Origin of the sequence: Klebsiella grimontii (assembly GCF_042137965.1) — a bacterium.
GTDB lineage: Bacteria > Pseudomonadota > Gammaproteobacteria > Enterobacterales > Enterobacteriaceae > Klebsiella > Klebsiella grimontii.
The window spans coordinates 1,647,715-2,105,886 of sequence record NZ_CP169721.1; the positions used below are offsets into that span (position 1 = coordinate 1,647,715).

The window sequence follows — 458,172 nt, forward strand, 5'->3', positions numbered from 1 at the left end:
GTAAGTTGTTTGATTAATAACCGTTATTTTTTTCGCGGCTAGCAGGGAATAATTAAAGATGTGTAAAGAAGGGTAAAAAAAACCGGATGCGAGGCATCCGGTTGAAATAGGGGTAAACAGACATTCAGAACTGAATGACGGTAATAAATAAAGTTAATGATGATAGCGGGATTAATTTTAGTCCCAGATGAGAATTTTGTTTTACCATTCAGTGCTATAGGTGTGTAACTGTGTAACTCGTTGACGTTTATTGATAATTTTTATTTTTTGATTATTAGTGCTTATTTTTATGAGCTTTTTGTGCGGAAAAAAAGTTCCCTTGTATTTACAAATTGAAACATCTTGTGGGTATTTTGAAACATCTTAGAAGTTTTAGTATCATATTCTTGTTGGATTATTCTGCATTTTGCAGCACAATGAAATAGCCGACTGATTAGAAGGGTAATCAGTAAGCAGTGGCAATAATAAAAGGCATATAACAAACAGAGGGTTAATAACATGAAAGTTAAAGTACTGTCCCTCCTGGTACCGGCACTGCTGGTAGCGGGCGCAGCGAATGCGGCTGAAGTCTATAACAAAGATGGCAACAAATTAGACCTGTACGGTAAAATCGACGGTCTGCACTATTTCTCTGACGACAAAGGCCAAGATGGCGACCAGACCTACATGCGTCTGGGCATCAAAGGCGAAACCCAGATCAATGACCAGCTGACCGGTTACGGCCAGTGGGAATACAACGTCCAGGCTAACAACACCGAGAGCTCCAGCGATCAGGCGTGGACTCGTCTGGCGTTTGCGGGTCTGAAATTCGGCGACGCGGGTTCTTTCGACTACGGTCGTAACTACGGCGTTGTTTACGACGTAACTTCCTGGACTGACGTTCTGCCGGAATTCGGCGGCGACACCTACGGTTCTGACAACTTCCTGCAGTCTCGCGCTAACGGCGTGGCAACCTACCGTAACTCTGACTTCTTCGGTCTGGTTGACGGCCTGAACTTTGCTCTGCAGTATCAGGGTAAAAACGGCAGCACCAGCGGCGAAGGTTCGACCAACAACGGTCGTGACTGGAACAAACAGAACGGCGACGGTTACGGTACCGCTGTAACTTATGATATCTACGACGGTATCAGCGCTGGTTTCGCGTACTCTCACTCCAAACGTACCAGCGATCAGAACACCAAAGCTGTTCTGGGCCGTGGTGATAACGCTGAAACCTATACCGGTGGTCTGAAATATGACGCCAACAACATCTACCTGGCGACTCAGTACACCCAGACCTACAACGCAACTCGCGCTGGCAACCAGGGCTTTGCTAACAAAGCGCAGAACTTCGAAGTGGTTGCACAGTACCAGTTCGACTTCGGTCTGCGTCCGTCCGTGGCTTACCTGCAGTCCAAAGGTAAGGATCTGGAAGGTTACGGCGATCAGGATCTGCTGAAATATGTTGATGTAGGCGCGACCTACTACTTCAACAAAAACATGTCCACCTACGTTGACTACAAAATCAACCTCCTGGACGACAACCGCTTCACCCGTGCTGCCAATGTGTCTACCGACGACATCGTTGCTCTGGGCCTGGTTTACCAGTTCTAAGTACGCTGAAGTTTGAAAAAAGGCGCCGATGGCGCCTTTTTTTATGCCCGGTTTAACCTTGCTGGTGTACTCTTTGCGCCTTAGCCAGAGGAAGCCAATTTTATGGATATCACTTTTTTTCGCGCCGCCCTGTTCGGCGCCTGCGTATTACTTTCAGGCTGTGATTCAGCCACCGCTCCCCAGACGCCAAAATCCGCCGCCACCGTGCTGGAGGGTAAAACCATGGGCACATTCTGGCGGGTCAGCGTCATCAACCTTGATGAGGCGAAGGCCGAGGCGCTGCGCCAGAAAGTGCAGGCTCAGCTCGATGCCGACGACCGCCTGCTTTCCACCTGGAAGAACGATTCAGCGTTGATGCGCTTTAACCATTCGCCGGGTACGTCGCCGTGGCCGGTCAACGAGGCGATGGCGGATATCGTGGCGATGTCGCTGCGAATTGGCGCAAAAACCCATGGCGCCATGGATATCACCGTCGGGCCGCTGGTCAATTTATGGGGCTTTGGCCCGGATAAACAGCCGGTCAAAACGCCGGATCCGCAGCAGATCGCCGCGGCAAAAGCGCGCAGTGGACTACAGCATCTGACGGTGATCAACCAGGCCGGCCAACAGTATCTGCAAAAAGACATTCCGGATCTGTTCGTCGATCTCTCTACCGTAGGTGAAGGCTACGCCGCCGATCATCTGGCGCGCCTGATGGAGCAGGAAGGGATCTCGCGCTATCTGGTCTCGGTGGGCGGCGCGCTGGTGAGCCGGGGGATGAATGCGGAAGGGCAGCCGTGGCGGGTGGCTATCCAGAAGCCGACCGATCGTGAAAACGCGGTGCAGGCGATCGTTGATATCAACGGACATGGCATCAGTACCTCCGGCAGCTACCGCAACTACTATGAGCTTGACGGTAAGCGCATCTCGCACGTTATCGATCCGCAGACCGGGCGACCTATCGATCATAAACTGGTTTCAGTGACCGTTATCGCTCCGACGGCGCTGGAGGCCGACGGCTGGGATACCGGGCTGATGGTGCTGGGGCCGGAAAAAGCGCAGGACGTGGTTCGCGAACAGGGGCTGGCGGTGTATATGATTGTCAAAGAGGGGGACGGGTTTAAAACCTGGATGTCGCCGCAGTTCCGCGCGTTCCTCGTCGGCGAGAAAAATTAAAGCGCAAGATTTCGGGTTTTTGTTAACGGACTTCGGCCCAGACTGCAGATACACTTACAGCAGGAGTCCGTGATGAAACCGATAATGATTGATACCGATGAGCGCCGCTGGCAGGCGGTATGCGAACGTGATGCCCGCGCCGATGGTCAGTTTGTTTTTGCCGTGCTGACCACCGGCGTTTGCTGCCGTCCGTCCTGCCGTTCGCGTCGCGCGCTGCGGGAAAATGTTCGCTTTTACCCTGACGTTGCAACCGCGCAGGCGGAAGGTTTTCGCCCGTGCAAACGCTGCCAGCCGGAAAAAAGCGACCCGCAGCAGCAGAAGGTAGAGAAAGTGGCCGCCGCGTGCCGTCTGCTGGAGCAGGAAACGCCGATGACGCTGGAGGCACTGGCGCGCCAGGCCGCGCTCAGTCCCTTTCATTTTCACCGCCTCTTTAAATCCGTCACCGGAATGACCCCTAAAGCCTGGCAACAGGCGTGGCGCGCTCGCCGTTTACGCGAAGCGCTGGGGCAGGGGGCGAAAATTACCGATGCGGCGCTGTCGGCCGGCTTCCCGGACAATAGCAGCTACTATCAGCAGGCAGATGCCGCGCTGGGGATGACCGGCCGCCAGTTTCGCCGCGGCGGCGAGGATCTCGATATTACCTGGGTATGCGGCGATGGTCCGCTGGGACGCTGTCTGGTGGCTGAGAGTGAACGGGGCGTGTGCGCCGTGCTACCGGGGGAGAGCGATGCCTTGCTCTGTGCTGAATTAGCCAGCCTGTTTCCCAATGCGCGGCTGCATCCGGGCGACGAGGCTTTTCGTCAGCGGGTGGCGCAGGTATTTTCCCATCTTGATGACCACCGGCAGCCGTTTTCCCTGCCGTTGGATTTGCGCGGCACGGCTTTTCAGCTTCAGGTCTGGCAGGCGCTGCGTCAGATCCCGGCGGGGGAGACCCGCAGCTATCGTCAGGTCGCGCAAAGCATCGGCCGCCCCCGCGCGGTGAGAGCGGTGGCAAGCGCCTGCGCCGCTAATAAGCTGGCGCTGGTTATTCCCTGCCACCGGGTCGTTCGCGAAGATGGGGCGCTATCCGGCTATCGTTGGGGGACGGCGCGCAAGGCGCTGCTGTTGGCACGAGAAGCGTCATCCGAGGAGAAATAATGTTCGATCTTTTTGCCGATACGCCGCCCTGGCAGGAGCCGCTGGCTCCGGGGGCGATAATTTTGCGCCGCTATGCCCGAGAACGCGCCCCGGCGCTGTTGCAGGTAATCGCCGGGATTGCCGGTCGTTCGCCTTTTCGCCAGATGGTCACCCCCGGTGGTTACACGATGTCGGTAGCGATGACCAACTGCGGCGAGCTGGGCTGGACCACGAACCAGCACGGCTATCTTTATGCTGCCGACGATCCGCTGACCGGCAAGCGCTGGCCGCAGATGCCGCCGCTTTTCCGCGAGCTGGCCGCAGAGGCCGCGGCGGCGGCCGGCTATGCGCGCTTTACCCCGGATGCTTGTCTTATCAACCGCTACCAGCCCGGCGCGAAGCTGTCGCTGCATCAGGATAAAGACGAGCATAACCTGCGGGCGCCGATTGTCTCCGTCTCGCTGGGGCTGCCGGCAATATTTCAGTTCGGCGGGCTGCGGCGTAACGATCCGCTACAGCGGGTGCTGCTGGAGCACGGCGACGTGGTGGTCTGGGGCGGCGAATCGCGGCTTTTTTACCATGGTATTCAGCCGCTCAAAGAGGGCATCCATCCGGAGACCGGCGCCTGTCGTTACAATCTCACTTTCCGCCTGGCGGGTAATAAAGAATAAAAATAAGAATTATTCTTGCTGTCATCGTCGAGCAGTTTAAACTGCTGGCTGTTTTTGCTTGCCCGGATTATGCGTTATGGAACTTCTTCTTCTTGTCTGGCGTCAGTATCGCTGGCCGTTTATCTCCGTCATTGCCCTGAGCCTGCTGAGCGCGGCGCTGGGTATTGGGCTTATCGCCTTTATTAATCTGCGTCTGATTACCCTTGTCGACACTTCCCTGACGGTCCTGCCGGAGTTCCTCGGGCTGCTACTGCTATTGATGGCGGTCACGCTCGGTTCGCAGCTGGCGCTGACCACGCTTGGCCACCATTTCGTCTACCGCCTGCGCGGCGAATTTATTAAGCGCATTCTCGACACGCAAATCGAGAAGATCGAGAAAATCGGCAGCGCGTCGCTGCTGGCCGGGTTAACCAGCGATATCCGTAATATCACCATTGCCTTCGTGCGTCTGCCGGAGCTGGTGCAGGGGATTATTCTCACCTTCGGTTCCGCCGCCTATCTGGCCTGGCTGTCGGGAAAAATGATGCTGGTTACCGCGCTGTGGCTGGCGTTGACCATCTGGGGCGGTTTTATACTGGTATCGCGGGTGTATAAACACATGGCCTCGCTGCGCGAAAGCGAAGATAAGCTGTATCACGATTACCAGACGGTTCTCGAGGGGCGCAAAGAGCTGACCCTCAACCGCGAGCGAGCTGAGTATGTGTTTAACCAGCTCTATCTCCCCGATGCGCAAGAATATCGGCACCATATTGTTCGCGCCGATACTTTCCATCTGAGTGCGGTCAACTGGTCGAATATTATGATGCTGGGCGCGATTGGCCTGGTCTTCTGGATGGCCAACAGCCTGGGCTGGGCCAATACGGCGGTAGCGGCGACCTACTCGTTGACCCTATTATTCCTGCGCACGCCGCTGCTTTCCGCGGTTGGCGCGCTGCCCACTTTGCTCAGCGCGCAGGTGGCGTTCAACAAGCTGAATAAATTTTCGCTCGCGCCGTATCGCGCTGAATTTCCGCAGCCGCAGGCGCATCCCCACTGGCAGACGCTCGAGCTGCGCGATATCACCTTTCATTATCCTGACAACAGCTTTGCGGTCGGGCCGATTAATATGACCCTCAAGCGCGGTGAGCTGGTCTTTCTGATTGGCGGCAACGGTAGCGGGAAATCGACGCTGGCTATGCTGCTGACCGGCTTGTATCAGCCGGTATCCGGACAGATCCTGCTCGATGGTCAGCCGATGGCGGCGGATAAACCGGAAGATTATCGTAAGCTGTTCTCGGCGGTGTTTACCGACGTCTGGCTGTTCGACAGGCTGCTGGGGCCGGAAGGGAAGGCGGCTGACCCGGCTTTGGTGGAGAAGTGGCTGGGTTATCTGCAGATGAACCATAAGTTACGGCTGGATGACGGCAAAATCCTCGACCTGAAGCTGTCAAAAGGGCAGAAAAAGCGCGTGGCGCTGCTGCTGGCGTTAGCAGAAGACAGAGATATCATCATGCTGGATGAATGGGCGGCGGATCAGGACCCCCATTTCCGCCGTGAGTTCTATCAGGTGCTGCTGCCGCTGATGAAGGAGATGGGTAAAACCCTCTTTGCTATTAGCCATGACGATCACTACTTTCAGCACGCCGACAGGCTGCTGGAAATGCGCGGCGGCCAGCTATCGGAGCTGAGCGGAAAAGAGCGCGAGCTGGCGACGCGCGACGCGGTCGCCCGTACCGCCTGATAGCGCAGGCTCATCCCGGAGGCGCCAGCCGACCTCCGGGCTTCCCGCAGGCTGCTGTTTTTTCCGTCGACTGAATTCATAGCGGTTATTATTTCCGCCTCCTCGCGCTATGCTTAAGGCTTCCGGCCTGCTGGTCTGACAGATATTTTTACAAGGATTGCCTGACCGATGTCCGTTTTGCATAAAAAAAGCGCCAGATTGCGTGACGAAGAGCGCGCCCGCCTCATTTGGCTCCTGAGCACTGATAAAGCCGTCACATCTTCGCTGCTGGGAAAATTAACCCTCGCTGAACGTTACGATGACAACACGCTTGCCGACGATCTGGCGGAAGTGGAGATGCTGGTTTCACACCTGCCGCCACCGGACCTTGCCGATGCGCTTGAGGCGCTGCCTTATGATGCGCGCAACGCGCTCTGGCGGCTGGTCGCTGACGATAAGCGCGGTGAAGTGCTGCTGGAGGCATCGGAAAGCGTCTGGGGCGACCTCATCGAGGAGATGAGCGATCACGACCTGCTGTTCGCGCTGCAAAATCTCGATATTGATGAACAGGTCTACCTGTTGCAGCACCTGCCGCGCGATCTGACCGGACGTTTGCTGGCAACCCTGCCTGCGGATAAGCGCGCGCGTATTCGCCAGATGATGCGCTACGCCGACAATACCGTCGGTGCGATCATGGAGTTTGAGGTCATTACCGTTCGTCCGGAAGCCACTCTCGCGGCGGTACAGCGCTATCTGCGGCGATTAGGGAAAATGCCGGAGAACACCGACAAACTGTTTGTGACCACCCGCAATAAGCTGCTACTCGGCGAACTCGAGCTACAAACCATTCTGCTTAACGATGCGCAGAAGCGGGTGGGGGAAGTGATGGAAGGCGATCCGGTGACCTTCCAGCCGCACGAGGACGCGGAAAAAGTGGCGCGTACTTTTGAACGTGATGACTTACTTAGCGCCGCGGTGATTGATGCCGACGGCAAGCTGATGGGGCGTTTAACCATCGACGAGATCGTCGACGTGGTCTATGAAGAGACGGACAACGATTTACGCCGGATGGGCGGCCTGAGCAACGATGACGACGTTTTTGCCCCGGTCAGCAAGGCGGTGAAAACCCGCTGGGCCTGGCTGGCGGTGAATCTGTGCACCGCGTTTATCGCCTCCCGCGTTATCGACGGTTTCGAACACACTATCTCCCAGCTGGTGGCGCTGGCGTCGCTGATGCCGATTGTTGCCGGGATCGGCGGCAACACCGGCAATCAGACGATCACCATGATCGTGCGGGCGATGGCGTTACAGCATATTCAGCCGGGAAGCTTTTCGTTCCTGATCCTGCGCGAGATGGGCGTCGCGCTGATCAATGGGATCGTCTGGGGCGGGATTATGGGGGCGATTACCTGGTGGCTGTATGACGATCCGCAGCTTGGCGGCGTAATGACCCTGGCGATGATGCTCAACCTGCTGATGGCGGCGATGATGGGCGTGATTATCCCGATGGTGATGGTTAAGCTGGGACGCGATCCGGCGGTCGGCTCCAGCGTGATGATTACCGCGATTACCGACACCGGCGGATTCTTTATTTTTCTTGGGCTGGCGACGATTTTTCTGATGTAGCCCGCGCTTGATTACGCAGGCGGCGAGGGATCAGCGCCATTGAAACCAGGCCAGCCAGGACGCCAATGGCCAGATTGCTGGTGCCGACGGTCGCGCCGACGGTAACCAGCATCACCAGCGTTTCCGGCCACGGGTTGCGCGCCAGCTCCGCCGGACGAACGCTGTGCCAGCTAAAGGTTTTTACCGCCACAATCACCATCACGCCGGCGAGAACGGCCATCGGGATTTTCGCCATCACTTCGCTGAGCGCGGTCACCAGCAGGAGCAGCACCAGGCCTGCGACAAGGGTCGAGACGCGGCTGCGCGCTTTGCCCATTTCAACGTTAACGATAGTCTGACCGATCATTGCGCATCCGGCGATGCCGCCATAAAACCCGGCGAGGATATTGGCGATGCCCAGACCAGCGCTCTCGCGCGCTTTACTGGAAGGGGTATGGGTCAAATCATCGACCAGCTTCGCCGTGAGAAGCGACTCCATCAGGCCGACAAAAGCGATGCTCAGCGCGCAGGGCCAGATAATGCTCAGCGTGGTTAAGTCCAGAGGCACCATCAGGCTGGTGAATCCCGGCAGTCCGCCGCTCATGGAGCCTTCGTCGCCGACGGTCGGCAGCAGCTGGCCGCTGAAAACGGTAAACAGGGTCAACAGAACGATAGCGATCAGCGGAGAAGGGATCGCCTTAATAAAGCGCGGCGCCCACAGCACAATCAGCAGCGTTAACACGAACAGGCCGATAATCAGCGGCTGCTTGCTCCAGAAATGCGGTACCTGAGCAAAAAAGATGAGAATACCCAGCGCGTTAACAAAACCGGTCATCACCGCCTGCGGGATAAAGCGCATCAGGCGCGCCATGCCACAAACGCCAAACAAAATTTGAATAACCCCCGCCAGAACGACCGCCGGCAGAATATAGCCGACGCCGTATTGATGCACCATTGGACCGATAACCAGCGCCACCGACCCGGCGGCCGCGGTGACCATCGCAGGCCGTCCGCCCAGGAGCGACATCGCCAGGCACAGCACCACGGAGGCAATCAGGCTAACTTTCGGATCGACCCCAGCGATGACGGAGAAGGAGATGACTTCGGGGATCAGGGCCAGTGCGGTGAGCACGCCAGCCAACGTTTCACGCGTCAGCAGCGCGGGCGAACGCAGTATCTGGCCTAATGCGCCAGCGTTACCGGAGGTAGCGGGATCAGAAACTGGAGGCATAAAAAAAGTTCGCAGATTTTAAAAATTTGGCGGCAGGACCGATCGCTACTTACGTGCGGTCGGTCACAAAACCGAGGATAATAGCGCGTAAGCGCCGCTGACACCAGTACAAAATGTGATTTGTGATACACATTTATTAAACATTTTTATAACAGATCTCAAAACTCAACTTAAAATTTAAACAATATTTAAATTTTTTTTCTTCAGTGTTACCTTTGAAGCCGAGAATCGTTTCACCTGCGCTAAATAAAAAAGCGAGTAAAGTAAGGCTCAAATCCGATGAAGAAAAAGATGGCCGTACCCAGCTCACAGGCGGTTGGTTCCAATAACACTCGGACCAATACCCGCCATGAGCAAGAGACGGATGTATTGTTGATTGGCGGCGGCATCATGAGCGCCACGTTGGGAACCTGGCTGCAGGAACTGGAGCCGGACTGGTCTATTACCATGGTCGAGCAGATGTCCAGCGTCGCGGAAGAGAGCTCGAACGGATGGAACAACGCGGGCACCGGCCACGCGGCGCTGATGGAGCTGAACTATACGCCGCAAACCGCTAACGGTATCAATATCGATAAAGCGGTCGATATCAACGAATCTTTCCAGATTTCTCGTCAATTTTGGGCCCACCAGGTGACCCGGGGCATTCTGAAAAAGCCGAAATCCTTTATTAACAGCGTGCCGCACATGAGCTTCGTGTGGGGCGAAGACAACGTTAACTTCCTGCGCGCCCGCTATGCGGCTTTACAACAAAGCGAGCTGTTCCGCGGTATCCGCTACTCCGAAGATCATCAACAAATTAAAGAGTGGGCTCCGCTGGTAATGGAAGGACGCGATCCGCAGCAGAAGGTGGCCGCAACCCGCTCGGAAGTCGGCACCGACGTGAACTACGGTGAAATCACCCGTCAGCTGATCGCCGGGCTGCAAACCCATGACAATTTCTCGCTTCAGCTGGGTACCGTGGTACGCCGCTTTAAGCGCAATGCCGATAAGAGCTGGAGCGTCACGCTGGCGGATGCGAACAATCGCCACCAGAAACGGGTTATCAAGGCTAAGTTTATCTTTATCGGCGCCGGCGGCGCCGCGCTGACCCTGCTGCAGGAAACCGGTATTCCGCAGGCGAAGGAGTACGCGGGCTTCCCGGTCGGCGGGCAGTTCCTGGTCTGTGAGAACCCGGAAGTGGTTAACCACCATCTGGCTAAAGTCTATGGCCAGGCGGAAGTGGGTGCGCCGCCGATGTCGGTTCCGCACATCGATACCCGTATTATCGATGGCAAACGCGTGGTGCTGTTTGGGCCGTTCGCGACCTTCTCAACCCGCTTCCTGAAAAATGGTTCGCTTTGGGATCTGCTGGCTTCCACCAACACATCAAACATCATGCCGATGCTCAACGTCGGGCTGGATAACTTCGATCTGGTAAAATATCTGATTAGCCAGGTGCTGCAAAAGGACAAAGATCGTCACGCAGCGCTGTGCGAGTACTACCCGGAAGCGCGCAAAGAAGACTGGCGCTTATGGCAGGCCGGCCAGCGCGTGCAGATTATCAAGCGTGATGAGAAGAAGGGCGGCGTTCTGCGTCTGGGTACCGAAGTCGTCAGCGATGATGAAGGTACCGTTGCCGCGCTGCTGGGCGCCTCGCCGGGGGCTTCCACCGCCGCGCCAATCATGCTGCAGCTGATGGAGAAAGTGTTCAAAGAGAAGATCAACTCCGCGGACTGGCAGGCGAAACTGAAAGCGATTATACCGAGCTACGGTACGCGTCTGGATGGCAACGCGGCGGAAATTGAAAGGGCGCTGGCGTGGACCAGCGAAGTGCTGGAACTGCACTATGAGCCGCTTACCGCTGCTGATGATGTGCCGCAGGCGACGCTGAAGCCGCTGCCTGAAGGCAAACCTATCGCGGATATCGCGCTGTAAATGCTTTCCGGCGGCTCAGGCCGCCGGAATCTGTCTTAGCCATTAACGCTCAACGGCAGCGCCGATGGTTTCGTCCGCTCGCCAGATACGATATTTCACGTCGATGTTCGCCGGGGTATAAACCACGATAGGTAACCTGCTGTTGTAACGCAGCATGCCCGCATCGCCCAGGCCAGCCATCACAAACTGCTTCTCTTTTTTACCGTCCGGGCAGGCCATCATGGTTGAGACGGGTGACGTCACTTTATCAAACACGTAGTAGTCGTAGCCCCAGCCTTCCAGGGTTCTGCTTTCCAGCTGGCCGCCAAGGCGGTGGCGATTGCAGTCGACTTCCAGCGTCTGGCCAATTAACAGCTCTACTTTTAATGCGGACTCATCCTGCTGCTGCGGCAGCTGAATCACCTGACGCTTCATCCCTTGTTCCGCCTTAGGATACGGAGCGATTTTTTCCAGCGGCTGCTCAGCTGCAACGGCGCTCGCGGAAACGCAGGCAATGGCCAGCAGGGAGGCGGCAAACGTAGTGATTTTTTTCACGTGAGTAATCCTTTGTTATCAATCATAAACAGCACAATGTTAGCATTAGTTTGCGTTATGAGTAGTGGTGTTTACCAAAGTTTTCATAGTTTCTAGTTATAAGTTCTGCTATTGCGGTAGGGGGCAGTTATTCATCACCTGCGGCAGCCCGCGTTTTTCCGCTGCCGCCTATTATTGAATAGGTGAATTTTTAAAATGATTATGATCAATAAAAGAATTAATTTACATGTGAGATTATTTTATTCGTTATATTTAGCTTCCGTCATTTAGAATGATTCATAAGGGAAATTAATTGAAAGGGAATTGTTCATTTAAATAATTGATATGAGTGATGGTAGATGAAAGTGAAAAAGGTTTTACTGGTTGCGTCGCTGGCGGTTTCTTCGCTATTGGCAGGTTGTACTTCCGAGTCACAGCGTTTGGCGAACTGCGAGGCGAGGGGGATTTTCCGCGATACCTGCTACTTAGCGGAGCAAAATCGTCAGGCCTCGATGAATGCAGCTTATGAGAAGCAGGCGTTAGAAAACGCCGCCGCTGCCGTTCAGCATAGTCAGAGCGCGAAGGTGAAAACCCGGCACTTTAACGGCATGGAGATTAAAGGCACCAGTACCGGCTTAAGTATTGATGGTAAAGCGGCGGCGGTGATTGAGAAAAATAAAGACGCGACCGTTTACCAGCAGGGGCTTTACAACTTTATCGTTTACGCCAACGGCAAAATAGCCGTCACTCAGGACGGCGTGTTTAAAGGCTACGCCAAATAAAAGCGCCGATCGGGGGGATAGGCTCCCCCTGTATACCTGCGCGGTCCAAAAGGAACGCGTTACTCCTCGTGATTTTTACCCTCTTCTAAGAAATCCTCATCAAGCTCGTCGATATTTCCGGCGTGATCGCGTCCGGACAGCAGGTTCCAGCAGGCGATAAACAGGGCGGCGATCAGCGGGCCGATAACAAAGCCGTTGATGCCGTAGATTTCCATGCCGCCGATGGTGGTGATCAGGATCAGGTAGTCCGGCATTTTGGTATCTTTGCCAACCAGTAGAGGGCGAAGAATATTATCGACCAGGCCGACGATGATCACAAAAAAGCCAACGATAAACGCCCCCTGCCATAGCTGACCGGTCGCGAAGAGATAGACTGCCGCAGGAACCCAGATGATCGCCGAGCCCACCGCCGGAATCAGCGACAGAAACGCCATCAGCGCGCCCCACAGGATGCTGCCATCAAGACCCACGATCCAGAACGCCAGTCCGCCAAGCGCGCCCTGCGCGAGGGCGACCGCTACGGTACCTTTGACGGTTGCCCTGGCGACGGCGGCAAATTTGGCGAAAAGATGCTGCTTCACGTGATTCGATAGCGGCAGGGATTCAAGGATCAGCCTGACCAGGTACGGACCATCTTTGAGCAGGAAAAACAGCAGATAAAGCATGATGCCGAAGCTAATGGTAAAACCAAAGGTGCCTTTACCAATCAGGAATGCGCTACCGGCCAGGTACTGGCCTCCTTTAAGCGCAACGTCCGAAAGCTGGCGCTGAATTTGTTCCGCGCTATCAAGGTCATGCTCTGAGAGGAAGCTCCTGGCCCATTCCGGCAGGTGCGCAAACAGGCTGGCTACCACGGTCGGGAACTGGGTATCGTTATGCTGCAGTTTGGTGTAAACCACGTTTAGCTCGAAGGCCAGCGACGAGAGAATGATCGCCAGCGGGGTAAACACGATCAGACAGATAATCACTATCGTCAGAAACGCCGCCAGGCCGTTGCGCTCGCCGATCCGATCGCGCAGTTTGTTCTTCACCGGGTGGAAGATGACCGCCAGAATTGCTGCCCATAAAATGGCTGAATAATAGGGGGAGAGAACGTCGAAAAAAGCAAGGGTGACGATCAGCACGATCAGGATGAAAAATCCCTTCGTAAGTCCATTAACTCTCATGTGAATCCTTCAGAAAAATGACGTGTACCATCAAATAATAGAAGCTTTTCCATGATTTACAATCAAAGTGACTGGTTCGTTTTGCTGAGAACAGGGAGGAAATATGACATTAAAAAACCCGCAGTCTCTGTAAGAGTGCGGGTTCTTAAGGGGTTACCGATTTAATCGGTGAATAATTTGGTCGGCACGAGAGGATTAAATAAAGCAATATAATATATTGATTATAATTGATTTTTTTATTGAATTGTATCAGTGTATGCCTAAGCGTATGCCTAAAAGGTAAAGTCATCTTAGATGGAGGAAAAACACTGCTACTCTAAAATTTCACCTGACTTAAGGGTTGCAGTAAGCTAAAGCCACCACATGGATTCAAGGGGCGGGCTGGATGATGAAAAATTGGTCAGTTGAGCATACGAAGAATGTTAAGACATGGCTGGATATTGATACGTATCGCGGGAAGAGCTGACTCTCATACCGCTCTACGATGATCTGATGGCAAGGATTCAAGCCAAATCAGGAGTGTTTAAAGTGAAAGCCATAAGCCTCAACATATTTAGGGTTTTCAGCAGAAACCAAATTTATCATTTAACATTAGGCTCATTATATTAGCTTTGTGAAGAAGATATAATGATTGGAGGAGAAAATAAAGATAATAAATATCTATATTGCTTTTTATTAAAAGATCGTATAAAATAAGTAAGTGGATACTTCATTAGTTGATCAATACAAAGGAGGATTTATGCTACATAATCTATTAAAAAATATCACAGAAAACGCTTATTTTGAATAAAAGAGTATTTTTTAATTAAAGAGCAGTTTAAACTGCTCTTTTTTTTAAGGCTACCTAATGAAAAATGATAATAAATTTTCATTGCAAAACGTAATATATATATTAGTTATCTTTAGCATTATTTTTTTAATCGGAGTGCTATTTTTCTGTCAAACAAAACCATTTAATATTAGATCACTCAACCGCAGAGATTGGTTGTATATATCGCTGATATTATTATTCAGTTTTAGTTTTTATTTAGTGTTATCCATAAAGTATGAAGAGATAAAAAAATCTTTAGTTGTGATATCTACAGCGATGTTTTTAACACTTTCCATATATTACTATTTAATGTCAAAGATATCTATGGAGTATCAGACAACGCTTTCACTATTGGTGAGTTCATTATTTATTTGTGCTGGTTGGTGGACCCAATCAACTATAAATAGATCATCGCAACGTAAAAGTCATACACTAAATTTGATTATGAATCAGAGATTTAGTGATTTATATATGAGAAAGAACGACGATCTAGTTAAAGCCTTTGGAATGAATATTACAGTACATCCAGATTGGTCAGATAGGGTGTTTAAAATTAAGGATCAACCAAAGCCGTCATTTCAAAATCCGTTATATGCATCAGAATATTTCTCTTATGTCGAGGGTATTAAGGGGTTGTCATATCTCCTTAATTTTTATGAATTTGCAGCAGTTGGAATATTAAAAGGAGATCTTGACGATAAAATGATGAAAGAATGTTTCAGCGGCGCAGTTTGCCGTATAGAAAAAAGAGCATTCTTTTTAATCAGATATTCTATTGCCAGGGACCCAAATGCATATGAGAATTTTATAAAGCTGATGACGAAGTGGGGGAATGAATCCTTAGTAATTAAATATAAGGACAAAACGGATGATACAATTTGTAATGATAGTAGTTTTATAGATATCTTTACTATATCCAAAAAACCAACGGAGTTTTTAAAATAAATAAACCTCATGTTGAATTGACAAGATTTGACATGAGTGTTGGCTTTCAAGCTAATAAAAAGAGTCAAATCAAAAAACAAAATCCTAATAAGGTGCCATATAAATTTATAAACATAATATTTTATCAAGTATAAAGTGAATTTAGTAATCATTCCGCCCACATAAATTGATTAAATATTAGTTAAAAGGTTAACGTAATGGGGTTTATGAAAAACTGGTCAGTTGAGCATACGAGAGATGTGAAGAAGTGGCTGGATGTTGATAGCTATCGCAAGTTTGAAGAGCTTCCGCTCATACAGCTTTACCATGAGCTACTGGCAAGAACACTGTTCTTTAAGCCGTATCATGAGGAATTTGAAGCAGAAGCGGTCAGGCTTTACATCGACAGGATCTTCACTGGAAAACCGTTTCTCATCACAGAAAAGCATCTCGGCTATCTCACAAGAGAGGATACCCTTTACCAGCCACCGCACTTCTTTCTCACAACCACCGAACGACTGGCACAGTTGAGCATCAACGGTCTGCGAAATTCACTGTTCTTTTGGGATGGGAGTGATGAGTATTCGGTTAACCGTGAATTCCTCGATAGCCCTGTATCAGAAGCTCTCCCCAAGTTGTTCAGGGATACGGTCATGGTCGAAATTGACCTTGCGAATGGAACTGATGAGGAAATAGCTGAATCACTCAAAGCAGCGCTACCTCAATGGCGTAAAGTCAGAGGTATCGAGGCAGATACAACGGACGCTATCCGCTTCGGTTATGGAACGATTAAGAAACTCATCAACTACAGATTGATACCCATGATCGACATCCTTGTATGGTCAACCTTGCATAAGGTTCGCATATCAGAAGATCGACTTTCACGCCTCCTTTACACCGACGATGATGATGAAGAACAGACCCGACTTAATCACCAAATTCGGGACACAGACAGACCACTGGCGATAAAAGCAGCCAGTATACCTTTCATCCGACAGTTTCATCTGTTCATCAACAAAAACAGCCATCTCAAAAACCTCAGAGTTTCAGACGTGATGAAAATCGCTGATTCTGACTAAGGCCAACCTCCATTAGCTCTGGCGTTCCCAGCTTCTGTGTCTTTCCCGCTGATTCATTCGTATAGTCGTTTCCATCAAAACGAAAGAAGAGGAAACGACTATGAATCAGCACAACACCCGTCTTATTCGCCTCCCTGAAGTTCTCAATCGAACCGGTTATGGTAAAGCCTGGATCTATCATCTAATCAGCAAAGGATGTTTCCCATCACCAGTGAAAATTGGATCTCGTGCAGTTGCTTTCATTGAAAGTGAAGTGGAAGAGTGGATTCAATTAACTATCGAAAATTCAAGAAAGCATGTCGCCTGAAATAAAATTACAGCCTTCATATTTATGAAGATTAATTCTCATATTTGTAAAGTTTATATCTTAACAAAACCTATATTTAACGTAATTCTTTACGTTTTTTCATGCAGGGCTTACGCCATAGGCATTTAAAGGTGGTTTCTTAATATCGGGTATGGATACTATTATCTAGCCGTACCTGTTTCTTTCACGTGAAAGAAATTTTTTTAAATATTTAAATTCATTACAAATAAAGTCTTATATAACAAAAAAATTTGCAAAATTTAAATTGATAAAATAAAGATAAGCCGTAGTGATTACTAAATGTAAAGTTTTTGGAGGGTTATTATAATGCCATATCAAATAAAAAAATTTGTGATGAGCAATGGCGAACGAGGATGTTTGGTTCTCGATAAAGAAACGCAGTTGCCTGTTTATTATCAAAATCTCTATCTTACAACCAATGTCAGGAATAGAAGTGCGACCGCATCAACGATGGAGATAGTTGCAACAAACTTACTAATACTAAGCAAATTCCTAAAAAGCAGGAAAATAAATATCATTGATAGAATTGGAATTAAGGAGTTCCTAAGTGTAGCAGAAGTGGATGACCTGATACGCTATGCAAGGCAGAGATTTGATAAGCAAAAGATTACAAATGTAAGATTAATAAAAGGGTATCAGATTGCAAGAAGAACTTTCGGTTATAGGATTTATGTTTTTTCGAACTATCTTAACTGGCTATGCGGGTTGATTCATTCTATTAATGGAATTCATGCTAAGTATGAAGTCGAGAGTTTCATAGAAAGTATTAAAGCACATCTCCCGCGAAATAAATCTCTTAGCATGAATGACAGAAAAGATAAATCACTGAGCAAAGAAGAGATAAAAAAACTGTTTGAGTTATTAGAAATTGAAGGAAGCCAAAATCCTTTCCAGAAGGATGTTCAAGTGAGAAACAGACTCATTTTTACCTTACTATTGAATTGTGGTTTAAGAGCAGGAGAGCTATTAAATCTAAAAGTTAATGATTTAAATCCTAGGGATTACACACTAAGTATTTTCAGAAGACATGATTGCATTGAAGATCGAAGGCTGAATCAACCTTTAGTCAAAACTGGTGAAAGGGAAATTCCATTGTCGGACGAGTTAGCATTGGAGATTTTGGATTACATAAATAACTATAGAAATAAATACACCAAAAAGAAGAAGCATGACTTCCTGTTTGTTACACACAGTTCATGTAAAACAGTTGGAGAACCTTTATCTGTTTCAGCATATGAAAAGATAATTTCGACCATTAAAAAATCAAGCCCGGAATTAAAGAATTTATCAGGTCATAAATTGAGACATTCTTGGAACTATTTCTATTCAAGTGAAATTGATGATTCGAATTTAGATATCAGCCGAAAATCAGGTTTGAGGTGCTATCTCATGGGGTGGTCAAAAGACTCAAAGATGTCAGAAAATTATAACTTCAAACACATATCAATAAAAGAAAAGGAAGTTATTGGAAGAGTTTATGACTCTTTGAGAAAAATAACTAAAGGGGAATGAAATGAAAACAAGCACTTTAAAAAAAGAGAATGTAGTTTTTGCAATGATGAAAGGGTATAGCTTCAGGATTTCTGATATTAAATGGCAATTAGATATAAATATTTGTGTTTACCCATATAAGGTTGCCGATAAAATGCCAGAGTCGATGCGTGTTGGTTACCTCAATACCTTGGCATATTTTTCGTCTGAATATAGTTCAGGTTACATAAAGAATATAAACCACATCTTTATCCAATGGCTAAGATTGATGGATCTTGAAATGATTAATTCCACAGCGGTTTATCAATTTAATGTTAGCTTAGGCCCTGAGAAAAACTACAAGCTAAATTCAATAAAGAATTTTCTTAGTAAATGGAAAAAACTCGGTTATGAAGGAGTTGATAACTCAGCTCTAAGAATGCTGGAAAAAATAAGCATTAAACCTAATTTAACGGGGGAGGCCGTTAAACGAAGAGATCCGAATAGTGGACCATTAACGGAAGAAGAGATGAAAATCATACTTGAAAGTATCAGCAACTTGTTGAAAGAAGATAAAATCCCTCTGTTTATTTATTGCTACATTATTCTATTAGCAACAACGGGAAGGAGGCCATTACAGTTAACTTCGTTAAAAGCGAAAGATCTCATCAGAACGGGAGAAAATTGCTTTCTAAAAATACCGAAAGTAAAACAAAGGAAGAACTTTAGAAGTGAGTTCAGCTTGGTAAGTATCGATGACTCCCTTTATGAGAAACTAACAACCTTGGTTAATATGAATCAAAAACATATTGAAGATAGCGTTAGTCAGAGTATGGACCATATAAAAAATGAATTACCCATATTCATGAACACTAAAAAATCTTTATTGATTCATTCTGATGAAAGTTTAGATACCATCATGACAACTGATTTTTTACATATGAATACTTATTTTATCTCAAACAAACTAAGTAATTTGACTACTAAATTCAATATTAGGTTATCAAGTAATAACGATCATATACGACTTAATGCAAGACGATTCAGGTATACCCTGGGAACTCGTTTAGCAAAGGAAGGAGCATCAGTTGAAGTAATCGCTAAAGCATTAGACCATAAATCTATAAACTCATCAGGTATATACGTAAAAAATTGTCCAGACAATGTTCATGATATAGACAAGATGCTTAATCCTTTTTTTGAACCGCTATCAAAGATATTTCTTGGAGAAGAACAGTCAAAAAACAAGAAGCTCTTTACTGAATATGTTTTAAATTCGTTCGGATTTTTTAATGGTAAAAACGACCAAATTGAATGTTTCACTTGTAAAAACTTTAGAGCCTGGAGTACAAAATGACCAATATCATCTTATTCGAGCCAGCCAATGCTAATAATCCGAGTTCAAATGTTGATGAATTTATTGAATTTTGTAAGAGTAATATTTTCAACTCGAAGTTAGCGATTTCATGGGAAAACAATGTATGGAAGAGATATTATAGATTCAATAAATTTGATATGAACAATAATCGAAATAGCAAAGATAGATTAGATGGTGGTTTCATTGATTTCGCTAAAGCTTATATGTTTCATATTCACTCATTTAACAAGTCAAAGTCAAACCAAAATACTTTGTCAATGTTGAAAATCATTGAGTTTGTTTTATTGAAATCATACGGAGAAGCTAATATTATCAAGTGTAATAATATCATATTTGATGAATGTGCAAGGTTAGCATCAGCCAAATATTCAAAAAAACAAGCAGTTGGAATTGGTAAAGAACTTGAGAAACTATGTTCATTCTTAACTGGAAACAGAATGACGACCTCATCATACTTTTTCTGGGTGAATCCGTTAAGGCATAAAATAACTCAGAGCTGGAAAGGTTATGAACCTTCACTCGAAGGACACTCAAAACTACCAGACATAAAATCCGTAATAGCTATTGCTGAGATTTTCTCAAAAGATGAAAGCCAATTGTCTACAAGGGACATCTTCACTACTTCTGTTCTTGCACTACTCATGTGCGCTCCAGGAAGAATTTCAGAAATTTTAAGTCTTCCAGCGGATTGTGAGATTACTGAAAAAGATGACAAAGGCATTGAACGATATGGTTTAAGATTTTTTTCAGCAAAGGGTTATGCTGGGGATATCAAATGGATTCCTACAGTAATGGTCCCTATAGCTCAAAAGGCGATAGCTCGATTAAAAAAACTGTCCAACCATGCAAGGTTTGCCTCAAGAACAATGGAAGGCCAAGGCACTGAGTCATCCAAGTATGCACTCATTACCACAAAGCCTCAGAATTTTCCTTGGTATGATGAAGAAAAAAGAATTAAATATTCAAATGCTTTATGTCTTTTATTTGACAGGCAACTGTGTCAGAAGACAAGAAAAGATTTTTCATCTTTTTTCAGACCCACGGCTGAGTTTTTTAGAATGGATATTAATGCTGTTGCAAGTATAAAAGGCACAACAAACCTGTTCAAAAGACACGGCTATATCAATGAGGATGGTATTCCCTATTCTATTAGAACTCATCAATTAAGGCATCTATTGAATACTTTTTCTCAAATTAATGGCATGGATGAGTTTAGTATTGCTCGATGGTCTGGAAGAAAGTTGGTCTCACAAAATGTTTCCTATGATCACCGATCACACTTACAAATGACTAAGCTCATAAGAGAAAAAACGACAATCGAGGCAAGTGATAGCCATAGGAAAAAAGAAATAGCTATCATGGACATAACTGATTTCGATTCATTGAATGATGGAGCTGTGCTCGTTACTAAGCATGGTTACTGCAAGCACTCATATGCTTTTGACGTATGCGGTTATTATCCAATACAAGACTCTGGAAAGGATGCTGATCGACTATTGGTAATTCATAATAAAATTATTGAAAAAACGTATCATGATAAAAATGATGGGAATGTTAATGCTGAAAAATGGTATGAGTTTCAAAATAAAATTATAAAAGGAGAATAAATGGCTAAACATATTACTGGTTATGATGAAAAACGCATAACAAATATTATAAATAACTGGAATAAAGATGAGAAGCTAACCTGGGATGCTTTATGCGACAAGTTAGTAAAGATTATTGGTAAGAGACCTTCAAGACAATCTCTAAGTAGCCATGTCAAGGTTTCGGATTGTTTTAATTCTAAAAAGAAGACTCTCAAGTTTGGTATTAAAGAAACATGTTCTATTAAGCCTGCTAATTTAGAAATCGCTTGTCAGAGAATAAAAAGGCTCGAAACTGAAAACGAAGCTTTGATAGCATTAAATAACAGATATTTAGAGCAGTTCAAGATATGGCTTTATAATTCTCATTTGAAGCAAATAACAGTTGAAGAGCTTAATAGACCCTTACCTGTAAAAGATATTTAAATAAAATTTGATAGGTTTTAACTATTGACATGATTAATAATTATGATATTTCTTTAATTATCAGGAAGACAAAAGTAAATTGCAAGGATGCATATTATGAAAAAAATAAATATTAATCTCATGGAAAGGTATCTTCTTCTGCTTGATCGATTCGTTGATAAACTTACGGAATCAGGCTTTGAAGAACAGGAAATTATAGAGCAATCATACCTTTTTTGTGCCGGGTTTTACATTAAATACCAGCCTGAAATAGAAAAGCTAACTTTTTCAAACAGGGAGGTCGTTTTAACCTTTCTGCTACTTTCATATTATAGTCATATAAATAAACTGGATGATGATTTGATCAACAAAGAGCGTATGAAGCATGTATGTTCTTCATTGATTAACTTTATAGTCAGTAATAGTAGCCGAACAGAGAAAGTCTATGTTAATGAGAAAAGGAAATATGAGGCTTCAACTCTAAAAAGAGAATTATCGAAAAAGGATAAAAGGAAAAGATATGGGTTGTAGTATTTGTATGGTTTTCATTGAGCTTACTTAATCTATAGTCTAAATTTTAATATTAGATTCGTAAATCTATAATTACATGAATCAAATCAATGCTTAAAAGCATCCTCTAAGATGCTTTTACTGTTACCATGCATACATACCCTGAACCTTTAACAAACGATAATAGAGGGGGGGATAACAACCCCCTGACATTAATAAGGTTAGCGATATTAATCAGCATCGTTCTGTCAAACATTTAATTTCTTTGAAAATTACTAATTCTACCTCTTAAGTTAATAACTTCTACTTGATAGTGTATTTTGGTAAGCTGGAGAAGAATTTTTTGATTGGATCATCAATAAGAAAAAGCTAGAATCCTTAGAAGGACATAGATTTCCATAGGGTTAAGATATGACGATTGCAAAGGATAGTTCGACTGATGAAATCATTCATGGAAATGATCTCCGTGGAATGGATGATTTTTACATTAAGACAACGAGTTTTGAATGCCCATACGAGCCTTGTAAAATTAAAGCCACACCTTGTAGTTTTACTATGAAACATGTTAATCAATCATATTTTAGATATGGTGATAAACATAAGGATGGATGTGGTATTCATGATCCAAGATATAAAAACAAACATACTTCAAATGACGAAAGAAAACATAATTCGCCACCTGCTCCGGTTATATCACTTTTAAAAATTGATGTGAAACCAAGAAGTGGTGTTAAAAATACCAGAAATAGTAAAAATGAAAATCACAAGGATGAAAAAAAAGGTAATGAACATCCTGTATCTTCATCAAGTATTAAGCCAGTCGTTGACTATTACATAAATAATAGCAATCATAATGAACAGCTATCAATCCCTCCATATGGCACGCGATCTTATAAAGATACATTTCAACTTATTTTTTACAAAAACAACATACGTTATTACAAACCTGCTATTTATTACGGTGTAGTCCAGTCTAATATTCGTCTGCATGAAGAGTCAGATAAACATTGTATTACTTTCCTCGCAAGGGATAAGAAGACGCAAAAACCATTTACGCTTGAAATTGATGTTTCTGACTGGAATAAAAGTCAGAAGGATGTGTTTTGGAAGGAATATGAAAAGCAAAGGAAGGAAGCTGATAGGTATTATAAGGGACTTAAAGATAAACGGAATGCTAAAAAATACCTGACGGTTTTCTTTTTTGGGATGCCGGATGAAAATGATAAGTTTCTATTTAAGACAAACCACTTTAAATTAGTATATGTGGCTTTCTTGGGTAAAATTGAAAGCTCATATAATGATAGTAATTATTACATTGAAAATGATCTGTCTGTATCATTATTGAATGAACAACCCATTTCATTATCTGATATAGACCATAAAAATCATGAATATAATATTGAAACTTCATTAGATTTTAGTTCTCCTTTGCCAGAGCCAGAGCCAGAGCCAGAGCCAGAGCCAGAGCCAGAGCCAGAGCCAGAGCCAGAGCCAGAGCCAGAGCCAGAGCCAGAGCCAGAGCCAGAGCCAATAAAATCCTCTTTAAAGGAAAATACTGAGACTGTAGAAAAGAAGAGTAAAGTTTGGGGGAGGCTAAAAAAGATAATCACTATCTTTAAAAAGTGATTTATGTTTTCTGTAAAAAAAGCCCGTAGGTTTCAACTGCGGGCTAAATTTTCCCTTGATGCTGGTTTTGTCTTTTATCTAAAAAATGCCAGTATTCACGTTGCTTGTTCCAGCATTAAAGATGTATGTGCTGACTTTATCGCCTTTGAAAGAAACTGTCAGAGATTTAGTTTGTGAGTCTGCGCCGCCTGCAAGCAGTCCCACAACGGGGATGAAAGAGGTTGCTTTGGACTGGCTGTTATACATAGTGTATGACCATTGTTCTTCACCATCGATCAAAGAACGGCTGTCAGGTTCACCGAACGATGCTAACACGTCCTGTTTTGTAGTTTTGCCTTTAAAAATTTTGGTTTTCACACTTTCCTGCGTCTCATTTTTCAATGACTGGTTGCCTACTGAAGAACAACCTGCCAAGGCCAGAAAAACGAATCCTACGATGATGATTTTTTTCATACAACACTTTCCTTTTTTATTTTTAAATTTTAGCGCTTTACTAACTCAATAAGATTTCTAAGTTCATTCTCAAATTTCTGGCTTCTTCTTTTCATCAAATTGATACAAATAAAACTTCCAACTCTTGAGAAAAGATATGTAAACCACATGTATTTGTGGTCGCTCCACATGTAGCCGTCTTTAAATCCCCAAGGTAGTGTGAGGAATGAGATAAGTGCAGAAGCAAAAAGTAAAATGAAAATAACGGTGAGCAACTTTGGAACAGGCATTGCTCTGTAATACGATGCTGTAGAGGCAGTATGAAATAGCATTGTCAGAAAAGCGGGAATAATAATGGTTTTCCTTTTTAAGTTTACCTCGTGTTCACCCGTTTTCTTATTAACGATAAGCGCATCTTTATATGCATCATACGAACCATCCTCACTATATTGGCGAAGTTCGTATTTATGGATAGTGTGTGAACTTCTGAAAGGGATACCATAGTCAGAAATCTGCTTCTCATCCCCTGTGTTGGTTTTTACCCAGATATGACCATTGCCTAGATCGGAGTCGATGACAGTGGCAGAGAAGGTCTCAATAAATGTGAAAGTTCCACCAAACAGCACAAAATTGGGTGTTGTGATTTCCGTTTGCAGAGGATCATTAGAAAGACCAGCTTCAGCTTCTTTCTTCCTGCTTTTCGTAGCGGAGATGTTCATACAAGTTCCTTAGTTTTTGAGATGAAGTCATATTCGCTGATGTATGAAACCGTCCTGGCTAACAGTTGAGATGGTAATTGCCATTTCAAACCCTGCGTTTGAGCTAATGATAAGTAAATAAACTAGTTAAATCATATTGTTATATGATTGCATGTAAATTGACATTTTGACTTAGTTCGTAAGAAACGCAAATCACTTGTACCGATCGATTACTGATTAATGATAGTTGTTGGCTATCAGGACTAGATTATCGATCGGTTTAAACGATCAATATATTGGGCTGTATCTATCAAAAAAGGCTTGCCAGCCTTACATCGAAAGCGAAGCTCTTCTGGATTGAGGTGCTGATTCGATGAGATTTTTTTGGGGGAGAGGCATAATCTCTACCACTCTCACGCCAGTGATGGTTTTGTGTTTTCGAGGGCGTTTAAGGGTTGGGATTTTGAGGTTTTTGAAGATGGTAATGATGGTATTGAGATAGGGGATGGTTTCTAACCATCTGAACGTTGAAGCCCTATAGCTTCGCTTGGAGGCTTCTTTTACCGCTTCGGTAGCAAATTCTTCTTGAGCACCAGCACTTGGTTCTAAGTGAAGCTGTTTGGCTAAAGCGTTAGCGTATTCGTCCTGACCAGCACGGTTATCATGGATAAGCGCTGCTATGGGGCCGTTAGCTTCTGTTGTTGTGATTTCAGGAGCATCTGTAGTAATGAACATACAAGGCGCTTCACTAACCGATGCCTTACTGACTGAGGGCATTTTCAATGCAAATAGGAAACCATTATCGCGTTCCGGCTGGTAATCGAGTTTGCCCTGTAAAGCTGGCCAAGAATATGCTTTGCCAAGCTGAGATGCCTTGAAAGAAATTCCGCTGTATTCGAATGAGAAGCCGTTCATTTTCCCTGTTGAAGCAATATTTGGGATGGCTTTGATCCTTTGAGCAAGAAGCTGTTGCACGAAGCCGATAATAGATTGCCTGCTGCCAAGCAGTTCATTTAGGGCGTTTTGGATGATCGCTTTTGGGCATAGCTCACCAGTTCTCTTTTCTATCATCATCTCATTACGGGATTTTTTGAGCTTCGGTTTAGGTGAGGGCGCTGCTGGAGATGCTTTCGGTCCTTTGGTTCTGGTTAACTGGTAGTCTTGCTCCAGCTCTTCAATGATACGTGTGCTGATAAGGTTCTCATTTTTACCTAAGTAGAGCTTCCCCGAACTGAGTTCGATGCGACTGGCGATGATATGGATGTGCTGGCCGGCCGCATCATCATGAAGGACGTAGCATCTGAGATGCGTTTCAGAGAAGCCCATGCGAGACATGTAATCATCTGCTATTTCAGACCACTGAGCATCAGTCAATGCCTCGTTTTTAGGCAAACGAAGCGAATTGTGCCAGACGGGTTTAGCAAGATCCGGGCGAAGCGCTTTAGTCGCATTGAATTCTGCAATCAACTCTCCGGCATTGCTTCCATCCATATTGCCACCAATTACTGATGGGGGAGTTTTATGATGCGAAGCTGGCCTCAATGCATAAAACACTACGCCAGCGAAGTTCTTACCTCGCTTTATCTTCTGCATCCCCTTCATGGGAAGCTCTCCACAGGTCAGCGGTAATTAAATGCAAGCGAAGCTCTGAGACCTGGCGCTTTACGGCGAAGAGTTCAGTTTGCGTCAGAGGGCTTTCATAGCTCTTGCTATCAAGATGAGCCACAAGCTTGTTTAGCTTCTGCGAAATCTCACCAAGGGTTTTCCAGGCTTCAAAATTGATGGCTGGAACGACAGCAGGAAGTTTATTAAGTGAAGATAAGCGAAGCCACTCGCCTTTACGATGACGGCCTCGTTTCTCATTGAGAAGCGTTAGCTCTTCATCATTTAATCTGACACTGACGCAATGAGAGCGAAGCTGGTCGTGTGAGAGCTTCGCTTCGTTAACGCTTCCATTACAGGAATGCTTACTTACAACGATCTTATTAAAAGTATTACTTTCGACCATATGAACTCCTTTTCATATAATTAAATAAAAGCATATTCCTTATGCTTAATTTATTTATATGATAGATGCGAATAATGTCAATGTAGTGTCTTGATTTTGCGTTTAATTTTTTTCAACCGAAGGGCGGAAAAAACAAGGGGAACTCGAAGAAGCAGCGTAGCGCTTCGATGAGTTAGCCCTTGCTTAATTAGTAAGGAAGTCTTTTACTGATTGGATTATAGTTAATGCTTTAGAAATTATGTCATCTTTGAATTGATACAATACAAACATCGTCCAAACCGATACACCGAAGAAAACTAAACCTTCCAGTATCGTTAAGGTCTTTTCAGCACTTCTCTTTTTAATTTTAAGCTTCTCAACAGCATCTGTTGTAATCTGGTTTATTTTTTTAGTTAATGCAGCATCATTTTCATCAACGTTTTCCTTTGTAAAAAGAACCATTGTTTTATTCGATGATTCAATTATATCTGCAAGTGAATTTCTTGCATTACGAATACCTAAAATGACAACAGCACATGTAAGAAGCATCGCTATAAAGATAAGTAAGAGACCCGAAGGTGTCCAGCCTTTAATTATGGCGGTGCTAACCAGAACGGCTGGAATTGATAAAGATTTAGTCTGATGCTCCTGAACAAGTGAGTTCAGCTTCGAGAGGAAGTCTAATTTTTGCGTTTCGACCTCATGTATTATTTTGTTTATGGAATATTTGTTGATATATATTTCATAATTTATTGAAAATAAATCCCAAAGCTTTTTAGGTGATTGTAATATTGAACTAAGGAATGAAATTTTATCATTTGAATCATTGTAAAGTTCAATCAGTGATGATCTTAAAACTAACTTTCTTTCATATGAGTGTAGATCGACGCTTGTTAGCGTTGATACATCACATGGACTAATATCAATTGAGTTTAGGAAGTCCTTTTCAATGTTCTTTAATGGAAGATTATAAGTCGTTATCTTCTTAGATTTACCACCCTCCATTACAAATATATAACTTGGCCATGCATTGGAGTCGTCATATTCTACATGGTCTGATATTTTCGAAAAGATCTCACACCATTGTATATATGCTTTTGATGAATTTGAAATGCTTTCAATTTCTTCTTGTTGCAGATTTTCTATGTAAAAGCCATCAATGTTTTCTTTGTTGTTTTTTATTCTTAACCTTAAAGCTTTGAAATAGTCATCAACAGAAGAATACCAGCATATATCTGTAGTTAATAATAGCGTTACTTTTGTTTGTTCTGCTCGTTTAGTTTTTTCTAATTCTAGACAGGCAATTTCTTGCAGACGAGTAATATCATCCTCTATCTTTGAATAAGAGGAATTATCAAAAACCCATACATGGTATGGGTTATCAAACTCAGTCTTTATAACCTCTTGCTTGACCTTAAGCAGGAGGTTAATAATTTCTTGATTATTCATTTGCAAGTTCTTTTAATCGAGCAATGATTATTGGATCATCAATTTTTTGAGTCAGTTTCACTTCATTTGTTTCTGCGTCAAAAACGATAGGTCTATTTGAGCCAGGAAGACCTATCTGATGTTTTTTTACACTCATTTTAGCAATGCTGGTTTCAATATCTAACCATTCATATTGTTTTTTATCACTTGCTGAAACTTCAAATTCTTCGTTAACTTCAAAACCATTTTCATTTACGAAATCGACAAAGGTATTTTTATGCTCTGCTAAATCTACAGGGATTATTGCGTCAATCTGCGTTTGAATCTTATCTAAAGTTATAGATTGACCACGTTTGCAATTATTAAATAATTCTTGAACCTTAGATTCTATTTTTTCTCGTAAAGCACGACCAAAATCTTTTTGATGAGAAAACTCTTCTAAAGCTTTAATGCATTGTTCGCTACTGGTTTTATTTGAAATAATATCTTCGGCACCTATTGATTCCGTAAAATATTTCCTAACATCACCAGTTCCGCGAATAAAGCAAAGGTTGTTTTTATCATCATCTTCGTCATCTTCTGACATGAACCTGGTTATATCAACTCTTGCACCCTGTAAAAACTTATCCAAATCAATAATATCGACAGGATTTAGTTGCAAGTTTTCTTTAAATCTTAATGCATCTGTATTTTTCAGCATTAAAACTAAAAGCCTTTCAAAGTCTTTATGTATATTACCTTCATCATCTTCATGTTGAAGCTGATAATGAGTAAACACCAGAATTGCACCATTACTTGCTCTGGATTGCTTCGCTGAGATAATTAATTTCTTTTGAATAAAGTCATCTACAAAAACTTCAAATGAGGTTCGTTTCTCTAAAAAATTAGTTAGCTTAGAGGGGAAAGAGCTTCCTGGATAAGGTTTTTGAAACTTAGCGTAAGACTTACTGCTTCTTTGAAATCTTGCATCTACTTTTGTTGTGAATGTGATTACCTCATCCTGATCACATGGCCAAAGGGCACCAAGCTTGTAGGACCAATCCTTCTGCTCGCCCTCAGGAGGTGTGATTCTAACTGCTATAGCATTCAAAACTTGTAAAGAAGCCAATGTTAACTCCTAACCCATTGATATTGATTGATGTTATATAGAGGTGCATCCTTGATAAGGATTTTATCATAGCGGTGAAAATCAACAACATAACATAGTGAAAATTTATGATCTTGGTCAAAATAGGCAATTTTACTAACAAGGATAGATAGTTATTATATTCATATTATTAAATTAAAGTTAGATATAAGTACCTTAAGGAATATTATGTTAATTTAATCTATTTTCATGATTTTAAGTTTCAGAACAAATATTTGAATAATTGATAATTTAATGCTAATTAATATATGTAAACATGAATTAATTAAAGAGAGGTTTTATATGAATATGAAATTGAGTAAAAAAACCCTTTGTTTTATTATTGTAAATCTTATATCCATAATGACATTAAGTAGTCAAAATACATTTATTGCTTTTTTTAATGCAAGTGTTATATGGATTGATATAATACTTATCCCGATGATGATAGTTCTATTGTTTGATTTTTTTCTTGAAGAAGTATTTACGGTAAAATAATATAACTCTTTTCGTGAAATTTAAATTTTTGAAGCTTTCTTTTTCAGTTTTTCGTTCTTTTAAGAAATCATGGAAGGTTAGTAAGATTTTAGAAATAAGACTGTTGGCAATAACCATAAATTTCAATACTATGAGAAAGAATGTGAGTCTATCCTTTTCTAATAAATCAGCCGGAGGTAATAGATCAAGATCTTTACTGCCTGTTAATAAATAAACCAATGCTACAACCCCGGCAGATAATGCTAAAATAAAATCATTAAAATACTTGTATGACTTTCTTATATAACAGACAAAATATGTTAATGATGATGTCATCAGTAATGTCGTGCTCAAATAAGTCTTGGGGTATTCAGTAATCAAAGTTATGTTAAAAATAGCAGAAACTATAATGATAATGAAAAAAGTGCCTAAGATACTTAGAATTACTCTTGCAATAGTTCTAATATATTTTTTCTTGTTATTGTTCAATGTTAGTTCCCTCTGCCTACCTTAGAAGATTAACTTACCATACATCTTAATCGCTTTCCTACCCACCAGATTCTTTATAGTAAATAACGATATGTATCCCATCAGTAAACTAGAACCTACTAAGTAAACACTTTGTTCATGAATTTCAACAGTTTAATCACTGAAAAATGGTACTGCTGCATCATTCGCTTATAGCTTATGCTTGCGTTGATAAGAATTGCGCCCATACTTGTCCTCTCATAAGAAGTAAGATGTTCATACACACCCCCAACAGCTCATAATCTCTCTAAGTTGCTCAACGTATTGAAAGCGAGTGTAGGCTTCCCTGACATCAATGGTGCCAACGCTACTGGTCCACGCTCTTCGATTAAGTCAGCACACAATCCTTTCGCATTGTGATTACTGACGGGATACATCTCATGCTATGAGCCACTAACAACTCTTTGAAACCCATGCGTTTTAACGTCATGTTAGCTTCTTAGCTGTTTGCCAATTCAAGTGGCATATGATAATCAAAAAAACATTATTGATTATCATCGGATAGCAGCTTTATTTTTCGGAATCGCCATTCAGATGCTAACATCCTGTAACATATTAGTTAAATGGTGTATTCTCATTTCTATAGGAAAAATCCGCTTTAAAGCGGTTGCTGATTGTGATTATTAGTTTTGTGAGGCAATGGCAATGTGCGAAAGGATGTTAAAAAAAGATGTTTATTCTGAATGGGTTATACGTAATAGCCTGTACTGGATGACTTCGCTTACTCAGTGGAAGCTTTGTGAAGATATATCCTCGTGGACAATCTCTTTTGAAAACGATAGTCCCGAATGCTTCTATGAATTCGAGAGGCTGCTGAATGATTACACTTTGCGAGAAAAACTACAGCATAAAACAGGGGCGTTGAGAGATTCTATTGTTCATAAAGTGCTTCGCAGTGTCGATGAAAGGCTTTCGTAATGGAATTGATGCCATTCAATTTTGACAGATTGCCTAATGGACAGGTGTTTATAAGCAACCTCGCTGGTTTTCATCACTTCATTGATGAGCAAGAGCTGCTTGATCTTTCTGATGAGCAAATCAATGCGGAACAATCAAACGCACTCGAAAGCAAGCTATTTATAGCTAACGAAAGCTCATCGGCTATAACTCCCTATGCTTTAAGTTCTGCTTTTGCAAAACGATTGATGAATGAACTGGCGGTCAGGCCAATTTTCATGATTGTGCCCACATTACGTTGCGACCATACCTGCAAGTATTGTCAGGTCAGTAGAGCTTCAGTGAACGCCTCTGGTTATGATCTAGATCCCGATCTCATCCCTGATATCATTTCGACTATCAAAAAACTATCGACACCACCTTACAAGATAGAGATACAGGGTGGAGAGCCACTCTTGCGGTTCGATTTAATTCAGTCTATCTATGAGCAATGTGTTGAAACGCTGGGAAGCACCGATTTTGAGATGGTTGTAGCATCAAGCCTGTCTGTCTTGAATGAGGATATGCTTGAATGGTCGAGAGACAGGAACATAACGTTCTCTGTTTCGCTTGATGGTGAGGAAGTTGTTCACAACAGTAATCGAATTCTTGGTCATGGGCTTGCTTACAGTAGAACAGTGTCAGGGGTAGAGGCTATAAAACGGTCTTTAGGCGCTGATCGCGTTGCAACGGTTACTACAGTTACTAAAGATCTTATCAGGCACCCTGAATCGATTGTCCAGGCTCACTTATCTCTTGGCCTCAAGGACATGTTTATCCGACCTGTTAGTCCCTATGGGTTTGCACAAAAAGCATCGTTCACCTTTTCTATGGACGAATACTTCAGTTTCTATTCCTCTTTGATAGATGAAATTCTTAAGATCAACAAAGAAGGGATAAGGGTTGTTGAACATTCGGCCTCCATTCATCTGAAAAGGATCTTCAATCCCGGTTTTAGTGGTTATGCGGATTTAAAGTCGCCAAGCGGTGTCGTGCTTAACAGTATTCTTTTCAATTATGACGGTCGAGTATATGGTAGCGATGAGAGCCGTATGTTGCAGAAGGTGAACCCTGAAACGGAGTTCAGTGCGGGTGAGGTTAAAACGCTATCATTTTCTAAGAGTCCTTACTATAACGCAGTGTTGAGTTCATCGTTCAATTTTGCTCTGCCGGGTTGTGATACATGTGCATATCAACCATTTTGCGGTGCAGATCCATGCCAGAACATAAGTGTACAGGGTGAGCCTGTCGGTGATAGGAGTCGTTCAACGTTTTGTCAGTATCACAAGGGGATGTTCAGGTATCTGATGAACTGCATCTCAGAAGGTGGTCCGAAGGCTGAGATGCTAAAAGGATGGGCATATGTCTGAGGTTATCAGGAACGATATCTTTCATTTTGCTTCAAAAAAGAATGTGCCCACAGGGTTCTATCGGTTATGCAAACAAAAACCAGTGAACCCTTTATTCTTTTTGCCCAATTTGCTGGTAGTTGCTGAAAGCAATAATGATGCCATTCTACCATGCTTTGATTACTCTGTTATTAGCACTGAATTATTTGAGTCAATTGAAGATGGAGATATTGGGGTAATTAACAATGGCAATATGATCCGCGTTATTCTGTCCCGCAGAGCCAATCATAATACTGTCTTAGTAACGGAACGCTGCAATAACTTGTGTCTCTTTTGTTCGCAGCCACCAAAGAAATCAAATGATGACTGGCTACTTACCCAATCAGCTCTTGCTATCGCTTCATTTGGGTTGAATGGAGTAGTTGGGGTGAGCGGTGGAGAACCTTTGCTGTATGGAGATGATTTCCTTCACTTCATTGATTTTATCATCGAGAATTCACCAGATACTGCTTTGCATGTTTTAACAAACGGACGCAAATTTGCTGATATCAACTTTACTCAGGAAATGGCAAAGCGAAGCAAAAAGATCAAAATCACCTTTGGTATCCCGCTCTACTCATCAAGACCACTTGTGCATGATCATCTGGTAGGGAGTGATGGCGCATTTAATGAAACGGTTAAGGGGTTAATCAATGCAGGAAACTCAGGGATTAATATCGAACTTAGAGTTATTCCGACACTGGCTAACTATACAGAATTGGATGATATTGTAGAGTTCGTTGGCCGAGTGTTCTCCAACATTAATCAGATTTCCCTTATGGGGCTGGAATCTATCGGTTGGGCACGAAAGAACTGGTCAACAATCTTCATTGAGCACAGCAGTTATAGTGAGAAAATAACCTCCGCCATAGACACTGCACACAGGTCAGGCATACCTCTAACAATTTTTAATTATCCTTTGTGTCATCTTCCTGAAAGAGCCTGGGAGCTTGCTGCTCAGTCGATCTCTGATTGGAAAAATTACTATCCGAAAGAATGTGATGAATGCACTCAGAAGTCTTCCTGTGCTGGTTATTTCAGTTCCTCAACAGGCCGTTTTCATCAACCACCGAGACCAATTTTATGAAAAAATTTAATTTTGCTGCTCTACTTCCGGGATTTTTGGCACTTAATAATTCTGTATGGGCAAGTGATTCATCTACCGGAGCAAGTGATTTGCCTGGTATGACTCTTAATGAACATGATTTAGTGATAGCACCACTTAACACCGAAGTTCCATTCTACATTGCAGGGCATCGCAGTCATAGCTCCCATCGGAGCCATAGTTCTCACCGATCATCATCAGGCGGCGGGTACTATGGTGGCAGCACTCCTTATTATCCAAAAACATACAGCTCACCAAGTTCATCCGGGTCTTCAAGTTCAGGAACAAGTTCCTCATCGTCCTCTTCCTCTGTGCGTTCGCTTCGTTCTAACGACAATATTAACTCTACTACTACGAATTCAGTTGGAACTACAGAAGCTAACCGTGCAAGTAATGGGCTTACTTCTGGTACAGAGAAGCGTAAGCGCTTAATCATGCGTGTTCAGTTCGCATTGCTGGACAAGGGATTTTACAATGGGAATATTGACGGCATAATGGGACCATCTACGAGGCAGTCTGTGAAAAATTACCGCATTGCGAACGGATTACCTATTCCTGCAACTGAAACGCTGGATGCTCAATTATTGAATTCCTTAAGTATTTTGGCGAGATAATTTTTTCTTGTTAAACTTATAACTTTCTTTAAGCAAGGTTAAAAATGATTAATGATGAATTTGTAGATGAAAAAAACAGTGATTTAGGGGCCGGGGAAAGGGCTTTTCTTATTGCAAAATTGGAAAGTGAAATAGAACTTCTGGCAGAAGGGGAAAATTCTTCAGCAGCATGTGAGCCTGCTAGAAATGCTCTAGTTGAGGTCGTGAAAAACATTTGTGCAATAAGTGGATCATACACAGGAGCGAATTTTGAGCGGGTTCTTGGCAAGGTTGAACTCGCGACCCAAGGGCATAGTGAGGTAGCTATAATATTTATCCGTTGTTTATCAGTTGATGGATTAATACCGATTGATGAAACGCAAAATATTATGATTAGAAAGCTAATAACTCTTTGCGAAAACTACACCCCAGCTATATTAAAGATTTTTAAAGTTGACAGGCAACAAAATCATGAAAAAATCAATCTTATAAAAAAGATCCACTCTGCAATTTGTGTTAATTACAATCCTCTAGCTCAAGTTCCAAATAACTTAAAGGAGTTCTTAACACAAAAAGAAACGATTTTAAAATGTTTAAAACATAAGGTTTATCAATCTTATTTAGAAGTTTATAATTTTATACCCATTCGTTCAAAAATTGAGGCCCTAATTGAAGCTGTTGAATCACATCTTTCTAGCGAGGGCGCAGACTATAAAACTAGTCTGGAGGAATTAGAACGAATTGTCTCTGAGTTGTCTTTTTTACTCGATGAATCGAAGTCTTTTTTTACAAAAAAATATGCCACCCCATTGCTCACAAAAATTAAAAATGAAGTGGATAGCATAAGAGAAAATTCCTCAGAAATGAGCGGTGCCGTTATTGAGCTAAAAAGGCAGCCACCTAACTCAGCAGAAAAAAGATATCCCCTTCACCAGAAAGATAAAGAATTAAAAATAATCATTCCATTCATAAATAAAGGTCCAAGTACTGCTCTCGATGTTGATATAGAAATAGATTGCGGGGGTGATGAAAATATCATAATTGCTAATGAGAAAATTAAGTGTGGAGATGTCAGGCCTGGGGAGTTTGCTGTTTGTTTAGAAGCACATATTATCGAGCCTGCAAAGAAGCTTGAGTTAACATTGGCTATTAATTGGAAGGAAATATTTGGAAGTGAAAACAGCCAGATATACGATATGTGTATTGAGGGGCAGAATGAAAAAGTTGATTGGAACGAGCTTGAGAAATTAGAACCATACAGTCTTGAGGTTGCTGAAGGAGATATGTTTGTTGGGCGTAAAGCTAAGGTAAGTAATATAGTTAATAAATTATTAAAAACACCAATGACCTCAACATATGTTACAGGTCAGAAGAGAATAGGTAAAACTTCATTAGCAAAAGCTGTTGCAAATAATTTAGAAATAGAAAACAATGATTTTCATAGTTTGTATCTTGAGTATGGAGAATATTGCTCAACTTCACCACAGAAAACTTTACAGTCACTTGGCGTAAATATCTTTAATTTTTTGCACGATTTTTTTCCTGGAACCTATCAGCAAACCCCAGATTTCTCTGAATCCTTGGCTGATCTAAATATGATGGCGAGAAGTTTAGAGTCTAAATCTCCCCAAAAACGCTTTATTATTATATTAGATGAATTTGATGAAATTCATCCAGAAATGTACCGATCTGGTCCATTAGCAGAAACTTTCTTCGCTAATCTTAGAACCTTGGCAGCCAGGAAGAATTTGGCGTTTATATTGGTAGGTGGCGAAAAAATGCCATTTATAATAGGAGCGCAAGGTGATCAATTAAATAAATTTTCACGGGAAAGTCTTGATTATTTTTCTCGAAGCTCTGAATGGGATGAGTACATCGATCTCATTAAAAAACCAGTTGATGGAAAAATTAACTGGGATGATGCGGCAATAAATGCCATATTCAATCTAACTCATGGGCACCCTTATTATACCAAACTCTTATGTTCCAAAATAGTTAATGCATCAATAAAAGAAAGAGATACTGAGATCATTGTTTCAGATGTTTCGAAAGATATGGTTTTTCTATTGTCTGAATTAGACACCAATGCTTTTGCTCATCTATGGAAGGATGGGATTAATTTTGAGAGAGAAAAGACTGAAGTTATTGAATTAAAACGTCTCAGGCTTTTGGTTTCTATTGGAAGATGTATCCGAGAGAATAGTCGAACTCTTGAGGATATTGAAAAAAACATTAATGGCTCTCAACTACTCAATCAAGAAATAGCTCCTCATCTATCTGATTTCCAAAGAAGAGAGATTATATACGAAAAAAACAAAGAGTTTTATTTTACCATCCCTCTCTTTGAAAATTGGCTTAAAGAATTTGGTGTGAATAAACTCATTACTAGTACTTTAGGCGATGAGTTAGAAGAGGGGATAAAAAGAGCGGAAGATGAGGCTCATGTTACCTCTGTTGAAATTCAAAAATTAGTTGAGAAGTGGCCATTATATCGTTCGCAAAGAGTTGATGGAGAAAGAATTAGAGCCTGGCTGGAACAGGTTCCAGATATTCTCTCACAAAGATTAATGTTCAAGCTATTAAATAATTTGAGATTTATTGCTCCTCTTGAGATAGATTCATTCTTAAAAGATGCACATTCAAAAATTGTTCGAGATACAATTGGCATTACTACGATGATAAAAAGAAGCGATCGCAGAACAGATATTCTCATAACTTCTTGTGATGGTATAGGGAAAAGTGGAACGCAATATGCTCGAATGTATGCTAAAACTAATTCCATTTCGACTAGTTGTATTGTGGATTTAAATTCGCTTATCAAAAAAATAACATCTATTGACTTAGAAAACCCGGCACCCAAAGCTATAGTGTTGGTGGATGATGTTGTTGGAAGCGGTGAAACTCTTTCAAAAGGAATAGAGGGTTTATTAAATTCTATTGGAAGTCATCTTAAAGATTTAAAGATTCCCTTGTTAGTTATCGCTCTCATTGGCACTGAAGAGGGTGAAGAAAAAGTTAATAACATTCTTAAACAACATTCTGTAATTAATAAAATTCATGTTTCGGAAATGCTCGAAAATACAAGTATCGCTTTTCCTAAAGAAGGGTTTGGATTTTGGGAGGATTTAGATGAAATGCACCGAGCTAAAGCGTTAGCTTTAAAGCTTGGGACTAAAATTTACAAGAAACCTCTGGGCTTCAATGAGCAAGGATTGCTATTGGTATTACCTGAAACTTGCCCAAATAACAGTTTACCAATTCTTTTCCAGAGCAAAGCGGGGAAAGAACCGTGGAAACCATTATTTGAAAGACCTGCATCCTAAAACAGCCTAAGAATTCCCACGACTCGATTCAGTCGGAAATTTAATGTTTGAATCGAGTCGTTAAGTTCTAAACTAATACCATTAGCATGTCGTTTGAAATGTATTCTAAAAGTAGATTCAAAATTATTTATTTTTTTTAGTAAGTGCATGAATTAATTATAATTATTTTATAAACACTTCTTCATCATGGGGGTAAGGCGTGTTATGGCCGGTATCGATCCCATACTTGTTCCACCATAAGAAGCTGCTTCTACATACTCACCCCACCAGATCATCATCTCTCTACGCTGTTCCAGATACTGTGATCTGTTATAGGCTCTCCTGACTTCGTTAGTATCGATATGAGCTAAAGCAGCTTCAATCACGTCTGGTGGAAAACCTTTCTCGTTAAGCACTGTTGAGGCAATCGCTCTCATTCCATGAGCCACCAACAGATCTTTGAAGCCCATCCGTTTAAGCGCCATGTTTGCTGTCTGACTATTCATAGGTTCAAGTGGATTCCGGTAGCCGGGGAAAACATAATCTCTGTGCTTACTGATGGGCTTCATCACTTCCAGAATAGCCAAAGCTTGCTCAGAAAGTGGAACGATATGCTCACGTTTCATCTTCATGCGACCAGCAGGGATACGCCATTCTTTCGCGTGAAAGTCGATCTCATCCCAACGAGTCGTTGACGCTTCGGCTGGTCGGATCATCGTAAGCAATTGCCATTCGATAAGACAGCGGGTTTGTCGTCCGATACTGGCAAATGCCAGAGTTTTCATTAAAAGGGGGAGTTGCTCTGGAGGAAGGGCAGGGCGATGCTTTACCTTTGGTTTATGGAATGTTCGCCCGATTCGTGCTGCGGGGTTCACAGATACCAGCCCAGAATTGAGGGCGTAATCCATCACTTCATTGATACGCTGGCTTAGACGTTTAACCGTTTCGAGTCTTCCGGCAGCGTGTGTTGGCTCTAACGCTCCGATGAACTGCTGAGCCGTGATGTTAGCAATGGGCATAGAGCCAATATGTGGGAATACATATTTACTCATAGAACGCCAGATATCGTTTAACGTATGAGTTGCCAGCCCCGCTGATTCTTTGGTTTTAAACCAGTCTCCTGCAACCTTTTCAAAGGTGCTTTCTGTGGCACTTTTTTGCCGCAACTGTTCAGTTCTTTTATGTTCCTGCGGATCAATATCTTTGCTTAATAGAAGACGGGCATCTTCACGAAGTTGACGAGCCTCAGAGAGAGATACAGCAGGGTAAGCACCAAAGCTAATCATTGCGCGTTTGCGAGTGAAAGGTTTGTAATAGCGGAATCGCCAGAGTTTTGAGCCTCCGGGCTTCACCAGTAGTTCTAAGCCATCCCCGTCATACAGGATAGTGGCACGTTCAGTCGCTTTGGCATTTTTGACTTCGGTGTTGTTAAGGGGCTTTGTCTGACGCGCCATATTATTCTCCAATCACTGGTTAGGCATATGGCTCAGACGACACGATGGATTGTATGCCTAAAGATATGCCTAAAAATGTTGGATTTCACTGTATCAGCGTGGACTTTACTAGACAACAGAAAAACAGCGGGTCTACACAACCCACTGTTAATTCTGTTTTTTATAGTCTTGTCTGGACTTCAGTAGACAAAACGTTGGGGATAATTTGGTCGGCACGAGAGGATTTGAACCTCCGACCCCCGACACCCCATGACGGTGCGCTACCAGGCTGCGCTACGTGCCGATTCGTGGGGAACAATATTACCCGTTCCCCAAGCGAATGCAAGCCGGGAAATGCCTGATTGATTTATAAATAATCAATCAGTTAGCGATAAAGCGTTTTTCATCGGTCAGCACCTGCAGCAGCAAGCTGAGCTGCGGTTTTTGATCGTTAATTTTCTCGCCGTCGCTGTTCCATGTTCGGTAAGTGCCGTTGTGATTAAGCACGACGGTGACTTTCGGCGTGGTAATGGCCAGCGTATCGCTATTCGCTGCGGTGACCCAGGCTCGGCGACGGGCGGCGCTAAACAGGTCTTCACCTTGCGAATACTCGTTTGCTGGGGTGGAGACGTGGAGCAAACGCTGCATCAGCGTCGTCATCACGTCTTTGTTATCCGTCAGCGTCGCGATCTCCTGCGCCGGCGTGCCTGGCCAATGGATCACCAGGGGAACCTGCAGCTGCTCGCGCGACCAGCCAAACTGCTCATGCTGCGGGTTCAGCGGCATTCCGCGGCCCGCCGTCACGATCACCACCGTGTTGTCCAGCTTGCCCGCTTCGCGCAGCGCGTTCAGCACACGACCAATTTGCGTATCGACCGCACCGGCAGCGCTGCTGTAGCGACGGACAAAGTTTTGCTGCTGCCCGTCGTCAAGGGTGGTGCCGTTGAGCGAAACCCATGAGAACCAGCGGTTTTCATCCTGGGCGTAGCGGTCCAGCCAGTTAATCCACTGGTTGGCCGTCTGCTCATCGCTTTGCGCTTTCGCGGCTGGCAGTGAAAAATCGGACAGCAGCGCCTGGCGGTAAAGTGGGCTGCTAAAGCCGTCGGACGAGAACAGGCCCAGCTGATAGCCCTGTTGGTTCAGCGAAGTAATCAGCGCCGCGGGAATACGCGCGGAGAGGACGCCGTCCATATAGCTCGGCGAAATACCGTAGAACAGGCCAAACATGCCGCTGTCAGCGGTATTACCGGAGCTCATATGCTGGGTAAAGTTAACGTTCTCTTTCGCGAACCCGGCCAGCGCCGGCATGTTTTTCTCAAAGCGCGAATAATTAAGATTATCAACGGTAATCAGCAGCACGTTATAGCCGGTACCGAGATCGCGATAACGCAGATCGCTCAGCGGGTATTGCACCGACACGGCTTCCGGCGCGCCTTGCTCCACCAGGCGGCGCTGGTAGTCCTGCGCGTCGAGCAGGCCGTGTTTTTCCAGAAAACGGCGCGCCGTCATCGGATAGGAAAGCGGCAGGTTGGCCCGCTGCATGGTTATCGGGCGATAGAAATTGGCGTCCGCCCAGATATAGACCAGGTGGCTACTGATAAAAGAAATAAAGAAGAACCAGGCAACGGGACGCGCATAGTGGCGGCGACGCGTCAGGCTGCGCAGCTTCTGCCAGCTCCAGGTCGCAAACAGCATCTCCAGCAGAAAAATGATCGGCACGCTGATAAACATCAACTGCCAGTCGCGCGCCATCTCGTTCTGATCGGGGTTAATCACCAGTTCCCAGACAAAGGGATTAAGATGCAGGTGGAAACGGGTGAAAACTTCGCTGTCGATCAGCAGCAGCGTCATGCCCACGGTCGCCAGAACAACCGAGATAAAGCGCATTAAGCGCTGGGATATGACGACAAACGTCAGCGGAAAGAGGATCAGCACATAGCTGGTAAAGACCAGAAAGCTGAAGTGACCAACGAGGCTGACGTACGAAAAAAGACGTCCGGCAAGCGTCGTTGGCCAGTCGGCGACAAACAGATAGCGACTGCCGAGCACCATAGCCAACAACATGTTGAAAAGGGCGAACCAGTGTCCCCAGCTGACCATCTGGGAGACTTTTTCTCGGTAGGGCTGACGAAGAGTCACCATATACTGTTGTTCGTTATCCTTAGTGCGCCGGATCGTCGTTGATAGACGACTGCAGCGCCTGGGCAAAAGAACGGGCGATGGCCTGACGCTGCGCCGGCGCGACGCTACTATTGATCAGGTTAGTCACCATATTGCCCAGTACCATCAGTGACAGGTCAACGGGCGCTTTATGTGTTTCCAGAACGCTCGTCAGCTCGCTGAGCAGCTGTTCGACGTGTTCATCGCTATAGCGGGATAATTGCGGCATAAACTCAAAATCTGTTTGTTCGTGAAAGGGCAACATATTACCGTAGCAGCAGCTTTTTTTCCGCATTTTTTCGCCGCGACGCAAAAGCGCGCGGCTTCGCTCGCAAAGAGTCACGCGGCGGTTGCGTCGTCGCCCCGCCGGTGGTTGAATACCGCCCGGTCTAAAAGGAGAGTTTAACATGAGTCTGGATATCGACCAGATTGCCCTGCATCAGTTAATCAAACGTGATGAACAAAATCTGGAGCTGGTGCTGCGCGAGTCACTGTTGGAGCCGACGGCGACGGTGGTGGAGATGATGGCCGAACTGCATCGTGTCTACAGCGCGAAAAATAAAGCCTACGGCCTGTTTAATGAAGAGAGCGAGCTGGCGCAGGCGCTGCGCGGGCAGCGTAAGGGCGAAGAAGCGTTCCTGCCGTTCAGCCGCGCCGCTACCGGTCGCCTGCGCGACGAACTGGCAAAATATCCCTTTGCTGAAGGCGGAATCGTGCTGTTTTGCCAGTATCGCTATCTGGCGGTGGAATATCTGATGGTGGCGGTGCTGAACAATTTAAGCAGCATGCGCGTCAACGAAGAGCTGGATATCAGCTCCACCCATTATCTGGATATCAATCACGCGGATATCGTCGCCCGTATTGATTTAACCGAATGGGAAACCAACCCGGAGTCAACCCGCTATCTGACCTTCCTGAAAGGCCGGGTAGGGCGCAAGGTGGCGGATTTCTTTATGGATTTCCTCGGCGCCAGCGAAGGGCTGAACGCGAAAGCGCAGAACCGCGGCCTGCTGCAGGCGCTGGATGATTTCGCCGCCGATGCGCAGCTGGATAAATCTGAGCGTCAAAACGTGCGCCAGCAGGTATACAGCTACTGCAATGAACAGCTGCAGGCCGGTGAGGAAATCGAGCTGGAGTCGCTGTCAAAAGAGCTGGCGGGCGTCAGCGAGAAGACGTTTCAGGAATTTACCGCCGAACAGGGCTACGAGCTGGAAGAGAGCTTCCCGGCGGATCGCAGCACTTTGCGTCAGTTAACCAAGTTTGCCGGCAGCGGCGGCGGGTTAACCATTAACTTTGACGCGATGCTGCTGGGCGAGAGGGTATTCTGGGATCCGGCCACGGATACCTTAACCATTAAAGGCACGCCGCCTAACCTGCGCGATCAGCTGCAGCGCCGCACCTCGGGCGGGAATTAAAACGCAAAATCCCGACGCCGGGTCGGGATTTTTTTAGCCTTGGGCCTGAGCTATCCGGCGCAGACGATCTCTACGCCATCGATGGCTAACTGCTGGCGCAGCGTCTCGTCTAACGTCGTATCCACGATCAGCGTACTGACCAGACCCAGCCCGCCGATAGCAAAAGCCGACGCGGAGTTCAGCTTCTCTTGTGACGCCATCACCACCGTTTCGGCAGCCCGCGTCGCCAGCGCGCGCTTGATCCCCGCTTCTTCATAATCGCCGGTGGTGAATCCCGCCCGTGGGTGAACGCCGGTGACGCCCATAAAAAACAGATCGGCATTGATGCGGGAAATACTTTCCAGGGCTGCGGACCCGACGCTGACCACCGAATGTTTAAACAACCGGCCGCCAATCAAAATCACCTCGATCAACGGTTTATCCACCAGCGCGACGGCGATCCCCGGACTGTGGGTGACCACCGTACACGCGAGGGTAGCCGGCAGCAGGCGCACCATCTCTCCGGTGGTGGTGCCGCCGTCGATAATCACCACCTGGCCGGGTTGAATGAGCTCTACCGCGCGCTGGGCAATGGTCTGCTTTGAGGCCATTTGCACGCTCTTTCTTGTTTCAATGGGCGCGATGGCTTCGGAAACCGGCAGCGCGCCGCCGTGGACGCGCTGCAGTTTGCCTTCCGCGGCCAGCTCCCGCAGATCCCGGCGAATGGAGTCTTCTGAGACGCTAAAGCGCTGGCTGAGATCCCCTGACATCACCTGTTTTTCCTCGGCGAGGATCTGCAAAATTTGCTGTTTTCTCTGGCTGGCGAGCATCAAAACACCTTCATGATTGATCTTGTTTGTGCACGATTATGCATGTTATGTTGCTCTCTGTCACCTAAAAGGGGAAAAACATGCACGCTGACGCACCGCGCGTTCGCCATATCCGCGAAACGCTGTTATCGGACAACTGGTATACGCTCAAGAAATATACTTTCGAACTATTGCGCCGGGACGGACGCTGGCAGGAGCAGAGTCGGGAAGCTTACGACCGCGGCAACGGCGCGGTGATTTTACTCTACAACCGCGAAAAGCAAACGGTAGTGCTGGTTCGCCAGTTTCGCTTTCCGGTGTGGATTAACGGTCATGATGGATTTTTGATCGAAGCCGCCGCCGGACTGCTGGATAACGCTTCGCCGGAGGCGCGCATCGTTGCCGAAGCCGAAGAGGAGACCGGTTTTCGCGTCACGCGGATTGAGCCGGTATTCACCGCTTACATGAGCCCCGGTTCGGTGACGGAGAAGCTTTACTTTTTCATCGCCGAATACTCTGCCGACGATCGGCGCGGCGACGGTGGCGGCCTGGCGACGGAAGGGGAAGATATCGAGGTGCTGGAGTGGCCGCTGGAAAAAGCGCTGCGGGCTATTGGCGAAGGGGAAATCGTCGATGCGAAAACGATTATGCTGCTGCAGCATCTGGCGCTGAATGCGGCAACGCTGTTAGCCTGATAAACAAAACGCCCCGAACCTTGCGGAGCGGGGCGTTTGCCATACAACTTTCAGTCGGCGATTAAGCGCGAACGAAGTCGATGTGAGTCAGCTTCGGCTTGAACGGGTGGCGCTGAACAGCCTGAGCTTTAACTTTCTCTTCTTTGCCATCAACAACGAGGGTCAGAACTTCGTTGTAGAACTCAGCGTTGTTCTGCATGTTCCACACTTTGTCGTGATCCAGTTCGATTGCTACTGGCGCAGCTTCGCCGCCATAGATGATGGCCGGGAATTTGTTAGCTGCACGCAGGCGGCGGCTCGCACCCTTACCCTGCTCTTTACGTAATTCTGCATTGATAGTAAACATTGATGTCTCTCTATATATAAATCCTGCTACAGGCGACCCAGCAGCAGGCAGATTATCTGCTTTGCGAATGCAAAAGCGGGCGGCATTATAGCTGCCATACGTTTTTGCGGCAACCAAAACCTCAGGCGCGCGGAGGATTAGCGCAATTCATTGGCCCGGCGAAATCGGCCCTGATAATCAAATACTTTCTCCCGCACCTGCCAGTATTGCCCCTTCATGCGCGCCACGACAAAGTCCGGATGGCGCAGCAGCGCCTGCTGGGCGATGATATCGGCGGGCGTTATCCAGCGCAGCGGCACGCCCGGCGTTCGGGTGTGCGGGCGGATAAAGAGCTGCTCAAAGGCGGTGCGCTGGGCGGGGGTATGCAGGCGGAAGCGCTCGCTGACGTCCGCGCCATCTTCATCGTAATAGGTGATTTTCAGCCAGCTGCCTTTATCATCCGCGCCGTGCTGCAGATCCATTCCGCTACAGCGCAGCACCAGCGCGTCTTTTAGCTTCAGCGCGGCTTTCAGCATGTCATCGGGGTCGACCAGAATGGTATCGCACTCGCGGCAGCGGCGGGCGGCGATATCGTTTTCCGCGTTGCACTGCGGGCAGTTTTTGAAGCGAAAGCGAAAATCACACTGCTCGCGATGGCCTTCGTCATCTTCAAACCAGCCCTGGCAGCGGCGGCCAAAGTGTTCAATCAGCGTGCCGTCGGCGGTGGTTTTCCCCCAGAACGTATTGGCGAAACCGCATGCCGGGCAAAACACCTGGACCGGCACGTTGTCGCTTTTTCCTTTCGGCGTCCCCACTTCCGGAGCATAGAGATCGTGCGGATTCCCGGCGTAATCAAGGATCAGGCAGTCGGTTTTACCCGGCGCCAGGCGCAGGCCGCGGCCGACGATCTGTTGGTAAAGACTCACCGACTCGGTCGGGCGCAGGATGGCGATCAGATCGACATGCGGCGCATCAAAGCCGGTGGTCAGTACCGCGACGTTGACCAGATAGCGATACTGCTGGGCTTTAAACGCTTCAATGATGCGATCGCGCTCCGGCCCCGGCGTTTCACCGGTAATTAAAGCCGCTTCGCCCTGCGGAAGTAACCCGGTCACTTCACGGGCATGTTCAACGGTGGCGGCGAAAATCATCACCCCTTTACGCGTTTGAGCGAACTCGACGATTTGGCTAACGATATGCGGCGTGACGCGCTGCTGTTTTTTCAGCTCATGGTTCAGGTCGGCCTCGCTGAACAGGCCATTGCTTTGCGCCTGGAGACGGCTGAAGTCATACTGAACCACCGGCATATCCAGCCGCTCCGGCGGCGTCAGGTAGCCGTTCTTAATCATATAGCGCAGCGGCAGCTCGTAGATGCAGTCGCGAAACAGCGCGTTTTCATCGCCGCGCACCATACCGTGGTAGTGGAACTGGTAAATCCATCCCTTACCGAGGCGAAAAGGCGTGGCGGTCAGCCCCAGCAGGCGCAGATGCGGATTGACCTGCTGAAGGTGGCTGATGATCTGCTGGTACTGGCTGTCATCATCGTCGCTGATGCGGTGGCACTCGTCGACAATCAGCAGCGAAAACTCCCCCTGAAACTGGTCAAGGTTGCGGGCGACCGACTGCACGCTGCCAAAGACCACTTTACCGTGGCTCTCTTTGCGCTTAAGGCCCGCGGCGAAAATATCCGCCTCCAGGCCGAGCGCGCAATACTTGGCGTGGTTCTGCGCCACCAGCTCTTTAACGTGCGCCAGCACCAGTACCCGACCGCGCGCCAGGCGCGCCAGTTCGGCGATGACCAGGCTTTTACCTGCGCCGGTCGGCAGGACAATCGCAGCGGGTTCATGGTGGCGGCGAAACCAGGCGAGCGTGGCGTCGACCGCTTCTTTTTGGTAGGGACGTAGTGTAAAGGTCATGAATTTATAGCGGTTAATTAACTCGCGAATAGTATGCCACGAATCTTTTCCCTTGAGTGGTGTTAATAGCTCGTTATACTACCTATGAAATTCTTCTTTTTCGGGCGCGTTGCCCGCTCCAGCACTCTTACAGGCTAAAAAAATCTCATGCGACTTGATAAGTTTATCGCTCAGCAACTTGGCGTTAGCCGGGCTATTGCCGGGCGTGAAATCCGCGGCAGCCGCGTTACCGTGGACGGCGACATTGTAAAAGACACTTCCTTCAAGCTTCTGCCGGAGCATGACGTCGAGTACGACGGCAATACGCTGGTTCAGCAGAACGGCCCGCGCTACTTTATGCTTAACAAGCCGCAGGGTTACGTGTGTTCCACCGACGATCCGGATCATCCGACGGTGCTTTATTTCCTCGACGTGCCGGTGGCGCACAAGCTGCATGCCGCGGGTCGCCTGGATATCGACACGACCGGGCTGGTGCTGATGACCGACGACGGTCAGTGGTCTCACCGCATTACTTCTCCTCGCCATCATTGTGAAAAAACCTATCTGGTGACGCTGGAAAACCCGGTTGACGAGACGACCGCCGAGCAGTTTGCCAAAGGCGTTCAGCTGCATAATGAGAAAGAGCTGACCAAACCGGCGGTGCTGGAAGTCGTGACCCCGACCGTGGTCCGCCTGACCATTAGCGAAGGGCGCTATCATCAGGTTAAGCGAATGTTTGCCGCGGTGGGTAACCATGTAGTGGGCCTGCATCGCGAACGTATTGGCGACATTGCGCTTGATGCGGCGCTGGCGCCCGGTGAGTATCGTCCGCTGACGGAAGATGAAATTGCCAGCGTCGGCGGCCAACATGCGCGGAGTAAAACGTGACGGCAAAGCAGAATTCTTCATTAGGGATTGTGTTTATTCTTGGCCTGCTGGCGATGTTAATGCCGCTGTCGATTGATATGTATCTTCCGGCGCTGCCGGTGATCGCGGCGCAGTTTAACGTGCCGGACGGCAGCGCGCAGATGACGTTGAGCACCTATATTCTGGGCTTTGCCCTCGGCCAGCTCTTGTATGGCCCGATGGCGGACAGCTTAGGGCGTAAGCCAGTTATTCTTGGCGGTACGCTGGTTTTTGCCGCGGCGGCGGTGGCCTGCGCGCTGTCGCAGACTATCGATATGCTGATTACCATGCGCTTTTTCCACGGTCTGGCGGCCGCGGCGGCGAGCGTGGTGATTAACGCCCTGATGCGCGATATCTATCCCAAAGAAGAGTTCTCGCGGATGATGTCGTTCGTCATGCTGGTGACGACCGTCGCGCCGCTGGTGGCGCCGATGGTCGGCGGCGCTGTACTGGTGTGGTTTAGCTGGCATGCGATCTTCTGGATCCTCGCGCTGGCTGCACTCTTAGCCTCGGCGATGATCGCGTTCTTTATTAGCGAGACCCTGCCGCCGGAACGCCGGCAGAAGTTTCACATTCGTACTACGCTAGGCAACTTCGCGACCCTGTTTCGCCATAAGCGGGTGCTCAGCTATATGCTGGCAAGCGGCTTTAGCTTCGCCGGGATGTTCTCATTTCTGAGCGCCGGCCCGTTTGTGTATATCAATATTAACCACGTTTCCCCGCAGCACTTTGGCTACTATTTTGCGCTGAACGTCGTCTTCCTGTTTGTCATGACCATGATCAACAGCCGGTTTGTGCGGCGGGTTGGGGCGCTGAATATGTTCCGCGCCGGGCTGTGGATCCAGTTTGCCATGGCGGTATGGATGGTGGTGTGCGCGCTGTTTGACGTGGGTTTTTGGGCGCTGGTGTTTGGCGTAGCGGCGTTCATCGGCTGCGTTTCGATGGTCTCTTCCAACGCGATGGCGGTGATTCTCGATGAGTTTCCGCATATGGCGGGGACCGCTTCCTCGCTGGCAGGCACTTTCCGTTTCGGCATTGGCGCCATTGTCGGCGCGCTGCTATCGATGGCAACGTTTACCACCGCCTGGCCAATGCTGATTTCCATCGCCTTCTGCGCCAGCAGCTCCATCCTCTTTTATCTCTACGCCAGCCGACGGCGCAAAGCCGCGCGCTAAGCGACTTTCAGGGGGCGATATCGCCCCTTTTTTTGATGCATATCAACCGAAGCCGGCTTCTCAGTTCAGTAATTTGTTTATTTTATGTAAAATCAAATCGCTCTAAAAGTCGCATGATTGCGATAAAAAAGTTGTTTTAGATCACAGAAACGGGTACATATAGCCCGAAGATGTTCCACCTGCACAATTATAAACTTTTACATTACAAACCAATAACACGGCTATGCCACTGGTGTAAGCGTTTTCTGTGCAGGATCAGGACTAGTTGTCAATAATGTGTTAGTATTGATGTAAAATTATTGTGAAGTATTTTGCTTCCGGGGTAAACACGTGAATACACTGCAACTCTCTATCGTACACCGTCTGCCGCAGAGCTATCGCTGGCTGGCCGGTTTTGCAGGTTCAAGAGTTGAACCGATTCCGCAAAACGGCTCGCAGAGTGAAAACAGCCTCGTGGCGTTGAAACTACTCAGCCCCGATGGCGAAAGCGCGTGGCCGGTCATGCATAAACTCAGCCAGGCCCTTAGCGACATCGAGGTCGACAGTTCTGTCGTGGAATGTGAAGGGGAACCGTGCCTGTTTGTTAACCGTCAGGACGAATTTGCCGCGACCTGTCGCCTGAAAAATTTCGGCGTGGCGATTGCTGAACCCTTCTCCGGCAACAACCCCTTCTGACCGTCAGCTCAACGCCAGCAGCTGACGGGTATACTCCTGCTGCGGAGCGGTAAATACGCGCTCGCACTCACCCTGCTCGACGACTTCTCCCTGCCGCAGCACCATCACCTGATGACACAGCGCCCGTACGACGCGTAAATCATGGCTGATAAAAATATAGGCCAGCTGATGCTTTTGCTGTAACGCCTTCAGCAGCGCGAGGATTTGCGCCTGCACGGTTTTATCCAGCGATGAGGTGGGCTCATCCAGCACAATAAGCTGCGGTTTGACGACCAGCGCCCTGGCGATAGCGATGCGCTGACGCTGGCCGCCGGAGAAGGCGGCAGGGTAACGATGCCGTGATTGCGGATCGAGACCTACCTCCTGCATCGCCTGAATCACCGCCTGTTCCCGTTCGGCGGGCGTGAGCGTTGGCTGATGAACGCGCAGTCCCTCTTCAATAATTTGCAGCACGTTGAGCCGCGGGTTTAACGATGAGTTAGGGTCCTGAAACACCACCTGCATGCGGCGACGCAGCGGCAGCATTTGCTGACGGTTACGTCCCTGAAGCGCCTCACCGTCAAAGGCGATCGCGCCAGCGGAATGAATCAGACGCAGAAGCGCCAGCCCGGTGGTGCTTTTGCCCGATCCTGACTCGCCGACCAGCCCCAGCGTTTCTCCCGCACGCAAATGAAAGCTGACGGCGTTAACGACGCGGTTATGATCGACAACCCGCCGCAGCAGACCTTTACGTATCGGGAAGGCGATACTCAGGTTTTCCGCCCGCAGTAATACCGGCGCATCGGGCGCGAGCGGGACGGGATCGCCCGACGGCTCGCTGTCCAGCAGGCGGCGGGTATAAGGGTGTTCGGGGGCGGAAAACAGCGCCTGGCAGCCGTTTTGTTCGACGCAGCGGCCGTTCTGCATCACCGCGACGCGATCGGCGAGCTGACGAACGATGCTCAGGTTATGGGTGATAAACAGCAGCCCCATATTTAACTCTTGCTTCAGCTCGCGCAGTAGCGTGAGGATTTGCGCCTGCACCGAGACGTCCAGCGCGGTAGTGGGTTCGTCGGCGATAAGCAGCTCCGGGCGGGTCAATAGCGCCATGGCGATCATCACCCGCTGGCGCTCGCCGCCGGACAGCTGATGCGGATAGTCGGCCAGCCGCCGGGGCGCATTGCGGATCCCGACGCGCTCCAGGCAGTCGAGGATTTCTCCGCGCGCCGCTTCTTTGCGCATCCCGCGATGCAAGGAGAGCACTTCGTACAGCTGTTTTTCCAGGGTATGTAGCGGATTAAGCGAAACCATCGGCTCCTGGAAGATCATCGCGATGCGGTTACCGCGCACGCCGCGCAGGGTGCGCTCATCCGCGTGCAGCAGCGACTGACCGTGAAAGCGGATATCGCCGGTGGGATAGCTGACCGGCGGCGACGGGAGCAGCCGCAGCACCGATAGCGCGGTTACGCTCTTACCGGAGCCGGACTCGCCGACCAGCGCCAGGGTCTCGCCGACGGCAATCTGCAGCGACAGTTCGCTGACGACGGAGGTGGTTTCTCCCTGCTGGCGAAAGGCGATGGAGAGGTTATCGATATCTAACAGAGGTTGCGTCATGCTACACCGCCTTGCTTGGGTCAAAGGCATCGCGAACCGCCTCACCAATAAAAATCAATAACGTCAGCAGCACCGCCACCGACAGAAAGGCGGCGATGCCCAGCCAGGGCGCCTGAAGGTTGTTTTTACCCTGCAACAGCAGTTCACCCAGCGAAGGAGAGCCCAGCGGCAGGCCAAAGCCGAGAAAATCGAGCGAGGTCAGGGTGGTTATCGAACTGCACAGAATGAACGGCAGGAAGGTCAGGGTGGCGACCATGGCGTTAGGCAGCATATGGCGCAGAATAATCGCGCGATCGCTGACGCCAAGCGCCTGCGCGGCGCGGATATAATCATAGTTACGGGTGCGCAGGAACTCGGCGCGGACGACGCCGACCAGCGTCATCCAGCCGAACAGCACGGTAATGGCCAGCAGCCACCAGAAGTTGGCCTGCACAACGCTTGAGAGCAGGATAATCAGAAACAGCGTCGGCATTCCCGACCATACCTCGATAAACCGCTGTCCCCAGAGGTCAATCTTTCCACCGTAATAGCCCTGAACGGCGCCGGCCATCACGCCCAGCACGCTGGAGAAGAAGGTCAGCAGCAGACCAAAGAGAATGGAAATGCGCGTACCGTACAGAATTCGCGCCAGCACGTCCCCGCCGTTGGCATCGGTGCCAAGCCAGTTCTGGGCTGACGGCGGCGAAGGGAAGGGCGCATCGGTGGCGAAATTTATGGTCGTCGCGCCGAACCGAACCGGCGCCCACAGGGCCCAGCCGTTATCGTCCAGCCGCTTTTGCAGCCACGGGTCCTGATAGTCGGCGGCGGTGGCAAAGCTGCCGCCGAAGGTGGTCTCGCTGTAGTTTTTCAGGAGCGGGACGTAGAGGCTGCCGCGGTACTGGACGAGTAGCGGCTTATCGTTAGCAATCAGCTCGGCGCACAGGCTACAGGCGAAAAGCGCTAAAAAGATCCATAGCGACCAGTAGCCGCGGCGGTTGTGGCGAAAACGCGCCCAGCGGGCCTGATTGACGGGACTAAAAAATGACATTAGCGGCCCTCAAAATCGATACGCGGATCGACCAGCGTATAGCTGATATCGCTGATGATATTCAGCAGCAGGCCAATCAGGGTAAAAATATACAGCGTGCCGAACATGACCGGGTAATCGCGAGATACGGTGGCTTCATAGCCCAGCAGCCCCAGTCCGTTAAGCGAGAACATCACTTCAATCAGCAGCGAGCCGGTAAAAAACATGCTGATAAAGGTAGCCGGGAAACCGGCGATCACCAGCAGCATCGCGTTACGAAACACGTGTCCCCAGAGGATCTGCTTTTCGCTTACCCCCTTGGCGCGGGCGGTAACCACGTACTGCTTGCGGATCTCATCAAGAAAGCTGTTTTTGGTCAGCATCGTGAGGGCGGCAAAACCGCCGATCACCGTTGCCAGCACCGGTAGGGTGATATGCCAGAGATAGTCGAGGATTTTTTGGTACCACGGCAGGCTGTCGAAGTTGGCGGACACCAGCCCGCGCAGCGGAAAGAGATCGAAATAGCTGCCGCCGGCAAAGATAACGATCAGCAAAATGGCGAACAGGAACGCTGGGATCGCATAGCCGATAATAATCAGCGTACTGCTCCAGACGTCAAAATGGCTGCCGTTGCTGACCGCTTTACGGATCCCCAGCGGAATCGACACCAGATAGATAATGAGCGTACTCCATAAGCCCAGGGTGATAGAGACCGGCAGGCTGTCTTTAATCAGCTGCAGTACCGATGAGCTACGAAACAGGCTATCGCCAAAATCAAAGCGCAGGTAATCTCCGAGCATTTTAAAATAGCGCTCGTGCAGAGGCTTATCAAAGCCGTAGCGGTGGGTTATCTCGGCAATCACTTCCGGGTCCAGCCCGCGCCCGCCGCGATAGTGCCCATCGCTGATGTTGCTGACGCCGGTACGCGCATGGCTGGCGCCCATCCCGCCGTCACCGGCGCCGGGCAAGCCGCCGCGATCGCCGAACTCAATCGCCGCAATCGCCTGATCGACCGGGCCGCCGGGCGCGATCTGCACAATAAAAAAGTTAATGGTGATAATCGCCCATAGGGTGGGGATGATGAGCAGTAGTCGGCGGAGCAGATATGCACCCATCTTAATTCCTTAGCGTCTGTCCGCGGGGAGTCTGGCCGCTTTGCTTGCGTCGTACCACCCGTTTTCGAAACCGGAGGAGTAGATCGCGCGGGTCTGCGGGAAGGAGAATTTGTCCCAGTATGCGGTTCGGTCCTGGGCCATATACCACATCGGCAGCATGTAATAGTTCCACGTCAGCACGCGGTCGAGAGCCCGGCCCAGCGGCAGCAGCTTTTCTTTATTACCCTGCCAGCGAATAATCTGCGCGATGAGCTGGTCGACGGCCGGGCTTTGGACCCCAGAGGCGTTGTAGCTGGAGTTAATATATTGGGAGTCCCAGGAGACTTGCAGGCCGGTGTCGGGCCAGGGCGTGGCGCGCCAGACGTTTGGCATCATGTCGTAATCCCGACTGCGCTTGCGGTTGCTGTACTGGGAGTTGTCGACCTGGCGGATATCCATAACGATGCCGAGCCGCTGAAGATTGTGCTGAAAGGGCAGGACCCAGCGATCGCTGCTGCCGGAGGGAAGCAGCAGCTCAAAGCGTAACGGTTTGCCGCTCTTCGCATTCACCCGGCGCTGGTTTTTCACTATCCACCCCGCCTGGTTAAGGATGGCATCCGCTTTCAGCAGGTTTGCGCGAGCGAAACCATCGCCGCTGGAAATTGGCGGCCGGTATATCTGCGTGAAGACTTCGGCCGGGATCTCTTTTTTCAGCGGCGTCAGCAGCGCCAGCTCGTCGGCATCCGGATAATCGCGCGCCGCGTATTCGGTATTCTGAAAGAAGCTGTTGGCGCGGCTGTAGGAGCCATAGAACAGCGCCTTATTCATCCATTCAAAATCAAAGGCGAGGGTGATGGCTTCGCGCACCCGGCGGTCGGAAAATACCGGGCGCTGAATATTAAACGCCAGCCACTGCGTGTTCTGCGCCGAAGTGTTGGTGTATTCGTCTTTGACGATATAGCCGTGGGTAAAGTTGCGTCCAACGTAGCGGGTCGCCCAGTTTTTGGCAACGTTCTCTTCGCGGCGGTCGACGGCGCCGGCCTTAAAGGCTTCGAAAGCAACGTTGTCATCCAGATAATAGTCGTAGCGCAGCGAGTCGAAATTCCAGCGCCCGCGGTTGACCGGCAAATCGGCAGCCCAGTAGTCCTTTACCCGCGAGTAGGTAATGTACTGGCCCATGCGCCAGGCGGTGATGCGATACGGGCCGCTGGCCAGCGGTGGCGCAGAGAGCGGGTCGCTGAGCTTATGATTCCTCCAGTATTTTTCCGGCATAACGGGCAGCGTCATCAGGCTAAGCATGTTCTCTTTGCCCGGGGCGGCTAAATCAATGCGCACGGTGAGCGGAGCGATGGCTTTTACGCGGGTGCCTTTATAATAGAGGCGAAACTGCGGCACCCCTTCGGTCATAAACTTCTGGAAGGTAAACGCGACATCGCTGGCGGTGATGGGGCTGCCGTCGTGGTAGCGGGCGCGCGGATTGAGCGTAATCTCCATCCACGAAAAATCATCGGCGTAGCGCGTATGCTCGGCAATCAGCGGATAGTAGCTGCCGGGCTCATCGTCAGAGGTGGTGAAGAGCGTATCGTATAAGCTTTCGGTACGAATACCCGGGTTGCCGCGCATGGCGTAGCGGTTGAAATTATCAAAGGTACCGATGGCGGCGAGGGTAATTGCGCCGCCTTTAGGCGCGGCGGGATTGGCATAATCGTAATGGGTAAAGCCTGCGGCGTATTTCGGCTCGCCGATAATCGCGAACCTGTCGCTCTCTTTAATGGTTTGCGCCTGGCTCTGCAGGCTAAATAAGGCCAGCAGTATCAGGCTGATGCGCGCAAAAATAACCAGGATCTCGTCCTCCCATGCCGGGCCTGAAACGGCCCGGCCTCTGATAGCAAATAATAAAGGACCCTTAGCGGGTTGGGAAATATTTCGCCGGTTCATCATGGGCGGCGATCAGCGCTTCCAGCGTCAGCGGCCGGCTTAGCCAGTATCCCTGCAAATAATTTACCCCATGATCGCGCAGCCATTCCGCCTGCTCCTGCGTTTCCACGCCTTCGGCGACGGTGGTGAGCTTCAGCCGGCGGCTTAGGGTGATAACCGCGTCCAGCACCGGCGAGGTCACGGTCTCCGTGCCGATAGCCTGTACGAAGCCGCGGTCTATCTTCAGGTAATCAAAGTTATAGCGTTCCAGATAAATTAGCGCGCTATGGCCGGTACCGAAATCATCAATCGCAATTTCAAAACCCTGCTCGTGCAGCCAGTCGAAGTTTTCTAAGGAACGATTTTTATCGATCATCGCGCGCTCGGTGATTTCCAGCACCACGCTAAAATGGTCGGTCGGCATAGCGGCGGTAAATCGCTGCAGATCCTGCTGAAAGCTCCCGGCGTGTAGGTGAATGGGGGAAATATTGATCCCCAGCTTGCTTCCGGCGGGCAGGAGCGTTTGCAGAACAGGCGCATCCTGCGCAATCAACGTTAAGAGATGGCGGGTAAGCGGAACGATGATCTGCTGGGTTTCTGCAAGGTTGATAAAGACATCGGGAGGGATCTCGCCGGCCACCGGATGCCGCCAGCGCATCAGCACCTCAACGCCGCTGATTTGTAGCGTCTCTGACCTCACCACCGGTTGATAGACCACGTAAAACTGATCGTTTTTGATGGCCAGCAGAAGCTCTTTACGCGGGTCCGACTTAATGGTGAGAACGTAGTAGCTTAAAAGTCCGGCCAGCAGTCCGCACACGACGCCCAGCAGCAGAGCGAACTGCGTATTCTCCGCCAGCCAGCTGTTGGCGTAGAGATAGACTTTCAGCGGCAGGCCGTCAATTTGCGTCTGGCGAATAGGCGGCGAGAGCAGGGTCTGCGGGTCGATGAGCTGGTTACTGAAGGTGGAAATGGCGACGTCCTTAATGGCCAGCGCCAGGCCGCTGAAGTCATTCTGTCGCGCTGAATAGAGGATATAGGGCGTCAGGTTGGCATTAATCGAGACAAAAATACCGTCTTTCCCGCCGTGGGGGCTACGAACCCACAACGCCAGCGCGGCGCTTTTGGGCATCATTGGCGTCCCGGGCAGAATCGCCATATCGACCGCTTGAGTAACATCAAGCTGGGGTATGAGCTGGGTTAAGGGCGTACTCATCGCGCCTGTAGCGGAGGAACAAAACGCGAGGCCATTTTTGACCAGCAGGACGGCGCGTACGTTTGGGCTGAAGGCCGCATGGGCGGTTAAGCCTGAGGCAACGTTCTCACATGGCTCATCGACCAGCGGCTGCAGGCCGTGGATAGTCTGATTTAAATCGTGAAAATAGTCCTGCAGATAGGTATGGACGTTGTTAATAATGGCGTCGAAACGCTCCGCCCGGTTGTGATAAATCACCATAAACTGGATGCTACCGGCCAGCAGGGCGACGGCTATTCCAATACATATACTGGTCAGCCAGTTTTTTCGCCGGGGAGCGAGGTGACGGGTAGGCATAGGCTATATAGTCAGTCCGTATTGTTGATGTGCGCCAAAGGGCTGATAGAAAAACGCTTTTTCTATCCCTGCTTAAAGACATAGCTTATTTTACGAAGTTTATTGGCTGGCGAGCAAAAAAAAACACCGCCTCGGCAGTGTTTTTTTGTTTCTTCCGTTGGCCAAGGGATTAACCAACGGCAGAAGACGATTACGAACGGCTCAGAACGCGTCGCGCTTCGTTATAGCGCTTTTTCCAGTATGGCTCATCCATGCTTGAAATGGTCACACCGCTGCTGGTGGATGCATGAACAAACTGATTGTTGCCGATATAGATACCAACGTGGCGGCCCGTGGAGCCGGCGCGGAACAGAACTAAATCACCGGTACGCAGCTGGGCGCGGCTGATCGATTTTCCGGAATCCTGCTGCTCTGAAGTGGAGCGCGGCAGTTCCAGGCCAAACTGTTCACGGAAAGTCCGTTGCACAAAGGCGGAACAATCGATGCCTTTACGGGTGCTGCCGCCGAGGCGGTAACGCACGCCCTTCCAGCTGGCATACTGATCCATCAAGCGGGACTTCACGTCCAGGTTGCGGACCATCGTTTCAAATTCATCCTGAGAGGCTTGCAGTGATGATAAATCGCCACTACCCACAGCAAGCGTCTCAGAATGCATATTTCTGGCGGTACTATTTGAACTACACGCGGAAAGCAGAACCGCAACTGCAATCGCGGGGGCGACCCGCAAGATATATCTCAAAATCGGCTGAGATTTGACCATGCTGTGTGTTATCCCTTGTTGTCCTTAACGACAATGTCGTTATAAAAAATGCCAAACGTGTTAGAGCCTAATTACCTGGTCGCAATGAGACAATTCCGTAAGCATAAAACTGTGGAGTCACGCACAAATTTATTCATTCTATGAATTGATGTTGCTGACGAGGCAAAACGAGATTGAGGTTACCCGATCAACCGGGGGATGGCGAGCGGTTTTACGCATTTTCTTATAAGTATTTTTGCGACAAAAAGTGAATCATCGGCAAAGGACAAAATAGCGGCAGTGGTGGGTAAAAAATACGCAATTTACTCATTTTTAAGATGATTAATATGACAGGAAGATGATACGTGATGAGAAAACAGGCGCGGGCAAAAAAAGGGACCCAGAACGATCCCTTATGAATGATATTAATTAATTGTAAAGATAGATTTAATTTTTTGCTTTTCTACCCGGAAGGTGGCGCTCAAATAAGGCAATAACCTTATCGCTCAATGAGGTCATCAATACCCAGGGGGCGCCAATGAGCACCGCCGTTAATGAGCCGACTGCAATATCGGTAAACCAGTGGGCGCCAATCATCACGCGTGGGAAAGCGAACACCACGAATATCACCAGCGCGATAGCAAACGCCCGGCGACCAAAATAACGCCACATAAATGACGCAAATATCAGCAGCATCATCCCGTGATCGCCCGGGAAGCTATCTTTTGAAGCGTCTTTGGTGGGGAATGAGATCACATCGCTCACTTTGGTGATGTCGGTAAAAGAGAGCGAAGGGCTGGCGCGCTTAACCGGCATCAGGTGCTGGGCCAGCTGATTGATAATGACGGCAGCCAGCAGCATCACCAGGCCGATGATAATCACCCGGCGGCGTCCGGCGCTCTGCTCTTTGAACCAGAAGCTCAGCATCAGGCTGCCCATCGCCAGTAGCGAGCAGGCGTCAAAGGCGCGGTTATTGATAATCGCCAGCAGCCAGGTATAGGCGGTGCTCACGCCAACCAGGTGATTAAAGAAATAGAAGATCGCTGAGTCCAGCGGATTCCAGAAACCATGGTTAACGGGAAGGTACCATGAACAAAAAAGCGCTATACCCGCCGCGTTCAGCAGCAGGATAAGGGGAATTCGATTTTTAATCATAACTATCATGTATTGGGTAAACGACGGCAACCATAGCCGTCTTAACTTAAACGAATCCTCAACAAGGAGGCCTGCAGTGCGTTCCAGTCCGTCTCAGTATCGGCAATCAGCTCGATGCGGCTGTCGGGTGGGGAGACGTTCTGCGTCTCAATATGCAGATCAAGCTGTTGACGATTGATCCGTACCAGCCCCTCCGCAATGCGCATAACGCCTTTGACGCGCCCGACCGGCGCCAGGCGCGCCCATTCGAGCAGGGCAACGGTGTCGAAAACGGTTTCAGCGTCAAAAATCCAGCCGCAGGCGTGATAGCCCTGACCGCTATTGAGGCTGCGGCGCCAGCGCTGATGGGCGGGGAGGCTCAGTGCCGCAAGGCCTTGTTTCTGCTCGTGGCCGTGGGCGTGTTCGGCGCTGGCGGGGAGCGGCGCAAGGTTGCGGCGCGGTAAATCAAGCAGCGCCGGGTCGATATTACCCCGCGTGGCGCTGACGAATCGGCGATCGCCTGCGTAGGCTTGCCACCATGCGGCAAAGGCGCGTTGACTCTCCTCCGTCGAGCGGTCGGCTTTATTGCTGATAATAACGTCAGCGGCCGCCAGCTGGTCACGAAAGTTGTCGTTGGTCACCGCTTTTTCGTCCAGCAGCTGGCGCGGGTCCAGCACGCACAGGGTAGCGCGCAGGTCGATCCACGGCTCGTATACCGCGGCGGTCAGCATATCGAGGATCTGTTTAGGATGGCCCAGCCCGGTGGGTTCTATCAGCAGGCGATCGGGTTTGCCCTGGCGTAGCAGGGTATTGAGCCCGACCTGCATCGGCAGGCCGTTTACGCAGCACATACAGCCGCCGGGGATCTCTTTGAGCAGCGCGCCGCTTTCCGCCAGCAGCGCGCCGTCAATACCCACTTCACCAAACTCGTTGACCAGCACGGCCCATTTTTCATCCGCGGGCTTATTGGCCAGCAGATGCAGAATCGTCGTGGTTTTGCCGCTGCCGAGAAACCCCGTGATCAAGTTGGTTTTGGTCACTTTTTCTCCAGGATAAATGTAATGTTGTAACAGTTACGCCTATCCTGACGAAAAAAAGGGAGAAAGAGAAGACTTAGCGCGGACAGAAGGGGATTCTGTCCGCTAAAAGGCAGTTATTGTTAAGCGTTCAGCGTGCCGGCAATCGCCTGACGCGCGCCAAAGGCGGCAAGCTGATGCCATGCGGCGGTGATGTAAGCGACAAACTGCGGATCCTGCGGCAGGTCGCGGCCGAAGATCTCCTCAAGCGTAAGCAGGGCCGCCACGCGCTGGTGTTCATCGCTGGCGGAGACCAGTTTCTGTATCTTATCGGCCAGCGGATCGCGAATATCAATCGCATTTCCGCCATCGTCAATACCGCTGACGTAGCGCATCCAGCCCGCGACGCCGAGCGCCAGCAGCGGCCAGTGGCTGCCTTGCGCAAGGTGGACGCGAATACCGTCAAGCATACGTTGCGGCAGCTTCTGGCTGCCGTCCATGGCGATTTGCCAGGTGCGATGCTTCAGCGCCGGATTGCTGAAGCGTTCGATCAGGCTGTCAGCATACGCCGTCAGATCCACGCCCTGGATAGATAAGGTCGGCGCCTGTTCGTCAAGCATCAGGCGGTAGGCGGCGCTGCGGAAAATCGGATCCTGCATGCAGTCGCTAATATGCGCATGACCCGCCAGATAGCCAAGCCAGGCGAGGAACGAGTGGCTGCCGTTGAGCATCCGCAGCTTCATCTGTTCCCACGGCAGTACGTCATCGGTCATCTGAACGCCCGCGGTTTCCCACGCCGGGCGTCCGGCAACGAAGTTATCTTCGATAACCCACTGAATAAAGGGTTCGCAGCTGATAGCGCAGGGGTCTTCTACGCCCAACGCGGCGCTAATTTCCGCCAGCGATTCATCGGTGGCGGCTGGCACAATGCGGTCAACCATGGTGCCGGGAAAGCTGACGCGCTCGGCGATCCACTGCGCCAGCTCCGGGCTCCGTTTTTCGGCCATTCCCAGCACGGCGTTTTTCACCACATGCCCGTTGTTGGGGATGTTATCGCAGGAGAGGACGGTAAACGGCGGTAGTTCACGCTGACGGCGGCGCGATAAGGCTTCGACCAGAATGCCGGGAACCGATTGCGGCAGCGTCGGGTTTTGCAGATCGTGGATAATGCGCGGCTGCGTCATGTCCAGCAGGCCGCTGGCCGGATCGATGCAGTAGCCTTTTTCGGTGATGGTCAGAGAGACGATGGCGACCTGCGGTTCGCAAAATTTCTCAATAATCGCGGCCAGCGAATCCAGTTTTGCGTTCAGGCATTCATGGACGGCGCCGACCACGATTGGCTGATTGCCCTCGGCGCCTTTTTCCAGCACGGTAAACAGGTGGTCCTGCTGGCGAAGCTGGCTCATCAGCCGATCGCCGCTGAACAGGCTGATCTCACAAATTCCCCAGTCCCCGCCGCCGGCGTTAAGCACCCGATCGGTGAGGAGCGCCTGGTGCGCGCGATGAAACGCGCCGAAACCAAAATGCACAATACGCGAACGCAGCTGGCTGCGGTCATATTGAGGGAGCTGTACGCCTTCCGGCAGCGTAGCCGTAGCTATGGTAGTCATTCTTAACACACCTGATTAACGGATAATTAACATTCCCAGTGTAAAGTTATATGACAACAAATTAAATTGGTGAGCCTTGTTTATCCGCTTAATGTGAGCTCGGTCATCATTTTTTGGCTGGCTACCCGGCTGGCTTGAAAAGCGGGCGCGCTTAATGGCGGAAAGGAGCGACAGTTTAATTATTTTTGGTATAACAACTTTGCGGCGTGTGAAGGGAGAGCAACGTTGCCAGCAGAGAGAGGGCCAGGCGCTGCGGATAAGGTGCGAAAAAAAGGACAGCCGCTGGCTGCCCTTTATGATGTTGCAAACGCAGAGTTTAGTCCGCGCGGCCCATGTAGCGGCTCTCTTCGATATGGATACGAATGCGCTCGCCCGCGCTCAGGTATTCAGGCACCTGAACGACCAGGCCGGTGCTCAGCGTCGCCGGTTTGTTACGGGCGCTTGCGGATGCGCCTTTGATACCCGGCGCCGTCTCTACGATTTCCAGATCCACGGTCTGCGGCAGCTCCAGCGCCAGCAGCTGGCCGTCCCAGGTCAGAACCTGCATATCCGGCATGCCGCCTTCCGGCATAAACAGCAGCTCTTCTTCGATCTGCTCTTTGGTGAAGATATACGGGGTGTAATCTTCTTTATCCATAAAGACGTATTCGTTGCCATCGATATAGGAGAAGTCAACGAAGCGGCGGGTCAGGGTGACGGTATCGACGATGTCGTCGCCTTTAAAGCGTTCTTCCACTTTCAGGCCGGTGCGCACATCGGAGAAACGCATTTTGTACAGCGTCGCTGCGCCGCGGGCGCTCGGTGACTGAATATCAATATTTTTAACAATCAGCAGTTTGCCGTTGTAATTCAGCACCATACCTTTTTTAATTTCATTCGCTCTTGGCATTGCAGTCATCCTGTCACTTAAAGGGTCGAAAATATCGCGTAAAACTACTCGCGCCGGGCCTTTCAGGCAAGTGGAATTCGCCTGTTTTGCTATCTTCAGGCAAAACGTTTAGGCTGGGCTGCTAAACGCGTTATCGGAAGAGTCGATTATGGAATGCCGCCCTGAATGCGGAGCTTGCTGTATCGCTCCTTCTATCTCCAGCCCTATCCCGGGCATGCCGCAGGGCAAGCCGGCAAACACCCGCTGCGTACAGCTATCGGAAAATAACCTGTGTCATATTTTTGGCTCGCCGTTAAGGCCGAAAGTATGCGCCAGCCTGAAGCCGGAAGCGGAAATGTGTGCCACCAATCGCGATGACGCCATGATCTGGCTGCTTCATCTTGAACTGAGCACTTCATCGTGACGACGCAAGCCGGCGCGAACATCCTTTAAACGTCTTTAATACGCCACAGGCAGGCCTGAGTGGCGATGCCCATCACCAGCGCAATCCAGAAGACGGCGTGATAGCTCCAGATTTCCGCGACGACGCCCGCCAGCGAACCGGCGATAATCCAGCCAACGCGCGTGGTATTGGTATAAAGCGTAGTGGCCGCACCCGCCTGTCCGGGCATCAGATCCTGAAAATAGAGCATGCCGATACCGGCGAGAATGCCGATGAAAATGGCGTTCAGCGCCTGCAGGGCCAGCAGCAGTCCGGGGGTATGCACGGTTAGCATGCCAACGTAAAACAGCACGCCGGCCACCGCCGAAATGCGCATCAGGAAGCGTTTGCCGAAGCGTTTGGCATAGTAGCCCGCAATCAGCATGGTCGGGATCTCCAGCCCGGCGGCGGTGCCCATCATGACTCCCGCCAGCTTTTCCGATAAATGCAGCTCATTGATGATAAACAGCGGCATATTAATGATGTACAGGCTGTTGATTCCCCACATCAGCGTACAGATGATAAACAGCAGCAGCGCGTCGCGGCGGTTGGTGCGCGGCGCTTCGAGATGGCCCGTAGCGATCTTCGGCTCTTTACGCATGCTGGGAAGAAAAAACCAGACCATCGCGCCGCAGACCACAAAGGCGACCGCCGCGCTGAGATACATCACGGTAAAGCCGAAACCCATCGCCAGCGCGTAGGCCAGCGGCGGCCCAATAACCCATGCCAGCGACACCTGAGCGCGCAGAATCGAGCTAAACATGACCGCCTCGCGGCCCGTTTTGTCCGCATGCTCGCGGGCGAGGGCAAACATCTGTGGGTTCGCGGTGGAGCCGAAGCTGCTGAGAAATACGCCGACGAACAGCAAAATAAAGTAGTTACGGTTCCAGGCGAAGAGCACGCAGGCCAGCACGCCCATCAGGCAGCAGAAGACGATCAGCCGCTTGCGGTCGCCTTTGCGATCCGAACGCCCGGCGAGGAACTGGCTTACCAGAATGCCGATCACCGCGCTGCCGGTAAAAAAGAAGCCGACCATCGCCGGTCGGACGTGAACCTCGTTAGTCAGAAACAGGCTCAACGTCGGCGTCTGGAGTGCCCCGGCGATACCCGTCAGGAAGGCGACGATCAGAAAGGCGGAAGAGGTGAGATCAAACCCGCGTCGTGGCAGGGCGGCGCTACTGTTTTGCATGTCGGCGTTCATCGGTTTTCAGGAGTCGCGGAGTTTACGCCGTCACTCAGAAAATGAACAGTACCAGGGCACGAATAAATCAAAAAGACGTTTCAAAATCAAACTTCAGCAGAAAGCTGAAGTTTTGCCGGTCTCGGCGCTCCCGCTTCAGCAAAAGTGTGCTGTATCTCTAACTTCTGTTATCAGGATTCCAACTTTCCTTGCCTGATGGCTAATAAAGGTACAGACTTCTTGAAACGTTTCAGCGTCATCGGGAGATTCTCCGGCAGGTAGATGACGCATTTTTTCTCAAAGTAGCTGAAACGATTCAATTCAGCAGGAGAGGAGAACCATGTTCCAGTTATCTGTACAGGATATTCATCCCGGTCAGCAGGCCGGTAATAAAGAAGAGGCTATTCGTCAGGTTGCCTCCGCGCTGGTCAGCGCGGGCAACGTGGCAGACGGCTACGTCAACGGGATGCTGGCTCGCGAGCAGCAAACCTCCACTTTTCTGGGGAACGGTATTGCGATTCCGCACGGTACCACCGACACCCGCGACCAGGTGCTGAAAACCGGCGTTCAGGTTTACCAGTTCCCTCAGGGCGTGACCTGGGGCGAAGGGCAAACCGCCTACGTCGCCATCGGTATCGCCGCCAGCTCGGATGAACACCTTGGGCTGCTGCGTCAGCTGACCCACGTGCTGAGCGACGACTCCGTGGCTGAACAGCTTAAGTCCGCGACGACCGCCGAAGAGCTGCGCGCCCTGCTGATGGGCGAAAAGCAGAGCGAAGCGCTGAAGCTGGATAACGAGACGCTGACCCTGGACGTTGCGGCCAGCGATTTGCTGACCCTGCAGGCGCTGAACGCCGCGCGGCTGAAAGAAGCCGGCGCCGTCGATGCTTCCTTTGTTAGCCGTACGATTAATGATAAACCGCTGAACCTTGGTCAGGGCATCTGGCTGAACGACAGCACCGAAGGCAACCTGCGCAGCGCCGTTGCCGTCAGCCGCGCGGCCAACGCCTTCACCAGCGATGAGCAGCCGGTTTCTCTGCTGATCACCGTCGCGATGGCCGATGACCAGCCGACGGCGGTGCTTAATCGCCTGAGCAATCTGCTCCTGGATAAAAAAGCTGACCGCTTGCTGAAGGCTGATGGCGCCACGCTGCTGGCTCTCCTGACCAGCGACGATGCGATTGCCGAAGATGTTCTCAGCGCGGAATACGTTATCCGCAATGAGCACGGGCTGCACGCGCGTCCCGGCACGATGCTGGTTAATACCATTAAACAATTCTCCAGCGACATTACCGTCACCAACCTTGATGGTTCGGGCAAACCGGCAAACGGCCGCAGCCTGATGAAAGTCGTGGCGCTGGGCGTGAAGAAAGGTCACCGCTTGCGCTTTACCGCGCAGGGTGAAGATGCGCAGCAGGCGCTGGATGCGATTGGCGAAGCGATCGCCGCAGGCCTTGGGGAGGGCGCATAAATGAGCAGACGTGTCGCAACGATTACTTTAAACCCGGCCTATGACCTGGTGGGTTTTACCCCGGAAATTGAACGCGGCGAGGTTAACCTCGTTCGCACCACCGGTTTGCACGCCGCAGGGAAGGGGATCAACGTTGCAAAAGTGCTGAAAGATCTCGGTATCGACGTCACCGTTGGCGGTTTCCTCGGTAAAGACAATCAGGATGGTTTTCAGCAGCTGTTCAGTGAATTGGGCATCGCAAACCGTTTTCAGGTCGTTCAGGGCCGTACCCGTATCAACGTCAAGCTGACTGAGAAAGATGGCGAAGTCACCGACTTTAACTTCTCCGGCTTTGAAGTGACGCCGGGCGACTGGGAGCGTTTTGTTAACGATTCTCTGAGCTGGCTGGGCCAGTTCGATATGGTCTGCGTAAGCGGCAGCCTGCCGTCCGGCGTGAGCCCGGAAGCGTTCACCGACTGGATGACCCGTCTGCGTAGCCAGTGCCCGTGCATCATTTTTGATAGCAGCCGAGAAGCGCTGGTTGCGGGGCTGAAAGCGGCGCCGTGGTTGGTGAAACCTAACCGTCGCGAGCTGGAAATCTGGGCTGGCCGCAAGCTGCCTGAGATGAAAGATGTCATTGAAGCCGCTCATGCGCTGCGTGAGCAGGGGATCGCCCACGTGGTTATCTCTCTTGGCGAAGAAGGCGCCCTGTGGGTCAACGCATCCGGAGAATGGATTGCCAAACCGCCTTCCGTTGAAGTGGTTAGCACCGTTGGCGCCGGCGACTCTATGGTTGGCGGCCTGATTTATGGCCTGCTGATGCGTGAGTCCAGCGAACATACGCTGCGCCTGGCAACGGCAGTCGCCGCGCTGGCGGTGAGTCAGAGCAATGTCGGTATTACCGATCGTACCCAGTTGGCCGCAATGATGGCGCGCGTCGACTTACAACCCTTTAATTAACAGCAGGAGAGGCATAATGAAAACGCTGCTGATTATTGATGCCGGGCTTGGACAGGCCCGCGCCTATATGGCGAAGACCCTGTTAAGCACCGCGGCGCAAAAAGCGCAACTCGAACTGATTGATAACCCAAACGACGCTGAGCTGGCGATTGTGCTGGGCACGGCGCTGCCGGCCGACAGCGCGCTGAACGGCAAAAAGGTGTATCTCGGCGATATCAACCGCGCCGTGGCTCACCCGGAGCTGTTCCTCGGTGAGGCCAAAAGCCACGCGACGCCTTACGCCGCTCCGGCCGCTGCTGCGTTGCCGACTGCGGCTAACGGCCCAAAACGCATTGTGGCGGTCACCGCTTGCCCGACCGGCGTCGCGCACACCTTTATGGCGGCGGAAGCTATTGAAACCGAAGCTAAAAAACGCGGCTGGTGGGTGAAGGTTGAAACGCGCGGCTCCGTAGGCGCGGGCAATGCAATCACCCCGGAAGAGGTTGAACAGGCGGATCTGGTGGTCGTCGCTGCCGATATCGAAGTGGATCTGGCGAAATTCGCCGGTAAGCCGATGTATCGCACCACCACCGGTCTGGCGCTGAAGAAAACCGCGCAGGAGCTGGATAAAGCCGTGGTTGAAGCGAAACCGTATCAGCCTGCGGGTAAATCCCAGGCCGCGGCGGAAGGCAAAAAAGAGTCTGCGGGCGCCTATCGTCACCTGCTGACCGGCGTGTCGTACATGCTGCCGATGGTGGTGGCGGGCGGTCTGTGTATCGCGCTCTCCTTCGCTTTTGGTATTAAAGCCTTTGAGGTGAAAGACACCCTGGCCGCGGCGCTGATGCAAATCGGCGGTGGCTCAGCCTTCGCGCTGATGGTACCGGTTCTGGCGGGCTTTATTGCCTTCTCTATCGCTGACCGTCCTGGCCTGACGCCGGGTCTTATCGGCGGTATGCTGGCGGTGAGCACCGGTTCTGGCTTTATTGGCGGTATTATCGCCGGTTTCCTTGCCGGTTATGTGGCGAAAGCGATCAGTACAAAGCTGAAGCTGCCGCAAAGTATGGAAGCGCTGAAACCGATCCTGATCATTCCGCTGGTTTCCAGCCTGATCGTCGGTCTGGCGATGATTTACCTGATTGGTAAACCCGTTGCCGGGATCCTCGAAGGTCTGACCCACTGGCTGCAAACCATGGGCACGGCGAACGCGGTTCTGCTCGGTGCGATCCTCGGCGGTATGATGTGTACCGATATGGGCGGTCCGGTGAACAAAGCGGCCTACGCGTTTGGTGTTGGCCTGCTGAGTACCCAGACTTATGCGCCGATGGCGGCCATCATGGCGGCGGGTATGGTTCCACCGCTGGCCCTGGGCCTGGCGACGCTGATTGCGCGTAAAAAGTTCGACAAAGCGCAGCAGGAAGGCGGAAAGGCCGCGCTGGTTCTCGGTCTGTGCTTTATCACCGAAGGGGCGATTCCATTCGCCGCCCGTGACCCGATGCGCGTCCTGCCTTGCTGTATCGTTGGCGGCGCGGTGACCGGCGCGATGTCCATGTGGGTTGGCGCGAAGCTGATGGCGCCGCACGGCGGTCTGTTCGTCCTGCTGATCCCTGGTGCGATTACGCCGGTGCTTGGCTACCTGATGGCGATTGTGGTCGGTACGCTGGTCGCAGGTCTCTCCTACGCGGTGCTGAAACGTCCTGAAGTTCAAGCCGCCTGATCGACGTAGCAAACGCTTCTCAAGGGCAGAGTCTTCTCTGCCCTTTTTTTTATGCCGCATTCTTCCTCCTCCCATCCCACCGTATGTGCTCTCCTTCGCATTTTTAAACTGTTTAAAAACCATACTGGCCAAATTTTGTGATTGTGTTCATGTTCATATGAAAATCCTATTTTGCTTCTCTTTACTTTAAAATTATTCCGCTTACCATAAACACATGTTCACATTCAAACATGTGTTTAAATGAAGGGCTGTGAATCGTGAGGTGTTTATTTCCTGATATTAAATAATTCTACTGCCATAGCGTTTTTTATGCTGGAGGGTATTTTTATGCCTCAAAATGATTACGTTGTGATTATTGGATCGGCAAACATGGATGTGGCTGGCTATTCCAATGTGTCGCTAAACTACGCTGATTCTAATCCTGGGAAAATAAAATATACTCCCGGCGGCGTGGGGCGCAACATTGCGCAAAATATTGCCTTGTTGAATAAAACGGCGTGGCTATTATCCGTTGTTGGTGACGATTTTTATGGTCATTCATTATTAAAACAAACGGCCCAGTCCGGGGTTCACGTCGATAAATGTCAGATAATCCCGGGTGAAGGCACATCAAGCTATTTGTCGCTGCTTGATAATACCGGTGAAATGCTGGTGGCGATTAATGATATGAGCATCACTGAGCATATTACGCCGGCCTTTTTAAGGCAGCATCAAGATTTTATCTGCGGTGCCGCGGTGATTGTCGTTGACTGTAATATTAGCGAGTCGGCGCTGGCCTGGTTGATGGAAAATAGCGGCTCAACGCCCATTTTTGTTGACCCGGTTTCAGCCTGGAAATGCGTGAAAATCAGCCAGCACCTGGGGCGTATTCACACCCTGAAACCGAACCGGATTGAGGCAGAAACGCTGAGCGGCATCGCGCTGTCCGGCACTGACGATGTGGCTCGCGTAGCCGACTGGTTTCACCATCATGGCCTGAAACGCCTGGTGCTGAGCATGGGCGGCGATGGCGTTTACTACAGCGAGAGAGATGGGGAACGCGGCTGGTCCGCGCCGCTGAAAACCCAGGTTGTCAATGTCACCGGCGCCGGTGACGCGATGATGGCCGGTCTTGCCTGCTGCTGGCTCGACGGCTGCTCATTTTCGCAAGCGGTGAAGTTTGCTCAGGGATGCTCTTCTTTGGCGCTTTCATCGGAATTCACCAATAACCCTGAATTATCTTACGCCAACGTAAAAAAGGTAGTGGAGAAAGAATATGTCTGAATTAAATATTTCCTCTGAATTATTACAGGTCTCTGCGGAAGTTCAGCAGGCATTAAAAAACAATCAGCCGATAGTGGCGTTGGAATCGACCATTATTTCTCACGGCATGCCGTTTCCGGAAAATGCGCAAACGGCGCTGGAAGTAGAAGAAACTATTCGTCGCCAGGGAGCGGTGCCGGCAACCATTGCGATTATTCATGGCGTAATGAAAGTGGGCTTAAGCCGTGAAGAAATTGAACTTTTGGGCCGCGAAGGACATAACGTCGCCAAAGTCAGTCGTCGTGATTTACCCTTTGTTGTCGCCGCAGGATTAAATGGCGCGACTACCGTGGCGTCTACCATGATTATTGCGGCGATGGCCGGAATTAAAGTCTTTGCGACCGGCGGTATCGGCGGCGTACATCGTGGCGCCGAGCACACGTTTGATATTTCCGCCGATTTACAGGAGCTCGCTAATACCAACGTTACCGTGGTCTGTGCCGGTGCGAAATCTATTCTCGATCTCGGTTTAACCACCGAGTATTTAGAAACGTTTGGCGTTCCTCTTATTGGTTATCAAACTTCGGCGCTGCCGGCATTCTTCTGCCGAACCAGCCCGTTTGACGTCAGCATTCGCCTCAATAGCGCCAAAGACATCGCCAAAGCGATGGCGGTGAAATGGCAGTCGGGTCTGAATGGTGGCATGGTGGTGGCGAATCCCATTCCTGAAGCGTTCGCGATGCCGGAAGAGAAAATCAACGCCGCCATCAACCGGGCGGTGAAGGAGGCGGAAGAGCAGGGCGTGGTGGGGAAAGCGAGTACGCCGTTCCTGCTGGCCCGCGTTGCGGAGCTGACCGGCGGAGACAGCCTGAAATCCAATATTCAGCTGGTCTTCAACAACGCCGTTCTGGCCTGTGAGATTGCCAAAGAGTATCAGCAGATCGCCTGACGACAGTCGCGGGCCGTTTGCGGTTGCCCGCCCCGATATCAACGATACCGAAAGCCTGGCCTGCGCCGGGTTTTCCACCAGGTAAGGATATCATTATGGACATCATGAGAAGTCTTCTGGGGATGGTGGTGTTGCTGGCCATTGCCTTTGCGCTGTCAGTTAATAAAAGACGCATCAGCATCAGAACGGTAGGGGCAGCGCTGCTGCTACAAATCGTGATTGGCGGGGTGATGCTCTATTTTCCGCCGGGCAAGTGGCTGGTCGAGCAGGCCGCGCTTGGGGTACACAAAGTCATGTCCTATAGCGACGCCGGAAGCGCGTTTATTTTTGGTTCACTGGTCGGCCCGAAGATGGATGTGCTGTTTGACGGCGCCGGCTTTATCTTCGCCTTCCGCGTTCTGCCCGCCATCATTTTTGTTACCGCGTTGATCAGTCTGCTTTACTACCTCGGCGTGATGGGGCTGCTGATCCGTATCCTCGGCGGGATCTTCCAGAAAGCGCTGAATATCAGCAAGATCGAGTCTTTCGTCGCCGTGACCACCATTTTCCTTGGGCAAAACGAGATCCCGGCGATCGTCAAACCGTTTATCAACAAGCTCAACCGCAATGAGCTGTTTACCGCGATTTGCAGCGGGATGGCGTCGATTGCCGGGTCGATGATGATCGGCTATGCCGGTATGGGCGTGCCGATTGATTATCTGCTGGCCGCTTCGCTAATGGCTATCCCCGGCGGGATTCTGTTTGCCCGTATGCTGAGTCCGGCAACTGAAGCATCCCAGGTCACTTTCGACAATCTCTCTTTCAGCGAGACGCCGCCGAAAAGCGTGATCGAGGCGGCGGCGTCAGGGGCGATGACCGGCCTGAAAATTGCCGCCGGGGTGGCAACCGTGGTGATGGCGTTTGTGGCGATTATCGCGCTGCTGAACGGTATTATCGGCGGCATTGGCGGCTGGTTTGGCTTCGGTCACGCCACGCTGGAGGGGATTTTCGGCTTTCTGCTCGCGCCGCTGGCGTGGATCATGGGCGTTGACTGGAACGATGCGACGCTGGCGGGCAGCCTGATTGGACAAAAGCTGGCGATCAACGAATTCGTTGCCTATCTCAACTTCTCGCCCTACTTGCAAAGCGGCGGGAACCTGGACGTGAAAACCGTTGCGATTATCTCGTTTGCGCTGTGCGGTTTCGCCAACTTTGGCTCGATCGGCGTGGTTGTCGGGGCGTTTTCGGCTATTTCACCGCAGCGCGCGCCGGAAATTGCCCAGCTTGGGCTGCGCGCCCTGGCGGCGGCCACGCTCTCTAACCTGATGAGCGCCACCATCGCCGGGTTCTTTATTGGGCTGGCATAACGTGATGCGCGCGCCGCGTCAGCGGTGCGCTGCTATCCGTTGGCAAGTAAATTGAGCGCGTTATCAACGGACAACGAGGGGTTGTTGATGCTGTGGCTGGCGCGGGTGATGGCGGTGCAGGCCATGGCGAAAGCGGCGCTCTCTTTAAAGTCGCTGCCGTCGAGATAGCTATAAAGCAGCCCGGCCATCAGCGCATCGTCGGCGCCAAAGCTGTCTATCGTCGTATGGCCCGGCAGGCTCATCCGGAAGCGTTCACCACCGGCTTCGCTACAGAAAATCGTGTCATCTTCCAGGTAAATCACCACCCGCTGGGTGCCTCTTTCGTGCAGCCATGCTAACGCCCGATCGCGATCGGCCTCGTTTTCAATGGGCTCGCCCCAGAGGATCTGCAGTTCGCGCAGCGTGGGTTTCAGCGTGTGGATCTTTCCCAGCCACGGGCGAATGCGGTGCGCTTTAAACTCGGACACGGTATCAACAAACACCGGAATGGCGTTGGTCAGGGTAAACACCCACTCCAGCGACTGTTCCGTTAAATTACAATCGACCAGAACGACGCCCGCATGCGTCAGCAGATCCCGATACTGATTCAGCAGCTGCGGCGTGAGCGACTGTAAAATATGCGTATCGTTAATCGCCAGTACCGTCTCTTCCTGCGGATTGGCGATGGAGAGATAGGTGGCGGTATTATGGCCGTGCAGGCGGATACAGCTCTGTACGTTTACGCCGGCCTGGCGGGTTTGCTCCAGCAGCGTTTCGCCGTAAAAATCACTGCCGACGGCGGAAATCAAATGCACATCGCGGCCCAGCAGCGCCAGGTTATGCGCGATATTTCGCGCCACGCCGCCCGCGGAGCACTGGATATTACCCGGGTTTGACACCGGTTGAGGATAATGGATATCGGCAATTCCGCGGATATCCATATTCACCGCGCCCAGCGAGACGCAATACTCCTGCTCGGTAAGGATGTAGCCTTTGCCCTTGATGGCCCCCTTACGCGTGAGGTCCATAATATGCGCGGCTACGCGGGAGCGGCTAATCTGCAGAATATCGGCAATCTCATGCTGCTGAATCAGCGGGTTGCGCCGCAAAATTTTGAGGATCTGCTTTTCCCTGTCGTTCATATCAGCCCCTAGCCTCTTCCGTTTGCTGAGCCCGCAGCCAGGCGATCTCTTCCGCCCAGATATCAGGATTGATCGTTTCCAGAATCAGCGGGATACCGTCAAAGCGGCTGTCCTGCATAATCCAGCGGAAAGCGTCATGGCCGATATTGCCTTCACCCAGGCTGTGGTGACGGTCAACGCGGCTGGCGAACGCGCTTTTCGCATCGTTCAGGTGCATACCGCGCAGATACTGAAAACCGACAATCCGTTCGAAATCAGCGAAGGTTTTTTCACACTCTTCGGCGCTGCGCAGATCGTAGCCGGCGGCGAAGGCATGGCAGGTATCAATGCATACGCCGACGCGTGATTTATCTTCTACGCCGTCGATGATGGCCGCCAGATGCTCAAACTTAAAGCCCAGGTTACTGCCCTGGCCGGCAGTGTTTTCAATCACCGCCGTAACGCCTTCGGTTTTTGCCAGCGCGATATTGATCGATTCGGCGATACGCGCCAGACATTCGTCTTCCGGGATTTGCTGCAGATGGCTACCCGGATGGAAATTCAGCAGCGTCAGGCCGAGCTGCTGGCAGCGGGAAAGTTCATCAATAAACGCATCGCGGGATTTTTCCAGCGCGTCCTCAACCGGATGGCCGAGGTTTATCAGATAGCTGTCGTGCGGCAGAATTTGCCCCGGACCGAAATGGTGCTTTTCGCAGGCGGCTTTAAATTCAGCAATGGTTTCGTCGCTCAGAGGCGCGGCGCGCCACTGGCGCTGGTTTTTGGTAAAGAGGGCAAATGCGGTCGCGCCGATTTCGGCTGCGCGAATGGCGGCATTGGCTACACCGCCGGAGGCGCTGACGTGCGCTCCAATATATTTCATAAAAAAACTCCAGATAAGCCGCTGGGGGAGGGTAATGATAGCGGCTTAGCCGGAGAGTTACATCATCCTTAATACAACCTGAGTCGCGAGGGGCTTCAGGCCATCAGGCTATGAATGGCCAGGTTAATCGCGCCGCCGCCGACAATCAGCCAGACGAAGAGCATCAGCGCCATCAGCAGCGGTTTGGCGCCAGCTTTTTTCAGCGCGCTGACGTGGGTGGTCAGGCCGAGGGCGGCCATCGCCATCGCCAGCAGTACGGTATCCAGCGTGACCAGCATTTCGACAACCGCTTTCGGCAGCAGGTGGAAGGAGTTAAACACCGCCACCAGAATAAACAGGATCGCAAACCATGGAATGGTGATTTTACTTTTTTCCCCGCCGTTGGCCGGGGATAATTGCTTCACGCGCGCGGCGAGGAACAGCAGGAACGGCGCCAGCATCATCACGCGCAGCATTTTTGCAATCACCGCCGCGTTTTCCGCGTCCGGACCCACCGCGTGGCCTGCCGCGACAACCTGAGCAACCTCATGCATCGTCGACCCCATATAAATGCCGTAGGCTTCCGGCGTAAACCAGTGCGCCAGGAAGGGGTAAATCGCCGGGTACAGGAAGATGGCAATGGTGCCGAAAATGACCACCGTGGCGACGGCGACCGTCACTTTGCTGGCTTCCGCTTTGACGACCGGTTCGGTCGCCAGTACCGCTGCCGCGCCGCAGATGCTGCTGCCGGCGCCAATCAGCCAACTGGTATGTTTATCCAGGCCGAAAACCTTTTGCCCAAGAAAGCAGGCGATAAAAAAGGTGCTGGAAAGCGTCAGCACGTCAATGACGATACCGCCTACGCCGACGTCGGCAATCTGGGCGAACGTCAGGCGAAAGCCGTATAAAATGATGCCGAGACGCAGCAGGTGCTGCTTGGCAAAAATCACGCCGCCGTCGCAGGGCTGCCAGATTTTCGGGTAAACCGTGTTCCCGATAACCATGCCGAATAAAATGGCCAGCGTGAGGGCGCTGAAGCCCGCGCCGGCGATAGCCGGAAAACTACCGGCCCACAGCGCTGCGCCGGTGAGCACGGCGGTCAGCGCCAGTCCAGGTGCAAAGTGCCGCAATGGGCGATGTTTAGTCGGTAAAGTGAGTGCTGTCATAACCTTCTCCTTTGTCTGGGAAAAGCATACGACCCGCTGGCTTAAATATAAAATTGATTATATATTTATAATTAATCGAAATAAGTGGTAAATACGCGGTTTCGCGGTTTGACAACGATGGGCATCAGTCTTACGCCGCGGATCGCGAGTCGTCTATAAAGGCAGGAAAAATCATGCATATCACGCTACGGCAGCTGGAAGTGTTTGCTGAAGTATTAAAAAGCGGTTCGACGACGCAGGCATCGCAAATGCTGGCGCTTTCCCAATCGGCGGTCAGCGCGGCGCTGACCGATCTCGAAGGGCAGCTGGGCGTGCAGCTATTTGACCGCGTAGGGAAAAGGCTGGTGGTCAACGAGCACGGCAGACTGCTTTATCCGCGGGCGCTGGCGCTGCTGGAGCGGGCGCTGGAGATAGAACAGCTGTTTCGCGGCGACAACGGCGCGATCCGCGTCTACGCCAGCAGCACCATCGGTAACTATATTCTGCCGGAAATTATTGCGCGCTATCGACGCGATCTGCCGGATTTACCGCTGGAGCTGAGCGTAGGCAATAGCCAGGACGTGATCAATGCGGTGGCCGATCTGCGCGTGGATATCGGGCTGATTGAAGGCCCCTGTCACGCCGCGGATATTATCGCCGAACCCTGGCTGGAAGATGAACTGGTTGTCTTTGCCGCGCCGGATTCGCCGCTCCTTGAAGGGGAGGTGACGCTGCAACGGCTGGCGGAAGCGCCGTGGATTTTACGCGAGCACGGCTCCGGGACCCGGGAAATCGTCGACTATTTATTACTCTCACATTTACCGGCGTTTCATCTGGGGATGGAGCTGGGCAACTCGGAAGCCATCAAGCACGCGGTGCGCCATGGTTTAGGCATTAGCTGCCTGTCGCGACGCGTGGTGGCGGAGCAGCTTGAAGTGGGGTCGCTGGTAGAGCTGACGATTCCGCTGCCGCGTTTAACCCGCACCTTGTGGCGCATTCATCACCGGCAGAAGCATATTTCCAAGGCATTACAGCGATTTCTGCATTATTGCGACGTGTAAAAGCGACGCAATGCGCGCTGGCGTTTCCGGGATTTCATGCTTTACTAATAATCCATGCTCGATCATGAAGCTCTCTTATAACTTTGCAATTGTATCGGATGGATCACAGACACTCTGGTACAATCTCGCCTCGTTTTTTGGATGGATAGCATTTTCACATGGTTTCGGATACTAAAACCACAGAAGCACCCGGTTTACGTCGTGAACTGAAGGCGCGCCACTTGACCATGATCGCGATTGGCGGTTCCATAGGTACAGGTCTTTTTGTTGCCTCTGGCGCAACAATTTCTCAGGCGGGCCCTGGCGGGGCCCTGCTCTCTTATATTCTCATCGGCCTGATGGTTTATTTCCTGATGACCAGCCTCGGCGAGCTGGCGGCGTTTATGCCGGTATCCGGCTCTTTTGCAACCTATGGGCAAAATTACGTTGAGGAAGGCTTTGGTTTCGCGCTGGGCTGGAACTACTGGTACAACTGGGCGGTAACCATCGCCGTTGACCTCGTTGCCGCTCAGCTGGTGATGACCTACTGGTTCCCCGATGCGCCCGGTTGGGTCTGGAGCGCGCTGTTCCTCGGCATCATGTTCCTGCTGAACTGGATCTCGGTAAAAGGCTTTGGCGAAGCGGAGTACTGGTTCTCGCTGATTAAAGTTGCCACCGTCATCATCTTTATTATTGTCGGCGTGATGATGATCTTCGGTATCTTTAAAGGCGCGCAGCCTGCGGGCTGGAGCAACTGGGTTATCGACGATGCGCCGTTTGCCGGCGGTTTTGCGGCAATGATTGGCGTAGCGATGATTGTCGGCTTCTCGTTCCAGGGAACCGAGCTTATCGGCATCGCGGCCGGCGAGTCGGAAAACCCGGAAAAGAATATTCCGCGCGCCGTACGGCAGGTGTTCTGGCGTATCCTGCTGTTCTATGTGTTCGCGATTCTGATTATCAGCCTGATCATTCCGTATACCGATCCGAGCCTGCTGCGTAACGACGTAAAAGATATTTCCGTTAGCCCGTTCACGCTGGTCTTCCAGCACGCGGGGCTGCTGTCGGCGGCGGCGATTATGAACGCGGTTATCCTGACCGCGGTGCTGTCGGCGGGTAACTCCGGGATGTACGCGTCCACCCGCATGCTCTACACCCTGGCCTGCGATGGCAAAGCGCCGCGTATTTTCTCTAAGCTGTCCAAAGGCGGCGTGCCGCGGAATGCGCTGTATGCCACCACGGTGATTGCAGGGCTGTGCTTCCTGAGCTCGATGTTCGGTAATCAGACCGTTTACCTGTGGCTGCTGAACACCTCCGGCATGACCGGCTTTATCGCCTGGCTGGGGATTGCCATCAGCCACTATCGCTTCCGTCGCGGCTACGTGCTGCAAGGGAACGATCTCAACGACCTGCCGTATCGTTCAGGCTTCTTCCCGCTGGGGCCGATCTTCGCTTTCGTGCTGTGCCTGATCATTACCCTGGGCCAGAACTACGAAGCGTTCCTCAAAGATACCATCGACTGGGGCGGCGTGGCGGCAACCTATATCGGTATTCCGCTATTCCTGGTTATCTGGTTTGGTTACAAGCTGGCGAAAGGAACGCGTTTTGTACGCTACAGCGAAATGAAGTTCCCGGAGCGCTTTAAAGGCTAAACCGCGCTGGCGCAGTCAGATAAAACCCTCTCACGAAGAGGGTTTTTTTATGCCCCCAGCCCTTACAAATTGACACATTTCTCCACAATTTTATTGATAATTGTAATCATTATCTTTATCATTTCCATCAAATTCAGGATGAAGCCAATCCCCATATCTTGCAGAGGGTCAGACTGACAAGGGGTGACCAGCCACATCTACTGTAAAAAATTGCGTGCATACGCCGTTAGAGCGCTATGCCGACAGTACCTGTGAGCAGGACCTTTTTTGTTTGTTTTGTTGTACACCTCATGGAGATATGGAATGTTCAGGCTAAACCCTTTTGTCCGGGCCGGATTATGCGCGTCCGTCGTATCCCTGGCGTTTCCGGCGCTCGCCGACGTTAACGAAGAAACGCTGGTCGTCACCGCGGCGGCAACTGAACAGAGCGTCAAAGATGCGCCCGCCAGTATTAGCGTTATCACCCAGCAGGATCTGCAGCGTAGACCGGTACAAAACCTGAAGGATGTCCTGCGGGAAGTGCCGGGCGTGCAGCTCACCAACGAAGGGGATAACCGCAAAGGGGTGAGCATTCGCGGCCTCAGCAGCGGCTATACGCTGATCCTCGTTGACGGTAAACGCGTTAACTCGCGCAACGCCGTTTTTCGCCACAACGATTTTGACCTTAACTGGATCCCGGTTGATGCCATTGAGCGTATCGAAGTCGTGCGCGGGCCGATGTCCTCACTCTATGGTTCCGACGCCCTCGGCGGCGTGGTGAATATCATCACCAAAAAGGTCGGCCAGCAGTGGACCGGCACCCTCAGCGCGGACACCACCATTCAGGAACATCGCGATCGCGGCGATACGTACAACGGTCAGTTCTTTACCAGCGGCCCGCTGATTGACGGCGTGCTGGGGATGAAGGCCTACGGTAGCCTCGCAAAGCGCGCCAAGGACGATCAGCAGGCTTCCAGCAACGCAGCGGGCGAAACGCCGCGTATTGAAGGTTTCACCAGCCGCGACGGCAACGTCGAATTCGCCTGGACGCCAACCGATAATCAGGACATGACCGCAGGCTACGGGTTTGATCGCCAGGATCGGGATTCCGACTCGCTTGATCGCAACCGCCTCGAGCGCCAGAACTACTCCCTGAGCCACAACGGCCGCTGGGATGTCGGCAATAGCGAGCTGAAATTCTACGGCGAGAAAGTGGATAATAAAAATCCGGGTCAGGCCGGGACCATCACTTCTGAGAGTAACTCGGTGGACGGCAAATACGTTCTGCCGTTGGGAATGATTAACCAGCTGCTGACCTTCGGCGGCGAATGGCGTCACGATAAGCTGAAAGACCCGGTCAATCTGAGCAGCGGCAGTCAATCCACCTCCGCCAGCCAGTACGCGCTGTTCCTTGAAGATGAATGGCGGATCATCGAACCTCTGGCCTTGACCACCGGCATTCGCATGGACGATCACCAGACCTATGGCGATCACTGGAGCCCGCGCGCTTATCTGGTGTATAACGCCACCGATACCGTGACCGTGAAGGGCGGCTGGGCGACGGCATTTAAAGCGCCATCCCTGCTGCAGCTGAACCCGGACTGGACCACCAACTCCTGCCGCGGCTCGTGCAGCATTATCGGTAACCCGGATCTGAAACCGGAAACCAGCGAAAGCTTCGAGCTGGGCCTGTACTACCGCGGCGAAGAAGGCTGGCTTGAAGGCGTGGAAGGAAGCGTCACCACCTTCCAGAACAACGTTGACGATATGATTGATATCCTGCGTACCTCCAGCGCCAGCGAAGCGCCGGGCTACCCGAACTTTGTCGGCTGGAAAACGGTGAACGGGAAACGCGTGCCGATCTTCCGCTACTTCAACGTCAATAAAGCGCGTATCAAAGGGGTAGAAACGGAATTGAAGGTGCCGTTCGGCGACGAATGGAAGCTGACGGTTAATTACACCTATAACGATGGCCGTGACCTGAGCAACGGCGGCGATAAACCGCTGCAAACGCTGCCGTTCCATACCGCTAACGGTACCCTCGACTGGAAACCGCTGGACGACTGGTCCTTCTACGTCACCGCCAACTATACCGGCGAACAGCGATCGGTCAGCGCGACGGGCAAAACGCCCGGCGGCTACACCATGTTTGATATCGGCGCGGCCTGGAACGTCACCAAAAATGTCAAGCTGCGCTCCGGAGTGCTTAACGTCGGCGATAAGGATCTAAGCCGCGACGACTATAGCTATACAGAAGAAGGTCGCCGCTACTTTATGGCCGTCGATTACCGCTTCTAACCGGGCAATAAAAGAGGGCTGGCGGGGAAACCTGCCAGCCCTCTTCTTTCTGCCTCAGCACAACGGTAAAACTCAATCCTGCCTTGAGACGAAAGCCTCAAGCGCCGCCAAAAATCATACCCCCGATGACGGAAAATACACTATCTCGCTGTATGTATTAGTTTTTATGACGATTTGTTGGTGAGGTATTTTGCGTATCAATGCGCCGGGAAGGGGCTTCACGACGCATTGAGATGATCAGGCGAAGAGGTACCGGGCGTGGAAGCGCAGGTGGTCCTCAATAAATGAGGCGATAAAGTAGTAGCTGTGATCGTAACCGGGCTGAATGCGCAGGATTAACGGCCAGCTTTTCTGACGCGCGGTTTCCGCCAGTACCGCCGGCTGCAGCTGCTCGGCAAGAAATGCATCGCTGTCACCCTGATCAATCAGGGTTGGAATCGCGTCAGATTCGCTGCTGGCCTGCATTAACGCGCAGCTGTCCCAGGCCTGCCAGGCCGCTTCATCCGCTCCCAGATAGGCGGTAAACGCTTTTTGACCCCAGGGAACCTGGGTCGGGTTAACGATAGGCGCGAACGCGGAAACGCTGACGAAGCGGCCCGGATTCTTCAGCGCCATCACCAGCGCGCCGTGGCCGCCCATGGAGTGTCCGCTGATGGCGCAGCGACTGCTGAGAGTAAACTCGCGGGCAATCAGCTGCGGCAGCTCGTCGCGAAGGTAATCGTACATGCGGAAATGCGCGGACCACGGCGCCTGGGTGGCATTGAGGTAAAAGCCCGCGCCTTTACCCAGATCGTAAGCGCTATCGTCGGCAACATTATCACCGCGCGGGCTGGTGTCCGGCATCACCAGCGCAATGCCCAGTTCGGCGGCGACGCGCTGAGCGCCCGCTTTGGTAGTGAAGTTTTCATCATTGCAGGTCAGGCCGGAGAGCCAGTAGAGAACCGGCGGCGGCGCGTCCGCGTTGGCGGGTGGTAAAAAGATGCTGAAGGTCATTGCGCAGTTCAGCGTTGCGGAGTCGTGCCGCCAGCGTTGCTGCCGACCTTCAAAACAGCGGTGCTCTTCGAGCAGTTCCATGCAGGGCTCCTTAAGTGTCTCAGACGTAATTTTCCATAATACAGATATTTCATGGCCTCGTGAGTAACTTTCACTTCCTCCTTTTCGGAACGTATTGCATCATTAATGCAACTTTTAACCAACATGCTGACGTTGTCGTAGCGCTGGAATCGCGCTATCGGCCGGCGATTGGGTTGGTTGCGGCAAGGTGAGCAGGGCGTTGCGTGACGCATCGTAGTGCGCTGGTCTGGCGGCGTGGAACGAGAGGTGACGCCAATTTCAACAATTATCGATGCGGCTACTGGATTCTGTGCGTCACCTCACGCACAATGAATACAAACTTTGCCCTCAGAAGAGCAAAGAGCGCCACACCTGCAGGAGAACAAAAATGTCATCACTGAGTAAAGAAGCCATACTCGTTCATGAAGCGCTGGTCGCTCGTGGGCTGGAGACGCCGCTGCGTCCGCCAGTACAAGAAATTGATAATGAAACTCGCAAGCGTCTGATCGCCGGACACATGACCGAGATTATGCAGCTGTTAAACCTTGATCTAAGTGATGACAGCCTGATGGAGACTCCGCATCGCATCGCCAAAATGTACGTCGATGAGATTTTCTCCGGCCTGGACTACGCCCGGTTCCCTAAAATCACCGTCATCGAAAATAAGATGCAGGTTGATGAAATGGTGACCGTGCGCGATATCACCCTGACCAGCACCTGCGAACACCATTTCGTCACGATCGACGGCAAAGCGACGGTGGCCTATATCCCGAAAGATTCGGTGATTGGCCTGTCGAAAATTAACCGCATCGTGCAGTTCTTCTCCCAGCGCCCTCAGGTGCAGGAGCGACTGACGCAGCAGATCCTCACCGCGCTGCAAACGCTGCTGGGAACCAGCAACGTCGCGGTTTCCATCGATGCGGTACACTACTGCGTGAAAGCGCGCGGCATTCGCGATGCGACCAGCGCCACCACCACCACGTCGTTGGGCGGCCTGTTTAAATCCAGCCAGAATACCCGCCAGGAGTTCCTGCGCGCCGTACGTCACCACAACTAAAACGGAGCAGGGTACATGGAGAGAAATGTCACGCTGGACTTTGTCCGCGGCGTCGCCATCCTCGGTATCCTGCTACTGAATATCAGCGCCTTCGGTTTACCGAAGGCCGCTTACCTCAACCCCGCGTGGTCCGGGAACATTTCCGCCAGCGATGCCTGGACCTGGGCGATTCTCGATCTGCTGGCGCAGGTCAAATTCCTGACCCTCTTCGCCCTGCTGTTTGGCGCCGGACTTCAGCTGCTGCTGCCGCGCGGCAAGCGCTGGATCCAGTCGCGCCTGACGCTGCTGGCGCTGCTTGGCTTTATTCACGGTCTGTTTTTCTGGGACGGCGATATTCTGCTGGCCTATGCGCTGGTAGGGCTGGTGGGCTGGCGAATGGTGCGCGACGCCCACGATGTCAAATCGCTGTTTAATACCGGCGTGGTGCTATACATCATCGGCGTGGCGGTCCTGCTATTGCTGGGATTGATTTCCGGCAATGCGCCCAATCGTTCGTGGCTGCCGGACGCGGCAAATTTGCAGTACGAGCAGTACTGGAAGCTAAAAGGCGGCCTTGAGGCGGTAAGCAATCGCGCAGATATGTTGTCGGATAATCTGCTGGCGCTGGGCGCGCAGTACGGCTGGCAGCTGGCCGGTATGATGCTGATGGGCGCCGCGCTGATGCGCAGCGGCTGGCTCAAAGGGCAGTTCAGCCTTCGCCACTACCGGCGTACCGGCGGGCTGCTGATTGCCGCCGGAATGGCGGTCAATTTGCCCTCTATCGTCGCCCAGTGGCATCTCGGCTGGGACTATCGCTGGTGCGCATTTTTGCTACAGGCGCCGCGCGAGCTGAGCGCGCCGCTGCAAACCATCGGCTACGCGGCGCTGGCCTGGGGCTTCTGGCCGCAGCTGTGTAAGTTTCGTCTGGTAGGGGCGATTGCCTGCGTCGGGCGTATGGCGCTGACCAACTATCTGCTGCAGACCCTGATTTGCACCACCCTGTTTTACCGCTTCGGCCTGTTTATGAAGTATGACCGCTTACAGCTGTTAGCCTTCGTGCCGCCCGTATGGGCGGTCAATCTCCTCTTCTCGTGGTTTTGGCTACGTCATTTCCGTCAAGGCCCCGTTGAGTGGCTATGGCGTCAATTAACCCTGCGTGCATCGGGGACATCATTAAAAGATACATCCAGATAACGATCTGGATCACAATCATTAACAAAATGGATGTAACCGTTTCCATCCCTGTGACCTCACTCACGTAGCGTGCGGCACGTCGCTGCCAGAATAACCTCCTTGCTGAACACAGGAGGTGAGTGTGACGTACTGCAATGCTCTACAGGTCGGTGAGTATGATCACCATTCGTGATGTCGCCCGCCAGGCGGGTGTTTCCGTCGCGACGGTTTCGCGCGTGCTGAATAACAGCGCGCTGGTGAGCCCGGATACGCGAGAAGCGGTAATGAAGGCGGTGTCGCTGCTGGGCTATCGGCCGAACGCCAACGCGCAGGCGCTGGCGACGCAGGTCAGCGATACCATCGGCGTGGTGGTGATGGACGTGTCGGACGCCTTTTTTGGCGCGCTGGTGAAAGCGGTTGATACCGTCGCCCAGCAGCATCATAAATATGTGCTTATCGGCAATAGCTATCATGAAGCGGAAAAAGAGCGCAACGCCATCGAGGTGCTGATTCGCCAGCGCTGTTCGGCGCTGATCGTCCACTCTAAAGCGCTGAGCGACGCGGAGCTGGGGGATTTTATGGAGCATATGCCGGGAATGGTGCTGATTAACCGCATCGTGCCGGGGTACGCCCACCGCTGCGTTGGGCTGGATAACGTCAGCGGCGCGCTGATGGCGACCCGCATGCTGCTCAATCATGGCCACCAGCGCATCGGCTATCTCTCTTCCAATCACGGTATCGAAGATGATGATTTACGGCGGGAAGGGTGGTTCAGAGCGTTACATGAGCACGGCATTGTCGCTCCCGAAAGCTGGGTGGGTTCCGGGTCGCCTGATATGCAGGGCGGCGAGGCGGCGATGGTCGAACTGCTGGGGCGCAACCTCGGTCTGACCGCGGTCTTCGCCTATAACGACAGCATGGCGGCCGGCGCGCTCACGACGCTTAAAGATAACGGCATTGCCGTACCGCAGCATCTTTCGCTGATCGGTTTTGATGATATCCCCATTTCCCGTTACACCGATCCGCAGCTGACGACGGTGCGCTACCCGATTATGTCGATGGCGAAACTGGCGACCGAGCTGGCGCTACAGGGGGCGGCGGGGAAGCTGGATCGTGAGGCCAGCCACTGTTTTATGCCGACGCTGGTGCGCCGGCATTCGGTGGCGCAGAGGCAAATTGTGGGGCCGATCACTAACTAATTATCTGCCTGATGTAACCGCTTTCAATATGTGAGTGATTTCACAGTTTGTTAACATTAAGCTGACTATGATTGCTGCGTTTACAAGTCTGAACATACTATGTCACGGTGATTAATCACTTTTACAGCAGTAATCGGCGTTAAACGATGAATAAAGCCGTTTTTCAGGAGCGTTACCCTACACGGAAGACAGAATTACAGTCGTGAATGTCGCTGTGCAGTAACATTAATGTAACGCTCGCCAGCCATTTTCACACCAAAGACCCTGCATAATAAAACCGGAGATTCCATGAATAAGAAGGTGTTAACCCTGTCTGCTGTAATGGCCAGCATGTTATTCGGCGCCGCGGCGCACGCAGCAGATACGCGTATCGGCGTGACGATTTATAAATACGACGACAACTTTATGTCGGTGGTGCGCAAGGCAATTGAGAAAGACGGCAAATCGGCGCCGGATGTTCAGTTGCTCATGAATGACTCGCAAAACGACCAGTCCAAGCAGAACGATCAGATTGACGTCCTGTTGGCAAAAGGCGTGAAGGCGCTGGCGATTAACCTGGTTGACCCGGCGGCGGCGGGGACGGTCATCGATAAAGCCCGTGGCCAGAACGTACCGGTGGTGTTCTTTAACAAAGAGCCATCCCGTAAGGCGCTGGATAGCTACGATAAAGCGTACTATGTCGGTACCGATTCAAAAGAGTCCGGCGTGATTCAGGGTGACCTGATTGCCAAACACTGGAAAGCGAACCCGAACTGGGATCTGAATAAAGACGGCCAGATTCAGTTTGTCCTGCTGAAAGGCGAACCGGGTCATCCGGATGCGGAAGCGCGTACCACCTACGTGATTAAAGAGCTGAACGACAAGGGCTTCAAAACCCAGCAGCTGGCCTTAGACACTGCCATGTGGGACACCGCACAGGCGAAAGATAAGATGGATGCCTGGCTGTCTGGCCCGAACGCCAACAAAATTGAAGTCGTGATCGCCAACAACGATGCAATGGCCATGGGCGCGGTAGAAGCGCTGAAGGCCCACAATAAGAGCAGCATCCCGGTGTTCGGCGTCGATGCGTTGCCGGAAGCGTTAGCGTTGGTTAAATCCGGTGCTATGGCGGGTACCGTGCTGAACGATGCCAACAACCAGGCGAAAGCCACCTTCGATCTGGCGAAAAATCTCGCCGATGGGAAAGAACCGGCTGCCGGCACTAACTGGAAAATTGAAAATAAGATTGTCCGCGTACCGTACGTGGGCGTTGATAAAGACAATCTGAGCGAATTTATCGGTAAGTAATAGCTTAATAAGCTGCGGGCGTGCGCGCTGTACGCCCGATTATTCCTGATACAGAACCCGTCCCTGTTCGTCGTTAATTCGTCGGCAGGGGTATGCACGCACGCAGCCAGGTATAACTATGGTCAGCAATAATAGCGAACGGTCAGGCGAATATTTGTTGGAAATGACCAACATCAACAAATCGTTTCCTGGCGTCAAGGCTCTCGATAATGTGAACCTCAAGGTTCGTCCCCACTCTATTCATGCCTTAATGGGGGAGAACGGCGCGGGCAAATCAACATTATTAAAATGCCTATTTGGGATCTATCAAAAAGATTCCGGCAGTATTCTTTTTCAGGGACAAGAGATCGATTTCCATTCGGCTAAAGAAGCCCTGGAAAACGGTATTTCAATGGTTCATCAGGAGTTAAACCTGGTCTTACAGCGTTCGGTGATGGATAACATGTGGCTGGGACGTTATCCCACCAAAGGCGTGTTTGTCGATCAGGACAAAATGTATCGTGATACCAAAGCGATTTTCGATGAGCTGGATATTGATATCGACCCGCGCGCTCGCGTCGGTACGCTATCGGTATCGCAAATGCAGATGATTGAAATTGCGAAGGCATTTTCCTATAACGCCAAAATTGTCATTATGGATGAGCCGACCTCTTCGTTAACTGAAAAAGAGGTCAATCATCTGTTTAAAATTATCCGCAAGCTGAAAGAGCGCGGCTGCGGCATTGTCTATATTTCCCACAAAATGGAAGAGATCTTCCAGCTGTGCGATGAAATTACTATCCTGCGCGACGGCCAGTGGATCGCCACCCAGCCGCTGGAAGGGCTGGATATGGATAAGATCATCGCGATGATGGTAGGCCGCTCCCTCAATCAGCGCTTCCCGAACAAGGAAAATAAGCCGGGCGAGGTGATTCTTGAGGTGCGCAATTTAACCTCGCTGCGCCAGCCGTCGATTCGCGATATCTCTTTCGATCTGCACAAAGGCGAAATCCTGGGGATTGCCGGGCTGGTCGGAGCGAAACGTACCGATATCGTCGAGACGTTATTCGGCATTCGCGAGAAGGCCGGCGGGACGATCAGGCTGCACGGTAAGAAGATTAACAACCATAGCGCCAATGAAGCCATCAACCACGGCTTTGCGCTGGTGACCGAAGAGCGCCGCTCGACGGGAATTTATGCCTACCTGGATATCGGTTTTAACTCGCTGATCTCCAATATTAAAAAATACAAGAATAAGGTCGGATTGCTGGATAATTCACGCATGAAAAGCGATACCCAATGGGTGATTGATTCGATGCGCGTGAAAACCCCGGGGCAGCACACGCAAATTGGTTCGTTGTCCGGTGGCAACCAGCAGAAAGTTATTATCGGTCGCTGGCTATTAACCCAGCCGGAAATACTGATGCTCGATGAACCCACGCGTGGGATTGACGTTGGGGCGAAGTTCGAAATTTACCAGCTGATCGCCGAGCTGGCAAAAAAAGACAAAGGGATCATTATTATTTCCTCCGAGATGCCGGAGCTACTGGGTATTACTGACCGTATTCTGGTAATGAGCAATGGTCTTGTTGCCGGAATTGTTGAGACTAAAACCACCACGCAAAACGAAATTCTCCGTCTTGCGTCGTTGCACCTTTAAGATCAGGGGCTCCTCATGAGTGCGTTAAATAAAAAGAGTTTTCTCACCTATTTGAAAGAAGGTGGGATTTACGTGGTTCTTTTAGTATTACTGGCTATTATTATTTTCCAGGATCCGACTTTCTTAAGCTTGCTGAACTTAAGTAATATTCTGACCCAGTCTTCGGTGCGTATTATTATCGCGCTCGGCGTGGCCGGGCTGATTGTCACTCAGGGTACCGACCTTTCAGCCGGACGTCAGGTCGGCCTCGCGGCGGTTATCGCCGCCACCATGCTGCAGGCGGTGGACAACGCCAATAAGGTCTTCCCGGAAATGGCCACGATGCCGATTCCGCTGGTTATCCTGCTGGTGTGCGCGATCGGCGCGGTGATTGGCCTTATCAACGGCATTATCATTGCTTACCTGAACGTGACGCCGTTTATCACCACCCTCGGCACGATGATCATCGTTTACGGTATCAACTCCCTGTATTACGACTTTGTGGGCGCGTCGCCGATCTCCGGCTTCGATAGCCACTTCTCGCAGTTTGCCCAGGGGTTTGTGGCGCTGGGTTCATTCCGCCTGTCGTATATCACCTTCTATGCGCTGATTGCCGTGTTCTTCGTATGGATCCTGTGGAACAAGACCCGCTTTGGCAAAAACATTTTTGCTATCGGCGGCAACCCGGAAGCGGCGAAGGTTTCCGGCGTCAACGTCGCTCTGAACCTGCTGATGATTTATGCGCTCTCCGGCGTGTTCTACGCCTTCGGCGGCCTGCTGGAAGCCGGACGCATCGGTTCGGCGACCAACAACCTTGGCTTTATGTATGAACTGGATGCGATTGCCGCCTGCGTGGTCGGCGGCGTATCGTTCAGCGGCGGGGTCGGCACCGTGTTCGGCGTGGTGACCGGGGTGATTATCTTCACCGTCATCAACTACGGTCTGACCTATATCGGCGTGAACCCGTACTGGCAGTACATTATCAAAGGGGCGATTATTATCTTCGCTGTAGCATTGGATTCGCTGAAGTACGCGCGGAAGAAGTAAGTTTCTCTCTCGGAAAAAGCTGCCTGCGGGCAGCTTTTTTTATTTGCGCGGGACGGGATCACGAAAATTAATATTGCGGTGCCAATAGCCGTTGGTTTTTTCATATCTGGAATACGTTACTATTTTTGGCAAAATGTAAACATGTGTTTATGTATTTTTCCGCAAACTAAGGATATTATGCTCATTTGCTGTTTTGATAATGGAAAGGAACCCTCGAATGTTAAAGAAAATGATAGCTGTGATAGGCTTCGGAAGCCTCGTATTATTAAGCGGTTGTGCAAAAGAATCATCCCGCTCACTCGAAGTCGCTAAGGTGACGACCTGGAATACGCCTTACCACGGCGCTCGCAGCCCAATTTCAGTGGGTAAGTTTGATAACCGCTCCAGCTATATGAATGGCGTATTCTCTGATGGCGTCGATCGTTTGGGTAATCAGTCAAAAACAATTCTCATAACACATTTGCAACAAACCGGGCGATTCAATGTTCTCGATCGGAGTAATATGGCCGAGTTGCAGAATGAAGCCAGTATAAAAGGGACCAGCCAGACGCTGAAGGGCGCTGACTACGTGGTGACGGGGGACGTGACCGAATTTGGGCGCAAGGAAGTCGGCGACCATCAATTATTTGGCATCCTGGGAAGAGGGAAGAGCCAAATTGCCTATGCCAAAGTCAATCTTAATATCGTGAATGTCCAGACATCCGAAGTCGTTTTTTCGTCGCAGGGTGCCGGGGAATTTGAGCTTTCTAACCGCGAAGTGATCGGATTCGGCGGTACCGCCAGCTATGACTCCACGCTAAACGGAAAAGTGTTGGATCTCGCTATCCGCGAAGCCGTAAATAATCTGGTTGCAGGTATCGAAAGCGGTGCGTGGACACCGGCTAAATAATCGTTCTGATTTCGACATTTCCCGTGTGCGTACCGTGAAATGTCGCTTTAAATCATAATATGGATGTTAAAAATGAATATTATCCGTTCTGTTTTAATTCTGCTCGCCGTGGCGGTGATAAGCGGTTGTGCGACAAGCCCCAAACCCCTCTATAGCTGGAATGAATATCAGCCTGTGGTTTATGAGTATTACGCGCTGGATATGGGGCCACAAGAGCAAATCGAAACATTAAAAAAAGATATTGAAAAAGCGCGGGCGCAGGCGCTTCCTGTTCCTCCGGGACTGCATGCGCATCTTGGGATGTTATATATCGATACCGGTCATCCGGAGCTGGCAAAAACAGAATTTGAACAGGAGAAACGGCTGTTTCCTGAATCCAGCCAGTTTATGGATTTTCTGTTGAAGAAAATGCAGGGAGGCAAAGCATGAAAAAGTTATATGTAATATGCGCGGGTTTATTACTGACCCTGCTGTTGAGCGGTTGCGCGCCGAAAAAATCCTATGACTACACGGCATTCAGGCAGAGTAAACCGAAGAGTATTCTGGTCCTGCTGCCGAAAAACGAATCACCGGACGTTAAAGCGGGCTATGGGGTACTTTCGCAGGTCACGCTGCCGCTTGCCGAGGCGGGATATTATGTTTTCCCTGTTGCCGTCGTTGATAACACCTTTAAACAAAATGGCGTCGTGAATGGTGAAGAAATGCACGGTGTCAGCCATCAAAAGCTAAGAGAAATTTTTGGCGCTGACGCTGTGCTCTATCTTAAGGTCACGGAATATGGGACATCGTATCAGGTTATCAACAGCGATACCCGCGTCGCCGTTTCCGGTGAGCTGGTGGATATTCGTAACGGAAAACTATTATGGAAAGGCAGCGCGGTGGCTTCCAGCAGCGAAAGTGACGGTAGCGGCGGTTCGCTTTTAGGCATGCTTATCCAGGCGGCCGTTGACCAGATAGTCAACACCATGACCGACAGAAGCTATAAGGTCGCGGGTATTGCCGATGCGCGACTGCTCACGCCTGCCGCGCCAGCAGGGATGCTGTACGGCCCTCGCTCTCCTAAATACGGTAAAGATTTGCAATAGCGTCCTCAATAGATGGCCGATGCGCGCCTTTGCATCGGCCATTTATTGCTTATCATGAACCCCTCTTTGCCAGATAACGAGGCTACTTCTCTTTTTTCTGCAGCTCCAGCAGCTGCTGGGGCGTGACCGCCGGATAGGACTGCGCGCCGTCGGGAACTTCCTGCTGCGCGGGGATGGGGATCAGCGGGCCTAAAAAGCGCGGCTCGCGTTTAAAAATATAGAGATCCGCCAGCGCGCCGAAGCGGGCGCCGAACTCGCGCAGGCGAACGCTCCACATATCCTTTGGCGATGGTACCGCGTAGCACTGCGCCTGAATCCCCATATGCAGGGCAATAAACAGCGCCCGCTCGCAGTGGAAGCGTTGGGTAATGATAATAAAGTCGTTCGTATCGAAGACCTTACGGGTGCGAACAATCGAATCGAGCGTACGAAAACCCGCATAGTCCAGCACGATATCCGCCGGATCGACGCCGGCTTTAATCAAATCGCGGCGCATGGTCATCGGCTCGTTATAGCTTTGCAGCGCGTTATCGCCGCTGAGCAGCAGATAGTTCACCTTGCCGCTGTTGTAGGCGTTCAGCGCGCCCTGAATCCGGTAACGATAATATTGGTTGATAACCCCGGTACGGTAGTACTTAGCGGTACCGAGCACGACGCCGACCTGGCGGTAGGGCAGGTCCTGCAGCTCGTCGTAAATATAGGGAGAGGTTTTCCAGCTCATCCAGCGGTCAAGACCCAGCACGGTTAACAGCAGCAAGCCGAACAGGACTAACAGGCTGTATAACACACGCTTTAACATGAACCTGGCTCAATAGTGGATGAGGGAAGCTTCAGGCTACTTTACCCGTCGGGCAAGCGCAAGAAACCGTCGTTTAATTGCGGGGATTTTCAACAGTGCGGGCCGTTTGGCCCGCAGAATGTGACTAACCTAACAGTACGCGATCGATATTATGGCAGCCCAGCGCCTTCAGCGTCGCCGCGGTGGCGTCCCACTGGATAAGCGCTGCATCGGCCTTTTCGGCCAGAATTGCGCGCTGGATATCCGGGTAATCGTATCCGTTGAGGCTCAGCAGATTCAGCGCGCCCTGCAGCGGAGGCAGCGTCGGGTTAAAGGCGGCGTTCTCGGCATAGCTGCCGGTGAAAAGGGTGCCGTCTTTCAGCTCCAGCGCTACGCCGGAGGGCGAATTGCTGTAAGGCGTATGGCAACGGTTGGCCGCCTGAATCGCCGCCTGAGCCAGCGCGTCGCCGCTGAGCGGGAAGCCGTGGTCCTGCTCGTCCATCAGCAGGGTTTTAATGTCCAGATCTTTCGGGCCGAAAGCGTCCGGCAAATAGTGCTGCAGCGAATGCGCCTCGCGACCGGGGAGGTGGATGCGCAGCGCCAGGCCGCTGTTCAGCTCGTTCATAAACTGTCGGCAGTGGCCGCAGGGAGTATAGTTAACGGTAATCGCCCGCAGGGATTTTTCGCCGCGCAGCCAGGCATGGCTGATGGCGCTTTGTTCGGCGTGCACGGTTTGCTGCATAGTGGCGCCGAGAAATTCCATATTGCCGCCGAAGTACCAGGTACCGCTGATGCCGCGGGCAATCGCGCCGACGTTAAAATGGGAAAGATCGGCCCGCGCGCAGGCCGCCGCCAGCGGCAGCAAAGCAAAGGCCAGCGCGTCTTCATCCAGTCCCGTTGCGCTTTGCAGCGCCGCAACCTGGTCTGCATTCAGCAGGGCCGGGAAATGCCGATCGGTCAGCATCGGGGCGATGGCCGCTTGCAGGTCCGCCGCCAGTTGGGGAAGAACAGCTTGAAAACGTGGGTGCATGGCGTTGCCTCATAACAATGTAATGGAAATCTAGTGTACGGGGGGTGACAGCCTGTATATGTGATAAACATCTCATTGTCTCTGCAACTAATTCGTGTTGCATTTAAAAATGTGATTAAAATCACATTTATCCAACCACCGCTAAAATAAGCGGAAATAAGAACGGCGCGACCAGCGAGGTAATTATCCCGCAAAGCACCAGCGCCAGCGAGCTGAACGCCCCTTCCTGATAGTCGAGCTCAGCGCAACGGGCGGTCCCCAGGGCGTGGGATGCGGTCCCCATCGACAGGCCGCGCGAGGCCTTGGTGCGGATGCGCATCACGTTCAGCAGGGTGTGACCAAAGACCGCGCCGAGAATGCCGACGAAAATCACGCACACCGCGCTGATCGCCGGAATCCCGCCAATGCTGCTGCTCACCGCCATGGCAATCGGCGTCGTCACCGATTTCGGCAAAATAGAGGCGGCAATCTGCGGGGTTGCGCCCATCAACAGGGCAACGGTGGTGCCGGTGACCATCGCCACTACGCTGCCGATAAAGCAGATGGTGATGATTGACTTCCAGCGGGCGCGGATTTGGTGCAACTGCTCATACAAAGGAAAGGCCAACGCCACCACCGCCGGCTGCAGCAGATCGTTAAGAATTTTGCTGCCGAGGAAATAGCGCTCGTAGGAGATGCCGGTTATCAGCAGAAAAGGAATGAGCACCACCATCGCCACCAGCAGCGGGTTAAGCAGCGGAAATTTAAACCGCGCCGCCAGCCTGCGGGCAAGGAAAAAGACGACAAGAGTGAGCGGCAGCGACCACCAGATTTCATGGATCATTCTTCACTTCCTTTTTGTCCAACCACTTTGCGCTCACCGTGAACCAGGTGTGAACTCCAGCTGACCACTAAAAAGACCACCAGCGTGCTTATCGCGCAGGACACCACCACCGGGCCAAACTGCGCGCGCAGTAAATCCCAGTACTGCATGACGCCGACGCCGATAGGCACAAACAGCAGCGCCATATAGCGAATCAGGATGTTGCAGCCGGGGTTAACCCACTGTGGCGGCATGATCTGCAGCGCCAGCAGAAAAAACAGAATCAGCATGCCAATAATGCTGCCGGGAATGGCGATCGGCAGGAGCGAAGAGAGAAAAATGCCCGCATACAAGCAGGCGTAGATGAGCACGAAAGCGCGCAGATACTGCCAGACAATAATCAGTGATTTACTCATGGTAATAACCCTTGATGAACCGCATTCATCATACAATTAAAGCCAAAAATGTGCTACCGATCACATCATGAATTCTACGCATACCTGCAATAGAGAGGGGGAACAGCAAAACGGACGGCTATCAGAGCGTAGATTGCAGCGACAGGCAGTGCAGAAACCGGCTCAGCGCCAGCGACGGCGTTTCACTTTTTCGCCAGAACACCCCAACGCTACCTTTTTGTTCAATGCGCGGCAAATTAAGAATCGCCAGCTGGTGCTGGGCGGCGTAGCGCTGCGCCAGGCGCAAGGAGAGAATTGAGACCATATCGCTGCTCTGCAGCAGGTTGCTGGTGACGTTCATCGAGGCGGACTCAATGGTGTTTTCCGGCAGCATCACGCCGTTATCCACCAGCGCGTTGTCGATGCTCAGGCGAATTGGCGTGCCGGTGGGCCAGACGATCCAGCGCCAGGGGGAGAGATCGGCCCAGCTTAACCGCGATTTTTGGGCCAGCGGGTGATCGGGACGGGCGACAAAGCAGACCGGTTCGGTGTAGAGCACCCGGTAGCTCAGCGGCAGCTCCAGCGCCCGTCCGCCGACGCGTCCGACAACCACATCCACCACGCCGGCGAGCAGATCGTTAAGCAGCGGCGTCATGACCTTCTCTTCGATATTCAGGTGCAGGGTCGGCATCTCTTTGAGCAGTTCGAGGATCGCCTGCGAGACGCAGTCGGTCGCCACCGGCGAACAGCCAATCATCAGGCTGCCCACCTGTCCGCCCTGTTTAAAACGCTCGATCTCATACTGCGAACGCGACATATCGTTAATCAGCCGCTGGGCGTGCTGAAGCAGCAGCTTCCCGCCTTCGGTCGGGCGCAGGCCTTTGCTATGGCGTTCGAACAAAACCATGCCGACTTCGTCTTCAAACTGGCTGAGCCATTTGGAGAGCGCGGGCTGAGTAATGTTCATCATTTTCGCCACCTGCGTGAGATTGCCTTGCTCCCCCAGCGCCACCAGCATCTGTAAATGGTGCAGCTTCAGTTTCTGCGTCCAGTCCGCCATTAGCGATAACCTCCAGGTTATGTCTATGCCCGAAATACCATTGTACATTTCATTGCCTGAGTTACAAACTCGCAACATAAAAGAAATAAATACAACACCTACCCCTACCTGCACTGAGGCATAACGATGACTCAACGACTTGAATTACAGAAGCTGCTCAACGCCGCGCCGGTCGGCGCCCGACAGTGGCGCGTGATTATCTGCTGTTTCCTGGTGGTGATGCTCGATGGCTTTGATACCGCCGCGATTGGTTTTATCGCGCCGGATATCCGCAGCCACTGGCAGCTCACCGCCGGCGACCTCGCGCCGTTATTTGGCGCGGGATTGCTGGGCCTGACCGCCGGGGCGCTGCTCTGCGGCCCGCTCTCCGACCGCTTTGGCCGCAAACGGGTGATTGAGTTTTGCGTCGCCCTGTTCGGCCTGTTCAGCCTGCTTTCCGCGTTTGCCCCCGATCTGCAAATGCTGGTGTTCCTGCGTTTTCTGACTGGCCTCGGCCTCGGCGGCGCAATGCCTAATACCATCACCATGACCTCGGAATATTTGCCTGCCCGGCGGCGCGGGGCGCTGGTAACCCTGATGTTTTGCGGGTTCACCCTCGGTTCCGCCTTCGGCGGCGTGGTCAGCGCACAGCTGGTGCCGCTGATCGGCTGGCACGGCATTCTGGTGCTCGGCGGCGTTTTACCGTTGATACTGGCGGTGGCGCTGGTGCCTCTGCTTCCCGAGTCTCCGCGCTGGCAGATCCGTCGCCAGCTGCCGCAGGCGACGATCGCCAGAACCGTCGGCGCCATTACCGGCGAGCGCTATAACGACACGCATTTCTGGCTTGATGAACCTGCCGCAGGGGCGAAGGGCAGTATCAGCCAGCTGTTCGCCGGGTGTCAGTTGGCCATCACCTTAATGCTATGGGTGGTGTTCTTTATGAGCCTGCTGATTATCTATCTGCTCTCCAGCTGGATGCCGACGTTGCTAAACCATCGGGGCATTGATTTACAGCACGCTTCGTGGGTCACCGCCGCCTTCCAGATTGGCGGCACCTTTGGCGCGCTGCTGCTCGGCGTGCTGATGGATCGCTTCAATCCCTATCGGGTGCTGGCGCTGAGCTACGGCCTCGGGGCGGTGTGTATCGTCATGATTGGCCTGAGCGAGAACGGCCTGTGGCTGATGGCGCTGGCGATTTTCGGCACCGGCATCGGCATCAGCGGCTCGCAGGTGGGGCTGAATGCGCTAACCGCAACGCTGTATCCCACGCAAAGCCGCGCGACTGGCGTGAGCTGGTCAAACGCGGTTGGCCGCTGCGGGGCCATCGTTGGCTCCCTTTCCGGCGGTGTGATGATGGCGATGAATTTCTCATTCGATACCCTGTTTTTTGTTATCGCCGTCCCGGCCGTTGTGAGCGCCGTGATGCTTATCCTGCTGACGCTTGCCGTCCGCAACCCGACTTCTGTACCCGCCGCGCTGCCTTCCGCAGGCATTGTGAATAAATAAGGAGAACGCTTATGTCCCAGTCCACCACGGAAGCAAATAACGGCCGTCAGCAGTTTTACCAGCATATTTCCGGGCAAAACCTGACGCCGCTTTGGGAATCGCTGCACCATCTGGTGCCGAAAACGCCGAACGCCACCTGCGCGCCGGCTTACTGGAATTATCAGGAGATTCGCCCGCTGCTGCTGGAAAGCGGCAAGCTGATTGGCGCGAAAGAGGCGATACGCCGCGTGCTGGTGCTGGAAAACCCGGCGCTGCGCGGGCAGTCGTCGATTACCTCCTCGCTGTACGCGGGTTTGCAGCTGATTATGCCCGGCGAAGTGGCGCCGAGCCATCGGCACAACCAGTCGGCGCTGCGCTTTGTCGTGGAAGGCGAAGGGGCGTTTACCGCCGTTGACGGCGAACGGACCGCCATGCGCGCCGGCGACTTTATTCTGACGCCGCAGTGGCGCTGGCACGATCACGGCAACCCCGGCAACGAACCGGTTATCTGGCTCGACGGCCTCGATCTGCCGCTGGTGAACTATCTGGGCTGCGGCTTCGCGGAGGACTATCCGCAAGATCAGCAGCCGGTGACCCGCAAAGAGGGGGATTATCTGCCGCGCTACGCCGCCAACATGCTGCCGCTGCGCCATCAGTCCGGTAACTCTTCGCCCATCTTTAACTATCGCTACGACCGCAGCCGCGAAGCGCTGCACGATCTGACGCGGATGGGCGATGCCGACGAGTGGGATGGCTATAAGATGCGCTACGTCAACCCGGTCACCGGCGGCTACCCGATGCCGTCGATGGGCGCCTTCCTGCAGCTGTTACCGAAAGGGTTTACCTCGCGAGCGGCGAAAACCACCGACAGTACCGTCTATCACGTGGTGGAAGGCAGCGGCCAGGTCACCATTGGCGAACAGACCTTCGCTTTTCAGGCAAAAGATATCTTCGTGGTGCCGACCTGGCACGCCGTCTCTTTTATCTCCGCCGAAGATAGCGTGTTATTCAGCTTTTCGGACCGTCCCGTGCAGGAAGCGCTCGGCCTGTTCCGCGAAGCGCGTTATTAAAAATTAAGAATAAGGAATCGAATCATGACTCAATACGTTTTTGCACCCCAGGCCCCGATTAGCGTTCCGGTTGTCGGCAGCGATGAGCAGTTCCCGGTGCGCCGCGTTTACTGCGTGGGCCGCAACTACGCCGCTCACGCGCGTGAAATGGGCTTTGACCCGGATCGCGAACCGCCGTTCTTCTTCTGCAAGCCTGCCGATGCGGTGGTGCCCGTCGCCGCGGGAGAAACGCTGAACCTGCCGTATCCGACGCAAACCGATAACTATCACTACGAAATTGAGCTGGTGGTGGCGATTGGCAAGCGGGGAAGCGATATCCCGCTGGAGCAGGCCCATGAGTATATCTGGGGCTATGCCACGGGGCTGGATATGACCCGCCGCGATCGCCAGATGGAGATGCGCCAGATGGGCCGTCCGTGGGAGATTGGTAAAGCTTTTGACCTTTCCGCGCCGATTGCGCCGCTGCATAAAGCGGATACGGCGGACGTGAGCCAGGCCGGAATCTGGCTGCAGGTAAACGGGGAAGATCATCAGCGCAGCGATATTCGCCACCTGATCTGGTCGGTTAACGAAACCATCAGCTATCTTTCCTGCTTCTTTGAGCTGCAGCCCGGCGATCTGATTTTCACCGGCACGCCGGAAGGCGTCGGCGCGGTGGTGAAAGGCGATGTCATCACCGGCAACGTTGATGGACTGACGCCAATCGCCGTGCGCGTGGTGTGAGGTGAATGATGAAGCTGTACAGTTTTTTTAATAGCTCAGCGTCCTACCGCGTGCGGATTGCGCTGGCGCTGAAAGGCATCGACTACCAGAGCGTCGGTGTTAACATCCGCATCGGCCAGCAGAACGCGCTGGAGTACCGGCGGCTGAACCCGGTCGGTCTGGTGCCGACGCTCATTACCGACACAGGCGAATCCCTCGGCCAGTCGCTGGCGATTGCCGACTGGCTGGACCGGCACTATCCGCAGCCGCTGCTGCTGCCCCAGGCGGACAGCGCGCGGATGCGGGTACTGGAGATCGTTTACGCCATCGCCTGCGATATTCACCCCATTAATAACATGCGCGTTTTACGCTACCTTGGCGACGAGCTAAAGGTAAGCGAAGAGGAGAAAAAACGCTGGTATGCGCACTGGATCCAGCAGGGATTCAGCGCCGTCGAGCAGCTATTGCGCCACGCGAAATCCGGCGATTTTTGCGTGGGCGATGCGCCTACCCTGGCGGACTGCTGCCTGGTGCCGCAGTGGGCCAACGCCCTGAGGATGGGCTGCGATCTCAGTCACTATCCGCGCTGCCAGGCGGTTTATGACGCCTGTACCCGGCTGCCGGCATTTATCGCCGCCGCGCCGGAAAACCAACAAGATAAGATCCCGGCTTAGGAGGCAACATGGCAAAAGTGATGCGAGCAATTATTGTCGGCGGCGGTATTGGCGGAGCGGCCACGGCGCTCTCTCTGGCGCGCCAGGGCATCAAAGTGATGCTGCTGGAAAAGGCGCATGAAATCGGCGAAATCGGCGCCGGGATCCAGTTGGGTCCAAACGCATTCTCGGCGCTCGACAGCCTCGGCGTCGGCGAAGTCGCCCGCCAGCGCGCGGTGTTTACCGACCATATCACCATGATGGATGCGGTCAACGGCGAAGAGGTGGTGCATATTGAGACCGGACAGGCCTTCCGCGACCATTTTGGCGGACCCTATGCGGTGATCCATCGGGTGGATATCCACGCCACCGTCTGGGAGGCGGCGCTGACCCATCCGGCCGTCGAGTACCGTACTTCGACGCAGGTAGTGGATATCCGCCAGACCGCCGATGACGTGACGGTGTTTGATGATAAAGGCAACAGCTGGACGGCGGATATTCTGATCGGCTGCGACGGCGGTAAGTCGGTGGTGCGCCAAAGCCTGCTGGGCGATTCGCCGCGGGTAACCGGCCATGTCGTTTATCGCGCGGTGGTTGACGCCGCCGATATGCCGGACGATTTACGCATCAACGCGCCGGTGCTGTGGGCCGGTCCGCACTGCCACCTGGTGCATTATCCGCTGCGCGGCGGCAAGCAGTACAACCTGGTGGTGACCTTCCATAGTCGGCAGCAGGAAGAGTGGGGCGTGCGCGACGGCAGTAAAGAAGAGGTGCTCTCCTACTTTAAAGGCATCCACCCGCGTCCCCGGCAGATGCTGGACAAACCGACCTCCTGGCGTCGCTGGTCCACCGCCGACCGCGAGCCGGTAGAGAAGTGGGGCAACGACCGCATCACGCTGGTTGGCGATGCCGCGCATCCGGTGGCGCAGTATATGGCCCAGGGTGCCTGTATGGCGCTGGAAGATGCGGTGACGCTGGGTAAAGCGCTGGCGCAATGCGACGGCGACGCCGCCCGCGCTTTCGCGCTGTATGAATCGGTACGTATTCCGCGTACCGCGCGCATCGTCTGGTCGACGCGGGAAATGGGGCGGGTCTATCACGCCGCCGGCGTTGAGCGTCAGGTGCGCAATCTGCTGTGGAAAGGCAAAACCCAGAGCGAGTTTTATCGCGGCATCGAGTGGCTGTACGGCTGGAAAGAGGATAACTGCCTGCAAGCGCGTTAAGCGGCTGCGCACTTCCCGGGGCGCGGCTGGCGCCTTACCCGGGCTACCGGCCCGCAGATAGCGGTGGTCGCGTAGCCTGGCTAAACGCAGCGCCAGCCGGGAAGCAGCGCCGCCGCCGGGAAAACCGATATTGGCCCCTTTCAACCCGCATCCAGAGGCGCTAACATAGCGCCTCTTTTTTCCGGGCAATGATAAACAATATGCGTGTATTACTGGCGCCGATGGAAGGCGTGCTCGATTCGCTGGTGCGCGAGCTGCTGACCGAAGTGAATGATTACGATCTCTGCATCACCGAATTCTTGCGCGTGGTGGATCAGCTCCTGCCGGTAAAATCGTTCTACAGGCTGTGTCCGGAACTGCATAACAACAGCCTGACGCCGTCCGGCACCCGCGTGCGCGTGCAGCTGCTCGGGCAGTATCCGCAGTGGCTGGCGGAAAACGCCGCTCGCGCGGTCGAGCTCGGTTCCTGGGGCGTTGACCTCAACTGCGGCTGCCCGTCAAAGCTGGTGAACGGCAGCGGCGGCGGGGCGACGCTGCTTAAAGACCCTGAGCTTATCTATCGCGGCGCGAAAGCGATGCGCGAGGCGGTTCCCAGCCATCTGCCGGTCACGGTAAAAGTACGGCTTGGCTGGGACAGCGGCGAGCGGCGATTTGAAATTGCCGATGCGGTCCAGCAGGCGGGCGCCAGCGAGCTGGTGGTGCACGGCCGCACCAAAGAGGACGGCTATAAAGCGGAGCGCATCGACTGGCAGGCCATCGGCGAAATCCGCCAGCGCCTGACTATTCCGGTGGTGGCCAACGGTGAAATCTGGGACTGGCAAAGCGCCCAGGATTGCCTGGCCGCGACCGGCTGCGACTCGGTGATGATTGGCCGCGGCGCCCTGAACGTTCCAAACCTGAGCCGGGTGATAAAATATAACGAACCACGTATGCCCTGGCCGCAGGTGGTCGAACTGCTGCAAAAATATACCCGCCTGGAAAAGCAGGGCGACACCGGTCTTTATCACGTCGCGCGTATCAAACAGTGGCTGAGCTATTTGCGTAAAGAATACCTTGAGGCTGCTGAGCTGTTCAGCGCGGTGCGCACCCTACAGGATTCAACCAGCATTGCGCGCATGATTAACGACTGGCGTAGCTAAACTATCTGACCTACATCACAATTTTTGGCTTGTCCCATTGAGATTACCCGGCGGACAGTGAAATACTCACTACCGATTGTTACTGCTCCGGCAGGCAAAACCTGATTTCCTGGCATCCGTCGGGGTCAGGTTTTTTTGTTTTTGGGGTTCATATGCAAATCGCCAAAGTCCTTAATAATAATGTAGTGGTGGTTGTTGATGAGCAGCAGCGCGAACAGGTAGTCATGGGCCGAGGACTTGCCTTTCAAAAACGCGTTGGTGACTCTCTTGATGAAAGTAAAATTGAAAAGGTCTTCGCGCTGCAGAGCGATGAACTGGTTGGCCGTTTAGGTGAATTACTCAGTCAGATACCGTTAGAAGTGATGACCACCTGCGATCGGATCATCGATCTGGCGCGCGGTCGTCTCGGTAAGTTACAGGATAGTTTGTACATTACCCTGACCGACCACTGCCACTTTGCGATTGAGCGGCAGAAGAAGGGCATCGCCATTCGGAATGTGCTGCTGTGGGAAATAAAGCGGCTGTATCCGAAGGAGTTTGAATTAGGGCAAGAGGCGCGGGCGATCGTTAGCAAACGGCTCGGGGTTGAACTGGCCGAAGATGAAGCGGGTTTTATCGCCCTGCATCTGGTCACGGCGCAGCTCAACAGCGAAATGCCGGAAGTGATGCACGTGACCCGGGTCATGCAGGAGATCCTGCAGCTGGTGAAGTATCAGCTGACGCTGAACTACGACGAAGAGTCGCTGAGCTACCAGCGCTTTGTCACCCACCTCAAGTTTTTCGCCCAGCGCATGCTGACGCGAACGGTGGTCGAAGATGATGATGTGACGCTGCACAGCGCGGTAAAGGATAACTACCCTAAAGCGTGGAAGTGTGCGGAAACCGTCGCCCGGCACCTGCAAAAGAGCTACCAGCGGCCGCTGACGACGGAAGAGATTATGTTTCTCGCCATTCATATTGAGCGGGTGAGAAAAGAGGGACGCTAAGCGCCGATCGGGCCTGGCGCATAGCTCCCGCGCTACAACTGGATTGTTACTGCATTACGCAGGCAAAACCTGAGCGCAACGCCTACACGGCGTTGTTCTCGGGTTTTTTTATTTTTAATACTCAGTTAACGATGCCTGCGGGCAGCGGAAGTAAGGAAAAACAGCATGGAATATAAAGCACTCGCGCAGGATATTCTCACTCGGGTAGGCGGCAGAGAGAATATTGTGAGTCTGGTTCACTGCGCTACACGGCTGCGTTTTAAGCTCAAAGATAGCAAGAATGCGGATGCCGAAGGACTGAAGGCGAACCCTGGCGTCATTATGGTCGTCGAAAGCGGCGGCCAGTTTCAGGTGGTTATCGGTAATCACGTGCACGATGTCTGGCTGGCGGTGCGCAGCGAAGCCGGCCTGACGGATGACAGTGAGCCGGTGGCGGTAAAAGGCGAAAAAGTGTCGCTTATCGGCCAGCTTATCGACATTGTTTCCGGTATTTTCACCCCGTTTATCGGCGTCCTGGCGGCCTCGGGGATCCTCAAAGGCTTGCTGGCGCTGGCGGTGGTTTGCGGCTGGTTAACGACGCAGCAGGCGACCTATAAAATCTGGTTTGCCGCCAGCGATGCGCTGTTCTTCTTTTTCCCGCTGTTTCTCGGCTATACCGCAGGCAAGAAATTTGGCGGCAACCCCTTTATTACCATGGTGATCGGCGGCGCGTTAACTCATCCGCTGATGATTCAAGCGTTTGACGCCAGCATGGCTCCCGGCGCCGCGACGGAGTATTTCCTCGGTATTCCGGTGACCTTTATCAATTACAGCTCCTCGGTCATTCCGATTATCCTCGCCTCGTGGGTCAGCTGCTGGATTGAAAAACGCAGCAACGCGATACTGCCTTCCTCGATGAAGAACTTCTTCACGCCGGCGATTTGCCTGGCCGTCGTCGTACCGCTCACGTTTCTGATTATCGGCCCCGTAGCCACCTGGCTGAGCCAGCTGCTGGCCAATGGTTATCAGCTTATCTATCAGGTTGCGCCCTGGCTTGCCGGAGCGGCGATGGGAGCGCTGTGGCAGGTATGCGTTATCTTCGGGCTGCACTGGGGCCTGATACCGTTAATGATTAACAACCTCGCCGTGCTGGGCCATGATTCGATGATGCCGATGCTGCTGCCTGCGGTGATGGGCCAGGTGGGCGCCGCGCTGGGGATTTTCCTGCGCACTCGCGATGCGCGGCAAAAAGTGCTGGCGGGTTCTGCGGTTTCCGCCGGGATCTTTGGCGTGACCGAGCCGGCGATTTATGGTCTGAACCTGCCTTTACGCCGTCCCTTTATCTTCGGCTGCGTTGCTGGCGCCATCGGCGGCGCGATGGTTGGTTTTAGCGACAGCCACGTCTACTCTTTTGGTTTCGGTAACATTTTCACCCTGGCGCAAATGATCCCGCCGGAGGGCATTGACGCTACGGTGTGGGGCGGCGCGGCGGGGATGTTTGCCTCGTTAATCATCGCCTGCGTGCTTACCCTCGTCGCCGGGCTGCCGCGCAGCAGCGCTGAGCAGGCTGCGGTTGTCGTGGCGCCGGCCTCGGAAAACGACATCCTGGCGCCGATGACCGGCAGCGTGCTGGCGCTGGATCAGGTGCCTGACAGTACCTTCGCCAGCGGCCTGTTGGGCCAGGGCGTGGCGATTATTCCCTCAGTGGGCAAGGTTATCGCGCCGTTCTCGGGCGAAGTCGCCTCCATTTTTCAAACCAAACACGCCATCGGTCTGCTGAGCGACAGCGGCATTGAGCTGCTCATCCACGTTGGCATCGACACCGTTAAGCTCGATGGCGCGCCGTTCACCGCCCATGTAAAAGAGGGTGACAAAATCAAAGCGGGCGACCTGCTGCTGGAGTTTGACCGCCAGGCGATTCTGGACGCCGGCTATGATCTGGCGACGCCCATTATTATCAGCAACAGCGACGATTTTCGTACTCTCGACATGGTCTCCGCCAGCGCGGTGGATGCCGGTCAGCCGCTGTTGTCCGTAAGCCGTTAATCACAGGAGAGAGATGAATGAAGACATTCCCACAGGCGTTTTTATGGGGCGGCGCGACCGCGGCAAACCAGGTTGAAGGCGCTTATCTGGAAGACGGGAAGGGATTAACCACTTCTGACGTCCAGCCGCGCGGCGTATTTGGCGATGTGGTAGAACGCGTGCCCGGCGATAGCGGCATTAAGGATATCGCCATCGATTTTTACCACCGTTATCCGGAAGATATCAGCCTCTTTGCCGAGATGGGCTTTAACTGCCTGCGCGTATCGATTGCCTGGGCGCGTATTTTCCCCCACGGCGATGAGGCGCAGCCAAACGAAGCCGGGCTGGCCTTCTACGATAAGCTGTTTGATGAAATGGCGAAGCACAATATTACTCCGCTGGTAACCCTGTCCCACTATGAGATGCCGTGGGCGCTGGTGAAAAACTACGGCGGCTGGGGCAATCGCAAAGTGATTGGCTTCTTCGAGCGCTACGCCCGTACGGTGTTCGAGCGCTACCAGGCGAAGGTCAAACTGTGGCTGACCTTCAATGAAATCAATATGTCCCTACACGCGCCGATGACCGGCGTCGGACTGCCGGCCGACAGCAGCAAAGCGGAAGTCTACCAGGCTATTCACCATCAGCTGGTGGCGAGCGCGCTGGCGGCTAAGGCCTGCCATGACATCGTGCCTGAGGGCAAAATCGGCAATATGCTGCTCGGCGGCCTGATGTATCCGCTCAGCTGCAAACCGGACGATATTTTTGAAACCCTGCAGCAGAACCGTAGCTGGCAGTTCTTTGGCGATGTCCAGTGCCGCGGCGCTTACCCGGGCTATATGCTGCGCTATTTCCGCGACAACGGCATTAACCTCGACATCACCGATGCCGACCGCGCCGCCCTGAAAGAGACCGTCGACTTTATCTCCTTCAGCTACTATATGACCGGCTGCGTGACCGCCGACGAAGAGCTGAACAAAAAAGCGCGCGGCAATATTCTCAGCATGGTGCCGAACCCGCACCTGGCAAGCTCGGAATGGGGCTGGCAGATTGACCCGCTCGGTCTGCGCACGCTGCTGAACGTGCTGTGGGATCGCTATCAGAAGCCGCTGTTTATCGTGGAAAACGGCCTGGGCGCCAAGGATAAGGTGGAAGCCGACGGCAGCATCAACGACGATTACCGGATCAGCTATCTTAACGACCATCTGGTGCAGGTTCGTGAGGCAATCGAGGACGGCGTTGAGCTGATGGGCTACACCAGCTGGGGGCCTATTGACCTGGTGAGCGCGTCGAAGGCGGAGATGTCCAAACGCTATGGCTTTATCTATGTCGATCGCGACGATGACGGCAACGGCACCCTGGCGCGCAGTCGCAAGAAGAGCTTCTGGTGGTATAAAGAGGTCATTGCCACTAACGGCGGCAGCTTAAAAGAGTAATCGTCTGGAGGTTGCGTCGGCTAACCGCCACCCGGCAGAAATGCGCGACAGTAGCTAAAACCCTCGGCCCGGATAACCTCCGGGCCATTTTGCGTATTACGCCGGCTTACGCGCGCGCAGCAGAAAAATCATCGGCCGCTCTTTTTCTTCATCCAGCGCCGGCTGAGCGGCAATCTGCTCCGCCGTCGGTCCCCACTCATCCAGATGCTCAATGATAAAACCGGCGGCCACCAGCAGGTTTATCCAGCTGGACAGCTTGCGGTGCTGTTTTTTCACTCCGTCGGCAAACCAGTTGCTGATGCGCTCGCCCTCCTGCTGGTAGTGGCTCACCGGCCAACTTTTCTGCCCGTTCTCATCCACCTGCCAGCCCTGCTGAGGCGGGGCGGTGTAGATGGGATGTTCGGCGGAGAACAGCAGCGTGCCGCCAGGCGTCAGTGCCCGGTAAACGGTGGCGAACAGGGGCGCGACGTCGGGCAGATAGTGCAGCGCCAGCGAGCTATAGACCAGCTCGCAGCTATCGGCGGGCAGGGTAAGCGTCTGGAGATCTTCGCAGCGATAGCGAATACCTTCGCCCTCCGTCATTTCGCGGGCGCGCTCCAGCATTCGGCTGGAGAGATCCAGCCCGTCCACCTGCGCGGCGCCCTGATCCCGGGCCCAGCGGCAAAACCAGCCGTAGCCGCAGCCAAGATCGACGACGCGTAAACCGGATAACGGTGGAAGCATTTGCTGAAGGGTTGGCCACTCCGGCGCACCCTCCAGCCCTTTTACCGAACGATCGAGGGTGGCGTATCCGGCAAAAAAAGCGGGATCGTCATAGATGTTCTGACTCATTATCACTCCATGAGAAGTTTATTTTTAGCCTGCTAATAGTTACGGCACACGCTTTACTAAACGGCAATGATGCAAGTAGCTTAATATACCCGACCTTATTTAATCACCTGACCGATTTCATGAACCTGACTTTGAGCAAACGCGCGTTGGCTGGCCTGCCACTGGTTATCGCGCTGGCGGGCTGCGCGCCATCGCACGATACTGGCAAGCCGCTCCAGCAGCAGACCCCGGCATCCCACGTCGCAATGGAATTGCCCGCCGCCGTAAAAAACGGCTGGCCGCAGAGCAACTGGTGGCAGGATTACCATGACCCGCAGCTCAATAGCCTGATTCAGCGTGCCTTAGCCAATGCGCCGGACATGCAGATTGCCGAACAACGCATCAGGCTGGCGGAAGCGCAGGCGCGGATGTCGCAATCCAGCCTGGGGCCGAACCTGGATTTTTCCGCCGATATCGAACGACAGAAAATGTCCTCCGAGGGGCTGATGGGGCCGTTTGCCACCGATACCGACGGCAACACCGGGCCGTGGTACACCAACGGCACCTTCGGACTGACCGCCGGATGGGATCTGGACCTGTGGGGTAAAAACCGCGCGCTGCTGAAAGCGCGCATCGGTGAAGTCAAAGCCCAGGTCGCCGAAGAAGCCCAGACCCGCGAACTGCTGGCCGGCAGCGTCGCTCGCCTTTACTGGCAGTGGCAGACCGAAGCGGCCATTAAAAACGTGCTGACGCAGGTGAAGCGCGAACAGAATAATGTCGTTACCGTGGATACTGCGCTGTACCAGCGCGGGATCACCAACTCGGCCGAAGGGGCAGAGAACGATATTAACGTCAGTAAAACCGATCAGCAGCTCGCCGACGTAGCGGGCAATATGAAAGAGATCGAAGCGCGGCTGATGGCGCTGACCAACAGCCAGAGCCGGGCGCTGAATCTTCATCCGGCGGATTTACCCGCCGTCAGCGCGCAAATGCCCAACCAACTGGGCTATGAGCTGCTGGCGCGACGCCCGGACCTGCAGGTCGCGCACTGGTATATCGAAGCTTCATTAAGCGAAGTGGATGCCGCGAAAGCCGCGTTTTATCCGGATATCAACCTGATGGCCTTCCTGCAGCAGGATGCCCTGCATCTCAGCGATCTGTTCCGCCACTCTGCCCAGCAGATGGGCGTCACCGCCGGGCTGACCCTGCCGATCTTTGATAGCGGCCGCCTGAACGCGAACCTGGATATCGCCAGCGCGCAAAACGCTCTGTCGATAGCGAAGTACAATAAAGCGGTGGTCGATGCGGTGAACCAGGTGGCGAAAACCGCCAGCCAGATGGAAACGCTGATGGCGAAAAATCAGCAGCAGCAGCAGGTTGAAAAAGATGCTCAGCGGATGGTCGCGCTGGCCCAGGCGCGGATGAATGCCGGGATTATTTCCGGCTCGCGCGTCAGCCTGGCGAAGTTGCCGGCGCTGCAGGAGCGCGTCACCGCGCTGCGCCTGCGCGGCCAGTGGCTTGATGCCAGCATTCAGCTGACCTCCGCGCTGGGCGGCGGGTATCATCAGGCGGCGAAGTAGTCCTGTTTCCCCGGCTCGCGCTGCGCTTAGCCGGGCTACAGATTACGTGGTCTGTGGAGTTTGTAGCCCGGATATGGCGTTTACGCCGCCATCCGGGAACTCTCGTCACTCTTTCTTCTTTGCCTCGCGGTGCTTTAGCCACCAGTGCGCCGCAACCACCAGCGCCACCGCCAGAATCAGCCAGATCCAGTGTTTCAGATGCGCGTCCAGATGATGCAGCCACGGGCCGATCGCTTCGCCGCCGAGATAGCCGAGCGTGGTAAAAATTAACGCCCAGATAATCGCGCCGACAATATTCAGCGGCAGAAACACCTTCGGCGGCAGGCGGCTGGCGCCAATTAACAGCGGGCCGATAACCCGAAAGCCGTACATAAAGCGGGTACCGATGACGAACAGATAAGGACGCCGTTGGATCATCCGCTGGGCCTTCTGGATCCGTTTTTTCTGGCGCGCAAACCGCCGCAGGATCCGTCCGGCAAAGCGCCTGCCGAGCAAATAAAGCAGCTGATCGCCAATCATGCCCCCGAGGGCGACCGAAATAACCACCAGCCAGAACTTCAATAATCCCTGATGTGCCGCCACGCCGCCGAGCAGCGTGATGGTTTCGCCTTCCGCCATGCTGCCAATGACCAGCGCCGCGTAGCCGTACTGGGAAATTAGGTTATTGATATCCATATAAAGATTAACTCCATAAAACGTCAGTCCCTTAATCATACACCCTGATGCTAAAAATGCGGGGGAAGCGCATTTTTATCGCTGTACACAAAATAATCTACAAGGTGAATTATACTTGGATCAGTGCTGTACCACGCCGTGACAAGGGGGACGCTATGAACCATGTCTGGGGGCTCTTCTCTCATCCTAATCAAGAGATGAGCGTTATTAAAAGCGAAAACGAAACCGTTTCGCATCACTATACGCACCATGTGCTGGTCATGGCGGCGGTTCCGGTTATCTGCGCCTTTATTGGCACCACGCAGCTGGGCTGGAATTTCGGCGACGGCACGGTGGTAAAACTGTCGCTGATGACCGGGCTGGCCCTGGCGGTGCTGTTTTATGCCGTGATGCTCGCCGGGGTGGCGGTGATGGGGCGGGTTATCTGGTGGATGGCACGAAGCTATCCGCAGCGGCCATCGCTTAAGCGCTGTATGGTTTTCGCCGGCTATGTCGCCACGCCGCTTTTCCTTAGCGGGCTCGTGGCGCTCTATCCGCTGGTGTGGCTGTGCGCGCTGGTGGGAACCGTTGCGCTGCTTTATACCGGCTATCTGCTGTATCTCGGTATTCCGACTTTCCTTGGCATCAATAAAGAAGAGGGGCTGAGCTTCGCCAGCTCGACCCTGGCGATCGGGGTGCTGGTGCTGGAAGTGCTGCTGGCTATCACCGTCATTCTCTGGGGATACGGCTACCGACTCTTCTGATTTAACTCATTGCCGGCATAAATAGATTTTTATGTCGGCAATGCAGCATTTGTTCACGATTCTTATTAGCCAGCTCGCGTTCTGACAGGTTATGATGATTTTTGCCAGCGGTGTTATCCCCAGCGCCGCGGCGTACGTTTATAACGTGCAAAAATACTTTTCAGAATGTTCACGATGACCAAATTTCGAGTTTCTTTGCTCAGCCTGACGTTGCTGCTGGCTGTGCCTTTTGCACCCCAGGCGATGGCTAAAACTTCCACGGCGGTGACCGCCTCCCAGCCGGATATCGCTTCCGGCAGCGCGATGATCGTCGATCTTGCCAGCAAAAAAATCATCTATGCCAGCCAGCCGGATCTGGTTCGCCCGATGGCGTCGATCACTAAGGTGATGACCGCGATGGTGGTGCTTGACGCCCATCTGCCTCTTGATGAAATGCTGACCGTTGATATCAGCCAGACGCCTGAGATGAAAGGGATCTATTCGCGCGTGCGCCTGAACAGCCAAATCAGCCGCCGCAATATGCTGCTGCTGGCGCTGATGTCGTCGGAAAACCGCGCCGCCGCCAGCCTGGCGCACCATTATCCGGGCGGCTACGACGCGTTTATCCGCGCGATGAACGCCAAGGCGCAGGCGCTGGGGATGACCCGTACCCGTTACGTCGAGCCTACCGGCCTGTCGATTCATAACGTCTCTACCGCCCGCGATCTGACTAAGCTGCTGATCGCCAGCGAACAGTATCCGCTGATTGGCCAACTGAGCACCACCAAAGAGGATATGGCGACGTTCGCCCATCCGGCCTATACGCTGCCGTTCCGCAATACCAACCATCTGGTCTACCGCGACAACTGGAATATTCAGCTGACCAAGACCGGCTTTACTAACGCGGCGGGCCACTGCCTGATTATGCGGACGGTGATTAATCAGCGCCCGGTGGCGCTGGTGGTGATGGATGCGTTTGGCAAATATACCCACTTTGCCGACGCCAGCCGTCTGAGAACGTGGATTGAAACGGGAAAAGTGATGCCGGTTCCGGCTTCCGCGCTCAGCTATAAAAAGCAGCGTGAAGCGCAGATGGCCGATGCGATGCTGAAAGGCGGCGCGCAGACCGCGCAGAACGATTAACCCCCATTTCCCCGGATTGCGGCGCGCAGAACGCTGGATACCTGTAGCCCGGCTAAGCGCAGCGCGAGCCGGGGGATTTTCCCGGAGGCGGCGCCGGCGCGCCTGTCCGGGCTACCGCTTACCCACTACGCCGAGAGGCTACTCCGGCAGCGTCCAGTCGCCATCGCCGAGCGGGCGCTGCATAATCAGGGTATCCCGCCAGTCGCCCATCTTATAGCCGACGCTGCGCAACTGTCCCGCCACGCTAAAACCGAACTTTTTATGAATCGCAATCGACCCGGCGTTGCTATGCCCGTCGCCGATAATCGCCAGCATCTGCCGCCACGGTCCCTGTTCGCATTTCTCAATTAGCCGCGAGAGCAGGGCGCTGCCAATACCGCGTCCGCCCATTCCCGCCTCAACGTAAATCGACTCTTCAAGCGTGTAGCGATAGGCCGGACGCGGGCGGTAAAAGGTGGCGTAGCAGTAGCCGACGATGGTGCCGCGCCACAGGGCAACCAGCCACGGCAGACCGCTATCGCGCACGGTTTTGATACGTTTACGCATCTCATCGACGGTTGGCGGGATCTCTTCAAACGAGGCGCGTCCATTGAGCACGTGCCAGACGTACAGCGCGGCGATGGCGTGGGCGTCATCGGGCAGCGCTTCGCGGATCTCTAAGTCAGCGTCATGTAGCTTATCCACTGCGGACATGATGGGTGGGTTCCTTAAACGGGTTTGCCGGAGAGGAGAATTCTCCGGCGTGCAGCGTAATACAGAAGCCCCGGGGCTGAACAGTCCCCCGTGCGGATTATTGCGGGTCGGCGGCGCTTGTCGTTTTATCCGGCGCTTCGCCCCAGTATTTTTGCTTACTGGTTTTACCGATCCCCGGATTCATGCTGTTGGTGGGATCGTTTTCGCGATAGAAGCGTTTTAAGCTTTCCGGCGCTTCATACAGATGGCCGACGTTATGCTCGGCCGGATACTGAGCGCCGCGCTCCTTCAGCAGCACCAGCATTTTCTCTTTCAGTTCGTGGGCATCGACGCCTTTTTTCACGATGTAATCCTGATGGAAAACGTGGCACATAAAGTGGCCGTAATAGAGCTTATGCACCAGCTGGCTATCGATATCGGCGGGAAGATGCTCAAACCAGTCGGTATCGTTACGGCGCAGGGCGATGTCCAGCGCCAGAATATCTTCCACTTCATCGGCGTGAACCGCCTGGTAGCGGATCGCCGCGCCCGCGGCGGCAAAGCGGTGCAGAAAGGCTTTGCTGCCTTCTTCCGCGGTGCAGACGAAGAAATCGCCTTCGGCGTTCTTAAAATACTCCCCGAGCCAGGCCTGGGCTTCTTCAATGCCGTCGCCCGCCATCTTCAGCAGCAGATGGTGTTCGTATTTATTGCGCCAGGTTTTCATTCGCTCCGGCAGATGCGCCGGGAAGACGTGACCCAGCTTTTGCATAAAGCGGTCGGTGAAGTGCGGCTTAAACAGCGACACTTTCTCCAGCATCGCGTCGGTGCGGCCCTTCATGGTAAAGAAGAACGGCATTTTATCGGTGCCGAGCTTGTCGATCATCAGGAAGGTATCTTTCCCGTACTGCTCGGCGATATCGTAAATATCGCGGTGCATGTACTCACCCGCCACCGGCAGATGGTTGAATTCGGCGAGAATATGGCGGCGAATTTCGGTCAGCACTTCCGGGCGGTTGGTGCCGATGTAGAAGACCTGCTGGCGTTTTTCCGCCGGGAAGGTATCGAGGCGCACGGCGAACACCGCCAGCTTGCCGGCGCAGCCCGAGGATTCAAACAGGCGGTCCGGGTCGGCGTTGTAGCGCGCCGGGGTATCGGCATTCACGTCGCGCACGCGGGTGACGTAATCATGATCGTGGGCGTGGCGACCGTCGTGGCGGACATCTTCATCTTTAACCCGCTCGTCGTCGAGGCGGCTAAGAATTTGCTCCGGCGTCGTGCCGAGGTCGATGCCGAGGTGGTTCACCAGGCTGAGCTTGCCGTTTTCATCGATTTGCGCATACAGCGACATTTCGGTGTACGCCGGGCCGCGCTGGACCAGCGAGCCGCCGGAGTTGTTGCAGATCCCGCCGACCACCGATGCCCCGATGCAGGATGAACCAATGACCGAGTGCGGCTCGCGGCCCAGCGGCTTCAGCGCTTTTTCCAGCGAATAGAGCGTCGTGCCGGGATAAGCCAGCACCTGCTCGCCTTTATCCAGCAGATGCAGTTTATCCAGGCGCAGAGTGCTGATAATCACGATATCGCGGTCATAATCGTTGCCGTTCGGCGTTGAGCCTTCGGTCAGGCCGGTGTTGGCCGCCTGCATCAGAATGATTTTGTCGGCGTTGACGCAGGCGTTCAGCACGCGCCACAGCTCCAGCAGCGTACCGGGAAAGACCACCGCCAGCGCGTCGCCCTGGCCGGAGCGAAAGCCTTTACGGTAGCGCTGGGTTTTAGCCGGGTCGGTGAGCAGATGGGACGAGCCGACCAGACGGGTGAGTTCAGCCAGAAAAGCGTTGTTATTGGTTGTTGCAGATGACATGTTCCACTCCTTGTGGTGGTACAAAATTATCAAAAATAAGAATAGCGCTTTGTATGACAATTTGATGCATCAATGTTTCGAAAAATCAGAGAACAACGCGCGCTTTATTCAGGCGTCTCGTTTATGTTTATGGCAGACTTCGACTTTTGCTATCTTTTCGCCGATCTGGTCGACTGGAACAATGAGGGATAAAAATGAAATGGCTTTGTACTGTAGGCGTCGCTGTGAGCCTGGCGCTGCAACCCGCGCTGGCGGATGAATTGTTCGGCAATCATCCCCTAACGCCGCAGGCGCGGGATGCGTTTGTGACGGAACTGCTGACGAAAATGACGGTGGATGAAAAAATCGGTCAGCTGCGCTTAATTAGCGTCGGCCCGGATAACCCGAAAGAGGCCATCCGCGAAATGATCAAAGAAGGTCAGGTGGGGGCTATTTTTAACACCGTGACCCGCCATGATATCCGCACTATGCAGGATCAGGTGATGGAACTCAGCCGCCTGAAAATTCCGCTGTTTTTCGCCTATGACGTGCTCCACGGTCAGCGCACCGTTTTCCCGATTAGCCTTGGTCTGGCCTCCTCTTTTAACCTCGACGCGGTGAATACCGTCGGGCGAGTATCGGCGTACGAAGCGGCCGATGATGGCCTGAACATGACCTGGGCGCCGATGGTCGACGTCTCCCGTGACCCGCGCTGGGGCCGCGCCTCGGAAGGATTCGGGGAAGATACCTACCTGACTACCGAGATGGGCAGGGCGATGGTGGAGTCGATGCAGGGGAAAAGCCCGGCCGATCGCTACTCGGTGATGACCAGCGTCAAGCACTTTGCGGCCTACGGCGCGGTCGAAGGCGGCAAAGAATACAACACCGTTGATATGAGTCCGCAGCGCCTGTTCAACGACTATATGCCGCCGTACAAAGCGGGGTTGGATGCCGGCAGCGGCGCGGTCATGGTGGCCCTTAACTCGCTTAACGGCACCCCGGCGACCTCCGACGCCTGGCTGCTCAAGGACGTGCTGCGCGACCAGTGGGGCTTTAAAGGCATCACCGTCTCCGACCATGGGGCCATCAAGGAGCTGATTAAACACGGCGTGGCGTCGGACCCGGAAGACGCGGTGCGCGTGGCGCTGAAGTCCGGCATCAACATGAGCATGAGCGACGAGTACTACAGCAAGTATCTGCCCGGGCTGGTGAAGTCCGGGAAGGTGACGATGGCGGAGCTGGATGACGCGACCCGCCACGTGCTGAACGTCAAATACGATATGGGCCTGTTTAACGACCCCTACAGCCACCTGGGGCCGAAAGATTCCGACCCGCAGGATACCAATGCCGAAAGCCGCCTGCATCGCAAAGACGCGCGCGAAGTGGCGCGCGAAAGCCTGGTGCTGCTGAAAAACCGTCTCGATACGCTGCCGCTGAAAAAATCGGGCACTATCGCGGTGATCGGCGCCCTGGCCGACAGCAAGCGCGACATGATGGGCAGCTGGTCGGCGGCGGGCGTTGCCGATCAGTCGGTGACCGTGCTGACCGGTATGCAGAACGCGCTGGGCGACAAAGGCAAGATTATCTATGCCAAAGGCGCCAACGTGACCGACGATAAAGGCATCGTCGACTTCCTCAATCTGTATGAGAAAGCGGTGCAGGTTGACTCGCGCTCGCCGCAGGAGATGATTGACGAAGCGGTGGCGGCGGCGAAGCAGTCTGACGTGGTGGTTGCCGTGGTGGGTGAGGCGCAGGGCATGGCCCACGAAGCCTCCAGCCGCACCGACATCACCCTGCCGCCGAGCCAGCGCGCCCTGATTAGCGCCCTGAAAGCGACCGGCAAGCCGTTGGTGCTGGTGCTGATGAACGGCCGTCCGCTGGCGCTGGTGAAAGAAGATCAGCAGGCCGATGCGATCCTCGAAACCTGGTTTGCCGGTACCGAAGGCGGTAACGCGATTGCCGATGTGCTGTTCGGCGACTACAACCCGTCGGGCAAGCTGCCGATGTCCTTCCCGCGCTCGGTTGGGCAGATCCCCACCTACTACAGCCATCTCAACACCGGTCGTCCGTACAATGCGGATAAGCCGAACAAGTACACCTCGCGCTACTTTGACGAGGCCAACGGTCCGCTCTATCCGTTTGGCTACGGCCTCAGCTACACCACCTTTAGCGTTTCCGACGTGAAAATGTCGGCGCCGACCCTGCAACGTGACGGCAAAGTGACCGCCAGCGTGCAGGTGACCAATACCGGCAAGCGCGAAGGGGCGACGGTGATTCAGCTTTATCTGCAGGACGTTACCGCTTCCATGAGCCGTCCGGTGAAAATGCTGCGCGGCTTTAAAAAGGTGACCCTTAAGCCGGGCGAGACGCAAACCGTCAGCTTCCCGATTGACGTTGAGGCGCTGAAGTTCTGGAACCAGCAGATGAAGTACGACGCCGAGCCGGGTAAATTCAACGTCTTTATCGGCGTCGATTCCGCCCGCGTGAAGCAGAGCGAGTTTGAACTGCTGTAATGGCGATTTGTCGCCCGGGTAAGGCGCCAGTCGCAGCCCGGGAACACGCTTTCCGTTATCCTAAAGGCCGATTAATCGGCCTTTTCTTTTTCCGCTCCGCCCTAAATGAACTACGCTTTTCTCTTAAGCTCCTGTTAATGGAGCGCAAATTAAAGAGGGACGCGAGGATGATAAAGGCAAGTGTTTGGTCAGGCGCGCTGGCGCTGGCGGCCCTGATTAGCCTGCCGCTGCAGGCGGCCGAGCCGGTTAAGGTCGGCTCAAAAATTGACACCGAAGGGGCGCTGCTCGGCAATATTATTTTGCAGGTGCTGGAAAGTCATGGGGTGAAAACCGTCAATAAAATCCAGCTCGGCACCACCCCGGTGGTGCGCGGGGCGATAACCGCCGGTGAGCTGGATATTTACCCGGAATATACCGGCAACGGCGCGTTCTTCTTCAAAGAGGAGAACGACCCGGCGTGGAAAAACGCGCAGCAGGGATACGAAAAAGTCAAAAAGTTGGACGCGGAAAAGAATAAGCTCATCTGGCTCACCCCGGCTCCGGCCAACAATACCTGGACTATCGCCGTCCGTCAGGATCTGGCGGAGAAAAACCACCTCGCCTCATTAAGCGACCTCGCCGGCTATCTGCAAAAGGGCGGCGACTTTAAGCTGGCCGCCTCGGCGGAGTTTATTGAACGCCCGGACGCGCTGCCGGCGTTTGAAAAAGCCTACGGCTTTACGCTCAAGCAAGATCAACTGCTGTCGCTGGCGGGCGGCGATACGGCGGTCACCATCAAAGCGGCGGCGCAGCAAACCTCCGGCGTGAATGCGGCGATGGCCTACGGTACCGATGGCCCGGTCGCCGCGCTGGGTCTGCAAACCCTGAGCGACCCGAAGGGCGTGCAGCCGATTTATGCGCCCACCCCGGTAGTGCGTGAAGCGGTGTTAAAAGCCTATCCGCAGATAGCCGACTGGCTACAGCCGGTATTTGCCAGCCTGGATGAAAAGACGCTGCAAAAGCTGAACGCCAGCATTGCGGTAGAGGGGCTGGATGCGAAGAAAGTCGCCGCCGACTATCTGCAACAAAAAGGGCTGCTGAAGTAGCGCGCGCGTGACGATTCGTTGCGGTAACCGGGTTGCGCTGCTGCTGGCGTTGCTACTGCTGCTGGCGATGGCGCTGCCGTTTATCAATTATGCCCCTAACCGGCTGTTATCCGGCGAGGGGCGTTGGCTATGGCAGGTCTGGCCGTGGCTGGCGGGGGGGCAGGCGGCGGTCGCGCTGCTGATAGCGCTGCTGAGCTGGCGTTCAGGGCGCCTCCCGCTGCTGCTTATCTTCCTGCTAGCGGATCTGCTGCTGCCTTTATTGCTGTGGGGGGCCGGCAGGGCGGCGGTGCAGCTGGCCCAGAACGGTTCTCCTTTAGCCCGCACCTCGCCGGGCAGCGGTCTGTGGCTGGCGCTGGCGCTTTGCCTGCTTATTGCCAGCGATGCGGTTCGTCGCCTGACCTCCCGCGCCCTGTGGCGCTGGCTGCTAAATGCGCAAATCTGGCTGCTGCCCGCGCTGCTGCTGGGACTCGGCGCGCTCAATGATCTCTCTTTGCTGAAAGAGTATTTCAATCGCCGCGATGTTTTTGACGATGCCCTGTCTCAGCATCTGCTCCTGCTGTTCGGCACCCTGCTGCCGGGGCTGCTGATTGGGCTACCCGTTGGCGTTTGGCTCTGGCGGTATCCCCGCTGGCAATCGCCGGTTTTTGCGGTTCTCAACGTGATTCAGACCGTTCCCTCCGTCGCGTTATTTGGCCTGCTTATCGCGCCGCTGGCCGGGCTGGCGCGGGAGTTTCCCTCGCTGGCGCAGATCGGCGTTTCCGGGACCGGCATGACGCCAGCGCTGATCGCGCTAGTGCTGTATGCGCTATTGCCGCTGGTGCGCGGGGTGACGACCGGCCTGCAGCAGGTGCCGCGTGAAGCGCTGGAGAGCGCGGCGGCGATGGGGATGAGCGGCGGGCAGCGCTTTCGCCAGATACAGCTACCGCTGGCCTTGCCCGTACTGTTGCGCAGCCTGCGGGTGGTTAGCGTGCAAACCGTCGGTATGGCGGTGGTGGCGGCTCTGATCGGCGCGGGCGGTTTCGGCGCGCTGGTTTTCCAGGGGCTGCTCAGCAGCGCGCTGGATCTGGTGCTGCTGGGGGTAATCCCGACCATCGCGCTGGCGGTGGTGGTGGATGCGTTATTCGCGCTGTGGGGCGCATTACTGAAAGGAGAGGCCGGTGATTGAGTTTGACGGCGTCAATAAAGCCTTTGCCGGACAGCCTGCGGTGAAAGACCTCAATCTGCATCTGCGCGAAGGGGCATTTTCGGTGCTGATCGGCACCTCCGGTTCGGGGAAGTCGACCACGCTGAAGATGATTAATCGTCTGGTGGAGCACGATAGCGGGACGATCCGTTTCGCCGGGCAGGATATCCGCCAGCAGCCGGTGCTCGAACTGCGCCGCAAAATGGGCTACGCCATCCAGTCCATCGGCCTGTTTCCCCACTGGACGGTGGCGCAGAACATTGCCACCGTCCCGCAGCTGCTGAAGTGGTCGCGACAGAAAACCCAGGCGCGAATCGATGAACTGATGGCCTTGCTGGGGCTGGAGCCCGGCCTGCGCGAACGCTACCCGCATCAGCTTTCCGGCGGGCAGCAGCAGCGCGTCGGCGTGGCGCGCGCGCTGGCGGCCAACCCGGAAGTGCTGCTGATGGATGAGCCCTTCGGCGCGCTCGATCCGGTGACGCGCGAAGCCTTGCAGCAGGAGATGATCCGCATTCATCGCCTGCTGGGTCGCACGATAGTGCTGGTAACCCACGATATCGATGAGGCGCTGCGGCTGGCGGACCATCTGGTGTTGATGAATGGCGGCGAAGTGGTACAGCAGGGGGAGCCGCTGCAGATGCTGCTTGAGCCGAAAAATGCGTTTGTGCAGACCTTCTTTGGCCGCAGCGAACTGGGCGTGCGCCTGCTATCGCTGCGCGGCGTCGGCGATTATCTGCGCCGCGACGAGCGCCTGGCGGGGGATGCGTTAAACGTGGCGATGACCCTGCGCGAGGCGCTGTCGCAGTTCGTTGCCCATCGCCGCGAGGTGCTGCCGGTGGTCGATGAGCAGGGAGAGGCCTGCGGGACGCTGCATTTTGCCGACCTGCTGCGCGAGGAGGCCCGGCGTGAAGGCGCTGCGTGATCCGCTGCTGTGGCTCAGCGCCATGTTTATCGCGCTGCTGCTGGCGTTGCCCTACAGCGCGCCGCTGTTCAGCGCACTGTTTCCCGAGCTGCCGCGTCCGGTTTATCAGCAGGAGAGTTTTGTCTCTCTCACCCTGGCGCACTTTTGGCTGGTGGCGCTCTCCAGCCTGGCGGCGACGATCGTGGGCGTCGGGGCCGGGATTGCGGTCACCCGTCCAGGAGGACATGAGTTTCGTCCGCTGGTAGAGACCATCGCCGCAATGGGGCAGACGTTTCCGCCGGTCGCGGTGCTGGCGATTGCGGTTCCGGTGATGGGATTTGGCTGGCAGCCCGCGCTGATCGCGCTGGCGCTGTATGGCATATTACCGGTTTTGCAGGGCACGCTGGCCGGAATTGGGGCGGTACCGTCCGGGGTATTAACCATCGCTCAGGGGATGGGGATGAGCGGCTGGCAGAGACTGATGAAGGTTGAGCTGCCGCTGGCGGCGCCGGTGATGCTCGCCGGAATTCGTACCTCGACTATCGTCAATATCGGTACGGCGACCATTGCTTCAACCGTTGGCGCGAATACGCTCGGTACGCCGATTGTTATCGGCCTCAGCGGATTTAATACCGCTTATGTCATTCAGGGGGCGCTGCTGGTGGCGCTGGCGGCGATTATCGTCGACCGCGGTTTTGAACGGCTGAACCGGCGAATCAGCCGACACCGCCGCGAACAATAAACGAATAACCGGCCAGCATCACGCCGCCGATGCCGCTGATGGCCATAAATAAGAACAGGGTAATCACCGCAATTTTCGCTGGCTTCATAATAGGCTCCTGATGTTAACGCAGGGATTATACGGTGAAGCGCAGGTGTTAATAAAACATTAATTGCTTTTTAGCGACGACAATATCCCCGGCTCGCGCTGCGCTTAGCCGGGCTACGGACCCACAGCAATCTGCGATCCGGTAGCCCGGACAGGCGCCTCAGGCGCCGCCTCCGGGAGACGCGGCGGTGGCGTGATTGAGCCAGATAATCTGCCCCTGCTGCTCCCAGAGACGCATTTGGTTGACCTGGGCGCTGCAGGGCGTCTCTCCGCACCAGACCATCAACGTACTCTCGGGGAAAAGTTCCGGCCGGAGCTGGTTTAGCGAATGGGCGAGAATATCCACCCGCCAGCCCTGCTCACTGGCTATCCATCCCTCCAGCCATAGCCGGGTAATATCGCTAACGTTCCAGCCCACAACCAGCGCATGGTTACCGGGATATTTTGCCGTGGATGACAGACTGCGGGCGATATGATTAATCAAAATACCGTCAAGGATGCCACGCAGCGCCAGCAACGTCGGCTGCGGGCTAAGCAGGCGCTGGCGTAAAGGGTTAATCAGGTGCTTGACCAGAATTTGCGCAGAGTCGCTGTGGTTGCGCTCCTTAAGCCACATGCGCAGGCGATGATAGCTACCGGTTTGCAAATAGTCGAGCAGGATCTCCTGCTGAGCGCGCCAGCCGTCGGCCACCTCCTGCTCGTTATCCATCAGCAGCGTTTTCACTTTCCCGACCTGCACGCCGGACTCAATCCAGCGCTTAATTTCGCGAATGCGGTCTATTTCATATTCGTTGAACAGGCGATGACCGCCGTCGGTACGCTGGGGTTTCAGTAATCCGTAGCGCCGCTGCCAGGCGCGTAACGTCACGGGATTGATATCGCAAAGCTGGGCAACTTCGCCGATTGTATAAAGCGCCATTTTCTCCTCCCGCTGTGTTCTCCTCCATTAACTGTAGAAGCTGTTTGCCGAAGCGGGAATTTTTGTCTGTTTTTTGTACAAAAATGGACCGTCGAGACGCGGAGAAGTGTGATCTTAACCATGAATTATCATTTTCATGTATTGCTTCAAAGAAAGTTATAAGCAAGCAGTGTATGTTACGCGCTTTCAAATGAAGTGTGGTCTGCGGGTATGTACGAGTTCGATCTGGTGTTGCTGCTGCTTCAGCAGATGTGCGTGTTTTTGGTCATCGCGTGGCTGATGAGCAAAACGCGGCTGTTCATCCCGTTAATGCAGGTCACCGTCCGATTACCGCACAAGCTGCTGTGCTACGTGACCTTTTCCATTTTCTGCATCCTCGGCACATACTTCGGCCTGCATATCGAAGACTCGATCGCCAATACGCGGGCCATCGGCGCGGTAATGGGCGGCCTGCTGGGCGGCCCGGTAGTCGGCGGTCTGGTGGGGCTGACCGGCGGCCTTCACCGCTACTCGCTGGGCGGCATGACGGCGCTGAGCTGCATGGTGTCCACCATCGTCGAGGGTCTACTCGGCGGCCTGGTGCACAGCATTCTGGTCAAACGCGGGCGGCCGGATAAAGTCTTTAGCCCGCTTACCGCCGGCGCGATCACCTTTTTCGCCGAAATGGTGCAGATGCTGATTATTCTACTTATCGCTCGCCCGTTCGAAGATGCGCTGCATCTGGTACAGAGCATCGCCGCGCCCATGATGGTTACCAACACCGTCGGGGCGGCGCTGTTTATGCGCATCCTGCTGGATAAGCGGGCGATGTTTGAAAAATATACCTCGGCTTTCTCAGCCACGGCGCTGAAGGTTGCCGCGTCGACGGAAGGGATCCTGCGTCAGGGATTTAACGAAGAGAACAGCATGAAGGTCGCGCAGGTGCTGATCCAGGAGCTGGATATCGGCGCGGTGGCGATAACCGATCGCGATAAGCTGCTGGCGTTTACCGGGATCGGCGACGATCACCACCTTCCCGGTAAACCCATCTCTTCGCTGTATACCCAAAAGGCGATAGATTCCGGCGAAGTCGTTTACGCCGACGGCAACGAAGTGCCTTACCGCTGCTCGATTCATCCCAACTGTAAGCTGGGATCGACGCTGGTTATCCCGCTGCGCGGCGAAAATCAGCGGGTGATCGGCACCATTAAGCTCTATGAAGCGAAAAACCGCCTGTTCAGCTCGATCAACCGTACGCTGGGAGAGGGGATTGCGCAGCTGCTGTCGGCGCAGATCCTGGCCGGTCAGTATGAACGGCAAAAAGCGCTGCTGACGCAATCGGAAATCAAACTGCTGCACGCCCAGGTGAACCCGCATTTCCTGTTCAACGCGCTGAATACGCTAAAAGCGGTGATTCGCCGCGATAGCGACCAGGCCGGACAGCTGGTGCAGTATCTGTCGACCTTTTTTCGCAAAAACCTGAAGCGGCCTGCGGAAATCGTCACCCTGGCGGATGAAATTGAGCATGTGAACGCCTATCTGCAGATTGAGAAAGCGCGTTTTCAGGCCAATTTACAGATTCAGATGCTGGTGCCCGAAGCGCTGGGACAGCATCAGCTTCCGGCGTTTACCCTGCAGCCAATCGTCGAAAACGCCATTAAACACGGGACTTCGCAGCACCTCGGGGTGGGCGAGATCACCATCCGCGCCAGTCAACACGAACGCTGGCTGCAGCTGGATATTGAAGATAATGCCGGGCTGTACCAGGACAAACCCAGCGCCAGCGGGCTGGGCATGAACCTGGTCGACCGCCGGCTGCGGGCGCGCTTCGGCGCCGACTGCGGGATCACCGTAACCTGCGAGCCGGAATGTTTTACCCGCGTCACGCTGAGACTGCCTGTGGAGGACAACGCATGTTAAAAGTATTAATTGTCGACGACGAGCCGCTGGCGCGTGAAAACCTGCGTATTTTGCTGGAGGCCCAGCCTGATATTGAGATCGTCGGCGAATGCGGGAATGCCGTCGAAGCGATTGGCGCGGTGCACAAGCTGCGCCCGGACGTGCTGTTTCTGGATATCCAGATGCCGCGCATCAGCGGCCTGGAGATGGTCGGCATGCTCGATCCCGAGCATCGCCCCTATATCGTCTTCCTCACCGCGTTTGACGAGTACGCGGTGAAGGCCTTTGAAGAGCACGCGTTTGATTATTTACTGAAGCCGATTGAATCCGCCCGGCTGGAAAAAACGCTGGTTCGTCTGCGCCAGGAGCGCAGCCTGCAGGATATGACCGTCCTCGACGATACTCAGCAGGCGCTGAAGTACATTCCCTGCACCGGACACAGCCGGATCTGGCTGCTGCAGATGGAAGACGTGGCCTTCGTCAGCAGCCGGATGAGCGGGATTTACGTCACCGACTGCGAAGGAAAGGAGGGCTTTACCGAGCTGACCCTGCGCACCCTGGAGAGCCGCACGCCGCTGCTGCGCTGCCATCGCCAGTACCTGGTCAACATGTCCCATCTCAAGGAGATCCGCTTTGAGGAGAACGGCCAGGCGGAGCTGCTGATGCGCGCCGGGCAAACGGTACCGGTCAGCCGCCGCTATCTGAAGAGCCTGAAAGAGGCGATTGGGCTGTAAAATGGCGGAATCGTGATAGACTGAGCGGCAGAATTTTTCATCATGAAGGCAATATGATCAGTAACGATATCTTACGTAGCCTGCGCTACACCCTGAAAACCAACAACAACGGCCTGGTAAGTATTTTTGCGCTGGCGGATGCGCCGGTGAGCGCGGAACAGCTGGTTCCCTGGCTGAAAAAAGAAGACGAAGAGGGGTTTGCGCGCTGCCCGGATATTGTGCTGTCCAATTTCCTTAACGGCCTGATTTACGCGAAGCGCGGTAAAGATGAATCCGCGCCGCCGCTCGCTGTCGAGCGCCGGGTCAACAACAACATCGTGCTGAAAAAGCTGCGAATCGCCTTCTCCCTGAAGACGGATGATATTCTCGCTATCCTCACCCAGCAGAAATTCCGCGTCTCCATGCCGGAAATCACCGCCATGATGCGCGCCCCGGAGCATAAAAACTTCCGCGAATGCGGCGACCAGTTCCTGCGCTACTTCCTGCGCGGGCTGACCGAGCGTGAACACGCGAAATCCTGATATGCCTCCCCCGGCTTGCGGCGTAAATGCCTGAACCGGGCTACCCGAAGGCACGGCCCCGTAACCCGGCTTGCGTAGCGCCAGCCGGGAATTCTCCAGACCAGGCAAGGCTATTTCACTTCTTTAAAACCCTGCGATTTCAGCAATTTCTCCGACTCGCTCAGCGAAATAAACTTTTGTGAACAGTCGGAAAAGCTGGCCCCCGGCAGGTGACATAGCTCGCTGATTTTAGCCTGATTAAAGTCGATGGAGAGGTGTTCCTGCGCGACGTTCTCTTTATAGTCGACGCTGTGGGTGACGCCTTTGATTTTGCTGTAGGCCGCGCCGATGGGGTCGATGACCTTGCGCGCCTGCTCTTCGTTGCTCACCCCGAGCGATTTATAGGGGATAGTGTTATCCGCGTCCTGGCGGGTAACGACATCGTCTTTGTAGTGATAGGTGTAGGTCAGGTCAACGCCGTTGATCGTGTTGTTGAACGTTTTGACCTCATCTTTGTTGTTATCGCAGCCGACAAGCGTGGCCATCAATAGCGTTGCGCCCAGAGCGACGGTGATCCTGCGGTTAAATTTCATTATCATTCCTTGTTAATCAATCATCATCTCTAATTGTATACAGAGTTGCGCGATGGCGCTGAGCGTATCCTCGGCGGTGGCCGTTTCGCTCTCGCCCAGTTGCTGAAGCAGACGCGCAAGATGGCTAAAACCCTGGTTCGTCGACTCGCCGCCCAGCGTGGCGGCCTCGCGAAACAGGCTCTTTTGCTGATAGCGCAGGCCGTTGTGCGCTATCTGGATCAGTAGCGTCCGGGCGCGCTGCAACAGGCTCAGGGCCGGCGAGCGCGGCGGCAGTACATCGCCAACAGGCAACGGCGCGACGGGAAGCGGCTCGGCGTTCAGCGCCCAGGCGCGGGTACGGGTCATCATGACCAGCGGCTCCAGGCTAAGCTGCCCGTGATGAAAGCTGACCAACCCGGAAACCATCACCACCGGATCGTCCTCTTGTCTGAGCAGCGCCGCCATCCGCTCAACGGCATACGGCGCGCTGGCGGAGGCGGGAAGGGACAAGTACAAAACGTTGTTTTCTCCCACGCCGCTGAGGACCTGCGCATCCAGCGTTTGCCGGGCGGCGTCCCATCCGACGGCAAGGCAGGCCTCCACCGGCAGAATAAACAGGTTATCAACCTGATTGAGCGGGCGCACCCAGGCCGGGGGGCGCTGGCGCAGATACTCACGCAGGGCCGCGGCGCCCGGCTGCCGCAGCGGCGCGCTGAGCAAAAGCCAGGCATCTTCGGTGAGCGGAAGGCTGCTGCTCAGGCGCTGACGGGCGCCCAGCAGCAGCTCGCCGCCGGCAGTGCGGCGCGCTGACCGGGTAATGATTTGCCCGCCCGCCAGTATGCCGGCCTGAAAGGTAAACAGGCGGCGCTGCCATAGCGGATTTTGCGCCCGTTCAGCCAGCGGCCAGCGGTGCGACAGATGCAAAATGCTGCCGGTATCCGGATCGCTAAACCAGAGACGTAAGCCGTACTGCTGGTTATCCTGCCAGCCGCGCATGCCAAGGGAAATCAGCCGCAGATGATCGAGCTGCGCTTCACCGGCAATACCCTGACCGACGACGGTGCGCCACGGCAGGGGCGGCGTCTGGCCGGCATCGGCAAGCTGCGCCATTCGGTCGGCGCTCTCAAGACGGGCATTAAGGCCCGCGAGCTGGGCCAGCAGCTGCTCAGGCACGTAGTGGCTGGCGCGCTGCTGGCAGGCATCGACGCCTTCGCGCAGCTCGGCAAGCGCGCCGATGACCCAGCGCCAGTTGGCCGCATGCGCTGCGCGCTGCGCGCGGGTGAACGCGGCTTCGAAGCTGATTGGCGGCTGGCTGACGCCGTTTTGCCACAGCAGTTGGCTTAGCTGACGGAGGCTTTGTCGACAGGCTTCGCCCTCGGGCGTAGCAAAAGGTCCGCCGCGGGCGGCGACCCTGCGGCTGCGGGTTTGCCAGACCAGATGCGTAAAGCCCGGCTGTTGGGCTTCGGCGTCGGTAAAGGCCTGCACCGCCAGCGCGATATGCTCGCACAGGGAGCCTTCGATGCAGTCGCAGCGGGCAAAGCGGATACTGCTGCGGGAATAAAAACGCACATCGCTCATCGGCAGCTTTGCCGACGGCGTTTCGTTGGGTCGGCAGAACAATTCCACCGTCAGCCCTTTATCCGCCAGCTGCTGCGCCCGCTTGAGAATCGACTCGGGCAGGGTGGCCAGCTCCTCCTGCCACAGGCCGGGATGCCAGCGCTCGTCAGCGTTTGGCTCCCCTTCAGGAGCCGCGTGACCGGCGTTGGCGCGCTGATAGCTCAGGATCAGCATCACGCGATGGCGGCACATGCCGCTAGCGCCGCAGGTACAGCTGGACTCTTTGAGGGCCCGATCTTTTTCCAGCCGGGTACGGGTACCATCGCGAAAAACGGCGGTCAGCGTACCGGCCTCATCCTGCTCCAGCGCGGGGATATTGCCGTTATCCAGCTCTTTTTGAGCGCGTTTCACAAACCCGGCGTTGCTCAGCGCGGTGAGCGCCTGCGGCGTGAGCTCCAGTAATTCAGGGCGTAAAGGCATCATGATTGTAAATTCTCCGCCAGCCAGGAGGCGAGCTCGCCGGGCGTCATGGCGGCGATTTGCGCCCCGACGTTGACCAGCGACTGGGCCATTTCATGGTCATAACAGGGGGACGCCGCGTCGTCCAGCGCCGCCAGGCCGAGGACTTTGATGCCGCTTTGTACGCTCTGCTTGACCTGGTTAATCAACAGCGAGTTCGCTCCACCTTCAAAAAAGTCGCTCACCAGCACAATCACGCTCTTGTGCGGTTGCTCAATCAGCTGCCGCGCATACTCTACGGCCTGGGCGATATGGGTGCCGCCGCCGAGCTGAACTTTCATCAGCAGCTCGACCGGGTCGGCGACATCCGCCGTGAGATCCACCACGCTGGTGTCGAACGCCACGAGGTGCGTGCGAATGCCGGGCAGCTGCCATAAGCAGGCCGCCATGACCGCGGAATGAATCACGGAATCCACCATTGAACCGCTCTGATCGACCAGCAAAATCAGCTGCCATTTTTCGCTGTGGCGCTTCACGCGGCTGATAAACTTTGGCGATTCAATGTACAGCTTGCCGCGCTGCGGGTCCCAGTGCTGGAGGTTGGCGCGCAGGGTGCCTTTGAAATCAAAGTTGCGCGCCAGCGGGATGCGCGAAGGCCGCTGCCGGTCGCGCGCGCCGGAAAACGCCTGACGAACCTCTTTTGCCAGCCGGGCCATAATTTGCTCCACCACCTGGCGCACCAGCTGTCGGGCGGCGTTCAGCACGTCAGGATTCATCAGATGTTTGGTATGCAGCACCGCGCGCAGCAGGCTTTCGGAGGGTTGAATTCGTTCCAGCACTTCCAGATTCGTCACCACCTCGTCAATGCCGTAGCGCAGCACCGCATCGCTCTCCAGCCGCTCGATAACCGGCTGCGGAAACAGCGTATGAATGGCGTTGATCCACTCCGGCGTCGTCAGGTCGGACTCTTCCAGCCCGCCCAGCCGTTCGCCCCGCTGCAGCCGTTGCGGATCGCGGCCGTAAAGCCACTCCAGGGCCCGGTCTACCTGGCGGGCACGCTCGTCGAGACCGCCGAGGCTATTGTCGGCGGCCGGGCCCAGAATCAGCCGCCAGCGCTGGAGTTCACGGGTTGTCAAAATATCGGATAGCGGATGCATTAGCGTCCTCCCCAGTGGCGAAGCGCCGCCAGCGCCTGCTGCTCCAACAGCTGGTGATGGATTAACCGCTGCGGCGAGCAGGAAACCGGCGCCTGTAGCGCATGGGTCGGCAGCATGGTCATGTGATAGTGATCGAGCACCTGGCGGGCCAGCGCGCCGCGTTCGCGGGGCGGCAGCCAGGCCATCGCCGCGCGTAAATCCGGCAGCGCGAGAATAAACTCCTCTTCCGCCAGACGGGCGAGACGCTCGCTGAAGCCGGCGATAAAGGCGGGCTGACAGGCAAGCTGATGGCGGGCCAGCGCCAGCATGCCATGTACCGCCTCTCCCAGACGCTGCGCGGGCAGCCGCGTCAGCAGGGCCAGCGCCGTTTCAGCGGTAGCGGCGGGGTGCTCGAGACGCATCAGCGCGCCAAGCGCCGCGCCGCGGTCGAGCGGTGCGGCATCGGCTGCGTGAATTCGCCGTTCAAGCAGCGCGAGAGCGGCGCTGAGCGAAACGCCCGGTAAAACGCTGCCGCTGTGGAGATCGCGCAGGATGTGGCTCAGGGTCTGCCAGCTATGCAGATGGGCGTGAAACTGCTTCTCGTCGGCGACGCCGCTGGATTCGCAGAGCCACAGCGTCCGGTCAAGCGCCGCGCTGAGCGTGATTTCCAGCACGACGGCGTTCTGCATGCCGCCGATATCATCCCGCTGCCAGAGGGCATACAGCACCTCCAGCGCTGGCCCCATTTCGGCAAACTGGCTCTCTTCGGCAATCAGCTGCGCCAGCTGTTCCAGCATCTGCTGGCTAAAGGTGGCGAGCCCCGCCAGCGCCGCCTGATTGAGGCTGGCGGCGAGGCTTTTGATGCCAAAGGAGGAGAGAATATTCCCTTCCAGCCGCCGTCGCGCGGCATCCGCGAGGGAGGCGCCGTAGCGGGCGGATTCAATCAGGACGGCATGCTGTTCCATGGTGCGAAACACTCCCCAGCGCTCTTCGCCATCGCCGGAAAGGGCTACCGCGCTGCCGGTTCGCTGCTGGAACCCGGGGATCTCAAGAATGGCCAGCCGGTGTAATACCTGACTTTTCGCTAATCCGTCGGGCGCAAAGCGGTTGAGGTTCAGATTCGCCGGCGGGGCAATCCCGACGCGCGCCAGCTCGCGTTCGACGTCCTGCGGCAGCGGCGGCAGCGGCGTTCCCGGCGCGAGCTTGCCGAAATCCGCCCCCGCCAGCGCATCCACGATGGTCAGCAGAATAGGATCGGTTTGCGGATGGATGGCGCCGCGATAGCTCCACGGCAGCGGGGCGTTTAGCGCTTCTTTGATTAACGAGCCCGCCAGCGCGTCAAGCCAGTCGCAGCGCAGGGGCTGGGTATGGCCGCGCATCCGGGCCAGCGCCATGGCGCGCAGATGGGCGGCTGCCAAATCGGCGGTTGAGGCCGGAAGGCGATGCTGACGCAGGCGGGCGAGCAGGGTTTTCAGCAGCTGTTCCCCGGCCTGCCGCTGACCGAGCTGCCAGCACCAGCGCTGCCAGACCGGCGCCGGCATCCCGGAAAGATAGCCCGCCAGTACGTCCAGCCGCTTTTCGCTGTACGGCGTCAGATAGCAGCCGGTGACGGCATCGGGCGTCGGCGGAGGCGGTAATGCCGGCTCCTGCTCCTGCGCCGGGCAGTTCCGCCACAGGGTAGCCAGCGCCGGAGCGTGCCAGCCGCCGCAGACCACCACCACCGGGCCGTTATTTTGCCGCATCGCCCATGCCAGCCAGCGGGCCATATAAGCTTCCCGTCGCCGGCTGTTTTCGCCGCCGCCGCTGTCACCGCGTAGCTGGACAAACCAGGTCTCCAGCGCCTGTTTCAGCCCGGCGCGCTGGTTTTCATCTTCGAACAGATGGTCCCACAGCGCGTCGGTATTCTCCATGCCGCTGACCTCGAGCAGGCGCTGATGGTCATCGGCGCGGCGGGCGTCAGAGGGATCGCTGTCGTTGTCGTCCTGCGCCCAGACGGGTAAATCGATAAAGCGGATATGCGCCCCCGTTGCCCGCGCGGCCAGCAGCGCCTGCCACTCCGGCGAGAATTCGGCGAACGGCGTCCAGGCGCTGCGTCCTGGCGCGCCGCCATGCTGCTGCTGGCAGTAGCTGTAGACGGCGATGGGCAGTTGGTGGGGTAAAAAAAGCTCGTCCAGGCGATGGTTAAAATCCGCCGGACCTTCAATCAGAACGTAGCGCGGGCACACGCGTTCTATTCGTTCTTTCACCAGCCTGGCGCAGGCCGGGCTGTGGTGACGAACGCCGATGATTAACGGCTGTTCTGGCATGCGTGTTCCCTCACGGCAGGCGGTGGCGGGCCTGATAATAGGCCTGCCAGTGGGCTTCTTTATGCGTGCCGACGCGTTGTTCAAAATAGCGGCGCAGGCGGGCGCGGTCATCTTCATTGTCTTTCACGATGGTACCGGCGATGCAGTCTACCAGGTCGGCGGGTTCGCCGGCGCGACCGGCGAGGAACCATGCCCGCACGCCGACGGCGTGGGCGACGTTGACCGCTTCGGCGGTGGACATCACCGCGCTGAGGGTATCCATCGCGGTTTTCTTACCCCCGTCGGCGCGCAGATCGCGGAAGGTCTGGATCAGCAGTACCAGTACGACATCGGGGACTTTATGCGGGATGCCGCTATGCTCCAACAGGCGGGCCGATGCGTTAGCCACCAGTTCCAGCTCCTGCTGAAAATCCATAATCGGAAAGACGGTTTCGAAGTCGAAGCGGCGTTTTAGCGCCGCGCTCATTTCGTTAACCCCGCGATCGCGGGTATTGGCGGTGGCAATAATATTAAATCCGGCGCGGGCATAGAGCTGGCTATCGTCGCCGGTTAGCTCCGGGATCGCCATGACGCGGTCGGATAGCATCCCCAGCAGGCAGTCCTGAACCTCCAGCGGCGTGCGGGTAATCTCTTCAAAGCGGACGATTTTACCGTCACGCATGCCCTGATACAGCGGGGCGGGCACCAGCGCCTGCGTCGACGGGCCCTGGTTTATCAGCAGCGCATAGTTCCAGGCATATTTGATTTGATCTTCGGTAATCGCCGCGCCGCCCTGAATGGTGAGCCCGGCGTCGCCGCAGATGGCGGTGGCCAGCAGCTCCGAGAGCAGCGATTTAGCCGTACCCGGCTCGCCGACCAGCATCAGGCCGCGCCCGGTCGCCAGCGTGACCAGCATCCGCTCGACGGCGGCCGGACTCATGACCACCTTGCGGCTGATGTCGCGAGCGCTATCGCCAAGGATAAACGCGCGCGCCGCAGGCAGGCTTAGCTGCCAGCCGGGCGGGCAGGGGAAACAGTCGTTCTGCTGCAGCCGGGCGAGCTCATCGGCGTAAAGTATGGCGGCAGGGGGGCGCTGAAGATGTGGTTCCTGTTGTATCATCGTTTCTTCCTTAAAGAGACCGCGGTAATGGGAGCATTTTTATCCTATGTGCAGCGAATAGCGTAAACGCGCTTTGCTTATCCACGGAAAATGACCTCAATCGTGCTTAGCGCCTCGCTGAGATCCTGTGGATCGAGCTGTGAGAACGCAGCGGGCCGTTCGCCATCATAGAGTCTGATGGCGGCAAACCGCTGAGGAGCCTTCGCATCCATGTTGTAGTGCACGAACCCTGGCGTGATTTCCAGAATCAGTCGATGCCGCCCGACATCGTAGCAGAAACGGTTTTCAGCGCCCTGCCACCAGCCGCGACTGCGGATGCCCAATAATTGCCCGCAGGTTGTTGATTTTCCCTGCCAGCGCGTAAGCTCGCTGCGGGCGGTTTCTTCCGCCAGCAGCTGCACCGTCTGGCGCGTCAGCTGGCGGAACGGTGGCAATAGCTGATAATCGGCAAAAATTTGGCTAAATGCTGCCCGCGTCGCGTCATCCATTTCCAGCGGATGAGCAAGGCCGAACAGCGCCTCTTCCGGTAGAGCGATAGGGTCATCCTGGCCATCGCAGAATTCCTCTTCCGCGGCGACGCGAAAGGCGTTGAGCAGGCGACGGGGTTCACTGGCGGCGTAGATTCCCCATACCAGGCGCCGGGTAAGATTGTTGGTCAGCGGATGATCGACAAACAGCGATTGAAACTCCGTTCGCGTCCAGCGCCGTGCCAGCCGCAGGGCGTTTTCCAGATGCGGCAGCAGGCGTTTGGCCACCTGGGCTGCGTCTTTTTTCAGGCCTTTCAGCCTGTCCAGCGCTTCCGCGGCTTTTACCTGGTCATCTTCGGCGCGCAGGCGCGGCAGGCTCTTTTGCCGCGCTCCCTGCTGGTCGTAAATCACCGGCAGCAGATTTTCATCAAAACGGACATAAAAGCCGCGGGAACCAAAATCAAAAGCCAGCGTTTGGGGATCGTCCAGCCCCAGCGTAGGCGTTAGCCGATCCTGCAGCTGCTCTTCGCTGAGATCGCGGGCTTCGGCGACCTCTTTAAGAGACTGCCTGGCGCTTTCGCGCAGCGGGCGGGATTTGGCGCCCTGCGCGATGTGGTGCAGCTGCAGCAGTGCCATATCGCTGCCGATGCGGGTGAGAAGATGCAGCCCGCTGGCGGCGCGGGCGGATTTCCCTTCCTGCGGCCAGGCCAGGATAAGCTGGGTTAAATCACGCACTGTCGCTTCATCGCCAAAAATCCCCAGCGCCTGAAACGCCCAGTTATCTTTGGCTGGGGCTCCGGCAGTCTGCCATGCGTTAAATAAATCCCAGACGAAAGCGGCCAGCGATTGGGGCTGGCAGGCGGCTTTGGCTAAATCCAGCCCACCGTAATGATGGCCGCCCTGGGCGAAGCGCAGCATTTCGCCGAAGATCTCCAGCGCATCGTCGGTCAACGGCTGGTCGGTGCCGATAAGCCGCGGCCTGCGCCAGAGCGTCGGTTGCCAGAAGTCAGGCACTTTTGGAATGCGGACAGGGTAGTTGTCCAGCGGATCCTGCGCCAGCAGCTGTTCCAGCTTCGTCCACAGTGCCGGTTCGTTCCAGCGTTGTGCTACCGCTTTCAGCCGTTCATGGTGGCCTTCCTGGTACAGCAGACGCAGCGCGTTAATAGCCGCCTCGCGGCTATCGCCCGCTTTATCGAACGCCAGTGGGATTAACGCGGCGGCTGCGTGCTCCGGCCACTGCAGGAGCCACTGACGAGCCAGTTGGCTGTGCGCCTGCAAGCGTCGCCAGACGCGGGCCATCGGTAGCGCCAGCTCCGTTGCGCCGAGATGCGTCAGCAGGGGGAAGATCTCCTTTGGCCGATGCTGCAGCGCCAGCAGCAGGCCGGGTAGAGCATCGGTCCCGAGAATGCTCAGCGCATATTCGGCGCCGACAAATCTAAAGTTAGCGGCATTGATGCCCTGCCAGGCCACCAGCGCCCGCTCGCGAGGCAGTTGCATAAGCAGATAAAGATTCCAGCAGTCGTTAGGGTTGTAGGCCTTTACCAGGTAATCCCCCCATGCCTCCAGTAGCGTAGCGATATCGAAGTTTTGCAGTGCGTGGCAGGCGTTGCCCCACCAGACATAGCGATGAAAATATTTCTCCGTATCGAAATGGTCCCGCTTGCCGCATAACGTGTACTGGTGGAACAGGTATTCAATACTCTGAAAGCCCAGCTCCTGCATGACGATGGTGCAACCTATGCTGGCGAGACGTTCATCGAGCGGAAGGTTATTAAAGAAACAGGCGGGTTTGCTGGCAGCCAGCGCTTCCCGCTCTCCTGGCTGCCAGTGCTCCTGAGGCGCAACGGTCAGCGACGTTAGCGCAAAACGCGGGGGCGCGACTTTTTTCTTTTTGCTGCGCCACGGCGGCGAGCGCAGGATCTCCGGCAGGCAGGAGCGATCGGTTGCCAGCGTAACGTCTGAAGGCATCGATGGTCGGCTGGCCGCCAGAAGTTCCTGTGCCTTCGTGCTTAGCCAGGGAGTAACCTGCTCAGCCAACTGAGGATGCGTATTGAGCAGCGTCCGCAGCAGCATTCTCCAGCTTTCTTCACGCTTTTTCTGCTGCTGCGGACGCTTTTTCTCTGCGATCTCAGGATAGCCCGGACGAGCGGGCGGTTCCGGCAGCGCCAGCAATTCCGCTACAGCGGCCAGAGCGGCATGGGGATATTTTTTGGCGAATGTTGACACGCGCTGCTGGCTGGGTTTGTTTTTATCCGCCACCAGCAGCAGCAGCCGGATAGCCTGCGGATGGTTAATTTGCGCCAGCAGGCTGCCGCAGTCATTCCGGTGCGCATATATCGCCAGCCCGGGGATCGCCGCCAGCCCCTGCTCGCGCAGCAGGGCCGCGCAGGCGGAGTAACCGTAGCGGTTTTCGTCGCACATCTCGCTGGCCTGACAATCGGTAAAGACATCAAGCCAGCAGGATTGCTCCAGTACTGCCAGCTTAGCAGGATCTGTCGCTACCGCTTTCAACCACTCGCTTGATGAACGGCTGGCGTATTTATCAGCGTCGAGCAGGCTATTTGCAACGTCCGGTCGTTCCGGCAACAGCAGGGCAATAAACGGTTTACGATTAAGCTCAATATCAGGGAGCGCGCGGATAAGTTTGTCAGCGCAGCGTAGCCAGATCGCCTCTTCAGCCAGCGAAAGGTGTTTTCGCAGACGCAGATCGAATTCGTGGTAAGTATCGCAGCGAAAACCGTACTGGTACGCTTTTTTCGGATGAGAAAAAACGATGCTGGGTGGCTGAAGATTGCTGTGGGTCACGGTGATAAATTGCCGTTCAATCACCACTTCGGTGGCATATTCCACGCCCCTTAGCTGGACGATTTCATCGAGTAGCTCGGGACTGTCATCTTCTGCCAGCCGGGTAAGCGCCGCCAGCGCGCGGGGGGGCATTGCCGGTTTGGCTTCGCCCACATAGCCGACCGCCTGCGCAATAGCCTGCCGCCATTCGGCAGTGCATGTTTCATAGTCCCACGTAAGGGCCTGAATATGCTGATAGCGCGAGGGAATATCGTTCGCCAGTCGTTGCAGGCGTCCCTCTTCGATCGGCGGTACCGGGTCGCCAGGCCAGCGGCGATGGCTTAACGGTTGTTTGCCCTTTTTAAAGGATAGCTCCAGCTGCGCGTCATCCGCCAGCCATGGCGGGAGTGCTGTGTTGTGCATAAACGTTCCTTGTGTTACTCAAACAGCCCGTCGATATCGTTAATCAATTCACTGAGGGTGACGTTATCCAGCACCGAAAACGTGGCCTGCTGTTTGCCGTTGCCGCCCCAGCCGTACTGGTGCGCATTTTCGGCACACAGCCATATTTTGCTCAGCAGCTGCTCGGCGCTGAGTTCATCCGGCAGCAACCCGACGGCAAAGCCTTCGTCGATTTCCATCACCAGCGTCCACTGGCCCAGCGGTTTAAGCATCCAGCCAATCCAGCCTGCATCCTGCGGTTCGCCGCGCAGCCAGCCTTTATTCGCCAGCCCTATTACCCGCCCGCTCGGGCATTTGCGCCCGGCCCAGCGGGTCAGCTCGGTGGCCGCCAGTTCGGCGATCGTCAGGGTGTAGCAGCTGCGGTCAAGCTGGCGGAACGGCGGCAGCAGCTCATAATCGGCGAACAGCTGACCGAAGGCGGCGGCGTCTTCCGCGGGCATTTCCAGCAGATGCGGAAGACCGATTTGGACCGCGCCTTGCGGCAGGGTGAACAGATCGTCATCGGCGTTACCGTAGCTGTTGTCTTCCGCCACGCGGAAGCAGGCCAGCAGCCTGTTTTCGGCGTCGTAGACTCCCCATACCAGGCGGCGGGTGAGGTGGCAGACCAGGGGATGATTAACCAGAAACTGCCGGAAGTTTTCCACCGTCCAGCGGCGACGCTGGCACATGGCGGACTCCATGCGCGCGATTTGCTGGGCGGCAATCGTGCGGGCGTCTTTTTTCAGGGCTTTGTAGCGATTAACGGCCTCGGTAGCCAGCGCCTTATCATCGCTTTTATTCGGCTTCGGCAGGTCCTTAAGGCGGCTGCCGTTTTCATCGCGCACGTAAGGCCTGAGGGCTTCATCAAAGCTAATGATAAAGCGCCGCGGGCCGAAATCGAGGGTCAAGGTTCCGTCGTCGTTGAGTCCCAGATCCGGCGCGAGGCGGTCCTCCAGCTCTTCCACGGTCAGCGCGCGGCTTGCGGCGATATGGCCGATTTTCTCTCTGGCGCGCTCCTGCAGGGCTTTGAACTTGAGTTTCCCGGCGATGCCGTTCAGCTGCATCAGGGCGATATCGGTGCCGATGGCGGCGAGAATATCCAGCCCGACGGTAGCGCGTTTATGTTGGGATTCTCCCGGCCAGGCGCGGATCAGCGGGGTGAGCGCGCGGGCGGTATCGTCGTTACCGAAGATGCCGAGCGCGGTAAAGGCCCAGCTCTCTTTCGACGGCGCGCCGGCGGTTTGCCAGGCGCTGAACAGATCCCAGGCGAAGGCGGCGAGTGATGCCACGGTACAGAGATCTTTTACCTGCTGCAGGCCGGGGTAAATACCTTCCTCTGACGGGAAGCGCAGCATTTCGCCGAGCGTTTTTAATGCGTCGTCCGGCAAGGCAAGGCCATTTTCCCGCAGCAGCGGTCGCGCCCACAGCGCGGGCTGATAAAACGCGGGCAGCGGCGGAATTTTCGTCGGATGGTTATCCAGCGGATCGAGCGCCAGTAGCGCGCCGACCGCCGCCATCACCTCCGGCCGATCGTAGCGGTGGGCAACCTGTTCAAGCAGCGGCTGATGACCGTTATCCATCAGCATGCGTATGGCCAGGCGCGCACTGTCCTGCGCTTCGCCCGCTTTGCCGAGAGCGGCGGGCAGCAGGCCGGCAATGGCGTGCTCCGGATAGGCCAGCAGCCACTCGCGCGCCTCTTCGCGCAGCGTTTTCAGCTTGTGAAAGGCGCGGGCGACGATGGGGGCCAGTTCGCTGGCGGCAAACCAGATAGCGACCGGTAAATTCTCCTGCGGATAGCGGGACAGGGCGTGAATAAAACCCGGTAGCCCGGCAAGACGCAGATAGGCCATCACATATTCCCCGCCGGTATGGGGCTCTTTACTCAGCGAGCTCCAGGCATCGGCTGCCCGCCCGGCGGGCAGCGCGGTGAGCATATAAAGATTCCACTCCCCCGGATAAGGGGCGTGGTAAGCGTGGAATTCGGCGATCAGCGCAAGATAATCCTGCCGCCGCCAGGCATCTGCTGCGGCGTCGGAGGCGTGTTCATAGCGATTGTTTTGACGGCTCCAGACCCTGAAACCCAGGCGCGTAAGGTACGCTTTCTCACTCTCCTGTTGGCTCATCTCCACCTGCTGCGCGTACCAGCTCCGCTGGGCGAGAAGCGCGTTGGCCGCCTCTTCCGTCAGCATACAGGCCGGTTCTAAAGCCAGCGGCGTTAAGCTTAGCTGAGGGATCGGTGATTTTTTCTTTTTCGCCGTCCACGGGGGCGAAACCAGCAGCGGCGGCAGAATATCGGCCCCGGCGCAGTCGACCCGCTGGCTTAACTGCCGTTGGCAGGCTGCCAGCAGCGTTGCGGCCTGCGACGAGAGCCACGGCGAAATTTGCGCCGCCAGCTCCGGCTGCGCGCTCAGCAGGGTCATCAGCATAATGCGCCAGCGCTTCTCTTCTTTCTGCGCCAGCAGTTCGGCCAGCGCCGCCAGCGCCGCGTGCGGGAAGCGGGCGCTGGCGCGGGCCATCCGCTCGTGGCAGCGTTTGCCTTGTTCGCTCACCCGGATCAGCTGCATCAGCGCCTGGGGATGGTTCACGCCGCTTACCCGCTCTCCGCACAGGTCATCGTGAACGTAGGGCGCAAAGCGGGCGATACCGGCGACGCCCTGTTCGCGCATCACCGTCGCGTTCCAGACGCTGCCGTGGTAATAATCGTTAAACAGATTTTCCGTCTGGTAAGGCTCCAGCGCTTTGACCACCTGCGGGTCGCGGGCGACGACCTTCAGCCATTCCGCCGTCTTCACATTTTTGTGCGCCAGTACCCGACGGGCGATATCGTTCACGATATCCTGGCGTTCCGGCAGCAAGAGCGCCACCAGCGGCTGTTGCCCGATGGGCATATCCGGCAACGCGGCGATCAGTTTATCCACGCAGCGCCGCCAGAGCGCCTCATCCGCATGAGCCAGATGGGCGCGCAGGCGCACGTCGAGCAGCGCCGGCCCGCGCGCGCGGGTGGGTTCGGCGCGGAAAGTCACCTGAAGGGTTTGATAATTATAATCAAACTCAATGTGCTGCAGGGCGATAAACATCTCGATGGCATATTCCAGACCGTAAACGTAAACAATCTCGTCCATCAGACAGGCATTATCAGCGCTGCGCCAGCCGCGGCGCGTGGCTACCGCCACCTGAACCGCCAGCGCCGCGGGTGAAAGCGGGCCATCGGTCAGGGCCTGGTTGATGATTTGCTGCCAGTACGCGGAGCAGTCGGTAGAGTTAAAGGTGACGATATTCCCTGATTGTTTGTGGATCTCGTTGCCGAGGTCCATCAGTTTGCTATTTTCAGGCGCGGCGATCGGTTTACCGGGAAAGAGGCGAGAAGGGAGCACCTCTTCAAGCAGCTCATCCGATAAAAGCAGTTCGCCATCGTCCGTCAGCCACGGACGGGTGATGTCTGAGGGCGTTGAGGCGTATTCGGGCTGTGGGGCGGCTGGTGGCGATGCGGGTAAGGCAGGCTGCTCGGTGCGAGTAACTTCAACGTAGCCTTTGCGGGTTTTTTCGTTAATCAATTTGACTTCAGCCTTGCTGGCCGCCGCCGCGTCGGCAAAGGTTTTGATCTGGCTCTGCCCGTGTGTGCCAACCTTGCCCCAGCGTAGATGCAGCTCGTGGCCCTGCTGCTCAATCGCCCAGAATTTATGTGATTTTTCGTCCTGATAAATAAAGGTTTTCATCAACGTCCCTGTGTTTTTATCCAGCCTGGCGTTGATGCTAACAGCTATTGACAGGAACACCGAGGGTGGGGGTAGCAAGAATACAATTTTCAGAATTTATAAAATAAAAAAAGCGCTGCCGGAGCAGCGCTTTATGCGTCATTACTTGACCTGCTGGCCCGGCTGGGCGCCGCTGTCCGGGCTGAGCAGGAAGATATCTTTCCCGCCAGGACCCGCGGCCATCACCATGCCTTCAGAAACGCCGAAGCGCATTTTGCGCGGCGCCAGGTTGGCGACCATCACCGTCAGGCGGCCAATCAGCACCTGCGGGTCCGGGTAGGCGGAACGGATGCCGGAGAAGACGTTGCGCTTCTCGCCGCCGAGATCCAGCGTCAGGCGCAGCAGCTTGTCGGAACCGTCCACGAACTCGGCGTTTTCAATCAGCGCGATGCGCATATCGACTTTGGCGAAATCGTCAAAGGTGATGGTTTCCTGAATCGGATCGTCCGCCAGCGGGCCGGTGACCGGCGCTGACAGCGCTTTGACTTCTTCTTTCGACGCTTCGACCAGCGCGTCAACCTGCTTCATCTCAATGCGGTTGTAGAGCGCTTTGAAAGCGTTAACCTTGTGACCGAGCAGCGGCTGCTGGATAGCATCCCAGCTCAGTTCGCCGTTGAGGAACGCTTCGGCGCGGGCGGCCAGCTGCGGCAGGACCGGCTTCAGCCAGGTCATCAGCACGCGGAACATATTCAGGCCCATGGTGCAGATGGCCTGCAGGTCGGCGTCGCGCCCTTCCTGTTTAGCCACCACCCACGGCGCCTGCTCGTCAACGTAGCGGTTCGCCACGTCGGCCAGCGCCATGATTTCGCGGATAGCTTTACCGAACTCCCGGCTGTCCCACGCTTCGCCAATGCTTGTTGCCGCATCGGTAAAGGTTTTATACAGCTGAGGATCGGCCAGTTCGGCGGACAGCATGCCGTCGAAACGCTTGTTGATGAAACCGGCGTTGCGCGAGGCGAGGTTCACCACCTTGTTGACGATATCGGCGTTAACGCGCTGCACGAAGTCTTCCAGGTTCAGGTCGATGTCATCGATACGCGACGAGAGCTTGGCGGTGTAGTAGTAGCGCAGGCTGTCTGCGTCAAAATGATTCAGCCAGGTGCTGGCCTTAATAAAGGTGCCGCGCGACTTGGACATCTTGGCGCCGTTGACCGTCACGTAGCCGTGAACGAACAGGTTGGTCGGTTTGCGGAAGCTGCTGCCTTCCAGCATCGCCGGCCAGAACAGGCTGTGGAAGTAGACGATATCTTTACCGATAAAGTGATACAGCTCGGCGGTGGAGTCTTTCTTCCAGTATTCGTCGAAGCTGGTGGTATCGCCGCGCTTGTCGCACAGGTTCTTGAAGGAGCCCATGTAGCCGATCGGCGCGTCCAGCCAGACGTAGAAGTATTTGCCCGGCGCGTTCGGGATTTCGAAGCCGAAGTACGGCGCATCGCGGGAGATATCCCACTGCTGCAGTCCGGACTCGAACCACTCCTGCATTTTATTCGCCACCTGCTCCTGCAGCGCGCCGCTGCGGGTCCACGCCTGCAGCATTTCGCTGAACGACGGCAGGTCGAAGAAGAAGTGCTCGGACTCGCGCATCACCGGCGTCGCGCCGGAGACGACCGATTTCGGCTCGATAAGCTCGGTCGGGCTGTAGGTCGCGCCGCACACTTCGCAGTTATCGCCGTACTGATCCGGTGATTTGCACTTCGGACAGGTGCCTTTTACAAAACGGTCCGGCAGGAACATGCCTTTTTCCGGATCGTAGAGCTGAGAGATGGTGCGGTTTTTGATAAAACCGTTCTCTTTCAGACGCGTATAGATAAGCTCCGACAGCTCGCGGTTCTCGTCGCTGTGCGTGGAGTGATAGTTGTCATAGCTGATGTCGAAGCCAGCAAAATCGGTCTGATGCTCCTGACTCATTTCGCCAATCATCTGTTCCGGGGTGATACCGAGCTGCTGCGCTTTCAGCATGATCGGGGTGCCGTGGGCGTCGTCGGCGCAGATGAAGTTGACCTCGTGGCCGCGCATTCGCTGGTAACGGACCCAGACATCAGCCTGGATGTGCTCCAGCATGTGGCCGAGGTGGATTGAGCCGTTTGCGTACGGCAGCGCGCACGTTACCAGAATTTTCTTCGCGACTTGAGTCATAGTGGGCATTACATCTTCTATTGTAAAAAGGGGTTTCGATGTTACCGCAAAGGCAATAATTTGGTAAGCCCAAAGCTTATTGTGGGGGAATTATTCCCTTTAAGGTAAACTTAACGCACAAGATTCAACTCACAATAACAAAGGAGTCGGGATGAGTTCGCAATCCCAGGCCAAATCCCCCGAGCGTCTGCGCGCGATGGTCGCCGGGACCCTGGCTAATTTCCAGCACCCAACCCTGAAACATAACCTCACTACGCTGAAGGCGCTGCATCACGTCGCCTGGCTGGACGAGACCGTGCACATTGAAATTCAGATGCCGTTCGTCTGGCATAGCGCGTTTGAGGTGCTCAAGGAGCAGTGCAGCGCCGAGCTGCTGCGCATTACCGGCGCTAAAGCTATTGACTGGAAGCTGACGCACAGCATCGCCACGCTGCAGCGGGTAAAAAATCAGCCCGGCATCAACGGCGTGAAAAACATCATCGCCATCAGCTCCGGCAAGGGCGGGGTGGGTAAATCGTCTACCGCGGTCAACCTCGCGCTGGCGCTGGCGGCGGAAGGGGCGAAAGTCGGCATTCTGGATGCCGATATTTACGGCCCGTCGATTCCGACCATGCTCGGCGCGGAAGATCAGCGTCCCACTTCGCCGGACGGCACCCATATGGCGCCGATTATGAAATTTGGTCTCGCCACCAACTCCATCGGCTATCTGGTCACCGACGACAACGCCATGGTCTGGCGCGGCCCGATGGCCAGCAAAGCGTTAATGCAGATGCTGCAGGAAACCCTGTGGCCGGATCTCGATTACCTGGTGCTGGATATGCCGCCGGGCACCGGTGATATTCAGCTGACGCTGGCGCAAAACATTCCGGTCACCGGCGCGGTGGTGGTGACTACGCCGCAGGATATCGCCCTGATCGACGCCAAAAAAGGTATCGTGATGTTTGAGAAAGTCGAAGTGCCGGTGCTGGGGATTGTGGAAAACATGAGCATGCATATTTGCAGCAACTGCGGACACCACGAGCCTATCTTCGGTACCGGCGGCGCGCAAAAGCTGGCCGAGAAATACCATACCCAGCTGCTGGGCCAGCTGCCGCTGCATATCACCCTGCGCGAAGACCTCGACAAGGGAACGCCGACGGTGGTGGCGCGCCCGGAAAGCGAGTTTACCGAAACCTACCGCCAGCTGGCAGACCGCGTCGCGGCGCAGTTGTACTGGCAGGGCGAAGTTATCCCCGGTGAAATAGCTTTCCGCGCGGTCTGATTTTCCCTCCCTTCTGAACCGTACGGCACGTTGCGCCGTACGGTTTGTTATCGTATCCGCCCCGTTTTCTCTTTCCAAAATAATCACCGCGTGAATGATATAAGCGTTAAATATTACTTGTTTTTATTCACATTTAGCGATGTTGAGATTTGTCAATAAAACATATTGTTAACATTGTTTTCCGCTGGCGGTTGTGCGAGCTTGATTAGCATAGAAGTGAAGTATTTTAATTCGCCGTGACGATGTTTAATTTTGGCTGTGTGATTTGGCGAAACGTGGAAGTTATCAGTACTACGTCAATAAAAACGATGGAAGGAAAGTATAGCCGTAATACATTTCCGGAGTGCATGATGAACAATATTGCTCTAATCGTTAAGTTACGAGAACTGCTGGTTATTTTTATGCATACGCGCACGCTGCCGGAGAAAGCCGCAGACGCGTTACGCTATTGCCAGGAGCATCTCCCGATGGCTGAAATTCCGATTGGTGCTTATGGTGAATACAGTGATATTTTTGAACAGCTTGTTTTTTTATCGGATGAAAAGAGTCGTACTGCCCCGGATGATTTATTGCGTAGCGGCGGCGATTTGATATTAAGTATTTTAATGCTCTATGAGCACGTGGCTTCCGGTATTGCCGTCGAGGAATTTATGCATAAACAAAACCGCTTTAACGGATAGCATTATCGCATCGAAAAACAAAACGCCAGCGGCAGGGATAGCGCGCTGGCGTTCGGCTTTTAGCGATGGTAGAAAATCTCGCCATCATAGATTTTGAGGATTTTTCCCTCGGTTTCGGTAATCAGAACGTAGCTTCCGCCCATATAGGTCCAGCGGGTCCCGGCATCCGGGGCAGGCAAATTGCGCTGCTGCCACTGCTTGATGTTGTATTCTGGCGTGAGGTACAGCGGCGGTACGGTGTCGCCGATGTGGAATTGTTTGAAGTCTGCGGTCACCCCATCCAGCTCATATTTCTGTATACCTTCGCCGGACGCCGCCCACGCTCCGCTGGAGCAGGCCAACAGTACGCCCAGAAGCATCATTTTTGTTTTACGCATAATTTCCCCATTATTATCCTGGACACAAAATCGCAGCCTCGTATGATTCCTGATAGGTCAAGGAAATGGCAAGCATTGGTTTGGTTAAAAGTGTAAGCAAACGGTGATACGGCGACGTTTTTCATCGGGGCGCGTCTGTTTTGAGAATAATCCGGGGTGGGGAGTGGGTATGTTCAGGCTGGAAGATCTGGCATTGTTTGTCCGCGCAGCGGCGTTAAGCAGCTTCAGCGATGCGGCGCGGGAGGCCGGGCTGCAGCCCTCGCAGGTCAGCGCGGCGATAAAGCGTCTTGAAACGACGCTGAATATCCGTCTTTTCGCTCGTTCGACGCGAAGCTTACGCCTGACGCCGGAGGGCGAAACCTGGCTGCCTTATGCCACGCAGATGATCGATACGCTGCACGCCGGGCTGCAAAAAATCCACACGCCGGATGACGAAGTCCGCGGAACGTTACAAATCGCCGTGCCGTCTGACCTTGGGCGCAATTTGCTTCTGCGCGTGTTTCGCGATTTTCGCCAGCGGCATCCTGCGCTGCGCCTGCGGATACTGTTTTCCGATCATCGGACCGACGTGTTTAAAGACCCGGTGGACGTCGCGTTTCGCTACGGCGATAACGACGATGCCTCGTTTATTTCTCTGCCCGTTGCGCCGGATAATCGCCGGGTGCTGGTAGCCTCGCCCGGCTGGATAGCCGAAAACGGCGAACCGCAGACGCTGGAAGATTTGGCCCGACACAACGCGCTGACCTACGTGCTGCGCGGCAGAGCGTTCGACCGCTGGCCGTTGAGCCTGGAGGGGAAAGTCCATCACGTGCAGGTTTCCGGCACTATCGTGAGCGATGACGCCGAGGTGATACGCCGCCTGGCGGTTGCCGGGGAGGGCATCGCCTTCAAGTCTGAACTCGACGTCGGCGATGATATCCGCGAAGGGCGGCTGCGGGTGCTGTTGCCGCACTATCAAGGAGACGTGGTGCCGCTGAATATGATTTGCCCGCACCGTAAACAGCTTTCTCCCGCGGTACGGCTGCTGTATGACGCAGTGAAAGAAGCGTGCGAAGCGGTTAATTCCCGCGCGCCCTCTGCGGGCCGGTAGCACCGCCTGCGGGAACGGTGTCGGGGTGATAAATCGGCGTGGCTTTTTCCCGGTGGCGCTGCGCTGACCGGGCTACGGGTTCACAGCTGTCTGCGGGCCGGGAGCCCGGACAAGGCGCGCCAGCGCCGCCTCCGGGAACACGATTGGCACTAACCTTAATGCTTCACCAGCGTGGCAAAGTAGTACACCAGCGGAATTGCCAGGATCCACAGGCCAATCGGGATTTCTCGCCACTTCCCGGCGATGGTTTTGATCACCACATAAAACAGCAGCCCGCCGGCAATTCCGGTGCCGAAGCTATTGGCAATCAGGGTAATCATCACCATCATCAGCACCGGCAGGCCGTCGGTGAAGTTTGCCAGATCCACTTTGCGCAGGCCGCTGAACATATTCAGGCCGATCAGGATCAGCGCCGGCGCGGTCGCCTCTTTGGGGATCATCAGCGCCACCGGAGTAAACAGCAGCATCAGCAGGAACATCACCGCCGCCGATAGCGCGGTTAACCCGGTTTTGCCGCCGGCTTCCGCGGCCGCCGAGGATTCAATCAGCGCGGTCGCCGCCGGAATGCCCAGCCAGGGGCCAACGGCCGCGGCGATCGAGTCAACCATAAACGGGCGATTGATATGCGGCATATTGCCTTCTTCATCCAGCAGACCCGCTTCGCCGCCCACAGCCAGGGTAGTGCCCATGGTGGAAAAGAACTCTGAAGCGAAGAACACAAACAGGAACGGCAGGAAGGCGATATTCAGCGCGCCCAGCATGTCGATTTGCCCCAGCACCGGCGTCAGCGAGTGCGGCATATCGATAAAGCTGCCCGGCAGCCTGGTAACGCCCATCGGAATCCCGACCAGGGTGGCAAAGAGAATCGCCCACAGAATCGACCCGGGAATTTTTCTCGCCTGCAGGGCGATGGCCAGAAACAGCCCGCAGAGCGCCACCAGTGCCCCCGGCGAGAGAAAATCGCCGAGCATCAGGGCGTTGGTTTTGGCGTTGGCCAGCACCAGCCCGGCGTTACGGAAGCCCAGCACCGCGACGAAAAGTCCGATCGAGGCGGTTAATCCGAGCTTAATTGACTGCGGCACCGAACGGGTCACCACTTCACGCAGGCCGAACTTCGTTAGCAGGAAAAACAGAATCCCCGACCAGCAGGCGATACCGAGACCGACCTGCCAGCCAATGCCTTCGCTGCCCGCCAGCGTGACGCCGACCAGCACCGAGCCGCCGATGCCCGGCCCGACGATAAACGGCAGGTTGGCATAAAACGCCATCAGCAGCGTACCGCCGACGAACACCAGGATCGTGCCGGTGGTTGCCGCGCCTTTATCCATCCCGCCAACCGCCAGCAGGCCGGGGATAACCACCAGCAGATAGGCGGCGGCGAGAAAGCCGGTGATGCCCGCGAGGCATTCGGTGCGCAGCGTACTGCCGCGGGAATACAAGGCAAAACGGCGCTCCAGCCAGCTACCTTGCGCGGATGAGTTAAGGGTATTGTCGGCCATGCTCAGGCTCCCTGATGATTATTGTTGTGTTCTGGGCGTTCCGGGATTTCCCGGCTCTCTATCAGCGGCTCGACTATCTGGCGAGTGCCGCCGTCGGTCAAACCTAAATCCGTCAAATGCGGACCGGCATTACAGGCCAGGCAGGTACCCTCAATCGCCTTAAATACGCGGTAGGGCGGCTCCCAGTCGGCGATTTCCGCGCTCAGGTCGCGAAGCTCGCGGAACTGCCGCGCCAGCTCCGTGGCGGGTAAGTCGGAGAGCATCCCGGCAATCGGCATCGCTACGTGGGCGAGGATTTTTCCCTGCTGCGACAGCGCCATGCCGCCGCCGGATTCGATCAGCCGGTTTGCCGCCAGCGCCATATCGTCAGGATCGCGGCCGAGCACCACCAGGTTGTGGGAATCGTGGGAGTAGCTGGTGGCGATAGCGCCGCGCAGTTCGCCCCAGCCCTCTAATAGCGCAATTTGCGGTTTTGCTTCGTGGCGGCCGTGGCGATGCTTAACCCAAATCAGGCTAAATCCGTCCGGGATTTGCACTTTGCCATCGCGGACCTGTACCTCAACCTCTCCCCACTGGGTGAAGCGTGCGCCGCGAATATGCCGCAGGCGGGCGACGCCGTGGCGAATAGCGCCGACGCGAAGGATAAAATCGGCTGGGCTGAGCGGCGGCATCTGTAGGGTATCGCGCGGCGGGGTCACGCCGCTCGCCGACGGAATCGACTCAAGTAGGGCGCCCTCGCGGGCAATCAGCTTACCGGCGACGTAAACTTCCCGCGCGGCGAGCTTTTCTAATGAATCGAAAACTACCAGATCGGCACGGCGTCCGGCGGCAATCAGCCCCAGATCGTTACGTTGCAGCCGGATCGCCGCGTTTAAGGTGGCGAAACGCAGGACGTCTGTTGCCGGCAATCCGTGCTCAATCAGCAGGTTGAGCAGGGCGATAATGCCGCCTTTTTCCAGCAGCATATCCGGCGGCACATCGTCGGTGCAGACGGTGATTTGCGAGGAGAGATGCGGCAACGATTTCAATGCGTTAACGATATCCGGCAGCAGGTAAGGGTGCGAACCGCGGATCTCTACCGTCAGCCCGGCGCGCAGTTTTTCCAGCGCATCTTCCGCCGAGGTGAGTTCGTGATCGGAGGTGACCCCGGCGGCGAGATAGGCCTGCAGATCCGCGCCGCTCAGGCCGCGCGCGTGGCCTTCAATCAGCTTGCCGCTGTCCAGGCCGGCCTGGATAATCTCCTGCATCCTCTCGCTGCCGTGCAGCACGCCATGCATGTCCATCACTTCGGCGACGCCGCAAACTTCCGGCCAGGCCAGCATGGTGGCCATTTCCGCGCCGGCGAAATCGGCGCCGGACATCTCCAGCCCCGGCGTGGACGGCACGCTGGAGGGGGCGGCGACCATCACCTGTAGCGGCAGATGGCGGCTGGCGGCGACGGCGTAGCGCACGCCCTCAACGCCCAGCACGTTGGCCAGCTCGTGCGGGTCCCAGAATACCGCCGTCGTGCCCTGAGCCAGGACGATTTCGGCATAGCGTTCAGGCGGCAGGTGAGAGCTTTCAAGATGGACGTGGGTATCCATCAGCCCCGGAGACAGGAAACACCCCGCCAGCGAGCGGCGTTCGCGGGCATCGGAGCGGCTGCCGCGCGGGTGCACGCTGGCGATCCTATCGCCGACGATCCCGACATCGGCCTCGCGAATTTCGCCGGTGGCCATGTCGACAATCTGCGCGTCGGTTAATAAGAGATCGAAAGGGGATTCTCCGCGCGCGGCCTGCACGGCGCGGCGGCGAGTTTCAGCACTGCTGGACATAACAACTCCGGCACAAGGATAATGGGGATACTCTAGGGGCAGAGCAAACGTTTGCCCAGATGAATAAATTTATCGCCCGATAACCTCGGGTTATTCTGCATGCTCACCGTTGACGAAAACATGATGACCGAACCCTGGCAACGTCTGCCCGCGCTCTCTCTCAAGCAGATTCAGTACTTTGTGACCCTGGCCCAGCTGCGTCACTTCACCGACACCGCTAACCGGTTGGCTATCAGTCAGCCGGCGCTAAGCAGCGCGCTGCGGCAAATCGAGACGGTGCTGGGTGGTAAGCTGGTCAACCGCACCGCCTCGGCGGTCACCTTAACCGAACTGGGGGCGGCGATTTTGCCCCACGCCCGGCGGGTGCTGAGCGTGGCGCAGCTGGCGTTTCAGGATATGCAGCAGATAGTCGAGGCCGGCGGCGACGGTACGGTGCGTATCGGTCTGGTGCCCTCGGTGAGCTCGCTGCTATTTCCTCTGCTGCCGCAAACGCTGGCTCAGGCGTTTCCGCGCCTGAGAGTGGAGTTTCACGATCAGACTAACGACGCCCTGTTTTGCGAGCTGCAGTCGGGAAAGATAGATTTTGCCGTAGGCGCAATAGACCGTTCGTTACCGCCTGAGCTGCAGGTTTATCCTCTGCGCGAAGATCCGTTTGTGGCGGTGCTGCACTGCGACGATCCGCTGGCCGGGCAGCCGCATCTGCCGTGGAAGCTGCTCGCGGGGCGCGATATCGCGGTGTTCTCAAAGGGCAATATTCAGCGCCTGGTCGGCGCGCTGGCGGAGAGCCATCGCCTCACGCTGCAAACGCGTTATCAGGTTGACTATATTGAAACGCTTTACGGCCTGGTGCGTTCCCGGCTGGCGGTGGCGATTCTGCCTGAGCTTTATACCACCCACCTTCAGGATCCGGCGTTAAAGGTGGCGCAACTTCAGCAGCCGGCGCTGACGCGAACCGTGGCGCTGATGCGCGGGCCGCAGCCTCTGCCGCCGCTGATAGAAGCGTGTTTTACATTATTACTGAGTTCGCTGCGGGAAGTGAATCTGTAGAGGCCGTTGCTCTCTCAGCTTGTTGTGGTGAAATGCGAGAGAGGTAACGGAATAGTTTGTTGTGCCTTTTAAAATCAAATAGTTATGGCTCTTTAAAAACATCAATTTGTTGCAAAAATGTCGGTAGATTGTTCTTGGTGGATAAATTTATTATAAAACAATAAGATATGGTTAGTGTGTTCCCCGCGCCAGCGGGGATAAACCGCAGTTCTGCCTTCGCAACAAAGTGCCGGTAATGTGTTCCCCGCGCCAGCGGGGATAAACCGGCTGCAGGCAGTCAGGGAGCTTGAATGCTGCGGTGTTCCCCGCGCCAGCGGGGATAAACCGGCTTCCCTCCATGATCCAGCCTGTACGCTGCTGTGTTCCCCGCGCCAGCGGGGATAAACCGCAACTGTAACACCTAGCGCTTCAGCAATTTCTGTGTTCCCCGCGCCAGCGGGGATAAACCGCTTGGCGATCCTGTTCGTGAGGTATTCGGAAGGTGTTCCCCGCGCCAGCGGGGATAAACCGATTGACCAGGCTTCCGCTGACCGACTGTTGAAGTGTTCCCCGCGCCAGCGGGGATAAACCGGCACTGACACACGAGGAGCTTTGCCAGTTAGCGTGTTCCCCGCGTCAGCGGGGATAAACCGACTCCCTTCTTGCCTGCTTCCACTGCTCTGATGTGTTCCCCGCGCCAGCGGGGATAAACCGGTTTGTTTCTGTCTCTTCGCGCATTCCTTAAGGTGTTCCCCGCGTCAGCGGGGATAAACCGACTCCCTTCTTGCCTGCTTCCACTGCTCTGATGTGTTCCCCGCGCCAGCGGGGATAAACCGGTTTGTTTCTGTCTCTTCGCGCATTCCTTAAGGTGTTCCCCGCGCCAGCGGGGATAAACCGAACGGGCGCAGATATCCATAGGTCCACGTAGCGTGTTCCCCACGCCAGCGGGGATAAACCGTTACTGGAGATCTGATGCACTTGCGTTCAAATGTGTTCCCCGCGCCAGCGGGGATAAACCGAAGATCAACCCGCGGATGAACACATTGATGCCGTGTTCCCCGCGCCAGCGGGGATAAACCGACGGCCGCTATACCCAGGACCAGACCCGGTATGTGTTCCCCGCGCCAGCGGGGATAAACCGGCTTATATTCCGGTCAGCAATGAAGACCGCGCGTGTTCCCCGCGCCAGCGGGGATAAACCGTTGATTGGTTTATTCGGTTGGTGGGGTGGGGAAGTGTTCCCCGCGCCAGCGGGGATAAACCGCCTATGAAGTCAGCAACCTCGGACGGGTCCGCGTGTTCCCCGCGCCAGCGGGGATAAACCGGCGGTGAACTCAGTTGCAAGTGGGCAGGGTGAGTGTTCCCCGCGCTAGCGGGGATAAACCACAGTCAATGTTTCCCGAACATGGTTCTAAAGAGTGTTCCCCCGCAGCTGGCCGCCGCGGGGGCTGATTTACGGCGTCACGATATTGAACCAGAACTCAAATTTATCCATATAGCCCAGCATCTCATCCAGCTTCGCGCCATCGCCGGTCACTTTCACTTCACCCTTATCTTGCGCCTGTTTTAGCGTTTCCTCTTTCAGGATGATTTTGTTCAGCGTGGCGCGATCCAACGCAATGGTAGCATCCGCGTCCTTGGCTTCGGCATCGGCGGTGTGGTTGAGCACGCCGTTTTCCAGCTCCAGCTTATATTTACCGCCATCGTTACCCAGGTCGATATTGAACACCGCTTTGGCGGTTCCGGCTTTCTCACCATTAATATGCACCGCAAGGTAATCGAAGAACATTTCCGGGGTCATCGCCCGTACGGTATCCGGGCTGGCGGTGTTCGGCGTCGGGCCTTTCACTACGCCGTTGCGTAGCTCCTGAGCGCCGGTCAGGTAGAAATTACGCCACGGTCCTGATTCCGCCTGATAGCCCAGCTGCTCCAGGGCATCGGCTTCCAGATTGCGCGCCTCCAGATTACCAGGATCGGCGAAGACAATTTTACTCACGACCTGCGCTACCCAGCGATAGTTGCCCTGGTTGTAGTCCTCTTTGGCTTTCTTGAGGATAGCGTCGGCGCCGCCCATATAATCAACGAATTTCTTCGCCGCTTCTTCCGGCGGCAGTTCATCCAGCGTAGCCGGGTTGCCGTCGAACCAGCCGAGGTAGAGGACGTAAGTCGCTTTTACGTCATGGCTGACGGAACCGTAGTAGCCGCGGTTGGCCCAAGTGTTGGCCAGGCTGTCCGGCAGCTTGAATTTGGCGGCGATCTCATCGCGGGTCAGGCCCTCGTTGGCCATGCGCAGGGTCTGGTCATTGATGTATCGATACAGATCGCGCTGGCTCTTCAGCAGGTTAACCACGTTCTCATTGCCCCAGGTCGGCCAGTGGTGCTGGGCCATAATGATTTCGGCCTTGTCCCCCCAGCGTACGATGGCGGCGTTGATATATTTCGACCACGGCAGCGGTTCACGAATTTTCGCCCCGCGCAGCGAGTAGGTGTTATGCAGGGTGTGGGTGACGTCTTCTGCGGATTCAATCAGCTTCTTCTCTTCGATATACCACAGCATTTCCGACGGTGCTTCTGAGCCCGGCGCCAGCATAAAATCGTAGGTCAGCCCGTCGATGGTCTCTTTCTGGCCATCTTTCTCGATGATATTGGTGGGAGCAATCAACGTGACGGTGCCGGCGGAGGTCGTGGTGCCGAGGCCTGCGCCAACCTGGCCGGTGGCATCCGGTTTCAGCAGGTTGCCGTACATATAGCTGGCGCGGCGGCTCATTACGTTCCCGGCCATAATGTTTTCAGCAACGGCGGCTTCCATAAAACCGGAAGGCGCGTAGATTTTGACTTTACCGGATTTCACATCGGCTTCATCGACCACGCCGCGAACGCCGCCGTAATGATCGACGTGGCTGTGGGTGTAGATCACCGCAACGACCGGCTTATTGCCGCGATTTTTGTAATACAGATCCATTCCGACCTTTGCGGTCTCCGCCGATACCAGCGGATCGACAACGGTGATGCCTTCTTTGCCTTCGATAATGGTCATGTTGGAGAGATCGAGGTTGCGGATCTGGTAAACGCCTTCGGTCACTTCAAACAGGCCGCTAATATTGATCAACTGGGATTGACGCCAGAGGCTGGGGTTGACCGTATCCGGCGCCTTTTCACCCTCTTTAACAAAGTTGTACTGCTGCGGGTTCCAGATAACGTTGCCCTGTTCGCCTTTAATCACCTCCGTAGGGAGCGCGGCGATAAAGCCTTTATGCGCGTTGGTAAAGTCGGTGTTATCGGAGAAGGGAAGCTGTTTGTACAGCGCGTCGTTTGCCTGTTTGGTTGCCGCGGCGGCTGCTTTGGGAGACGTTTCCGCCCAACTGGTCATGGGGAGGGTCGAAATGATTCCTGCCAGAGCCAGACTTTTCATAATCGGTGTTAATTTCATCGGAATCCTCATGGGTTTACGCTGATTCACTCGTTAATTTCGATATGACGCCGGGTTACATCCTGTAACGCCTTCTAAACTATAAACACGTATCTGAAAAAGTGTTTATTTTGTTAATTATTTGATTGCTTATTGTTAAATTCAGATCGGCGTGCGCTCCTCTAACCTCGCCAGGCCAGCTTGCGTTGTCCCGCGACTTACCGTAACCTGCCCGCTGAGAACGTTTTTATCTCTCAATGACTCGGGGTGCCCTTCTTTGTGAAGGCTGAGAAAAACCCGTACCACCTGATCTGGATAATGCCAGCGTAGGGAAGTCAGAGACCGCAGGGTCGTCGCTTCTTCATCGCCTGGCGGGAGCAAACGATGTCTGACCTGCTGAACCCCGCGCATATCGCCCATCTGCGGCACCTTTTTCACCGTCATTCCCCTCTTGTGCACTGCATGACGAACGACGTGGTGCAGACCTTTACCGCCAACGTCCTGTTAGCGATTGGCGCATCCCCGGCGATGGTTATCGACCCGGACGAAGCCAGCCAGTTTGCCGCTATTGCCGATGCGCTGCTGATTAATGTTGGTACGCTGACCGTCGAACGCGCGGCGGCGATGCGTGCGGCGGCGCATAGCGCAACGCAGGCGGGCAAGCCCTGGGCGCTGGACCCGGTGGCGGTCGGCGCGCTGACCTTACGGACAGAATTTTGCCGGGAGCTGCTGGCGCTGCAGCCTGCCGCCGTTCGCGGTAATGCCTCGGAAATTATGGCCCTGGCCGGAATGAGCGGCGGCGGGCGCGGCGTCGATACCACCGATACCGCCGCCGCAGCGCTGCCCGCGGCGCAGGCGCTGGCCCGCCAGTTGAATACCGTGGTCGCGGTCACCGGCGAGGTCGATTACATCACCGATGGCCAGCGCACGCGCGCGGTCACCGGCGGCGATCCGCTAATGACCCGGGTAGTCGGCACCGGCTGCGCGCTATCGGCGGTGGTTGCCGCCGCTGCGGCGATGCCCGGCGATCGGCTGGAGAACGTGGCCGCGGCCTGCGGTCTGATGAAGCTGGCGGGGGGAAAAGCGGCGCGGCAAGGCGGCCCCGGCAGCTTTACTCCCGCCTTTCTCGATGCGCTCTACGCGGGAGGTGACCTGTGAAACGAATTAACGCGTTAACCATCGCCGGCACCGACCCGAGCGGCGGCGCGGGGATCCAGGCGGATCTCAAAACCTTCTCGGCGCTGGGCGCTTACGGCTGCTCGGTCATCACCGCGCTGGTGGCGCAAAACACCCGCGGCGTCCAGTCGGTGTACCGTATAGAGCCTGATTTTGTCGCCGCGCAGCTCGATTCGGTCTTCAGCGATGTGCGCATCGATACCACCAAAATCGGGATGCTGGCGGAAACCGATATCGTCGAGGCGGTGGCGGAACGGCTGGCGCGCTACCGGATAACCAACGTGGTGCTGGATACCGTCATGCTGGCAAAAAGCGGCGATCCGCTGCTCTCAGCCTCGGCGGTGGAGACGCTGCGCCAGCGCCTGCTGCCGCAGGTGTCGCTGATCACCCCGAATCTGCCGGAGGCGGCGGCGCTGCTGGATGCGCCACATGCCCGAACGGAAAAGGAGATGCTGGAGCAGGGCAGAGCGCTGCTGGGAATGGGCTGCGGAGCGGTATTAATGAAGGGCGGCCATCTTGATGATGCGGAAAGCCCTGACTGGCTCTTTACCCGCGACGGGGAGCAGCGCTTTACCGCGCCGAGAGTCCAGACCAAAAACACCCACGGTACCGGCTGTACGCTGTCGGCGGCGCTGGCGGCGCTGCGTCCGCGTTACGATGATTGGGGGCGAACCGTGGCGGAAGCCAAGGGCTGGCTCTCTGCGGCGCTGGCGCAGGCCGATTCGCTGGAAGTGGGGCACGGCATCGGTCCGGTCCACCATTTCCACGCCTGGTGGTAACCGGCAAGACAACGTGTCAGCAGACTATGCTGAAAAAATAGGCTCCCGGCTGGAAAATATGCTGAGTCGGTACCAGGCTTAACCTGCCCAAAATAATTGGGTTGGGAAAACGCATGCCGGTTTCGACCGGCACTTACGGGAGATAGCTATGACTGATATTACGCAGTTGCTTGGCAAAGATGCCGACACGCTTTTACAGCACCGCTGTATGACGATTCCAGCCGACCAGCTCTATTTACCGGGGGCGGATTATGTCGATCGGGTGATGGTGGATAACAATCGTCCGCCGGCGGTGCTGCGTAATATGCAAACCCTGTATAACACCGGCCGCCTGGCGGGAACCGGGTATCTGTCGATCCTGCCGGTCGACCAGGGCGTAGAGCATTCTGCTGGCGCCTCTTTTGCCGCCAACCCGCTGTACTTTGATCCGAAAAATATCGTCGAACTGGCCATTGAGGCCGGTTGTAACTGCGTGGCCTCCACCTATGGCGTGCTGGCCTCGGTGTCGCGCCGCTATGCGCACCGCATCCCCTTCCTGGTCAAACTGAACCATAACGAAACGCTGAGCTACCCGACCGAATACGATCAGACGCTGTACGCCAGCGTTGAGCAGGCATTCAATATGGGCGCCGTAGCGGTCGGGGCGACGATCTATTTCGGTTCCGAGCAGTCTCGTCGGCAAATCGAAGAAATCTCCGCTGCGTTTGAACGCGCGCACGAACTGGGTCTGGTGACCGTGCTGTGGGCCTATCTGCGTAATTCGGCGTTTAAGAAAGATGGCGTCGACTACCATGTTTCCGCAGACTTAACCGGCCAGGCCAACCACCTGGCGGCGACCATCGGCGCGGATATCGTGAAGCAGAAAATGGCGGAAAATAACGGCGGCTATAAAGCGGTGAACTTCGGCTATACCGATGACCGGGTTTACAGCAAGCTCACCAGCGATAATCCGATCGATCTGGTGCGTTACCAACTGGCGAACTGCTATATGGGCCGCGCCGGGCTGATTAACTCCGGCGGCGCGGCGGGTGGCGAAACCGATCTCTCCGACGCGGTGCGCACGGCGGTTATCAATAAGCGCGCGGGCGGCATGGGGCTGATCCTGGGACGTAAGGCGTTTAAAAAATCGATGGCCGACGGCGTGAAGCTGATCAATGCCGTGCAGGATGTCTATCTGGACGGCAAAGTCACTATCGCTTAAGCACTCGCGTCGTCTGCCTTCCCCGGCGGCGCTGCGCTTGGCCGGGCTACCGGTTCACCGCCGTCTGAGGATCGGAGCCCGGACAGGCGCGTCAGCGCCGCCTCCGGGAAGCTATGCAGAGCAGGGTGACCGGTTCACCGCCGTCTGTGGGCCGGTAGCCCGGACAGGCGCGTTAAGCGCCGCCTCCGGGAAGCCATGCAGAGCAGGCGACGGGTTCACCGACATCTGTGGGCCGGTAGCCCGGACAGGCGCGTCAGCGCCGCCTCCGGGAAGCTATGCAGAGCAGGGTGACCGGTTCACCGCCGTCTGCGGGCCGGTAGCCCGGACAGGCGCGTCAAGCGCCGCCTCCGGGAAGCTATGCAGAGCAGGGTGACCGGTTCACCGCCCTCTGCGGGCCGGTAGCCCGGACAGGCGCGTCAAGCGCCGCCTCCGGGATCCCGCTTATTCGCGAATCAGCCGCGCCGTGTGCTGTAGCGTTTTATACGCTTCATAGCGCCGCTGATGCTCGGCGCTATACTGCGCAACGCAGCGATAGGTTTTATCCACCCGCGTAAACTGCTTCATCGCTTCCGGCAGTGAAGGGGCGACTTTACCTGCTACCGCGCCGAGGATGGCCGAACCTAACAGCACCGGCTCGCTGCTGGCGGTGCTAACTACGGTAACGCCGCAGGCATCGGCGAGTAGCTGGCGCACCAGCGGATGCTGCCCGGCTCCGCCGCTGATGATGATATTCTCGCTGCGGATGCCGCACGTCTTCTGCGCGTCAATAATCTGCCGCAGGCCGTAACCGATCCCGCACAGCCCGGCGACGTAGAGCGCCATCAGGTTGTCCAAATCCCGTTCCATCCCCAGTCCGGCGATAATCGCTTTCGCATGCGGGTCGGCCAGCGGCGCCCGATTACCTAAAAATTCAGGCACCACGTGCAGCCCGGCGGCGAGGTTAACCGCCGCAGAAGGAGTTTCCACCTGCGCCAGCACGCGATCCGCCAGCCAGACCGGCAGCGGGAGGCCTGCGGCTTTCGCCCGGTCGCGAGCCTCCGCCGCAGCCGGATGGAAGCTCAGCAACTGGTCGATGGCCGCCCCGGCCGCGCTCTGTCCGCCTTCGCTCAGCCACAATCCCGGCACCATCGCCGAATAGTAAGGACCCCAGACGCCGGGCACGAACACCGCTTCCTGAGTGGAAGTCATGGTGCAGGAGGAGGTGCCGAAGACGTAGGCCATATTGTTGACCGCGCCGTTCAGCACGCCGACGGTGCCGATGCCGCCCGCGTGGGCGTCGATCATACCGACCGCCACCGGGGTACCGACCGGCAGGCCCATCTCTTCTGCCGCCGTGGCGCAGAGGCCGTCGCCGCAGGGGGTTCCCGGATCGACAATCCGCTGGCCGATGCGGACAAAATCTTCATCCGCCAGCTCTTCGAGGCCAATCTGGCGGAAGTACCCGGCGTCCCAGCGTTGTTCATGCGCCAGGTAGGTCCATTTACAGGTCACGGTACACGCCGAGCGGGCTAAATCGCCGCTTGAGCGCCAGGTCAGATAATCCGCCAGATCGAAGAAGTGGCGCGCCTGCTGGTAAATGTGCGGGCGGTTCTCCTTCAGCCAGAGAATTTTCGGCGTTTCCATCTCCGGCGAGATTTTGCCGCCAACGTACTGCAGCACCGGGTGGCCCGTGGCGTTAATTTTTTCCGCCTGGCCAGTGGCGCGATGATCCATCCAGACGATAATGTTACGGTCCGCATCTTCCGAAGGCCCGACCGCCAGAGGCGCGTCGTTTTCGCCGATCACCACCAGCGAGCAGGTGGCATCGAAGCCGATACCGGCAATTGACGATGGAGCGACCCCGGCGCTGGCCACCGCCGTTTTAATGCAGTAGCACACCGCCTGCCAGATCTCGCGGCTCGACTGTTCCACCACATTTCCGGCACTGCGAAACAGGGTAATTTCCCGGGTCGCGTGGGCGAGAAGGTCGCCCCGCAGATTGAACACCCCGGCGCGAACGCTGCCCGAACCGACATCGACGCCAATAATATGTTGCGTATCGCTTTGCATAAAATCCTCTCACACAGGCTGGTTGAACGGTCAGAGATCGACGCTGTTAGGCAGAATCACGATGTCGCGTACGGTGACGTTTTTCGAGCGCGTGACCATAAACAATACCGACTCGGCCACTTCAATCGGCTGCATCAGGCTGCCGTTGGCCAGCGCTTCGTCCATTTTTGCTTTTGGCCAGTCGTCCAGCAGGGCGGTGACCACCGGACCCGGCAGCACGGCGCCGACGCGCACGCCGTACTGGGAAACCTGGCGACGGGTGGTATGCACAAACGCCTGGACGGCAAATTTCGACGCGGTATAGATAGGTTCCCAGATCACCGGCACCACGCCCGCGATAGAGCTGGTGAAGATAATATCGCCGGATTTTTGCGCGATAAGATGCGGCAGGACGCTGCGCACGCAGCGGAAGGCGGCGTTGATGTTGAGATGCAGCACGCGGTCCCATACGTCCGGGTCGCCTTCAGCCACCGGCCCGCCGATATAGGCTCCGGCGTTGGCGTGGAAAATATCGAGACGTCCGGCAAGGCGTAAAATGCCCTGCAGCAGGTTATCAACCTGTTCCGCCTGCATCAGGTCAACCTGCAGGGCGAAGGCGTTTTCGCCTAGTTCAGCGACGATTTTGTTGAGCTTCTCGCCTTCGCGGTCGATAAGCACCACTTTAGCGCCAGCCCCGAGCAGGGTTTTCGCGCATTCGAGGCCGATACCGGATGCCGCGCCGGTGATAGCGGCGACTTTACCGCTGAGGGAAGTATTCATAGAGGAGACAGAGTGGTTCATTTTATAATCCTTTACAGAGTCAGTTGGCGCTAACGAACACGAGGGCATCACGTTCGACGCCAGGGGCGAAAACTTGTTAAGGTATTGAATATGAGCCCCATTATTTGATGTTCGCTGGAATATTAACGATCAATGCGTGAAGACTCCGGCGGGTAAAATGCAAGCTCAATCGATGAAGCTCATGTTGCTCCAGCTTCATCGATTGAGCAAGTGGGGAAATTAACAGCGAAATGATTTTGTGACGCAAGTTGGAAAAATGAAGAAAATCACGATTTACGACCTGGCGGAACTCTCCGGCGTTTCGGCGAGCGCGGTCAGTGCCATTCTTAACGGCAACTGGAAAAAGCGCCGCATCAGCGCGAAGCTTGCCGAAAAGGTGACGCGGATTGCCGAAGAGCAGGGATATGCCATTAACCGCCAGGCCAGCATGCTGCGCAGTAAAAAATCGCACGTCATTGGCATGATTGTCCCCAAATACGATAACCGCTATTTCGGTTCAGTCGCCGAGCGTTTTGAGGAGATGGCCCGCGAGCGCGGCCTGCTGCCGATCATTACCTGTACGCGCCGTAGCCCGGAGCTGGAAATTGAAGCGGTAAAAGCGATGCTCTCCTGGCAGGTTGACTGGGTGGTGGCGACCGGGGCGACCAACCCGGATAAAATTACCGCCTTATGCCAGCAGGCGGGGGTTCCGGTGGTTAATCTCGACCTGCCGGGTTCTCTTGCGCCATCGGTGATTTCGGATAACTACGGCGGCGCGAAGGCGCTGACGCATAAGATCCTCGCCAACAGCGCCGGGCGTCGTGGGACGCTGGCGCCGCTGACCTTTATCGGCGGACGCAGCGGCGACCATAATACCAGCGAGCGTTTACGCGGCTTTCACGATGCGCACCGGGAGCAGGGGCTGAGCGTGCCGCAGGAGAACATCCTGGCGCCCGGTTATTCGAAAGGTAAAGTCGAGGCCTGCCTACAAGCGCGGTTTGGCGCCGCGAAGACCTCATTGCCGGGGATATTTGTCAACTCGACGATATCGCTGGAAGGAGTGGTGCGTTGGCTATCGCAGGCGGGATTGACCGGCAGCGAGCAGCCGCCGATGGGCTGCTTTGACTGGGACCCGTTTGTCTATCTGCTGGGGCACGATATCGACATGGTGCAGCAGGACGTGCCGGCGATGCTGGAAGCGGTGTTTCAGATTATCGATTCCGGCGATGCCAGCCAGCAGCGGATTGAAATCCCGCCGCTGTTGATGAGCAGCCGCTGAGCCGCTTGCTGGCGGTTGACGTTAGCGCGTCAGCAGCCAGCGGGCGGTATGTTCATCGGTCACCAGGCCATTGATCCAGCCGCCTTTAAGCGCCGCCAGAATCGCCGGACGTTTGTACTCGCCGCACGCCACCGCGATACGCGGACACTGGTTCTGGCGAATGTCATAGCTGGTAATCATTCTATTGATTTCGCTGTCAACCACGCCGCCTTCGGCATCGATAAAGCGCCCCATGATCTCGCCGATGCCGCCGCGGGCGGTCAGCTCATCCATCTGCGCCTGATTGATAAAGCCGTCTTTGAAAATCGGGCTTTGGGTACCTAATGGCCCAATGCCGACAAAAATAACGTCCGCCCGGCGGGCGACGGCGGAAACGCTGCAAAACAGCCGGCTGGTGCACCACATGTCGTACTCCTCCTGGGTCTGCGCGTAGCGCGGCGCGGGCCACTGATAGTACTTGGCCTTAATTTTGCTGGTCAGCAGCAGCGGGACGTCATCGTAATAGTTGCACTGGCCGTCGGCGTCCATGGCGCTGATCAGCGCCACGCAGCGGGTATTCTGGCTATCGAAATCGATGCGCTGCAGCGCTTTTTTCAGGGTCAGGCCGGAACCCAGGCCGATGATTTTCTCTTTATCATCCTGCAGATAGCGGGCCATCAGCTGATAGCAGCCGAACGACACGCTATCGAGGGTGCTTTCTTCGTTAAAGGCGGGCACGATATTGCACTCGATAAGCCGGTACTTCTCCTGCAGCAGCTGCGCGTAATCGAGGCAGTTAGCCACCGGATGGTGCAGGCTAATCGACACGATCCCTTCTTCTTTCGCGGCGGCGATCAGCCGCTGCACCACCGGCCTCGAGGTGCCAAGCTGGCTGGCGATTTCGCTCTGATTCTGCCCGGCGATGTAGTACATCCACGCGGCGCGGACCTTCTGATCCAGCCGGATATCGTCTTCTTTGCTCATGGTTTCCCGCCCTAAGTTGCTGGCCGCGGCGATAATTTCACCCGGCGAATACCCGCATTCTGGCCGTGGTCGGGATAACTGGCAAGCTTTTGCTCTTTTATGGTCATTTGTAATTTGGTTGGGTAATTATTCTTTTGTGATCCATGGCTCTTATTTCGGTCAAATGATCAATTACAGTGAACTCATCAACTCAAGGAGAGCAGAACATGAACAATCAATTCACATGGCTTCACATTGGTCTGGGTTCTTTTCATCGCGCTCACCAGGCGTGGTATCTGCATCGTTTGATCGCTTCCGGAGATAAGCGCTGGCATATCGCGGCGGGGAATATCCGCAACGACGCCGAGCAGGTGGTCCAGGCGCTGGCGGCGCAGGGGGGGCGTTACGTGCTGGAAACCGTCAGCCCGGAAGGGGAGCGCGAATATGAAGAAATCACCTCCATTCAAAAACTGCTGCCGTGGCAGGCCGGGCTGCAGCCGCTGATTAACGAAGGGGCAAACCCGCAGACCAAAGTTATCGCCTTTACCGTGACGGAAGGGGGCTACTACCTGAATACCCGCCATCAGCTGGAAACCAGCAACCCCGATTTGCAGGCCGATCTGGCAGGGGAGTGCAAAACCATTTACGGCACCCTCGCGCGGATTCTGGAAAAGCGCATGGCCGACAACGCCGGGCCGCTGACCCTGCTGAACTGCGATAACGTGCGCCATAACGGCGAACGCTTCCACGACGGTATGGTTGAGTTTCTGCAGCTAACCGGCAAGCAAGCGGTGATTGACTGGATGGCCGTCAACACCACCTGTCCGAATACCATGGTCGACCGCATTACACCGCGTCCGGCGGCGGACCTGCCCGCGCGCATCAAAGCGCAAACCGGTATTGACGATAAAGCGCCGGTGATGGGCGAGACCTTTATCCAGTGGGTAGTGGAAAACAACTTCCGCGATGAGCGCCCGAAGCTGGAAGCAGTCGGCGTGGAGATGGTTGCGTCGGTGATCCCTTATGAAGAGGCGAAAATCCGCATTCTCAACGCTTCGCATAGCTGCATCGCGTGGGCGGGGACGTTAATCGGCCAGCAGTATATTCATGAAAGTACGCTGACCGACTTCATCTACGCCATTGCCGACCGCTACGTCACCGAGGATGTGATTCCGTGCCTCGGCGATAACGGCATTGACCTGCCGACCTATCGTGACGTGGTGCTCAAGCGCTTTACCAACCCGTATATCCAGGACACCAACCAGCGCGTCGCCGCCGATGGCTTCTCGAAAATTCCGGCGATGATCGCGCCAACCCTCCAGGAGTGCTACCAGCGCGGCGTCCGCCCGGAAGCGACCGCCATGCTGCCCGCGCTGTTCTTCGTCTTTATGGAACAGTGGCATAAAGGAACCCTGCCGTATCAGTACCAGGACGGTATCCTCGACGCTCAGGCGGTACATGAAATGTTTGAAGCTCAGGATCCGGTGGCCCTGTACGCCCGCAATACAGCGCTGTTTGGCACGCTTGCCGACAATGCCGATTTCCTGGCGCTGATGCGCGAGAAGATCGCCGCCGTTTATACGCTGATTAAATAAGAGGTGGCTATGTATCTGGGTATCGATCTCGGCACATCGGAAGTCAAAGCGCTGGTCATTGATGAGAACAATGAGGTTATCGCCAGCCATAGCGCGCCGCTGAGTATTCAGCGTCCCCATCCGCACTGGTCAGAACAGTCGCCGCAGTCATGGTGGGAGGCGACGGAGTATTTGATGGCCACGCTGCGGGAAAAATGCGCCCAGCACTGGCCGGCTATTAAAGCGATCGGCCTTTCCGGGCAGATGCACGGCGCGGTCCTGCTGGATGCCGAGGGGGAGGTGATTCGCCCGGCCATTCTGTGGAACGACACCCGCTGCGCCGCGGAGTGCGCGGAGCTGGAAGAGATGGCGCCGGAGCTGCATCAGGTGGCGGGAAACCTGGCGATGCCGGGCTTTACCGCGCCGAAGCTGCTGTGGGTACGCCGCCACGAGCCGCAATACTTTCAGCGCACCGCCACGGTGCTGCTGCCGAAAGACTATCTGCGCTACCGGATGACGGGTAAGAAAGTCTCCGATATGTCGGACGCCGCCGGGACGCTGTGGCTGGACGTGGCGAAGCGCGACTGGTCCGATTCTCTGCTGGATAAGTGCGGCCTGTCGCGCAGCCAGATGCCGACCCTGGTCGAAGGCTGCGAGGTGTCCGCCACGCTTGACCCGCAGGTGGCCGAGCGCTGGGGGCTGAACGCCTCGGTAGCGGTTGCCGGAGGCGGCGGCGATAACGCGGTCAGCGCCATCGGCGTCGGCGCGGTCTCGCCGGGAGACGCGTTTATTTCGCTTGGCACCTCCGGGGTGCTGTTTGTGGTGACCGACGCCTATCGTCCGGCGCCGCAGTCGGCGGTACACGCCTTTTGTCACGTTCTGCCGAATCTGTGGCATCAGATGAGCGTCATGCTCAGCGCCGCCAGCTGTTTGCAGTGGTTCTGCCGCCTGACCGGCACCACGGAGGTGGCGCTGCTGGAGGAGATTGCCCAACTTAGCGAGGAGGAGAAGGCCCATGCGCCGTTCTTCTTACCCTATCTCTCCGGCGAACGTACTCCGCACAACGATCCTGACGCGCGCGGCATGTTCTGGGGCATGACCCACTCCAGCCTGCGCGCCCAGCTCGGCTATGCGGTGCTGGAAGGCGTGAGCTTCGGCATCAACGACGGCCTGCGGGTGCTGAAAGAGAGCGGGACGCGGATTGAACAATGTTCACTGGTTGGCGGCGGCGCCCGCAGCCCGTTCTGGGCGCAGCTGTTGGCCGATATTCTCGATATGCCGGTGGTGACCCACAAAGGGGGAGAAACCGGCGGCGCGTTGGGCGCGGCGCGGCTGGCCTGCCTGGCGGCGGGCAAACCGCTTGCCGCCGTGTGTGAAAAACCGGAGGTCTGGCAGACCTGGCGCGCTGACCCGGTACGCCATCAGACCCTGATGCGCCGCTACGCGCAGTTTAACTCCTTGTATTTAAACGATCTGAACTATCGGCAGCACTAATTTTTATCACGATAACCGTTCCGGTGAACTGACCGGAACGGCCTCCTGTACCCTAAAACGAGGTCATTATGTCTATCAATAATAAACAGTGGCTCGGCTTACCCCTGAACCTGCTCTGGGGATACATCGCCATTGCCGTATTCATGACCGGCGACGGTTTTGAACTGGCATTTCTCTCGCATTACATCAAAGAGCTCGGCTTCTCTCCGGCGCAGGCTTCATTTGCCTTTACCCTCTACGGCCTGGCCGCGGCGCTGTCGGCGTGGATCTCCGGCGTGGTGGCGGAAATTATTACCCCGCTGAAAACCATGATGATTGGCTTCGTGCTGTGGTGCGTGTTCCACGTGCTGTTTCTCGTCTTCGGCCTCGGCCATGCGAACTATGCGCTGATCCTCGTTTTTTACGGTATTCGCGGCTTCGCGTATCCGCTGTTCCTCTACTCGTTTATCGTGGCCATTATCCACAACGTGAAAAGCGATAACGCCAGCTCGGCGATCGGCTGGTTCTGGGCGGTTTACTCGATCGGCATCGGCGTTTTCGGCAGCTATATTCCGAGCTTTACCATTCCGCATATCGGCGAGCTGGGGACGCTATGGCTGGCGCTGGCTTTTTGCGTCACCGGCGGCATCATCGCGCTGGCTTCCCTGCGCCATATTCAAACGCCGCGCCATATGCAGAACCTGACCACCCGCGAGAAGTTTTCCGAGCTGGGGCGCGCGGCGACGCTGCTCTATACCAACCGCAATATTCTGCTGTCGAGCATGGTGCGGATTATCAATACCCTCTCGCTGTTCGGCTTTGCAGTGATTATGCCGATGATGTTTGTCGATGAGCTGGGCTTTACCACCTCCGAGTGGCTGCAGGTGTGGGCGGTGTTCTTCTTCACCACCATTTTCTCTAACGTGCTGTGGGGCATTCTCGGGGAAAAACTGGGCTGGATGAAGGTGGTGCGCTGGTTTGGCTGCATCGGTATGGCGCTCTCCAGCCTGGCGTTTTACTACATTCCGCAGCATTTCGGACATAACTTCGCGATGGCGATGATTCCGGCCATTGCCCTCGGGATCTTTGTCGCCGCGTTCGTACCGCTGGCGGCGGTCTTCCCGGCGCTGGAGCCGAAGCACAAAGGGGCGGCCATTTCGGTTTACAACCTGTCGGCGGGGATGTCGAACTTTCTCGCGCCGGCCATTGCGGTGATTTTGCTGCCGTTCTTCAGCACTATCGGGGTGGTGATCGCCTATACCGCGCTGTACGTGGCGGCCTTTTTCCTCTGCGCGTTTATTCGCGTCGAGCAGCCGGGTTTTACCCGCAAGGAAGCGCCGGCCGGCGAGCAGGTGGAGTTCTCTTAAGGTAATGCGGCTGGCATGCCCGGCATGCCAGCCTTAACGAGGTGGATGATGAGTATTCAGGCAGTAATTTTTGACATGGATGGCGTCATTATTGATTCCGAATCCCTGTGGCGACGGGCGCAAATCGAAGCCCTCGCCCGCTGGGGGGCAACGGCGAGCGATGAGGAGTGCGAAAGGCTGACCAAAGGTAAACGCCTCGACGACATTGCCCGCACCTGGTGTCAGTATTGCCAGCTTGACCTCGCCCCGCAGCGGCTTGAAGAGGCCATACTGCAGCGTATCACCGGCCTGATCGCCGCCGAAGGCGAGGCGATGCGCGGGGTGCATGAGGCGTTACGCTATTTTCGCCACGCGGGCTATAAGATTGCGCTCGCCACGTCTTCATCCCGGCAGGTTATCTCCGCGGTGCTGAACAAGCTCTCGCTCTGGCACTATTTTGACGTTATCTCCAGCGCGGATGATGAAGCGCAGGGCAAGCCGCATCCGGCGGTGTATCTGACGACGTTGCGTAAGCTCAATCTCGACGCCAGCCGGTGCCTGGTGATTGAAGATAGTTTCAACGGCTTTAGCGCGGCCCGGGCCGCAGGGATCGCCACGGTGATTATTGCCGAAGATAGCCAGCATGCGCGCTTCCAGGCCGCCGCTGGCCGCTATCAGGCTTTACCTGAGCTGCTGGAAACCCTCACCGCAGCGGCGGAAGCGGTCGAATAACTGACTCTTTCGTGGGCGCAGAACATCTCGGGATGTACCCGGTCGGTCACTCTCTTTTCTGCGCTCACGCCCCCTTTTTCACCATGACGATCCTTCTCACATATCGCCCATCTTTTGTGAAAACAGTCACGTCCTGTTGTGCCAATGCCCAAATTTATTGCCTTGCTTAGCGGTGTTTGTCCGAGGCACTGCTACGTAATTGTGCTTAGATTAGATATTGAAACGTTTTTTCAATAATGTGAAACCACTTTACCGATTTACCTCTATAGATCGGATTTGGCCGTGATAAGGACCGAGCATGAAAATTGAATCTGTAAATGTCACCGTTTTCCAGTATCCCACGCGTCGGGTTTCCGACAGCGCCGGGCACTCCCATCCGGGAGCGGAAAGCATGGCGAAAATGGCGATGCTGACCATTACCGCCGATGATGGCACCCGGGGTTTTTCGTTTGCACCGCCGGAAGTGGTACGCCCGTTCGTGGTGAACACCTTTTTTCGCAAGGTGATGGTGGGGCAGGACCCGTTTAACCGCGAGCGTATCTGGCAGGATCTTAACCACTGGCAGCGCGGCAGCGCCCATCAGCTGACCGAGCGCGCGCTGTCGTTTGTTGAACAGGCGCTGTGGGACCTGATTGGCCGCAAGCTTAATATGCCGGTGTACAAACTGCTCGGCGGCTATCGCGATACCGTCCCCGCCTACGGCAGCACCATGTGCGGCGACGATCTGCCGGGCGGTCTGTCGACCCCGGAGGAGTATGCCGCCTTTGCCGAAAAGCTGGTCGCCCGCGGCTATAAGGCCATCAAGCTGCACACCTGGATGCCGCCGATCGCTTTTGCGCCCAATCCGAAGATGGACATTAAAGCCTGCGCGGCGGTGCGCGAAGCGGTAGGGCCGGATATCGACCTGATGATTGACGGCTATCACTGGTACAGCCGCGCCGAGGCGCTGTGGATTGGCAAAGAACTGGAAAAACTCAACTTCGCCTGGTTTGAAGAGCCGATGGAGGAGGATTCGATGTCCTCCTACGCGTGGCTGGCGGAAAACCTGTCGATTCCCATCGTCGGACCGGAGAGCTTCGGCGGCAAGCACCATATGCGCGCCGAGTGGGTGAAAGCCGGAGCCTGCGACATCCTGCGCGCCGGGGCCAACGGCGTGGGCGGCATTACCCCCACCATGAAGGTGGCGGCGCTGGCGGAATCCTTCGGTATGGACTGCGAAGTCCACGGCAACGGCGCGGCAAGCCTGGCGGTGGTCGGCGCGATCCGCAACTGCCGCTGGTACGAGCGCGGACTGCTGCATCCATTCCTCGACTACGATGAGCCGGCGGCCTATCTCAACAGCATTGTCGATCCTATGGATGACCAGGGCTTTGTGCATTTGTCCCAGCGTCCGGGTCTCGGCGAAGACATTAATTTTGCCTGGATCGAAGCCAATACCGTTAGCCACGACTGATGAATAACTAAAAAAACAGGCGCGTGCTGAGTCGCGACGCCTGAGTACCCTACAGGCGATAGATATGAAAAAAAACTCCTTACTGGCAGCGTGCTTACTCGCGCTCGCCGTGTCGATGGGGAGCGGGGCGGCGTTGGCGAAAACGCCGCCGGATCAGCTCATCATCGGCATGAATATGAATAACCTGCTCACCCTTGACCCGGCGGCGATGACCGGGAACGAAGTGGTGGGGATCGTGGTTAACCTCTACGACTCGCTGGTGGAGCTTGATCCTGAGCAGCTCACCAACGTCAGGCCCGCGCTGGCGAAATCCTGGGACATCAGCCCGGACGGTAAAACCCTGACCTTTCATCTGCGCGACGACGTGAAGTTTCACTCCGGCAACCCGCTGACCGCCGCCGACGTGGTGTGGTCGATGCGGCGTATTTTGCATCTCAACCTCGCGCAGGCCTCGGTGTGGAAGTCTTACGGCTTTAGTAAGAAAAATATCGACGGCCAGGTCAGCGCGCCGGACAGCTTCACGGTGCAGATCGTGCTGCCGAAAGATAACGACCCGCAGCTGGTTATCTACTCGCTGGCGGCGCTGGGCAACCTCGGGGTGCTGGACAGCAAAACGGTGCAAAGCCGCCAGCAGGATAATGACTGGGGCAACCGCTGGCTGACCACCCATGAAGCCGGTTCCGGGCCGTTCACGCTGGAAACCTGGCAGGCAAAAGATGTGCTGCGCATGAAGCGCAATCCTGACTACTGGCGCGGCGAGGCGAAAATGAGCCGCGTGGTGCTGCGCCATTTCCAGGAGTCGCAAACCCTGCGCCTGATGATCGAAAAAGGCGACCTCGATATTGCCAACAATATGGCGGTTTCCGACATCAACGCCCTGCGCGGCGACCCTCAGCTGACCGTCGACGCGGTGCAGCGCGGCACCATGTACTACGTGGCGATGAGCATGAAAGAGGCGCACTTCGCTAACCCGAAAGTGCGCGAAGCGGTGCGCTATCTGATTGATTATCAGGGCATCAATAAAGCGCTGATGCCGGGCTACGGGGTGCTGCATCAGCGGCCGATTAAGGCGGGTATGCCGTCAACGCTGCCCGATCCTGGCTACAGGCTGGACGTGGCGCGGGCGAAAAAGCTGCTGGCGGAAGCGGGCTATCCCAACGGGTTTGATACCACGCTGCGGGTGCTCGCGGATCAGCCGTTTCTCAATATCGCCATCGCCGTGCAGTCGACGCTGATGCAGGCGGGGATTAACGCCAAAATCATCACCGGCACCGGTAACCAGATTTATGGCGCGATGCGCGAGCGTAAATTTGACCTGCTGGTGGGGCGCGGCGGCAGCGGCATGGAGCCGCACCCGCACTCCAGCCTGCGCGCGCTGGTCTATAACCCGGATAACAGCGATGAGGCGCGCCTGACCAACTTCCAGGGCTGGCGCACCGGCTTTTACGACCCGCAGCTCAATTCGATGATTGACCACGCCCTGCTGGAACGCGATGCGCAAAAGCAGGTCGCCGATTACCAGGCCATTCAGGCGCGCTACGACCAGCTGATCCCGGCGTTAATTCCGCTTTCGCAGATGGTCGATTCGGTGGTGGTGCGCAACGAGGTGCGGGAGTATCAGCCGCACCCCTCCGCCACCACTTTTCTGCGTGACGTCTACAAAATCCGCGAAGGAGAGAAAGGATGAGCACCGCAATCCTTGCGCCCGGCTCACGCGGCCGGCGCTTATCAAAACGGCTGCTGCAGGTGGTGATTACCCTGTTCGGCCTGCTGCTGCTGACCTTCACCATCGGCCGCGTTATGCCCATCGACCCGGTGCTGGCGATTGTCGGCCCGGACGCTGATCAGAGTACCTATCAGCAGGTTTACCAGCAGCTGGGGTTTGATAAATCGCTGACCACCCAGTTTGGGATCTATTTCGTCAACCTGCTGCACGGCGATCTGGGCAACGCGCTGCTGACCGGGAAACCGGTGGTGGACGATATTATCCGCGTCTTCCCGGCCACCATGGAGCTGGCGACGATGGCGATTCTCGTCGGCGCCGGGCTGGGCATCCCGCTTGGCGTGCTGGCGGCGGCGCGACGCAACAGTATTTCCGACTATGTGGTGCGCATTATCAGCCTGGCGGGCTACTCAACGCCGATCTTCTGGGTGGGGATGATGGGGCTGCTGCTGTTCTACGCCTGGCTTGGCTGGGTGGGCGGCGCCGGTCGGGTAGACCTCGGGCTGGACGGTATCGTGCCGCGGCGTACCGGTCTGATGACCGTCGATGCGCTGCTGGCGGGCAACGGGCAGGTGTTCTGGAACGCGATTAACCACCTGATTCTCCCCGCCTCGCTGCTCGGCTTTCACTCGCTGGCCTACATCAGCCGCATGACCCGCAGCTTTATGCTGGCCCAGCTGTCGCAGGAGTTCATTATTACCGCACGGGTGAAGGGGCTGACCGAGCGTCAGGTCATCTGGAACCACGCGTTTCGCAATATCCTCGTACAGCTGCTGACGGTGGTGGCGCTGGCCTACGGCGCGCTGCTGGAAGGCGCGGTACTGATTGAAACCGTCTTCTCCTGGCCGGGCTTTGGCTCCTATCTCACCGGCAGCCTGCTGTTGGGCGATATGAATGCGGTGATGGGCTGCGTGCTGCTGGTGGGGGTGATCTTCGTGATGCTCAACCTGCTCTCCGACATGCTGTATCAATTCTTTGACCCGAGGACAAAATCATGACCGTTTCTCTGGATTCGCCGCTTTCCGACGGCACGGGTGAAGGCCGCCAGCGGCTGCGGCGCGCGGCGTCGCGGACGGCCGGGTTTATCGGCAAAATGGCGCGCAACCCGCTAACGGCGATCGGCGGCGGAATTATCTTTCTGCTGCTGGTGGTGGCGATTTTCGCGCCGCTGATTGCGCCTTATAACCCGCTGGTGCAGGACCTGAACAGCGCGCTGGTCGCGCCGAACGCGCAGCACTGGTTCGGCACCGATGAGTTTGGCCGGGATATCTTTAGCCGCCTGGTGTACGGCTCGCGCATCACGCTTTACATCGTGCTGCTGGTCTCGGTGACCGTCGGTCCGCTCGGGCTGCTGCTCGGCGTCAGCGCCGGCTATTTCGGCGGCAAAGTCGATATGGTGCTGATGCGCGTTACCGATATTTTCATCTCCTTCCCGAGTCTGGTTCTGGCGCTGGCGTTCGTCGCCGCCTTAGGTCCGGGGCTGGAGCACGTGGTTATCGCCATCACGCTTACCGCCTGGCCGCCGATTGCCCGTCTGGCGCGCGCCGAAACCCTCTCTCTGCGCCAGGCCGATTTTATCTCCGCCGTACGTCTGCAGGGCGCGTCATCGGCCCGCGTCCTCTGGCGACATATCGTGCCGCTGTGTCTGCCGTCGGTGATTATCCGCATCACCATGAATATGGCGGGGATCATTCTGACCGCGGCCGGTCTGGGCTTTCTCGGCCTCGGCGCCCAGCCGCCGGAGCCGGAGTGGGGGGCGATGATCTCCAGCGGGCGCACTTATATGATGGAGTGCTGGTGGGTGGTTACGATTCCGGGGCTGGCGATTCTGATCAACAGCTTAGCGTTCAACTTTTTAGGAGATGGCCTACGTGACATCCTCGATCCTCGCAGCGAGTAATGCTCCGCTGCTCGACGTACGCGATCTGTGCGTCGACTTTGTTAACGGCAGCGCGGTGACCCATGCAGTGCGCGGCGTCTCCTTCCAGCTGGGGCGCGAAAAGCTGGCAATTGTCGGCGAGTCCGGTTCGGGTAAGTCCACCGTTGGGCGCGCGCTGCTGCAGCTGCATCCGAAAAAAGCCCGCGTCACCGCCGCCCGGATGCAGTTTGCCGACCTCGACCTGCGGCATCTTAGCGAAGCGCAGATGCGCGGCGTACGCGGTAAGCGTATCTCCATGATTATGCAGGACCCGAAATATTCGCTCAATCCGGTGGTCTGCGTCGGCAAGCAAATCGCCGAGGCCTGGCTTACCCATCATCCGGGGCGTAAAGATGAGGCCAAAGCAAAGGCGCTGGAGATGCTGGAGGTGGTGCGTATTCGCCAGCCGGAGCGCGTTTATCAGCTTTATCCGCATGAAATATCCGGCGGGCAGGGGCAGCGCATCATGATCGCCATGATGCTGATTACCGACCCGGAGCTGGTGATCGCCGATGAACCCACTTCCGCGCTGGACGTGTCGGTGCGCCTGCAGGTGCTGGGCCTGCTGGATGACCTGGTTCAGTCGCGCGGGCTGGGGCTGATTTTTATTAGCCACGATATCAACCTGGTGCGCAGCTTCTGCGACCGCGTGCTGGTGATGTACGCCGGACGGGTGGTGGAGTCCATCGCCGCTAGGGATCTCGATAACGCCCGCCATCCCTATACTCAGGGATTGATTAACTCGCTGCCGGATATGCAGCATCGTCGCCCGATACTGCCGGTGCTGCAGCGTCAGGCCAGCTGGTTAACGGAATAAGGAGCGGATGATGATTGAAGTTCAACATCTCAACCTCGCGTTCGGCGAAGGGGAGAAGCGCAATCAGGTGCTGTATGACGTCAGTTTCCACGTTAAGCCCGGCGAGATCTACGGTCTGGTGGGCGAGTCCGGCTCCGGTAAAACCACGGTGCTGAAGTGTCTGGCGGGGCTGTTTACCCACTGGCAGGGGGAGCTGGCAATCGATGGTCAGCGTTTAGGCCACGAGATTAACCGCGAGCGCTGCCGGCAGGTGCAGATGGTTTTTCAGGATCCGTACGGTTCGCTGCATCCTCGTCACACCATTGGCGACATCCTCGAAGAGCCGTTACAGATTCATCGCATTCGCGATCGCGACCGGCGGATCAATGCGCTGCTGGACAAAGTGGGCCTCAATCGCGCCTTTCGCGAACGCTATCCGCACCAGCTCTCCGGCGGCCAGCGGCAGCGCGTGGCGATTGCCAGAGCGCTGATCCTTGAGCCACGTGTGCTGCTGTTGGATGAGCCGACATCGGCCCTGGATGTGTCGGTGCAGGCCGAGATCCTCAACCTGCTGGCGGAGCTGCAGCAGGAGGCGAAGCTCACTTACCTGATGGTGACCCACGATCTGGGCGTTATTGCCCACTTATGCCAGAAAGTAGCGGTGATGCAGTATGGCAAGATCCTCGAAACTTTGACGGTGGACGCGCTGGTCAACGGCGAAGCGCAAACGGCCTATACGCAGATGCTGGTTAACGCCAGCCAGCAATATACGCGCGAAATGGCGCGGGCGGTGGCTGCCTATTAGGCAATATGGCGCATTCTCTACCGGAGTGTGCGCCATTTTTTAGATAAAAGATTGAAATTATATGTATTTATAGTTATAAATATCGTATATTAATGTAAAAGTGGTGTTTAGATCTAAAATGATTATATCTTTCGTATAAATGAAATTTCGTGAAACTATAATTTATATTTATGGTTTTTAATGACATAAACGACCATTTTCTGTTTAAAGTGCAAAATCATCCCTTCTGTAAATTCGCTTAAACCTTGTTAATAGCAAGGAAAAACTGCGTATTGTGCCTCCAGATCCGCTGAGTAATAGAGTAAACTCGCTTGCGAAAAATCTTAAGCTGTCATCTCCGTCATGGAGGATTATCGTATTTAAAATACGGTACCCATGCCGCTCATCCACATGATTACCACGCTCAGGGAACAGGATGGAAAAATATACGATTAATGGAATAGTGGAATTTACTCCGCAACGTAGCGTTTTAATACTCATTGCTGACGAGACGAAAGCGGTATCATTAAATATGCCGGCCAGCCGCTGCCTGTTGCTGCTTATTCAGCAGGATGGCAAAAACGTAGCCCGTGAAACCTTTTTCGAGGAAGTGTGGATAAAGCATGGTGCCCAGGTGACCAGCAACGGTTTCTATCAGAATATTTCCCTGCTGCGCCGCGCATTTAAGGAACTGGGCGTCGAGGAAGATATTATTATTACGGTGCCGAGAGTGGGCGTCAGGCTGGAGGCGACATTAACGATGACGGAATTTCAGCCGGACGAGGCGGAAAAGACGCCGGTCGCGGAGGAACAACGCCCGCACGTTGACGAGCCTGGGCATAAGGAGGTCGCTGCTGCGAGTGTGCCGGGAAAAAAGCGGTTAAGGCCGCGAAGCTCTCTTCTGTGGGGGCTTGCGGCGCTGCTGAGCTGTCTGGTGGGCGGTTTTGTTGCGTGGTACACAGAATTCGACTCTTATTTGCAAAGTTATGTGCCCATTAATGCTAAATTTTCGCAACAATGTCATTTTTTTGCCAATAATGATGTGGTAGATCACGTTCGGCATACGACTTTTATCAATCGTAGCAAATTTGATTGTGAAAAATATTCGTGGATTTATTTGACGCTTTATCCTGGGGGAGCCCGCGTTTCGGTGATTAGCTGTCAGCAAAAATTTAGTCAATGGCGTGATAATCAATGCCTCACCAAATATTACATTAAGGAGGTAGTCAATGCGCCGGCGTGAAATTAACTGGTTAATCACTATCGTATTTATCGGCATATTAACTGGGGTAGCAATAAAATCCTGGCAATACTGGCAGCGCAACCATTTTCAGTGTAGCGGGGAGCTGCGGCTATTTAGCGCAGGTTACCAGGGCGATATTTCGTTACGCTATGTATTTGATAGCAGCCGCGGGCTGGTGATTGTTCGCGGGGAAATTACGCCGCCGCAGGGCGAGTCGTTTACTATTAATCAGAACATCTGGTTTAGCTTTACCCGCGACGGCCGGCACTACTTCCTGCGTTCAGAAACCGTCTCGGCCAGCATCGGCGAGACCGAGCAGGAGGAGCACATAAAGCGCATCCTGCCCTCGTTTTTCCTGCAGCCGCAGGTGCCGTTTTACCTGAACATCCAGCGGCTTAACGAGCGTACCCGGCTGCTGTATACCAGCCGGGCGCCGTCTTTACTTTGCGAAGCCTGATTAGCGTAACAGCGGGCAGTCGGGCGGCAGTCGGCAGCGCAGCGCGGCCGGTAAGAGCTCCATCCGGAAGGTTTTACCGGTTAGCGGTTCGCCGTCGAGGTTAAACGTCATCTCATGGGGAGCGGTTATCTCAAACCACGATGAGACGCCGTCGATAATATTCGGTGAGTTTTCCGGATTGGCGAGGGTGCTGAACAGCGTAGGGATCAGCTCTTCGCCGGTGAAGATGCGCAGGTGCAGCAGGCCGTCGTTAATTAACGCTTCCGGGCACAGCTGCTGGCCGCCTCCGGCCTGGCGTCCGTTGCCGATGCCGATGACCAGCGCATCGCCGTGCCAGTGAAAGTTCTCGCCGCGGATTTCGCAGCGGTCCGGTTTGAGCGCGTCCATACGCATCAGGCCGTGGATTAAATAAGAGACGCCGCCGAGCGCGGCCTTGAGTTTCTCCGGGGTTTCGGTCGTGATTCGGGTGCCAAAGCCGCCGGTGGCCATATTAATAAAACCGGTCTTATCATTAACCCGCGCAATATCTATCGCCACGTCGCGGCCAACAATGGCCAGCTTCAGGGCGCTGGCCAATTCCTGGGGGATACCGACGCTGGTAGCGAAGTCGTTCGCCGTGCCCAGCGGTAAAATTCCCAGCGCCATATCGCCGTCGCGCTCGACCAGCGCCGTCGCCACCTCATTGATGGTGCCATCGCCGCCGCCGGCAATCACCGTTTCGACATTCAGCTTCAGGGCCTCATCGATAAACCGAGCGGCATCGCCTTTTTCCCAGGTCACGCGGACGTGAATATCAATTCCTTCGTCGCGTAACAATTTAACCGCCTCTCGTAGCGACGGTTCATTGGCGCCTTTGCCATTCAGAATCAGTAAGCTGGCTGGAAACGTGGACATTATCAGGGGACCTTTGTTGCTCAGTAATGCATAAAGTGTACCGCATGAAGAAAGGGAAGGAGGGGGAGAGATAAAAAAATAAGCCCGCGTAAGGGAGATTACGCAGGCTAAGGAGGTGGTTCCTGGTACAGCTAGCATTTATGGGTTATGTTTTTCAGCGAAATGGATGATATCTGCTTTGAACGCAACGGTATGTGATCCGTTTCTAATATCTTTACATCGTGAAAAAATAACCCCGATTAACTAGTTTCCGTGTGGCTTTCTGGTCGTCTGACCCGCAAAATTGCGCATCAGCAGCGCATACTGCAGCGCCATATCTTCCGGAACGGGCAGCCATACCGTGTGGCCATCGCCTGGCGCGACCGGCATGATTTCGCCTTTGCCGTTTTCCATATGCTCAAGGGTAAAGTTGACGTTGCCCTGCGGGGTCATTAGCTCCAGGCTGTCACCGACGGAAAATTTGTTTTTCACCGCCACCGCGGCCAGCTGGCCTTTGCGCTCGCCGGTAAATTCGCCGACGAACTGCTGGCGTTCGGACACGGAGTAGCCGTGCTCGTAGTTCTGGTAGTCATCGTGGGTATGGCGGCGCAGAAAGCCTTCGGTATAGCCACGGTGAGCGAGGTTTTCCAGAGTATCCAGCAGGCTGGCGTCGAACGGTTTGCCTGCGGCAGCGTCGTCAATGGCCTTGCGGTAGACCTGAGCGGTACGGGCGCAGTAGTAATGTGATTTGGTGCGGCCTTCGATTTTCAGCGAGTGGACGCCCATCTGGGTCAGGCGCTCAACGTGGGCAATCGCGCGCAGATCTTTCGAGTTCATGATGTAGGTGCCGTGTTCATCTTCGAACGCGGTCATATATTCGCCCGGACGCTTGGCTTCTTCAATCATAAACACCTGGTCCGTGGGCGCGCCGATGCCCAGCGTCGGCTCGACGTTCTGCACCGGGATCGGTTCGTGCTTGTGAACGATATTGCCGACGTCGTCTTCTTTGCCTTCCTGAACGTTGTACTCCCAGCGGCAGGCGTTGGTGCAGGTGCCCTGGTTGGGATCGCGTTTGTTGATATAGCCCGAGAGCAGGCAGCGGCCAGAGTAGGCCATGCACAGCGCGCCGTGAACGAAGATTTCAATTTCCATCTCCGGCACCTGGCTGCGAATTTCGGCGATCTCATCCAGCGACAGCTCGCGGGAGAGAATCACGCGGGTCAGCCCCATTTGCTGCCAGAACTTGACCGTCGCCCAGTTGACGGCGTTAGCCTGTACCGAGAGGTGAATATCCATGTCGGGGAAATTCTCGCGCACCAGCATAATTAACCCCGGATCGGACATGATCAGCGCATCCGGCCCCATTTCCACTACCGGCTTCAGATCGCGAATAAACGTTTTCAGCTTGGCGTTATGCGGCGCGATATTGACTACCACATAGAACTTTTTACCCAACGCGTGGGCTTCGTTGATGCCGAGCTGCAGATTTTCGTGATTGAATTCGTTATTACGCACGCGCAGCGAGTAGCGCGGTTGGCCCGCATACACGGCGTCTGCGCCATAAGCGAAAGCGTAACGCATATTTTTCAGCGTTCCCGCCGGGGAAAGGAGTTCCGGTTTAAACATGATTTTCTCGTTCTGATGACAGGTCAGATTCGCCGCACCCGGTGCGGCGAGTTGGGGAGTGCCCCCACATTAAGGGCGGGCATTGTAGCGCCGTGGGGGAGGGGAGTAAATATCAGCCGGGTATCTTTGGCGATCAGCGGGCGGCAAATCTTTACAGGGCATGAATCGCGCGGCCGCTCTCTGCTGGTTTCAGCCGCTGCTTTTCCCCGGAGGCGGCGCTTGACGCGCCTGTCCGGGCTACCCGGCCCGCGGACGGCGGTGAACCTGTAAGCGCAGCGCGAGCCGGGGCTAACTACGCCAGCCGGCAGGCGTCGGCTTCCCAGCGGTATCCAACGCCGTACACCGCGCGGATAAACGACTGATCGGCGTCCAGCGACTCCAGCTTACGCCGCAGGTTCTTGATATGGCTGTCGATCGTTCGGTCGGTGACCACGCGGTAATCATCGTACAGATGATTCAGCAGCTGCTCGCGCGAGAAGACTTTACCCGGCTCCTGGGAGAGGGTTTTCAGCAGGCGGAACTCGGCGGGAGTGAGGTCCAGCAGCTTATCGCGCCAGGAGGCCTGGAAGCGCCCCTCGTCGACAATCAGCGGGCTTTGCGCATCCAGCGCCTGCAGATCGCGCTGCGGTTTGCAGCGGCGAAGAATGGTCTTCACGCGGGCCACCACCTCGCGCGGGCTGTAGGGCTTACAGATATAGTCATCGGCGCCGATCTCTAACCCCAGCAGGCGGTCGATCTCTTCGATTTTGGCGGTCACCATCACCACCGGAACCTCAGAAAAACGGCGGATTTCCCGGCACAGGGTGAGCCCGTCGGTGCCGGGCAGCATCAGATCCAGCAGGATCAGGTGCGGCGGCGTCTGGCGAACGTACGGCAGAACCCGATCGCCGTGATTAATCAGCGTCGGCGCATAGCCCGCCGCCTGAAGATAATCAATCAGCAGCTGACCCAGCTTGGGCTCATCTTCCACGATAAGAATGCGTGGCGTGTTTTCATCAACAGGTAATTCAGTCATACGTCTCTCGATAAATTACGTTCCAGAGGTAGCTCTACTTTAATGCTAACCCCGCCCAAAGGCGAATGGCCGACACGTAAAGTGCCGCCGTGGGCCGCGACGATGTTAAGGCAAATCGCCAGTCCTAAACCAGAGCCGCCGCTGGCACGATTGCGCGACCCCTCAGTACGGTAAAAACGCTCAACCAGCCGCTCCAGCTGTTCATCGGTGACGCCGGGGGCGCTATCGGCGAAATCGAGAATTAGCCTATCGCCGCTCTGGCTGGCGCTAATCTGCAGGCCGCCGCCGCTATCGGTATAGCGCAGGCTGTTTTCCAGCAGGTTATTAAAAAGCTGCATCAGGCGATCCCGGTCGCCGAAAACCGTCGCGCTTTCCGGCAGCGAAACGCCGATCGACAGTCCGCGGCTGGCGAAGCGTTCGCGAAACGCGCCGGCGGCGACCTCCAGCAGGTTGATGATATCCACCGCGCTTTTCTGATAGGAGAGGGCGCCTTCATCGGACATCGACAGCTGGTGCAAATCATCGACCAGTTTGGTCAGGGTGGCGACCTCCGCCTGCAGGGAGGCGATGGAATCCGGGGTGAATTTCCTGATCCCATCCTGAATCGCCTCCAGCTCGCCGCGCAGCACCGCCAGCGGCGTACGCAGCTCGTGGGAGATATCGGCCATCAGGTCCCGGCGCATCTGCTGGTTGCGCTCAAGGGTGCTGGCCAGCTGGTTAAAATCTTTGGCCAGACGCCCCAGCTCATCGCTGCTGGTGGCGGCGACGCGGGTGGAAAAATCCCCGGCCGCCAGACGGTGCGTCCCCTCAACCAGTCGTTTGACCGGCGCGAGCAGGCCGCGCGCCAGCGGGAAGGTGGCCAGCGCCGCCAGCAGCGTGGCGAGGGCGACAATCAGCCAACTGGTGCGCTTCTGCTGGCGGTCGAAGTTGATATCGGTATTGCGCGTCAGGCGTTCAACCGGCGAGGCGATGACCGCGCCAACCTCAACGCCGTCGACCATAATACTGCGCCGGGTCCCGTCCTGCGGCACGCGCTCGCGCGGGCCCACCAGCACGCGCCCTTTTTGATCGACCACCCAGAACATGGTGCGCCAGCCGTGGGGAGGCATATCGGGGCCGGGACCGCGATCGCCACGATCGCCGCGCGGACCGTCGAGCGGCCGGTCCGGCGCGGCATCCGGCGGCATCTCTTCGGGGCCGGGGCCACCGTGCGGCTCATCTCTCGGACCATGACCCATACCGCGGCCCGGCGGCGAGCGGTCGTCGTTGTCGCGTTCAAAGGTTTTCAGCAGCTGGAAAATAAAGCGGTCGTTGTTGCGCAGGAACGTCCAGCTGCCGTGCTGGGCATACTGCTCGCTCAGGGCATCGCCGAGCATCGTCAGCCGCTGTTCATTGCCGCGTTTGATATAGTCGATAAACCCGCGTTCAAAGCTGATGCGCACCGCCCAGTGCATGCTGATCAGCAGCACGATGCAGGTGGCGAGGATCGCGATAAACAGCTTGCCGGTAATGCCGGGACGCCAGAACTTCAAGACTCACTCCTTTTACGGCGACGAATCACGGTATTGACCGTGGTGTCGTCCGGTACGCGGGCAAAAATCAGCGCGGGCAGCGCGATAATCACCGCCATGCTTAAGTAGGTATAGAGAAAGACCTGGTGCGTGGTCGGCGCATCGGCGCTGATATGCTGCTGGCCGTAGAAACCCAGCAGCATGCCGGCGACGGTCACGCCGATACTCATCGACAGCTGCATGACCATCGACAGCAGGCTGTTGCCGCTGCTGGCCAGATCGTCGGGCAGGTCTTTCAGGGTCAGCGTATTCATAGAGGAAAAGCGGCTGGCGTTGATCATCCCCTGCATAAACAGCACCACCGGCAGCAGCCAGTACCAGCCCGCGAGGGCGACGGCCATGAACAGCAGGCTGACCAGCGCGAGGCCGATCGTCGAGGCCACCAGCACCCGACGGTAGCCGAAGCGGTTGACCACCTGGACTACGATGCGCTTCATCCCCATGCTGCCGAGCACCATCGGGATCATCATCAGACCGGCGTGGAACGGCGTAAAGCCGAGGCCAATCTGTAAAAACACCGGGGTCATAAACGGCAGCATACCGCTGCCGATGCGCCCGGCGAAGCTGCCGCCAAGGCCGAGCGAAAAGGTGCGGTTGTTGAATAGCTTAAGGCTAAACAGCGCGTTGCGGTTGCCGCGCGCGTGCCGCAAATAGTACAGAATGGACGCCACGCCGACCGCCACCAGCCCCGCCAGCCACAGGGGAGAGATCCCGAGCCCTTTGTTGCCGTCCAGCGCCAGGGTCAGCGTCGCCATCCCGGCGGCCAGCAAAACAAAGCCGAAGAGATCGAAGCGGCGGGTTTGCAGGGTGTAGTTGGGCATCAGGCACAGCGTGGCGATGGCGCCGACAATACCGACCGGAATGTTGATCAGAAAGATCCAGTGCCACGAGGCGTACTCCACCAGCATTCCGCCGAGAGCCGGGCCGAGCAGCGGGCCCACCTGGCCGGGTAGGGTGACGAAGGTCATCGCCGCCATATATTGGCTGCGCGGGACGATTTTCATCACCGTCAGGCGGCCCACGGGAACCATCATCGCGCCGCCGACGCCCTGCAGCACGCGGGCGAGTATTAACCCATCGAGGGTAGCGGCCTGGGCGCAGAACAGGGAGCCGGCGGTAAACAGCACGATGGCGCAGAAAAAGATATTGCGTACCCCAACGCGGTCCGCCAGCCAGCCGCTGGCGGGCAGCATCACCGCTACCGTCAGGACATAGGAGACGATAACCATATGCATATGCAGCGGGCTCTCCCCAAGGCTTTTCGCCATCGAGGGGAGAGCGGTGTTAACGATAGTGGTATCCAGCGCCTGCATAAAGAAGCCGAAGGCCACTATCCATAGCTGCCAGCGCACGCTGGAGGGGAGGTCTGTCATGTTATTCGCTTACCGGTTGATGGACTTTTCGCGAAAAACGCAGCCGCAGACGGTCGAAGAACAGATAGACCACCGGCGTGGTGTACAGGGTCAACAGCTGACTCATCACCAGACCGCCGACAATGGTAATCCCCAGCGGCTGGCGCAGCTCGGATCCATCGCCGCCGGAGAGCACCAGCGGCAGCGCGCCGAACAGCGCCGCCAGGGTGGTCATCATTATCGGCCGGAAACGCAGCAGACAGGCCTGGAAGATGGCCTCTTCCGGCGGCAGGTTGCCGTTGCGCTGCGCCTCAAGGGCGAAATCGACCATCATGATGGCGTTTTTCTTCACGATACCAATTAATAGCATAATCCCGATGAGCGCGATTAGGCTGAACGGGGCATCGAAAAGCTCCAGCGCCAGCAGCGCGCCGACGCCGGCGGACGGAATGGTCGACAGAATGGTCAGCGGATGAACGTAGCTCTCATAGAGGATCCCCAGCACGATATAGACCGTGGCGATGGCCGCCAGGATCAGGATCACCTGCGAGTTCATGGTCTCCTGGAACACCTGCGCGGTCCCGGCGAACGACCCGCGTACGCTGGACGGCACGCCAATCTGGGTCATCGCCCGGTTGATGGCGTCACTGGCTTCCGACAGCGACTTGCCGGTAGGCAGGTTAAAGGAGATGGTCGATGCCGCCGAGAGTCCCTGGTGATTCACCGACAGCGGCGCGTTGGCCGGCTGCCATTTCGCGAAATAAGCAAGCGGAATCGGCTTGTCTTCGCTGTTGATCACAAACATCTTATCGAGGGCGCTGACGTCCTGGGTGTAGACCGGGTCGACCTGCATCACCACTTTATACTGGTTCAGCGGCTGGTAGATGGTGGAGATCTGCCGCTGGCCGAAGGCGTTGTTCAGCAGATTGTTGGCGTCCTGCACGCTGATGCCGAGCCGCGACATGGTATCGCGATCGTAGATCAGGTCCATCTCCGCGCCGTTATTCTGACTGTCGGAGTTAACGTCCGCCAGCTCCGGCAGCGCCGCCAGCGTTTTGCGGATTTTCGGCTCCCATTCCCGCAGCGCCGCGAGGTCGTCTGACAGCAGGGTGTACTGATAGCTGGCGTTGGCCTGACGACCGCCGACGCGGATATCCTGTACCGCCATCAGGAACAGGTTGGCCCCCGGCTCCTTCGCCAGCTTTTTGCGCAGTCGATCGATAATCTGCTGCGCCGTCTCATGGCGCTCATCGCGCGGCTTCAGGGTGATAAACATCATCCCGCTGTTGACCCGCGAGCCGCCGGTAAAACCGGTGACGTTGTCTACCGCCGGATCTTCACGAATGATCTTCATAAAGTCCTCCAGCTTGCCGCGCATCGCCTGGAACGAGATGCTCTGGTCCGCCTGGATGCCGCCCATCAGCACCCCGGTGTCCTGCTCGGGGAAGAAGGTTTTGGGAATCGAGATATAGAGCCAGACGCTTAGCGCGATGGTGCCGAGCAGCACCAGGCCGGTTAAGCGGCTGTGCTTCAGCACCCACTTCAGCGACTTACCGTAGCCGCCCTGAATCGCCACCAGCAGGCGGCCAAACCCGCGCTTGCGCGTCGGCTGGTGGGGCTTGCCGCTTTTCAGCAGCCAGCCGCACATCATCGGCGTCAGGGTCAGAGAGACCGCCAGCGAGATGCCGATCGCCACCGACAGGGTGACGGCGAATTCGCGCAGCAGCCTTCCCGGCAGGCCGCCCATCAGCAGCAGCGGCAGGAACACCGCCACCAGCGACAGGCTCATCGACAGGACGGTAAAGCCGACTTCCCGGCTCCCCTGCAGCGCGGCCTGCAGCGGCTTCATGCCGGCTTCGAGATGGCGGGAGATATTCTCCAGCACCACGATGGCGTCATCGACCACGAAGCCGGTGGCGATGGTCAGCGCCATCAGCGACAGGTTGTTGAGGCTGAAACCGCACAGGTACATAGCGGCGAAGGTGCCGATCAGCGATACCGGAACGGCCACCGCCGGGATCAGCGTCGCGCGCCCTGAGCGCAGGAACAGGAAGACCACGAGGATCACCAGCGCCACCGAAATCACCAGCGTTTGCTCGACTTCCTCCAGCGAGGCGCGGATGGTCGGCGAACGGTCCTGGGCGATCTGCAGATCGACTGAGGCCGGGATGGTGCGCTGCAGCTCCGGCAGGCGGGCGCGAATGCTGTCCACCGTCTCAATGATATTGGCTTCCGGCAGCTTGCGGATCATCAGCAAAATCGCCGGTTTGGCGTTGGTCATCCCGGCGTTGCGCACGTCCTGCACCGAATCGGTGACGTTGGCGACGTCGCCGAGGCGCACCGCCGCGCCGTTATTGTAGTGCACGATCAGCGGCTGGTATTCGGCGGCGATCTTCAGCTCGTCGTTGGTCGCTACCTGCCAGCGGTGGGTCGCGTCTTCCAGCGCCCCCTGCGGTCTACGCACGTTGGCGTTGCTGATGGCGGTTCGCACCGCGTCCAGCGATACGCCCTGGTTAAACAGCGCCTGCGGGTTGAGGTCGACGCGCACCGCGGGCAGCGAACTGCCGCCGACGTCAACGTCGCCGACGCCGTTAATCTGGGCAAGGGTCTGCGCCAGCTGGGTAGAGGCGAAGTCGTACAGCTCACCCTGGGACCAGGTATCCGAGGTGAGGGTGAGGATCATGATCGGCGCGTCGGACGGGTTGGCTTTGCGGTAGGTCGGACGGCTCGGCATGCCGCTCGGCAGCAGGCTTTGCGCGGCGTTAATCGCCGCCTGCACGTCACGGGCCGCGCCGTTGATATCGCGGTCAAAGTTGAACTCGAGAATGATTCGCGTACTGCCGAGCGAGCTGGAGGAGGTCATCTCATTGACCCCGGCAATCCGCCCCAAAGAGCGCTCCAGCGGGGTCGCCACCGACGAGGCCATGGTCTCCGGCGACGCGCCGGGCAGCGAGGCGCTGATCATGATCACCGGGAAATCCACCTGCGGCAGCGGCGCCACCGGCAGCAGGCGGAAGCCGAGGATGCCGCACAGCGTAATGGCGAGCGAAAGCAGAATCGTCGCCACCGGACGATAAATGAAGAGGGCGAAAAACTTCACCTACGCCTCCTCCTCACGCCGCGGGAAGCGGCTCTTCATATACAGCGACAGGCGGTCGAACAGCAGATAGATAACCGGCGTAGTGAACAGCGTCAGCACCTGGCTGAGCATCAAGCCGCCGACCATACCAATCCCCAGCGGTCGCCGCAGCTCCGCGCCGACGCCGGTACTGAGCATCAGCGGCAGCGCGCCGAACAGGGCGGCGAGGGTGGTCATCAGGATCGGGCGAAAACGCAGCAGACAGGCCTGATAAATCGCCTCGCGCGGCGGCATACCCTGTTCGCGTTCGGCGGCCAGCGCGAAGTCGATCATCATGATGGCGTTTTTCTTGACGATGCCGATCAGCAAGATGATGCCGATAATGGCGATAACGTCCAGCTCGCTCCCGGCCAGCCATAGCGCCAGCAGCGCGCCGACGCCCGCCGTCGGCAGGGTGGAGAGAATGGTGATCGGGTGAATAAAGCTCTCATACAGCACGCCGAGGACGATATACATCGCCACCACCGCGGCGACCACCAGCCAGACGGTACTGCCGAGCGCCGACTGGAAGGCCAGCGAGCTGCCCTGGAACTGGGTGCGGATGTCGCTCGGGAAGTCCAGCGCCTGCTCGGCGCTAAGAATCGCCTCGACCGCATCGCCCAGCGAATAGTTGTCCGGCACGTTAAACGAAATGGTGGTGACCGGGAACTGATCGAGATGGTTAATCGACAGCGGAGCAAAGCGCTGCTCGACTTTGGCGATCGCGGTGAGCGGCACGATCCCGCCGTCGCTGCTGGTGAGGCGGATATTGTCCAGCGCCGCCAGCCCCGGCGTGGCCTGGGTATCATGCTCCAGCACCACGCGGTACTGGTTCGCCTGGGTATAGATGGTGGAAATCAGACGCTGACCAAAGGCGTTATACAGGGCGTTATCGACGTCCGCCATGCTGATGCCGAGGCGGCTGGCGCTGTCGCGATCAACGTTGATATACGCCGCCAGCCCCTTATCCTGCCAGTCGCTGCTGACGTCGGAGAGCTGCGGCAGCGCCTGCAGCCGGGCCAGCAGCTGCGGGACCCAGTTGCTCAGCGCGTCCAGCGAATTCGCCTGCAGGGTGAACTGGTACTGGGTCCGGCTGACGGTGGTGTCAATGGTCAGATCCTGGGTCGGCTGGAGATAGAGCTCGACGCCGGGGATGCCGCTCACCGCGTTTTGCAGACGGCCGATCACCGTCTGCACACGATCGTCGCGTTCATCCAGCGGCTTGAGGTTAATCTGCAGGCGGGCGCTGTTCAGCGCCGGGTTGGTGCCGTCGACGCCGACGAAAGAGGTCAGGCTTTCCACCGCCGGATCTTTGAGTATCGCCGCCGACACCTGCTGCTGGCGCTCGGCCATATTGGCGAACGACGCCGACTGCGGCGCCTGTAGCGTGCCCTGGATAATACCGTTGTCCTGAATCGGGAAGAAGCCTTTCGGAATAAACACCCACAGCATAATCGACAGCGCCAGGGTGCTGAGGGCTACGCTCAGGGTCAGCCACGGATGATTCAGCACCCGGCTCAGCCAGCGGCCGTAGACGGCAATCACCCGCTCAAAAAAGCGTTCGCTGGCGCGCGAGAAGCGGTTCTGCTTGCGCAGCGATTCATGGCTGAGCATGCGGGCGCACATCATCGGCGTCAGGGTCAGCGACACCACCGCGGAGATCAGGATCGCCACCGCCAGGGTAATGGCGAACTCGCGGAACAGACGACCCACGATATCGCCCATAAACAGCAGCGGGATCAGCACCGCAATCAGCGAGAAGGTCAACGAGATAATGGTAAAGCCAATCTCTCCGGCCCCTTTCAGGGCGGCGGCCAGCGGCTTTTCGCCTTTCTCGATATAGCGCGAGATGTTTTCGATCACCACGATGGCGTCATCGACCACAAAGCCGGTGGCGATGGTCAGGGCCATCAGCGTCAGGTTGTTAATCGAGAAATCGAGAAACACCATTACCGCAAAGGTGCCGACCAGCGATAGCGGCACGGCGATGCCGGGAATAATTGTCGCCGGGACGTTGCGCAGAAAGACGTAAATAATCATCACCACCAGGGCGATAGCCAGCATCAGCTCGAACTGGGTGTCGCTAACCGACGCCCGGATGTTGGTAGTGCGGTCGGAAAGCACCTGTACTTTGACTGATTTCGGCAGGCTTTCGGTCAGCTGCGGCAGCATCTGGCGGATGCTGTCGGCGGTCGAGATAATATTCGCCCCCGGCTGGCGCTGGACGTTCATGACGATCGCCCGCTGATTGTTGGCCCATGCTCCGAGCCAGCTGTTTTCCGCGCCCTGTTCCACGGTAGCGACGTCGCCGAGGCGAATCGGCGCGCCGTTCTGCCAGGCGATAATCAGCCGGCGGTAATCCTCCGCCGACTGCATCTGATCGTTGGCGGAGAGGGTAACCGCCCGCGACGGGCCGTCGAGGCTACCCTTCGCCGAATTGACGTTAGCGCTGGTAATCGCGGTGCGTACCGTTTCGCTGGTCAAGCCGAGGGCGGCGATGGCCTGGGCGTTGAGCTTGACGCGTACCGCCGGGCGCTGCCCGCCCGCCAGAGTCACCAGTCCGACGCCGGAAACCTGGGAGATTTTTTGCGCCACGCGGGTCTCGACCATATCTTCGACCTGGGTCATCGGCACGGCGGAAGAGGTGACCGCGAGGGTCATAATTGGCGGATCGGCAGGGTTCACTTTGCTGTAGACCGGCGGGTTAGGCAGGTCCGAGGGCAGCAGGTTGGTGGCGGCGTTGATGGCCGCCTGAACTTCCTGCTCAGCGACGTCCAGCGGCAGCGTGAGCTGGAACTGGAGCGTGACCACCGACGCGCCGCCGGAGCTCTGGGAGGACATCTGCTTAAGGCCGGACATCTGGCCAAACTGCCGCTCCAGCGGGGCGGTCACCGACGAGGTCATCACGTCCGGGCTGGCGCCGGGATAGAGCGTTACCACCTGAATCGTCGGGTAGTCCACTTCCGGCAGCGCCGAAACCGGTAGGAAACGATAGCCGATAATCCCGGCCAGCATAATGGCCACCATGAACAGCGTGGTGGCGACCGGGCGCATGATAAACAGACGGGATGGGCCGCCCGTACTGCTCGGCGGTAGCACTTGCATCAGGAGCGCGCTCCTTTTTTACCGTATTCGCGGCTGGTGGCTTTCGCCGGTTCGGCGGCGCTAGCCGCATTCTGGGCTTCCACCACTTCAACCTTCGCGCCTTCGGTCAGACGGTCGATACCGTCGGTCACTACGCGATCGCCGGCGGAAAGCCCGGCGTTAATCACCACTTTCAGGCTGTCCTGAATACCCGGCGTGACGGTGTGCTTGCTGACTTTGTTCTCATCGTTCAGAACCCAGACAAAATGGCCTTCGTTACCCATTTGCAGCGCGGCGGTTGGGATCACCACCGCGTTCTGCTCGGTATCGACCAGCATCCGGGCGTTAACGAACTGATTCGGGAACAGGGCATCGTCCAGGTTAGTAAAGCGCGCTTTCAGCTTGATGGTGCCGGTGGTGGCGTCAATCTGATTATCGAGGCTCAGCAGTGAGCCTTCGCTGATTTTCTGTTTATTGGTGCGGTCCCAGGCTTCGACGACCAGCTTTTTCCCCGCCTTTTGCGCCTGTACCACCGTGGCGATTTGGTTTTCCGGCAGCGTAAACACGACGTCGATCGGGTGCGTTTGCGTCAGCACCACGATCCCGGTGGTATCACCGCTGGAGATTTGGTTGCCGATATCCACCTGCTTTAAGCCGACCCGGCCGTCGATCGGCGCGGTGATGCGGCTCCAGTTCAGCTGCAGCTGGGCGCTGGCGACGGCGGCTTCGTCCGCTTTGATCGTGCCCTGGGTTTCGCTGACCAGCGACTGCTGGGTATCCAGCTCCTGACGGGAAACCAGATTGGTTTTCACCAGCTGCTGGTAGCGCGCCAGATCGCGGCGGGCGTTGGCCAGGGTTGCCCGATCTTTCGCCAGCTGGCCTTCGGCCTGGGCGAGGGCGACCTTAAACTGGCTGGGGTCGATTTCCGCGAGCAGATCGCCCGCTTTGACCTGCTGGCCTTCGGTAAAGTGGATGGCCAGCAGCTGACCGTCGACGCGGCTGCGAACGGTGACGGTATTCGCCGCCGTTACCGTACCGAGGCCGGAAAGATAGCGGGGCACCGCTTCGCTGGCGGCGGTTGCCGCCTGCACCGGCGCGAGGGCGGCGCCAAAACGGCCAGCACGCCCGCCGCCGGGCCCCGGACCTGCCGCCGTTGCCGACGGCGCGTTTGCCGCTTCGCGACCCTGCCAAAACCAGTACGCGGCACCCGCGATGATTGCCACCACCAGCACGGCTGCCCAACGGCTTTTATTGCTACCTTTCATTAATTTGCTATCTCATCCTGAAACGTTTCACGGAATGATACTAGTTTAGCCAGCGAACGCTGCTTAAAAATGGAGGAATTATGAAAAGACTGTCCAGATATGTCTGTAAAAAAGGCTTTTCGCTGAGCCGTTTACGGTGAATATTTACGCGCAATTTACGCTTAGTCATTTTCGACTACCGGCCTGGCGAACAGGGCTGCTTATTACCCTCATTCGGCGCTTTCAGGGGGCCAACAGCGGAATACGTCGAACCTGAACTGATATACAGCGTGAATAAGCGGCCCGGGGAAGTGATTCAGCCTGATTGGCGGCGGCATCTGATTAATAATCAAATTCACTCACCGTTTTGCCTTAAACAATGCGACCAATACCAGAGGGTTCTTTATGCATTTTACCCAGGCTATCGCCCGCCTACCGGCCGCCACCTGCGGCGCGGGACAAACTACCGCCCAGCTGGGCGCGCCGGATATCGCCGCCACCACCCGCCAGTTTCTCGCCTATGTGGAAACCCTGCTGCAGCTTGGCCTGAAGGTCACGGTGCTGCCCCCGGCGGCGGATTATCCTGATGCGCACTTTGTTGAAGATACCGCCGTGGTCATGCCGGAACTGGCGGTGATTACCCATCCGGGCGCGCCGAGCCGTCAGGGCGAAGTTGATACCATTGCGCCGGTGCTGGCGGGGTTTCGTCCGCTGGCGCGGATGAGCGAGCGCGGGCATATGGACGGCGGCGACGTGCTGTTAGTGGATAAGCAGTTTTTTATCGGCCTGACGGCGCGCACCGATGAGCAGGGGATCCGCGAGTTTGCCGCCGCCGTTGAGCCGCACGGCTATCAGGTCGCGGCGATCGAAGTCAGCGCCGGTCTGCATCTGAAATCAATCGTCAACTACGTGGGCCGCAATACGCTGCTGCTGACGGAAGGCTACGTTAACCATCCGGCATTTAGCGGTTTCAACAGCATCGTGATCCCGGAGGAGGAGGCCTACGCCGGAAATACGCTGTGGATCAACGATACCTTAATTACGCCGCAGGGCTATCCCCATACCCTCGGCGAAATCAGCAAGCTGGGAATGCCTATCGTGCAGCTCGACACCAGCGAATTTAAGAAAATGGATGGCGGCCTGACCTGCCTCTCACTGCGTTTTTAATCATCGCGCCAACACCGGGGAATCAAAATGAAAATACGCCTTGCCGCATTACTGGCCTGTATGGCGCTGAGCGCGCCGCTGGCCGCCCAGCAGTTTGACACCATCAGCTTTGGCGTCGATGGCGGCTATCCGCCTTTTGACGTGCTGGCGCCCAGCGGCGAAATCACCGGCTTTGATATTGATATCGCCAACGCGCTGTGCACCCAGCTAAAAGCCAAATGCGTTTTCGTGAAGCAGCCGTTTGAGAGCATGATCGCCGCGCTTAACGCGCATAAGTTCGATGCTATTATCGCCTCGCTCAATATTACCGATGAACGTAAAAAGGAAGTGGATTTCACCGACCGCTACTACCGCAGCGCGGCGCAGCTGGTGGCGCGCAAAGGCAGCCCGCTGCTGCCGGATGCCGCCAGCCTGAAAGGCAAAACCGTCGGCGTCCAGACCGGCTCTACCCATGAAGCGTTTGCGAAGGCCAACTGGGCCAATCATGGCGTGAAGATTGTCGGTTACGCTAACCAGGATAACGTCTACCTCGACCTGCTCTCCGGGCGCATCGACGCCGCGTTGCAGGATAATATCCAGGCGGCGACCGGCTTTATTGATACCCCACGCGGGCAGAAATTCGCCTTTGCCGGCCCGGTTATCCAGGACGGCGGCATCTCCTCCGACGTCGGGATTGCGGTCAATAAAGACAATCCGGCGCTGCGCGATGCGCTGAACGGGGCCATTAAGGCAATCCGCGCCGACGGGACCTATGACGCCATTCAGAAAAAATACTTTAGCTTTGATATTTATGGCAAATAAGTCGTAAAGGTGCGGGCGTGGGCGCTGGCCTGCGCCCCTTTACGACCTCCGCGGAAGGCTGAATATGGTCGCAGACTATTTACCCCTGTTGTTACGCGGCGCGGCGCTTTCGCTGTGCGTGATGCTCTCTTCATTACTGGTCGCTCTGCTGCTGGGGCTGATTAACTCGCTGATTAAGCTCTTCGGCCCGCCGTGGCTGCGCCTGTTTTCCACCGCCTACACTACGCTGGTACGCGGGATCCCGGAGTTGGTGATTATGCTGCTGCTGTTTTTCGGCGGCGAGATGCTGGTTAACCTGCTGCTGGGTCTGGTGGGGCTGGGGCCGGTGCGCTTCAATACTTTTATCTCCGGCGTGCTGGCGATTGGCTTTGTTTTCGGCGCCTATTACACCGAGACTTTTCGCGGCGCGTTTCTGACCGTCGATAGCGGGCAAACCGAAGCCGCGCAGGCCTACGGGATGCGACCCTGGACGGTATTCCGCCGGGTGATGCTGCCGCAGATGCTGAGCTTCGCGATCCCGGGCATCAACAACAACTGGCTGGGGCTGATGAAAGCGTCAGCGCTGGTGTCGATCCTCGGCCTTGAGGATATGGTCTGGCTGGCCGAACAGGCTGGGCGCGCCACGCAAAAGCCGTTCCTCTTCTATTTTCTGGTCTCGCTGATTTACATGGTGATTACCGCGCTCTCCAGCTGGCTGTTCAGCCGCCTGGCGAAGCGTTACGCGCTGCGCTCTTCCACGGCGGGGGCGGCCTTATGAATCTGCAAACCTTTATCGATGCGATTCCGAGCTTTTTGTGGAGCGACGGCAACGGCGCCGCCAGCGGACTGGCGGTCACGGCGGAGCTGTTTTTACTCTCCATCGTTCCCGGAATGGCGCTGGCGATAGCGATGGCGGTGGGGCAGGTGTACGGTCCGCGCGGGCTGGCGCTGCCCATTCGCGCGTTTACATATTTTTTTCGCAGCACGCCGCTCTATCTCCAGCTGATGCTGATTTACTACGGCCTGTCGCAGTTCGATATTGTACAAACGGGCTGGATGAACGACCAGCCGTTCTGGCTGCTGTTTCGCGATGCGACCTTCTGCGCCACCCTGGCGTTGGTTCTCAACACTGCCGCGTACGTTGCGGAGCTGCTGGCGGGGATGATGGTGACTTTCCCGCGCCAGGAGTGGATCGCCGGAGAAGCCTACGGGATGGGGAAATGGCAAATTATTCGCCGTCTGGTTCTGCCCGCGACCCTGAGGCGCGGGATCCCGGCGCTGAATAATGAAATGGTCTTTTTGCTGCACGCCACGTCGCTGGCCAGCACCGTGACCCTGCTGGATATTACCGGCGTGGCCCGCGCGTTCTACGCCATGACCTATTCGCCGTTTATTCCGTTTCTGATGGCCGCGGCGCTGTATCTGCTCTGCACCTTTTTGCTGATTTTCACCTTCGCGCGCGCCGAGCGGCGCTGGCTGGCGTTTATCCGTCGCGGCTAGTCAAGAGCGCTTAATGGCCTGCAGTTCGGTGAGGGTGACGATTTTATCGACGTGAAACTTTTTACTGGTCAGCCAGCTATCCGCCAGCTGGCAGTAGTGCGCCATGCTGCGGCAGCCGATACGCACCAGAAAGTCGAAGCTGCCGCTGACCAGCCAGCAGTCCAGCACTTCGGGCGTCTGGCGCATCTCCTGTTCAAACACCGGCTGCGATCGCCCGTGGTCGGCCAGCGCGATTTGCGCCTGCACCACAAACGCGTGCTCCGGCTCGGGCAGTTCTACAATGGCGCTGTAGCCGCGAATAATGCCGTCGCGCTCGAGGCTGCGCACCCGTTCCAGGCACGGACGGGCGGTAAGGTTTACCTGCTCCGAGAGCTTTTGATAAGAAATGCGGCCATCCCGGCGCAGGATTTCAAGGATCTTGTGATCGATACGGTCAAGCCGGATTTTCTTTTCCACAACCAGGACGTCCAATGAAAATTAAACACTATACATTACCTGAACATGCACTCGGTGGGCAGCGGCAATTAAGCCATTTTCATTTCGGCGCGCCCGGCACAGGAGAGAAGGTCTATCTGCAGGCGGGGCTGCACGCCGATGAAATTCCGGGCATGCTGGTTCTGCATTATCTTAAAAGATTACTCAGTCAGGCGGAACGGCGCGGCGAGCTGCGCGGCGAAATCATTCTCGTGCCGGTGGCCAACCCGCCGGGGCTGGCCCAGGTGCTGCTCAGCGGCGGCGTAGGTCGTTTCGATCTGGCAAGCGGGCGTAATTTTAACCGCGACTTCCCCGATCTGGCTGCCCTGGCGCAGCCCTATCTGCGTGCGCCATCGCCCGGCTCGCGCCGCGAGTACCTGCAGCAGGTGCGCGCGGCGATGCGGGAGGCGCTGGCGGCGCTGCCCGTGGTCAGCGAAGTTCAGGCCCTGCGCCATCATCTGCTGGGCCTCGCCTGCGATGCCGATTTGGTACTCGATCTGCACTGCGATGACCAGGCGATTTTGCATCTCTACGCCGACCCGGCCTGGCAACGCGAGGCGAAAGTTCTGGCGGCTTTCCTCGGTATTGGCGCCGTGCTGCTGTCGCAGGAGAGCGGCGGTCATTCGTTTGATGAGGCCTGCGGCCTGCCGTGGCAGCGCCTGGCGGCGCGTGATTCATCGCGCTCGCAGCAGCAGCCCGGCTGTATGGCGGTGACCGTCGAACTGCGCGGCCAGCAGGAGGTGGATCACGCCACCGCCTGCGACGATGCCGAACGTCTTTATCGCTATCTGCAGTACCGCGGCGTACTGGCCGGCGCGAAGCCTGAGATTCCGCAGCAGGAAACGGTAATGCTGCCGTTTGCCGCCGGGGAGATTGTTACCGCCCCGGCGACCGGCATCCTGGTGCTGTTAAAACACCCCGGCGAGTGGGTCAGCGCCGACGATGTGGTCGCGGAAATCATCGATCCGCTGACCGATATGGTCAAAGCGGTGCGCCCGACATCGGGCGGGCTGATTTATGCCAGCCGTCGGGCGCCGTTTGTCACCCTGGGGGCCGAAGTGATGAAAATCGCCGGCGAGCGGCCGTTCAGCGGCGGAGGCGGGCTGGCGCTGTAAGCGGCTTTTCGTTTATCGCGCGGCTTAAAAAGTCGTTTACCGTCTTCATGCACAGCTCCCGCTCTTCGACGTGCGGCATATGGCTTGAGGCTTCGAAAATGACCCACCGCGCGTCGGGGATGTGGTCCATAAAGGGTTGTACCACCTCCGGGGTGGCTTCATCGTAGCGCCCGGAAATCAGCAGGACCGGAACGTCAATGCGCGCGAGGCGGTCGATAATCGTCCACGCTTTCATGCTGCCGATGACGTGGAATTCGGTGGGGCCATTCATGGCGTGATAAACCGTCGGGTCGGCATCCATGGCGTCGAAGGTGCGCCGCACTTCCGCCGGCCAGGGATCGAGGCGACAGACGTGGCGTTGATAAAATACCTGGCTTGCCGCCTTATATTCCGCGCTGTCCAGCGTTCCCGCCGCCTCATGGGCCAGCAGCGTCTGCTGGACGTCGGCGGGCAACTGCGCCCGCAGCCTGGCCGCTCCCTGTAGCCACAGCGCCATCGACGCCGGGGAGTTGGCGATAATCAGCGCCTTTAGCCCCTTTGGCCGCGTCACGGCGTGCTCCGCGCCGAGCATACCTCCCCACGATTGGCCGAGCAGGGCGTAATGATCGGCAATATTGAGATGCTGCAGCAGGTTGGCCAGTTCGTCGAGGAACAGCGCCGGTTGCCAGAAATCGGCGGGCTGCTGCGGGAGATGGGTTGAGCGTCCGTTGCCTAACTGATCGTAGTGGATCACCGCCCGCCCGCTGAGGGCGATATCGCGGAACGCATCAACATAATCATGCGTACACCCCGGCCCGCCGTGGGCGATGACCAGCGGCGTGAGCCCGCTATCGATATCGCCGCAAACGCGAAACCAGGTTTGATAGCGCCGAAACGGGGCGTAACCTTCGCTGATGGTATACATGAATCATCTTTACCCTGCTAAGTGGACCGGCTTTCAGGGTAAAGGGTGGCAACCGCGGCTGAACACTAGCAAAAATGCTAGTTCTTAGCTGTCGAGCAGGCGGTAGTGCAGGGCGCGGACTACCGCCTGTACGCGGTTGCTGGCGCCGAGCTTTTTGGCCGCGGTATTAAGATGCAGCGTCACCGTCGCCACCGAGCGGTGCAGCTTGCGGGCGATCTCTTTAGCGGTAAGTCCTTCGGCGGACCACGCCAGGCATTCGCGCTCGCGGTTGCTTAGCTTCACATGGCGGCAGGTAAGCAGGGTGCTGTCAAACAGCGGAAACGCCGACTCCTGAAACTGGTGGGCGAGCAGCATCAGCTGCGCCAGGGTGGCGCTGATTTCCCGTTCCTGACGCTGGCCGGTATGGATGCCGGTGAGAGTGACGAAACTGCCGTTGGGGAGATGCAGGGGAACCGTCGCCCCGCAGGGCATATTATGTTCGCGCATATAGTCGGTGACCGCGGTGGCGTGATTGTTCAACCTCCCGCGCAGCATGCTGTTGTCCGGTCGTTGATAGGACCAGACAAAAGGCGCGCAGCTTTCGAGCGCGCAGTGCTGCACCGGATCAAGCTGGTAATATCCGCGCTCGCACCATAGCTGGCGCATATCTTCCGGCACATTGCACGTTTTCAGCAGCGAAGGCGTAATCAGCTCCCCTTCCAGAGAACGCGGGACCGGCGTGTAGTCGTAAATGACCGCGTCAAATCCTAACTTCCGGGTGGCCTGAAAAAGTCCGCTGAATGCCTCATCCAGGCTAGCCGCCCGCGCGCTGCCGGGGCGTTCAAATTCCAGTCGCATATAACCCCCTTCATCTAAAACGAGACCTGCGACGGGCACGATTTGTGCAAATCCGTCAATAGTTAGCGCAAAAGGCATGCAATTCCGGTGCCGCACCGGCGCCGCGCAAAACTAGTATTTTTGCTAACTGTTCAGCCTCCGGCGTTGCCGTTAGCGTTAACGCAACGCCAGAACCGGGCCATCGACGATGAGGAGTACACCATGTGGAGCGAAATAGCGCCCGATCAGTACCATAACATTGCGGTGGAGGGATATAACGTCGTGGCCTATCAGTTTGGCGACGGCGAGGAGACCGTTCTCTGCCTCAACGGCGGGCCGGGGCTGCCCTGCGATTATCTGCGCGAAGCCCACTCCTGCCTGAAGCAGCACGGTTATCGGGTGATCGCTTTTGACCAGCTGGGTACCGGCAAGTCCGACCGGCCGGATGATGCCAGCCTGTGGACGATGGCGCGCTACGTGCGTGAAGTGGAGACCGTGCGCCAGGCGCTGGGGCTCGGTCAGGTGCATCTGCTTGGTCACTCGTGGGGCGGATGGCTGGCGATTGAAGTGGCGTTGCACCATCCTGGCGCAATTCGCTCGCTGATTCTGGAAAACACCGTCGCCGATATGCCGCATCTGGTGCAGGAGCTGAACCGTCTGCGCGGGGCGCTGGGGCCAGAAACCGTCGCGATGATGCAGCGCTACGAAGCGCTCGGCTGGTTGGATCATCCGGCCTATCAGGCGGCGATTACTCTGCTGAATTATCGCCATGTGTGCCGTCTCGACGTCTGGCCGGAGCCGGTTACCCGCTCGCTCGGCGACTGGAATATGGGGCCGTATACCACCATGCAGGGGCCGAACGAATTCCTCTATACCGGCAATTTAAAAAACTGGAACCGCAGCGCTGAGCTGGCGTCAATCCGCGCGCCCTGTCTGATCACCAGCGGCCAGCACGATGAGCTGACGCCCGCCTGCGCCCTGAAAATGAAGCAGGGCCTGGCGAACGCCGAAATAGCCATTTTTGCCAACAGCAGCCATATGCCATTTTACGAAGAGCCGCAGGCTTACTACCCGGTGCTGCTCGATTTTCTGGCGCGCCAGCGCGACGCGGGAGGCTGTTGATGCACCGTTACCGCTTTCTGCTTCTTCGCCCGCTACAGCTGCTGCCGGTTCTGCTGGGTATCAGCCTGATCACCTTCATGATGGTGCGCGCCATCCCCGGCGATCCGGCGCGTATTCTGCTCGGGGTGCGCAGCACGCCGGCGGCGCTGGCCCGCATCCGCGCGCAGTTTGGCCTCGACGAACCGCTGTGGGTTCAGTACGGCTATTTTCTGCGCAATCTGCTGCAGGGCGAGCTGGGTAAGTCAATTGTTTACCGGGTCGATACCCTGAAGCTGATTGCTTCGCGTCTGGAACCGACGCTGTGGCTGGTGCTCGGCAGCGTTCTGCTGGCGATAGCGTTGACGGTACCGCTGGCGGCGATGGCCGCACGCCAGCGCGGGCGCCTCGCCGATCGGCTGATTCGTCTGTTTACGACCGCCGGGCTCGGGTTTCCGGCGTTCTGGCTCGGCATCATGTTGATTCTGCTGTTCAGTATCGCGCTCGGCTGGTTTCCGGTCTCCGGCTACGGCAGCGATTTTGTAGACCAGCTGCACCATATGGTTCTGCCGTGCCTGACCGTGGCGCTGGCGCTGTCGGCGGTATTGATTCGCAACCTGCGCGCCAGCCTGCTGATGGAGATGAATAGCGACTATGTGGTGGCGGCCCGGGCGCGGGGACAGCAGGAAAGACGTATCTTCTGGCGGCACGTGCTGCCGAATTCTCTGGTACCGACCATCAATCTGCTGGCGGTGAATATTGGCTGGCTCATCGGCAGTACGGTGGTTATCGAAAGCGTGTTTGCCATCCCCGGCCTCGGACAGCTGTTGGTTAAGGCGATTTTTAGCCGCGACTACATGGTGGTGCAGGGCGTGGTGATGGTCTTTGCCCTTGCTACCGTAGCGGTCAGCCTGCTGGCGGATATTCTGACCGTGGCCCTCGACCCGAGGATAAAACTATGAAGGCGATAGCGACGTTTTCCCGTCTGCGTCAGCGGGCTATCCCGCGTCAGCAGGCGCTCTGTGCCGGGCTGGCGATCGTCGGACTATGGCTGCTGGTCGCCTGTCTGGCGCCGTGGATCGCGCCGTTCGATCCGATTGCCCAGGACGCCTCTTCCAGCCTGCTGCCGCCGGGCGGCGCGCATCTCTTCGGTACCGACAACTTTGGCCGCGACGTTTTTTCCCGCGTGCTGTGGGGCGCGCGGGTCGATCTCCAAATCTGCCTGCTGGGGGTGCTGTTCCCCTTTATGCTCGGTACCGCGCTGGGGGCGCTTGCCGGCTATTCTGGCGGCGTGGTCGATGCGCTGGTGATGCGGGTTATTGATATCGTGCTGGCCTTTCCGTTTCTGGTGCTGATGCTGGCAATCATCGCCATTCTCGGGCCGGGACTGAGCAGCTTTTACATCGCCATGGCGATGGTGGGCTGGGTCTCCTACGCCCGTCTGGTACGCGCTCAGGTACTGACGCTGAAACAGCGCGATTTTATTCTGGCGGCCCGCAGTCTGGGCTACGGCCATCCGCGGATTTTGTTCCGTCATCTGCTGCCGAACGCGCTAACCGGAGCGATCGTTTTTTCGATGTCCGACTGCGTACTGGTGCTGCTGAACGGAGCCGCGGTGAGCTATCTCGGGCTCGGCGTGCAGCCGCCAACCGCCGAATGGGGCGTTATGGTGGCCGAAGGGCAGAGCTTTATCACTACCGCGTGGTGGATAACCACCTTTCCAGGGCTCGCCATCGTGCTGCTGGCGATGGGCTTTAGCCTGCTGGCCGATGGGCTCGGCGACAAGTTAGGAGGACGGGGATGAGTTTGCTGAAGGTGAATCGCCTGACGGTCACGGGCGGCGAGGATATCGCGCTGGTCGATAACGTCTCATTCACGCTTGAAGCCGGGGAGATGCTGGGGCTGGTTGGCGAAAGCGGGTCGGGAAAAACCGTGACCTGCCGGGCGCTGATGCGCCTGTTGCCGGGGGACGGGCTGCGGATTAGCGGCGGTGAGGTTGTGCTCGACGGCCGGGATATCTTACCCCTCAGCGAAGGGCAAATGTCGGCGGTGCGCGGGCGGGAAATCGGTATGATTTTCCAGAACCCGACCAGCCATCTCAATCCGGTGATGACCATTGGGGAGCAGATCGCGGAAAGCCGGCGCCTCCATTTTGCGGCAAACCGCCGTCAGGCGCGGGAAGATGCGCTGGCCCTGCTGCGCCAGGTCGGCATCCCGGACCCGCAGAATCGGCTCAATAGCTATCCGCACGAATTTTCCGGCGGTATGCGCCAGCGGGCGATGATCGCCGTCGCCCTCGCGCCGGAACCGCGGCTGCTGATTGCCGACGAACCGACGACCGCGCTGGACGTCACCGTGCAGATGCAGATTTTGCGCCTGCTCAGCGACCTGCGTGCCGAGCTGGGGCTGGCGGTCATTATGATCACCCACGATCTCGGGGTGGTGGCGCAAACCTGCGACCGGATCGCGGTGATGTACGGCGGCAGGCTCTGCGAGGTGGGCGACAAACGCGAAGTGCTCGCCGGGCCGCTGCACCCCTATACCCGCGGGCTTATTGATTGTCAGCCGGCCAGCGAAGGCGGACGGGGGAGGCTGACAATCATCGACGGCCAGCCGCCGAGCGCCGACCACTTTCCATCAGGCTGTCGCTTTCATCCGCGCTGCCGCCGCGCCGATGAGGCGTGCCTGCAGCAGCCGCCGCTGCATTACGGGCAGGATCGCCATAGCCACGCGGTGGCTTGTCATCACCGCTTACCCACGCTGACCCGACAGGAGGGATAATGGCTAACGCTCAATGGCCGCTGCTTGAGGCCGATAATCTTTGCGTCACCTTCCCGGTGTCGGGCGGTCTTTGGCAGCCGAAGCGGGTCGTGCACGCGGTGAACCAGGTCACGATGCAGATCTTTCCCGGCGAAACGCTCGGTCTGGTCGGCGAATCCGGAAGCGGCAAGAGCACGCTTGGCCGAGCGTTGTTACAGCTTGAACGGGTAGCCGATGGCGAGGTGCGGTTCGAGGGGCAACGTATTACCCATGGCTTAACCAGCGATATCGCCCGTCTGCGCCAGCAAAGCGCGATGATTTTCCAGGATCCCTTTGCCTCGTTGAACCCGCGGCAGAGCGTGGGAGAGAGCATCGCCGAGGTGCTGCGCGTGCATCAAAAAGTGCCCCGCGGGCAGGAGGCGCTGCGGGTAGCAGAACTGCTCACCCTGGTGGGCCTGCGCCCGCAGCAGGCCAGCGCGAAACCGGCCCAGCTTAGCGGCGGCCAGTGCCAGCGCGTCGGTATTGCCAGAGCGCTGGCCATGGAGCCGCGGCTGATCGTGGCCGATGAGTGCGTCGCGGCGCTGGACGTCTCTATTCAGGGACAGATCGTCAACCTGCTGATGGATCTGCGGGAGAAGATGGGGCTGGCGATTCTGTTTATCGCTCACGATCTGGCGATTGTGCGGCGGCTCTGCGATCGGGTGGCGGTAATGTACCTTGGGCGGATTGTGGAAGAGGGGCCGGCAGAGGCGGTCTTCACCCGTCCGCTGCATCCCTATACCGCCGCGCTGGTCTCGGCGATCCCGGAAATCGACCCGGATAAACCCCTACCGAAAAATTTGCTGGGGGGCGAGCCGCCCAGTCCCGTTGCCGTTCCACAAGGCTGTGCATTTCATCCGCGCTGCCCTTATGCGCAGGTGCAGTGCCGCACCGGCGCACCACCACCAACCCGGCAGATTGCCGATCGCGCTTATGCCTGCGTGCTCAACCTCGCGGGCGATGAGACCGTTTTTCCTTTAACAGGGGGATCTTTTGATGAAGCACAGGCAAGTTAAATTACTGGCGGCGAGCGTTTTTCTGGCGCTTAGCGTGGTGAGCGAAATGGCCCAGGCGGCGGGGGTATTGACCATTGGCCGCCGGGAGGACAGCACCACGTTTGACCCGATAAAATCGGCGCAAAACGCGGATAACTGGGTCTTTTCCAACGTCTTTGACCCGCTGGTGCGGGTGGATAAGAGCGGGACGAAGCTGGAGCCGGGCGTGGCTGAGAGCTGGACGATTTCTCCGGATGGCAAGGTCTACACTTTTAAAATTCGCGACACGACCTTCTCTGACGGCACACCGCTAACCGCCAGCGATGCGGCGTTTAGCTTGATGCGTATCCGCGATGATGAAGGCTCGCTGTGGCGCGACTCCTATAGCATTATTGCCAAAGCGGAAGCCCCGGACCCGCGCACGCTGGTAGTGACGCTGAAATCGCCGTCAGCGCCGTTCTTGTCGCAGTTGGCCCTGCCGAACGCCTCGGTGATTTCGCAGAAGGCGATGAAAGCGGAAGGCGAAGAGGCGTTTGCCGAAAAACCCGTGGGCTCCGGCGCGTTTAGCGTGAAAGAGTGGCTGCGCGGGGAAAAGATCGTGCTGGTGAAGAACCCGCACTTCTGGCAGGCGAAAAACGTCAGCCTCGATGGCGTGGAGTGGTTAACCATTCCGGACGATAATACCCGCATGCTGAAGGTGCAGGCCGGCGAGCTCGACGCCGCGCTGACCGTGCCTTTCTCACGCATTGCATCGTTACAAAAGGATGCCAATCTGAAGGTGGAACTGGACCCCTCCACGCGCGAGGACCATCTGCTGATCAACCATTCTCACGGCGCGCTGGGCAAGGTGGAGGTGCGCCAGGCGCTGGACTTCGCGATTGATAAAGACGCAATCGTGAAGACCGTGACCTTTGGCTACGGCCAGGTGGCCAACTCCTATATTCCCGCCGGGGCGCTTTACCACTACCAGGATAATCTTCGCCGGCCGTACGATCCGCAGAAGGCCAAAGCGATGCTAAAAGCGGCGGGCGCTGCCGATCTGAAGCTGAACTACGTGGTCAACGCCGGGGATGAAGTCGATGAGCAGATTGCCATTTTGCTGCAACAGCAGCTGGCGAAAGCCGGGGTGACGGTGAATTTGCAAAAAGTCGACCCGAGCCAGAGCTGGGATATGCTGGTGGCCGGAGAGTACGATATTTCGGTGATGTACTGGACCAACGATATTCTTGACCCCGATCAGAAAACCACTTTCGTGCTGGGTCACGATGCCAATATGAACTATATGACCCGCTATCATAACGAGCAGGTAAAAGCGCTGGTGGCTGCCGCGCGCGTCGAAATGGATGGTAAAAAGCGCGAGCAGATGTATATCGACCTGCAAAAAATGGCCAAGGCCGATGTGAACTGGGTCGATCTGTATTACAGCCCGTACCGCAACGTCAGCCGCAAAAATATCGACGGTTTTTATCAGAATCCGCTGGGACGTTTCTTCCTGGAGGATACCGTAAAACGCTAATGCCTCTTTGCGCCGGTTGTCCTCTGACGCCGGCGCCTTTTTCATCTTTCCGGCGGCGCGACGCGGTTTGATGCATATCAACGAGCACATTAACTTTTACTATAAAAACTAAAAAAGAGTTGTAACCCCGCCTGCTTTTATTCAATTTATGTGGTGAATGTTTAATGTATTCCAATAAATAAAGCATATATACATTAAAAAACAACACGTTAAATAAATCAGGGGTTAATTTTTGTGGCAAGTGCAAACAAACTCACGCTGTTCATCGTCATCTTCATGCTGCTGGGGATCCTCTCCGGCGCGGCCATCCACGCTTACGCCGGGCAAACGACCATTACCGCATGGTCGGAAAACATTACGCTGCTAACCGATGTGTTCCTGCGCCTGATTAAAATGGTGATAGCGCCATTAGTCTTCAGTACCCTGACGGTCGGCATTATGCGCCTTGGCGAAACGGCGACTATTGGCCGGGTCGGCGGTAAAGCCATGGTGTGGTTTATTACCTCGTCAATTCTCTCCATTCTGGTCGGGCTGGTGATTGTCACCCTTGAGCATCCCGGCGCCGGTCTGAACCTGGCGATCCCGAAAGAATCCGTGGATACCGGGCTGGCGGTGAGCGGGATGAGCCTGAAAGGCTTTCTGACCCATACCATCCCGACCAGCATTACCGAAGCGATGGCCAGCAACGAGATTCTGCAAATCGTGGTGTTCTCGATGTTCTTCGGTATTGCCGGGGCGTCGCTGGGGGAGAAATTCAATGCTCCGCTGGTGGCGGCGCTCAACGTGGTTTCCCACATTATGCTGAAGGTGACCGGGTACGTGATGTACGTCGCGCCGCTGGCGATTTTCGCCGCTATCTCTTCGGTTATCGCCTCGCAGGGGTTGGGGATCCTGCTTAACTACGCCTCGTTTATCGGCGGATACTATGTCGCGATCCTGCTGACCAGCGCGGTGCTGCTGGCGGTGGGGTATATGGTGCTCAAAAAAGAGGTTTTTCGCCTGCTGAATATGCTGAAAGACCCGGTGCTGGTGGCGTTCACCACCAGCAGTTCCGAAGCGGCCTATCCGAAGACCCTGGAGCGCCTGGTGGAATTTGGCTGTTCGCGAAATATCGCGTCGTTTGTGCTGCCCATCGGCTACTCCTTTAACCTGGTCGGCTCAATGGTGTACTGCTCTTTTGCCGCCATGTTCATCGCTCAGGCCTATAATGTTCAACTGAGCTTTAGCGAAATTACCGTGATGATGCTGACGCTGATGCTGGCCTCGAAAGGGATTGCCGGGGTACCGCGTTCGGCGCTGGTGGTGCTGGCCGCGACCATCCCGAGCTTCAATATTCCGGTGGCGGGTATTTTGCTGCTGATGGGCATTGACCATTTCCTCGATATGGGGCGCTCAGCGATTAACGTGCTGGGTAACGGGATTGCGACGGCGATGCTGTCAAAAAATGAAGGTCAACTGCAGGAAGAGGCCCCGGAGGCTGAAGCCGCGCCTCAGCAGGCCGAAGCCTGATCGTCGCGCGCCCTCTCTGACGGGGGCGCGTTCCGCAGAGAAAAAGAGGCCCCTAACAGGCACGCAAGGGGCAATGTGACGAAGTAACAGATTCCTCGATAAAGACGTTGTTCTTATTATATAAAAATACGCTCCGGTATTTTCACATTGAGGAACCGGGTAATGGTACCCGCAGCCTGTTACCCCTGAGTAGATGTTTTTGAGGTTACCGATCTTTTTCGGAATCCCGTCGCTAACAAGCCGTCAAATTCCTAATTTTAACGTACAGAATGCGCTCACCGGCGGGCACAGCGCGAGTTTACCAGCGCTCTTTTAACAAGTTAATGAACTGAAAAAAGTCATGATTGTTATTAAGACGGTATTTTTCCATGATTTTGCTTTTGTGCCAGGTGATGGTTTTGGGGGTGACTTTGTTGAGGGCGGAAATTTTAATGATATCAAAGCCATCGATGATGCCGGTGGCGACGGCAGCCTGCGATTTGGAGAGCATTTTATGCGGGCAATGGGTGCAAACGAGCGTGGAGTTGCTGCTCTGCGCGTCGGGGAGAATTTCGCTCCTTTTTAGCTCCTGGGCAATAATTTCGAACATCTCATCGATATTGACCGATTTGATAGAGACAAAGATAACGCCCTTGAGACAGTTAACGATCAGCTCTTTTTCCGGCAGCTTGTCATAGCTGTGCAGGATAATCACCGAACTGTTTTTTTTACGGTTCTTTATGCTGGTATTGCACAGATAGATCTCGCCGGGGAGAACTTCAGCGATGATGATATCTTTATCTAAAAAATCATTATGCTTATAAGAAAAAGCGACTTTGAGATTACCGCTGCGGCTGATGAGCTCATTGACGACGGAAACCAATGATTCTCTGAGAAAGGTATTTCTGGTGTTGATTGCGATGTTTACTTTTTTCATGGCGTTATTTCCCTGATATATCAACATAACGCCATGTTGTGATCAATCCTCCGGGCGTATGCGGTGATTGTTGCTATGCAGATTTCGTTATTATTAATGTGGCTTTAGTTATTTTCTGCGCGTAGAGTTCTTTGCTGAAAATGGAAATTTCTGTTTTCGCCTGTCGCGGATATACGACACCAGACTATAAACAGAAACGCAAAGGCAAAATATGCACAGTAATAAGGCTAACCATGTTTGCATGGCCATAATTGAGATCCTTTAACTTAATTTTTGGTTTTAAAAATGTACCTCACAGGCACGCGAATATTTTTATACTCTTCGTTAAACCGTGCTCGCGATGCGCGAACGAAAAGCGCCTGACAAACGGCCTGCATTCGGCTTGTGCTAAATTCAGCAATAGCCTGTTAGCTCAGCCGCTGTGGGTCAAAACGCTCACGACGCCCTGTCAATGTAAGAAAATTCTTAATGTGTTGTCAGTCTCATTTCTCTCAATCCTCTCAAAAACTGAAAAAAATTAACAAGAAACACCAGGCTGGAAACATACTAGTCATCACTCCGGGCGGATGGCGGAACAATAGCCGGCAGCGCCGCCGCTGCCGGCTGGGAAAAGGTCAAGAGAGAAACGCCAGCCCTTTGCCAAAAATCGCGCGAATCGGCAGGGTGATGCCCTGCAGGCGGGCCTTGTGCCGCAGGCGGCTGATCACCACGTCGATGCGGTGCAGTTCCGGTTCGCCCTCATCGGTAAACAGAGAAGTGTGCAGGTCAACTTTGCTGCACACTTCATTGCGGTTACGCATTAAGACTTCCAGCAGCCGGTACTCTTGCTGTGTTAGCGGCAGGATCCGCCCCGATGGCGCCACCAGGCGCTCGCTCTGGAGTATCCAGTGGGAAGGGGCTGACCGCTCCGCTAATGGCGCCGGATTGACGCTTTCCGCCGGTTGTTGCTGGCGAAGCCGGGAGCCCAGCGCGTGGATGCTCTCCGCGAGGTCGGAAAAGTTGACCGGCTTGATGAGATAGAGGTCGGCGCCGGCGTTTAAGGCCTGGAGCCGATCCTGCTCATGCCCTCTGGCGGTAATGACGACCAGGCCGAACTGGCCAATCTCGTGCAGATAGTCCAGCACGCTAAACCCGTCTTCGCCCGGCAGGCCAATATCGATAAGTACGATATCGACCGGATCGCGATGCAGCTGCCGCCAGAAGGCCTCGGCGCTGCCGACGCCCCAGGCGTCGAAGCCGCGATGGCGCAGAAAAGCCAGCAGCTCGTCGAGTAGATCTGCGCTATCTTCGATGATAGCTACGCGTAATGTCATGGTTTGTCCTTCTGCTGTCCCGTCAGCGGGAGAGTGAGCGCAAATTCGCATCCGGCTGAGCTATTTTCTGCCAGCCATAGGTCCCCGCCGTGGGCCTGGATGATTTGTCGGGCGACGTACAGCCCAAGGCCGGTCCCGGCCGGCGTTGTGGTGTGAGTTTCGCCGCGTCGATAGCGCTCGTAAATATGCTCGACCTGTTCCGGCGGGATGCCGGGACCGCGATCGCCAATGCGTAATTCAACGTGCTTTTCCTGCTGATAAATCTCGACTCTTATCTCCCCGGCTGCGGCATATTTAACCGCGTTATCGAGCAGGTTGGCGATCGCAATACACAGCAGCCCGCTATCAATAAACAGCACCGGTGAAGGGGATTGCGGGCCGACAGTTTGCCCCTCAAGGGTGACATTCAAATAATGATTAAGCGAAAGATCTACGACGGTCGCCGCCATATGGATGACCGGCAGCAGTTCGGCATCCTGCTTGTCGGCGTGCAGGTCTCGGGAGGAGAGGCGGGCGTCGGCCAGGCAGTTATCGGTGAGCTGCACCAGGCGGGTTGTCGCGCGCTGCATGCGATCGAGGCGCAAGCTCTGGGTGACGGTTGCGGGACTCAGGCGCAGATTTTCCAGCGCGGCCTGGAGGATCGCCAGCGGCGTTCTGAACTCATGCGCCACCATTCCCATAAACTGGCGCTGGTGGAAGCTGGCCTCGCGTTCAATCTGTAGCTCCCGCGCCAGCTGCTGCTTGCGCACCAGGGTACGGTTTTCCGCCCGCACCCGCAGCACCGCAATGATCAGGACGGTGACGATGTGGATAATCAGCGCGTACTGCCAGGTGGAATAAACCATGTTATGAAACGGAATGACGCCGTGGATAGAGAGCAGCGCCAGCCCGGCGGAGACCACGTATACCGGCGGCAGCAGCCCCAACAACAGGGTATTGATATCAACCGCTTTGCGCCGCCACAGCATCCATGAGGTGATCAACAGAATTGGCGCGGCGATGAAGAATATCCCCGCTTCAATCTGCATTGCCTGGCCGTAAAACCCTAGCGGGATACTGATTTGCAGAACAATGTTTAAGGCGATCGCCGCCAGCAGCAGTTGATACAGCCGTGGCATGTTTTTCTTCAAATCGAAAACTTCGCTATGTAACCACAGCGCGGTGGCGTAGCTCACCAGCGACAGGCAGCTAATCATGTAATCCTGCACCGGCAGTAGGGCGTCGCCAAAGAGCCATTCCGGGTAGCCATGAAGGGCCGCGACGAGCGGATAGTTGAGCGAGAACAGGCAGATCCCCCACAGCAGGCGTCGGCGCAGCGCGACGGCAAGCCACAGGGCGATACCGCTGGCAATCACCGCCAGGCCAAAATAGAAACTCCAGAAGGCGGTATCGAGGGTGGCCGAACGTACGAACTCCTGCGGTGACGAGAGCGTCGCCAGCAGGATCAGGGTGCTGGTGCTCTGGAGACGGAAGACCATCTCGTAGCCAGCCGCCGTGGGCGGGGGCGGTAAAATTAGCACGCTTTCGCGGTAGTCGAGATCGTTATCGCGGGCAGAAGCGTGGTCGCCAAACTCTTTTTGTTTCCAGGGGGCATCGCTAGCGTAGGGGCGATAAAAAACGGTCAAGCGATCGACAAACGACGGACCGAGCTGTAGCCAGCGCTGTTCGCCAGCAAACCAGGCCGCCGGGAGCGAAGTGCGTAGCCAGTAGGTCTTTGACGAATAGCCGAACGACGGGATAAGCGGCGCCGTTTTTAGCGCCTCCTCTGGCAGCGAAAGAAAGGCGTCGAGGGACATTGTATCGCTGGCGTCGGCGTACCAGTAGACCGGGATATCGATACCCAACTGCCGGACTTCCGCGCGCGCCGGCGCCCACCACAGCAGGGAAATGATGACGCCGCACATTGCCCAGAAATACGCGCTGTGGCTCCTGCGAATAAGATCAAAAAAAGCGCACAAACGATACAATCACGCCCCCTTATGGCATGGATTAATAAATCAGTACGGTAAAAATGAACAGGGACTCTGCTACTGGCACAGATAACCCTCCGCCATTCGGCAAATATACGTGTAGGGCTGGACAACGCAGCATTCTGCTGGTGCCGAAGATATTATTCCAGCGTTATCTACATGCCGGAGAACTGGCCAGACCTGCTGTAAGAAAATTCTTAATAAAAGTTAACGTATGGGGGAGTTGGATAATAAGCAAGCGGAAAGTTCAGTCGCGACATACGGTTTTATGATGTTATGCCATGAATTCACGCGATAGTTATATAAAAATTGACAATAAATTATTTAAGCAGCGCATATAAAACCAGATAGTTATATTAAACGTTAATTACCGTTGTTATTGATGGCCGGATAAAGGCGGCGCATTGCCCGCATGGTGGAATGAGGTTAGGTACGGTTCGAAGGATTGCTGACGGCAGGGGATAACAATGATTAGCATGGTGTTAACATTCCTGGCCGCTGTTTTAAAGCGATTGATTTTAACTAATTGAAATAAAAAGGATTGATTGTTTATTATTTGTCGTAAATGTTAACAGCAGATGCAAAAGTCAAAAATACCCGTATAATCATTGTCCCTTTTCCTGTCTTAAGTTTAAGCTGGAGGCACAATGGAGCTCAGTCGCAGGCAGTTCTTTCGCATCTGCGCGGGTGGTATGGCAGGGACGACCGTAGCATCGCTTGGTTTTCTTCCCTCGTTTTCCGCTCACGCAGAGACGCGTCAATATAAACTCTTAAAAGCTAAAGAAACCCGTAATAACTGCACCTACTGTTCAGTCGGCTGCGGGATCCTCATGTACAGCTTCGGAGATAACGCCAAAAACGTGCGTGAACGCATTTATCACGTCGAAGGCGACCCCGATCATCCCGTGAGCCGCGGGTCGCTGTGCCCAAAAGGCGCAGGCGTACTGGACTATATTCACAGCGATAACCGATTACGCTATCCGGAGTACCGCGCGCCGGGCTCGGATAAGTGGACGCGTATAAGCTGGGATGAGGCCATCGATCGTATCGCGCGATTGATGAAAGATGACCGCGACGCCAACTTTATCGAAAAGAATGCCCAGGGCGTCACCGTCAACCGCTGGACCTCAACCAGCATGCTGTGCTCTTCGGCGGCGAGTAATGAAACCGGGATCCTTGACGGTAAATTTACCCGCGCGCTGGGGATGGTATCGATTGACTGCCAGGCGCGCCTTTGCCACGGCCCGACGGTATCGGCGCTGGCGCCAACCTTTGGTCGTGGGGCGATGACCAACAACTGGGTGGATATTAAAAACGCCAATGTGGTGCTGATTATGGGCGGCAACGCGGCGGAAGCGCATCCGGTAGGGTTCAAATGGGTTATCGAAGCCAAAATTAAAAATAATGCGACCGTTATCGTCGTTGATCCGCGCTTTAACCGCAGCGCGGCGGTGGCTGACCTGTACGCGCCCATTCGCGCCGGCTCCGACAGCGCTTTCCTGCTCGGCGCGATCCGCTATCTGATCGAACACGATCGGATACAGCATGAGTACGTGCGTCACTACACCAACGCCAGCATGATCGTGCGGGAAGATTATGATTTCGACGAGGGGCTGTTTAGCGGCTTTGATCCGCAGAAGCGTCAGTACGATAAAGTCAGCTGGAACTATGAACTCGACGCTAACGGCTACGCCAGGCGCGATGATACGTGGAACCATCCGCGCTGCGTCTGGAATCTATTGAAACAGCACGTTGAGCGCTATACGCCGGAACTTGTCAACCGCCTGTGCGGCACCTCTTTACACGATTTTCAGCGCATTTGCGAACTGTTAGCCAGCACCAGCGCTGCGAATCGAACCGCGACAATCCTGTATGCCCTCGGTTGGACCCATCATACCACCGGAGCGCAAACTATCCGCGCGGCCGCGATGCTACAGCTGCTGTTGGGCAATATCGGCATGGCAGGCGGCGGCGTTAACGCGCTGCGCGGGCACTCCAATATTCAGGGTTATACCGACCTGGGACTGCTTTCGACCAATTTGCCGGGATATATGCCGCTACCGTCGGAAAAACAGGTTGATTATCAGAGCTATATTTCACAAATCACCCCCGCGGCGCTGGGCGTGAACGAAGTGAATTACTGGCAAAATACGCCGAAGTTTTTCGTCAGCATGATGAAAAGCTTCTGGGGCGATGCCGCAACCGCGGAAAACAGCTGGGGCTATGACTGGCTGCCGAAATGGGATCGTTTATACGATGTCATGACCCAGGCCGAGCTGATGGCCCAGGGCAAAATCAACGGCTACGTGGTGCAGGGATTTAACCCGCTGGCGGCGTTCCCGGATAAAAACAAATCCGCCCGCGCGCTGGCGAAGCTTAAATATCTGGTGGTGATCGATCCGCTGGTGACCGAGTCGTCGAATTTCTGGCAGAACCACGGCGAAATGAACGACGTGCGTCCTGCAGATATCCAGACCGAAGTCTTCCGCCTGCCGTCCTCCTGCTTCGCCGAAGAGAACGGTTCGATCGCTAATTCGGGCCGCTGGCTGCAGTGGCACTGGGCGGCGGCCGAACCGCCGGGCGAAGCGCTCCACGATGGCAAAATTCTCGGTCGCCTGTTTATGCGCCTGCGCGATCTGTATCGGCAAGAGGGCGGCGCAAACCCGGCGCCGGTGCTGAATATGTCCTGGGATTATCACGATCCCCTCGACCCGCAGCCGGAAGAGGTCGCCAGGGAGGCCAACGGCAAGGCGCTGCGCGATATCGTTGACGAGCAGGGCCGGGTGGTTGTCAAAAAAGGCCAGCAGTTGAGCAGCTTCGCGCAGCTAAAAGATGACGGTTCTACCAGCAGCTACTGCTGGGTTTACTGCGGCTGCTGGACCGAGCAGGGCAATCAGATGGCGAACCGCGATAATAGCGACCCGTATGGTTTAGGCTGTACGCCCGGCTGGGCATGGTCCTGGCCGGCGAACCGCCGCATCCTCTACAACCGCGCCTCCGCGGACCCGGCGGGTAAACCCTGGGATCCGCAGCGCTCGCTGCTGAACTGGGACGGCAAACGCTGGACCGGTATGGACGTCGCCGACTATAGCCAGGCGGCGCCGGGCACCAACGTCGGGCCGTTTATCATGAATCCGGAAGGCGTGGCGCGCCTGTTCTCGCTGGACAAACTAAACGATGGCCCGTTCCCGGAACACTATGAGCCTGTCGAATCGCCGATTGGCACTAACCCGCTGCACCCGAAAGTGGTCTCCAGCCCGGTAGCGCGCATCTTTCACGATGACCTGGCGAATATGGGCAAGGCGGATGAGTTCCCCTACGTGGCGACAACCTACTCGATCACCGAACTGTTCCGTCACTGGACCAAGCATGCGCGGCTGAACGCCATCGTTCAGCCCGAGCAGTTTGTTGAAATTGGCGAGGCGTTGGCGAAGGAGAAGGGCATCGTCGCGGGGGACACGGTAAAAGTGATGTCGAAGCGCGGGTTTATTAAAGCCAAAGCGGTAGTGACTAAGCGAATACAGGCGCTGACTATTGATGGCCGTACGGTGAATACCATCGGTATTCCGTGCCACTGGGGTTTTGAGGGGGCGACGCGGAAAGGATTCCTGGCCAATACGCTGACCCCATCGGTGGGGGACGCGAACTCGCAGACGCCTGAATATAAAGCTTTCCTCGTGAACGTGGAAAAGGTGGATACCCAATAGATTTCAGGTTGCAGGAAGGCGGTGACGCCGTGAATGCCGGGAGCGTAGAAACGCTACGTGACCGGGATGAATAAGGAAACCAACGAACCTGCAAACTGAAAGATGAAGGGTAAACGGAGACCAATTATGGCTTATCAATCGCAAGACATTATCCGTCGTTCCGCGACTAACGGCTTCACCCCCGCGCCCCGCGCGCGGGACCACCATGAAGAGGTGGCGAAGCTTATCGACGTCACCACCTGTATCGGCTGTAAAGCCTGCCAGGTGGCCTGTTCCGAGTGGAACGACATCCGGGATGAAGTCGGTCACAACGTCGGGGTGTACGATAACCCCGCCGACCTGACCGCCAAATCCTGGACCGTGATGCGCTTCTCGGAAGTGGAGCAGAACGACAAACTGGAGTGGCTCATCCGCAAGGATGGCTGTATGCACTGCGCCGACCCGGGCTGCCTGAAGGCCTGCCCGGCGGAAGGGGCGATCATTCAGTACGCCAACGGCATCGTCGACTTCCAGTCCGAGCAGTGCATCGGCTGCGGCTACTGCATCGCCGGCTGCCCGTTCAACGTGCCGCGCCTGAACCCGGAAGATAACCGCGTCTACAAATGTACGCTGTGCGTCGACCGCGTTAACGTTGGCCAGGAGCCGGCGTGCGTGAAAACCTGCCCGACCGGCGCTATCCACTTCGGCTCCAAAGAGGAGATGAAAACGCTGGCGGGCGAGCGCGTCGCCGAGCTGAAAACCCGCGGTTACGACAACGCGGGGCTGTACGATCCGGCCGGCGTTGGCGGCACGCACGTGATGTACGTGCTGCACCACGCCGACAAGCCGAACCTGTACCACGGCCTGCCGGAGAACCCGGAAATCAGCGCCACGGTTAAGTTCTGGAAAGGGATCTGGAAGCCTCTCGCGGCGGTCGGCTTTGCGGCCACCTTCGCCGCCAGCATCTTCCACTACGTCGGCGTCGGTCCGAACCGCGCGGAAGAGGAAGAGGACAATCTGGATGAGGAGAAAGACGAGGTGCGCAAATGAAAAGACGTGACACCATCGTGCGCTACACCGCGCCGGAGCGAATCAACCACTGGGTCACCGCCTTCTGCTTCGTGCTGGCGGCAGTGAGCGGACTGGGCTTTTTCTTCCCGTCCTTCAACTGGCTGATGCACATCATGGGCACCCCGCAGCTGGCGCGTATTCTGCACCCTTTCGTGGGCGTGATTATGTTTGCCTCGTTCATCATCATGTTCTTCCGCTACTGGCACCATAACCTGATCAACCGGGACGATATTTTCTGGGCGAAGAACATTCGCAAGATTGTGGTCAACGAGGAAGTGGGCGACACCGGGCGCTATAACTTCGGCCAGAAGTGCGTGTTCTGGGCGGCGATTATCTTCCTGGTGCTGCTGCTGGTGAGCGGGGTGATTATCTGGCGTCCGTACTTTGCGCCGGCGTTCTCCATCCCGGTTATCCGCGTCGCGCTGATGCTGCACTCCTTCTCGGCGGTCGCGCTGATCGTGGTGATCATGGTGCATATTTACGCCGCGCTGTGGGTGAAGGGCACCATTACCGCGATGGTGGAAGGCTGGGTGACGAAGACCTGGGCGAAGAAGCATCATCCGCGCTGGTACCGTGAAGTGAAAGCGAAACGGACGAAGGATTGATAAAACAAATACGATAAATTTGCTGCCATGCAGCGGATATTATCGTAGCGAGCGCGCGTAATGGCAGGTAAACCGCAAGGTGAACAAGCGATTACGCGCTATTTTTATCGGTAATTATTAGAGGGTAATCAACATAAAACCGCTGATAATAACGCTGTTTTATGAATGTTTTGGTTATCCATATCAAAGAATCGCCGGACGACTCTGGTTATGTTGGCCGTTGCGCCCGGAGAAACGCCCGGGTTAATTCATCACTCGTTGTGGAAGGGGACCTGACAGGATGACGACGAAATCGCTAACGCTTTCTTTGGATGAACAACAGTCAATTCCTTTGAGTACGGTCTCGGGGACCCTGGGCTACCTCGGCATGGATATTCGTCCGCTGGCTTCCGCGGGGATATGCAGTTTCGACCCCGGCTTTGCTAACACCGCAGGCTGTAAGTCGGCCATCTCGTGGATCGATACTGAAAAGAGCATTCTGCTGCACCGCGGCTATCCGGTCGATCAGCTGGCGCGCCAGTGCGACTTCCTGGAAGTGGCGTGGATTCTGCTGCGCGGTGATGCGCCTGACGAAGCCAGCTATCAGGACTTCAAAAACACGATTACCCGCCATAGCCTGGTGCATGAGCAGATTGCCCGCATGTGCAGCAGCTTTCGTCGCGACTCGCATCCGATGGCCTTAATGTGCGCCCTGGTAGGCACCCTGGCGGCGTTCTATCACGATGTGCTGGACGTTGAAAATCCTGAGCACCGCGCGCTGGCCGCCACCCGCCTGCTGTCGAAAATGCCAACGCTCGCGGCGATGAGCTATAAGTTTTCAATTGAGCAACCGGCGCAGTATCCGCGCAACGATCTTTCCTATGCGGGGAATTTCCTGCATATGCTGTTTGCTATTCCGGCGGAACAATATCAGCTGAATCCGGTGATTGAGCAGGCGATGAACCAGATCCTGGTGTTGCACGCCGACCACGGCCAGTGCGCATCGACGACCACCGTCCGGGCGGCGGGCTCCTCCGGGGCGAATCTCTTTGCCTGCGTCGCCGCCGGGCTCGCGTCTCTGTGGGGACCGGCCCACGGTGGGGCGAACGAAGCCAGTATGCGGATGCTGGAGGAGATCAACACCGTCGATCAAATTCCGGCGTTCCTGAGCAAAGCGAAACGCGACCCGCAGACGTTCCGTCGTCTGGGATTCGGTAACTCTCGCTACCGTCATCTTGACCCGCGCGCCGCTATTTTGCGCGAGACCTGTCATCGGGTACTGGAAGAGCTGGGGATGTCCGACATGCCGTTGCAGGTGGCGATGGCCCTCGAAGAGGTGGCGCTGACCGACCCGTACTTTGTTGAAAATGGCCTGTCGCCGAGCGTGGATTTCTATACTGCGGTGATCCTCAAGGCGATGGGGCTGCCTTCATCGATGTTTGTGGTGATTACCGCCGTGGGCAGAACGCTTGGCTGGGTGGCGCACTGGAACGAAATGCACGAAGCGCCGCTGACGATTTATCGTCCGCGGCAGATTTATACCGGCGAACAGCGGCGGGATTACGTTTCACGGCGTGAAGAGAAATAACAGAGCGCGGTTTTGATATTGTGTTCGTATTGTTGCCGGGCGGCGGCTGACGCCTTGCCCGGCCTACCAAACCCTGGTCGGTAGCCCGGATAAGGCGTCAGCCGCAATCCGGGATCGTACCGTGTGATTAACGAAACACCACCTGCGCCCAGCGGGCCAGCCCGGCGGTGACCGAGCCAAAATCATCGCCGCCGGCCACCGGAATGCCCGGCAGGTGTGCCGCCAGCGCTTTTTTGATCAACGGCGAGCGAGCGCTGCCGCCGGTCAGGTAAATCACATCCGGCTTGTCATTGCTGTTATCCAGCGCCAGCTGAACCTGCTCCATGATGCGGGCCAGCGGCTGATCCAGCGCCGCTTCCAGACCCTGCTGGCTGATGGCTGTCGCCAGCTCGTCGCTGATAAACGGCAGCCCGGCGGTGACGCTCGGCTGCGCGGACAGGGCGATTTTGCTCTCTTCCGCGCTCCGCACCAGGCGATAGCTCAGACGCTGACGCCAGACCTTCAGCAGCAGCGCGACTTTTTCGCTATCGCGGGCGCTGCGCAGCAAATCGTTAAGCAGGCGACCGTTGGCGGCGCTGTAAAAATCGGTTTGCGCCGGGACGTCGTTAATCGCCACCGCATTCCACCACGGCAGAATCGGCAGCGCGATGCCTTTTTCTGTATCGCCGCCCATACCCAGCAGCGGCATCAGGCATTTAAAGGCCAGGGCGATATCAAGGTCGTTACCGCCGACCCGGCAGCCGCTGTGGCCAAGCAGGCTTTGCTGGCGATCGGCTTTTTCCCGCCACTGCGGCCCCATCAATAGCAGTGAACAGTCGGTGGTACCGCCGCCGATATCGACGACCAGCACGCGTTTTTCCTCGCTCAGCGTCGCTTCGAAATCCAGACCGGCGGCGACCGGTTCAAACTGAAACACCACGTCGCGGAAGCCCGCGCGCTTTGCCGCACGTTCGAGAATGCCCTGCGCCTGGGCGTTGGCGTCATCGCCGCCCAGTCCCTGGAAGTTAATCGGCCGGCCGATAACCGCCTGGTCGATGGTTTCTGGCAGCTGCGTTTGCGCCTGGAGTTTGATATGCAGCATCATGGCGCACACTAAGTCTTCAAACAGCGCCACCTGCTGCGGCTTGAGCCCGCTGGCGCCGAGAAAGGATTTCGGCGACTTCACGAAGTAGACTTCTTCTGGATCTTCAACGTATTGATGCAGCGAAGCGAGACCAAACTGCACGCTGTTGCCGAGTACGTCGATATCTTCCTCGCGGTTGAAGCTAATGGCGCGACGCAGCAGCGCCTGGTTTTCATCCCCGTTGGGCGGGACATCGTGATGGCGGTAGAGCCACTCGCTGACCGCTTCGCGGGTCGGCGCGCAAAGCATGGATGGCAGCAGTGAACTGCCGTTTTCCAGCGTTAACAGCTGCGGCGTATTCTCGCGCATTACCGCCACCGAACAGTTAGCGGTACCGTAGTCAAAACCAATAAACATAGCCTGCAAAATCCCCATGCCGGTGAAGAAGGGGGGCGACTTTAGCGGATTGACGGCACTGCGACAACTGGAATTTAAAAGCAAGGCGCCCGCGGCGCAGAGCCGCTATGATTGAAGCGCTAAAAAAGGAGAAATGATGACGCTGCTACCCTGGCATCCCCCCTACGACTGGCAATGGATGTTTCATTTTCTTGAGGCGCGTACCGTGCAGGGGATTGAAACTTTTGTCGACAACAGCTACTGCCGCAGCTTTGCCCTCAATGGCCACGCCGGGCTGATCGCGGTGACGCCGGATGACGCCGCGCAGGGCATGCGGGTGACGCTTTCCGCCGGGCTACAGCCGGTCGCGGAAGAGTGCCTGGCGCGGGTTGCGCGCTTATTTGATTTGTCCTGCGACCCGCAGCGGATCGCCCTGACGCTGGGAAACCTCGCGCTGCCAAGGCCGGGGCTGCGCCTGCCGGGATCCCTGGATGCGTTTGAACAAGCGGTACGCGCGGTGCTCGGCCAACTGGTGAGCGTGGCCATGGCGGCAAAGCTGACCGGGAAAGTGGTGGCTGCCTTCGGGGAACCGTTGACCGATGCGCCGGGCTTTTATCTGTTCCCGAGCGCGCAGCGGCTGGCGCAGGCCGATCCGCTGGCGCTGAAGGCGCTGGGTATGCCCCTGCGGCGGGCGGAGGCGCTGATTCACCTGGCGCGGGCGGCCATCAGCGGCGAACTTCCCCTCCGGGCGCCGGATAATATCGACGCTGGAATAAAGCAGCTGCAGACGCTGCCCGGCATTGGCCGCTGGACGGCGAACTATTTCGCGCTGCGCGGCTGGCAGGCGCCGGATATCTTTCTGGCGGATGATTATCTGATTAAACAGCGTTTTCCCGGCATGACGCCGAGCCGGATTGCGCGCTACGCCAGCCGCTGGCACCCCTGGCGCTCGTACGCTTTATTGCATATCTGGTATACGCAAGGCTGGTCGCCGGAGGAGGAATAGACCCGAGAGGCGCTTAGCACTGGTATCGACGCGCTGAAATCCCTATAATTGCGGCGTTTGGCGGTCAACCGCCACCCTTCCTACATTCCCAGGTTAATCAGGTCGCAAAAATTTATGACTGATACGTCTCATCAGTGCGTCATTATAGGCATCGCCGGCGCATCGGCTTCGGGCAAAAGCCTTATCGCCAGTACGCTATATCGTGAATTACGTGAACAGGTCGGCGATGAACATATCGGCGTTATTCCGGAAGACAGCTATTACAAGGATCAAGGTCATCTGTCGATGGAAGAGCGTGTAAAAACCAACTATGACCATCCGAGCTCCATGGATCATAGTCTGCTGTTTCAGCATCTGCAGATGCTGAGAAGCGGCCAGCCGATAGAGTTGCCGGTATACAGCTACGTTGAACATACCCGTATGCCGGAAACTATCCATATCGAACCGAAGAAAGTCATCATTCTTGAAGGGATTCTGCTGCTGACCGACGCTCGCCTGCGCAACGAACTCAGCTTCTCCATTTTTGTCGACACCCCGCTGGACATTTGCCTGATGCGCCGCATCAAGCGAGACGTCAACGAGCGCGGACGTTCGATGGATTCAGTGATGGCGCAGTACCAGAAAACGGTGCGCCCGATGTTCCTGCAGTTTATCGATCCTTCCAAGCAGTATGCCGATATTATTGTGCCTCGCGGCGGTAAGAACCGTATCGCCATCGATATTCTGAAGGCCAAAATCAGTCAGTTCTTTGAATAACACGAACGAATTGTGTAACGTGCAAAGAGAAGCCAATTTGCCCTTATCCCCGGAAGGCGTAGGGGCGCAATGCCTTAAAGGAGAACGTTCATGCGTCTGTGCGACCGAGATATAGAAGCCTGGTTGGATGAGGGGCGACTGGCCATTAATCCGCGCCCGCCCGTTGAGCGCATTAACGGCGCGACGGTCGATGTTCGGCTGGGGAATAAGTTTCGGACTTTCCGCGGGCACACGGCGGGCTTTATTGACCTGAGCGGGCCGAAGGCGGAAGTCAGCGCGGCGCTGGATCGGGTGATGAGCGAAGAGATTGTTCTGCCGGATGGTGAAGCGTTCTTCCTGCATCCGGGCGAGCTGGCGCTGGCGGTGACCTTTGAATCGGTTACCCTGCCGCCGGATCTCGTCGGCTGGCTGGATGGCCGTTCCTCGCTGGCGCGTCTGGGCTTGATGGTGCACGTTACCGCGCACCGCATCGATCCGGGCTGGTCCGGCTGTATCGTTCTGGAATTCTATAATTCGGGTAAGCTGCCGCTGGCGCTGCGTCCAGGGATGCTGATCGGCGCGTTAAGTTTTGAACCCTTATCCGGCCCGGCGGTGCGTCCTTATAACCGCCGCGAAGATGCGAAATATCGCGACCAGCAGGGCGCGGTAGCGAGTCGAATCGACAAGGATTGATAATTTTAGCGGTTTGCTGAGGATGCCATGAGACGAATTCTGACCACGCTGATGATCTTACTGGCGGTAGTTGTCGCCGGTCTTACCGCGCTGGTATTGCTGGTCAACCCCAACGATTTTCGCGCCTATATGGTTAAAGAGGTGGCGGATCGTAGCGGCTATCAGCTTGAACTCAATGGGCCGTTGCGCTGGCACGTCTGGCCGCAGCTCAGCATTCTCTCAGGCCGCATGACCCTGACCGCGCCCGGCGCGGCAGAACCGGTCATTCGCGCGGATAATATGCGCCTTGACGTCGGGCTGCTGCCGCTGATCTCGCATCAGCTGCAGGTTAAGCAGGTGATGTTGAAGGGGGCGGTGATCCAGCTGACTCCCAAAACCGAAGCCGTGCGCAGCAAAGGAGCGCCGGTCGTTCCGCACGACAACACGCTGCCTCAGGTTCCGGAGGATCGCGGCTGGTCGTATGATGTCCAGAAGCTGCAGATTGCCGATAGCGTGCTGTTTTTTCAGCATGAAGATGGCGAGCAGGTGACGGTGCGCGATATCCGCCTGCAGATGGAGCAGGACAGCAGCCATCGCGCAACGGTCGATTTCTCTGGCCGGGTGAACCGCGATCAGCGCGATCTGGCGCTTTCCTTCTCCGCCCAGGTGCAGGGCGGTGATTATCCTCATTCTCTGAAGGCGGACATTTCACAACTGAACTGGCAGCTTCGCGGCGCGGAGCTTCCCCCTGAAGGGATTAGCGGCCAGGCCAGCATGCAGGCCAGCTGGTTCGAGGATGCGAAAAAGCTCAGCTTCGATAAGCTGAACTTAACGGCTAACGGCAGTACCGTTGCCGGCAACGGTAGCGTGGTGCTGGGCCAACAGCCTGACTGGACGCTGAATCTTCAGGCGGGCACGCTCAACCTCGATAGCCTGCTGTCTCATCCCTCAGCATCTGACAATAATGGCGTTAACCAGCAGGGGCAAAGCCAGGCCAGGCAGCTACGCCCGGTTATTGCGGATAACGGTATTCAGCAGGATTACAACTCGCTGCGCGGTTTTAACGCCCGGCTGAGCATCACGGCTGAGCAGCTGCAGTGGCGTGGCATGCATTTTACCCAAGTGAAAAGCGATATCAGCAACCAGCAGGGGCTGCTGACGATTCATCAGATGCAGGGGAACCTGGACGGCGGGCGGCTCTCGCTCCCCGGCTCGCTGGACGCGCGAGGTGAAACGCCGCGAGCCTCCTTCGAGCCGCAGCTCGACAACGTTGAGATCGGCTCGATTCTGAAAGCGTTCAATTATTCGATAAACCTGACCGGCAAGCTCTCGCTGACCGGCGAGTTCTCCGGCGGCAAGATTGATGCCGACGAGTTCCGCCGCAGCTGGCAGGGGCAGGCGCAAATTCAGATGACGGATACGCGCACTGAAGGGCTTAATTTCCAGCAGCTAGTCCAGCAGGCCGTCGAGCGCAGCACCAACGTTCAGGCGCAGGAAAACTACGATAATGCGACCAGGCTGGACTCCGTCAGCACCGAGTTTGCGCTGGATAATGGACAGGTGACCTTAAAGGGTATGCAGGGGCAATCTGAACTGATGGCGTTAACCGGGCAGGGTGAACTCAATCTGCTGAAAGAAGACTGCGATATGCGCTTCAACGTCCGGGTACTGGGCGGCTGGAAGGGCGAGAGCAAACTCATCGATAGGCTCAAGCAGACGGCGATCCCATTGCGAATTTATGGCAACTGGCAGACGCTGAGCTACAGTCTGCAGGTGGACCAGATACTCCGCAAGCAGCTGCAGGATGAAGCGAAAAAACGGCTTAGTGAATGGGCCGAACGCAATAAAAACACTCAGGATGGCAAGGATGTGAAGAAGCTGCTGGATAAGCTGTGAGTCTGGCGGTTGTTGTCGGCGGATGATAATCCATGGCCGGCGTCTTTGCTGACAAAGTGCGACATGTGGCATTGCCCGGCGGCGCTTTGCTTGCGCGGGCCTACGGGGAAGGCGTTATGTGTTGCGGGCGTGGATTTGTAGGCCGGGTAAGGCGTCAGCCGCCGCCCGGCAGTAATGTCAACGGCTCCTCAAAAACCGGTTTGCCATTGTTCATGCGGCTTTAGAATATTCATTGAAGTGAGCATTACACTTCATAGTCCAATTCATCTTCATTATGCGCCGGCGGCACTATTTGTACTTTTTGCACCCGATGGCTCTCCACCTGCAGCGTGCGCAGAACGTAGCCGTCCAGGTTCACTTCTTCACCTTCCTGCGGCACATGCTGCAGGTACTCCATCAGCAGACCGGCGACCGTATGGTATTCACGTTTCTCATCCAGCGGCAGGGGGACATACTGGACCAGGTCTTCCAGCGGCATATGCCCGTTGACCGTCCAGCTACCGTCGCCGTTTTTGTGAATATCGTGGCGAGCGTCAATCTCTTCTACTTCATTAGGCAAATTACCGGCGATAGTTTCCATAACGTCGCTGAGCGTGACAATGCCCTCGACGGAGCCAAACTCATCAACCACAAAGGCAAAGTGGGTTCTGGCTTTGCGGAACTGCTCCAGCGCCGGAAGCAGCGGTAGCGTCTCCGGGAACACCAGCGGCTGACGAATCAGGGCCTGCAGGTTGAGCGGTTCATGTCGTAACGATTGCTGCAGCAGATCGATCACGTGCACGACGCCAAGCATATCTTCGTCATCATCGCCGCCGGTAACCACCAGGCGGGTATGCTGATTCTTGTCGAGTAAGGCGCGGATCTCCTCTTCCGGAGCGCTGAGATCAATATGTTCAATATCATGACGCGAGGTCATGATACTGCTGACGGTGCGCTGATTGAGATTCAGTACCCGCTCAATCATCCGCCGCTCCTGTGGATTAAACAGCGGGTTATCGTCGCGATCGGCAACCAGCGAAGCGGTATCGCTATCCAGCTCGCTATTCTCTTTGTGGCCGCTCAACAGATTCATTACCGCTTCAGTGGTTCGCTGGCGTAACGTCAGGTTGGCCGAGAGAAAGCGATGACGGTTAAAGATCGCCAGCTGATTGAAGGATTCAATCATGACCGAGAAGCCGATGGCAGCGTACAGGTATCCTTTGGGAATAGGGAAGCCAAAGCCTTCGGCAATCAGGCTAAAACCGATCATTAACAGGAAGCTCAGGCAGAGAATAACAATTGTCGGATGGCTGTTAACAAAGCGGGTCAGGGCCTTGCTGGCCATCAGCATCAGGCTAATGGCAATAATCACCGCAGCCATCATTACCGCCAGGTGGTCAACCATGCCGACCGCGGTTATCACCGAATCGAGAGAGAAGATGGCATCAAGCACCACGATTTGCGCAACCACTCCCCAGAACCTGGCGCCTTTGCGCTGGGTCGGGTTATCGCTATCTTTACCTTCCAGCCGTTCGTTGAGCTCAACGGTGGCTTTAAAGAGAAGGAACAACCCGCCAAACAGCATAATGAGATCGCGAGCGCTAAAGCTCAGATCGTGCCACGTAATCAGCGGCCTGGTGAGAGTAACCAGCCATGAGATCGACGCCAGCAGCAGCAGGCGCATCACCATTGCGAGCAGCAGACCGGTCACGCGCGCCCTGTCGCGCTGCGCGGGAGGGAGTTTTTCCGCGAGAATGGCGATAAAGACCAGATTATCAATACCGAGTACCAGCTCAATAACGACAAGCGTGATGAGCCCGGCCCAGATCGAAGGGTCGGCAATCCATTCCATATTCAGTTAAAACCTTTACAACCTAAGAGTGCCATGTACCGATCATGGATAAGCCATAGATAAAATGCAATATTTTCTGCTGTTAATTACCTCGGGCGCCAAACGGGGCCTCGTAATACCTGTAAATAAAATAGCCACTTGCACAGGATATAACCGTATTCAACCACAAGCATATCGGCTGGTTATTATTTGTCATCGTGCGAATTTTCATCGATATAGGCTGAAATGGCCCGCCTGATTTTATGCCGGATTCCGCGCAGGCGCTGAATGGCTATACCAGGGCGGTCTCCGGCAAACGGTAAAGTCTATCAATAGATTTGATGTATATAACAACGATTTCCTGGAATTTAGATATTCATACTACTTAATGTCGTGGCTTGTCGGAGATCAATTTTTGCCGGAGGATGTGATGCGCGTTATCGGAGGACGCAGAGTGGCAAAACAGCAGTGGGAATAATTTGTTGCCAGTAAAAGGCACCAGGGGTTAGCGGGGAAGACGTCGCTGCTGCTGAAACCCGTTGTGACGAGTAATTTGCTGCCGTTCAGACGGTTTTGTGCGTTAAATAATTTTATTAACACTATAATCGATTATATGGTCTGGATTTTTATTTTTTTGCAGTCACTTGTTCTGTATCAACTCATAGTGAAAGATAACAAGGTATTAAAAGAGGAATGATGGAGGAACGATGAACGTCATTACTCTATCTTATGAATTGAATGGAGCGGTTTTTTTGCCTAACATATTGTAAATATTGGGTATTTACTTCGAAACATTGCGTATAAGAATTTTCTTAAATCTGTCTATTGGTATGTAGACTTTACGTGTATTCTTAAATTATACGTGTAATTTCAGAATTTGACGGACAGTATGGCAGGGATCAACCGTGTATCATCACTGATAAATGCCAGTGATAGATACAAACTGACAGGATCAAAAGGTTTATAACCATACGGGTGGATATGAAAATGGTGAGTTTGAAAGCAGTTATACCGGTAGCAGGATTAGGGATGCATATGTTGCCCGCCACTAAGGCCATTCCGAAAGAGATGTTGCCGATCGTCGACAAGCCTATGGTGCAGTATATTGTTGATGAAATTGTAGCTGCGGGAATCAAGGAAATCGTGCTGGTAACGCATTCATCCAAGAATGCGGTAGAAAACCATTTCGACACCTCCTATGAACTGGAAGCATTGCTCGAACAACGCGTAAAACGTCAGCTTCTGGCGGAGGTGCAGGCTATCTGTCCTCCTGGCGTAACCATTATGAACGTACGTCAGGGCCAGCAGTTGGGGTTAGGCCACTCCATTCTTTGCGCGCGCCCGCTGATTGGCGATAACCCCTTTGTGGTTGTGCTCCCGGATATCATTCTGGACGACGCCAGCGCCGATCCTCTGCGCTATAACCTTGCCGCGATGGTAGCGCGTTTCAATGAAACGGGCCGTAGCCAGGTTCTGGCCAAACGAATGGAAGGCGACCTCTCCGAGTACTCTGTTATTCAGACTAAAGATCCGCTGGAATCGGCAGGGCAGGTGGCCCGAATCGTTGAATTCATCGAAAAACCTGATGAACCGCAAACCCTGGATTCCGACCTGATGGCGGTAGGGCGTTATGTGCTCTCTGCCGATGTATGGTCCGAACTGGAGCGTACCGAGCCGGGCGCCTGGGGACGCATCCAGTTAACCGATGCCATCGCCGAGCTGGCGAAAAAGCAGTCGGTCGATGCGATGTTAATGACTGGCGATAGCTATGACTGCGGTAAAAAAATGGGCTACATGCAGGCTTTTGTAAGCTACGGTCTGCGTAACCATAAAGAAGGGGCAAAATTCCGCGAGAGCATTAAGAAGCTGCTGGCATAGTTTAAGCGCATAGTTTTTTAGCGGATGAGAGTGAGCGGTCCGAGTTTTCTGATGAAGAACAGACAATTCGTGACCGTTCACACCGTTAAGTACAGCAGGTATCACTGATTAGTATCCATTTTAATACAATGAGTTAGCGGTTTTCTTGTTATATTGTAGCGTTTGCGAACATGAGGCAATGTTCGGAGACTTCTGGTAGTAGAAGAACACGTATCATGCTGAAATGGTCGGACTAGCTAAATTTACTCTTTGCTGATAATTACTTACTAAGACTTTTCTTAAGTAAGTGGCCCTTAGTCAAGGCGTGAGACGAAAATAAAACTTGACTGAGATCATGTTTGCGCATTAAACAACGGTAACGCATGCATAATAATGTGAAGTTACTGATTGTGTATGCCCACACCAATGTCGCGGAAAAGACGTTACGGACTGGAGAGATCGTCAAAGGATGAAAAAGAAATGAACTGGCAGGTTGTCACTTTTTTTGGCGATAGCACCGTACTGTTACCCAGTGCGGCCGTACTGTTTATCGTTCTTTTTCTGCGAAAAGATTCAAAGCAGCTGGCCTGGCACTGGGCTCTGCTGTTCGGCATAACTGGCGCAATTGTCTGCGCATCAAAACTGGCATTTATGGGCTGGGGTATCGGGATTCGCGAGCTGGACTTCACTGGCTTTAGCGGGCACACCGCACTCTCTTCCGCTTTCTGGCCAATCCTCTTATGGCTGCTGTGCGCGCGTGCCACACCAGCTCTTCGTTTTACTGCCGTCGTATTCGGATATGCACTAGCCGGGCTGGTAGGCTATTCCCGTTTGATAGTTCATGCACATTCAACTTCGGAAGTTATTGCCGGCTTACTGCTGGGCGCCGCAGGGAGTGCAGCCTTTCTGCTGCTGCAGTCGCGCGTTCGCGATACTCATACAGCGCAGCTATCGTTTGGCGGCCTGGCGAGCATGGTCATTATCCCGGCGCTTCTGCTGAATACCGGGGCGAAGGCGCCAACCCAGTCGCTGTTGGGCGAGATTGCGGTGAAGCTTGGCCCACTGGAGAAACCTTTTACCCGAGTTGATCTGCACAAGGGATTTTACTGACTCAGGTGAGCGTGGGCGAGATGAAGGATTCAGAGTGATTCATGTGCTGTTCACATTGTATGCAAGATGAAATTTAAGGTGAAATGGTCTGCCGCTGCGATATTTCATATCCATGAAATAAATCTGTGATGGGCCATTCTGCACAATAATTAGCTTAATGATAAGTCGCCAGGATGTTTCCTAAATAATTTTTCTGGCTAAATATCGAATTTATTAATGATAACAGCATGCTGGCATAATTCTTTTCACTATTAATTTTTGTAGTTGACTAACTATAATTAATTTGAAACTAAGTCAACACACTTTTTGTGGTGAAAAAGTAATAAAATCATGAAGTTGAAATTATTCAATTGTTCTGTACTGCTGTCATTTGTAAGTGGTGAACGGAAAACAATAACCTTATCGACGAGCAGTTCATAGCGCTGCCAGCGTATCTGATAATTTAAGATTACGCTCCCAATTGAGGGCAGAATCTCGTAAACTTATGGCCGCGAAATTGTTTGTTTTGATGGATTAATCGCCGATTTATCGAAATCTGCGATTGAATTTAAAGGGAAAGAAGTGCAGTGCATTGGTAGCTGTTAAGCCAAGGGCGGTAGCGTACCTGCAGACGGACGTTTTCTCTATATCAAATCTCATTTCATGCGACCGAAATTCCTAAAGTGGACTTCATACAGGTGATTATCTTCACAACCTGTATATACTTGCGTGTTGGCGCCAGCTCAGAGCGTTCCGTTTGGGGGCGGGCAGGAGAAACTGCGGGTGTAAAGCGTAAGGAATGGCCTTCAATAACAATTTCGCATACATTGTGTACTGCAGGTAGCCTGTGAACCAAAAGCGGGCGTTGGCCTGAGAATCCGATAACATGCTTTCGTTTTCTTTGCTCAAACCTGTAGACAAAGAATAGCAACGGTTGGCGTCAGAGGGCGCTGCATCTATCTGTGTTCCCCTTGTCGCGCCAGCTTGCGGAAACGGGGCTTTAAATGGATCTTGGACAATGATAAAAATTGCGCGAATCGCACTCGCATTAGGGCTGCTTACTTCTGCCAGCTCACTTGCCTATGCCTCCGGGTTAGTGATGAATGATAACGAACTGCGCAACGATCTGGCGTGGCTTTCCGATCGTGGCGTTATTCATCTCAGCCTGTCGACCTGGCCTCTGAGCCAGGAAGAGATTAATCGGGCGCTTAAGAAAGCAAAACCCTCTTACTCTTCTGAACAGATTGTTCTTGCTCGAATCAACCAACGCCTCGATTCCTTGAAATCTGATTTCCGGCTGAGTGGCTATACCTCAACGGATAAACCCGGAACGCCGCAGGGGTTTGGTCAGAATCAGCCTGCGGATAGCTCTTTATCATTAGCCTTTAATAACAGCGGCGAATGGTGGGATGTGCACCTGCAGGGCAACGTTGAAGGTGACGAACGCATCAGCAATGGTTCACGTTTTAATGCTAACGGCGCCTACGGCGCGGTTAAGTTTTGGAACCAATGGCTCTCGTTCGGCCAGATGCCGCAGTGGTGGGGACCGGGTTACGAGGGCAGCCTGATCCGCGGAGATGCGATGCGCCCGATGACCGGCGTTTTAATGCAGCGTGCTGAACAGGCCGCACCGGAAACCTGGTGGTTGCGCTGGATTGGCCCATGGCAGTATCAGATTTCCGCCAGCCAGATGAATCAATATACCGCCGTACCGCATACCAAAATTATCGGCGGTCGTCTGACGTTTTCTCCTTTCCAGTCCCTTGAGCTTGGCGCATCGCGCATTATGCAGTGGGGCGGGGAGGGGAGACCGGAGTCGTTTAGTAATTTTTGGGATGGCCTGACGGGTCAAGATAACACCGAAGCAAACGATCCCAATGAACCAGGCAATCAGCTTGCTGGTTTTGACTTTAAGTTGAAACTGGAACCCACGCTTGGCTGGCCGGTAAGTGTCTATGGGCAGATGATTGGTGAAGATGAATCTGGTTATCTTCCTTCTGCAAATATGTTCCTTGGGGGTATCGAAGGGCATCACGGTTGGGGTAAAGATGCTGTCAACTGGTATCTTGAAGCGCATGATACCCGGACGAATATGAGCCGAACCAACTATAGCTATACGCACCACATCTACAAAGATGGTTACTACCAACAGGGATATTCACTCGGCGATGCAATGGGGGGCGATGGTCAGCTATTTGCAGGAAAAGTCGAGCTGGTGACCGAGAATAATCAACGTTGGAGCGCGCGTTTAGCGTATGCGAAGGTTAACCCTGAAAATCAGTCAATTAATAAGGCGTTTCCTCGTTCGGATACCTTGAAGGGTGTGCAATTGGGATGGAGCGGGGATGTGTATAAATCGGTAAGACTGAATACCTCTCTCTGGTACACAGACGCAGACAATAGCGATAGTGATGATGTGGGTGCGAGCGCGGGGATAGAAATCCCATTTAATTTATAGCCTTAACGCAGCCTTGGAAATAGGTTGCTGTTTGGGAATTAGAAACTTTTGGTTTACTGATGATGTGACATTATGAAGAAAAAAATTGTTAGATTTTCGGCATTGGCAATAGCAATAGGTTTTTTATCGGGCTGTACCATTTTGCCGGGACAGGGGTTAAATAGTCTGCGTAAAAATGTAGTTGAGTTACCGGATAGCGACTACGATTTGGATAAACTGGTGAATGTCTATCCTATGACTCCAGGGCTGATAGATCAACTCCGCCCTGAGCCAGTTATTGCACGTTCAAATCCTCAGCTAGACAGCTTGTTAAAAAGTTATGAATATCGCATTGGGGTGGGCGATGTGCTCATGGTTACGGTATGGGATCACCCCGAGTTGACAACCCCCGCTGGTCAATATCGTAGCGCGAGTGATACGGGTAACTGGGTGAATTCTGACGGAACAATTTTTTATCCTTACATAGGTAAAGTTCAGGTAGCTGGAAAGACTTTAAGTCAGGTTCGCCAAGATATTGCAAATCGTTTAACAACTTATATTGAAAGTCCACAAGTTGATGTCAGCATAGCTGCTTTCCGTTCGCAAAAAGTTTATGTGACAGGCGAAGTTACAAACTCAGGAAAACAAGCGATTACAAATATACCTTTAACTGTGATGGATGCTATTAATGCGGCTGGGGGGCTAGCGGCTGATGCTGACTGGCGAAATGTTGTTCTGACTCATAATGGTAAAGATACAAAGATTTCCTTGTATGCGCTAATGCAGAAAGGCGATCTTACTCAGAATCATTTATTATTCCCAGGCGATATACTATTTATTCCGCGCAATGATGATCTCAAAGTATTTGTTATGGGAGAGGTAGGTAAACAGAGTACGCTTAAGATGGATCGCAGTGGTATGACTCTTGCAGAAGCGCTTGGTAATGCTGAAGGTATTTCTCAGGAGATGAGTGATGCTACAGGCATATTCGTTGTCCGTCAGTTAAAAGGTGATAAAAAAGGAAAAATTGCAGACATCTATCAGTTAAACGCACAAGATGCTTCAGCAATGGTTTTAGGCACTGAATTTCAGTTACAACCTTACGACATTGTATATGTAACAACTGCTCCTCTTGTACGCTGGAATCGAGTTATATCCCAGCTCGTGCCCACCATCTCAGGTGTTCATGATATGACTGAAACAGTGCGATATATTAAGAGATGGCCTAACTAATGTTTGATTCAATTTTAGTTATTTGTACGGGAAATATCTGCCGTTCCCCAATTGGTGAACGTTTATTAAGACGACTCCTACCGAGTAAAAGGATTGATTCTGCAGGAGTAGGCGCGTTAGTTAATCATGAAGCAGATGAATCCGCCGTTCGAGTCGCCGAAAAATATGGGCTTTCGCTCGATGGACATAGAGGTGCAAAATTTACCTCCGCGCTAGCGCGACAGTATGATCTTTTACTCGTCATGGAATATACTCATCTAGAACAAATTAGCCGGATAGCACCTGAAGCACGAGGTAAAACTATGTTATTTGGACACTGGCTTGATAGTAAAGAAATCCCAGACCCGTACCGCATGAGTGATGAAGCATTTGACTCGGTATACCAATTGCTTGAGCAAGCAAGCAAGCGTTGGGCTGACAAATTAGGTGAATAAATTTCAGGAAATATTGCATGACTTCAGTCACATCTAAGAAATCAACGATGCCAGAATCGGATGAAATAGATTTAGGGCGCGTTGTTGGTGAATTAATCGATCACCGCAAACTCATCATATCTATAACATCGGTTTTTACTTTATTTGCATTACTCTATGCATTATTAGCGACTCCAGTCTACCAGACGGACGCGTTAATTCAAATAGAACAGAGACAAGGCAATGCTATACTAAGTAGTCTAAGTCAAGTTTTACCAGATGGCCAACCCCAATCAGCACCTGAAACAGCTTTACTACAATCTCGGATGATTCTTGGGAAAACAATAGATGATTTGAACCTACAAATTCAAATTAAACAAAAATACTTTCCTATTTTTGGCCGTGGTATAGCAAGGTTAATGGGGGAGAAAACTGGTAATATTGACATTTCTCGTCTATATTTGCCTGGTAGTGATGATATTAGTAACAATTCACCAAGCATACTATTAACAGTAAAAGATAAAAAAAATTATTCGATCGATAGCGATGGTATTCAACTCAATGGAACAGTTGGGGTGCTAGTAAATGAAAACGGCATTTCATTATTGGTTAACGAGATTGATGCGAAGCCAGGCGATCAATTTATTATTACGCAATTACCGCGCTTAAAGGCTATCTCGGATCTTTTGGGGGCCTTAAGCGTTGCCGATTTGGGCAAAGATACTGGGATGTTGACTTTGACGCTGACCGGAGATAACCCAAAGAGAATATCTCATATTCTGGATAGTATCAGTCAGAATTATCTTACGCAAAATATTGCTAGACAAGCTGCGCAAGATGCTAAAAGTTTAGAGTTTTTAAATCAACAATTGCCCAAAGTTCGTGCCGAGTTAGATTTAGCAGAAGACAAGTTAAACGCTTACCGGAAGCAGAAAGATTCAGTTGACTTGAACATGGAAGCTAAATCAGTCCTTGACCAAATAGTTAACGTTGATAATCAACTAAATGAACTAACATTCCGCGAGGCCGAAGTTTCACAACTTTATACAAAGGAGCATCCTACGTATAAGGCGTTAATGGAAAAACGTCAGACACTTCAAGAAGAAAAATCTAAACTCAATAAGAGAGTCAGTAGTATGCCATCTACGCAGCAGGAAGTGCTGCGATTAAGTCGAGATGTTGAATCTGGTCGTGCTGTGTACTTGCAATTGTTAAACCGGCAGCAAGAACTGAACATTGCTAAATCTAGTGCTATTGGTAACGTGAGAATTATTGATAATGCTGTAACGGATCCTACGCCGGTTAGACCGAAAAAAGCTCTCGTTATTATAATTGGTTTTGTTTTTGGCCTATTTGTATCAATTGCATTAGTATTGTTGCAGGTTTTCCTCCGTCGTGGTATAGAATCTCCCGAACAACTCGAGGAAATTGGGATAAATGTATATGCAAGTATTCCAATATCTGAATGGCTCGCCAAAAATTTACGCCAATCAGGAAAACTTCGAAAAAATCAGTCAGATACATTGTTGGCAGTTGATAACCCGGCAGATTTAGCTGTTGAGGCTATTCGTGGTTTGCGCACTAGTTTACATTTTGCAATGATGGAAGCAAAAAACAATGTGCTAATGATATCTGGTGCTAGTCCAAGTGCAGGTAAAACTTTTATTAGCAGTAATTTAGCTGCCACTATAGCAATCACTGGGAAAAAAGTTTTATTCATTGATGCAGACCTTCGTAAGGGGTATGCCCACAAAATGTTCGGTCATAAAAACGATAAGGGTTTATCTGAGTTTTTATCAGGACAAATAGCTGCTGAGATGATTATTGATAAAGTTGTAGGTGGTGAGTTTGATTACATTGGCCGTGGACAAATACCTCCGAATCCAGCCGAATTGCTTATGCATCCACGGTTTGAACAATTATTGAATTGGGCTTCACAGAAGTATGATTTAGTTATAATAGATACGCCTCCAATTTTAGCAGTGACAGATGCTGCCATTATTGGTCGATATGCTGGAACTTGTCTCTTAGTTGCCCGCTTTGAAAAAAATACTGTAAAAGAAATTGATGTGAGTATGAGACGTTTTGACCAAAGTGGCGTAGTAGTCAAAGGCTGCATACTTAACGGGGTTGTAAAGAAAGCTAGCAGTTATTATGGGTATGGTTATAACCATTACGGCTATTCTTATTCTGATAAAAAAACAGACTAACAAAACATGGGACTCTACTTAGGTTAGAGTCCCACTATGCTTTGTTTGTTATTTACGCGTACTTGCGAGGGAATTATGACGCATTTGGCAAGAAATGTTAGCTGCAGCATTGCGCTTGCAGTAGTAGATTTCTTTAGCTTAACACTATCTCTATATTTAGCCTTAGGTGTACTATCATTAACACTAGAGCATTTCCAGCAAAGAGTTCCAGAAGACCAAATTGAAGGGTGGATTGCTTTACATTGGTTGTTAGGTGTCTGCTGCGTTGCTTGGTATGGAATTAGATTACGGCACTATTTTTACCGTAAAACATTCTGGTTTGAACTGAAAGAGATTTTGCGTACACTTGTTATATTCGCTGTTATTGAACTCGCAGTTATTGCTTTTGCAAAGTGGTATTTTTCACGTTATGTCTGGTTAATGACCTGGGTGTTTGCTGCTGCATTAGTACCTTTGTTCCGCATGTCAATAAAATATATTTTACACTCTTTAGGGTTATGGATGCGTGATACATGGATAATAGGTAGTGGTAAAAATGCTCAAGAGGCGTATAAAGCAATTAATAGCGAAAACAACTTGGGTTTGAAGGTCGTAGGTTTTGTTAACATAGAGGACGGTAATAATTTTAACCATACTATTGATGGAATACGAGTAGTAAACGTTGATAAGACTTGGTTAGTTACTGTCAATAAACATACTCAATTTATAGTTGCTGTAGAGAATCATCAAAGTGACATACGTAACAATTGGCTCCGTGAGTTTATGATCCGCGGGTATCGCTATGTATCAGTGATACCAACATTGCGCGGGATGCCATTAGATAGTACAGATATGTCCTTTATATTTAGCCATGAAGTAATGATATTTAGAGTGCAACAAAACTTAGCTAAATGGTCATCACGTGCTCTTAAGCGCGCATTTGATATTATTGGGTCTGTATCGATAATTATAGTACTATCACCTGTGTTGCTCTATATCTGTCAGAAAGTTAAAAAAGATGGTGGCTCTGCCATTTATGGGCATGAGCGGGTAGGTAAAGGTGGAAAACCATTTAAATGTTTAAAATTTCGCTCAATGGTCGTTAACTCAAAAGAGGTTCTTGAAAAATTATTGGCGAATGATTCCAACGCAAAAGCTGAATGGGATGCCACATTTAAATTGAAGGATGACCCCCGAATTACAAAGATAGGACAGTTTTTACGTCGAACTAGCCTTGATGAATTACCTCAGTTGTTCAATGTATTGAAAGGGGAGATGAGTCTGGTGGGCCCTCGTCCAATCATCACAGCTGAGCTTGAACGATACAATGATGAAGTAGATTATTATCTGTTAAGTAAACCAGGTATGACCGGATTGTGGCAAGTTAGTGGCCGTAGTGATGTCGATTATGATACTCGAGTCTATTTAGATGCTTGGTATGTTAAAAACTGGTCAATGTGGAATGACATTGCTATCTTATTTAAAACTATCAGTGTTGTACTTAAGAAAGATGGTGCTTATTAAACCAAATGATTTAGATTATGATTGATTTGCGTTAAAGGAAATTTATGTGAGGACACTTTCAAAAGTTATAATACTGCTATCGTTAATTTTTTCTGTAACAAACTATGTACCGATTAGTGTGTCAGTGCTATTACTAGCGCCTATTTCAGTAATAGGTATTTTTTACAGAACGGAGATGTTAAAATTTAAAAAAATTGAAATTTATTTATTATTACTATATGTATATGTAATTGGATCCACGGTTATATATAACCCTAATTCTTTCTTCGAATTCGATTTCTATAGGAAAGATGGGAACTTTATAATTAGCTATTTAATATTGTTAGTGTTTATATTTTTACCATTACATATCGATATCAATATTGATAAATGGCTCAAACGGTCCTTTGTAATATTTTCAATAGCTTCATTCATTGCCTTCCTTATTATGCCAAAAGAAGTGCCGGAAGAAGGCGGTGCAACTGTGCATCACTTTTTCTTTTTATCGCACAATGCGGCAGGAGGATTTTATTCAGTAATAGGAGCAATGGCATTAGGGATTTTTCTACATACAAAAAACAAACTATATTTATTTTATGCTCTCATGTTTGTCTTTTTCTTATATATGACAAATTCTAGGGGGAGTATTCTGGCTATAATGGCTGCCTTTGGATATTCCCTAATAAAATTTAAGAAGCCTCTTGTTATATTTGCAATTTTTTTACTCATTCAGTTTTTTGTTGTATACGAAACATACCCAACTTGGGTATCAATGGGTAAAATTATGTCAGAAAATGCAAATTATACAGTATCCAGTGCTGCACAAGCGATTAACTTTCAAAGGGTAGGAACTTTTATTGACCGGCTATACTATTTGTGGCCACGGGCTGTTGATAATTTTATTCACTCGCCAATCGTAGGGCTTGGATTTGGTAGTTATGATGATTTATATTACAGATATGTAGATGTAATTCCTCATTTGTTTTCAATTAAAGATGGTGCGGTAGTCAGACATTCTGAAGCCCACGCACATAATTCAACTTTTACCATTCTGGCTGAATTAGGAATTGTGGGTTATGCCCTTTTTGTTCTGTTGTTTAATGAGATTAATAAAAAAATAATTGCTTTAAAAGATGTTGAACCTGGTATATTTATGGCCTTGAGCTTGGCTTTTTGGACTTGCATATTTTCGTCTGCGACTGAGCACCGTATAACAACTCCATCACAAATGATACCATTCTTTATATTATTTGGAATATGTTATCTGAAATTTTTTGGAAGAAGGAAAATAAATGATTGAATGGACTAATATGTTTTTGAGGGAAATGAGATCTCAGCCTATATTAAAGAGCAGGGTGATAATATTTTTGTACAGGCTATCTTCTTTATTCTTTAGTCCCTCAAGAAACCCTCTTAAATATGCATTTTTTATTTTTGTAATGTTATATTATATTGTTGTGGAGTTTTTATGGGGCGTGGAAATAAAACCTAAAACAAAAATTGGATGGGGAATTAAAATCTTCCATCCTACGGCAATAATTATAAACCCCGGGGCAGTATTAGGCAGTGGCATTGTTCTGAGACACGGAGTCACTATCGGTAATAAATATAATAGTAAAACTGGGCATGAAACAAAATGTCCTGTTATCAAAGATAATGTTGAATTTGGGGCATATGCTTGTGTAATAGGCGAAATATCTATTGGTGAGGATTCAGTTATAGGTGCTATGAGCTACGTAGATTTTAATGTGGAAGCATGTTCAATAATTTCAGCTCATCGTGGCATAGTGTTAAGGAAGAGAAATGCATAAAACCGTTAGTATTTATATTCCTACCCATAATCGTCCGATAATGTTAGCAAGGGCGTTAGATTCATTATTAGCTCAAACATACAACAACTTTCAAGTTTTGGTGTGTAATGATGGTTCATCTGTACCTTATCAAAAGATAATAAAAGAATACAAACCAAAATTTTCTGATTTTATATACATCGAAAACCCATACCCAATGGGTGCTTGTTGTTCCAGAAACAAGTTAATAAACATTGCAGATGGATATTATATAACAGGATTAGATGATGATGATGAATTTCTCCCATCAAGACTTTATGACTTTGTTAGCTCACCCTATCTAGATAAGTATGCATATATAAGTGCTGGACATATAACTAAAACATCTAGCGGCTTGTTCAAACAGAAGATAGATGAACGCATTATTACGCTTGACTCTTTGTTATCAAGGAATGTCGTCGGAAATCAAGTGTTTACAAAGACTAGCTTTTTAAAAGAAAGTGGAGGTTTCGATGAAACCTTGCCTGCATGGCAGGACTATGATGCGTGGGTTAATCTTACTCATAAAATCGGTAATGGATATAGGATAGAAAAATATAATTATCAATGGAATATTGATCATGAAGAAGGGAGAATAAGTAACTCTTCAAAAGCACAAGTTGGCTATCAATTATTTATTGAAAAACATAAGGATATTCTATCCAAGGAAAACCTCAGAAATCTTTTTATTCAAGATAAAATTAATAGAAATGTTGATATAAGTCTTGCCGACTTATTTAACAATTTTAGTGTTCCTATATTAGCTTCAGTTTGTAAATATAAACTAAAGAAAAAATTCCCCGACATAAAAGAAAAAATTTACAAGGTCTAAAAATGAAAGTGTTGCATGTTTCTGATAGTTATGAAGGTGGTGGCGCTGAGGCTGTACTGCGAGATACAATAAAAGTTTCTGAAGAACTTGGATACCATAACGATATATTTATCTCACAAGAGAAAACATCTATCACTTCCTACATATTCTCTATGGATTACTACGAGAAATTCCTTCAAAAGCTGAATGATTTTAAACCAGATGTTATTCATTTGCATAACTATTATCATTACTTGTCTCCATCTATTTTATATGCTTTAAAAAAATATAAAACAAATTTCAAAATTAAAGTTATATTTACAGCTCATGACTTCCATATCATTTGTCCCAATAGTGGTTTTCAATATTTTAAAAATAATAAAAGATACAACTTTGATTATAATAAAAAAAGATTGAATTTTTTCAGAAAGTTTGACCATCGATCATATGCGCATTCGTTCCTTAAAGTCATGCAACATTTATTATGCTACAAATTTTTAAATTTAACGGAAGTGATTGATGTTATCATTTCACCAAGTCATTTTATGAAGACTACCTTATTAAATTATGACATTGTTAAGCCAATAAAGGTTATAAGGAATCCTGTTTTTATAGCTGAGTCTGAGAGGCAACCTTTATTAAAAGATAATTGTATTCATATCGTATATGTGGGACGGTTGACTCCCGAAAAAGGATTGGTAGAATTTATAAAAAAGATAAATCAAGAAACCAAACAAATAATTCATCTTCATATTTATGGGGCAGGTGAATCAGCTGGTACAATTAAGTCCCTCAAGTGTAGAAAAGATTTAGAAGTTATTTTTCACGGCTTTATTGATAGAAGTACTCTTATCACAGAAATATCAAAATACCACATATTTGTTTTGCCTTCTATATGGCTTGAAAATGCTCCTGTTTCAATTGTTGAAGCTGCCGCTGCTGGCTTACCTATCATTGTTCCTAATTATGGAGGTTTAGCAGAGATGGCTGAAGAGTCATTATATTACTATAAATTCGATTTTGAGGGTAATGATCTTTCTCAGGTTATTACACAGGCGGCCATTATGAAAGGAATGAACAAATTAAATAATCCAAATGGTTTTTCTTTCGATGAATATAAAGAAAACATTCGGAAAGTATATGTTGAATAATCCTTAGAGATCAATTCAAAGGTGGAAAGCAGATGGCAAGATTCTCAGTCCTGTTGTTTTGTATATTACAGGCACTTTATTTAAGCAAGCAAGCATCTGCAGTAACATTTAGCGATCTAAATGGTTCTAATGGCATTTCTTCTGCAGAACTTTCGAAAAAACAAGGGATAAGCATTATTAGAATCGATGTTCCATGGAGTGACATTGAATCGGTAAAGGGACATTATAATTACACAAAATATGATGATGAAATTATTGCTGCAAAGAAATTAGGATACGATGTCTTGCCAATACTGGCATACGTTCCCGATTGGAACAAAAGTGTAAAAGGTAAAATCGGGTCACCACCTCTTGATACTTCTTCTTGGAATGACTTTGTTGCAGCTACGGTAAAACGTTATCGTGCGCATCCATATAATATCACTTTTTTCCAAGTCTGGAATGAGCCTACGTTGAAGGCTAAATTTTGGTTAGGAAATAATGAGGATTTTGTAAATAAAATATACATTCCTGCCGCAAAAATCATACGAGAAAATAATGGTAAGGTAGTATTTGGTGGTTGGCCTTTATCCAATACTTTAAATGAATTTGATTATGTTTTGGATAAGTTAGATGCTATAAAATACACTGATATAATTGATTTTCATTATAGAGATTATAAATCATATCTTAAGTTATATGATAAATATCTCAAAACAAATAGAGTGGAAGGTATTTGGCAAACTGAATTAGGATTCTCATCAAAGCCTCAAAATTTGCTATCAACTTATCTTAGAATAATGAGTTGGGCACTTAGCCATAATTGGACTTCATCGGATACTTATAAGTTATTTTGGTATCCTGCGTGGGCCAGTCGTGAACAAAAACAGTATGGCTTAACTACAACTTTAAAAAATAGAACTAAAGTTCTTACAGAAAATGGTAATGAACTTGTTTTATTAAATGACTTGTATGCTTCTGGTGATTTGGCAAATCAAGAAGTAAAAAGTAATATGAAAATTTCATTAGATTCAGATGATTATTATTTTGGGGCGAAAATTAATGAAAGACGAGTAATTATAGCTGTGCTAATAAGTAGTGTAAGTAGCTATAATGAATTGAATTTTTCCCTTGTAACAACAAAAGAACCGCGAGATGTAACCTTAATTTCATCAAAGGGTAAACAGTATCAATCACATTACTCATATGAAAAAGGTGTTACTCGAATATTTATTGATAAAGATAACCCTCCTAAATATGGGGATGAGCTCATGCATATTTTTTTTATTAGAGTAAATCTTTAATTAACTTTCAATTCTCCTTACTGATAAGCTCGCTTACTATTCCGATTGCTATGAATTGCTTTAGTGAAAATCACCTGCTGCTTTTCTTGATTTATGATCAAAACTCCTATTGTTATATGGTTATTGATAGGAGTGGATCTTCTTTCATGTTTATTGAAACGGCAGCATCTTGGAAAAGTGCTAGACAACAAACTTATAAAATAAAAATTATTTTTATAGAAGATTATTTATAGAGGTATTTATGTCACAAAATATTAGCGTAGGACTTGTTGCTGATTGGTTAGTAACTTATGCAGGCTCAGAAAAAGTTATTGCTGAGTTTATAAAATTATTTCCGCAGGCCGATCTTTATTCTGTTATTGATTTTCTTTCCGATGAGTCTCGAGCTCGGTTTATGAATAAACGAGCTACAACAACATTTATCCAAAAGTTACCTAAAGCAAAAAGTAACTACCAGCGATATTTACCATTCATGCCACTCGCGATAGAACAATTGGATGTCTCAAAACACGATATTATTCTTTCCAGCAGTCACGCAGTGGCCAAAGGAATATTGACCGGCCCTGATCAATTGCATATAAGCTACGTACATTCTCCAATTCGTTATGCATGGGATTTACAACATCAATATTTAAGAGAGGCAGGTCTTGATAAGGGTATTAAATCATTTATCGCACGTGTGCTTTTACATAAAATAAGATTATGGGATTGTCGGACAGCTAATGGTGTAGATCATTTTATTGCAAATTCCCAATTCATTGCTCGACGTATAAAAAAAGTATATGGTCGAGAGGCCGATGTAATTTATCCTCCAGTTGATGTTAATAAATTCGAGCTAAATATGGAGAAAGATGATTATTATTTTACTGCATCTCGTATGGTACCTTATAAAAGAATTGATTTGATTGTAGAAGCTTTTTCTGAAATGCCCAATCGAAAACTTATTGTTATTGGTGATGGTCCAGAAATGCAAAAAATTAAAAATAAAGCTAAAGCAAACATTGAAATATTAGGATATCAACCTGATGCTGTTATGCAGGAATATATGCGTAATGCTAAAGCGTTTATTTTCGCTGCAGAAGAGGATTTTGGTATTATTCCTGTAGAGGCTCAAGCCTGCGGGACGCCAGTTATTGCTTATGGTAAAGGTGGTGCGCTGGAAACAATTCGTCCTCTCGGCGTTGAAAAACCAACTGGATTATTTTTCCATGAACAAACTGTTCCTGATATAATTGAAGCGGTTAATGCTTTTGATAATAATGTCGAAAATTTTCATCATCATGAATGTAGGTTTAATGCAGAGAAATTTTCTGTCGAAAGATTTAATGGGGAAATATCAAGTTATATTAATAGCAAATACGATTTATTCAAATTGAGAGGGGGCAGTAACTCATAATTGAAACTATCTCAACCCTTTAATTTTATCATTCTTATGTGGATTAATATAATGATATTGATAGTTTTATATACAATGCTTGATGTATCTTTCTGAATGTAATTGGCTGGTAGTGCCTAAAGCCAATAAGCCTTTATGTTGACACGTTCTATATATAATATTTGGGCTCGATTCAATTAATTATCATGTTTTTTTGTATTTAAGTTTGCAAGATTGTTTAACTGTTATATGAGCCCAATTTATAGTAGGCGCATTTATGTTTATTTATGAAGGAACTCAATGAAAAAAAATAGTATTATTAACGCGGCCTGGATGATGTCTGAAAAATTAGTAACATTATTTGGCTTATTTTTTGTTACTTCATTTGTTGCAAAATACATCGGTCCTTTTCGTTTTGGTCAACTAGCTTTAGCTATTGCTATATTCCAAGTTATTCAAGTAATAGCTCAGTTAGGATGCGATAACATTATTTTTAAGCGAGTGTCAGAGAAAGTTTTATCTGGTCTAAAATTAATTTACTCAACTTTTCTGATACGTGGTGGAATATATTTAATATTGTCTTTTATTGTACTATGTTTTTTTTATGATAAAAGTGATTTTATCAATTATGTATTCTTGATTTCTGTATGTATCGCATGTTTTTTTACGTCTATGGACGTTTTCACTATATACAATGACGCAACTCTAAATTCGAAGTTCAACACTATTGCTAATGTTGTAGGTTTAATCTTTGGTTTAATACTACGTTATATTATTGCTTTTTTGGAGTGGCCGGTATATTTTTTAGCCATACCAATAATTCTAACAACTTTAATTCCTTTTTTAATACGACTCATATATACGCCAAGAGTATATGTTGTTAAAACCAAACATAAATGGCGCTATAACAAATATCTCTTTACAACCGGGATACCGTTAGTAATATCTACAGTATCGATGACTCTTTACTCGAGAGTCAATCAGTTTACACTTTCATATTTTAATGGTAGCTATGAACTTGGTATCTATTCTGTTGCTCTAACGCTTGGAACCGCATGGGTTTTCATAGGTAATGCTCTTGCAATATCTTTTCTTTCTAAGATATATTCTGAAAAGGATGAATTGAAAGCCTTAGATAAAACATCAGGTCTATTATCTTTTGTCTTTATTATCTTATCAGTGTTCCCACTTTTTTTCTATTTTTTTGGTAAAACAGTAATTTTATTGCTTTATGGTGAACAATACATTAATTCGTACGGCATTATAATCATATTGTGTATATCGACTGTTATAACTGCAATGGGATTTATATCCAATAGATATATTGTAAAATTGTCTGGCTATAAATATTTATCGAAGAAGACTCTCATTGTGTTGGCGTTGAGTATACCTATTTCAACAGTTATGGTATATTTCTTTGGTGTGTATGGTGCTGCTTATAGTGTTCTAATTGTAGAGTTTCTGTCTTTAACTGTAATGAATTATTTTTTCAATAATGGTGTTATCTTTAAAGTACATAAAGGTGCTTTTAATTTAAAGAAAATTGCTTCACTGAAATGAATCTTCATTAGAGTTATTGAAACTTGTAGGTAATTATTACTGCGTGGAATTTGACCTGCAAATTTTATGGAAGAGTTGCTTCTTTAGTTGTTTTTATTCAGCACACCCTTCCAATAATCTTAAATATTTAGAGGTTTTCAAATGTTAATTATCCGGCGCGCTTTACCTTATTCCACGGTTTAGTATAAAAAGAAATATATTATTAGTACCGGGAGTACTACTGTATCCTTGTTATCAAATACTATATTAATTCTTGGAATGGATGTTTGAGTTTTATTGAAGCATAGGCGGAGATTATTTAACTATTATTACTTACTTCCTCTTGATTGCATAATTTCTATACCTTAATGTATGCTTCATGTAATATGCTTTTAAACAGTGACGCATATGTCGCTGTTACCACACCTGACAGGAGTATGTAATGTCCAAGCAACAGATCGGGGTTGTCGGTATGGCAGTGATGGGGCGTAACCTTGCGCTCAACATCGAAAGCCGCGGTTATACCGTCTCCGTTTTCAACCGCTCCCGTGAAAAGACCGAAGAAGTGATTGCCGAGAATCCAGGCAAGAAACTGGTCCCACATTATACAGTGCAAGAGTTTGTTGAGTCGCTCGAAACTCCACGCCGTATCCTGTTAATGGTGAAGGCGGGCGCTGGCACTGATAGTGCCATTGACTCTCTGAAGCCCTACCTGGACAAGGGTGACATCATCATCGATGGTGGTAATACCTTCTTCCAGGATACGATTCGTCGTAATCGTGAGCTTTCTGCTGAAGGTTTTAACTTCATTGGCACCGGCGTATCCGGTGGTGAAGAAGGGGCTCTTAAAGGTCCTTCGATCATGCCTGGTGGTCAGAAAGAAGCTTATGAACTGGTTGCTCCAATTCTCAAGCAGATTGCAGCAGTCGCAGAAGACGGAGAGCCGTGCGTAACCTATATCGGTGCCGATGGTGCAGGTCATTATGTCAAAATGGTTCACAACGGTATTGAATACGGCGATATGCAGCTGATTGCTGAAGCCTATGCTTTACTGAAAGGTGGTTTGGCGCTTTCTAATGAAGAGCTGGCGCAAACCTTTACCGAATGGAATGATGGTGAGCTTAGCAGCTATCTCATTGACATCACCAAAGACATCTTCACCAAAAAGGATGAAGAGGGTAAATACCTGGTCGATGTGATCCTCGATGCGGCGGCAAACAAAGGTACTGGTAAATGGACCAGCCAGAGCTCTCTTGACCTCGGTGAACCGCTATCGCTTATTACGGAGTCAGTCTTTGCTCGCTATATCTCCTCCCTGAAAGACCAGCGTGTTGCTGCTTCTAAAGTTCTTACCGGGCCGCAAGCGAAGACTGCTGGTGATAAAGCAGAGTTCATTGAGAAAGTTCGTCGTGCTCTCTACTTGGGCAAAATCGTCTCTTACGCACAAGGTTTCTCTCAGCTCCGTGCTGCATCTGATGAATACCACTGGGATCTGAACTACGGCGAGATTGCTAAAATCTTCCGCGCAGGCTGCATCATCCGTGCCCAGTTCCTGCAAAAGATCACTGATGCCTATGAGCAGAATGCTGGTATTGCCAACCTGCTGCTGGCGCCTTACTTCAAGCAGATCGCCGATGATTATCAGCAAGCGCTGCGCGATGTGGTTGCATATGCAGTGCAGAATGGTATTCCGGTTCCAACCTTCTCTGCGGCTATTGCCTACTACGATAGCTATCGTTCCGTTGTTCTGCCTGCTAACCTGATTCAGGCTCAGCGTGACTATTTCGGCGCGCATACCTATAAGCGTACCGATAAAGAAGGTGTGTTCCACACCGAGTGGATGGATTAACTAGCTGACAAACAACCTGGCAAAAGCCAGGTTGTTTTTTAATTCAAAAATATCAAATCGTATTTAATTTTTTTGATTGAACCCATTATAAGTTATACCTTTCTTGTATATGTGGTATTTCTCTATTTGCACTTTTAATTGAGCTTGCAAATAAAGAAATTATTACTTCCATCACGTCACATTTAATATTTCATATTTATTAAGGATTTTATCATGTTACTTCCTGTGATTATGGCGGGTGGCACCGGTAGCCGCCTGTGGCCAATGTCCCGTGAACTCTACCCCAAACAGTTTCTCCGACTGTACGGGCAGAACTCCATGTTGCAGGAAACCATCTCGCGCCTCTCCGGCCTGGATATTCATGAACCCATGGTAATCTGCAATGAAGAGCATCGCTTTCTGGTTGCTGAACAGCTAAGACAGCTCAACAAGCTGTCGAAGAATATCATTCTTGAGCCGGTGGGCCGCAACACGGCCCCGGCCATCGCCCTCGCGGCACTGCAGGCCACGCAGAATGGCGATGACCCGCTGATGCTTGTCCTGGCAGCGGACCACATTATCAATAATCAGCAGGTCTTCCACGACGCCATCCGCGTTGCTGAGCAGTATGCGCATGCTGACCATCTGGTCACCTTCGGTATCGTTCCGAACACCCCGGAAACCGGCTACGGCTATATCCAGCGCGGCGATGCGCTGGGGGAAGGAGAGCATACGCCTTATCAGGTCGCCCGCTTTGTCGAGAAGCCTGACCTGGAGCGTGCGCAAACCTATCTGGCCTCCGGGGAATATTACTGGAACAGCGGTATGTTCATGTTCCGGGCGAAAAAGTATCTCTCCGAGCTGGCAAAATTCCGCCCGGATATTCTCGAAGTCTGCACGGCTGCGGTCAATGCGGCCGATAGCGGCAGCGACTTTATCAGCATCCCGCATGAGGTGTTCAGCACCTGTCCCGACGAATCCGTTGACTATGCGGTAATGGAAAAGACCGCCGATGCGGTGGTGGTGGGGCTGGACGCGGACTGGAGCGACGTCGGCTCATGGTCAGCCCTGTGGGATGTCAGCCCGAAAGATGAGCTTGGCAATGTGCTGACCGGCGATGCCTGGGTGCACAATAGCCAGAACTGCTACATCAACAGCGACGAAAAGTTGGTGGCGGCTATCGGCGTTGAGGACCTTGTGATCGTCAGTACAAAGGATGCGGTGCTGGTGATGAATAAAAACCGTGCTCAGGACGTGAAAAGGGTCGTGGAGTACTTGAAGGCCAACCAGCGCAGCGAATACAAACGACACCGCGAAATCTACCGTCCGTGGGGTCGCAGCGACGTGGTGGTCCAGACGCCGCGCTTCAATGTTAACCGTATCACCGTCAAGCCGGGCGGGGCGTTCTCCATGCAGATGCATCACCACCGCGCCGAGCACTGGGTGATCCTCGCAGGGACGGGGCAGATAACGGTCAACGGTAAGCAGTTCCTGCTGACTGAAAATCAGTCTACCTTTATTCCCATTGGCGCCGAACACTGCCTGGAGAACCCGGGACGTATCCCGCTGGAAGTGCTGGAGATCCAGTCCGGCTCCTATCTGGGCGAAGACGACATTATCCGTATTAAAGACCAGTATGGTCGTTGCTAATTTGTATTTAAGGATTAAATAGATGGCAAAATTAAACTGCTTTAAAGCTTATGATATCCGCGGCGAACTGGGCGAAGAGTTAAACGAAGATATCGCCTACCGTATCGGACGTGCCTATGGCGAATTTCTGAAGCCGGAAACGATCGTGGTGGGAGGCGATGTGCGTCTGACCAGCGAGTCGCTGAAACTGGCGCTGGCCAACGGCCTGATGGATGCGGGAACGGACGTGCTGGATATTGGTCTGAGCGGTACGGAAGAGATTTACTTTGCCACCTTCCACTTGGGGGTGGACGGCGGGATAGAGGTGACGGCCAGCCATAACCCAATGAATTACAACGGCATGAAGCTGGTGCGTGAAAACGCGAAGCCCATCAGCGGCGACACCGGGCTGCGCGATATCCAGCGCCTGGCGGAAGAGAATCAGTTTGCGCCGGTGGACGCGTCCCGTCGCGGCACCCTGCGTCAGATATCGGTGCTGCAGGAGTACGTGGACCACCTGATGGGCTATGTGAACCTGGCCAGCTTCACCCGTCCACTGAAGCTGGTGGTGAACTCCGGCAACGGTGCTGCCGGCCACGTGATTGATGAAGTGGAGAAACGTTTTGTGGCGGCAGGCGTGCCGGTGACCTTTATCAAGGTGCATCACCAGGCGGACGGCAATTTCCCGAATGGAATTCCGAACCCGCTGCTGCCGGAGTGCCGGCAGGACACCGCGGATGCGGTGCGCGAGCACGGCGCGGACATGGGGATCGCCTTTGACGGTGACTTCGACCGCTGCTTTATGTTTGATAACGATGCAGAATTTATCGAAGGCTATTATATTGTTGGCTTGCTGGCGGAAGCGTTCCTGCAGAAGCAGCCGGGCACCCGGATTATTCACGACCCGCGCCTGACATGGAATACGGTGGATATGGTGACCCGCAGCGGCGGCACACCCGTGATGTCGAAAACCGGGCATGCGTTTATTAAAGAGCGGATGCGTCAGGAAGATGCGATTTACGGCGGGGAAATGAGCGCACACCACTATTTCCGCGACTTCGCCTACTGCGACAGCGGGATGATCCCGTGGTTGCTGGTGGCGGAGCTACTGTGTCTGAAGAATAGCCCGCTCAAGGCGCTGGTGGCGGACCGGCAGGCGGCGTTCCCGGCGTCCGGGGAAATTAACCGCAAGCTGGAGAATGCGGCGGCGGCAATTGCGCGCATCCGTGAACGCTATGAACCGGATGCCGTGAACGTGGATACCACCGACGGCATCAGTATTGAATATCCGGAGTGGCGTTTTAACCTGCGCAGCTCGAATACCGAGCCGGTTGTGCGTCTTAACGTAGAGTCAAAAGGAGACGATGAATTAATGAAGGCTAAAACAGAAGAAATATTAGCTTTAATGAAATAGAAATTATTCTGCTTAGAGCCATAGGGTAGGTGCGTGGAATGATGCATCACCTTATGGCTCTTTCTTGACTTCCCCTCTTTCTGAGAGTAAAACCGCCACAAGTGTTGATTACCAGGGTGGCTAATACGCCGCCGTCCAGTTAACTGATTAAAGTGTGATCGAATGAAAATTACTATTTCCGGTACCGGTTATGTTGGTTTATCGAATGGCATCCTGATTGCGCAAAACCACGAAGTGGTGGCGCTGGATATCATTCAATCCAAAGTTGATATGATTAACCAAAAGATTTCTCCGATTGTCGATAAGGAGATCCAGGAATATCTGGCGGAAAAGCCGTTGAATTTTCGCGCGACAACTGATAAGCATGATGCCTATCGTAATGCAGATTATGTCATTATCGCCACGCCGACTGACTACGATCCGAAAACGAACTACTTCAATACTTCGACCGTTGAAGCCGTTATTCGTGATGTCACCGAGATTAACCCAGACGCGGTAATGATAATTAAATCCACCATTCCCGTTGGCTTCACGCGTGATATTAAAGAGCGCCTGGGCATTGATAACGTCATTTTCTCTCCTGAGTTTCTTCGTGAAGGCCGCGCGCTCTATGACAACCTGCACCCGTCTCGGATCGTCATTGGTGAACGTTCAGAACGCGCAGAGCGTTTCGCTAATTTGCTGAAAGAAGGCGCGATTAAGCAGGATATCCCGACGCTGTTTACTGACTCCACCGAAGCTGAGGCGATTAAGCTATTTGCCAATACCTACCTGGCGTTGCGCGTAGCCTACTTTAATGAACTGGACAGCTATGCTGAAAGCCAGGGTCTGAACAGTAAGCAGATCATTGAAGGCGTGTGCCTCGATCCGCGAATTGGTAATCACTATAACAACCCTTCCTTTGGCTACGGCGGCTACTGCCTGCCGAAAGATACCAAGCAGCTTCTGGCAAACTATGAATCTGTACCGAATAACATCATCGGTGCCATCGTTGATGCTAACCGCACGCGTAAAGATTTTATCGCTGACTCAATCCTGGCGCGCAAGCCTAAAGTCGTAGGTATCTATCGCCTGATCATGAAGAGTGGCTCCGATAACTTCCGCGCTTCTTCTATTCAGGGCATCATGAAGCGTATCAAGGCCAAAGGTATTCCGGTCATTATCTACGAACCGGTTATGCAGGAAGATGAGTTCTTCAATTCCCGCGTGGTTCGCGATTTCGACGCATTCAAACAAGAAGCTGACGTGATTGTCTCAAACCGAATGGCTGAAGAGCTGTCGGATGTCGCTGACAAAGTGTATACCCGCGATTTGTTCGGCAGTGACTAAATACCCCCTCTGGCCGGGAGATAAGCTGTCGGCCAGAATTTTCCCCTCTCCTGAATTCTTCAGCTATTCGCCTGGCAAATCGTCTTACTCCTCTTACCCGATCAACCCCCCTAAAAAACGTGACCTCGCTTAGATTCTTCAATCGATCATCTTGTCCCAACCATCGAGGTCGGATATGTTTAATTCACCTTGTGAAGAGCTACCGTCACTGTGATGTAGACGCTGGAGATAAGCGCCGGAAGGTAAAACAGAGCCTGCTTGCAGGCTTTTGTTGTTTCTGGAACCCTGGTTTTCAGGAGAACTGCCTTGCGGCGAGTTAAGGTTCTGATTGAAATTGACACGGGTGAGGGGGCGGGATCTTTCAAGGGAAGGGCGCAGGCATAGCAAGCACAAGCCATTTACGGCCACCAGGATATAATGATAATGCTAAGGTCTTAGTACCCGATTAGCATAACTTTTTAGTTTGACGTGGCGACCAATGCCAGCTGAAAAGACAATACACATCCCCACCGCTGGCAGTGTTTTATTCTTATATTATTATTTCCTATGCCTGTATTATAATTATATTAAGTTTTCTTTTTACCACTTTCGTTTGTTAAAAGTCAGCTTGGTCTTTTTCTGATCTTTAATATAAGAAATCAGAAAATAAACTGAAACAATCAACAGGATGGCAGCAACTGCTAAGAAAATTATGTTTGCCATAATGCGTACCAGAATGAAAGGAATGTTATAAATCCATTTGCCTGCGAACTAATATCATTGCAAAAGCATGCCTTTGCCTGCTTAACATATCCTGAATTTAAGAAAATTCCTATATGGTGTTTGTGGTTTTTTTTGAGGAAAGTGGAAAACCCTTTTTCGCGACCAGTAGTTTGAACAATGGCGCTGTAGCTGGCTTTAGTGCCAGCTTGATTAGCTGGTGATTGTTTCTTTCGTACGAGAATGCTCTTCAGTGATTGTATTGAAAGTGGCTTATATCAGAGTTTGTTGATGATTTTGTTTGGTTTATGTTAATTCTGTGTTTCGTTATTGTGTGGTGCGCGGGCTTTGCGCTGAGATAGGTATTAACAGAGTGTTTTTACGAGCATCTGAATGGATAAGATTGCCGAATGACAATTCTCGATATAAAAAAGCCGCAGTCGTATCCCACTGCGGCTAAATACCCTGCGCCATGCTGGGTTGATTAGACCTTATAGTACGCCTTATACCAGTCAACGAAGTTCTTCACTCCCTGCCTGACCGTCGTCTGCGGTCTGAAACCCACCGCATCGTACAGCGGCTTGGTATCTGCGCTGGTTTCCAGTACATCGCCCGGCTGTATTGGCATCATATTTTTCTCCGCAACCATCCCCATAGCTTCCTCAAGCGCCGTGATGTAATCCATCAGTTCAACCGGTGAGCTATTACCGATGTTATACACCCGGTATGGCGCTGAGCTATCTGCCGGTGATCCTGTCTCAACGGTCCATTCGGGATTGGGCTGCGGGATAATATCCTGCATCCGAACAATCGCCTCAACGATATCGTCAATGTAAGTGAAGTCGCGCTTCATCTTGCCATAGTTGTAGACATCAATAGGCTTTCCTTCCAGCATGGCTTTTGTGAACTTGAACAGCGCCATATCCGGACGGCCCCATGGGCCATAGACGGTAAAGAATCTGAGTCCAGTGGTCGGAATACCATAAAGGTGAGAGTAGGTATGCGCCATCAGCTCGTTTGCCTTCTTGGTGGCGGCATACAGCGAAACCGGATGATCAACCGAATCATCGGTAGAGAACGGCATTTTACGGTTCAGGCCATAGACCGAACTGGATGAGGCATAAAGCAAATGCTCAACATTATTGTGTCTGCAGCCTTCAAGAATGTTCAGATAACCAATCAGGTTAGCGTCGGCATAAGCGAACGGGTTTTCCAGGGAGTAGCGAACGCCAGCCTGAGCGGCAAGATGGATCACCCGGTTAAATTTCTCATTAGCAAAAAGTCGGGCAATACCTTCACGATCCGCCAGATCGATTTTGTGAAAACTGAACAGGGGAGACTGCAGTAAATCCAGACGGGCCTGCTTAAGATTGACGTCATAGTAGTCGTTCATGTTGTCGAGACCGACAACCTCATGACCCGCCTCCAGAAGGCGCTTGCAGGTATGAAAGCCGATGAATCCTGCGGCTCCAGTTACTAAAAATTTCATATTCATCCTCTGGGGTGACTGTATCCCGCTATATATTCGTCGATTTTACACTGGCTTGACGTGTGGATCACCTGCTTTACCGTTGCTGATTATGTTCACGCATTAGATGGCTAAGCGATGTCGCCCGTATCAGAGCTTTTGCATTGGCATTCTGAGGTGGAGATGAGATTCATTATCGAAGCTTGATGATTAGCAAGATAACAATTGCGTGAGGTCTTGTCATAATCTCGCGTTTCCGACTCCTTAAGTCCTCGAAAGTTAACGTAGATAAAAATTGATTTTATGTATGAATTTACAATTCTTTCACATTGATAGTGGCGTGTCTTTTTTTATGATTTAAAATCAATGGGTTAGTATTTTTGTTGTATTTGCTTTACATTATGTTTACGACATGAATCATTTGCAATATGAATTGATTGGCAACGTATTTTCATTTTTATTCCCATGGACCAGCGCTATAATGCGGCAACTCATTTGCATGACCATTGTGTTGTCAGTTTAATCAGCTATCCTGTGCGCAGCGTTAAATATGACACCAGACTGATTGTTGGTGTCATTTCAATCAATATTGCGTACGGTTTACGCCGGTTCACAGAAGATGGATAGGGCGATAACCGAGAAGAGTCTCGTCAGGAGTTCAAAAAATGGGCTTGCTAAACGTGCTAATTGAGAAATTCCTGATGGATGGGAGTTAAGCAAACAGCGAGAGTGTGGGCCTGCTTGAATCTTTTTAAATTTCAAGTGAGCAGCACCCAGCGTCACGGGCAGTAATCTTACCCGATAGCCGCTGCGAGAGCCGTTTGACGTAAGAACAGGGTGTGTCAGTTTACTGCTGTCGTAAAAGCAGTCGCTAGAGATGTTTACAGATAGGGTTGTTGAATCATTACGCAGTTTGGTTGCGATAGCCAAGGGCGGTAGCGTGATTGAAAGCTATCATGTAATACTATGGGGGAGGAGTATCTGACTGAAAAATAACAGTTTTTACTTTACGTCCAGAAACGGCGTCTTAACTGGCGATCTTTATGTCAGCCTCTCACTTGTCTCCGTTTAGCCTGGATGAGCTACCATGGTCGGCTGCTGCCAATGAATTAAAGCGTACAGAAAAATTGGGAAATCTTGCTTTAACCTATGCACTTAAGTTTTCACGTTGTATGTCCAAAGCCACGGCGTCTATCGGCAGTGTATCAGTCAGGGCGTTAGAGCTATCGCAGTTGATTTAGTCAGTCAGCGACAACTCGCAATTCTAAAGTGCATAACCCAATGCTTAAAATTTCGTAGAATAATTTATGAGTATAAAAATGAAGTATAATCTAGGGTATTTATTTGACCTGCTTGTTGTTATCACCAATAAAGATCTAAAAGTACGCTATAAGAGTAGTGTATTTGGTTATTTATGGTCAATTGCCAACCCCCTACTTTTTGCGATGATCTACTATTTTATCTTTAAATTGATCATGCGAGTCCAGATTCCAAATTATACCCTTTTCTTAATAACGGGTCTCTTCCCCTGGCAGTGGTTTGCAAGCTCTGCGACGAATTCGCTTTTCTCATTTATTGCTAATGCGCAAATTATCAAAAAAACCGTATTTCCGCGTTCGGTTATTCCACTTAGTAATGTGATGATGGAAGGATTACACTTCTTATGCACTATTCCTGTCATTGTCGCTTTTCTTTTTGTGTACGGTATGCGTCCTTCGCTTTCATGGCTTTGGGGCATACCGCTCATTGCTATCGGACAGGTGATTTTTACCTTTGGCATATCAATTATTTTTTCTACTTTGAATCTTTTCTTCAGAGACTTAGAAAGATTTGTGACTCTCGGTATTATGCTGATGTTTTACTGCACTCCCATTTTATACGCATCGGATATGATTCCAGCAAAATATAGCTGGGTTATTGACTATAACCCTCTGGCGAGTATGATTTTAAGCTGGCGTAATTTATTTATGGATGGCGTTTTAAACTACGAGCATATTTCAGTGTTATATTTGACTGGTATTTTGCTGACAGTTATCGGATTAAGTATTTTTAATAAATTAAAATATCGATTTGCAGAGATCTTGTGATGGAACCAGTAATTGATTTTAATAATGTGACAAAAGAATATCCACTTTACCATCATATTGGCTCAGGTATTAAAGATTTAATATTTCATCCTAAAAGAGCCTTTCAATTACTGAAGGGCCGTAAATATCTTGCTATTCAGGATGTCTCTTTTACGGTAGGTAAAGGAGAGGCTGTTGCGCTCATTGGGCGAAACGGCGCAGGCAAAAGCACTTCTTTGGGGCTGGTTGCCGGTGTTATCAAGCCAACGAAAGGGTCGGTCACAACTCGTGGTCGAGTGGCCTCAATGCTTGAGCTAGGCGGTGGTTTTCATCCAGAATTGACTGGCCGTGAGAACATTTATCTTAATGCCACCCTTCTTGGGCTACGGCGTAAAGAGGTTCAACAGCGAATGGATCGCATCATTGAATTTTCCGAATTAGGGGAGTTTATTGATGAGCCGATCCGCGTCTATTCTAGCGGTATGCTAGCGAAGCTTGGCTTCTCGGTTATTAGTCAAGTTGAGCCTGATATTCTGATTATTGATGAAGTGCTGGCCGTCGGCGATATTTCATTTCAGGCCAAATGTATTAAGACGATTAAAGAGTTCAAAAATCGTGGTGTGACAATACTGTTCGTTAGTCACAACATGAGTGATGTGGAAAAAATATGCGATCGGGTTGTCTGGATCGAAAATCACCGTCTCCGGGAAATCGGTTCTGCTGAAAGAATCATCGAACTTTATAAACAAGCAATGGCCTAAATCTGGTAATTAAATGAATAGTATTAAGATCTATACCTGTCATCATAAGCCGAGCGCATTCCTTAATGCATCGATTATAAAACCATTGCATGTAGGTAAAGCTAACTCCTATAATGATATCGGCTGTATTGGCGATGATACAGGAGATAATATTTCGTTTAAAAACCCCTTTTACTGTGAGTTAACCGCACATTATTGGGTTTGGAAAAATGAATCTCTTTCTGATTATGTCGGCTTTATGCATTATCGCCGACATCTGAATTTTTCTTCAGAACAGAGCTTTCCCGAAGATAATTGGGGCGTAGTTAATTCACCCGTTATTGATGCAGATTATGAAAAGCAGTTTGGTTTAACCGACACGGCAATCCAGGATTGTATTTCAGGATTTGACCTGCTGTTACCGAAGAAGTGGTCAGTGACCTCTGCTGGAAGTAAAAATAACCTCGATCATTATGAGAAAGGGGAGTTTTTACATATTAAGGACTATCTGGCTGCCCTGGAGATTGTCGAAGAGCTTTATCCGGATTATAAAACGGCTATTCAGCAGTTTAATAATGCAACTGATGGCTATTACACGAATATGTTTGTGATGCACAAAGATATGTTCGTAGACTATTCTGAGTGGCTTTTCGCGATTTTGACTCATCTTGAAAGTCGTATCTCGATGAATAATTATAACGCTCAGGAAAAGCGTGTTATCGGCCATATCGCAGAGCGCCTGTTTAATATTTACATTATAAAACAGCAGCAAGATCGTGCCCTGAAAGTTAAGGAACTACAGCGCACTTTCGTGACGAATGAGACCTTCAACGGCAAGCTGATGCCGGTCTTTCCTCACGCTGCGCCAATCGTCATCAGTTTTGATGATAACTACGCCATCAGCGGCGGGGCTTTAATCAACTCTATCGTTCGCCATTCTGATAAAAACACCCATTACGATATTGTTGTGCTGGAAAACAAGGTTAGCAATCTTAACAAGCAGCGCTTAACCAGGCTGGTTTCGGCCCATACAAACTTTTCACTTCGATTTTTTGATGTGAATGCCTTCACTGAATTGGATGGCGTACATACCCGTGCGCACTTTAGTGCATCAACCTATGCTCGCTTGTTTATTCCGCAGCTTTTCCGTGAATATGAGAAGGTTATTTTTATCGATTCCGATACTGTGGTGAAGGCCGATCTGGCGACTTTGCTTAATGTCGAACTCGGCACAAACCTTGTTGCCGCCGTTAAAGATATCGTCATGGAAGGCTTCGTCAAGTTTGGCGCGATGTCGGAGTCAGCTGATGGCGTGATGCCCGCCGGCGAGTATCTGCAAAAAACGCTTAAAATGACCAATCCTGATGAGTATTTCCAGGCGGGGATTATCATTTTCAACGTTTCGCAAATGGTGCAGGAAGATACCTTCTCCGAGCTGATTAAAACCCTGAAAGAGAAAAAGTACTGGTTCCTTGACCAGGACATTATGAACAAAGTTTTCTACGGCCGGGTTGAATTTTTACCGCTGGAGTGGAATGTCTATCATGGTAATGGCAATACCGATGACTTTTTCCCCAATCTCCAGTTCGCAACATATATGCGCTTTTTAGAAGCCAGAATGAACCCGAATATGATTCACTATGCCGGGGAGAATAAACCGTGGAATACGGACAAGGTTGACTTTTATGACGATTTCCTGGAAAACGTCATCAACACGCCATGGGAAAAAGAGGCCTATTTCCGTCAGCTATCTTTGATTAATTCATCAAATCCTGCGCATAATGCAGGGCAAACGCCTGTTCTGCTTCAGACCAGGATCAAAAAAGCGTTGATGCCTTTCCTTAATAAATATGCTCCTGTCGGTTCACCGAGGCGAAATACGATAACAAAATACTATTATAAAGTTAGACGCTCAATTCTTGGTTAAGGCTGCTGGAGTAATATTATGAACAGTAAAAATATTTTAATTGTCGGCGCTGGTTTTTCTGGTGCGGTTATCGCCCGCCAGCTTGCTGAACAAGGCCATCGTATCAGAATTATCGACCAGCGGGACCACATTGGCGGTAACTCCTACGACGCGCGCGATCCGCAAACGGACGTTATGGTCCACGTCTATGGTCCGCATATCTTTCATACCGATAATGAAACAGTGTGGAACTATGTGACTCAGCACGCTGAGATGATGCCGTATGTGAACCGCGTCAAAGCAACCGTTAATGGGCAAGTGTTCTCTCTGCCGATCAACCTGCATACCATTAACCAGTTTTTTGCCAAAACCTGTTCGCCAGATGAAGCCCGGGCGCTTATTGCAGAAAAAGGGGACAGTTCGATCCAGGAACCGAAGACGTTTGAAGAACAGGCCCTGCGTTTTATTGGTAAAGAGCTGTATGAGGCGTTCTTCAAAGGCTACACCATCAAGCAGTGGGGGATGGAGCCATCACAGCTTCCTGCGTCGATTCTTAAGCGCCTGCCGGTTCGTTTTAACTACGATGATAATTACTTTAACCACAGATTTCAGGGCATGCCGAAACTGGGTTATACGAAAATGATTGAGTCAATTGCCAATCATGAAAATATCACTATCGAACTTCAGCAGTCGTTTAACGCTGAAGAGAGAGAAAAGTACGATCATGTGTTCTATAGCGGGCCGCTGGATGCCTTCTATTCCTATCAATATGGCCGCCTGGGCTATCGTACTTTGGATTTTGAAAAATTCACCCGGCAGGGCGATTATCAGGGCTGCGCGGTGATGAATTACTGCTCACTGGATGTTCCTTACACCCGTATCACTGAGCATAAGTACTTTTCGCCATGGGAAACCCATGAAGGGTCGGTATGCTATAAGGAGTACAGCCGCGAGTGCGGAGAAAATGATATTCCTTATTATCCGATTCGTCAGATGGGGGAGATGGCTTTACTCGATAAGTATTTGTCCCTCGCGGAAAGTGAAAAGAACATTACCTTTGTTGGCCGCCTTGGAACCTATCGTTATCTGGATATGGATGTCACTATCGCAGAAGCATTAAATACAGCCGAGAAGTACTTATCTTCCCTTGATAATCATGAAGCTATGCCAGTGTTCACGGTTTCTGTGCGATGAATTGCTCCGCATTAATAGTCACTTATAATCGTTTAGAGAAGTTAAAAGTAACTATTGCCAACACTGTGAAATTAAATTTTACAGCGATAATGGTTGTCAATAACGGGTCCACGGATGGGACCCAGGAGTGGTTAGCCACCCTTAGCGACCCCCGCGTGATTGTCCTCAATCTACCCTCTAATACCGGTGGGGCGGGTGGTTTTAAGGCCGGGAGTCAATATTTATGCGACAACGTCGATAGCGACTGGGTTTTCTTTTACGATGATGACGCCTGGCCCGAGAGCGATGCGCTGGAAAAATTTGCCCATCTGGATAAGGCTAACTGTCGGGTGTTCACCGCTTTGGTAAAAGATCTCCGGGGGCAACCTTGTTCGATGAACATCCCTTTTGCTAAAGTACCGTCATCGTTTATCGACACATTACGCTACATCAAAAAACCGGCCGAGTTTCTACCGTTGATTTCCCGTTCGACCGCGGTACAAACGGTATCCTTTGTCGGGATGATTATTCAGCGAGATTTGCTGCGAAAGAATATACACAATATTCACGATGAGTTGTTTTTATATTTTGACGATCTCTACTTTGGCTATCAGTTGACGCTCGATGGCGAAGAGATTCGTTATTCGCCTGAGGTTGTCTTCTCGCACGATGTAAGTATCCAGGGGAAGTGCGTCTTTCCCGAATGGAAGGTTTATTACCTTTGTCGAAATCTTATTCTGGCGAAGAGAATTTTTCCGCGAGTTGCCATTTTTAGCCGTCTCTCAATCCTTTTGCGGTTGATTAAATATGTGTCAATATTGCCATGGCAACGCAATAAATTGTTATATTTTAAATACTTGCGTCGTGGAGTTATCCATGGTGTAAAAGGAATCAGCGGTAAGAATCATTAAGTGGATATAGCAATGAAAAAACTGTGTTATTTCATAAACTCGGATTGGTATTTTGATTTGCACTGGATAGATCGTGCAATCGCCGCCCGAGATGCTGGTTATGAGATTCACATCATCAGTCATTTTGTCGATGGTAAAGTGCTGAATAAATTTAAAACATTTGGTTTTAAGTGTCATAACGTCCCACTTGATGCTCAATCATTTAATGCATTAACTTTCTTTCGGGCCTTTTTTGCCTCCCGAAGGATCATCAAAGAGATTAATCCCGACCTTTTACACTGTATTACAATCAAGCCATGTCTGATCGGTGGGCTTCTTTCGAGGGCAAATAATCGCCCGGTCATCGTGAGTTTTGTCGGCCTCGGGCGTGTATTTTCTTGTGATACGGGCTTGCTTAAGCTATTGCGCAATATCACTATCATGGCATATAAGTATATTGCCAGTAATAAGCGCAGTATATTTATGTTCGAACATGATAAAGATCGTAAAAAACTTGCGGGTTTTGTTGGGATTGACTATCAGCAGACTATTGTCATTGATGGCGCAGGTATCAACCCGGATATCTATAAATATTCTCTGGAGCAGGAGCGTGATGTCCCGGTGGTGCTGTTTGCCAGCAGAATGCTGTGGAGCAAAGGGCTCGGGGATTTAATTGAAGCCAAGAAAATCCTCGAATCCAGAAATATTCATTTTACGCTAAACGTTGCCGGGATACTTGTTGAAAACGATAAGGATGCCATTTCCCTTGCAGTCATTCAGCAATGGCATAAAGAAGGGCTGATTAACTGGTTAGGTCACAGTTCAAACGTCTGTGACTTGATCGAGGAGTCGAACATCGTGGCACTGCCTTCGATCTATTCAGAAGGCGTCCCGCGTATTCTGCTTGAGGCTTCCTCGGTTGGCCGGGCCTGCATTGCCTACGATGTTGGCGGCTGCGATAGCCTGATCATTAATAACGATAACGGCATTATCGTGAAAAGTAACTCGCCACAGGAGCTGGCCGATAAGCTTGAATTCTTGTTAGCCAATCCCAAAGCACGAGTAGAGATGGGCATCAAAGGACGGCAACGCGTTCAGGATAAGTTCTCTAGCGGTATGATAATCAGTAAGACCCTAAAGACTTATCATGATGTGGTTCAGGGATGATGTAACGCAAGAGATTACAGCTTCATGTAAATCAAACACCTCCGAAGCGGTTATATTTTATGCTATGTAACTGCTCTGCAAACGCATTATTTATGTTTAATGATTGCGTGCCTCTTATTTTGAAGGTGATTGAATGTCTGATGAATCAAGTAACGTTATTGTTTCCGTTATCATCCCCGTTCATAACGCCGCGGAGTATATTTCCGAAACGCTTAATACGGTATTAACCCAGACTTTAAAAGACATTGAAATTATCATTGTTAACGATAATTCCACCGATAATACTCTGGATATTGTCGCTAAAATAGCCGATGAGGATTCGCGAGTCCGGGTGATAACCAACCCGAGCAACGTCGGCGGTGGCGAATCGCGAAATATCGGCTTACGTATAGCGACCGGCGAATACATTATTTTCCTCGACGATGATGATTACGCCGATAAAGAGATGTTAAAGAGAATGTCCGACCGGGCTACGGCCCTGCAAACGGATGTTGTTATCTGTCGGTGCCAGTCAATCGATCTGCAAACCAATACTCATTCTCCCATGCCTTTGTCCGCGCGGGAGGATTTACTGCCTGAAAAAGAGGTCTTCTCTTCACAGGATATTGCTAACGATTTTTTCAGAGCCTTTATATGGTGGCCATGGGATAAGCTCTTCAGACGCGAAGCTATTCTGGCAATGGGTCTGGAGTTTCAACCGCTGAGAACCACAAACGACCTGTACTTTGTGAGTGGTTTCATGCTGTTAGCAAACCGCATCTCGCTGGTTGATGAAATCTTAATCTCTCATACGATCAACCGTGCGAAGTCGCTTTCTTCCACCAGGGCACACTCGTGGCACTGCGCGCTGGAGGCATTAACTTCGCTACGTTCGTTTATGAAAGATCGTGATTTACTGCCGTCCAGAAGTCGTGATTTTAATAATTACGCCGTTGTTTTTCTGGAGTGGAACTTAAATACGATCTCGGGCCCTTCCTTTAACCTGCTCTTCAACGATGTGAAGTCGTTCATCCTATCTTTAGAAATCGATCGTGATGACTTTTATGATGACTTTATTAAAGCTGCGCATGGCCGGATCGTTAATCAGTCAGCGGAAGAGTATATTTTTTCTCTGAAAGACAGAGTGTTGCGCGAGCTTGAACATGCACATATGTTGAATTCAACGCTGCAGGAAGAAATCACTTCGCTTAAACAGTCAACTTTATCTCAGCGAAGTGAAATTGATGTCCTGAAGGCGCAAGTGAGCGATAAAACCACGCTTATCCACGAATTTGAACAACTAAAAACGCGTTTAGAGAACGAGCATCACACGCAACAGCAGAAATTACTCAGCGTCCACAATGAGCTCCAGGAGCTGACTCAGCGCTATAGCGATTTGGTTTCATCTTTGTCATGGAAAATGACGAAACCATTAAGGGTCGTCAAAGCGATAGCGGCGCGAAAAAAGCCATGACGACGCTAAACAGGTGATATCAACCAGCGCGCTGGCGAGGGTTATATTGCAAGGGAGGCGTTATGCCGCCTCCCTTTGATGACTTACTTATGCCTGCTCCGCAGGTTTTCCACCACATCCGTCAAATTCAGCCCCTGATCCTGCAGCAGCACCAGCAGGTGATACATCAAATCCGACGCTTCATTCTTCAGCTCGAACTGGTCATGCACCGTTGCGGCCAGCGCGGTCTCCACGCCTTCTTCTCCCACCTTCTGCGCTATCCGCTTGGTTCCGCTGGCGTACAGCTTCGCGGTATACGAACTCTCCGGGTCGGCGTGCTTGCGTTCCGCCAGCAGCTGCTCCAGCTGATATAAGAACAGCCACTGATGGCCGGTTTCGCCAAAGCAGCTTGAGGTGCCTTTATGGCAGGTTGGGCCAATCGGATTGACCAGCGCCAGCAGGGTATCGTTATCGCAATCCGGGGTGATGCTCACCACGTTGAGGAAATTGCCCGACGTTTCCCCCTTGGTCCACAGACGCTGTTTGGTCCGCGAATAAAAGGTTACTTTGCCGGTTTCTTCGGTTTTCGCCAGCGCATCCTGATTCATATAGCCCAGCATCAGCACTTCACCAGAGACGGCGTGCTGCACGATGACCGGCATCAGACCGTCGGTTTTTTGCCAATCCAGCTGTTCACTTAACATACCCTAATCTCCACGCCCTGTGCTGCCAGGTACGTTTTCAGTTCGCCAATGTTGATAATTTGCTTGTGGAACACCGAGGCGGCCAGCGCGCCGTCGACGTTAGCGTCGCGGAAGGCTTCCAGGAAGTGCTCCATAGTGCCCGCGCCGCCGGAAGCAATCAGCGGCACGCGGCACACGGCGCGCACCTTGCTTAACTGCTCCAGATCGTAGCCATTACGCACGCCATCTTGATTCATCATATTGAGGACGATCTCGCCGGCCCCGCGCTTTTGCACTTCCTGCACCCAGTCCAGGGTTTCCCACTGCGTCACCCGCGTCCGGCTCTCATCGCCGGTATACTGGTTGACGTGATACTTGCCACTCGCGGCGTCAAACCAGGTATCAATGCCCACCACAATACACTGCACGCCGAACCGATCGGCCAGGCGGGTAATCAGCGTCGGATCCGCCAGGGCAGGGGAGTTGATGGAGATTTTATCCGCGCCGAAGGAGAGGATTTGCGCCGCATCGTCCAGCGACTTAATGCCGCCGGCAACGCAGAACGGAATGTCGATCACTTCCGCGACCCGCGACACCCAGCTTTTATCCACCACGCGGCCGTCGCTGGAGGCGGTGATATCGTAGAACACCAGCTCATCCGCGCCTTCGTCGGCATAGCGTTTAGCCAGCGGGACGATATCGCCGATGATTTCGTGATTACGGAACTGCACGCCTTTCACTACTTGGCCGTCGCGAACGTCAAGACAGGGGATTATCCGTTTTGCCAGCATTGAATGGCCTCCGTTACGTTAAATTTACCTTCCAGCAGCGCCCGGCCGACAATCACCCCGCGCACTCCGGTTCCGCGCAGCGCGGCGATATCATTGAGATCGCCAATGCCACCGGAAGACTGAAACGCCACCTGCGGATAGCGGGCGCAGACTTCTTCATACAGCGAGACGTTCGACCCAGCCAGCGTCCCGTCGCGGGAAATATCGGTGCACAGCACGTGCTGCAGGCCGACGGACTGATAGCTCTCCACCAGTTCTTCCAGGGTCACGCCGGAGTTCTCCTGCCAGCCGCTGACCGCCACCTGCTTGCGGCCTTCCGCGTCGATCCGCACATCAAGCGCCAGCACCAGATGCTGCGGGCCAAAACGTTTAAACCAGCCTTTCACCACTTCCGGCGACTTCACCGCCGTCGAACCCACCACCACGCGCGCCACGCCCGCTTCAAGCAGGGCGGCCACGTCTTGTTCCGTCCGCACGCCGCCGCCAACCTGCACCGGCACATTTACGCCGGCAACCAGCGTTTTCAGCAGCGGGATCTGGCGCTTCGCCGGATCTTTCGCCCCGGTCAGATCGACGAGATGCAGCACTTCGGCCCCTTGCGCGGCATAGGATTGCAGGCGCGGCAGCGGATCGTTGCCGTAGTCGCGCTGCTGGCCATAATCGCCCTGATGGAGACGGACGACCGTACCGTCAATTAAATCTAAAGCAGGAATGATCATCACATCTCCAGGAAGTTTTTCAGCAGCTGCGCCCCGGCGCTGCCGGAGCGTTCAGGGTGGAACTGGACGCCAAAGAAGTTATCTTTCTGTACCGCCGCGGTGAAGGCCTCGCCGTAGCTGCACTGGGCGATGGTATTGACGTTGACCGGCATCGCGTAGCTGTGGACGAAGTAAAAATACGCCCCGTCTTCAATACCGCGAAACAGACGATCGCCCGCTTTGGCATACACCTGGTTCCAGCCCATATGCGGCAGCGGCAGGCCGTGGTCGGTCATTTTCGGCACGTCCTGCTCGATAATGCCCAGCAGGTCGACGCCGTTGTTCTCTTCGCTGCGTTTTCCCAGCAGCTGCATGCCGAGGCAAATGCCCAGCACCGGCTGGGTACAGGCTTTAATCAGTTCGATTAACTCGCGCTCGCGCAGCTGGTCCATCGCCGCCTGGGCCGTTCCCACCCCCGGTAGAAACAGCTTATCGGCGCGCAGCACCACATCCGGGTCGCGGCTGACCTGCGGCTCGTAGCCGTGGCGGCTCACCGCGGATTTCACCGAATTGAGGTTGGCGCAGCCGGTATCGAGGATCACCACGTTCATCAAAGTACCCCTTTCGAAGACGGCAGCGTGTCGCCCTGGACGCGAATCGCCTGGCGTAGCGTGCGGCCGAAGGCCTTAAACAGGCTCTCTACGCGGTGGTGGTCGTTTTTGCCCTTGGTTTTCAGGTGCAGAGTGACCGCCATGGTATAGGAGAGCGAGCGGAAGAAGTGTTCCACCATCTCGGTGCTCAGATCGCCAACGCGCTGATAGGTAAAGTCGGCTTTATATTCAAGGTGCGGGCGGCCGGAGATATCCAGCGCGCAGCGGGCCAGACATTCGTCCATCGGCAGCACAAAGCCGAAACGGCCGATGCCGCGCTTATCGCCGAGCGCCAGCTTCAGCGCTTCGCCCAGCGCCAGCCCAGTATCTTCCACGGTGTGGTGATCGTCGATATACAGATCGCCGCCAACGTTAACCTCCAGGCGGAAGCCGCCGTGGGTAGCGATTTGGTCAAGCATATGATCGAAGAAACCGACGCCGGTAGAGATTTTGCTGCCGCCTTCGCGGTCCAGCCACACTTTCACATCCACCTGGGTCTCTTTGGTGATGCGCTCAACGTGGGCGTAGCGGTCGCGGCGGGTCAGCTGTTCGCAAATGGTCGGCCAGTCCAGCTGTTCGCGGTCATAGCGCAGGCCGGTAATGCCCATGTTATCCGCCAGCTGAATATCGGTCGCGCGGTCGCCAATCACGTAGCTGTGGGCGGTGTCCATCACCCCTTGTTCCAGCCATGGCAGCACCAGCCTGGTTTTCGGTTTGCGGCAGTCGCAGTTATCCGTCGGGAGATGCGGGCAAATCAGCACTTCGTCAAAGTTGACGCCCTGGGAGGCGAAAATCTGCATCATCAGGTTGTGCGGGCCGTCGAACTCGTCCTGCGGCAGGCTGGCGGTTCCCAACCCATCCTGGTTGGTGATCATCACCAGCTTGTACCCTTCCTGCTGCAGCTTGAGCAGGGCCGGGATCACCTGCGGCTCAAACGCCAGCTTATCGAAGCGGTCTACCTGAAAATCAACCGGTGGCTCGGAAATCAGCGTACCGTCACGGTCAATAAAGAGAAACTTCTGGGTCATACATTCTCCGCAGTCAAAGCGTCAATGACGCGCTGGCTCTCTGCACGGGTACCGATAGTGATACGCAAACAGCCGCTTAATGAAGGTTGTTTATTCTGGTCACGTAAGATAATGCCCTGATCCCACAAAGATTTAAACACCGCGCTGGAGGCGACGATCCGCGCCAGAACGTAGTTGCTCTCGGAATCGAACACCTCTTCAACGCAGGCAATGCCGCGCAGCTGGCTTACCAGATAATCGCGTTCGGCGAGGATCTGCGCCACGCGCGCCCGCATGGCGGCAATGCCTTCCGCGCTGAGCGCCTGGGCGGCGATATCGGCCACCGGCGTTGAGAGCGGATAAGGCGCGATAACCTTCATCAGCACGTTAATCACTTCGGCGTTGGCGAGGGTGAAACCGCAGCGCAGGCCAGCCAGGGCGAAGGCCTTGGAGAGGGTACGCAGAATCGCCAGGTGCGGATACTCGTTCAGCCAGGTCGCCAGCGTCGCCTGCGGGCAGAATTCGATATAGGCTTCATCCGCGACCACGATGGCTTTGCCGCGCGTCATCTCCAGCAGGGTACGAAAATCTTTCGGGTTGATAATCTGCCCGGTCGGGTTATTCGGGCTACAAACGAAAACCACTTTCACGCCGTCGAGATTGGCCGCGATGCCCGGCAGATCCAGCTGCCAGTCGGCGAGCGTCGGCACCGTGCGGCAGGTCACGCCGATGGTTTCGGCGCTGACGCTGTACATGCCGTAGGTCGGCGGGCAATAGAGCACCGCGTCCTGGCCCGGCTCGCAGAAGGCGCGGATCAGCAGTTCAATGCCTTCGTCGGCGCCGCGGCTGACCAGCACCTGCTCCGGCTTGACGCCCGCATACTGCGCGTAGCGTTCAATGACCGCTTTCGGCTGCGGTTCCGGGTAGCGGTTCATCGTCTGCTCGGTCAGCTGGAACTCTACCGCGGTAGGGAATTCGTTGGCGTTCAGCCAGACGTCGCCTTTACCCCCGAGACGGCGAGCTGATTGATACGGCGTCAGCGCGCGGACGTTGGCGCGGGCTAAATCTTCAATGCTCATGCTTGCTCCTTAAGGGCTGCAACGCGCAGCGTAACGGCGTTTTTGTGGGCGTCCAGGCGCTCGGCGGCGGCCAGAATTTCAATCGTTGAGGCGAGGGCGGCAAACCCGTCGCGCGACAGCTCCTGCACGGTCATACGTTTCTGGAAATCCGCCAGACCGAGGCTGGAGCAGGTCGCGGTGTAGCCGTAGGTCGGCAGCACGTGGTTGGTGCCGGAGGCGTAATCGCCGGCGGATTCCGGCGACCAGTCGCCGAGGAATACCGAACCGGCGCTGGTGATACCGTCGACCAGTTCGCGGGCGTTACGGGTCTGAATAATCAAGTGCTCCGGGCCGTACTGGTTGGAAATCGCCACGCACTGGGCGATATCGCGCGCCACGATGATGCGGCTGGCGGAGAGCGCCCCGCGGGCGGTTTCCGCCCGGGACAGCGCGGCCAGCTGGCGCTCAACGGCTTGCGCGACGCGGGTGGCCATCTCGCTATCCGGCGTCAGCAGGATCACCTGCGAATCCGGGCCGTGCTCGGCCTGGGAAAGCAGGTCGGACGCGACGAAATCCGGGGTGGCGCCGCTGTCGGCGATCACCAGCACTTCCGACGGCCCGGCGGGCATATCGATAGCCGCGCCGTCAAGACGCTGGCTCACCTGGCGCTTGGCTTCGGTCACGAAGGCGTTGCCAGGGCCAAAGATTTTATCGACCTTCGCCACCGATTCGGTGCCGAACGCCAGGGCGGCAATCGCCTGCGCGCCGCCGACGTTAAAGATATTGCGCACGCCGCACAGCTGGGCGGCATAGAGGATTTCATCAGCAATCGGCGGCGGCGAGCACAGCACCACCTGCTGGCAGCCGGCGATGCGCGCCGGCGTTGCGAGCATCAGCACCGTTGAGAACAGCGGCGCCGAGCCGCCGGGAATATATAAGCCGACGGAGGCGATAGGGCGGGTCACCTGCTGGCAGCGCACGCCCGGCAGGGTTTCAACATCCACGGCCTGCAGCTGCTGCGCGTTGTGGAAGGTTTCGATATTTTTGACCGCCACGGCCATCGCCTGCTTGAGCTCGTCGCTCAGGCGCGCGCCGGCGGCGGCAATCTCTTCGTCGCTAACCTTCAGCGCCTTGACGTCGGTTTTGTCGAACTTCGCGCTGTATTCACGCAGGGCCGCATCGCCGTTGTCTTTGACGTTAGTGAGGATCTCCGACACCGTCTTGCTGATGCTCCCGGAGGCGGAAATGGCCGGGCGCGTTAAGAGTTGTTGCTGTTGTTCTGCGCTACAGCCGTTCCAGTCGATAATTGTGTTGAAGCTCATGGTTGTTTCCCCTGTTTATCCCGTGACCGACCCGCCGGATTACTCCATCATCTTCTCAATCGGCAGGACCAGAATGGAGCTGGCGCCCAGCGCTTTCAGTTTTTCCATGGTTTCCCAGAACAGGGTTTCGCTGCTCACCATGTGCATCGCCACGCGCTGCTTGTCGCCGGCCAGCGGCAGAATAGTCGGGCGCTCGGCGCCGGGCAGCAGGGCGATGACTTCTTCCAGGCGTTCGGTCGGCGCGTGCATCATGATGTATTTTGATTCGCGGGCCTGAATCACGCCCTGAATACGGGTCAGCAGGCGGTCAATCAGCTGCTGTTTGCTATCGGCCATCTCGCCGTCGCGCTGGATCAGGCAGGCTTTGGAGCGGAACATCACTTCCACTTCGCGCAGGCCGTTCGCTTCGAGTGTCGCGCCGGTTGAGACCAGGTCGCAGATCGCGTCAGCCAGACCGGCGCGCGGGGCCACTTCAACCGAGCCGTTCAGCAGGCAGGATTTGAACGAGATGCCTTTCTGGTCAAGGTAGCGCTTCAGCAGGTGCGGGTAGGAGGTGGCGATGCGTTTGCCGTTAAGCATCGCCGGGCCGTCCCAGGGTTCATCCGCCGGGGTCGCCAGCGACAGGCGGCAGCCGCCGAAGTCGAGACGGCGCAGGGTGAAGTAGCGCGGATCTTCGCCCTGAGCGCGGCGGCTCAGCAGTTCTTCTTCCAGCACGTTTTCGCCGATAATCCCCAAATCGACCACGCCGTCCATGATAAGGCCCGGAATATCGTCATCTCGCACGCGCAGAATATCGATAGGCATATTTTCCGCCAGCGCGATCAGGCGCTGGGTGTGCAGATTCACTTTGATGCCGCAGCGGCTGAGTAATTCGCGTGAATCTTCGCTTAAACGCCCTGATTTCTGAATAGCTATGCGTAAACGGCTGTTGTCTAACATTCTTATTTTCCTCTGTAACCCTGTCTGAATCTGTCCGAATTCGGTCCAAAAAAAAGCCCCCGGAAGCGAATCTTCCGGGGGCTCTCTTTGCGTTCATGCACCACTGGAAGATCCAAACGTCTTCCAGCACACATCGCCTGAAAGACTAGTCAGGATGATGGTGATGATGGTGGTTTTTAAATTGAACGCTGTTCATAAAATTCTCTGTGAATGACTATGCATTTGATGCCTTTTAACCTAAACCACTTTACTCGCATAAAGCAAGGGCTTTTTTCTATCATTAATTCATTTCATATTGACCGAAGAAATTGTCAGTTGCCGCCGGCTGGCGTAGCCTTAAGTCAGCACAGCGAAAAGTCAGGAGCAAGGGGATGAAGAAGGTCGCGATTGTAGGTTTAGGATGGCTGGGTATGCCGCTTGCGCTGTCGTTGATGTCGCGGGGATGGCAGGTGACCGGCAGTAAGACCACGCAGGATGGCGTGGAGGCGGCGCGGATGTGCGGCATCGACAGCTATCCGCTGCGTCTGGAGCCGCAGCTGGTCTGCGACACCGAGGATCTGGATGCCTTAATGAACGTCGACGCGCTGGTGATTACTTTACCGGCGCGGCGGACCGGTCCCGGCGAGGACTTTTACCTTCAGGCGGTACAGGAAATCGTTGATACCGCGCTGGCGCATCACGTGCCGCGCATCATATTCACCAGCTCAACGTCGGTTTACGGCAACGCCAGCGGCACGCTAAAGGAGAACTCCCCCCGTAACCCGCAAACCGCCAGCGGACGGGTGCTGAAAGAGTTGGAGGACTGGCTGCATAACCTTCCCGGCACCTCGGTGGACATTCTGCGCCTCGCCGGGCTGGTGGGGCCGTCCCGTCATCCGGGGCGCTTCTTTGCCGGGAAATCCGCGCCGGACGGCCAGCACGGCGTCAATCTGGTGCATCTTCAGGATGTGATCGCCGCGATCGAACTGTTATTGCAGGCTCCGAAAGGCGGGCGCATCTATAATATATGTGCGCCTAAGCATCCCGCGCGCGGCGTCTTTTATCCGCAGATGGCCCGCGAGCTTGGGCTTCCCGTCCCCGTATTCTCTGATAACCCGGAGAACGGTAGCGGCAAGATTGTGGATGGCAGCCGTATTTGCAACGAACTGGGGTTTGAGTACCAGTACCCCGATCCGCTGGTGATGCCGATGGAGTAATGCGCCAGCGGTGAATCGCGTACCGAAAGGGGGTAGCGATGAAACCACTGCTGGATGTGCTCGTCATTCTTGATGCCCTCGACAAAGAGGGCAGCTTTGCCGCCGCCTCGGCGAAGCTCTATAAAACGCCGTCGGCGCTGAGCTATACCATTCATAAGCTGGAAAGCGATCTCAATATTCAACTTCTCGACCGTAGTGGCCACCGGGCGCGCTTCACCCGTACCGGGCAGATGCTGCTGGAAAAGGGGCGCGACGTGCTGCACACCGCCCGCGAACTGGAAAAGCAGGCCGTCAGGCTGCATCAGGGCTGGGAAAATGCGCTGATACTCAACGTCGACGCTACCTTTCCGTTCTCGCTGCTGGCCCCGTCGATCGCGGCGTTTTATCGCCAGCATCACGCCACCCGTCTTGAATTCCGCCGCGATACCCTCGGCGCAAACTGGCAGACGCTGGTGGAAGGGCGGGCGGATCTTCTGCTCGGCGCGCTGGGCGACCCCCCGGCGCTCAGCGGCTACGGCTCTGTTCTACTGGGGGAGGTGGCGCAGGCGTTTGTCGTTGCGCCCCAGCATCCGCTTGCGCAGATTGCCGGTCCTGTGGGCTGGCGGACGCTGCGCCGCCATCGCGCGATTACCACCGACGGCGCGTGGCCGCAGGCCGACGGCGAGGAGAGCCTGACGGTATTCGATCTTTCCGCCCAGCTGATGCTGCTGTGCGCCGGACTGGGCTGGAGTTATTTACCGCTATTTCAGGTGCAGCCTTTAATCGCCCGCGGCGAGCTACTGATAATAAAAACGACGGTCCCCGAACCGGTCAATCGCGCATGGATAGGCTGGAATGAAGACGTTTGTGGGCAGGCGGGCGAGTGGTGGCGAAAGGAGATATTAGCAAATAGTGCTATCCATCAGGTCTATAATACTAAAATCGTATGAATATTAATCTGTTAGAAAATTACCAAGATTATTAAGCCTTGTAACATCTTGTCATCGGGCCAGCAGTTGTTGCAAAATACGCGTCCTGAAAATCAGAAACTGGCCGACGCTTTTTTAAAGTGTCGGTTATTTTTTTGGTTGAAAGACACATCATTCAATACCAAGAGGCCGGGCTTCGTACCGGATAGATATTTACTAAAAACCGACAGTGGTTGTCGCTGAGGAATACAAAGAAATGGGGCAATTTTTTGCTTACGCGCTGGCGTTCACCGTAAAAGGGGATAACTATGTCGCATAACGCTACTCCAAAAACCTCTCGCGTGGAATTACGTAAAACGCTTACGTTAATTCCGGTTGTCATGATGGGCCTGGCCTATATGCAGCCGATGACGCTGTTCGATACGTTTGGTATCGTCTCTGGATTGACTGATGGTCACGTAGCGACGGCTTACGCCTTCGCGCTGATCGCCATTCTCTTCACGGCGCTGAGCTACGGTAAACTGGTTCGCCGTTTCCCGTCGGCGGGTTCCGCCTATACCTACGCGCAGAAATCCATTAGCCCGGCCGTCGGCTTTATGGTGGGCTGGTCATCGCTGCTGGACTACCTGTTCATGCCGATGATCAACATTCTGCTGGCCAAAATTTATTTTGAGGCGCTGGTGCCTTCTATTCCTTCGTGGATCTTCGTTGTCGCGCTGGTGGCCTTTATGACCATCTCCAACCTGCGCAGCATCAAGACCGTGGCGAACTTCAATACCCTGATCGTTATCCTGCAGATGGGTATCGTGGCGGTGATTGTTGGCCTGATTATCTACGGCGTTATGCACGGCGAAGGCGCGGGCACGCTGACCAGCACCCGTCCATTCTGGTCTGAAGGCGCGCACGTGGTGCCGATGATTACCGGCGCGACCATCCTGTGCTTCTCGTTCCTCGGCTTCGACGGCATCTCTTCGCTGTCTGAAGAGACCAAAGACGCGGAGCGCGTGATCCCGAAGGCTATCTTCCTGACCGCGCTGATTGGCGGCCTGATCTTTATCGGCGCTTCCTACTTCCTGCAGCTGTACTTCCCGGACATCTCGCGCTTTAAAGATCCGGACGCCTCGCAGCCTGAAATCATGCTGTACGTGGCGGGCAAAACCTTCCAGTGGGGCGTGCTGATTTTCTCCAGCGTTACCGTACTGGCATCCGGCATGGCCGCGCATGCGGGCGTTTCCCGTCTGATGTACGTGATGGGCCGCGACGGCGTGTTCCCGACGCGTTTCTTCGGCTACGTGCATCCGAAATGGCGTACTCCGGCATGGAACGTGCTGCTGGTTGGCGCGATCGCGCTGTTGGCGATTAAATTCGACCTCGTCACGGCGACGGCGCTGATTAACTTCGGCGCGCTGGTGGCGTTCACCTTCGTTAACCTGTCGGTGATCTCCCAGTTCTGGATCCGTGAAAAGCGCAACAAAACGCTGAAAGACCACTTCAACTATCTGATTCTGCCGGTCTGCGGCGCGCTGACCGTCGGCGCACTGTGGATTAACCTCGAAGAGAGCTCCATGGTTCTCGGCCTGATCTGGGGCGGTATTGGTCTGGTCTACCTGGCCTGCGTGACCAAAAGCTTCCGCAACCCGGTGCCGCAGTACGAAGACGTCGCATAATCACATTTGATGATGTGAAAAGCCGGAGGGAAACCTCCGGCTTTTTTGTTTGCAGCGCCCCCTTCGGGAAACGGCTACTCAAAACAGGCGCTGCGTTCCCAGCACTCGTCGCAGCTTGGCGAACGGCAGATAACTTCCCCCTGCTGCAGCAAACAGCGCTGACGATAAAAGAACTTTTTCCAGCGCATATTGTGTTCGTTCATAATCACCAGCTGTGGAAAGCAGTCGCTCATCAGCAGGCGCAATTCGGCGCGCGACGCCAGACCAAGATCCTGCCAGAGATGGTTAAACGCCAGCGAAACCTCGGCGATAATCTGCGCCATCGGCCCGGCATCCTGCTGCATCCAGCCCGCCAGCCAGGCGCCCAGCTGCTGGCGCTCCTCTTCGCGGGTGGCGTTGAGCTCCGCCATCAGGCGGCGACGGGTGAGCGTCTCGCCGTCGAGCGGCGTTTCCACCTCGCCCAGGCGCCGGCGCAGCGCCTGCCAATCGCGCGGGCTAAGCCCCATGCGCAGCGGAAAGCTGCCTTTCCCCGCGTGGTACAGCAGCCATAAGCGCCGCAACCAGTCGAGCGGCGGCATCAGGCGACCCCCTTATGCGGCAACGCGGCAGGCCAGCTCCCCCGACGCTGTTGCCACCACGCGGGCAGCACTTCGGAGACCGGCCGCCACGCGCCGTCAACGCAGGGTTCAATGCCTTCCTGTTCCAGCTGTTGCCACGGCGTATGGCCGATACGCACGCAGAATACGGCTTTAACGTCCGCCAGCAGTTCGAGGATCGCCGCAAACCGGGCTGCGTTATCCTGCGGCTCGCAGTCATCGCGCCCCTGACAATATTTGGGCGTAAAGCGCTCGTTGACCAGCACCATACCGGCGGCCGAGAGGCTGTAAATGTAGAACCGGTCGGCGTGACCAAAGTGACAATCAATGACGTCCCCGCGGCTTGACGCCACGGCGACCAGGCAGGCGTCATCGGCTTCAGATTCGCCGCGGGTGGCAATGCTGGCGTGCAGCTGCGCGCGCTGGTGGAGGATCGGCAGCCAGGCCGGGAGACTCTCTGGCGCCGGAAGCTGGGTAAACTGCTGGCTGCGGTCTTCGCCGAGCATCCCAATGGCGTCGGCGCGACACTGGTGGCAGTGGGTCATCTGCGGCATCACTTCGCCGCACCGGCCGCGGGTGGCGGCGAGCGTCTCGGCGTCCGGCTCCGGCTGGCCGTTGAGGCCAAACACCGTGCCGTGCTCCGGCCTGGCGATCAGCGGCATAATATTATGGATAAACGCGCCGCTGGCCCGCAGCGCGCGGCTCACGTCGGCCATGCCGCTATCGTTGATACCGGGGATCAGCACCGAATTTATTTTCACCAGCACGCCTTTGGCGGTCAGCCTGCGTACGCCCTCAAGCTGACGGGCAATCAGGATCTCTCCCGCTTCGCGCCCGCTGTAGCGTTCGCCGTCCAGCCATAGCCAGGCGTAGATTTGCGCGGCAATCTCCGCGTCGAGGGTATTAATGGTGACCGTGACGTGGTCAACGCCGACATCCAGCAGGCGGTCCACCGCGTCAGGCAGCATCAGTCCGTTGGTCGACAGGCATAATTTCAGGTCCGGCAGCTGTTCGCGGATCAGCTCCAGGGTGCGAAAGGTGCGGGCGATATTGGCGAGCGGATCGCCGGGCCCGGCGATGCCCACCACCGAAAGCTGCGGGATCGCCTGCGCGACCTGACGCACTTTCACGACCGCCTGTTCAGGCGTCAGCAGCGTTGACGATACCCCGGGGCGGGACTCGTTGCTGCAATCGAATTTGCGATTACAGTAGTTGCACTGCAAATTGCAGGCGGGCGCGACGGGCAGATGCATCCGCGCGAAACGGTGATGCCCATGGCGAGAGTAGCAGGGGTGCGCGGCAGCTTTATCGGCCACAAGCGGCGTCAATGCGCTGTCATCCGTCGGGCGGCAGGCTTTGCCGCCAGAAAAAGAGGAGCAGGAAGTCATGGTCGTACCTTCGTGGTTGGGCGATACCTTCCTGCTGCAAATGCTGTACCAGAGGTTAATTTCACAACCGCATGAAAAATAGACTTTTTAACCGGCAACCCGCGTCCCTGAATTGTCGCAATTCCGCCGCGCTGGCGACAATGTCCTGAATCTCACATAAGGCTTCACAGTCGCGGCATGGTGATATCCATAATCTGAATGCGATACGCCACCTGGCGCGGGGTCATGCCGAGCAGCCGCGCCGCTTTGGCCTGCACCCAGCCCGCTTTTTCCAGGGCGGCGATCAGCCGCTGGCGCTCGTCGAGGCTGTTATCGAGCCAGCCGTCCTCCGCCGGGCCGCTGCTGGCGAGCGCTTTCGGCGGGTTATCGCGATGGTTGAACAGAATCACGTCCCGGTCTATCAGGCCGCTTTCCGACAGCACCGCCGAACGTTCGAGACAGTTTTCCAGTTCGCGCACGTTTCCCGGCCAGCTGTACTCCATCAGCAGGCGAATCGCCCCATCGCTGATGCGCAGCGTTCGCCCCTGGCTGTGGGCGATTTTTCGCACCAGAAAGTGCGCCAGCTCGGCGATATCCTCCTGGCGCTCGCGCAGCGGCGGCAGCGCGATAGGCATTACGTTCAGGCGGTAGTATAGATCCTCGCGGAAATGACCCAGCCGCACCTCCTCTTCCAGATGGCGGTTGGTCGCCGCGATAATGCGCACGTTGACGCGCAGGGTTTCGTCGCCGCCGACGCGCTCCATCTCCCCCTCTTGCAGAATACGCAGTAGCTTAGCCTGAAACGAGGCGCTGCTTTCGCCGATCTCATCGAGGAATAAGGTGCCGCCGTCCGCCAGCTCAAAGCGGCCTTTCCGCTGGCGCACCGCGCCGGTAAACGCGCCTTTCTCATGACCAAACAGCTCGCTCTCCAACAAGTTGTCCGGCAGCGCCGCGCAGTTAAATTTGACGAACGCCGCGGCGGCGCGCGGAGAATTATGGTGGATGGCGTTGGCGATGAGCTCTTTCCCGGTGCCGCTCTCGCCGCGTACCAGCACCGTGGTATCCCAGCGGGAAACCTGACGAATAATATCCATAATCTGCCGCATCGCCGGACTTTTACCGACCATATTTTCCAGGCCGAAACCGCGCGAAGGGGTACAGGCGCGCGGGCGCTCTATTCTGGGGCTCTGCTGCGGCGCCTGCGCGGCGGAGGTTGGCAGGATCATCAGGCGAATCGTCTGGGCGATCAGATTGGCGACGGTTTCGAGAAAGCGCGTGCAGGCGGGCAGCCGCTCTTCCTGACGCGCCATCGGCTGCGCCGCCAGTACGCCGATGGGCCGGGAGTGGGGGCCCATCAGCGGAACGGCGATAAACGGCAGGTCATAGTCGTACAGGCTCAGACGATCGAGAAAACGCTGGTCGTCGGCGACGCGCGGCAGCACCAGCGACTGGCCCTGCGCCAGCACGGTACCGACTAATCCTTCCCCCGGCCGGTAGCGAATTTGCGTACTGCCGGGCAGCGTCTGGTCTTCCGTTTGCTGCAGCGCTTCGATGCTCAGGATCTCCTGCTGGCTGTCGTACAGGCAAATCATCCCGTGCTGCATAAACGCATCGTTATGTAGCACGCTCAGGACCTCCTGCAGGGTTTTGCTCGCTTCGGTGGCGCGACTCAGCACCACGCTTATCCGCTGCATGGCGGTAAACTGCTGGGAGAGATCGAAACGTCTGACGGTGGTGTCCGAATCGGATTTATGGATCATTGCTCACCTCCGGTCAGGGTATTAAAGAGCGGGAAACGCAGAACCAGGCTGGTGCCTCCCTGCGGTCGCGAAGCCAGTTCAATCGCGCCGCGGTGGTAGGCGACCAGCGTTTGGATCAGCCGCAGCTCCATCCCTTTGCCGGGAGAGTTTAGGGCATCGGGGGAGTGGGCGTAGCGCACCTGCAGCAGCGGGACATTGTCGTTGAGATACAAAGAGAGCCAGCCCTCGTCCTCTTCGGCGTAAAGCTCGATCTCCAGCGGTACGGAGGGCAGCTCGGCGGCGAGGGCCAGCGTCCGGTCGAGCCATAAACTCAAGCAGGCCAGCAGCTGGGTACGCTGGCCGAAGCCGACCAGATGCGGCGATGCCATGTCCACCTGCAGCCGCGCGCGATCGTCAAAGCGGGTGCGGTAGAGGGCGTACAGGTCGTCAAAAAAGGGCTGAAGCGGCCAGACAGCATTGCTTTCCAGCTCAAGAGAAGGGCGGCAGCGCTGCAGGCGCGCCATGGCCTCTTCACCTTCGCGCCACGCCGCGTCCAGCGCCACGTTGCCGCTGCCTTCGCCGTTCAGCCGGCGGGCCGCCGCCAGCATATTGATTGGGCAATTAAGCTGAATCAGCGCCGCGTCCAGCGACTCGCGAATCGCGGCCAGCAGCTTACCGGCGGTCATTTGCTGTTTCAGACGGTCGAGCCGGCCCTGCTCCTGCTGCTGGCGCTGCTGGGTACAGTCGGCGATCACCACCAGCGTGCGCGCCGGGGCGCTGTCGACGAAGTAGCGGCTGGCTTCTTCACTCACGCCGGGCAGCGCCCAGCAGGTCACCGACAGCCAGCGGACCGCGCCGCGAACCACCACCGGCAGGATTTGCTCCGCGCCGGGCCCCATTTTGCGCGGGGAAACCTGGAGCTCGACCAGCAGCTCTTTCCCGCCGCAGTCCGCGCAGAACGTTTTGTAGGCGAGATTATCCATCACCACCCGATCCTGCTCATCGACCACGACCACGGCGGCGGGGATGTTATTGAGCACCGCTTCCATTAGCGTCATATGATTGCGCAGCCGCTGTTCCAGGGTATAGCTGACGCTGATATCCCGCTGCATCGCCAGATAATGCTCCAGCTCGCCCTGCGGATTCAGCACCGGCGTGATATCGATATCTACCAGATACAGGCCGCCGTCGCGGCGCTGATTAATTAGCTGACCGCGCCACGGCTGGCGCTGGAGCAGGGTATGCCACATCTCCTGGTAGATCTCGCGCGGCGTCTGGCTGCTGGCCAGCAGGCGCGGGTTTTGATTGAGCAATTGCGCCAGCGAGTATCCAGTCTGGCGGCAAAACGCCGGGTTGGCGTAGATAATATTCGCCCGGGCATCGGTGAGGGAAATCGCTACCGATGCCTGTTCGACCATTGTAAAAAACAGCCCCGGATGTTGTTGAGTCAGCGCACCGGCAATCGCCTCGGGTACGGCGTTATCGAGCATCATATTCAGGGTCATCGCAAACTCCTGTGTCGCAGTTATGACAATTTGTCCGACACCGTGACAGGGACGCCGCGGTGTTTTCCGAACGGTGATAACCATGCAAACCGTGCGCCCTTATCGGCGTGATGTGCAGAAACATTGATCCGGTAGGGGAAAAGCAGGCGCTTTTTGCATTTTAAGCGCCCCGCCAGCCCCGCCGCGCGCGGCGGGAGAGGGCTGAAGCGATCGTTTTGGGGCAGGGATGGGCCGCGGTAGTGCAAAGCAACCTGGCACAGCCTTCGCAATACCCCTGCGAGAACGCGTATTTTCAACCCCCTTTTCCGACAGGAGCGCAACATGGCGAACATTGGTATTTTCTTTGGCACCGATACCGGTAAAACCCGCAAAATCGCGAAAATGATCCACAAGCAACTGGGCGAGCTGGCGGATGCCCCGGTCAACATTAACCGCACGACGCTGGACGACTTTATGGCCTATCCGGTGCTGCTGCTGGGCACGCCGACGCTCGGCGACGGCCAGCTGCCGGGGCTGGAGGCCGGATGCGAAAGCGAGTCATGGAGCGAATTTATCAGCGGCCTCGACGACGCCAGCCTGAAAGGGAAAACCGTGGCGCTGTTCGGCCTCGGCGATCAGAGAGGCTATCCGGACAACTTCGTCAGCGGGATGCGCCCGCTGTTCGACGCCCTGAGCGCGCGCGGCGCGCAGATGATTGGCAGCTGGCCAAATGAGGGTTATGAATTCAGCGCGTCCTCGGCGCTGGAAGGCGACCGCTTTGTTGGGCTGGTGCTGGATCAGGATAACCAGTTCGACCAGACCGAAGCGCGTCTGGCGAGCTGGCTTGAGGAGATTAAACGCACCGTGCTGTAGGCGTAAACGGGTAGCCGCCGAGGCTACCCGCACAGCCCCGGCTGACGGGAAATCATCTGTTCCAGCCACTGGCGCTGATGGCGCTGCTGGCTCTGCTGCCAAAGATAATCGCGCGCGCTCTCCAGCGCCTGCTGCGGCTCCATGGGCGCGGCGGGGCGAATCGCTTCGCACCATAAAAGATGCCAGCCCAATTCGCTGGCGATGGGAAGGCTTAGCGCGTTTTCCGCCAGTGAAAACAGCGCGGTCTCGAGCTGCGGATAGAGCAGGCCGCGGCTAATCCAGCCTAAACGACCCTCTTCCAGCGCGCTCGGGCAGTGGGAATAGCGCTGGGCCAGCGGCGCGAAAGCGTCCCGCGAGGCGTTGATTTGCCGATACAGGCCGAGGATCCGCTGGTGCACGGCTTCGCGGTCGTTATCGACCGTCAGCAGTAAATGGCGGGTCAGACGCTGTTCCGGGCGCATAAACTGCGTCTGGTGGCGCAGATACCATGCCTGTACCGTAGAGAGATCCGGCTGCGGCGCCTGGCGGGCGATATCGGCAAAGGCGAGTTCCAGCCGGGCGTGATGGCGCACGATGGCAGCGCGCTCGGGCGGCGTAAAATCCCCCTCGTCGAGCCAGATGGCAAGGGAGGCGGCGATATTCTCCAGCAACGCCGCCGGAATATCGCCTTCAGGGACCCGCGCGACGATCGTCTGCTCCATATGGCACTGGCGTTGCCAGGCCTGTTCAAAAACCGGCGTATCGGCCGGATCCAGGGCCGCCGGATCGCGATTCCAGCGGCTGCGCGCTAGCCGCTGCCGGGCAAAACGTTGCCATGGGTTCATTCTTCTCTTTCCTCTATAAGGGCGATGGCCTGCGCAGGGACCCTGAACCAGCGGCCGCTAAAGTCGACGGTGTAGCTGTCGCCGAGCTCTCCCCGATCGGTAGCCTCAACGCGTCCCCGCTGGCCGGCGCTCACGACCACATCGCCGTTGACCGCGAGCGCCATCTGGCAGGTCACGCTATCCCCGTATTGCAAATTTCCGGCCAGCCACGGCTGGGTGATGGGGATCAGCTCCTGCTCGCGGCAGCCGATGATCCGATCGGTTTCCGGAAAGTGGATCTGGTAGATAATCTGATCTTGCAAAAAAACGCCCCAGTCGCGCACAAAGCCGGTGCTGCCGCGCCTGACCAGCAGCGCGCCGGGCGCGAAGCCCGCCACGGTGCCGTCGTTACGAATCGCGCGTACGACGCGGACCTCTTCGCTAAAGGTGAATTTCGGTCTCATGTTCCGCTCTCCTGAAACTGTTGCTGATAGCTCTCCGCGAGCAGTCTTCGCGCCAGCAGCCAGGGCGCGCGGTCGTTATCCTCGAGCCGGTTTTGCAGCGGCACCTCCGCGCGGAGTTTGCGATGAAACGTTGCCAGCACCGGCAGGCTGCAGCGGCCAAGCAGCTCGGGCTGGTAGGGGACGGCGAAAAACTGAAAAAAGGATTCGGCGGAGCGAAGTTCGTCCACGCCGGGAATTTGATAAAACCACTCCATCATTACCCCCTCGCCCGCAGGGCGGATTCACCGCACAGCTCGTCGTAGATAGCCACCAGCTCGTAATCTTTCGGGCTGCGCTTCCAGTTCTCGGCGAAGCGGCGGATGGCGGGCAGCAGCTGGTTAATCTGCGCGGCGTTGAGGTGATAGCCCATCTGGTCAAAAACGCCGTTGACCGCCTGACGCCCGGAGTGTTTGCCCAGCACCAGCCGGTAGCTGCGGCCCATCAGGGAAGGGGCGATGGACTGGTAGCTCTCGCTGTCGCGCAGCAGCGCCGCCACGTGGACACCTGACTCATGGGTAAACACCAGCTCGCCGACCAGCGGCTGCTGCGGGTCGATGGCGCGCTGAGCGGCTTCCGCGACCCTCTGACAGAGCGCGGGCAGCGCCGAAAAATGCACGCCGGTCTCCACGCCCAGGCAGCGTTCAAGGCCCAGCGCGACGGTTTCCAGCGCCGCATTGCCCGCCCGCTCGCCGAGACCGAGGACCGTCGTATTCACGCTGGTGGCCCCGGCGCTTACCGCCGCCAGCGTATTGGCGGTCGCCATACCCAGATCGTTATGGGCATGCATTTCGATCTCGCCGGACCAGACGTCGCGCAGGGCCGAGATTTGCGCCGCGGTGGTAAAAGGGTCGAGCAGGCCGACCGTATCGGCATAGCGCAGGCGGGCGGCGGCGCATTGCTGCGCGACCTCGGCGATAGCGCGCAGGGTCTGGCCGCTGGCCCGCGAGGCGTCCTCGCAGCCGATGCATACCTTCAGGCCGAGGGTATGCGCAAGATGGATAAACATCGCCAGCCGCTCCAGCAGCACCGCCAGCGGCTCGCGCAGTTTGTACTGCCGCAGCTTATCCGAAGCCGGAATCGAGATATCCACCCAGTCGATGCCCAGATCGGCGCTCTGGCGGATCTCCAGCGCGTTCATCCGACACCAGGTCATCAGGGTCGCGTCGGGCAGCTGGCGACGCACCAGCTGGATCCGCGCGATCTCCTCGTCGCCCATCGCCGGGGTGCCGACCTCCATCGTCGTTATTCCTGCGGCGTAAAGCGCCTCGGCAATGGCGACCTTTTCGCTGGTGCGAAAGGCGACGCCGGGGCTCTGCTCGCCGTCGCGCAGGGTGGTATCGTTAATCAGCACGCGTTCCATCAGCCACCTCCGCCTTAGCCGTAAACCGGCGTGAATACGGCGTCCGCCGGGCGCGGCTTGCCGTTCTGCCAGTAGGGCGACAGCGCGCGCAGCCGGTCGATAATCGGCGGCAGCGTGGCGACGACGTAATCGATCTCTTTCTCCCGGGTGTAGCGCGAGAGAGAAAAGCGGATGGTGCCGTGGGCGGCGGTGTAGGGGATATTCATCGCCCGCATCACGTGGGAGGGTTCCAGCGAGCCTGAGGTGCAGGCGCTGCCGCTGGAGGCGGCGATCCCGGCCTGGTTTAACAGCAGCAGAATGGCTTCACCTTCAATAAACTCAAAGGCCAGATTCACCGTACCGGGCACCCGCGGCTGGCCGCCGCCCATTACCATGACCGACGGCACGCTGGCCAGCAGGCGATGCTCCAGCCTGTCGCGCAATTGGCCGATATGCGTCATTCCCGGCAGATGAATATTCGCCAGCTCGCAGGCCGCGCCCATGCCGACGATTCCGCAGATATTTTCCGTCCCGGCTCGCCGACCGTACTCCTGGTGACCGCCGCGCAGCAGCGGGCGAAAGCGCGTTCCCCGCCGCAGATAAAGACAGCCTACGCCTTTTGGCCCGTGGAACTTATGCGCCGAGCAGGAGAGCATATCGATGCGGGTCTGGCCCACGGCGATCGGTATTTTCCCGACCACCTGCACCGCATCGCAGTGAAACAGCGCCCCTTGTTCATGGGCCAGCTCCGCCATTTCGCCGATCGGGAAAAGCACTCCGGTTTCGTTATTCGCCCACATCACGCTGACCAACGCGACGCGCGGGCTGAGCGCCGCGCGGAACTGCGCCATGTCCAGCGCCCCCTCGCTATCCACCGCGATGCGATGAATCCGGTAGCCCTGGCGCTCCAGGTGCTCGCAGGCCGCCAGCGTCGCCGGATGTTCGACCGCGCTGGTGATGATTTCGCGACGCTCCGGCAGCAGGGCGATCGCCGAGGCGATGGCGGTGGCGGTGGCTTCGGTGGCGCAGGAGGTAAAGATGATCTCGCTGGGATACTCCGCGCCCAGCAGCGCCGCAGCCTGCTGATGCGCGCGTTCCAGAGCCGCCTGGGCCGGAATGCCAAAATCGTGTATCGACGAGGGGTTGCCGTAAAAATCGGTCAAAAAGGGCATCATCGCTTCCAGAACCATCGGGTCCAGACGGGTGGTGGCGTTGTTATCGAGATAAACCTGTTTCATCTTGTCCCCCTTGGGTCAGTTAACCGCGGCTCAGGCCGCCACCACTTCCATATAACAGCCGGTACGTTCCATCAGTTTTTGCTGCAGCCAGGCCAGGGTCATATCGGTCATCATGCAGCCGCTACAGCTGCCGGAGAGGCTGACGGTCACCTGGTGGTTGGTGACGCTGAGTAGCGCCATATCGCCGCCGTCGGCCTGAATATGCGGCCGCAGTTCTGCGATGGTATCGACGACGCTCTGCCAGTGCGGATCTTTGCCGCTGGCCACGGCTGGCGTCGTCTGCGGCTGCTGGGCGAGGATCTCCGCCAGCGCCAGCTCGATTTTTTCGTGGCAAGAGGTGCAGCCGCCGCCCGCTTTGGTGTAGTTGATCACCTCGGCAAGGGTGGTCAGCCCGTTGTTCTGTACCGCGCGGCGAATATGCCCTTCATCGACGCCGAAGCATTTGCAGATCAGCTTGCCCTCGTCGTGCTCCTCTTCAAGGCTTTCGCCGCGAAAGTTGGCGATGGCCGCGCGCAGGGCCTCCTGGCCCATCACCGAGCAGTGCATTTTCTCCGGCGGCAGTCCGTCGAGATAATCGGCAATCTGCTGATTGGTTATCTGCCCGGCTTCGGCGAGGGTATGGCCGATAATCAGCTCCGTCAGCGCGGAGGAGGAGGCGATGGCGCTGCCGCAGCCGAAGGTCTGGAAGCCCGCCTCCTCAATGATTTCGCTTTGCGGGTCGACGCGCAGCATCAGGCGCAGGGCGTCGCCGCAGCTTAACGAACCGACGTCGCCTACCGCGTTGGCGTTGTCCACCACGCGCGCGTTGCGGGGGTTAAAAAAATGGTCTTTCACTTTCTCGGAGTAATTCCACATGCTGTCAGCTCCAGGGATGATGACGGAAAACGCCGGGGCGCGGTTCACCGCGGAAGCGCGGTGGCGATAACGAACTAGCAATTGCGATACCAGAGAATAAAATTAATATTTTTCAAATGGTTGTGTATTAGTCCTGACAAGGTTCGTCCTACAGTGTCGCGATGTTTTGTGGGCTTTGTCACAGAAACGACACGGCTAGCGGCGCGGGTCCGGATCCCCATGCCACTCCTGCTCCTGCAGCAGACGGGTAAAGCGCTCCGGGTCGCGCTGGCGCGTATTTTTGCGCTGCCCTTTGTCGTACCAGTAGAGCTGAATCTCCTGCAGTAAGCCGACGATGGTGGTGTCGGCGGGAACGCGTTCGGCGCGCACGCCCACCTGCAACAGCTGGCGAAAAACCGCGTCGCCAATCGCCACGCAGAACAGCGTGACGCAATCCTCCAGGGCGTGGATCCGCCTGGCGATCTTCTCCGTCTGGTGGCCGTTCTCGACCGAGAAATCAACCACCCGGATGAGAGTGACCCGATCCGCCTTGACGCCGTACACCACCAGCCGCGGGGTAGCGCCGAAGTGCTGATCGACGTGACGATAGTCGGAGCTGGCGAAGGCGACCTTCATAGACCACTCATCGGAGTGGACCATATCAAACTGACGGTTAATCGGCGGCATAAGCGCCTCCTGTGGAGAGTGACGATTCGGGGTTCTGGCGCAGCGGCGATCGGTAGTGGGCGAGGTGGTGGTGACGCTCGCGCATCAGGTTTGCCAGCTCAAACAGCGTATCGCGCATCCCGCTATACCCCTGTCGTACCCGGCGGAATTCGCCGAGCTTATCAAAGAGCGGAAAACCCGCGCGCACCAGCGGCAGCGCAAACTGCTCCGCCAGGTCGCGGGCGTGCGAGTTCGCCACCAGCAGGTCGGCGGGATGCGCGCACAGCAGGGTTTGCAGATCCTCCAGATCCCCCGGCACCACCCGTTCCACCGGCAGCTGGCGCAGGCTGGGATGACCGGTAGGGGCCACCAGCGGGCCGGGCTGCATCCCCTGGCTGTTGGCGAAATCACACCACGCCGCCAGCAGATCGCCTTCCGCCGCTATCGCCATGCGCTGGCCCTGGAGCCACATATGGCAGTCGATCATCGCATCCTGTAGCTGGCCGCGCTGGCGTTCCAGCCACTCGGGAACGGCGCGTCCGGAAATTTTCGCCAGTTGATGAATAAAGGCGTCGCAGCGTTCGAGGGTCATCAGGTGCGGCAGGGCGATAACCTCGCCGCGGCAGCGCGGGGCCAGCAGCGATGAGGCGCGATGAAGGGAGACGCCAATGGCGAAGCTGCACAGGCTTTGTCCCATCTGCTCTATCTGGCGCAGCGGCGTCCCGCCCTGGGTCAGCGGCGAGAAATCGCCCTGCGCCAGGTGGCCGTCCATCGATTGCGCCAGGTCCGGCAGGATTACCGGCTGCAGGCCGAACGCTTCGACGCATCGGCGCAGCCACTCAATATCACCCGGCGAACAGAGGTGGCTGATCAGCAGATTGACCCGGCGATTGCGCTGAGCCGGGCGCGGCGCCGGCGGCACCCACTGCTCAATGACGCTCTCTAGCACCGCGCTGAAGCCGTTCTCCATGGAGCCATAAAAATCCGGCGTGTTAACCGTCAATATCGCCACCCCCTTGTGACGGGGATACTCTTCGCGAAACTGGCGAACCACGCGGGAAATATCGCTGCCCTGGGCCTCCGACAGCCCGGTGCTGAGCAGTACGATAGCCTGCGGATTGTTGCGCTGGCAGAGGGTATCCAGGGCGGTAAAAATATTGCCGTCCGCGCCCATAATCGTCGACGTGGGGTCCATCGCTGTCGACTGCAGGGGAACCGGGTCGTGGAAATGTTGAATAAAAAAGACTTTGGCGAAGGCGCTGCACCCCTGCGCGCCGTGGACCAGAGGGATGCTGTGTTCGATCCCGAGGCTGGCGAGGATTGCGCCGAGCGGCTGGCCGGTTTTGATGGGGCTGACCGCCAGCGGCTTATCGGTGCGGAAAATGTCTGCCATGGTGAGCTCCTTAGCGCCACGGGGCGCGAGAATGGGTTTGCGGCCAGATGGGGCTGTTGATGGTCTGACACAGCTGGCGGGCGAGGGTGACGATCCCCTGATAGCCAGCGAAGGCGTGTTCGCGCTCCTGATTGATATCGAGAAACGGCAGCCTGGCTTTATAGGCGGTGTACATATTGCGTCCGCCGGCAATCATCAGGTCGGCCTGATAGCGATAGACCACATCCAGCAGCGTGCGGGCGTTGCCCTCTTCCAGCATTACCGCCTCTTCGCCCATCAGCTCGCGGATCCGCTGTTTATCCTCTTCGGTGGATTTACGCGTGCCGGTTGCCACCACGGTCATGCCCAAATCCTGCAGCGCCGATACCACCGACCAGGATTTCACCCCGCCGGTATAGAGCAGCGCTTTGCGGCCGCGCAGCTGTTCGCGCCACGGCTGTAGCGCCAGTTCCGCCGCCTGTTCCTCCCGCGCAATCAGCGCTTCGGTACGCTGGCGAAGGTCGTCGTCGCCCAGCAGCGCCGCCAGCTGGCGCAGGGCGTCAGAGGTGGCGCGGATCCCGTAAAAGCTGCCTTCGAACCACGGCGTGCCGTAGCGCTGCTCCAGGGCTCTGGCGACGTTAATTAACGCCCGCGAGCAGACCAGCATATTGGCCTGCGCCCGGTGCATGGTCTGGATCTCGGCGAAGCGGCCATCGCCGGAGAGGCTGCCGAGCACGCGGATCCCCAGTTCGTCGAGCAGCGGCTGAATATGCCAGAACTCGCCGGCAATATTGAATTCGCCAATCAGGCCAATATCGTGACGCTGCTCCGGGGTAAAGGGCGTGCTCTCCGGCCAGGGGGCGGGCTCGCGCTGGCCGATGACCCGTTTGACCATGACGTCGCCCGCCAGCCGGTTACCGAGATTTTTACTGCCGTAGAAACCGGCGGCGTCAATAGCGATAACCGGTACGCCGGTGGCGGTCTGCGCGGCCTGGCATACCGCTTCCAGGTCATCGCCCTCCATGGCCGGTACGCAGGTGTTGTAGATAAAGACCGCCGCCGGATGATAGCGGGTGACGATATGGCGCACGGCGTGAAACAGGCGGCGTTCGCCGCGGCCCATAATCACGTCCTGTTCGTTGAGATCGGTGGTGAACCCGAGCCGATTAAGGGTGGGGCCGGAGCTGGCGCTGCCGCGGTTATCCCATGAGCTTCCGGCGCAGCCGATGGGGCCGTGGACCAGATGCGCCACGTCGGCGATGGGCAGCAGGGTTATCTGCGCGCCGTCGAACGCGCAGCCGCCGGCGGTGGCGCCGGGTTTGGGCGCGCTGCAGCCGGATTTTTGTTTATGGTTGTGTTCACAGGCCGGTTCATCCAGCAGCGCCAGAATTTCATTTCCCTTCATAGTGACCTCGTTGACGGTGGGGGATGAGGGGGAAGATGCAATTCGCGCTCCAGAAGCGGAGCCTTGATTTTTAAAGAAAAGAGGTTGTTGGCTTTGCGACAAAGCCAACAATCGGACAAGGGATGGCGGCATGTGATGCTTTATGACCTATCGCGCTGGCATGGCTATTTGTTGATGAAAGGCTGGCAGCGAGGGGGTTAGGCGCATCAAGAAGCCCGGAACAACCGTGAACGGAATATTCCCCTGACCGTAACGTGGGGAACGCGTCCATACGCGAAAAAAAGCCCGCGGGGTCAGCGGGCAACAAGCACAAAACAGGGATTAAAAAACGCGTTCTTCCAGAGGGTTATCCCTGTTAAGCCGCTTCGCCAGCCACGGCGGCAAACGGCCGGCCAGCAGCGTATTGATCGCCTCGCACTGTGCCTGAATCGTCGTCCCGGGCTGCGCTTTCATCGGGTGGATGCGATGGCGGATCAGCCGCGCGGCGGCGGGCCCGCCGATCTCCTGGCAAAACAGCAGCTGACAGTCCTCAATAAGCCGGGCGCGCACTTCGTTGGCCTCCTGCTGGTGGGGGGCGGAGGGATAGCGGCGCAGATCGTACAGCCAGCCGCCTTGTTCATCGAACGCGTAGATAAAAAACAGTCGTCCCTGGCCGAAATGGCCGTTAATCACCTGCCCATCCTGGGAGCAAAATGCCGCCAGCAGCTGCGGCGTGCGCTGGGCAGGGCGAACGATGCGTAAATGGGCGGGCAGCGCGCCCTGCAGGCTCGCCATCACCCGCGACCAGCGAGCGGGGGACATCACCGCCGTCGCGGAGGGAAAGCTGGCGGCCAGCTGCGGCTGGGTCAGGGTCGCCAGACGCTCTGGCGTCAGCGTCTCGCCGCTCTCCTGCGCCAGCCAGTCGACGATTTGCGCCGGCTGTAGGTCCGGCAGAGACTGAAACAGCGCCAGCATACGCCAGAATAGGGTATCGTTGTCGGACATCACCAGCTCCTTATATCAAGGTATTGCGCGTCGCGCGCAGGCTTATCGGAAAGACGGGACGCCCCGGCTGCGGATGCACGTAGTAGCGGCGTCCCCCCTCCAGCGAAATCGCGCCGCCCCAGCGTTCAGCGTCGTTATGCTCAATCTGGATCACTCGCGCTTCCAGATCCTGTTTCGCGATATAGGCGTACAGGTCCGCGCCGCGCTCACGGAAAATCACGATGGGCATACTCCCTCCTGGCCCCGCATGACGCGGGGCACCTGATGGTTAACGGACGAGATCGAAGCTGTAATCGGTTTTGCCCAGCTGGCTGGTATCGCTATCCAGTTTCTCCAGCACGGCGTTCACCAGCGTCGTCACAATGTTCATCGCCCCTTCATAACCCCAGGTTGTCTGGCGGTGCAGATGGTGGCGGTCGAACAGCGGAAAGCCGAGGCGGATAAGCGGCACTTCAAAGGCTTTACCCTTCGCCAGGGTATCGCGCTGGATAAACTTGCCGTAGGAGTTGCCGATCATAAAGTCCGGCTGACGGGTGAACATCAGCGAACGGAAGTGCCACAAATCGCAGTTGATAAACACTTCGCTATCGCGCCCGTACGGCGAGGCATCGAGCATTTTGTTCATCGCTTTTTGCCAGCGTTTGTTGGCGTTATGGCTCAGGATCACCGTTGGCTCGCAGCCCAGCTCCAGCAGGAAGCGGGTGAGGCCCATCACGAAGTCCGGATCGCCGTACAGGCCAAACTTCTTGCCGTGCAGCCAGGTGTGGGAGTCGAGCATCATGTCAACCAGCCGGCCGCGCTCAAGGGTGAGGGCGTCGGCAATCGGCTTGCCGCTAAGCTGGCTGACGGTCATCAGCAGTTCATCGGTGGCGGCCAGCCCCAGCGGAATGGCGACCTCGGTGGCGGGCTGGTTCCACATCTCCTGCACCACTTTTTTGCTCTTCAGCAGCTGCCACGGCTGCAGGAGCAGCGTATCGATGGCGTCAGGGGCCTCTTTCATCTCCTGCTGCGTGGTGCCGCCGGAATACATCCGATAGTGGCCGTCGGCGGGCGTGTCGAGAACTTCCGACGGATCGGAGAGCAGGCTGCACGGCACCGCCATCTGTTCCATCATCCGCTTTAATACGCGGAAGTTGCCGAGATAGGTTTCAAAGCCGGTCACCAGATTGAGCTTCGGCAATTTGCCCGGCTGCCCCTGGTAGTCCGCAGTGAAGGTTTTGGCGAAGCCTTCAAACATGTTATCCCAGCCGGTGACGTGGCTGCCGATAAAGCTTGGCGTATGGGCGTGGGGCACGGCGATGCTGCTGTCGACGAAGCCATCTTTTTTGGCGTTGGCGATAAACGCCTGCAGGTCATCGCCGATAACTTCCGCCATGCAGGTGGTGGACACCGCAATGATCTCCGGTTTGTACAGCGCGCTGGCGTTCTGCAGGCCCAGGTTCATATTGTTGTTGCCGCCGAAGACCGCCGCGTCTTCGGTCATCGAGTCGGAGACGCAGGCGATCGGCTCTTTGAAATGGCGGTTAAAATAGGTGCGAAAGTAGGCCACGCACCCCTGAGAGCCGTGCACATACGGCAGGGTGTTGGCAAATCCCAGCGAGCAAAGCACCGCGCCAAGCGGCTGGCAGGCTTTCGCCGGGTCAACGGTCAGCGCCTCGCGCTGGAAATTCAGCGCTTCATACTCGGCGGTGGTGGTCCAGGCAAAGACCTCCTGCACGCGCTGCGCATCGTGCGCCTCTTCCAGCTGCCGCTTATTGCGGAACAGCTCCTGGTATTCATCCTGTTCGAATAGCGGATAACAGCTATTAATTTTATCAATCGTTTGGCTCATGGTGTTCTCCTCCCGCGCCACAAATCGGTGAACAGACGGGACAGTGAGTGGGCAATCACGCAGACTTCAGCCACGGAGCGGTCAGTTCGTTCCACGCCGGGTTGTTCAGGGTCATATCCATATCGCGGGCGAAAATGGCGAAACCATCGTAGCCGTGGTACGGGCCGGAATAGTCCCACGAGTGCATCTGGCGGAACGGCACGCCCATTTTCTGGAAGATATATTTTTCCTTGATGCCGGAGCCGATAAGGTCGGGCTTCAGCGCCTTGACGAACGCTTCCAGCTCGTAGCTGCTGGCGTCATCGAACAGCAGCGTGCCCTCTTTCAGATCCGGCAGGGTGCGGTCGTAATCATCGTTATGGGCAAACTCGTAGCCGGCGGCGATGATCTCCATCCCGAGATCCTCATAGGCGCCAATAACGTGGCGCGGCCGCAGGCCGCCCATATAGAGCAGCACCTTACGCCCCTCCAGGCGCGGGCGATATTTGGCGATAATCGCCGCCATCTGCCCCTCATACCGGGCGATCACCGCTTCGGCGTTCGCGCGAATGGTATCGTCGAACTGGTCGGCGATTTTGCGCAGCGATTCGGCGATTTTGGTCGGCCCGAAGAAGTTGTACTCCATCCACGGAATCTGATGTTTCTCCTCCATATGGCGGGCGATATAGTTCATCGAACGGTAGCAGTGAACCAGGTTCAGCTTGACGAATGGGGTATTCTCCATCTCCACCAGCGTGCCGTCGCCGGACCACTGCGCGACTACCCGTAGCCCCATCTCTTCCAGCAGAATGCGCGAGGCCCAGGCGTCGCCGCCGATGTTGTAGTCGCCGATGATCGCCACATCGTAAGGGGTGGTTTCAAACGGCTGTCCTTCGCGATTGTTCAGGATCCAGTCGCGCACCACGTCGTTGGCGATATGGTGCCCCAGAGACTGCGACACGCCGCGAAAGCCTTCGCAGCGTACCGGGATCACCGGTTTATCCAGCGCCTTGCTGCTGGCGTTGGCCACCGCGCTGATATCATCGCCGATCAGCCCCACCGGGCATTCCGACTGAATGGTGATCCCTTTGGTGAGCGGGAACAGCAGCTCCATCTCTTCAATCAGCTTGCTGAGCTTTTTATCGCCGCCGAAGACGATGTCGCGCTCCTGAAAATCAGAGGTGAAGTTCAGCGTGCCGAAGCTATCGACGCCGCTGACTCCGGTGTAATAGTTGCGTCGTCCGGCGCGGGAATACTGGCCGCAGCCGACCGGTCCGTGCGAAATGTGGGCCATATCCTTGATCGGCCCAAATACCACCCCTTTGGAACCGGCGTAGGCGCAGCCGCGTACGGTCATTACGCCGGGTTGTGATTTGCGGTTAGAGATAATGCACTTGCCGACGCTCTCCATTTCCGGATCGCTGACCATCATGTGCTTTCTGCGCTCTTTTCGCGCGGTTTCCGGGAACACCTCCAGGACTTCCTGGATCAGCGCCAGATTACGTTCGCCCGTTGCGTTGGTCATCATAATTGTCCTGTGCTCAGGCCGCGTTTTCTTCGGCGGCGGTTTTGCCAATGATGCTGGTGTCTTCCTCTTCCATGATGCCGAACTCCATCAGCAGCGATTCCAGCTCATCCATGGTGCAGGGCGTCGGCACCACTTTCATGGTGTTGTTGACGATCTTCTGCGCCAGGGTGCGGTATTCGTTGGCCTGTTTACAGGCGGGGTCGTACTCGATAACCGTCATGCGGCGGATCTCCGCGCGCTGCACGATGTTGTCGCGGGGCACAAAGTGGATCATCTGGGTACCGAGCTTTTCCGCCAGGGCAATAATCAGTTCGTCTTCACGGTCGGTCTGACGTGAGTTACAGATCAGGCCGCCGAGGCGCACCTTGCCGGATTTGGCGTATTTAACGATCCCTTTGGAGATATTGTTGGCCGCGTACATCGCCATCATTTCGCCGGAGCAGACGATGTAGATCTCCTGGGCTTTGTTTTCGCGGATCGGCATGGCGAAGCCGCCGCAGACCACGTCGCCGAGCACGTCATAGAACACGAAATCGAGATCGTCCTCGTAGGCGCCTTCTTCTTCAAGAAAGTTGATCGCCGTGATCACGCCGCGTCCCGCGCAGCCGACGCCTGGCTCCGGGCCGCCGGATTCCGCGCAGCGCACGTCGCCGTAGCCAATTTGCAGCACGTCTTCGAGTTCGAGGTCCTCGACCGAGCCGACTTCCGCGGCCATCTCCATAATGGTGTTCTGTGCTTTGGCGTGCAGGATCAGACGGGTGGAGTCCGCCTTCGGATCGCAGCCGACGATCATCACTTTCTTACCCATCTCCGCCAGCGCGGCGACGAGGTTCTGTGTGGTGGTGGATTTACCGATACCGCCTTTACCGTAAATAGCGCATTGACGCATGGTCATGGTGACTTCTCCTGTTGTTGAGTGTTTGCCAGCAGAGAAGTGCAGGGAACATACCAGCCGTGCCTGTTTATGTATTCTTATGATTTTTATGAAGTTAGTTATTTGTCGCCGCGCAGGACGTAAAACAAAACGGCACAATAAGGCGACCAAATGTGGGAAACAGAACAATTGCGCCTGCCGGGGCCATGGTGGCGCTTTGTCGCCTGTTCAACAGCTTGTCGCCCCCTGTGTCTTATTCCACGCAATCTCTTGGCGCGCTGCGCGGCGACTCTCTTCATAACGCGTTGAATTCGCGCTAACTCTTCTGTCATCCGCGAGCTGGCACAGGCTGTGCTTGAGGCAACAACTGGGTTTGCCGCTTATTTGAGGCGGCGAAGATGCCTCTCACCTTCGAGGATTGAACAATGTCCGGAAAAATGAAAACAATGGATGGCAACGCCGCGGCGGCCTGGATCTCTTATGCCTTTACCGAGGTCGCGGCGATTTACCCCATAACCCCCTCCACGCCGATGGCGGAAAACGTCGACGAGTGGGCGGCGCAGGGGAAAAAGAACCTTTTTGGCCAGCCGGTGCGCTTAATGGAGATGCAGTCGGAGGCCGGTGCGGCAGGCGCGGTTCACGGCGCGCTGCAGGCCGGGGCGCTCACCACCACCTATACGGCCTCCCAGGGGCTGCTGCTGATGATCCCCAACATGTACAAAATCGCCGGTGAACTGCTGCCGGGCGTCTTTCACGTCAGCGCCCGGGCGCTGGCGACCAATTCGCTGAATATTTTTGGCGATCACCAGGATGTGATGGCGGTGCGCCAGACCGGCTGCGCGATGCTGGCGGAGAATAACGTGCAGCAGGTGATGGATTTGTCGGCGGTGGCGCATCTGGCGGCGATTAAGGGACGCATCCCGTTTGTTAACTTCTTCGACGGTTTTCGCACCTCGCACGAAATTCAAAAAATCGAGGTGCTGGAATATGAGCAGCTGGCGACGCTGCTGGACCGGCCCGCGCTCGACAGCTTCCGCCGTAACGCGCTGCATCCGGATCATCCGGTCATCCGCGGAACGGCGCAGAACCCGGATATCTACTTCCAGGAGCGGGAGGCGGGCAACCGTTTTTATCAGGCGCTGCCCGACATTGTCGAAAGCTATATGGCGCAAATCAGCGCGCTCACCGGCCGGGAGTACCATCTGTTTAACTATACCGGCGCGGCGGATGCCGAACGGGTGATTATCGCAATGGGATCGGTCTGCGATACCGTTCAGGAAGTGGTGGATACGCTGAACGCGGCGGGAGAGAAGGTCGGGCTGCTCAGCGTGCATCTGTTTCGTCCTTTTTCGCTGGCCCACTTCTTCGCCCAGCTGCCGAAAACCGTGCAGCGGATTGCCGTCCTTGACCGTACCAAAGAGCCCGGCGCTCAGGCTGAACCGCTGTGCCTGGATGTGAAAAACGCCTTCTACCACCACGACGATGCGCCGCTAATCGTCGGCGGCCGCTATGCGCTTGGCGGGAAGGATGTTCTGCCCAACGATATCGCGGCCGTCTTTGATAACCTCAATAAACCGCTGCCGATGGACGGGTTTACCCTCGGGATTGTCGATGATGTAACCTTTACTTCGTTACCGCCGCGCCAGCAGACGCTGGCGGTCTCGCATGACGGCATCACCGCCTGTAAATTTTGGGGCATGGGCTCGGACGGCACCGTCGGGGCCAATAAAAGCGCGATCAAAATTATCGGCGATAAAACGCCGCTCTACGCGCAGGCCTACTTTTCTTATGACTCGAAAAAATCCGGCGGCATTACCGTTTCACATTTACGCTTCGGCGACCGGCCGATCAATTCGCCCTACCTGATCCATCGGGCCGATTTTATCTCCTGTTCGCAGCAGTCCTACGTTGAGCGCTACGATCTGCTGGACGGATTAAAGCCGGGCGGGACCTTTTTACTCAACTGCAGCTGGTCCGATGCGGAGCTGGAGCAGCATCTGCCGGTCAGCTTCAAACGCTATCTGGCGCGGGAAAATATCCATTTTTATACCCTGAACGCCGTGGATATCGCCCGCGAGCTCGGGCTGGGCGGGCGCTTTAATATGCTGATGCAGGCGGCGTTCTTTAAGCTGGCGGCGATTATCGACCCGCAGACCGCGGCGGATTACCTCAAGCAGGCGGTTGAAAAAAGCTACGGCAGCAAAGGGGCGGCGGTGATTGAGATGAACCAGCGGGCGATCGAGCTGGGCATGGCCTCGCTGCATCAGGTGACGATTCCGGCGCACTGGGCGACGCTGGATGAGCCCGCGGCGCAAGCATCAGCCATGATGCCGGATTTCATCCGCGATATTCTGCAGCCGATGAACCGCCAGTGCGGCGACCAGCTGCCGGTGAGCGCGTTTGTCGGTATGGAGGACGGGACGTTTCCTTCGGGCACCGCCGCGTGGGAGAAACGCGGGATCGCGCTGGAAGTGCCGGTCTGGCAGCCGGAGGGCTGCACGCAGTGTAACCAGTGCGCCTTTATCTGCCCGCATGCGGCGATCCGCCCGGCGCTGCTCAACGGCGAAGAGCATGACGCCGCGCCGGTTGGGCTGCTGAGCAAACCCGCGCAGGGAGCGAAGGAGTATCACTACCATCTGGCTATCTCGCCGTTGGATTGTTCCGGCTGCGGCAACTGCGTGGATATCTGTCCCGCGCGCGGCAAGGCGTTAAAAATGCAGTCTCTCGATAGCCAGCGTCAGATGGCGCCGGTCTGGGACTATGCGCTGGCGCTGACGCCGAAGAGCAATCCGTTTCGTAAGACGACGGTCAAAGGCAGCCAGTTTGAAACCCCGCTGCTGGAGTTTTCCGGCGCCTGCGCGGGATGCGGTGAAACGCCTTATGCCCGCCTGATAACCCAGCTGTTTGGCGACCGGATGCTGATCGCTAACGCCACCGGCTGCTCTTCTATCTGGGGAGCCAGCGCGCCGTCGATTCCCTATACCACCAACCACCGCGGCCACGGCCCGGCATGGGCGAACTCGCTGTTTGAGGATAATGCGGAGTTTGGCCTCGGCATGATGCTCGGCGGTCAGGCGGTGCGTCAACAAATCGCCGATGATATGACCGCCGCGCTGGCGCTAGCTGTCAGCGACGAACTTAGCGACGCAATGCGCCAGTGGCTGGCGAAGCAGGATGAAGGCGAGGGCACCCGCGAGCGCGCGGACCGGCTCAGCGAACGGCTGGCGGCGGAAAAAGAGGGCGTGCCGCTGCTGGAGCAGCTGTGGCAGAACCGCGACTATTTTGTTCGTCGTTCGCAGTGGATTTTCGGCGGCGACGGCTGGGCCTACGATATCGGCTTCGGCGGTCTCGATCACGTGCTGGCGAGCGGGGAAGACGTCAATATTCTGGTATTTGACACCGAGGTTTACTCCAATACCGGCGGCCAGTCGTCTAAATCGACCCCGGTGGCGGCCATCGCGAAGTTTGCCGCGCAGGGCAAACGCACGCGGAAAAAAGATCTCGGCATGATGGCGATGAGCTACGGCAATGTGTACGTGGCCCAGGTCGCGATGGGCGCTGATAAAGATCAGACCCTACGGGCGATCGCCGAGGCCGAAGCCTGGCCGGGACCGTCGCTGGTGATTGCCTACGCCGCCTGCATTAACCACGGGCTGAAAGCCGGTATGCGCTGCAGCCAGCGCGAGGCGAAACGGGCGGTTGAGGCGGGATACTGGCACCTGTGGCGCTATCATCCGCAGCGGGAAGCGGAAGGTAAGACGCCGTTTATGCTCGATTCCGAAGAGCCGGAGGAGAGCTTCCGCGACTTTTTGCTTGGCGAAGTGCGCTACGCCTCGCTGCACAAAACGACGCCGCATCTGGCGGATGCGCTCTTTAGCCGAACCGAGGAGGACGCGCGGGCCCGCTTTGCCCAGTATCGGCGGCTGGCCGGCGAGGAGTAGCGGGCCTTTAGTTCTCCTGCTGCATGACCTTAAGCAGCGTATCCAGCAGGCCGGGAAAGCGCGCGTCTAAATCTTCCCGGCGCAGCGAAATCAAGTTCTCCCGCCCCTGTGGGCGCTGCCAGATCACACCGCTGTCGCGCAGGACGCGCCAGTGGTGGGTCATGGTCGACTTCGCCACATCTTCGTGACGCAGGGCGTTACAGCTCTGCTCGCTTCCGTCGGCAAGGATGCGGATAATCTCAAGCCGTAGCGGGTTACCGAGGGCGAAAAGGACATTTTCGAGGCGAATTTGTTCACGTTCGGGGTGATTGGCGATCATACTATTCCTGTGTCGGCGGTTGCGCTGCCTTACGAGCAGCGGCCCGTATCGGCGGCTGGCCGGTAATATACCCAAACTGCTTTTCTAAAGCCACGCGCGTCGTCGCAGCTTCACCAATAGTAACGATAGCAAAAATAGTTCGAATATACTCGTACAGTTGTACTATGATAGATGCCGTTATATGAACGGCGGCCAATTCCGGCCGCCTGCTGACAGTCAAAATGACTAAGGACGCATCATGCCCCGACCCATCCCCCTCGAACGTTATCGCAACATCGGTATCTCCGCGCATATCGATGCCGGCAAAACCACCACCACCGAGCGCATCCTGTTTTATACCGGGATGAGTCACAAGCTGGGGGAAGTACACGATGGCGCGGCAACCACCGACTGGATGGCGCAGGAGCAGGAGCGCGGGATCACCATTACCTCCGCGGCGGTGAGCTGCTTCTGGCCCGGTATGGACCGCAGCTTCGAGCCGCACAGGATTAACATCATCGATACCCCAGGGCACGTGGATTTTACCATCGAAGTGGAACGCTCCATGCGCGTCCTGGACGGCGCGGTGATGGTTTACGACTCCGTCGGCGGCGTGCAGCCGCAGTCGGAAACGGTCTGGCGGCAGGCGAATAAATACCACGTCCCGCGGCTGGCCTTCGTCAACAAGATGGACCGCCCCGGCGCGGATTTTTTCCGCGTGGTGCAGATGATGACCGATCGCCTGAAGGCCAATCCGGTACCGATTGTGATCCCGGTTGGCGCCGAAGAGCACTTTACCGGGGTGGTGGATCTCATCAAAATGCGCGCCATTTTGTGGGACGACGCCACCCAGGGGATGACCTTCAGCTATGCGCCGGTGCCTGACGATCTCGTGGAAACCGCCCGGCTGTGGAGAGAGAAAATGGTCTCGGCGGCGGCGGAAGCCAGCGACGAACTGATGGATAAGTATCTCGAAACCGGCGAGTTGAGCGAGGCGGAAATCGTTGCCGGACTGCGCCAGCGTACGGTGAAGGGCGAAATCCAGGCGGTGCTGTGCGGCAGCGCGTTTAAAAACAAAGGCGTGCAGCGGATGCTCGATGCGGTGGTTGAGCTGATGCCGTCGCCGCTGGATATCCCGGCGATTCAGGGCGTGGATGAGAAAGGGCAACCTGCTGAACGTCACCCGAACGACGACGAACCGTTCTCGGCGCTGGCCTTCAAGCTGATGACCGACCCCTATGTCGGACAGCTGACCTTTATCCGCGTCTATTCCGGGACGTTGAAAAAAGGCGATGCGGTGTGGAATCCGGTGAAAGGCAAGAAAGAACGCATCGGACGCATCGTGCTGATGCAGGCCAACGATCGCCATGAGGTGGACGAACTGCACGCCGGGGATATTGCCGCCTGCGTCGGCCTGAAGGATGTCACTACCGGCGACACGCTGTGCGCCCCGGATGCGGTGATTACCCTCGAACGGATGGAGTTTCCGGAGCCGGTGATTTCGCTGGCGATTGAACCGAAAACCAAAGCCGACCAGGAGAAAATGGGTATCGCCCTGCAGCGGCTGGCGGCGGAAGATCCGTCGTTTCGTCTGCATACTGACGAGGAGTCCGGCCAGACGATCATTTCCGGGATGGGCGAGCTGCATCTGGAGATTATCGTCGACCGCATGAAGCGCGAGTTTGGCGTTGAGGCGAATATCGGGCGTCCGCAGGTGACCTATCGCGAGACGATCCGCAAAACGGTCAAAGAGGTGGAAGGCAAGTTTGTCCGCCAGTCCGGCGGTAAAGGGCAGTACGGCCACGTGGTGCTGACCCTTGAACCGCTGGAGCCGGGGAGCGGTTTCGTGTTTGAAGACGCGACCAAAGGCGGCGTGGTGCCGCGCGAGTACATCCCTTCGGTGGAAAAAGGGCTGCGCGAAGCGATGGGCACTGGCGTGCTGGCGGGCTATCCGGTGGTGGATATCAAGGCGACACTGACGTTTGGTTCGTATCATGACGTCGACTCGTCGGAGATGGCTTTCCGCATGGCGGCGATATTTGGCTTCAAGGAAGGGGCGCGCAGGGCCGACCCGGTTATTCTTGAACCGGTGATGCACGTGGAAGTGGAGACCCCGGAAGAGTACGCCGGGAATATCATGGGCGATCTCTCTTCCCGTCGCGGAATGGTGCAGGGGATGGAGGAGCGGTTCGGCAGCCAGATTATCCGCGCCGACGTGCCGCTGGCCGAGATGTTTGGCTATTCCACCACGCTGCGTTCAATGTCCCAGGGCCGGGCGACCTACAGTATGGAGTTCCACCATTACGCGGAAGCCCCGCGCAACGTGGCAGAGGCGATTATCGCCAGCCGCGCCAAAGGCTAAGCAACGTTTTCCGGAGGCGATGCTGCGCATCTGTCCGGGCTACAAAACCTGCGGGCTTGTAGCCCGGACAGGCGCAACGCGCCGCCTCCGGGAATTTCTGCCAATCAAACAATATCCTGCGCGTACTGCCACAGCGCCTTCAGCTGCGCCAGCTTCTCTTTATCATCCGCATACTGCTGATACAGCATCTGCAGCTCATCGGCGTAGGCCTGCAAAAACTCAGGCGTAAATACCTGGCGACGGTGCTCTAACCAGCGCTGCTGCTCGGCTTCATCGAGCGTGCCGGGGTAGTTGCGCGCGCGATAGTTGAACAGCAGGCGCTCAATACGCTTATCGGCGAAGGTAATATCCAGCGCCGGCAGGTTGCGCGGCTCGGTTTCGAGCACGATTTTCATCGCCGCGCGGTCGGCATCGCTGAAAAAGCCGTTATACAACTGCGCATCGACGTTATCGGAAGGCACAAACGGCTCCGCTTCGGCAAAAATCGCCACCACTTTCTCACGCACCTGCGGATTGGCCCGCAGCAGCTGAGCGTTATCCAGACAGCGCTGGATATTGATGCCCAGCCGGTCGGCATCCTGCGGACGCAGGGTGTTTTGCTGCGCCAGCACCGGGCATTTATTGAGGTGGACCAGCTTAATCGGCACCGCGGGCAGGTCGCCCAGCTCGCTTTTCGGCGTATACAGCCGCTCGCGCAGGGTGTCGGCATCCAGCTCCAGCAGGGGAGCGATATCTCCGGCCAGGTCGACCATAATCACCGCGTTACGGTTGTCCGGGTGCCACGCCAGCGGGGCCACCAGGCTGGTGTTACCGCGCGCTGCGCCGAACATGCCGGAAACATGCACCAGCGGCTTGATTTGCGGCACGTCGATCAGCGTCGCCAGCTTGCGCTTATTGCGGTGGGCGTAGAGATAGTCAAACAGGCGCGGCTGCTGGGTTTTCACCAGCTTTGCCATCGCGATGGTGGCGTAAACGTCGGCCATCGCGTCGTGGGCGTTGCTGTGCTCAATGCCGTTGGCGACGGTCAGATGCTCGAGGCGGAAGCTCGGTAAGCCCTCTTCGTTTTCCGGCCAGTTGATCCCTTCCGGGCGCAGCGCGTAGCAGGCGCGCATCACATCCAGCAGATCCCAACGGGAGTTGTCGTGCTGCCAGCTCCAGGCGTAAGGATCGTAAAAATTGCGATAAAAGATATTGCGCGTCACTTCGTCATCGAAGCGCACGTTGTTGTAGCCGACGATGCAGGTTTTTGGCACCGTGAACAGATCGTGAACGCGACGGGCAAAGGCGGCTTCGCTGTCGCCCTTGGCGTTCGCCTCCTGCGGCGTGATCCCGGTAACCATAACCGCCTGCGGCTGCGGCAGATAGTCATCGGCGATCCTGCAGTAGAAGACTTCGGGTTCGCCGACGATATTGAGGTCTTCATCGGTGCGGATGGCGGCAAACTGCGACGGTCGGTCGAGCGAAGGACTGGTGCCGAAGGTCTCGTAATCGTGAAACAAAAATCCGGGCTGGTTGGCGCTATCTTGCATAATCTGTTCATTATCCCTGGTGGCGAGCAGCCATCATGGTAAACGATTTGCCGGGCCATCAGAAGGGTATCGCCTTTGCCCCTTGCCGGCGGTGTCATATTTTCTTGCAATTAAACCCTGATTTGAAACGAGAAGTTCCGTAAAAAGGACGGCGAATCTGTCAATTTAGAGGATATGCCGTTGAAAGGCCGTTTGTTTATTGCTGTATCTTTGCTCGCTGCGAGCGTTTCCTGCGCATTTGCCGCCAATGATTTTCCCGTCAACGTGACGCCTCCTTCTATTCAGGCCGGTTCCTGGGTGCTGATGGATTACACCACCGGCCAGATCCTGACCGCCGGTAACGAGCATCAGCAGCGCAATCCCGCCAGCCTGACCAAACTGATGACCGGCTACGTGGTCGATCGCGCCATCGACAGCCACCGCATCACCTTTGACGACATCGTCACCGTCGGTAAAGACGCCTGGGCGCAGGGTAACCCGGTCTTTAACGGCTCTTCGCTGATGTTCCTTAAGCCCGGCGATCGGGTCAGCGTACGCGACTTAAGCCGCGGGCTGATCGTTGACTCCGGCAACGATGCCTGCGTGGCGCTGGCGGACTACGTCGCCGGCGGCCAGCCGCAGTTCGTCGCGCTGATGAACAGCTACGTGGAAAAACTGCATTTGCAGGATACCCATTTTGAAACCGTCCACGGCCTGGACGCGCCGGGGCAGCACAGTTCGGCCTACGATCTCGCTGTGCTCTCGCGGGCGATTATTCACGGCGAGCCGGACGTCTACCATATGTACAGTCAGAAGAGCCTGACGTGGAACGGCATTACCCAGCAGAACCGCAACGGCCTGCTGTGGGATAAGACCATGAACGTCGATGGTCTGAAGACCGGCCACACTTCCGGCGCCGGCTTCAACCTGATTGCCTCCGCGGTGGACGGCCAGCGTCGGCTGATTGCGGTGGTGATGGGAGCCGACAGCCCGAAAGGGCGCGAACAGCAGGCGGCGAAGCTGCTGCACTGGGGCCAGCAAAACTTCGATACCGTCCAGGTCCTGCAGGATGGCAAGCAGGTCGGCGTTGAGCGAATCTGGTATGGCGATAAAGAGCAGATTAAGCTGGGGACCGATCAGGATTTCTGGCTAGCGCTGCCGAAGTCGGAAGTCGCGCGCATTAAGGCCAAATACGTGCTGGATAACAAAGTGCTGGAAGCGCCGATTGCCGCCCATCAGCGGGTGGGAGAAATCTCCCTGTACGATGGTGATAAAGTGGTGGCCCACTGGCCGCTGGTGACGCTGGAAAGCGTTGGCAAGGGCGGCATGCTGTCGCGCTTTAGCGATTATCTGCATCAAAAACTGTAACTGTCGCGCCGCTCCGCCCGGAGCGGCATCTCGTAGCTGTTTGATTATTATGCCGCTTCGGTTGGCGCTTCGTTTACTTTCACTCCATTACCTTACCCGGTCACCCTTCAGGAAAAAGCCTGGCGTTTGTGCGCCATAAATGGAGCTGGGAAGATGAAATACTTTGCGCGTAGTGCGCTTTCTCTGGGACTTTTCGCCGTTTTTAGCACCGCCAGTTTTGCCTCTGGCCTCGTTCTGGCCGATAACGAATTTCGCAATGATTTAGCCTGGTTATCCGACCGCGGAACCCTCGCGTTAAGCCTGTCGACCTGGCCTCTGAGCGAGGAGGAGATTAACCGCGCGTTGGCCAACGCGCATCCGACAACCTCCGCAGAGCGGGGGGTTCTGAGTCGTGTAAATCAGCGTTTAAGGGCGCTGAAAGCCGACGTGCGCGTTACCGGTTACAGTTCCACTGATAAGCCGGGAACCCCGCAGGGGTTTGCCCAGTCCTATCCCGCCGACCAGTCGCTTTCTCTCGCCCTGAACAACAGCGGCGAAGGGTGGGATCTGCATCTACAGGGCAATGTTGAAGGCGACAAGCGCATCAGCAACGGTTCGAGCGTGAACGCCAACGGCGCATACGGCGCGGTAAAGCTGTGGAATCAGTGGCTTGCGTTCGGGCAAATTCCGCAGTGGTGGGGGCCGGGCTACGAGGGCAGCCTGATTCGCTCCGATGCCGCGCGGCCGATGACCGGTTTTCTGCTGCAGCGCGCCGAACAGCGCGCGCCGGAAACCTCGTGGCTGAGCTGGATTGGCCCCTGGCAGTATCAGCTTTCCGCCAGTCAGATGAGCCAGTATGCCGCCGTACCGCATACCAAAATCTTCGGCGGCCGCCTGACGTTTTCGCCAATCTCCTCGCTGGAGCTGGGGGCCTCACGCATCATGCAATGGGGCGGCGAAGGGCGACCTTCATCATTCAGCAGCTTCTGGGACGGTCTGACCGGCAATGACAACACCGGCGAATCGGCCGACGATCCCGGCAACCAGCTGGCCGGTTTTGATTTCAAGCTGAAGCTGGCGCCCGCTCTGGGCTGGCCGGTGAGCATTTACGGCCAGATGATCGGCGAGGACGAAGCCGGATATTTACCCTCGGCGCACCTCTATCTTGGCGGCGTGGAAGGGCATCACCAATGGAATAGCAATGCGGTTAACTGGTATCTGGAAGCCCACGATACCCGTTCGAACATGGGGCGCACCAACTACATCTATAACCACTTCATCTATAAAGACGGCTACTACCAGCAGGGCTATCCGCTGGGCGACGCGATGGGCGGCGATGGGCGTCTGTATGCCGGTAAGGTAGAGCTGGTAACCGAAGAGAACCATCGCTGGAGCGCGCGGCTGGTCTACGCAGAGGTCAATCCGAAGAACCAGCGAATCAATAAAGCCTTCCCGCGCGCCGATACGCTGAAGGGCGTGCAGCTGGGCTGGAGCGGCGATGTGATGCCGACGGTACGTCTGAATACCTCCGTGTGGTACACCGACGCCAACCACAGCGCCAGCGACGATGTCGGGGCCAGCATCGGCGTCGAGCTGCCGTTCATTTTATAACCGGATGGCGCCGGTTTTTTTACTCTTCTTGCCGCGCGGATTTGTGAATTGCCGCACATACTATGGCTGATAGTACTGCTAATTTATGTGTATATATATACAGTATTTTATCAACGGTGGAGGCAGCATGGAATATAACGTTAAGTCCGTGGGCAAGAAGAAAATTGCCGGGTTTCATCTGGTCGGTCCCTGGGAGCAGACGGTTAAACAGGGGTTTGAACAGCTAATGATGTGGGTTGATAACAGCCAGGTTCCGGCGCAGGAGTGGGTGGCCGTTTACTACGACAATCCTGATGAGGTCCCGGCGGAAAAGCTGCGCTGCGCGACCGCCGTCACGGTGGCGGAGGACTACTCAATCCCCGCCAACAGCGAAGGCGTGATGATGACCGATATCGCCGGCGGAGAGTACGCGGTTGCCCGTGCCAGAGTCGAGAATTATGACTTTGCAACGCCGTGGTATCAGTTCTTCGAGAGCCTGATGCAAAGCAAAACGCACCAGATGGCGATGAAACCCTGCTTTGAAGTCTATCTTAACGATGGTAACCAGGACGGCTACTGGGATATTGATATGTACATCGCGGTCGAGCCTGCGGTGAAGTAAATCGAACATTGTCCCTTCGCTGGACAAGGTTTATTACATTCGCGTGATGCTTGCGGCGAAAAAGCAGTTACAATTGGCCTTTTCGTTGTGTCGGAGTAGGTTGTGCGCGCGGATAAATCACTTAAGCCATTTGAAATTCGGCTGTATCGCCATTACCGCATCGTCCATGGCGTGCGAATAGCATTGGCCTTTGTGCTCACCTTTGTGCTGGTGCGCCTGCTTAACGTTCCTGAAGGCACCTGGCCTCTCATCACCCTGGTGGTGGTGATGGGGCCAATCTCCTTCTGGGGAAACGTCGTACCGCGCGCGTTTGAGCGCATCGGCGGCACGATCCTCGGCTCGGCGCTCGGGCTGGTGGCGCTTAAGCTGGAGCTCATCTCGCTGCCTATCATGCTGCTGTGGTGCGCGGTGGCGATGTTCCTCTGCGGCTGGCTGGCGCTGGGCAAAAAGCCTTACCAGGCGCTGCTGATCGGCATCACCCTGGCGGTGGTTGTCGGCGCGCCGCCGGGCGATATGACGACCGCGCTCTGGCGAAGCGGCGACGTTATCTTCGGTTCCCTGCTGGCGATGCTGTTCACCGGTATCTGGCCGCAGCGGGCCTTTCTGCACTGGCGCATCCAGATGGCCAGCTACGTCACCGCCTTCAACCGGCTTTATCAGGCCGGCTTCTCGCCGAACCTGGTGGAGCGTCCGCGTCTGGAAAAGCACCTGCAAAAGGTCCTCAACGACGTGGTGAAAATGCGCGGATTGATTACGCCCGCCAGCAAAGAGACGCATATCCAGAAAGCCATCTTTGAGGCGATCCAGACCGTCAGCCGTAACCTGGTGTGCATGCTGGAGCTGCAAATCAACGCTTACTGGGCATCGCGTCCCGGCCACTTCGTGATGCTTAATGCCCATACGCTGCGCGAAACCCAGCAGATGACTCAGCAAACGCTGTTGACTATCGCCCACGCCCTGTATGAGGGCAACCCGCAGCCGATCCTGGCCAACAATGAAAAGCTCAACGAAATCGTTGCCGAACTGCGCCAGCTCATCAAAGAGCAGCAGGACGACAATTTCTCCGAAACGCCCATTCATGGTTATGTCTGGTTAACTATCGAGCTGGCGCGCCAGCTCGAACTGCTGTCGCATTTGATCTGCCGGGCATTGCGTAAATAAAGACCAGACTCGCGTGGTTTTTCCATCGCTTGCTTCGATTCAGCAGCGTTTAGGGTTATGATAACGGCAAAGGAAAAAACATTGTCATCAGCGGCTGCTAACAGTTATGTTAGCCCTATGTAGCAGTCGCTTTAGCGAATCCGAATCTCAAATATTAGGGGTATAAAAATGGAAACAACTAAGCCTTCTTTCCAGGACGTACTGGAGTTTGTTCGCCTGTATCGTCGTAAGAACAAACTGCAGCGTGAAATTCAGGACGTTGAGAAAAAGATCCGTGATAACCAGAAGCGCGTCCTGCTGCTGGACAACCTGAGCGACTACATCAAGCCGGGCATGAGCGTTGAAGCTATTCAGGGCATCATTGCCAGCATGAAGAGCGATTACGAAGATCGCGTTGACGACTACATCATCAAAAACGCCGAGATCTCCAAAGAACGTCGCGACATCTCTAAAAAGCTGAAAGCAATGGGCGAAGCGAAAGTAGAAGATAAATCTGCCGAGTAATTCCCGTTTAAGCGCTCCGGCGGCGCTCGCTGCCGGAGTTCCTCTTCTTTCTCTTGCGCCATCTCGCAAATCCTTCGCAAAACACCCCATGCAACGCTGAATCTTTCCCGAGGAATTTGGTATACTTCCGCGGTAAACATATTGATATCGGAAGGGTTTATCTCATGCTGTCCCTGCAACAGGTGCCGCCGCGATGATACTGATTACCGGCGACGCCCATAGCGGCCAACGCCGCGACGCCGAATCTTTACTCAACTCTTTCGTTTCGGCGATCTACATCGCTACCTCCCGGATATCCGACAATCAAATCGCCGCGCGCATTCAACACCACCGTGATACCCGGCTTGCCCACTGGCGGCTGGAAGAACGCGGCCGCGCTCAAGCCGCGCGCACAAGTCAGGTTACGGCCGGCGGCGGAGATGAATAACCGCTGGCCGCGGGGTTTATCGACAGGAGTCCTCTCTCAATGATTAAGTCTTTTTTTGCCGCATTATCGTTTATCAGCCGCCTGCCGGTCCCGGCGCGTTTATCCCAGGGGCTGGAAATTGAACAATATCAACGCAGTATAGTCACATTCCCCCTGGTCGGATTGCTGCTCGGGGCGATTGCCGGCGCCGTCGTGATGCTGCTCCAGCCGTGGTGCGGCGGCCCGCTTGCCGCGCTGCTCGGCGTGCTGGCGCTGGCGCTGTTGACCGGCGGCTTCCATCTTGATGGGCTGGCGGATACCTGCGATGGCATCTTCTCCGCCCGCCGGCGCGAACGGATGCTGGAAATTATGCGCGACAGTCGGCTGGGCACTCACGGCGGGCTGGCGCTGATTTTCGTGCTAATGGCGAAAGTGCTGGTGGTCAGCGAGGTGGCGCTGCGCGGCACGTCGGCGCTTGCCGCGCTGGCAGCCGCCTGCGCCGTCGGCCGCGGTATGGCGGTGCTGCTGATGTATCGCCAGCGCTACGCCCGCGAAGAGGGGCTGGGCAATCTGTTTATCGGCAAAATCACGCTGCGTCAGACGCTGATTACCATGGGGATCGCTTTGGCGCTGGCGACAGTGCTGCTCGGAGTTAACGGTCTGCGCGCGGCGCTTATCACGCTGGTGCTGGTATGGGCGCTGGGTCAGGCGCTGAAGCGTACTCTGGGCGGGCAAACCGGCGACACCTTAGGCGCGGCGATTGAGCTCGGTGAAGTCATATTTTTGCTGGCCCTGCTGTAGGATTGGCTTTCTTCCCGGTGGCGCTGCGCTGACCGGGCTACGGGTTAGCAGCGCTCTGCGGGGCGGTAGCCCGGACAGGCGCCTCGCGCCGCCTCCGGGAAATGTGCCGGGATATTATCCGGCACCTATGGCTATAGCGCTTTTTGCCATACGCTCTGCGGCAGGAGATAAACGTCCGCCGGTGCCGTCATGCCGTCGGTCACAATATGCTGAATGCCGCTGGCCATCACCGCCAGGGTGACGTCAAAGGCGTTCAGGCTATCGCCAAAACCGGCGGTCAGGTTGAGCATCGAACCGTTCGCCAGCAGATAAACGGTTTTATCGCCCATCCGGTAAGCGTTGATATAGGGCATGACCTCTTCCTGCGCAAACTGACGCAGGTACTCGCAGTCAATCTCTTCCGCCACGTGACCCACGTTGAGGATAAACACCCCATCTTTGGACTTATCCAGCGCCTGGCGGTTAACGACTTTTTTGCCGCCGGTCGCCGTGGCCACCACGTCCGCCGAGGCGATAGCCTCCTGTAATTCAACGACGTGCCAGCCATCATAGGCCGCCTGTAATCTCCGTGCCGGGTCGATTTCTGCCACCATCACCTGGCCGCCGAAGGCCTTCGCTGCCGCCGCGACGCCCTGGCCGACCAGACCATAGCCGACGACCAGCACTTTTTTCTCATGCAGGGTCAGGTGGGTTGTCTGGAAAAAGGTATGCCACGCGGTCAGGCCGACCATATGACGGTTGTGCAGTCCTTCCTTAACCGGCAAATCATCCCAGTTAAAAATCGGATAGCCAGGACGAATATCGCCCAGACGGCTCACGCCCGAACCTGTCGCTTCAAGCCCGGCGACAACGTTGCCGAACTCCCCGCGCTGATGCAGTAGGGTCGTAATATCCGCGCCCATTTCGCACAGATGCGTCGGCTGCCAGGCAATCGCTTTTTCCCACGATTGCTGCCAGTCGGCATCGCTCATATCGCGCCAGGCGCAGGCCTCCGCGCCGCGCTCCACCAGCCAGGCGACCACCTCATCCTGTACCGTGGTTGGGTTACAGGTGGTGAGAAAAACCTTCGCGCCTTTTTCCAGAATTCCCTGCACCAGCGGGATCATTTTCATATCGAGATGCATACAGCAGGCCAGACGCACCTCGCTGAGATCGGGCAGGGCGGCGACCTGACGCAGGGTGCGCGGCATATTCTGACTGGCCCATGCGATTTCTTTCTCTAATTTTATTTTGTTATTCAACGTGTTTGACCTTCAATCCATAGAATGCTGATACCCAGAGGTGAGGGGATTTTAACGTAGCGCGCGCCGTTTTTACATTCACAAAATGAATGGCAAAAAGCCACGATAAAGACATGGTTGTTAAAATAAGGTTAAAAAAAGAAAATAAAGCATAAGTTTTTACGATGACGTAAGCGAGCAGCAGGATGTTAAGCGTATTACCCGGATCGCTCTTTTCGCGGATCCGCATTTTTCTCGGTCGCCTGAAGCCACACGCCTTACCGGTCGCCAGAAAACATATTGTTCTGGCCTCGATCGGCGCCGGGACGGGCCTGGCGGTGACCAGCTTGTTCAGCCACTGGCTGTTAGGCGAGGTTAATATCTGGTTTATCGCCCCTATGGGCGCCTCGGCGGTACTGCTGTTTGGCGTCCCGAGCAGCCCGCTGGCCCAGCCTTGGTCGATTGTCGGCGGCAACGTGCTCTCGGCGCTGATCGGCGTGACCGTGGGCATAGCGATCCCGAACCTGGCGCTGGCCTGCGGCGTGGCGGCAGGGCTGGCGATCGCCGGCATGTACTTCCTGCGCTGCCTGCATCCGCCGGGCGGAGCGGTGGCGTTAACGGCGATCCTCGGCGGGGCGGGGATACAGAGCGAAGGCTATCACTTTGTTCTGACCCCGGTGTTACTCAACTCATTGATGCTGGCGATGCTGGCCATTGTTTTTAATAACCTGGTCGGACGGCGCTACCCGCATCCGCTGGCGGCGGAGGAAGTGAAGGCGAAAGCGGAGGCGGTGCCGCTGGGCATATCCGTGACGCGCGAAGATATTCATGCGGCCCTGCTGGACGGTCAGTTTCTCGACATTGATGAAGACGACGTGCAGGAGCTGCTGGAAAATATTGAACAAAAAGCCAGACAGCGTATCGCCAGCGCCCAGCGATCCTGACGACCCTGGCTCTCTGGGGAACGCGGATTAATCCACGGGTTCCCCTTCGTATAGCCTTCCTCCCCAGCCATTAGCCTGAACCACGCATTTTGCTCCCCCCGAAAGCGACAAGCTCTGCGGATCGTGACTGCGATCGACAAAATTGGCCATTCAATGAGCAAAAAGTTGACGCCCTTAACGAAATGAATATTTCAAAATAACTTGTTATGGATTTTTTAATCCGTGAGAGTATAACAAGTTGTTAAATAATGCACCCGGGTGCAAAAAGGTGCAAATGTATTCCTGATGCCAGAACCTGCCGTATCTGCATCGGCAATGTGATCTTTTTATTCATAAAAACAAAACGATAGAACGCTCATCCCTGACAGGACAACAAAATGACCGATCATGTGATAACTGAAAGTCGTAAAACAGATAATGATAAGAAAATCAGATTAATAACCCTCGTCTCAACCATCGGTGGGCTGTGCTTTGGCTATGACACCGGGGTTATTTCCGGCGCGCTGATATTCATGAAGAACGATCTTGGCCTCACTCCTCTGCAGGAAGGGCTGGTGACATCGTTTTTATTATTCGGCGCGGCAATCGGCTCCGTTGGCGGCGGCTGGCTGTCCGACCGCCAGGGGCGGCGGAAAAATATTCTGTGGGTAGCGGTGATTTTTATCTTTGGCGCCCTCGGTACCGCCGTCGCGTGGGATATGTCGTCGATGATAATCGCCCGCTTTATCCTCGGCCTGGCGGTTGGTTGTGCGTCAGTGACGGTGCCGATTTATATTTCAGAGCTGGCGCGGCCCGCGCAGCGTGAACGGCTGGTGACGGTCAACGAACTGATGATCGTCACCGGGCAGTTTCTCGCTTACTCCGTCAACGCTTCCATCGTCAATTTCTATCCCGACATGTCGCACAACTGGCGGCTGATGCTGGCTATTCCGGCGCTGCCCGGCGCGCTGCTGTGGATTGGAATGCTGGTAATGCCGGAGTCTCCGCGCTTCTTCGTGCGTAAGGGGCAAATAGACAAAGCGGTTGCGGTGCTGAAAACGATTCGTCGGCCTGAAGAGGTGGAGCAGGAGATCCGCGATATCCAGCAGGTGAGTCAGATTGGCATCAACCATGGCCGATTTGTTGACGAGCTGAAGAAAAAATGGGTGCTGCAGCTGATTTTGATCGGGCTGATGATTGTGCTGGCAACGCGCGTAACCGGCGTGAATACCATTATGTACTACGCGCCGACGGTGCTGAAAGCCACCGGACTTGGCGATGCGGCGGCGGTGACCGGTGCCGTGGCTAATGGCGTCGTGTCTATTCTGGCCACGCTACTAGGGATGCTGTTAATTGGCAGGCATTCCCGACGGAAAATGTTCTTTACCGGACAGATCGGCGTCACCCTTAGCCTGGTGTTGATTGGTCTCTCGTTCAAGCTCTTCTTCCATATGGAAACCGTTGATGGCGTCAGTGGCTTGCACGCCAACTTTACCGGCGCCAGCTACATCATCCTTGCCCTGATGCTGATGTTTCTGACCTTTATGCAGGGTTGGATCGCACCGGTGTTCTGGCTGATGCTCGCGGAAATTTACCCGCTGCGGATGCGCGGTCTGGGTATGGGTTTTGCGGTATTCGGTTTATGGATATTTGACTTCATCATTCAGTCTATTTTCCCGATTTTACTCAACAGCTACGGCGGCGGAATGACCTTCGGTTTCTTCGCGGTAACCAACGTCATAATGCTGATTCTGCTGGTGAAGTTCCTGCCGGAAACCCGTGGCTTAACCCTTGAACAAATTGAACAAAAATTCAGATTCTGATTTAGCGACATGGAGGAATATATGACAGTTAATATCGGTTTAATTGGTTTAGGTATGATTGGGCGCGATCATCTCCAGCGTTTTCAGACGGTGATTCAGAACGCCAGGGTCAGCGCCGTCTGCGATATCAATCGTAATGTTACCGACACTATTGCCCGCGAATATGGCGCTCAACCCTATTACGATGCGGTCGAAATGATTCAATCGGACGACGTGGATGCGATCTTTATTTGCTCTATTGGTCCGGTCCATAAAGAACAAATTCTGGCCGCCATCAAGGCAGGTAAACCGGTGTTTTGCGAAAAGCCGCTGACCCCAACCGCGGATGAAGCCAAAGCGATTATTGATGCTGAAGTGGCCTACGGCAAACGTATGCTGCAGCTGGGTTTTATGCGCCGTTTCGACCCAGGGTACAACCAGCTTAAAGCGACTCTGGATAGCGGTGAACTGGGGGAAATATTGCTCATCCATTGCGCACATCGCAACGCCTCCGTGCCAGAAAGCTACACCCTGGAGATGGCGATTAACGATTCGGCGACCCACGAGATCGATATTATCCGCTATCTGCTTAACGAAAATATCGTTTCGGTACGCGTCGATAAACCACAGAAGAAAACGCGCAGAGCCTGCGCGCATCTGCAGGATCCGTTGATTGTGATTTTTGAAACCGAATCCGGCGTACGTATTGATGATGAGCTGTTTGTTAACTGCGATTATGGTTACGACATTCGCTGTGAAGTGATTGGCGAAAATGCCATTAGCGCATTGACCGAACAGGCTCTCACCACCGTCCGTTCGGCACAGGGTTATAGCCGTGCTATCCCCAAAACCTGTATGGAACGTTTCGCCACCGCCTACGATCGCGAGGTGCAGAATTTCGTTGACCGGGTAAACCTGGGGGCGGAGATGAGCGGGCCATCATCGTGGGACGGATTTGTCGTGGCGATGGTATGCGATGCTGGCCTGGCATCGCTGAAGGATGGCGAAAAGCACGCGGTCTCTCTGCCGGAGTGTCCGGCGCTCTACCGCTGACCCATTAACGAAGGGAGAGGCGCATGTTAACGCTGAAACCAGAAGATATTTTTATTGGCTGTCGGGCGAATTCAAAGAAAAAGGCGCTGCGTATTGCCGCGGATTCCCTGCAGGCCAGCGGCTACGTCAGCGAGGGTTTTTTTGAATCGATGGTGGATCGCGAAAAGGCGCTCTCTACCTGGCTCGGGGCGGGAGTGGCGATGCCCCACTGTAGCAAAGAGGGGATCGACCTGGTGCGGCAAACCGGTTTCCAGCTGTTTCAGTTCCCGGATGGCGTGGGCTGGGGGGAGGGGAAAGTGGCTTTCCTTGTGGTCGCCGTGGCGGCAAAAAATAATGAACACATTGATGTTATAGCGGATCTGGCAGACCTGCTTGATGACGAAGTGAAAACCACGCTGCTGGCCAGCGCCGACAGCAAAGACGCGTTTATGCAGATCCTCGAAGGACACTCATTTAAGAAGGATAGAATATGAAACTGGCACTCTGTACCGATGTTCTCGCCGGCCTGGCGTTCCCGGAAATGCTCGATCGCGTCAAGCAGTACGGCATTACGGGCGTGGAGATGACCGCAGGCGGTTGGTCGCCCTGTCCACATGTTAAAACTGAAGAACTGCTGGCTTCTTCGGCAGCGCTGACGGCGTTTCGCGGAGAACTGGAAAAGCGCGGAATGGAGATCGTTGCGCTGAACTGTTCGGGTAACCCGCTGGCCCCCGGCGCGCTGGGCGAGAAGCATACCGCCAGCAGCTATCGTACCGTCGAGCTGGCGGCAAAGCTGGGGGTGAAAAAGATTGTCATGATGAGCGGCCTGCCGGGCGGCGGGCCGGACGATAAAATCCCTAACTGGATCACCTCGACGGTTTCCTGGCCGGACTATATGCCAGGCGTGATCGATTACCAGTGGAACGAGGTTGCTATTCCCTGGTGGCAGGCTTTTACCCGCCATGCGGCTGAACACGGCATCGAACAGATTGCTCTCGAGGAATTCCCCAGCCAGCTGGTTTACAACCCGAGCACGCTGCTGCGCCTGCGCGATGCGGTTGGCGACATAATCGGCATGAATCTCGATCCGTCGCATCTGATCGCCATGGGGGCAGACCCGATTGCCGCAGCCCGTAAGCTTGAAGGGGTGATTTATCACGTCCACGGTAAAGACGCGCGTATTGAACGCGGGCTGGCGGATGTCGACGGCTTACTGGAATACCAGCCGGTCACGCAGACCAAAACCCGCACCTGGAACTACGTGGCGGTTGGCTGTGGACAGGATTTGAAGTGGTGGAAAGAGTTCTTCTCGGTGCTGCGCATGACCGGATATAACGGTTATGTGTCGCTGGAGATGGAGGACCTGACGATGAGCGTTGAAGCAGGGCTACGGACGTCGATTGATGCCCTCAACGCCACATTAAGTCAGTGACAACGGGCCGCGTTTTCCCTCCGGGGGGCGGGAGAACGCGGCGCGTTTTTTGTTGAGCGGATTCTATCTTGCTGTATTTTACGTTCTATTGGATGTTTTTTATCAGGAACGTTAAAACCGAGTATGAGCGCCCCAAAACGACAAAAAGCGACCGCCAGCGACGTTGCGTTACTGGCTGGCGTCTCCAAATGGACGGTTTCCCGGGCATTTACCCCCGGGGCCTCCATCCAGCCCAAAACCCGGGAAGAGGTGATGAAAGCCGCTAATATTCTGGGATATCGACCAAATTTACTGGCGCGTAGCCTGACGCAAAAGCAAACGCATATTATTGGCGTGGCGGTCGACGAGTTACGCAATCCCAACATGGTGCTGCTGCTTAACGAAGTGACTCGCCAGCTGCAGAATCGTGGCTACATGGCGCTGGTGATTAACGTCACCGATGAAGAAAATACCCGCACAGCGATGGCGCTGGCTTACCAGCTCCAGGTTGACGGTATCTTGTTTATGGCCACGGTGCTGACACCGGAACTTATCGCGATTGCCACTGAAATTCATCGCGTTCCGCTGGTGCAGATTGGCCGTAATACCGATCATCCGGAAATCCAGGTGGTCAATATCGATGGTCGGCTTGCCGGAAAGCAGCTTGCTGAACTGCTACTGGCGCAGGGGCATCGCACTTTTGGCTATATGAAGGGTCCGGATACCGCTTCCCACCATTTAATGAGGATGGAAGGATACGAAGCGGCGCTGGAGCAGGCAGGCTGCCGGCTTGATACTCTGCTGGTTGCCGGCCAGTATTTACGTACCCGGGGATATGCGGCGATGAATGACTATCTGGACGCGACGCCCGCAGGCGAAAGAGTAGATGCCCTGTTTTGTGAAAACGATATTCTGGCGATAGGCGCGCTTCAGGCGCTGCGCGAGCGCGATTTAACGATGGGTATTGTCGGTTTCGATAATATCGATGAGGCGGCGGCGCCGGAATGGCAGCTAACGACCTACGATCAGCGACGCGAGCGGCTGGTGGAAGAGGCGTTGAATCGGCTCATTGATGCTGCTGAAGGGCCGACGGCGACGTGGCGCACTGGGGAGCCCATCGTGCGCCAGTCGCATCGTCGGCAGGGCTAAAGGTCGCCAGTAATATACTGCGCTACGCCGTGAGCGAAACTCCAGTCCCCCTTGTGGTTGCCGATCACCGAGATCATGAGATCCTCGCCGCTCAGCCCGCAGTGCTCCTGGAGCTCAGCTTGCAGGATGGCATAAAAAAGCTGCTTCTGCTCTTCGCTGCGCGGGCTGGTATATACCCTCACCACCACCACCTCCCGGCTGCGCGTCAGCCCTAGCCCGGTGTCTTCAACGATCATATGGAAGGCTTTGTTTTCATGAACAATCTGGTAGCGGTCGCGCTCTGGCACCTTGAACGCCTGCACGACGGCGCGATGTGCCGCATCCAGCAGGGTTTTGATCTCGCTTTCGCTGCGTCCTTCAATGATATCAAACGTCAGTAATGGCATAGCAGATGATCCTTATTGTCGGGTTAACGGTCTGTGAATGTGATGCTAACCAATGCTGACGACGGCAAAAACCGCTATATTTGAACGCATTGTTTTTCTCTGTGAACAATCGATATGCGCGAGATACGCCCGGAAATTTACTGGACCCATTTGTACTGGCTTACGGTGCTGGAGGAGCAAAAAAGCTATACCCGCGCTGCGGAAAAGCTGGCGGTCAGCAAATCCGCCATTAGCCAGAAAATTAGCGAACTGGAGCGGGTCACCGGGAAAACCCTGGTGCACCGCACCACCCGTAGCGTGACCCTAAGCGAAGATGGCCTGCGGCTGGTGGCGGAACTGAACGAGCCGTTTGGGCAGATCCGCGAGATCTTTACCGGCACCTGCGATGAGGAAGGCGGCCCGCTGCGCGGTACGCTGCGCCTGACCGCGCCGGTGGCGTTCTCACGCCAGCAGCTAGTCCCGGCCATTACCCCTTTTCTGCATCAGCATCCGCAGCTTCATCTCCAACTGGAGGTGACCGACCGGCTGGTGTCGCTCGCCAGCGAGGGGTTCGATCTCGCCATTCGCCACTGTCGTCGCGAGCTGCTGCCGGAGACCCACGTGGCCTGGCCGCTGTGCCGTACGGCTACCCTGGTGGTCGCCTCGGCGGACTATATTCGCCGCTTTGGCCGTCCCGATTCGCCTGACGCGTTGCGTCAGCATCAATGCCTGACCTACCCGCGCGGGCCGCAAAGCCCGCACTGGACCTTTGAGCGCAACGACGAGCGGGTGAGCGTTAAGGTGCAGGGGCCGTTTGCCACCAATAACAGCGAATCCCTGCGCGACGCGGTGCTGGCGGGGCTGGGTGTTGCCTTACTGCCGGATTTTAGCGCCAGGGAGGCGATTGGCCGCGGGCTGGTACAGGAGCTGCTGCCGGGATGGCGGCCGGTGGATGTGTTTGCGGAAAGTCTCTACGTCATTCGCCCCTACACGCCACGCGTATCGCGGGCGGTAGAGGCCTTTAGCCGCTATCTGAAGGCGACCTTCAGCTGATATTATCGAGCTGCTGCGCCAGCGCCTCGCGAAAGCGCGGCAGCAAATCGGCCCCGTCTGAAATCAGCTCCGCCAGGGTCACGGTTTTATCGGCGCGGTAAACCCGCCCACTGCCGAGCCGGGCTTCAAAATCATTGGCTGCCCGGTGAGCCGCTGCCAGGTCGGCATCCAGCAACACCACCGCGTGCGCGAGAACCACATGGCCTTGACCTTCCGCCATCGGTCGCCAGTACTGGGCCGTGCCGGCTATTTTTCGCGCATTCTCGCCCTCGCCGCAGGCCAGATTATAGCGACCATCGCAAAAAGAACCGTTGACCGCCTGGAAGTGGCTGGCCACGCCGAAAGTCGCCAGCGTGCGCTGCAGCAGCGCGCAGAGGGAAAGATAAATCGGCTCTGCGGCTTCGCCCAGCGAGTGATAAACCGGCCAGGCCAGGCTGAGATTGACAATTCCCGGCCCCTGCGGCACCAGCCCGCCGCCGGAGCGGCGCAGCCAGACCGGCCATCCCCGGCTGGCGAACTGCTCGCTCGTCGCCGGGAGTTCAGCAAATTTCCGATAGCTTCCCGGCACCACAAACCCCTGCGGGGCCTGCCAGAGCTGAACCACCGCTTCCCCGTCGCGAGCCCGGTCAAACAGCGGTTGCTCGGCCAGCGTTGGGTCGGCGCAGTAGCGAACCGGCAGCTGCTGGTGGTTAACGCGCAGCGGCCAGCAGGGATCCTGAGTCATCATTTCTCCTTACTAAGGTTCTTCGTCATGGCGGCTGGGTTTCATCAGCATCGCCGTGAGGGCGGAGAGCAGGCAGCCCGCGGTCAAGTAGATAGCGACGCTATGCCAGGCGCCGCCGGATAAGGTGACCAGGGCGGCGGCGATAAACGGCGTAAAACCGCCGCCGACGACGCTGGCGACCTGATATCCCACCCCGGCCCCGCTGTAGCGATAGCTGGCGCCGAACATTTCGGTAAACATCGGCTGCTGTACGCAAACCACCATGTCGTGCGCAATATTCGCCAGCATGAGCGCGAAAAACAGGATCCAGAAGTAAGACTGGCTTTCGAGCGCCATAAAGAACGGGAAGCCGCTGAGGGTACCGATCAGCGCGCCGGTGATATAGACGCGGCGTCGACCAAAGCGGTCCGCCAGCCAGGCGAAGCAGGGGATGGTCAGGCAACTGATGGCGCCGACGAGCAGGCCAATATTCAGGAACAGCTCGCGCGGCAGACCGAGGTTTTGCGTCGAATAGTTGAGCGCAAAAGCGGTGACGATATACATGGTCAGCAGTTCGCACAGACGCAGACCGATAATCATTAAGAACGCGCCCGGATGGCGGAATAGCGCTTCCACGACCGGCAGACGCTTTTTCTTTGGCTGCCCCTGCTGTTCGCGCTGCTGCTGTTCAAATTCGGCGGATTCCGCCATGCCGTTGCGGATCCAGAGCGCCGCCAGCACCAGCACGACGCTAAACAGGAACGGCAGGCGCCAGCCCCAGCTGAGGAACTGTTCATCGGTGGTGCTGGCGCTTATCAGCGATACCAGCCCGGTAGAGAGCAGCAGCCCGACGCCGTAGCCCACCTGTACGCCGCTGCTATAAAACGCTTTCTTATTTTTCGGCGCGCTCTCTACCGCCAGCAGCGCCGCGCCGCCCCATTCACCGCCCACCGCAAAACCCTGGACGGCGCGCAGCAGGACCAGCAGAACCGGCGCCCACCAGCCAATCTGGCTGAAGGAGGGAAGCAGACCGATACAGGCGGTGGCGATCCCCATCATCCACACCGTCAGCATCAGCATGCGTTTACGGCCGAGGCGATCGCCGAAATGGCCAAAGATAATGCCGCCGAGAGGGCGGAAGAGGAAGCCGACGCCGAAGGTGGCAAACGCGGCGAGGGTGCCCATTGCCGGGCTGATTTGCGGGAAAAACTCCCGGTTAAATACCAGCGCGGCGGTGATGCCATAAAGAAGAAAGTCGTACCAGTCGACCACGGCCCCGGCGAAGCTGCCCCAGGCCGCTCTGCGGGCGCGGTTGAGTGAGCATGCCTCCTTGCCGGGGCGTTGAGAAATTAACGTTGAGTCCATACCTGTCCTGTCTGTTGCTGAGTTTTTAATTATTGGAATGAGACGCTTTTCGGATCCGCGCCAGCCTTGAGACTACCGCGCGGATGGTTAAGAGAAAAGATTTTTACCTGCTCTGGGCGTTTAAAGGCATAAAGGGTTTGCTTAACCGGGCGCGGGACGTCTTTGCGACGCGTTCAGAATGTGAGCTTCGGAGTCCGCTTATTGTTTTTAATTTTAATTTTTGAACTCAATGGGGACACCTTTTAAGAAATGACTTAAATGGTTTACAATTAACAAGTCTCCAATTTCGGAAGGGTGAGTTAAATGCGTTTAATTTTTGCAGCTTTATTTTGTGTTATGGTTTCCCCTTCCGCTTTTGCAGAAAAACTGCCAGCGCCGGTGGGCCAACCCGTTTTAACTATTTCCGGCCTGATTAGTAATACGAATGAGGGTGATACCGCCGTTTTTGATGTCGCGGCATTAGAAAAGCTGGGGTTGCAAACGGTGATCACAACCACGCCGTGGTACTCGGGAAAGGTGCGCTTTGACGGCATTTCCCTCAGTAAACTCATGGATTTAGTCGGTGCCAAAGGTAAGTCGGCGCGGGTGCTGGCGCTAAACGATTACACCACCATCGTACCCATCGATGATTTTCATAAATTTCCGGTAATTTTGGCTTTAAAAATGAACGGCGAATATATGCGCATTCGCGATAAAGGGCCTTTATTTATTGTTTATCCCTACGACAGTAGCCCGGAATTGCAGAATCAGATTTATTATTCCCGTTCGGCATGGCAGGTTTCGAAGATTATAATTGAGTAAGGGTTTGATCTTGAATCGAATACTCACTGCCATTATTTTGTTGCTCTTCCTTGTGACCGGTTACATTACTTATCTGGTGCATGAGCGGCAAAGTGAGCTGCAAAAATTAACGCGTTATACCGATTCGTGGTCCGTTTCCCAGATAGTCTCCGAGTACATGCGCCTCGAGGCGCGGCTAAGCGCGATGGGGCTGGAGGTGAAGGGAAGCGACCACGATGAGGTACGCCTGCGCCTGGAAATTATGATGAGCCAGATCGCGCTGCTGCAGCAGGGTGATTTGGGAAAGTTTATCGGCAAAGATCCTCACCGTAAGGCGATAGTTGACAGCCTGATTGGTCTTCTGGGCCGGCTGGATAAGCAGCTGGATACCATGTCGACAGCGCAGCTGAAGCTGATGCTGCAGGAGATGAGCACTCTCGACGGGCCGTTGACCTCGCTTGCGTCTACTTCACTCGCCCAGGATTTTAATCTTGTTAATCTGACCCACGATAAAATACAGAACCTGTATTACATCTATTCGGCTATTTCTATTCTGCTGATTATTCTGTGTATCACTCTTGGGCTGTTGATGCTGAAGCAGAATAACACCCTGCGTCGCGCCCACGTGCGGATGAAATTACTGGCAACCGATCTGCAGGCTTCAAAAGAGAAGCTTCAGGTGCAGAACCGTCGGCTGCAGTACGATGCCTATCATGATTCGCTGACGGGTATGCCCAACCGGCTCTCTTTCTGGCAACGTCTGCAGGAGGTCGTTAATCAGGTGCGGCCTTATAACGGCTCGGCGGTCGTCATGCTGTTTGACCTGGATAATTTCAAGGACGTCAACGATACCCAGGGGCACGATGCCGGGGATAAGCTGCTGCAGGATTTGGCCAGCCGTCTCTCCTTTTTTCGCAAAACGTCAGAAACGCTCTACCGGCTGGGAGGGGACGAGTTTGCCCTGGTTTCGCACGATCTCAACGAGGAAATGGCGCTGGAGCGGGCGGAGGCGATCCGGGAAAAGATCAGTCAGCCGTATCAGATTTACGATACGCTGATCCAGATTGGCGCCTGTATCGGGATTGTTATCTCTGACGGCGAAAGCCGCACCGACTATTTATATAAATGCGCCGATCTGGCGCTGTATGAAGCGAAAAAAGCGGGGTCCGGTAAAGTCCAGGTATACCGCCCTGGGTTGCTTCAGCGCCAGCAGGAAAACAAATCCTTCGAAGATGATCTCATGCAGGCGCTGAACAAAGGTGAGTTTAGGGTTTACTATCAGCCGATAGCTGACACCCTGAACGGTGAAATCTACGGCTACGAAGCGCTGGTGCGCTGGTTCCATCCGCTGCGCGGCAGCGTTCCGCCGACCGAATTTATCCCGGTCGCGGAGAAGATTGGCCTGATTAATCAGCTGGGCGAGTGGGTGTTGAGAACCGCCTGCGAAGCGGCCGCCAGCTGGTCGTCGCCGCTAAAAGTGTCGGTTAACGTGTCGCCCATTCAGCTGATTAATAGCTCGCTGACCGATACCGTGGTGGCCATATTGAGAAGCACCGGGCTTAACCCGCATCGTCTGGATCTGGAGATCACCGAATCTGACGTCTTTAACGAAAATACCCGTTCTTTAGAGATCCTCAGCCAGCTGCGCGAGCTCGGGGTGCAGATCTCCATTGATGATTTTGGTACCGGCTACTCTTCGTTATCGCGTTTAAGCTACTTCCCCTTTGATAAGATAAAAATCGACCGCTCTTTTGTCATTAATATTCCTGACCAGAAAGATGACCTCGATATCGTCAGGCTGATTATCAGCATGGGCAAAAGCCTGCATATGCGTATCGTGGCTGAAGGAGTCGAAACAGAAGAGCAGCTGCAGTCGTTACGCAAATTAGGCTGTGACCTGGTACAGGGCTATTTAATCGGTAAGCCGGGGCCGCTTAATTCACCCGAAAACAGGTAGTTCATCTCTTAATAAGGGCAATGTTAATTTAGCTGAACATTGCCTTTATTTATTTTAAATCGTTGTAATCCCTAATAGGTATAAATAGGGGTAGAGATTCGTGTCGTTAAAAAATAATACCCTTAGCGATTGAAAGGGGTATATCATATGCAACATATTTTCCTGGTTCCGACCGTATATGCGGCGCGTTAAGAGAGGCAAAATCATGCAGCGAATCATTATTCCTACCCACTATGTGCATACCCGGAGCACGCCGCTGTGGACCAAACAGACGGCGCCGGCCTCAATCTGGAAGCGGCACCTGGATGCCGGTACCCGCCAGGGCGTCTATCCGCGTCTGTCGGTCATGCGCGGAGCGATCCGCTATTTTGGATATGCTAATGAGACCAGTGCGGATCCGCTGGAAACCCTGACCATTGCCGAAGGCGAATTTGGCGTTTTTCCCCCTGAGAAATGGCATCGCATCGAGGCGTTAACGGAGGATACCGTTTTTAATGTCGATTTTTACGTTGACCCTAAAATTCTGATCGAGGGATAGGCATTATGATGAACAGTGAAAATAAAGGCTATGCGTTAGCGGTTATCAACGGCAACAATAAAGAGAAAAAAGAAAAAGTCTATCTTAAGCCGATGGCTCTTTATGTACCTGATATCGCCGCCCAGGCCGTGTCTGAACTTATTTCTACGCTGTCGACGGATAACGCCGGAGGAAAAGGATTTATATTAACGGTGACCAATAATAATAACGGCGTGTCGGTCGATAGTGAATTTGCGACCCTGGCCGGGCTACAGGATCCGCAGACGGCGGCCGACGCGGTAAAAGACCTGATTAATATTGTCCGCGGCTACGAGTCCGACGAAGAGACTAACGTCTGCGGCTGGTAGTCGTGTGCCGAAGGCAAACCGTCAGCTGACGCTGGTCGCCCCGCGTTGACCAGCGCCATTCGCGTCAGCGGTAGCCAGCGGTTTTTAGCGGCGAGTGATGTGTTTGACATTGTATTTGTTGGTATTTTGGTAAATATCGGATAAATCGACAATGGTATTGTTATGCGCATAGCTGATTGACTGCACCCGTAGCAAAAGGCTGTTTTGTGGAACCTGCAAGAGCTCTGCCTGTTCTCGGGTGGCGAGAACCGGGGTATAGCTGCGGTGGCTCTCCAGAATGGTGATATTGCACTCTTTCTTGAAATAGTTAAATTTCGATCTTTCCAGATTTCCGACGCTTAACCAGGGAAAAATCGCCACCGGTATATAGCTGTTTTCAATCAGAATAGGCGAGTCGTCAATCATCCGGATGCGTCTGACGTAATAGACCTTTTCACCCGGCTCAATTTTCAACTGTTGTGCGATCGCCAGAGGCGCATCGATCATCGTGAACTCAATAACCTTGTTATGATAGTTGGTGACGCCGCCGATGTGCATCTGGTAGTTGAACCCGTCAAGCTCCCCACCGTGATAATTGCTCTTGCGCGCCACGTATGAACCGCTGCCGTGACGCTTGACGATCAGTTTCTCACTCTCCAGCAGCGTGAGCGCCTTACGGATGGTCATCACTGAGACCTCCAGCTCCCCGGCCAGCGCTTTTTCACTCGGGAGCGCATCTCCGACCTCAAACTCATCGCTATTGATGCGATTTTTTAGCCTGTCGGCGATTAATTTGTATATCACTTATAGATGTCTCCTGGCGGCGCTGTTTATTGAATTTTGTTTCTATCTGATTGATTTTAAAATTATATTTATTTTTATAGGTTTTCGTGTCTTAGCTGTCATCTATTTATTTGATTTTATTTATATATCTATTACTTCAAGAGATATATGACTTTCATCACAGATGACGATTTAACTCCTCTGATTTATTTCGGTCGACGCATAGGCTGAATCGCATGTTTCGAGCGCTGACGGTCGATAAGCAGTACGGGGGTGAGAATGATCGGGGTAAAAAAATTACAGGATTTTTCGAAGGCCATGATTGGGCCTGTGTTGTATTTGCCGGTGATTGGTCTGTTGATTGCGTTGCTCAGTATGACAACCAATAAAATTTGGCTAGCGGAAGACAGCTCGCTTTATCTGCTGGGGAAATACGTTTCCAGCATGCTGTGGGCAGTGATGAACAACCTTGGCTTCTTCTTTTGCCTCGGGCTGGCGGGGGGACTGGCTAAAACCCGCAAAGCGGAAGCGGCTTTTGTTGCCGCAATGACCTGGTTTATGTACCTGGCGGCGAATAATAGTTGGCTAACCTTGACCCAGCGCCTCGCCGCCGGCGCCAGTAACGCGCAGCTTTACGGCAGCGGACAAACCTATATTTTTGGTTTCCAGGTCATTGATATGGGCGTATTTCTTGGCATCATTCTTGGCTGCGCGGTCGCTTTTATTCATAACCGGTTTGTCGAAATTGAGTTTCGCGGCGCATTCTCTATTTATGGCAATAGCAAGCTGGTCCTGATTATCATGATCCCGCTGGTCGGCGTATTTGCCATCGCCACGGTGTATGTCTGGCCGATCGTGGAACACGGCATTTCGGCGCTGACCGGGGTGATGAAAACCTTCGGGGCCGCGGGCGTTTTTCTGTATGGTTTTCTCAATCGTTTTCTTATTCCGACCGGATTACACCACCTGATTTGGTCGCCGTTTGTGTTTACCTCCATTGGCGGACAGCTGTTGATTGATGGACAGACGGTGGTGGGGGCAAAACCCATTTTCCTCGCCGAAATCGCCAATAACACCGGGGCCGCGTTAAGCGATTCGGCGCGATTTCTCACCTACGGGATGGTGAAAATATTCGGTACCGCCGGAATGGCGCTGGCCTTTTATAAAACCGCCCGGCCCGAAAATAAGCAAAAGTTAAAAATCACGCTGATTCCTTTGATTGTGACCTCGTTCCTGGTGGGCATAACCGAACCTTTTGAGTTTTTATTTATCTTTACCGCACCGCTGCTGTGGCTGGTTTATTCGCTGTTAGACGGGTTTTTCCAGATGCTGGCGTGGCTGCTTGATGTACGGGTCTGCGCCACCAACGGCATTATCGACTTTATTGTTTACAACATTCCGGCGGGAGCGCATCTCACGCGCTGGCCCGTGTTTGTCGCGCTGGGGCTAATGGAAACAGCGGCAATGTATTATGTCGGTAAGTTTATGATTATCCATTTCAAAATGCGAACGCCCGGCCAGGAACAAGAGGTCGCCGTGGTTAATCAACCGCCAAGCGCAGGTTCTCCTGACGCGGCGTCAGGGGAGCAGGTCATCCTCGGCCTTGGCGGCAAAGAAAATGTCTGTTCTGTCGATAATTGTTTTACGCGACTTCGGGTTGACGTGCGGGACCCTGCATTGATTCAGGAACATATTCTGAAGACCAGCGGCGGTACCAGCGTCATTATTAAAGGTCATCACGTTCAGGTTATTTATGGTTTAGGGGTTAATAAAATCCGTAACGCTGTGAATCGCTATTTAGATGTGCATGAATAATGAGGTGGAAGATGAAAAATAAATTTGTTGTGACTATTGCAGGCGGCGGCAGTACCTACACGCCGGGAATTGTGATGATGCTGCTGGAAAATATGGACAGGTTTCCGCTGAGCGAAATTCGTCTCTATGATAATCATCGCGATCGGCAAAGCGTTATCGGTGAAGCCTGTGCGATTCTGGTGGCTGAACGCTATCCGCAAGTCGCATTTAGCTTCACCACCGATCCGCAGGAAGCCTTTACCGGCGTCGATTTTGTGATGGCCCATATTCGCGTAGGCCTTTATGAGATGCGCGAAAAAGACGAGAAAATCCCGCTTAAGCATGGCGTGATTGGCCAGGAAACCTGCGGACCGGGCGGTATCGCTTATGGTATGCGCTCTATCGCCGGCGTCCTTGAACTGGTTGATTATATGGAAACGTATTCACCCGGCGCGTGGATGCTTAACTATTCCAATCCGGCGGCTATCGTGGCCGAGGCCACGCGTCGGCTACGCCCAACGGCCAAAATTATTAATATTTGCGATATGCCGGTGGCCATCGAAGGGTTATTTGCCGATATTCTCGGACTTAAATCGCGTAAAGAGATGAACGTGCGTTATTTCGGCCTGAACCATTTTGGCTGGTGGACCAGCATTACCGACAAGGCCGGTAACGATCTCATGCCGGCCTTAAAAAACCACGTTGCCGAACTGGGCTATTGCAGTCCGAAAGAGGATTTTCAGCATAAAGCGCCGAGCTGGATTGAGACCTTCAAAAAGGTGAAGGACGTCTTTGCGCTGGATACCGACACCTTGCCCAATACCTATCTGAAATACTATTTTTATGCCGATTATGAGGTGGCCCATTCGGACCCCGACTTTACTCGCGCCAACGAGGTGATGGCGGGGAGAGAGAAGGAGGTGTTTGATATGGCCAGAGAAATCGTCGCCCGGCAGAGCGGCAAAGCGGCGCATTTCCATGCCGGGGCGCATGCGACCTTTATCGTCGACCTCGCCTGCGCCATCGCCTTTAACACTCAGGAGAGAATGCTGCTGATTGTGGAAAACAACGGCGCTATCGCGAATTTTGACGATACCGCGATGGTCGAAGTGCCTTGCCTGGTGGGCGTTAATGGCCCCGAGCCGCTGGCGATGGGTAAGATCCCGCTGTTTCAAAAGGGGATGATGGAGCAGCAGGTGGCGGTTGAAAAACTGGTGGTTGATGCCTGGGTTGAAGGAAGCTATCAGAAGCTGTGGCAGGCGATGACCCTGTCCAAAACCGTACCGAGTGCTTCGGTGGCAAAAGCGATCCTTGATGAACTGATTGTGGCCAACCGCGGCTACTGGCCGGAACTGCGCTAATGCGCTGTCAACGCCCGATGTCTCCCGTCGGGCGCTGATTATACTGCGACGCCGGACTGCGGCTCCGCTTCGCCTGAGAGCTCCGCCATCATCTCCGCCACGTTTTCCCTGCCTACCGGCGCAGCGATGGCGTCCCCCTGAAAAGAGTCGACGCCCAGCGCTTTGAGTTTGTTAAATTTATCCCGGCTGTCCACGCCTTCCGCCAGACAGCGGCTGTCGGTCAACTGGCAGTAGTGGATGAGGCTTTTAATCAGGGCGAGCGCGTGCGGATCGCGCTGCATATCATTGACGATGCTCATATCCAGCTTGTAGGCGTTGAATCTCACCGTACGTACCGGAAACATCACGCTGCTTTGCGAGAAGCAGCCATCGAGCATGATACGAAAGCCGCGCTTTTGCAGGCGGGCGATATTGTCGGCTGTTTTGCCGTGGCGGTTGAGGTCGCTGTTTTCAGCGAACTCGAGCACCAGCCTCTGCGACCGCTGCGGCTGACGCAGCTGCTGGCGCGCGGTTTCCATCATGCGAAGCAGGTTATCATTACTGGCGACGGCGGCGGGAATATTCACGGCGAAATAGCATTCGCCAGAATGCCGGTTGATATTCTGTACCGCCTCCTGAAGCACAAAAGCGGTGAGCACCAGCCAGGCATATTCCGAGCCTATTTGCGGTAAAAACTCATCGGCAAGCAGCACGCTGCCGTTTCGGTTCCAGCGGGAGAGGATCTCCATCCCCTTTAATTGCCGGCGTTCATCGGCAATGGCCTGGAAAACCGGGAAGATATGTCGAGTGTGGATCGCATGGACGAGTTCGCGCTCGAAAGCGGAAAGGGCGGCGATGGGCTCGCTTTTCTGTTCTCGTATCTGGCTGCCGGGAAAACCGGGGGCCATTTCAGGATGGTGTTCCACCATTTTTTTTAATCCTGCGGTTCTTTGATTGTAGAGCGTTTTGTGGCTGATGCCGCGGCGTTTCGCCTGAGCGCTGGCGCTGTAGCCGCAGAGTAAACCGAGGATGGCGTCCAGCTCCGGCCTGGTGAGCCCGGCGGGGCGCTTGCCGAAAGCTCGCATCTCTTCCTCTGCCAGCTGTTCAAGGGAAGGATAGCCGTCGAGTATGGCGTCGCGCAGCAGCGCCGCCAGGCTGGGGACCGGCAGATCGGATGCGGCGGCCCGCACGGCTGAAAGCAGGCGACGGTCGGCGACCTGATGCAGCAGGGTGGACCACAGCCAGCTCGCCGGGCTGCGGCTGAGAAACAGCATGGGAAGCGGCGTGGCGGACCGAGCCAGCAGCGCGGCAGCCCGCTTCAGGGTGGCGAGAAGCCGGGCGGGAGCTTCTGGGAGAAAGACCACCACGCGGCGAACGCCAGCCGGTAGGGCAGGCGACTCTGACGGCAGCACGACGGGCCGGGTTCCCCCTTCCTCTATTATCCGCACCAGCCCCTCGGCGGCCAGCGAACAGGGCGACAGGATGCAGTCGACCTGCCGCCTGCCGGCAGGGGGCGGGGGGTTATTCGTAAACAAAGGTCACTCCGATAATTGACTGCACGTTACCCGCGGTCACCTGGCCGCTGGTGCGCGCGTAGTTGGCGGTTAATCCGAGGCTGACCGCCGAGGTTCCGACGTTGCCTAACGACACCGTGGTGTTGGCGGGAACGACGCTGCCGTTACGGGTTAGCTGAACGCCCACCCCCCGGGCGGGGGAGGCCGAGGCGGTATTGGTAAATATCGAATTGGCCGCGTTCTCCGTGGTACCGGAGAGGTAGTAGCCCAGATTCTGGTTTTGCGCGCAGTAAACCGTCAGCGGAATGGCGGCTGACGCGGGATATTCCGGCAGCGTCACCGTCACATCGCGAGCGGAAACGTCGCAGCCGCCGGTTGGCACCACGACGCTGTTGTTAGCGTAAATGTTCCATACGAACTGGAAGTCGTCATTATCCTTGTTGTTGGTCTGGCGCAGGATCAGCACCGCGATTAATGAACCGGCGGAAATCGCGACGCCGCCCGCGCTGCTGATGGGCGTCAGATAGAGGACGGTGGGCCAGGGGCTATCAACACTGGAATTGTAGGTCATGCGCGCCGTTTCGCTGGTGGTCGGGAACGGATAGCTGACGCCGTTATACCTGACGGTGCCGGAAAAGCTCGACAGTAAGCCGCCGTAGGCTGAACCGCGCTGCAGCGTCACGTAGTCGATCATGGTTTCCGGGAAATCGTTATGGCAAAAAATTTGCGTCGAGAGATCCACCACCAGGTTCTGCCCGACGCTGACCGCCGGCGCGAGGTTCACGTAAACGTTCGCCGAGCCGCCGCCGATGGGGATTGTCACCCCGGCGGCGGTTTTACAGGCGAACGACCAGGCGTTGAGCGACCAGCCCGCCAGCAGCAGCGTTAACAACAGGGTGACTATTTTTTTCATTCCTCTTTTCTCCTGGCTCAGGCGTAGGTATAGGTGACGTTAATCACCGCCTGGATCGTTCCCTGGGTAGCGCCGCCGTTGACCGTTAGCGCTCTGACCTGGAGCGGGAAGCTGGCGGTCTGGGTGGCGTCATCCACCTGTACCTCTTTTCTCGCGCCGGTATTCAGCGTGGTGCCGCCCGCATCCTGGAGCTCAAGCTGGATATTGCCGGCGGTACCCTGGTTTTTGTAATAGCCGGTGGCATCCGCCGTGCCGCTGAAGCTGGCGGTGACCCGCGATGTGCCGACCGGGCAGTTGCTCAGGTTGAGCGCCACGCTATGCCAGGGCGACGAAGAGCCGGCGGACACCAGGCTAAAGGTATAGAGATCGCCGAGATCGACGGTGGCGTTAACGGTGGAAACCGTACAGGGTTTGGCCACCACTTTGCCGTTAACGGTAATGGTGACGTCGGCGGCCTGTAGCGTCGGGGAGGACGCCGCCAGCATCGCGGCCAGCAGCCATCCGGAATAGGTCGGGTTCATCAGCGCCTCCGGTTACTGAAATTCAAGCGTGAAGGTTGCGGTTGCATTAACGTGTCCGGCGGTCACCGGCACCTGGGTGGCCATCAGCCGGGCGTAAAAGTTCAGCGTGTTGGCCTGGCTGGGGGTCAGCGTGGTCCAGGCGATCGCTGACGAAGCGGCGTTGAGCGGCAGCGCCGTTTGCCGCGCGTCAAGGATCTGTACGCCCATGCCTGCCGCCGCTGAAGCCCCGCCGTCGAGCTTTAACAGTTCGGTATTGCTGCTATCGGCAACGCCAACAAAGCCGACCTTGACGGCGGTGACCGAGCTGCCGCAGGGCGACAGCACGATGCGAAACGGCACCAGCGGCGTGGTTGCCCCAACCGCATGAAGCTGCCTGGCGGCGTTATTCATCAGATCGACGGTAAAATCTTTCGATTCACCCGCCACGGCGCAGGCGTTATCGCGGACGTAGCCGCTGATGGTGATGGTGCTGTCCGCCGCGCTGGCGTTGTTGACCGCCAGTGATACGAGGGCGCTCAGCAGGTAGAAGTTTTTTCTCATCATGGTTTCCTTAGCGGCACTCGGCGGACAGCGAGATCAGCATCTGGCTCTGTTTTTCCGGCGGCAGGCTGTAGTTCGCCTCGCAGCTGGCATTCGGGCCTTCACCCCATTTCGCCTGTACTTTGCCGACCAGCGGCATCCCGCTCAGATAAACCTGGCCGTTATCGGCGACGATGCTGCTGCCCTGGCTGCCGACAGAGGTGACCAGCGCGCCGAAGGGAACCGGCTTACCGTTATAGATGAGCGACATCAGCAGCTTGAGTCCGACGTGGGCCTTAAACTCCGCGCGAACTATCGCGCCGTGGGTTGGCACTACGCTGGCCACCGCGTCGTCCAGGTCGACGTTATCGGCCAGGCTGTTGGTGTTCAGCGCCACCCGGTTTTCCCGGTATTCGGTGGCGTAGGGCAGAACGGCGTAGCCGCGCCAGTCGGTCTGGACCCCGGTCTGGTTTTCTACTTTTACATTGTCTGCGCCGGGGGCTTTGATCAGCACCACCGTGTCGTTCATCGGCTGGCTCAGGGTGACGCCGTCGGCGTGGGCCAGCACGCCGCCGCTCAGGCCGTAGTACAGCTGTTTGATGCCGTCGCTGCGGCTGTAGCCGACGTTGGCATTGCCGTAGCCGCCGCGGTAGTTCAGCGCCGCGTAGCCGGTGCCGCCGCTGTTGCCCTCACCGCCGCCGGCGTAGCCGGTCTGCATGCTGTAGCTCAGGTTGTTGTCCTCCAGCAGCGTGCCGTACAGCCCCGCCAGGCTGGTGGTCCTGCCGTTCAGATCGTTGGACATGCTGTAGCTGGCGCTGGCGTGTCGCCAGGCCGACTTGCTGTCGGATCGCATCCAGTGGCTGAACGGAATATTGACGTTGACGGCCAGCATCTGGTCACGACCCTGCTGCCAGGCGTTTTTGGTCAGGCTGTAGCTCAGGGTCCAGTTGATATCGTCGACGGCGGCGTTAAGCCCGGCCTGGAGCTGCCGGTCGGACTTGCTGGTCTCCCAATAGGTCTGGTGGCTGCCGCTCAGGTAAAGCGTGGCGGTACGCCCCAACTGCTGGGTAACGCTGAGCTGCACTTTGCCGCGCTTGTTGTACGCGAGGTTGTAGTAATCGGTGAACTTCGGCTTTACCTCAATCACCCCGTCCTGGGTCTCGACGTTGTAGCCGCTCATCCGGCTGTAGGTGGTGTCGGCGAAGCTGAAATAGCCGCGCGTCGAGTAGCGGTAGCCCACCAGTTGAATATTGGTGCCGGTATCCGTCAGCGACTTGTTATAGAGGAAACGTACCGACTGCCCCTGACGCTCGCTGTCATCGGGCAGGGTGGCGTTGGCCTGGGTGATATCCAGCGACAGCGCCCCCAGCTCCCCCATATTTTTGCCGACGCCGAGGTTAAAGGCGCGGTAGCGGTCCGCCAGCTGGGTGCCGCCGTACAGCGTCCAGCCCCCCGGGAGACCACGCATTACGGTGCTTTGGAAGAACTTTGGTTTGTCCTGCCGATCGTTACCGCTGCGGTACTCCCCGGCGGTGACGGCATAGCGGGTATGGCCCTCGCGCTGGAGCACCGGAACGGACGAGTAAGGGACGGTGAAGACCTGGCTGCTGCCGTCGGCCTCTTTGATGGTCACCTGCAGGTCGCCGCCGCTGCCGGCGGAGTAGAGATCGTTGATGGTGAACGGACCGGGCGGCACCGTGCTCTGGTAAATCTCATAGCCGTTCTGCTTCACCGACACCTGAGCGGTGCCGCGGGCAATGCCGTGGATCACCGGGGCAAACCCCTTCTGGCTGTCCGGCAGCATATTGTCGTCGGAGGCAAGCTGCGCGCCGCGGAAGTTGATGCCGTCGAAGACGTCGCCGTTGGTGTAGCTGTCGCCGAGGGTCAGGCGCGAGCGCAGCAGCGTAATATCACGTTCAAGCCAGGTATTGATGTGCTGCCACTTGTTTTCACTGGTCGACGAGCTGCCGCCGCTGCTGTAGCTCCAGGTGGTGTTGTCGCGCAGGCGCCAGGCGCCAAGGTTCAGCCCGCTCTGCAGGTTCAGGTACGCGTAATTGCTGCTGCCGCCAACGTCGTTGTGCACGTTGTTGCCGGTGAAGTTGTAGTTCAGCAGGCCGGCGTTAATCCCGTGGTCCCAGAGCTCGGGCGGAATATAGCCGCGGGCGCGGTTGCCCATAAACGCCTGGGGTACGGTCAGATACAGCCGCTGCTGCCCGGCATCAAAGCGGGTCGTCGCGTCTTTAATCATCTCGGTTAACGGTACGCAGGCATCCGCCGCCAGGACGTCGATTCCGGCGATCGCTGAGATATTCACGCCCATCCCGGCCAGCTGTCCGCGCGTCAGGCAGGGGGCCAGACCGTGGCCTTTTTCACCGGCATTAAACGTGACATCGCGGGTGGTCATATATCCGTCATTCAGATAGATATCGGCGCGGTAGGTGCCCGGCGGCAGCTCCTGGCCCTTTTCAAAGCCGGACAGATCCGCCACGGCGGCGGGATCGTCCGCCAGAAAGCGTGGGTTGAAATAGAGCTCCGCCTGGGCGTAAAAAGCCGGCGAGGCGAGTAAAAGAGCTAAGGGAATCTGCGCGAATGCGCGCGCAGATCCTGGAGTCATACGCCGGGAGCCCACGTGGTCGAGTCCATATTTCAGATGTGACATAGTCCCTCCGGTCCAAAGTCGCCCGGCCATCGTTATTTTTTTCGTTCAGGGGGGAGAGCGCTGCTCCCCGATCGGTTACTGCATGACGCCTTTCATGCGCGGGGTGAGTGCGCCGTAGTCGTTAATCGTCCGGTAGGTAATCTCGCGACCTGCATCGGACGGTAAACTGACGCTGGCTTCGTCCATCGGCGGGACCAGCGCATTTTTCAGCACCCGGGTGCCGGCGTTGAGTTCGGTGACCGTCAGGTAATAAGGGGTGGGGTTAATCAGCGTGAGCGCATTCCCGCTGCGGCGAAACGTCAGCTTTTCCGCGGCCTGATCCGGCGGCAGCGCCAGTTTAGCCGGGCGGTAATAGAGCTTAATGCGGCTGATGATCGCCAGCTGCAGGGTGTTATCGCTGAGCTTTGATTTGTCCATCGACGGGATCGCCTTGACGTTCATCCAGAACAGCGTTTCCCGATCCTGCGGCAGCTGGTTGTTGGTGGCATCAAGGATGCGCAGGGTATTCTCTTTCTTCCCCTGCATGGCGAACAGCGGCGGGGTGATAACAAAGCTTCCGTCCTTCGCGCCGTCGGCATTTTCCACCCAGGACTGGATCAGATAGGTATTGTCATCGTTATTCGTTACCGCCAGCTGCGCCTGTTTCTGCCCCGCCGGATAAATTACGCGGGTAGCACCCAGCGCCACGCCGGCCTGCGACTGAGTCGAAAAACCGGCGGTGGCGATCAGTAAAAGTCCCGCCAGTAAACCGCGCATCCCGCGCGTGGTAGCCAGTCTATTTTTCATATTTATCTCTTTCTTTCTCACGGTGATTTCCTGTTACCGGCGCTGATTACTGGTAGGTCAGGGAGAACCAGGCCTGAGCATTCGCGGCTCCTCCGGTGACCTGACTCCCGGTGGAACGATATTTAGCGACAAAATGCAGCGTGGTTGGCCCGGTGTGCAGCTGCGCCCATGCCCCTGCTGGCGCGTTGAGCGGGATCTGGCTGCCGGTTTTATCAAACAGGGCAACGCCAATGCCGGTAGCGATCCCCGGCCCCTCGCCAACCGAGAGGACATCCGGATTTTTACCATCGGCGACGCCGTGAAACGCCACGCCAACGCGCTGGCTCACGGCGGTACTGCACTCCTGTAGGTGAATATCGAAAGGGACGGGATTGGTGTCTTCCCCGGCCGAATGAAACCGATTGCTGCTGATTTGCCCCATCTTGACCGTCATCTGCCGGTCTCCCGCTTCAACGCGGCAGGACTCGGCAATGACGATCCCCTGGAAGCGCATGTTCCCGCCGGGCAACATCACCTCCCAGTTACCGGCCAGCGCCAGCGGTGGTAGCAAAAATATCAACAGACCCGACTTCATCTTTTGCATCGTTATCACCCCAGTCTTATTTGGATAACGGGCCATCCTGGCCCGATGCGCCTCCTTGCCTGATGAAGAAATTACTCGTATTGCACTTTAAAGGTGGCGTCCGCGTTAGCAGTACCGGCAGTCGCGACACCGGTCGCAAAGTAGCGAGCCTGGAACGGGATGACGTTGGTACCATTGCTGAGGGTGGTTTGCGCGCCGAAAGTCGCGCCATCCAGCGCCAGCGGGGTACCGGTACGGTCAAGGATCTGTACGCCGACGTTAGTCGCGCCGCCCGCGGCAGAACCCTGCAGGGCCAGAACGGTTGGGTTGGTACTGTTAATCGCCGTGCCAGCAAAAGCAATGGCGGCCTTCTCGGAAACGGTGATATCGCAATCATTCAGCTGGATGTTGAAGCCCACGGGAGAGCTGGTGCTGCCTGCGGTGGCGAGTTTCGCTGAACGAACCTGGCCTAACTGAACGGTCTGATCGAGAGAACCGGCATCCACTGCGCAGGCCGCATTCACCACTTCACCTTTAAAATGTACCGTGCCGCCGTTCACCGTAACGGGATCGGCTGCCAGGGCTGCAGTAGCGCTCAGGGACAGTGCTGAAAAAACGATAACGGCTAATTTGTTCATGGTAAAACTCCTGTTTATGAATAATCCTGAAGCGATGCTTCACTTAAAAAGACATTTATTGTTGAAAAATAAATTTTGAAACGTAATCCTATTTTTACAGCCTAATTTATTCATCAGGTTGCGACGGTGGGTATAAATAGTCTTAAGTTTCACGCCAAACTCTTCTGCGATCTCCTGGTTGCTTTCCCCTCTGCTCAACATGCTTAATATCTGCTTTTCACGCAGACTCAGCTGGAACTTAGTATGATAATTTCCTGCAGTTTCTTTCTTTAAAAAGAAATTCAGAATACTTCTGGTGTTACTCTTTTTGTCTAGTACCGTTACTTTGCCAAAGAGTTCGGACTTATAGAACGCTAAGTCGCTGGATGCAAAGGCGACAATGTTTTTATTCGAAAAATAAATCCACTCCGCACCGGGAAGGTCGTTAGAGTCCAAATCTATAATCAAAAAGAAATTGTCAATAAACTCTTCTCCAAGCAATTCAATCAGGCCCAGAGTAAAATATTTATCCTTAGATAAAATATTAGTTGATAGATTCATATCTGAACGCGATCTCATCCTTGGGTTGACCTTTAACTCAGCGTTAATAACACCATTCAGCGAATTGAGGGTAATCTAACATTGCCCGCCTCAATGAGACATGTCGCTGACGCTCTAAAAGATATAACGGCCATTAAGCTGTTTTTGTGTGGTGTTTTTGTTTGTATTTATATTTTTTATTGGTGTTAAATTTTGTTATTATATTTATTTGTAGTTTTTTATAAAGCAAAGATGATAGGGAGAGGTTATCATTAAAGCCTCAACAATAGCCCTGCTCTTTGTATTGGAATTTTCTTAGGGAATATTCCTTGTTAAAGGCGTGGGATTTTCTATCTTAGTGCAGCAAAAATTTTTAAGAGCTTCTGAAGAGCCCTATAGAGGTGACCCGAGTATACCTTTTCCGCTCGCATCAGAACGCTAATTCTGCGGGGGAAAATAGCATCGTATTTATTCAGAAGCGATGACGGATTGACTACGGAACCCAAACTGCCGTGCTGAAGCGATGGCCGGCAGTATAATTGAGGCGATGATGCAAAAGTCTTTTATAGCCGGGCTGGGATTCGGAGCGTGATATTAAGATACACGGGCTGAAAAGCATGGGGTTCGTTCGCAGCCTGTCTTCACCCTCGTTTGTCAGTGTAATGAATGGATATTAATGTGCCAGGGCGTTTTTTCTCTGCTATCGCCTGGAGGAGACGCCGTTGCAGAACGCATTTGGGGGTATTAAAGAAGGCGGTACGGCTGCCATGAGAGAGTGGAAAAGCAAAAAGCCCGCTCGAAAGCAGGCTTCTTAAATTTGGCTCCTCTGACTGGACTCGAACCAGTGACATACGGATTAACAGTCCGCCGTTCTACCGACTGAACTACAGAGGAATCGTGTGAACGGGGCGCATATTAACGATGACCATCCCCCTTGTCAAAGCCTGAATCACCTGCGCTTGTTCGTTTGCTGACAATTTCAACAGTGTGCCTGTTTTTCCGGCATTGGCCGGCCGGGTGCACCGTTGCAGTGCATTTATACCCCTAATGGGGCATACCGCAATCCGCTTACCGGGCAACAAAATCGCAGTTTGCTATCAGTATCCCTTATTACGCGGCCTGCAGCGGCATTTGCGTCTGTGGTAAAAAGCTGGCAAGCAAATTGCAAAACCTTCTGTATCTAAACGGCCAGTGTTGGTACTGGTGTTCCTTACAGGAGGCAAAATGAACTTAAGACGACTGAAGTATTTCGTGAAAATCGTCGATATCGGCAGTCTGACCCAGGCCGCTGAAGTCTTGCACATCGCACAACCGGCGTTAAGCCAACAGGTTGCGACCCTGGAAGGCGAGCTGGACCAGCAGCTGTTGATCCGCACCAAGCGCGGCGTCACGCCGACCGAAGCGGGCAAGATCCTTTACACCCACGCTCGCACTATCCTGCGCCAGTGCGAGCAGGCGCAACTGGCGGTCAACAACGTCGGTCAGACGCTAAGCGGCCAGGTGTCAATCGGTCTGGCGCCGGGGACGGCGGCTTCGGCCATTACCATGCCGCTGCTGCAAACGGTGCGTAATGAGCTGCCGGAAGTGATGGTCTATTTGCAGGAAAGCAGCGGAACGATCCTCAACGACAAGCTTATCGACGGTCAGCTGGATATGGCCGTGCTCTACGAACGCTCGCCGGTCGCCGGGATCGTCAGCCAGCCGCTGCTGAAAGAAGATCTCTACCTGGTCGGCACCCGGGATTGTCCGGGGCAGAGCGTGGATTTGACGGCGGTTGCGGAGATGAATCTGTTCCTGCCGCGCGATTATAGCGCCGTCCGCGCGCGGGTCACCGAAGCTTTCACCCTGCGTCGCCTGTCGGCAAAAATTATCGGCGAAATTGAATCCATCACCACCCTGACGGCGGCCATTGCCAGCGGCATGGGCGTCACCGTACTCCCGGAATCCGCCGCCCGTTCGCTGTGCGGCGCGGCTAATGGCTGGATGGCGCGCATCAGCACGCCGTCAATGAGCCTGTCGCTGTCACTCAATATGTCGGCTCGCGGCAGCCTGTCACCGCAGGCGCAGGCGGTGAAGGAAATTTTGATGTCGCTGGTGAGTCGCCCGTCGCTGGAAAACCGTGAATTATTGTTAGTCAGTTAGGCTATATTCCTGGATGGAATAAGTTGCTGGTTTTTATTATTTGTTAGCAGGGACAACAGACTTTAACAATAGCGCCTATGTTATGTCTGATAGCCCGGAGGAAAGGGTGAACTTCCAGCAACTCAAAATTATTCGTGAAGCGGCCCGTCAGGATTACAACCTGACGGAAGTCGCCAATATGCTCTATACATCGCAATCGGGCGTCAGCCGTCATATTCGTGAACTGGAAGAAGAACTGGGGATCGAAATCTTTATCCGCCGCGGCAAACGTCTGCTGGGGATGACGGAGCCGGGCAAAGCGTTACTGCTGATTGCCGAGCGTATTCTTAATGAAGCCAGCAACGTTCGCCGCCTGGCTGACCTGTTTACTAACGATGCCTCCGGCGTCTTAACCATCGCCACCACCCATACCCAGGCGCGCTATAGCCTGCCGCCGGTGATTAAAGCCTTCCGTGAACTCTTTTCCGACGTGCGTCTTGAGTTAGTTCAGGGGACGCCGCAGGAAATTGAAGCGCTGCTGCACAACGGCGGCGCGGATATTGGTATCGCCAGCGAGCGTCTGAGCAACGATCCGACGCTGGTGGCTTTTCCCTGGTTCCGCTGGCACCACAGCCTGCTGGTCCCCAAAGATCACCCGCTGACCCAGGTGACGCCGTTAACCCTCGATGCCATCGCCCGCTGGCCGCTCATTACCTATCGTCAGGGAATTACCGGCCGCTCGCGTATTGACGAAGCCTTTAACCGTAAAGGACTGATGCCGGATATCGTATTAAGCGCTCAGGACTCCGACGTCATCAAAACTTACGTCGAACTGGGGCTGGGAGTTGGGCTGGTAGCGGAACAGTCAGGCGACGCGCGCGAGTCTGATACCTTTACGCGTCTCGATACCCGCCATTTGTTTGACGCCAATACCGTCTGGCTGGGCCTGAAGCGCGGGCAGCTGCAGCGAAACTACGTCTGGCGCTTTATTGAACTGTGCAACGCTGGGCTGTCGCTGGAGGAAATTAAACGCCAGGCGATGGAGCCGGAAGAAGCGGCGATTGATTATCAGATTTAGCAGGATGATAAATCAGATATGAGATAGCAAACGAAGCTATAATTTATTCACGATTATCGCCACAAAGGAAGGGAAATTGTGCGGCGTGTGAAACTGCTTTGTTCTCTTATTATGATCCTCACCAGCCAGAGCGCTCTGGCGGTGAGCTACCCGTTGCCGCCGGAAGGAAGCCGCCTGGTGGGCAGTCCGCTGACCATCACTATTCCGCAACATAATACCCAGCCGCTGGAGGCCTTCGCCGCTCAGTACGGCCAGGGTCTGAGCAACATGCTTGAGGCCAACCCCGGCGTCGACGTATACCTGCCGAAATCGGGTTCCACGCTGGTGGTGCCGCAGCAGCTTATTCTGCCCGCCACGGTACGCCAGGGCATTGTGATCAACGTTGCAGAAATGCGTCTCTACTACTATCCACCTGAAGGCACAACCGTTGATGTTCTGCCGATTGGCATTGGTCAGGCAGGACGCGAAACCCCGCGTAACTGGGTCACCGCTGTGGAGCGTAAGCAAGAGGCGCCAACCTGGACGCCAACCGCCAATACCCGTCGTGAATACGCCAGTCGGGGCGAAAGCCTGCCCGCGTTTGTGCCGGCCGGGCCGGATAACCCAATGGGGCTGTATGCGATTTACATCGGCAGGCTCTACGCGATTCATGGTACCAACGCCAATTTCGGTATCGGCCTGCGCGTGAGCCAGGGCTGCATCCGCCTGCGTAACGACGATATCAAATACCTGTTTGATACCGTTCCGGTCGGAACGCGCGTGCAAATCATCGATCAGCCGGTGAAATATACCGTCGAGCCGGACGGCAGCCGCTGGGTTGAAGTCCACGAACCGTTGTCGCGCAACCGCGCGGAGTATGAATCGGACCGTAAGGTGCCGCTCCCGGTCACGCCGGCGCTTCAGGCCTTTGTGAAGGGGGAGGGCGTGGATGTGAATCGCGCGGAGCAAGCGCTTGAACGCCGCTCCGGTATGCCGGTGGCGATTGGGCATTCAGCTATGCCGGCAGGTAGCGGATTTTAACCTTTTCCGCCACGCTGAACGGTTTCTGCGCGCCCGCGGGTGCCGGGCGCTATTGGTCGTCGTGGAGATTCATGTTGGGTATTTAGCTTCATCTCTTTGAGCTTAACCAAAGGGATGTTTTTTAAATGCGCTATGGGCTTCATATAATTCAGCAGCGGATTGAATATGATTAAAGTCTCCCGCATGAACCACGTGGGGGATCATCGACTGAATAAATGTCCAGATTACCGTACTCGTTACTGCCACCTGATCGGGGACCGCGGCCGCCGGACGGTTTTCCAGCAGGGTATTCCACTCCCTGCAGGCCGCCAGCAGCTGAATCGTGATGCGCTCTATCCACGGATTATGCTGCTTTTCCGCCGGGCGCAGGTTGTGTTCATACACGTTCTGCACCGCCTTTTCACCCGCGGCGAGAATAAAGCCCAGCGTTTGCAGATCGCTTGCCTGCGCCAGTGGATCGACCGGCAGCAGCTTGCGCGCCGGGGAGGCCTGGCCTTCAAAATAGGCCAGTATCAGCGACGAGTCCATCAGGCGAATTCCGTTATCCAGCAAAAGCGTCGGCGCTTTTACCGCGGGATTGATGCGGGAAAACGCGTCAAAGCTGCTGAATACCGACAGCGGGTGACTTTCAAACTCGACGCCGTAGAGTTCAAGAGAAATCGCCACGCGCCTGACATAAGGCGAATCCATCATGCCGATAAGTTTAATCATGATTCCTGTTTTCCTGTCTCTGTGAAATGACGCAACTCAATTCATTAATACGAATGGGGACTCAGTAGCGGCGGGTTAACGCTTCATCACCGGTGGTGAACAGACATTACAATAAATTGTGCATAGCGAATATCATCGGTATCTAACGGATCGGGTTAGTATTACTGACAGGTTGTTGGTCACGTATATTGAGTTAAGCTGCGGGAGTGAAGCATGTCGGATTTTCCACCTATTGCCAGTTTACGTAGTTTTGAAGCCGTGGCCCGGCTTGGCAGCGTGACGCTGGCGGCAAAAGAACTTCACGTTACGCATTCAGCCATCAGCCAGCAGATTAAAGTGCTGGAGGAGATGGTCGGCTTAAAGCTGTTTATCCGTCACGGTCGCGGCGTGCAGATTAATGAAGACGGGCGGCTCTATGCCTTACAGGTCCGCGAGGCGTTGCATCATATCGCTGATGCCACCCGGCTGGTGCAGGTCAAACCGAGAAGGCAGGAGCTGACGCTGGCGATGGTACCCTCCTTTGGTAGTCACTGGTTAGTGCCGCGACTGGAGCGGTTTCGGGCGACATATCCCCATATCTCGCTGCGCATACAGGCGAGTCTGGCGATCGCCAACATGCAGCAGGAAGGGATTGATATGGCGATCCGAATGGGCAAAGGCGACTGGGACGGAATGGAAAGCCATTATCTTTTCGCCGATGAGCTTATCGTCGTGGCCGCGCCATCCTATAACGACGGCGCGCTTCCCCGAACACCATCAGAGATAGCGAAGAGTAAAATTATCTTCTCGATGGAGTCGTGGAAAACATGGTGCGTTAATGCGGGACTTGAAAGAGAGATTGTGCCCGGCGGTTTGTGCATCAACGACTCGAACCTGGTTCTGGAGGCCGTCCGGCTTGGTAAAGGTATCGCGCTGGAACGCCGCTCGTTAGTCCAGAAGGCGCTCTGCAGAGGCGAACTGGTCCAGCTTACGCCTTTCACCGCCCCATATCCGTGGCCTTACTGGCTGGTGTCGTCGCAGGCCGCTGAACAGAAAACCGAAGCCGTTCTGTTTAAGGCCTGGCTTGATGAGGAGGTTGCTGCATGGGGTCAACAAACTGACGCGCTGGAAAAGAAACATCCGCGAGACGGAAACCATCGCTCCCGCCCGGAGGCGGGATACCCTGAGAACATTCATAACATGGGTGATGTCGATGAATAAAAATATTCTCCAGCAATAGAATTTGAAAAGGCGAGTGAAAATAATCTGGCTTAAAAACCGACCTTATAACGCGCTTTTGTCTTGTCGATACGCCTGATGCCTCTTCGGTTTTGTCGTCCGGTCGCCATCCCGCGCCATTAACGCTGCCCGGTTCCGTTTTACCGGCGCAGCGCGGGCGCTAAATACCGCTAAACCAGTTATAGCCCTGATCCTCCCAGTAGCCGCCGGGGTTGGTATCGCTGACGAAAATGGCGGCGATATGCTTGGCGTTTTTGAACCCCAGCTTGGTCGGCACCCGCAGTCGTAGCGGAAAACCATACTCCGCCGGCAGCGACTTACCGGCAAAATCCAGCGCCAAAATGGTTTGCGGGTGCAGCGCGGTGGCCATATCAATACTGGAATAATAGCGATCTGCGCACTTAAAGCCGACATAGCGCGCGTTGAGGTCGGCGCCGACATGTTGCAGGAATAGCTTTAGCGGTACGCCGCCCCATTGACCAATTGCGCTCCAGCCTTCAATGCAGATCAGCCGGGTGATCTGGCTCTGTTGCGGCAGACGCTGTAGCTGTTCCAGCGTCCACGGCGCTTTTTTCTCCACCTTACCGGAGACTTCCAGACGATAGTCGAACAGATCGACTTCCGGCGCGTTATATTGCGGATAAAAAGCGTTAAACGGAAAGGGGTGGGTAATTTGATCCGGACGGTAAGTCTGGGCCAGGCGCTGGCCGCTGAACAGCCAGGACTGGACCCGATCGTTCCAGCGCGACATAGCCCACAGCACTTTGTCGACTTGATCGCCATCCTGCATGTTGCATCCGGTCAGCATCGCCACGCCTCCCAGCGTCAGCCCGGATCGCAGGAGTAATCGGCGCTGCACATTTACCAGCTGTTTTTTCTGATCCGGCTCGAGCGCGGGCGCCCGGCGGGTTGGCGCTTTACCCTTCATGTTTGCCTCCTGACAGCATGGCCCACAGGGTGGAAGGTACGATTAACACCATCAGCACATGGATAACGACGAACAGTCCGATGCCCGCCATGGCGCAGAAGTGGACATAGCGCGCGACAGGAAAACCGCCAAACAGCGCCACCAGCCAGTAGAGCTGTACCGGTTTCCAGATAGCCAGCCCGGAGAGCACCAGCAGCAGGCCGAGCGCCATAACGCCGAGGTACATAAGCTTTTGAATCGCATTGTAATGGCCGAGGCGGTGGTTCAGCCGCAGCGTTAAGGTCAGCCAGATATCCTGCCGGAGCGCGGCCAGACGTAGCGGCAGCAGGTCGCGGCGTAGATGGCCGCTGAACAGACTCCACAGCAGGTAGCAAACAGCGTTAACGACCAGCAGCCACATGACCGCCAGGTGCCAGCCAATCGCGCCGCCCAGCCAGCCGCCCAGGGTGAGGGAGGGCGGAAAGCGGAAGTCGAACAGCGGCGAAGCGTTGTAGATTTCCCAGCCGCTCATGAACATACCGATCATGGCGACCAGATTCACCCAGTGGGTGAGCCTGACCGGCCAGCGATGTACTGGCCGCGACGCGTTGGTTTTCATGCACGTCTCCTGGATTACATCGGCGGTACGGTGCCGTCTTTTCCGGCGGAAATGCGGGTGGCGACGCGTTCGCCTTTATCGTTAGTGGCGGAGAACAGCACGATATGCGTACCGGGCTTCAGCAGGCCGCGATCGCCGGGATTGATGGTCACTACCGGCGTATCGTCAGGGACGATGACGTTTTTTTGCCGATCGCCGTATTTAACGGTTAGCGTGCGGCCGTTGGCGTTTACCAGCTTGCCGATGGTGCCGTTGGTCATGGTGTTGATTTTACCGTCCGCGGACTCCCACGGAGAATGCCCTTCGCCCGTGCCGCGGAGGCTGGCGGCAAACACGTGTACTTCCAGCGCCTTCAGGCTACCGTCGGCCTGGGGGACCGCTGCGGTGCCGATAAAGCTGTCCGGCTTGATATCGTCGATCGAACCTTTGGCGACGCTAAAAACCTGCGTTTTGTCGTTGAGCTTTACGTCGACCTTTTCCCCTTGACGGTTGCTGATTTGCAGAGCGGTATCCGAGACCTGATCGATGGTGCCGCGCAGCGGCGTGATAGCTTTAGCCGGCGTCTGCGCCGCAGTGGCTATGCCGCTGCAGAGCATCAGGGTAGACAACAGTAAACCGGCAATACGATGGCGTGTATGCATGACATTCTCCTGTGATGGTTTGCCGGTTAAGCATGGCCAGGGGATCGGGACAACACCATGTCCGTTTGATGACATTAATGTCATCAAGCCGCGGCGCAGAAACTGTTAATCTGTCCGCAGACGTGAAGAGGTGGTAAGCATGCGCATATTAGTGGTGGAAGATGATATCGGGACCGGTAATTACCTGAAAAAGGGGTTAACGGAGGCCGGATACGGCGTTGATTTGGCGCGCGACGGTACCGACGGCTTATTTCGGGCGCTGGAGTATGGTTACGATGCGATAGTGCTCGACGTCATGCTGCCCGGGCTTGACGGCTGGCAGATTATTGATGTTTTACGCAAGAAAAGCGATGTGCCGATACTGTTTCTTACCGCCCGCGACGAGGTGCAGGACCGTATTCATGGCCTGGAGCTGGGGGCGGACGATTACCTGGTCAAACCTTTCTCCTTTACCGAACTGGTGCTCAGGTTGCGTACGCTGTTGCGCCGCGGAACCGTACGGGAATCCGATCGCTATGAAATTGCCGACCTGCATATTGATGTGCTGCGGCGCAGAGCCACCCGTCAGGACACCGTGATACCGCTGACCAACAAAGAGTTTATGCTGCTGCATCTGCTGGTCCGGCGTGAAGGAGAGGTGCTGTCGCGCACCATGATCGCCTCGCAGGTATGGGATATGAATTTCGACAGCGACACCAACGTGGTGGATGTGGCGATCAAACGCCTGCGCGCCAAAATCGACCGGCCGTTCGATATCAAACTTATTCATACCGTCCGCGGCATCGGCTACGTTTGCGAGGTTCGTTGATGAACGTGCTGGCTCGCCGTTGGCAGGCGACATCGCTGACGTTGCGAAGCGCCGTTCTGTTTGCCCTGGTTGCAGCGCTGGTGGTCAGCGCCGCTGGCGGATACTTATATCACGCCATGCGTCAGGAGATGATTCACCGTAGCGATCTGCAGGTGACCGGGCGCATAGAATATTACCGAAACGTACTCAGTAAACGCTTTCCGCTGGAGCGGCTGGTGGCGAACACCGGGATGTTCGAAAACATGTTGGGCAACGAGCAGGACGTTTTAATCTTTCGTATTCCGGGACAGGCGCCGTTAATTAATGTGAATCCTGCCAGGGTTCAATTACCGTCGGTGACGCCGACGCCGGCGGATCGTCCGCAGCGCCTGAATGAGGTACAGAGCGGAATGACCGGGCAGGGGGTTCCGCTGCGTGTGGCGTCGGGGCTGGTGACGCTGGAAGATGGCAGGGTACTGCAAATTTCTGTCGCGCATGTGATGGTAAATGAACAGAAAATGCTGGCGCGCTACCTGTGGCGCGTCATCGCGGCGGTGGCGGTGGCCTTTCTGGCGATTGCGCTGCTGGGCTACTGGGTGATGCGTCGCGAGCTGCGGCCATTAAGGCGTATGGCCGCAGAGGCGGCGATCATTACGCCCAGTACGCTGGCGACTCGCCTGAGCGAACAGGACGCGCCGCAGGAACTGCAGCAGCTGATTGTCTCCTTCAACGCCATGCTCGACAGGCTCAACGAAGGCTATCAGCGCCTGACGCGGTTTTCCGCCGATCTGGCCCACGAGATCCGCACACCGGTAGGGGCGCTAATGGGCCAGTGTCAGGTGGCGCTGTATCAGCCTCGCAGCGTGGAGGAGTATGAAACGTTGCTCTCCAGCAACATGGAGGAGTTGGAACGCATTTCACGCATGGTGGAAAATATTCTGTTTCTGGCGCGCGCCAGCCATGCGCAGTCGGTGCTGAACTGCCGGGAACTGGATATTGCTCAGGAGCTACAGCGTGTCGCGGATTATTTCGAGGGGCTGGCGGAGGAGCGCGATATTCTGCTGATTTGCGAAGGCGAAGGGCAGCTGTGGGCCGATGCGATGCTGTTCCAGAGGGCGTTAAGCAATCTGGTGGCCAACGCGGTTCGCTATGCCGATGAAGCGAGCCAAATCATCTTACGAGCCGGCATGGAAGAAAACCGACAGATCATCCAGGTGATTAATCAGGGCCCGCCGATTGCGCAGGTACATCTGGAAAAGCTGTTTGAGCGTTTCTATCGCGCAGACGCCGCGCGCAGTAGCCATGCCAGCGGGCTGGGATTGTCGATCGTACGCGCAATTATGACTCTGCACGGCGGTGAGGCTCGCGCTCAGTGCCTGTCGCAGCAGCCGGGCGCGCAAATTGTTTTCAGCCTGATTTTCCCGAAACGCTCAGCGTAGCGGTAAACAAAAATCCCGCTTAGTTTCCATAAGCGGGCTTCTTAAATATAGCTCCTCTGACTGGGAGCGCCTTTGCCATTAACGGGCTGATTGAAAAGCTACATCCCGAAATTAGGGTTGTCGAGACTCTCTGAGTTGCAGGCGGGAGACCGAGAGAACGCCAGTGACGCGCGACAGCTCAGCATGCACTGTGCCAATACCTGAACGGCTTTTTCGGGACAGGTCGTAAAACGGTGAATCCCTTGCATGTTATTCACTGAAATAGCCGAATGCGTCTTCAGCTTTGCAGTAACGACGCATGAATCTCGTGTCCCATCTCTCCATAATCAATTTTATAGGTTTACACCTATATAGCATTTGACCTATATTGATTTGGAGGTCCCGTGTGGATGATTAAAACAACGGATACGTTTGAGCGCTGGTTTACCTCGTTCAACGATACCGATAGGGCCAGCGTGCTTGCAGCGTTGTTGGTCCTGCGAGAAAAGGGGCCGGGTTTGTCCAGACCTAATGCCGATACGCTGAGAGGCTCCCGCTACAGCAACATGAAAGAGTTGCGTATTCAGAGCCGGGGCGAGCCGATACGGGCATTTTTCGCTTTTGACCCGGCCCGTACCGGCATTGTGCTTTGTGCCGGTAATAAGGTTGGCAATGAAAAACGTTTTTACGATGAGATGCTCCCTGTTGCTGAGCGGGAATTCACGAACTGGCTGAAGACATTCAAAGAGAAGGAGTAACGCGATGGGCAGAACGTTGGAACAGCTGATGGCGGATGAAAAACCGGAAGTCGTGGCTGACGCCCGGGCTATGGCGGCGGACATCCTGCTCAACATTCACCTTGCAGAACTGCGTGAGAAAGTACAGAAAACGCAGGTCGAGATGGCGCAGGCGCTGGGCATCAGGCAACCTACCGTTGCAGGCATGGAAAAACCAGGCCGTGACCTGAAGCTTTCCACGCTTAAACGCTACGTTGAAGCCACCGGCGGCAAGCTACGTCTTGATGTTGAGTTGCCGGATGGTTCTCACTACGGATTTGAACTGTAAACCGTGAGCGGTTGAGCAGCGGAACGGTCAGCATGAAAAGCTCGACAAGGTGGCCTTCACGCTTTTGCTGATGCCCCTCCGGCGCAGCCCGGATACGGAAGCTGCACCGCATTTCGTTTATCCAATCCGCGGTAATTCTTTGAACCACAAAAACAGTTTTCTATTATCGGCCTTCTTTGTTACGCACTAAGCTCCCGCCGTTCTGAAAACGCTGGAACTGTCGACGGACAGCGAAGTCGGCATGACCATTAATAATGGCTGCCTGATTATTGAACCCCAGAAACGGCCCCATTATTCGCTTGAGGAACTGCTGGCGCAGTGCGATCCGCACGCCGAAATGAGCGAAGAGGATCGGGAATGGATTGATGCGCCTGCGGTGGGCAAGGAGATCCTGTAAATGGACAGAGGAAAAATCTGGCTCGTTTCACTGGATCCGATTGCAGGCTACGAGCAAAGCGGAAAACGTCCCGTGCTTATCGTATCGAAGGCATCGTTTAACAAGCTGACCCGGCTACCCGTTGTTGTTCCCATCACCAGCGGTGGAAACTTTGCTCGCACGGCAGGTTTCACCGTTTCACTGGCAGGGGCAGGGACAAAAACGATTGGCGTTATTCGCTGCGACCAGCCCAGAACCATTGATATGGCTGCCCGGAATGGCATGCGGCTGGAAAGCATACCAGACGCTATGGTAAATGAAGTGCTTGCCAGGCTGGATGCTATTTTGAGTTAACGCCAGGATGCAGAAAAGCAAAAAGCCTGCTTCAAAAGCAGGCTTTTCAAATTTGGCTCCTCTGACTGGACTCGAACCAGTGACATACGGATTAACAGTCCGCCGTTCTACCGACTGAACTACAGAGGAATCGTTGTGGAGTCGTATCTTAGCGGCGAAAAAACTTTTGTCAAACATCTATTCGCCGTCCGTTGCTCAACTGGCGCATCCATCAACAAATTGTCGCCATTATCGACAATTTATCGGGAAAAATGCTTTGCAGGATTAGCTTTTCTCTATCATCATTTGAAATGTAGTTTCAACTTTTCTCACTAAGGTCTCCCTTGAACGTCACCGCCGCCTTACGCCAGTCCGTCGAACGCACGTCCTGGTTTAAAAAACGCAAGAGCTATCGCGTCCTTTACTGGCGTGAAATCAGCCCGCTTGCGGTCCCGATTTTGCTGGAAAACGCCTGCGTACTGCTGATGGGCGTGTTGAGTACTTTTTTGGTTAGCTGGCTCGGTAAAGAGGCCATGGCGGGCGTTGGCCTGGCCGATAGCTTCAACATGGTGATTATGTCCTTTTTTGCCGCCATCGACCTCGGTACGACCGTGGTGGTGGCGTTTAGCCTGGGCAAACGTGACCGGCGGCGGGCAAGGGCGGCAGCGCGCCAGTCGCTGGCGATAATGACCCTGTTTTCGATTATTCTCGCAGCCGTTATCCATGCTTTTGGGGCGGAAATTATCAATTTTGTCGCCGGCGATGCGACAGAAGAGGTGAAAGGCCTGGCGCTCACCTACCTTGAACTGACGGTATTGAGCTACCCGGCGGCGGCAATCGCCCTGATCGGCAGCGGTGCGCTACGCGGCGCCGGAACCACTAAAATTCCGCTGTTGATCAACGGCGGGATGAATATCCTCAACATTATCATCAGCAGCATCCTGATTTACGGCATTTTCTCGTGGCCCGGTATGGGGTTCGTCGGCGCCGGTCTTGGATTGACAATTGCCCGCTACATTGGCGCGGTGGCCACGATTTGGGTGCTAATGATCGGTTTTAACCCGGCGCTGCGCATTTCGCTGAAGAGCTATTTTAAGCCGTTTAACTTCGCCATTATCTGGGAAGTGATGGGTATCGGTATTCCCGCCAGCATTGAATCGGTCTTGTTCAACGGCGGCAAGCTGCTGACGCAAATGTTTGTCGCTGGGATGGGCACTAACGTGATTGCCGGCAACTTTGTCGCCTTCTCGGTTGCCGCGCTGATCAACCTGCCGGGGAACGCCCTCGGTTCAGCATCGACCATTATCACCGGCCGACGTCTCGGAAAAGGGCAGATCGGCCAGGCAGAGCGTCAGGCGTGGCATGTCTTCTGGCTGTCGACCATCATTTTGACGGTGATTGCCTGGGGAACCGCGCCGCTTGCCGGTCTGATCGCCTCGTTCTATACCAGTGAAGAAGATGTCAAAGTGGTGGTAAAAGAGCTGCTGTGGCTGAACGCCTTCTTTATGCCGATCTGGGCGATGGCCTGGACGCTGCCGTGCGCCTTTAAAGGGGCGCGTGACGTGCGCTACACCATGTGGGTCTCAATGCTTGGCATGTGGGGCTGCCGCGTGGTGGCGGGCTATACGCTGGGGATTGTACTGGGGATGGGGGTTATCGGCGTTTGGCTCGGGATGGTGCTTGACTGGGCGGTGCGCGGCGTTCTGTTTTACTGCCGAATGGTCAGCGGGCGCTGGCTATGGAAGTATCCGCGAACGAAAGCGCAGAGGGAAGAGACCAGTGCGCCGGCCAAAGAGAGCTAATCTCACAGAGCGAAGCGGGACTTTTCGCCCAAAGTGGAGAATTATTCGGCAAACGGTTTGAAATGTGAAAACAGCCTTTGACAAGGTGGGGCGCCATCGATAATATGCGCCCCGTTCACACGATTCCTCTGTAGTTCAGTCGGTAGAACGGCGGACTGTTAATCCGTATGTCACTGGTTCGAGTCCAGTCAGAGGAGCCAAATTTAAGAAGCCCGCTTAAGGAAACTTAAGCGGGCTTTTTGCTTTCTATTCCATAGACACGATGGCGGCAACGTCGGGGCACAGAAGAACATACCCTGCGTACCATCAGGTTTTTAAAACCAGGATACAATTAGGGAAATTAGCCCGATCGCGACTGTCCAGAAAAAAAACGTTGCTAATAAAATAAACAGGCGGATATTCCCTATGGTTAATTTCATAAAGCTGTCTTCCCTACTTTTACGAAAATAGTCCATTGCCGATCGCGATAGATAAGCATATCCATGGTTGCTTACCGTCGACATGCGCAATTTAACTCTGGTAATGTAGTAACAAGATATTTGTTGCAAATAACCTGTCGCTATTAAAGGATGATTCCAGGGGGAGAGTAACGCCCATAGGTAACTCTTTGATTATTTTGATCTCTCAATGGCGCTGTCTATCTTGTACCGCTTTTTGGTTGCTTGTGAATTTATGTAATTAATTTAATAGGTTAAGAGACTCCATTCAAGTGTTAATCAAGCCACAGTGGGACGTTTTATGATCATGTGATAAATGTTATTAATATGTTAATAATGTGTTTTTTTTAATCGATGCAGTTATTTTTTTTAATCTCGGAAGTTTAGTAATAATATTTCTCGGATAGGCGGTATGGCCATTTTCGGAGGAATTTTTACCATTAAAGAAAATAAAAACTTTATTGTATTACGGCAGGAGAGTGGTTATTGGCTCTCTGGCCGAACGGCTCTCCTTCGCTAACGCTTAGTCCGGAGGGCATAAATATTTCACGCCACCCGGACTGAGTTTATTCTGCGCGTATGATATCAGCGCTTAGCGGAACGGCGGTTCGTTGAAGGTTCTCAGCTTGCGCGAATGCATGTGGTCGCCTTCGGCGCGCAATAGGTCAATCGCCCGGATACCAATCTGCAAATGTTCGGAGATAGCTCCTTCATAGAAGCGGTTCGCCTGGCCCGGCAGCTTAATTTCGCCGTGCAGCGGTTTATCGGAGACGCACAGCAGGGTGCCGTAGGGGACGCGGAAGCGATAGCCCTGGGCGGCAATGGTCGCGCTTTCCATATCGATAGCCACCGCGCGGCTGAGGTTAAAACGCAGCGCCGAGGCCGAGTAGCGCAGCTCCCAGTTACGATCGTCGGTGGTGACCACCGTTCCGGTACGCAGCCGCTGTTTCACTTCTTCACCGGGCATGCCGCTGACCTGCTTCGTGGCGTCGTAGAGCGCGCGCTGAACTTCGGCAATGCTCGGAATCGGGATATCCGGCGGCAGCACCGCATCCAGCACATGGTCGTCGCGCAGATAGGCGTGGGCCAGCACGTAGTCGCCGATATTCTGGCTTTCACGCAGGCCGCCGCAGTGGCCAATCATCAGCCAGACGTCCGGACGCAGCACCGCCAGATGGTCGCAGATATTTTTGGCATTCGCCGGACCGACGCCAATATTAATCAGCGTGATCCCCTGGCCGTCTTTGGTGATCAGGTGCCAGGCGGGCATCTGGTGCTTTTTCCACGCCAGATCGGAAATCGCCTCTTCCGGCGCCTCCGTGTCCGCCGTTATCCAGATCCCGCCCGCGCAGGAGAGGGCGATATAGGGACTCTCGGGATCGAGAATTTGGCTACAGCCCCAGCGCACGAACTCATCGACGTAGCGGGTGTAGTTGGTAAAAAGCATATACGGCTGGAAATGATCAACCGGCGTGCCGGTATAGTGACGCAGGCGCGCCAGCGAGAAATCGACGCGGCGGGCGTCGAAGTGCGAAAGCGGATAGTATTCCGTCGAATGAAACAGACCATCGGCGGTTTCATCGCCAATTTGCGACAGCTCGGTGGTGGGGAAAAAACGCGTCAGGCCGGCGCTCATTGAACGATCGAGCGTAAGCTCTGAGCCATCAATGACGTACGGATAGGGGATCTCATGCTGCGATAGCCCGACGGTAATCGCGGCATCGTAATCCTGATACAGCATGGTGAGCTGTTCCAGCAGATAGGCGCGAAACAGTTTAGGGTTAGTGATAGTGGTGGTATAGCAACCGCTATGGGTAAAACGACCCCAGGCCCGGGTTTTTAATGCTTTATGTTCCGCTCCGTCCCACGATACCGACAGCTGCGGGTAAACGAACAGTCCTTCCGCACGGGCGCTATTCTCGGGGAGGATATTATGGTGAATATAGTCGCCGATGGCTTTACGCAGCGCATTGACCGATTTTTCATAGAGCGCTTCGAGTTGCCTAAGCGCCTGTTCTGGGGTCAGCCTGGCGGCTTTCTGGTTCATGACTTACTCCTTGTTTCTGCTCTGCTGACGTTTTGCTTAGTATGTCACAGGCTGAACCAGGCGTAGGACAATTTCACCCGCTGAGTTGAGAAAGTACTGAGATTAGAACCGGTTGATGCCAGGGTACGTCGCTTAATGCGCGGTGATATTCACGATGGCGCCCCAGCGTTCAGCGCTAAAATGCGTAGCGTTGAGCACTTTAATCGTGATCGACTTATCGCCGTTGATGCAGTACAACGCGTTAGCCAACGGCGTGAGCTTATCGCCTTCCTGTAAACGTCGGCCGCAGGGCGTGAGTTCGGCAATGATCGTTAACTGGCCGCTTTGCAGAACCGCGTGGGTAGGTGTAGACGTCGAGTTCTCGTGTATTTTCTTAATCCACCATTCCATTTGTTTATTCCTGACCTGTTACACTCCGGCGATAATTCATGTTTGCTTCTCATCTGACAATAAGAACAGGCGGTTGGTTTAGTCTATGTTTAATAAGTGAATCGCAGGATCGGATCCGCTTTGAGTATTACCCACGCCCTCGCAGCTAAAGAGATAATTCGGACAGAAATATGGCAATGATGCGTTTTACCCGCCTGCTGAATAAGTCGGGCTTAAGAATGGTCTCGGTGGTGAAAAAAGCCATTATTGGGCTGCTGGTGGTTGTGATCGTCTTTTTTATTGGCCGTATTTACGAGTCGCAGCGCGGCCCGGCGCTGCACCGCTGGCATACCTGGACGGCGAATGAAATGACCGCCAGCGAGATTGACCACGCCACTTTTGCTGAATACCAGACGCGGGAAGCGGCGATCTTTCGCGATATGAAAAGCAAAATTACCGACACGCTGAGCGACGATGAAAAAACGGCCATTAACCGCTTTTACGCGCAAAGCCTGGTCTATCCGGATAAGTTTCATCCCGACTGGAACCGCTCCTTTATTCTGCTGCCGCAGGGCAAACCGCGCGGCGCGGCGGTGCTGCTCCACGGCCTGACGGATTCGCCCTACAGCGTGCATTATCTGGCGCAGCGCTATCAGCAGCAGGGATTTGTCGCCGTCGCGCCGCGGCTGCCCGGACATGGGACCGCCCCCGGCGCGCTCACCGGGGTGGATCGCGAAGAGTGGATAGCGACAACCCGGCTTGCGGTGCGCGAAGCGACGCGGCTGGCGGGGGATGACGCGCCGCTGCACGTGGTTGGTTACTCCAACGGCGGGGCGCTGGCGCTGAAGTACGCCCTCGATAGCCTTGAGGATAAATCGCTGCGCCGGCCGCAGCAGGTCATCCTGCTGTCGCCGATGATTGGCGTGACCGCATTTGCCCGTTTCGCCGGGCTGGCCGGTTTACCCTCTGTGTTTCCGGCCTTCGCGCGCGCGGCGTGGCTGAACATCGTGCCGGAATTTAACCCCTATAAATACAATTCGTTCCCGGTGAAGGCGGCAAGGCAGTCGTGGCTATTGTCGCAGGCGCTGCAGCAGCAAATCGTGCAGGAAGCACAGAGTAAGCGGCTTTCTGAACTGGCGCCGGTGTTAACTTTCCAGTCGGTGATGGATTCCACGGTCAGCACCCGGGCGGTGGTGGATTCGCTCTATCGCTATCTGCCGGATAACGGTAGCGAACTGGTGATTTTCGATATTAACCAGGCGGCGAATTTGCGCGCGCTATTCCGCCCGTCGCTCTATTCGGCGGTCAATACGTTATTGCCGCCGGCGCCGCGGCCCTACGGCACCACGGTGATTACCAACGCCGCGCCCGACACCTATGAGACGGTAGCCCGCACCACGCTTGCCGGAACGCGAAGCGAAACCGTGACGCCGCTGCATATCGCCTGGCCGCAGGATATGTACTCCCTGTCGCACGTGGCGGTGCCGTTCCCGCTGAGCGATTCGCTCTATGGCCGGGAACCGGCGGAGAAAAATCGCTACGGGATCAGCATCGGGACGATCTCGTTGCGCGGAGAAACCGCTACGCTGAGCGTCGGGCTGGATACGCTGATGCGCGTCACGTCCAACCCGTTTTTCCCGTGGATGATGGTGAGAATTAACCATCATATCGCCTGTAGCGATCGGGCTGATATCGCTGCCTGTCTCCGTCCTGAGTCGGCGGCGTCAGAATAGCGTAAGGTGCATCACGGTACGGATGGCGATCCCGGCGATTGCGCCGGTCGCGGCGAAGCGGAACAGGCGTACGAAGCGCGAGCTGACGCCCAGAAAGATGCCGATGCCGGGGAGGTCGAAGGTCTGCACCAACAGGCCTGCCGAGGCGTTGATCTGGCTTACGGTTACTTTACCCTGCTGAACGAGCTCGGAGACCACGCCGAAGTAGGCCGTACCGCCGGCCACGCATTTGACCAGCGCCGGCAGCACGAAGTTAACCGGGATATTCAGCCACAGCAGCAGCGGCATCAGCAGGCGCTGGAGCATCTCAATCAGGCCCGCCGCCTGCATAAAACCGACGATAGCCAGCGACAGGATCAGCATGGGCACCGCGCCGAGGGCCAGGCGAATGGCGTCGGCGCCGGCGCTGTTGATAACGGCGATTATCCCCTGGCTATTTTGTTCGGCCTCAGGCAGCGCTTCGGCCCGCGCGTTTTCAACCATTGACAGCCTGCGGCCGGTGATATGCCAGGTGACCGCGGCGGCGCACAGTCCGCCGACAATCGAGATAACGATAGAGGCCAGCCAGTGCAGGCCGAAGGGCGTTAACGGATAAAACACGTTGCCTTGACCCATGGCGAAAAGCATCGCCAGCGTGGCGGCCATCTGCCGGTCCGAAGCACCGCGTTTATCCATAATCGCGAGGGTCGCCAGCGGGGCGGCGAAGCTGACAAAATTCATCTGAATCAGGGCAAACGCGCTCATCCCGGTTAAGCCGAACGGCTTAAGCAGCGGGGCGAGCCAGCGAACGATAACGTCCAGTACCCCGCGTACCTCGAGATATTTCATCACGATGAGCATGACGACCATGATTGGCAACAGCGTATAAAGCGCCACATCGACGGACGTTTTCCCCGCCGACATAATAATGCTGATGAAGTCCATCTATTTCTCAATCACTACGGACAGAAAGGATAATTAGCGCCATCATAATCCCAGCGGCAAGGAATTGAAATCGCCGTGGCGGTTCTCACTGTCCTGAAATGGGCGCTTAACTGGACTTGCAATTAGCCCCTGGCCGGTGCAGAAAATTTGTCTGCCGATATTTGCAAAGCCTGTTTTTTGTTCCCAAACTGAATGAACACCGGGCGACTTTCTTTAAGGATAAAACTATGCAACGTTGTCTGCGGGTAGCGTGGGGAATTGTGTTTATTTTCGCCTTTTCAGTACAGGCTGAAACTAAAATATACGGCGAGCAGCGCGTCAGCGGCTGGTGGAACTGGCTAAAAAACGATGTCTCGCAGACCTGGAATGAGCCGCAAAACTACGATCTTTATCTGCCGTTTCTCAGCTGGCACAACCGCTTTATGTACGATAAAGAAAAGACCGATAACTATAATGAAATGCCGTGGGGCGGAGGATTTGGCGTGTCCAGATATAACCAGGAGGGGAACTGGAGTTCGCTCTATGCCATGATGTTCAAGGATTCGCACAACGAGTGGCAGCCGATTATCGGCTACGGCTGGGAGAAGGGCTGGTATCTTGATAGTCGCCGCGATTTTCGCCTTGGCCTTGGCGTCACCGCCGGCATCACCGCCCGCGATGACTTCGCCAACTACGTGCCGCTGCCGATTATTTTGCCGCTTTTCTCCGCCAGCTATCGTCGTCTGAGCGTGCAGTTCACCTATATTCCCGGCACCTATAACAACGGTAACGTGCTGTTCGCGTGGCTACGCTACGGTTTTTAGCCATGCGCGGGCGGCGGCTGGCGCCTTACCCGACCGACAAAGAGAACCTGAATCCTTTCCCCGGGCCCGGTAAGGCGGCGTCCACGCGGCCAGGAATCACAGATCGTCAAATCGTAATCACTTTTTTGATTAGCGAATTGGACAGCGCCAGCATCGAAATCAGCACCGAAGTAATAAACGTGAGGACAATCAGCATTAACTTTGTCCCCAGCGAGTTAATCGGGATAAACGCGGTGAGCAGGTGAAAAACGGAGTAGTGGAGAATATAAACGCCGGTCATCGTTTTGCTAATGGTGGCGAGAAGGGTCTCTTTAAACTCGCTGTTTTTACGAAAACGCACGCCGTTGGCCGCAATAACCAGCGCAACAACCAGAATATAAATTTGTGAACCGGTCAGAATGAACGCATTTCTGTCGGCCTTAAACAGGGCGAAAAAGAAATGCCGCTCGTAAAACCAGGTGAAAAGATAAATAAACGGAATGGCGATCATCGCGCCTTTGACCACTTTTTCACGCCTGAGCCAGTCGGCGACCAGCGGGTCGCTGAACAGCTGACCGGTCAGATAAAATAGCAGCCAGGTCCACAGGCGGTACTGCGGCGCCAGGCTTAGCGCATGAATATCAGGATACAGCGCGGAGAGAAGATCGTAACCATACGAGAGCAGCAGCAGGGAGAACACCGTGGCAAAGAACGCTGTGCGCCTTTGGCTGAGCCACTCGATAACCGGGTGAAAGGTGTAAATGACGATAAACGCAAACACAAACCATGGCTGGATAAGATAGCCGCGCTGGTAGGGCTCCCAGAGATAGTACACCGTCATCCAGAACAGAAAGACGATTACCACGCTCTTGATTTTGCCCAACTGCCATTGTGAATCGTGGCGAGACTGCGAATCCAGATAGCCCGCCACCACAAAAAACAGCGGCGTGGCGATAGTCGAAATAAACGTCAAAAACCCGAGGATCCAGTGATAGTCATAATCATAGCTATCCCAGGTGTTATAAATGGTGAAGAAAGTCACCGCCGTCATGCATCCCAGCGTTTTAATAATATTTAACCCGGTACTATTCATGGTTGTCGCTTCATGTCCTTATTGTGGAAACAGGCGTAGATTACCGGCAGAACCAGCAGCGTCAGAATAGTAGCAAAACCCAGACCAAACATGATAACAACCGCCATGCTCTGGAAGAAAACGTCCAGTAAGAGCGGCGCCAGGCCGAGCACGGTGGTAAACGCCGTCAGCAGGATCGGGCGCAGACGCGACGTGGCGGCATAGATAATGGCCTCCTGTTGTCCTTTCTCCTGCTTCTGCTGTTCAATCTCTTCTACCAGCACGATGCCGTTACGGATCAGCATGCCGCTCAGGCTCAGCAAGCCGATTAACGCCATAAAGCCAAAGGGGATGCCGGTAAGCAAGAAGCCTGGCGTTACGCCAATCAGCGCCAGCGGTACGGTCAGCCAGATAGCCACCGCGTTTTTCAGCGAACTGAACATCAGCACGGTAATCACAAACATCACCAGGTAGCCCAGCGGCAGGGTAGTGAACAGACCCTGCTGCGCCTCGCTGGAGTTCTCCGCATCGCCGCCCCACTCGATGCTGTAGCCGTGCGGCAACGCGATCGCATCAATCTGCGGCTTCACGCGGGACAGGATATCCCCCGACGTCTGGTTGCTCAGCGGATCGGGATCGGTCTGCACCGTCAGCACGCGGCTGCGGTCGCGGCGCAGGATTAGCGGATCTTCCCATTCGAGGTGAAAGCCGCTGACCACGTTACTGAGCGGAATATACTGCTGGCGGCTCTGGCTCCAGACCAGCACGTTATTCAGGTGATTCGCGTCCTGGCGCTCAGCGGCCGGGGGGCGGACGATCACCGGCAGCAGGTCGGCTCCCTCGCGGTACAAGCCTGCCCGGCTGCCGGAAAAGTTCATTTCCAGCGCGTTATCAATGTCCTGTTTATCTACCCCCAGCTCGCGGCCAAGCGCGGTGGAGTACTGCGGGCGGATAACTTTGCTGCGGTTTTGCCAGTCGTTCCGCACGCCATCGGTAGCCGGATCTGCGGAGAGAATATCGCCAACCTGGCTGGCGAGCAGGCGCAGGCGGTCGGGGTCCGGACCTTTAATCCGCACCTCAATGGCGCTGTCGCCGGAAGGGCCGAACATCACGCGTTTCGTGCTGGCGTTGACCTGCGGGTAGTTGCGCGCAATATAGCGATCAACATGCTGCGTCAGCGCGTTAATATTGCGCTGGTCGTCCATACGCACCATGATCTGCGCATAGTTGCTGTACTGCCGCTGACCGCTGTAGGTGAGGATAAACCGCATGCTGCCCTGACCGACGGTGGCCACGGTGGTGACCACCCCGGGCTGGCCGTTAATGGTGGTCTCAATATCGCTGGTCATCTTTTCGGTGGTCGCGATATCGGTACCGTACGGGAGCCAGAGATCGACAAAGAAAATCGGCGTATTTGACGAGGGGAAAAAGTTTTGCCGCACCGATCCGAACCCCCAGATAGCGGCGGCCAATAGCGCCGCCATGATGGTCAGGGTGAGGGTTTTGCGCAGCAGAAGGGCTTGCAGAGCCTGCTGATACAGGCGGTAAAAGCGCCCGCCGTACGGGTTGGCGTTGGCCTGCGCTACCGGCTGCGATTGATTTTTAAATAGCCACCATTTAATCAGCACCGGGGTAATGGTCAGCGCCGAGAACCAGCTCAGCATGAGCGAAATCAGCAGTACCTGGAACAGCGATTTACAGTATTCTCCGGTCGAGTCCTGCGACAGGCCAATCGGCGCAAAGGCGAGAATGGCAATTACCGTGGCCCCCAGCAGCGGCAGCGCCGAACGGCGGATCACATAATTTATCGCCGTAAGCAGCGTAGACCCCTGCTGGCGGGCGATCAGCACCCCTTCGACGATGACGATGGCGTTATCGACCAGCATACTGAGGGCGATAATCAGCGCCCCCAGCGAAATGCGCTGCAGCTCGATGCCCCACAAATACATGATCAGCAGCGTGCCGAGCACGTTGAGCGCCAGCGACAGGGCGATAATAATGCCGCTGCGCACGCCCATAAAGATCAGCAGGACCCCAACGACAATCGCCAGCGCCATCAGGAAGTTAGTGATAAAACCGTTGACCGAGTGGGCGACTTCCGCCGCCTGATCGTAGAACAGGTCAATGCTGATCCCGGCCGGTTTTTCCGCCGACATCTGCTCCAGCTTGCTCTCCAGCGCGCGGCCAACATCAATCACGTTAACCCCGGGAATAAACGATACCCCCATGGTGACTGCCTGGCGGCCGTTGGCATGGTAGATGCTGGCGGGCGTTTCGCTCAGCCCGCGCGATAGCGTGGCGATATCGCGCAGCCGCGTCGCCGTTCCCGAACCGTGCGGGCTGATTAACAGGTCGCCGAGCTCATCGAGGTTGGCAAATTCCCCCGTCGGGTGCAGGCGGATCGACTCGCTGCCGGATTTAATCTCGCCGGCGTTAGATACCACATTCAACCGGCTGAGGATAGCCGCCAGCTGGTTGAGCGTGATGCCGCGGGCGGCCATTTTCGCCAGCGAGATATCGATGTTGATTTGCTGAGGGATCGCCCCGCCGATGGCGACTTTGCCGACGCCGGGAACCAGCACCAGTTCGCGGCGCAGCTGCTCGGCGTAGCGAACCAGTTCAGGATTGGTAAAGCTATCGCCGGAGATAGCAAAGAAGAAGCCAAAGACATCGCCAAAATCATCATTTACAAACGGGGAGGCGACGCCGGGAGGAAATTGACGGGCGGCGTCGCCCACCCGGCGGCGCAGTTCATCCCAGATTTGCGGCAGCTCGCTGGAGTGGTAGTGCGAGGCGATATTGACGGTGATTTGCGACAGGCCGTTGGAGGAGATCGAACTGACGTTGTCGAGATACGGCAGCTGCTGCAGCGCGTTTTCGAGCGGCAGGGTGACTTCTTCTTCAACCTGCTGTGCCGACGCGCCGGGATAATGGGTGATCACCACGGCGGTTTTGATGGTAAACGCCGGGTCTTCCAGACGGCCAATATTCAGCAGGGCGAAGATCCCCCCGATGCCCAGCAGCAAAATAGTCAGCCAGACGCGGATCGGGTTGTTAATAAACTGGCGGGAGATATCCATTACAAACCTCGTTCACGCGTCCAGATACGAACCGGCTGTTGCGCATGCAATTCGCTGACGCCTGCCGCCACTACACGCTCGCCGACGCTGAGCCCTTCGGTGATCACCACGCCCTGAGAGGTGACCTGACCAACGCCGACTTGTCTCTCTTCCAGCTTAAGCTGGTCGCCGCTGCCCTGAACGACCCAGACGTGGGGGTCATTGCGCGGGCGATTATCCGGGTTAAACACCGCTTCGACCGGCACCACCACCGCATTTTTACCGGCGCTGGCGGGCAGGTTCGCCAGGTTAATTGTCACCGTTCCGCTCACGCCTCCCACCGCTGGAAAGTCGGCCGGTCGCGGCATGGTCAGGATGATTTGCCAGGTGAGCGTGCTGCTGTCGCTGCTGCCGGTGTGCTCTTTATATTCGGCGGTAAACTGGCGGTCCGGCATGGCGTTAATTTTGACGACCGGACGATACTGCGCGTTGCGAATATCGAGCGCGGTAAAGAGATTTTCCGGAACGCTAAACACCACGTCGAGCAGATCGGTTCGCGTCAGGGTCACAATCGGCTGCCCGGCGGCAACCACCTGATGGTTACGTACCGGGACGTAAGCGGCAACGCCGCTGAACGGGGCGGTCAACGTCATTTGCGACAGCTCTTCGCGGGCGATTTTCAGCGCGGCGTTGGCCGCGTCGCGGTTGGCCCGCTGGATATCCATTTCCGCCTTTGAAATCGCCTGGCGACCGGCCAGCGTCTGGAAACGATCGAACTGCCGCTGGGCGAGGGTGGCGGCAGTCTGCCGTTCATTCACGCGCTGCTGCGCCTCCCGTGCGCTGAGGCGGGCAAGGGGCTGCCCCTGAGTAATAGCGGCCCCCTGACGTACATCAAGCGATTCAATCTGCCCGCCGCGTTTAAAAGATAAATCGGTGGAATCCCCGGACTCAATGCGGGCGGGGAATACTCGCTGCTGTGAATCACCGATGGCAACCACCTCGGCGACTTTGACCATCCGCGGCAGCGGGGTAATTTGAGGTGCTTTCCGATCGCAAGCCGTTGTTATTAAAATAACAAGCGGAATGAGAGAAAAATAACGATTCACTGTATTCCCCTCGGAGTTAAAGGCTATGTTTTACATATTGTTCACAATCGCTGATTTTATTCAGCGAGCGCCGAGACAACGAAATAGGTAATTAACCCGGTAGCCGTACAGGCGATTATTGCCAGGGCAATAAACAGGCTCAGGCGAAACAGACTGTAACCGAACATCGTTCCTCCTTTAGCTTAAATAGCTGGCTAAGTAAATTCTTATCTTAATAATTGTTGTGGGGCGCCAGAAAGCGAGCAAGCCACTGATAATGAGGATAGTCGTAGTAAAACGGAAATGTTAAAAAGAGCAAAAATTATGGCGATGTCGACGATTTTACCGGGTTTGTAGTCGAATTGTCTGGCTGTGCCTGGCTCTGTGATATTTTTCAATATATTAATTGGCTGCTTAATAATGTTAACCGTGGTGTGCTACGTTTAATTATAGCCACGCGTCTAACAGATTTTGTTCTTGAGATTGCTTCCTCAGCACCATTGCTTGGGCTGTTTTCACCACCTTTTTTTATAGGTAATAAAAGGATTGTCTCTATGTATAAAAATATCCTCGTGCCGGTTGATGTGTTTGAAATCGGTCTTGCCGACAAGGCCTTATCCCATGCCCGATTCCTTGCGCAAAGCTCTGCCGGAAAGATTCATCTCCTGCACGTCATTCCCGCTTTTTCCCCGGTGCTGACGCGCGGTTTTATTTCCGATGCACGGAAAATGGAAGACTATCTGGTTAATACATCTAAAGAAAAGCTGGACGAGCTCAGTAAAAAACTCTCGCTGGCGGAAAACGAAATCCAGATTCACATACGCAGCGGCAACATTCGCGATGAAGTGACCAAACTGGCCGATGAGCTGAAGGCGGATGTGGTGATCGTCGGTTCGCGCAATCCCAATATTCAGACCCATCTGCTGGGGTCGGAGGCGGCAGGTATTGTTCGTTATGCCCATGTTCCGGTTTTTGTGGTGCGTTGAGGGTGGCCTGAGGCTGTCCTGATTTCCGTTACAGGAGTGAGGAGATAACTATGAGTACAGAAAAACCGGGCGGCCCGTTTTATCAGCTCTCCGTAGAAGAAACGCTGACCAGCACCAACAGCACCCCGGAAGGCATCAGCGGCGCCGAGGCATCGGCGCGCTTGCAGCAATATGGTGAAAATGCGCTGCCGCAAAAAGCCGGAAAGCCGGCGTGGCTGCGCTTTCTGGCGCATTTTAATGATGTGTTGATTTACGTCCTGCTGGCGGCGGCGCTGCTGACGGCGGTCATGGGCCACTGGGTAGATACCCTGGTAATTCTGGGCGTGGCGGTGATTAACGCGCTGATCGGCCATATCCAGGAGAGCAACGCGGAAAAATCGCTCCAGAGCATTCGCAATATGCTCTCCAGCGAGGTAGTGGTGATTCGTCAGGGTAATCATGAAACGATTCCGACCACCGCTCTGGTTCCCGGCGATATCGTGGTGATCCGCGCAGGCGATCGTATTCCCGCCGACCTGCGGGTGATCGAAGCGCATAATCTGCGGGTGGAAGAGGCGATTCTGACCGGTGAATCGACGGTGGTGGAGAAAAGCACCGAGGCGCTCAGCGGTGAACTGCCGCTTGGCGATCGGACGAACCTGCTGTTTTCCGGCACTACGGTGAGTTCGGGCGGCGGAAAAGGCCTGGTGGTGGCGACCGGCGGCGATACCGAGCTGGGCCACATTAACCAGATGATGTCGGATATCGAAAAGCACCGTACGCCGCTGCTGGTGCAGATGGATAAGCTCGGCAAAGCCATCTTTATCATCATTCTGGTGATGATGGCCGCGCTATTTGTCTTCAGCCTGCTGTTCCGCGATATGCCGGTTTCTGAACTGATGCTGTCGTTGATTAGCCTCGCGGTGGCGTCGGTGCCGGAAGGGCTACCGGCGATTATCTCGATTATCCTCTCGCTCGGCGTACAAACCATGGCCCGGCAGAAGGCGATTATCCGCAAGCTGCCGACCGTGGAAACCCTCGGCGCGATGACGGTGATCTGCTCGGATAAAACCGGGACGCTGACCATGAACGAGATGACGGTCAAGGCCGTTATCACCGCCGATAAGGTTTATCGGGTAGAAGGCGACAGCTACGAGCCGGTAGGGAATATTCATCCGATCGATGAACCCGCCCCGATAACCGTTGCGCCGGGCACGCTGCTGGAACGCTATCTGCGCACCATCGACCTGTGTAATGACAGCCAGCTTATCAAAGATGAAAGCGGGCTGTGGAAAATTACCGGCGGCCCGACCGAAGGGGCGCTGAAGGTGCTGGCGGCGAAAGTCCCGCTCCCGGCGGTCAACACCGAGCTGCGCAGTAAAATACCTTTCGATTCACAGTACAAATATATGTCGACGCTGTACCGCATCGGCGATGAAGAGATGATTTTGATTACCGGCGCGCCCGATGTCCTGTTTCGCCTGTGCCAGCATCAGCAAACCGATCATGGCCTGGAGCCGCTCGACCAGCCTTACTGGGAAGCGAAAATCGAAGAGTACGCGCGGGAAGGGCTGCGGATGGTGGCGGCGGCGTGGAAACCGGCAGCCGACGGGCAAACGGAGCTTGGCCATCAGGATTTGCAGCAGGGCGTCATTCTGCTGGGGATCGCCGGGATGATGGATCCGCCGCGACCGGAGGCGATTACGGCGATCGGCGACTGCCTGCAGGCCGGGATCCGCGTGAAGATGATCACCGGCGACCACCCGCAAACCGCCATGAGTATCGGCAAGATGCTGGGGATCGGCAATGCGGAAAACGCCATTACCGGGCGCGAGCTGGAGGTGATGGACGATATTCAACTTAGCGAAGCGGCGCAGAAATTTGATATTTTCGCGCGTACCAGCCCGGAAGATAAATTCCGCCTGGTCCAGGCGCTGCAAAGCAGGAAAGAGGTGGTCGGGATGACCGGCGATGGCGTGAACGACGCCCCGGCGCTGAAGCAGGCCGATGTCGGGATCGCCATGGGGATTAAGGGTACCGAAGTGACCAAGGAGGCCGCTGATATGGTGCTTACCGATGATAACTTCGCCACCATTGCCAGCGCCGTCAGAGAAGGGCGCCGGGTCTACGATAACCTGAAGAAAACCATCCTGTTTATCATGCCGACTAACCTGGCGCAGGGGCTGTTAATTATTATCGCGCTGCTGGCGGGGAATTTAATACCGCTGACGCCGGTGCTGATCCTGTGGATGAACATGGCGACCTCCGCCACGCTGTCGTTTGGCCTGGCGTTTGAAGCCGGTGAGAAGAACATCATGCGCCGTCCGCCGCGCGATCCTAAGCTGCACGTAATGGACGGCTTTGCTATCTGGCGGGTGATTTTTGTCGGTTCGATGATTGCCGTTAGCGCCTTTGTGCTTGAGGCCTGGCTGCAGCCGCGCGGCTATTCGCCTGAGTTTATTCGCACGGTGCTGTTGCAGACGCTGGTCACCGCCCAGTGGTTCTATATGCTTAACTGCCGGGTTGCGGATGGCTTCTCATTGAGTAAAGGGCTGCTGGCGAACCGCGGGATCTGGATTGTCAGCGGGGTGCTGCTGGTGCTGCAGCTGCTGATTATCTACGCGCCGTTTATGCAGATGCTGTTTGGTACCGAAGCGCTGCCGTTCCGCTACTGGGTGATCACCTTTATTATCGGTTTTGTCATGTTCCTTATTGTAGAGGTTGAGAAACCGCTGACCCGGAGATGGCGCACGGCCTGAACCTCACCCGGAGGCGCTGCTGCGCACCTGTCCTGGCTACCCGTACGATGATGATTGGATAGCCGGACAGGTGCAACGCGCCGCCCAGGGAATCCCCTCTTCGCTTGCAATTGAGATTGATATTGGCAATCATTATCATTAATGATGGCGTGCTGGAAAAATCAACCGATGTTAATCCGTAAGTTTTATTCTGCTTATCCGCCTAAAGGGCGGATTTGTATCGCCGCGCTGGTCTGCGCGTTCTACGGCATTAACGCTGACGCCAAACCGGATATGAGACCGTTAGGGCCGAATATCGCCGACCGCGGCTCAGCGTATTATCACTTCAACGTTGCTTATTTCGATTCGCTTGACGGCGAACGGCATTATAAGGTCTGGACCGCGATACCGAACGCGGCGCCGCCAGCAGAGGGGTATCCCATTCTCTACGCTCTGGACGGCAACGCGGTGATGGACCGGGTGTCCGACTCGCTGCTTGCGCAGCTTACGCAAAAAACGCCGCCCGTTATTGTGGCCGTGGGCTATCAAACGACATTGCCCTTTGATCAGAACGCCAGAGCCTATGACTACCGGCCGACCGTCAAGGAGAATTCTGCCGATAGCGGGCGGGACTCGCGCAAAAGCGGCGGTAGCGAGGCATTTCGCCAGCTATTACAGAATACTATCGTGGAAAACGTTGAGCGCGGGATGAAGATTGACCCGCGGCGACGGGCGATCTGGGGGCACTCCTACGGCGGATTATTTATTATTGATTCCTGGCTGGCGTCATCCCGCTTCCGGATCTATTTTTCTGCCAGTCCTTCCCTGGGACGAGGCAATGCCTCGTTGTTAGATAAGATGGCCGAGGCAAAAGCCGATGCGTTTAGCCAGAAGTCCCTGTACCTGATGGAAGGGGCGGTTGCGACGCAGCGGGTCTCTTCCGCAGGGGCAGAAGAGACCCGGGGCAACGTCCTGCAGACGGTTTCTCTGCTCAAGAAAAAGGGCGTGGCGGTCAACTGGTGGCCTTATCCCGGGCTGTCTCACGGGGAGATGTTTAACGCCTCGTTGCAAAGCGCGCTGCTTGAGGTAGCAGACGGTACGCTTCGTCGGCGACCGGCTCCAGCCATTCGTTAGACGCCCCTTCGGCAGGGACGGCAACGGCAAGATGCGCAAACCAGCTATCGGCGGCCGCACCGTGCCAGTGTTTGACCCCCGCAGGAATATTCACCACATCCCCGGCGGTAAGCTCACGCGCCGGTTGATTCCACTCCTGATACCAGCCGCGTCCGCCGGTTACCAGCAGGATTTGTCCGCCTTTATGGTGGATATGCCAGTGGTTTCGACAGCCGGGCTCAAACACCACATTGCCGATATTGACGCCTTCCGTGGAGAGCATATTCAGGTAGCTGGTGCCCTGAAAATACTGCGCATAAGCCTCGTTTTTCTTCCCCTTGGGGAAGATACCGTTACCGTCAAATTGTTGGTTCATGGTGTCTCCACAGTTCAGTTTCGGGCTTCAAGCTAGCCATTACGGCTCACGGAACAAAGTGTAGAGAAGGTTCGATTAAATGATAAGATGCTCAAATATGAATACACTGGTGCACATAATTCACCAATGATGAGCAAAGAAAAACTTAACGATTTGCAGGCCTTTGCCACGGTGGCCCAGGAGCGAAGCTTCACCCGGGCCGCAGCCATCCTGGGCGTATCCCGTTCAGCGCTGAGCCATACGCTGCTCGGGCTGGAAGAGCGCCTCGGGGTGAGGTTATTAATCCGCACCACGCGCAGCGTTTCGCCAACCGATGCCGGGACCCGCCTGCTTGCGGTGCTTGCGCCGCGGCTGAATGAAATTGAGACTGAACTGGCTTCACTGCGCGCTTCACGAGATAAACCCGCCGGAACGGTGCGTATTACCGCGAACGATCACGCCATCGTCACCGTGCTCTGGCCTCGCCTGCAGCCCTTGTTAAATCAACATCCGGATATCAATATCGAATTCAGCGTCGGATATGAACTCACCGATATTGCCGCCCAACGCTTTGATGCCGGCGTGCGTATGGGCGATCAGGTGGATAAGGATATGATTGCGGTGCGCATAACGCCCGATGTGCAGATGGCGGTGGTCGCCGCCCCCGGCTATCTCTCCGGCAGGGCGACGGTAAAACGACCTGAGGATCTGATGGCGCATAACTGCATTAATTTGCGTTTGCCCACCCACGGCGCGCTGTACGCCTGGGAGTTCGAAAAGGGGGACCAGAAAACCAGCGTTCGTGTCGAAGGACAAACCGTGTTCAACAATACCTTTCTGATGATGCAGGCCGCGCTGGACGGGGCAGGGATTGCCTATGTTCCCCGCGACTTAGCGGCGCAACATATTGCCACGCAAGCACTGGTGCCGCTGCTCGCCGAGTGGTGTCCTAATTTTCCGGGATATTACCTGTATTACCCGGGCCGACAGCATCTTCCGGCGGCGTTTACGCTGGTGGTTGACGCGCTGCGTTGGCACCGCAGGGAGTGATGTCGGCAGCGCTATGGTTGCGGGCTTCTTAAACTGACCGGGGTCGACGTTGCCAGTAACCGGCAAATAAATACGCTAAATCAGCATTCCCTCTGTCAAGACCATCAGAATGATCGCCAATCGACGCTGATGAGAGAATCTGGGGGCTGGGATGTCGTTACTTATAGTTGGAATTGGGGACATGCTGCTGCATCAATTCAACGATCCAATCAATAAAAACGCGCAGTTTGGCGTTGACATGGCGGTTCGGCGGAAACGCCAGGTGCAGAGGCATTGGACTGATACGCCATTGTGTAAATAACGGAATCAAAGAGCCAGCAGCCTGATGCGCTGCCGCCATATAGACCGGCAGCGCAATCACGCCTAACCCGGCTAAGCCAGCTTCGAGGTAAGCATTGCCATCATCCACGGCAAGTACATAACTGCCCGTGATTTCAATATGTTCACTCTCACTGCGCAATACCAGAGGATCAATCTTGCTGGTGCGTGAGGATAAGAATCCCACTATGCGATGGTCGGTGTTTTCCAGCTCTCGCGGGTGCGCAGGGGCGCCAAGGCGTTTCACGTAACTGGGGGCGACGTAGACGCCGATTTGCAAATCGCCGACATGGCGTGCGATCAGGGACTTGTCGTTGATTTCGCCACCGCGCAGGACGCAATCCACGTTGTCGCCGATCAGATCCACCACCCGGTCACTCACGCCCATGTCGAACTGGATATCAGGGTAACGTGCGTGGAAAACCGGTAGCGCCGGCACCAGGATGAGGCGGGCCAGTGGACTGGGCACATCCACCCGTAGCCGTCCCCTGGGCGTCATCGCCGCACTGGACAGGCTGTTCTCAGCATCCTCCATGTCCGCCAACAGGCGAATGACGCGCTCGTAGTAGACCGCGCCATCGGGAGTCACACCGAGCCTGCGGGTGGTGCGATGGAGCAATTTGACGCGCAGGCGCGCTTCTAGCTGCTGAATGAGTTGCGTCACCGTGGTTTTGCTCATATGAAGCGTTTGGGCAGCCTTTGTGAAGCTACCTGCCTCTACCACGCGAGCAAAGGCGCGCATCGCATCGAAACGATCCATTCCTGGTCCTCATTTTCACCGATTGTTTGGATATTACAAACAATGATGGACAAAGTCGCTTGTTTATCCACCCGATCTCACACCTGTAAAGTGTCTTTATGTTCACCGGGCTGATTTCGCCCCATTGCAAAGGTACAAACATGACGGCACGCGAAGCAGTTTTTCCGTTTGGTCGGCAGGCGCTCTATGAGCGCAATCGCTATTCACCGGCCATCAAATCTAACGGTTTCTTGTTCGTTTCGGGGCAGGTTGGTAGCCGCGAGGATGGTTCGCCTGAGCCCGATCTAAAAGCGCAGGTCAGGCTGGCATTCAATAATCTTAATGCTGTTCTCGCGGCTGCGGGCTGCACGTTTGGTGACGTGGTTGACGTTACCCTCTTTGTCGTCGATCCCGAGACAAACCTCGCCGCTATCTGGAGTATCCTGCCAGAATATTGGGGGGAAGCGCCTTACCCTACGTTGACCGGGATCGGCGTGACGTGGCTGTATGGATTCAAGTTTGAGATTAAGGTGATTGCCAGGCTGCCCTAAGCGTTACGGAGCCGTGTGGCAGCGGGCGATGGTGGTGACTGCCGAGCGGTCAGAGAGACGGAGGAATACTTGTGAAAGCAGCGGGTTATGACGTGCAAGGCGCTCCCGGCGTCCTGAAATATGTCGATATTCCCGATCCGGTCGCGGAACCTGACGACGTTCTGATTTCTGTCGAGACTATCTCAATTGAAGGGGGGATCTGATCAACCGCCGTTCAACGCCGCCTCCTTGTCCTTCATGGGTCGTCGGCTACGCGGCCGCGGGCAGTCTGACTGTCGATCTGTGGTCGCCAATGCAGTCTAACCAGACACTCATGGGGGTATTCATAGGACCCCTTTTTGAAAGGCACGGAGTTCGGACACGTGTGGACGACATGTTGCAGGCTGTAGCTGCAGGGCGCATCAGGGTTGTCATTTACCGCATCTTCCCCCAGGCTAACGCTGCCGCAGCCCATAAATTCGCTGAGACAGCGAAATCGCTTGGCCGCATCGTTATGAAACCATGAGGCGGGTTTGACCAGTATGAGCGAGTGGCGGTAAGACTGTCTTAGAAGAGTTTTGTAATGGTACTCACTTTCTGTTTTTGAGGCGTTAAGGGACATTTGGGGTACTCCGTCATTGAACCCACTTGATCCCAAAATTCTTCCGCTGTGGAGGAGGAAATGAAAATAAAAAAAGCCTGCTTCAAAAGCAGGCTTTTCAAATTTGGCTCCTCTGACTGGACTCGAACCAGTGACATACGGATTAACAGTCCGCCGTTCTACCGACTGAACTACAGAGGAATCGTGTGAACGAGGCGAATACTACTGGTCTCGTATTTTTGTGTCAACACCAAATTTAACTTGCTGATTCAAATGGCTAAATTTAGCGCAGGTCGTTGTTTTAGTGTACTACCGGGTTATCGCTATCATCTGGCGGGCTATTCTCACGTAATCTCTTCAGCGGATCCTGACGATAAAAAAGGCAGAAACGCTGCCAAAGCGCGGGAAAGCGGGGAGCAAATAGCTCTGGCGCGCTGAAGAAGTATTCAGAGAGCACGGCGAAACATTCGGCAGGGTCGGTGGCCGCATACGCATCGATACTCGCGGCGCTTTCACCGACCAGGTCTATCTCATCCTGAATATTGTTCATAGCGGCATGGAGATCGTGTTCCCAGCCCGCTACCTCACGCAGGGGGATGAAGGGTACGCCGCTTGCGCGATCGCCATTGCGGGTATCCAGCTTATGCGCCACTTCATGGACTATCAGATTGAAACCGGACGCATCGAAGGAGTCCTGAATATCCAGCCAGTTGAGTACAATCGGCCCCTGCTGCCAGCTTTGACCTGATTGTACGATTCGCTGGTTATGCACCAGGCCGATATCATCTTCCCATTCGTCATCGACGACGAACGGGGCAGGGTAGATAAGCACTTCGTGAAAACCATCTAACCATTCGATACCCAGCTCGAGAACCGGCAGGCAAAACAGTAGCGCGATACGAGCGCTGTGCAGGGGAGTAAGCTCGAGCCCCTGTAAGGCAACCAGACGCTTTTGTTGTAAAAAGCGGGAAGCCATCTGCACCAGCTGCTGCTGCTCATGTTCGGAGAGGTTGGCTAATACGGGAATGGCAAGCGCCTTTTCCCAGGGGATTTCCGCGTTGCCGGACTCTTCATCTGCTTTCCAGGGCCATTTAAATATCATATTGCTCGCAAAGTCGTCACTTGAACTGAATTAAAGAGACAGGAACTATTAAAATGCCAAAGAACCTGGCATTATAGCAACCTCAACAGCGGAGAGATGCCGGAGCGGCTGAACGGACCGGTCTCGAAAACCGGAGTAGGGGCAACTCTACCGGGGGTTCAAATCCCCCTCTCTCCGCCACTTTTCAACAAAATCAATCAGTCACAAAGCGCTTTTGATTTTGCCCTGCATGAATCCCTGCATTAAAATTTCTTTCTATCGCTCTGTTTTCTCGCCTCTAACGCTGTCTTTTTTACCATGTTGCCTCTTGTTGGGCATCCACTTTTATCCTCTTTAGCTCACAAGCTCACACTCTTAACAATAACTTAGCCCGTCGCGCATCCCTGATAACAAAGCAGTTAACTGCCCTTGCTACACACGGATTCTGTAAGAGTATCTTAAAGAGAATGGATGATGGATGAAAAGGAGCGAACTCAGGAAAGCAGTAAAAGCATGGTTTGTTGTCGAGTGAGCGCTATGAGGCGATAGAGAAACTTATGACCCTGGCCGGAGCTGCCTTGATAAAAACTATCCCGCGCGGATCTGGCGCGGGATCATGTGCCTGTATACGGGAATGATGAAAAGTTTCAATAGTGAGTGGTTGAACTCCTCATGGCATCGCCCGTTTTTATAATGATGCAATCAGTGGTGCATTGCTCCTTTGCCGTCAGAATAACATTTTCTGGAAGCCTGAAATGCATTGACTTGCTCATTAAGATTTGCTCCGCCATCCCCTTGATAGCCCAGGGGGCCGCAAGGGAAATATTGCCAAACTCGTCATAACGTTGTGTTTTAGTAAAGGCATTATAGGCGGGATCTTGAATGTCAAAAAGAACATCCCCTGTAAATGTTTTTCCCACCTTGTAGGAAAGCGCGCTTGCTAATGCGTTTAACTCCGATTTTTGCGGGATAATGAAACCATTAAAGATATTGTATGATGCAGCAATCATCGCGAATACCGTCAATATGGGTAGCGCTTTTTTTGCTATATTGAGTTTGCTTGTCAAGGCATCTACACCAATAATTATAAGAGCGCATATGAAAAATTCCAGTGCTATCAGCGACCTATATGCAGCCCAGTTTTCCTTGACTAGTAAGTTTGGAGAGTAGGCACCAATCCCCATGATAATGAACATGAGAACTTTCATAGGCCCTGATTTGCCTTTTATTATTGAAAGTAAACCTATTGCGCAAATTATTAATGAGAGAGTTGTGAATAAGGGGCCTGGGGTTATATTAAAGTTGTTGATGGCGTTAATCAATGGTTCTTTTATAAACCATTGTAATTTCTCAAGTGGATTATTAGTTAACTCGGCACGTGCAATTGAACTGCCATATAACCATACAGGTACAAATTTTGAAAACAGCAGACTGCCAAGCATGCCGATAAATAAAACAGCGCCACTGATTAAAACAATATTCATGGAAAATGGCTTGTCTTTTTTCAGGCAGTTATCAAGCATGACGAAAAATAAAAATGCCATCGCCGTTGGTTGATATATAGCAAATGCAAACCATAGAATAATGATGGATGCTGCAAATCTTATAATTGTCGTGTTCTTGTTTACGGGTTTTAATGTAGCGTAACTTGTTCCGGCAAGGAGTATAGAGAGTACGAACGGGAAACATGTCGCCCATGCACTATATACCTGTATTGCCGGCGTCAGGCCTATTAATAAAGGGAGGGTAATTGTTGTGATGTTACGCTCGAATATGTTTCTTTTTTCTATAAATAAAAAGAGGAAAAAGCAAAGCGCAAATACCGTTATTATGGTAAAAAATCTAAGATAGGCAAGGTCATTGATATTATGAACTAGCGTAAAGCCAAGTCGCCTGGCAACGGCATACAAGGGTCTGCCGGATTGCATATCCCATTGAAACGGAGAACCTTTCCCTGAAAAAACATCGGATAGTGTCGACCAATCGTCTGAAAATGCGTAACTAAATATAATAGTTGGGCTATAAACTAAGAAAATTGCTGCAAGGTAAAGCATGGCAATAACTTTTTTAGTGCAAGGAGACATCCGTTCGTCCTCAGTGTTCATTGCTCGCCTCTCATTTCGTGCTTTGCTACCTCTTCGATAAAATATTTTGGCCGATTTTTGGATTCCATATATATTTTCCCAACGTATTCGCCAATTATCCCCAAAGAAAGCATCTGGACACCGCCAAGGAAGAAAATCGCAATCATTACAGATGTCCAACCCGCAACGGTATTTCCCAAAATCTTCTCAATGAAGGCATAGATTGCAGCTAGTGAAGATAGAAGGCATGTGATAACCCCAGCGGCGGCGATCATACGTAACGGGGTAATTGTCAGAGATGTTATTCCTTCTAACGCCAGTGCTACCATCTTTTTCAAGGGGTATTTTGATTCGCCTGCAACCCTTTCATCTCTGCTATAATAAACACTGCTAGACTTATAACCCAACAGCGGAATTAGCCCTCTTAAATATAAATTTTGTTCTTTAAAATCCTTCAATGCTGTCAGTGCGGTACGGCTAAGAAGCCTAAAGTCCGCATGGTTAGGAACCTGATTGACACCGAGCCCTGACATCAGAGAATAGAATTTATTGGCTGTTGCCCTTTTGAATACTGAGTCACTACTCCTGTTGTCGCGTACGCCGTAAACAATCTCAAACCCTTCATTATATTTGTCTATCATTTTCTCAATGCAACCTATATCATCCTGTAAGTCTGCATCGATACTTACGGTAACGTCCGTATCCGCGTTTGCCAACCCCGCCAGCAGGGCTATCTGATGGCCCCGGTTCCTTGATAATTTCAGGCCGCGGATGAATGACTTTTCCTGTGATGTGGATTTGATTTGTTCCCAGGTGTTGTCTTTACTGCCATCATCGACAAAGAGGATATAACTATTTCGAGCGATTTTTTCTTTTGCCAGGAGGTTTTTTAATACAGTGGTGAGCCCCTCCAGACAGTATGGGAAGGCGTCTTTTTCATTATAACAAGGAACAACGATTGCTAACGAAGGTATTTGACTCCTCGCGTTGTTTATATTAATTTCTTTCATTTCATTGACCAGTATTTGTTTAGAATAAAACCAGCTGTAGTGTAAATAATCATACCTACAACTTGTGCTGTATAGATAGCATTAGGTATGACGATGAAAAAAACTTTTATTGCTATTAAATTTAAAATATAACAAAAAGCGCATGTGGATACGAATTTGATAAACCTCAGAGGGCTCAATGTCTTTGAGAAAGTGAACTTCGCATTCATAACAAAACTGAAAATAATGCCAACGACATATCCTGTTGCGTTTGAAGGGTAGACTCCCACGCCGGCCTGCATCAGGCCAAATATAGCAATTGCCGTAATTGCTGTATTTGCCAGGCCAACGATAATGTACCTGACCGCTTCTCTGGATATGTTTTTTTTCAAGGTATGATTAATCATTTATTGATTTACATCAATTTTTAAAGGGGCAGTTAAGAGACTGAATGCGCAATTGATATAAGCAATGAGCTCCTAGAATATAAGTATTTGACGCTAACTCGTGGTCTGTGTCAACCAGGGTTTTTATTACAGTAGACATATTCCTCTGTGGGTATTGTTTTACGCTTCTCCACCCGAGTTTGTTTGGACATGATTATGCCGAATGGCGAGGATATAAAAGCCGGAGAGCTATCGGAGGTGTGAGTTCTGGTGCGGCGGTTACCAGGCAGCCCTGCGGTGTTTGTTAATTTGCTACTCTTCCCTGCTTAGTCACCTCCTTGTAACTGAAATTTTCAGGACTGAATTTAGCATCAAATGATTTTCCGGCATGGGCATTCTTCAGACTAAAGACTTACAGGATCAATCACCACCTCCCCAGGAGGTGGTTTAGGGGTGACAACGAAAAAAGCCCGCATTAAGCGGGCTTTAGGTTAATGAGACAATCTTAGAACTGGTAGGTGATACCTACAGCGAACTGATCGTCAGTGGCTGCGCCACTTACCGCCGCATCTTCATCATCGATCAGATTGAATTTGTATGCGGTGTAAACGTTGAAGTTTTTGTTGAAGTAGTACCAGGTACCCAATTCAACGTAGTTCATGATATCCGCATTGGTGTCTTCTTTGGCGCCAAGGTCTTTACCTTTCGCGTAGACATAGCCCAGGGACGGACGCAGGCCGAAATCAAATTGATATTGAACAACGGCTTCGATGTTCTGGGTGTGATTGGCAAAACTGCCAAAAGTCGTTTTCTCCAGCGGAGTCATGTTACGGGATTCGCCATACATGACTGATGCATACAGATTATTTGCATCGTATTTAGCCGCCAGGTTCCAGACTTCAGCTGTTTCGCCCCGCTTGTCCGCAGCTTGCTCATCAGTACGATCGGAGTTGCTGTAGGCGCCAACGAAACCGAAGCCGTCGATGTTGTAGTTAACGGAGAAACCGAAACCGTCGCCGTTTGATTTTTTCGCGGTGGTGTCGTTATTTTTACCCTGATACTGCAGAGCAAAGTTAAGGCCATCAACCATGCCGAAGAAGTCGGTATTACGGTAGGTTGCAACACCGTTGGTACGACCGGTCATGAAGTTGTCGGTGTAAACCAGGCCGTCGCCGCCCCACTCAACCAGCATATCGGTATAACCTGCCGCGTCATAAACCACGCCGTAGTTACGACCATAATCGAATGAACCGTAGTCGCTGAATTTCAGACCGGCGAATGCTAAACGGGTAGCGCTGCCCTGCTGACCTTCCGGTTTGTCCGCTTTGATGTTGTATTCAAACTGGCCATAACCGGTCAATTCGCTGCTAATCTGGGTTTCGCCTTTAATGCCGAAACGCGCATAGGAGGTATCGTCAGAATTGTTGTTGTCGCCATCATGGGTCATGATGTGTTCGCCAACCATTTTGCCGTAGAAATCCAGTTTGTTGCCGTTCTTATTATAGATTTCTGCTGCATTAGCCGCGCCAGCGACTAATAAAGCTGGAACCAGAATTGCCAGTACTTTTCTTTTCATTATATATTCCCTTTTAATCATAATTAATATGAATTGTGTCATTCCTTCCGGGGTGACTATTTGATACTAGCGATTAAGTTCATTTTTCTTTAAATTAAATATGTAACTAAATTATATCTAATATTACAAAATGTTTCCGTTATATTCATTATATTAAAATTATATTGTTTTGTGATAATTTATTTCCTGCATTTATGGCTTTTAATAACATGGACTTATGCTTCTTCGTTGATTGGATTTTGTTGTAGATAAGTTTCATGCATCCTATATGTTGTTATTTAATATTTATTTTACGAATAATTGTTTTGCACGTCTTTAAACGTAGGTTTATCTTTCAGAGGATGATCTGAGTAAGAGTAATGACTGGTGAAATGAGGATCGAAGGAGGGTGAGTGAAAAAGAGCCAGAAATTAAATGCCATTCATAAATTTGTATTATTTAAAAATGGAATAAATTCATTGAATATATAGCCGGCATTATGACAAAGAAGCTGGATGATGCACAAAAATGCATCGGGTAGAGAGATCTGCTGCCTTGCAAGAATTTTCGCTATATAATGTGATGGATATCACTATTTTTGACTGGCAAGTGATGTTGCTTGTTGAGTTCACGGAGAGCAAATGAATGGAAGATAAAGCGAAAAGAAGTCCTGGTGGGAAACTGGCGCTGTGGGCATTTTATGCTTTTTGTGGTTATTTCCTCTGGGCGATGGCGCGTTACTGGTGGGTTGTCGGGCAGATTCAAAGCGTGCCCGGCGCTACGATTGATGGCGAACTTGGTTCAACGGCAGGGAAATGGATTGGCGCTCTGTTGGGATTTCTGGTGTTAGGCATCGTGTGGGCCATTCTTGGCGCAATTGCCTGGTACACGCGCCCTAATGCGCAGATCTATGAACATCACGAATAAAGTTGCTATGCTCGTTGCTGGCCTGTTACCTAAGGAACGTGCATGGACCTTTTTCACTGGCAGCAACGATTTGAAACCTGGCTAACCGAACATCACGCGCAAGGGGATGCGGCTCATGATATTTCGCATTTCCGCCGGGTATGGGCTACAGCGCAGCGGTTGGCCGAAGATACGGATGCTGACCGTCTGGTGATCCTGACCGCCTGCTATTTTCATGACATCGTCAGCCTGGCGAAAAACCATCCTGAGCGTAGCCGCTCTTCTGCGATGGCGGCGGAAAAAACGCTGGCTATCCTCCAGTCAGCTTTTCCTGATTTCCCCGCTGAACGCTACGCGGCGGTTTTACACGCTATTGAAGCGCACAGTTTTAGCGCGGCGATTGCTCCGCGAAGCGAAGAAGCGAAAATCGTTCAGGACGCCGATCGACTCGAGGCGTTGGGGGCGATTGGCCTGGCGCGCGTTTTTGCCGTGTCCGGCGCGCTGAACAATATCTTGTTTGATGCCAGCGATCCCTTTGCCGACCGGCGGGAATTGAATGATAAAACCTACGCGCTGGATCACTTCCAGTGCAAGCTGTTGCGTTTACCGCAAACGATGCAGACTGAAAAGGGCCGGGCAATGGCGATACACAATGCGCGCTTTCTGGTGCAGTTTATGGCCAAGCTCAGCGCGGAGCTTCGTGGAGACCCGATGGCTATTGATGACGAGGTTTTGCAGCGCTTTAACCCACTCGCGTAAAACTGGCTGCGCTATTTATGGTAACCTCTGCAAAAATAGTCGGGCTGGTTGAGGTTATGGCGCAAAATTTATCCAAGGAAAATCCCCCGTCTTTGAAGGTTGAACATACCGGAGAAGATGCGCAGGCGCTATTGCGCCAGCTGATGGCGATATATGATGTCAAAACGCTGGTCGCGCAACTGGTTGCCGTCGGCGAGCAGCACTGGAGCCCGGCTATACTGAAGCGCGTTGCGACGGTAACGCGCGCGGCAGGTCGTATAACTGCGCAGGAGCAGGCCCACCTGCGCACGCTCTTGCCGCAGCCGCCTGCGCATCATCCGCATTATGGATTCCGCTTCGTCGATCTGTTTGCCGGTATCGGCGGCATTCGTCATGGTTTCGAGGCGATTGGCGGGCAATGCGTGTTTACCAGCGAGTGGAATAAACATGCGGTGCGCACCTATAAAGCCAACTGGTACTGCGATCCTGAGCAGCATTGTTTCAATGAAGATATCCGCGACGTCACGTTGAGCCATCTCCCCGAGGTGAGCGATGAAGACGCGGCGCAGCACATTCGCCAGACAATCCCGCAGCATGATGTTCTGCTGGCCGGCTTTCCCTGCCAGCCTTTTTCGCTCGCCGGCGTATCGAAGAAGAATGCCCTTGGCCGCGCCCACGGCTTTGCCTGCGAAACGCAGGGGACGCTGTTCTTTGACGTAGTCAGGATTATCGCCGCCCGGCAGCCGCCGATATTTGTTCTGGAGAACGTCAAAAACCTGAAGAGCCACGATAAGGGGCGGACGTTTCGTATCATTATACAGACGCTGGATGAGCTGGGTTATGAGGTTGCTGATGCGGCGCATACCGGAGCGGATGATCCAAAAGTGATCGACGGGCGTCATTTTTTACCTCAGCACCGGGAACGCATTGTGCTGGTGGGTTTTCGGCGCGACCTCAAGCTGCATGAGGGATTCACCCTGCGCGATATCGCCACTCTCTATCCCTCCGTTCGCCCAACTTTCGGCGAGCTGCTGGAACCCGTGGTTGACGACAAATTTATCCTCACCAGAGTGCTGTGGAAATATCTCTATCGCTATGCGCGCAAGCATCAGGAGCGAGGGAACGGTTTTGGCTACGGGCTCGTTGACCCCAAGAATCCGCGCAGCGTGGCGCGTACGCTGTCTGCCCGCTACTACAAAGATGGCGCGGAGATCCTTATCGATCGCGGTTGGGATCGGCCTTTAGGCGAAAAGTCTTTTGACGATGCGGAGAACCAGCTTCGGCGTCCGCGTCGGTTGACTCCCCGCGAGTGCGCGCGTCTGATGGGATTTGAAGCGCCGCAGGGATACCATTTTCGTATTCCGGTATCGGATACCCAGGCCTATCGCCAGTTTGGCAATTCGGTTGTCGTGCCGGTCTTTGCGGCGGTAGCGAAGCTGCTGGCGCCGCGTATAGCAAGAGCGGTGGCTTGCCGTGAGCAAGAGATTGACCATGGCCGATGTCCACGATAAAGCCACCCGCAGTAAAAACATGCGCGCGATCGGCACCCGCGATACGGCGATTGAAAAACGGCTGGCGGGACTGCTGGCGCGTGCAGGATTTTCCTTTACCGTGCAGGATGCCGCGCTGCCCGGCCGCCCGGATTTTGTGGTGGCCGAGTATCAGTGCGTTATCTTTACCCACGGCTGCTTCTGGCATCATCATAATTGCTACCTGTTTAAGGTCCCCGCGACGCGAACTGAGTTCTGGCTGGATAAAATAGCCAAAAACGTGGCGCGCGATCGCCGTGATATCGGCCTTCTGGCGGAGCAGGGATGGCGAGTGCTGGTGGTCTGGGAGTGCGCGCTGCGAGGGCGCCAGAAGCTCAGCGACGAAGCGCTGGGGGAACGGCTGGAGGAGTGGATCTGCGGCGGAGGGAACTGCGCGCAGATCGATACGCAAGGTATAGGTCTGTTAGACGTTACTTCTGCGCCTTACAGGAGGTGATGTCGCGGCGAGCCGGAAGCAGGTACTTGCCGAGCGTGACCAGAACGACGGCGAAGATGATGATTCCCAGCGCCAGCCACTCTACGGCGGATAAGCTTTCGCCGGCAAAACCGGTGCCCAACAGCACGGCGACCACCGGGTTAACGTAGGCGTAGCTGGTCGCCACGGCAGGTGTAACGTTGCGAATCAGATACATATAGGCGTTGATGGCGATAAGCGAACCAAAGATCGCCAGATAGGCGACGGCAAAAATGCCGGACCACGACGGCATTTGGGTTAATTTTTCTCCGGTTAGCGTGGAGGCGATCATCAGCACGACGCCTGCCGCCAGCATCTCAATGGCGCCCGCCATCATCCCCGTCGGTAGCTCGATTCGCGAGCCGTAGACGGAACCAAACGCCCAGCTCATTGAACCGATAAGTATTAGCAGCGCGCCCCAGGGGTTACCGTTCAGGTTGCCGCCGCTGTTGAGCAGTACGATCCCCGCGAGACCAATAGCGATACCCAGCCATTCAAGTTTGCGGGTCGCAATACCAAAAAAACGGCTAAAGCACAGGGTGAACAGCGGCACCGTCGCGACCATGACCGCCGCAATACCGGAAGGTACGTGCTGGTGCTCGGCGAGAGTGACAAAACCATTCCCCACGGCCAGCAGTAACACGCCAATCAGCGCCGCGTTGAGCAGAGGCTTTCGCGCAGGGAGCTTATAGCCGGTTGCCAGTAGCCAGGCGGTCAGCACCGCGCCCGCGGAAAGAAAGCGCACGCCAGCCATCATTAGCGGGGGCCAGCTGGCGACGCCGACGGCGATAGCGAAATAGGTGGAACCCCAGATGATATACAGCGCAAACAACGCCCCGATGAGCGGCAACAGCTGACGGGTAGACATACTTCCTCACGACGGTGCAGAGACAGAAAGGGGAGATATAGTAAACGTGAAAACTCGCGTGCTGGCGAGCGCTTTAATTCGCCTGCTATGGTTAAATTTTTGTTGACTATGGACACTGGTGGGCGAAAAAGCGCTTTTGCTTCATACTTCAGGAGGAACAACCATAAATGAAGGAATGCAATTTTGGCGGGAAGTAGTCTATTAACCTTATTGGATGATATTGCCACTTTACTCGATGATATTTCGGTCATGGGGAAACTGGCAGCAAAAAAAACGGCAGGCGTATTGGGAGACGATTTATCGCTTAATGCTCAACAGGTCACCGGCGTGCGGGCCAACCGCGAATTGCCGGTCGTTTGGGGCGTAGCCAAAGGCTCACTGATCAATAAAGTGATCCTGGTACCGCTGGCATTGTTGATCAGCGCTTTTATCCCGTGGGCGATTACCCCGCTGCTGATGCTGGGGGGGGCGTTTCTCTGCTTCGAAGGCGTCGAGAAGGTGCTGCACAGTCTGCAGGCCCGGAAGCATAAAGAGGATCCGCAGGTTCGCCGGCAGCGGCTTGAGGCCCTGGCGAGCCAGGACCCCATGGCTTTTGAACGGGATAAAGTGAAAGGGGCAATACGTACCGATTTTATTCTGTCGGCTGAAATTGTCGCGATTACGCTGGGGATTGTGGCTGAAGCGCCGTTATTAAATCAGATCCTGATTTTGTCCGGCATCGCGCTGCTGGTGACGGTGGGGGTTTACGGTCTGGTGGGGATCATCGTCAAGCTTGATGATATGGGCTACTGGCTGGTGGAGAAAACCAGCTCGTTGGCGCAGTGGTCAGGCAAGGCTTTGTTGGCGATTGCGCCCCGCCTGATGAAAGTGTTGTCCATCGTTGGCACGCTGGCGATGTTCCTGGTCGGCGGCGGCATTGTGGTGCACGGTATTACGCCGCTGCACCATGCCATTGAAAATCTGGCCCATGGGCAGAATGCGGTGATTGCCTCGCTGCTGCCAACGGTCGCCAACCTGGTGCTGGGATTCATCATTGGCGCTATTGTGTTGGCCGGTGTGAAAGCGATTGGCGCTCTTCGTCGTCCGGCGAAGTAAATGTGCTCCTGCTCATGCAAAGTGGTTCAGCTTCGTCTAAGGTAAATCTGTTTCTTCCTGATACCGGAGGCAAAAATGGTCTTGTTGGTCAGTGATGAAGTGAGGCGAAAAAACGGTGGCCCCCGCATGGTCGTTACCGGGTTCGCCAGCGGCATGGTGGAGTGCCGCTGGTATGACGGTTACGGCGTTAAGCGCGAGGCGTTTCGTGAGGATGAACTTATTCGCGGAGGGGGAGGGAAGTCGAATCGCACCTGACCCTTTATCAGCGCCCGGCATTCGTCGGGCGTTTTCATAATAGTGATTATTTTACAAACAGGGAGCGTGGATGACGTTTGCTTCTTTAACTGTGCTGCGAGAAAACGATGGATAAGCTGATGTGGGTGGAAAAATTGCGTCAGATTTTAAGCCCCGGATATGTGGTTAACCTCTGTTTTTTTATCGTCTTCTGCTTCTCCACGCTGCTGATATGGCGTGAGATCAAGGTCCTGGAAGAAGCCTACGTTGCAAACCAGCGCAATAATCTTGAAAACGTGGCCCATGAGTTCGACAGTTTGCTGCAGTTTAATATCGACAGAATGATTTTTTTTCGCAACGGTATGCGGTCGGCGTTGGGTACGCCGTTGGATTTTGCCGCGCTGCGCAAGGCCGAAGAGGATTACTTAACAAAGCGGCACGATCCCATATGGTCGGTTGAGATCCATAACCGCCGGACGCTGCCGATCTACGGCGTCGCGGATGCCTTTGTCGACAGCGACGCGCTGCTTTCCCGTGATAATCCCTTTTCCGGAAATGAGCTCATGGCCACACTGGAGCTGGGTTATATGCTGCGTCTGGCCAATAACAACCGTGGATTTGCGAAACGCATGCTGTACGTGTCGCGCAGCGGTTTTTTTACGACGACCGAGCTGCCGAAAAATTCGACGCAGGCGCTGGCTCTCTATTCGCGGGCAACAGGCGCCGCCTGGTTTACCCGACAAACGCAGCGGAATAATCCTGCTCGCGGTATTGTGTGGCAAACGTTCCCCGATGATGAATCGCAGCGCGAAATGCAGGTGGTGACGGCGTCTATTCCGCTTGATTTCCAGCGCTACTGGCTCGGCGTTCTGGCGATGGATTTCTCGGTACAGGAGATGAAAACATTTCTGGTCAATGCGATCAAAACGGGCGAGGAAGGTGAGTACCAGCTTTATGATAATCGACTCAATTTAATTGCCTCCTCCGCGCCGGGCAACGTGCTGACGCTGCTGTCGCCGCGTGAACAGGAGATGCTAAGCCGCGCCTCTTCCCATGAGAATCAGGGCGGGATTCGCCTGGTCACGCGCTATATCAGCTGGGAAAATTTACGCAATTTTGATGGGGTGCTGATCCGTATCCATACTATCCAGGAAGGGGTCCGCGGTGATTTTGGCAGCATCACCATTGCGCTGATGCTGATGTGGTTAATGTTCACTTTGATGCTGCTGATCTCCTGGCTGGTCATTCGTCGAATGGTGCGCAACATGAGCGTGCTGCAGACCTCGCTGGAATGGCAGGCCTGGCATGATGCGCTGACCCGTTTATTAAACCGCGGCGCGCTGTTTGAACGCGCCATTGCGGAAACTCGCCTGAGCGAGCGTCTGAAGCGGCCTGTGGCGGTAATTCAGCTCGATCTGGATTATTTTAAAAGCGTTAACGATCGCTTCGGTCATCACGCGGGGGATCGCGTGCTGTCGCTGGTGGCCAGCACTATCGCCAGCCATATTCGGCAAGGCGATCTGGCGGGGAGGGTTGGCGGGGAGGAGTTTTGTATTGTGCTGCCCAATACCCCGTTAAAAGAAGCGCAGGTGATTGCTGAACGGATCCGTATCCGGATCAATAGCCGCGAAATTTTGCTGGGTAACAGCATTTCTTTGCGTATTACCGCTTCGCTTGGGGTGAGCGGTAGCGATGATACCGGCGAATATAACTTCGAAAATTTGCAGTCAGTCGCCGATCATCGCTTGTATCTGGCCAAGCAGAACGGGCGCGATCGGGTCTGTGCCGAAGGGTGAAAGAAATTTCTCTTGTGAATAAATTGAATTGAAATCATCTACTATGGTTATTGTGTTGAGATTATTCTTAAAAATCGTTTAGCGGCAATCGGACGTTCGTAGAAGAACGAAGGGTTGCAGTCCTTGCCTGGCGAGCTTTGCCAGCGTGGCGGTGATGCTAAGCCACATTTTTCAATAATTTGCTTCATGAATGTTTGTTGTCATGCAAAATAATTGAGGGTAATGTTTGTAGCGCATCGGAAATCCTGGTGTAACGAATTTTCAAGTGCTTCTTGCATTAGCAAGCTTCATCCCGACTCCTGCGAGTCGGGATTTTTTTCGCGCAGAATTCAGCGGTTGGCTTCGGTGACGCTGAAGTCATGGATATCGAGTTCAAAGGCCTCAGCCAGCTCGCGCCAAGTATGGTAATCCCGGCCATCAATACTGACGCGGTGGGGATCGTCTTGCGTACGCTGCACTTCACTTTCGCTGATTTCATTAATCGCCGCCAGCAGGGCGTCAACATCAACGCCGCCTGCGCCATTATTTTCTTTGGCGGTTTTCATTTCGGCTACCTCGCTTAACTCAGATAGGGCCTCTTAAGTATAGACGGTCTACAAAAACAGCAGTTACCGGGCCGGACACTGCGCGATCGCCTGTTTTGTTCTACACTGGCTCAAAAATAGAGGAGATGAGTTATGCAGGTAAACGATCGTGTCACGGTGAAGACCGATGGCGGCCCACGTCGATCGGGTGTTGTGCTGGCGATAGAGTCGTTTAGCGAAGGGGTGATGTATCTGGTTTCGCTGGAAGATTATCCGCTCGGCATCTGGTTTTTTAACGAGAACGGGCATCCCGACGGTATTTTCGTTGAGCGGGACGAGTGACTTGCCGTAAGTGAACTGGCGGCAGCGGCCGCCAGCGTCTTTCAACGCAGGTTGACATGAATTCCGGACGTGATGTTTTCAGTCAGTCGTACGATGTGATAAATCACCTGTTTATTGTGGGTGTGAATTTTCTTTTTAATATTGCCCTTGTGCGATGAGACGGTCTTCGCCTTAATGTTCATCTGCGCTGATATGTGCGAGGTTCCGTGACCAGCCATCCACATCTGCAGCATATTTGACTCGGTCTGGCTTAAAGACAGCGTGGGGATATTAAGCCGGGCGGCACGATAGTTCTCATATTTCAGGCGGATGGCGAGAATGTCATCGAGGTCTTTTTCGGTCAGAGATTTAGAGCAAATAAGTAAGTTTTTGCGCACCAGCAGGTAGTGGTTGAAATGAATATTCGCCAGCGACATAAAGATCACAAATAGCGTCGCAGGATACTGGCTAATGATTTGCCGGATTAGCTGGTTGCTGTCTTCATGATGAATAAAGCAATCTTCGTTGATAAATACCACTGAAGGTCGGCTGGTCTCACAGAGGGCTTTCAGGCTTGGCGCACTGTGCACTTCAGTGATATCTCGCTTCCTTACCCCCCTGCCAGTGAGGTACCCGGTTAATCCCAGCCGGGTGAAGCTGCACAAATCCATAATAATCGTTGACATGACCCATCCTCAATCAACACGTAACGATAATTTATTCCTCGCCGACAAGCGATGAAGTCCATTTAGTTAGCAATTAAAACGACTGCTGCCATGGAACCATTAGGCAGCCTGAACTATTTCGTATAAGCCCCATAATTTGCCAGGAATATTCTCAAAGTAAAGGCTACAAATCGCTATGTGGAGGAAATAAAAACATTAAATACCCGTCATATATAGGATGGCCATTATGGCGGTATTTTAAAATAGGATTATCCTTATATTGAATGGTTAAAATAACATCTTCTGATTTATCGGTTTTATAAGATGAGTAAGAATAACTTAACATTCGAAGGCAATTTTTAGCCATATTGGCTGAGCCGGCCGCGTCTTGCTGCGCCGCTCCCCGATCCGGGAAGGGTGGCGAGCTTAACGCTTTAATGCCACAATGTTTTTTTATCGGTTTGTGGGATGGATGATGAAAAAGATAGTGTTTGCTGGTGCTCTGCTGACCCTCGCCGGGTGCGTTCAGGTTGATAGCTACAGCGATGTTGTTAAAGCGCCAGCGCCGACAGGGCTGGAAGGATACTGGCAATCGGCAGGCCCGCAGAGCGAGATGATGAGCCCGGAGGCGATCGCCAGCCTGATAGTGACTAAACAGGGTGACACGCTTGACTGTCGTCAGTGGCAGCGGGTCATCGTCCTGCCGGGGAAATTAATGAAGCGTGATGACGCGGTTTATAACGTCACCTCCGCTTTGGACGTCTATCCGATTGAGCGCGAAGGCGATACCCTGAGCTACGATCGGATGACGCTTAAAAGGGTGGATCGTCTCACCCCGGAGTGTGAACTGGCACGGAAAAAAGCGTCGGCGGATAAAAACGGACAATAAGCTTTTTGCGGGCTGAAAACCTTCTCAGCCCGCGGTGTTTCCCCGTATTTTACAGCACCTCTTCAATAACCCAGACGCTGACGCTGCCGCCGTTACAGGTAAAGATGCCGTTTCCTTCGTCGTCGGTTTCAATGACCTCCTCACGGTTGCCGAGAAAATCCCGCCAGCGTTTATTACGGTAGTTTTCGCCCAGAGGCAGCGTTTTTTCGCCGTCGTCGCCGTTGGAAAGCACCACCACGCAGCCCGGATCTTCCTCGGTGCCGCTTCGGCTGAAGGCGATACAGTTCGGATGATCGAACCACAGCGTTTGTACGCCGTGAGCAAAACGCTGACGGGCATCAATCAGCTCATGTAATTGCTCGATCACCGGCATCTCAATGGCGTAGGTCTCGCCGTCGCCGCCGGTATCCTCATAGCTGGCGCCGAACAGATCGGCATAAAAGACTGACGGAACGCCGTTCTCACGTAACAAAATCAGCGCATAGGCCAGCGGCTTGAACCAGGCCTCAACCGGCGCCTCCAGCGCCTGCAGCGGCTGGGTGTCGTGGTTAGTCACCAGAGTCACAGCGTGGAACGGGTCGGCTTCCACCAGCGTGCCGCTAAAAATCTGGCTCATGTCGTAATCGCGACCCTGCCGCGAGGCTTCATGGAATTTCATCTGCAGGGGGGCGTCGAAGAGCATCGTCTTGCCGTCAACCATGGCGATATACTGCTGGAGCTTATCGACTTCATGCGACCAGTATTCCGCGACGATAAACAGCGGTTTTGTCGCGACCTCCTGGACGTGGTCGATCCACTCTTTATAAAACCAGGCGGGGATATGCTTAACCGCATCGAGACGGAAGCCGTCGCAGCCGGTTTGTTCCATCACCCAGCGCGCCCAGTACTTAATCTCCTCGGTCACCGCCCGATTACGAAAGTCGATATTTTCGCCCATCAGATAGTCGAAGTTACCCATCTCATCATCGACCTGATCGTTCCATCCCTCCCCGGTATAGTCGTTGACGATTTTAAACACGCCATCTTCGTCGGGATTCTCGATATGATCGATGCCGCTGAAGCACTTATAATCCCAGATGAATTCAGAGTATTGGCCGGCCCGTACCGGGAAGGTGTAGCGCGTCCAGGCTTCACACTCAACAATCTCATCGGCGATCTGCGTGCGGTCGTTTTGATCAACACGCTGAATGCGTACCGGCTCTTTCTCATCCGCGCCCATTTTATGGTTGACCACCACGTCGAGCAGCACGGCGATATCGTGCTGGCGCAGCGCGGCGATAGCGGCCAGTAGCTGGGTTTTATCGCCGTATTTAGTGGCGACAGACCCCTTTTGATCGAACTCGCCGAGATCAAACAGATCGTAGCAGTCATAACCGACCGAATATCCTCCGGAGGCTCCCTTATAAGCTGGGGGCAGCCAAATCATATTGATACCGATTTCATTGAGGTTCGGCGCCAGGGCCTCGACTTCACGCCATAATTCGCCGCCGGTGGGGTAGTACCAGTGAAAGCACTGCAGTAACGTGGGGTTTTTCATCTTCCATGCTCCAGACGTCATCAAGCTGACTATTGCAGTATGAGAGATATCCAGCAAAATGCAGACGTTTCGCCTACGTTTTCCCTATGCCCTAAAAGGCATCATATATAATAATTTGGAATAAGATGTAGCGTATCGATGTTGGTGACCGGGGCTAAACGCCTTACACTATTGCAAAATATCACTCTGTTAGGGGTATCTATGAAATTAGCACTTCTGGGTCGTCAGGCGCTGATGGGCGCAATGGCCGTTGTATTAATGGCTGGCGTCAGCGCAAAAACCTTTGCGGCTGAAAATCTGCTCAATCAGGTTAAAGAGCGCGGCACGTTACGCGTTGGCCTGGAAGGGACTTATCCGCCATTCAGCTACCAGGGAGATGACGGTAAGCTGACCGGTTTCGAGGTGGATTTTGCTAACGAGCTGGCAAAACACCTTGGGGTGAAAGCTGACCTTAAACCCACTAAGTGGGACGGCATGCTGGCTTCGCTGGATTCTAAACGTATCGATGTGGTGATCAACCAGGTCACTATTTCCGATCAGCGTAAGAAAAAATATGACTTCTCTACGCCGTACACCATCTCCGGGATTCAGGCGCTGGTGAAGAAAGGTAACGAAGGCGTGATCAAAACCGCTGCCGACCTGAAAGGTAAGAAAGTTGGCGTTGGCCTGGGCACCAACTATGAAGAGTGGCTGCGCCAGAACGTACAGGGCGTCGACATTCGTACTTATGATGATGACCCGACGAAATATCAGGATCTGCGCGTAGGCCGTATCGACGCTATCCTGGTTGACCGCCTGGCGGCGCTGGATCTGGTGAAGAAAACCGGCAATACCCTGGCTGTAACCGGGGAAGCTTTCTCCCGCCAGGAGTCCGGCGTTGCGCTGCGTAAAGGTAATGAAGACCTGCTGAAAGCGGTTGATGGCGCCATTGCGGATATGCAAAAAGACGGCACCCTGAAGGCGCTGTCGGAAAAATGGTTTGGCGCTGACGTGACGAAGTAACGACCGGCGATGAAAAAAGGCGCTCTTGATAGCGCCTTTTTTTATTTCGTGCGCCATAGCGTGCATAATCAAGGATAACTCAGTCAGGAGGTATTATGTCACTGCAAAATTTAACCCTTTTCCCGCGTCTGGAACTGATTGGCGCGCCGACGCCGCTTGAATATCTGCCGCGCTTGTCCGATTACCTTGGCCGCGAAATCTTTATCAAGCGTGATGATGTGACCCCGCTTGCGATGGGCGGCAACAAACTGCGTAAGCTTGAGTTCCTGGCGGCTGATGCGCTGCGGGAGGGGGCGGATACGCTGATTACCGCAGGGGCCATCCAGTCCAACCACGTGCGCCAGACGGCGGCCGTGGCGGCAAAACTGGGCCTGCACTGCGTGGCGCTACTGGAAAACCCAATCGGCACCCGGGCCGAGAACTACCTGACTAACGGTAACCGTCTGCTGCTTGACCTGTTTAATACTCAGGTCGAAATGTGCGACGCGTTGACCGATCCGAATGCGCAGCTGGAAGAGCTGGCGACCCGTATCGAGGCTCAGGGCTACCGTCCGTACACGATCCCGGTTGGCGGTTCGAACGCGCTGGGCGCGCTGGGCTACGTTGAGAGCGCGCTGGAAATTGCCCAGCAGTGCGAAGGAGCGGTTGAGCTCTCCTCCGTGGTCGTCGCGTCCGGCAGCGCCGGTACGCATGCGGGCCTCGCCGTGGGGCTTGAGCAACTGATGCCCAATGCCGAGCTTATCGGCGTGACCGTGTCGCGCAAGGTGGCCGACCAGCTGCCGAAAGTGGCTGCGCTGCAGCAGGCGGTGGCCAATAGCCTGGAGCTGGAGGCAAAGGCTGGGATTCAGCTCTGGGATGACTACTTTGCGCCGGGTTACGGGACACCGAACGACGAAGGGATGGCCGCTGTGAAGCTACTGGCGCAGCTGGAAGGTATCCTGCTGGATCCGGTTTATACCGGGAAGGCGATGGCTGGACTGATTGATGGCATCAGCCAGAAACGCTTTAAGGATGAAGGCCCAATACTGTTTGTTCACACCGGCGGCGCCCCCGCGCTGTTCGCCTATCATCCTCATATCTAATGCAGAACACATAGAATGCAAGAGAGTATCCAACTGGTGATCGATTCTGCGCCTTTTCTGCTGAAAGGCGCGGTATTTACCCTACAGCTCAGCATCGGCGGCATGTTTTTTGGCCTGGTGCTGGGGTTTATTCTGGCGCTGATGCGTATGTCGCCCGTCTGGCCGATTAAGTGGCTGGCGCGGATGTACATTTCCATCTTTCGCGGAACGCCGCTGATAGCGCAGCTGTTCATGATCTATTACGGCTTGCCGCAGTTTGGCATTGAGCTGGATCCTATTCCCGCGGCGATGATCGGCCTGTCGCTCAATACGGCGGCCTACGCGGCGGAAACGCTGCGCGCAGCGATTGCCTCGATTGATAAAGGGCAATGGGAGGCGGCAGCGAGTATCGGGATGACGCGCTGGCAGGCGATGCGCCGCGCTATTCTTCCCCAGGCGGCGCGCGTGGCGCTACCGCCGCTGTCCAACAGTTTTATCAGCCTGGTGAAAGATACGTCGCTGGCGGCGACGATCCAGGTGCCGGAACTGTTCCGCCAGGCCCAGTTGATCACTTCCCGGACGCTGGAGGTTTTCACCATGTACCTGGCCGCTTCGCTTATCTACTGGGTAATGGCAACGGTGCTTTCTACGCTGCAGAACTATTTTGAAAATCAGCTGAACCGCCAGGAGCGAGATCCAAAATGAGTGCGATTGAAGTCAAAAACCTGGTGAAAAAATTCCATGGCCAAACGGTGCTCCACGGTATCGACCTTGAGGTTCAACAGGGTGAAGTGGTGGCGATCATCGGTCCCAGCGGGTCGGGGAAAACGACGCTGCTGCGCAGCATTAATCTCCTGGAGCAGCCGGAAAGCGGCACGATTCGCGTTGGCGACGTGACGATCGATGCCGCGCGCAGCATTAACCAGCAAAAAGCGGCGATTCGTCGTCTGCGTCAGCATGTGGGCTTTGTGTTTCAGAATTTTAATCTATTCCCCCATCGTACAGTGTTGGAAAACATTATCGAAGGGCCAGTCATCGTCAAAGGGGAGGATAAAAATGAATCCATCGCCCGGGCGCGTGAACTGCTCACGAAAGTTGGGCTTACCGGTAAAGAGAATAGCTACCCGCGCCGTTTGTCCGGCGGACAGCAGCAGCGCGTGGCGATAGCTCGCGCGCTGGCGATGCGTCCCGATGTCATTCTATTTGATGAGCCAACGTCGGCGTTAGATCCGGAGCTGGTCGGTGAGGTCCTCAATACCATTCGCCAACTGGCTCAGGAGAGGCGCACGATGGTTATCGTGACCCATGAAATGAGCTTTGCCCGTGACGTTGCGGACCGTGCTATTTTTATGGATCAGGGGCGTATCGTTGAACAGGGAGAAGCGAAATCCCTGTTTGCTAACCCTCAGCAGGCGCGTACCCGGCAGTTCCTCGAAAAATTCCTGATGCAATAATTTCTTTGCGCTGGCCGCATTCGCTCAGGCGGATGCGGCAGGCCGCGAAGAATTTCCGCTTTATCAGCAAAAAAGCCTCCCCAGATATTGGCGCTCATCAACGGCGATACATCTGTCAAGGTTTTGTGCCACGTCAATTGGCATAATTTTTTAACGCGTCTGGCGCTTTTGCCAACCGCAGTCTAATAAATGCGGTGGCTACCATTTTTTATACATATAAGCAGGATTTATGTGTTAGTTTTATGTATTTATAATAATGATTATCACTCAGGAGTTATTTGGTCAGTTATGAGGGACAATGATTTTTTCAGCTGGCGGCGGGAAATGCTGCAACAATTTCAGTCAGTTTCTGCAGGCGAGGGGGTTTTTCATCTTCTCCAGCAGCAGGCAAAAGGGCTGGAATATGACTACTTCGCACTCTGCGTACGGCATCCCGTGCCTTTTACTCGCCCCAGGGTGACGCTGCAATCAACCTATCCGCAGGCCTGGATGGCGCATTATCAAGCCGAGAATTATTTTGCGATCGACCCGGTACTGCGTAAGGAGAATTTTCTTCGTGGGCATTTGCCCTGGAACGATAAGCTATTCAATGATACGCCTGAATTATGGAACGGCGCGCGCGACCACGGATTACGCAAGGGCGTGACGCAGTGTCTGACGCTGCCTAACCATGCTCAGGGATTCCTGTCGGTTTCAGGCGCAAGCCATAGCCAGGGCCCTTTTGCGGAAGACGAACTGGAGATGCGCTTAAGAACCCTAACCGAATTGAGCCTGCTGACGCTATTGCGCCTGGGGGACGAGATGGTTATGCCGCCGGAAATGAAATTTAGTCGACGTGAACTGGAAATTTTGAAATGGACAGCAGAAGGGAAAACCTCGGCTGAGGTCGCAATGATTCTGTCTATCTCTGAAAATACCGTCAATTTCCACCAGAAGAATATGCAGCGAAAATTCAATGCGCCAAACAAAACCCAAATTGCCTGCTACGCCGTAGCGACGGGCTTAATTTGATTTAATTGGTTGTTCTGCGTGCCAGACGTAAGACCGGCTGTTAGTAATACCTTCAGCCGGTAAATGATTACTGACGATATGCCTGTTTAATTTGCTTAACGGTGCTGGAGAATACGGCAGCCTGAGCCTCATCTTCCATCTGCGCGATTTGCTTTTCCATTTTAATAATCACGCGGCCTGCATCAGCCTGACCCATGGCCTGCAGCATCAGCGTTATCATTGCTTTCAGGCACGAAACTTCCTGTGCCAGTTCTTGATTATTTTCCGCAGTGGAAAAATCTGGTGTGCTCATCGATATCCTCGGTTGCTTTCTGCGCAAATGCGCATGACTAAAAGTGAAGGCGGCGCAGTATACCACAAGCAAAGGAAAAAAAAGGAGTGCTGGATTTCCGTTCTCTCATCCGAATGGTGAATGATTTAATTCACTGAATAATACGTATTCATGAGGTCTAAGCGGGCTAATTTTTTCATGGCGCTGTTTTCGTGTTAATAATTGTTACATATTCAGGCGCTTATTTATCACCTACGCAATGTGTTGTGTTTTTACGTAATCTGTATGATGAATGTTAAAAAATAACTATTGCACAACTCTATGTTATGTATGGCTTTCCAGCAGGTGTGCAGACAAATTTCCATCGCGGCGGAAGAAATCTTTCCAACAACATTTTTTGGCTTTTAAAATTAGGTTAAAACCCGGTAATATGTGGGAGATAAGCTATCAGTAGCGTTATCCCTAATTCTGGAGAATATTCCTTTGATCAACGTCCTTCTTGTTGATGACCACGAACTGGTGCGCGCAGGGATACGACGCATTCTGGAAGATATAAAAGGGATTAAAGTTGCCGGCGAGGCCTGCTGCGGTGAAGATGCCGTGAAATGGTGCCGCGCGAATCCCGTAGATGTTGTCCTGATGGATATGAACATGCCGGGTATCGGGGGCCTTGAGGCCACGCGAAAAATTGCCCGTTCCGTTGCCGATGCTAAAGTCATTATGCTTACCGTCCATACGGAAAATCCGCTGCCGGCAAAAGTGATGCAGGCTGGCGCCGCGGGTTACCTTAGTAAAGGCGCCGCGCCGCAAGAGGTCGTGAATGCGATTCGCTGCGTGGCGTCAGGCCAGCGTTACATCGCCTCTGATATCGCCCAGCAGATGGCGCTTAGCCAGATCGAACCAGAAAAGGCGGAGTCGCCGTTTGCCAGTTTGTCTGAGCGAGAATTGCAGATTATGCTAATGATTACCAAAGGTCAGAAGGTCAATGAGATCTCAGAGCAGCTGAATCTAAGTCCGAAGACTGTGAATAGCTATCGTTACCGCATGTTCAGTAAATTGAATATTCATGGTGATGTGGAGCTGACGCACCTGGCAATTCGCCATGGCCTGTGCAATGCGGAGTCGTTAGCAAGTCAGTGAGTGATGTTTTTGACGCAAAAGCTTTCCTGAAAACAGTGACCAGCCAGCCGGGCGTCTATCGGATGTATGATGCTGGCGGTACTGTCATCTATGTAGGCAAAGCAAAAGATCTGAAAAAGCGGCTTAGTAGCTATTTCCGTAGCAACCTGGCTTCGCGTAAAACCGAAGCGCTGGTGGCGCTTATCGCCCAGATAGACGTCACGGTGACCCACACCGAAACGGAAGCGCTGCTGCTTGAGCACAACTACATCAAGCTATACCAGCCGCGTTACAACGTGCTGCTGCGCGATGATAAATCCTATCCCTTTATTTTCCTTAGCGGTGATACGCATCCTCGCCTGGCGACGCATCGCGGGGCGAAGCACGCTAAAGGTGAATATTTTGGCCCGTTCCCTAACGGTTACGCGGTTCGCGAAACCTTAGCGCTGCTGCAAAAAATCTTCCCCATCCGCCAATGTGAGAATAGCGTTTATCGCAACCGCTCGCGGCCGTGCCTGCAGTATCAAATTGGCCGCTGTTTGGGGCCGTGCGTCGCGGGACTGGTGAGCGAGGAAGAGTATGCCCAGCAGGTCGACTACGTACGCCTGTTCCTTGCAGGTAAAGACGATCAGGTGCTGACCCAGCTGATTGCCCGCATGGAAAAAGCCAGCCAGGCGCTGGAGTTTGAAGAGGCGGCGCGGATCCGCGACCAGATTCAGGCCGTACGCCGGGTTACGGAGAAGCAGTTCGTCTCCAATACCGGGGACGATCTGGACGTTATCGGCGTGGCGTTTGATGCCGGAATGGCGTGCGTCCACGTGCTTTTCATACGCCAGGGGAAAGTTCTTGGTAGCCGCAGCTATTTCCCCAAAGTGCCCAATGGCACCGAGCTGGGTGAAGTGGTGGAAACGTTTGTCGGGCAGTTCTATTTACAGGGCAGCCAGATGCGTACGCTGCCGGGCGAGATCCTGCTGGATTTCAACCTCGGCGACAAAACCCTGCTGGCGGATTCACTCTCTGAACTGGCCGGGCGCCGGGTCAACGTACAGACTAAACCCCGCGGCGATCGCGCGCGCTACCTGAAGCTGGCGCGGACTAACGCCGCGACGGCGCTGACCACCAAAATTTCCCAGCATTCGACGATAACCCAACGCCTGCGGGCGCTGGCGACATTGCTCAAGCTTCCCGCCGTCAACCGGATGGAATGCTTTGATATCAGCCATACGATGGGTGAACAGACGGTTGCGTCGTGCGTGGTTTTTGATAGCAACGGGCCGCTGCGAGCGGAGTATCGCCGCTACAATATCACCGGCATCACGCCGGGAGATGATTATGCGGCGATGAACCAGGTTCTGCGTCGTCGTTACGGCAAGGCAATAGAAGAGAATAAAATCCCCGATGTCATACTGATCGACGGCGGTAAAGGCCAGCTTGGGCAGGCGAAAGCGGTTTTTGCCGAGCTGGATGTGCCGTGGGATAAAAATCACCCTCTGCTATTGGGCGTGGCAAAAGGCAGCGATCGTAAAGCGGGGCTGGAGACGTTATTCTTTGAACCGGAAGGCGAGGGCTTTAGCCTGCCGCCGGATTCCCCCGCGCTGCATGTGATTCAGCATATTCGCGACGAGTCGCACGATCACGCCATTACCGGCCACCGTAAAAAACGGGCAAAAGTAAAAAGCACCAGCACGCTGGAAACCATTGAAGGGGTCGGACCAAAACGCCGACAGATGCTGCTGAAATATATGGGCGGTCTGCAGGGGTTGCAGAAAGCCAGCGTGGAAGAAATTGCTAAAGTACCGGGTATATCTCACGGTCTGGCAGAAAAGATCTTCTACTCGTTGAAACATTAGGGGCTCTGTAGCAACATAGGGCTAATTTTTACTTACAACAGATAGTTACCCGTTACTATGCAATTTAATATCCCTACATTGCTTACCCTGTTTCGCGTCATTCTTATTCCTTTCTTTGTACTGGCGTTTTACCTGCCGTTTACCTGGGCGCCTTTTGCCTGCGCGCTAATTTTCTTTGTTGCCGCTGTGACCGACTGGTTTGATGGTTACCTGGCGCGTCGTTGGAATCAGAGCACCCGTTTCGGCGCCTTTCTCGATCCGGTTGCCGATAAAGTTATGGTTGCCATTGCCATGGTGCTGGTTGCCGAGCATTATCATACCTGGTGGGTGACGTTACCGGCCGCCACGATGATCGCGCGTGAAATTATTATCTCCGCACTGCGCGAGTGGATGGCTGAACTGGGCAAGCGCAGCAGCGTCGCGGTATCCTGGATAGGCAAAGTGAAAACCACGGCGCAAATGGCGGCGCTGGTGTGGATGCTGTGGCGGCCAAATATCTGGGTTGAATGGGCGGGGATTGGTCTGTTTCTCGTCGCGGCTGTGCTGACGCTATGGTCTATGCTGCAATATTTGAACGCGGCGCGCGGCGATTTGCTTGATCAGTGATCGTTTCGACGCAATTTTCAGCAAACAACACAAGGTTTTAAAAAATATCGTTGACTCATTGCGCCAGGTAAGTAGAATGCATCGCATCGAACGGCAGCACAGTCTGGCAGACGATAACAAAATCAAGTAATTAGCAAATTAGCTTGATGATGCGGGAATAGCTCAGTTGGTAGAGCACGACCTTGCCAAGGTCGGGGTCGCGAGTTCGAGTCTCGTTTCCCGCTCCAGTTTAGAACATCGGCAGCTGCGGGTGTTAAAGCATTAAGGCGCGTTAGCAAAGCGGTTATGTAGCGGATTGCAAATCCGTCTAGTCCGGTTCGACTCCGGAACGCGCCTCCAATTTCTATCCCGAGCCCGGATGGTGGAATCGGTAGACACAAGGGATTTAAAATCCCTCGGCGTTCGCGCTGTGCGGGTTCAAGTCCCGCTCCGGGTACCATTGGGATAAAGCAGAATAATCAAAGCAATAAGCAGTGTCGTGAAACCACCTACGGGTGGTTTTTTAGTTTTTCTACAACGTCTCTTTTGCCCCTCAACGTCACCTCACTCTATTTTGTCATAGGACAAAACAAGCTTCTGTTGCTACTATCTGCCAGCACTCGATCATTATCTCAATAAGTGGGGATGAAATGTTTACTGGCCTCTGCGCTTTTCCTCTGACTCCGTTCAATCATCACGGCGTTGATGAAACCGCTTTTGCTCGCATTGTTACTCGTCTCGTTGACGCAGCTGTCGATTCTCTCGGCGTGCTCGGTTCCACGGGAAGTTACGCATACCTCAGCCGTGAGCAGAGAATGCAGGTTGTCCGACAGGCAAAATCGCATGCCGGCTCTGTGCCGATGATGGTGGGGATCGGGGCGGTGGGAACCGATCAGGTTCTTCGTCTGGCAGACGATGCCCAGCGGGCGGGTGCGAACGCGCTACTCCTGCCGGTGATGGCTTATCAGCCCCTGTCAGATGAGGAAATTTTGACTTTTTACCAGACCGTTTGTCGCCATGTCTCTGTACCCGTTTGCGTTTACGACAATCCGGTTACTACCCATATTTCTCTGTCCGATGAGCTCAAAAGCGCGATAGCCGCGCTGCCGGGTATTGCCTCAATGAAAATACCCGGACCCGCCAGCCATGAAGTCGCGCAACGCGTGCAGAGCCTGCGGCAGCAGCTCCCGGCGGAGGTGTCTATTGGGATTAGCGGAGACGCCAGCGCGGCCGATGGGCTGAACGCCGGCTGTGCGGTATGGTATTCCGTGTGCGGCGGACTTTTCCCGAACGTTGCCCAAGAGATAGTGGCTGCCGCGAGGCGGGGCGAGGCCCAGCGGGCGACGGCGATAAGCGCCAGGCTGGAGCCGCTGTGGATGCTGTTCCGCAAGTATGGCGGAAGCCTGCGGGTCACTGCCGCCGCGGCGACGATCCTCGGTATGTGCGCTGAGGATTGCTTACCGCGCCCGCTGTTACCGCTCTCGCCGGAGGCCTTTAGCGAGATTGCTGAGACGCTGCGCCGTCTGAACCTTGAGTAGCCGGGTGGTTTTCTCTCGCTATTTCCGCTACTGTAAGCGCCATTTTTTACGACGATGAGCCTGTTTATGAAAACTGGACCCCTGAACGAAAGCGAAGTTGAATGGCTGGATGATATCCTGTCGAAATACGCGGTAGAAGGCACCATCATGGACGTTGCCGAGCTTGATGGGCTGCTGACGGCCATTCTCTCCGGGCCGACGGAGATTGAGCCCGCGCAGTGGCTGATTGCTATCTGGGGAGGAGCGGATAACGTGCCGCGCTGGGCCAACGATCGCGAACGGGATCGTTTTGTGAACCTGACGCTGCAGCAAATGAGCGATATTGCCGAGCGTTTAAGCGATTATCCCGATCAGTTTGAGCCGATGTTTGGCAGCCGGGAAGAGGAAGGGCAGGAACTCACGATTGTCGAAGAGTGGTGTTTCGGCTATATGCGCGGAGTGGGATTGAGCGACTGGTCCGCGCTGCCGTCTGAGCTGCAGGCGGAGCTGGACGCCATCGCCCTGCACGGTACCGAGGAGCGATTCGAGGCGCTCGATGAATTATCCGCCGAAGCGTTTATCGCCAGCGTTGAGCGAATTCGTCCTGCGGCCCTCGCGCTATACAACTACTGGACTGAGCACGCGCAACCGGCGGAAGTTCAGCAGCCCATCAGAAATGAGGCGAAGATTGGGCGCAACGATCCCTGCCCGTGCGGCAGCGGTAAGAAATACAAGCAGTGCTGTTTAGTGAAATAAAAGAAGGGGGCCAAATCGGCCCCCTCTTTTTTACCCCACCGCGGGCAGCAGGCCTGCGACAATCGCAAACTGGATCGCGACAATGCCGATTCCGCATAGCAGAACAAGCCATAGCGCGGGAGAACCGCCTGCCACCCGCCATGCCGCGTCGGGATGCTGCTGACGGCTCTTCATGACCAGCAGCGAAGGCAGCATGAGCGCGAGCACGGCCAGCGCGACGCCCGCGTAGCCTAACGCCATCACGAAGCCGCGTGGATAAAATAGCGCGAAGGCCAGCGGAGGCAAAAAGGTAATCAGACCGCTCTGTAACCGTCCTGCGGCGCTGTTCTGGCGTTGAAACAGATCGGCCAGATAGTCGAACAACCCAAGCGCCACGCCGAGGAACGATGTCGCCAGCGCCAGATCGGCAAACAAGTGTACCGCCAGCTCAACATGCGCCGAGGCAACCACTTCACGGATCGCTTCCAGCAGGCCATTAAGCCCGGCATTTTTTGCCAGCAGCGCGGTAAATACCGGGGAGTCAATACTGCCAAGCGTCGCCAGCTGCCAGAAAATATAGGCGACCAGGGGAATAAAGCTCCCGATGACAAATACCCGGCGCAGCTTGCGAATATCTCCGCCCAGATAACTCACAATACTGGGTATGCTGCCGTGAAAACCAAAGGAAGTAAAAATCACCGGAATGGCCGACAGCGCCAGTCCCTGCTGTAGCGGCAGAGTCAGCAGATTTATCTGGTGAATATGCGGCAGCAGAAGAGCCAGCATAATGGCGAGAAAGATAATTTTGGCGCTGAATAAAAAGCGGTTGAAAAGATCGACCAGCGAGGTCCCGATGCACACTACCGTTCCACCGATCCCGGTAAAAATCAGGACACCTGCCGCGGGAGGCAGGCGCCAGTCCAGCCACTGATTGAGGCTGGAAGCCAGCAGCTCGCCGGCGCCGCTTATATAGGCAGCGGTGAGCGCGTACAGCAGAAACAGCATGCAAAAACCGGTAGCCCACTGCCCGTAACGGCCCAGATAGCGAGCCGCCAGCGAACCCAGCCCCATATCCGCCGGCACGTGTTGATACACTTCCAGCAGCAGTAAGGCGGTGTAACACATCAGCGCCCACAGCGTTATCAGCAAACCTAAGGTGACGCCGAAACCGACGCCCGCCGACGCCAGCGGCATCGCTAACATCCCGGCGCCGATGGTGGTGCCGGCAACGATTAAAATACTACCCAGAGTGCGGTTCTTCACGCTTTTCTCTATCCATCACGGATTACACAATTAATTATGCCGCGCAGAGTATGTGAAATCAGTGTGTTCGTCAAATGAGGGTTACAGATAGCGTAATGAAAAATTTACACCACAAAGGGTTGCGCTAAAGCTGCGCTGGCGCAATAACCTGCCGCTGCGGCTGGTTTACTCTTCGGGGTTTACGGGAGGGGTTATGCCATCAATTCATGGTCACGAAGTGCTGCAAATGATGATTTCATCAGACGAGTCTTACACTGTTGCTACGCTGGAAGCGGCGATTATCGCCCGTTTCGGGAAAGAGGCTCGATTCCATACCTGCTCGGCGGAAAATCTGAGCGCGGCGGAGCTGGTGGCGTTTTTGCAGAAAAAAGGCAAGTTTATTGCCGCTGATGAAGGGTTTAATACGCACGAAAGTAAAATTTGCCGCCATTAATTTGGCAGCGAGCGCTGAGCCTCGCTGCCGTCTTTATTAATTTTGCGTATCGAGCGTTGCCAGCTCTTTATCAATAAAATACAGGCCTTCGCCGCTTTTGCCGGCGAGGGACAGTTTATCAATAACGGATTTAAACAGTTTCTCTTCTTCGTGCTGTTCAGCAACGTACCACTGCAGGAAATTAAATGTTGGATAATCCTGGCTGGTCATCGCCGCATGGGCAAGTTCGTTAATTTTCTGCGTAATCAACTGTTCATGTTCATAGGTCGCGCGAAACAGCTCATCCAGAGAGGTATATTCGGCAACCGGCGAAGCGATAGCGGTGATGCTGGGCAGGCTACCGGTATCGGTCAGATAGTCGAACAGGCGCTGCATATGGGTCATCTCTTCCTGCGCGTGGCGGCGCAGAAACGCGGCGGCGCCTTCAAAACTGTGATAGCTGCACCAGGCGCTCATTTGCTGATAAAGCAGAGAAGAATAAAGTTCGAGGTTCATCTGCGCATTCAGCTTTTCGATCATTTCATTTTTTAGCATCAGGCCGCTCCGGGAAAATAGAATTAAGGATTATTGTGCGCTCACTATAATTTGTTATTAATTTATTTGCAAAAAGTAAATTAATAAAATCATTTATTAATAATGCAAATGGGAATAACACGCATTGGCGATTTAAAAATAATGAGAATGGTTTTAATTTAATATTTTAAGCCATTAATCGGCAGATCAAATTTAGCGGCGAGAATTGACCTGCCAGGCAACCGTAACTGGATGAGCCTGAGATGGGCGCGGGGGACGACGCCTTACCGGCAGGGGACGGAAGTCAAAAGTGTGAGGCGAGATGCAATTTATAAAACAACTTTTCATAAAATTTGAAAGTATGTTCGTAAGGTAGTATTGTTCTTAGCAACGCTAACGAACTATCGCGGGAGTGCCCGCACAGCATTCAGGAGAGTAAAGCATGAAAATCGCACTGATGATGGAAAACAGCCAGGCGAACAAAAACGCCATCATCCTCAATGAGTTAAACGCCGTTGCTGACGAGAAAGGTTTCCCGGTTTATAACGTCGGGATGAGCGATGAAAACGACCATCACCTGACCTATATCCATCTGGGGATCATGGCCAGCATCCTGCTGAATTCGAAAGCGGTCGATTTTGTCGTGACCGGCTGCGGCACGGGCCAGGGCGCGCTGATGTCGCTGAATATTCACCCGGGCGTGGTTTGCGGCTACTGCATCGATCCTGCGGATGCCTTCCTGTTTGCGCAGATCAACAACGGTAACGCGCTTTCTCTGCCGTTTGCGAAAGGGTTTGGCTGGGGCGCGGAGCTGAACGTCCGCTTTATCTTTGAAAAAGCCTTCACCGGTCGCAACGGCGAAGGTTATCCGCCGGAGCGTAAAGAGCCTCAGGTACGTAATGCCGGGATCCTGAACACGGTGAAAGCTGCGGTTGTTAAGGAGAACTACCTGGATACGCTGCGCGCCATCGCTCCGGAGCTGGTAAAAACCGCCGTTTCTGGCCCTCGTTTCCAGCAGTGTTTCTTTGAGAATTGCCAGAATAAAGAGATCGAAGCGTTCGTTCGCCAGATCGTCGGTTAATATCCGATCAGTATGAATTTTCCAGGCCAGCGCTGCTGGCCTTTTCTTTATCTACTTGTTTTGTTCGATACGCTGCTACCCGCTTCTCTGCTCAAATGCAGGCTATCAATCATTCCTACCAGGCAAATCAACGCAATAAAAATAAACGACAGGCGGAAGCTGATGCCCGGCAGGTGAGAAAGCGTAAACCAGTCGCTGAACGCTTCCCCAAGACGAATACCAATCGCGCCGAGCGTGATCCCAAGCCCAACGGCCAGCTGTGAAGCGGTACTGAACAGGGTATTGGCATAGCTCATTTGCGTGGCAGGTACATCGGCAAACGCGAGCGTGCTGATGCCGGTAAATTGGATAGAACGGAAAACGCCGCCAAGATACAGAATCACCAGGATCAGCCAAACCGGCGTTTGCGGGGTTAAAAAAGCGCAGGCCAACAGCGAGAAAACGTTTAATGCGCCGTTAATCAGCAGCAGGCGGCGAAAGCCCAACCAGCGGATCAGCGGCGTTGTGAGGGGCTTGATGGTTAAGTTGCCGACAAACACGGCCAGCACCAGCAGCCCCGAGTGGAAGGGGTCCATACCAAATCCGACCTGGAACAGCAGCGGCAGCAGAAACGGCACGGCGCTAATCGAGGCGCGGAACAGGGAACCGCCGTACATGGTGACCCTGAAGGTGGGGATCTGTAGCGCATCAAGGCGCACCATCGGCCACGCGGTTCGACGGAAATGCCGCAGCGAGAAGAGCATACAGCCAAGGCCTAACGCCAGCAGCGCCAGGGTGTGCCAACCCAGAGGCTGGCGCTCGCCGAGAAGCTCCATGGCGGCAACCAGGCTAATCATCGCCACCGAGGTGGCAAGAAAGCCGGGCAGATCGAAAGGACGGCGCTCATCTTCGCGAATATTGGGAATGATGCGCAGCGACAGGGCGATAGCGATAAGCCCGAGCGGAACGTTAATAAAGAATATCCAGTGCCAGCTGGCGTAGCGGGTAATAAATCCGCCCAGCGGCGGGCCAATAATTGGCGCGACCAGCGCCGGCCAGGTCAGGGTAGCAATCGCCTTAATCAGCTGATGTTTCGGTGTGGTTCGCAGCACCGCCAGCCGGCCAACGGGTACCATCAGCGCGCCGCCTATCCCCTGAAGAATGCGCATCGCGACGAACACATCAACATGGGTCGACAGCCCGCAAAACACCGAAGCCAGGGTAAAAATCGCCAGCGCCAGAGTAAAGATTTTCCGGGCGCCGAAACGATCGGCGATCCAGCCGCTGGCCGGTATCAGGACCGCAAGGGTAATAAGATAGGCGCTAATCCCGATATTGAGATCGACCGCCGTCACGCCAAAATCTTTCGCCATGTCGGGCAGGGCGGTGGCAATCACCGTGCCGTCGAGAAACTCCATAAAAAAGGCGCCAGCCACCAGCAGCGCAGGCCCTGAAAAAGAACGGTCATCCCTGGAAGAGGTGTTTGTACTCATTATTGTGTCGCTGCCATAGCAAAGAGAGCGCAGAGTTGTCCGGAGCGTTCAGTGCTTAACGCTTCGGTTCCGCTCACTGTTGTTTAACAATTAAATTATTTTTGTAAAAAATAGGTGATTTTGCGCACGTTTTGATTGATTTTTGTGATGTAAGTCATATTATAGCCGTAAAGGCATTAACACCTGCATAACAAAAAATGGAGTCAACCATGAAACTGCGCAAAATCCTGAAGAGCATGTTCGAAAACTACTGCAAAACCTTCAAAGACGTACCGCCTGGCGGTATGTTCTGATAAAAAACCTGCTGCGGCAGGTTTTTTTATATTCCACGATTTAGGTTACTATTACGCTCCTGAAAAAAGGAGTGAAACATGTCTCAACATCTTACCGAACACGACGAACTGGTTTCTGACGTGGTTGCCTGCCAGTTAGTCATCAAACAGATCCTCGATGTCATTGATATTATCGCCCCTGTCGAGGTACGCGAAAAAATGACCACCCAGCTGAAAGCTATCGATTTCGCCAGCCACCCGGCGTCGGCTGACCCGGTGACCCTGCGGGCGGTACAAAAGGCCATCGCGCTGATTGAACTGAAATTCACCCCGCAGGAAGAAGCGCACTAGCTGCGTTAGCCCCGTCATCATTGCGATCGCGGGGCGTTTTAACCGATTAGTGGGATACGGCGGTTTGAATGGCGCCTTTCTGGGTATCTTTAAACAGCTTGCTGTTGCCCCAGCACTCTTCGTAGCGGTGGCCGACTAAATCTTCCACGATAAGGCGAACCTCCGGCGCGATATCGCCGATCTTACCACCTGCCTTAATGCGCGCGACCTCCTGCAACACCACCAGGTGCGCCTTACGATCGAGCTTCATCTGCTTACTGAACACAATGGCTGCCAGAGCCAGCAGAATCACCCCCGCGCAGAACACAACCGCAATCGCGGTGACCGCGCTTTCAGGCTGCGTATGCGCCTTCGACTGGAATCCGTAGAAGCTGAGGATCGCCCCCATGGAAAAGACGATGATAGAGCGCAAAATTTTACCGGAGAAGGTCATTGCTCCCGCATAGATCCCTTCGCGGCGACGGCCGGTATAGATTTCATCGACATCCGCCAAAAAGGTGTAAACGGTCCACGGAATGTAGTACACGCCGCCGGTGCCCAGGCCGAACAGTACGGTAATGCCAAACATAAGAATGGTTGCCAGGTGTGCTGGCAGATGGAAGAACCACAGCGAGGTGTAGAGCAGTACGGCAAAGATAACCACGCTCAGCGCCAGAATATAAGGTTTACTGAAGCCTTTCTTCACACACAGGCCGATAAACAGGGCGGTTGATACCAGCTGCAGGATGGAGTTCAGACTGTTGAGGCCGGCTACCATCGCCGGATCGTGCTGCAGCACGAAGATAACGAAGTAAGTGAAGATCGACGCAAACAGCCACTCGGCGCCGAAGCCGCAGAGATACATACCAAGGTGTTTACGGAATACGCGCAGATAAAACGTGGAGCGCATATCTTTCGCCAGCATCAGCAGCGTACTGAGCAGCCCCTTTTTCTTTCCCTTGCTCATTTCCTCTTCTCGCGGACGCTCCCAGCTGCAGTACCACAGGCAGGAGATGGCCACGATGAGAATGACGCCGTAGGTGAGCCCGGTCAGGAAGAACGGGGTCGCGGATTCTTTCCCATAGAGCAGGATAAACTGTCCCGGGATAAAGGCCGCCAGGAAGTTGGCCAGTTTGCCGAAAATCGCTTTGTAACCGGTCAGTTTCGAACGCAGTGAGAAATCGTCTGTCATTTCGGTCGCCAATGTTTCATAGGGGACCATAATCGAGGTATAAATGATTTCAAAGACGACGTAGGTGCACAGGTAGTACCAGAAGCCGAGGCCTTCTACCCACAGCAGCGGGTAGAACATCATCAGCGGAATGCCAATCAATAAAAAGAAGCGGCGACGACCGAAGCGTTTACCCAGCCGCGTTTTGCCAAAGTTATCGGTGAGATAACCCATAAGCGGGTTACTAATCGCGTCAATAATACTGGCGACGGAAAAGATAAAGGAGGCTTCGATCAGCGTCAGCCCGCAGAAGGTTGTATAAAAATAGAGCAGCCATGCGCCGCTGATCGCCAGTGCGCCGCTTCCCAGCAAATTCCCGCCGCCGTAGGCTAACTGATGGCGTAACAAAATCGGTCTTCCCTGCAGCCCCTGTGAGGCTGAAGCCGTATATCTTGCCATTAAAATAAACTCCGTGTTTTAAATTTTTGAAACACTGTTTTTATATTATTAACTCATGGTTTTAAACGTGATCCAGATCACCAATACCCTGCTAATTCCTCCGGCTGAGCGGGAATGAGATCTGGTTAAAACTTTTTAATGCTTTTCAGGAATAAAAAACGGCGCCGAAGCGCCGAAAAAGAGGGTGAGCAGGGGAGGTAGGATAAAGCGAGTGCGGGCACGAACAGGCGACGTATCCCCGCCAGTATGGGGTTAGCCGCGCTGGTTGCTGACCAGATCGAGCAGGTAACGATCGGTTTGTTGTTCGCTGGTCCCGGCTTTTTCCGCATGGCGTACTTCGTCAAGAATCGTCTCCAGCAGCATGCCATCCCGATCCTGTTGTTCCGCAAGCAGCGTCAGAAAGCGCAGGGTTGGCGCATCGCTTTGCGCCTTCGCCTCTTCCGCCAGGCTGGAGAGTATGCTGCTGCGCTGCTGATAATCCTCAACGGTTTTGCTAAAGAGGTCTTCAAGCGATGTGCATTCAGCGCTATAGGTATCTTGCGCTTTGACCACGGGCCAGGCGCCTGATTTTTTCATAAAATCAAAGACCCGCATCGTCTGCGTTATGCTGGCTTGCGCTCGGTTACGGAGAAAAGTGGCGGTACCGTTCAACCGGTGCTGAGTACACCATTCGCTTAAATGCAGATATAAATTTGAGGTATGGAATTCAAGATTCATCTGGTTATTTAGCTTTTGGACCATTCGTGGAACGACCATAAAAATATCCTTATTCTCTTTGGAGGGGCTGGCGTCATATCCTGACGCATCTATAGCAGGGCTGCGTAGAAATTATGGGGCACAGGAAGATAGCTCTGAATAATAATATTCAGAGCTTCTACGTATGCCTGTGTATTAAATTTCTTATCTCAACGGATATAGAATAGCGCTATATTTCAATTAAGAAAACTCTCAATGTCTAATATTTACATTTGGTTACAGCATCGGTAGATATCTTTATATAATGGTTTTTTGTTAGAGAAAATGCTGAGATTTAGCATCGGATTTAAATTTATCTGAATGATTTTATGAATTTTTATTTCGAGCTCTCACTAATTAATAGTAGTGCTAGTAATGTTAGTGAAATTTCGTTTTAAAAATAGTGATTCATCGTTCTTTTTTTTTGTGGTAGCCTGCGAGTAAGAAAATCAGCGGGGTCGTTCTGACTCATGTAACAAAGAGCAGATGATGACGTTAATTTAAAAAAATGCTGTGTTTGTAAACACATTATTGCTACCTGGCTATCTGAAGGAGACGGAAATGAAAAAAGTTGCGGTGCTGCTGGCGCCGGGTTTTGAGGAAGGCGAAGCGATTGTGGTTATTGATATTCTTCGTCGCTTGCATCTCAATGTTGAACTGCTCGCCTGCGCCGAGTCGCGCGCGGTAGTGAGCTACCATGATATCCCCATGGTGGCGGACAGCACGCTAACGGAACGCGCTGGCGCGCTATACGACGCGGTGGTTCTGCCTGGCGGTCCGCAGGGAAGCGTGAATTTGGCCGCCAGTCAGGCCGTCGTGGCGTTTATCTCGGCCCACGATGAAGCAGGAAAGCTGATCTGCCCAATCTGTTCGGCAGCCGCGAGAGTCCTTGGCGGCAACGGCCTGCTGAAGGGGCGTCGCTACGTCTGTTCGGGAGAGCTATGGCAAGACGTCTCCGACGGCGAGTATGTTGACCAGGCGGTGGTGGAAGACGGGAATTTGATCAGCGGTAAAGGGTTAGGGCACGTTTTTGATTTTTCGTTCACCGTCGCCGCCCGTTTATTGGGGGACGAGGCACCTGTTCGCGATCATGCGGAGCACATTTATTGCCAATGGCGATCTCTCCAGGGATAACTCTGCTGATGATATAGAGAATATTGCTACGGCCCGCGCTAATTGTCTGACAATTAGCGCTTTTTTTATGTCTTTTTTCGCTGTTTATATGTACGCAATTACTGTAATTCCGCGATGTGATTGGGCTCTCGTATGGAGAAATAATTTCCGGTTAATACTATTTAAACAACGGCACTCATGATTGAGATTTTCCTAATGCCTTGTTTTTCGTCCGATAAAAAATTTAAGTCTTATTTTTCCCTACATAAAAGCGAATTAAAGCTGGAGTTTACCATGCACAAATTTACTAAAGCGCTGGCGGCGATTGGTCTTGCCGCAGTTATGTCACAATCAGCTATGGCTGAGACGCTGAAGCTGGGTTTTCTGGTGAAACAGCCTGAAGAGCCATGGTTTCAAACAGAGTGGAAATTTGCCGATAAGGCCGGTAAAGATTTAGGTTTCGATGTGATTAAAATCGCTGTTCCCGACGGCGAGAAAACCCTTAACGCGATTGATAGCCTGGCGGCCAGCGGAGCCAAGGGCTTCGTCATTTGCACCCCGGACCCAAAACTCGGGGCGGCTATTGTCGCCAAAGCGCGCGGCTATGATATGAAAGTGATTACCGTCGATGACCAGTTCGTCAACGCCAAAGGCAAACCGATGGACAGCGTACCGCTGGTGATGATGGCGGCCAGCGAAATCGGCGCGCGTCAGGGGCAGGAACTGTATAAAGAGATGCAAAAACGCGGTTGGGATGTAAAAGACACCGCGGTTATGGCTATCACTGCCGATGAGCTGGATACCGCCCGCCGCCGTACCACCGGATCTATCGACGCGCTGAAAGCCGCCGGCTTCCCGGAGCAACAAATCTATCGCGTGCCAACCAAATCTAACGACATCCCCGGCGCGTTTGACGCCGGTAACTCCATGCTGGTTCAACATCCGAATGTTAAGCACTGGCTGATCGTCGGCATGAACGACAATACCGTGCTGGGCGGCGTGCGCGCGACCGAAGGCCAGGGCTTTAAAGCCCCTGACGTTATCGGTATCGGTATTAACGGCGTTGATGCGGTGAACGAGCTTTCTAAAGCCCAGGCCACCGGCTTCTACGGCTCTCTGCTGCCAAGCCCGGATATTCACGGCTATAAAACCAGCGAGATGCTTTACAACTGGGTAACGAAAGACGTTGAGCCGCCGAAATTCACCGCGGTAACCGACGTGGTGCTAATTACCCGTGACAACTTTAAAGAAGAGCTGGCGAAAAAAGGGCTGTAAGGCCGGTTGACCGGGCCTCTCGCAGTGCGCGAGGGGCTCCGTACAGAAAAGCGGAGTCGTTATGCAACAGTCTACCCCTTATCTCTCATTTCACGGCATCACCATGACCTTCCCGGGCGTTAAAGCGCTGTCCGACATTAGCTTTGGCTGCTATGCCGGACAGGTTCACGCCCTGATGGGAGAAAACGGCGCCGGGAAATCCACGCTGCTGAAAATTCTCAGCGGCAACTACATACCGACGGCCGGCAGCCTGCAGATCCGCGGTCAGCAGATGACGTTCAATCACACCACCGAGGCGCTGAACGCCGGGGTGGCGATTATTTATCAGGAGCTGCATCTGATTCCGGAAATGACCGTGGCGGAAAATATCTACCTCGGTCAGCTGCCGCATAAAGGCGGGATTGTGAATCGGTCGCTGCTGAATTATGAAGCAGGCCTGCAGCTTAAACATCTGGGGCTCGATATCGACCCGGAAACGCCGCTCAAATATCTCTCTATCGGCCAGTGGCAAATGGTGGAGATCGCCAAAGCGCTGGCGCGTAACGCCAAAATTATCGCCTTTGATGAGCCGACCAGCTCCCTTTCGGCGCGAGAAATTGAAAACCTGTTTCGGGTGATCCGCGAGCTGCGCCAGGAAGGACGGGTCATTATTTACGTTTCCCACCGTATGGAGGAGATCTTTGCGTTAAGCGACGCCATTACGGTATTCAAAGATGGCCGCTACGTGCGCACCTTTGACAATATGCAGGAGGTTAACCACGACGCGCTGGTCCAGGCGATGGTGGGGCGCGAACTGGGCGATATCTACGGCTGGCAGCCGCGTGAATATGGCAAAGAGCGTTTGCGTCTTGAGCAGGTGAAGGCGCCCGGCGTGCGCCAGCCCGTCAGTCTGTCGGTGCGCAGCGGAGAAATCGTCGGCCTGTTTGGGCTGGTCGGCGCCGGGCGCAGCGAGCTGATGAAAGGCTTATTCGGCGGCAGCAGAATAACCGGCGGTCAGGTTTATATCGACGGCGAGGCCATTGATATTCGTAAGCCAGCCCAGGCGATTCAGGCCGGGATGATGCTCTGCCCGGAAGACCGTAAAGCGGAGGGCATAATTCCGGTCCATTCGGTGCGCGACAACATCAATATCAGCGCTCGGCGCAAGCATATTCTCGCCGGCTGCGTTATCAACAACGCCTGGGAAGCGCAGAACGCCGACCAGCACATTAAATCGCTGAATATCAAAACGCCTGGCGCCGAGCAGCTGATTATGAACCTCTCCGGCGGCAATCAGCAGAAGGCGATCCTTGGCCGCTGGCTGTCGGAAGAGATGAAAGTCATCCTGCTTGATGAGCCAACGCGCGGTATTGACGTGGGCGCTAAGCACGAAATCTACAACGTTATCTATGCATTAGCGGCATCTGGCGTCGCGGTGGTCTTTGCCTCCAGCGATTTACCGGAAGTTCTCGGCGTTGCCGATCGCATCGTGGTTATGCGTGAGGGTGAGATTGCCGGAGAACTGCTGCATGAACATGCGAATGAACAGCAGGCATTGAGCCTTGCGATGCCAAAAGTGAGCCAGGCGGTCGCCTGAGTAAGGAATCTATGATGTCATCAGTTACTACTTCAGGTACTACCCGGTCGGCTTTTAGCTTCTCCCGCGTCTGGGATCAGTTCGGCATGCTGGTTGTTTTTGCGGTGCTGTTTATTGGCTGCGTCATTTTTGTGCCTAATTTTGCCTCATTTATCAATATGAAAGGCCTGGGGTTGGCTATTTCTATGTCCGGAATGGTGGCCTGCGGGATGCTGTTTTGCCTGGCATCCGGCGACTTTGACCTGTCGGTCGCCTCGGTTATCGCCTGTGCCGGGGTGACCACGGCGGTGGTGATTAACCTGACAGAGAGCATGTGGATTGGCATCGGCGCCGGTCTGCTGCTCGGGGCGCTGAGCGGTCTGGTAAACGGTTTTGTGATTGCCCGCCTGAAGATTAACGCCCTGATCACCACCCTGGCGACCATGCAGATCGTTCGCGGTCTGGCCTATATCATCTCTGACGGTAAGGCGGTAGGGATTGAAGACGAGCGCTTCTTTACTCTCGGATACGCCAACTGGTTTGGTCTGCCAGCGCCTATCTGGCTGACCGTAGCCTGCCTGATTGTCTTCGGCCTGTTGCTCAATAAAACCACCTTCGGCCGTAATACCCTGGCGATTGGCGGCAACGAAGAAGCTGCGCGTCTGGCGGGCGTGCCGGTGGTGCGGACCAAGATCATTATTTTCGTCCTTTCCGGCCTGGTTTCTGCCGCGGCAGGCATTATCCTGGCTTCCCGTATGACCAGCGGTCAGCCGATGACCTCGATTGGCTATGAGCTGATTGTTATCTCGGCCTGCGTGCTGGGGGGCGTATCGCTGAAGGGCGGGATCGGTAAGATCTCCTACGTGGTGGCCGGGATCCTGATCCTGGGGACGGTGGAGAACGCGATGAACCTGCTGAACATCTCGCCGTTCTCGCAGTATGTCGTTCGCGGCGTGATTTTGCTGGCGGCGGTTATCTTTGACCGCTACAAACAGAAAGCGAAGCGCGCCGTTTAATCCAGGTCAACTTTTCAGTTTAATCCTAATCCATTGCCAGCGCTCGTTGCGCTGGCAATGACTATCAAAAATGGCGAGGCTGGTCACACTGTCTATACTTACATGGCTACAATAAATTAACACCCAGCATGTTGCTGGCCATGATAAGGAGGAAACAGGGTGGCTGACCAGATTTATGTACCGCCTGCGTTAACCGGAAACTGCGCTTTTTTCTTTGACCTCGACGGTACCCTTGCCGGTATCAAACCCCATCCCGATCAGGTGGTCATTCCTGCCGATGTTCTGCAGACGCTGCGCCAGCTCGTGCAGCAGCATAACGGCGCGGTGGCATTGATTTCAGGGCGCTCAATGGTTGAGCTGGATGAGCTTACCCGTCCTTACCGGCTGCCGCTTGCCGGTGTCCACGGGGCTGAACGCCGTGACATCAATGGTAAAACGCATATTGTCTCTTTACCTGATTCCCTCCTGAAGGCGCTGTCGGCGGAACTGACCGCGGCGCTGGATGCGTTGCCGGGATGCGAACTGGAAAGTAAGGGGATGGCTTTTGCGCTGCACTACCGTCAGGCGCCGGAGCATCAGCACGCGGTGCTGGCGCTGGCGCAAGCCGTCGTGCAGCGCCATCCCATTCTGGCTTTACAGCCGGGCAAGTGCGTGGTGGAGATCAAACCGCGCGGAGTGAATAAGGGTGAAGCGATAGCCGCTTTTATGCAGGAAGCTCCATTCAGAGGGCGCAAGCCGGTATTTGTCGGTGATGATTTAACCGATGAAGCGGGTTTTAGCGTCGTCAATCAACTGAGTGGCGTATCGGTCAAAGTGGGCGGCGGCGAGACCCAGGCGCGTTGGCGCCTGCCGGATGTCGCCGCTGTTCATCTTTGGATTAGTAACATCGCGAATCATGGGCAACAACCAGATGCGCTAACCGACAGGAGAGATGGCTATGAGTCGCTTAGTCGTAGTATCTAATCGTATTGCCCCGCCGGATGATAAAAAGGCCAGCGCCGGTGGCCTTGCCGTGGGGATTATGGGGGCATTAAAAGCAGCCGGAGGATTGTGGTTCGGCTGGAGTGGGGAAATCGGTGATGACCAGCAGCCGCTAAAAAAAGTGACTCAGGGAAATATAACCTGGGCCTCTTTCAACCTAAGCGAGCAGGATCACGACGAATATTACAACCGCTTTTCCAACGCCGTGCTATGGCCCGCGTTCCATTATCGTCTTGATCTGGTCGATTTTCAGCGTGAAGCCTGGGAGGGCTATCAGCGTGTCAACGCGAAGCTGGCCGATAAGCTGCTGCCGCTGATCGAAGCTGACGATATTGTCTGGATCCACGATTACCACCTGCTGCCGTTGGCCAGCGAACTGCGCCAGCGCGGCGTCAATAACCGCATCGGCTTCTTTTTACATATTCCGTTCCCGACGCCGGAAGTCTTTAACGCGCTGCCGCCGCACGCGGAGCTGCTGGAACAGCTTTGCGATTACGATTTACTGGGCTTTCAGACCGAGAGCGACCGACTGGCGTTTCTGGACTGCGTATCGATGCAGACCCGTCTGACGACGCGCGGCGGAAAAAAACATGTGGCCTGGGGCAAACCTTTCCAGACCGAAGTCTACCCAATCGGTATCGATCCGGAAGAGATAGCGCGCAGCGCAAAAGGGCCGCTGCCGCCCAAGCTGGCGCAGCTGAAAAGCGAACTGAAAAGCGTGCAGAATATCTTTTCCGTCGAGCGGCTGGATTATTCGAAGGGGCTGCCGGAGCGTTTTCTCGCCTACGAGGCGCTGCTTGAAAACTATCCGCATCATCACGGTAAGATTCGCTATACCCAGATTGCGCCGACGTCGCGCGGCGATGTTCAGGCCTATCAGGATATTCGTCACCAGCTGGAAACCGCAGCCGGACGCATTAACGGCCGGTATGGCCAGCTGGGCTGGACTCCGCTTTACTACCTGAACCAGCACTTTGAACGCAAGCTGCTGATGAAAATCTTCCGCTACTCGGACGTCGGGCTGGTTACGCCGCTGCGCGATGGGATGAATCTGGTGGCGAAAGAGTATGTTGCCGCGCAGGACCCGCAAAATCCGGGCGTGCTGGTGCTGTCGCAGTTTGCCGGCGCGGCGAACGAGCTGCCGACGGCCTTAATCGTCAATCCTTACGATCGCGACGAGGTCGCCGCAGCGCTGGATCAGGCGCTAACCATGCCGCTGGCCGAGCGTATAGCCCGCCATTCGGCCATGCTGGCGGTGATTAAGGATAACGATATCCATCGCTGGCAGGAGCGGTTTATTGCCGATCTAAAGGAGATTGAGCCAGGCAGTGAGGAGAGTCACTTAGCGCGTAAGGTCGCAACTTTCCCCAAACTTGCCTGAGGCAACGACGGTTAGCGCTTCCCCGGCGCTAACCTTTTTCCAGACACACCAGCAGCACGTCAACGCCGCTGCTGCCAACGATATCTTTCGCCGAACAGGTTGCGCGAGAAAACAGGCTCTGGTTATGGTTACCGCAAATCACCAGGTCAACGCGATGCTGCCGACAAAAATCCTTCACGTGATGAGCAATCCCGCCGCTGGCGATGGTCATTTTTTCGATAGGGTAGTCGGCGTGGCGGGCGAGTTCGGCCAGAAAACCGCGCGTCTCTTCCTGCATGACTTCGCGTAAATTTTCCATCATCGGCGCCGCAAACTGGTTGTACAACTCCGGATCGGTTGCCAGCGTGATCAGGCTGACTTTCGCATTAACCGGACGGGCGATTGAGACGGCTTTCTGAATGAGGACCCGGCTTTCCGGGGTTGGCGCCACGGCGACCAATAGATGTGAGTAGGGCATCAAGCCTCCTTGAGATACGCGAAATAACCCTTTCTATTGTCTTTACTCCGATTCCTTAGCTTTCGCAAGGTTTATCCACGGCGAAAAACCAGGCGCAGATTCTCCTCGACGCAAGGTCTTTTTGGCTGTCACCTCGCAACTTTTGGTCCGATCTTTTGTATTAAAAGAAACGCTGTTTTATAAATCAGTGAGGCGCGTTCATCGACTCTTTGTGTTTTTGCCAGTGAACGCTTTTGGCTGGCAAAAATGAAAAGGTAACGCCGTTCCCATGTTCTTAATGTAGCCATGTATCAACCCCTTTTGGCTGAATGGGCCAAAAAGCGGTTCGGAGTTCTCTAAAAAAAGACACAGGATTTACGGCGATGAAAACACGTAAAATCGGTTTGGTTAACTACCTTGCCTATGGATCGGGCGATTTCCTTGGTGCGGGAACAACCGCACTTACAGCAGCATGGCTGCTCTACTTCTACACCACCTTTTGCGGTCTTTCCCCTATCGAAGCGACGCTTATTTTTGCCACCGCCAGGGTGCTGGATGCGGTGATCAGTCCGCTGATGGGCTTCCTGACGGATAACTTTGGCTCGACCTGGCTGGGGAAACGTTTTGGCAGACGCAAGTTCTTCATCCTGCTCGGCATCCCCTGCGTATTTAGCTACTCCATCATGTGGGTAGGGGATATGGGGTTCTGGTACTACCTGCTGACCTATCTGCTGTTTGATATTGTCTACACCATGATTCTGGTGCCGTATGAAACGCTGGTGCCGGAAATGACCGATGATTTTAAACAGAAAACAAAATTCTCCGGCGCGCGTATTTCAATGGCCCAGATGTCAGCGATTCTGGCTTCGTTCCTGCCGGGCGTGCTGCTGACTATCTTCGGCAAAGACAACGCCGTTTCTTTCTTTTACGCCAGCCTGGTGTTCTCGGTACTGTGCGCGATGATGCTGACATTTGTCTGGTTCTTTACCTGGGAACGCCCGCGTGAAGAGTGGACGGAAGCCGCGCTACGCGCTGAAGAGGAGAAACAAAACCTGACGCTGTCTCAGAGCCTTAACCGCCTGTTTATTGAGTTAAGTTCGACCCTGCGAATTAAAATTTTTCGTCAGCATCTGGGCATGTATCTGGGAGGCTATATCGCCCAGGATGTGTTCAATGCGGTCTTTACCTACTACGTGGTGTTTGTGCTGATGCAGGAAGCCTCGATGGCCTCCAACCTGCTCGGTACCATGGCAATCTTCCAGTTTATCGCGGTTATCGCCATGATCCCGCTGTGCATTCGCTTCGGGCCGGCGCCATCGTACCGCATGGTGGTGGTGCTGTTCGGCCTGAGTTCGCTCTCCTACGCGGTGCTGTACTACGCTGGCCTTAGCGATGTTTATTCGCTGCTGCTGCTGATATCCGCGGTGGCTGGCCTGGGGCGCGGCGGCATCAACTATGTTCCGTGGAACACCTACACCTATATTGCCGACGTGGACGAAGTGATCACCGGCCAGCGCCGCGAAGGCATCTTCGCCGGGATTATGACCCTGACGCGTAAGGCGTCCCAGGCCGGCGCGGTGATGCTGGTGGGGATCATCATGCAGATGTCGGGCTTTGTCTCCGGGCAGAAAACGCAGCCCTATGAAGTGAGCCATACCATTCTGCTGATCCTCAGCGTCGGTACTTTAGTGGTGCTGGCCTGCGGTTTCCTCGTGTCCCTGCGCTTTAAGCTCAATCTGCAAACCCACAGCGTCCTGCGTGCGGAAACGCTGAAAATGCGTGAATCAGGCCGCGCTCAGCCGGAACTGGCAAGCGCCGAGGATCGTGAAGTGGTGGAGATGCTGGCCGGGATGCCGTACGACGCCCTGTGGGGAAACAACAATATTGGTTATCTGAATCGGAATAAACCCGCCGCGCCAGCGCTGAAGCAGCGTTCAGCCATGAATTCGACATATAACAGAGGTTAAGGATATGAAAGTTTGGCCTGTCAAACATAGCCCACTACTGCGCCAGCCGGAGCGTTTTATCGCCCGCAATGAACTGCAGGCGCTGATTCAGAAGGTGACGCGCAATCTGGTCAACATTAAGGACGAAAGCGGGCAATTTTTACTGCGGCTGGACGACGGACGCGTTATTGACACCAAAGGGTGGAACGGCTGGGAGTGGACACACGGCGTCGGCCTGTACGGTATTTATCAGTACTACCAGCAGACCGGCGATACCGCGATGCGCGACATTATCGATAGCTGGTTTGCCGATCGCTTTGCCGAGGGCGCGACCACCAAAAACGTCAACACCATGGCGCCGTTTCTCACCCTGGCATACCGCTACGAAGAGACGGGTAACTCCGCGTATCTGCCCTGGCTCGATAGCTGGGCGGAGTGGGCGATGAACGAAATGCCGCGCACTGAATCTGGCGGCATGCAGCACATCACCCTGGCGGAAGAGAATCATCAGCAGATGTGGGACGACACGTTGATGATGACGGTTCTGCCGCTGGCGAAAATCGGCAAGCTGCTTAATCGTCCGGAATACGTAGAGGAGGCGGTATATCAGTTTTTGCTGCACGTGCAGAATCTGCTGGACCGCGAGACCGGCCTGTGGTTCCACGGCTGGAACTATGAGGGGCGGCATAATTTCGCCCAAGCCCGCTGGGCGCGCGGCAATAGCTGGCTGACTATCGTTATTCCGGATTTTCTGGAGCTGGTGGATTTACCCGAAAACAGCGCGGTACGGCGTTATCTGGTGCAGGTGCTGAATGCGCAGATTGCCGCGCTGGCCCGCTGTCAGGACGATAGCGGCCTGTGGCATACGCTGCTTGACGATCCCGACTCCTATCTGGAAGCGTCGGCGACCGCCGGTTTTGCTTATGGGATCCTCAAAGCGGTGCGCAAGCGCTACGTGAGTCAGGCGTATGCGGAGGTGGCGGAAAAAGCGATTCGCGGCATCGTGCAGAATATCTCACCGCAAGGGGAGCTGCTGCAAACGTCGTTCGGTACCGGAATGGGTTCGAATCTTGATTTTTATCGCGACATTCCGCTGACGTCGATGCCGTATGGCCAGGCGATGGCGATCCTGTGCCTGACGGAGTATCTGCGGAAGTATTTCTGAGAAGGGCGGAATTTCCCCGGTGGCGCTTACGCTTACCGGGGCTACAAGGATGTTGCAGATCTGATGAGCGCGGCGCCATCAGGCGTTATAAAACAAACCCGGCTTTCGCCGGGTTTGTTTTTACATCCGTTCTACAGTTTCGATACCCAGGGTATCCAGACCCAGCTTCAGCGTTTTTGCGGTCAGCAGTGCCAGCTTCAGGCGGCTGTTGCGCGTCTCTTCGCTTTCGGCGCTCAGGATCGGGCAGTGCTCGTAGAAGCCGGAGAACAGGCCAGCCAGATCGTACAGATAAGAGCACATGACGTGCGGCGTGCCTTCACGCGCGACGACGGTGAGGGTTTCTTCAAACTGCAGCAGACGGGCCGCCAGCTGGGCTTCACGGTCTTCGGTGATCACCACCGGCGCCGCCGCCAGCGTGCTTTCATCAATATCCGCTTTGCGGAACACGGAGAGCACGCGGGTATAGGCATACTGCATATAAGGCGCGGTATTGCCCTCAAAGGCCAGCATGTTATCCCAGTCAAAGATGTAGTCGGTGGTGCGGTTTTTAGACAAATCGGCGTATTTCACCGCGCCAATTCCGACCGCGTTCGCCAGTTTTTCCAGCTCATCGGCGGGCATATCCGGGTTTTTCTCCGCCACCAGACGGCGGGCGCGTTCCAGCGCTTCATCCAGCAGGTCGGCGAGCTTCACGGTGCCGCCGGCGCGGGTTTTAAACGGTTTGCCGTCCTTGCCGAGCATCATGCCGAACATGTGGTGCTCCAGCGGGACGGAATCCGGCACGTAGCCAGCTTTACGCACGATGGTCCACGCCTGCATCAGGTGCTGGTGCTGGCGAGAGTCGATGTAGTAAAGCACGCGATCCGCATGCAGGTTTTCGTAACGGTATTTTGCGCAGGCGATATCGGTAGTGGTGTAGAGATAGCCGCCATCCTTCTTCTGGATAATCACGCCCATCGGTTCGCCTTCCTTGTTTTTGTACTCATCAAGGAACACCACGGTCGCGCCTTCGCTTTCTACCGCCAGACCTTGGGCTTTCAGATCGGCAACGATACCCGGCAGCATCGGGTTATAGAGGCTTTCACCCATCACGTCGTCGCGGGTCAGAGTGACGTTCAGGCGGTTATAGGTAAGCTGGTTTTGCGACATGGTGATATCGACCAGCTTGCGCCACATTTCACGGAAGTACTCGTCGCCGCCCTGCAGCTTAACGACGTAGCTGCGCGCGCGCTCGGCGAAGGCTTCATCTTCGTCGTAGTGTTTTTTCGCTTCGCGATAGAAACCTTCGAGGTCGGCCAGCGCCATCTCGCCGGCGTTTTCCTGCTGCTGCTTTTCCAGGTACGCGATCAGCATGCCGAACTGGGTGCCCCAGTCGCCTACGTGGTTCGCGCGGATCACTTTATGCCCGAGAAATTCCAGCGTCCGCACCGCGGCATCGCCAATAATCGTGGAGCGCAGGTGGCCTACGTGCATCTCTTTCGCCACGTTCGGCGCGGAGTAATCGACCACCACCGTCTGCGCCTGCGGCTGAGCCACGCCCAGACGTTCGGATTTCAGCGCGCTGCTGACGTTTTCCGCGAGGAAAGCCGGGTCGAGGAAAATATTAATAAAGCCGGGACCGGCGATTTCGACCTTACTGGCAATGCCGCTCAGGTCGAGATGAGACAGGACCTGCTCTGCAAGTTGTCGCGGCGCCATGCCCAGTTTTTTGGCTACGGCCATCACGCCGTTGGCCTGATAATCGCCGAACTGGACTTTTGCTGACTGGCGGACCTGAGGTTCGCAATCGGCAGACGCGCCTGCCGCGATCAGGGCCTGACTGACTTTTTCTGAGAGAAGAGCCTGAATATTCACCGAAATACCTTACGTTTAACACGCCGTCACCCAGAGGGGGCGGCGCAGGAATGTGGACAAATTAGGGCGGGAGTATACTGCATTTGCGCCCACGCGTCAGCACCGCGCAGAGGTTGCTAAGCCTCGCGCTCAACGAATAACCGTTCACGGGGGGCCGCCGACGATTGTCGGTTGGTAGGGCGCGGGAAACGCGATAAATTAGCTCTTTTTAGCGAGTACCGAGGCTTACGATGGCGAACTGGCAGCAGATTAAAGAATTAAACGATATTTCCGCGGACCTGCCGCGCTTTACCGAGGCGCTAAACGCGCTAGCTCATCGGCTTGGTCTCGATATTACGTCACTTGATGCCGACCATATTTCCCTGCGCTGTCATCAGAACACCACGGCGGAACGCTGGCGTCGCGGCTTTGAACAATGCGGCACGCTGCTGTCGGAAAACGTGATTAACGGCCGGCCAATCTGTTTATTCCGCCTGGATGAGCCGGTGGTCGTGGCGCACTGGCGTTTTCGCATCGTTGAGCTGCCGTGGCCGGGCGAAAAGCGCTATCCGCACGAAGGTTGGGAGCATATTGAAATCGTGCTGCCTGGCGAACCTGAAACGCTCAATACCCGCGCGCTGGCGCTGCTGTCCGATGACGGGCTGAGCCAACCGGGTATTTTTGTCAAGACCAGCGCGCCGAAAGGTGCGCGTGAGCGTTTACCGAATCCAACCCTGGCGGTAACCGATGGTAAAGTGACGATCAAATTTCACCCGTGGTCGATTGAGCAAATTGTCGCCAGTGAACACGCTGAACGATGACAGTGTGACGTTACGCGGCGTCTGCCGGGAGGAATCGTGCCATTCTGGCGTGCCTGCTCAATCTACGGAGAGAAGAATGACCTTACTGGAAGTCTGCTGTTACAGCATGGAGTGCGCGCTGGAGGCCCAGCGCCGCGGCGCCGATCGCATCGAGCTATGCGCCGCGCCGCAGGAGGGGGGGCTGACGCCTTCGCTGGGCGTACTGAAATCGGTGCGTGAAGCGGTGACTATTCCCGTTCATCCGATTATTCGCCCGCGCGGCGGTGATTTTTGCTATACCGCGGGTGAGTTTGCCGCGATGCTGGATGATGTCGCCGCGGTGAAAGATCTCGGTTTTCCCGGCCTGGTAATCGGTATTCTTGACGCCGACGGTCGGGTGGATAGGGCGCGAATGAAAAAAATAATGGCGGCGGCGGGAACCCTGGCCGTCACCTTTCACCGGGCCTTTGATATGTGCGCCAACCCGCGCCAGGCCAGCCTTGAGCTGGCTGAACTCGGCGTTCAGCGTATCCTGACTTCGGGCCAGCAGGCGTCTGCCGAAAAAGGAATTTCATTAATCAGGGAACTTATTTCCCAAAGCGATACTCCTATTATTATGGCCGGTGCAGGAGTGCGCGCCGCCAACCTGGCGCTGTTTTTACAGGCGGGGGTAAAAGAGGTGCATACCTCGGCAGGCCAGTGGTTACCGTCCCCGATGCGCTTTCGCAATCCCGGATTGTCGATGTCTACGGATGCCGAAGCAGATGAATACTTACGCTACGCCGTCAATGGCGAAGCGGTAGCGGAAATGAAGAAGATAATTACCGCGTAGAGAGTAGAGAGAGTAAACCGTTTTTTGCTGCACATCATGTCGCCCAATATGATGATTGCCCGTACCAGGCCCCTGCCCATTAAACAGGGGCCTTTTTTTATCCAGAATTAGCCCTGGCTACGGGTTTTTTTCGCCGCTAACGACTGCTGCGTTTCCGGTTTGCTGGCAATAATCACCGCGCGCAGCGGGGCCGGATAGCCTTCGACCGTTTTGCTGCTATCGCGCGGATCGAGGAAATCGGCCAGCGACTCGGTGGTCATCCACTCGGTGCGGCGCTGCTCGTCGGTCGAAGTGACGCACGCATCGACAATACGCACATCGACAAATCCGCACTTCTCCAGCCACTGCTTCAGCGCGGCGGCGGACGGGATAAAGTAGACGTTGCGCATTTGGGCATAGCGGTCGCCCGGCACCAGTACGGTATTTTCGTCGCCTTCAACGACCAGCGTCTCCAGCACCAGCTCGCCGCCGGGAACCAGCTGATCTTTGAGCTGCCACAGGTGATCGAGCGGAGAGCGGCGGTGATACAGCACGCCCATCGAAAAGACGGTATCAAAGGCGTTGAGCGCCGGAAGCTGCTCAATGCCCAGCGGCAGCAGATGCGCGCGCTGGTCGTTGCCCAACAGTTTTCGCACCGCTTCAAACTGGCAAAGAAACAGCTGGGTGGGGTCGATGCCCACCGCCAGATGAGCGCCGGCGCCAATCATGCGCCACATGTGGTATCCGCTGCCGCAGCCGACATCAAGGATGGTACGCCCGGTCAGATCGGAAAGGTGCGGCAGTACGCGCTCCCACTTCCAGTCGGAACGCCATTCGGTATCGATATTCACGCCGTAAAGGGAGAAGGGCCCTTTACGCCACGGCATCAGATTCTTCAGCAGGTTTTCAATCCGCAGGCGCTGGCCTTCGCCGAGCGGCGTTTCGCTCTCGGCGGTGACGCTGTGCAGCAGATCCAGACGGTAGGGCGCAAACTCGGGCAGAAACTCGACGGCCCGTTCCCATTCCCGGTATTTGCCGTGCAGCGCGTCGCGCTGCCAGGCCGCCACCTGGGCCGGCAGCGTCTCCAGCCAGTGCGAAAGCGGGCTTTTGGCAATCAATTGATAAAAGTTGCTGAAATCAATCATGCCGGGTCCCCGGATTTTACGGCGATTAACGATCCGAAGTTAAAGCACTGGAACCACAGCTCGGCATGTTCGAAACCGGCCTTACGCAGGCGCGCTTTGTGGGTTTCCACGGAATCGGTGAGCATCACGTTTTCCAGCATGCTGCGCTTTTGGCTGATTTCCAGCTCGCTGTAGCCGTTAGCGCGTTTGAAGTCGTGATGCATGTTGAACAAGAGTTCGCCGACGTTGTCATCTTCGAAGCTGAATTTTTCCGACAGCACCAGCGCGCCGCCCGGGTTCAGCCCCTGATAGACCTTGTCCAGAATGGCCTGGCGTTCGCCCGGCTCGAGAAACTGAATGGTGAAATTGAGCACCACCATTGAGGCGTTTTCTATCTTGACGTGGCGAATATCGCCTTCAATTACCTCGACCGGCGTCGGCGCTTTATAAGCGTCAATATGGCGACGGCAGCGTTCGACCATCGCCGGCGAGTTATCGATGGCGATGATTTTGCAGCCAGAATGCGCAATATTGCGGCGCACGGACAGCGTGGCTGCGCCAAGCGAGCAGCCGAGATCGTAAACCTGGGTATCCGGCTGAACGAAACGTTCCGCCAGCATGCCGATCATCGAAATGATATTGGAATAGCCGGGAACAGAGCGCTGGATCATATCCGGGAAGACTTCAGCAACCCGTTCATCAAAGGTCCAGTCGCCGAGACTGGCAATCGGCGCGGAAAAAAGCGTATCGCGGTGAGACATAACGTTAAACCCGAAAAATCGAAAACGGCGTATTGTGCGCTAACGGACGGAGAAAACCAACTCCCAGGGCATATACCAGAAGTTCGCCAGCACCATCAGCAACAACGAACACCACGTCGCGCTCATGCCGGAACGGCGCCAGCGGTAGAGACGATGATGAAAGCCATACGAGTGCATCAGGCGCCCGGCGATCAGCAAGATACCGCAGACGTGGACCATCCAGGTCTGGGCGCCGTTCATCTCCATAAACAGCAGTAAGATCAGGCCAATGGGAACATACTCCACCGCGTTCCCGTGCACGCGAATAGCGACCTGCAGCTCGCTAAAACCACCGTCGCCGTAGCCTACGCGATATTGCGTCCTCAGGCGTACGACGTCCCAGGAAAACTTAATAAGCAATAACGCACCTAAGACCGCATACAGCGCGCTGACCATACTCAAAACTCCCTTTTATCGCTTCCGGTGGCTCAATTGAGGATAGCAGGATATCAGAAAAGAGAGGTTTGCTGCGGAATTGACGGCGCATTCCCTATTTCCGGTAGGGCAGTACGCAGATCGCCCCACAGGGTGTCGACCAGTTCCGGCGCCTGGGCGATATCCGGAGTATGGAGGAACAGGTACGGCGTGGCGGTCGGCGTCCATTTTGGCAGCGTGCGAATCCACACGCTAAAAAGCTCGCGATTCTGCGTCATATCATCGCTGCCGATAAAACGCACCATTGGATTATGGGCCGTCACCAGCGCATGGACGGGGACTTTAGGCTTCTTCTTCTGCGCCTCGATCATCGCCGGGCTGCGGGCGACGGCGCTATGAACCGGACGGCTATCAAGGATTGAACCCTCTTATGATACACTCATCAAATCTCTTCATAACTCATCATAAACTCCATGCCAAAAGCAATCTCATACATACGATTTTCTACAAAAATTCAATCAGTTGGTGATTCTACTAAGCGTCAAAGCAAGTACATTAACGATTGGTTAAAAAGGAATCCTGATTATTATTTAGACGAATCACTACGCTTTCAGGATTTAGGCATCAGTGGTTACTCTGGCGCTAATGCTAAGTCTGGTGCATTCGGGGAATTCTTAGCCGCTGTCGATTCCGGCTACATTGAAGCGGGTTCAGTGCTTCTTGTTGAATCTCTGGACAGGGTAAGCCGTCAGGACATCGACACAGCAGGGGAGCAGCTTAGAAAGATTCTCAGGGCTGGCGTTGAAGTGGTGACCCTTGTCGATAACGAGTGGTACACGAAAGAAAGCCTGAAAGATTCACTGAGCATGATTAAAGCCATGCTGGTGATGGAGCGAGCACACGAAGAATCAGCGATGAAATCTACCCGTTTAAGGTCTGTATGGGCTGCTAAAAGGGAACGTGCAGCTAACGGTGAAATCATGTCTAAGCGTTGTGCGGCATGGCTCAAGGTATCTGAAGACCGTTCACACTTTGAATTCATCCCTGAGAACGTGAATGCTGTTCAGCGTGTCTTTCAGTTACGGTTAGAGGGGTTGTCTCACGTCAAGATAGCCAAACAAATGAATGATGAAGGTTTTTCCACCCTGAACCAGTTCAAATCCGTTACAGGTGGCTGGTCTCAATCATCGGTTACAGAGTTGCTTTCAAACCGTTCAGTGATTGGTTTCAAAGTTCCTTCTAAATCAATGGCTGTAAAGGGTGTATCTGAGATTTCTAACTATTACCCTTCAATTATCAGTGAACAGCAATTCTACGCTGTACAGCAGCTTAAACAGGGTTCAGGGCGTAAACCTTCCTCTGACCTACCTTTGCTAACAAATCTCTTCAAGGGCGTTCTAAGGTGCTCTGAGTGTGGGTTTATCATGGTTGTTGCAGGTGTCACGGCTAAGAGGTCTGGTATATACAAATGTTCGATGAAGAGTGAAGGGCGTTGTAATAGCGTTGGATTCAGCAGATTGCAGACTGACCGCGCATTAGTTCAGGGGCTTCTGTACAACACCAACCGTCTTTCACTGAATCGTGATAACGGCTCTGCTATTGGTGCTCTTCAAAGTGAGTTAGAACAGCTTCAAAAACAGCGTGAGAGGCTCATTAAGCTGTCGATGCTGACTGATGATGTAGAGTCTATGGCTAAGGACTTGAAATCACTGAACAGCCGAATAAGGGACGCTGAAAAGGCCGTTTCAGAGGTTCACCAACGGGAGGCATCAAGCCAGCTTGAGACAATAAGCCATCTTGATTTAACCGTGAAGAAAGACCGGATAGAGGCTCAAATCATTATTAAACGGATAGTGAAAGAAATCCGACTTAACACGGCTGGAAAGAAGTGCAATGTCTTCCTACACAACGGGTTAAGGCTGCTTAACTTTCCACTTGATAGGGTGGTTGACGGTGCTCAATGGCTGGAGAGTTTACCGCTGATTGATGGTGATGAATTCGATTTTGAAGGGTTCTCGACTAAGCCGCGACACATAGCCTTAGAAGAGGCTCCAGAGTGGGTGAAAGAGATGGAAGAGCAACCTAATCAGCCGCTGTGAAAAGTTTGCTTACAGAGTATGCTGAAGAGGTAAAATGATGATGCGAAATTACTTCTGAGGGGTGGAAAAATGGCTTCTGCTGTAACGGAATTACAATCTTTGGCTGAAAATGTTGAGACAGACATACTCACTCTTTTTCTCAAAGCAAAGAGTATTGCTATGAGCATGGAGGATAATGATTTTTTAGAATGGTTGAATTGTGAAATAAACGGCTACCAAGTAACAGGAACCATACCAGATTATCGTGTTGGGGTCGGGAAAATTAGTGCGTGGGATGTAGAGCTAAAAAGAACACTTGATTTCGACTTTGGAAAAGCGACACCAGAGCAAATTAATGTTTTTTCGACTTACAAGATTGCTAACCCCATCTCCACGATTATAGAGTTAGCTGAAAAGCGTGTGGAGTGGCAACTCATGATGCCATTGGAATTAAAAAATATTTTACTTAAAGAGCAGGGGAAAGGTATTGAGCTTTACTGGGATATTCACATTGGTAAAATTCAAGGAATACTCTTTGCTGTTCGAAACAAGATTCACGACTGGGCAACTCTTGTTATAACCAAAAGTGGGGCGCAAGATGTTACCATGCTTGCTAATGATAAGGTGGTTTCAGTTATGACTGTTAACAATATTAATAACTTTAACGGCAACGTGCATAATGCTGGTGCTATTGGTGCTGGCAATACCGGAGATATTCACCAACAGAACAGTATTACTTCAGGTGATTTTAACTCCCTTGCGCGTCAGCTAAAAGAGCAGGGGCTTGATGATGCTGATGTCAAAGAGTTGGAGCAGCTTGTTAAACAGACTGATAAACCGACTTCAAAAGATGAGGTGGAAAAGGGCTTTGGGTCTTGGATTGGTAAGATTACGGGAAAGGCTTTCACTGGAGGGCTAAAAATCGCTGGTGCAGCGGCTCCAGCCGTTCTTACTAATGCGCTTTGCCACTATTTCGGGATTCCTGTCTAACTCTTTTAAGGTCGCTATGGTTAGACGGGTTTCCTTTTCGATTCCTGAAATTTCCATAGTGACCCCTTCAATGGCTTGTGAATGCTGAAGAATTGCCATCTAAACGGCTAAATTAACAGTGAAAAACAGTCTCTTCGAATAGCGTTATAACCCCTATCAACACCAGTATTTTCAATAGCTACAGCCTATTAACTGTTTTAGTTCCGAAAAGAGATAAGAATGAGTATTTATATACCTGTTTCAATGGTTTGGATTGTCTCAAAAGGGAGTGGTTTTGATACTGCTGAAAAGAGTCTCGAAAGGTGTGATTAGGTTGTCTCAAAAGTTTGATTTTGAGTTTTGATACAGGTATTATTTTGAGACTAGGTTTTGAGACAACTTTCAGGGAATCACCATAATGTCATCTGTAATCGCCTACGTCCGTGTATCAACTTCAGACCAGACAGTCACCAACCAGAAACAGCAGATTGAAGAAGCTGGCTATCAGGTTTCTAAGTGGTTCACCGATGAGGCTGTATCAGGTGGCATTAAGGCTACAGCCCGTAAAGGATTCGGTGACCTGCTGAATTATGTCCGTGAAGGTGACACGCTGATTGTTATCGCTATTGACCGCTTAGGCCGTAACACTATCGATGTTCTCTCAACGGTAGAACTTCTTCAAGCCAAAGGAGTGAAGGTTATCAGTCTCCGTGAAGGGTTCGACCTGTCTACACCAGTGGGTAAGGCTATGCTCACTATGATGGCTGGATTGGCTTCTTTAGAGAAAGACTTGATAGCAGAGCGCAGAACAGCAGGGATTAAACGTGCTCAGTCTGAAGGTGTTCACTGTGGCAGACCGATTAAAGCAACCTCTGAACAGGTTCAGGAACTTCTTTCACAGGGAATGTCACCAAAGCAGGTACAGGATGAGTTACAAATTAGTAAGGCAACTTTCTATCGCCTGAACAAGTAGCAGTTAGATAGTGATTCATGATGCCCCTTTATTGGGGCTTTTTTATACCTTCACCTTGTGAGAGGTTCTGTAACGAATCCTGAGAGGTTCTATTAAAGGGCTTTGTTGGTTGTTAGGTAATAGCTTAGAGGTTGTCACAGTGCTGTACAGTTCGGGATATGTTGAAATTTCATAGCCTCAACGCTACTTTCTCAGGTTCGCCCACTAAATAGGTGTACACAGGCGATTAAGAATCTTAAAAAGCGGCCTCAGATATTTCTATAAAATCAACCTGAAGCCATTTTGAACAGTGGTCTCAAAAATTTTTGAAAAAAATCATCGAATTGCAGACTGTTCACCAGTACGAGGAAAGTTGTATTTACCGAAATCCCCGAAATAAAGCCTTGCCACCTCATCATATCTTTTTGCGGCTTCTGAAGCTGAATCAAACTTTTCATCTAAACGGGCAACCCCTTCACAGAAAAGCCTTGCTCTGAATTTCTTTCCCGCTCTGGTGACGCCTTTATAGTTGACCTGACTATCTTTGCTGCAAAAGGCATTCATTGAATTTTGTGAAGGAGTTACATTGCGCAAGCCCTTATGATGGTAAGACAGTGTATTACCTTTCACATGGTCAATATAGCCGGACGGCTCTTTGTGGTTAATGAGTATATAAACCAGACGATGCAATGCTACATGCTTTTGTTTACCCTGAAAGGTGGTTACCATTCGAGGGTAGCGATAATCCCCTTGCCCTATGTAACTTACCCTAATCTCATCACCTGCTTTGTAAGGATTGTGATAACTCTTTTTTGGTGCGTCTTTCTTGTGGGTAATCTTTCCGGTAACTTTATCGTAATGATAAGAATCAATCAGATGCTGAATGAATGGTGTTGTGTTCGGCTTGATTCCCTTTCTGAGGCACGGTGATAAGGCATCCAGCATTCTGGCTGCTTGATTTATTTCTCTTGCGGCACGTGCAGAAACGCGGTTAGTACCAGATATGAAATCATCTTCAGGGATGATAAAAGGTGCTCTTCCAGTAACCTTGGCGGGAATACTGAAGTCAACATTAAACGGTAGAACGCTCATAACGCTGTTTGTCCATGCTCAAAGTTAATCAAGTCCACTAGCAGAAATCACCAGTGAAAGAAAAACCCTTGCTGTGTAAGCGTTATGTGCTGCTGTTTCAGGGTGTAGGCAGCGATTGGAACCGATAATAAGTGATAGCTGTAGGTTGGTCACATTTGGGGTGTGAATCCTTCACCGTTCATCGGTCTGTTATTTGATGATTTGCTAATCGGGTGGGCTTACTGGAATCTGTTACAAACTCAACTAAATGAGCCGTTACAGCAGAATTACCACATCGTTTCCGATGTTTCACATTCATCTCCTAATAGACTGATTATTCTATCAAAGATGATGGTTTGATGCAATTGTAATCTGAGCTGGTTTAGCACTCGCTGAGGGATTCTGATAGGCTATCTGAATAGATTACAAGGCGAAAGCAAGAAGCATGACAACGCGAAGCCATGCGAATGTTGAAAGGATAATTCCTTGATTTGGTGATTTCACATCTTAACAGTAATCTTTAAAGGTATTGATTAAGTATCTTTTGAAGAGATAATAAGATTTTAATGGCTTTTGGCGTAAGCCATTTTCTTATTGTAGTATTCAATTAGTGATAATCAAAAACTTTAAAGATAATCTGTAAAGGTCTTAATGCATTATATCAATCGTAAAAAATCCGTCAATAGCAAAAAGTGCTAAATATGCATTTCTGCCATCCCATCCACCCCGCCAATAATGACCATCCATCAATTTCAGTAATAACAAAATACCACTGTACAAAAACACATTTCCGTATGATAATAATACAGTAATGCTCATTTATCAAAATCGGTCAACAGGGTCTTAGATAGATGAGAATAGTTGGAAGGTCACTTTCTCAGGTTTTATCATGGGGGGTGACCTTTCTTGTTTAAGGACTATTAATATGAATGAAGAAATACTTTACTGTCGTAGCTGAAAAGGCACATCGGTTCTGCATGCAATATAAGGGTCTTTCCGAATTAACAGGAATTACATCCCCCACCGATTACACCCCGCCTCGTATGATGACTAAAACCAGACGGTATGAAATCATTAAGGCTATTTGTCAGAAAACTGAAACCCCTTGACATAATTTAACAACATGTTAACATTTATGTATTGGATTGATTTCCTAACAAATTAATGGCTTTCCTGTGGCATCCCTTCCTCGGGGACAGGTTAGCCAACCCCTTACACATTCCAGATGACACTACACGGGTTACGTAAAAGACGGCCTGTGTGGTGTATTTTTGTATCTGAATTTCACGAGAGCGTTAATAATGAATAGTCCTACACAGAAACGAATTGAAATCGAATCACATTTCATCCCCAAAATTAAAGCTGCACTGGAAAATATCGGAGATGCAAAGGATATTTACAACGCAGACAGCCTGAATAAAGATACTCTTATTGCTATCAAGACTAAGCAACTAATGTCTCAGCCAGTCGAAGATTACGGGTTCCGAATCCGACAGGTTACACACCCAGCGATGGTACAGACTATTATTCAGAACATGATGCATGAGAATTACGTTGTGTATGAGATGGGCGCTGGATTTATCAAGTTTGTACCATTGCAGCAGTCACCAAAACATAACCCGCTTGCTGAGATTGAAAAGGAATGTAAGAAAGCCGCTGAGAAATTTGTTGATGCAGGTATCACTGAGAAAGCGAATAAGGTAAATAAGGCTATCCATGCTCACAACGTATTGGTGAAACAGGCTGAAGAAGCGTTATCGGGAATTAAACCGCTTGAATCCTATCTGTCTGTGATTGTCGCCGATGAGGTGGGTAATGACTAACAAAGTCACTGAGGCCGCCTACAAGGCTCAGATTGCTGCTTTACAGGCTCAGTTAATGCAACGTCATACAGTGACTGCCATCGACGCTGTACAGCCTTTCTGTGAAGCTATAGGTATCAATCCCGCTGATTACGTTAAGGCCACCAGCGCTATGAGTAACCAGCATAACGCGTTCTGTGACGGGATTCTGAAAGCGGCTTCTTCAAAGGTCACCCGCTTGCAGCGTGATGCAACTGTACGAATCCTCGAAGCACAGACAAAACGAAACAAAGCCATAACAGCAGCCTCAGAAGCGGCTGAAGTTGCTCAGTCGATGGGAGGGCTGTAAATGAATCATCTCTTCAATGAACATGGTCAGAAAGTAAGTTGTAATCTTTTGATGACGCTGCATCCATCGCTTATCAAAAAGCTGGAAAAGCTTTCTGAACAGATTGGTCAAGGTGTGGTATCAGAAGACCAGCGTTTAACACTGGCAATCGGTGAGATGCTCAGGAGGCTTGAATGACGCTTTATCCGTGTAATCCTCTGAAGTCTCAAGGGGATGCAATTCCGTTAACTCAAAATCTCGCCCTGAATATTCCTGTCCCAATGCTACAGAAGCTGGACAGAGTAGGTTATGAACTCGCGGGACGTTACAAATTGGGCGGATTATCCGAGCAGCGCGTGAGATTGCTGGCATTGGCTCACCTGATTGAAGCCGCTTAATCCCCGCTACAAAATCCCATCTTTTAATGTGTATCATTAGAAAGGTTATTTAAGGATCACGCGATTGACGTTACGCTGATGCAGGCCGCGATTGAGCTGCTGTTCCGCTTCCCCTTTGGCGAAAAATTCCGGATGCCTTACCTCAACGCCGTAGCGGAATTCGCGCGGCAGGCTGTCGAGGAACGGCCAGAGGGCGGTGAGGTCCCGAGGGCCGAACGTCGCCGGCAACTGGAGCCAGTACTGGCCGATGCGCGAAGACAGCGGCGCCAGACGGGTAAAAAACTCATGGCTTAAGTCGTCGCAGTTGCGCAGCGCCGCCTGGTGCGAAATGGTGGCCGGAAATTTGAAGCAGAAGCGAAAATCGTCGTGGGTTTGTTCATACCAGCGGCTGACAATCTCCGCTTTTGGTAACGCGTACAGGGTGGTGTTGCCCTCCACGCAGTTGAAGTGGCGGGCATACTCTTCAAGGCTGGTGATACCCAGCCGCACCCACTTCGGGTGCGCCCACTGGGGAAGCCCTATATAAATCATAATGCGGCAAGCACCTCCTCGGTACTACGCACGCGGGCAATCCGCGGGAAGATATGCGTCATGCTGCTAAGATGCTGTTCCGCCGTCGCCGCGCTGCAGGCGTCTTCGACAAGAATGAGGTTAAAACCCAGCTCCCAGGCGTTGCGCGCCGTAGATTCGACGCCGATATTCGTGGAGATACCGCACAGGATAATCGTATCGATACCGCGACGGCGAAGCTGCAGCTCCAGGTCGGTGCCGTAAAAGGCCCCCCACTGGCGTTTGGTGACTTCGATATCGCTCGCCTGTTTTTCCAGCGCGAGCGGATAGGCCCACCAGTTTTCCGGTAGCGTTGGCGCGCCTGCCTGAGCATCGACCGGCTGCTTCAGCGCTTCCGCGAAATCCGCCGACCAGCCAACGCGAACCATGACCACCGGGGAACCCTGCTGGCGGCACTTTTTCGCCAGACTCGCGGCGCGCTCAACCACTTCGTCAGCGCGATGCGGGCCGCCGGCAAACGGTAAAATGCCTTCCTGCAGGTCAATAACGACCAGCGCGGTCTTTTTTGCATTGAGTTCTAACATGATATCCCCGTATCTTCTTTTGTTGTCAGGCCGCTACAATACCGTTGCCGATCTCGCCCGAGGGTAACAAATTTTGTTAATTTTTGTGAGTACAAGCAATAAGCGTGCAGCAAAGCAACGCAGCGCGCTGCGCCGGACTTATCGTGCGGCATAATTTCCAGTATAATAGCCGCCTTTTTTCATTCAGTTGTGACATCAGCTAAAGCTGCGACCTCGTCGCCTGCAAGGCAGGCAACAATCCGCCTGCGGCTAAGTTAAGGGATATCTCATGCGTACAGAATATTGCGGGCAGCTTCGTCTGTCCCACGTAGGGCAGCAAGTGACTCTGTGTGGTTGGGTCAACCGTCGTCGTGATCTTGGTAGCCTTATCTTTATCGATATGCGTGACCGCGAAGGCATCGTGCAGGTGTTTTTCGATCCGGATCGCGCCGACGCATTAAAGCTGGCCTCTGAACTGCGTAATGAGTTCTGCATCCAGGTCACCGGCACCGTGCGTGCGCGTGACGAAAAAAACGTGAATAGCGATATGGCCACCGGCGCCATCGAAGTGCTGGCATCCGACCTGACCATTATCAACCGCGCGGAAGCGCTGCCGCTGGACTCCAACCACGTCAACACCGAAGAAGCGCGTCTGAAATACCGCTACCTGGACCTGCGTCGTCCGGAAATGGCGCAGCGCCTGAAAACCCGTGCGAAGATTACCAGCCTCGTCCGCCGTTTTATGGACGACCACGGCTTCCTCGATATCGAAACGCCGATGCTGACCAAAGCTACCCCGGAAGGCGCGCGCGACTATCTGGTGCCTTCTCGTGTGCATAAAGGCAAATTCTACGCGCTGCCGCAGTCTCCCCAGCTGTTCAAACAGCTGCTGATGATGTCCGGTTTTGACCGCTACTATCAGATTGTTAAATGTTTCCGCGACGAAGACCTGCGCGCCGACCGCCAGCCGGAATTCACCCAGATCGACGTCGAGACCTCCTTCATGACCGCCGAGCAGGTGCGTGAAGTGATGGAAGCGCTGGTGCGTAATCTGTGGCAGGAAGTGAAGGGCGTGGATCTGGGCGATTTCCCGATCATGACCTTCGCCGAAGCCGAGCGCCGCTACGGTTCCGATAAACCAGACCTGCGTAACCCGATGGAGCTGGTGGACGTTGCCGATCTGGTCAAAGCGGTGGAATTCGCCGTCTTCGCAGGTCCGGCTAACGACGCCAAAGGCCGCGTAGCCGCGCTGCGCGTACCGGGCGGCGCTGCGCTGACCCGTAAGCAAATCGACGAGTACGGTAAGTTTGTCCAGATCTACGGCGCAAAAGGCCTGGCCTATATTAAAGTCACCGAGCGGGCGAAAGGCCTTGAAGGCATCAACAGCCCGGTAGCTAAATTCCTTAACGCCGACATCGTTGAAGCGATCCTTGAGCGCACCGGCGCGCAGGATGGCGACATGATCTTCTTCGGCGCGGATAACAAAAAGGTTGTCGCCGACGCGCTCGGCGCGCTGCGTCTGAAGCTGGGCAAAGACCTGAACCTGACCGACGAAAACAAATGGGCGCCGCTGTGGGTTATCGACTTCCCGATGTTTGAAGACGACGGTGAAGGCGGCCTGACCGCGATGCACCATCCGTTTACCTCGCCGAAAGATATGTCCGCCGCCGAGCTGAAGGCCGCGCCGGAAGACGCGGTGGCCAACGCCTACGATATGGTCATCAACGGCTATGAAGTCGGCGGCGGTTCGGTACGTATTCACAGCGGTGAAATGCAGCAGACCGTGTTCGGCATTCTCGGCATTAACGAGCAAGAGCAGCGCGAGAAGTTTGGCTTCCTGCTGGACGCGCTGAAATACGGTACTCCGCCGCACGCGGGCCTGGCTTTCGGTCTTGACCGTTTGACCATGCTGCTGACCGGTACCGATAATATCCGTGACGTTATCGCCTTCCCGAAAACTACCGCCGCCGCTTGCCTGATGACCGAAGCGCCAAGCTTCGCTAACCCGGCATCGCTGAGCGAGCTGGGTATTCAGGTGGTGGCGAAAGAGGCAAAAGAGTCTCTGGAGAATAAGTAAGATGTCATTCAAGCTCCCCGTTTCCGTGCTGGTGGTGATTTACGCCAAAGATACGAAGCGGGTGCTGATGTTGCAGCGGCGCGACGATCCCGCGTTCTGGCAGTCGGTTACCGGCAGCCTGGAAGAGGGAGAGACCGCGCCGCAGGCTGCCGCGCGTGAAGTTATGGAAGAAGTCGCCATTGATGTCGCCAGCGAGCAGCTGGCTTTGGTTGACTGTCAGCGCACGGTAGAGTTCGAGATATTTTCTCATTTACGTCATCGCTATGCGCCGGGCGTTGAGCGTAATACGGAATTTTGGTTCCGTCTTGCGCTCCCCCATGAACGCCAGATTGTCTTTACGGAACATCTGGACTATCGCTGGGTTGATGCGACGGAAGCCGCCACGTTGACCAAGTCCTGGAGCAACCGGCAGGCGATTGAAGAATTTGTAATTAACGCCGCCTGAAAGGGCGCGCTTTTTTGGAGAGTTTTTTATGGCAGGTCATAGTAAATGGGCCAACACCAAGCACCGCAAAGCGGCACAGGATGCCAAGCGCGGTAAGATCTTTACGAAAATTATTCGCGAGCTGGTCACCGCCGCGCGTCTGGGCGGCGGCGATGCGGGATCTAACCCGCGTCTGCGCGCGGCAATCGACAAAGCGCTGAGCAACAACATGACCCGCGACACCCTGAACCGCGCTATTGCCCGCGGCGTGGGCGGCGATGATGATGCGAACATGGAAACCATCATCTATGAAGGTTACGGTCCTGGCGGCACGGCGGTGATGGTTGAATGTCTGTCCGACAACCGTAACCGTACCGTTGCGGAAGTCCGTCATGCCTTCACCAAAACCGGCGGTAACCTGGGGACCGACGGTTCCGTTTCCTACCTGTTCAGCAAAAAAGGCGTTATCTCCTTCGAGAAAGGCGACGAAGATGCGATCATGGAAGCGGCGCTGGAAGCGGGCGCGGAAGACGTTGTGACCTATGACGACGGCGCGATTGACGTTTATACCGCGTGGGAAGAGATGGGCGCGGTACGCGATGCGCTGGAAGCCGCCGGCCTGAAAGCGGACGCCGCTGAAGTCTCGATGATCCCGTCTACCAAAGCGGACATGGACGCGGAAACTGCGCCGAAACTGCTGCGTCTGATCGATATGCTGGAAGATTGCGACGACGTGCAGGAAGTTTATCACAACGGCGAGATCTCTGATGAGGTCGCCGCAACGCTCTAATGTTGCCGACCGTTAAACCACTAACCGGAGGTGCGTGATGGCCATTATTCTCGGCATTGACCCGGGGTCGCGCGTCACTGGTTATGGCGTCATCCGCCAGGTTGGACGCCAGCTCAGCTATCTGGGCAGCGGCTGTATTCGCACGAAAGTGGATGATTTACCGTCTCGCCTGAAGCTCATCTATGCGGGCGTCACGGAAATTATTACCCAGTTCCAGCCGGATTATTTCGCCATCGAACAAGTGTTTATGGCCAAGAACGCCGACTCGGCGCTGAAGCTCGGCCAGGCGCGCGGCGTGGCGATTGTCGCGGCGACGAATCAGGACCTGCCGGTCTTTGAGTACGCCGCCAGGCAGGTAAAGCAGACCGTTGTCGGCATCGGCAGCGCGGAAAAGAGCCAGGTGCAGCATATGGTGCGCACCTTGCTCAAGCTGCCGGCCAACCCGCAGGCGGATGCGGCGGATGCTTTAGCCATCGCCATCACCCACTGCCACGTCAGCCAGAACGCCGCCCAGATCAGCGAAAGCCGCCTGAATCTGGCGCGTGGACGCTTACGATAACCTGAAATCAGGCTGGATATCTATCCAGCCTTTTTTTATGATACCGCATTAGACTTTCAGCCCTTAATCTAGGAGCTCCACGTGATAGGCAGACTCAGAGGCATCATTCTCGAAAAACAACCCCCGCTGGTTTTACTCGAAACGGGAGGCGTAGGCTATGAGGTTCATCTGCCGATGACCTGTTTCTACGAGCTGCCGGACGTGGGCAAAGAGGCGATCATTTTTACCCACTTTATCGTCCGCGAAGACGCTCAGCTGCTGTATGGCTTTAACAACAAGCAGGAGCGCACGCTGTTTAAAGAGCTGATTAAAACCAACGGCGTCGGTCCGAAGCTGGCGCTGGCGATCCTTTCCGGCATGTCGGCGCAGCAGTTTGTGAATGCCGTTGAGCGTGAGGAGCTGGCGGCGCTGGTGAAGCTGCCGGGAATCGGCAAGAAAACCGCGGAACGCCTGATTGTCGAAATGAAAGACCGCTTTAAAGGGCTGCACGGCGATCTGTTTACGCCGGCGGCGGATCTGGTGCTGACGTCTCCAGCCGGTCCTTCTGATGATGATGCTGAACAGGAAGCGGTTGCCGCGCTGGTGGCGCTGGGCTATAAACCTCAGGAGGCCAGCCGGATGGTCAGCAAAATCGTGCGCCCGGATGCCAACAGTGAAACGCTAATTCGCGAAGCGCTCCGCGCCGCGTTGTGAGGTAAGGGATGATTGAAGCAGACAGGCTGGTATCGGCGGACAGCAGCGGTTTTGAAGAGGCAGCCGATCGCGCCATTCGCCCTAAATTGCTGCAAGAGTACGTGGGCCAGCCGCACGTCCGTTCGCAGATGGAGATTTTTATCCAGGCGGCGAAGCTGCGCGGCGACGCGCTCGATCACCTGCTGATTTTTGGCCCGCCGGGGCTGGGGAAAACCACCCTGGCAAACATCGTCGCCAACGAGATGGGCGTGAACCTGCGCACCACCTCCGGCCCGGTGCTGGAAAAGGCGGGCGATCTGGCGGCGATGTTGACCAATCTTGAGCCCCACGACGTTCTGTTTATCGACGAGATCCACCGTCTGTCACCGGTTGTTGAAGAAGTTCTCTATCCGGCAATGGAAGATTATCAGCTGGATATCATGATTGGCGAAGGGCCCGCGGCGCGTTCGATAAAAATCGATCTGCCGCCGTTTACCCTGATTGGCGCGACGACTCGCGCAGGTTCATTGACTTCGCCGCTGCGCGACCGTTTTGGCATCGTTCAGCGCCTGGAGTTCTATCAGATCCCGGACCTGCAGCATATTGTCAGCCGCAGCGCCCGCTATATGGGGCTGGAGATGAGCGAAGAGGGGGCTCTGGAGGTCGCGCGTCGCGCGCGCGGCACGCCGCGAATCGCCAACCGCCTGCTGCGCCGGGTGCGCGATTTTGCCGAGGTTCGCTACGACGGGCGTATCTCTGAGGATATTGCCGCTCAGGCGCTGGATATGCTCAACGTGGATGCGGAAGGCTTCGATTATATGGACCGTAAGCTGCTGCTGGCGGTCATCGATAAATTCTTTGGCGGGCCGGTCGGGCTGGATAACCTGGCGGCGGCCATCGGCGAAGAGCGGGAAACGATTGAAGATGTGCTCGAGCCGTATCTGATCCAGCAGGGCTTTTTACAGCGTACTCCGCGCGGGCGAATGGCGACGGTGCGGGCCTGGACCCACTTCGGCATTACGCCGCCGGAAATGCCTTAATCGTTGTCCGGCGATAAAACAGCAGACCGCAGGGGCCGGTACCCCGGCCAAGCGGAGCGCAAGCCGGGAAAATAGCTGAGTGGTTGATGTCCCGGCTTGCGGCGTGAACGCCTTCGCCGGGCTACAACGTCCGCAGACGGCGGCGATCCCATCGCAATCTGCCGAGTTTTGACGGTGGCTGACGCGGGCGCATAAGCGTCAGGCGGCCGGCTTCTTGCTCATGCTGATGATAAACAGCAGCGCGGCGCACAGCACCACGGAAGGCCCGGCGGGCGTGTCGTAAAACGCTGAAAACGTCAGTCCGCCGGTGACGGCAATCATCCCCATTCCTACCGCAATACCCGCCATTTGTTCAGGCGTACGGGCAAAGCGACGCGCCGTTGCGGCGGGAATAATCAGCAAAGACGTAATGATCAGCGCCCCGACGAACTTCATCGCCACGCCGATGGTCAGCGCGGTGACCAGCATCAGAAGAAGTTTCACCCGCTGGAGCTTAACGCCGTCAACAAACGCCAGATCCGGACTGATGGTCATCGACAGCAGGTTGCGCCACTGCCAGAGCAGGATCGCCAGCACGATAACCACGCCAATAGCGATAGATATCAAATCTTCCGGCGTCACCGCCAGCAGATCGCCAAACAGATAGGCCATCAGGTCGACGCGCACGTTTGACATCAGGCTGACCACCACCAGGCCCAGAGACAGCGCGCTGTGGGCCATGATGCCGAGTAGCGTATCTACCGCCAGATGGGGACGTTTTTCCAGCCATACCAGCCCGCCCGCCAGCAGCAGCGTCACCGCGATGACCGCATAAAACGGATTAACGTTGAGCAGTAAACCAAAAGCGACGCCGAGCAGAGAAGCATGGGCGAGGGTATCGCCGAAGTAGGACATGCGCCGCCAGACGACAAACGATCCCAGCGGACCCGCCGCACAGGCGAGCATCATTCCGGCCAGCCAGCCGGGGAGCAGTAATTCAATCATTAACGGTCATTTCCCCGACGCAGTACAATCCGCCCCTGCAGGTCGTGGCGGTGATTATGATGATGGCGATAAATACCCAGTTGTTCCGCGCCGCGCTGGCCGAACATCGAGATAAATTCCGGATGCATAGAAACCACTTCCGGCGCGCCAGAGCAGCAAATATGCTGATTGAGACACAGCACTTCGTCGGTTTTGGCCATCACCAGGTGCAGGTCATGAGAAACCATCAGCACGGCGCAATTAAGCTCCTGGCGCAGCTGGTTAATCAGATCGTAAAGCGCCACCTGGCCGTTGACGTCAACGCCCTGCGTTGGCTCGTCGAGCACCAGCAGCTGCGGCTGATTGAGCAGCGCCCGCGCCAGAAGTACCCGCTGGGTCTCGCCGCCGGAAAGCTTCTGCATGGGGGCGTCGATCAGATGTCCGGCCTGTACGCGCTTCAGCGCCGGTAAAATATCGCGCTTGTGGGTTCCCGGACGTAAAAGCATAAAGCGGCTTACGGTCAGCGGCATCGTGGCATCAAGGTGCAGCTTTTGCGGGACATAGCCGATCCGCAGATGTCCCTCGCGTTTGATAACCCCTTCCGTAGGTGCTACCAGCCCAAGAACGACTCTGACAAGGGTTGATTTACCGGCGCCGTTGGGGCCCAGTAGGGTTAAAATTTTGCCCGGCTTTAGCGTTAGCGAAATGTCAGACAGCACGCGCCTTTGGCCATACACGACCGCGACGTTTTCCAGCGTTACAAGATTTGTCATATCAAATTAGAGGTTGCACAAGCTAGTGAATGTTATAATATCACATCTTTCTCATTCATTACGATGATTAGACGCATTATGTTACATAAAAATACGCTTCTTTGCGCTGGACTTAGCGCCGCTTTTTTGTTCGCACATGCACCGCTGGCAAGCGCCGCGGTTGTCACCTCCCTTAAACCGCTTGGCTTTATCGCATCAGCTATTGCTGATGGGGTAACGGAGACCCAGGTACTGCTGCCAGACGGGGCGTCGGAGCACGATTATTCACTGCGCCCGTCGGATGCAAAACGCTTACAGAACGCAGACTTAGTCGTCTGGATTGGTCCGGAGATGGAGGCGTTTATGGATAAGTCAACGCAAAGCATTGCGCCGAACAAAAAGGTGACAATTGCCGAGCTTGACGGCGTGAAACCGTTACTCATGAAAGGCACCGACGACGACGATGACCACCACGGTCACGATCATGGCGCCGGGGAAAATAGTGACGACGATCACCATCACGGCATCTATAACATGCATCTATGGCTTTCCCCAGAGATAGCGCGCCTTTCGGCGGTTGCAATCCACGATAAATTATTGGAACTTATGCCGCAGAGTCGAGCCAAACTTGACGCCAACCTGAAGGATTTTGAGGCAAAATTAGCCGCAACCGACAAGCAGGTTGGGACCGAGCTGGCACCGCTGAAAGGGAAGGGATATTTCGTTTTTCATGACGCCTACGGCTACTTTGAAAAACACTACGGTTTGACCTCTTTAGGTCATTTTACTGTCAACCCTGAAATCCAGCCTGGTGCGCAGCGTTTACACGAAATTAGAACACAGTTGGTTGAGCAAAAAGCAACTTGCGTTTTTGCTGAGCCACAGTTCAGGCCAGCGGTTATAGAAGCTGTTGCCAGGGGAACGTCCGTGCGCATGGGAACCCTGGATCCACTTGGAATCGGAATTAAGCTGGGTAAAGAGAGTTATCCGCAATTCCTGAGCCAGATGGCGAATCAGTATTCAAGCTGCCTGAAAGGAGAATAACGAGGAAGTGAATACGTGCAACAGATAGCCCGCGCTGTCACTCAGGCATTTAACAATCTGCCACGACCTCACCGCGTTATGCTGGGGTCGCTTAGCGTTCTTACCTTAGCGGTCGCCGTCTGGCGACCCTACATCTACCACCATCCCGAAACGGCCCCCATCTCCAGAACCATCGAGCTGGAACAAAGCGAAATTCGTTCTCTGCTGCCAGAGGCCTCGGAACCTATCGATCAGGCGCCTCAGGAAGAGGAGGCCATCCCTCAGGATGAGCTGGATGATAAAGCGGACAGCGATTCCGGCGGCCATGAATATGTGGTCTCGACCGGCGATACGCTTAGCAGCATTCTTAATCAGTACGGTATTGATATGGGCGATATCGCCCGGCTCTCTTCGGTAGATAAAGAGCTGCGTAATCTGAAAATAGGCCAACAGCTCTCCTGGACGCTGACGGCGGATGGCGATTTGCAAAGCCTGACCTGGGAGATGTCACGCCGCGAAACCCGTACCTATGACCGGGTTGCTAACGGTTTCAAAATGAGCAGCGAGCTGCAAAAAGGCGACTGGGTCAACAGCGTACTGAAAGGTACCGTGGGCGGCAGCTTCGTCGCCAGCGCTCGTGACGCCGGCCTGACCAGTACCGAAATCAGCGCGGTAATCAAAGCTATGCAGTGGCAGATGGACTTCCGTAAGCTGAAAAAAGGCGATGAGTTTTCCGTACTGATGTCGCGTGAAATGCTCGACGGTAAGCGCGAGCAAAGCCAGCTGCTTGGCGTTCGCCTGCGCTCGGATGGCAAAGACTACTACGCGATCCGCGCCGAGGATGGCAAATTCTACGATCGCAACGGTACCGGCCTGGCGAAGGGTTTCCTGCGCTTCCCGACCGCACGTCAGTTCCGCGTCTCTTCGAACTTTAACCCGCGTCGTCTGAACCCGGTGACCGGCCGCGTCGCCCCGCATCGCGGCGTCGATTTTGCGATGCCGCAGGGCACGCCGGTGCTGTCGGTAGGGGATGGCGAAGTGGTGGTGGCTAAACGTAGCGGTGCGGCCGGTTATTACGTCGCCGTCCGCCATGGCCGCACCTATACCACCCGCTATATGCACCTGCGTAAGCTGCTGGTCAAACCCGGGCAGAAGGTCAAACGCGGCGATCGCATTGCGCTGTCGGGCAACACCGGCCGCTCTACCGGCCCGCATCTGCATTATGAAGTGTGGATTAACCAGCAGGCGGTCAACCCGCTGACGGCGAAACTGCCGCGTACGGAAGGGCTCAGCGGTTCCGACCGTACCGATTATCTGGCGCAGGCAAAACAGGTTATTCCGCAGCTGCGGTTTGACTAACCTTCCGTCAGTTAAAGCTGGCGCCAGCTGTGCGCCGGCTTTTTCTTTTGTACGTTACTCAACGTATCGCTAAACTAACTCATTATCTTTATTGAGCGGAACGTCTGCGGATTGGGCATGGAAACGAAAAAAAATAATATTGAATTTATTCCAAAATTTGAAAAATCCTTTTTATTGCCGCGCTACTGGGGCGCGTGGTTAGGGGTTTTTGCCTTCGCCGGTATCGCTCTGACGCCAGCGTCTTTCCGCGATCCTATTCTCGGCAAACTGGGGCGTTTTGTGGGCCGCCTGGCAAAGAGTTCGCGCCGTCGCGCGCAGATTAACCTGCTGTACTGTTTCCCGGAAAAGAGTGAGCAGGAACGAGAAGACATTATTGATGCCATGTACGCTTCCGCGCCGCAGGCGATGGTCATGATGGCGGAACTAGGCCTGCGCGACCCGCAGCGCATTCTTTCCCGCGTCGACTGGCAGGGCAAAGAGATCATTGATGAGATGCAGAGGAACAACGAGAAAGTGATCTTTCTGGTTCCTCATGCCTGGGGAGTGGACATTCCGGCGATGCTGATGGCGTCCGGCGGGCAAAAAATGGCGGCGATGTTCCATAATCAGGGCAACCCGGTCTTTGATTACGTCTGGAATACCGTCCGCCGACGTTTCGGCGGACGTATGCACGCGCGCAACGACGGGATCAAACCGTTTATTCAGTCGGTGCGTCAGGGCTACTGGGGCTACTATCTGCCGGATCAGGATCACGGCGCCGAGCACAGCGAATTCGTTGATTTCTTCGCCACCTATAAAGCGACGCTGCCGGCGATCGGCCGTTTAATGAAAGTGTGCCGTGCCCGCGTCGTACCGCTGTTCCCGGTCTATGATGGCGAAACGCATCGTCTGACGGTGCTGGTGCGCCCGCCGATGGACGATCTGCTGGAGGCGGACGATACCACTATCGCCCGGCGGATGAACGAAGAAGTGGAAGTGTTCGTGAAGCCGCATACCGAGCAGTACACCTGGATCCTCAAATTGCTGAAAACGCGCAAGCCGGGTGAAATCGAGCCGTATAAGCGTAAAGAGCTGTACCCGCGAAAGAAATAATCGGTGTCAGCGGCGAAAAAAAACCTGCCAGCATTTGCCGGCAGGTTTTTTTATGGCGGAGAAAATTACTCGACGGTCAGAATACGGGTGGTGTTGGTGCTACCGATGGTGCTCATGACATCGCCCTGAGTGACGATAACCAGGTCGCCGGTCACCAGATAGCCTTTGTCACGCAGCAGCGTTACCGCGTCGTGCGCAGCGGCTACGCCATCATTGACGCTATCGAAATGAACCGGCGTCACGCCGCGATACAGCGCAGTCAGGTTCAGCGTGCGCTCGTGGCGAGACAAGGCGAAAATCGGCAGGCCGGAGCTGATGCGCGAAGTCATCAGCGCGGTGCGGCCGGATTCGGTCATGGTAATGATCGCGGTGACGCCCTTGAGGTGGTTCGCCGCGTACATGGCCGACATAGCAATGGCTTCTTCCACGTTATCGAACTGAATGTCCAGACGGTGCTTGGAGACGTTGAGGCTAGGGATTTTTTCCGCACCGAGGCAGACGCGCGCCATCGCGGCAACGGTTTCAGACGGATACTGACCAGCGGCGGTTTCGGCCGACAGCATCACGGCGTCGGTTCCATCCAGCACGGCGTTCGCCACGTCCATGACTTCAGCGCGGGTTGGCATCGGGTTGGTGATCATCGACTCCATCATCTGCGTCGCGGTGATGACCGAGCGGTTCAGCTGACGGGCGCGGCGGATCAGCGCCTTCTGGATGCCGACCAGCTCCGGATCGCCGATTTCTACGCCGAGGTCGCCGCGGGCCACCATAACAACGTCGGAGGCGAGGATCACATCATCCATCGCGTCCTGATCGCATACCGCCTCGGCACGCTCGACCTTGGCGACGATTTTGGCATCGCAGCCGGCATCGCGCGCCAGGCGACGGGCGTAGTTCAGATCTTCGCCGCAGCGCGGGAAGGAGACGGCCAGATAGTCGACGCCAATTTTGGCGGCGGTGACGATGTCCGCTTTGTCTTTTTCCGTCAGCGCTTCTGCAGAGAGGCCGCCGCCGAGTTTGTTGATACCCTTATTGTTGGACAACGGTCCGCCGACGGTGACTTCGGTGAACACCTTCATGCCCTGAACTTCGAGGACCTTCAGCTGCACGCGGCCATCGTCCAGCAGCAGGATATCGCCCGGAACCACGTCAGCCGGGAGTCCTTTATAGTCGATGCCGACTTTCTCTTTGTCGCCTTCGCCTTTACCCAGGTTCGCGTCGAGGAGGAATTTGTCACCGATATTGAGGAAAATTTTCCCTTCTTTGAAGGTGGAGACGCGGATTTTCGGCCCCTGTAGGTCACCGAGAATCGCGACATGACGGCCCAGTTTTGCCGCAATCTCACGGACTTTATCCGCGCGAATCTGATGATCTTCCGCGGTGCCATGAGAGAAGTTCATACGCACCACGTTAGCGCCTGCGGCAATAACCTTCTCAAGGTTGTTATCGCGGTCGGTAGCCGGGCCTAAGGTAGTGACGATTTTGGTTCTGCGAAGCCTTCTGGACATGTAATACTCCGTTGACTGAAACATCTTTGGTGTTGCGTGAACATGGATTCGGTAGCGCCGATGAGCAAAGTCGCTATACCGGAACGATACCGACGGTGTAATAGGATAGTGCTTTGTTTCTACTTTTATTGGTTATTGCTGTGTACGCTGAGCTCTTTATCAAACCGCGATTCCTTGAGCGCTTCCTTGACCCTCTTCAAGTTATCTCTGAATTTTGCGCCCCGCCGCAGGGTGAAGCCGGTCGCCAGTACGTCAATCACCGTCAGCTGCGCTAAGCGGGAAACCATCGGCATATAGATATCGGTATCTTCCGGCACATCCAGGGTAATAGCCAGCGTTGCCTCACGGGAAAGCGGCGTACCGGGGGAGGTAATGGCGATCACCATCGCATCGTTTTCACGGGCCAGCTGCGCCAGCTCCACCAGGCTTTTGGTCCTGCCGGTGTGCGAGATGATCACCACTACGTCATCGTCATTACAGTTCATACAGCTCATGCGTTGCAGGACGATGTCGTCGGAATAGATCACCGGTACATTAAAGCGGAAAAACTTGTTCATTGCGTCGTGGGCGACAGCGGCCGAAGAGCCCAGGCCAAAAAAGGCGATTTTCTTCGCCTGCGTGAGCAGGTCAACCGCCCGATTAATCGCCGACATATCGAGAGAATGATGGACCTGATCTAAACTGGCCATGGCGGATTCAAATATCTTTCCCGTATAGGACTCGACGCTGTCGTCTTCATCGACGTTGCGGTTAACATAGAGGGTACCGTGCGCCAGGCTTTGGGCCAGATGCAGTTTAAAATCCGGGAAACCGCGGGTTTCCAGACTGCGGCAGAAACGGTTAACCGTGGGCTCGCTGACGCCGGCTTCCAGCGCCAGGGCGGCAATACTTGAATGGATGGCCTGTGCGGGTGTTGCAAGGATGACTTCCGCCACTTTGCGTTCAGATTTGCTAAGGTGTTCCAGCCGGGACTGGATTTTTTCCAGCATGTTCATGGGTAATCGGGCGCTCATCAATGGAAGCGATTTCATTAATGGGTGAAATCATCAGGCGTTTTAGCAAGAATATACCCCTCCGTTGTCGGAAACGGTGAGGAATGACCTTAAAATATGTTGTTTTTTTTCATTACATGATCAGAGTCGTATTTTACTAACTGAGAATCGGTCGAAACAACGAACAATATTAGCCGCATGCCCAAAATCTCAGCGCCTGTTTTCCACCCTGTGCGATTTAGCAGCGGGAACCGGCGCTGAGGGTTTCGGGAAATTCGTAAACACAGTACGATGCAGTGAAAGAAAATTACAAATATAGCCTGGCACAAGCACCAGTCTATCAACTAAGGAGAATGACATGGCGGTAACGCAAACGGCCCAGGCATGCGATCTGGTCATTTTCGGCGCGAAGGGTGACCTGGCGCGACGTAAATTGCTGCCTTCCCTGTATCAGCTCGAAAAAGCTGGTCAGATCCATCCTGACACCCGCATCATCGGCGTCGGCCGTGCCGACTGGGATAAAGACGCTTACACCAAAGTTGTGCGTGAAGCGATGGAAACCTTCATGAAGGAAAAAATCGATGAAGGTTTGTGGGAGACCCTGAGCGGGCGTCTGGATTTCTGTAACCTTGATGTCAACGATACCAAAGCGTTTACCCGCCTGGGCAAAATGCTCGATCAGAAAGAGCGGGTGACCATTAACTATTTCGCCATGCCGCCAAGCACCTTTGGCGCGATTTGCAAAGGTCTGGGCGAAGCGAAGCTGAACGCGAAACCGGCGCGCGTGGTGATGGAAAAACCGCTGGGGACTTCCCTGGAAACCTCCCGCGAGATCAACGATCGGGTAGGCGAGTTCTTTGAAGAGTGCCAGGTCTACCGCATCGACCACTATCTGGGTAAAGAGACGGTGCTGAACCTGCTGGCGCTGCGCTTTGCCAACTCCCTGTTCGTCAATAACTGGGACAGCCGCACCATCGATCACGTTGAGATCACCGTGGCGGAAGAGGTGGGCATTGAGGGCCGCTGGGGCTACTTCGACCAGGCCGGGCAGATGCGCGACATGATCCAGAACCACCTGCTGCAAATTCTGTGCATGATCGCCATGTCTCCGCCGTCTGATTTGACTGCCGATAGCATCCGCGATGAAAAAGTGAAGGTGCTGAAATCGCTGCGCCGCATTGACCGCACCAACGTGCGTGAAAAAACGGTGCGCGGCCAGTACACCGCCGGCTTCGCGCAGGGTAAAAAAGTGCCGGGCTACCTCGAAGAAGAGGGTGCCAACAAGTCCAGCCATACTGAAACCTTCGTGGCCATCCGCGTAGATATCGACAACTGGCGCTGGGCGGGCGTACCGTTCTACCTGCGTACCGGTAAGCGACTGCCGACCAAATGTTCCGAAGTCGTGGTTTACTTTAAGACGCCGGAACTGAACCTGTTCAAAGAGACCTGGCAAGAGCTGCCGCAGAATAAGCTGACCATTCGTCTGCAGCCGGATGAAGGGGTGGATATCCAGGTGCTGAACAAAGTCCCGGGACTAGACCACAAGCATAACCTGCAGATCACCAAGCTGGACCTGAGCTACTCGGAAACCTTTAATCAAACCCATCTGGCGGATGCCTACGAGCGTCTGCTGCTGGAAACGATGCGCGGTATCCAGGCGCTGTTCGTGCGTCGCGACGAAGTGGAGGAGGCGTGGAAGTGGGTCGACTCCATCACGGAAGCCTGGGCCGCCGATCGCGATTCGCCGAAACCTTACCAGGCGGGCACCTGGGGGCCGGTTGCCTCCGTGGCGATGATCACCCGCGATGGTCGTTCGTGGAACGAGTTTGAGTAATCGCCAACTCCTCCGTCAGGGTTATTTTACCGGTAACATGATCTGACGCAGCAAGTCGTGTAATTTTTAATCTTTTAAGCCCCGGAGGATTCACCCCCGGGGCTTTTTTTATTACACTGCCTACAGATATTTTGCCCCTGAGCCCCAGTACAGGTGCCTTAAGCACCGAAAAGTATCGTTAAAGCGCTGCGGCCGGACAGATAAAATTTGAGGAGCCTTTATGAATTCAGAAATGTTACGGGTAACAAATCGCATCATCGAACGCTCGCGCGATACCCGCGAAGCCTACCTCGCCCGGATTAACCAGGCCAAAACCGATACCGTTCATCGCGCCCAGCTGGCGTGCGGTAACCTGGCCCACGGCTTTGCCGCCTGCCAGGCGGATGACAAAGCCTCGCTGAAAAGCATGCTGCGCAATAACATCGCCATCATTACCTCCTACAACGATATGCTCTCCGCTCACCAGCCCTATGAGCGCTATCCGGACATTATCCGCAAAGCGCTGCACTCCGCCAACGCGGTAGGCCAGGTCGCTGGCGGCGTTCCGGCGATGTGCGATGGCGTGACGCAGGGGCAGGATGGGATGGAGCTATCGCTGCTGAGTCGCGAAGTGATTGCCATGTCCGCCGCGATTGGCCTGTCGCACAATATGTTTGACGGGGCGCTCTACCTTGGCGTCTGCGATAAAATCGTCCCCGGCCTGGCGATGGCTGCGCTATCGTTCGGCCATCTGCCGTCGATCTTTATTCCTTCCGGGCCGATGGCCAGCGGCCTGGCGAATAAAGAAAAAGTGCGCATTCGTCAGCTCTATGCGGAAGGCAAAGTGGATCGTATGGCGCTGCTGGAGTCCGAGGCCGCGTCTTACCATGCGCCTGGCACCTGTACCTTCTACGGTACCGCCAATACCAACCAGATGGTGGTTGAGTTTATGGGGATGCAGCTGCCCGGCTCGTCATTCGTGCATCCGGATGCGCCGCTGCGCGAAGCGCTGACCGCCGCCGCCGCCCGTCAGGTGACCCGCCTGACCGGCAACGGTAACGAGTGGATGCCGCTGGGCAAAATGTTTGATGAAAAAGTGGTGGTCAACGGGATTGTCGCGCTGCTGGCAACCGGCGGCTCCACCAACCATACCATGCACCTGGTGGCGATGGCGCGGGCGGCAGGGATTATCATTAACTGGGATGATTTCTCCGATCTCTCAGACGTGGTGCCGCTGCTGGCGCGCCTCTACCCGAACGGCCCGGCGGATATTAACCACTTCCAGGCGGCGGGCGGCGTGCCGGTGCTGGTGCGCGAGCTGCTGAAAGGCGGCCTGCTGCATGAAGATGTCCATACCGTTGCCGGTTTCGGCCTCTCTCGCTACACCATGGAGCCCTGGCTTAATAACGGTGAACTTGACTGGCGCGAAGGGGCGGCCGCTCCGCTTGATGAAGCGGTTATCGCCACCTTTGACAAGCCGTTCTCTCGCCACGGCGGCACTAAAGTGCTGAGCGGCAATCTCGGCCGCGCGGTGATGAAAACCTCCGCCGTGCCGGTTGAGAACCAGATTATTGAAGCGCCGGCGGTGGTTTTCGAGAGCCAGCATGACGTGCTGCCCGCCTTTGAGGCGGGACTGCTCGACAAAGATTGCGTGGTTGTGGTCCGTCATCAGGGACCAAAAGCGAACGGCATGCCAGAATTACATAAACTTATGCCGCCACTTGGTGTATTATTGGACCGCCGTTTCAAAATTGCGCTGGTGACCGATGGTCGACTCTCCGGCGCATCAGGCAAAGTGCCGTCGGCTATCCACGTGACGCCCGAAGCGTACGATGGTGGTCTGCTGGCGAAGGTACGCGATGGCGACATTATTCGCGTCAACGGCCAGACGGGCGAGCTGACGCTGCGGGTCGATGACGCCGAGCTGGCCGCGCGTCAGCCGCATATTCCTGACCTGAGCGGTTCGCGCGTAGGAACCGGCCGGGAAATGTTCGGTGCGCTGCGTGAGAAACTCTCCGGAGCAGAACAGGGCGCAACCTGCATCACATTTTAAGACGATTCGATTTGTAGATCTGGCGAGAGAAAATCTGATGAAAAACTGGAAAACAACTGCAGAAGCAATCCTCACCTCCGGCCCGGTTGTACCGGTGATCGTGGTGAAAAAGCTGGAACACGCTGTGCCAATGGCGAAAGCGCTGGTTGCAGGCGGCGTACGCGTACTGGAAGTGACTCTGCGTACCGAGTGCGCGATGGACGCTATCCGCGCGATCGCCAAAGAGGTCCCGGAAGCGATTGTCGGTGCCGGTACCGTCACCAATGTTGAGCAGCTGAAAGAAGTGACCGAAGCGGGCGCGCAGTTTGCTATCAGCCCGGGCCTGACCGAATCCCTGCTGAAAGCGGCGACCGGCGAAGGCACCATCCCGCTGATCCCGGGGATCAGCACCGTATCCGAGCTGATGCTGGGTATGCAGTATGGTCTGAAAGAGTTCAAATTTTTCCCGGCGGAAGCTAACGGCGGCGTGAAAGCGCTGCAGGCGATTGGCGGCCCGTTCGCGCATATTCGCTTCTGCCCGACTGGCGGCATCTCTCCGGCGAACTATCGTGATTATCTGGCGCTGAACAGCGTGCTGTGCATCGGCGGCTCCTGGTTGGTTCCGGCGGATGCGCTGGAAGCCGGTGATTACGACCGTATCACCAAACTGGCTCGTGAAGCGGTAGAAGGCGCGAAGTAATTTTCGCGCGCTCACCAGAGGCCCGGTCCGCGACCGGGCTTTTTTTTATCCCGCAACAATGACTGCCGAAGCCGCCGCTTTGGCGCGCGTCACCGCTTCCTCAACGTTATCGGCGATCGCCAGCGTCACGCCCAGCCGACGCGAACCGTCGATTTCCGGTTTACCGAACAAACGTAACTGCAGCCCCGCGCCGACCGCGGCCTGAATATTGCTGAAGGTGACGTTCTGGCTGGTCAGCTGCGGCAGGATCACCGCAGAGGCCGCCGGGCCGTACTGGCGAATCGCGCCAATCGGCAGCCCGAGGAAGGCGCGAACGTGCAGGGCGAACTCCGATAAATCCTGCGAAATCAGCGTGACCATGCCGGTGTCGTGCGGGCGCGGCGAGACTTCGCTAAAAATCACCTCGTCGCCGCAGACGAACAGTTCGACGCCGAACAGGCCGTAGCCGCCCAGCGCCAGCACCACTTGACGGGCGATTTCCTGCGCGCGTTCCAGCGCCAGCGCGCTCATCTGCTGCGGCTGCCAGGATTCACGATAGTCGCCATCCTCCTGACGGTGACCGACCGGCGCGCAGAAGTGTACGCCGTCCGCGGCGCTGACGGTGAGAAGGGTAATCTCGAAATCAAAGTTCACCACGCCTTCAACGATAACGCGTCCGGCTCCGGCGCGGCCGCCCTGCTGCGCATACTGCCAGGCGTCAGCCAGCTGCTCGCTGGAACGAATAAAGCTCTGGCCTTTACCCGATGAGCTCATTACCGGCTTGACGATGCACGGCAGGCCAATCTCGGCGACGGCTTCGCGGAAGGCGGGTTCGCTGTCGGCAAAACGGTAGGCGGAGGTGGGCAGCTTCAGCTCTTCAGCGGCCAGGCGACGGATCCCTTCGCGATTCATGGTGAGCTTTGCCGCACGGGCGGTGGGGACGACTTTCTGCCCGGTCTGCTCCAGCGCGACCAGGGTGTCGGTGGCGATAGCCTCGATTTCCGGCACGATAAAGTCAGGCTTTTCCTGCTCAATTAGCGCCTGCAGCGCTTCGCCGTGCAGCATATTGATAACGTGCGAACGGTGTGCGACCTGCATGGCCGGGGCGTCAGGGTAACGATCGACGGCGATGGTCTCAATTCCCAGGCGCTGGCATTCGATGGCCACTTCTTTACCCAGTTCGCCGGAACCCAACAGCATTACCTTTGTTGCCGCAGGGCGCAGCGCCGTACCTAATACAGTCATAACTCTCTTCCGCAGTAAAAAAACATGCGCCGCATTATAAACGAAAACGTTTGCGCATGTCTTTATGCGCGTCATTTGAGTTCGGCGGGAAAATTTGATATACTGTATAAAAATACAGTATTGAGAGGCTGCATCATGGCGGTTGAAATTAAATATGTGGTGATTCGTGAAGGTGAGGAAAAAATGTCTTTTGCCAGCAAAAAAGAGGCCGATGCTTATGACAAAATGCTCGATCTGGCGGAAGTACTGAACGACTGGCTGGTTGAATGCCCGCTAACGCTTGACGAAGAGCAGCGCGATAGCATGGCGATGTGGCTGGCCGAACGCAAAGATACCCTCAACCATATTCTGCGCTCCGGTAAGCTGCCGGAAGCCGACGGCGCCGCCGAGGCGCCAGCCGATCGCGCAGAAGCAGCAGAAGAGGGCGACAAGACCGACGACGTCGTCGAATCTGAAGCCCCGGCGCCGGCGAAGCCGCGTAAAGCGAAAGCGGCCTGAGTTACGCTGCCGCCGCCAGCGCTTCTGGCGGCAGGCTCCCGCGCTTCCCGGCGCGACATTTGCTCATCTTTAGCTGCCGATAACGTTTCCTGACGTCGCGTCGTTTAGGCTGGTGGTATCGCTTATCGCGCAACGAGGAAATGTATGGCTAACTGGCTTAATCAACTACAGTCTCTGCTGGGTCAGCAGGGGCGGTCTTCTTCATCTGACGATCAACCAAGCGGCAATAATTTACTCCTGCCGGGCGCGCTCGGCGGGCTGGCAGGTCTGCTGGTTGCCAGTAAATCATCGCGCAAGCTGTTGGCCAAATACGGCACCGGCGCGCTGCTGGTGGGCGGCGGCGCGGTTGCGGGCAGCGTGTTGTGGAATAAATATCAGCAGAAGATGCGCGCCAGCGCGCAGCAGACATCGGCTGATGTCGCGCCCGCACAGGCGCCATCTCCTGCACCGGCCGAACTCGACGCCCGCAGCGAACGGCTGATTATGGCGCTGGTCTTCGCCGCCAAAAGCGATGGGCATATCGACGACCGCGAGCGGGCAAATATTGAAGAGCAGCTGCGCGCGGCAAACGTCGACGTCCAGGGCCGGGTGTTAATTGACCGGGCGCTGGCGCAGCCCCTTGACCCGCAGAGCCTGGCCCACGGCATCAGCAGCGAGCAAGAGGCGCTTGAAGTTTACTATATTAGCTGCGCGGTCATCGATATTGACCACTTTATGGAACGCAGCTACCTCAATGCCCTCGGTGAAGCGCTGAAGCTACCGCAGGACGTGCGCGAAGAGATCGAACGAGACATACAGGCGCAAAAACAGGCCATAACGGCTTAAATCCGTACGTTTCGCTTGCATCGCTGGCGACTTTTGCCACCCTTATATATTGTGTAGTCACGTTACCCTTCAGGCTGCTTTGAGGCAGCCTGAAAATTTTACTACCCAATACAAGCCGCAGAAGAATAAGCAGATGCCACCAAAAGCGAAACGGATCCCCCATGCCATGACCTTACATGGCGACACGCGAATCGATAATTACTACTGGCTACGCGACGACGATCGCTCGCAGCCGGAAGTGCTTAATTATCTGCGCCAGGAAAATGAGTACGGCAAAAAAGTGATGTCTTCGCAAAGTAGCCTGCAGGATAGGGTGCTTAAGGAGATTATCGACCGTATTCCACAGCGCGAAGTGTCGGCCCCCTACAGCAAAAATGGCTATCGCTACCGTCAGGTCTATGAACCGGGCTGCGAGTACGCGATTTATCAACGCCAGCCGGTAGTCAAAGAGGAGTGGGATGAATGGGACGTCCTGCTTGACGGCAACCAGCGTGCGGCCGGTAGCGAATTCTATACCCTCGGCGGATTAGGCGTTTCGCCCGACAATAGCCTGATGGCGGTGGCGGAAGACTATCTCTCCCGGCGGCAGTATAGCTTGCGCTTCTTTCCCTTAAACGACGACCGGCAATTTGCGGAAGTGCTGGAGAACGTGTCGCCTGATTTTGCCTGGAGTAATGATTCGCAGACCCTGTGGTACGTGCGTAAACATCCCACCACGCTGCTGCCGTATCAAGTCTGGCGCCACCGTCTGGGGACGCCGGCCAGTGCGGATGTTCTGGTGTATGAAGAGCAGGACGATACTTTTTACGTCAGCGTGCACAAGACGACTTCCCAGCAGTTTGTGGTGATTTATCTGGCCAGCGCGACCACCAGCGAAGTGCTGCTGCTCAATGCGGAAATGACCGACGCCGAGCCGGTCTGTTTTCTACCGCGGCGTAAAGATCATGAATATAGCCTCGATCACTATCAGCACGCTTTTTATCTGCGCTCCAATCGCGAAGGCAAGAACTTCGGTCTTTATCGCAGCACCCTGCGCGATGAGCAGCAGTGGGAGACCCTGATCGCGCCGCGTCACGAAGTGATGCTGGAAGGTTTTACCCTGTTTACCGATTGGCTGGTGGTGGAAGAGCGCCAGCGCGGGCTAACCAGCCTGCGTCAGATCAACCGTAAGACAAGAGAGTCCCAGGGCATTGCCTTTGACGATCCGGCCTATGTGACCTGGCTTGCCTATAACCCGGAGCCGGAAACCTCGCGCCTGCGCTACGGCTACTCCTCCATGACAACCCCGGATACGCTGTTCGAGCTGGATATGAATACCGGCGAGCGGCGGGTGCTGAAACAACAGGAAGTCAAAGGATTTGATGCCAGCCACTACCGCAGCGAGCACCTGTGGATCATCGCCCGCGACGGCGTTGAAGTCCCGGTCTCGTTGGTCTACCGTGATGAACATTTCCGCAAGGGCGCCAGTCCGCTGCTGGTGTACGGCTACGGCTCCTATGGCGCCAGCATGGACGCGGATTTCAGCGCCAGCCGCCTGAGCCTGCTCGACCGCGGCTTTGTGTTCGCTATCGCCCATATTCGCGGCGGCGGCGAGCTGGGCCAGCAGTGGTACGAAGACGGCAAGTTTTTGTGCAAGAAAAATACCTTCAACGATTATCTCGACGTCTGCGATGCGCTGCTGGCGCAGGGCTACGGCGATCCGCGGTTTTGCTACGGCATGGGCGGCAGCGCCGGCGGTATGCTGATGGGCGTGGCGGTAAACCAGCGGCCGGAGCTTTTCCACGGCGTGGTGGCCCAGGTTCCCTTTGTGGATGTTCTTACGACGATGCTCGATGAGTCGATCCCGCTGACCACCGGCGAGTTTGAAGAGTGGGGGAATCCCCAGGATGAAGACTACTATCGCTATATGAAAAGCTACAGCCCGTACGACGGCGTTCAGGCACAGACGTATCCGCATCTGCTGGTCACCACGGGCCTGCATGATTCGCAGGTACAATACTGGGAGCCGGCAAAATGGGTGGCGAAACTGCGCGCGCTGAAAACCGACGATAACCTGCTGCTGTTGTGTACCGATATGGATTCCGGCCACGGCGGTAAATCCGGCCGTTTTAAAAGCTATGAGGGCGTGGCGCTGGAGTTCGCGTTTCTGATTGGCCTGGCGCAGGGGACGCTGCCGGGCCAGGCGGAGGTATAGCGCCGATTACTCCCCGAGATAGTGCTTCAGCGTCAGGCGCAGCTCGGGGCTCATGCGATCCAGGTTATTGAACAGCCAGCGCAAATAGCCAGGATCGTTTTCCGCCACTTCCGAGACTGGCTTACCGCGATATTTGCCGAAGGTAAAGGTGGAGAGCAGCGCCGGGCGGCCGGTAATGGTCGCCATCTCTTCAGGCGTCCAGCCGGAGGTGTTGATGATATCGAGCAGCAGGGCGGCGGTGATATAGCAATCATAAAGCGCCCGGTGATGATGCAGTCCCGGTGGCGTCGCGACGCTGAGCTTGCGCGATTTATACAGCCCCATATTGCTGTACTTGATGCCTGGCCACAGGCGGCGCGCCAGCTTCATCGTGCAGATCCACTCGCCCTGCATTTCCGGCAACACCCGGCGATCAAAGCTGGCGTTATGGGCGACATACCACGGGCTGCCCATATACAGCGGCACAATCTCCTCGATCCACGGCTTATCGGCGACCATCTCTTCGGTGATACGGTGAATCGCCATCGCCTGCGGGCTGATAGGACGATCGGGACGAACCAGGTGGCTCATGGGATTGGTAATTTGTCCGTCGATGATATCTACCGAGGCGATTTCAACAATGCCTCCCTGCAATCCGCAGGTTTCTGTATCGATTACGCGCAGCATGGCTCGCTCCAGGCCAAAGAAACCAGCGTAATGCAATGCGCAGGTCTTGCCAACTCGGATGTCCGCAGAGGACGGGAATTATTTCTGTTTCGGTTCATAGGGCAGGCGAGAGAGCGAAACGGAGGCCAGCCGATGGGCAATCAGACGCTCGCGAAACCAGCCGCGCAGATGTTCGGGCTGCTCTCTTTCGACAAGATCGGCGACCACCGGCATATTGTAGCGCTCTTTAAAGGCGACCCCCGCCGCAGCGAGATCGACGTTCACTTTGTCCATCTCCTCCTGGGATAATTTAGCCAGGTTCTTTTCCATCGGTTTCTCCTCTGATAATGCCGCAAAAAGTACTAAGCACGCGGCAAAAAGGCAAGTCTCAGACGCTTAGCTCGACTGCGCCATTATACAGGGTTATTCTCTGTGCTACATACATAACAAAAAGGAATGACAACTATGCCAATCATCGCCGGACGCGCCCTGCGTCTGTCTCTGTTTCTCGCCGGTTGCCTGACCTCCGCAGGCGCATTTGCCCACGCCCATTTGCAACAACCGCTGCCAGCCGCCGGTAGTGAGGTGGACGCGTCACCGCAGGCGCTGACCCTGAGCTTCTCCGAAGGCATCGAAACGCAGTTTAGCGGCGTCACCCTCACCGGGCCGCAGCAGAAAGCGATCCCCCTCGGCAAACCCGTCCGCAGCGACAACAATAAGGCCCAGCTCACGGTACCCGTCGAGCAGGCGTTGACGCCGGGCGCATATACCGTTGACTGGCACGTGGTCTCCGTAGATGGCCATAAGACGAAAGGACAATACACCTTTACCGTGAAGTAAGCCGATGCTCAGTGCCGTCTATGTCAGCCTGCGCTTTATCCATTTCATCACGCTGATGGTCGCTTTCGGCTGCCTGCTTTACGGCGCGTGGTGGGCGCCAGCGGCCTTGCGCCGTCTGATGATGCAGCGCTTTTATCCGCTAATGCGCCATTTACTGTTGGCTAGCGCGCTGTCGGCGCTGCTGATGCTGATGGCGCAGGGCGGCCTGATGGGTAACGGCTGGCCTGATGTCTGGCAGCCGGCCATCTGGCAGGCGGTGGCCGGGACGCAGTTTGGCGGCGTGTGGGTATGGCAAATTTTACTCGCCTTTGTGGCGTTGGCGGTGGTCTGGCTGAAGCCCCGACGCCCGGGACGTTTACTGCTGGTGCTGTTTTGCGCCCAGTTGCTGCTGCTGGCGGGCGTCGGACATGCCGCGATGAACGATGGCTGGCTGGGGATAGTGCAGCGGACCAATCATGCGCTGCATCTGTTTTGCGTGGCCAGCTGGTTTGGCGGTCTGCTGCCGTTTATCTACTGCCTTCGCCTGGCGCACGGCCGCTGGCGGCAGGCCGCCATATGCACCATGATGCGGTTTTCGCGCTACGGGCATCTGGCGGTTGCCGGCGCCATCGCCAGCGGCGCGGTAAATGCGCTGCTGATCCAGGGCGGGTTGATTAGCGCCTCGCCCTGGGGGCGTATGCTGTTGTTCAAATGTGCGCTGGTGGCGGCAATGGTGGCAATTGCGCTGGTGAACCGGTATGTTCTGGTGCCACGCATGTCGGCAGGCGGAACGCGAGCGGAGCAGCTCATCGTGCGCACCACGCAGATAGAGATTGCGCTGGGGGCGCTGGCGCTGTTTGCCGTCAGCCTGTTTGCCACCTGGGAACCTTTCTGAATAAACTGGTTAAATCATGAAAAAAATCGTTCTGACAATGTTGTTATTGGCAAGTTCTGGCGCTGCGCTGGCGGCGCCGCAGGTGATTACCGTCAGCCGCTTTGAGGTGGGTAAGGAGAGCTGGGCGTTTAACCGTGAAGAGGTGATGCTGACCTGCCGTCCGGGCAATGCGCTGTTCGCCATCAATCCCAGCACGCTGGTGCAGTACCCGCTAAACGACATCGCCGAGCAGCAGATGAAAGACGGTAAAACTAACGCGCAGCCGATTTCCGTGATCCAGATTGACGATCCGCAGCAGCCGGGACAAAAAATGAGCCTGGCGCCCTTTATTGAGCGCGCGCAGAAGCTCTGCTGATCGCTGCCTGCATCCCGCTGTATTTACATGAAAAAAACCGCCATCCCCCGATATCGGGCGTGGCGGTTTTTTGTTGGCATCAGCAATTTTGATACGAATTATTCGTCCACTTTTGTCACGGACTGGAAAACCTGACACGGTAAACTATTCTTATAAGGCAAGGCGACTTAGCCTGCATTAATGCCAACTTTTAGCGCACGGCTCTCTCCCAAGAGCCATTTCCCTGGACCGAATACAGGAATCGTGTTCGGTCTCTTTTTATCTATTTTTCACAAATCGCAGATTCCCTTGCAAAACCCCACTCGCTTTTTTCGGGGCTTTTTTCTTATACCACAACAATAATTTCCTAAACATTTCTTTTACAAAAAATCGTCTGCTAACGTTTTAGTAGCTAACGGTCACCAGTACGGTATCGGTATAGGTTCCGGCAGGCTGGTTACTCTGGGTCGGGTTTATCTTTAGGATATAGTTTGCGGGCTGCGCGGCGCCGGAGCCGGTCACGCTGAGATTGTTATTTTCCGTCCATGCGCTGCCGTTGGGCTGGTAAAACTGATACTGCAGCCAGGCGGTAGCCTGGTTCGCGATAGGCTGGCTCATCTGCCGCCAGTCGCCGACGCTGGCGTTGGTGCTGGCGAGGTTGACGGTATAGGCCGCGTTTTTCGTGCAGCGGATGGCAAGCTGGCCGCTGTAGTTGCTAAAACCGGACGGAAGGGCGGCAGAGGCAAATTCTACGTCCGGCGCGCTGTCGATATAGCAAACATTGGTCACCTTCACCGACACATTGACCGTTGAGGTCAGGGTGCCGTTATTCGGAATACATATCTTAATGCCCAGTAGGTCGAGCCCGACGTAGCAGAACCGGTACACCCAGGTGATGGTTAACACATCGCTATAGGTACCGGCGGGGACGTTGGCTCCCGGGGTGGTTCTGAAGTAGAGCGGCATGGTGCCGTCGCTTGAGTTAAATAAACCCAGCAGTTCGAGCAGCGTTGTTCTGGACCAGCTAATAACGCCGCCGTCCTGATAGGCCGGCGAGCACGAAGCGTCAGAACAGACGCTGTAAGGGATGGCGTCGCCCGCGCCATTAAGCAACCGCGGAACGCCGTTGCTCTTGTTGGCCGACGACAGGGTGGCGCTTAATGTGTTGGTTGAGTTCAGCGCCACCAGTTCCGGGGTACAGTAAAACCCTGCGCCAGCCATCACGCCCTGAGGCGCGCTGTTGAGGGCAAAGGAATCCACCGGTCCGATAACCGGCGCGCTGGTTTTGATGCTGCAAGCGGCCAGCGCGTTGCTCGTTAGCCCAAGGAGAAAGAGCAGCGCGCAGATCGGGAGGATACTTTTCAACTTGATCTCCACTGTTATGGATGACAGCTAACCGGACCTATCCGTTGCGGAACCGGCGTTGTTTCCGGGAGCGCAAAGCGCACGCGGCATGGAAACGCCCCGGCGTTGACTATGACTTCATTGTCGCGCGTGAGATGCGAGAACCAGGCGACGCCGTCGTAGCCCACCAGACCGCGCTGTTTGCTGTTCACTTCCTCGACGGGCGTACCGACCGGCAGCGGCTGCCCCTGAGCATCGACGAAGACAATGGTTGCCGAACGCACGCGGTTAACCGGGAATTCAACCAGCGCGCCGCTGCCTTCACGCACGGCGATGCGCTTCTCCACCGTCAGCGCTTCGGTGTTCGTTGGCAATGGCAGCGTATCGAGGGTGATTTTTCCCGGATACCACGCCGTCGCCCATGGGATCAGCAAATGGCCGTTTTTATCCGTCACGCCGACTTTGCGGTTTTCATAGTTCACCGCAATATTCGGGTAGTTACCGGTGGAGACAACGATAAACGCGTCGTTAATCTGCCGGGCGAAGAACAGACTGTTATCCATCAGCACCACCGATCCCGTGGCTTCAAACCAGCTGTGACGATCGTTGCGCGAGCCGTAGTAGCCTCCGCTCAACGTTGACACGCGATTGATCCAGGTGAGATCCGCCTGGCTATAATTATCGCCGCCCACCGAATGGGCGAGGTTCCAGCCAAGCCCGCCTTCTGCCGGAGCGGAGCGGTTGAGGCTGATATTTTCGCCCCATTGACCGGAGCTGGCGCGCTGGCCGCTTAACTGCATAGAGCTTTGCGAATCGAAAGGGATGATTATCTGCAGCATGCTGGAGTAGCTACCTTCCTGCAGATCGCGGTTTACGCTCAGGTTGAGGCTGCTGCTTAGCCACAGGCTACGGCTCCAGGAGAGGTTCAGCAGGCGGGTGCGCGAACGATCCTCGGCCTGGATATCAAAGTAGCCAATGCTAAAAGAACCGAGGGCGCTTCCCCACGGGCTCAGGCTCAGCGTGGCCTGGTCTGACTGGCGGCTGAGCGTGGCGCTAGAGCCATAGGTGCTGAGGTTGTCGTAGCTGGCGCTGCGGCGGATATGCTGATAGTTCACTCCCCAGCTGTTGCCGTAGTAGGAGTAACCCGAGGTGAACTGGTTTCCGTCTCCTTCGCCGCGGCTGGCGCTGCCCGACAGGCTGAGGGTACCCAGATTTCCTACCCCAATATCGCCGCCTAGCCCGGCATTGGTTAATCCCTGACGGTCTTCGGTATGCGCCGAGAGCGTAAGCCAGTGGGTTAATCCATAGCGATAAATCGCGCTCACCGCGCCGGCGCCATAATCGGCATTCTTGATGCCGTAGTTGTTGCGCAGGGCGCCAAGGGTGAAATCAAAATCGCTCAGGCCTTCCCGCAGGAGGGTATTGGAGACATAAAAAGGAACGCTGGTGGAGACCTGACGGCCAAGGGCGTCGGTGGTCACTACCGTCGCTTCGCCGGCGCCGCTGATCCACGGCACGTTGGTCAGCGTATAGGGGCCGCCATTAACCTGCGACGAGCTGGTTTTATAACCGTTAATAAACAGGTCGACGCTTGAAGGGACCGCCGCGCTGCCGGATAAGTTAAGCAGCGGATATGTCACCAGATCCGGGCGAACGCTGAAGTTGCGGCTTATGCGTAGCCCCCCCATGCGCACGGAACTGCTCCAGGTCAGGGCGTTACTGACCACGTCGCCGGCCTGGTAGCTTATCATCTGCTCGCTATCGCTGTATTTCCACAGGGTGTCGTAGCGCATATAGCCCTGCTGTTGATAGCCCGTTGCAGACCAGTTTTGCCGGATCGCGGCGTTATTGGAAAGGACGCCCGGCGGACCAAAAAGACGCGTTTCGGTGAAGGTGCTGGTGGTTTGCGTGCCGCCGGATGAAAAGAGGCTGTAAGCGTCGTAGTTAAATAAAATCCCCGGACTGCCGATCGCGGCCTGGTATTGTTGTCCCATGGTCTCCCCGATGCGCTGTTCGGGGAGCCACTGGTCCGGAACCTGAAGCTTAAGCACTTGCCCCGGCTGGTCGTATTCCACCTTAACCGAGGGGAGCGTCGTGACATCCACCAGCGCATCGTGGGTTTGCAGAGGAATATGCGCTTGCCTTAGAACGCTGGCCGCGACCCAGTAGTGACCAGCGTTGACCTTTACCGGAACGGCGTTGGCAAGGATATTGCCGTTGACCGATAAGCTGAGGTACAGCTCATACTCCTGCTTTTCGCCGTAGGATGCCGCGGGGGCGGGCAGTGAATCATAGGTCGCGGCGCAGGCCGTCACCGACGCCATCGCCAGCAGGCCTCCGGACGCCGTCCTTTTCAGGTCTCTCATTTTCAACGATTCGCCGGAATTTCCACCGCCTGACCGTTATCCGTTAATTTCGCGAACAGATGCATGCCTGATGGCACGGAAGACTTTCCGCCGCTCGGGAAACAGGCCTTTTTCTGCGCCAGAACGTAGCCGAGAAGGCCATTAGCCTGGGAAATTTGGCCTTTGCCGCTCGCGTTCGCCCAGTAAACCGTACTGAGCCTGGCGTGTTGACTGCCTCTATTCTCGATGCACAGCGTCTGGCGGTTATTTTGCTGCGCGAGCGACCAACGCAGCGTCGTCCTTACCGATTCGACTGAACCCGCGTTCTTTAGCGGCGCGAGGCCTTGCCCATAGGTAAACAGCGGCAGGACATAGCGCATGCGCATTTTCAGCCCTGCAGAGTTCTGTTCCGTCTGGGCTACCGGCTGCGCGGCTGGGATCTCATCGATAACAATGCGGTAGGACTGCTCTTTGCCGTTGGCGATGGGGGCGACGCGCATGAGCCGCACCAGCTGGCGCTGCCCCGGCGCTACCGTGGTAAAAGGGGGGCTGGCGACAACATCGCGCTGGTCGGCGTAGACGTCCGCTGACGCTTTTTGATCCCAGGCAAAAACGCGCAGCTGCAAATTAACCGGCGAACTGCCGCGATTCTCCAGCCACAGTTCAGAACCTTTCTCATGGCTTTCGATAGTTTGAAAGATCGGCCATACCAGGACGGAGCTTGCGGCCAGAACCGATGAGGGAAGAGATAAAGCGAATATAAACGGCGCAAATCTACAGCGAATCATAGTTAACCTGTGAATTATCTAATAGGTCAGCGTGACGGTGACCGTGTCGGTATAGGAGCCCACCGCCGGGAAGCCATTCGTGGCAAAAAGGCGGCCATAAACCGTGTAGGTTTGCGTGGTGCTCGGAAATGATGCGACGCTCAAGGCTTGCGTACTGTTGCCCCAAACGTTAGCGCGGTTGGCGTCCTGATAAAGCTGATACGCCAGGGTGTTGTTGTTGCCGTTCGACATGTAGCGCTGGCTGGCTGAGCCGCCGTTGACGCCATAGTCGAGGGCGATTGAAATAGCGGTGCCGGGCGTGCAGGTGACGATGATTGAGCCTGCGCCAGAGGTACTGGCGACATCAACGTTGCTGTATAGCGATGACAGGGTGCCAAAACTCAGGGTGCCGAAATCTGTTGTTTGGGAGCCGTCTCCGGCGCCAAGCGCGCAGCCTGCGGCGATCTGCGCGGAGACTTTAAACGTCTTCTGGACAACGGCGGCATGGGTGCCTGAGGTAAAAAGCAGAATTAATGTAAGCCACTCGGGTCGAAGCATGACGCCCATTTTCCTTATGCGATTACCAGGTTAACGTCGCGGTGACGATGTCGTCATACACATCGGCCGTCGGCGCATTGACGCTCTGGTCTTCGGGGCGGATGCGGGCAAAAACAGGAATAGCCTGAGGATTGCCGGTGCCAACGATAGGTATCGTGCCGCCGGGCAAAATTTCATTACTGCGGGCGGCATCTGAATAGAGCCGATAGGCAATCTGCTGGGTACCGCCGGCGTTTTTCATATAGCGCAGCGCTGCATCGCCAAACTGGCCGCCGTCAAGCGTCAGGGTCGAGTCGAGGTCCTCGGTGCAGGTCACGGTTAGCGCGCTTCCGCCGCCGCTGCCGGTGACTTCCGCATCAATGGAGTTGGCGAGATCGCCATAGGCGCCGAAATTAATGTTGCCCCAGCGGTTATTCTCGCCATTGCGGACGTTCGATACGCTGCATCCGCTGCCGAGCGTCACCTGGACGCCAATCTGGCCGCTTAAGGTTCCCGCTGCGAAAGCCGGTTGACTAATAACGATGGCGCTCAGTAAGCCGCCCAGCACAGTGCGCGAGATGGTTTTGACGTTCATAGAGAACCTCTTAGTGGAAAGCCGCTGAAGAAAAACAACAATATAGTGATAGACGTTGGTCACCGGGTAACTGCCGCGGTTTTGTTGGTTAACGTATAACTACTCCTGCGGAATATGTGTAATTTTGTATTAATTGCTGATAATGTGTTTTTTATTAGTTTGTTATGCTGTGTTATTATTATTTGTATGGAATTAAATGCTTTATGTTAATTAATTGTTGGTGTTATGTTTTTTATTTGTGTTTTCAAGGGGGCGTAAAAATAAGGTGATTTTTTTTAAATCACAATCTGGCGCAAACTTTGCAACAAAAAATCTGGACAAAAAGCCGGGCGTAGACACTGGGCGCCGTTCAGTGAGGGAGAGGAGAAAACACCTGCACGAAATCAGGCCCATAGTGCAGGTGAAATGTACGGGCCAACATCGGAAGAGACCCAGTATACACATTTGTATGACAAATGAAATAATAGACAAGAAACGGCGTTAACTTTTTTAGCGGTTATTTTTCTGAGCGCTTGACGGGTTATTGCCGGATGAAAGGAAGACCGTAACTTACGGGATAAAAATAATCGGTAAGAATTTATTCCGGCGCGACGAAGGAGGGATACAGCCATGTTTCCAGAAAGCTCACCAGGAACCATATTTGCCCGCTAAAAATAAACCACAAAGCAGCGGCCAAAATAATCAGCAGGATAGCCAGCAGGAGTATTTCAGTTTTGCTCATAACTTCACTAGCCGTCCGTAAGGAATACAACGAAGTTATGATAGTAACTAAAGCGCCGTAGAAGATGCAAACGCCGTCGTGCTAAACGGCGTTGATGAAACGGCTGGAGATCTAATCCATGAGTATCGCCATCTGAGCGGCCATATCATCCAGCAGTTGAAAGCGGCGACGATATTCAGCGCGCTTCTTGCTGGCGATGCTCTCAAGCGTCTTTCTTTCCAGCTGCAGCGGTAAGCGCCAGCGCCAGTCGCCGTCGGCGACGCCATCGATAGATTGCCAGAACTCATCGTAGCTGGCGTGAAAATGACGCCCTTTACTCAGCCGATAGCGCAGCGCGCGGAAGACGTGACCGTTATCGCTGACCCCGTAAATATGATGAACGTGGCAGCGCGCCGCCATCAACCAGATAAACTCCAGCAGCAGGCGTTTTGGGAACAGGCCGTAACAGGCGCGCGTCGCCCGCTTAATTACGTCATGCGGGATATTGCTGCGCGGCCCCTGCAGACCGCCGATGGTCAGCTGCCATTGCTCCTGCTGGCGGGTGACGCTAAAGGTCGCGCTGGCCAGCACGGTCTCATCGCTATCGCGCAGCCATAGCGTCGTCTCGCCCTCGCGTTCGGCTTTACCCGCCGAAGAGGCGGAGAGCGTAAACCGGCTGTCGTCTTTGCCCGTTAGCTCAAGCAGCGGCGTCTCTTTCGCGGCGGTCATGGCGCCCGCAAGGCGCGAGCCTCCCAGGGAATCGACGAACTGGTAGTGGCTGATAATGGCCTGCGCGCGCTGGCTGGCGTTTAATCCGCGGGTCAAATACTGGCGATGAACTTTGCCCGGCAGCGTCACCTGAGCGGCCAGCAGCTGATTGAAGTCCGCACGCGCCGCCAGGCTCTCCAGCATGCTGCGCGTTGGCGCATAAAATAATACCGTGCGCAGCAAAAACTTAAGCCGGTAATGGCGTTGTTGCCAGATGGGGGCAGGGGTTAGCCGACCCATCACCAGATCGGCAATAAGATTTGGGCGTCGTTCAACTACGCTGGCTGAATGCAGGCTGTTATCCGTCACGATGAATACCTCGGAGTTATTTAGCCTCTATTCTATGGATATATCTCGGGGAGCTTAATGCCTCGCCGGACTATATTTGCCTTTCGTTTAAAGTCGATTGAGGTGCCAATATTACGGGCGTTGAAGTGACGGATTTTTCCTATAATTATGCCAGGAGGACATAATATGTATCAGCGCATTAACGGTTCCGCCTGGCGTAATATCTGGCTGGTGGGCGACCTGCACGGCTGTTTCGCACGTCTGATGGCGGCCCTTCGCGAGCGCAGGTTTGACCCTTATCAGGACCTGCTTCTCTCGGTGGGCGATCTGATCGATCGTGGGCCACAAAGCGCGCAATGCCTGGATTTACTGCGCTATCGCTGGGTTTGCGCGGTGCGTGGAAACCATGAGCAGATGGCGCTGGAGGCGCTTGCGGGCGGCGACATGCGGCTCTGGGAGATGAACGGAGGCGGCTGGTATACGCAATCCCCGCAGAACCAGAGGCGGTGCCTTGCGGAGCTTATCGCCTCCTGCCGCGACCTACCGCTGATTATCGAACTCCACAGCGGTGGGCAGGTGCACGTGATTGCCCATGCTGATTACCCCGCCGCGGTATATCGCTGGCAGCGCGCCGTCGATGAGCATCAGGTGTTGTGGCGTCGGCAGCGGCTTACCGACCATTTCGCCGGGCGACACGGCGCGATTGCCGGCGCCGATCATTTCTGGTTCGGCCATACGCCGCTCCAACGGCGCTACGACAGCGATAACCAGCATTATATCGATACAGGGGCCGTATTTGGTGGAGAGCTAACCCTGGTGGCGCTACAGCTGGCGGGCTAAAAATCGCTGTATTCTCGGGCGGGGAGCCAGAAACTGTCGATAAAATCTTCTACCGGAAAGCAGCCACCGTGGCGTATCCGCTGATCGTCCATGGCGGTTATGCACTGCCGCTCGTTATCGTAAACATCAACAACGATATCTTCACAGCCGCCGTCCAGGTAACAAATAAACAGTACTAAGGCAAACATCCTGGCCTCATATCCTTAAAAACATATTGTTAAGTGTAGGAGATGTCGGAAAAGCGGGGAAATAAATAACCCGTCTCAGGCGACGGGTTCATTTGAATCAGGCGAGGCGCATGATCCAGGCATCGGACTGGCGATCGTAGTGCTTACGGTAGAGGACGGAATGTTCACCATCAAGTATGGCGGGCACGCTGGTGTCCGCGTCCCATGCATCAAGCTGCATGCATAAATCCGGATCGGATTTGCAGGGAATGCTTAACGTTCGCTCTCCCTGCTGTTCGCCGTGCAGTTCGGCGTCGTCTATTTCAAACGCGCCGATACGTACGCTGGTTTTACTCATAAATTCACCCCGTTTGTCTGCTAATTTGTGGTACGACCAGTTGAGGCCGACATTTTTCAGCGTAGACAAACGGGCGTAAAGCGCCAGTGAAAAAGTGCTGTTTTTCGAGGCGCCATCACGCTTTTTTGCTAAAAAGCTTACCGTCGCGCACCAGTTCGCGGGGATAGCTGTTTTTTAAACGCGACCCGACTTTTTTCGCCAGCCCGAGCGGCGCGCCCTGATAGGTGACAATCGCATCATCCTTCTCCGGGAGCGTTTCCGGATAGACGTCGCGACCGCGGTACCACTCTTCCGCTTCGGCCTGAGTTAGCGCAAAGGGCGCGGCCGGCGCGGCAAGCGCAATCACCGCTTCGTGCTGCCAGCGGTAGCCTTTGTTGTGGGTTTCGGCGAGCCGGATCCCGATGCGGGAAAAGCGCACTTTACCGAACAGCGCTTCGAGCGCCTGCGGGAAGAGCCAGATTTCTTTATCACGCTGCCAGAGCGTATGCTCGGCGCTCCACTGCAGACCGACGGCGGCGGCGGCGGCAATAACGGCGGCGGATTCGCGGGTTTTAAGCGGCGTGAAGGGGAATTTCCCGACTTTATAGCCCGGCGCCGGGAGCGGCTCGATGGCGGCGGTTTTGCGTAAGCGGGCGACGAAGAACCCTTCGCAGTCAAAAATCTGCGGAAAGACGTGCAGGAAACCCTCGTCGGTCAGCGCTTCGCTGGCCTGGGGGAACAGCGAGCCGAGCGGCAGAACTTGCACCGCCTGCGGATAGCGCGCTAGCAGCCCGTTGACCACCTCTTCGTTTTCTTGCCGGTTCAGGGTGCAGGTGGAGTAAACCAGCGTCCCGCCGGGGCGAAGGGCGTGAAACGCGCTGTCGATAAGTTCACGCTGGGTTAGCGCGATCTCCGCGTTGCTTTCCGGTGACCAGTTTTTCAGCGCATCGGGGTCTTTACGTACTACCCCTTCGCCGGAGCAGGGGGCGTCGAGCAGGATCGCGTCAAAGCATTCCGGCAGCGCGGCGCCGAATACCCGACCATCGAAATGGGTCAGCGCTACGTTGCTAATTCCGCAGCGGCTGATATTGGCGTGCAGGACTTTAACCCGGCTGGCGGAATACTCATTGGCCAGAATGCCGCCTTCATTGCCCATGCGCGCGGCGATTTGCGTGGTTTTAGAGCCCGGCGCGGCGGCGACATCCATCACCCGCTGCGGCGTTTCACCATCGGCAAACAGCGCGGCGACCGGCAGCATGGAGCTGGCTTCCTGGATATAAAACAGCCCGCTAAGATGCTCGGCCGTGCTGCCCAGCGGCAGGTCGTCTTCGTCTTCACGCTCGATCCAGAAACCCTCTTCGCACCACGGAACCGGCGTGAGCTGCCAGCGATAGGGGGCTACCAGCTGCAAAAAATCAGCCACCGTGATTTTCAGCGTATTGACGCGAATGCTCCGCCGCAGCGGGCGCTGGCAGGCGGCGATAAAGTCGTCAAAAGAGAGATGCGTCGGCATGGCCGCACGCATTTGAGCGAGGAATTCTTCAGGAAGATAGACAGCGTTTTGAGCCACGGGGAGCGCACCACAAGGAAAAAAGGGGGCGTAGTTTACCATAAAGGCTCCGGCGGCGGACACCGGAGCCTTT

At 54.5% G+C, this 458,172-nt stretch carries 407 protein-coding genes, 9 tRNA genes, 4 pseudogenes, 1 CRISPR repeat array, 1 riboswitch and 1 other annotated feature; of the genes and pseudogenes, 243 read left to right on the forward strand and 177 right to left on the reverse strand.

What is annotated here, in order from left to right; translation table 11 throughout:
* Positions 1 to 498: 498 nt before the first annotated feature.
* The 6 genes from ACE3MN_RS07940 to mgtE all read left to right on the forward strand — a co-directional run bounded on the left by ACE3MN_RS07940 (position 499) and on the right by mgtE (position 7,860).
* Positions 499 to 1,593: a porin OmpC gene (locus ACE3MN_RS07940; protein WP_024359232.1), complete on the forward strand. Its 1,095-nt coding sequence runs from the start codon at positions 499 to 501 to the stop codon at positions 1,591 to 1,593.
* Positions 1,594 to 1,695: 102 nt separating this feature from the next.
* Complete coding sequence (gene apbE, locus ACE3MN_RS07945; protein WP_098066629.1) at positions 1,696 to 2,748, forward strand: FAD:protein FMN transferase ApbE; 1,053 nt, start codon at positions 1,696 to 1,698, stop codon at positions 2,746 to 2,748.
* Between the two features lie 72 nt (positions 2,749 to 2,820).
* Positions 2,821 to 3,885: a bifunctional DNA-binding transcriptional regulator/O6-methylguanine-DNA methyltransferase Ada gene (ada, locus tag ACE3MN_RS07950; protein WP_102649893.1), complete on the forward strand. Its 1,065-nt coding sequence runs from the start codon at positions 2,821 to 2,823 to the stop codon at positions 3,883 to 3,885.
* Positions 3,885 to 4,535: a DNA oxidative demethylase AlkB gene (gene alkB / locus ACE3MN_RS07955; RefSeq protein WP_024359229.1), complete on the forward strand. Its 651-nt coding sequence runs from the start codon at positions 3,885 to 3,887 to the stop codon at positions 4,533 to 4,535. Before ada ends, alkB begins: the two co-directional genes overlap by 1 nt.
* A 76-nt stretch (positions 4,536 to 4,611) precedes the next feature.
* Positions 4,612 to 6,255, forward strand: a complete 1,644-nt coding sequence (locus tag ACE3MN_RS07960) for a multidrug ABC transporter permease/ATP-binding protein (RefSeq protein ID WP_024359228.1) — start codon at positions 4,612 to 4,614, stop codon at positions 6,253 to 6,255.
* Positions 6,256 to 6,423: 168 nt separating this feature from the next.
* Entirely contained in the window at positions 6,424 to 7,860 is a 1,437-nt protein-coding gene (gene mgtE / locus ACE3MN_RS07965; RefSeq protein WP_024359227.1) for a magnesium transporter, read from the forward strand.
* Here mgtE and ACE3MN_RS07970 read toward each other — a convergent pair.
* Positions 7,823 to 9,070, reverse strand: a complete 1,248-nt coding sequence (locus ACE3MN_RS07970; protein WP_375364330.1) for a SulP family inorganic anion transporter — start codon at positions 9,068 to 9,070, stop codon at positions 7,823 to 7,825. The two genes, mgtE and ACE3MN_RS07970, sit on opposite strands and share 38 nt — an antisense overlap.
* Positions 9,071 to 9,349: 279 nt before the next feature.
* On the opposite strand from ACE3MN_RS07970, the gene mqo reads away from it, so the two are divergent.
* Entirely contained in the window at positions 9,350 to 10,984 is a 1,635-nt protein-coding gene (gene mqo / locus ACE3MN_RS07975) for a malate dehydrogenase (quinone) (protein ID WP_024359225.1), read from the forward strand.
* A gap of 42 nt (positions 10,985 to 11,026) precedes the next feature.
* Here the strand turns inward: mqo and eco are convergent, their stop codons facing one another.
* Positions 11,027 to 11,518, reverse strand: a complete 492-nt coding sequence (eco, locus tag ACE3MN_RS07980) for a serine protease inhibitor ecotin (protein ID WP_024359224.1) — start codon at positions 11,516 to 11,518, stop codon at positions 11,027 to 11,029.
* A 338-nt stretch (positions 11,519 to 11,856) separates the two neighbouring features.
* Here eco and ACE3MN_RS07985 point away from each other — a divergent pair, with 338 nt between their 5' ends.
* On the forward strand, positions 11,857 to 12,279 hold the full coding sequence (locus ACE3MN_RS07985; RefSeq protein ID WP_154932300.1) for a hypothetical protein: 423 nt from the start codon (positions 11,857 to 11,859) through the stop codon (positions 12,277 to 12,279).
* Positions 12,280 to 12,338: 59 nt separating this feature from the next.
* On the opposite strand, the gene ACE3MN_RS07990 is transcribed toward ACE3MN_RS07985, so the two are convergent.
* Positions 12,339 to 13,445, reverse strand: a complete 1,107-nt coding sequence (locus ACE3MN_RS07990) for an AI-2E family transporter (RefSeq protein ID WP_004133895.1) — start codon at positions 13,443 to 13,445, stop codon at positions 12,339 to 12,341.
* 847 nt (positions 13,446 to 14,292) lie between these two features.
* On the opposite strand from ACE3MN_RS07990, the gene ACE3MN_RS07995 reads away from it, so the two are divergent.
* The 9 genes from ACE3MN_RS07995 to ACE3MN_RS08035 all read left to right on the forward strand — a co-directional run bounded on the left by ACE3MN_RS07995 (position 14,293) and on the right by ACE3MN_RS08035 (position 23,562).
* Entirely contained in the window at positions 14,293 to 15,201 is a 909-nt protein-coding gene (locus tag ACE3MN_RS07995; protein WP_071845378.1) for a DUF4760 domain-containing protein, read from the forward strand.
* 206 nt (positions 15,202 to 15,407) lie between these two features.
* Positions 15,408 to 16,259, forward strand: a complete 852-nt coding sequence (locus tag ACE3MN_RS08000; protein WP_181620178.1) for a DUF6387 family protein — start codon at positions 15,408 to 15,410, stop codon at positions 16,257 to 16,259.
* Between the two features lie 100 nt (positions 16,260 to 16,359).
* Positions 16,360 to 16,566: a helix-turn-helix transcriptional regulator gene (locus ACE3MN_RS08005; RefSeq protein WP_010616890.1), complete on the forward strand. Its 207-nt coding sequence runs from the start codon at positions 16,360 to 16,362 to the stop codon at positions 16,564 to 16,566.
* Positions 16,567 to 16,893: 327 nt separating this feature from the next.
* A complete protein-coding gene (locus tag ACE3MN_RS08010) occupies positions 16,894 to 18,099 on the forward strand; it encodes a site-specific integrase (RefSeq protein WP_214453412.1) in 1,206 nt (401 codons plus the stop codon).
* 1 nt (position 18,100) lies between these two features.
* Positions 18,101 to 19,414, forward strand: coding sequence for a tyrosine-type recombinase/integrase (locus tag ACE3MN_RS08015; protein WP_064182789.1), 1,314 nt, complete (start codon positions 18,101 to 18,103; stop codon positions 19,412 to 19,414).
* Complete coding sequence (locus ACE3MN_RS08020) at positions 19,411 to 21,042, forward strand: DNA-binding protein (RefSeq protein WP_375364331.1); 1,632 nt, start codon at positions 19,411 to 19,413, stop codon at positions 21,040 to 21,042. The genes ACE3MN_RS08015 and ACE3MN_RS08020 overlap by 4 nt, the downstream gene beginning before the upstream one ends.
* Positions 21,043 to 21,447, forward strand: coding sequence for a hypothetical protein (locus ACE3MN_RS08025; protein WP_039521903.1), 405 nt, complete (start codon positions 21,043 to 21,045; stop codon positions 21,445 to 21,447). It begins immediately after the preceding gene.
* Between the two features lie 96 nt (positions 21,448 to 21,543).
* Positions 21,544 to 21,957, forward strand: a complete 414-nt coding sequence (locus ACE3MN_RS08030; RefSeq protein ID WP_375364332.1) for a hypothetical protein — start codon at positions 21,544 to 21,546, stop codon at positions 21,955 to 21,957.
* A gap of 390 nt (positions 21,958 to 22,347) precedes the next feature.
* Complete coding sequence (locus ACE3MN_RS08035; RefSeq protein ID WP_375364333.1) at positions 22,348 to 23,562, forward strand: hypothetical protein; 1,215 nt, start codon at positions 22,348 to 22,350, stop codon at positions 23,560 to 23,562.
* A 78-nt stretch (positions 23,563 to 23,640) separates the two neighbouring features.
* Here the strand turns inward: ACE3MN_RS08035 and bamE are convergent, their stop codons facing one another.
* The 7 genes from bamE to ACE3MN_RS08070 form a co-directional block, all read right to left on the reverse strand.
* Positions 23,641 to 23,943 carry an outer membrane protein assembly factor BamE gene (gene bamE / locus ACE3MN_RS08040; RefSeq protein WP_131034425.1) on the reverse strand — a complete coding sequence of 101 codons (303 nt, stop codon included), beginning with the start codon at positions 23,941 to 23,943 and terminating at the stop codon, positions 23,641 to 23,643.
* 101 nt (positions 23,944 to 24,044) lie between these two features.
* Positions 24,045 to 24,713, reverse strand: coding sequence for a hypothetical protein (locus ACE3MN_RS08045; RefSeq protein WP_375364334.1), 669 nt, complete (start codon positions 24,711 to 24,713; stop codon positions 24,045 to 24,047).
* A gap of 309 nt (positions 24,714 to 25,022) precedes the next feature.
* Complete coding sequence (locus ACE3MN_RS08050; protein WP_375364335.1) at positions 25,023 to 26,294, reverse strand: relaxase/mobilization nuclease domain-containing protein; 1,272 nt, start codon at positions 26,292 to 26,294, stop codon at positions 25,023 to 25,025.
* Positions 26,263 to 26,700 carry a hypothetical protein gene (locus ACE3MN_RS08055; RefSeq protein ID WP_375364336.1) on the reverse strand — a complete coding sequence of 146 codons (438 nt, stop codon included), beginning with the start codon at positions 26,698 to 26,700 and terminating at the stop codon, positions 26,263 to 26,265. Before ACE3MN_RS08055 ends, ACE3MN_RS08050 begins: the two co-directional genes overlap by 32 nt.
* A gap of 183 nt (positions 26,701 to 26,883) precedes the next feature.
* Positions 26,884 to 28,128, reverse strand: a complete 1,245-nt coding sequence (locus tag ACE3MN_RS08060) for a hypothetical protein (protein WP_375364337.1) — start codon at positions 28,126 to 28,128, stop codon at positions 26,884 to 26,886.
* Positions 28,121 to 29,215, reverse strand: coding sequence for a nucleoid-associated protein (locus ACE3MN_RS08065; protein WP_000157695.1), 1,095 nt, complete (start codon positions 29,213 to 29,215; stop codon positions 28,121 to 28,123). The genes ACE3MN_RS08060 and ACE3MN_RS08065 overlap by 8 nt, the downstream gene beginning before the upstream one ends.
* Before the next feature lie 471 nt (positions 29,216 to 29,686).
* Positions 29,687 to 30,199: a hypothetical protein gene (locus ACE3MN_RS08070; protein WP_001063576.1), complete on the reverse strand. Its 513-nt coding sequence runs from the start codon at positions 30,197 to 30,199 to the stop codon at positions 29,687 to 29,689.
* 684 nt (positions 30,200 to 30,883) lie between these two features.
* Here ACE3MN_RS08070 and hxsD point away from each other — a divergent pair.
* From hxsD to ACE3MN_RS08095, 5 genes are read left to right on the forward strand one after another with little or no spacing between them, the layout of a single operon-like run.
* The gene (gene hxsD / locus ACE3MN_RS08075; protein WP_023279391.1) at positions 30,884 to 31,156 is read left to right on the forward strand and encodes a His-Xaa-Ser system protein HxsD; all 273 of its coding nucleotides are present in this window, start codon (positions 30,884 to 30,886) and stop codon (positions 31,154 to 31,156) included.
* The gene (gene hxsB / locus ACE3MN_RS08080) at positions 31,156 to 32,544 is read left to right on the forward strand and encodes a His-Xaa-Ser system radical SAM maturase HxsB (protein ID WP_109141342.1); all 1,389 of its coding nucleotides are present in this window, start codon (positions 31,156 to 31,158) and stop codon (positions 32,542 to 32,544) included. Before hxsD ends, hxsB begins: the two co-directional genes overlap by 1 nt.
* On the forward strand, positions 32,537 to 33,649 hold the full coding sequence (gene hxsC, locus ACE3MN_RS08085) for a His-Xaa-Ser system radical SAM maturase HxsC (RefSeq protein WP_375364338.1): 1,113 nt from the start codon (positions 32,537 to 32,539) through the stop codon (positions 33,647 to 33,649). Before hxsB ends, hxsC begins: the two co-directional genes overlap by 8 nt.
* On the forward strand, positions 33,646 to 34,281 hold the full coding sequence (gene hxsA / locus ACE3MN_RS08090) for a His-Xaa-Ser repeat protein HxsA (protein ID WP_071845382.1): 636 nt from the start codon (positions 33,646 to 33,648) through the stop codon (positions 34,279 to 34,281). The genes hxsC and hxsA overlap by 4 nt, the downstream gene beginning before the upstream one ends.
* 44 nt (positions 34,282 to 34,325) lie before the next feature.
* Entirely contained in the window at positions 34,326 to 37,583 is a 3,258-nt protein-coding gene (locus tag ACE3MN_RS08095; protein WP_080346909.1) for an AAA family ATPase, read from the forward strand.
* Between the two features lie 167 nt (positions 37,584 to 37,750).
* Here ACE3MN_RS08095 and ACE3MN_RS08100 read toward each other — a convergent pair whose 3' ends face one another.
* The 4 genes from ACE3MN_RS08100 to ACE3MN_RS08115 form a co-directional block, all read right to left on the reverse strand.
* A complete protein-coding gene (locus ACE3MN_RS08100; RefSeq protein WP_047730231.1) occupies positions 37,751 to 39,016 on the reverse strand; it encodes an integrase domain-containing protein in 1,266 nt (421 codons plus the stop codon).
* 206 nt (positions 39,017 to 39,222) lie between these two features.
* A tRNA-Pro gene (locus ACE3MN_RS08105) sits at positions 39,223 to 39,299 on the reverse strand.
* Between the two features lie 77 nt (positions 39,300 to 39,376).
* Positions 39,377 to 41,137 (reverse strand): LPS biosynthesis-modulating metalloenzyme YejM, encoded by a 1,761-nt coding sequence (yejM, locus tag ACE3MN_RS08110; RefSeq protein ID WP_004133897.1) that lies wholly within the window; start codon positions 41,135 to 41,137, stop codon positions 39,377 to 39,379.
* 19 nt (positions 41,138 to 41,156) lie between these two features.
* Entirely contained in the window at positions 41,157 to 41,384 is a 228-nt protein-coding gene (locus ACE3MN_RS08115; RefSeq protein WP_004133900.1) for a YejL family protein, read from the reverse strand.
* 178 nt (positions 41,385 to 41,562) lie between these two features.
* On the opposite strand from ACE3MN_RS08115, the gene yejK reads away from it, so the two are divergent.
* Positions 41,563 to 42,570, forward strand: a complete 1,008-nt coding sequence (yejK, locus tag ACE3MN_RS08120; RefSeq protein WP_004122954.1) for a nucleoid-associated protein YejK — start codon at positions 41,563 to 41,565, stop codon at positions 42,568 to 42,570.
* Between the two features lie 50 nt (positions 42,571 to 42,620).
* On the opposite strand, the gene ACE3MN_RS08125 is transcribed toward yejK, so the two are convergent.
* A complete protein-coding gene (locus tag ACE3MN_RS08125; protein WP_004133903.1) occupies positions 42,621 to 43,379 on the reverse strand; it encodes a DeoR/GlpR family DNA-binding transcription regulator in 759 nt (252 codons plus the stop codon).
* A gap of 80 nt (positions 43,380 to 43,459) precedes the next feature.
* On the opposite strand from ACE3MN_RS08125, the gene ACE3MN_RS08130 reads away from it, so the two are divergent.
* Positions 43,460 to 44,053 (forward strand): NUDIX domain-containing protein, encoded by a 594-nt coding sequence (locus ACE3MN_RS08130; protein ID WP_004133905.1) that lies wholly within the window; start codon positions 43,460 to 43,462, stop codon positions 44,051 to 44,053.
* A gap of 61 nt (positions 44,054 to 44,114) precedes the next feature.
* On the opposite strand, the gene rplY is transcribed toward ACE3MN_RS08130, so the two are convergent.
* Together rplY and ACE3MN_RS08140 are read right to left on the reverse strand one after the other, a co-directional pair.
* A complete protein-coding gene (gene rplY / locus ACE3MN_RS08135) occupies positions 44,115 to 44,399 on the reverse strand; it encodes a 50S ribosomal protein L25 (RefSeq protein ID WP_004122948.1) in 285 nt (94 codons plus the stop codon).
* A gap of 137 nt (positions 44,400 to 44,536) precedes the next feature.
* Entirely contained in the window at positions 44,537 to 46,294 is a 1,758-nt protein-coding gene (locus ACE3MN_RS08140; protein WP_004133912.1) for a DEAD/DEAH box helicase, read from the reverse strand.
* A gap of 147 nt (positions 46,295 to 46,441) precedes the next feature.
* On the opposite strand from ACE3MN_RS08140, the gene rsuA reads away from it, so the two are divergent.
* The 3 genes from rsuA to ACE3MN_RS08155 all read left to right on the forward strand — a co-directional run bounded on the left by rsuA (position 46,442) and on the right by ACE3MN_RS08155 (position 49,029).
* Complete coding sequence (gene rsuA / locus ACE3MN_RS08145) at positions 46,442 to 47,161, forward strand: 16S rRNA pseudouridine(516) synthase RsuA (RefSeq protein WP_102649891.1); 720 nt, start codon at positions 46,442 to 46,444, stop codon at positions 47,159 to 47,161.
* The gene (locus ACE3MN_RS08150; protein ID WP_004122939.1) at positions 47,158 to 48,354 is read left to right on the forward strand and encodes a Bcr/CflA family multidrug efflux MFS transporter; all 1,197 of its coding nucleotides are present in this window, start codon (positions 47,158 to 47,160) and stop codon (positions 48,352 to 48,354) included. Before rsuA ends, ACE3MN_RS08150 begins: the two co-directional genes overlap by 4 nt.
* Positions 48,355 to 48,684: 330 nt before the next feature.
* Positions 48,685 to 49,029, forward strand: coding sequence for a YejG family protein (locus ACE3MN_RS08155; protein ID WP_004133916.1), 345 nt, complete (start codon positions 48,685 to 48,687; stop codon positions 49,027 to 49,029).
* Positions 49,030 to 49,032: 3 nt separating this feature from the next.
* Here ACE3MN_RS08155 and yejF read toward each other — a convergent pair whose 3' ends face one another.
* From yejF to yeiP, 10 genes are all read right to left on the reverse strand, one after another.
* Positions 49,033 to 50,622 (reverse strand): microcin C ABC transporter ATP-binding protein YejF, encoded by a 1,590-nt coding sequence (gene yejF, locus ACE3MN_RS08160; RefSeq protein WP_049088484.1) that lies wholly within the window; start codon positions 50,620 to 50,622, stop codon positions 49,033 to 49,035.
* Position 50,623: 1 nt separating this feature from the next.
* Positions 50,624 to 51,649 carry an ABC transporter permease gene (locus ACE3MN_RS08165; protein WP_004132447.1) on the reverse strand — a complete coding sequence of 342 codons (1,026 nt, stop codon included), beginning with the start codon at positions 51,647 to 51,649 and terminating at the stop codon, positions 50,624 to 50,626.
* The gene (locus ACE3MN_RS08170; protein ID WP_064343003.1) at positions 51,649 to 52,743 is read right to left on the reverse strand and encodes a microcin C ABC transporter permease YejB; all 1,095 of its coding nucleotides are present in this window, start codon (positions 52,741 to 52,743) and stop codon (positions 51,649 to 51,651) included. Before ACE3MN_RS08170 ends, ACE3MN_RS08165 begins: the two co-directional genes overlap by 1 nt.
* A 9-nt stretch (positions 52,744 to 52,752) precedes the next feature.
* Positions 52,753 to 54,558, reverse strand: a complete 1,806-nt coding sequence (locus ACE3MN_RS08175; RefSeq protein WP_064343410.1) for an extracellular solute-binding protein — start codon at positions 54,556 to 54,558, stop codon at positions 52,753 to 52,755.
* Between the two features lie 70 nt (positions 54,559 to 54,628).
* The gene (locus tag ACE3MN_RS08180; protein ID WP_049099723.1) at positions 54,629 to 56,191 is read right to left on the reverse strand and encodes a cyclic di-GMP phosphodiesterase; all 1,563 of its coding nucleotides are present in this window, start codon (positions 56,189 to 56,191) and stop codon (positions 54,629 to 54,631) included.
* Positions 56,192 to 56,381: 190 nt separating this feature from the next.
* A complete protein-coding gene (gene mepS / locus ACE3MN_RS08185; RefSeq protein WP_004122922.1) occupies positions 56,382 to 56,951 on the reverse strand; it encodes a bifunctional murein DD-endopeptidase/murein LD-carboxypeptidase in 570 nt (189 codons plus the stop codon).
* Positions 56,952 to 57,377: 426 nt separating this feature from the next.
* A complete protein-coding gene (locus ACE3MN_RS08190) occupies positions 57,378 to 58,091 on the reverse strand; it encodes a phosphatase PAP2 family protein (RefSeq protein WP_024359217.1) in 714 nt (237 codons plus the stop codon).
* Positions 58,092 to 58,126: 35 nt separating this feature from the next.
* A complete protein-coding gene (locus ACE3MN_RS08195) occupies positions 58,127 to 59,104 on the reverse strand; it encodes a GTP-binding protein (RefSeq protein ID WP_024359216.1) in 978 nt (325 codons plus the stop codon).
* Between the two features lie 119 nt (positions 59,105 to 59,223).
* Positions 59,224 to 60,690: a mannitol dehydrogenase family protein gene (locus ACE3MN_RS08200; RefSeq protein ID WP_064371601.1), complete on the reverse strand. Its 1,467-nt coding sequence runs from the start codon at positions 60,688 to 60,690 to the stop codon at positions 59,224 to 59,226.
* A gap of 316 nt (positions 60,691 to 61,006) precedes the next feature.
* Positions 61,007 to 61,579: an elongation factor P-like protein YeiP gene (gene yeiP / locus ACE3MN_RS08205; protein ID WP_004122911.1), complete on the reverse strand. Its 573-nt coding sequence runs from the start codon at positions 61,577 to 61,579 to the stop codon at positions 61,007 to 61,009.
* A gap of 148 nt (positions 61,580 to 61,727) precedes the next feature.
* On the opposite strand from yeiP, the gene ACE3MN_RS08210 reads away from it, so the two are divergent.
* Complete coding sequence (locus ACE3MN_RS08210; protein ID WP_004870363.1) at positions 61,728 to 61,982, forward strand: YkgJ family cysteine cluster protein; 255 nt, start codon at positions 61,728 to 61,730, stop codon at positions 61,980 to 61,982.
* Positions 61,983 to 62,007: 25 nt separating this feature from the next.
* Here ACE3MN_RS08210 and setB read toward each other — a convergent pair whose 3' ends face one another.
* Positions 62,008 to 63,189 carry a sugar efflux transporter SetB gene (gene setB / locus ACE3MN_RS08215; protein WP_004870366.1) on the reverse strand — a complete coding sequence of 394 codons (1,182 nt, stop codon included), beginning with the start codon at positions 63,187 to 63,189 and terminating at the stop codon, positions 62,008 to 62,010.
* Positions 63,190 to 63,520: 331 nt separating this feature from the next.
* Between setB and fruB the strand changes: the two genes are divergently transcribed.
* The 6 genes from fruB (at position 63,521) to ACE3MN_RS08245 (ending at position 70,820) form a co-directional block, all read left to right on the forward strand.
* The gene (fruB, locus tag ACE3MN_RS08220; RefSeq protein WP_004870368.1) at positions 63,521 to 64,651 is read left to right on the forward strand and encodes a fused PTS fructose transporter subunit IIA/HPr protein; all 1,131 of its coding nucleotides are present in this window, start codon (positions 63,521 to 63,523) and stop codon (positions 64,649 to 64,651) included.
* Positions 64,652 to 65,590, forward strand: coding sequence for a 1-phosphofructokinase (gene fruK / locus ACE3MN_RS08225; RefSeq protein WP_004103928.1), 939 nt, complete (start codon positions 64,652 to 64,654; stop codon positions 65,588 to 65,590).
* A gap of 16 nt (positions 65,591 to 65,606) precedes the next feature.
* A complete protein-coding gene (fruA, locus tag ACE3MN_RS08230; RefSeq protein WP_024359214.1) occupies positions 65,607 to 67,283 on the forward strand; it encodes a PTS fructose transporter subunit IIBC in 1,677 nt (558 codons plus the stop codon).
* Between the two features lie 327 nt (positions 67,284 to 67,610).
* Positions 67,611 to 68,546, forward strand: a complete 936-nt coding sequence (locus tag ACE3MN_RS08235) for a pseudouridine kinase (protein ID WP_375364339.1) — start codon at positions 67,611 to 67,613, stop codon at positions 68,544 to 68,546.
* Complete coding sequence (locus ACE3MN_RS08240) at positions 68,539 to 69,474, forward strand: pseudouridine-5'-phosphate glycosidase (protein WP_049088488.1); 936 nt, start codon at positions 68,539 to 68,541, stop codon at positions 69,472 to 69,474. The genes ACE3MN_RS08235 and ACE3MN_RS08240 overlap by 8 nt, the downstream gene beginning before the upstream one ends.
* A 95-nt stretch (positions 69,475 to 69,569) precedes the next feature.
* Entirely contained in the window at positions 69,570 to 70,820 is a 1,251-nt protein-coding gene (locus ACE3MN_RS08245; RefSeq protein ID WP_064343000.1) for a NupC/NupG family nucleoside CNT transporter, read from the forward strand.
* 32 nt (positions 70,821 to 70,852) lie between these two features.
* Here the strand turns inward: ACE3MN_RS08245 and ACE3MN_RS08250 are convergent, their stop codons facing one another.
* From ACE3MN_RS08250 to ACE3MN_RS08260, 3 genes are all read right to left on the reverse strand, one after another.
* On the reverse strand, positions 70,853 to 71,941 hold the full coding sequence (locus ACE3MN_RS08250) for a sugar kinase (RefSeq protein ID WP_004870378.1): 1,089 nt from the start codon (positions 71,939 to 71,941) through the stop codon (positions 70,853 to 70,855).
* A 1-nt stretch (position 71,942) separates the two neighbouring features.
* Positions 71,943 to 72,800: a deoxyribonuclease IV gene (gene nfo, locus ACE3MN_RS08255; RefSeq protein WP_049088490.1), complete on the reverse strand. Its 858-nt coding sequence runs from the start codon at positions 72,798 to 72,800 to the stop codon at positions 71,943 to 71,945.
* A 95-nt stretch (positions 72,801 to 72,895) separates the two neighbouring features.
* A complete protein-coding gene (locus ACE3MN_RS08260; protein ID WP_049088492.1) occupies positions 72,896 to 73,945 on the reverse strand; it encodes a YeiH family protein in 1,050 nt (349 codons plus the stop codon).
* A gap of 173 nt (positions 73,946 to 74,118) precedes the next feature.
* Here ACE3MN_RS08260 and yieE point away from each other — a divergent pair, with 173 nt between their 5' ends.
* The 3 genes from yieE (at position 74,119) to cirA (ending at position 78,890) form a co-directional block, all read left to right on the forward strand.
* Positions 74,119 to 74,985, forward strand: a complete 867-nt coding sequence (yieE, locus tag ACE3MN_RS08265; RefSeq protein WP_004122885.1) for a DNA-binding transcriptional regulator YeiE — start codon at positions 74,119 to 74,121, stop codon at positions 74,983 to 74,985.
* Positions 74,986 to 75,143: 158 nt separating this feature from the next.
* Positions 75,144 to 76,613 carry an amino acid permease gene (locus tag ACE3MN_RS08270; protein ID WP_004870384.1) on the forward strand — a complete coding sequence of 490 codons (1,470 nt, stop codon included), beginning with the start codon at positions 75,144 to 75,146 and terminating at the stop codon, positions 76,611 to 76,613.
* A 303-nt stretch (positions 76,614 to 76,916) separates the two neighbouring features.
* The gene (gene cirA / locus ACE3MN_RS08275; protein WP_004870389.1) at positions 76,917 to 78,890 is read left to right on the forward strand and encodes a catecholate siderophore receptor CirA; all 1,974 of its coding nucleotides are present in this window, start codon (positions 76,917 to 76,919) and stop codon (positions 78,888 to 78,890) included.
* A 237-nt stretch (positions 78,891 to 79,127) separates the two neighbouring features.
* Here cirA and fghA read toward each other — a convergent pair whose 3' ends face one another.
* Entirely contained in the window at positions 79,128 to 79,964 is an 837-nt protein-coding gene (gene fghA, locus ACE3MN_RS08280; RefSeq protein WP_102649888.1) for an S-formylglutathione hydrolase, read from the reverse strand.
* A gap of 367 nt (positions 79,965 to 80,331) precedes the next feature.
* Between fghA and folE the strand changes: the two genes are divergently transcribed.
* The 9 genes from folE (at position 80,332) to ACE3MN_RS08325 (ending at position 89,277) form a co-directional block, all read left to right on the forward strand.
* The gene (gene folE / locus ACE3MN_RS08285; RefSeq protein WP_004103895.1) at positions 80,332 to 81,000 is read left to right on the forward strand and encodes a GTP cyclohydrolase I FolE; all 669 of its coding nucleotides are present in this window, start codon (positions 80,332 to 80,334) and stop codon (positions 80,998 to 81,000) included.
* A gap of 15 nt (positions 81,001 to 81,015) precedes the next feature.
* Positions 81,016 to 82,173: a DUF418 domain-containing protein YeiB gene (gene yeiB / locus ACE3MN_RS08290; protein WP_102649887.1), complete on the forward strand. Its 1,158-nt coding sequence runs from the start codon at positions 81,016 to 81,018 to the stop codon at positions 82,171 to 82,173.
* A gap of 155 nt (positions 82,174 to 82,328) precedes the next feature.
* Entirely contained in the window at positions 82,329 to 83,351 is a 1,023-nt protein-coding gene (galS, locus tag ACE3MN_RS08295; protein WP_004870397.1) for an HTH-type transcriptional regulator GalS, read from the forward strand.
* A gap of 288 nt (positions 83,352 to 83,639) precedes the next feature.
* Positions 83,640 to 84,638, forward strand: a complete 999-nt coding sequence (mglB, locus tag ACE3MN_RS08300) for a galactose/glucose ABC transporter substrate-binding protein MglB (RefSeq protein ID WP_004852665.1) — start codon at positions 83,640 to 83,642, stop codon at positions 84,636 to 84,638.
* 118 nt (positions 84,639 to 84,756) lie between these two features.
* Positions 84,757 to 86,277 (forward strand): galactose/methyl galactoside ABC transporter ATP-binding protein MglA, encoded by a 1,521-nt coding sequence (gene mglA, locus ACE3MN_RS08305; RefSeq protein WP_004870402.1) that lies wholly within the window; start codon positions 84,757 to 84,759, stop codon positions 86,275 to 86,277.
* A 15-nt stretch (positions 86,278 to 86,292) separates the two neighbouring features.
* On the forward strand, positions 86,293 to 87,303 hold the full coding sequence (gene mglC, locus ACE3MN_RS08310) for a galactose/methyl galactoside ABC transporter permease MglC (RefSeq protein WP_004122861.1): 1,011 nt from the start codon (positions 86,293 to 86,295) through the stop codon (positions 87,301 to 87,303).
* A gap of 217 nt (positions 87,304 to 87,520) precedes the next feature.
* Positions 87,521 to 88,192, forward strand: a complete 672-nt coding sequence (locus ACE3MN_RS08315; protein WP_024359208.1) for a CsgG/HfaB family protein — start codon at positions 87,521 to 87,523, stop codon at positions 88,190 to 88,192.
* A gap of 72 nt (positions 88,193 to 88,264) precedes the next feature.
* Entirely contained in the window at positions 88,265 to 88,621 is a 357-nt protein-coding gene (locus tag ACE3MN_RS08320) for a DUF4810 domain-containing protein (protein WP_004870406.1), read from the forward strand.
* Positions 88,618 to 89,277 (forward strand): DUF799 domain-containing protein, encoded by a 660-nt coding sequence (locus tag ACE3MN_RS08325; RefSeq protein WP_024359207.1) that lies wholly within the window; start codon positions 88,618 to 88,620, stop codon positions 89,275 to 89,277. Before ACE3MN_RS08320 ends, ACE3MN_RS08325 begins: the two co-directional genes overlap by 4 nt.
* Positions 89,278 to 89,359: 82 nt before the next feature.
* On the opposite strand, the gene sanA is transcribed toward ACE3MN_RS08325, so the two are convergent.
* The 5 genes from sanA to ACE3MN_RS08350 form a co-directional block, all read right to left on the reverse strand.
* Positions 89,360 to 90,076, reverse strand: a complete 717-nt coding sequence (gene sanA / locus ACE3MN_RS08330; protein WP_004122854.1) for an outer membrane permeability protein SanA — start codon at positions 90,074 to 90,076, stop codon at positions 89,360 to 89,362.
* A 124-nt stretch (positions 90,077 to 90,200) separates the two neighbouring features.
* Complete coding sequence (cdd, locus tag ACE3MN_RS08335; protein WP_024359206.1) at positions 90,201 to 91,085, reverse strand: cytidine deaminase; 885 nt, start codon at positions 91,083 to 91,085, stop codon at positions 90,201 to 90,203.
* Positions 91,086 to 91,212: 127 nt separating this feature from the next.
* Entirely contained in the window at positions 91,213 to 91,908 is a 696-nt protein-coding gene (locus ACE3MN_RS08340; RefSeq protein WP_024359205.1) for a CidB/LrgB family autolysis modulator, read from the reverse strand.
* The gene (locus tag ACE3MN_RS08345) at positions 91,905 to 92,303 is read right to left on the reverse strand and encodes a CidA/LrgA family protein (protein WP_004122849.1); all 399 of its coding nucleotides are present in this window, start codon (positions 92,301 to 92,303) and stop codon (positions 91,905 to 91,907) included. Before ACE3MN_RS08345 ends, ACE3MN_RS08340 begins: the two co-directional genes overlap by 4 nt.
* Positions 92,304 to 92,424: 121 nt before the next feature.
* A complete protein-coding gene (locus tag ACE3MN_RS08350) occupies positions 92,425 to 93,342 on the reverse strand; it encodes a LysR family transcriptional regulator (RefSeq protein ID WP_049085467.1) in 918 nt (305 codons plus the stop codon).
* Positions 93,343 to 93,468: 126 nt separating this feature from the next.
* Here ACE3MN_RS08350 and ACE3MN_RS08355 point away from each other — a divergent pair, with 126 nt between their 5' ends.
* The 9 genes and pseudogenes from ACE3MN_RS08355 to ACE3MN_RS08395 all read left to right on the forward strand — a co-directional run bounded on the left by ACE3MN_RS08355 (position 93,469) and on the right by ACE3MN_RS08395 (position 104,016).
* The gene (locus ACE3MN_RS08355) at positions 93,469 to 94,827 is read left to right on the forward strand and encodes an MFS transporter (protein ID WP_102649886.1); all 1,359 of its coding nucleotides are present in this window, start codon (positions 93,469 to 93,471) and stop codon (positions 94,825 to 94,827) included.
* Between the two features lie 11 nt (positions 94,828 to 94,838).
* Positions 94,839 to 95,876, forward strand: coding sequence for a gentisate 1,2-dioxygenase (gtdA, locus tag ACE3MN_RS08360; protein WP_004870415.1), 1,038 nt, complete (start codon positions 94,839 to 94,841; stop codon positions 95,874 to 95,876).
* Positions 95,877 to 95,900: 24 nt separating this feature from the next.
* Positions 95,901 to 96,599, forward strand: a complete 699-nt coding sequence (locus ACE3MN_RS08365) for a fumarylacetoacetate hydrolase family protein (RefSeq protein WP_102649885.1) — start codon at positions 95,901 to 95,903, stop codon at positions 96,597 to 96,599.
* Positions 96,600 to 96,607: 8 nt separating this feature from the next.
* Positions 96,608 to 97,252, forward strand: a complete 645-nt coding sequence (maiA, locus tag ACE3MN_RS08370; RefSeq protein WP_098362839.1) for a maleylacetoacetate isomerase — start codon at positions 96,608 to 96,610, stop codon at positions 97,250 to 97,252.
* Positions 97,253 to 97,260: 8 nt separating this feature from the next.
* On the forward strand, positions 97,261 to 98,454 hold the full coding sequence (locus tag ACE3MN_RS08375) for a 3-hydroxybenzoate 6-monooxygenase (protein ID WP_049088505.1): 1,194 nt from the start codon (positions 97,261 to 97,263) through the stop codon (positions 98,452 to 98,454).
* Between the two features lie 200 nt (positions 98,455 to 98,654).
* Positions 98,655 to 99,593, forward strand: a complete 939-nt coding sequence (gene dusC / locus ACE3MN_RS08380; protein ID WP_102649884.1) for a tRNA dihydrouridine(16) synthase DusC — start codon at positions 98,655 to 98,657, stop codon at positions 99,591 to 99,593.
* 152 nt (positions 99,594 to 99,745) lie between these two features.
* Complete coding sequence (gene bglG, locus ACE3MN_RS08385; RefSeq protein ID WP_004122830.1) at positions 99,746 to 100,579, forward strand: transcriptional antiterminator BglG; 834 nt, start codon at positions 99,746 to 99,748, stop codon at positions 100,577 to 100,579.
* A gap of 53 nt (positions 100,580 to 100,632) precedes the next feature.
* Positions 100,633 to 102,604, forward strand: a pseudogene (gene bglF, locus ACE3MN_RS08390) (PTS beta-glucoside transporter subunit IIABC).
* 17 nt (positions 102,605 to 102,621) lie between these two features.
* The gene (locus ACE3MN_RS08395; protein WP_004138567.1) at positions 102,622 to 104,016 is read left to right on the forward strand and encodes a glycoside hydrolase family 1 protein; all 1,395 of its coding nucleotides are present in this window, start codon (positions 102,622 to 102,624) and stop codon (positions 104,014 to 104,016) included.
* A 96-nt stretch (positions 104,017 to 104,112) separates the two neighbouring features.
* On the opposite strand, the gene ACE3MN_RS08400 is transcribed toward ACE3MN_RS08395, so the two are convergent.
* A complete protein-coding gene (locus ACE3MN_RS08400) occupies positions 104,113 to 104,847 on the reverse strand; it encodes a class I SAM-dependent methyltransferase (protein ID WP_004138568.1) in 735 nt (244 codons plus the stop codon).
* Positions 104,848 to 104,966: 119 nt separating this feature from the next.
* Here ACE3MN_RS08400 and mdtQ point away from each other — a divergent pair, with 119 nt between their 5' ends.
* Positions 104,967 to 106,406 carry a multidrug resistance outer membrane protein MdtQ gene (gene mdtQ / locus ACE3MN_RS08405; protein ID WP_064342995.1) on the forward strand — a complete coding sequence of 480 codons (1,440 nt, stop codon included), beginning with the start codon at positions 104,967 to 104,969 and terminating at the stop codon, positions 106,404 to 106,406.
* Positions 106,407 to 106,511: 105 nt separating this feature from the next.
* Here mdtQ and ACE3MN_RS08410 read toward each other — a convergent pair whose 3' ends face one another.
* Positions 106,512 to 107,081, reverse strand: a complete 570-nt coding sequence (locus ACE3MN_RS08410; RefSeq protein WP_102649882.1) for a DedA family protein — start codon at positions 107,079 to 107,081, stop codon at positions 106,512 to 106,514.
* Between the two features lie 155 nt (positions 107,082 to 107,236).
* Here ACE3MN_RS08410 and ACE3MN_RS08415 point away from each other — a divergent pair, with 155 nt between their 5' ends.
* Positions 107,237 to 107,824: a Yip1 family protein gene (locus ACE3MN_RS08415; protein ID WP_004122818.1), complete on the forward strand. Its 588-nt coding sequence runs from the start codon at positions 107,237 to 107,239 to the stop codon at positions 107,822 to 107,824.
* 174 nt (positions 107,825 to 107,998) lie between these two features.
* Entirely contained in the window at positions 107,999 to 108,946 is a 948-nt protein-coding gene (gene pbpG / locus ACE3MN_RS08420) for a D-alanyl-D-alanine endopeptidase (RefSeq protein WP_004138574.1), read from the forward strand.
* 138 nt (positions 108,947 to 109,084) lie between these two features.
* Here pbpG and ACE3MN_RS08425 read toward each other — a convergent pair whose 3' ends face one another.
* Positions 109,085 to 109,639 (reverse strand): GNAT family N-acetyltransferase, encoded by a 555-nt coding sequence (locus tag ACE3MN_RS08425; RefSeq protein WP_004138576.1) that lies wholly within the window; start codon positions 109,637 to 109,639, stop codon positions 109,085 to 109,087.
* 97 nt (positions 109,640 to 109,736) lie between these two features.
* Positions 109,737 to 111,479 carry a D-lactate dehydrogenase gene (dld, locus tag ACE3MN_RS08430; RefSeq protein WP_102649881.1) on the reverse strand — a complete coding sequence of 581 codons (1,743 nt, stop codon included), beginning with the start codon at positions 111,477 to 111,479 and terminating at the stop codon, positions 109,737 to 109,739.
* A 194-nt stretch (positions 111,480 to 111,673) separates the two neighbouring features.
* On the opposite strand from dld, the gene bglX reads away from it, so the two are divergent.
* The 5 genes from bglX (at position 111,674) to ACE3MN_RS08455 (ending at position 117,882) form a co-directional block, all read left to right on the forward strand.
* Positions 111,674 to 113,971, forward strand: coding sequence for a beta-glucosidase BglX (gene bglX / locus ACE3MN_RS08435; RefSeq protein ID WP_064342994.1), 2,298 nt, complete (start codon positions 111,674 to 111,676; stop codon positions 113,969 to 113,971).
* Between the two features lie 167 nt (positions 113,972 to 114,138).
* Complete coding sequence (locus ACE3MN_RS08440; RefSeq protein ID WP_024359196.1) at positions 114,139 to 115,056, forward strand: ABC transporter substrate-binding protein; 918 nt, start codon at positions 114,139 to 114,141, stop codon at positions 115,054 to 115,056.
* Positions 115,057 to 115,063: 7 nt separating this feature from the next.
* Positions 115,064 to 116,221: an ABC transporter permease gene (locus ACE3MN_RS08445; RefSeq protein WP_024359195.1), complete on the forward strand. Its 1,158-nt coding sequence runs from the start codon at positions 115,064 to 115,066 to the stop codon at positions 116,219 to 116,221.
* Entirely contained in the window at positions 116,214 to 117,161 is a 948-nt protein-coding gene (locus ACE3MN_RS08450; protein ID WP_004138591.1) for an ABC transporter ATP-binding protein, read from the forward strand. Before ACE3MN_RS08445 ends, ACE3MN_RS08450 begins: the two co-directional genes overlap by 8 nt.
* Positions 117,145 to 117,882 (forward strand): ABC transporter permease, encoded by a 738-nt coding sequence (locus tag ACE3MN_RS08455; protein WP_024359193.1) that lies wholly within the window; start codon positions 117,145 to 117,147, stop codon positions 117,880 to 117,882. The genes ACE3MN_RS08450 and ACE3MN_RS08455 overlap by 17 nt, the downstream gene beginning before the upstream one ends.
* Here ACE3MN_RS08455 and ACE3MN_RS08460 read toward each other — a convergent pair.
* Both ACE3MN_RS08460 and ACE3MN_RS08465 read right to left on the reverse strand, forming a co-directional pair.
* Entirely contained in the window at positions 117,857 to 117,970 is a 114-nt protein-coding gene (locus ACE3MN_RS08460) for a protein YohO (protein WP_004103838.1), read from the reverse strand. The two genes, ACE3MN_RS08455 and ACE3MN_RS08460, sit on opposite strands and share 26 nt — an antisense overlap.
* 159 nt (positions 117,971 to 118,129) lie before the next feature.
* On the reverse strand, positions 118,130 to 118,888 hold the full coding sequence (locus tag ACE3MN_RS08465) for a MerR family transcriptional regulator (protein ID WP_049086417.1): 759 nt from the start codon (positions 118,886 to 118,888) through the stop codon (positions 118,130 to 118,132).
* Between the two features lie 210 nt (positions 118,889 to 119,098).
* On the opposite strand from ACE3MN_RS08465, the gene ACE3MN_RS08470 reads away from it, so the two are divergent.
* From ACE3MN_RS08470 to ACE3MN_RS08480, 3 genes are read left to right on the forward strand one after another with little or no spacing between them, the layout of a single operon-like run.
* The gene (locus tag ACE3MN_RS08470; RefSeq protein ID WP_004138597.1) at positions 119,099 to 120,787 is read left to right on the forward strand and encodes a sensor histidine kinase; all 1,689 of its coding nucleotides are present in this window, start codon (positions 119,099 to 119,101) and stop codon (positions 120,785 to 120,787) included.
* Positions 120,781 to 121,500, forward strand: a complete 720-nt coding sequence (btsR, locus tag ACE3MN_RS08475) for a two-component system response regulator BtsR (RefSeq protein WP_049086416.1) — start codon at positions 120,781 to 120,783, stop codon at positions 121,498 to 121,500. Before ACE3MN_RS08470 ends, btsR begins: the two co-directional genes overlap by 7 nt.
* Positions 121,501 to 121,553: 53 nt before the next feature.
* On the forward strand, positions 121,554 to 122,021 hold the full coding sequence (locus ACE3MN_RS08480) for a DUF1456 family protein (protein ID WP_004138601.1): 468 nt from the start codon (positions 121,554 to 121,556) through the stop codon (positions 122,019 to 122,021).
* A 110-nt stretch (positions 122,022 to 122,131) separates the two neighbouring features.
* Here the strand turns inward: ACE3MN_RS08480 and ACE3MN_RS08485 are convergent, their stop codons facing one another.
* The 8 genes from ACE3MN_RS08485 to metG all read right to left on the reverse strand — a co-directional run bounded on the left by ACE3MN_RS08485 (position 122,132) and on the right by metG (position 138,712).
* The gene (locus ACE3MN_RS08485; RefSeq protein ID WP_004138602.1) at positions 122,132 to 122,593 is read right to left on the reverse strand and encodes a YehR family lipoprotein; all 462 of its coding nucleotides are present in this window, start codon (positions 122,591 to 122,593) and stop codon (positions 122,132 to 122,134) included.
* A gap of 12 nt (positions 122,594 to 122,605) precedes the next feature.
* Positions 122,606 to 124,612, reverse strand: coding sequence for an SWIM zinc finger family protein (locus tag ACE3MN_RS08490; protein WP_375364340.1), 2,007 nt, complete (start codon positions 124,610 to 124,612; stop codon positions 122,606 to 122,608).
* Complete coding sequence (locus ACE3MN_RS08495) at positions 124,609 to 125,745, reverse strand: vWA domain-containing protein (RefSeq protein ID WP_004138606.1); 1,137 nt, start codon at positions 125,743 to 125,745, stop codon at positions 124,609 to 124,611. The genes ACE3MN_RS08490 and ACE3MN_RS08495 overlap by 4 nt, the downstream gene beginning before the upstream one ends.
* On the reverse strand, positions 125,745 to 128,030 hold the full coding sequence (locus tag ACE3MN_RS08500; protein ID WP_142476459.1) for a DUF5682 family protein: 2,286 nt from the start codon (positions 128,028 to 128,030) through the stop codon (positions 125,745 to 125,747). The genes ACE3MN_RS08495 and ACE3MN_RS08500 overlap by 1 nt, the downstream gene beginning before the upstream one ends.
* A gap of 10 nt (positions 128,031 to 128,040) precedes the next feature.
* Positions 128,041 to 129,129, reverse strand: a complete 1,089-nt coding sequence (locus ACE3MN_RS08505; RefSeq protein ID WP_375364341.1) for an AAA family ATPase — start codon at positions 129,127 to 129,129, stop codon at positions 128,041 to 128,043.
* A 77-nt stretch (positions 129,130 to 129,206) separates the two neighbouring features.
* Positions 129,207 to 132,803 carry a DUF4132 domain-containing protein gene (locus ACE3MN_RS08510; protein ID WP_375364342.1) on the reverse strand — a complete coding sequence of 1,199 codons (3,597 nt, stop codon included), beginning with the start codon at positions 132,801 to 132,803 and terminating at the stop codon, positions 129,207 to 129,209.
* Between the two features lie 14 nt (positions 132,804 to 132,817).
* Positions 132,818 to 136,537 (reverse strand): DUF4132 domain-containing protein, encoded by a 3,720-nt coding sequence (locus ACE3MN_RS08515; RefSeq protein ID WP_375364343.1) that lies wholly within the window; start codon positions 136,535 to 136,537, stop codon positions 132,818 to 132,820.
* 141 nt (positions 136,538 to 136,678) lie between these two features.
* Positions 136,679 to 138,712, reverse strand: a complete 2,034-nt coding sequence (gene metG / locus ACE3MN_RS08520) for a methionine--tRNA ligase (protein WP_004138615.1) — start codon at positions 138,710 to 138,712, stop codon at positions 136,679 to 136,681.
* Positions 138,713 to 138,863: 151 nt separating this feature from the next.
* On the opposite strand from metG, the gene apbC reads away from it, so the two are divergent.
* The gene (apbC, locus tag ACE3MN_RS08525; RefSeq protein WP_004122768.1) at positions 138,864 to 139,973 is read left to right on the forward strand and encodes an iron-sulfur cluster carrier protein ApbC; all 1,110 of its coding nucleotides are present in this window, start codon (positions 138,864 to 138,866) and stop codon (positions 139,971 to 139,973) included.
* A 350-nt stretch (positions 139,974 to 140,323) separates the two neighbouring features.
* Positions 140,324 to 140,653 (forward strand): hypothetical protein, encoded by a 330-nt coding sequence (locus ACE3MN_RS08530; protein ID WP_024359185.1) that lies wholly within the window; start codon positions 140,324 to 140,326, stop codon positions 140,651 to 140,653.
* Positions 140,654 to 140,712: 59 nt separating this feature from the next.
* Here the strand turns inward: ACE3MN_RS08530 and ACE3MN_RS08535 are convergent, their stop codons facing one another.
* A complete protein-coding gene (locus ACE3MN_RS08535) occupies positions 140,713 to 141,030 on the reverse strand; it encodes an RcnB family protein (RefSeq protein ID WP_024359184.1) in 318 nt (105 codons plus the stop codon).
* 169 nt (positions 141,031 to 141,199) lie between these two features.
* Between ACE3MN_RS08535 and ACE3MN_RS08540 the strand changes: the two genes are divergently transcribed.
* A complete protein-coding gene (locus tag ACE3MN_RS08540; protein ID WP_024359183.1) occupies positions 141,200 to 142,120 on the forward strand; it encodes a LysR family transcriptional regulator in 921 nt (306 codons plus the stop codon).
* A 155-nt stretch (positions 142,121 to 142,275) separates the two neighbouring features.
* Here the strand turns inward: ACE3MN_RS08540 and ACE3MN_RS08545 are convergent, their stop codons facing one another.
* Positions 142,276 to 143,619 carry an NCS2 family permease gene (locus ACE3MN_RS08545; protein WP_024359182.1) on the reverse strand — a complete coding sequence of 448 codons (1,344 nt, stop codon included), beginning with the start codon at positions 143,617 to 143,619 and terminating at the stop codon, positions 142,276 to 142,278.
* 2 nt (positions 143,620 to 143,621) lie between these two features.
* Entirely contained in the window at positions 143,622 to 145,433 is a 1,812-nt protein-coding gene (locus ACE3MN_RS08550) for an adenine deaminase (protein WP_064410732.1), read from the reverse strand.
* A gap of 120 nt (positions 145,434 to 145,553) precedes the next feature.
* On the opposite strand from ACE3MN_RS08550, the gene ACE3MN_RS08555 reads away from it, so the two are divergent.
* Positions 145,554 to 146,480, forward strand: coding sequence for a LysR family transcriptional regulator (locus ACE3MN_RS08555; protein WP_171820856.1), 927 nt, complete (start codon positions 145,554 to 145,556; stop codon positions 146,478 to 146,480).
* A gap of 176 nt (positions 146,481 to 146,656) precedes the next feature.
* Positions 146,657 to 147,845: a CRISPR direct-repeat array (repeat unit 29 nt; unit sequence GTGTTCCCCGCGCCAGCGGGGATAAACCG).
* A 67-nt stretch (positions 147,846 to 147,912) separates the two neighbouring features.
* On the opposite strand, the gene ACE3MN_RS08560 is transcribed toward ACE3MN_RS08555, so the two are convergent.
* Positions 147,913 to 149,889, reverse strand: a complete 1,977-nt coding sequence (locus ACE3MN_RS08560; RefSeq protein ID WP_049087126.1) for an alkyl/aryl-sulfatase — start codon at positions 149,887 to 149,889, stop codon at positions 147,913 to 147,915.
* Between the two features lie 232 nt (positions 149,890 to 150,121).
* Positions 150,122 to 150,218, forward strand: a riboswitch (TPP riboswitch).
* A gap of 34 nt (positions 150,219 to 150,252) precedes the next feature.
* Between ACE3MN_RS08560 and thiM the strand changes: the two genes are divergently transcribed.
* The 3 genes from thiM (at position 150,253) to fbaB (ending at position 153,024) form a co-directional block, all read left to right on the forward strand.
* On the forward strand, positions 150,253 to 151,026 hold the full coding sequence (thiM, locus tag ACE3MN_RS08565; RefSeq protein WP_004138623.1) for a hydroxyethylthiazole kinase: 774 nt from the start codon (positions 150,253 to 150,255) through the stop codon (positions 151,024 to 151,026).
* Positions 151,023 to 151,823 (forward strand): bifunctional hydroxymethylpyrimidine kinase/phosphomethylpyrimidine kinase, encoded by an 801-nt coding sequence (thiD, locus tag ACE3MN_RS08570; RefSeq protein WP_049099702.1) that lies wholly within the window; start codon positions 151,023 to 151,025, stop codon positions 151,821 to 151,823. Before thiM ends, thiD begins: the two co-directional genes overlap by 4 nt.
* Positions 151,824 to 151,971: 148 nt before the next feature.
* Entirely contained in the window at positions 151,972 to 153,024 is a 1,053-nt protein-coding gene (gene fbaB / locus ACE3MN_RS08575) for a class I fructose-bisphosphate aldolase (protein WP_004103793.1), read from the forward strand.
* 441 nt (positions 153,025 to 153,465) lie between these two features.
* Here fbaB and ACE3MN_RS08580 read toward each other — a convergent pair whose 3' ends face one another.
* Entirely contained in the window at positions 153,466 to 155,073 is a 1,608-nt protein-coding gene (locus tag ACE3MN_RS08580) for an FGGY-family carbohydrate kinase (RefSeq protein ID WP_155552448.1), read from the reverse strand.
* Between the two features lie 30 nt (positions 155,074 to 155,103).
* Positions 155,104 to 155,853, reverse strand: coding sequence for an SDR family oxidoreductase (locus ACE3MN_RS08585; RefSeq protein WP_049087595.1), 750 nt, complete (start codon positions 155,851 to 155,853; stop codon positions 155,104 to 155,106).
* A 256-nt stretch (positions 155,854 to 156,109) separates the two neighbouring features.
* Between ACE3MN_RS08585 and ACE3MN_RS08590 the strand changes: the two genes are divergently transcribed.
* Complete coding sequence (locus tag ACE3MN_RS08590) at positions 156,110 to 157,111, forward strand: substrate-binding domain-containing protein (RefSeq protein ID WP_049130873.1); 1,002 nt, start codon at positions 156,110 to 156,112, stop codon at positions 157,109 to 157,111.
* A 21-nt stretch (positions 157,112 to 157,132) separates the two neighbouring features.
* Here the strand turns inward: ACE3MN_RS08590 and ACE3MN_RS08595 are convergent, their stop codons facing one another.
* Positions 157,133 to 158,074, reverse strand: coding sequence for a sugar-binding transcriptional regulator (locus ACE3MN_RS08595; RefSeq protein ID WP_024359175.1), 942 nt, complete (start codon positions 158,072 to 158,074; stop codon positions 157,133 to 157,135).
* A gap of 206 nt (positions 158,075 to 158,280) precedes the next feature.
* Between ACE3MN_RS08595 and dalD the strand changes: the two genes are divergently transcribed.
* From dalD to ACE3MN_RS08655, 12 genes are all read left to right on the forward strand, one after another.
* Positions 158,281 to 159,648, forward strand: coding sequence for a D-arabinitol 4-dehydrogenase (gene dalD / locus ACE3MN_RS08600; protein ID WP_024359174.1), 1,368 nt, complete (start codon positions 158,281 to 158,283; stop codon positions 159,646 to 159,648).
* A 9-nt stretch (positions 159,649 to 159,657) separates the two neighbouring features.
* Complete coding sequence (xylB, locus tag ACE3MN_RS08605; RefSeq protein WP_101868361.1) at positions 159,658 to 161,121, forward strand: xylulokinase; 1,464 nt, start codon at positions 159,658 to 159,660, stop codon at positions 161,119 to 161,121.
* 68 nt (positions 161,122 to 161,189) lie between these two features.
* Positions 161,190 to 162,467 carry a D-arabinitol transporter gene (gene dalT / locus ACE3MN_RS08610; RefSeq protein ID WP_004138639.1) on the forward strand — a complete coding sequence of 426 codons (1,278 nt, stop codon included), beginning with the start codon at positions 161,190 to 161,192 and terminating at the stop codon, positions 162,465 to 162,467.
* 48 nt (positions 162,468 to 162,515) lie between these two features.
* Positions 162,516 to 163,178, forward strand: a complete 663-nt coding sequence (locus ACE3MN_RS08615; protein ID WP_049087591.1) for an HAD family hydrolase — start codon at positions 162,516 to 162,518, stop codon at positions 163,176 to 163,178.
* Positions 163,179 to 163,476: 298 nt separating this feature from the next.
* On the forward strand, positions 163,477 to 164,631 hold the full coding sequence (locus ACE3MN_RS08620; RefSeq protein ID WP_024359170.1) for a mandelate racemase family protein: 1,155 nt from the start codon (positions 163,477 to 163,479) through the stop codon (positions 164,629 to 164,631).
* Between the two features lie 64 nt (positions 164,632 to 164,695).
* Complete coding sequence (locus ACE3MN_RS08625; protein WP_201160415.1) at positions 164,696 to 166,318, forward strand: ABC transporter substrate-binding protein; 1,623 nt, start codon at positions 164,696 to 164,698, stop codon at positions 166,316 to 166,318.
* Positions 166,315 to 167,352 carry an ABC transporter permease gene (locus ACE3MN_RS08630; RefSeq protein WP_004138648.1) on the forward strand — a complete coding sequence of 346 codons (1,038 nt, stop codon included), beginning with the start codon at positions 166,315 to 166,317 and terminating at the stop codon, positions 167,350 to 167,352. Before ACE3MN_RS08625 ends, ACE3MN_RS08630 begins: the two co-directional genes overlap by 4 nt.
* The gene (locus ACE3MN_RS08635; RefSeq protein WP_004138649.1) at positions 167,349 to 168,254 is read left to right on the forward strand and encodes an ABC transporter permease; all 906 of its coding nucleotides are present in this window, start codon (positions 167,349 to 167,351) and stop codon (positions 168,252 to 168,254) included. Before ACE3MN_RS08630 ends, ACE3MN_RS08635 begins: the two co-directional genes overlap by 4 nt.
* Positions 168,226 to 169,089, forward strand: a complete 864-nt coding sequence (locus ACE3MN_RS08640; RefSeq protein ID WP_032710982.1) for an ABC transporter ATP-binding protein — start codon at positions 168,226 to 168,228, stop codon at positions 169,087 to 169,089. The genes ACE3MN_RS08635 and ACE3MN_RS08640 overlap by 29 nt, the downstream gene beginning before the upstream one ends.
* 10 nt (positions 169,090 to 169,099) lie before the next feature.
* On the forward strand, positions 169,100 to 169,873 hold the full coding sequence (locus tag ACE3MN_RS08645; protein ID WP_024359167.1) for an ABC transporter ATP-binding protein: 774 nt from the start codon (positions 169,100 to 169,102) through the stop codon (positions 169,871 to 169,873).
* Between the two features lie 415 nt (positions 169,874 to 170,288).
* Entirely contained in the window at positions 170,289 to 171,095 is an 807-nt protein-coding gene (locus tag ACE3MN_RS08650) for a winged helix-turn-helix domain-containing protein (protein WP_024359166.1), read from the forward strand.
* A complete protein-coding gene (locus ACE3MN_RS08655) occupies positions 171,082 to 171,552 on the forward strand; it encodes a hypothetical protein (protein ID WP_024359165.1) in 471 nt (156 codons plus the stop codon). The genes ACE3MN_RS08650 and ACE3MN_RS08655 overlap by 14 nt, the downstream gene beginning before the upstream one ends.
* On the opposite strand, the gene yegS is transcribed toward ACE3MN_RS08655, so the two are convergent.
* From yegS to ACE3MN_RS08695, 8 genes are all read right to left on the reverse strand, one after another.
* A complete protein-coding gene (yegS, locus tag ACE3MN_RS08660) occupies positions 171,553 to 172,446 on the reverse strand; it encodes a lipid kinase YegS (RefSeq protein WP_004138656.1) in 894 nt (297 codons plus the stop codon). It abuts the gene before it with no gap.
* A 243-nt stretch (positions 172,447 to 172,689) separates the two neighbouring features.
* Positions 172,690 to 174,051: a tRNA 5-hydroxyuridine modification protein YegQ gene (yegQ, locus tag ACE3MN_RS08665; RefSeq protein ID WP_375364344.1), complete on the reverse strand. Its 1,362-nt coding sequence runs from the start codon at positions 174,049 to 174,051 to the stop codon at positions 172,690 to 172,692.
* A 292-nt stretch (positions 174,052 to 174,343) separates the two neighbouring features.
* The gene (baeR, locus tag ACE3MN_RS08670) at positions 174,344 to 175,066 is read right to left on the reverse strand and encodes a two-component system response regulator BaeR (RefSeq protein ID WP_004138660.1); all 723 of its coding nucleotides are present in this window, start codon (positions 175,064 to 175,066) and stop codon (positions 174,344 to 174,346) included.
* Entirely contained in the window at positions 175,063 to 176,598 is a 1,536-nt protein-coding gene (baeS, locus tag ACE3MN_RS08675) for a two-component system sensor histidine kinase BaeS (protein ID WP_024359163.1), read from the reverse strand. The genes baeR and baeS overlap by 4 nt, the downstream gene beginning before the upstream one ends.
* Positions 176,595 to 178,010 carry an MFS transporter gene (locus ACE3MN_RS08680; RefSeq protein ID WP_049133826.1) on the reverse strand — a complete coding sequence of 472 codons (1,416 nt, stop codon included), beginning with the start codon at positions 178,008 to 178,010 and terminating at the stop codon, positions 176,595 to 176,597. Before ACE3MN_RS08680 ends, baeS begins: the two co-directional genes overlap by 4 nt.
* Position 178,011: 1 nt before the next feature.
* Positions 178,012 to 181,089 carry a multidrug efflux RND transporter permease subunit MdtC gene (mdtC, locus tag ACE3MN_RS08685; RefSeq protein ID WP_224246683.1) on the reverse strand — a complete coding sequence of 1,026 codons (3,078 nt, stop codon included), beginning with the start codon at positions 181,087 to 181,089 and terminating at the stop codon, positions 178,012 to 178,014.
* Entirely contained in the window at positions 181,090 to 184,212 is a 3,123-nt protein-coding gene (locus ACE3MN_RS08690) for an MdtB/MuxB family multidrug efflux RND transporter permease subunit (RefSeq protein WP_098362826.1), read from the reverse strand.
* Complete coding sequence (locus ACE3MN_RS08695; RefSeq protein WP_004138669.1) at positions 184,212 to 185,456, reverse strand: MdtA/MuxA family multidrug efflux RND transporter periplasmic adaptor subunit; 1,245 nt, start codon at positions 185,454 to 185,456, stop codon at positions 184,212 to 184,214. Before ACE3MN_RS08695 ends, ACE3MN_RS08690 begins: the two co-directional genes overlap by 1 nt.
* A 384-nt stretch (positions 185,457 to 185,840) precedes the next feature.
* Between ACE3MN_RS08695 and ACE3MN_RS08700 the strand changes: the two genes are divergently transcribed.
* From ACE3MN_RS08700 to ACE3MN_RS08715, 4 genes are all read left to right on the forward strand, one after another.
* Positions 185,841 to 186,602, forward strand: coding sequence for a dimethylarginine dimethylaminohydrolase family protein (locus ACE3MN_RS08700; RefSeq protein WP_004138671.1), 762 nt, complete (start codon positions 185,841 to 185,843; stop codon positions 186,600 to 186,602).
* 27 nt (positions 186,603 to 186,629) lie between these two features.
* Positions 186,630 to 187,403 (forward strand): ABC transporter substrate-binding protein, encoded by a 774-nt coding sequence (locus ACE3MN_RS08705; protein ID WP_004122619.1) that lies wholly within the window; start codon positions 186,630 to 186,632, stop codon positions 187,401 to 187,403.
* 64 nt (positions 187,404 to 187,467) lie between these two features.
* Positions 187,468 to 188,160 (forward strand): ABC transporter permease, encoded by a 693-nt coding sequence (locus ACE3MN_RS08710; protein WP_024359158.1) that lies wholly within the window; start codon positions 187,468 to 187,470, stop codon positions 188,158 to 188,160.
* Positions 188,157 to 188,882: an ABC transporter permease gene (locus ACE3MN_RS08715; protein WP_004138673.1), complete on the forward strand. Its 726-nt coding sequence runs from the start codon at positions 188,157 to 188,159 to the stop codon at positions 188,880 to 188,882. Before ACE3MN_RS08710 ends, ACE3MN_RS08715 begins: the two co-directional genes overlap by 4 nt.
* On the opposite strand, the gene ACE3MN_RS08720 is transcribed toward ACE3MN_RS08715, so the two are convergent.
* A complete protein-coding gene (locus ACE3MN_RS08720; RefSeq protein ID WP_004122605.1) occupies positions 188,883 to 189,338 on the reverse strand; it encodes an Lrp/AsnC family transcriptional regulator in 456 nt (151 codons plus the stop codon). It lies immediately after the preceding gene.
* 14 nt (positions 189,339 to 189,352) lie between these two features.
* Between ACE3MN_RS08720 and ACE3MN_RS08725 the strand changes: the two genes are divergently transcribed.
* Positions 189,353 to 190,471 (forward strand): succinylglutamate desuccinylase/aspartoacylase family protein, encoded by a 1,119-nt coding sequence (locus tag ACE3MN_RS08725; protein ID WP_114499303.1) that lies wholly within the window; start codon positions 189,353 to 189,355, stop codon positions 190,469 to 190,471.
* Here the strand turns inward: ACE3MN_RS08725 and ACE3MN_RS08730 are convergent.
* Positions 190,443 to 191,375 carry a proline iminopeptidase-family hydrolase gene (locus tag ACE3MN_RS08730; protein WP_049086784.1) on the reverse strand — a complete coding sequence of 311 codons (933 nt, stop codon included), beginning with the start codon at positions 191,373 to 191,375 and terminating at the stop codon, positions 190,443 to 190,445. The genes ACE3MN_RS08725 and ACE3MN_RS08730 overlap by 29 nt on opposite strands.
* Positions 191,376 to 191,459: 84 nt before the next feature.
* Positions 191,460 to 192,212, reverse strand: a complete 753-nt coding sequence (locus ACE3MN_RS08735) for a helix-turn-helix transcriptional regulator (RefSeq protein WP_024359155.1) — start codon at positions 192,210 to 192,212, stop codon at positions 191,460 to 191,462.
* 201 nt (positions 192,213 to 192,413) lie between these two features.
* On the opposite strand from ACE3MN_RS08735, the gene ACE3MN_RS08740 reads away from it, so the two are divergent.
* The 7 genes from ACE3MN_RS08740 (at position 192,414) to ACE3MN_RS08770 (ending at position 200,108) form a co-directional block, all read left to right on the forward strand.
* The gene (locus tag ACE3MN_RS08740) at positions 192,414 to 193,313 is read left to right on the forward strand and encodes a proline iminopeptidase-family hydrolase (RefSeq protein ID WP_004138678.1); all 900 of its coding nucleotides are present in this window, start codon (positions 192,414 to 192,416) and stop codon (positions 193,311 to 193,313) included.
* Positions 193,313 to 194,251, forward strand: a complete 939-nt coding sequence (locus tag ACE3MN_RS08745; RefSeq protein ID WP_064362988.1) for an ABC transporter permease — start codon at positions 193,313 to 193,315, stop codon at positions 194,249 to 194,251. Before ACE3MN_RS08740 ends, ACE3MN_RS08745 begins: the two co-directional genes overlap by 1 nt.
* The gene (locus ACE3MN_RS08750) at positions 194,248 to 195,093 is read left to right on the forward strand and encodes an ABC transporter permease (protein WP_101868269.1); all 846 of its coding nucleotides are present in this window, start codon (positions 194,248 to 194,250) and stop codon (positions 195,091 to 195,093) included. The genes ACE3MN_RS08745 and ACE3MN_RS08750 overlap by 4 nt, the downstream gene beginning before the upstream one ends.
* Positions 195,090 to 196,070: an ABC transporter ATP-binding protein gene (locus tag ACE3MN_RS08755; RefSeq protein ID WP_049089139.1), complete on the forward strand. Its 981-nt coding sequence runs from the start codon at positions 195,090 to 195,092 to the stop codon at positions 196,068 to 196,070. Before ACE3MN_RS08750 ends, ACE3MN_RS08755 begins: the two co-directional genes overlap by 4 nt.
* Positions 196,070 to 197,104, forward strand: coding sequence for an ABC transporter ATP-binding protein (locus ACE3MN_RS08760; RefSeq protein WP_375364345.1), 1,035 nt, complete (start codon positions 196,070 to 196,072; stop codon positions 197,102 to 197,104). Before ACE3MN_RS08755 ends, ACE3MN_RS08760 begins: the two co-directional genes overlap by 1 nt.
* Positions 197,085 to 198,599 carry an ABC transporter substrate-binding protein gene (locus ACE3MN_RS08765; RefSeq protein WP_024359149.1) on the forward strand — a complete coding sequence of 505 codons (1,515 nt, stop codon included), beginning with the start codon at positions 197,085 to 197,087 and terminating at the stop codon, positions 198,597 to 198,599. Before ACE3MN_RS08760 ends, ACE3MN_RS08765 begins: the two co-directional genes overlap by 20 nt.
* A gap of 276 nt (positions 198,600 to 198,875) precedes the next feature.
* Positions 198,876 to 200,108, forward strand: a complete 1,233-nt coding sequence (locus tag ACE3MN_RS08770; RefSeq protein ID WP_221343810.1) for a dicarboxylate/amino acid:cation symporter — start codon at positions 198,876 to 198,878, stop codon at positions 200,106 to 200,108.
* Positions 200,109 to 200,406: 298 nt separating this feature from the next.
* Here ACE3MN_RS08770 and ACE3MN_RS08775 read toward each other — a convergent pair whose 3' ends face one another.
* From ACE3MN_RS08775 to ACE3MN_RS08790, 4 genes are all read right to left on the reverse strand, one after another.
* The gene (locus tag ACE3MN_RS08775) at positions 200,407 to 201,024 is read right to left on the reverse strand and encodes a helix-turn-helix transcriptional regulator (RefSeq protein WP_049100350.1); all 618 of its coding nucleotides are present in this window, start codon (positions 201,022 to 201,024) and stop codon (positions 200,407 to 200,409) included.
* A gap of 108 nt (positions 201,025 to 201,132) precedes the next feature.
* Positions 201,133 to 201,273 (reverse strand): small membrane protein, encoded by a 141-nt coding sequence (locus ACE3MN_RS08780; RefSeq protein ID WP_004138686.1) that lies wholly within the window; start codon positions 201,271 to 201,273, stop codon positions 201,133 to 201,135.
* 365 nt (positions 201,274 to 201,638) lie between these two features.
* Positions 201,639 to 202,337: a response regulator transcription factor gene (locus ACE3MN_RS08785; RefSeq protein ID WP_004122558.1), complete on the reverse strand. Its 699-nt coding sequence runs from the start codon at positions 202,335 to 202,337 to the stop codon at positions 201,639 to 201,641.
* On the reverse strand, positions 202,334 to 204,241 hold the full coding sequence (locus ACE3MN_RS08790; RefSeq protein WP_049113241.1) for a sensor histidine kinase: 1,908 nt from the start codon (positions 204,239 to 204,241) through the stop codon (positions 202,334 to 202,336). The genes ACE3MN_RS08785 and ACE3MN_RS08790 overlap by 4 nt, the downstream gene beginning before the upstream one ends.
* A gap of 713 nt (positions 204,242 to 204,954) precedes the next feature.
* On the opposite strand from ACE3MN_RS08790, the gene fdnG reads away from it, so the two are divergent.
* The 4 genes from fdnG (at position 204,955) to ACE3MN_RS08810 (ending at position 211,236) form a co-directional block, all read left to right on the forward strand.
* Positions 204,955 to 208,014: a formate dehydrogenase-N subunit alpha gene (gene fdnG / locus ACE3MN_RS08795; protein WP_142446785.1), complete on the forward strand. Its 3,060-nt coding sequence runs from the start codon at positions 204,955 to 204,957 to the stop codon at positions 208,012 to 208,014.
* Between the two features lie 126 nt (positions 208,015 to 208,140).
* A complete protein-coding gene (gene fdxH, locus ACE3MN_RS08800; protein WP_049132202.1) occupies positions 208,141 to 209,043 on the forward strand; it encodes a formate dehydrogenase subunit beta in 903 nt (300 codons plus the stop codon).
* A complete protein-coding gene (gene fdoI, locus ACE3MN_RS08805) occupies positions 209,040 to 209,669 on the forward strand; it encodes a formate dehydrogenase cytochrome b556 subunit (protein WP_004138689.1) in 630 nt (209 codons plus the stop codon). The genes fdxH and fdoI overlap by 4 nt, the downstream gene beginning before the upstream one ends.
* A 280-nt stretch (positions 209,670 to 209,949) precedes the next feature.
* On the forward strand, positions 209,950 to 211,236 hold the full coding sequence (locus ACE3MN_RS08810) for a citrate synthase (RefSeq protein WP_138110090.1): 1,287 nt from the start codon (positions 209,950 to 209,952) through the stop codon (positions 211,234 to 211,236).
* Positions 211,237 to 211,363: 127 nt separating this feature from the next.
* On the opposite strand, the gene yegD is transcribed toward ACE3MN_RS08810, so the two are convergent.
* Entirely contained in the window at positions 211,364 to 212,716 is a 1,353-nt protein-coding gene (gene yegD / locus ACE3MN_RS08815) for a molecular chaperone (RefSeq protein WP_004138692.1), read from the reverse strand.
* Positions 212,717 to 212,852: 136 nt separating this feature from the next.
* Between yegD and alkA the strand changes: the two genes are divergently transcribed.
* The 4 genes from alkA to asmA all read left to right on the forward strand — a co-directional run bounded on the left by alkA (position 212,853) and on the right by asmA (position 217,004).
* Positions 212,853 to 213,701, forward strand: a complete 849-nt coding sequence (gene alkA, locus ACE3MN_RS08820; protein WP_004138693.1) for a DNA-3-methyladenine glycosylase 2 — start codon at positions 212,853 to 212,855, stop codon at positions 213,699 to 213,701.
* 114 nt (positions 213,702 to 213,815) lie between these two features.
* A complete protein-coding gene (udk, locus tag ACE3MN_RS08825; protein ID WP_004122537.1) occupies positions 213,816 to 214,457 on the forward strand; it encodes a uridine kinase in 642 nt (213 codons plus the stop codon).
* Positions 214,458 to 214,547: 90 nt separating this feature from the next.
* Positions 214,548 to 215,129, forward strand: a complete 582-nt coding sequence (gene dcd / locus ACE3MN_RS08830; protein WP_004122535.1) for a dCTP deaminase — start codon at positions 214,548 to 214,550, stop codon at positions 215,127 to 215,129.
* Positions 215,130 to 215,156: 27 nt separating this feature from the next.
* Complete coding sequence (gene asmA / locus ACE3MN_RS08835) at positions 215,157 to 217,004, forward strand: outer membrane assembly protein AsmA (protein WP_049088543.1); 1,848 nt, start codon at positions 215,157 to 215,159, stop codon at positions 217,002 to 217,004.
* A gap of 244 nt (positions 217,005 to 217,248) precedes the next feature.
* Here asmA and ACE3MN_RS08840 read toward each other — a convergent pair whose 3' ends face one another.
* Positions 217,249 to 218,835, reverse strand: a complete 1,587-nt coding sequence (locus ACE3MN_RS08840; protein WP_148865347.1) for a TerC family protein — start codon at positions 218,833 to 218,835, stop codon at positions 217,249 to 217,251.
* Between the two features lie 960 nt (positions 218,836 to 219,795).
* Between ACE3MN_RS08840 and galF the strand changes: the two genes are divergently transcribed.
* The 18 genes from galF (at position 219,796) to ugd (ending at position 243,723) form a co-directional block, all read left to right on the forward strand.
* Positions 219,796 to 220,692, forward strand: a complete 897-nt coding sequence (gene galF / locus ACE3MN_RS08845) for a UTP--glucose-1-phosphate uridylyltransferase GalF (protein WP_024360046.1) — start codon at positions 219,796 to 219,798, stop codon at positions 220,690 to 220,692.
* 459 nt (positions 220,693 to 221,151) lie between these two features.
* Positions 221,152 to 221,781, forward strand: a complete 630-nt coding sequence (locus tag ACE3MN_RS08850; RefSeq protein WP_098362816.1) for a phosphatase PAP2 family protein — start codon at positions 221,152 to 221,154, stop codon at positions 221,779 to 221,781.
* A gap of 997 nt (positions 221,782 to 222,778) precedes the next feature.
* Complete coding sequence (locus tag ACE3MN_RS08855) at positions 222,779 to 224,218, forward strand: capsule assembly Wzi family protein (RefSeq protein WP_148865346.1); 1,440 nt, start codon at positions 222,779 to 222,781, stop codon at positions 224,216 to 224,218.
* A 72-nt stretch (positions 224,219 to 224,290) separates the two neighbouring features.
* Positions 224,291 to 225,430: a polysaccharide export protein gene (locus ACE3MN_RS08860; protein WP_032745136.1), complete on the forward strand. Its 1,140-nt coding sequence runs from the start codon at positions 224,291 to 224,293 to the stop codon at positions 225,428 to 225,430.
* Positions 225,430 to 225,864: a protein tyrosine phosphatase gene (locus ACE3MN_RS08865; protein ID WP_098362812.1), complete on the forward strand. Its 435-nt coding sequence runs from the start codon at positions 225,430 to 225,432 to the stop codon at positions 225,862 to 225,864. Before ACE3MN_RS08860 ends, ACE3MN_RS08865 begins: the two co-directional genes overlap by 1 nt.
* Before the next feature lie 17 nt (positions 225,865 to 225,881).
* Positions 225,882 to 228,053 carry a polysaccharide biosynthesis tyrosine autokinase gene (locus ACE3MN_RS08870; RefSeq protein ID WP_098362811.1) on the forward strand — a complete coding sequence of 724 codons (2,172 nt, stop codon included), beginning with the start codon at positions 225,882 to 225,884 and terminating at the stop codon, positions 228,051 to 228,053.
* A 75-nt stretch (positions 228,054 to 228,128) separates the two neighbouring features.
* Positions 228,129 to 229,556, forward strand: coding sequence for an undecaprenyl-phosphate galactose phosphotransferase WbaP (gene wbaP, locus ACE3MN_RS08875; RefSeq protein ID WP_098362810.1), 1,428 nt, complete (start codon positions 228,129 to 228,131; stop codon positions 229,554 to 229,556).
* 175 nt (positions 229,557 to 229,731) lie between these two features.
* Entirely contained in the window at positions 229,732 to 230,835 is a 1,104-nt protein-coding gene (locus ACE3MN_RS08880) for an O-antigen ligase (RefSeq protein WP_228155168.1), read from the forward strand.
* Positions 230,828 to 231,346: a serine acetyltransferase gene (locus ACE3MN_RS08885; protein WP_098362808.1), complete on the forward strand. Its 519-nt coding sequence runs from the start codon at positions 230,828 to 230,830 to the stop codon at positions 231,344 to 231,346. Before ACE3MN_RS08880 ends, ACE3MN_RS08885 begins: the two co-directional genes overlap by 8 nt.
* On the forward strand, positions 231,339 to 232,196 hold the full coding sequence (locus ACE3MN_RS08890; protein ID WP_148865345.1) for a glycosyltransferase: 858 nt from the start codon (positions 231,339 to 231,341) through the stop codon (positions 232,194 to 232,196). The genes ACE3MN_RS08885 and ACE3MN_RS08890 overlap by 8 nt, the downstream gene beginning before the upstream one ends.
* 2 nt (positions 232,197 to 232,198) lie before the next feature.
* On the forward strand, positions 232,199 to 233,326 hold the full coding sequence (locus ACE3MN_RS08895) for a glycosyltransferase family 4 protein (RefSeq protein ID WP_098362806.1): 1,128 nt from the start codon (positions 232,199 to 232,201) through the stop codon (positions 233,324 to 233,326).
* Positions 233,327 to 233,358: 32 nt separating this feature from the next.
* Positions 233,359 to 234,609: a hypothetical protein gene (locus ACE3MN_RS08900; RefSeq protein WP_141528279.1), complete on the forward strand. Its 1,251-nt coding sequence runs from the start codon at positions 233,359 to 233,361 to the stop codon at positions 234,607 to 234,609.
* A gap of 241 nt (positions 234,610 to 234,850) precedes the next feature.
* The gene (locus ACE3MN_RS08905) at positions 234,851 to 236,005 is read left to right on the forward strand and encodes a glycosyltransferase family 4 protein (protein ID WP_098362805.1); all 1,155 of its coding nucleotides are present in this window, start codon (positions 234,851 to 234,853) and stop codon (positions 236,003 to 236,005) included.
* A 279-nt stretch (positions 236,006 to 236,284) separates the two neighbouring features.
* Positions 236,285 to 237,544 (forward strand): oligosaccharide flippase family protein, encoded by a 1,260-nt coding sequence (locus tag ACE3MN_RS08910; RefSeq protein ID WP_098362804.1) that lies wholly within the window; start codon positions 236,285 to 236,287, stop codon positions 237,542 to 237,544.
* A 421-nt stretch (positions 237,545 to 237,965) separates the two neighbouring features.
* A complete protein-coding gene (gene gndA, locus ACE3MN_RS08915; RefSeq protein WP_148865344.1) occupies positions 237,966 to 239,372 on the forward strand; it encodes an NADP-dependent phosphogluconate dehydrogenase in 1,407 nt (468 codons plus the stop codon).
* 213 nt (positions 239,373 to 239,585) lie between these two features.
* Positions 239,586 to 241,001 carry a mannose-1-phosphate guanylyltransferase/mannose-6-phosphate isomerase gene (locus tag ACE3MN_RS08920; RefSeq protein WP_148865343.1) on the forward strand — a complete coding sequence of 472 codons (1,416 nt, stop codon included), beginning with the start codon at positions 239,586 to 239,588 and terminating at the stop codon, positions 240,999 to 241,001.
* A gap of 22 nt (positions 241,002 to 241,023) precedes the next feature.
* Positions 241,024 to 242,394: an O9 family phosphomannomutase RfbK gene (rfbK, locus tag ACE3MN_RS08925; protein ID WP_148865342.1), complete on the forward strand. Its 1,371-nt coding sequence runs from the start codon at positions 241,024 to 241,026 to the stop codon at positions 242,392 to 242,394.
* A 162-nt stretch (positions 242,395 to 242,556) separates the two neighbouring features.
* Complete coding sequence (gene ugd / locus ACE3MN_RS08930) at positions 242,557 to 243,723, forward strand: UDP-glucose 6-dehydrogenase (RefSeq protein ID WP_004122472.1); 1,167 nt, start codon at positions 242,557 to 242,559, stop codon at positions 243,721 to 243,723.
* Positions 243,724 to 244,302: 579 nt separating this feature from the next.
* Here the strand turns inward: ugd and ACE3MN_RS08935 are convergent.
* Complete coding sequence (locus ACE3MN_RS08935) at positions 244,303 to 244,425, reverse strand: small membrane protein (protein ID WP_004138729.1); 123 nt, start codon at positions 244,423 to 244,425, stop codon at positions 244,303 to 244,305.
* Positions 244,426 to 244,906: 481 nt separating this feature from the next.
* Complete coding sequence (locus ACE3MN_RS08940) at positions 244,907 to 245,911, reverse strand: NAD-dependent epimerase (RefSeq protein ID WP_004122469.1); 1,005 nt, start codon at positions 245,909 to 245,911, stop codon at positions 244,907 to 244,909.
* Between the two features lie 1,298 nt (positions 245,912 to 247,209).
* Between ACE3MN_RS08940 and ACE3MN_RS08945 the strand changes: the two genes are divergently transcribed.
* The 7 genes from ACE3MN_RS08945 (at position 247,210) to ACE3MN_RS08975 (ending at position 255,285) form a co-directional block, all read left to right on the forward strand.
* The gene (locus ACE3MN_RS08945; RefSeq protein WP_098362801.1) at positions 247,210 to 247,977 is read left to right on the forward strand and encodes an ABC transporter permease; all 768 of its coding nucleotides are present in this window, start codon (positions 247,210 to 247,212) and stop codon (positions 247,975 to 247,977) included.
* Positions 247,977 to 248,717 carry an ABC transporter ATP-binding protein gene (locus ACE3MN_RS08950; RefSeq protein WP_004138732.1) on the forward strand — a complete coding sequence of 247 codons (741 nt, stop codon included), beginning with the start codon at positions 247,977 to 247,979 and terminating at the stop codon, positions 248,715 to 248,717. The genes ACE3MN_RS08945 and ACE3MN_RS08950 overlap by 1 nt, the downstream gene beginning before the upstream one ends.
* Positions 248,718 to 248,730: 13 nt before the next feature.
* Positions 248,731 to 250,623: a DUF4422 domain-containing protein gene (locus ACE3MN_RS08955; RefSeq protein ID WP_142477048.1), complete on the forward strand. Its 1,893-nt coding sequence runs from the start codon at positions 248,731 to 248,733 to the stop codon at positions 250,621 to 250,623.
* Positions 250,624 to 250,641: 18 nt separating this feature from the next.
* Positions 250,642 to 251,796, forward strand: a complete 1,155-nt coding sequence (glf, locus tag ACE3MN_RS08960) for a UDP-galactopyranose mutase (RefSeq protein ID WP_004138737.1) — start codon at positions 250,642 to 250,644, stop codon at positions 251,794 to 251,796.
* Entirely contained in the window at positions 251,793 to 252,686 is an 894-nt protein-coding gene (locus ACE3MN_RS08965; RefSeq protein WP_024360026.1) for a glycosyltransferase, read from the forward strand. The genes glf and ACE3MN_RS08965 overlap by 4 nt, the downstream gene beginning before the upstream one ends.
* Positions 252,687 to 253,832, forward strand: coding sequence for a glycosyltransferase family 4 protein (locus ACE3MN_RS08970; RefSeq protein ID WP_024360025.1), 1,146 nt, complete (start codon positions 252,687 to 252,689; stop codon positions 253,830 to 253,832).
* Between the two features lie 133 nt (positions 253,833 to 253,965).
* Positions 253,966 to 255,285 carry a glycosyltransferase family 2 protein gene (locus ACE3MN_RS08975; protein WP_148865341.1) on the forward strand — a complete coding sequence of 440 codons (1,320 nt, stop codon included), beginning with the start codon at positions 253,966 to 253,968 and terminating at the stop codon, positions 255,283 to 255,285.
* 83 nt (positions 255,286 to 255,368) lie between these two features.
* Here ACE3MN_RS08975 and hisIE read toward each other — a convergent pair whose 3' ends face one another.
* The 9 genes from hisIE to hisL all read right to left on the reverse strand — a co-directional run bounded on the left by hisIE (position 255,369) and on the right by hisL (position 262,608).
* Positions 255,369 to 255,968: a bifunctional phosphoribosyl-AMP cyclohydrolase/phosphoribosyl-ATP diphosphatase HisIE gene (gene hisIE / locus ACE3MN_RS08980; RefSeq protein WP_004122447.1), complete on the reverse strand. Its 600-nt coding sequence runs from the start codon at positions 255,966 to 255,968 to the stop codon at positions 255,369 to 255,371.
* Positions 255,962 to 256,738 (reverse strand): imidazole glycerol phosphate synthase subunit HisF, encoded by a 777-nt coding sequence (hisF, locus tag ACE3MN_RS08985; protein ID WP_004122444.1) that lies wholly within the window; start codon positions 256,736 to 256,738, stop codon positions 255,962 to 255,964. Before hisF ends, hisIE begins: the two co-directional genes overlap by 7 nt.
* A complete protein-coding gene (gene hisA, locus ACE3MN_RS08990) occupies positions 256,720 to 257,457 on the reverse strand; it encodes a 1-(5-phosphoribosyl)-5-[(5-phosphoribosylamino)methylideneamino]imidazole-4-carboxamide isomerase (RefSeq protein ID WP_049087568.1) in 738 nt (245 codons plus the stop codon). The genes hisF and hisA overlap by 19 nt, the downstream gene beginning before the upstream one ends.
* Positions 257,457 to 258,047 (reverse strand): imidazole glycerol phosphate synthase subunit HisH, encoded by a 591-nt coding sequence (hisH, locus tag ACE3MN_RS08995; protein WP_004122439.1) that lies wholly within the window; start codon positions 258,045 to 258,047, stop codon positions 257,457 to 257,459. Before hisH ends, hisA begins: the two co-directional genes overlap by 1 nt.
* Positions 258,047 to 259,114 (reverse strand): bifunctional histidinol-phosphatase/imidazoleglycerol-phosphate dehydratase HisB, encoded by a 1,068-nt coding sequence (hisB, locus tag ACE3MN_RS09000; RefSeq protein ID WP_024360021.1) that lies wholly within the window; start codon positions 259,112 to 259,114, stop codon positions 258,047 to 258,049. Before hisB ends, hisH begins: the two co-directional genes overlap by 1 nt.
* On the reverse strand, positions 259,111 to 260,172 hold the full coding sequence (gene hisC, locus ACE3MN_RS09005; protein ID WP_004138764.1) for a histidinol-phosphate transaminase: 1,062 nt from the start codon (positions 260,170 to 260,172) through the stop codon (positions 259,111 to 259,113). The genes hisB and hisC overlap by 4 nt, the downstream gene beginning before the upstream one ends.
* Positions 260,169 to 261,473, reverse strand: coding sequence for a histidinol dehydrogenase (gene hisD / locus ACE3MN_RS09010; protein ID WP_024360019.1), 1,305 nt, complete (start codon positions 261,471 to 261,473; stop codon positions 260,169 to 260,171). The genes hisC and hisD overlap by 4 nt, the downstream gene beginning before the upstream one ends.
* Positions 261,474 to 261,512: 39 nt before the next feature.
* The gene (gene hisG, locus ACE3MN_RS09015) at positions 261,513 to 262,412 is read right to left on the reverse strand and encodes an ATP phosphoribosyltransferase (protein ID WP_004138766.1); all 900 of its coding nucleotides are present in this window, start codon (positions 262,410 to 262,412) and stop codon (positions 261,513 to 261,515) included.
* Between the two features lie 47 nt (positions 262,413 to 262,459).
* Positions 262,460 to 262,582, reverse strand: a sequence feature (His leader region).
* Entirely contained in the window at positions 262,558 to 262,608 is a 51-nt protein-coding gene (hisL, locus tag ACE3MN_RS09020) for a his operon leader peptide (RefSeq protein ID WP_009654477.1), read from the reverse strand. Its footprint overlaps the feature before it by 25 nt.
* 175 nt (positions 262,609 to 262,783) lie before the next feature.
* Here hisL and ACE3MN_RS09025 point away from each other — a divergent pair, with 175 nt between their 5' ends.
* The 4 genes from ACE3MN_RS09025 (at position 262,784) to ACE3MN_RS09040 (ending at position 266,183) form a co-directional block, all read left to right on the forward strand.
* Positions 262,784 to 263,608 carry an SDR family oxidoreductase gene (locus ACE3MN_RS09025; RefSeq protein WP_049099674.1) on the forward strand — a complete coding sequence of 275 codons (825 nt, stop codon included), beginning with the start codon at positions 262,784 to 262,786 and terminating at the stop codon, positions 263,606 to 263,608.
* 38 nt (positions 263,609 to 263,646) lie between these two features.
* A complete protein-coding gene (locus ACE3MN_RS09030) occupies positions 263,647 to 264,537 on the forward strand; it encodes a LysR family transcriptional regulator (RefSeq protein ID WP_004138771.1) in 891 nt (296 codons plus the stop codon).
* Between the two features lie 235 nt (positions 264,538 to 264,772).
* Positions 264,773 to 264,835 (forward strand): membrane protein YoeI, encoded by a 63-nt coding sequence (gene yoeI, locus ACE3MN_RS09035; RefSeq protein WP_096335043.1) that lies wholly within the window; start codon positions 264,773 to 264,775, stop codon positions 264,833 to 264,835.
* Entirely contained in the window at positions 264,825 to 266,183 is a 1,359-nt protein-coding gene (locus ACE3MN_RS09040; RefSeq protein ID WP_004122426.1) for an APC family permease, read from the forward strand. Before yoeI ends, ACE3MN_RS09040 begins: the two co-directional genes overlap by 11 nt.
* Positions 266,184 to 266,257: 74 nt before the next feature.
* On the opposite strand, the gene ACE3MN_RS09045 is transcribed toward ACE3MN_RS09040, so the two are convergent.
* The 4 genes from ACE3MN_RS09045 to nifL form a co-directional block, all read right to left on the reverse strand.
* The gene (locus tag ACE3MN_RS09045; protein ID WP_148865340.1) at positions 266,258 to 266,761 is read right to left on the reverse strand and encodes a nitrogen fixation protein NifQ; all 504 of its coding nucleotides are present in this window, start codon (positions 266,759 to 266,761) and stop codon (positions 266,258 to 266,260) included.
* Positions 266,761 to 268,167 carry a nitrogenase cofactor biosynthesis protein NifB gene (gene nifB, locus ACE3MN_RS09050; protein WP_219680849.1) on the reverse strand — a complete coding sequence of 469 codons (1,407 nt, stop codon included), beginning with the start codon at positions 268,165 to 268,167 and terminating at the stop codon, positions 266,761 to 266,763. Before nifB ends, ACE3MN_RS09045 begins: the two co-directional genes overlap by 1 nt.
* Before the next feature lie 164 nt (positions 268,168 to 268,331).
* The gene (gene nifA, locus ACE3MN_RS09055) at positions 268,332 to 269,906 is read right to left on the reverse strand and encodes a nif-specific transcriptional activator NifA (RefSeq protein ID WP_004138773.1); all 1,575 of its coding nucleotides are present in this window, start codon (positions 269,904 to 269,906) and stop codon (positions 268,332 to 268,334) included.
* Positions 269,903 to 271,390, reverse strand: a complete 1,488-nt coding sequence (nifL, locus tag ACE3MN_RS09060; protein ID WP_098362797.1) for a nitrogen fixation negative regulator NifL — start codon at positions 271,388 to 271,390, stop codon at positions 269,903 to 269,905. The genes nifA and nifL overlap by 4 nt, the downstream gene beginning before the upstream one ends.
* 321 nt (positions 271,391 to 271,711) lie before the next feature.
* Here nifL and ACE3MN_RS09065 point away from each other — a divergent pair, with 321 nt between their 5' ends.
* Entirely contained in the window at positions 271,712 to 272,242 is a 531-nt protein-coding gene (locus ACE3MN_RS09065) for a flavodoxin (protein WP_004138775.1), read from the forward strand.
* A 23-nt stretch (positions 272,243 to 272,265) separates the two neighbouring features.
* Here ACE3MN_RS09065 and nifM read toward each other — a convergent pair whose 3' ends face one another.
* The 14 genes from nifM to nifH all read right to left on the reverse strand — a co-directional run bounded on the left by nifM (position 272,266) and on the right by nifH (position 285,619).
* The gene (gene nifM / locus ACE3MN_RS09070) at positions 272,266 to 273,066 is read right to left on the reverse strand and encodes a nitrogen fixation protein NifM (protein WP_049089493.1); all 801 of its coding nucleotides are present in this window, start codon (positions 273,064 to 273,066) and stop codon (positions 272,266 to 272,268) included.
* Complete coding sequence (locus ACE3MN_RS09075; protein ID WP_024360013.1) at positions 273,063 to 273,509, reverse strand: nitrogen fixation protein NifZ; 447 nt, start codon at positions 273,507 to 273,509, stop codon at positions 273,063 to 273,065. Before ACE3MN_RS09075 ends, nifM begins: the two co-directional genes overlap by 4 nt.
* Positions 273,506 to 273,766 (reverse strand): nitrogenase-stabilizing/protective protein NifW, encoded by a 261-nt coding sequence (locus ACE3MN_RS09080; protein ID WP_004122407.1) that lies wholly within the window; start codon positions 273,764 to 273,766, stop codon positions 273,506 to 273,508. The genes ACE3MN_RS09075 and ACE3MN_RS09080 overlap by 4 nt, the downstream gene beginning before the upstream one ends.
* Entirely contained in the window at positions 273,766 to 274,908 is a 1,143-nt protein-coding gene (nifV, locus tag ACE3MN_RS09085) for a homocitrate synthase (protein WP_024360011.1), read from the reverse strand. The genes ACE3MN_RS09080 and nifV overlap by 1 nt, the downstream gene beginning before the upstream one ends.
* Before the next feature lie 14 nt (positions 274,909 to 274,922).
* On the reverse strand, positions 274,923 to 276,125 hold the full coding sequence (gene nifS / locus ACE3MN_RS09090; protein WP_024360010.1) for a cysteine desulfurase NifS: 1,203 nt from the start codon (positions 276,123 to 276,125) through the stop codon (positions 274,923 to 274,925).
* Between the two features lie 30 nt (positions 276,126 to 276,155).
* On the reverse strand, positions 276,156 to 276,980 hold the full coding sequence (gene nifU, locus ACE3MN_RS09095; RefSeq protein WP_004138782.1) for a Fe-S cluster assembly protein NifU: 825 nt from the start codon (positions 276,978 to 276,980) through the stop codon (positions 276,156 to 276,158).
* A gap of 195 nt (positions 276,981 to 277,175) precedes the next feature.
* Positions 277,176 to 277,646 carry a NifB/NifX family molybdenum-iron cluster-binding protein gene (locus ACE3MN_RS09100; RefSeq protein ID WP_004122400.1) on the reverse strand — a complete coding sequence of 157 codons (471 nt, stop codon included), beginning with the start codon at positions 277,644 to 277,646 and terminating at the stop codon, positions 277,176 to 277,178.
* Positions 277,633 to 279,018 carry a nitrogenase iron-molybdenum cofactor biosynthesis protein NifN gene (nifN, locus tag ACE3MN_RS09105; protein WP_024360009.1) on the reverse strand — a complete coding sequence of 462 codons (1,386 nt, stop codon included), beginning with the start codon at positions 279,016 to 279,018 and terminating at the stop codon, positions 277,633 to 277,635. Before nifN ends, ACE3MN_RS09100 begins: the two co-directional genes overlap by 14 nt.
* Positions 279,019 to 279,028: 10 nt before the next feature.
* On the reverse strand, positions 279,029 to 280,402 hold the full coding sequence (gene nifE / locus ACE3MN_RS09110) for a nitrogenase iron-molybdenum cofactor biosynthesis protein NifE (protein WP_138110098.1): 1,374 nt from the start codon (positions 280,400 to 280,402) through the stop codon (positions 279,029 to 279,031).
* Positions 280,403 to 280,723: 321 nt separating this feature from the next.
* On the reverse strand, positions 280,724 to 281,386 hold the full coding sequence (locus ACE3MN_RS09115) for a NifB/NifX family molybdenum-iron cluster-binding protein (protein ID WP_049087262.1): 663 nt from the start codon (positions 281,384 to 281,386) through the stop codon (positions 280,724 to 280,726).
* Between the two features lie 10 nt (positions 281,387 to 281,396).
* Positions 281,397 to 281,615 (reverse strand): putative nitrogen fixation protein NifT, encoded by a 219-nt coding sequence (gene nifT, locus ACE3MN_RS09120; RefSeq protein WP_004122392.1) that lies wholly within the window; start codon positions 281,613 to 281,615, stop codon positions 281,397 to 281,399.
* A 39-nt stretch (positions 281,616 to 281,654) separates the two neighbouring features.
* Positions 281,655 to 283,217 carry a nitrogenase molybdenum-iron protein subunit beta gene (nifK, locus tag ACE3MN_RS09125; RefSeq protein WP_004138787.1) on the reverse strand — a complete coding sequence of 521 codons (1,563 nt, stop codon included), beginning with the start codon at positions 283,215 to 283,217 and terminating at the stop codon, positions 281,655 to 281,657.
* Positions 283,218 to 283,272: 55 nt separating this feature from the next.
* Positions 283,273 to 284,721, reverse strand: coding sequence for a nitrogenase molybdenum-iron protein alpha chain (nifD, locus tag ACE3MN_RS09130; protein ID WP_004138788.1), 1,449 nt, complete (start codon positions 284,719 to 284,721; stop codon positions 283,273 to 283,275).
* Positions 284,722 to 284,737: 16 nt separating this feature from the next.
* Positions 284,738 to 285,619, reverse strand: coding sequence for a nitrogenase iron protein (nifH, locus tag ACE3MN_RS09135; RefSeq protein ID WP_004122384.1), 882 nt, complete (start codon positions 285,617 to 285,619; stop codon positions 284,738 to 284,740).
* 404 nt (positions 285,620 to 286,023) lie between these two features.
* Between nifH and nifJ the strand changes: the two genes are divergently transcribed.
* On the forward strand, positions 286,024 to 289,539 hold the full coding sequence (nifJ, locus tag ACE3MN_RS09140) for a pyruvate:ferredoxin (flavodoxin) oxidoreductase (RefSeq protein ID WP_049089502.1): 3,516 nt from the start codon (positions 286,024 to 286,026) through the stop codon (positions 289,537 to 289,539).
* Between the two features lie 7 nt (positions 289,540 to 289,546).
* Here the strand turns inward: nifJ and ACE3MN_RS09145 are convergent, their stop codons facing one another.
* A complete protein-coding gene (locus ACE3MN_RS09145; protein WP_004138790.1) occupies positions 289,547 to 289,858 on the reverse strand; it encodes an ArsR/SmtB family transcription factor in 312 nt (103 codons plus the stop codon).
* Positions 289,859 to 290,096: 238 nt separating this feature from the next.
* On the opposite strand from ACE3MN_RS09145, the gene fusA reads away from it, so the two are divergent.
* Complete coding sequence (fusA, locus tag ACE3MN_RS09150) at positions 290,097 to 292,199, forward strand: elongation factor G (protein WP_049131932.1); 2,103 nt, start codon at positions 290,097 to 290,099, stop codon at positions 292,197 to 292,199.
* Positions 292,200 to 292,303: 104 nt separating this feature from the next.
* On the opposite strand, the gene sbcB is transcribed toward fusA, so the two are convergent.
* Positions 292,304 to 293,728: an exodeoxyribonuclease I gene (gene sbcB / locus ACE3MN_RS09155; protein ID WP_004138792.1), complete on the reverse strand. Its 1,425-nt coding sequence runs from the start codon at positions 293,726 to 293,728 to the stop codon at positions 292,304 to 292,306.
* A gap of 180 nt (positions 293,729 to 293,908) precedes the next feature.
* On the opposite strand from sbcB, the gene dacD reads away from it, so the two are divergent.
* The 7 genes from dacD to cobS all read left to right on the forward strand — a co-directional run bounded on the left by dacD (position 293,909) and on the right by cobS (position 300,138).
* Positions 293,909 to 295,075 (forward strand): serine-type D-Ala-D-Ala carboxypeptidase DacD, encoded by a 1,167-nt coding sequence (gene dacD / locus ACE3MN_RS09160; protein WP_004138794.1) that lies wholly within the window; start codon positions 293,909 to 293,911, stop codon positions 295,073 to 295,075.
* 153 nt (positions 295,076 to 295,228) lie between these two features.
* Entirely contained in the window at positions 295,229 to 296,665 is a 1,437-nt protein-coding gene (locus ACE3MN_RS09165; protein ID WP_102650314.1) for a capsule assembly Wzi family protein, read from the forward strand.
* 127 nt (positions 296,666 to 296,792) lie between these two features.
* Positions 296,793 to 297,266: a DNA gyrase inhibitor SbmC gene (gene sbmC / locus ACE3MN_RS09170; protein ID WP_004138797.1), complete on the forward strand. Its 474-nt coding sequence runs from the start codon at positions 296,793 to 296,795 to the stop codon at positions 297,264 to 297,266.
* Positions 297,267 to 297,368: 102 nt separating this feature from the next.
* Positions 297,369 to 298,427 carry an FUSC family protein gene (locus tag ACE3MN_RS09175; protein WP_004138799.1) on the forward strand — a complete coding sequence of 353 codons (1,059 nt, stop codon included), beginning with the start codon at positions 297,369 to 297,371 and terminating at the stop codon, positions 298,425 to 298,427.
* 168 nt (positions 298,428 to 298,595) lie between these two features.
* Positions 298,596 to 298,931: a DUF496 family protein gene (locus tag ACE3MN_RS09180; protein ID WP_004103624.1), complete on the forward strand. Its 336-nt coding sequence runs from the start codon at positions 298,596 to 298,598 to the stop codon at positions 298,929 to 298,931.
* 193 nt (positions 298,932 to 299,124) lie between these two features.
* Positions 299,125 to 299,358, forward strand: coding sequence for a bifunctional adenosylcobinamide kinase/adenosylcobinamide-phosphate guanylyltransferase (locus ACE3MN_RS09185; protein ID WP_004138801.1), 234 nt, complete (start codon positions 299,125 to 299,127; stop codon positions 299,356 to 299,358).
* A 39-nt stretch (positions 299,359 to 299,397) separates the two neighbouring features.
* Positions 299,398 to 300,138 carry an adenosylcobinamide-GDP ribazoletransferase gene (gene cobS, locus ACE3MN_RS09190; protein ID WP_064342930.1) on the forward strand — a complete coding sequence of 247 codons (741 nt, stop codon included), beginning with the start codon at positions 299,398 to 299,400 and terminating at the stop codon, positions 300,136 to 300,138.
* A gap of 131 nt (positions 300,139 to 300,269) precedes the next feature.
* Here the strand turns inward: cobS and ACE3MN_RS09195 are convergent, their stop codons facing one another.
* Positions 300,270 to 301,379, reverse strand: coding sequence for an adenosylhomocysteinase (locus ACE3MN_RS09195; protein ID WP_064362685.1), 1,110 nt, complete (start codon positions 301,377 to 301,379; stop codon positions 300,270 to 300,272).
* A 185-nt stretch (positions 301,380 to 301,564) separates the two neighbouring features.
* On the opposite strand from ACE3MN_RS09195, the gene ACE3MN_RS09200 reads away from it, so the two are divergent.
* The 6 genes from ACE3MN_RS09200 to ACE3MN_RS09225 all read left to right on the forward strand — a co-directional run bounded on the left by ACE3MN_RS09200 (position 301,565) and on the right by ACE3MN_RS09225 (position 307,675).
* Positions 301,565 to 302,302, forward strand: a complete 738-nt coding sequence (locus ACE3MN_RS09200) for an HPP family protein (protein WP_064342928.1) — start codon at positions 301,565 to 301,567, stop codon at positions 302,300 to 302,302.
* A 377-nt stretch (positions 302,303 to 302,679) separates the two neighbouring features.
* Entirely contained in the window at positions 302,680 to 304,104 is a 1,425-nt protein-coding gene (locus ACE3MN_RS09205; RefSeq protein WP_016809178.1) for a sugar porter family MFS transporter, read from the forward strand.
* A 21-nt stretch (positions 304,105 to 304,125) separates the two neighbouring features.
* The gene (locus ACE3MN_RS09210) at positions 304,126 to 305,136 is read left to right on the forward strand and encodes a Gfo/Idh/MocA family protein (protein WP_004113905.1); all 1,011 of its coding nucleotides are present in this window, start codon (positions 304,126 to 304,128) and stop codon (positions 305,134 to 305,136) included.
* A gap of 23 nt (positions 305,137 to 305,159) precedes the next feature.
* Positions 305,160 to 305,609 carry a PTS sugar transporter subunit IIA gene (locus tag ACE3MN_RS09215; RefSeq protein WP_004103610.1) on the forward strand — a complete coding sequence of 150 codons (450 nt, stop codon included), beginning with the start codon at positions 305,160 to 305,162 and terminating at the stop codon, positions 305,607 to 305,609.
* A complete protein-coding gene (locus ACE3MN_RS09220) occupies positions 305,606 to 306,547 on the forward strand; it encodes a sugar phosphate isomerase/epimerase family protein (protein ID WP_102650313.1) in 942 nt (313 codons plus the stop codon). The genes ACE3MN_RS09215 and ACE3MN_RS09220 overlap by 4 nt, the downstream gene beginning before the upstream one ends.
* Positions 306,548 to 306,670: 123 nt before the next feature.
* The gene (locus tag ACE3MN_RS09225) at positions 306,671 to 307,675 is read left to right on the forward strand and encodes a LacI family DNA-binding transcriptional regulator (protein WP_064342927.1); all 1,005 of its coding nucleotides are present in this window, start codon (positions 306,671 to 306,673) and stop codon (positions 307,673 to 307,675) included.
* Here the strand turns inward: ACE3MN_RS09225 and ACE3MN_RS09230 are convergent.
* On the reverse strand, positions 307,672 to 308,061 hold the full coding sequence (locus ACE3MN_RS09230; protein ID WP_102650312.1) for a tautomerase family protein: 390 nt from the start codon (positions 308,059 to 308,061) through the stop codon (positions 307,672 to 307,674). The genes ACE3MN_RS09225 and ACE3MN_RS09230 overlap by 4 nt on opposite strands.
* Positions 308,062 to 308,175: 114 nt before the next feature.
* On the opposite strand from ACE3MN_RS09230, the gene ACE3MN_RS09235 reads away from it, so the two are divergent.
* Complete coding sequence (locus ACE3MN_RS09235; protein ID WP_004138824.1) at positions 308,176 to 309,093, forward strand: LysR family transcriptional regulator; 918 nt, start codon at positions 308,176 to 308,178, stop codon at positions 309,091 to 309,093.
* On the opposite strand, the gene ACE3MN_RS09240 is transcribed toward ACE3MN_RS09235, so the two are convergent.
* Together ACE3MN_RS09240 and shiA are read right to left on the reverse strand one after the other, a co-directional pair.
* Positions 309,086 to 309,817 carry a lipoyl protein ligase domain-containing protein gene (locus ACE3MN_RS09240; protein WP_098140898.1) on the reverse strand — a complete coding sequence of 244 codons (732 nt, stop codon included), beginning with the start codon at positions 309,815 to 309,817 and terminating at the stop codon, positions 309,086 to 309,088. The two genes, ACE3MN_RS09235 and ACE3MN_RS09240, sit on opposite strands and share 8 nt — an antisense overlap.
* A gap of 12 nt (positions 309,818 to 309,829) precedes the next feature.
* Positions 309,830 to 311,161 (reverse strand): shikimate transporter, encoded by a 1,332-nt coding sequence (shiA, locus tag ACE3MN_RS09245; protein WP_049089505.1) that lies wholly within the window; start codon positions 311,159 to 311,161, stop codon positions 309,830 to 309,832.
* 303 nt (positions 311,162 to 311,464) lie between these two features.
* Here shiA and ACE3MN_RS09250 point away from each other — a divergent pair, with 303 nt between their 5' ends.
* From ACE3MN_RS09250 to ACE3MN_RS09265, 4 genes are all read left to right on the forward strand, one after another.
* The gene (locus ACE3MN_RS09250) at positions 311,465 to 311,962 is read left to right on the forward strand and encodes a molybdopterin-dependent oxidoreductase (protein ID WP_138110102.1); all 498 of its coding nucleotides are present in this window, start codon (positions 311,465 to 311,467) and stop codon (positions 311,960 to 311,962) included.
* Positions 311,963 to 311,972: 10 nt separating this feature from the next.
* Entirely contained in the window at positions 311,973 to 313,898 is a 1,926-nt protein-coding gene (locus ACE3MN_RS09255; protein WP_224251847.1) for a putative bifunctional diguanylate cyclase/phosphodiesterase, read from the forward strand.
* Positions 313,899 to 314,103: 205 nt separating this feature from the next.
* Positions 314,104 to 314,436 carry a DUF1971 domain-containing protein gene (locus ACE3MN_RS09260; protein WP_004138835.1) on the forward strand — a complete coding sequence of 111 codons (333 nt, stop codon included), beginning with the start codon at positions 314,104 to 314,106 and terminating at the stop codon, positions 314,434 to 314,436.
* A gap of 8 nt (positions 314,437 to 314,444) precedes the next feature.
* The gene (locus ACE3MN_RS09265; protein WP_004138837.1) at positions 314,445 to 314,783 is read left to right on the forward strand and encodes a DUF1869 domain-containing protein; all 339 of its coding nucleotides are present in this window, start codon (positions 314,445 to 314,447) and stop codon (positions 314,781 to 314,783) included.
* 84 nt (positions 314,784 to 314,867) lie between these two features.
* Here the strand turns inward: ACE3MN_RS09265 and ACE3MN_RS09270 are convergent, their stop codons facing one another.
* A complete protein-coding gene (locus ACE3MN_RS09270) occupies positions 314,868 to 315,566 on the reverse strand; it encodes a GntR family transcriptional regulator (protein WP_004138839.1) in 699 nt (232 codons plus the stop codon).
* A 258-nt stretch (positions 315,567 to 315,824) separates the two neighbouring features.
* On the opposite strand from ACE3MN_RS09270, the gene ACE3MN_RS09275 reads away from it, so the two are divergent.
* Positions 315,825 to 317,360, forward strand: a complete 1,536-nt coding sequence (locus ACE3MN_RS09275) for a PTS transporter subunit EIIC (protein ID WP_064342923.1) — start codon at positions 315,825 to 315,827, stop codon at positions 317,358 to 317,360.
* A gap of 11 nt (positions 317,361 to 317,371) precedes the next feature.
* On the forward strand, positions 317,372 to 318,700 hold the full coding sequence (locus ACE3MN_RS09280) for a 6-phospho-alpha-glucosidase (protein WP_049089510.1): 1,329 nt from the start codon (positions 317,372 to 317,374) through the stop codon (positions 318,698 to 318,700).
* A 38-nt stretch (positions 318,701 to 318,738) separates the two neighbouring features.
* On the opposite strand, the gene ACE3MN_RS09285 is transcribed toward ACE3MN_RS09280, so the two are convergent.
* From ACE3MN_RS09285 to ACE3MN_RS09330, 10 genes are all read right to left on the reverse strand, one after another.
* Positions 318,739 to 320,214 (reverse strand): EAL domain-containing protein, encoded by a 1,476-nt coding sequence (locus tag ACE3MN_RS09285; protein ID WP_171820865.1) that lies wholly within the window; start codon positions 320,212 to 320,214, stop codon positions 318,739 to 318,741.
* Positions 320,201 to 321,106 (reverse strand): fimbrial protein, encoded by a 906-nt coding sequence (locus ACE3MN_RS09290; protein WP_224251846.1) that lies wholly within the window; start codon positions 321,104 to 321,106, stop codon positions 320,201 to 320,203. Before ACE3MN_RS09290 ends, ACE3MN_RS09285 begins: the two co-directional genes overlap by 14 nt.
* Before the next feature lie 17 nt (positions 321,107 to 321,123).
* Positions 321,124 to 321,627 (reverse strand): fimbrial protein, encoded by a 504-nt coding sequence (locus ACE3MN_RS09295; protein WP_004138850.1) that lies wholly within the window; start codon positions 321,625 to 321,627, stop codon positions 321,124 to 321,126.
* Between the two features lie 12 nt (positions 321,628 to 321,639).
* Positions 321,640 to 322,167 (reverse strand): fimbrial protein, encoded by a 528-nt coding sequence (locus tag ACE3MN_RS09300; RefSeq protein ID WP_024359987.1) that lies wholly within the window; start codon positions 322,165 to 322,167, stop codon positions 321,640 to 321,642.
* A 10-nt stretch (positions 322,168 to 322,177) separates the two neighbouring features.
* Positions 322,178 to 324,805 carry a fimbrial biogenesis usher protein gene (locus ACE3MN_RS09305; RefSeq protein ID WP_375364346.1) on the reverse strand — a complete coding sequence of 876 codons (2,628 nt, stop codon included), beginning with the start codon at positions 324,803 to 324,805 and terminating at the stop codon, positions 322,178 to 322,180.
* 75 nt (positions 324,806 to 324,880) lie between these two features.
* Positions 324,881 to 325,591 (reverse strand): fimbria/pilus periplasmic chaperone, encoded by a 711-nt coding sequence (locus ACE3MN_RS09310; protein ID WP_082236997.1) that lies wholly within the window; start codon positions 325,589 to 325,591, stop codon positions 324,881 to 324,883.
* 46 nt (positions 325,592 to 325,637) lie between these two features.
* Positions 325,638 to 326,174 carry a fimbrial protein gene (locus ACE3MN_RS09315; protein ID WP_049085579.1) on the reverse strand — a complete coding sequence of 179 codons (537 nt, stop codon included), beginning with the start codon at positions 326,172 to 326,174 and terminating at the stop codon, positions 325,638 to 325,640.
* A 71-nt stretch (positions 326,175 to 326,245) separates the two neighbouring features.
* Complete coding sequence (gene fimA / locus ACE3MN_RS09320; RefSeq protein ID WP_024359983.1) at positions 326,246 to 326,791, reverse strand: type 1 fimbrial major subunit FimA; 546 nt, start codon at positions 326,789 to 326,791, stop codon at positions 326,246 to 326,248.
* A 39-nt stretch (positions 326,792 to 326,830) separates the two neighbouring features.
* Entirely contained in the window at positions 326,831 to 327,331 is a 501-nt protein-coding gene (locus tag ACE3MN_RS09325) for a helix-turn-helix domain-containing protein (protein ID WP_004138868.1), read from the reverse strand.
* A gap of 797 nt (positions 327,332 to 328,128) precedes the next feature.
* Positions 328,129 to 328,204, reverse strand: a tRNA-Asn gene (locus ACE3MN_RS09330).
* A gap of 330 nt (positions 328,205 to 328,534) precedes the next feature.
* Between ACE3MN_RS09330 and nac the strand changes: the two genes are divergently transcribed.
* The 3 genes from nac to ldtA all read left to right on the forward strand — a co-directional run bounded on the left by nac (position 328,535) and on the right by ldtA (position 331,529).
* The gene (gene nac, locus ACE3MN_RS09335; RefSeq protein WP_004132716.1) at positions 328,535 to 329,452 is read left to right on the forward strand and encodes a nitrogen assimilation transcriptional regulator NAC; all 918 of its coding nucleotides are present in this window, start codon (positions 328,535 to 328,537) and stop codon (positions 329,450 to 329,452) included.
* A 106-nt stretch (positions 329,453 to 329,558) separates the two neighbouring features.
* On the forward strand, positions 329,559 to 330,509 hold the full coding sequence (gene cbl / locus ACE3MN_RS09340) for an HTH-type transcriptional regulator Cbl (protein WP_004122262.1): 951 nt from the start codon (positions 329,559 to 329,561) through the stop codon (positions 330,507 to 330,509).
* A gap of 111 nt (positions 330,510 to 330,620) precedes the next feature.
* Positions 330,621 to 331,529 (forward strand): L,D-transpeptidase, encoded by a 909-nt coding sequence (ldtA, locus tag ACE3MN_RS09345; RefSeq protein WP_155553325.1) that lies wholly within the window; start codon positions 330,621 to 330,623, stop codon positions 331,527 to 331,529.
* 102 nt (positions 331,530 to 331,631) lie between these two features.
* Here the strand turns inward: ldtA and ACE3MN_RS09350 are convergent, their stop codons facing one another.
* Entirely contained in the window at positions 331,632 to 332,240 is a 609-nt protein-coding gene (locus ACE3MN_RS09350; RefSeq protein ID WP_032710991.1) for a glutathione S-transferase family protein, read from the reverse strand.
* A 213-nt stretch (positions 332,241 to 332,453) separates the two neighbouring features.
* Between ACE3MN_RS09350 and ACE3MN_RS09355 the strand changes: the two genes are divergently transcribed.
* Complete coding sequence (locus tag ACE3MN_RS09355; protein ID WP_049099347.1) at positions 332,454 to 333,440, forward strand: LysR substrate-binding domain-containing protein; 987 nt, start codon at positions 332,454 to 332,456, stop codon at positions 333,438 to 333,440.
* 178 nt (positions 333,441 to 333,618) lie between these two features.
* Here ACE3MN_RS09355 and ACE3MN_RS09360 read toward each other — a convergent pair whose 3' ends face one another.
* Genes ACE3MN_RS09360 through ACE3MN_RS09370 form a run of 3 tightly spaced genes read right to left on the reverse strand, consistent with a single transcriptional unit; the run spans position 333,619 to position 335,625 of the window.
* On the reverse strand, positions 333,619 to 334,386 hold the full coding sequence (locus tag ACE3MN_RS09360) for a molybdopterin-dependent oxidoreductase (protein WP_004132727.1): 768 nt from the start codon (positions 334,384 to 334,386) through the stop codon (positions 333,619 to 333,621).
* Positions 334,376 to 334,984: a cytochrome b/b6 domain-containing protein gene (locus ACE3MN_RS09365; protein ID WP_004132729.1), complete on the reverse strand. Its 609-nt coding sequence runs from the start codon at positions 334,982 to 334,984 to the stop codon at positions 334,376 to 334,378. The genes ACE3MN_RS09360 and ACE3MN_RS09365 overlap by 11 nt, the downstream gene beginning before the upstream one ends.
* A gap of 14 nt (positions 334,985 to 334,998) precedes the next feature.
* Positions 334,999 to 335,625: a hypothetical protein gene (locus ACE3MN_RS09370; protein WP_004132731.1), complete on the reverse strand. Its 627-nt coding sequence runs from the start codon at positions 335,623 to 335,625 to the stop codon at positions 334,999 to 335,001.
* Between the two features lie 139 nt (positions 335,626 to 335,764).
* On the opposite strand from ACE3MN_RS09370, the gene ACE3MN_RS09375 reads away from it, so the two are divergent.
* The 6 genes and pseudogenes from ACE3MN_RS09375 to ACE3MN_RS09400 all read left to right on the forward strand — a co-directional run bounded on the left by ACE3MN_RS09375 (position 335,765) and on the right by ACE3MN_RS09400 (position 339,625).
* Complete coding sequence (locus tag ACE3MN_RS09375) at positions 335,765 to 336,433, forward strand: heavy metal response regulator transcription factor (protein WP_004132733.1); 669 nt, start codon at positions 335,765 to 335,767, stop codon at positions 336,431 to 336,433.
* Entirely contained in the window at positions 336,433 to 337,851 is a 1,419-nt protein-coding gene (locus ACE3MN_RS09380; protein WP_049085817.1) for a heavy metal sensor histidine kinase, read from the forward strand. The genes ACE3MN_RS09375 and ACE3MN_RS09380 overlap by 1 nt, the downstream gene beginning before the upstream one ends.
* Before the next feature lie 383 nt (positions 337,852 to 338,234).
* The gene (locus ACE3MN_RS09385; RefSeq protein ID WP_004132737.1) at positions 338,235 to 338,588 is read left to right on the forward strand and encodes a type II toxin-antitoxin system RelE/ParE family toxin; all 354 of its coding nucleotides are present in this window, start codon (positions 338,235 to 338,237) and stop codon (positions 338,586 to 338,588) included.
* Between the two features lie 4 nt (positions 338,589 to 338,592).
* Positions 338,593 to 338,895, forward strand: coding sequence for a helix-turn-helix domain-containing protein (locus tag ACE3MN_RS09390; protein ID WP_004132739.1), 303 nt, complete (start codon positions 338,593 to 338,595; stop codon positions 338,893 to 338,895).
* A gap of 193 nt (positions 338,896 to 339,088) precedes the next feature.
* Positions 339,089 to 339,292 (forward strand): annotated as a pseudogene (locus ACE3MN_RS09395) (hypothetical protein); the annotation flags it as partial.
* The gene (locus ACE3MN_RS09400; protein ID WP_102650412.1) at positions 339,293 to 339,625 is read left to right on the forward strand and encodes a type II toxin-antitoxin system PemK/MazF family toxin; all 333 of its coding nucleotides are present in this window, start codon (positions 339,293 to 339,295) and stop codon (positions 339,623 to 339,625) included.
* A gap of 53 nt (positions 339,626 to 339,678) precedes the next feature.
* On the opposite strand, the gene ACE3MN_RS09405 is transcribed toward ACE3MN_RS09400, so the two are convergent.
* A tRNA-Asn gene (locus ACE3MN_RS09405) sits at positions 339,679 to 339,754 on the reverse strand.
* A 6-nt stretch (positions 339,755 to 339,760) separates the two neighbouring features.
* Between ACE3MN_RS09405 and ACE3MN_RS09410 the strand changes: the two genes are divergently transcribed.
* The 3 genes from ACE3MN_RS09410 to ACE3MN_RS09420 all read left to right on the forward strand — a co-directional run bounded on the left by ACE3MN_RS09410 (position 339,761) and on the right by ACE3MN_RS09420 (position 341,606).
* Entirely contained in the window at positions 339,761 to 339,940 is a 180-nt protein-coding gene (locus ACE3MN_RS09410; RefSeq protein WP_219192691.1) for a DUF5951 family protein, read from the forward strand.
* Positions 339,941 to 339,948: 8 nt separating this feature from the next.
* The gene (locus ACE3MN_RS09415) at positions 339,949 to 341,406 is read left to right on the forward strand and encodes an EmmdR/YeeO family multidrug/toxin efflux MATE transporter (protein ID WP_102649747.1); all 1,458 of its coding nucleotides are present in this window, start codon (positions 339,949 to 339,951) and stop codon (positions 341,404 to 341,406) included.
* Between the two features lie 124 nt (positions 341,407 to 341,530).
* Positions 341,531 to 341,606, forward strand: a tRNA-Asn gene (locus ACE3MN_RS09420).
* A gap of 829 nt (positions 341,607 to 342,435) precedes the next feature.
* Here ACE3MN_RS09420 and ACE3MN_RS09425 read toward each other — a convergent pair.
* Positions 342,436 to 343,890 carry an AMP nucleosidase gene (locus tag ACE3MN_RS09425; protein ID WP_049089250.1) on the reverse strand — a complete coding sequence of 485 codons (1,455 nt, stop codon included), beginning with the start codon at positions 343,888 to 343,890 and terminating at the stop codon, positions 342,436 to 342,438.
* Between the two features lie 132 nt (positions 343,891 to 344,022).
* Positions 344,023 to 344,280: a signal transduction protein PmrD gene (locus ACE3MN_RS09430; RefSeq protein ID WP_004136545.1), complete on the reverse strand. Its 258-nt coding sequence runs from the start codon at positions 344,278 to 344,280 to the stop codon at positions 344,023 to 344,025.
* A gap of 170 nt (positions 344,281 to 344,450) precedes the next feature.
* On the opposite strand from ACE3MN_RS09430, the gene ACE3MN_RS09435 reads away from it, so the two are divergent.
* A complete protein-coding gene (locus tag ACE3MN_RS09435; RefSeq protein WP_049089252.1) occupies positions 344,451 to 345,992 on the forward strand; it encodes a carboxylesterase in 1,542 nt (513 codons plus the stop codon).
* On the opposite strand, the gene ACE3MN_RS09440 is transcribed toward ACE3MN_RS09435, so the two are convergent.
* A complete protein-coding gene (locus tag ACE3MN_RS09440) occupies positions 345,984 to 346,916 on the reverse strand; it encodes a nucleoside recognition domain-containing protein (protein ID WP_004136550.1) in 933 nt (310 codons plus the stop codon). The genes ACE3MN_RS09435 and ACE3MN_RS09440 overlap by 9 nt on opposite strands.
* 227 nt (positions 346,917 to 347,143) lie before the next feature.
* On the opposite strand from ACE3MN_RS09440, the gene pagP reads away from it, so the two are divergent.
* Positions 347,144 to 347,719: a lipid IV(A) palmitoyltransferase PagP gene (gene pagP, locus ACE3MN_RS09445; protein ID WP_049085689.1), complete on the forward strand. Its 576-nt coding sequence runs from the start codon at positions 347,144 to 347,146 to the stop codon at positions 347,717 to 347,719.
* A 106-nt stretch (positions 347,720 to 347,825) separates the two neighbouring features.
* On the opposite strand, the gene ACE3MN_RS09450 is transcribed toward pagP, so the two are convergent.
* Genes ACE3MN_RS09450 through ACE3MN_RS09460 form a run of 3 tightly spaced genes read right to left on the reverse strand, consistent with a single transcriptional unit; the run spans position 347,826 to position 352,935 of the window.
* Complete coding sequence (locus tag ACE3MN_RS09450; RefSeq protein ID WP_162685378.1) at positions 347,826 to 348,749, reverse strand: acyltransferase; 924 nt, start codon at positions 348,747 to 348,749, stop codon at positions 347,826 to 347,828.
* 38 nt (positions 348,750 to 348,787) lie between these two features.
* Complete coding sequence (locus ACE3MN_RS09455) at positions 348,788 to 351,850, reverse strand: efflux RND transporter permease subunit (protein ID WP_049100080.1); 3,063 nt, start codon at positions 351,848 to 351,850, stop codon at positions 348,788 to 348,790.
* Complete coding sequence (locus tag ACE3MN_RS09460) at positions 351,850 to 352,935, reverse strand: efflux RND transporter periplasmic adaptor subunit (protein WP_049089257.1); 1,086 nt, start codon at positions 352,933 to 352,935, stop codon at positions 351,850 to 351,852. The genes ACE3MN_RS09455 and ACE3MN_RS09460 overlap by 1 nt, the downstream gene beginning before the upstream one ends.
* A gap of 533 nt (positions 352,936 to 353,468) precedes the next feature.
* Here ACE3MN_RS09460 and ACE3MN_RS09465 point away from each other — a divergent pair.
* The 3 genes from ACE3MN_RS09465 (at position 353,469) to ACE3MN_RS09475 (ending at position 357,751) form a co-directional block, all read left to right on the forward strand.
* Positions 353,469 to 353,900: a universal stress protein gene (locus ACE3MN_RS09465; protein WP_004136558.1), complete on the forward strand. Its 432-nt coding sequence runs from the start codon at positions 353,469 to 353,471 to the stop codon at positions 353,898 to 353,900.
* 50 nt (positions 353,901 to 353,950) lie between these two features.
* Entirely contained in the window at positions 353,951 to 356,638 is a 2,688-nt protein-coding gene (locus ACE3MN_RS09470; RefSeq protein ID WP_064411584.1) for a cation-transporting P-type ATPase, read from the forward strand.
* 168 nt (positions 356,639 to 356,806) lie between these two features.
* Positions 356,807 to 357,751 carry an alpha/beta hydrolase gene (locus ACE3MN_RS09475; RefSeq protein ID WP_049131040.1) on the forward strand — a complete coding sequence of 315 codons (945 nt, stop codon included), beginning with the start codon at positions 356,807 to 356,809 and terminating at the stop codon, positions 357,749 to 357,751.
* Here ACE3MN_RS09475 and ACE3MN_RS09480 read toward each other — a convergent pair.
* Positions 357,672 to 358,106, reverse strand: coding sequence for a cupin domain-containing protein (locus ACE3MN_RS09480; RefSeq protein WP_024359968.1), 435 nt, complete (start codon positions 358,104 to 358,106; stop codon positions 357,672 to 357,674). The genes ACE3MN_RS09475 and ACE3MN_RS09480 overlap by 80 nt on opposite strands.
* A gap of 126 nt (positions 358,107 to 358,232) precedes the next feature.
* Between ACE3MN_RS09480 and ACE3MN_RS09485 the strand changes: the two genes are divergently transcribed.
* Complete coding sequence (locus ACE3MN_RS09485; RefSeq protein ID WP_024359967.1) at positions 358,233 to 359,135, forward strand: LysR family transcriptional regulator; 903 nt, start codon at positions 358,233 to 358,235, stop codon at positions 359,133 to 359,135.
* 157 nt (positions 359,136 to 359,292) lie between these two features.
* On the opposite strand, the gene ACE3MN_RS09490 is transcribed toward ACE3MN_RS09485, so the two are convergent.
* Complete coding sequence (locus ACE3MN_RS09490) at positions 359,293 to 360,213, reverse strand: LysR family transcriptional regulator (protein WP_102649746.1); 921 nt, start codon at positions 360,211 to 360,213, stop codon at positions 359,293 to 359,295.
* A 140-nt stretch (positions 360,214 to 360,353) separates the two neighbouring features.
* Here ACE3MN_RS09490 and ACE3MN_RS09495 point away from each other — a divergent pair, with 140 nt between their 5' ends.
* The 3 genes from ACE3MN_RS09495 (at position 360,354) to ACE3MN_RS09505 (ending at position 361,248) form a co-directional block, all read left to right on the forward strand.
* Complete coding sequence (locus ACE3MN_RS09495; protein ID WP_082237009.1) at positions 360,354 to 360,743, forward strand: RidA family protein; 390 nt, start codon at positions 360,354 to 360,356, stop codon at positions 360,741 to 360,743.
* A 71-nt stretch (positions 360,744 to 360,814) separates the two neighbouring features.
* Complete coding sequence (locus ACE3MN_RS09500) at positions 360,815 to 360,946, forward strand: hypothetical protein (protein WP_256204679.1); 132 nt, start codon at positions 360,815 to 360,817, stop codon at positions 360,944 to 360,946.
* A 110-nt stretch (positions 360,947 to 361,056) separates the two neighbouring features.
* Positions 361,057 to 361,248 carry a zinc-binding dehydrogenase gene (locus tag ACE3MN_RS09505; RefSeq protein WP_227493330.1) on the forward strand — a complete coding sequence of 64 codons (192 nt, stop codon included), beginning with the start codon at positions 361,057 to 361,059 and terminating at the stop codon, positions 361,246 to 361,248.
* A gap of 200 nt (positions 361,249 to 361,448) precedes the next feature.
* Here ACE3MN_RS09505 and ACE3MN_RS09510 read toward each other — a convergent pair.
* Together ACE3MN_RS09510 and mtfA are read right to left on the reverse strand one after the other, a co-directional pair.
* A tRNA-Asn gene (locus ACE3MN_RS09510) sits at positions 361,449 to 361,524 on the reverse strand.
* 100 nt (positions 361,525 to 361,624) lie between these two features.
* The gene (gene mtfA, locus ACE3MN_RS09515) at positions 361,625 to 362,425 is read right to left on the reverse strand and encodes a DgsA anti-repressor MtfA (protein ID WP_155553273.1); all 801 of its coding nucleotides are present in this window, start codon (positions 362,423 to 362,425) and stop codon (positions 361,625 to 361,627) included.
* Between the two features lie 90 nt (positions 362,426 to 362,515).
* On the opposite strand from mtfA, the gene ACE3MN_RS09520 reads away from it, so the two are divergent.
* Positions 362,516 to 362,605: transfer RNA gene (locus tag ACE3MN_RS09520), tRNA-Ser, on the forward strand.
* 446 nt (positions 362,606 to 363,051) lie between these two features.
* Here ACE3MN_RS09520 and ACE3MN_RS09525 read toward each other — a convergent pair.
* The 4 genes from ACE3MN_RS09525 to ACE3MN_RS09540 all read right to left on the reverse strand — a co-directional run bounded on the left by ACE3MN_RS09525 (position 363,052) and on the right by ACE3MN_RS09540 (position 367,439).
* Positions 363,052 to 364,509 carry a glucosyltransferase domain-containing protein gene (locus ACE3MN_RS09525; RefSeq protein WP_024359900.1) on the reverse strand — a complete coding sequence of 486 codons (1,458 nt, stop codon included), beginning with the start codon at positions 364,507 to 364,509 and terminating at the stop codon, positions 363,052 to 363,054.
* Positions 364,506 to 365,498 (reverse strand): glycosyltransferase family 2 protein, encoded by a 993-nt coding sequence (locus ACE3MN_RS09530; RefSeq protein WP_032711001.1) that lies wholly within the window; start codon positions 365,496 to 365,498, stop codon positions 364,506 to 364,508. Before ACE3MN_RS09530 ends, ACE3MN_RS09525 begins: the two co-directional genes overlap by 4 nt.
* A complete protein-coding gene (locus tag ACE3MN_RS09535) occupies positions 365,495 to 365,884 on the reverse strand; it encodes a GtrA family protein (protein WP_102649745.1) in 390 nt (129 codons plus the stop codon). The genes ACE3MN_RS09530 and ACE3MN_RS09535 overlap by 4 nt, the downstream gene beginning before the upstream one ends.
* Positions 365,885 to 366,368: 484 nt before the next feature.
* Positions 366,369 to 367,439 carry a porin gene (locus ACE3MN_RS09540; RefSeq protein WP_024359897.1) on the reverse strand — a complete coding sequence of 357 codons (1,071 nt, stop codon included), beginning with the start codon at positions 367,437 to 367,439 and terminating at the stop codon, positions 366,369 to 366,371.
* Positions 367,440 to 368,063: 624 nt separating this feature from the next.
* On the opposite strand from ACE3MN_RS09540, the gene drpB reads away from it, so the two are divergent.
* The 4 genes from drpB to ACE3MN_RS09560 are packed head-to-tail and all read left to right on the forward strand — an operon-like array spanning position 368,064 to position 371,048.
* On the forward strand, positions 368,064 to 368,345 hold the full coding sequence (gene drpB, locus ACE3MN_RS09545) for a cell division protein DrpB (RefSeq protein WP_102649744.1): 282 nt from the start codon (positions 368,064 to 368,066) through the stop codon (positions 368,343 to 368,345).
* A 42-nt stretch (positions 368,346 to 368,387) separates the two neighbouring features.
* A complete protein-coding gene (locus ACE3MN_RS09550) occupies positions 368,388 to 369,083 on the forward strand; it encodes a phosphohydrolase (RefSeq protein ID WP_049089595.1) in 696 nt (231 codons plus the stop codon).
* A 56-nt stretch (positions 369,084 to 369,139) separates the two neighbouring features.
* Positions 369,140 to 370,573: a DNA cytosine methyltransferase gene (locus ACE3MN_RS09555; RefSeq protein WP_180971288.1), complete on the forward strand. Its 1,434-nt coding sequence runs from the start codon at positions 369,140 to 369,142 to the stop codon at positions 370,571 to 370,573.
* Positions 370,554 to 371,048 carry a very short patch repair endonuclease gene (locus ACE3MN_RS09560; RefSeq protein ID WP_004136586.1) on the forward strand — a complete coding sequence of 165 codons (495 nt, stop codon included), beginning with the start codon at positions 370,554 to 370,556 and terminating at the stop codon, positions 371,046 to 371,048. The genes ACE3MN_RS09555 and ACE3MN_RS09560 overlap by 20 nt, the downstream gene beginning before the upstream one ends.
* Here the strand turns inward: ACE3MN_RS09560 and yedA are convergent.
* Positions 371,023 to 371,934, reverse strand: coding sequence for a drug/metabolite exporter YedA (yedA, locus tag ACE3MN_RS09565; RefSeq protein ID WP_024359895.1), 912 nt, complete (start codon positions 371,932 to 371,934; stop codon positions 371,023 to 371,025). The two genes, ACE3MN_RS09560 and yedA, sit on opposite strands and share 26 nt — an antisense overlap.
* Positions 371,935 to 372,117: 183 nt before the next feature.
* Here yedA and ACE3MN_RS09570 point away from each other — a divergent pair, with 183 nt between their 5' ends.
* The 3 genes from ACE3MN_RS09570 (at position 372,118) to dgcQ (ending at position 375,059) form a co-directional block, all read left to right on the forward strand.
* Positions 372,118 to 373,029, forward strand: a complete 912-nt coding sequence (locus tag ACE3MN_RS09570) for a DUF808 domain-containing protein (protein ID WP_004136590.1) — start codon at positions 372,118 to 372,120, stop codon at positions 373,027 to 373,029.
* Positions 373,030 to 373,104: 75 nt separating this feature from the next.
* Positions 373,105 to 373,284 (forward strand): YodC family protein, encoded by a 180-nt coding sequence (locus ACE3MN_RS09575; protein WP_004122136.1) that lies wholly within the window; start codon positions 373,105 to 373,107, stop codon positions 373,282 to 373,284.
* Positions 373,285 to 373,391: 107 nt separating this feature from the next.
* Positions 373,392 to 375,059, forward strand: coding sequence for a cellulose biosynthesis regulator diguanylate cyclase DgcQ (gene dgcQ, locus ACE3MN_RS09580; RefSeq protein WP_004136593.1), 1,668 nt, complete (start codon positions 373,392 to 373,394; stop codon positions 375,057 to 375,059).
* A 329-nt stretch (positions 375,060 to 375,388) separates the two neighbouring features.
* On the opposite strand, the gene yodD is transcribed toward dgcQ, so the two are convergent.
* Positions 375,389 to 375,604, reverse strand: coding sequence for a YodD family peroxide/acid resistance protein (gene yodD / locus ACE3MN_RS09585; protein WP_004136598.1), 216 nt, complete (start codon positions 375,602 to 375,604; stop codon positions 375,389 to 375,391).
* 132 nt (positions 375,605 to 375,736) lie between these two features.
* On the opposite strand from yodD, the gene dsrB reads away from it, so the two are divergent.
* On the forward strand, positions 375,737 to 375,925 hold the full coding sequence (gene dsrB / locus ACE3MN_RS09590; RefSeq protein WP_004136599.1) for a protein DsrB: 189 nt from the start codon (positions 375,737 to 375,739) through the stop codon (positions 375,923 to 375,925).
* A gap of 41 nt (positions 375,926 to 375,966) precedes the next feature.
* Here dsrB and rcsA read toward each other — a convergent pair whose 3' ends face one another.
* On the reverse strand, positions 375,967 to 376,590 hold the full coding sequence (gene rcsA, locus ACE3MN_RS09595) for a transcriptional regulator RcsA (protein ID WP_004136600.1): 624 nt from the start codon (positions 376,588 to 376,590) through the stop codon (positions 375,967 to 375,969).
* A 454-nt stretch (positions 376,591 to 377,044) separates the two neighbouring features.
* On the opposite strand from rcsA, the gene yedD reads away from it, so the two are divergent.
* A complete protein-coding gene (gene yedD / locus ACE3MN_RS09600) occupies positions 377,045 to 377,458 on the forward strand; it encodes a lipoprotein YedD (RefSeq protein ID WP_024359893.1) in 414 nt (137 codons plus the stop codon).
* Between the two features lie 49 nt (positions 377,459 to 377,507).
* Here yedD and amyA read toward each other — a convergent pair whose 3' ends face one another.
* Complete coding sequence (amyA, locus tag ACE3MN_RS09605; RefSeq protein ID WP_024359892.1) at positions 377,508 to 378,995, reverse strand: alpha-amylase; 1,488 nt, start codon at positions 378,993 to 378,995, stop codon at positions 377,508 to 377,510.
* Between the two features lie 201 nt (positions 378,996 to 379,196).
* On the opposite strand from amyA, the gene tcyJ reads away from it, so the two are divergent.
* From tcyJ to sdiA, 5 genes are all read left to right on the forward strand, one after another.
* Positions 379,197 to 379,997 carry a cystine ABC transporter substrate-binding protein gene (gene tcyJ, locus ACE3MN_RS09610; protein WP_004136603.1) on the forward strand — a complete coding sequence of 267 codons (801 nt, stop codon included), beginning with the start codon at positions 379,197 to 379,199 and terminating at the stop codon, positions 379,995 to 379,997.
* Between the two features lie 95 nt (positions 379,998 to 380,092).
* Positions 380,093 to 381,079 carry a D-cysteine desulfhydrase gene (dcyD, locus tag ACE3MN_RS09615; protein ID WP_024359891.1) on the forward strand — a complete coding sequence of 329 codons (987 nt, stop codon included), beginning with the start codon at positions 380,093 to 380,095 and terminating at the stop codon, positions 381,077 to 381,079.
* Positions 381,080 to 381,094: 15 nt separating this feature from the next.
* On the forward strand, positions 381,095 to 381,763 hold the full coding sequence (gene tcyL / locus ACE3MN_RS09620; RefSeq protein ID WP_004103458.1) for a cystine ABC transporter permease: 669 nt from the start codon (positions 381,095 to 381,097) through the stop codon (positions 381,761 to 381,763).
* On the forward strand, positions 381,760 to 382,512 hold the full coding sequence (gene tcyN / locus ACE3MN_RS09625) for an L-cystine ABC transporter ATP-binding protein TcyN (RefSeq protein ID WP_004122108.1): 753 nt from the start codon (positions 381,760 to 381,762) through the stop codon (positions 382,510 to 382,512). The genes tcyL and tcyN overlap by 4 nt, the downstream gene beginning before the upstream one ends.
* 288 nt (positions 382,513 to 382,800) lie before the next feature.
* Positions 382,801 to 383,523, forward strand: a complete 723-nt coding sequence (gene sdiA, locus ACE3MN_RS09630) for a transcriptional regulator SdiA (protein ID WP_375364388.1) — start codon at positions 382,801 to 382,803, stop codon at positions 383,521 to 383,523.
* 67 nt (positions 383,524 to 383,590) lie between these two features.
* Here the strand turns inward: sdiA and ACE3MN_RS09635 are convergent, their stop codons facing one another.
* Positions 383,591 to 383,815, reverse strand: coding sequence for a DUF2594 family protein (locus ACE3MN_RS09635; RefSeq protein ID WP_004122104.1), 225 nt, complete (start codon positions 383,813 to 383,815; stop codon positions 383,591 to 383,593).
* Positions 383,816 to 384,277: 462 nt separating this feature from the next.
* Between ACE3MN_RS09635 and uvrY the strand changes: the two genes are divergently transcribed.
* From uvrY to ACE3MN_RS09675, 8 genes are all read left to right on the forward strand, one after another.
* Positions 384,278 to 384,934 carry a UvrY/SirA/GacA family response regulator transcription factor gene (gene uvrY / locus ACE3MN_RS09640; RefSeq protein ID WP_004122102.1) on the forward strand — a complete coding sequence of 219 codons (657 nt, stop codon included), beginning with the start codon at positions 384,278 to 384,280 and terminating at the stop codon, positions 384,932 to 384,934.
* The gene (gene uvrC / locus ACE3MN_RS09645) at positions 384,931 to 386,763 is read left to right on the forward strand and encodes an excinuclease ABC subunit UvrC (protein ID WP_049099988.1); all 1,833 of its coding nucleotides are present in this window, start codon (positions 384,931 to 384,933) and stop codon (positions 386,761 to 386,763) included. Before uvrY ends, uvrC begins: the two co-directional genes overlap by 4 nt.
* Positions 386,764 to 386,820: 57 nt before the next feature.
* On the forward strand, positions 386,821 to 387,369 hold the full coding sequence (pgsA, locus tag ACE3MN_RS09650; RefSeq protein ID WP_004122100.1) for a CDP-diacylglycerol--glycerol-3-phosphate 3-phosphatidyltransferase: 549 nt from the start codon (positions 386,821 to 386,823) through the stop codon (positions 387,367 to 387,369).
* 151 nt (positions 387,370 to 387,520) lie between these two features.
* Positions 387,521 to 387,596 (forward strand) — tRNA-Gly (locus ACE3MN_RS09655).
* A 38-nt stretch (positions 387,597 to 387,634) separates the two neighbouring features.
* Positions 387,635 to 387,708: transfer RNA gene (locus tag ACE3MN_RS09660), tRNA-Cys, on the forward strand.
* Between the two features lie 13 nt (positions 387,709 to 387,721).
* Positions 387,722 to 387,808, forward strand: a tRNA-Leu gene (locus ACE3MN_RS09665).
* Between the two features lie 190 nt (positions 387,809 to 387,998).
* Positions 387,999 to 388,886, forward strand: a complete 888-nt coding sequence (locus ACE3MN_RS09670) for a dihydrodipicolinate synthase family protein (protein ID WP_102649742.1) — start codon at positions 387,999 to 388,001, stop codon at positions 388,884 to 388,886.
* Positions 388,887 to 388,952: 66 nt separating this feature from the next.
* Complete coding sequence (locus tag ACE3MN_RS09675; protein WP_004136609.1) at positions 388,953 to 389,621, forward strand: YecA family protein; 669 nt, start codon at positions 388,953 to 388,955, stop codon at positions 389,619 to 389,621.
* Positions 389,622 to 389,651: 30 nt separating this feature from the next.
* Here the strand turns inward: ACE3MN_RS09675 and tyrP are convergent, their stop codons facing one another.
* Positions 389,652 to 390,863: a tyrosine transporter TyrP gene (tyrP, locus tag ACE3MN_RS09680; protein WP_024359887.1), complete on the reverse strand. Its 1,212-nt coding sequence runs from the start codon at positions 390,861 to 390,863 to the stop codon at positions 389,652 to 389,654.
* Between the two features lie 193 nt (positions 390,864 to 391,056).
* Between tyrP and ACE3MN_RS09685 the strand changes: the two genes are divergently transcribed.
* Positions 391,057 to 391,296, forward strand: a complete 240-nt coding sequence (locus ACE3MN_RS09685; protein WP_004136615.1) for a YecH family metal-binding protein — start codon at positions 391,057 to 391,059, stop codon at positions 391,294 to 391,296.
* Positions 391,297 to 391,332: 36 nt separating this feature from the next.
* On the opposite strand, the gene ftnA is transcribed toward ACE3MN_RS09685, so the two are convergent.
* Entirely contained in the window at positions 391,333 to 391,830 is a 498-nt protein-coding gene (ftnA, locus tag ACE3MN_RS09690; protein ID WP_004136616.1) for a non-heme ferritin, read from the reverse strand.
* Between the two features lie 421 nt (positions 391,831 to 392,251).
* Here ftnA and ACE3MN_RS09695 point away from each other — a divergent pair, with 421 nt between their 5' ends.
* Entirely contained in the window at positions 392,252 to 392,890 is a 639-nt protein-coding gene (locus ACE3MN_RS09695; protein WP_049130954.1) for an RpiB/LacA/LacB family sugar-phosphate isomerase, read from the forward strand.
* A gap of 47 nt (positions 392,891 to 392,937) precedes the next feature.
* Here ACE3MN_RS09695 and ACE3MN_RS09700 read toward each other — a convergent pair whose 3' ends face one another.
* Positions 392,938 to 394,362: an MFS transporter gene (locus ACE3MN_RS09700; protein ID WP_004136618.1), complete on the reverse strand. Its 1,425-nt coding sequence runs from the start codon at positions 394,360 to 394,362 to the stop codon at positions 392,938 to 392,940.
* Between the two features lie 209 nt (positions 394,363 to 394,571).
* Here ACE3MN_RS09700 and azuC point away from each other — a divergent pair, with 209 nt between their 5' ends.
* A complete protein-coding gene (gene azuC, locus ACE3MN_RS09705; RefSeq protein ID WP_004136622.1) occupies positions 394,572 to 394,655 on the forward strand; it encodes a stress response protein AzuC in 84 nt (27 codons plus the stop codon).
* 78 nt (positions 394,656 to 394,733) lie between these two features.
* Complete coding sequence (locus ACE3MN_RS09710) at positions 394,734 to 394,985, forward strand: DUF2766 family protein (RefSeq protein WP_004103438.1); 252 nt, start codon at positions 394,734 to 394,736, stop codon at positions 394,983 to 394,985.
* 46 nt (positions 394,986 to 395,031) lie between these two features.
* Here the strand turns inward: ACE3MN_RS09710 and ACE3MN_RS09715 are convergent, their stop codons facing one another.
* Both ACE3MN_RS09715 and ACE3MN_RS09720 read right to left on the reverse strand, forming a co-directional pair.
* Positions 395,032 to 396,543 carry an MFS transporter gene (locus tag ACE3MN_RS09715; RefSeq protein WP_004136624.1) on the reverse strand — a complete coding sequence of 504 codons (1,512 nt, stop codon included), beginning with the start codon at positions 396,541 to 396,543 and terminating at the stop codon, positions 395,032 to 395,034.
* Positions 396,544 to 396,846: 303 nt separating this feature from the next.
* Complete coding sequence (locus ACE3MN_RS09720; protein ID WP_004136625.1) at positions 396,847 to 397,350, reverse strand: non-heme ferritin-like protein; 504 nt, start codon at positions 397,348 to 397,350, stop codon at positions 396,847 to 396,849.
* Between the two features lie 540 nt (positions 397,351 to 397,890).
* On the opposite strand from ACE3MN_RS09720, the gene ACE3MN_RS09725 reads away from it, so the two are divergent.
* From ACE3MN_RS09725 to otsA, 6 genes are all read left to right on the forward strand, one after another.
* Positions 397,891 to 398,463: a DJ-1/PfpI family protein gene (locus ACE3MN_RS09725; protein ID WP_004136626.1), complete on the forward strand. Its 573-nt coding sequence runs from the start codon at positions 397,891 to 397,893 to the stop codon at positions 398,461 to 398,463.
* Positions 398,464 to 398,736: 273 nt separating this feature from the next.
* Complete coding sequence (locus ACE3MN_RS09730) at positions 398,737 to 399,717, forward strand: arabinose ABC transporter substrate-binding protein (protein WP_024359886.1); 981 nt, start codon at positions 398,737 to 398,739, stop codon at positions 399,715 to 399,717.
* A gap of 61 nt (positions 399,718 to 399,778) precedes the next feature.
* Positions 399,779 to 401,293 (forward strand): L-arabinose ABC transporter ATP-binding protein AraG, encoded by a 1,515-nt coding sequence (gene araG, locus ACE3MN_RS09735; protein WP_024359885.1) that lies wholly within the window; start codon positions 399,779 to 399,781, stop codon positions 401,291 to 401,293.
* Positions 401,294 to 401,307: 14 nt separating this feature from the next.
* A complete protein-coding gene (gene araH / locus ACE3MN_RS09740; protein ID WP_004136631.1) occupies positions 401,308 to 402,288 on the forward strand; it encodes an L-arabinose ABC transporter permease AraH in 981 nt (326 codons plus the stop codon).
* A 159-nt stretch (positions 402,289 to 402,447) separates the two neighbouring features.
* Entirely contained in the window at positions 402,448 to 403,251 is an 804-nt protein-coding gene (otsB, locus tag ACE3MN_RS09745; RefSeq protein ID WP_004136637.1) for a trehalose-phosphatase, read from the forward strand.
* Positions 403,226 to 404,650, forward strand: a complete 1,425-nt coding sequence (gene otsA, locus ACE3MN_RS09750; RefSeq protein WP_004136641.1) for an alpha,alpha-trehalose-phosphate synthase — start codon at positions 403,226 to 403,228, stop codon at positions 404,648 to 404,650. The genes otsB and otsA overlap by 26 nt, the downstream gene beginning before the upstream one ends.
* A gap of 28 nt (positions 404,651 to 404,678) precedes the next feature.
* Here otsA and uspC read toward each other — a convergent pair whose 3' ends face one another.
* On the reverse strand, positions 404,679 to 405,107 hold the full coding sequence (uspC, locus tag ACE3MN_RS09755) for a universal stress protein UspC (RefSeq protein WP_004122077.1): 429 nt from the start codon (positions 405,105 to 405,107) through the stop codon (positions 404,679 to 404,681).
* Between the two features lie 128 nt (positions 405,108 to 405,235).
* Positions 405,236 to 405,394 carry a hypothetical protein gene (locus tag ACE3MN_RS09760; RefSeq protein WP_155553276.1) on the reverse strand — a complete coding sequence of 53 codons (159 nt, stop codon included), beginning with the start codon at positions 405,392 to 405,394 and terminating at the stop codon, positions 405,236 to 405,238.
* A gap of 75 nt (positions 405,395 to 405,469) precedes the next feature.
* Here ACE3MN_RS09760 and ACE3MN_RS09765 point away from each other — a divergent pair, with 75 nt between their 5' ends.
* Positions 405,470 to 407,053 carry an MFS transporter gene (locus ACE3MN_RS09765; protein WP_004136643.1) on the forward strand — a complete coding sequence of 528 codons (1,584 nt, stop codon included), beginning with the start codon at positions 405,470 to 405,472 and terminating at the stop codon, positions 407,051 to 407,053.
* A gap of 4 nt (positions 407,054 to 407,057) precedes the next feature.
* Positions 407,058 to 408,197, forward strand: a complete 1,140-nt coding sequence (locus ACE3MN_RS09770; RefSeq protein WP_024359883.1) for a glycoside hydrolase family 105 protein — start codon at positions 407,058 to 407,060, stop codon at positions 408,195 to 408,197.
* Positions 408,198 to 408,317: 120 nt separating this feature from the next.
* Here the strand turns inward: ACE3MN_RS09770 and argS are convergent, their stop codons facing one another.
* Positions 408,318 to 410,051 (reverse strand): arginine--tRNA ligase, encoded by a 1,734-nt coding sequence (gene argS, locus ACE3MN_RS09775; RefSeq protein WP_004136646.1) that lies wholly within the window; start codon positions 410,049 to 410,051, stop codon positions 408,318 to 408,320.
* Between the two features lie 230 nt (positions 410,052 to 410,281).
* Here argS and ACE3MN_RS09780 point away from each other — a divergent pair, with 230 nt between their 5' ends.
* Together ACE3MN_RS09780 and cutC are read left to right on the forward strand one after the other, a co-directional pair.
* Positions 410,282 to 410,851: a VOC family protein gene (locus ACE3MN_RS09780; protein ID WP_102649740.1), complete on the forward strand. Its 570-nt coding sequence runs from the start codon at positions 410,282 to 410,284 to the stop codon at positions 410,849 to 410,851.
* Positions 410,852 to 410,927: 76 nt separating this feature from the next.
* A complete protein-coding gene (cutC, locus tag ACE3MN_RS09785; protein WP_101868512.1) occupies positions 410,928 to 411,662 on the forward strand; it encodes a copper homeostasis protein CutC in 735 nt (244 codons plus the stop codon).
* 107 nt (positions 411,663 to 411,769) lie between these two features.
* Here cutC and cmoB read toward each other — a convergent pair whose 3' ends face one another.
* From cmoB to ACE3MN_RS09805, 4 genes and pseudogenes are all read right to left on the reverse strand, one after another.
* On the reverse strand, positions 411,770 to 412,786 hold the full coding sequence (gene cmoB / locus ACE3MN_RS09790; RefSeq protein WP_049085133.1) for a tRNA 5-methoxyuridine(34)/uridine 5-oxyacetic acid(34) synthase CmoB: 1,017 nt from the start codon (positions 412,784 to 412,786) through the stop codon (positions 411,770 to 411,772).
* Positions 412,783 to 413,526: a carboxy-S-adenosyl-L-methionine synthase CmoA gene (cmoA, locus tag ACE3MN_RS09795; protein ID WP_102649739.1), complete on the reverse strand. Its 744-nt coding sequence runs from the start codon at positions 413,524 to 413,526 to the stop codon at positions 412,783 to 412,785. Before cmoA ends, cmoB begins: the two co-directional genes overlap by 4 nt.
* 39 nt (positions 413,527 to 413,565) lie before the next feature.
* Positions 413,566 to 413,961, reverse strand: coding sequence for an MAPEG family protein (locus tag ACE3MN_RS09800; RefSeq protein ID WP_004122068.1), 396 nt, complete (start codon positions 413,959 to 413,961; stop codon positions 413,566 to 413,568).
* Positions 413,962 to 414,014: 53 nt separating this feature from the next.
* Positions 414,015 to 414,359, reverse strand: a pseudogene (locus ACE3MN_RS09805) (hypothetical protein); the annotation flags it as partial.
* Positions 414,360 to 414,413: 54 nt separating this feature from the next.
* Here ACE3MN_RS09805 and ACE3MN_RS09810 point away from each other — a divergent pair.
* The 3 genes from ACE3MN_RS09810 (at position 414,414) to ACE3MN_RS09820 (ending at position 417,960) form a co-directional block, all read left to right on the forward strand.
* The gene (locus tag ACE3MN_RS09810; protein WP_375364347.1) at positions 414,414 to 416,039 is read left to right on the forward strand and encodes a recombinase family protein; all 1,626 of its coding nucleotides are present in this window, start codon (positions 414,414 to 414,416) and stop codon (positions 416,037 to 416,039) included.
* 69 nt (positions 416,040 to 416,108) lie between these two features.
* Positions 416,109 to 417,008 carry an abortive phage resistance protein gene (locus tag ACE3MN_RS09815; protein ID WP_375364348.1) on the forward strand — a complete coding sequence of 300 codons (900 nt, stop codon included), beginning with the start codon at positions 416,109 to 416,111 and terminating at the stop codon, positions 417,006 to 417,008.
* 397 nt (positions 417,009 to 417,405) lie between these two features.
* Entirely contained in the window at positions 417,406 to 417,960 is a 555-nt protein-coding gene (locus ACE3MN_RS09820; RefSeq protein ID WP_375364349.1) for a recombinase family protein, read from the forward strand.
* Between the two features lie 315 nt (positions 417,961 to 418,275).
* On the opposite strand, the gene ACE3MN_RS09825 is transcribed toward ACE3MN_RS09820, so the two are convergent.
* Entirely contained in the window at positions 418,276 to 419,031 is a 756-nt protein-coding gene (locus ACE3MN_RS09825; RefSeq protein WP_375364350.1) for a hypothetical protein, read from the reverse strand.
* Positions 419,032 to 420,311: 1,280 nt separating this feature from the next.
* Here ACE3MN_RS09825 and ACE3MN_RS09830 point away from each other — a divergent pair.
* From ACE3MN_RS09830 to ACE3MN_RS09845, 4 genes are read left to right on the forward strand one after another with little or no spacing between them, the layout of a single operon-like run.
* The gene (locus ACE3MN_RS09830; protein ID WP_375364351.1) at positions 420,312 to 420,833 is read left to right on the forward strand and encodes a hypothetical protein; all 522 of its coding nucleotides are present in this window, start codon (positions 420,312 to 420,314) and stop codon (positions 420,831 to 420,833) included.
* A complete protein-coding gene (locus ACE3MN_RS09835; RefSeq protein WP_375364352.1) occupies positions 420,826 to 421,161 on the forward strand; it encodes a hypothetical protein in 336 nt (111 codons plus the stop codon). Before ACE3MN_RS09830 ends, ACE3MN_RS09835 begins: the two co-directional genes overlap by 8 nt.
* On the forward strand, positions 421,162 to 421,338 hold the full coding sequence (locus ACE3MN_RS09840) for a hypothetical protein (protein ID WP_375364353.1): 177 nt from the start codon (positions 421,162 to 421,164) through the stop codon (positions 421,336 to 421,338). It abuts the gene before it with no gap.
* The gene (locus tag ACE3MN_RS09845) at positions 421,335 to 421,538 is read left to right on the forward strand and encodes a hypothetical protein (protein WP_048267512.1); all 204 of its coding nucleotides are present in this window, start codon (positions 421,335 to 421,337) and stop codon (positions 421,536 to 421,538) included. The genes ACE3MN_RS09840 and ACE3MN_RS09845 overlap by 4 nt, the downstream gene beginning before the upstream one ends.
* 51 nt (positions 421,539 to 421,589) lie before the next feature.
* On the opposite strand, the pseudogene ACE3MN_RS09850 reads toward ACE3MN_RS09845, so the two are convergent.
* Positions 421,590 to 422,069 (reverse strand): annotated as a pseudogene (locus ACE3MN_RS09850) (DUF72 domain-containing protein); the annotation flags it as partial.
* Positions 422,066 to 422,632, reverse strand: coding sequence for a hydrolase (locus ACE3MN_RS09855; protein ID WP_004136672.1), 567 nt, complete (start codon positions 422,630 to 422,632; stop codon positions 422,066 to 422,068). The gene ACE3MN_RS09855 and the pseudogene ACE3MN_RS09850, both read right to left, overlap by 4 nt.
* A 268-nt stretch (positions 422,633 to 422,900) precedes the next feature.
* Here ACE3MN_RS09855 and aspS point away from each other — a divergent pair, with 268 nt between their 5' ends.
* The 6 genes from aspS (at position 422,901) to ruvB (ending at position 428,173) form a co-directional block, all read left to right on the forward strand.
* Positions 422,901 to 424,688 carry an aspartate--tRNA ligase gene (gene aspS / locus ACE3MN_RS09860; protein ID WP_004136675.1) on the forward strand — a complete coding sequence of 596 codons (1,788 nt, stop codon included), beginning with the start codon at positions 422,901 to 422,903 and terminating at the stop codon, positions 424,686 to 424,688.
* 1 nt (position 424,689) lies between these two features.
* A complete protein-coding gene (gene nudB / locus ACE3MN_RS09865) occupies positions 424,690 to 425,133 on the forward strand; it encodes a dihydroneopterin triphosphate diphosphatase (RefSeq protein ID WP_102649738.1) in 444 nt (147 codons plus the stop codon).
* A 28-nt stretch (positions 425,134 to 425,161) separates the two neighbouring features.
* Positions 425,162 to 425,902 (forward strand): YebC/PmpR family DNA-binding transcriptional regulator, encoded by a 741-nt coding sequence (locus ACE3MN_RS09870; protein WP_004122063.1) that lies wholly within the window; start codon positions 425,162 to 425,164, stop codon positions 425,900 to 425,902.
* Between the two features lie 37 nt (positions 425,903 to 425,939).
* A complete protein-coding gene (gene ruvC / locus ACE3MN_RS09875) occupies positions 425,940 to 426,461 on the forward strand; it encodes a crossover junction endodeoxyribonuclease RuvC (protein ID WP_004113791.1) in 522 nt (173 codons plus the stop codon).
* A gap of 81 nt (positions 426,462 to 426,542) precedes the next feature.
* On the forward strand, positions 426,543 to 427,154 hold the full coding sequence (gene ruvA / locus ACE3MN_RS09880; RefSeq protein ID WP_004103390.1) for a Holliday junction branch migration protein RuvA: 612 nt from the start codon (positions 426,543 to 426,545) through the stop codon (positions 427,152 to 427,154).
* Positions 427,155 to 427,162: 8 nt separating this feature from the next.
* Positions 427,163 to 428,173: a Holliday junction branch migration DNA helicase RuvB gene (ruvB, locus tag ACE3MN_RS09885; RefSeq protein WP_024359878.1), complete on the forward strand. Its 1,011-nt coding sequence runs from the start codon at positions 427,163 to 427,165 to the stop codon at positions 428,171 to 428,173.
* Between the two features lie 198 nt (positions 428,174 to 428,371).
* Here the strand turns inward: ruvB and znuB are convergent, their stop codons facing one another.
* Complete coding sequence (znuB, locus tag ACE3MN_RS09890) at positions 428,372 to 429,157, reverse strand: zinc ABC transporter permease subunit ZnuB (protein WP_049089575.1); 786 nt, start codon at positions 429,155 to 429,157, stop codon at positions 428,372 to 428,374.
* Positions 429,157 to 429,909, reverse strand: a complete 753-nt coding sequence (gene znuC / locus ACE3MN_RS09895; RefSeq protein ID WP_024359876.1) for a zinc ABC transporter ATP-binding protein ZnuC — start codon at positions 429,907 to 429,909, stop codon at positions 429,157 to 429,159. The genes znuB and znuC overlap by 1 nt, the downstream gene beginning before the upstream one ends.
* 78 nt (positions 429,910 to 429,987) lie before the next feature.
* On the opposite strand from znuC, the gene znuA reads away from it, so the two are divergent.
* The 3 genes from znuA to lpxM all read left to right on the forward strand — a co-directional run bounded on the left by znuA (position 429,988) and on the right by lpxM (position 433,362).
* Complete coding sequence (znuA, locus tag ACE3MN_RS09900; protein ID WP_004122058.1) at positions 429,988 to 430,932, forward strand: zinc ABC transporter substrate-binding protein ZnuA; 945 nt, start codon at positions 429,988 to 429,990, stop codon at positions 430,930 to 430,932.
* A 15-nt stretch (positions 430,933 to 430,947) separates the two neighbouring features.
* Positions 430,948 to 432,270, forward strand: a complete 1,323-nt coding sequence (gene mepM, locus ACE3MN_RS09905; protein ID WP_004134807.1) for a murein DD-endopeptidase MepM — start codon at positions 430,948 to 430,950, stop codon at positions 432,268 to 432,270.
* Positions 432,271 to 432,387: 117 nt separating this feature from the next.
* The gene (lpxM, locus tag ACE3MN_RS09910; RefSeq protein WP_024359874.1) at positions 432,388 to 433,362 is read left to right on the forward strand and encodes a lauroyl-Kdo(2)-lipid IV(A) myristoyltransferase; all 975 of its coding nucleotides are present in this window, start codon (positions 432,388 to 432,390) and stop codon (positions 433,360 to 433,362) included.
* A gap of 65 nt (positions 433,363 to 433,427) precedes the next feature.
* On the opposite strand, the gene pyk is transcribed toward lpxM, so the two are convergent.
* Together pyk and ACE3MN_RS09920 are read right to left on the reverse strand one after the other, a co-directional pair.
* A complete protein-coding gene (gene pyk, locus ACE3MN_RS09915; protein ID WP_004122043.1) occupies positions 433,428 to 434,870 on the reverse strand; it encodes a pyruvate kinase in 1,443 nt (480 codons plus the stop codon).
* 125 nt (positions 434,871 to 434,995) lie between these two features.
* Complete coding sequence (locus ACE3MN_RS09920) at positions 434,996 to 435,901, reverse strand: MurR/RpiR family transcriptional regulator (protein WP_162685358.1); 906 nt, start codon at positions 435,899 to 435,901, stop codon at positions 434,996 to 434,998.
* A 319-nt stretch (positions 435,902 to 436,220) separates the two neighbouring features.
* On the opposite strand from ACE3MN_RS09920, the gene zwf reads away from it, so the two are divergent.
* From zwf to ACE3MN_RS09935, 3 genes are all read left to right on the forward strand, one after another.
* Positions 436,221 to 437,696 (forward strand): glucose-6-phosphate dehydrogenase, encoded by a 1,476-nt coding sequence (gene zwf / locus ACE3MN_RS09925; protein WP_004122041.1) that lies wholly within the window; start codon positions 436,221 to 436,223, stop codon positions 437,694 to 437,696.
* Between the two features lie 220 nt (positions 437,697 to 437,916).
* Complete coding sequence (gene edd / locus ACE3MN_RS09930) at positions 437,917 to 439,728, forward strand: phosphogluconate dehydratase (protein WP_024359873.1); 1,812 nt, start codon at positions 437,917 to 437,919, stop codon at positions 439,726 to 439,728.
* A gap of 37 nt (positions 439,729 to 439,765) precedes the next feature.
* Positions 439,766 to 440,407, forward strand: coding sequence for a bifunctional 4-hydroxy-2-oxoglutarate aldolase/2-dehydro-3-deoxy-phosphogluconate aldolase (locus ACE3MN_RS09935; protein ID WP_004103368.1), 642 nt, complete (start codon positions 439,766 to 439,768; stop codon positions 440,405 to 440,407).
* Positions 440,408 to 440,452: 45 nt separating this feature from the next.
* Here the strand turns inward: ACE3MN_RS09935 and purT are convergent, their stop codons facing one another.
* Positions 440,453 to 441,631 carry a formate-dependent phosphoribosylglycinamide formyltransferase gene (purT, locus tag ACE3MN_RS09940; protein ID WP_004134812.1) on the reverse strand — a complete coding sequence of 393 codons (1,179 nt, stop codon included), beginning with the start codon at positions 441,629 to 441,631 and terminating at the stop codon, positions 440,453 to 440,455.
* A 135-nt stretch (positions 441,632 to 441,766) separates the two neighbouring features.
* Here purT and ACE3MN_RS09945 point away from each other — a divergent pair, with 135 nt between their 5' ends.
* The 3 genes from ACE3MN_RS09945 (at position 441,767) to ptrB (ending at position 445,148) form a co-directional block, all read left to right on the forward strand.
* Positions 441,767 to 442,129, forward strand: coding sequence for a YebG family protein (locus ACE3MN_RS09945; protein WP_004134813.1), 363 nt, complete (start codon positions 441,767 to 441,769; stop codon positions 442,127 to 442,129).
* A 144-nt stretch (positions 442,130 to 442,273) separates the two neighbouring features.
* Positions 442,274 to 442,954, forward strand: a complete 681-nt coding sequence (locus tag ACE3MN_RS09950; protein WP_024359871.1) for a tellurite resistance TerB family protein — start codon at positions 442,274 to 442,276, stop codon at positions 442,952 to 442,954.
* Between the two features lie 133 nt (positions 442,955 to 443,087).
* Positions 443,088 to 445,148, forward strand: coding sequence for an oligopeptidase B (gene ptrB, locus ACE3MN_RS09955; RefSeq protein WP_102649736.1), 2,061 nt, complete (start codon positions 443,088 to 443,090; stop codon positions 445,146 to 445,148).
* A 6-nt stretch (positions 445,149 to 445,154) separates the two neighbouring features.
* Here the strand turns inward: ptrB and exoX are convergent, their stop codons facing one another.
* Positions 445,155 to 445,814: an exodeoxyribonuclease X gene (exoX, locus tag ACE3MN_RS09960; RefSeq protein WP_004134816.1), complete on the reverse strand. Its 660-nt coding sequence runs from the start codon at positions 445,812 to 445,814 to the stop codon at positions 445,155 to 445,157.
* A gap of 78 nt (positions 445,815 to 445,892) precedes the next feature.
* On the reverse strand, positions 445,893 to 446,123 hold the full coding sequence (locus ACE3MN_RS09965; protein ID WP_004103351.1) for a DNA polymerase III subunit theta: 231 nt from the start codon (positions 446,121 to 446,123) through the stop codon (positions 445,893 to 445,895).
* A gap of 135 nt (positions 446,124 to 446,258) precedes the next feature.
* On the opposite strand from ACE3MN_RS09965, the gene yobA reads away from it, so the two are divergent.
* From yobA to ACE3MN_RS09980, 3 genes are read left to right on the forward strand one after another with little or no spacing between them, the layout of a single operon-like run.
* A complete protein-coding gene (gene yobA / locus ACE3MN_RS09970; protein ID WP_004134817.1) occupies positions 446,259 to 446,633 on the forward strand; it encodes a CopC domain-containing protein YobA in 375 nt (124 codons plus the stop codon).
* Between the two features lie 4 nt (positions 446,634 to 446,637).
* A complete protein-coding gene (gene copD / locus ACE3MN_RS09975) occupies positions 446,638 to 447,507 on the forward strand; it encodes a copper homeostasis membrane protein CopD (protein ID WP_004134819.1) in 870 nt (289 codons plus the stop codon).
* 16 nt (positions 447,508 to 447,523) lie between these two features.
* A complete protein-coding gene (locus ACE3MN_RS09980) occupies positions 447,524 to 447,862 on the forward strand; it encodes a YebY family protein (protein ID WP_004103344.1) in 339 nt (112 codons plus the stop codon).
* 384 nt (positions 447,863 to 448,246) lie between these two features.
* On the opposite strand, the gene ACE3MN_RS09985 is transcribed toward ACE3MN_RS09980, so the two are convergent.
* The 7 genes from ACE3MN_RS09985 to ACE3MN_RS10015 all read right to left on the reverse strand — a co-directional run bounded on the left by ACE3MN_RS09985 (position 448,247) and on the right by ACE3MN_RS10015 (position 455,206).
* Complete coding sequence (locus tag ACE3MN_RS09985) at positions 448,247 to 449,206, reverse strand: spore coat protein U domain-containing protein (protein WP_049085573.1); 960 nt, start codon at positions 449,204 to 449,206, stop codon at positions 448,247 to 448,249.
* A 14-nt stretch (positions 449,207 to 449,220) separates the two neighbouring features.
* The gene (locus tag ACE3MN_RS09990) at positions 449,221 to 451,551 is read right to left on the reverse strand and encodes a fimbria/pilus outer membrane usher protein (RefSeq protein ID WP_102649735.1); all 2,331 of its coding nucleotides are present in this window, start codon (positions 451,549 to 451,551) and stop codon (positions 449,221 to 449,223) included.
* Positions 451,552 to 451,553: 2 nt separating this feature from the next.
* Positions 451,554 to 452,318, reverse strand: a complete 765-nt coding sequence (locus ACE3MN_RS09995) for a molecular chaperone (RefSeq protein WP_004134823.1) — start codon at positions 452,316 to 452,318, stop codon at positions 451,554 to 451,556.
* 18 nt (positions 452,319 to 452,336) lie between these two features.
* Positions 452,337 to 452,855, reverse strand: coding sequence for a spore coat U domain-containing protein (locus ACE3MN_RS10000; protein WP_049099811.1), 519 nt, complete (start codon positions 452,853 to 452,855; stop codon positions 452,337 to 452,339).
* A gap of 22 nt (positions 452,856 to 452,877) precedes the next feature.
* On the reverse strand, positions 452,878 to 453,429 hold the full coding sequence (locus ACE3MN_RS10005; RefSeq protein ID WP_004134826.1) for a spore coat U domain-containing protein: 552 nt from the start codon (positions 453,427 to 453,429) through the stop codon (positions 452,878 to 452,880).
* A gap of 577 nt (positions 453,430 to 454,006) precedes the next feature.
* Complete coding sequence (locus ACE3MN_RS10010; protein ID WP_004134828.1) at positions 454,007 to 454,150, reverse strand: Ecr family regulatory small membrane protein; 144 nt, start codon at positions 454,148 to 454,150, stop codon at positions 454,007 to 454,009.
* Positions 454,151 to 454,261: 111 nt separating this feature from the next.
* Positions 454,262 to 455,206, reverse strand: coding sequence for a VirK/YbjX family protein (locus ACE3MN_RS10015; RefSeq protein ID WP_064410975.1), 945 nt, complete (start codon positions 455,204 to 455,206; stop codon positions 454,262 to 454,264).
* A 165-nt stretch (positions 455,207 to 455,371) separates the two neighbouring features.
* Here ACE3MN_RS10015 and pphA point away from each other — a divergent pair, with 165 nt between their 5' ends.
* Positions 455,372 to 456,025: a protein-serine/threonine phosphatase gene (gene pphA, locus ACE3MN_RS10020; RefSeq protein ID WP_049085571.1), complete on the forward strand. Its 654-nt coding sequence runs from the start codon at positions 455,372 to 455,374 to the stop codon at positions 456,023 to 456,025.
* Here pphA and ACE3MN_RS10025 read toward each other — a convergent pair.
* The 3 genes from ACE3MN_RS10025 to rsmF all read right to left on the reverse strand — a co-directional run bounded on the left by ACE3MN_RS10025 (position 456,022) and on the right by rsmF (position 458,099).
* Positions 456,022 to 456,213, reverse strand: a complete 192-nt coding sequence (locus tag ACE3MN_RS10025; protein ID WP_004134836.1) for a YebW family protein — start codon at positions 456,211 to 456,213, stop codon at positions 456,022 to 456,024. The two genes, pphA and ACE3MN_RS10025, sit on opposite strands and share 4 nt — an antisense overlap.
* Positions 456,214 to 456,310: 97 nt before the next feature.
* Positions 456,311 to 456,550, reverse strand: coding sequence for a YebV family protein (locus ACE3MN_RS10030; RefSeq protein ID WP_004103329.1), 240 nt, complete (start codon positions 456,548 to 456,550; stop codon positions 456,311 to 456,313).
* Positions 456,551 to 456,665: 115 nt separating this feature from the next.
* On the reverse strand, positions 456,666 to 458,099 hold the full coding sequence (gene rsmF / locus ACE3MN_RS10035) for a 16S rRNA (cytosine(1407)-C(5))-methyltransferase RsmF (RefSeq protein ID WP_049287116.1): 1,434 nt from the start codon (positions 458,097 to 458,099) through the stop codon (positions 456,666 to 456,668).
* Positions 458,100 to 458,172: the final 73 nt, after the last annotated feature.

What these genes read in the sequence shown, in the direction of transcription:
- ACE3MN_RS07940 (WP_024359232.1), top strand. Translation starts at nt 499, where the DNA reads ATGAAAGTTAAAGTACTGTCCCTCCTGGTACCGGCACTGCTGGTAGCG.
- apbE (WP_098066629.1), top strand. Translation starts at nt 1,696, where the DNA reads ATGGATATCACTTTTTTTCGCGCCGCCCTGTTCGGCGCCTGCGTATTA.
- ada (WP_102649893.1), top strand. Translation starts at nt 2,821, where the DNA reads ATGAAACCGATAATGATTGATACCGATGAGCGCCGCTGGCAGGCGGTA.
- alkB (WP_024359229.1), top strand. Translation starts at nt 3,885, where the DNA reads ATGTTCGATCTTTTTGCCGATACGCCGCCCTGGCAGGAGCCGCTGGCT.
- ACE3MN_RS07960 (WP_024359228.1), top strand. Translation starts at nt 4,612, where the DNA reads ATGGAACTTCTTCTTCTTGTCTGGCGTCAGTATCGCTGGCCGTTTATC.
- mgtE (WP_024359227.1), top strand. Translation starts at nt 6,424, where the DNA reads ATGTCCGTTTTGCATAAAAAAAGCGCCAGATTGCGTGACGAAGAGCGC.
- ACE3MN_RS07970 (WP_375364330.1), bottom strand. Translation starts at nt 9,070, where the DNA reads ATGCCTCCAGTTTCTGATCCCGCTACCTCCGGTAACGCTGGCGCATTA.
- mqo (WP_024359225.1), top strand. Translation starts at nt 9,350, where the DNA reads ATGAAGAAAAAGATGGCCGTACCCAGCTCACAGGCGGTTGGTTCCAAT.
- ACE3MN_RS07985 (WP_154932300.1), top strand. Translation starts at nt 11,857, where the DNA reads ATGAAAGTGAAAAAGGTTTTACTGGTTGCGTCGCTGGCGGTTTCTTCG.
- ACE3MN_RS07990 (WP_004133895.1), bottom strand. Translation starts at nt 13,445, where the DNA reads ATGAGAGTTAATGGACTTACGAAGGGATTTTTCATCCTGATCGTGCTG.
- ACE3MN_RS07995 (WP_071845378.1), top strand. Translation starts at nt 14,293, where the DNA reads ATGAAAAATGATAATAAATTTTCATTGCAAAACGTAATATATATATTA.
- ACE3MN_RS08000 (WP_181620178.1), top strand. Translation starts at nt 15,408, where the DNA reads ATGAAAAACTGGTCAGTTGAGCATACGAGAGATGTGAAGAAGTGGCTG.
- ACE3MN_RS08005 (WP_010616890.1), top strand. Translation starts at nt 16,360, where the DNA reads ATGAATCAGCACAACACCCGTCTTATTCGCCTCCCTGAAGTTCTCAAT.
- ACE3MN_RS08010 (WP_214453412.1), top strand. Translation starts at nt 16,894, where the DNA reads ATGCCATATCAAATAAAAAAATTTGTGATGAGCAATGGCGAACGAGGA.
- ACE3MN_RS08015 (WP_064182789.1), top strand. Translation starts at nt 18,101, where the DNA reads ATGAAAACAAGCACTTTAAAAAAAGAGAATGTAGTTTTTGCAATGATG.
- ACE3MN_RS08020 (WP_375364331.1), top strand. Translation starts at nt 19,411, where the DNA reads ATGACCAATATCATCTTATTCGAGCCAGCCAATGCTAATAATCCGAGT.
- ACE3MN_RS08025 (WP_039521903.1), top strand. Translation starts at nt 21,043, where the DNA reads ATGGCTAAACATATTACTGGTTATGATGAAAAACGCATAACAAATATT.
- ACE3MN_RS08030 (WP_375364332.1), top strand. Translation starts at nt 21,544, where the DNA reads ATGAAAAAAATAAATATTAATCTCATGGAAAGGTATCTTCTTCTGCTT.
- ACE3MN_RS08035 (WP_375364333.1), top strand. Translation starts at nt 22,348, where the DNA reads ATGACGATTGCAAAGGATAGTTCGACTGATGAAATCATTCATGGAAAT.
- ACE3MN_RS08045 (WP_375364334.1), bottom strand. Translation starts at nt 24,713, where the DNA reads ATGAACATCTCCGCTACGAAAAGCAGGAAGAAAGAAGCTGAAGCTGGT.
- ACE3MN_RS08050 (WP_375364335.1), bottom strand. Translation starts at nt 26,294, where the DNA reads ATGAAGGGGATGCAGAAGATAAAGCGAGGTAAGAACTTCGCTGGCGTA.
- ACE3MN_RS08055 (WP_375364336.1), bottom strand. Translation starts at nt 26,700, where the DNA reads ATGGTCGAAAGTAATACTTTTAATAAGATCGTTGTAAGTAAGCATTCC.
- ACE3MN_RS08060 (WP_375364337.1), bottom strand. Translation starts at nt 28,128, where the DNA reads ATGAATAATCAAGAAATTATTAACCTCCTGCTTAAGGTCAAGCAAGAG.
- hxsD (WP_023279391.1), top strand. Translation starts at nt 30,884, where the DNA reads ATGTGCGAAAGGATGTTAAAAAAAGATGTTTATTCTGAATGGGTTATA.
- hxsB (WP_109141342.1), top strand. Translation starts at nt 31,156, where the DNA reads ATGGAATTGATGCCATTCAATTTTGACAGATTGCCTAATGGACAGGTG.
- hxsC (WP_375364338.1), top strand. Translation starts at nt 32,537, where the DNA reads ATGTCTGAGGTTATCAGGAACGATATCTTTCATTTTGCTTCAAAAAAG.
- hxsA (WP_071845382.1), top strand. Translation starts at nt 33,646, where the DNA reads ATGAAAAAATTTAATTTTGCTGCTCTACTTCCGGGATTTTTGGCACTT.
- ACE3MN_RS08095 (WP_080346909.1), top strand. Translation starts at nt 34,326, where the DNA reads ATGATTAATGATGAATTTGTAGATGAAAAAAACAGTGATTTAGGGGCC.
- ACE3MN_RS08100 (WP_047730231.1), bottom strand. Translation starts at nt 39,016, where the DNA reads ATGGCGCGTCAGACAAAGCCCCTTAACAACACCGAAGTCAAAAATGCC.
- yejM (WP_004133897.1), bottom strand. Translation starts at nt 41,137, where the DNA reads ATGGTGACTCTTCGTCAGCCCTACCGAGAAAAAGTCTCCCAGATGGTC.
- ACE3MN_RS08115 (WP_004133900.1), bottom strand. Translation starts at nt 41,384, where the DNA reads ATGCCGCAATTATCCCGCTATAGCGATGAACACGTCGAACAGCTGCTC.
- yejK (WP_004122954.1), top strand. Translation starts at nt 41,563, where the DNA reads ATGAGTCTGGATATCGACCAGATTGCCCTGCATCAGTTAATCAAACGT.
- ACE3MN_RS08125 (WP_004133903.1), bottom strand. Translation starts at nt 43,379, where the DNA reads ATGCTCGCCAGCCAGAGAAAACAGCAAATTTTGCAGATCCTCGCCGAG.
- ACE3MN_RS08130 (WP_004133905.1), top strand. Translation starts at nt 43,460, where the DNA reads ATGCACGCTGACGCACCGCGCGTTCGCCATATCCGCGAAACGCTGTTA.
- rplY (WP_004122948.1), bottom strand. Translation starts at nt 44,399, where the DNA reads ATGTTTACTATCAATGCAGAATTACGTAAAGAGCAGGGTAAGGGTGCG.
- ACE3MN_RS08140 (WP_004133912.1), bottom strand. Translation starts at nt 46,294, where the DNA reads ATGACCTTTACACTACGTCCCTACCAAAAAGAAGCGGTCGACGCCACG.
- rsuA (WP_102649891.1), top strand. Translation starts at nt 46,442, where the DNA reads ATGCGACTTGATAAGTTTATCGCTCAGCAACTTGGCGTTAGCCGGGCT.
- yejF (WP_049088484.1), bottom strand. Translation starts at nt 50,622, where the DNA reads ATGACGCAACCTCTGTTAGATATCGATAACCTCTCCATCGCCTTTCGC.
- ACE3MN_RS08165 (WP_004132447.1), bottom strand. Translation starts at nt 51,649, where the DNA reads ATGTCATTTTTTAGTCCCGTCAATCAGGCCCGCTGGGCGCGTTTTCGC.
- ACE3MN_RS08170 (WP_064343003.1), bottom strand. Translation starts at nt 52,743, where the DNA reads ATGGGTGCATATCTGCTCCGCCGACTACTGCTCATCATCCCCACCCTA.
- ACE3MN_RS08180 (WP_049099723.1), bottom strand. Translation starts at nt 56,191, where the DNA reads ATGCCTACCCGTCACCTCGCTCCCCGGCGAAAAAACTGGCTGACCAGT.
- mepS (WP_004122922.1), bottom strand. Translation starts at nt 56,951, where the DNA reads ATGGTCAAATCTCAGCCGATTTTGAGATATATCTTGCGGGTCGCCCCC.
- ACE3MN_RS08200 (WP_064371601.1), bottom strand. Translation starts at nt 60,690, where the DNA reads ATGACTACCATAGCTACGGCTACGCTGCCGGAAGGCGTACAGCTCCCT.
- yeiP (WP_004122911.1), bottom strand. Translation starts at nt 61,579, where the DNA reads ATGCCAAGAGCGAATGAAATTAAAAAAGGTATGGTGCTGAATTACAAC.
- ACE3MN_RS08210 (WP_004870363.1), top strand. Translation starts at nt 61,728, where the DNA reads ATGGAATGCCGCCCTGAATGCGGAGCTTGCTGTATCGCTCCTTCTATC.
- setB (WP_004870366.1), bottom strand. Translation starts at nt 63,189, where the DNA reads ATGCAAAACAGTAGCGCCGCCCTGCCACGACGCGGGTTTGATCTCACC.
- fruB (WP_004870368.1), top strand. Translation starts at nt 63,521, where the DNA reads ATGTTCCAGTTATCTGTACAGGATATTCATCCCGGTCAGCAGGCCGGT.
- fruK (WP_004103928.1), top strand. Translation starts at nt 64,652, where the DNA reads ATGAGCAGACGTGTCGCAACGATTACTTTAAACCCGGCCTATGACCTG.
- fruA (WP_024359214.1), top strand. Translation starts at nt 65,607, where the DNA reads ATGAAAACGCTGCTGATTATTGATGCCGGGCTTGGACAGGCCCGCGCC.
- ACE3MN_RS08235 (WP_375364339.1), top strand. Translation starts at nt 67,611, where the DNA reads ATGCCTCAAAATGATTACGTTGTGATTATTGGATCGGCAAACATGGAT.
- ACE3MN_RS08240 (WP_049088488.1), top strand. Translation starts at nt 68,539, where the DNA reads ATGTCTGAATTAAATATTTCCTCTGAATTATTACAGGTCTCTGCGGAA.
- ACE3MN_RS08245 (WP_064343000.1), top strand. Translation starts at nt 69,570, where the DNA reads ATGGACATCATGAGAAGTCTTCTGGGGATGGTGGTGTTGCTGGCCATT.
- ACE3MN_RS08250 (WP_004870378.1), bottom strand. Translation starts at nt 71,941, where the DNA reads ATGAACGACAGGGAAAAGCAGATCCTCAAAATTTTGCGGCGCAACCCG.
- nfo (WP_049088490.1), bottom strand. Translation starts at nt 72,800, where the DNA reads ATGAAATATATTGGAGCGCACGTCAGCGCCTCCGGCGGTGTAGCCAAT.
- ACE3MN_RS08260 (WP_049088492.1), bottom strand. Translation starts at nt 73,945, where the DNA reads ATGACAGCACTCACTTTACCGACTAAACATCGCCCATTGCGGCACTTT.
- yieE (WP_004122885.1), top strand. Translation starts at nt 74,119, where the DNA reads ATGCATATCACGCTACGGCAGCTGGAAGTGTTTGCTGAAGTATTAAAA.
- ACE3MN_RS08270 (WP_004870384.1), top strand. Translation starts at nt 75,144, where the DNA reads ATGGTTTCGGATACTAAAACCACAGAAGCACCCGGTTTACGTCGTGAA.
- cirA (WP_004870389.1), top strand. Translation starts at nt 76,917, where the DNA reads ATGTTCAGGCTAAACCCTTTTGTCCGGGCCGGATTATGCGCGTCCGTC.
- fghA (WP_102649888.1), bottom strand. Translation starts at nt 79,964, where the DNA reads ATGGAACTGCTCGAAGAGCACCGCTGTTTTGAAGGTCGGCAGCAACGC.
- folE (WP_004103895.1), top strand. Translation starts at nt 80,332, where the DNA reads ATGTCATCACTGAGTAAAGAAGCCATACTCGTTCATGAAGCGCTGGTC.
- yeiB (WP_102649887.1), top strand. Translation starts at nt 81,016, where the DNA reads ATGGAGAGAAATGTCACGCTGGACTTTGTCCGCGGCGTCGCCATCCTC.
- galS (WP_004870397.1), top strand. Translation starts at nt 82,329, where the DNA reads ATGATCACCATTCGTGATGTCGCCCGCCAGGCGGGTGTTTCCGTCGCG.
- mglB (WP_004852665.1), top strand. Translation starts at nt 83,640, where the DNA reads ATGAATAAGAAGGTGTTAACCCTGTCTGCTGTAATGGCCAGCATGTTA.
- mglA (WP_004870402.1), top strand. Translation starts at nt 84,757, where the DNA reads ATGGTCAGCAATAATAGCGAACGGTCAGGCGAATATTTGTTGGAAATG.
- mglC (WP_004122861.1), top strand. Translation starts at nt 86,293, where the DNA reads ATGAGTGCGTTAAATAAAAAGAGTTTTCTCACCTATTTGAAAGAAGGT.
- ACE3MN_RS08315 (WP_024359208.1), top strand. Translation starts at nt 87,521, where the DNA reads ATGTTAAAGAAAATGATAGCTGTGATAGGCTTCGGAAGCCTCGTATTA.
- ACE3MN_RS08320 (WP_004870406.1), top strand. Translation starts at nt 88,265, where the DNA reads ATGAATATTATCCGTTCTGTTTTAATTCTGCTCGCCGTGGCGGTGATA.
- ACE3MN_RS08325 (WP_024359207.1), top strand. Translation starts at nt 88,618, where the DNA reads ATGAAAAAGTTATATGTAATATGCGCGGGTTTATTACTGACCCTGCTG.
- sanA (WP_004122854.1), bottom strand. Translation starts at nt 90,076, where the DNA reads ATGTTAAAGCGTGTGTTATACAGCCTGTTAGTCCTGTTCGGCTTGCTG.
- cdd (WP_024359206.1), bottom strand. Translation starts at nt 91,085, where the DNA reads ATGCACCCACGTTTTCAAGCTGTTCTTCCCCAACTGGCGGCGGACCTG.
- ACE3MN_RS08340 (WP_024359205.1), bottom strand. Translation starts at nt 91,908, where the DNA reads ATGATCCATGAAATCTGGTGGTCGCTGCCGCTCACTCTTGTCGTCTTT.
- ACE3MN_RS08345 (WP_004122849.1), bottom strand. Translation starts at nt 92,303, where the DNA reads ATGAGTAAATCACTGATTATTGTCTGGCAGTATCTGCGCGCTTTCGTG.
- ACE3MN_RS08350 (WP_049085467.1), bottom strand. Translation starts at nt 93,342, where the DNA reads ATGGCGGACTGGACGCAGAAACTGAAGCTGCACCATTTACAGATGCTG.
- ACE3MN_RS08355 (WP_102649886.1), top strand. Translation starts at nt 93,469, where the DNA reads ATGACTCAACGACTTGAATTACAGAAGCTGCTCAACGCCGCGCCGGTC.
- gtdA (WP_004870415.1), top strand. Translation starts at nt 94,839, where the DNA reads ATGTCCCAGTCCACCACGGAAGCAAATAACGGCCGTCAGCAGTTTTAC.
- ACE3MN_RS08365 (WP_102649885.1), top strand. Translation starts at nt 95,901, where the DNA reads ATGACTCAATACGTTTTTGCACCCCAGGCCCCGATTAGCGTTCCGGTT.
- maiA (WP_098362839.1), top strand. Translation starts at nt 96,608, where the DNA reads ATGAAGCTGTACAGTTTTTTTAATAGCTCAGCGTCCTACCGCGTGCGG.
- ACE3MN_RS08375 (WP_049088505.1), top strand. Translation starts at nt 97,261, where the DNA reads ATGGCAAAAGTGATGCGAGCAATTATTGTCGGCGGCGGTATTGGCGGA.
- dusC (WP_102649884.1), top strand. Translation starts at nt 98,655, where the DNA reads ATGCGTGTATTACTGGCGCCGATGGAAGGCGTGCTCGATTCGCTGGTG.
- bglG (WP_004122830.1), top strand. Translation starts at nt 99,746, where the DNA reads ATGCAAATCGCCAAAGTCCTTAATAATAATGTAGTGGTGGTTGTTGAT.
- ACE3MN_RS08395 (WP_004138567.1), top strand. Translation starts at nt 102,622, where the DNA reads ATGAAGACATTCCCACAGGCGTTTTTATGGGGCGGCGCGACCGCGGCA.
- ACE3MN_RS08400 (WP_004138568.1), bottom strand. Translation starts at nt 104,847, where the DNA reads ATGAGTCAGAACATCTATGACGATCCCGCTTTTTTTGCCGGATACGCC.
- mdtQ (WP_064342995.1), top strand. Translation starts at nt 104,967, where the DNA reads ATGAACCTGACTTTGAGCAAACGCGCGTTGGCTGGCCTGCCACTGGTT.
- ACE3MN_RS08410 (WP_102649882.1), bottom strand. Translation starts at nt 107,081, where the DNA reads ATGGATATCAATAACCTAATTTCCCAGTACGGCTACGCGGCGCTGGTC.
- ACE3MN_RS08415 (WP_004122818.1), top strand. Translation starts at nt 107,237, where the DNA reads ATGAACCATGTCTGGGGGCTCTTCTCTCATCCTAATCAAGAGATGAGC.
- pbpG (WP_004138574.1), top strand. Translation starts at nt 107,999, where the DNA reads ATGACCAAATTTCGAGTTTCTTTGCTCAGCCTGACGTTGCTGCTGGCT.
- ACE3MN_RS08425 (WP_004138576.1), bottom strand. Translation starts at nt 109,639, where the DNA reads ATGTCCGCAGTGGATAAGCTACATGACGCTGACTTAGAGATCCGCGAA.
- dld (WP_102649881.1), bottom strand. Translation starts at nt 111,479, where the DNA reads ATGTCATCTGCAACAACCAATAACAACGCTTTTCTGGCTGAACTCACC.
- bglX (WP_064342994.1), top strand. Translation starts at nt 111,674, where the DNA reads ATGAAATGGCTTTGTACTGTAGGCGTCGCTGTGAGCCTGGCGCTGCAA.
- ACE3MN_RS08440 (WP_024359196.1), top strand. Translation starts at nt 114,139, where the DNA reads ATGATAAAGGCAAGTGTTTGGTCAGGCGCGCTGGCGCTGGCGGCCCTG.
- ACE3MN_RS08460 (WP_004103838.1), bottom strand. Translation starts at nt 117,970, where the DNA reads ATGAAGCCAGCGAAAATTGCGGTGATTACCCTGTTCTTATTTATGGCC.
- ACE3MN_RS08465 (WP_049086417.1), bottom strand. Translation starts at nt 118,888, where the DNA reads ATGGCGCTTTATACAATCGGCGAAGTTGCCCAGCTTTGCGATATCAAT.
- ACE3MN_RS08470 (WP_004138597.1), top strand. Translation starts at nt 119,099, where the DNA reads ATGTACGAGTTCGATCTGGTGTTGCTGCTGCTTCAGCAGATGTGCGTG.
- btsR (WP_049086416.1), top strand. Translation starts at nt 120,781, where the DNA reads ATGTTAAAAGTATTAATTGTCGACGACGAGCCGCTGGCGCGTGAAAAC.
- ACE3MN_RS08480 (WP_004138601.1), top strand. Translation starts at nt 121,554, where the DNA reads ATGATCAGTAACGATATCTTACGTAGCCTGCGCTACACCCTGAAAACC.
- ACE3MN_RS08485 (WP_004138602.1), bottom strand. Translation starts at nt 122,593, where the DNA reads ATGAAATTTAACCGCAGGATCACCGTCGCTCTGGGCGCAACGCTATTG.
- ACE3MN_RS08490 (WP_375364340.1), bottom strand. Translation starts at nt 124,612, where the DNA reads ATGATGCCTTTACGCCCTGAATTACTGGAGCTCACGCCGCAGGCGCTC.
- ACE3MN_RS08495 (WP_004138606.1), bottom strand. Translation starts at nt 125,745, where the DNA reads ATGCATCCGCTATCCGATATTTTGACAACCCGTGAACTCCAGCGCTGG.
- ACE3MN_RS08500 (WP_142476459.1), bottom strand. Translation starts at nt 128,030, where the DNA reads ATGCCAGAACAGCCGTTAATCATCGGCGTTCGTCACCACAGCCCGGCC.
- ACE3MN_RS08505 (WP_375364341.1), bottom strand. Translation starts at nt 129,129, where the DNA reads ATGATACAACAGGAACCACATCTTCAGCGCCCCCCTGCCGCCATACTT.
- ACE3MN_RS08510 (WP_375364342.1), bottom strand. Translation starts at nt 132,803, where the DNA reads ATGCACAACACAGCACTCCCGCCATGGCTGGCGGATGACGCGCAGCTG.
- ACE3MN_RS08515 (WP_375364343.1), bottom strand. Translation starts at nt 136,537, where the DNA reads ATGAAAACCTTTATTTATCAGGACGAAAAATCACATAAATTCTGGGCG.
- metG (WP_004138615.1), bottom strand. Translation starts at nt 138,712, where the DNA reads ATGACTCAAGTCGCGAAGAAAATTCTGGTAACGTGCGCGCTGCCGTAC.
- apbC (WP_004122768.1), top strand. Translation starts at nt 138,864, where the DNA reads ATGAGTTCGCAATCCCAGGCCAAATCCCCCGAGCGTCTGCGCGCGATG.
- ACE3MN_RS08530 (WP_024359185.1), top strand. Translation starts at nt 140,324, where the DNA reads ATGAACAATATTGCTCTAATCGTTAAGTTACGAGAACTGCTGGTTATT.
- ACE3MN_RS08535 (WP_024359184.1), bottom strand. Translation starts at nt 141,030, where the DNA reads ATGCGTAAAACAAAAATGATGCTTCTGGGCGTACTGTTGGCCTGCTCC.
- ACE3MN_RS08540 (WP_024359183.1), top strand. Translation starts at nt 141,200, where the DNA reads ATGTTCAGGCTGGAAGATCTGGCATTGTTTGTCCGCGCAGCGGCGTTA.
- ACE3MN_RS08545 (WP_024359182.1), bottom strand. Translation starts at nt 143,619, where the DNA reads ATGGCCGACAATACCCTTAACTCATCCGCGCAAGGTAGCTGGCTGGAG.
- ACE3MN_RS08550 (WP_064410732.1), bottom strand. Translation starts at nt 145,433, where the DNA reads ATGTCCAGCAGTGCTGAAACTCGCCGCCGCGCCGTGCAGGCCGCGCGC.
- ACE3MN_RS08555 (WP_171820856.1), top strand. Translation starts at nt 145,554, where the DNA reads ATGATGACCGAACCCTGGCAACGTCTGCCCGCGCTCTCTCTCAAGCAG.
- ACE3MN_RS08560 (WP_049087126.1), bottom strand. Translation starts at nt 149,889, where the DNA reads ATGAAATTAACACCGATTATGAAAAGTCTGGCTCTGGCAGGAATCATT.
- thiM (WP_004138623.1), top strand. Translation starts at nt 150,253, where the DNA reads ATGTCTGACCTGCTGAACCCCGCGCATATCGCCCATCTGCGGCACCTT.
- fbaB (WP_004103793.1), top strand. Translation starts at nt 151,972, where the DNA reads ATGACTGATATTACGCAGTTGCTTGGCAAAGATGCCGACACGCTTTTA.
- ACE3MN_RS08580 (WP_155552448.1), bottom strand. Translation starts at nt 155,073, where the DNA reads ATGCAAAGCGATACGCAACATATTATTGGCGTCGATGTCGGTTCGGGC.
- ACE3MN_RS08585 (WP_049087595.1), bottom strand. Translation starts at nt 155,853, where the DNA reads ATGAACCACTCTGTCTCCTCTATGAATACTTCCCTCAGCGGTAAAGTC.
- ACE3MN_RS08590 (WP_049130873.1), top strand. Translation starts at nt 156,110, where the DNA reads ATGAAGAAAATCACGATTTACGACCTGGCGGAACTCTCCGGCGTTTCG.
- ACE3MN_RS08595 (WP_024359175.1), bottom strand. Translation starts at nt 158,074, where the DNA reads ATGAGCAAAGAAGACGATATCCGGCTGGATCAGAAGGTCCGCGCCGCG.
- dalD (WP_024359174.1), top strand. Translation starts at nt 158,281, where the DNA reads ATGAACAATCAATTCACATGGCTTCACATTGGTCTGGGTTCTTTTCAT.
- xylB (WP_101868361.1), top strand. Translation starts at nt 159,658, where the DNA reads ATGTATCTGGGTATCGATCTCGGCACATCGGAAGTCAAAGCGCTGGTC.
- dalT (WP_004138639.1), top strand. Translation starts at nt 161,190, where the DNA reads ATGTCTATCAATAATAAACAGTGGCTCGGCTTACCCCTGAACCTGCTC.
- ACE3MN_RS08615 (WP_049087591.1), top strand. Translation starts at nt 162,516, where the DNA reads ATGAGTATTCAGGCAGTAATTTTTGACATGGATGGCGTCATTATTGAT.
- ACE3MN_RS08620 (WP_024359170.1), top strand. Translation starts at nt 163,477, where the DNA reads ATGAAAATTGAATCTGTAAATGTCACCGTTTTCCAGTATCCCACGCGT.
- ACE3MN_RS08625 (WP_201160415.1), top strand. Translation starts at nt 164,696, where the DNA reads ATGAAAAAAAACTCCTTACTGGCAGCGTGCTTACTCGCGCTCGCCGTG.
- ACE3MN_RS08630 (WP_004138648.1), top strand. Translation starts at nt 166,315, where the DNA reads ATGAGCACCGCAATCCTTGCGCCCGGCTCACGCGGCCGGCGCTTATCA.
- ACE3MN_RS08635 (WP_004138649.1), top strand. Translation starts at nt 167,349, where the DNA reads ATGACCGTTTCTCTGGATTCGCCGCTTTCCGACGGCACGGGTGAAGGC.
- ACE3MN_RS08645 (WP_024359167.1), top strand. Translation starts at nt 169,100, where the DNA reads ATGATTGAAGTTCAACATCTCAACCTCGCGTTCGGCGAAGGGGAGAAG.
- ACE3MN_RS08650 (WP_024359166.1), top strand. Translation starts at nt 170,289, where the DNA reads ATGGAAAAATATACGATTAATGGAATAGTGGAATTTACTCCGCAACGT.
- ACE3MN_RS08655 (WP_024359165.1), top strand. Translation starts at nt 171,082, where the DNA reads ATGCGCCGGCGTGAAATTAACTGGTTAATCACTATCGTATTTATCGGC.
- yegS (WP_004138656.1), bottom strand. Translation starts at nt 172,446, where the DNA reads ATGTCCACGTTTCCAGCCAGCTTACTGATTCTGAATGGCAAAGGCGCC.
- yegQ (WP_375364344.1), bottom strand. Translation starts at nt 174,051, where the DNA reads ATGTTTAAACCGGAACTCCTTTCCCCGGCGGGAACGCTGAAAAATATG.
- baeR (WP_004138660.1), bottom strand. Translation starts at nt 175,066, where the DNA reads ATGACTGAATTACCTGTTGATGAAAACACGCCACGCATTCTTATCGTG.
- ACE3MN_RS08680 (WP_049133826.1), bottom strand. Translation starts at nt 178,010, where the DNA reads ATGACAGACCTCCCCTCCAGCGTGCGCTGGCAGCTATGGATAGTGGCC.
- ACE3MN_RS08690 (WP_098362826.1), bottom strand. Translation starts at nt 184,212, where the DNA reads ATGCAAGTGCTACCGCCGAGCAGTACGGGCGGCCCATCCCGTCTGTTT.
- ACE3MN_RS08695 (WP_004138669.1), bottom strand. Translation starts at nt 185,456, where the DNA reads ATGAAAGGTAGCAATAAAAGCCGTTGGGCAGCCGTGCTGGTGGTGGCA.
- ACE3MN_RS08700 (WP_004138671.1), top strand. Translation starts at nt 185,841, where the DNA reads ATGCATTTTACCCAGGCTATCGCCCGCCTACCGGCCGCCACCTGCGGC.
- ACE3MN_RS08705 (WP_004122619.1), top strand. Translation starts at nt 186,630, where the DNA reads ATGAAAATACGCCTTGCCGCATTACTGGCCTGTATGGCGCTGAGCGCG.
- ACE3MN_RS08710 (WP_024359158.1), top strand. Translation starts at nt 187,468, where the DNA reads ATGGTCGCAGACTATTTACCCCTGTTGTTACGCGGCGCGGCGCTTTCG.
- ACE3MN_RS08715 (WP_004138673.1), top strand. Translation starts at nt 188,157, where the DNA reads ATGAATCTGCAAACCTTTATCGATGCGATTCCGAGCTTTTTGTGGAGC.
- ACE3MN_RS08725 (WP_114499303.1), top strand. Translation starts at nt 189,353, where the DNA reads ATGAAAATTAAACACTATACATTACCTGAACATGCACTCGGTGGGCAG.
- ACE3MN_RS08730 (WP_049086784.1), bottom strand. Translation starts at nt 191,375, where the DNA reads ATGTATACCATCAGCGAAGGTTACGCCCCGTTTCGGCGCTATCAAACC.
- ACE3MN_RS08735 (WP_024359155.1), bottom strand. Translation starts at nt 192,212, where the DNA reads ATGCGACTGGAATTTGAACGCCCCGGCAGCGCGCGGGCGGCTAGCCTG.
- ACE3MN_RS08740 (WP_004138678.1), top strand. Translation starts at nt 192,414, where the DNA reads ATGTGGAGCGAAATAGCGCCCGATCAGTACCATAACATTGCGGTGGAG.
- ACE3MN_RS08745 (WP_064362988.1), top strand. Translation starts at nt 193,313, where the DNA reads ATGCACCGTTACCGCTTTCTGCTTCTTCGCCCGCTACAGCTGCTGCCG.
- ACE3MN_RS08750 (WP_101868269.1), top strand. Translation starts at nt 194,248, where the DNA reads ATGAAGGCGATAGCGACGTTTTCCCGTCTGCGTCAGCGGGCTATCCCG.
- ACE3MN_RS08755 (WP_049089139.1), top strand. Translation starts at nt 195,090, where the DNA reads ATGAGTTTGCTGAAGGTGAATCGCCTGACGGTCACGGGCGGCGAGGAT.
- ACE3MN_RS08760 (WP_375364345.1), top strand. Translation starts at nt 196,070, where the DNA reads ATGGCTAACGCTCAATGGCCGCTGCTTGAGGCCGATAATCTTTGCGTC.
- ACE3MN_RS08765 (WP_024359149.1), top strand. Translation starts at nt 197,085, where the DNA reads ATGAAGCACAGGCAAGTTAAATTACTGGCGGCGAGCGTTTTTCTGGCG.
- ACE3MN_RS08770 (WP_221343810.1), top strand. Translation starts at nt 198,876, where the DNA reads ATGCTGCTGGGGATCCTCTCCGGCGCGGCCATCCACGCTTACGCCGGG.
- ACE3MN_RS08775 (WP_049100350.1), bottom strand. Translation starts at nt 201,024, where the DNA reads ATGAAAAAAGTAAACATCGCAATCAACACCAGAAATACCTTTCTCAGA.
- ACE3MN_RS08780 (WP_004138686.1), bottom strand. Translation starts at nt 201,273, where the DNA reads ATGGCCATGCAAACATGGTTAGCCTTATTACTGTGCATATTTTGCCTT.
- ACE3MN_RS08785 (WP_004122558.1), bottom strand. Translation starts at nt 202,337, where the DNA reads ATGACATTACGCGTAGCTATCATCGAAGATAGCGCAGATCTACTCGAC.
- ACE3MN_RS08790 (WP_049113241.1), bottom strand. Translation starts at nt 204,241, where the DNA reads ATGTGCGGCGTCATCATTTCCCTGCTGTGGTGGGCGCCGGCGCGCGCG.
- fdnG (WP_142446785.1), top strand. Translation starts at nt 204,955, where the DNA reads ATGGAGCTCAGTCGCAGGCAGTTCTTTCGCATCTGCGCGGGTGGTATG.
- fdxH (WP_049132202.1), top strand. Translation starts at nt 208,141, where the DNA reads ATGGCTTATCAATCGCAAGACATTATCCGTCGTTCCGCGACTAACGGC.
- fdoI (WP_004138689.1), top strand. Translation starts at nt 209,040, where the DNA reads ATGAAAAGACGTGACACCATCGTGCGCTACACCGCGCCGGAGCGAATC.
- ACE3MN_RS08810 (WP_138110090.1), top strand. Translation starts at nt 209,950, where the DNA reads ATGACGACGAAATCGCTAACGCTTTCTTTGGATGAACAACAGTCAATT.
- yegD (WP_004138692.1), bottom strand. Translation starts at nt 212,716, where the DNA reads ATGTTTATTGGTTTTGACTACGGTACCGCTAACTGTTCGGTGGCGGTA.
- alkA (WP_004138693.1), top strand. Translation starts at nt 212,853, where the DNA reads ATGACGCTGCTACCCTGGCATCCCCCCTACGACTGGCAATGGATGTTT.
- udk (WP_004122537.1), top strand. Translation starts at nt 213,816, where the DNA reads ATGACTGATACGTCTCATCAGTGCGTCATTATAGGCATCGCCGGCGCA.
- dcd (WP_004122535.1), top strand. Translation starts at nt 214,548, where the DNA reads ATGCGTCTGTGCGACCGAGATATAGAAGCCTGGTTGGATGAGGGGCGA.
- asmA (WP_049088543.1), top strand. Translation starts at nt 215,157, where the DNA reads ATGAGACGAATTCTGACCACGCTGATGATCTTACTGGCGGTAGTTGTC.
- ACE3MN_RS08840 (WP_148865347.1), bottom strand. Translation starts at nt 218,835, where the DNA reads ATGGAATGGATTGCCGACCCTTCGATCTGGGCCGGGCTCATCACGCTT.
- galF (WP_024360046.1), top strand. Translation starts at nt 219,796, where the DNA reads ATGAAAATGGTGAGTTTGAAAGCAGTTATACCGGTAGCAGGATTAGGG.
- ACE3MN_RS08850 (WP_098362816.1), top strand. Translation starts at nt 221,152, where the DNA reads ATGAACTGGCAGGTTGTCACTTTTTTTGGCGATAGCACCGTACTGTTA.
- ACE3MN_RS08855 (WP_148865346.1), top strand. Translation starts at nt 222,779, where the DNA reads ATGATAAAAATTGCGCGAATCGCACTCGCATTAGGGCTGCTTACTTCT.
- ACE3MN_RS08860 (WP_032745136.1), top strand. Translation starts at nt 224,291, where the DNA reads ATGAAGAAAAAAATTGTTAGATTTTCGGCATTGGCAATAGCAATAGGT.
- ACE3MN_RS08865 (WP_098362812.1), top strand. Translation starts at nt 225,430, where the DNA reads ATGTTTGATTCAATTTTAGTTATTTGTACGGGAAATATCTGCCGTTCC.
- ACE3MN_RS08870 (WP_098362811.1), top strand. Translation starts at nt 225,882, where the DNA reads ATGACTTCAGTCACATCTAAGAAATCAACGATGCCAGAATCGGATGAA.
- wbaP (WP_098362810.1), top strand. Translation starts at nt 228,129, where the DNA reads ATGACGCATTTGGCAAGAAATGTTAGCTGCAGCATTGCGCTTGCAGTA.
- ACE3MN_RS08880 (WP_228155168.1), top strand. Translation starts at nt 229,732, where the DNA reads ATGTTAAAATTTAAAAAAATTGAAATTTATTTATTATTACTATATGTA.
- ACE3MN_RS08885 (WP_098362808.1), top strand. Translation starts at nt 230,828, where the DNA reads ATGATTGAATGGACTAATATGTTTTTGAGGGAAATGAGATCTCAGCCT.
- ACE3MN_RS08890 (WP_148865345.1), top strand. Translation starts at nt 231,339, where the DNA reads ATGCATAAAACCGTTAGTATTTATATTCCTACCCATAATCGTCCGATA.
- ACE3MN_RS08895 (WP_098362806.1), top strand. Translation starts at nt 232,199, where the DNA reads ATGAAAGTGTTGCATGTTTCTGATAGTTATGAAGGTGGTGGCGCTGAG.
- ACE3MN_RS08900 (WP_141528279.1), top strand. Translation starts at nt 233,359, where the DNA reads ATGGCAAGATTCTCAGTCCTGTTGTTTTGTATATTACAGGCACTTTAT.
- ACE3MN_RS08905 (WP_098362805.1), top strand. Translation starts at nt 234,851, where the DNA reads ATGTCACAAAATATTAGCGTAGGACTTGTTGCTGATTGGTTAGTAACT.
- ACE3MN_RS08910 (WP_098362804.1), top strand. Translation starts at nt 236,285, where the DNA reads ATGAAAAAAAATAGTATTATTAACGCGGCCTGGATGATGTCTGAAAAA.
- gndA (WP_148865344.1), top strand. Translation starts at nt 237,966, where the DNA reads ATGTCCAAGCAACAGATCGGGGTTGTCGGTATGGCAGTGATGGGGCGT.
- ACE3MN_RS08920 (WP_148865343.1), top strand. Translation starts at nt 239,586, where the DNA reads ATGTTACTTCCTGTGATTATGGCGGGTGGCACCGGTAGCCGCCTGTGG.
- rfbK (WP_148865342.1), top strand. Translation starts at nt 241,024, where the DNA reads ATGGCAAAATTAAACTGCTTTAAAGCTTATGATATCCGCGGCGAACTG.
- ugd (WP_004122472.1), top strand. Translation starts at nt 242,557, where the DNA reads ATGAAAATTACTATTTCCGGTACCGGTTATGTTGGTTTATCGAATGGC.
- ACE3MN_RS08935 (WP_004138729.1), bottom strand. Translation starts at nt 244,425, where the DNA reads ATGGCAAACATAATTTTCTTAGCAGTTGCTGCCATCCTGTTGATTGTT.
- ACE3MN_RS08940 (WP_004122469.1), bottom strand. Translation starts at nt 245,911, where the DNA reads ATGAAATTTTTAGTAACTGGAGCCGCAGGATTCATCGGCTTTCATACC.
- ACE3MN_RS08945 (WP_098362801.1), top strand. Translation starts at nt 247,210, where the DNA reads ATGAAGTATAATCTAGGGTATTTATTTGACCTGCTTGTTGTTATCACC.
- ACE3MN_RS08950 (WP_004138732.1), top strand. Translation starts at nt 247,977, where the DNA reads ATGGAACCAGTAATTGATTTTAATAATGTGACAAAAGAATATCCACTT.
- ACE3MN_RS08955 (WP_142477048.1), top strand. Translation starts at nt 248,731, where the DNA reads ATGAATAGTATTAAGATCTATACCTGTCATCATAAGCCGAGCGCATTC.
- glf (WP_004138737.1), top strand. Translation starts at nt 250,642, where the DNA reads ATGAACAGTAAAAATATTTTAATTGTCGGCGCTGGTTTTTCTGGTGCG.
- ACE3MN_RS08965 (WP_024360026.1), top strand. Translation starts at nt 251,793, where the DNA reads ATGAATTGCTCCGCATTAATAGTCACTTATAATCGTTTAGAGAAGTTA.
- ACE3MN_RS08975 (WP_148865341.1), top strand. Translation starts at nt 253,966, where the DNA reads ATGTCTGATGAATCAAGTAACGTTATTGTTTCCGTTATCATCCCCGTT.
- hisIE (WP_004122447.1), bottom strand. Translation starts at nt 255,968, where the DNA reads ATGTTAAGTGAACAGCTGGATTGGCAAAAAACCGACGGTCTGATGCCG.
- hisF (WP_004122444.1), bottom strand. Translation starts at nt 256,738, where the DNA reads ATGCTGGCAAAACGGATAATCCCCTGTCTTGACGTTCGCGACGGCCAA.
- hisA (WP_049087568.1), bottom strand. Translation starts at nt 257,457, where the DNA reads ATGATCATTCCTGCTTTAGATTTAATTGACGGTACGGTCGTCCGTCTC.
- hisH (WP_004122439.1), bottom strand. Translation starts at nt 258,047, where the DNA reads ATGAACGTGGTGATCCTCGATACCGGCTGCGCCAACCTCAATTCGGTG.
- hisB (WP_024360021.1), bottom strand. Translation starts at nt 259,114, where the DNA reads ATGACCCAGAAGTTTCTCTTTATTGACCGTGACGGTACGCTGATTTCC.
- hisC (WP_004138764.1), bottom strand. Translation starts at nt 260,172, where the DNA reads ATGAGCATTGAAGATTTAGCCCGCGCCAACGTCCGCGCGCTGACGCCG.
- hisD (WP_024360019.1), bottom strand. Translation starts at nt 261,473, where the DNA reads ATGAGCTTCAACACAATTATCGACTGGAACGGCTGTAGCGCAGAACAA.
- hisG (WP_004138766.1), bottom strand. Translation starts at nt 262,412, where the DNA reads ATGTTAGACAACAGCCGTTTACGCATAGCTATTCAGAAATCAGGGCGT.
- ACE3MN_RS09025 (WP_049099674.1), top strand. Translation starts at nt 262,784, where the DNA reads ATGAAGAAGGTCGCGATTGTAGGTTTAGGATGGCTGGGTATGCCGCTT.
- ACE3MN_RS09030 (WP_004138771.1), top strand. Translation starts at nt 263,647, where the DNA reads ATGAAACCACTGCTGGATGTGCTCGTCATTCTTGATGCCCTCGACAAA.
- ACE3MN_RS09040 (WP_004122426.1), top strand. Translation starts at nt 264,825, where the DNA reads ATGTCGCATAACGCTACTCCAAAAACCTCTCGCGTGGAATTACGTAAA.
- ACE3MN_RS09045 (WP_148865340.1), bottom strand. Translation starts at nt 266,761, where the DNA reads ATGCCGCCGCTCGACTGGTTGCGGCGCTTATGGCTGCTGTACCACGCG.
- nifB (WP_219680849.1), bottom strand. Translation starts at nt 268,167, where the DNA reads ATGACTTCCTGCTCCTCTTTTTCTGGCGGCAAAGCCTGCCGCCCGACG.
- nifA (WP_004138773.1), bottom strand. Translation starts at nt 269,906, where the DNA reads ATGATCCATAAATCCGATTCGGACACCACCGTCAGACGTTTCGATCTC.
- nifL (WP_098362797.1), bottom strand. Translation starts at nt 271,390, where the DNA reads ATGACCCTGAATATGATGCTCGATAACGCCGTACCCGAGGCGATTGCC.
- ACE3MN_RS09065 (WP_004138775.1), top strand. Translation starts at nt 271,712, where the DNA reads ATGGCGAACATTGGTATTTTCTTTGGCACCGATACCGGTAAAACCCGC.
- nifM (WP_049089493.1), bottom strand. Translation starts at nt 273,066, where the DNA reads ATGAACCCATGGCAACGTTTTGCCCGGCAGCGGCTAGCGCGCAGCCGC.
- ACE3MN_RS09075 (WP_024360013.1), bottom strand. Translation starts at nt 273,509, where the DNA reads ATGAGACCGAAATTCACCTTTAGCGAAGAGGTCCGCGTCGTACGCGCG.
- ACE3MN_RS09080 (WP_004122407.1), bottom strand. Translation starts at nt 273,766, where the DNA reads ATGATGGAGTGGTTTTATCAAATTCCCGGCGTGGACGAACTTCGCTCC.
- nifV (WP_024360011.1), bottom strand. Translation starts at nt 274,908, where the DNA reads ATGGAACGCGTGCTGATTAACGATACCACCCTGCGCGACGGCGAGCAG.
- nifS (WP_024360010.1), bottom strand. Translation starts at nt 276,125, where the DNA reads ATGAAACAGGTTTATCTCGATAACAACGCCACCACCCGTCTGGACCCG.
- nifU (WP_004138782.1), bottom strand. Translation starts at nt 276,980, where the DNA reads ATGTGGAATTACTCCGAGAAAGTGAAAGACCATTTTTTTAACCCCCGC.
- ACE3MN_RS09100 (WP_004122400.1), bottom strand. Translation starts at nt 277,646, where the DNA reads ATGCCGCCGATTAACCGTCAGTTTGATATGGTCCACTCCGATGAGTGG.
- nifN (WP_024360009.1), bottom strand. Translation starts at nt 279,018, where the DNA reads ATGGCAGACATTTTCCGCACCGATAAGCCGCTGGCGGTCAGCCCCATC.
- nifE (WP_138110098.1), bottom strand. Translation starts at nt 280,402, where the DNA reads ATGAAGGGAAATGAAATTCTGGCGCTGCTGGATGAACCGGCCTGTGAA.
- ACE3MN_RS09115 (WP_049087262.1), bottom strand. Translation starts at nt 281,386, where the DNA reads ATGTCCGACAACGATACCCTATTCTGGCGTATGCTGGCGCTGTTTCAG.
- nifT (WP_004122392.1), bottom strand. Translation starts at nt 281,615, where the DNA reads ATGCCCATCGTGATTTTCCGTGAGCGCGGCGCGGACCTGTACGCCTAT.
- nifK (WP_004138787.1), bottom strand. Translation starts at nt 283,217, where the DNA reads ATGAGCCAAACGATTGATAAAATTAATAGCTGTTATCCGCTATTCGAA.
- nifD (WP_004138788.1), bottom strand. Translation starts at nt 284,721, where the DNA reads ATGACCAACGCAACGGGCGAACGTAATCTGGCGCTGATCCAGGAAGTC.
- nifH (WP_004122384.1), bottom strand. Translation starts at nt 285,619, where the DNA reads ATGACCATGCGTCAATGCGCTATTTACGGTAAAGGCGGTATCGGTAAA.
- nifJ (WP_049089502.1), top strand. Translation starts at nt 286,024, where the DNA reads ATGTCCGGAAAAATGAAAACAATGGATGGCAACGCCGCGGCGGCCTGG.
- ACE3MN_RS09145 (WP_004138790.1), bottom strand. Translation starts at nt 289,858, where the DNA reads ATGATCGCCAATCACCCCGAACGTGAACAAATTCGCCTCGAAAATGTC.
- fusA (WP_049131932.1), top strand. Translation starts at nt 290,097, where the DNA reads ATGCCCCGACCCATCCCCCTCGAACGTTATCGCAACATCGGTATCTCC.
- sbcB (WP_004138792.1), bottom strand. Translation starts at nt 293,728, where the DNA reads ATGCAAGATAGCGCCAACCAGCCCGGATTTTTGTTTCACGATTACGAG.
- ACE3MN_RS09165 (WP_102650314.1), top strand. Translation starts at nt 295,229, where the DNA reads ATGAAATACTTTGCGCGTAGTGCGCTTTCTCTGGGACTTTTCGCCGTT.
- sbmC (WP_004138797.1), top strand. Translation starts at nt 296,793, where the DNA reads ATGGAATATAACGTTAAGTCCGTGGGCAAGAAGAAAATTGCCGGGTTT.
- ACE3MN_RS09180 (WP_004103624.1), top strand. Translation starts at nt 298,596, where the DNA reads ATGGAAACAACTAAGCCTTCTTTCCAGGACGTACTGGAGTTTGTTCGC.
- ACE3MN_RS09185 (WP_004138801.1), top strand. Translation starts at nt 299,125, where the DNA reads ATGATACTGATTACCGGCGACGCCCATAGCGGCCAACGCCGCGACGCC.
- cobS (WP_064342930.1), top strand. Translation starts at nt 299,398, where the DNA reads ATGATTAAGTCTTTTTTTGCCGCATTATCGTTTATCAGCCGCCTGCCG.
- ACE3MN_RS09200 (WP_064342928.1), top strand. Translation starts at nt 301,565, where the DNA reads ATGTTAAGCGTATTACCCGGATCGCTCTTTTCGCGGATCCGCATTTTT.
- ACE3MN_RS09205 (WP_016809178.1), top strand. Translation starts at nt 302,680, where the DNA reads ATGACCGATCATGTGATAACTGAAAGTCGTAAAACAGATAATGATAAG.
- ACE3MN_RS09210 (WP_004113905.1), top strand. Translation starts at nt 304,126, where the DNA reads ATGACAGTTAATATCGGTTTAATTGGTTTAGGTATGATTGGGCGCGAT.
- ACE3MN_RS09215 (WP_004103610.1), top strand. Translation starts at nt 305,160, where the DNA reads ATGTTAACGCTGAAACCAGAAGATATTTTTATTGGCTGTCGGGCGAAT.
- ACE3MN_RS09220 (WP_102650313.1), top strand. Translation starts at nt 305,606, where the DNA reads ATGAAACTGGCACTCTGTACCGATGTTCTCGCCGGCCTGGCGTTCCCG.
- ACE3MN_RS09225 (WP_064342927.1), top strand. Translation starts at nt 306,671, where the DNA reads ATGAGCGCCCCAAAACGACAAAAAGCGACCGCCAGCGACGTTGCGTTA.
- ACE3MN_RS09230 (WP_102650312.1), bottom strand. Translation starts at nt 308,061, where the DNA reads ATGCCATTACTGACGTTTGATATCATTGAAGGACGCAGCGAAAGCGAG.
- ACE3MN_RS09235 (WP_004138824.1), top strand. Translation starts at nt 308,176, where the DNA reads ATGCGCGAGATACGCCCGGAAATTTACTGGACCCATTTGTACTGGCTT.
- ACE3MN_RS09240 (WP_098140898.1), bottom strand. Translation starts at nt 309,817, where the DNA reads ATGACTCAGGATCCCTGCTGGCCGCTGCGCGTTAACCACCAGCAGCTG.
- shiA (WP_049089505.1), bottom strand. Translation starts at nt 311,161, where the DNA reads ATGGACTCAACGTTAATTTCTCAACGCCCCGGCAAGGAGGCATGCTCA.
- ACE3MN_RS09250 (WP_138110102.1), top strand. Translation starts at nt 311,465, where the DNA reads ATGCGTTTAATTTTTGCAGCTTTATTTTGTGTTATGGTTTCCCCTTCC.
- ACE3MN_RS09260 (WP_004138835.1), top strand. Translation starts at nt 314,104, where the DNA reads ATGCAGCGAATCATTATTCCTACCCACTATGTGCATACCCGGAGCACG.
- ACE3MN_RS09265 (WP_004138837.1), top strand. Translation starts at nt 314,445, where the DNA reads ATGAACAGTGAAAATAAAGGCTATGCGTTAGCGGTTATCAACGGCAAC.
- ACE3MN_RS09275 (WP_064342923.1), top strand. Translation starts at nt 315,825, where the DNA reads ATGATCGGGGTAAAAAAATTACAGGATTTTTCGAAGGCCATGATTGGG.
- ACE3MN_RS09280 (WP_049089510.1), top strand. Translation starts at nt 317,372, where the DNA reads ATGAAAAATAAATTTGTTGTGACTATTGCAGGCGGCGGCAGTACCTAC.
- ACE3MN_RS09290 (WP_224251846.1), bottom strand. Translation starts at nt 321,106, where the DNA reads ATGAAAAAAATAGTCACCCTGTTGTTAACGCTGCTGCTGGCGGGCTGG.
- ACE3MN_RS09295 (WP_004138850.1), bottom strand. Translation starts at nt 321,627, where the DNA reads ATGAACCCGACCTATTCCGGATGGCTGCTGGCCGCGATGCTGGCGGCG.
- ACE3MN_RS09300 (WP_024359987.1), bottom strand. Translation starts at nt 322,167, where the DNA reads ATGAGAAAAAACTTCTACCTGCTGAGCGCCCTCGTATCACTGGCGGTC.
- ACE3MN_RS09305 (WP_375364346.1), bottom strand. Translation starts at nt 324,805, where the DNA reads ATGTCACATCTGAAATATGGACTCGACCACGTGGGCTCCCGGCGTATG.
- ACE3MN_RS09310 (WP_082236997.1), bottom strand. Translation starts at nt 325,591, where the DNA reads ATGAAAAATAGACTGGCTACCACGCGCGGGATGCGCGGTTTACTGGCG.
- ACE3MN_RS09315 (WP_049085579.1), bottom strand. Translation starts at nt 326,174, where the DNA reads ATGCAAAAGATGAAGTCGGGTCTGTTGATATTTTTGCTACCACCGCTG.
- fimA (WP_024359983.1), bottom strand. Translation starts at nt 326,791, where the DNA reads ATGAACAAATTAGCCGTTATCGTTTTTTCAGCACTGTCCCTGAGCGCT.
- ACE3MN_RS09325 (WP_004138868.1), bottom strand. Translation starts at nt 327,331, where the DNA reads ATGAATCTATCAACTAATATTTTATCTAAGGATAAATATTTTACTCTG.
- nac (WP_004132716.1), top strand. Translation starts at nt 328,535, where the DNA reads ATGAACTTAAGACGACTGAAGTATTTCGTGAAAATCGTCGATATCGGC.
- ldtA (WP_155553325.1), top strand. Translation starts at nt 330,621, where the DNA reads ATGATCCTCACCAGCCAGAGCGCTCTGGCGGTGAGCTACCCGTTGCCG.
- ACE3MN_RS09350 (WP_032710991.1), bottom strand. Translation starts at nt 332,240, where the DNA reads ATGATTAAACTTATCGGCATGATGGATTCGCCTTATGTCAGGCGCGTG.
- ACE3MN_RS09355 (WP_049099347.1), top strand. Translation starts at nt 332,454, where the DNA reads ATGTCGGATTTTCCACCTATTGCCAGTTTACGTAGTTTTGAAGCCGTG.
- ACE3MN_RS09360 (WP_004132727.1), bottom strand. Translation starts at nt 334,386, where the DNA reads ATGAAGGGTAAAGCGCCAACCCGCCGGGCGCCCGCGCTCGAGCCGGAT.
- ACE3MN_RS09365 (WP_004132729.1), bottom strand. Translation starts at nt 334,984, where the DNA reads ATGAAAACCAACGCGTCGCGGCCAGTACATCGCTGGCCGGTCAGGCTC.
- ACE3MN_RS09370 (WP_004132731.1), bottom strand. Translation starts at nt 335,625, where the DNA reads ATGCATACACGCCATCGTATTGCCGGTTTACTGTTGTCTACCCTGATG.
- ACE3MN_RS09375 (WP_004132733.1), top strand. Translation starts at nt 335,765, where the DNA reads ATGCGCATATTAGTGGTGGAAGATGATATCGGGACCGGTAATTACCTG.
- ACE3MN_RS09380 (WP_049085817.1), top strand. Translation starts at nt 336,433, where the DNA reads ATGAACGTGCTGGCTCGCCGTTGGCAGGCGACATCGCTGACGTTGCGA.
- ACE3MN_RS09390 (WP_004132739.1), top strand. Translation starts at nt 338,593, where the DNA reads ATGGGCAGAACGTTGGAACAGCTGATGGCGGATGAAAAACCGGAAGTC.
- ACE3MN_RS09400 (WP_102650412.1), top strand. Translation starts at nt 339,293, where the DNA reads ATGGACAGAGGAAAAATCTGGCTCGTTTCACTGGATCCGATTGCAGGC.
- ACE3MN_RS09425 (WP_049089250.1), bottom strand. Translation starts at nt 343,890, where the DNA reads ATGAACCAGAAAGCCGCCAGGCTGACCCCAGAACAGGCGCTTAGGCAA.
- ACE3MN_RS09430 (WP_004136545.1), bottom strand. Translation starts at nt 344,280, where the DNA reads ATGGAATGGTGGATTAAGAAAATACACGAGAACTCGACGTCTACACCT.
- ACE3MN_RS09435 (WP_049089252.1), top strand. Translation starts at nt 344,451, where the DNA reads ATGGCAATGATGCGTTTTACCCGCCTGCTGAATAAGTCGGGCTTAAGA.
- ACE3MN_RS09440 (WP_004136550.1), bottom strand. Translation starts at nt 346,916, where the DNA reads ATGGACTTCATCAGCATTATTATGTCGGCGGGGAAAACGTCCGTCGAT.
- pagP (WP_049085689.1), top strand. Translation starts at nt 347,144, where the DNA reads ATGCAACGTTGTCTGCGGGTAGCGTGGGGAATTGTGTTTATTTTCGCC.
- ACE3MN_RS09450 (WP_162685378.1), bottom strand. Translation starts at nt 348,749, where the DNA reads ATGACGGCGGTGACTTTCTTCACCATTTATAACACCTGGGATAGCTAT.
- ACE3MN_RS09455 (WP_049100080.1), bottom strand. Translation starts at nt 351,850, where the DNA reads ATGGATATCTCCCGCCAGTTTATTAACAACCCGATCCGCGTCTGGCTG.
- ACE3MN_RS09465 (WP_004136558.1), top strand. Translation starts at nt 353,469, where the DNA reads ATGTATAAAAATATCCTCGTGCCGGTTGATGTGTTTGAAATCGGTCTT.
- ACE3MN_RS09470 (WP_064411584.1), top strand. Translation starts at nt 353,951, where the DNA reads ATGAGTACAGAAAAACCGGGCGGCCCGTTTTATCAGCTCTCCGTAGAA.
- ACE3MN_RS09475 (WP_049131040.1), top strand. Translation starts at nt 356,807, where the DNA reads ATGTTAATCCGTAAGTTTTATTCTGCTTATCCGCCTAAAGGGCGGATT.
- ACE3MN_RS09480 (WP_024359968.1), bottom strand. Translation starts at nt 358,106, where the DNA reads ATGAACCAACAATTTGACGGTAACGGTATCTTCCCCAAGGGGAAGAAA.
- ACE3MN_RS09485 (WP_024359967.1), top strand. Translation starts at nt 358,233, where the DNA reads ATGATGAGCAAAGAAAAACTTAACGATTTGCAGGCCTTTGCCACGGTG.
- ACE3MN_RS09490 (WP_102649746.1), bottom strand. Translation starts at nt 360,213, where the DNA reads ATGGATCGTTTCGATGCGATGCGCGCCTTTGCTCGCGTGGTAGAGGCA.
- ACE3MN_RS09495 (WP_082237009.1), top strand. Translation starts at nt 360,354, where the DNA reads ATGACGGCACGCGAAGCAGTTTTTCCGTTTGGTCGGCAGGCGCTCTAT.
- ACE3MN_RS09505 (WP_227493330.1), top strand. Translation starts at nt 361,057, where the DNA reads ATGGGGGTATTCATAGGACCCCTTTTTGAAAGGCACGGAGTTCGGACA.
- mtfA (WP_155553273.1), bottom strand. Translation starts at nt 362,425, where the DNA reads ATGATATTTAAATGGCCCTGGAAAGCAGATGAAGAGTCCGGCAACGCG.
- ACE3MN_RS09525 (WP_024359900.1), bottom strand. Translation starts at nt 364,509, where the DNA reads ATGAACACTGAGGACGAACGGATGTCTCCTTGCACTAAAAAAGTTATT.
- ACE3MN_RS09530 (WP_032711001.1), bottom strand. Translation starts at nt 365,498, where the DNA reads ATGAAAGAAATTAATATAAACAACGCGAGGAGTCAAATACCTTCGTTA.
- ACE3MN_RS09535 (WP_102649745.1), bottom strand. Translation starts at nt 365,884, where the DNA reads ATGATTAATCATACCTTGAAAAAAAACATATCCAGAGAAGCGGTCAGG.
- ACE3MN_RS09540 (WP_024359897.1), bottom strand. Translation starts at nt 367,439, where the DNA reads ATGAAAAGAAAAGTACTGGCAATTCTGGTTCCAGCTTTATTAGTCGCT.
- drpB (WP_102649744.1), top strand. Translation starts at nt 368,064, where the DNA reads ATGGAAGATAAAGCGAAAAGAAGTCCTGGTGGGAAACTGGCGCTGTGG.
- ACE3MN_RS09550 (WP_049089595.1), top strand. Translation starts at nt 368,388, where the DNA reads ATGGACCTTTTTCACTGGCAGCAACGATTTGAAACCTGGCTAACCGAA.
- ACE3MN_RS09555 (WP_180971288.1), top strand. Translation starts at nt 369,140, where the DNA reads ATGGCGCAAAATTTATCCAAGGAAAATCCCCCGTCTTTGAAGGTTGAA.
- ACE3MN_RS09560 (WP_004136586.1), top strand. Translation starts at nt 370,554, where the DNA reads ATGGCCGATGTCCACGATAAAGCCACCCGCAGTAAAAACATGCGCGCG.
- yedA (WP_024359895.1), bottom strand. Translation starts at nt 371,934, where the DNA reads ATGTCTACCCGTCAGCTGTTGCCGCTCATCGGGGCGTTGTTTGCGCTG.
- ACE3MN_RS09575 (WP_004122136.1), top strand. Translation starts at nt 373,105, where the DNA reads ATGGTCTTGTTGGTCAGTGATGAAGTGAGGCGAAAAAACGGTGGCCCC.
- dgcQ (WP_004136593.1), top strand. Translation starts at nt 373,392, where the DNA reads ATGGATAAGCTGATGTGGGTGGAAAAATTGCGTCAGATTTTAAGCCCC.
- yodD (WP_004136598.1), bottom strand. Translation starts at nt 375,604, where the DNA reads ATGAAAACCGCCAAAGAAAATAATGGCGCAGGCGGCGTTGATGTTGAC.
- dsrB (WP_004136599.1), top strand. Translation starts at nt 375,737, where the DNA reads ATGCAGGTAAACGATCGTGTCACGGTGAAGACCGATGGCGGCCCACGT.
- rcsA (WP_004136600.1), bottom strand. Translation starts at nt 376,590, where the DNA reads ATGTCAACGATTATTATGGATTTGTGCAGCTTCACCCGGCTGGGATTA.
- yedD (WP_024359893.1), top strand. Translation starts at nt 377,045, where the DNA reads ATGAAAAAGATAGTGTTTGCTGGTGCTCTGCTGACCCTCGCCGGGTGC.
- amyA (WP_024359892.1), bottom strand. Translation starts at nt 378,995, where the DNA reads ATGAAAAACCCCACGTTACTGCAGTGCTTTCACTGGTACTACCCCACC.
- tcyJ (WP_004136603.1), top strand. Translation starts at nt 379,197, where the DNA reads ATGAAATTAGCACTTCTGGGTCGTCAGGCGCTGATGGGCGCAATGGCC.
- dcyD (WP_024359891.1), top strand. Translation starts at nt 380,093, where the DNA reads ATGTCACTGCAAAATTTAACCCTTTTCCCGCGTCTGGAACTGATTGGC.
- tcyL (WP_004103458.1), top strand. Translation starts at nt 381,095, where the DNA reads ATGCAAGAGAGTATCCAACTGGTGATCGATTCTGCGCCTTTTCTGCTG.
- tcyN (WP_004122108.1), top strand. Translation starts at nt 381,760, where the DNA reads ATGAGTGCGATTGAAGTCAAAAACCTGGTGAAAAAATTCCATGGCCAA.
- sdiA (WP_375364388.1), top strand. Translation starts at nt 382,801, where the DNA reads ATGAGGGACAATGATTTTTTCAGCTGGCGGCGGGAAATGCTGCAACAA.
- ACE3MN_RS09635 (WP_004122104.1), bottom strand. Translation starts at nt 383,815, where the DNA reads ATGAGCACACCAGATTTTTCCACTGCGGAAAATAATCAAGAACTGGCA.
- pgsA (WP_004122100.1), top strand. Translation starts at nt 386,821, where the DNA reads ATGCAATTTAATATCCCTACATTGCTTACCCTGTTTCGCGTCATTCTT.
- ACE3MN_RS09670 (WP_102649742.1), top strand. Translation starts at nt 387,999, where the DNA reads ATGTTTACTGGCCTCTGCGCTTTTCCTCTGACTCCGTTCAATCATCAC.
- ACE3MN_RS09675 (WP_004136609.1), top strand. Translation starts at nt 388,953, where the DNA reads ATGAAAACTGGACCCCTGAACGAAAGCGAAGTTGAATGGCTGGATGAT.
- ACE3MN_RS09685 (WP_004136615.1), top strand. Translation starts at nt 391,057, where the DNA reads ATGCCATCAATTCATGGTCACGAAGTGCTGCAAATGATGATTTCATCA.
- ftnA (WP_004136616.1), bottom strand. Translation starts at nt 391,830, where the DNA reads ATGCTAAAAAATGAAATGATCGAAAAGCTGAATGCGCAGATGAACCTC.
- ACE3MN_RS09695 (WP_049130954.1), top strand. Translation starts at nt 392,252, where the DNA reads ATGAAAATCGCACTGATGATGGAAAACAGCCAGGCGAACAAAAACGCC.
- ACE3MN_RS09700 (WP_004136618.1), bottom strand. Translation starts at nt 394,362, where the DNA reads ATGAGTACAAACACCTCTTCCAGGGATGACCGTTCTTTTTCAGGGCCT.
- azuC (WP_004136622.1), top strand. Translation starts at nt 394,572, where the DNA reads ATGAAACTGCGCAAAATCCTGAAGAGCATGTTCGAAAACTACTGCAAA.
- ACE3MN_RS09710 (WP_004103438.1), top strand. Translation starts at nt 394,734, where the DNA reads ATGTCTCAACATCTTACCGAACACGACGAACTGGTTTCTGACGTGGTT.
- ACE3MN_RS09720 (WP_004136625.1), bottom strand. Translation starts at nt 397,350, where the DNA reads ATGGTCGTTCCACGAATGGTCCAAAAGCTAAATAACCAGATGAATCTT.
- ACE3MN_RS09725 (WP_004136626.1), top strand. Translation starts at nt 397,891, where the DNA reads ATGAAAAAAGTTGCGGTGCTGCTGGCGCCGGGTTTTGAGGAAGGCGAA.
- ACE3MN_RS09730 (WP_024359886.1), top strand. Translation starts at nt 398,737, where the DNA reads ATGCACAAATTTACTAAAGCGCTGGCGGCGATTGGTCTTGCCGCAGTT.
- araG (WP_024359885.1), top strand. Translation starts at nt 399,779, where the DNA reads ATGCAACAGTCTACCCCTTATCTCTCATTTCACGGCATCACCATGACC.
- araH (WP_004136631.1), top strand. Translation starts at nt 401,308, where the DNA reads ATGTCATCAGTTACTACTTCAGGTACTACCCGGTCGGCTTTTAGCTTC.
- otsA (WP_004136641.1), top strand. Translation starts at nt 403,226, where the DNA reads ATGAGTCGCTTAGTCGTAGTATCTAATCGTATTGCCCCGCCGGATGAT.
- uspC (WP_004122077.1), bottom strand. Translation starts at nt 405,107, where the DNA reads ATGCCCTACTCACATCTATTGGTCGCCGTGGCGCCAACCCCGGAAAGC.
- ACE3MN_RS09760 (WP_155553276.1), bottom strand. Translation starts at nt 405,394, where the DNA reads ATGGCTACATTAAGAACATGGGAACGGCGTTACCTTTTCATTTTTGCC.
- ACE3MN_RS09765 (WP_004136643.1), top strand. Translation starts at nt 405,470, where the DNA reads ATGAAAACACGTAAAATCGGTTTGGTTAACTACCTTGCCTATGGATCG.
- ACE3MN_RS09770 (WP_024359883.1), top strand. Translation starts at nt 407,058, where the DNA reads ATGAAAGTTTGGCCTGTCAAACATAGCCCACTACTGCGCCAGCCGGAG.
- ACE3MN_RS09780 (WP_102649740.1), top strand. Translation starts at nt 410,282, where the DNA reads ATGGCGAACTGGCAGCAGATTAAAGAATTAAACGATATTTCCGCGGAC.
- cutC (WP_101868512.1), top strand. Translation starts at nt 410,928, where the DNA reads ATGACCTTACTGGAAGTCTGCTGTTACAGCATGGAGTGCGCGCTGGAG.
- cmoB (WP_049085133.1), bottom strand. Translation starts at nt 412,786, where the DNA reads ATGATTGATTTCAGCAACTTTTATCAATTGATTGCCAAAAGCCCGCTT.
- cmoA (WP_102649739.1), bottom strand. Translation starts at nt 413,526, where the DNA reads ATGTCTCACCGCGATACGCTTTTTTCCGCGCCGATTGCCAGTCTCGGC.
- ACE3MN_RS09800 (WP_004122068.1), bottom strand. Translation starts at nt 413,961, where the DNA reads ATGGTCAGCGCGCTGTATGCGGTCTTAGGTGCGTTATTGCTTATTAAG.
- ACE3MN_RS09810 (WP_375364347.1), top strand. Translation starts at nt 414,414, where the DNA reads ATGCCAAAAGCAATCTCATACATACGATTTTCTACAAAAATTCAATCA.
- ACE3MN_RS09815 (WP_375364348.1), top strand. Translation starts at nt 416,109, where the DNA reads ATGGCTTCTGCTGTAACGGAATTACAATCTTTGGCTGAAAATGTTGAG.
- ACE3MN_RS09820 (WP_375364349.1), top strand. Translation starts at nt 417,406, where the DNA reads ATGTCATCTGTAATCGCCTACGTCCGTGTATCAACTTCAGACCAGACA.
- ACE3MN_RS09825 (WP_375364350.1), bottom strand. Translation starts at nt 419,031, where the DNA reads ATGAGCGTTCTACCGTTTAATGTTGACTTCAGTATTCCCGCCAAGGTT.
- ACE3MN_RS09830 (WP_375364351.1), top strand. Translation starts at nt 420,312, where the DNA reads ATGAATAGTCCTACACAGAAACGAATTGAAATCGAATCACATTTCATC.
- ACE3MN_RS09835 (WP_375364352.1), top strand. Translation starts at nt 420,826, where the DNA reads ATGACTAACAAAGTCACTGAGGCCGCCTACAAGGCTCAGATTGCTGCT.
- ACE3MN_RS09840 (WP_375364353.1), top strand. Translation starts at nt 421,162, where the DNA reads ATGAATCATCTCTTCAATGAACATGGTCAGAAAGTAAGTTGTAATCTT.
- ACE3MN_RS09845 (WP_048267512.1), top strand. Translation starts at nt 421,335, where the DNA reads ATGACGCTTTATCCGTGTAATCCTCTGAAGTCTCAAGGGGATGCAATT.
- ACE3MN_RS09855 (WP_004136672.1), bottom strand. Translation starts at nt 422,632, where the DNA reads ATGTTAGAACTCAATGCAAAAAAGACCGCGCTGGTCGTTATTGACCTG.
- aspS (WP_004136675.1), top strand. Translation starts at nt 422,901, where the DNA reads ATGCGTACAGAATATTGCGGGCAGCTTCGTCTGTCCCACGTAGGGCAG.
- nudB (WP_102649738.1), top strand. Translation starts at nt 424,690, where the DNA reads ATGTCATTCAAGCTCCCCGTTTCCGTGCTGGTGGTGATTTACGCCAAA.
- ACE3MN_RS09870 (WP_004122063.1), top strand. Translation starts at nt 425,162, where the DNA reads ATGGCAGGTCATAGTAAATGGGCCAACACCAAGCACCGCAAAGCGGCA.
- ruvC (WP_004113791.1), top strand. Translation starts at nt 425,940, where the DNA reads ATGGCCATTATTCTCGGCATTGACCCGGGGTCGCGCGTCACTGGTTAT.
- ruvB (WP_024359878.1), top strand. Translation starts at nt 427,163, where the DNA reads ATGATTGAAGCAGACAGGCTGGTATCGGCGGACAGCAGCGGTTTTGAA.
- znuB (WP_049089575.1), bottom strand. Translation starts at nt 429,157, where the DNA reads ATGATTGAATTACTGCTCCCCGGCTGGCTGGCCGGAATGATGCTCGCC.
- znuC (WP_024359876.1), bottom strand. Translation starts at nt 429,909, where the DNA reads ATGACAAATCTTGTAACGCTGGAAAACGTCGCGGTCGTGTATGGCCAA.
- znuA (WP_004122058.1), top strand. Translation starts at nt 429,988, where the DNA reads ATGTTACATAAAAATACGCTTCTTTGCGCTGGACTTAGCGCCGCTTTT.
- lpxM (WP_024359874.1), top strand. Translation starts at nt 432,388, where the DNA reads ATGGAAACGAAAAAAAATAATATTGAATTTATTCCAAAATTTGAAAAA.
- pyk (WP_004122043.1), bottom strand. Translation starts at nt 434,870, where the DNA reads ATGTCCAGAAGGCTTCGCAGAACCAAAATCGTCACTACCTTAGGCCCG.
- ACE3MN_RS09920 (WP_162685358.1), bottom strand. Translation starts at nt 435,901, where the DNA reads ATGAAATCGCTTCCATTGATGAGCGCCCGATTACCCATGAACATGCTG.
- zwf (WP_004122041.1), top strand. Translation starts at nt 436,221, where the DNA reads ATGGCGGTAACGCAAACGGCCCAGGCATGCGATCTGGTCATTTTCGGC.
- edd (WP_024359873.1), top strand. Translation starts at nt 437,917, where the DNA reads ATGAATTCAGAAATGTTACGGGTAACAAATCGCATCATCGAACGCTCG.
- ACE3MN_RS09935 (WP_004103368.1), top strand. Translation starts at nt 439,766, where the DNA reads ATGAAAAACTGGAAAACAACTGCAGAAGCAATCCTCACCTCCGGCCCG.
- purT (WP_004134812.1), bottom strand. Translation starts at nt 441,631, where the DNA reads ATGACTGTATTAGGTACGGCGCTGCGCCCTGCGGCAACAAAGGTAATG.
- ACE3MN_RS09945 (WP_004134813.1), top strand. Translation starts at nt 441,767, where the DNA reads ATGGCGGTTGAAATTAAATATGTGGTGATTCGTGAAGGTGAGGAAAAA.
- ACE3MN_RS09950 (WP_024359871.1), top strand. Translation starts at nt 442,274, where the DNA reads ATGGCTAACTGGCTTAATCAACTACAGTCTCTGCTGGGTCAGCAGGGG.
- ptrB (WP_102649736.1), top strand. Translation starts at nt 443,088, where the DNA reads ATGCCACCAAAAGCGAAACGGATCCCCCATGCCATGACCTTACATGGC.
- exoX (WP_004134816.1), bottom strand. Translation starts at nt 445,814, where the DNA reads ATGCTGCGCGTAATCGATACAGAAACCTGCGGATTGCAGGGAGGCATT.
- ACE3MN_RS09965 (WP_004103351.1), bottom strand. Translation starts at nt 446,123, where the DNA reads ATGGAAAAGAACCTGGCTAAATTATCCCAGGAGGAGATGGACAAAGTG.
- yobA (WP_004134817.1), top strand. Translation starts at nt 446,259, where the DNA reads ATGCCAATCATCGCCGGACGCGCCCTGCGTCTGTCTCTGTTTCTCGCC.
- copD (WP_004134819.1), top strand. Translation starts at nt 446,638, where the DNA reads ATGCTCAGTGCCGTCTATGTCAGCCTGCGCTTTATCCATTTCATCACG.
- ACE3MN_RS09980 (WP_004103344.1), top strand. Translation starts at nt 447,524, where the DNA reads ATGAAAAAAATCGTTCTGACAATGTTGTTATTGGCAAGTTCTGGCGCT.
- ACE3MN_RS09990 (WP_102649735.1), bottom strand. Translation starts at nt 451,551, where the DNA reads ATGAGAGACCTGAAAAGGACGGCGTCCGGAGGCCTGCTGGCGATGGCG.
- ACE3MN_RS09995 (WP_004134823.1), bottom strand. Translation starts at nt 452,318, where the DNA reads ATGATTCGCTGTAGATTTGCGCCGTTTATATTCGCTTTATCTCTTCCC.
- ACE3MN_RS10000 (WP_049099811.1), bottom strand. Translation starts at nt 452,855, where the DNA reads ATGCTTCGACCCGAGTGGCTTACATTAATTCTGCTTTTTACCTCAGGC.
- ACE3MN_RS10005 (WP_004134826.1), bottom strand. Translation starts at nt 453,429, where the DNA reads ATGAACGTCAAAACCATCTCGCGCACTGTGCTGGGCGGCTTACTGAGC.
- ACE3MN_RS10010 (WP_004134828.1), bottom strand. Translation starts at nt 454,150, where the DNA reads ATGAGCAAAACTGAAATACTCCTGCTGGCTATCCTGCTGATTATTTTG.
- pphA (WP_049085571.1), top strand. Translation starts at nt 455,372, where the DNA reads ATGTATCAGCGCATTAACGGTTCCGCCTGGCGTAATATCTGGCTGGTG.
- ACE3MN_RS10025 (WP_004134836.1), bottom strand. Translation starts at nt 456,213, where the DNA reads ATGTTTGCCTTAGTACTGTTTATTTGTTACCTGGACGGCGGCTGTGAA.
- ACE3MN_RS10030 (WP_004103329.1), bottom strand. Translation starts at nt 456,550, where the DNA reads ATGAGTAAAACCAGCGTACGTATCGGCGCGTTTGAAATAGACGACGCC.